This window comes from Kribbella sp. NPDC055071, assembly GCF_053608045.1.
The window spans coordinates 1-452,672 of sequence record NZ_JBSGUS010000002.1 but is presented as its reverse complement, the minus strand read 5'-3'; the positions used below and the strand labels follow the sequence as shown (position 1 = coordinate 452,672).

The following is a 452,672-nucleotide window of genomic DNA, read 5'->3' as shown; positions in this document are numbered from 1 at the left end:
TGGCGCCGTCGCGGGCAAGCTCCTTGATCACGTCGAGGACCTCACCGACCAGTTCTGGATCGAGCGCACTGGTGGGCTCGTCGAAGAGCAGCACCTTCGGCCGCAGCGCCAGCGCGCGGGCGATCGCAACCCGCTGCTGCTGGCCACCGGAGAGTTGCCGTGGATAGGCGTCGGCCTTCTCGCCGACACCGACCCGCTCCAGCAGTTCCCGGGCGAACCGCTCGACCTCGCTGCGCTTGCGGCGCTGCGCGGACACCGGCGCCTCGACGACGTTCTGCAGGACGGTCAGGTGCCCGAACAGGTTGAAGTTCTGGAACACGAACCCGACCTGGGATCGCTGCCGCAGGATCTCGCGTTCGCGCAGCTCGTGCAGCTTGTTGCCGCGCCGCCGGTAGCCCATCAGCTGTCCGTCGATCCGGATCAGCCCGCGATCCACCTTCTCCAGGTGATTGATCGAGCGCAGCAGCGTGGACTTCCCCGATCCGGACGGTCCCAGGATGACCGTCACCGTGCCGGCCGGGAGGTCGAGGTCGATGCCCTTCAGCACCTCGAGGTCGCCGAAGCTCTTGTGCACACCCTTCACGTCGATCATCGGCTCGTCCCTCGGGCGAAGCGCCGTTCGACGTAGTGCTGCACGATCGACAGCAGCGTGGTCAGCACGATGTACCAGACCGTCGCCACCATCAGCAGCGGTACGACGCGGCTGTTGCGGCCGTAGATCACCTGCACCTGGTAGAAGAGCTCGGGGATCGCCATCACCGAGACGATCGAGGTGCCCTTGAAGAGGCTGATCACCTCGTTCGCGCCGTTGGGCAGGATCGACCGCATCGCCTGTGGCAGCACGATCCGGAAGAACTGCCGCACCTTGGGAATCCCCAGCGCCGCCGCGGCCTCCACCTGACCGGCCTCGACCGAGATGATCCCGCCGCGGATGATCTCGGCGGCGTACGCGGCCTGGTGCAGCGCGAGCCCGAGGACGGCGGCGCCGAGCGGGCCGAACAGGTTGTTCGTACTGAAGTGCACGAACTCCGGTCCGAACGGGATCCCGATGCTCAGCTCCTGGTAGAGATAGGCGATGTTGAACCAGAACAGCAGCTGGACGATCAGCGGGATCGACCGGAAGGCCCAGATGTAGCCCCAGGCAACGACCTGCAGGAACGGGCTGTTCGACAGCCGCATCGTCGCCAGCACAGCGCCGAGGGCGAAGCCGAGCACCGTGCCGTAGATGGTCAGCTGGACCGTCACCCACAGCGCGGAGAAGATCGTCCGCGTCGTGAAGAACTGGAAGAACGTCGGCCAGTCCCATCCGGGGTTGGTGACGAGGCCGTGCACGAACATGGCGAGCAGGACGAGGACGACGGCGACGCCGACCCAGCGCCACGGATGGCGGCGGGCGACGACGGGCAGGTCGGCGTCGTCGGGGACGACGAGCTCCGGCGGGCCGGCACTGGGCACGGCGGACGTGACTGAGGTGGTCGACACAGTTCTCCCTGGCGGTGGGCAGGCTTCGCGGGGCACAGCGGGGCAGGCGTCCGTCAGCGGACGCCGCACGGGGTGCGGTCGGTGGGGCGGCGAGCGAGGGGTGGCTCAGGTCAGCGCGGACAGAGCGCGCTGGAAACCCGCAGCAGGTCGATGTGGATCCGGTAGTACGGCAGTTCGCGCGTCATCCCCGTCTCCTCTGTTTGCCACTGTTGCCTCGGTCATCCCAGTATGCGTCGGCCGCCAAAGGATAGTAAGACGGTCGACATTCCTCTCACCATGCGGACGCATCGACCGGATCACACCCCGGACCGGCACCGCCCTGCCCATGTCAGCGCGGTGTCGGTCCGGTGTCAGCGCCGGCCGTCATCGTCGGAGTCATGAACGACGCGATCCCACCCCTCCAGCAGGCTCATGGCACCCACGCATACTCATAGTCTTGCGTATACGCAGAGATGTACTTATGCTCAGAACACGATCCACACGAAAGGGCCGTCCCATGACGACTGAGGCAGTGATCCAGGTCCGAGGCCTGGAGAAGTCCTACAAAGACCTGCAGGTACTGCGCGGAGTCGACTTCGGGGTGCGGCGCGGCAGCATCTTCGCGCTGCTCGGCTCGAACGGAGCCGGCAAGACCACCGTCGTCCGCATCCTGGCCTCGCTGCTCAAGGCCGACGCGGGCACCGCGTCCGTCAACGGCTTCGACGTCGCGACCCAGGCCGGGCAGGTGCGCGAGTCGATCAGCCTGACCGGTCAGTTCGCGGCCGTCGACGAGATCCTGACCGGCCGGGAGAACCTCGTCCTGATCGCCAAGCTGCGCCACCTCGACAACCCGGGCGCCATCGCGGACGAGCTGCTCGAGCGCTTCTCGCTGACGGAGGCGGGCAAGCGCCGGGCCGGGACGTACTCGGGCGGTATGCGTCGCCGCCTGGACATCGCGATGAGCCTGATCGGCACCCCGCCGGTCGTGTTCCTGGACGAGCCGACCACCGGACTCGACCCGCAGGCCCGCATCGAGGTGTGGAACAGCGTCAAGCAGCTCGCCGAGCAGGGCAACACCGTGCTCCTCACCACCCAGTACCTGGACGAGGCCGAGAAGCTCGCCGACCGGATCGCGATCCTGCACCAGGGCCGGATCCTGGTCGAGGGCACCCTCGCCGACCTCAAGCAGCTGATGCCGCCGGCCAAGGTCGAGTACGTCGAGAAGCAGCCGACCCTCGAGGACATCTTCCTCACCCTGGTCGGCGACACCGGACAAGAGCCCGCCGCCGCGGGCGCGGACAAGTAAGGAACGAACCATGGCCAATCTCCTCGGCGACACCGCCGTTCTCACCGGTCGGTCCCTGAAGCACATCGCCCGCAGCCCGGACACGATCATCACCACCGCGCTGATGCCGATCGCGTTCCTGTTGCTGTTCGTCTACGTGTTCGGTGGCGCGATCCAGACCGGCACCGGCAAGTACGTCAACTACCTGCTGCCCGGCATCCTGCTGATCACGATCGCCTCCGGTGTCGCGTACACGGCGTTCCGGCTCTTCATGGATCTCAAGAGCGGCATCTTCGAACGCTTCCAGTCCCTGCCGATCGCCCGGCTGGGGGTGCTGTGGGGTCACGTCCTGACCTCGCTTGTCGCGAACCTGATCTCGCTGGCCGTAGTCATCGGCGTCGCGTTCGTCATGGGCTTCCGGACCGGCGCCGGCATCGGTGCCTGGCTCGCGGTGATCGGGATGCTGGTGCTGTTCACCCTCGCGGTGACCTGGCTGGCCGTGGTCGCGGGTCTGTCGGCCAAGACTGTCGACGGCGCGAGCGCGTTCTCGTACCCGCTGATCTTCCTGCCGTTCCTCAGCTCGGCCTTCGTCCCCACCGACACCATGCCCGGCGCGGTCCGCGCGTTCGCGAACAACCAGCCGGTGACCTCGATCGTCAACACGATCCGCAAGCTCTTCGCCGAGCAGCCGATCGGCAACGACCTCTGGATCGCGCTCGCCTGGTGCGTCGGCCTGCTCGTCGTCGCCTACGCGTTCGCGATGGCGATGTACCGCCGCAAGATCAGCTGATCACCCCGGCCGGGCCGTCCGTTGGGACGGCCCGGCCTGCGTTACATCCGCCCGCGAGCCTCGACGACCCAGCCGGCGATCGCGGCGGCGTCGCTGTCCGCGGCGAGCTTCTCCGCCTCGGCCAGCAGCTCGGCCGCCTCGTCTCGTCGACCTGCGTCGATCGCGTAATGCGCCAGCGCGACAAGGTTCGCGGCTACTCCGGGGAGGAAGCCGACGGTACGCCGCAGCTCGATCGATTCCCGCATCAGCGCACGCGCCTCGTCGGTACGCCCGGCGTCCTGCGCCACGAAGCTGAGGTGCCGCAACGCGTACGACCTGGTCAGCGCGTCGCCCGCCTGCTCGGCCCAATCACGTGACTGCTCGAAGTACGGCACGGACCGATCCTGCTCACCCAGGCACACCTGCAGATAACACCCGATCCAGAACGCCGCCTCCCCCTGACCCCGCACGTCCCCGAGCCCGCCGTACAACTCCGCCGCGCGCTCGAACAAGGCCAACTCAGCCGGCTCGACCTCGCGGTCGGCAAGAAACCGCACGTGAATCAGCCGTCCGCGCCCGAGACACAACGCAGCCTCAACCGCATCCAACTCCCGCCCCGCCAACCCCAACGCCTCGGCATCCCCACCAAACATCGCCCGCTCGTAAAGCTCCTGAGCCCGCTCGATCCCACCCACCACAAACCCCTTACGCCGCCCACCAAATCCGCCCGGAGTCTAACCTCGCCCAGGAGCAGAGATCGTCTACCGCGCGGTGATCCCGTGGGTGAGGCCGGTAGTTTGGCCGATTTCGACGAGGTAGCCGTCGGGGTCGCGCAGGTAGCACCGCAGTTCGGCGCCGCGGTCCTGGGGTTCGGTCAGGAAATAGGCGCCCTTGGCAACGGCCTCGGCGTAGAACGTGCCGATGTCGGCAACCCGGACGTTGAGGAACGCCGACACCGGGTCGCTCGGCTCCGGCGCGGTCAGCGTGACGTCGGGTTTGTCCGCGGTCGGTCCGCCGCCAGGGTTCATGATGATCCAGGTGTTGGCGATCTTGACCGTCGCCGGGTTCTCGGCCCGCACAATCTCCCCGCCGAAGATCTCCGCGTAGAACTTGCTCGACACCCGAACGTCGCGCACGGTCAGGAACTGCGTCACCACCAGGCCGTGCTCAGGTGCGGGAAAGTCGTCCACCGGTGTCTCCAAACGTAGAGTCGAGTGCTTTGCAGTACTGACAGCACACCGGCGACGGCTGTGACGAGCTTCAGAGTTTCGCGGGTGGGAGGGCCAGCCAGGCCGACCAGGTGATGTCGTGACCTAGGTAGCGGGGGTGCTGGAAGGGCCAGGCGGTGGTGATCCACTGGGGTACCAGCGCGTCGAGAGCGTGCTCCACGTCGGAGTCGACCAGGTTGTCGACCACCCACCAGGCGAGTTCGGCGTCGGCGCCGGTTCGTTCGGGTGGGTCGATGTAGACGCAGCCGAAGATCGCGGTCTCGTCCTCGTCCAGCAATGCGTAGTTGAACGACTCGTGCGCGGCGATCTCCCGCTCGTGCCGGAGCAGGTCGATGCGGTCCTCGTCGTACGTCATCGACTCCTGCGGCCACGACCAGGCCGGGCCGAAGATCTCCCACAACCGCGCCTGCGACCCCATCACCGCCGGGTAGTCGATGGCGGCGTCCGCCTCCCGAATCGGCCGCAGATGCAACCCGGTGCCGGGCACCGGCACGTGGATAGGGTGAACGAAGTCGTCGGGCAGCCAGCTCATGACGCCCGACCCTAGCCGGTGCACGGCGCATCCCGTTGGGTACCGGTGGCGGTATGACTGACGATGGGATGACCGAGAACGAGCGTCTGATCGATGCGTCGGTTGCGGAGGTCTTCGCGGTGCTGACCGACGGCTGGACGTACGCCGCCTGGGTCGTCGGCGCATCCCGGGTCCGTGACGTCGAGAGCGGCTGGCCGCAGCCCGGGCACAGCATCCATCACTCGGTGGGAGTCTGGCCACTCCTCCTGAACGACACCACGACAGTCGAACAGTACGAGCCGGACCGCTTCCTGCAACTCAAGGTGCGCGCGTGGCCGACCGGCGCCGGCATCGTCGAGTTCGTCGGCACCCACCACGACGGAAGATGCCGGCTGGTCATGCGGGAACAAGCAGTCAGCGGCCCGTTCGCCGCCGTCCCCCACCAGCTGATCGATCCGATCCTGCGCCTCCGCAACGATGAGTCCCTCTACCGTCTTGCCCTACTCGCCGAGAGCAAATCTCACTAGCCAGGCACTGTCCGTACAGTGATGGCCGTGCACACGGTTGATGCGGTCGTGTTTGATCTGGACGGCGTACTGGTCGACTCCGAGCCGTTGTGGGACGAGGTACGGCGACGCGTGGTTGCCGAGGCGGGACGGGAGTGGCCCGCGGACGCGACCGAGGCGCTGCAAGGGATGAGTACGCCGGAATGGGCGGCGTACCTGACCGATGAGGTCGGCGTGCCGGGTCGGGCCGAGGACGCGGCGGCGATGGTGATCGACCGGATGATCGACCGCTATCGCGAACGCCTACCGCTCCTGCCAGGTGCCGTCGAGGCCGTGAAGCGACTGGCGACCCATTGGCCGTTGGGACTCGCGTCGTCGTCACCCCGCCGGCTCATCGACGCCGTACTGGAGTCGGCCCACCTGACCGACGACTTCCGCGTGACGGTCTCCACCGAGGAGGTCGAGGCAGGCAAACCCTCCCCCGCGGTCTACAACGAGGCCGTACGGCGACTCCGAGCCACCCCATCCGCCGTCATCGCCATCGAGGACTCCAGCAACGGCCTCCGCGCCGCATCCGCGGCCGGCGTCCGGGTCATCGCCGTACCCAATCCGACCTACCCGCCACAGCCCGACGCGCTGGCGCTCGCTGACACCGTCGTCCGGTCCCTCGACGACCTCACCCCGACCCTCATCACCTCGCTGGTGTAACGCCCGGGGGTGTGCGGCGCGTCAGATAGGTGAGACGCGACGGAAGGGGAGGGATGACATCGACGACCGACGATTTCGAGGAGTTCGCCAGGGCGCGGACGCCGTACCTGTATCGGACCGCGAGGCTGCTGACCGGCGACCGCCACGAGGCCGAGGACCTGGTCCAGGAGACGCTGGCGAAGATGTTCCGGGCCTGGCGGGGCCTGCAGAAGATCGACAATCCGCCCGCCTACGCCCAGACCGTCCTGGTTCGCACCTTCATCTCGCAACGCCGCAGGCTGCGGGTGGCCGAGCGGGCGGCGTCGAAACACAGTGAGCCCGCCGCGCACGGCAGCGACATCGAGTTGCGGCTGGCGCTGGAACAGGCGTTGGGGCAACTCCTGCCGTTGGATCGTGCCGTCCTGGTGCTGCGGTACTTCGAAGATCGCAGCGTCGAGCAGGTTGCGATCGATCTGGGCAAGAAGCCCGGGGCGATCAGAACGAGGACATCGCGAGCGCTGGACCGGCTCCGCGACGTCCTCGGCGATGACTCCATCCGGCTGATCGCTCTCTGAGCAGAAGGAGCAGAAGATGAACAACCTGAACCAGACGCTGCCCGACCTGATGCGCCGGTACGCCGACCACCTCGAGCCAGAGTCCCCGGACCTGGTCGATCGAGGCATCCGGCGCGGCATCGCACTGCGCCGTCGCCGGACCGTTCTGCGCGGTCTGGGTGGCGCCACCGCGGCTCTGGCCACGGCCGGCATCGTCATCGGCGGCAGCCACCTCCTCGGCGGCGATCCCGGCGTCGCCGATGGGCGCGTCGTCGACACCGGGCCGACCGGGGCCACGGCCACCCCGGCCGACCCCGTCGTCAAGCCGATCAGCCCCGTCATCACGAAGGACACCCTGGCGACCCTGGTCTCCCTGCTCCCGCCGACGCTGAAGCTCAGCCACCAGCAGAGCTTCCGCCAACCCGGCTTCGACCGCGCCGAAGTCGTCGTCGACGACGGCCTGGGACTGTCGCAGCTGGCGGTCGAGATCACCCCGGACGATGCGCTGCCGACGTGCAAGGGCCCGCAGCCCGGAACCTGCGTCCATCGCCCGGACGGATCGGTGATCGTCACCTCCACGGACCAACCGACCCCGGCCGGCGTCCTGGCCAACTCGGTGGCGATCACCCGTAAGGGCATCGGAACCGTCACCTTCGCCAGCTTCAACGCGACCGACGGGAAAGCGGTCAAGGACCGGGCCAAGCCGGCGTTCACCGTTGCCGCGTTGACCAAGTTCGCGGACAACCAGGTCTGGTGGACACCACCGAAGACCCGTCCCACCATCGTCTCCGCCCAGCAGACGTTGCAGACCCTGCGCAACCTGTTGCCGCGCGAGGTGACTGTCACCCGACCCGAAAGCGGGAGCGAGCGCTCGCCGTACCGCAACACTGCGTCGTACGTCGTCAACGACGGTCGAGGGTTGTCCCGAATCGGGGTCAGCGTTTCCTATGAGGTGCCGGTCACCAAGTGTTCGGCAGAGATCGTGCACTGCCAGGTCCTTGCGGGCGGCGCGGTGGTCGGCTGGTCAGAAAATGTCCCCGAGTACACCGACTCACGCCAACAGCTCAAGGGAGTCGTCGCCAACCAGGCGGAGCTGCATTACCCGGACGGGCGCACCATCACCCTGACCAGCCTGAACGGTCCGGACGAGAAGAACACCAAGCACACTCGCCCGGAGCCTGCCGTCGGCGCCAAAGTGCTCCTGGACATGGCCTTCAGCAAGAACTGGCAGTTCCCCGGGATCGCGGTGAAGTAGCGGTCATGCGGAGAAGGCTGTCGGCAGGGTCGCCTGGGTAGGTGGCAGATTCACGACCGGGTGGACGGTGGGCGACAGAGTCATCGGGGCCTCGGTGGACGTGCAGGCCTGCCGGCACCACGCGGCTACCTCGTCGGCGGCGGGGCGGTCGTCGGGGCTCTTGGCGAGCATCCGCAGGAGGTAGTTCCTGAATCCGCTGTCGAACCGGTCCGGCAGGGCCGGCACCGCGGCTACGTGCAAACGCAGTACGCCGGTCGGGGTGTCGGCCACGAACGGCAGGTCGCCGGTGAGTAGCTGGTACAGCACGCAGCCGAGGGAGTAGATGTCGGCGGGCGGCCCGGCCGATTCGGCCCTGGCCCGCTCCGGGGCGACGTAGTCGCTGGTCCCGAGAATCCCACCGCCGGCGGCCCGCTCGTCCACTCGGTCGCCCAGGAAGCAGGCGATCCCGAAGTCGGCGACCTTGATCGTCCCGTCGTTCGTCATCAGCAGGTTGCTCGGCTTGATGTCGCGATGCACCACACCCTGCTCGTGCGCGGCCGACAATCCCTCGGCGGCCTGGGCGATCACCCGGGCCGCGAGCGACGGGGCGAACGGACCGAACTCACGCAGGGCCGCGGCCACGGTGTTGCCCACGACGAGCTCCATCACGAGATAGAAGCTGTCCGCGTGCGGGCCGAAGTCGTGGACGCCGACGACATGCGGATTGTTCACCACCGCCGCCGCCTGAGCCTCGCGGTGGAACCTCTCCCCTGCCTCGGCGTCCTGACCACCTTGTTTGAGCAGCTTCACCGCGACCGGCCGGGTGAGAACCTCATCGGTAGCACGCCACACCTCACCCATACCGCCTCGGCCGATGACCGCGTCGAGCTGATACCGATCCGCGATGCGCATCCGCCACCTCCCGGGGCCAGTTTGCGCTTCTGGTACCCCTGGCGCGGCAAACCGCAACAGAACCTCGCCAACTGTCACCTGGCAGCCATCAGGCTGAGACCAAACCGCGCCGAACCCCACACCAATCCGTGCTGGTACGACGATCAGCGGAGTTCGACGAGCTGGGTGAGGGCCTTGGCGTCCGTCGCACTGTGCTGCGCGAGCTCGGTGAAGAAGTGCGCGACATGGCCGGTTGCCAGGTGCCGGCGGAACGCCTCGGTGTCGGTGTAGATCTCGTACAGGTAGAACACGCCGGCATGCGCGACATCCTGGAACGACCGGAATTCCACGCAGCCCGGCTCTCGTCGTACGGCGACCGCCAGCTGCGCGATCGCGGTGGCGAGCTGCTCTTCGTGACCCGGGACCGCACGGACGATCGCGACCATGGGACGTTCACCAGGCGGTAGGTCGTCACCCAGCTCGGGCATGAACCGCCGGTCGTCGGCGTTCACGGGACCAGCACCCGCGTGCCTGGAAGAACCAGGCGAACGTCGACGTCCGGGGCGAGCCTGGCCACCGCGTCCGCGTAGTGACGGGGATCCTGGTCTGCTTTGGTGACCAGCCGGTCACCGAGCCATCCACTGTGGAAGGCGTAGTGGTGCGGCACGGCAACGGTCGGAGCGAGAGCGGCGGTCAATCCTGCCGCCTCCTCGGCGTCCATGACCACTTGCCGCAGATTCATCGGCCGGATGCACAGACCGTTCGTCGGCACGATGGCCAGGTCGATCCGGCCGAGTCGCTCGGGGATGGTGTCCAGCTCCGGGACGCGCAGCGAATCGGCGCCGAAGAACACGCTGCGCCCGCCGGCGCTGATGACGAACGTGACCTCGTGAACGCCGTGCTGCCCGGGCGTCGCGGTCACCGTGACAGCTCCGGCCGTGCCAGCTCCGACCGTAGTGGCCTCCCATGCCTCGATGGCGCGGACGTCGCGAAACCCCTTGCCCTGGGCAATGGTCGCGACCGTGCCGGGGCCGATCAGCGGAACGTCGAGATCGAAGCCCGCGGCAACCAATGCATCCAGATCGCAGTGGTCGTAGTGCTCGTGACTGACGACGACGGCGTCGATCCGGCCGAGGTCTTCGATGCTCGAGGCAACGGGTTCGCCCGGGTAGTAGGTCGCGGTCTGGGTGAACCATGGATCGGTGAGGATGCGGGCTGCGCCGATCTCGATCAGCTGGGACGCGTGCCCGATCCGGGTCACCGCGAGTGCGGTCGGCATGAGGTCAGCTCCTTCCGAGGTCAAGGAGCGCGCCCAGCAGCTCTTCGGGGGTCTCGACCTGCGGCAGGTGGCCGGTCCGCGGCAGCAGCGCGAACGTCGCCTGCGGGATCGCGGCCGCAAAGGCCTTGCCGTACTCGGCGTCGGCGATGCCGTCGCTCTCGCCCCACACCACCTGGACCGGTACGTCGACACCGGCGAGTCGCTCGACCAGGGTCGGATCGGACATGGTCGGGCCGGCGTAGCCGATCAGCGCCTGCACATCCGGGCTCGGGCCGCTGCCGCCGTCGGGCGGCGGAGTGGGCGCCTTGCTGGGGTCGTGGAAGGAGAGTGCCCGGATCTCCGGCAGCGACATGCCGCTGATGTCCGTGATCGGGTGGCCGTCGACCTCGATGCCGATTCCGTCGACGATCACGATGCCGCTGACCCGCGGGCTGTGCTGCAGTGCGATCTCGGCAGCCAGCCACCCGCCGAACGAGTTGCCGATCACGGTCACGTCCGCGAGGTCGAGCTCGTCGAGCATCGCGACGTAGGCGCGGGCCAGTTCGGCGACACCGGAGAGCGCCGCGGGCTTCGTCGTACCGCCGAAACCTGGGTGGGTCGGCAGTAGCACGCGCGAGTGGGTGCGCTCAGCGAGGAGGTCGGCGAAGCCGCTCATCGTCTGCACCCCACCGCCGCCGTGCAGCAGCAGGAACGGGCGGGTCCGGTCGTGATCCTGAACGGTGATCTCGGCCGAGGCGACCGCGACGGTACGACTGCGCGTGGGCCGGAGGCTACCGGCGGGGATCGGAGTGCTCATGATTCCTTCTCTCAAGGTTGTTATATACGGAACCTTAGATCAACTTCCTTAGATAGACAACCCCTCGGCCGACGTCGACGGGTTGCCGTGCGGCCGGCGTTATGGGTCGCCTGGTTTACTGGCGGCATGCTGAGGGCGCAGCGCCGGACAGAGGTTTGGGGCCAGCGGTTCAACGCTGCCACCGCGGCGGTTGTCCGCCGGCTGCCGGGAAGGTTTTCCGAGCTCGTGCCGCCGAGCCTGATCGGCTTCATCGTGATCAACGGCTTCACTTTCGGCGTTGACCTGGGCCTTCTCACCGTCTTTCACTCGGGCCTGCGGCTGCCGTTGTGGCTGTCGATCACGATCGCCTACAGCCTCGCCTTCGCTGTGGCGTATGTCCTCAACCGCACGTTCAACTTCCGTTCACATGGTGCGGTGGGCAAGCAGTTCGCGATGTACGTGATCGTTGTCGTGGTCAACTATCTGGTCTGGATCCTCGGCGTCGGTACGGGCGCAGCCGCCCTCGGCGTCGAGTACCACGTCGCGCGAGTGATCGCCGGCGCCTGCGAGGCGATCTACATGTACTGCGCTCTTCGCTGGCTCGTCTTCCGCCGCTCGCCCCACCGCGAGAAGAAGGTCCCCAGCCTGAGCGGCGTCTAGCCCAGCCAGGTCTGCAGCGGCGGCAACTCGTCGTACGACGACGCCCAGGCGACATACCCGTCCGGACGGATCAGTAGCGTTCGGACGCCGTCCCACTCGAACTCCGCGGTCACCACATCCAAGTGCTCAGAAGATTCAACTGGCATGGAAGTGAGCAGGACGAACTTCCCGGTGTGCAGTAGGCCGTAGAGCGTGGGAGCTGGAGCGTCGAGCAGGTCGAGGTCCGGCACACGTTCGCCCGCCAGTAAGCCGGCACCTGGGTAGCGAGTGCCGATCCCGGACAGGCGTACGGCGAGGTCGCGGCAGACCGACGGATGCGTGCCGAGGAGGTCGTTGAAGCGGTCCCGCAGCGCGACGCCTTCCCTGCTGGGGTTGGCGAACAGCGCACTCTGCGCGAGAGCGTCGTCGATGACCTCGAGGCCGACGGCGTACCGCTCGTCGTGGTAGCTGTCCAGCAATCCGGGTGGCGCCCAGCCGCGGATCTCGGCGGCCAGCTTCCAGCCCAGGTTGGTCGCGTCCTGCAGCCCGAGGTTCAGGCCCTGACCACCGGCCGGAAAGTGGATATGCGCGGCATCGCCGGCCAAGAACACCCGACCCGCCCGGTACGACATCGCCTGCCTGGTCGCATTGCCGACCCGGCTCAGCCACATGTCCGAAGACTTGCGCATGCCGAAATCGGTGCCCATCAGGCGCAGCGTGCTCGCGCGCAGATCCTCCAGCGTCACAGACTTGTCGGCCGGATCGTCCAGCGTCGTGTGATCTAACGCCGCAAGCCGGTATCGGCCACCGCCGAGCGCGACCATGAACACCGAACCACCTGGCTGGTTGAGGGTCAACGCCGGTGCCGACGGCGGGTCGGTCAGCTCGATGTCGCCCAGGATCGACTGCCAGGTGTCGGGGGTGCCGGCGTACTCGATCCCGGCCGCGGCGCGGACCGTACTCGCGGCACCGTCGCAGCCGACGACGTACGCGGCGCGGATAGTGTCTGCCCCTTCGGGCGAACTCACCTCGACGTCGACGCCGGTGTCGTCGGGCCGGATGCCGGTGACGTCGTACCGCCTGAGGTAGGGCACACCTAGCTCGGCCAGGTGCTCCTCCAGCAGCTCTTCCGTGCGGGACTGCGGGAGGAAGAGCGTGAACGGGTACCGGGTTTCGAGGAACGAGAAGTCCAGGCGATTCCTGAGGATCGCGAAGTGCGACGACGGGACTGGTACGCCTTCGGCCAGCCAGCGATCCGCGAGCCCACGCATGGCGAACTGCTCCAGCGTCCGCGGGTAGACCGTCAGCGCCTTCGAATGCCGCGGCCGCTCGGCGCGCCGCTCGAGCACGACCGCACGCACCCCACCCCGACACAACTCAGCCGCCAACCACATCCCAACCGGCCCCCCACCAACCACCACCACGTCATACGCATCCATCCGGCCCCCCAGGTTCACCGGAAACTATCACCGCTTGCGGGACCACGCACCGATCACTGCCGGGAGGATCTGGACGGCGTTGGCGGTTAGGGCGTCGGTTTGGAGGCGGGTGGCGAGGGTGTTTACGTCGGCTTCGGCGGCGGTTGTGCTGCCGAAGCGTTCCAGGAAGGGCATCAGGCTGCGGACCGACTCGGCCAGGAGCGCGTATCCGGGCCAATCGGGTCCCGCGCCCATCGGCGCCTCGTGCCGAAGCTGCGGTCCGTCCAGACCGGCGTCGACAAAGGTCTGGTGGAGTCGATGGCCCATGTTGACGACCGGCAGCGTGAGATCGGCCGGTGGGCGCATCCAGCGCCGCAACTCGGCGTGCAGCGGTGTCTCCGGATAGGTGTACGCCGGAACCGTCAGGTCAGCGCTCTCCTGGAAGACGACCACACCCCCGGGACGCAGATGCGACGCCAGACGCCGGAGGAGCTCGGCCGGGTCGGCGATGTACATCAGGATCCAGCGGCCGACGACGGCGTCGTACTCGCCGTCGAGCTCGAGCGTCTCCAGGGTCCCGTGCCGGAACTCGACGTTCTCCCACCCGACCGCGTCGACGCGATCCCGGGCGAAGTCGAGGATCTTCTCGTTCATGTCGATCCCGGTGACCTGGCCCTGCGGCCCGACGAGGTCGGCGCACAGCAACGCGACCTCGCCGGAACCACTCCCGATCTCGAGGACCTTCATGCCACGGCCGACGCCCGCGTCCTTCAGCAGTTGGCGAGTCATCGGCGCATAGATCTGGTGCTGCAGGATCAGCCGCCGGGCTTCGGCATCGGTCCGGCCCGGCGCATAGGTGTCGTCAAGCGTTGTCATGCCGGCGATACGCCGCCGGCCGCGACCGCGGTTCGCTCAGAGGAGGGAGCGGAGGGTTTGCAGGGCGGGGACGCGCTCTTGCCACGGGATTTCCATCGCCCAGAAGGCTTCGGTGACGCCCAGTGGCTCCAGCTTGGTGAGGTCCGCGGCGACCTGCTCGGCCGAACCGGCCAGCAGCGGACGGTCGGATCCGAGCGGCTCCGGGGTGATGTCGTTGTTGACGCGCACGATGATCGGCAGGACGGCCGGGTCGTGTCCGGCCTCGGCCGCCGCCGCTCTGAACCGGGTCGTGACGGCCTCCAGCGAGGCGAGGTCGCTCGCGATCGGGTTGATCCCGACCCCGGCCCGAGCGGCGCGATCGATACCCGCCGGCGAACCCGTACCCACCACGATCGGCGGACCGCCGGCCTGCGCGGGCTTGGGCCCGGCGTCGGACTCGGCGAACTGGTAGAAGCGGCCGGAGAAGGACACCGGATCCGGCGCCCAGACCGCGCGCATCGCGTCGAGATACTCGCTGAACCCTGCGCCACGGCGGCTCATCGGGATGCCTGCGGTCGCGAACTCCTCGGCCATCCAGCCCTGACCCAGACCGACGACGACACGACCGCCACTCAGCTGGTCCAGCGTCGCGTACCGGCGGCCGAGGATCGCCGGCGGATGGAAGAGCGCGTTGACGATCGAGGTGCCCAGGCGGATCCGGCTCGTCCGGGCGGCGACGTACGCGAGGGTCTCCAGCGGGGCGTAGCTCACGTTGTAGTGGGGCGGCAGGACGAAGGCCGGGCCGGTACCGGCCCGGACCCCCGCGATCGGGCGCAGGATCCGCTCGAACGTCCACAGACTGTCCAGCCCGATCCGCTCCGCCGCTTCGGCCGTCTCGACGATGGGCCCCGGCCCGGAGTTCTCGGCGCCGTACGACGGAAGCGCGATCCCCAGTTGCATCAGTTTCTCCTCGGTCGCAGTGGATGCCCGGCAACGTTTGTCACCGTACGCCGACCTGGAGAGGTTGGCCTCGCGGGTTGGTTGCCCGCGAGGCCGTCTCGTTACTTACCTGTGGTGTAGCGGATCACGTCGTTCCGCAGAGCATCGCCGGAGACCTTGACGATGCGCAGGGTGTGGTTACCGTCCTTCAGCCCGGTCTGGCTGAACACCTGCTGGCTGGTAAGCCGCACTGGGCTGGACAGGTTGACCCGGCGGACGACCTGCCCGTCGATGTACACGTCTGCTTCGCCCTGGTCCGGTGCGAGTGCGGTGATCCAGTCGACACTCGTACCGCTGAAGGTGAAGTTGATCGCCGCGCCGTTCGCGGTGGCGTAGTGCACGTCGTCGTGGTGGTCGCCGCGGAACGTGAAGTCGAGCACCACGTTGCCGACCGGCTGCGCCGCGAGATAGGCCGCCTTGACCGTTACGACGTTCCCGGCGACCGTGTAGTCGGTCCCCTGCACCAGCGCCTTGCCGGCGTTGGCGACCCCGGCAAGCTCACCCGGGTCGCGGCCGAGCGTCGTACTGATGTCGGCCGGCGCCTTCTTGTCGAACGACGCGGTGCCGGGATCCAGCAGGCTCTCCTGCCGGACATTCAGCTTGTCCACCAGCATGAACTGACCGGACTTCTTCACCCCACGAATGGTGTGCGTGCCGTTCGGCAGATCCGAGATGCTGTAGACGACCTGCTGAGCCGCCCGCGCATCGGCGTGGGTGTCCACCGTCGCCTTGAGCTGACCGTCGACGTAGATCTCGACCTCACCCTGCGACGGGTCCTTCTCGGTCACGTAGTCCACGCCGGTCCCGACGAAGCTGTACGTGAACGCGTCGCCGTTGGTCTCCGTGTACTGCACGTCGTCCAGATAGTCACCGAGCCCGCGCCCCGTACTCCGACTCCACGAACCCGTGTAGGTGATCTGCGAGTTGTCGTTGTTGATGAAGGTGGTTCGCGAGCCCGCGGTCACCGCGGACGGCTGTGCCTCCTGCGCTTGTGCCTCTTGCGATTGTGTCTGCAGCGGCTGGACGTTCAGTTGCGGCTTGAGCTGCGGCTTCAGGCCGGGCTGCACGGACTGCTTTCCGGCGGCCGTCTTTCCGGCGGACGGCGTCGAGGAGTCCGACACGGCGACGGTCAAGGGCTCGGACACGGCCGGGACCTCGTAGTTGCCGTTGCGCTGCCAGTTGCCGTCGTACGAGACCCGCAGGTCGTCGTCGTTCACACTGATCTTCGAGTTCTTCTGCGGGGTGACCTTGAACAGCCGAGTGCCATGCGGCGGTACGACGGCAGCCGTGTAGCCGGTCCCGAACTGTCCCAGGTCCTTCTTCGCCCACAGATCGCGCACCTTGGCGGAACTGGCGGACAGTCCGAGGTCCGACCAGTTCACGGTCATGTTGGCCTCGGTGGTGGAAAGGTTGAACAAGGCAACGGTGTACGAACCGTCCGCGTTCAGCGAGTACCAGGTCTGCCGGTTGGTCTTGGTCGACACCGGTTGGGCCGGACGTCCGGCCTGGTCGACCGCGATCACCTCGCGGTTGGTGAGCAGCTCCAGGCCGAAGTCGTCGAGCCTGGTCATGTCGTTGCCGATGTAGAACGGCGCCGCGGAGACTGCCCAGAGGGTTGCCGCCGTACGGCGCTCGTCCTTGGTCAGACCGTCCATCGTGCCGTTACCGACGTCGAGCGAGTCGAGGTCGTTCCAGCCACCCGGTCCGCCGTGGCGCCACCAGTCGGCCATGCGGGGGAAGAGACGGGAGATGCTCGACCAGACGGTCAGTGCCTCGCCGGTGCAGTAGCACTCGACGTCCCAGTCGACGCGCCAGCCGTTCGCCCACTGCTTCCAGTAGTCGGCCTGGCTGATGTCGACGGCCCAGGAGAGCTCGAGCCAGATCTTGTGCCGGGCCAGCGCGGTCGACCAGGCCTTGACCTCGTCGCGGGCGTCCATCGACAGGTCGTTGGTGCCCGAGCCCGGCGTCACGCTGTCGAACTTGAGGAAGTTGATGCCCCAGCTGGCGTAGAGGTCGGCGATCGAGTCGATGTACTTCTGCGCGCACGGCTTGGTGAAGTCGATCCGGTAGCCGAAGCCCCAGGCGTCACCCTTCTGCAGTGGCCGTACGGCGAGGTCGCCGGTCGTACACCCGGGAGCGCCGTACACCGGCAGGTTGGCGTCCATCATCGCCTGCGAGATACCGGGGATGCCGTAGATGCCGATCTTCTGGCCGTTCGCGTGGACGTAGTCGATCAGGGCCTGGAAGCCGTGCGGGTACAGCGTGGCGCTCGGGACGGGCCGGCCGTAGGCGTCGACGCCGCCGTTCCAGCCGGCGTCGATGTTGATCCGGTCGTAGCCGTACGGCTGCAGCTTCTTGTGCATCGCGTCCGACTGCGCCTTGATCTGCGCCTCGGTGATCCAGCTGCCGCCGTTCGGGTTGAACACCTGCATGCTGTAGCTGCTCCAGCCCATGTAGGGCTTCTTCGCGATGTCCCCGGCCGGCGGGTACGACGGAGCCGCGGGCGTGGTGGCGGCGACCGGAGCGGCCGGCGCGGCGACGACGGCAGGAGCGGCAGTGTGAGGGGATGCCGCGGTGCCGGCGGCGGACGCGGCCGTCAGGCCGGCCGGAAGCAGGGCAACCAGCGCGAGCCCCACGAGGGACCCCCGGATCGCCTTGTTCCGAAGGAATCTGGTCATGAGCGGGTGACCTCTCGGGTATGTTCTCAAGGACCTTCCGATCGGCGCCAGACCGTGCGGATCGGATAGGATATCTGAACCCTGAAGCCTCCGAGAGACCTTGTCAATGGTCCGGACAGCAAAACTTTCGACCGGAAAGTAAGTGGCCCGGCCGCCACCGGGACCAGACAAGACACAGCCACCCGAACGCCGTTCGGGTGGCTGTGCGCGCGCTACCCCGCGGGTCAGTCCTTGAAGGCGTCCTTCACCTTCTCGCCCGCCTGCTTCAGGTCGGCCTCCGTCTTCTCCGCCTGGCCCTCCGCCTGCAGGTCACGATCGTCGGTCGCGTCGCCGGTCTTCTCCTTGATCTTGCCCTTGGCGGACTCGGCGGCGTTCTTCATCTTGTCTCCGATACCCATCGGATTCTCCTTCGGTCGATCGTTGACCCCCTCCGGGTGCCCGCCCCCGCCCCATCCATGCACACCGACCGGAACCGATCTGACCCGAAGTGGTTTCTCCCAGGCTGACCATCAGGTCGGGCTTATGGTCGGGGCATGGCGACCGGAGTCCAGGAGGACAATCGCGGGCAGTTCCACTTCAGTCCGCGGCGGGGGTGGATGAACGACCCCAACGGGTTGCTCTACTACCGCGGCACGTATCACTTCTACTTCCAGCACGCGCCGGACAGCCTGGTCTGGGACACGATGCACTGGGGACACGCGACCAGTCCGGATCTGGTGCATTGGGAGCAGCAGGCCGACGCGCTCGACCCCGCGGTTCATCCCGGCGAGCTGTGGTCGGGCGGCGGGGTCGTCGACGGACAGAACACATCCGGGCTGAAGGACGGCGACGACGACCCGATCATGGTCTTCTCCGGCACACAGGGCGTCCGGATGTTCTACAGCCTCGACGGTGGGATGACGTTCACGCCGTACGACGAAGGCCGCATCGTGGCCCAGCCGAGCGGGCGCGAGAGCCGGGACCCGAAGGTGGTCCGGCACGAACCGAGCGGCACCTGGGCCATGGTGGTGTGGTCGGACGACAACGGGAACGGCGCCGACTTCTTCACGTCGACCGACCTGCGTACCTGGGAGCGGACGAGCCGGTACGTCGCCGACTGGTTCTTCGAGTGCCCGGACTTCACGCCGATGTTGCTCGACGGGACCGTGGCGTGGGTACTGCGGGACGCCCGCGGTTCGTACGTCGTCGGCGATTTCGACGGTCGCGAGTTCACGACGGACTGGTCGGAGCCACGCACGATCACGGTGAATCCCGGTGGCGCGGGCGGTCATTATTATGCAGCGCAGTCGTTCGAGAACCTGCCGGACGGGCGCGTGGTCACGATGGCCTGGCAGGGCCTGAACCGCGGCTCGGTCTGGACCGGGAACGCGAGCTTCCCGGTCGAGCAGTGGCTGGTCACGACCGGCCACGGACCGCGGGTGTTCAGCCGGCCGGTCGACGAGCTCGAGACCCTGCGGCGGTCGGCGACGACCTGGGGAGCCTCGACGCTCACCCCGGAAACCGCTCCGGCGTTGCTGGCCGACGTCACGGGGACGTCGTACGAGCTCGAGGCGACCTTCGACCTCGACGAGGTCACGAGCGGCTCGTTCACGTTCCGGCTGCGGACCGGACCTGATGGCTCGGCCGCGCGCGAGATCACCTACGACCTCGGCGCCGGTCTGCTGGACGGTCTGCCACTCGCGGTCGACGGGACGCTGACGTTGCGTCTGCTCGTCGACCGCGGCCAGCTGGCGATCTTCGCCGGCGAAGGCTCGTACTACGCCTGCTACAACGTCGACTTCGACACCATCGCCACCGGCGACGGCCTGGAACTCACCACCACGACTCCCTTGCGGCTGGAGTCCCTGACCGTCCACCAACTGTCGTCGATCTGGTAAATCAGCAACCGTTCCGTACGGCGGTGTGCAGCGCCTGCCGGTGCAGCCGGTCGAGGTGCTCCGTGATCTCCGCCGCCGTAGTTGCCACTAGCAACTAAACCTCACACCGCAACAGGCGAACCAAGCTACTTCGCCCCGCGGCCGTTCGAGTTGGGGGTCGATCGGCCGGGATTGTCGAGTCGTGGATTTCGGCGGGATTCTCCGCGTGTCGCCGACCCCGATCCACGACTCGATGCCAGGTGCGGGTGGATCTCGCGATGTGAGCGGCCTGGTCCGGGTGGCGGGATTCGCCTTGTGGGGCGGGGTTCGGGAGGATGTTGGGTCCGGAACGAGAAGAGATCCTCCCCGACCTGACTGTGGCCGGCTGGTGCGTGACAGGTGGAAGGCCATGTCCGGAGAGCGGGGATGCGCCGAGGGCCGGGTGAGGTGGGGACTCTCGCCTGTCGAAAGAGGTGGTTCGTTCGTTCCCCACCTCACCCGTTTCGGGCTGGTGATCCGGTAGACCGAACGTTCTGTCCGGGTGGCGGGTCGGGAGCCTCAGTACTGGGGGAACTTGGCCCAGAAGTTGTCGCAGTTGTGGGCTGTGGAGAGGTTGACCTGGCTGATCGTGCCGGTGACCAGGTTCTGCGTCGTCGTACCGTCGAAGCCGGGCCAGTGCGGTAGGCCGGGGCCGTTCGGGTTGCCGGTACGGGCGAAGTTGGTCCAGTAGCCGATCATGGACTTGGACAGCGCGGCCTGGGCCGGGTTGAAGTCGCTGTTGAAGTCCATCAGGTACTGCACCTCGGAGCCGTGGTACGCGTCCGCGACGTACCCCGGGGGAAAGATGCCGAGCACGCCCGACGGCGCCGTCCGGTCGGCGAACGTGTAGGTCCAGACCGGCGTACGCCTGGCCAGCTGCCGCGAGTCGGTCAGCGCGGTGCAGATCCAGGCCCGGTCGGTGCCGACCGTGTTCCACGCCTGGAGCGGATCGCGGTAGTTCGCGACCGGGTACTGCTTCTCGACCGTGGCGGCAGCCTTCGAGCCGAAGCTGTTGACCAGCTGCGCCCGGTAGCCGGCCGCCGTCATCGGGCCGTCGAACTCCTGCAGCCAGCCGAAGAAGGCCTGCTCGTCGCGGGTGTTGCCCTCGATCACCGGAACCCGGTTGAACCAGCCGGCCTTCAGCGCCTTGCGGGGATCCAGCGGCAGCGTCGGCGTACCGGAGCCGCCGTGCAGAAAGCGACCCTGCTGCTGGAGCAGTTTGACCGCGGGGAGCTTGCGCAGGCAGGCCAGGTCGGAACAACCGAGCTCCTTGCCGACCTTCTTCCCCTCGGCGGCGATCTCGCTGCGAGGCGCGTACCAGTCCTGCTGCGGCGCACCGGGGTACTGCAGACCCTTCGGCCAGTTCATGTGGCAGGAGCCGCTCTCGATGATCGCGCGCTGGAACAACCCGGCCGCCGTCGGGGAGGCCAGTTGCGCACAGGTCGACATACCGCCGGCCGACTGGCCGAAGATGGTGAGGTTGTGCGGGTCGCCACCGAAGGCCCGCGCGTTGCGCTGCACCCACCGGAACGCCGCCTGCTGGTCCTGGAACGTCTCCGTCCCGGAGTCGATCATCCCGGGGTAGCCGAACAGGCCCATCGTCCCGAGCCGGTAGTTGATCGACACGACCACGACGTCCCCGGCCTTGGCCAGCCAGTCACCGTGGTAGGTGCTGTTGTTGTCGGCGACGAAGCCGCCACCATGGATCCAGACCATCACCGGGCGCGGCCGCGACGACGCGGCCGCCGGTGCGTACACATCGGCGTACAGACAGTCCTCGCTCGAGCCGGGCAGCAAGGCGTCGGGGTCCTCGGGGTCGAGCTGTGCACAGAACGGCGACGGCTTGGTCGCGTCCAGCACGCCGGCCCATGGCGCCGCCGGCTGCGGCGGGGCGAAGCGCCGGACCCCGACCGGCGCAGCGGCGAACGGGAGCTTCGTGAAGGTCGCGATCCCGTCCTTCGTCGCGCCCTTGACCAGGCCGTTGTCGGTGCGGACCACGTCACTTACTGCCTGGGCAGCTTCCTGCCCAGGCTTTTTCATGTCTGCCTGGCCGGCAGCGGCAATACTGCCTACCAGGACCACCGCTGCCGCGGTCGCGATCGCAACCCGGCGAAGTGTTCTCGAAGTCATGTCGGGGACTCTAGCGATCGGTTGCCCCCGGCAACCTCAACCAAAAGTATCTCGGCGTGCTCTCTTCGGTGGACTCTCCTGAGGCGAACGACCGAGGGGAACGCCCTGAAGAGAACGGATGCCACATGCGTCTCACTCGTCAGCTCGTCACCACGGTGGCGGTCGGAGCCGGCCTGATCGGCGGCGCTCTGACCTCGACCGCGCCCGCCTTCGCGACCGACTCCAAGCCGTGCGGTCCGGTCTGGCAGCACCCGCAGCACGGCCCCGTGCAGACCTGCCCGGACTGGGCGCCGGACCTCAACGTCCCGGTCTTCCCGACCGCCTTCCCCGGGACGCCGGTCGGGTACATGCGGGCCGCGAACAACAATTGGTACCAGTGCCAGCTGCAGACCAGCGGTGAGTACTACCTGGGCGCGTCCCACAACGACTGGTGGGCCCGCACCGAGGCCGACAACGGCATCTGGGGCTGGGTCCCAGAGGTCTACTTCCAAGGCGGCGGCAACGACGAGCCCGACGGCGCCCTCGCCCGCTGCTGACCTCACATCACCGCTCGACTGCCCGGGTCCGCGGACCCGGGCAGTCGTACGTCCGGGACCCGGATCGGTGCGTCGCGACATCTATCCGGTGAGTGCCCCTGGAGGGGGCGAGGCTGGAGGGTGACCGGTGGTTCTGATCAGCGTGAGACCTGAGGGGTTGGCCGTGGGGGTGAGTGACGAGGAGTTGCGGCGCCGGGCGGCCGACGGGGAGCCGGAAGCGTTCGGCGAGCTCTTCGATCGGCACGCCAAGACGGTCTACAACTTCATCTTCCGGCGGATCGTGTCGTGGAGCGACGCCGAGGACCTGACGTCGCAGGTGTTTCTGCATGCCTGGCGGCGGCGGGCCGACATGGTGCTGGTGAACGACTCGGCGCTGCCGTGGTTGCTGCGTACGGCGGACTACGTCACCCGCAACGAAAGCCGCCGGCAACGGTTCCGCTGGCTGAATCTGAGCCGGCTGGCGCCAGTGTCCGACGAGCCGGATCACGCGGATCAGGTGGCCGCACGACTCGACGACGAGCGCGAGGTCCGCGAACTCCGGAAGCTCCTGAGCAAGCTGCCCAAGCACGAGCAGGAGATCGTCGAGCTCTGCTTCTGGACCGGGCTGGATCAACAGTCCGCGGCCGTGGCCCTCGGCGTACCCCTCGGGACCGTCAAGTCGCGTCTCGCCCGCGCCCGCAAGCACTTGCGCGGGCTCAGCGTTGTGGAGGAACTGTCATGAACCTGCTCGACCGCCGTCCCGACCGTCCGCTCCCCCGCGAGACCCACGAGCGGCTGCGCGCCGACCTGCTGACGGCCATCGACACCCGACCGGTCCGATCCCCGCGCCGCATCCTCGTCCCGGCCATCGCGGCCGCTGCTGTCTTCACGCTGGTCGTCGGGCTGGCCATCGGACTCCGGGCCTTCAGGCCGAACGCCGACGCACCGGCCGGCGGCCCGACGCAGCCCACCATCAGGGCGCTGTCGGCGGCCGAGACCGAGCACCTCCACCAGCAATGCCTGGCCGAGTCCGACCGGATCACCGCCAACGGCCTGAAGGAGCCGTTCCACAAGTACAAGGTCATCAAGGCCTTCGAGTTCACCGGCATCGGCGACCCGAACATCGTCACTACCTGGCTGGTCGGCGACGGCATCGCAAGGTTCACTGCGCCCGGCCTGCCGGACGACCAGGCGGACACCATGCCGATGTACTGGTTCTGCAGCCGGACCAAGGGCGGCAAGATCAGCGAGTCGAGCATCCGCTCCCCCAAGAGCGGCTCGCCCAAGTCTGGCGGCCGTCTCCTCCCGATGGCCCGGAACGCCGGGGGCTACATCGCACCGATCACGCGGGTGACGGTCCAGCCGCCAGGGAAACCAGAGGTCGAGGCCTACCTCATGGGTGACTACTGGTTCGCCCCGACCGAGGGCCGGGTCGGTTGGGGGCCGTACGACGCAGACGACCCCTCGCAGTCGAAGTACGTCGTCCGCGGCTACAACGCGGCCGGCCGAGTGGTCGCAACCGTCCCAGAGCCTGGCGGACCGAAGAACGTCGTGTGCCAGGCGGTCCCCACCGTCAAGCCCGACGGAACACACACCTTCGTTCCGAAGACGCCCACCCCACCCGAGTGCCGCGAGTACGTCTGGCCGGGTCGTCTCGGTTGACCACGGCAAAGCACCCGGCCGCCGTACTCGCCGCGGCGGTCGGGTGTCTTGCGGCTCGGCTAGCCCACGGATGGGCCGAGGCCGAGGGACTGCGGTGTGCTGGAGTCCGGGGACGGCTGGTGGAGGCCCTCGTCGAGGGCGCCGTACTCGGTCATCAGGGCCGCGCTGCCTCCCCAGGGGGTCTGCTCCTCCGCGATCAGCGTGTTCGTGGTGAGTAGCAGACCCGCGACCGAAGCGCCGTTCTGCAGAGCCGAGCGGGCGACCCGGAGCGGGTCGATGATGCCCATGTCGAGCATGTTGCCGTAGCGGCCTTCGAGCGCGTCGAACCCGTCGTCGACAGCCATCGCCGACGTCCGTTCCAGCACCTCGGCGCCGGAGTACCCGGCGTTCGTCGCGATCAGGTACGCCGGTTCCCGCAGCGCCCGCCGGACGATCTCGACACCGGTCGCGTAGTCGTCCTTCACCTCGAGCTCGTCGAGCGCCGGCGCCGCGTGCAGCAACGCCATCCCGCCGCCGGCGACGATGCCCTCGGCCATCGCGGCCCGGGTCGCGGACAACGCGTCCTCGACGCGGTGCTGCAGTTCCTTGAGCTCGGCCGGGGTCGGCGCGCCGACCCGGATGACCGCGACCTTGCCGGACAGCGCACCGATCCGCTCGGTCAGCACGTCCTCGTCGACACCGAACGTCGCACGCTCGAGCTCGGCCCGCAGTTGCGCGATCCGGAACTCGACGTCCTGCTCGTGACCGCTGCTGGCGACGATCGCGGTCCGATCGGCCGTCACGCGCACCTGGTCGGCACGGCCGAGCTGGTCCAGCGTCATCGTCTCGAGCGTGAAACCCGAGTGCCGGCTGTACACCGCACCGCCCGTGATCGCGGCGATGTCCTCCAGCTTGTGCAACCGCCGGTCACCGAAACCCGGTGCCTTGACGCCGACGCACTGGAACAGACCGTTCACGTGGTTGTGCACCAGCATGCTGAGGGCGGTGCCCTCGAGGTTCTCCGCGACGATCACCAGTGGTCGCGGCTCCCGCATGATCTTGTCCAGCAGCGGCATGACCTCCTGGACCTTCGTGATCTTCTCGCTGCACAACAGGATGTACGGGTCGTCCATCACTGCCTGCAGGCTGCCCGGATCGGTCACCATGTACGGCGACAGATAGCCGTTGTCGAACTCGAATCCCTCCTGGAAGTCGACGCTCATCCCGTGCGCGGCCGACTCCTCGACCGTGACGATCCCGCCGTCGCCGATCGTGTACAGCGCCTTCGCGATCACGGCTCCGACGACGTCGTCGTCGTTGGCCGAGATGGCCGCGACCCGGGCGAAGTCGTGCTCGGTCTGGACCGGGTGCGCGACCGAGCGGAGCCGCTCGACCAGCTTCCCGACGGCCAGGTCGATGCCGCGCTTGATCAGCACCGGGTTGCCGCCCTTGCCGATCGCGATCATGCCCTCGCGAATGACCGCCTGCGCGATCACGGTCGCCGTGGTGGTGCCGTCTCCGACGATGTCGTTGGTCTTGATCGCGGCTTCCTTGACCAGCTGGGCGCCCATGTTCTCGAACTGGTTCTTGAGGTGGATCTCCCGCGCGATCGTCACCCCGTCGTTGGTGACGACGGGCGACCCGGTGATCTTCTCCAGGATCACGTTGCGACCCTTCGGTCCCAGCGTCGACTTCACCGCGTCCGCCAGCTGATCCACCCCGGACAGCAGCAAGTCCCGAGCCTGCTCCCCAAATCGAAGTTCCTTGGCCATCAAAACCCTCCCGGTAGGTTCATATCTCTTACAGAACGAGGTTTTTGTCTCTGTCAGGGGACGAGGATCGCTCGGCCCCGGATGCGGCCGGCGTCCAGGTCGGCGATGGCTTCCACCGCTGCGTCGAGCGGATAGGTGCGGGTGTGGAGGGTGACCTTGCCGGCCTGGGCGAGTGCCATCAGTTCGGCCAGTTCGTTGAAGGTGCCGACGATGTTGCCGATGATGTTGCGTTCGGTGGAGATGATGTCGAGGGTGGGGATCTCGAGCTGGCCGCCGTACCCGATCACGAAGTACGAACCGCCCGGCGCGGTCATCGCGAAGCCGTCCTGCTCGGCGCCCTGTTCGGCGACGAAGTCCAGTACGACGTTCGCCCCGGCCCCGTCGGTGAGCTCCAGCACCGACTCAACCTGCTTGCCGTCGGCAACCACTGTCTGATCGGCACCGAGCTGCTCGGCGAGCTTCAGCGCCTCGGGGTTGCGGTCGACGACGATGATCCGGGTCGCGGTCAGCGCCGCCAGGCACTGGATCCCGATATGCCCCAGACCGCCCGCGCCGATCACCACTGCCGTCGTACCGGGCGGCAACAGCGGTATGGCCTTGCGGACCGCGTGGTACGCCGTGATGCCTGCGTCGGCCAACGCGGCGACATCCTGCGGCCGGGTGCTGGGGTCGAGTTTCACGCAGGCACGGGCCGAGGTGAGGAGGTACTCCGCCATCCCGCCGTCACTGTCGAGTCCCGGGAACGAACTGTTGACGCAGTGCATGTCGTCACCCGCACGACAGGCGCGGCACAGGCCACAGGTGGGGGTCGGGTGCAGGATCACCGTGTCCCCGACCTGGACATTGGTGACCGCGGAGCCGATTTCCTGAACCCAGCCGGCGTTCTCGTGTCCGATCGTGTACGGCAACGCCGGGTGCATCGCCGCGTCCCACTGGCCCTCGATGATGTGCAGGTCGGTGCGGCACACCCCGGCGCCGCCGATCTTGACGATCACGTCCAGTGGGCCTTTGACGACCGGTTCCGGTACGTCCTCGACCACTGGCTGCTGGTGGTATCCGTGCAGTCGAACGGCCTTCATCGCTACTCCTCCTCGCCGGCTCCGGCCCCGGTGTACCGGTGCCGCAGCATTCCCCTACAGATGCCGGTATTGGCCTCGATGCCCGTCCTGGTGAGGCGGGCCAGACCCAGGTACTTCGGAGCACCGGCCGCGGCGATCGGCGTACCGGTGCCCGGATCGACGAGCAGCGGCGCCGTGTCGTCGTCCGGCAGCCCGAGCTCGACCCGCCGGCGTCGGAGCCGGTCGAGCTCGGGCGAGGCCGGTACGTCGCCCAGCGTCAACCGCGACAGCTCGGCAGGGTCGGTGCCTGCGGCAACCAAAGGCCGGCAGACCTGATCGGTCCCGGCCAGCATCGCCTTGGACACGAAGGTCCGGCGCAACTCGTCCAGCTCAGCGGCGGCCTCGCCGTCGAAGCTCGCCACGAATCCCGCCCGGGCCGCGACACCGGCGTTGATCTGGTCGCCGGCGAAGTGATCGAGCAGGGTCACGTCGACGCTACGGATCCCGGGCAGCGCCGCGAGCACGTCGTACGCGTCCGCGACCATCAGGAAGGCGAAGTTGGCCGCGCAGAAGTACGTCGGGAGCCGGAGCCGGACGACGACGTCGCCGGCCGCCGACACATGGCACGACTCGACGAACCCCAAGGTGGTGATGGGTTCGTCGAGCTCCGGATCGCGAACGCGGTCCAGGGCGCTCAGCGCCCTGGACCTCGTCCCTTCTGCCACTGCCGTCATTACTGGGTGACCAGCTTGGCGTCGTCCTGCGCGGCCGGTGCCGCTTGCTTGAGCTGCAGCTCGTCGGGCACCTTGATGTCGTAGAGCTTGGCCGCGTTCAGGCCGAGGATCTTCTTCTTCCCCTCGACCCCCAGCCGCGGGTAGTCCGCGAACTCCGGCTGGTCCGGGAACTCCCAGTCCACGAAGCCCTCGATCTGCCACTTCGGCTCCCAGATGCCGTAGTCGCTGCCGAACGTCATCTTGTCCTCGCCGACCCAGAACAGCAGCTCCCCCATCACCTTGGCGAAGAACTGCGGCCGGGCGTGCATCAGACCACCGATGACGACGGACAGACCGGCGTACACGTTGGGCTCCTGGGTCGCCATGAAGCAGAAGTCCTCGATCCGCGGCAGCCCGACGTGCTCGACGATGAAGTTGAGCTCGGGGAAGTCCGTCGCGGCGTGGTCGACATCGGAGACGTCGAACGCGTCCTTGTCCAGTGGCCAGATCGTCGGGCCCTTGTGGACGTGGATGTTCTTGATCCCCAGCTCCTGCGCCTTCGCCAGGTACGTGTACGCGGCCGGGTCGGTGAGCTTGTACCCACGCGAGCCGGCGTTCCACTCGGCCGTGTAGAGCTTGACGCCCTTCGAGCCGTACCGGTCGACGTTGGCCGCCAGCTCCTCCAGGCCGGCGTCACCGTCCCGCGGGTCGAACCGGGTGTTGATGACGAACATTCCCGGATGCTTCTCGCCGAGGTCGGCGTTCTGCTCGGTGGTGTTGAAACCCTCGGCGTACCACTCCTTCAGGTACGTCGGCTGGAATACCGCGACGTCCACGTAGCCGTCCTCGAAGACGTCCTTCATCAGGTCGTCCTGGGTGTAGCTCATGAACTTCTCGATGGTCCAGTGGGTCTCCTTCGGGCCGAGGCTCTGGTACGCGTGGAAGCACTCGATCCAGCCTTTCGCGTACTGCTCCGCACCCTTCACCCAGTTGTCCGGGCCGGCCTTCCACATATGCATGTGGCTGTCGACGACGAAGTACTTCTCACCGTTCTTCTCGTACACGAAATGACCCCTGTCTCAGCTGGATGCGGTCAGGTCGAAGCCGATGTAGTCGGCGGCGTCCTCCGGATTGGCGAACATGATGGTCCGGTCGTCCAGGTGAACCATCCGCCCGTAGTGGGTGGACATGTTCTCCTCGAACTCGGCCGCGTCGAAGTACCCGGGCTCCTCGCCGAGCGCCTCGGAGATGTCGTCGTAGATGAACTCCATCTTCCCGACGGCGTCGACGCGGATCATCGACGGCAGGTGCGTCACGGTGACGTTGTCCAGGCCGGACATCACGTCCGCGACGACCGCGCCGACCTGGTTGTTCATCAGGGTCACGCCACACCGGTTGGAGGCGGTGTTGTCCTGCTTGAACGGGCTCTCTGCGGTGGTGAACGCGGTGGTCACTGTGACAGCTCCTTCGGTTCCTCGAGGCCCAGCGACGAGACGATGCCGCTGAACCGGCTCTTGACGCGGTCGAGGCCGTCCTCGAACCGCGGCGGCTTGGAGTCGGGCTGCGACCACAGCGGCTGCATCGCCCGGGCCGCGGCGATCGAGCGGCCGGCCCAGGTCGACGTCCAGTCCTGCAGGATCGCCTTGTTGTGGTCCGCGAACTCGCGGTCTCCTGTGAGCAGCTCGAACATCGCCGTGGTGTAGCGCAGGTCGCGCTCGGCGAAGTCGTACTCGGCGGCGCCCACCACGGTCGGCGTGACGAAGTCGCCGTTGCGCGGAGCCGCGTGCTGCACCAGCTGGCTGCGGAAGAGCTCACCGATGAGCGGCTCGAAGACGACGTTCGCGGCGAAGATCGCCTCGCACCAGTCGTCGATCGCGGTCAGCTGCTCGGCGACCTCACGCACGCCCTGCCAGGCCGGGTCGGACTTCCAGGTCTCCAGGTGGGCGCTGCCGTCGAACCCCTCGATCTCCTCCGAGAGCGTCAGGTTGTACAGCGCGAGGTCCTGCGCGGCCCGGATCCGGTGCATCGAGTTCACCGAGATCGCGTTGTTGTGCATGTTGGTCGGTGCCCGCCGGTTCGCGTTCGCGTACAGGTACAGGCCCAGGCCGTGGTCGATGTGCATCCAGGCGCCGACGTGCTGCTCGACGAACTTGACCCAGTTGGGGTTCCACTGCTCGAAGGCCTTGGACTGCTTGGCGGCCTCGACGTTCTGGGTGACCTGGCGGACGACGTTGGAGTTGTAGCGGTAGAGCGTGAGCTCCCACTCCTCGTTCGGGTCGCGGAACTCGTGCCAGCCGGTGGCCGGCCATTCCTTGACGAACATCCCACCGCTGCCCGGTCCGCGCTTGGGTGCGGGCTTGTCCTCGCCCCACGCCTTCAGCACGGTCCAGTCCATCGGGTATCCGCCGCGTCCGTCGGAGAAGCCGTAGAGCCAGCCCTGGCTGAGGTAGTGCCGCGGATCCGGCTGGACCTCGACCGTGACGTCCTCGTAGTGGCTCTGCTTGCGCTTCTGCGGCTGGTAGTAGTTGTAGCGCCGTGAGTTCGAGTCCGGGAACACCCGGGCGCCCGCCTCGGCGTCGGTGAAGACCGGCTTCGGCACGCTGCGTTCAGTCGGTGAATCTTGTGTGGTGGTCATGTCCACGGTCCTCTCTTGTGACAGCTCATCGCGTCGGGGCCTCCAGCACATTCGGGTCGCCGGCGTCGCCGGTCGTCGTGAACTTGTCGTAGTAGACGTGCTTCGGTACGACGCCCAGCCGTTCGAGCAACGGGATCGCCGCCTCGACCATCGGGGGCGGGCCACACACGTAGGCGTCGGCGCCCTTCAGGTCCGGTTCGAGCCGTCGTACGACGTCGGTGATCAGTCCGGTCTCGCCGTCCCAGTTCTCAGCGGCCCGGTTCTCAGCGGCCCTGTCGTCGCCGGCCACGTGCTCCGACAGGGCCGGTACGAACCGGAAGTTGGGCAGGGACGCCTCGAGGGCTCGCAACTCGTCGACGAAGCACAGGTCCCGCTGGGTCCGGGCGCCGTAGTAGAAGGTCGTCGGCCGGTCGATGCCCCGCTCGGCCATCGATCGGAGCAGGGCCAGGATCGGCGCCATCCCGGCCCCGCCGCCCAGGAAGATCAACCGGGCGCCGGGGTTGTCACGCAAGGTGAAAACCCCGAACGGCCCGGTCAGATCGAGCTGGTGACCGACCTCCAGCCGCTGGTCCAGGAACTCCGAGAACATCCCGCCCGGGTAGACCCGGATGACGAACTCGAGCCGCCCGAACTCGCGGGTGGAGGTGTTCGCCATCGAGAACGAGCGGGTCGCCTCGGTGCCCGGTACCGCGATGTCGACGTACTGACCGGGGAAGAACTTCAGCTCACCTTCGTCCCCGGTCAGCTCCAGCACCAGGTGCCGCAGGTCGTGGGTCACCGGTGTGATCGCCACGACCTTGGCGCTGCGTTCCTGGATCGGCAGGCCGGAGCGGATCATCTCCTCGTCATAGTTGAGCAGTTCGATCGTGAGGTCCTCGAACGCGTGCGCCCGGCACAACAACGTGTATCCCTCGTCCAGCTCGTACTCCGGCAGCGCGAAGGTGGAGTACCGATCCAGATCGATGTCGTCGCCGTCGAGCACGAACGACTTGCAGGACGCGCACTGCCCCTCCTTGCAGCCGTGCATGAGCATGACGCCCTGCTCGGCCGCGGCGCGGAGGATCGTCTGATCCTCCGCCACCTCGATCTCGATGCCGACAGGCTCGAACCTGACGACATGCTTCTTCCCAGCCATGACGAGACGCGATCACGCGTCGGCGCGAGCAGGACGCCCGGCCGGGCCGCCCTTGACGTAACGGGCGGCGAACGCGGTCCGCTCGTCGTCGGACATCTCGTTCAGCAACACGTTCGGGCTCGCCAGCGGCGGGCACTTGCGCAGGTGATCGAGGGTCCACATCTTGTCGGGGTTCAGGTCCAGATGCGGCTGCGCGACCATGGTCTTGCCGTCGTCGCGGACGAAGCCCATGTCGGAGACGACGTCGGCCCAGTTCCAGCCGTGGTACAGCGTCTCCCACTCGCGGTGACCGATCAGCTTGCCCATGTTCGGGGTCTGCCGGCCCTGGTACGTCGGGCGGAACGCCGTCTCGTCGGTCCACTTGCACATCTCGTGGCAGTACGTGCGCCACTGACCGTCGACCTTGGCCATCACCATGTCCTCACGGACCAGGCACGGGACCATGCACGTCCAGCAGCGGTGCGGGTACTCGTAGTCGACGTCCTCGAAGACGATCGGCTTGTGCCCGTTCGGCACCGAGAGCCGGTTGTAGTTCTCCCACCAGGCGCCGTACTTGTCGTACCAGCCCGGGTACTTGTACTCGAACCACTCGAAGTCCTTGTCCGTCATCGGGTCGATCCGCCAGTAGTTGGCGAGCCAGCCGGTGGCGAAGAACTGGGCCACCTCGTGCACGTAGCCCTTGTTCCAGATCTGGTTCCAGGACTCCTCGATCAGGTCGTGCGGGATCTCGAGGCCGTACTTCTCCAACGGGACCAGGTAGCTGCGGTAGTAGTCGTCGTAGATCCACCGGCGCCACATCTCCGCGTAGCTCTCGCGGTCCTTGCGGCGGTCCTTCGTGCCGTACTCGATGAAGGTACCGATGGCTGCGTCGACGACGCGGTGGTTGTTCCACCACGCGTACCGCAGGTCGCGGGCGAGGAGCTGGTGGTTGCCCTCGTCGGCCAGTGCCATCAGCAGCGTCGCGTACCCGTTGCTGATGTGCCTGGACTCGTCGGACTGCACCGAGTGGAACACCGTCGGCAGCAGGTAGTCGCCGTTCGCGGCCGCTTCGGCCGGCATCGCGACGAACAGGGTGTTGGTGAACGCCGTCTCGGCCACGATGGTCAGGTAGATACTGGCCGCCGTGATCGCGTCACCGGTGATGAAGCCCTCGGCGAACTGACGGCCGATGGTGCCGCAGTAGTCGCTCTGGAAGTTGCGCAGGCTGGAGTTGAAGCCGGCTGGGTCGATGTAGTTGTTCATGTACAGGCGCTTCAGGTTCTGCTGGATCGTCGAGTGACGGACCTCGTCGATCATCTGGATGGCCTGTCCGTTGTGCAGCTCTGGGTTCGGCACCGTGCGGAACAGCAGCGGCATCGCCCGCGCGGCCGAGATCTCCGGCAGCGGGATGATCGACAGGAACAGCTTCTGCCATTCCAGCCAGCGTTCCTGCACCTGGCGGAACATGTTGCCGCGGATCGCGCCGTCCGAGGCGCCGTACACCCGGTGGTCCTTCTCCTCCTGCATCGGGAAGTACGAGCGCAGCACCTGCTTCAGCGGGTCCTTCTTCTGCGCCTTCTGGAACGTGTAGTCGGTGCCGTACTGAGAGACCGGCTCGTGGTACGCCGGTTCCCAGGACAGCTCCTGGATCTTCTGGTGGGCCTTCGCCACACTCTGGCGACTCATGGCACTCCTCCCGGTCATGTGGCCGACTGTTGTTGCAGTACATCGCCCCTGTACTCCGGGTGAGGTCTCAAATTGAGATGCCGGTCACAGGGTCCGAAACGGTGCACATTTACGGGCGCATTCACGGGCACATTCACGGGCGCGTTCACGGCTCTCCGAACATCGCCTCGCGCAGTTCTGCCAAGCGCTCCGCCTTCTGCTGCCCGATGCGCTGATCGCCTTGCGGATCAGGGCGAATGCCCAAGCAGCGCAGGAGTTCGGCGGCCGGCTCACCGGGGTGGCCGGTGGCGCCGAGGACCGGGTGCAACCCCTGGTCGGCGAGATGCTCGAAGACGAGGTGGACGACGGTCCACGGGTTGTACGTCTCGCCGCTGACGGTGTCGGCCTGGGGGTCGGCCTGGGGGTCGGCCTGGGGGTCGGCCTGGGGGTCGGAGTCGTGGGTCCCGGAGCCCTGCTCCGAGTTGGCAACGTTGTCCATCGGAACCTCCTGATCGCCTGCTCGCATCACATGCCCAGGAGCCCCTTCCGGTTGTCTCATTCTGAGACGCCGCTTGCGCTGAGGTGCGTTAGCCTCGAAGGGCGATGACCGGATGCGGCCGCGCGGATCAGCGCCGTACGCGTCTGGCGTCAGGAGGCCCCGTGGACCAGGTCGAATCGTCGATGCCCGACAGCAGGCGCGCCGCCGCGGCACGACTGAACTTCCTGACTCTCGACCCTGTCCGCCCGCAGGACGTGCGGACGTCGATCCTCGCGTCCTGGGTGCGGTCCCGACGGTGGAACCTGCCCGCGGATCGGATCACCCTGCCCTACATTGCCGACCCCGACCTGGATCTGCCGCTGACGCGCAGCGCCGGACCGGTGCTGCAGCAGTTGCACCAGAACCTCGACGGCCAGCCGATCAGCATCATCCTGACCGACCGCACGGGCCTGGTCCTGGAGCGCCTGACCGCGGACGCCGAGCTCAGCCGGCACCTCGACAAGGTCTATCTGGCGCCGGGCTTCAGCTACGCCGAGAAGTTCGCCGGGACGAACGGAATCGGGACCGCGCTCGAAGGCGGCGGCCCGATGCACGTCTTCGGCCACGAGCACTACGCCGAGGATCTGGAGGACCTCGCGTGCGCCGGCGTACCGATCAAGCATCCGGTCAGCGGCAAGACGGTCGGTGCGATCGACCTCACCTGCTGGCGCAAGGACGCGGGCTCACTGCTGATCGCTCTCGCCAAGACCACGGCCGACAACATCAAGACAGCCATGCTGACCGACAGCTCGACCCGCGAGCTGGCGCTGCTGCAGGCGTACAAGCAGAGCGCGCGCCGGCTCGGCGACATGGTGCTCGCCGTCGACGACGACGTCCTCCTGATGAACGCCAACGCCCGGCGCTGCCTGGATGCGGCCGACCAGCGCACGGTGCTCGGTTACGCCGCCGAACTGCTGACGCGCGGTGGCCCCGAGTCGCTTGTGGTGGAGTTGCCCACCGGCGGCTGGGCCCGGATCAGTTGCCGGCCGATCGCCCTCGGTGGTCGGGACGGAGCCGGGATCATCCAGGTCAGTTCGCTCAGTGCAGGTGTGGACGGTCCGGCGCCGACCGTCCAGCATCGCCCGCCGTCGCGGCCTGTGTTGCCTGGGCTGGTCGGGCGCAGCGCGCCCTGGCTCGGCAGCAGTCGTGAGGTCGACAACGCGTGCCGCGCCGGACAGTGGGTCGTCCTGACCGGCGAACGCGGCGTCGGCAAAGTTGCGCTCGCCAAGGCCGCACATCATCAGAACAATCCTGGCGGACTGTTCCACGTGGTCGATGCAGCTACCGCGGGCGCGGGGTTCGCCGCGGAGCTCGAGGCCGAGCTGGCCGACGATTCCGTGCAGGCGTTGGTGATCCGGCACGTCGAGCGACTCGATCCGGCTGGCGTGGACGCGGCCGTCGAGGCCTTGTACGACGTGCAGGAGCGTCGACCGTCCGAGCCTCCGTGGATCGCGCTCACGCTCACCGGCGACGACAGCGACACAGCGGGTCTTGGGGACTTGCTGACGTTGTTCCCGCTCACGGTCGAGGTGCCGCCGCTGCGACATCACATCGAGGACGTGCGTGATCTGGTCCCGTTCTTCCTGAACCAGTTGAGCCACGGCGAGCTGACCTGCGCGCCGGACACGATGCAGCAGCTGATGCGGTCGGCTTGGCCAGGTAACACGGCGGAGTTGTGCCAGGTGCTGAAGCAGGTCGTGCTGCGGCGACGTCGTACCGGAGTGATGACGGCCGCCGACCTCCCGGCCCGCGTCCAGGCGATCAGCCGCCGCAGCCTGAGCCAGCTCGAGGCGCTCGAACGCGACGCGATCATCCGCAGCCTCGTGACGAACGACGGCCACAAGGGCCGCGCCGCCAAGTCCCTGGGCATGTCCCGCGCCACCATCTACCGCAAGATCCACGACTACGGCATCCAGCCGTAGGAACGCGGGAGTCGAGCCCGACAACGCGCCGGCGCCTGCCCGCCCGCCGGTTACTGGCGCCTGGAGTTGCGTGAATTCTGGGGCTGGGCGACATCTTTGTGCAGTTTCGGGTTGCCGGGAGCGGGCGGACGAGGTTCGATACTCCGATGGAGGGAACTCAGGCGCCGGCGAAGTCCGGGGTGTCGTACCAGACGCTGATCTGGCTGGCGGTCGCGACGTTCTCGATGGGAATCGACGGCTATGTGCTGGCCGGGCTGCTGCCGGCCATCGCCGGCGATCTCGAGGTGAGCGCGGCGGCCGCCGGGCAGTTGATGTCGGTGTTCGCACTGACAGCGGCGCTGGCCGGCCCGGTCCTCGGCACGCTGACGAGCCGCTGGGAACGCCGTACGACGATCGCCTTGGCACTCGCCGTGTTCATCCTCGGCAACGTCATCGTGGCGGTGGCGCCGACGTACCCGATTGCACTCGGCGGCCGCATCGTGGCGGCACTCGGTGGTTCGCTGCTCAACGCCGCCGTCACCGGCTACGTGATCGCGCTGACCCCGGTCGAGCACCACGGCAAGGCCCTGTCCTTCGTGCTCGGCGGCTGGATGACCGCGACGGCTCTCGGCGTACCGGTCGGGCTGTTGCTCGGCCAGTCCAACTGGCGGTTCCCGATGGTCCTGGTCGCGGTGGTCGGCACCGTCGCGCTGGTCGGCATCATGCTCAAGCTCCCGCGCCTGCATCTCCCGGCCGGATCTCTGACCGACCGTCTCCGCCCGCTCCGGCAACCGCGCCTGCTGGCCGGGCTGCTCGTCACCACCGGCATCCTCTGCAGCAGCTACACCTGCTTCACGTACGCCATCCTCATCCTCGGCCCGTCGCTGCCGGCCAGCTGGATGATCATCGCGGTGATGTTCGGGTACGGCGTCTCGAGCCTGGTCGGCAACGCGGTCACGGGCCGGCTGACGGACCGCTTCAGCGCACTCCGGGTGCTCACGCTCGTCCTGATCGGGCTGCTGCTCAACTCGATCATCGGCGTGCTCGGGCTGACCATCGGGTCGACGACCGTCGTCGCGGTGATGGGCTTGATCTGGTTCTTCGCCGCCGGAGTCGGCAATGGTGGCGCGGCCGTCCCGCAACAGGCTCGTCTGGGCTCGCTGGCCCCGTCGTCCGCCGCGATCGTGATGGCGTTGAACGGCAGCGCGATCTCGCTCGGATCCGCCCTCGGGTCCGGGCTCGGCGGTGCCGCCCTCGCGGCCGGCAGCGCACCGAAGGGGCTGCTCGGGGTCGCCTCGGTCATCTTGCTGATCACCCTGACCCTGCACCTCCTGGTGGCGAGGTCCTCCTCCCGAGACAGAGTGCAGACCGCGTACCCGGCGCTATAGATCGGCCGGGCTCGCCAACTGCCGCCAGACATCGCGGCCGAACGACCACAGCAACGCCAGCAGGGCAGCGGCGGGAAGCAGGACGAGCCACCGGCTCGGGTGGAGTCCGGCCAGGAGGATGGCAAGTAGGACGAGGACCGCCTGGCCGGTGCCGACGACCCGACGCGCCTGGTTGAACGGCAGCGGACGCCGGAGCGCGGGCAGCACGACCCCCGCCAGCAGGTACAGGTAGCGGAGCAGGCCGATCAGGATCACCCACCAGCCGGCGACGTGCACGACGGCGAGGGTGATGGACAGCAGAACCGTCGTACCGGCGTCGGTCTCGTTGTCGAAATGGCCGCCGAACCGGCTGGCCTCGCCGCGTCGCCGGGCGATCCGGCCGTCGACTCCGTCGAGGATCAGGCAGGCCGCTCCGATAACGGTCATGGAGACCGAGATCGCTCGTGTGGGCTCCGCCCAGACGGCCTGCAGGAGCAGGGCCAGGATCCACACACTGCCGACGAGGCGGGCCAATGTCACCGAGTTCGCCACGCCGAAGTGACGTCGGTTCGGGTGCTGGCGGACCCAGGCCAGCATGACCAGCAGGGCCGCGGCCAGGTAGACCGCGAACGCCGCGCCGGCGGGGGCGGGCGCGGCGGCCAGCAGGCAGCCGAGCGCGGTCGCGGCGGCGCCGATCCCGACAGGTTTCAGTACGGCAGGCATCGGCACCTCACGCTGGGGACGAACGAATCGTCCCCTATACGCGGCCTGAAGGTCTCCGGTTCAGTACGGCGCTTTCAATACGCCGTACCGAGCAGAGCCCGCCCGAGCGGGGTCAGGGCGTGGCGGACGGACTGGCCGGTGCGCGTGGTGGTGACGAGTCCGGCTTCGCGCAGGACCTTCGTGTGCTGGCTGATGGCCGCGGGAGTGACGTGCAGCCGGTTCGCCAGTTGGTTGGTCGAGGCGGCGATGCCGAGCGCGACCAAGACCTGTGCCCGGGTGTGGCCGATCAAGTGGCCGAGCCCCTCGATCGCATCGCAGTCCAGGGCGAGAGGGACGGCGTTGCGATCGATGACGGCCGGAACGACCAGGGTCGGCGGCTGCTCCCCGTCGATCAGAGTGACCGGACGGTCGAAGTTGAAGTATGCGGGGACGATCAACAGCCCGCGACCCTGCAGATGCAGGTCCAGATCGACTCCGTAATCGCTCTCGAGCACCGGCCACCGCCAGCGGATCGACGGATGCAGCCGGCTGAGGAGGCCGTCCAGGCCGGTCGCCAGCAGATTCCCCGCGAACCGGGCACGGGCCGCCTCGACCTGGTGATGAACGTCGTTCCAGATCACGTCGTCCAGCGCCACCGAGCGGTACTCCTGCAGCACCTGGACGACGCCGTCCGGACGTCCGACCTCGTGGAGCCGATGCGCCCACTGCGGCGGCCGCTCGACCCGGCGGTACGTCCTGGTCAGATCCGCGCGAACGGCGTTCGCCGACAGGCCGAGCATGGTGTCGAAGTGTGCCTGCGCGTCCAGCTCCTCGAGCGTCGGGGTGAGGAAGTCGGCGAAGTTTCCCTGCAGTGGAACGAAGTTGCACGCCGCCCGCAGCACGCGGGCATCATCGCAACGGTCGCGGCCACGTTCGGTGACGGAATCCCGCCAGGCCCAGTACCTCGGCGGCAGGTCGTCGCCCTGCTGGAGGCTGTTGATGCTCAGCACGACCTCCCAGAGCGGATGCGGGCCGGCCGCGATCCGCACATTGCGAAGATCGGCAGCCGTGAAGTAGATCCGCAGCGGCACCAGTCCACCCCGTCCCCTAGCCGGTTGTCACATTAGTGGGACACACCGGAACGCAGAAAGGTTCCACCTCGGCCATCCAGGCCCGTCACGGCACCGAAGTACCGGTATCAGCTGACCCGTGAGAAAGCGATGTCGTCATGCCCCAGAAACCCGTCCGCGCGAAGACCGCGAACGCTACGGTGTACTTCATCGACTCCGTGCTGATGCCGCCGGCGAGCTGACCGTGACCGGACCTACTTCACTGCCTTGGCCGGCCGGGTCGCATCTGCGCCCCGGTGAGGTCACCGATGGCGACCTGCTCGCGCTGACCGCGGGCGGCGACACCGCCGCCTTCAGCGCCCTGTACGACCGGGTCGCGCCGTGGGTGTTCGGTCTGGTCCGTCGCGTCCTGCGCAACCCGGCCCAGTCCGAGGAGGTGACGCAGGAGGTCATGCTCGACGTCTGGCGCACCGCCACCCGGTACGACGCCGACCGCGGCTCCGCGCACTCCTGGATCCTCACGATCGCGCACCGCCGCGCGGTCGATCGGGTCCGCTCCGAACAGGCCTCGGCCGACCGCACCGAGCTCGCCGGCATCCGATCGGTGGAGGTCGACTTCGACCAGGTCTCCGACACCGTCACGACCCGGCTCGAGGGCGAGCAGGTACGGCGCTGCCTCGGCACGCTCACCGGCCTCCAACGGGAGTCGATCGAGCTGGCGTACTACAACGGCTACACCTATCCCGAGGTCGCCCAGCGACTCGGAGCGAAACTGCCGACCATCAAGGCACGGATGCGCGACGGCCTGATCAGGCTCCGCGACTGCCTCGGGACGACAACGGGGGTAAGTCATGACTGAGGAACCGGATGTCCACACGCTCACCGGTCCGTACGTGCTGGACGCATTGCCGGACGACGAACGGATTGCCTTCGAGGCGCATCTCGCCGAGTGTGCTTTCTGCACGACGGAGGTCGCCGAGCTGCGTGAGGCCGCGGTCAAGCTCTCCACGCAGGTGTCGACGCCGCCGCCGCCCGCGGTGAAGGCCAGTGTCATGGCCGCGATCGAGAACGTCCGCCAGCTTCCTCCGGTCGTAGCAGGCGCCGACCTGACGCCACGCCGTCGGACCAGCCGGCGATCTCTCCTCGCGCTCGCCGCGGCCGCACTCGTGGTCGCCGGCGCCGGCGGGGTCGCGATCGATCAGTACCGCGACAAGAACGCGGCGGTCCAGGCGAGCAACCGCGTCTCCGCCGTACTCTCGCAACCGGATGCGCGGACGGTCCACGGCGCCGTCTCCGGCGGCGGTCAGGCCACTGTCGTCGTGTCCGCCCGCGCCGACTCGGCGGTCGTCGTACTGCGGGATCTGCCGAAGCTCCCGTCCGACCGCACATGGCAGCTGTGGATGATCGACCCGACCAAGTCCGCCCACTCCGTCGGCCTCGCAGCCGGCGACCTCACCCAGGTCGTCAACGGTTCGGTCACCGGCATGATCGCCTTCGGCCTCACCATCGAACCCACCGGCGGCTCCCCCAAACCAACCCTCCCCACCGCCACCACCATCCCCATCACCTGAAGAACAAGATGGAGAGAGGGAGTGGACTTGTAAAGTTCTCGTGGGGACGAAGCGTGAGGAGAGGTATGAGGGCCGTCGTTATCCAGCGCAAGCTCGAGCTTGTCGGGACCGAGGTCGCGACTCCTGTTCCGCGGACCGGAGAGGTTCGGCTTCGGATGGCGTACGGCGGCATCTGCGGTTCTGACCTGCACTACTACAACGATGGCGCGGTCGGTGCGTTCGTCATCCGCGAGCCGCTGATTCCCGGTCACGAGCTCTCCGGCACGGTCGACCTCGATCCGTCCGGCGACCTGGTCCCGGGTACGCCGGTGACGATCCATCCAGCCACCTTCGGCACCTCGGAGCCCGGCATCGAGGACCGTCCGCACCTCTGGCCGAACGGCGCCTATCTCGGCAGCGCGTCCACTTGGCCGCATACGCAAGGCGGAATGAGCGAGTTTGTTGTCGTAGGCAAGCACATGGTCCGCACCCTGCCCACGAGCCTGCCACTGCGCCGCGCGACCCTGGCCGAGCCATTGGGTGTCGCCCTGCACGCCGTACACATCGCGGGCGACGTCAAGGGGCGCCGGGTGCTGGTGTCCGGCTCCGGTCCGATCGGGCTGCTGACGGCGGCCGCCGCGCTTGCCGAGGGCGCCGCCGAGGTGGTGTCGGCCGATCTCTTCCCGGGTCCGCTCCAGCGAGCCCGGGGACTCGGTGTCCACGACACCATCCAGGTCGGCGTCGACGAGATCCCGTCGACGAGCTTCGACGTGGTGCTCGAGTGCACCGGCGTACCCGCGGCGATCAGTGCCGCGATCGAGGCTACGCGCCGGGCCGGCATCGTCGTACTGGTCGGCATCCCGCCGAACGAGCCGCGCAGCGTGAACCTCGCACCTGTGGTCTCCCGCGAGCTCCAGCTCCGTGGCACGCTCCGCTTCCACGACGAGATCGACCACGCGATCCGGCTCCTCGACGCCGATCCCGGGCTCGAACAGGTCATCACGCACGAGTATCCGGCCGACCGGGCGGTCGATGCGTTCACGACCGCCGGCGACTCGGACGTCTCGGGCAAGGTTCTCCTCTCGCTCTCGTTCTGAACCGCCCAGAGACCGCCCAGCGACCACCCAGCGCTGTTTCGTCGGGGGTGCGGCGGCATTGTTTCGGGGTTTGGAAGGGCTGAAAGAAGTTGCCGGTAGGTACATCTTGACGGCCGCGGTGAACGGGCGGTTACTGTTTGTGATGTAGGCCGACAGGACGGCTACACGGCGAAACTGGGGACGCCGGGCAGTCCGTAGCTCGTTCCGGGATCGGCCGGATTCAATCCATCCACGAGTCGCGCCAGGCAGCGCACAGCAGTGCCGTGCTGTGCCGTGCTGTGTTGTCCGAGCTGTGTTGTCCGTGCTGTTCCGTGCACGCCTGGCCGGGGGTTCTGCCTGCGCACAACCGCGCGCGGCGGTACTGACGCGCGCCCAAAACCGCTACGAACGAACGGTGGTGTGTCCGCTATGACTCTGACCGATCCCGACACCGACGCCAACGCCACGTCCCAGCTGAGCCTCGGGACCGCGGCGGCCCGCAACCTGGCCACCACGACCAAGTCCGAGCCGCAGATGCAGGGCATCACCTCGCGGTGGCTGCTCAAGCTGCTGCCGTGGGTCGAGGCCAAGGGCGGCGCCTACCGGGTCAACCGCCGGCTGAGCTACGCGGTCGGGGACGGCCGGGTCACCTTCACCACCACTGGCTCCGAGGTTCGCGTGATCCCGCAAGAGCTCTGCGAGCTCGGCATGTTGCGCAGCTTCGACGACGTCGAGGTGCTGACCGCGCTCGCGGATCGCTTTGTCCAGCAGGAGTTTCAGCCCGGTGACGTGATCGTCGAGCGCGGCCACCCGGCCGACCAGATCTGCCTGATCGCCCACGGCAAGGTGAACAAGATCGGCGTGGGCAAGTACGGCGACGAGACCGTCCTGGAGACGCTGGTCGACGGCGACCACTTCACCTACCGCGCCATCCTGGAGTCCGACGACCTCTGGGAGTTCACGGTCAAGGCGATCACGCCGTGCACGCTACTGTCGTTGTCCCAGGCATCGTTCGAGGAGCTCGTCTCGCAGTCCGACAGCCTGCGCACCCACATCGAGCACTTCCGCGACAGCCCCGAGGCCGCCCAGGACGAGTTCGGCGAGGCAGCGATCGAGCTCGCCGCCGGCCACGCGGGCGAGTCCGACCTGCCCGGTACGTACGTCGACTACGAGACGACCCCGCGCGAGTACGAGCTGAGCGTCGCGCAGACCGTCCTCCGCGTGCATACCCGGGTCGCGGATCTCTACAACCACCCGATGGACCAGACCGAGCAGCAGTTGCGGCTCACCATCGAGGCCCTGCGCGAACGGCAGGAACACGAGATGGTCAACAACCGTGACTTCGGTCTGCTGCACAACGCGGATCTGAGCATGCGGATCCCGACCCGCAGCGGTCCGCCGACGCCTGGAGATCTCGACGAGCTGCTCAGTCTGGTCTGGAAGGAGCCGGCCTTCTTCCTCGCGCATCCGCGGTCGATCGCGGCATTCGGGCGTGAGTGTACGAAGGCCGGGATCTACCCCGACGCGATCGATGTCGGCGGACACCGGTTGCCGGCGTGGCGCGGCGTACCGATCTTCCCGTGCAACAAGCTCGGGATCAGCGACACCCGGACCAGCTCGATCCTGCTGATGCGCACCGGCGAGGACAACCAGGGTGTGATCGGCCTGCACCAGACCGGCCTGCCGGACGAGTACGAGCCCGGCCTGTCGGTGCGGTTTATGAACATCAGCGAGAAGGCGATCATCAACTATCTGGTCAGCGCCTACTACTCGGCGGCCGTTCTGGTTCCTGACGCGCTAGGTGTGCTCGAAGGCGTGGAGATCGGCCGCGAGGGCTGAGCTGTGCCGCAGCCCTACGAGCTGCCCGACTTCTATGTGCCGTACCCGGCCAGGATCAATCCCCACCTGGAGGGTGCCCGGGCGCACAGCAAGTCCTGGGCCTACGCGTTCGACATGATCGATGTACCTCAGGAAGGCCATCACGTCTGGGACGAGCACGACTTCGACTCCCACGACTACGCGTTGCTCTGCGCGTACACGCATCCGGACGCGACCGGACCGCAACTGGACCTGGTCACCGACTGGTACGTGTGGGTCTTCTACTTCGACGACCACTTCCTCGAGCTGTACAAGAAGACCCAGGACATCTCGGCCGCGAAGGCCTACCTCGACCGGCTCCCGCTGTTCATGCCGGCCGAAGGACCCTTCACTAGACAGCACAGCACCGAAACACCGGAGAATCCCGTCGAGCGCGGGTTGGTCGACCTGTGGAATCGGACCGTTCCGTCGATGTCCGCGGGCTGGCGGCAACGATTCCGGCAGACCACAGAGGCTCTACTCGCGGAGTCCCTGTGGGAGCTGTCGAACATCGCCACCGGGCGGATCGCCAACCCGATCGAGTACGTCGAGATGCGCCGCAAAGTCGGCGGAGCACCCTGGTCGGCCAACCTGGTCGAGTACGTGACCGCCGAGGTGCCGACAGAGATCGCCGGCACCCGGCCGATGCAGGTGCTCAGCGACACCTTCTCCGACGCCATCCATCTGCGTAACGACCTCTTCTCGTACCAGCGCGAGGTCGAGGTCGAAGGAGAGGTGAACAACGCGGTCCTGGTGATGGAGACGTTCTTCGACTGCCCGACCCAGCGGGCCGCGGATCTCGTCAACGACATCCTCACCTCGCGACTGCACCAGTTCGAGAACACGGCTGTGGTCGAGGTGCCGGCTCTTTTGCAGGAACACGGGATCGATCCGCTGGGCCAGCTTGACGTCCTCAACTACGTGAAAGGCCTACAGGACTGGCAATCCGGCGGTCATGAGTGGCACCTACGGTCCAGTCGCTACATGAACCAAGGCGGCAAAGCGGCGCTCGGCTCGGACGGACTGGGTACGTCGGCCCTCCGCATCTTCACGTCGATCGCTACGACCGCGCCGTACCGGACGCGCTCGCACGGTTTCGTCCCGCATCAGCCGGTTGGACCGACCAACCTTCCGGACATCTATATGCCGTACGCGGCGAGGCAGAGTCCACACCTCGCTGATGCCCGGTTCAACCTGGTGGAGTGGGGTGAGCGGACGGGCATCACCGACGGGACGATCTGGGACGCCCGGATGCTGGCGGCGTTCGACCTGCCGTTGTGCGCGGCCGGGATCTACCCGGACGCGACGCCCGAGCAGCTCGATCTCGCCAGCGGCTGGCTGGCGTGGGGCACGTACGCGGACGACTACTATCCGGTCGTCTTCGGACCACGGCGCGATCTGGCCGGGGCTCGCGCGACGACTGCACGACTGTCGTCGTTCCTGCCGATCGATCTGGTCATGCCCGCTCCGGCGACACCGTTGGAACGGTCCCTGGCCGATCTCTGGGTGCGCACGGCCGGTCCGATGACGGTCGCGCAGCGGGAGCAGTTCCGGCACGGGGTCGACACGATGACGGACAGCTGGCTCTGGGAGCTGTCGAACCAGGCGCAGAACCGGATCCCCGACCCGGTCGACTACGTGGAGATGCGCCGGCGGACCTTCGGCTCCGACCTCACCATGAGCCTGTGCCGGATCGGCCACAACGACCGGATCCCCGCCGGGCTCTACCGATCCCGGCCGATCCAGGCGATGGAGAACGCCGCGGCCGACTACGCCTGCCTGCTGAACGACCTCTTCTCCTACCACAAGGAGATCGAGTACGACGGCGACTTCCACAACGGTGTGCTGGTCGTCCAGAACTTCCTTGCCTGCGACAAGGATCAGGCGGTTGCCGTGGTCAACGAGCTGATGACCGTCAGGATGCAGCAGTTCGAGCACGTGGTCGCCGTCGATCTCCCCACGCTCTGCCATGACTTCGGTGTCGATGACGACATCCGGCACATGCTGCAGCGCTACGCGGAGGAGTTGCAGAACTGGATGTCCGGGATCCTCGTCTGGCACCAGGGTTGTCACCGCTACGAGGCGTCCGCCTTGCCGCATCGCCAACCCGCGCGACGGCGCGTGCTGAGTAGTCCTACCGGGCTCGGAACGTCCGCGTTTCGTCTGCACAGAAAGGCGACTGTGGCATGAACGATCAACTCAGCCTCAGCACCGCGGCGGCCAGGAAGCTCGCCACCACCACCAAGTCCGTCCCACAAATGCAAGGGATCACACCACGCTGGCTGCTGCGGATGCTGCCCTGGGTGGAGACGACCGGTGGCACGTATCGGGTGAACCGGCGGACCACGTTCGCACTGGGCGACGGCCGGCTCAGCTTCTCGGTCACCGGCTCGGACGTGCGGGTGATCCCGGCGGAGCTCACCGAGTTGCCGCCACTGCGCGACTTCGCCGATGCCGACGTCCTGGTCGCGCTGGCAGATCGGTTCCGGCGCGAGGACCTCGAGCCCGGGCAGGTGATCGCGGAGTTCGGCAGTCGCGTGGACGACGTCGTACTGATTGCTCATGGCAAGGTTGCCAAGTCCGGGATCGGTGCGTACGGCGCCGGGACGGACCTCGGCACGTTCGCGGATGGTGACTACCTCGGTGAGCAGCTGATGACCGAGCCACCGGAGAACCTCTGGGAGTACACGACCAAGGCACTCACGAGCTGCGTCGTCCTGAAGTTGAACCGCGCGGACTTCACCGAGCTGGTCGAGCGGTCGGAGTCGTTGCGTACGCATCTGGACGAGGTGCGCCAACGGCCGAAACCCGCGCAGAACAAGGCTGGTGAGGCGGCGATCGACGTCGCGTCGGGGCATGCCGGCGAGGACGCGCTACCTGGGACGTACGTCGATTACGACCCCGCCCCACGTGAGTACGAGCTGAGCGTCGCGCAGACGATTCTGCGGGTGCAGACGCGGGTCGCGGATCTCTACAGCGACCCGATGGACCAGACCGAGCAGCAGCTGCGGCTCACGATCGAGGCCTTGCGTGAGCGGCAGGAGTGGGAGCTGCTGAACAACCGCGACTTCGGGCTGCTGTACAACGCGGATTATCAGCAGTGCATCTACACCCGCACCGGCCCACCAACCCCGGACGACTTCGACGAGCTGCTCACCCGACGGCGCAAACCCAGGTTGCTGCTGGCACATCCGCGCGCGATCGCTGCCTTCGGTCGCGAATGTACGCGTCGGCGGATCTATCCGGAGACCGCGACCGTCGAGGGACGGACGGTCCAGGCGTGGCGCGGCGTACCGCTGCTGCCCTCGAACAAGATTCCGATCTCCGACACCAACACGACCTCGATCCTGGTGCTACGCACGGGCGCGGAGGACGAGGGGGTCGTCGGGCTGCGGCAGACCGGTCTGCCGGACGAGGTCGAGCCCGGCCTGAACGCCCGGTTCATGGGCATCAGCGCCAAGGCGGTCAGCTCCTACCTGGTCAGCACCTACTACTCGGTGGCGGTACTCGTTCCGGACGCGCTCGGTGTCCTGGAAAACGTCGAGCTCGGTGGATAGGAGCGATGCGATGTCCACGCTGCAGGAGACCAGTCAGGGTGACCGATCCGCGGCCGAGGTGCTCGCCTGGAGCCGGGCGCAGTTCGAGCCCGCGCTGCGCGACGCCGTCGGCTCGTTGCCGCCGGCAACGCGGCGGATCGCCGACTACCACTTCGGCTGGGCCGACGAGGACGGCCGGCCCGCACACGCCGACGGCGGCAAGGCGATCCGCCCGGCCCTGGTGCTGCTGACCGCCCAAGCCGTCGGCGGTACGGCGGAAGCCGCGCTACCGGCTGCGGTCGCGGTCGAGTTGGTGCACAACTTCTCGTTGCTGCACGACGATGTGATGGATTGCGATACCGCTCGCCGGCATCGCGCGACGGCCTGGACCGTGTACGGGCTCGGCCCGGCGATCCTGGCCGGGGATGCCTTGCTCGGCCTGGCCTTCGACGTACTGGTCGGCAGCGGTCATCCCGACCGTGGTGATGCGGCCCGGATGCTCGGCGCGGCCGTCCAGGAGTTGGTGGACGGGCAGTTGGCCGATGCGGACTTCGAGACGCGCGACGACGTCGTACCGGCCGAGTGTGTGCGGATGGCGCAGTTGAAGACGGGCGCACTGCTCGGTTGTTGTACGGCGCTCGGCGCGCTGTTCGGTGGGGGTAGGCCGGAGCAGATCGATCACCTGCGGTTGTACGGCGAGGATCTCGGGCTCGCGTACCAGTACGTCGATGACCTGCTCGGCATCTGGGGGACACCGTCGGTCACCGGCAAGCCGGTCTACTCCGATCTGCGCCGGCGGAAGAAGTCGCTGCCGGTCGTGGACGCGCTGGCGTCGAACACGCCGGCAGGCCGGAAGCTCGCGGCGATGTACCGGCGTTCGGAGGAGTTGTCCGACTCCGAACTCACGGATGCGGCGGTGCTGATCGAGAGCGCCGGCGGCCGGGAGACGTGCCAGGCGCAGGCGGACGCGCTGCTGGCATCAGCGCTGGGTGAACTGACGTCCGCCGGGGCGATCGCTCCCGCGGCAGCCGAGCTGGAGAGGTTGGCCCGGCTGGCCACACGCCGCGATCACTAGTGAGGGGGGAATTCCCATGTGTGAACCTGTGTCACGCACTATTTTGCTGGCGTCTCCGCGGTCGTTCTGTGCGGGCGTGGAGCGAGCCGTCGACATCGTCGAACGACTGCTCGCGGCCCGGTCCGGGCCGATCTATGTCCGTAAGCAGATTGTGCACAACACCCATGTCGTCGAGGACTTACGCGCTCGCGGTGCCGTCTTCGTCGACGAACTCGACCAGGTGCCGGCGGGCGCCACGGTCGTCCTCTCCGCGCACGGGGTTGCGCCGGCGGTCCGACGGGACGCCGGGCAGCGTGGATTGGAGGTCGTGGACGCCACCTGTCCGCTCGTCACCAAGGTGCACGTCGAAGCGCGTCGCTACGCCGCCCGCGGGCACACCGTCGTACTGATCGGGCATGCCGGTCACGAGGAAGTGGAGGGAACACTCGGCGAGGCACCGGACCAGACCGTGTTGGTGGAGACACTCGAGGACGTCGAGGCGTTGGAGGTCGACGATCCGTCCCGGGTCGCGTACTTGACTCAGACCACGCTGGCCGTGGACGAGACCACCGCGCTGATCGATGCCCTGCGCAACAAGTTTCCCGGCGCTCGGGGTCCGGACACGGCGGATATCTGTTATGCGACGACGAATCGGCAGGCGGCGTTGACCGCGATCGCCGAGGCGGCCGACCTGGTCATCGTGGTCGGGTCGGAGAACTCCTCGAACTCGCAGCGCCTGGTAGAGCTTGCCGAGCGCAACGGTACGACGGCGTACCTGGTCGACCGGGCTTCCGACGTACTGGTGGAGTGGTTGGACGGAGTCCGGGTGGTGGGGCTGACCGCCGGTGCGTCCGCTCCGCCGGTGCTGGTCGACGAGGTGATCGAGCGGATCGCTTCGCTCGGGCCGGTGGAGGTCGTCGAGCACGAGGTGACTCGGGAGACGGTTCGGTTCACCTTGCCGCCGGCGGTGAGGCAGTCATGAGCCTGATTCCCAGTGGGCTGTTGTGGGTCGGCGGCGTCATGATCGTGACGGCCGTGCTCGCGGTGATCCTGCGCAGGTGGCGACAACGCGAGGGCCGCGAGGCGAACAACGAGGTCGCCGGTCAGGTCTTCACGATCGTGGGTGGGGTCAACGTCGTGATCGCGGCGTTCGTGCTGATCTCGTTGTTCGACGGCATGGATACGGCCGGCAAAACGACGTACGACGAGGCGAATGCGCTGGTCGCGGTGCAGTGGGCCGGGGAGTCGCTCGCGCCGGCGGACCGGGCCAGGATCCAGTCGCTGACGCGGTCGTACGCAACCGAGGTGTCCGAGCAGGAGTGGCCGGACATGCGGGCCGGGCGCGACGTGAGCGGCGAGGGGTGGACGCTGCTCGCGAGCCTGCAGAAGACGGTCGAGCAGGCGAAGACGACCAGCGAGCGGCAGGAGGATCGCCGGGTCGAAGCGGCGAACCAAGTCTGGAACGTGTACCAGGCGCGGCAGGTCCGGCTGACGTCCAGCGGCAGCGGCGTGAGCGGGGTGGTGTGGTTCGCGATCTTGATCGGCAGCGTGATGTCGGTGGCGTTGATGTTCATGTTCGGTGGGCCGGGGCTGTACTCGTACGCGTTCATCGTGTCGATGCTGGCCGGGGCGATCGCGCTGCTCTTGTTCGCGATCTACCAACTGCAGAACCCGTTCAGCGGTGGTGCCAACGTCGGCCCCGACGCGTTCTTGTCCGCTCTGTCCCGCCTGACCGATGGTGGCTGACCCACGACCAGCCCACACCGCCGCTCTGTCCCGGGGCGGCGGTGTGCGGCGGATGCTGGCGGGAGTGGCGGCGGTCGCGCTGTGCGGTACGGCGGTCTTGGCGGGCGTCGTACTCGCGGAACCGGCGACGGCAGCGGTGGAGTGCTCGTTCCTCGACTTCCGGTCGGCCGGCTTTCACTCGCTGTCGCGGCTCGTCCGGGTCGACCTGCCATCGGGTACGACGACGGACCTCGGGCGACTCGACTACCAGATCCGAGCGGCCGGGTATGCGAAGTCTCAGGACCTCGTCTACGGCATCGCGACCCACGACAGTCACGGCTGGTTGCTGCGTCGGCCGGTGCTCGTCACCGTCTCGCGGACGGGGAAGGTGACGTCCTTGGATGAGGTTCGGCACGGAGTCGGCGGGATCGCCGATCCGTCGGCGGGCGCGGTGGTGGGGTCGCGGCTGTATGTGCGCGACGGGCATCGGCTGTACACGATCGACACCGACCCGCGGAGTTCGTCGTACCGGAAGGTGCTGCGCGACGTGCAACTGGCCCCGATCTGGTGGGGGACGTCGGTGGATGACTTCGGGGCGGATCCGGTGTCGGGGGTGCTGTACGGGGTGGCGACGTACGGGCATGTGGCCAAGGTGGTCAGCCTGTCGCCGGTGACCGGGGAGCTGCAAGTGGTGGCGGCGGTGCCCGGGATCCCTTGGCAGGACGCGTACAGCTCCGTCGTGGTGGGGTCGTCGGGGCTGTACGCCGTCCATACCGGACATGGACGGACGAGCCGGCTGTACCGGATCGGGTTCGACGGGACGTCGACCGAGCTCGCGTCCTGGCAGCCCGTGGCGGACAGCGATGCGGCTGGGTGTCTCCGGCAGGCTCCTGCTCCCCCGCCGCCTCCCACACCTACTCCGACGCCTACACCTACTCCCACACCTCCGCCTCGGCCTCCGACCCCGCGGCCTCCTACGCCTAAGCCTTCTTTGCCTTCTCCTTCGCCTTCTGTGCGTACGCCGACGCCGCAACCTCCGCACACACCTACTCCGACTCCCACGCCCACGCCGACTGCGGCCGTGGCGCCTCGGCCGTCTGATCAGCCGCCTCGTCCAGAGCCGACGCCGTCCCCCACGCCACCAACTACGCCGCCCCCGGTTCGGCCGAGTGCTCCGGTCGACTTCACGCCGGCGCCGAAGGTGGCCGACGTCCCCAAGACCGAGGACCGGACGGTGCAGGTGTTGCGCCGCTGGTCTCTCGCGACGCTGTTGCTGGTGTTGACCAGCGGTGCCGCGACGGCCGCCCAACGCCGGATGCGTCGTGGGTAGCCCATGATCAAAGGAGGGGTCACCGGAACGCTCATCGGACGAGATCGCGAGCTCGCTCAGCTCACCAAGGCGCTCAGCACTGCGCCCGCCGTCACGCTGGTCATCGGTGAGGCCGGCATCGGCAAGACGCGTCTGGTGGAGGAGGCGGCTGCTCATCACCCTGCGCGGTGGCTAACCGCGCGTTGCCATCCACACGACTCCGGTCAGCTCATCGCCGTCCTCGATGAGCTGGCGGACGTCGGAGCCGCCGGTTGCGTCGTACTCCTTGTCGAAGACCTTCAGTGGGCGACCGCGGAAACCCTTCAGTTGTTGGCTTCTCTGATCGCGCGCCTACCGGCCCAGACGCACGTTGTCCTCACGAGCCGCCCGGAGGCCGGCGACCTGACCGCACTCACGCCGACGACCCCTGTCACCGAGATCCGCGTCGATCCGCTGACCGCCAGCGCCGTCCACGACCTCGCCGCCCACCTCCTGGGGCAAGACACTCTCCCGCCTACTCTCACCGCGGCATTGACGCACCACACTGCCGGCTTCCCCTCCGCACTCATCACCTTCCTCCAAGATGTTCAATTCACAGGAGATGGGTCGCAGGTGGAGGCGGCGGTTCGGCGTTCGTTGGTGGAGACGCCTGCTCCGGTTGGAGTACGGGCTTCGATGGCGATTCGGCTGCAGGAGGTCTCGGAGGCGTGTCGTGACGTTGTCTCCGCGGCGGCGATCATGACGACGCCTGTGCCCGAACGCCTGCTCGGCGCAGTGTCCGGAGTCAGTGGACCGTCGCTCACCACGGCCATCGACTGCGCACTCGCCCGCGGCCTACTCCACGAACCACGCCCCGGCCTGTACGACCACCGTCACACCCTCGCCCGCCGATCGGCGCTTGCCCTGATCCCGCCGGACACCCTCCGACGGTTGCACCGTCAGGCCGCCACCGCGTTGGCGACGCTCGAACCCGCACCCCACACGCGGATCGCCAACCACGCCCGCCATGGCGGTCTCCTCACCACCTGGCTGACACACGCAGAACAAGCCGCCGACCACCTAGTTGCCACCGGCAACCTGCCCCTCGCCGCCGACCACCTGGTCATCATGCTCACCATGGAAGCCCTCCCCTGGACCGACCAGGCTCGACTGGCCACCAAACTCGCCCACCTCTCCCTCAAGCTCCCCCTCCCCAACACCATCCCGACCTTGACGTCGCTCCTGTCCAGTTCCCCCACCAGCCCGCCACAGCCCCATGTCGCCACCGGGAACACCGCGTCGAGCCCGCATTCCGTTCCCTCGGCGAGTACCAGTTCGGTTCGAGGGCGGTTGCGGGTCGGGTTGGGGTTTCTCTTGCATCAGGCCGGCGAGGTGCGGGCGGGACGGCAGCAGTTGCTGACTGCCTTGGAGGAGCTGCGTGACGACCCCGCGACCTCTGCGCGGGTCATGTCTCACCTGGCCCTGCCGACGTTCGGGCCCGAGTCGTTGACTTCGCACCGGACGTGGATGCAGCGGGCGCTGTCACTCGACCCACAGCTCGGCAATCACACGCTCTTCCGCCTGGCCGTCGGTGAGCCGACGAAGGTGGATACCGCGAATCCCGAGGTGCAGAGCGCGCTGGCCTGGCTGGGCCGGACGGCCGCGTTCCTCGAGCGGAGTGAGGATCCGGTGAGCATGGCGGCCCGCTTGCGGTTGGCGTTCGCGCGAGGTGATTGGGCGGTCCTCGGCGAGCGGCTGACCCGCGCGCGGGAGGCGTCCGCGCACCTGCCGTTCGTCCTGGCCGAGCTCGACCTGATCGAGGGCCGGCTGGCGCTCGCCCGAGGAAATCTTCCGGCGGGCAGCGCGCGACTGCGGAACCTGACCGAGCGAACCGAACTCGGTCCGTTCCCCGTCCTGGTCGCCGCGCTCGCCGCATGTCCTGGCGCAAACCTCCGCCGCGGGCTGGACGTCGTGCGACGAAAAGCCGGGTGGGCGTCCGCCGGTGATCTGATCATTGGATTGTCGGCGACCGCGCCCCGAGACGATGCCCGCCGGATCGCCGCCGAGTACGCCGAGGTCGTCCGGGGCCTCGACTCCCCCGCGGCGTCGGCTGCCGCCGCACTCGCGCAGGCGATCGCCATCAACAACGTCGACCTGTTCGAGCAGGCGACCGCGCAATATCAGTCCTTAGGCTGGCGCTACTACGAGTGCGTCGTACGAGAGCACCACGGCCGCATGCTCCTGGCCGACGACGACCCCGAGCCGCTAGGCGACGCCGTACTCGCGTACGAAGCACTAGGTGCCCGCGGAGACGCCCAACGCTGCCGAGACCTCCTCCGCGCCGCCGGCTACCCAGCCCGCCGCAAACGCGGCCGCCGCGGCTACGGCAACACCCTCTCTCCCCGGGAACTGCAGGTAGCCCAACTAGCCGCCCAAGGCCGCACCAACAAGCAGATCGCCGCAGACCTGTCCCTCTCCGTCAGCACCATCGAAGACCACATCACCAGCACCCTCCGCAAACTCAACGCCCCCACCCGCCAATCCCTCGGTCCCCTCCTCTGAACAAACTGTCGCGACCACAGCGATGAGTTCGGGGTGCGACGCCGGTCTGTACAGGTGACAGCAATCTCCTGGAGGACCCTGTGCGATCGACGAACGAACAACGATGGGTTTTGGGGCTGGCCTCGGTGGGCTCAGCCATAGTGGCGTTGGACATGCTGGTGATGGCGGTCGCGCTGACCACGATCCGGGCCGATCTCGGTGCCTCGCCCGAGCAGCTCGAGTGGACGGTGAACGCGTACGCGCTGAGTTTCGCGATGCTGCTGATCACGGCCGCCGCGGTCGGCGACCGCTGGGGACGACGCCGTATGTATGCCATCGGTCTGGCGCTCTTCACCGCGGCCTCCGTGGCCTGCGCGCTAGCCACCTCGCTGCCCTGGCTGATCGCGGCCCGGGCCGTCCAGGGCGTCGGCGCCGCGATGGTGATGCCGCTCGCGATGGGACTGCTCGGCGCGGCGTTCCCACCTGAACGGCGAGGCCAGGCGATCGGCATCTTCAGCGGAGTGACCGGTATCGCCGTACTGGGTGGACCGGTGATCGGCGGTGCCGTGACGGAAGGGCTCGCCTGGCAGTGGATCTTCTGGATCAACGTCCCGATCGGCCTCCTCGCGATCGCGTTCGTCCTGTGGAAGATCCCCGAGAGCACCGGCCCGTCCCGTCGACTGGACCTCATCGGCACCATCCTGGTCAGCCTGGCCGTGCTCGGTCTGGTCTGGGGAGTCGTCCGCGGTGAGACCGCCGGTTGGTCCAGCGCCGAGGTGCTCGGATCGTTCGCGGCCGGAGTCGTCCTGCTCGCCGCCTTCGCGGCCTGGGAGGGGCGAACGCCGGACCCGATGGTGCCGCTGGCCTTCTACCGCAACCGGACGTTCACCGCGGCGAACCTGTCCGGGTTCTTCCTCAGCGCCGCGCTCTTCAGCGCGGTGTTCTTCCTGTCCCAGTACATGCAGGCAGGGCTCGGCTCGGGGCCGTTCATGGCCGGCCTCCAGTTGCTTCCGTGGACGGCCACGCTCTTCGTCATCGGTCCGGTGGCGGGTGGTCTCGTCGACCGCTTCGGCGAACGGCCGCTGGTCGTGATCGGACTGGGATTGCAGACCATCGGCATGGTCTGGATCAGCCAGATCATCGACGGCACCAGCCGGTACGGCGAATTCGTGCTGCCGCTCGTGATCAGCGGCTGCGGCATCTCGCTGGCCATGCCGGCCGCCCAGAGCGCGGGGATGGCGGCGCTACCGCGCGAAGCGGTCGGGATCGCCTCCGGCATCTACAGCATGACCCGCCAACTCGGTGGCGCCGCCGGAGTCGCCGTACTCGGATCCGTCTTCGTCTCCGCGGGTGGGTACGCCGGCCACGGATTCACCCGGGCGATGGCCGATTGCGGCGTACTGTCGTTGCTCGGAGCGCTGGCGGGCATCGGCATCACCGCACGACGCCGTACCGGCCCTCCGGTGGCGATCAAGGTGGCAGAGGGAGTCGGATGAACCTCGAGGACGAGTTCGTGTTGCATCGGGGTGGGCTGGTTGCACACTGCTACCGGATGCTGGGGTCGTTGCACGATGCCGAGGATGCGGTGCAGGAGACGTATTTGCGGGCGTGGCGCGGGCATGCGGAGTTCGAGCATCGGTCGACGGTCCGGACCTGGCTCTATCGGATCGCGACCAACGTGTGTCTGAACCTCCTGCAGCACAGCAGCCGCCGCGTCGTACCGTCCGCGCTAGGTGCCCCGGGCAACGATCCGGACGACTTGCTTCCCAGCGCACTCGAGATGCCATGGCTGGAGCCGTTCCCGGATCAGCTGCTCGGCGCGGACCCGGCCACGGTGGTGGGAGACCGACAGAGCCTGCGGCTCGCGATGGTGGCCGCAATGCAGCACCTTCCGCCGCGGCAGCGCGCCGTACTGATCCTGCGCGAGGTGCTCGCCTGGCCGGCCGCTGACGTTGCTGCACTGCTCGAGACCACGACGGCCGCGGTCAACAGCTCGTTGCAGCGGGCCCGCGCCGAGCTGGCCCGGCTTCATCCGGTCGAAGACGACATCAGCGAGCCGGACGAGCCGAAGCAGCGGGCGATCCTCGATCAGTTCACGGTGGCCATCGAGACCAAGGATCTGGTCACGCTCGAGGGTCTGTTCACCGCGGACGCCCGGTGGGAGATGCCGCCGATCCCGACCTGGTTCAGCGGGCGCCGCGACGTACTGCGGTTGCTCGATGCGAAATTCCTGGCGGGTCCGGACCGCCGGATCCTCGTGGAAACGTCGGCGAACGGGCAACCGGCGTTCGCCCTCTACATCCGCGGCGACGACAAGCTCTACCACGCACACTCCATCAAGGTCCTGACCCTGACCAACGCCGGAATCACCGCGGTGATGGGCTTCCACCGGCCCGCGCTGTTCCCGGCGTTCGGCCTTCCCCTGATCCAATCTCGTTGATACGGAGACCCTTATGTCACGCGCAACCACCCTCCGGGACCTCCATGTTCCCGGCACACCGCTCGTCCTCCCCAACGCCTGGGACGCGGCCTCGGCCCGCCTGGTCGAACAGGCCGGCTTCCCCGCGGTCGCGACCAGCAGCTTCGCGACCGCGACCGTCCTCGGCTACGACGACGGCGAACAAGCGCCCGTGACCGACGTACTCGCCTCGGCAGCGTTGATCGCGCGGGCCGTCTCCGTACCGGTGACGGTCGACTTCGAACGCGGCTTCCGGCTCCCGCCCGCCGAGCTCGCCGAACGCTTCCTCGCGACCGGCGCCGTCGGCCTCAACCTCGAGGACTCCGACCCCGCGACCAAGGAGCTGATCGACCCGGCCGAGCAGGCCGACTTCCTCGCCGCCGTCCGGGCCGCGGCCGGCCCGGACCTGGTGATCAACGCCCGCATCGACGTCTTCATCCGCAGCGTGGGCTCACCCGACGAACAGCTCCAGACGGCGCTCGACCGCGCCGCCCACTACCTCGCCGCCGGCGCCGACTGTGTCTACCCGATCGGCACCGGCGACCTCGACGTGATCGGCACCTTGGCGAAGGAGATCGCCGGCCCGATCAACGTCGGCTACGGCCAAGGCGCCAACTCGCTCGCCGACTACACCGCGCGCGGCGTGGCTCGGATCAGCTTCGGCCCGATGTTCCAGCGCCACCTGTACTCGAAGTTCGCCGACACCCTCCTGCCCGCCTTGGCCACCGACCAGAACCCCTTCGCCCTCTGAGCGCTACTGCATCAAGTCGGGGACCTCGTGCGCCAGGATGCGGCCGCGGTCCTCGGCTTGTTTCGTACGGGCGCTCGCTGTCGCCTGCACGGGGTCCGCGGGCCGGCGGTGGTGCCACTCCGTGACGGCCTGGTAGGCGGCCGCGACGGCAAGCAGCCGGTCCTCGCCGAACGGCTTGCCGCCGAGGATCGTGCCGATCGGAACACCCTTCGCGTTGAAGCCGATCGGCAGCGCCAGCTCCGGCAGACCGAGCGCATCGAACGGTGTCGGCGAGACCTGGACGACAACATCGCACTGCTCGAACAGGTCGTCGAGGACGCGCTCCAGCAGCAACACCTTGGCCCGTTGACCGATGAGAAACTCATTGGCCCCGAGCATCGCACCCTGCAGCCAGCCGATCACCGAGACGCCGAAGCCGCGAAGATCCGACCGCAGCATCGGCAGGAACGGTTCGCTGCGCTCCGGCAGCCGCACGTTGTTGAAGGCTGCGTTCGTGAGCAGATCCCACTCCTCCGGCATGGTCACGTTGACCACTGACAGACCGTCGATGCCCGCGAGCACGTCGAGCGCCTTGATGCGGGCCGCCGCGGCCTCCGACGTACCGCTGGTGTAGCCGGGAATGACACCGATCCTCGTCCGCCAGCGGGCTCGGACCTGTCGCCCTCGATATACCGGAGTCGCTGCGGTGACCAGGTCGGGAACGGGCGGAAGCCCTTGTGTTCTTGGGTCTTCCGGGTCTTCGCCGGCCATCGTGGACAGCATGATCGCCGCGTCCATCGCATCCCGCGCCAGTGTGCCGGGGTGATCGCGCGTGTAGCTCAACGGCACGATCCCGTGCAGCGAGACCCGACCCATCGTCGGCTTCAAGCCGGTCAGGTTCTGCGCGTTGGACGGCGCCGTGATCGAGCCTCCGGTCTGCGTGCCGACGCTCGACACGGCCAGCCGGGCGGCCACCGCGGTCGCGGACCCGGACGACGAACCGCCGGGATCGGTAGTGGGATCGCCCGGCGTCCACGCGTTCACGGTGGTGATCCTGCCGTCGGGCGTGGTCGCGCGGGTGGTTGCCAACGGCCCCATCTGGGTCTTGCCCACGACGATCCCACCGGCCGCGGTCAGGCGTCGTACGGCGGTGGCATCGAAGGGTGGCACGAAGTCCTTGAAGAGATAGGAGTTCGCGGTGGTGGTCACGCCGCGGGTGTAGTAGTTGTCCTTGATCGCCAGCGGAATGCCGTGCAGCGCACCGCCGCGGGTCCGGCCGAGCGCTCGGGCCCGAGCCAGCGCCTCGTCCGCGAGGACCAGGTTGAACGCCTGGTACGTCGCGTCGTACGCCGAAATCCTGGCCAGATGGGCTTCGAGCAACTGCTCGGGCTTGAGCCGGCCCTTCCGGATCAGGGTGGCGGCCTCGGCGATGGTCAGTTCGCTGACATCGGTCGTCCGCGCCGGCACGTCGAGCAGCGGCGCAGCACTCGTCGCAGGCGTTGCATGGGCGACCGATGGCAGCGCGACCGACCCGACGGCGGTGGCCGCCGCGAGGGCGCTCGCGCGGTACAGGAAGGACCGGCGGTCGACCTGGGTGTCCTGCGGCTTCGGGCCGTTCTCCAGCTCGGTCATCACGCCTCCCGGGTGACGTCGATCGACGGGAACAGCGTCGGTGCGGCCACCTGCTGAGCGAGTGCGTTGTCCGGCCCGAACGAGTAGGAGCCCAGCGGCACCACCGTCGTCCGGACGAAGTCACGCAGACTCGCGAGCACCGAGTCGCGACCCGGGCTTCCGGTGGCCGGATCCGGTGCACTCCCGGCGGGCAACTGGTCGAGATCGATACCGATCGAGGCGAGACGCGCGCGGATAAAGACGTTCAACTCCGCGTCTGTCGGCTGACTGGGGCTCACAGCACCCTCCCGGTCGTGGCGGCAACCTGTCAGCCCTTTATGTCATCCGCGATCGCTCCGAACGTTTCGCGCATGTCAACACAAAGTTGCGTGCCGCGGCAGCGACACGCAGGAGAGGGTTGTGTGGGATCTGTGTGATCGGGTACCACAGTTTGCGTTAGGTAGTTCAGGCAACCATCGACGGAACGGGGAAAGACGATGGGTATGTTCGACAACCTGAAGGACAAGGCGACCGACGCGGTCGACGAGCACGGCGACAAGGTCAGCGAGGGCCTCGACAAGGCCGGTGAGTTCGCGAACGAGAAGACTGGTGGCGAGCACGGCGACCAGATCGACAAGGGCACCGACTTCGCGAAGGACCGCCTGGACGGCCTCGACGGCCAGGACGACGACATCGAATAGCCACCCCTGGAGGGACGCCCCTCCGGCGGCCGCAAGCCACCCGCTTGCGGCCGCCAGGGCCTGTCCCGGCCTTGATCTCTTCCGGCCTTGCCTTGGTCTGGCTGCTCAGCGCGCCTCTGGGCACTCCGGCACGGCCGCAAGAGCCGCCAACTACGGAGCGCTTCTTCGTACCTAGATTTGCGTCATACTGGCCGTCCGCGTGAGGACGGAGCTTGGTGTGGTTGTGGATCTGCCGGGGCAGTTGGCGCGCACGAGGCGGTTCCGGGCGGGGGCGTCGGCCAACCATTCGATCGTCGGCGGTGGCCGGTTCGTCGTGTATCTGCGCGACGACGCGGTGTGGGTGTACGACGTCTCGCTGCGGCTCGAACGGCGGCTCGGCGCGGCTTCGTCGTACGACGGAGGGCCCGGTACGACGCTGGTCGTGTCGCGGGAGCGGGATCTGTTCGTCGCGGACGTCGCGAATGGGCGGTTCGAGCGGCTGCCGGTCGACGAGGTCGAGGCGGCACGGATCGATCCGAGCGGGAAGCGGATTGCGTTCGTACGGTCGCAGGCGGTGTGGCTGATCGATGCCGACGGCGCCGATCCGCGGGTGCTGGTGGAAGAGGACGGCGTCACCTGGGGACTACCCGAATTCGCTGCCTGGATGTCGATGGGACGCAACGACGGGCTGTGGTGGTCACCTGGCGGGCAACAGTTGCTAGTGGCACGCGTCGATGAGACGCAGGTCGAGACTCGGTACCTCGCGGATCCGACGAACCCGACCGCCGAGCCCCGTACGATCCGCATCCCGGCGGCCGGGACGGCGAACGCCGACGTCCGGTTGTTCGTGGTCGAGCTGGACGGTTCGCGGCGTGAGGTGGAGTGGGATCGAGGCCGGTTCGAGTACGTCGTTCGGTGTCTGTGGACGGGTCAGCAGCCGCTGATCGTCGTACAGACAAGGGATCAGCGGTGCCTGCAGCTCCTTGCCGTCGACCCTGTATCCGGCCGGACGACACTCGTCCGGGAGGTGACGGATCCGGAGTTCGTCACCGTTCCCGAGCGGACGCCGGCCCAGACCGACGACGGTCGACTCGTGTGGATCGAGCGGGATCAGAGCTGTGACACGTACCGGTTGATGGTCGGCGACGCCGTTGTCACGCCACCCGGGCTGCAGGTTGCTGAGGTGCGGAGCGTGAGTGGCGAGGTCGTCACGTTCCTGGCGCAGACGGACCCGACCGAGGTGCACGTGTATGTGTGGGACGGCGACGTACGGCGGTTGACCGCGGATCCCGGCGTCCACAGCGGTCTCGTGGTCGACGGCGTCACGCTGATCGACTCGCGGACGGTGGCCGGACGGACGATGTCGGTCAACGGGGATCAGTTGCCGTCGCGTGAGGAAGTGCCGGTGCTCCAGCCGCGGATGGACATCCTGAGCACTGGACCGCGGGAGCTGCGGACGGCCGTGTTCAGACCGACCTGGCACGTGCCCGGATCATCGCGATTGCCCGTACTGCTCACGCCGTACTCGGGGCCTGGGCTCCAGTTGGTGCAGAAGTATCGGGCGACGTACCACCTGATCTCGCAGTGGTTCGCCGAGCACGGGTTCATCGTGCTGTCCACCGACAGTCGCGGTACGCCGGGACGTGGGCCGGCGTTCGACCGCGCGACGGTCGGGGACATCCTCGAGCCGGTGCTGGACGACCAGGTCGACGCGCTGCGGGCGATTGCGGAGCAGTACGGCGATCTCGATCTGGACCGGGTCGCGATTCGCGGGTGGAGCTACGGCGGATACCTCGCGATCGGCGCGGTGCTGCACCGGCCGGACGTGTTCCATGCGGCGATCGGTGGGGCCGCGGTGACCGATCAACGGTGGTACGACAGCTATTGGAAGGAACGTTTCCTCGGCGATCCCACCGTGGAGGCTGCCGCGTACCGGCGTACGTCGTTGCTGCCCTTCGCGGGCAACCTCGAACGACCGTTGCTGATGATCCAGGGGCTCGCCGACACCAACGTCTGGGCCGGTCATGCGCTGCGGTTCTCCGGCGCGTTGAACACTCTCGGTAAAGTCCACGAACTGGTGTTACTCCCCGGTGAAGGGCATGCCGTCGGCAACGGTCAGACGATCGAGGCGCTGCTGCATCGGGAGCTCGCGTTCCTTCGAAGTGCCTTGCAGTGCTGAGTGTTTGCTGAGAACCAGGCAGGTCAAGCGCTTGCGTGACGGATGATGCTCGCGGCAACGGGCTGATCGCAGGAGGTCAGAAACGCCGACAGGGGTTCGATCCGGGCGATTCGCGACGTACGCTTTCTACGGCTCGGGGACAATGTGGCACTGCAGGGGGGAACTGCATGATGCTGGACTTTGGCCTGCGCAGTGGCGGGTGGACGCAGTGATTCCGTTCGGCCGGATTCTCGTGTGGATCAGCGGCGCGTCCGCCGGGCTCGGGGCCGCGTTGGCGGCGACGATGCCCTTCGACGCCGAGCTCGTGGACATCTCCCGGCGCGGAGGTACGCCGGGTGCACACCACGTCGCGGTCGATCTCGCCGATCCGGCCTCGTGGCCGGTGGTCGAGAAGGACTTCAAGCAACGACTGGACGACTACTCACCGGACCTGGTGGTCTTCGTCCACAACGCGGGCACGCTCACGCCGCTCGGACCGGCCGATCGCGTCGATACCGCGCAGTACACCCGCAACGTGCTGCTCAACTCGGCGGCCGCCCAGGTCCTCGGTCATGCCTTCCTGACCGCTGTGTCCGGAAGGGACTGCGAGCAGCACCTGATCATGATGTCGTCGGGTGCCGCGATGCGCCCCCACGAAGGCGAGTCCAGCTACTGCGCCGGCAAGGCCGCGATCGACCAATGGGTCCGCACCACCGGTCTGGAACAACGCCGACGACATCACAGCTGCCGAGTGATCTCCGTCTCGCCGGGCGCCGTCGACACCGACATGCAGGCCGAGCTCCGTGCCGTCGGCGAGGACGAGGTCCCGGCGTCCAAACGCTTCCGCGAACTGGACGCGCAGGGCCTCCTGTCCAAGGCCGAGGACGTGGCCCGAACCATCTGGACCCTCCTCGACCGAGACCTCGACAACGGCACCGTCCTACACATCCGCGACGTCACTTAGCGCGCAGGCCATACTTTGGTAGCATCTATGTATGGCATCGAAGCGAAAGGTGACGATCACCGTCGACGAGGACCTCGTGGACGAGCTTGAACACGCAGGCAACGTATCGGCACAACTGAACGAGGCAGGCTGGGCAATGATCGAGCGCCGACGCCGCGCCGAACGGCTTGCCAGCTTGCTCGACCAGTTCGACAGCAGCGACGGACCCCTCCCCGACGACCCTGCGGAGGACGCCCGGCTGGCACGTCTCCTCGGCGGCGCCGCGTGATCGTCGTCCTCGACGCCGAAGCCTTCAACGCCCTCGCAGGGCCCGATTCGGTCCGCAAGCAACGCGTCCGGCGAATCCTTCGTACGGCGGAACGACTCGGACGCGATGTCATGGTTCCGTCCGTCGTCCTCGCCGAGCTCTACCGAGGCATGGGGCACAACCAGCTGGTCGACGCCTGCCTGGCACGCGAGAAGGCATCGCTCGATTGCCGGGACACCGATCGAAGCTTGGCTCGTCTCGTGGGAGGTGTCCTGGCAGCCGCCAAGGCACGGTCAACGATGATCGTCGACGCTCACGTGGTGGCCGTTGCGATCGAGGCAGGAGGCGGCGTCATCATCACCGGCGATCGGGATGATCTCACCCGGCTCAGCGCGCCATACCGGCATCTCGTTGTCGAGGCTGTCTGAAAGCGTGTGTCCGCTGACACCGCGCTCGTGGCGCGGGTCAGCAGACGTGTTCTACGCGGCCTTGGCGAACTGGGTTGCGTAGAGGTCGGCATAGAGACCGTTCTGGGCCAGGAGCTGGTCGTGGGTACCGCGTTCGCGGATGTGGCCCTCGTCGAGGACGACGATGATGTCGGCGTTGCGGACCGTGGACAGGCGGTGGGCGATCACGAGTGACGTCCGACCGGCCAGCGCGTTGGCCAGGGCTGCCTGTACGGCGGCCTCGGATTCGGAGTCCAGGTGGGCGGTGGCCTCGTCGAGAATGACGATCGACGGTGACTTGAGGAGTAGGCGGGCGATCGCGAGACGCTGACGCTCACCACCGGAGAGGCGGTAGCCGCGGTCGCCGACGACGGTGTCGAGACCGTCCGGGAGGCTGTTGACCAGGGGCGCGATCTGCGCGGCTTCGAGGACCGCGTGCAGTTCCGCGTCGGTCGCTTCCGGGCGGGCGAGCAGCAGGTTGGAGCGGATCGTGTCGTGGTACATGTGCGAGTCCTGTGTGACCACGCCGATCACCGAGCGCAGTGAGCTCTGGGTGACCTCGCGGACATCGTGACCGCCGACCAGGAGGGCTCCGCCGGTGACGTCGTACATCCGGGAGACCAGCGACGAGAGCGTTGTCTTTCCGGCGCCGGACGGGCCGACGACGGCGACCATCTGGCCGGGCTCGACGGTGAAGCTGACATCCTTCAGGACGTCTTCGCCGGTCTCGGCGGACAGGGTCGCAACCGATTCGAGCGACGCGAGCGAGACCTCCGCGGCCGACGGGTAGTGGAACGAGACGTGATCGAACTCGATCGACGGCTCGACCGTGGCCGGCAACTCCTTCGCGTCCTTGCTGTCGGCAACCATCGGCGGGAGGTCGAGCACCTCGAGCACCCGCTCGAAGCTGACCAGCGTCGTCATCACGTCGACCTGCAGGTTGGACAGTGCGGTGAGCGGGCCGTAGAGCCGGTTCAGGTACGCCGTCAGCGCGACAACGGTCCCGATTCCGAGTGTCCCGGCGACTGCGAACACGCCGCCGACGCCGTACACGAGAGCAACAGCCAGCGCGGCGACCAGGGTGAGCGAGACGCGGAAGATGCTCGCGTACATCGCGGTGGTGACGCCGATGTCGCGGACCCGGGCGGCCTTGCCGGCGAAGTCCTGCGACGAATCGCGCGTCCGGCCGAACACCTTGGCCAGCATCGCACCGGCGACGTTGAACCGCTCGGTCATGGTCTGCGCCATCGTGGCGTTCAGCTTGTAGGTCTCGGCCGTTGCGTCACGCAACTTACCGGCCATCAGCCGGGCCGGGATGACGAACAGCGGAAGCACGACGAGCGCGAGCAGGGTGATCTGCCACGACATCACGAACATCGCGCCGAGAACCAGCACGACGCTGAGCACGTTGCTGACCACGTTCGACAGGGTCGAGGTGAAAGCCTGCTGCGCGCCGAGGACATCGCCGTTCAAGCGCTGAATGAGCGCGCCGGTCTGGGTCCGGCTGAAGAACGCGACCGGCATCTGCTGCACGTGGTCGAACACGGCGGTGCGCAGGTCGTAGACGAGACCTTCACCGATCCGCGCGGAGAACCAGCGCTCGCCCAGCGTGACCGCACTGTTGACGATCGCGAGCAGCGCTACGACGAGGGCCAGCCACACCACCACCTGGGCATGGCCCGGGATGATGCCGTTGTCGATGATCGCGCGGAAGAGCAAGGGAGTGACGGCGCCGGTGCCGGCGTCGAGGGCGACGAGTACGAGGAAGACGGCCAGATAGCCGCGGTAGGGACGGGCAAAGCCGAGGATGCGGCGCAGTGTGCCCGCGGACAGTTTGTGGTGCCGGACGGAGGAGTCCTTGAGCAGCGAACGCATCGCGCGCCCGCCACCGCCTCCTCCGCCGGGCATTCCGGAGATCTGTGACATGCAGATCCTTTCGGTAGGGGGACGAGATATGCTGAGGTTAACTCACTATGAGCTAACCTCACAAGTAGTTCCCCTATTCCCACCCACCACTAGGCTCTGCTCGTGCCCGTACCGGATGACACCGCGGAACAGATCGCGGCCCTGCTAGACGGCATCGTCCGCCACCAGCGCCGCACGTCCCGAGAGGGCCTGGGCGACACCGTCACCCACGCCCAGTACCGCGTCCTCCGCACCCTGGGCAACGCCGAGCACCCCCTCCGCCTGAGCGAGCTGGCCGCCAAACTAGGCATAGTCCCCCGCTCAGCCACGTCGGTAGTAGACGACCTGGAGTCCGCCGGCCTCCTGGCCCGCCACCCCGACCCCCACGACCGCCGAGCCACCCTCGTCTCCCTCACCCCCGCCGGCGCCCAGATCCTCACCACCCTCCGCCAATCCCGCCAACAAACCATGGCCACCCAACTGACCCGCCTGACCCCCGCCGAACAATCCACCCTCCTCCACCTCCTAACCCGCCTCACCGAAACCTGACCCGACGCAGACGCGCCGTACGCTGCGCGGCACAACCTGCCATCACCTAAAGTCAAATCGGGCTGGTTTCTGTGACCGTCTGTCGATGGGGGCAGCATGGGACGTCGTCGTGGCTTCTTCGCCGAGTTGGAGCATCAGCGGAATCAGCGACTGAAGCAGACCGCTCGGGAACAGCGGGAGCGTGAACGCCTGGTCGCTCAGGCTCAGAGGGAGCGCGAGCGCCTGGCCAGGGCGACCGCGCAAGCCGACAAAGAGGCCGTACGGCAAGCCGCTGCCCGTTACCTCCAAGCGCGACAGGCCGAGGTAGCCGCGCTCAACGCTGCGCTGACCGAGCGAATTGCCGAACTCGACACCTTGCTCATCGGGAGTCTGGGGAGGTCGGCCAGGATCCCGTTCGCAGCTCTGCGTACTCAGCCCCAGATCCGTAGATTCGATCCTGGTCAGGACGGAACGCCGACTCCGCCACCATCCTGGGCGGAGTACGCGCCACCGGCCGCGGGCGCCGTACAGAGGATGTTCAAGAAGCAGGCGATCGAACGAACGATCGCGCAGCGCCAGGCAGCCTTCGCAAACGCTCAGGCACAGCACCAGGCGGCAGAGGCCGGACGGCTGCACCGACTCGGCGAGGCGCAGCGAGCGCACCAGGCGGATGCGGAAGCTGAGAGACGACGGGCAGACGAGGCCAACGCGAAGGTTGACGCATTCGAGGAGGCCTACCGGCAGGGGCGTCCAGAGGCAGTCAACGACTACCTCGAGCTGACCCTGGAGTCCCGCTCTTTGCCCAGCGGATTTCCGGTTGATGTCGAGGTTGCCTATCAACCGGAGATACGTCGGTTGCTGGTCGTGATGGAGCTGCCGACGACGGATGCGATCCCGTCGGAGACCGAGTTCAAGTACGTGCGAACCAAGGACGAGATCACGCCGAAGGCGCGACCCGCCCGTGAGATCAACCAGCGCTACGGCAATCTGGTCGCGCAACTGGTGCTGCGCACGATGAGGGACGCGTTCGACGTCGCCGGCGAGAAGCTCGTGACCGAGGTAGCCGTCAACGCCCACGTCTCCACTCGCAACCGCGCCACCGGCAAGCCTGAGCAGCCTTGTCTCGTCAGCCTCATCACGACCCGGGAGCAGTTCGGCGATCTCGTCCTGACCGACCTTGATCCCAGTGAATGCCTGCGCCATCTCAACGCGCTGGTGTCGAAGCATCCCTGGGATCTCGAAGCTGTTCGGCCCGTCTTCGACCCAGACTTGTCGCGGTACAAGATCGTGGATGCTGAGGACGCGGTGGCACGGCTGGACAGTCGCCCGGTCCTCGTCGAGCTCGACCCGATCGAATTCGAGCGACTGGTCCGGCAGCTGTTCGAGGCCATGGGCCTCGAGGCCTGGTCCACCCAGGCATCAAGAGACGACGGCGTGGACGGTGTCGCCGTCAACAAGGATCCCGTCATGGGCGGGGTCTGCGTCATCCAGGCCAAGCGCTATCGCAGTGTCGTATCCACCGAGGCCGTCCGCGCGTTGGCCGGGGTCATGGGCCAGATGAAGGCCAGCCGGGGTGTCCTGGTCACCACCTCATGGTTCGGCAAGGCCTCGCACGACTTCGCTGCCGAACATGGGCGTATCCAGCTGATCGAGGGCACCAACCTCAAGCACATGTTGCTGGAATACCTCTCCCTCGATGTGGTGATCGGTGAATTGAAGGGTGCTCCACGTCGCTTGTGAAGACTGGCTTCGACGCTCCGCCTGCAATTCCTGGGTGGCAGACACAAGCCGACGGACGAGCCTGCCAGGTACGGGTGATGCACTCATCGATCCGGTTGCGGGGGCAGTTGCGCGAACCCCTCCAGAGGAGCACCGCGCGAGCTGACGCCGGGGCCGGCTCGTGGTGGGATCCGCCGCGGGCGGTGCCACAGCTCACGCCAGTCGCGGACGAGCCCGCCGGAGTGCGGGCGATGAGGCCCCGCAAGGTGCGGCGCAAGCCGCAGGGCGCGGCGATGAGCCGCAGGAGGCGGCGCAGGCCGCAGGTGCAGGCGATGAGCCTGCAAGGGAAGTCGGGCGGGTGGGAGCGCGCGTAGTGGGCGCGACGAAGGAGCGACCGCTGTAGCACGCGGGGGAGAAGTCAGTTGCGGACTCGGAGGGCGTTGAGGGCGGTTATCAGTTCGGCTAGGTGTTGGGGGTTGCGGAGGGAGCGGGTGGTGAGGGATTCGATGCGGCGGAGGCGGTAGCGGATGGTGTTGGGGTGGCAGTGGAGTTGTTCGGCGGTTCGGGTGGGGGATCCTTCGTTGGCTGACCAGGAGCGGAGGGTTTGGATCAGGACGGACCGCTCGTGGACGCCTAGAGCCAGAAGTTCGCCGAGGACGGCGGTGCTGATGCGTTCCGCCTCGGCGGGGGCGGCGCTGACGAGCATCGCCAGCGGACTCGTGTCGTACTGGACGACTTTGCCGCCCTGATGCGTCAGAGTCGTCAGCGCGATCCGTGCATCGTGCAGCGCCCGCGGCGTCTCCCGCAGGTGTTCGAACGATGCACTGACTCCCATATCGCCGGTGACAGAGCCTTCAAGATCAGCCAGTACGACGGACTCCGGTACGCCGGAGCCGAGTGAGAGCAGTCCGGTCAGCGCATCCGGCTGCCATCGCCACGTCGAGTGGACGCCGTGCCGTCGCAGCCGCGCACCCAGTTCCTGCGCAGAGGCGTCCCGCGTGATCGCCACGAGGAAGCGACCGTTGAGCGGCGTACTGAGCGCTGCACCGATCTCCCACAACGTGGTTGTGTCCGTCGCCGTACCGAGGAAGAGCGCGTCGAGCAACGCCAGCCGCCGGTGCTCGAGCTGAACGGCGAGCTCCGTCGAGGAGGCGCGATACGCGATCGCCAAGGCGTCGGTGCATTCGCCCGCCAACCGCCAGACAGTCGTGGCCGCGTCGACCAGACTCTGGTCGCCGGCGAGTCCCGTCGTACGCGCGGTGTCCACAAGGTCCCGCCACAGTTCTTCGAAGCCGATCCGGAACGCCCGAAGCACCTCGGGCAACGGCGCGTTCTGCTCGGCGCGTTCACGGCCGATGGCTCGCGCGGGCCCGAGGTCGAGCGGTGCGTCCGTACTCAGGCTTCGCAGGACCGGGACGAGATTGTCGTGCACGGAACGCCGTAGATCGACGCTGACATCGCCGTCGGAGTAGAACGGGAGCTCGGAGTACACCCGCCGGCACATGCCTTCCACGACAGCATCCAGCCGGTCGAGAACCTGGTAACTGAGAGCCGACAGCTCGTCGCGAGCCTGCATCTCAGCAGCGTAACCCCGCAGGTCACCGCGCAGGAGTTGTCACTCCGAACAAACCGGCCCGGCGATCTCGATCACCCCGGACATTGTCCGCCGGACCCGCCCGGATCCAGGCTGCGACGAGAGAGCCGGATTGTCACCGCAACGGAGGTCAGATGGTGCTCGCCTCGCTCACCGCAATCGCTCTGGCGATGCTCCCAATGACCGTGCCCGCTCAGCAACCGGTGTGTTCGGACATCAGTACCCCGATCTCGATCGCCGGCGTCCCCGACGGCGTCATCTACGGCCGGTACTGCCGAGCCCCAGCATCCACCGGCAAACCGCTCCAGATCCTCGTCCCCGGCGTCACCTACACCCACGCGTACTTCGACCTCCCGGGTTTCGACGGCCGCTATTCGTACGTGAAGTACATGAACGCCCGCGGCTACGACACGCTCGCCATCGACCGCCTCGGCATCGGTAAGTCCACCCGGCCTCCGCTCGGGGTGACCGTGAATGCCTACTCGAACGCCGACGCCGTGCACCAAGTCGTGGCGGCAGTACGAGCCGGCGAGCTCGGCCGCGCCTACCCGAAAGTCGTGCTGACCGGCCACTCCTACGGCACCTTTGTCGCCGACCTCACCAGCGCGACCTACCACGACGTCGACGGCGTGATCGGCACCGGCTGGTTCCAGCAACCCAGCGCCCTCGGAGTCGTCGGCCTGGTCTCGACGCTCTGGCCGGCCGCGATCGACCCAAGGTTCCTCGGAAAGATCGTCGACCCGACCTACGTGACAACCCGGCCGGGCACCCGAGGGTTCTTCTACCAGGCAGACAACGCGGACCCCGCGGTGATCGCCGCCGACGACGCGCTCAAGGACACCGCATCGTTGTCCGAGACGACCTACCTGGTCGAGGTGAACACCGGCCTCAGCACCCGCATCGGCGTACCGACCTTGCGTGAAGTCGGCGCGCTCGATCGCGTGATCTGCAATCCGATCGCCTGCACCCAAAGGGGCCTGGAGCAACAAGCGCCCGCGCTGTTCCCGGCCGGAGCCGAGGTCTACGTCCAGCCCGGAGCCGGGCACGACATCGCGCTCGAGCTGAACAACACGGCCGGATTCGATCGAGCCGCAGAGTGGCTGGAGGCCAAATTTTGAAGGCCAAACGGGACCACAGTGGTGAGCTGGATGGCCGGGTGGCGGTGGTGACGGGGAGCAGCCGTGGGATCGGGCGTGCTCTGGTGCTGGCGCTGTCCGCAGCCGGAGCGGATGTGGTCGTGAGCGGTAAGAGCGAGGTTGAGGACGCACGAGTGCCGGGCACGATCCACTCGGTTGCGGCGGAGGTGAAGGCATTCGGCGGGCGAGCGATCGCCGTACGAACCGACGTACGCGCGGAGACCGACGTCGAGCACCTCATCCACCGGACTGTGGACGAGTTCGGTCGCGTCGACATCGTGGTGAGCAACGCGGGCGCGCTGTGGTGGGAGCGAGTGATCGACACCCCACCGAAACGGTACGACCTGATGTGGCAAGTGAACGTCCGCGCCGCCTACCTCGCCGCGTACTACGCCCTACCCCACATGGTCCGGCAGAGCTGGGGTCATCTCCTCACCAACAGCCCCGCAGTGACGACCACGGCCACGCCCGGCAAAGCGGCGTACATGACCACGAAGATGGGCATGAGCCGGCTGGAGCTCGGGATCGCGGCCGAGCATTTCGAGGACAACATCGCGGCGAACGCACTCTGGCCGGCCGCGCCGATCGACACGGCCGCGACCCGGAACTGGGGTGCGGAGCGGATGGGCGAGCCCGCGCAGTGGCGCCGGCCGGACATCTACGTGGATGCGGCGATGGAGATCCTCACCAGCGAGCCGAAGACGTGCACCGGCCGGATGGTGACCGACGAGGAGATCCTGACCGAACGCGGCTGGTCGGCCGCGGACCTCGACTCCTACTGGCTCAACGGCAAGGCACCGGAGCAGCCGTTCTGGATCGATGGACGCACCTCATGATCATCGACGAAACCGTCGGCTCCCTCCTCCGCTGGGCCGCCGAGCAGGCGCCCTCCTCGGTCGGGCTGGTCGAGGGCCTGCCCGACCCCGCCGCGAGACGTCGTTGGCGGTACGACGAACTCCTGGCCGAATCCGAGCAGGTCGCCAAGGCCCTGCTCGGCCGGTTCCAGCCCGGTGAGCGAGTCGCGGTCTGGGCGAACAACCTGCCCGAGTGGATCATGCTCGAATTCGCCGCCGGTCTGGCCGGCCTCACGCTCGTCACGGTCAACCCCGCGCTGCGCGACCGCGAACTCGTCCACGTCCTGCGCCAGTCCCGCGCGGCCGGCATCTTCCTGATCCGTCAGTACCGCGACAACCCCTTGCTGGACACACTTCTCGCCGTCCGCCCCGAGCTGCCCGAGCTGCGCGAGATCCTCCTCTTCGAAGACTGGAACGACCTCCGCGCAGAGGCCTCCCCCACCCAGCCCCTGCCGACGGTCCGCCCCGAGGATCCCGCCCAGATCCAATACACCTCCGGTACGACGGGGGCCCCGAAAGGCGCCGTACTACGGCATCGATCCATCACCAACAACGCCAGACTCTCGTACGTTCGCACCTTCGACATGCAACCGGGTGAGGTCTTCGTCAACACGATGCCCTTGTTCCACACGGCCGGCTGCGTGCAGGGAACTCTCGCGCCGCTGGCGAGCCTCGGCGCCCACGTGCTCCTGCCCGGCTTCGATCCAGGGCTGCACCTGAACCTGATCGAATCCGAGCACGGCGCCCAGTTAGCCGCCGTACCCACCATGCTCCTCGCGATCCTCGCCCACCCGGCCTTCAGCTCCACGGACCTCTCGTCGGTGCGGTACGCCCTCTCCGGCGGTGCCACGGTCGCGCCCGATCTCGTCCGCCGGGTCGAAGCGGCCCTGGGCGTCCCGATGGCGATCGTCTACGCGCAGACCGAAGCGTCGCCCTGCATCACCATGACCAGGTTGGACGACGCGCCGGACGACCGCGCCGAGACGATCGGCCGACCACTGCCGGGCGCCGAGGTGAAGATCGTCCGAGACGGGCAACCGGCCGCGACGAACGAGGTCGGCGAGCTGTGGACCCGCGGCTACCACGTGATGGCGGGGTACTTCGACGACCCCGATCAGACCGCCGCGGCCATCGACGCCGACGGCTGGCTCCGCACCGGCGACCTCGCCAGCATGGACGACCGGGGCTACTACCGGATCGAAGGCCGGCTGAAGGAGCTGATCATCCGCGGCGGCGAGAACATCTACCCGCGCGAGATCGAACAGCTCCTGATCACCCACCCGTCCATCGCCGACGTCGCGGTCGTCGGCGTACCCGATCCCCACTGGGGCGAACAGGTCGCCGCCTTCGTCAGACCCACCCCAGGCAGTACGCCGTCACCCGACGACCTGCAGGCGTTCCTCCACGGCCACCTGGCCCGCCACAAGATCCCCAAACTCTGGCGCCTGGTCGACGAGTTCCCCACGACCCCCTCCGGCAAGATCCAAAAATTTGCCCTCCGCAACCAATTGCGCTGACTCAGCGAGTTCGGTCCGCACTCAGGCAGGCGAGTACGGCAAGCACCCGGCGATGACCGTCCTCGGTTTCGGGGAGCGAGAGCTTGGTGAACAGGTGCCGGACATGCGCCTCGACGGTTCGCTCACTCAGATAGAGCCGCTTGGCGATCCCGCTGTTGGTCAGGCCTTCCGCCATCAGCTCGAGCACCTCCCGCTCGCGGTCCGTCAGGATCGCGAGCGGATCGCCTGCACCACGATGCGCCACCAAACCGGCGACCACCTGAGGATCCAGCGCCGACCCGCCCCGCGCGACCCGCTCGGCCGCGGCCAGGAACTCCCCCACATCGAGCACCCGGTCCTTGAGCAGATACCCGAATCCGCCCAGGGACACGAGTTCGACCACCTGGCTGGTCTCGATGTGCTGCGACAACAGGAGTACGCCGATGTCCGGATAGGCGTCCTTAACCACCCGGGCCGCCCGCGCACCTTCATCGCCGAACCCTGGCGGCATCCGGATATCGGCAACCACGAGATCCGGCCGGTACGACGTCACCGTGTCGAGCAGCCCGTTCGCGTCACCGAGGGCCGCAACGACCTCATGTCCGCCGTCGACGAAGAGCATCTTCAGCCCTTCCCGGAGCAACACCTGGTCCTCGGCGATCACGATCCGCATGGCAGCTCCGCGACGAGCGTCGTACCGGCGCCGGGCCGGCTCTGGATGTGGAAGGTCCCGCCGAGGGCCGCGACCCGGTCGGCGAGACCGGTCAGCCCGGTGCCGTGGCGGGCGAGCGCACCGCCGACGCCGTCGTCGACCACGCGCACGACCAGCCTCCGGTCGGTGTGGTCGGCGATCAGCTCGACCCGCGTGGCGTCCGCATGCTTGACGGCGTTGGTGAGGCCCTCACAACAGATGAAGTAGGCAGCGGCCTCGATCCCGGTGTCGAAGCGCTGGTCGGGCATCTGTACGGAGACCTCGAGCGGCGCACGGCGCGCGAGCTCCTGACACGCGGGAGCAAGGCCGGCATCGAGTTGTGCGGGCGGCAATCCGCGGGCGAGCTCGCGAAGCTCGCCGATCGCTACCCCCGCCTCCGCGATCGCGCCGTCCAAGGTGGTCCGCACGGCCGCGGACGACCCGGAGCCGAGTTGGTGTTGGGCGTGCCGCAGGGCCAGGCCGATCGACACCAAGCGCTGCTGCGCGCCGTCGTGCAGATCGCGCTCGATCCGCCGACGCTCGGCGTGACCGGCAGCGACGATGCGCGCTCGCGACGCCTTCACCTCGACCAGCTGGACACTCAGCTCCGCGCGGAGGCGAGCGATCTCGATCGCGAGTCCACCGTCCTCGACGACGCGACGGACCAGGTCCGGACCCAGCATGCTGCTGCGCTCGGACAGGACTACACCAATCGACTGATCGCCGCGCTCGATCGCGATTCGGTACCGGGTATCGGTGTCCGACCGCGGAGTGCCGTCGAGATCGACGTACCGCTGACTTTCCGGGAGGAAGACCAGGAGGTCCAGGCCGGGGTCCGCGAGGATCTCGCGCAGCACCGCGCGGACGTCCTCGGGCGGCCGTCGGCCGGACCGCACGTCGGCCAGGAAGGCGGCCATCCGGTGCAGAGCGTCGTACCGGGATCGGTTGAAGCGACGGTCGACGAGGTCCTGCACGCGTCCGCGCAGGGGGCGGAAGAGCATCGCGCAGACCAGCGTTGCGACGGCAACGGTCCAGCCCGAGCCCCGGCCGAGAAAGGCGCCCAAGGCAACGGTCACGAACGCGTACGCCGAGATCAGGGCGACGGTGATGCCCGCGTAGGCAACGGTCCGGCTGATGAACAGGTCGATGTCGTAGAGCCGGTACCGCAGGATCGCGGCTCCGGCCGCCAACGGCAGCCCGGACAGCGCGAGCGCTGCGATGACGCCGGCGGCTGGAGTGACGTACCAGAGCAGGAAGCTCGCCGGCAGCGCGACGCCGGCGATGGACGCGGCCAGTGCGAACCACTTCAGTTGCTGGCGTTCCAGCCCGGTCGAGCGGCGGAAGCGGAGGGCGAGCGAGACAACGGCGGCGATCAAAGCCCCGAGGAAGAGCGGCATCCCGATCGCCAGCAGAGTACCGGTGGGCAGCGATTCGACCGCGAGCGGATTGCGGCCGCTGCTGAAGTCCTGGCCGCGGTCCGGACTGAGCATCCAGGCCACCATGCCGACCACGAGACCGGCGGCTCCGATCCACGGCACCGGGCGCCAGCGTGGGCTCGGTAGCCGGCCGGTCGGAAAGAGCAGGAACGTGAGTGTCCATCCGTAGCCGCTCGGTAGCCAACTGACGGCAGAGATTGCCTCGGCGATCGGGCCACCGGCCCAGCCCTCGGCCGCGGCCCGGAGTCCCCAGCCCTGCGCCAGATCCGCGCTGAGCGCGTTGAGGAGCCCGAATCCGCAGAAGAGCCAGCCGATCGGGTTCTCCGGCCGGCGACGGGCGATCACCGCGCCCGCACCGACCGACGTGAGGCTGAACAAGCCGTAGAGGAGCGTGTCGTAGCCAGGCTCGAGGCGCCACGACAGCACGATCGCGGCGATCTCCGCGAGCGCGGTCGCTCCGAACAACAAGGCCGGCACCGGCCGACGGTCACCCACGCGACCATCGTGGCAGCGTCACGCGATCCCGCCAACAGTGCTGGCACTGACGCGAATCCGCGCGCCCAGTGGCGTGCTGGCGCCGATGTGGCGGAAGGTCGCCGGTTCCTACCGTCGAAGCACTCAGAGAAAGGTGGGAATCATGAACCGCAAACTTGCTGTCATCGGCCTGGTGGGAGCCGTCCTAACAACAGTGTCGGGCGTACTCGTGGAGGCGGTGGTCAAGCCACGATCCGACGTGTCCGAGGACCTGTGGAGCTATCCGTGGAGCAGCGACGCCATCGTCGGTGTCTCGATCCTGTACGCCGCCTTGCACATCCTCGTCTTCATCGGCGTACTCGGCGTTGTCCGCAGCCTCACCACCCGCGCCGGACGCGGCGGGGCGATGACCGCCGCTGTGGGAACCCTCGTGCTCTTCGGCGCCGAACTCGCATCCATCCCGATCGCCGACCAGCGCCTCGACCAGACCGCCCCGAAGATTGTCGGCGGCGTCTTCGGCCTGGGCGTAGCGCTCACCGCGGTCGGCCTCCTCATCGCGGGCGTCGTCGTCCTGCGGTCACACGAATGGGCCGGCTGGCGCCGGTACACACCACTGGGCGCCGGCCTCTGGTCCGTCGCAATGATCGGCCTCAGCGCAACCAGCGCCCTCCCCGTCGGCGTAGCCATCTACGGCGCCACCCTCACCATCCTGTTCGCCGCCACCTACCCCCATCCATCCGCCGCCACCACCGAACCCCGCCTCCAAGCCCACCTCAACCAGTGAACGCCGGGTTCAGTGGACGCCGCTCATCAGTTTGGTGATGGGCTTGGCGGTGAGGAGGAGGAGTAGGCCCAGGAGGATGGCGATGGCGCCGATGATGCCGAAGTAGGGGGTTTCGTGGTCGGTGGAGTAGAGCTTGGCGAGGACGCCGGACATCGCCGTTCCGAGGGCTACCGACAGGAAGAACAGGGCGACCATCTGGGTTCGGAAGGCTTCTGGGGCGAGTTTTGTGGACAGGGAGAGGCCTACCGGGGAGAGGAGGAGCTCGGCGATCGTGAAGACGAGGAGGATGCCGGCCAGGCCGAGGAGGGGCGCGCTGTTCGGGCCGCCGCCGGACATCGTGAGGAAGAGCAGGAACGCGACGCCCATCACGATCAGGCCGGCGCTGAACTTGACCGGCGTCGACGGCTGGCGCGGGCCGAGCTTGGTCCAGATCGCCGCGAAGACACCGGACAGCACGATGATCATCACCGGGTTGATCGACTGCACGAACGAGACCGGCATCTCCCAGCCGAACAGATTCCGGTCCAGACGCTGGTCGGAGTAGATCGTCACCACGGTGAACTGCTGCTGGTAGAGCGACCAGAACGCCGCGCTCGCGATGAACAAGGGGATGAAGGCAACGACCCGGTTGCGCTCGATCTGCGTCAACCGGCCACTGCCGAGGATCACGATGAAGTATGCGATCGCCGCGAGCGCACTGATCACCGCGACGGCGATCGCGTACTTCGACGCCGGCAGCACTCCGGATACCAGGATCAGTACGACGACCACGAGCGCGACCCCGGCTCCGATGGCGACCCGGCGGGCCCCCTCGGCCGGCAAGGGATTCGGGACCTCGCGAGCGGTGTCACTCAGTCGCCGGCGGCCCGCGCCATACTGGACGAGCCCGAGGAACATGCCCGCGGCGGCCAGGCCGAAGCCGTAGTGGAAGCCGGCGTTCTTCTGCAGCAGGCCGGTGAGCAGCGGGCCGGCGAAGGCACCGAGGTTGATGCCGAGGTAGAACAGCGAGAACCCGCCGTCGCGACGATCGTCCTTCTCCGCGTAGAGCGTGCCGACCAGGGAGGTCGCGTTGGCCTTCACCCCACCGCTGCCGAAGCCGATCAGCACCAGCCCGACCGCGACACCCGCCAGGCCCGGGATCAGGGCCAGCGCGATGTGGCCGAGCATGACGACGACGGCCGCGTCGAACAACGTCCGCTCGGGACCCAGCAGCCGGTCGGCCAACCAACCCCCGAGGATTGTCGACAGGTAGACGAGACCGCCGTACGCGCCGACGATGCTGGTCGCGGTGCCTTCGTCGATCCCGAGACCGCCCTGGGCGGCGGTGTAGTACAGGTAGATCAACAGGATGCCTTGCATACCGTAGAACGAGAACCGCTCCCACAGCTCGACCCCGAAGAGGTTCGCGAGCACGGGCGGATGCCCGAAGAACGTGCGCTCACTGCGATCGGCTTCGGTACTACTCACTGCGGCTCCCGACTGTTGCCTGCGGATTCAGGTGGTGTGGTGGATGAAGAACTTGGCCGGGTCACCCGCGGCCCGCGCCCCGGATCCGATCCAGGCGGCGAACTCCTCGGGGTGCCGTCGCTCGAGCTCGTCGAGATAGGCACGGCGTACGTCGGACATCACCTGCCGCCGTTCCGATTCCGTTGCCACCTGCAACTGCCTGAAGCTCCGCCGCCACGCCAGGCAGAGCTCCTCGTCGCTCAGTTCACCCAGAGTCTGCCGTACGGCGGACCGATACGAGCGGACCAACGGGAGGTCGACCACTGGTGTCGCGGCGCGCTTCTGCACGCGCGGCCTGGGACTACGCACCTTCCTCTCCACGGCCTCGGGCGCGGAAAGAGTCTCGGTAGGTTTCAGCCGCGCGACGAACCATGGTGACGAGGCAACGATCAGCCCGAGCAGGGCGAGGGTCCCCAGTCCCACGGCGACGGCGTACCCGAGGATCGCCAGCGCGATCAGGCCGCCACGGCCGGCCCAGCGCGGCACCGCATGCATCAGGTCGATCGACGGCAGGTCGCGCGCCAATCCGATACTGAGGCAGAGGGATCCGCCCACGAACGCCGCGAGCAGGAACGAGACCAGATTCGTCGTCACACCGCTGAACACCAGCGCGGCCGCCAGACCGATCGCGGCCAGCAGCCCTACAGCTGTTCGCCACACCCGCCTGTACGGTAACCGGCTGGACCGCACCTCAACACACTGCCGCATGCGCCCCCGGTGCCCACACGGGCCGGTTCTCAACCCGCGATTCAGGGCCGGGACGGCGAGCTGACCTGCAGGGTCCGGGCGATCAGCGCACCGACCTGATCGAGCTCGATCAGGAAGCCGTCATGACCGTACGGCGACGTGATCGTGTGGACCCCGTCAGCCGCGGGGTAGGCAGCGACGAGCTGGGCCGACAGAGCCGGTGGGTAGAGCCGATCGGAGTCGACAGCCGCCACCACCAGCCGGGCCTTCAGTGCGGCCAAGGCTGTGTGCAGGTCGCCCCGGCCGCGGGTGACGTCGTGACTGTTCATCGCGCGGGTCAGGACGACGTACGAACCGGGATCGAAGCGCCGGGTGAGCTTGGCGGCGTGGTGATCGAGGTACGACTCGACCGCATAGCGGCCGCCACGCGAGGGATCCTCGCCGGGTTGCGCCTCGCGTCCGAAGCGGGTCGCCAGCTCGAACTCCGAGCGGTAGGTGACGTGCGCAATCCGGCGGGCGATGCCGAGCCCGGCGACCGGGGAGCGGCCGGTGCCGTAGTAGTCGCCGCCCTGCCAGTCCGGATCCGCGGTGATCGCGGCGAGTTGTGGCGCGCACCAGGCGATCTGGTCGGCGGTGGCGTAGCCGGTGGAGGCGAGAACGATCGCCGTACCGACGCGGTCCGGGTAGAGCAATGGCCACTCGAGCGCGCGCATACCGCCCATCGAGCCGCCGATCACCGCCGCCCACCGATCGATCCCCAAGGCATCGGTCAGTGCCGCTTCGGCGGTGACCTGGTCCCGGACGGTGATCGCGGGGAACCTGCTCCCCCACGGTCGCCCGTCCGGCGCATCGCTCGACGGCCCGGTGGTGCCCTGGCAACCACCGAGCACGTTCGCGGCGACGACGTACCAGTCGGCGGGGTCGAGGTAGCGGGTCAGCCCGTCCCACCACCCCGGCGTCGGTTGCCCGGGACCGGCCGGCCCGACCACGTGCGCATCACCGGTGAGCGCGTGGCAGATCAGGACGGCGTTGTCCCGGGCACCGTTCAGCCGGCCCCCAGGTTTCGTAGGCGATCCGTACGCCGGGCAGCGTCGTACCACTCTCGAGCTGAAGATTGCCTGCAGCAACGAATCGCCTCACGGCATCAGGCCGACTTGGCCGCGGCGAACCCGACCTCGAGGTCGGCCAGGATGTCGTCGATGTGTTCGAGCCCGACCGCGAGCCGGACCAGGCCCGGGGTGACGCCGGACGCGAGCTGATCCTCCTCCGACAGCTGGCTGTGGGTGGTCGAGGCCGGGTGGATCACCAGCGAGCGGACGTCGCCGATGTTCGCGACGTGGCTGTGCAGCTGCAGCGCGTTCACGAACCGCTTGCCTGCATCCACCCCACCCTTGATCTCGAACGCGACGACCGCACCCGCACCGCGCGGTGTGTACTTCTGCGCGAGCTCGTAGTACTGGCTCGACGGCAGGCTCGCGTACGCGACGCTGTCCACCTCGTCCCGTGCTTCCAGCCATTGCGCGACCTTGAGGGCGTTGTCGAGGTGCCGCTCGATCCGCAGCGACAGCGTCTCCAGACCCTGCGCGATCAGGAACGCGTTGAACGGCGACAACGCCGTACCGAGGTCGCGCAGCCACTGCACCCGGGCCTTCAGGATGTAGGCCAGGTTGCCCAGGTCCGAACCGACGCCGAGCGCCGTACCGTAGGTGAGCCCGTGGTAGCTCGGGTCCGGCTGGTTGAAGCCGGGGAAGCGCTCCGGGTTCGCCGCGTAGTCGAACTTGCCGCTGTCCACGATCACGCCGGCGATCGCCGTACCGTGCCCGCCCAGGTACTTCGTCGCCGAGTGCACCACCACGTCGGCACCGTGCTCGAGCGGCCGCAGCACGTACGGCGTGGCGACGGTGTTGTCCACGATCAGCGGTACGCCGTACTCGTGCGCTACCCCGGCGATGCCCTCGATGTCGAAGATCTCGCTCTTCGGGTTCGCGATCGTCTCACCGAAGAACGCCTTGGTGTTCGGCTTGATCGCGGCCTTCCAGGACTCCAGGTCGCTCGGGTCCTCGACGAAGCTCACCTCGATGCCGAGCTTCGGGAACGTGTAGTGGAACAGGTTGTAGGTGCCGCCGTACAGGCTCGGGCTGCTGACGACGTGGTCGCCCGCCTCGGCGATGTTCAGCAGCGCGAGACTCGTCGCGGCCTGACCGGAGCTGACCAACAGCGCCGCGGTGCCGCCTTCCAGGCTGGCGATGCGCTGCTCGACCGCGTCCTGGGTCGGGTTCTGGATGCGGGTGTAGATATTGCCGAACTCCTGCAGTCCGAACAGGCTGGCCGCATGGTCGGTGCTGTCGAAGGTGTACGACGTGGTCTGGTAGATCGGCAGCGCCCTGGCCTTGGTGGTCGGGTCGGACGTCTGGCCGGCATGGATCTGCCTGGTCTCGAACGACCAGTTCGGCGTGGTCATCAGTAGCCCCTTTCGCGAAGTTTGTGCTGAAAGTTTAGTGATTTGGTCGACTTACCTGTTGGCGTCTCGCTGGGTGGACTGATCTGTGACCGCGCAACAACAGCCGGCGACGGCCGGTTCGGAGGGGCAGACGTTGGCGGGTTTTGGGGCAGGGCGTGGGGATGGACGGGCGTTGCGGGGTCGGGGGAAATTAGGGTCTGAGGGTTGTTATCCGACGAGGGGGTTGGCTGTGCGGAGTGAATTGTTTGCGGCGGGGAATCAGGAGCAGGAGTCGGCCCAGGCCGGGCTGCGGTTGCAGAACTCGAAGCTGCTGAAGGTCGAGCTGCGCGGTGAGGTGTTCGCGCGGCAGGGTGCGATGGTCGCGTACCAGGGGAACGTGCAGTTCGAGGCCCAGGGCTCCGGCGGGATCGGGAAGTTCCTGAAGAGCAAGCTGACCGGCGAAGGCGTGCCGCTGATGAAGATGCGCGGCGAGGGTGACGTGTTCCTGGCCGATCGCGCTTCGGACGTGTATCTGATCGACCTGGAGGGTCCGCACGACGGGCTCAGCATCAACGGCGGCAACGTGCTCGCGTTCGAGTCGTCGCTGAGCTGGGACATCCAGCGGGTCCAGGGTGCCGGCATGTTGTCGAACGCAGGTCTGTTCAACTGCGTGTTCTCCGGCCAGGGCCGCCTCGCGATCACCTGCAAGGGCACGCCCGTGGTGCTGACCGTGGACCAGCCGACGTTCGCCGACCCGCAGTCCGCGATCTGCTGGTCGACCGGCCTCCAGACCGGCTACACCCGGGCCGACCAGATCGGCCTCGGCACGCTGCTCGGTCGCAGCACCGGTGAGGCGTTCACGATGAGCTTCCAGGGCCAGGGCTTCGTCGTCGTCCAGCCGTCCGAGGAGCCGTCCGGCGGATTCATCTCCGGGACCGGCGGCGGCACCCAGGCCGGTCAGGACGGCGGTGTCGGCGGCATGCTGGGCGGTCTACTCGGCGGACGCTAACTCCGTGCAGATATCCCACGAAGCTTGCCGGAGAAGGGCCGCGGTGTCGGCATCGAGGCCCTTCACCGGTACGTCGGTGCCGACCGGATCCTCGCTCAGCAGCGCAATCAGGAACACGCACGCCGCCAGGTAGCTCCCCGCGAGCGCCGGGTGACTGTTGTCCGCATCGTGCAGCACAGGCTGGTCGAACCGGCTCAAGAAGCGCTTCCACACCGACCCGACCGGGACGAGTGTCGCCGCCAGCTCCACCGCGCTCCCGCCGTACGCATCCGTGAGCGCCTGCTGGGTCTCCGGCGCGTTGCGCCGGGCCCAGGTCTCGTACAGCGCCGTCCGGGCGCCCGCAGCCGAGATCGCGGCATGGAAGTCGCGCGCACTGTCCCGGAACCGCGCCGGGCTCTTGATCGGCAGCGTGCTCTGCTCCTGCAGTACGACGGTGTCGAATCCGCCGGTCGCGATCGCGTCGAGCGATTTACCGGCGTTGAGGTGCTGCCGCAGCGACGCACCACCGGCCTGAATCAGCGTGAAGTCCAGCTCGATCCCACGAGCACCGGCCAGCCCTTTGAGCAGACCAGGCAGGTTGTTCCGCGCCGTGAAGCTGTTTCCCACAAAGAGGATCCGCACAGGCCCGACGCTACTATGCCGGGATGGCAACTGCGCTGTCGATGGACGAACTACGGTTGGCCTGGTGACGATGCGCTTCTCGATCAACATTCCGAACTTCGGGGACTTCGCCGACGCCCATGCGGTCGCGCAGGTGGCGGTCGCCGCCGAGGAGGCGGGGTGGGACGGGCTGTTCGTCTGGGATCACGTGGTGCAGACCAAGGCGCGGCGGCGCGGGCAGGCGTTCGGGGATCCGTGGATGTTGCTGACCGCGGCCGGGATGGCGACCTCGCGGATCAAGCTGGCGCCGTTGGTGACACCGGTTGCGCGACGGCGGCCGGAGCAGTTGGCCCGGCAGGTCGCGACGCTGGACGCGCTGTCCGGCGGGCGGGTGATCTTCGCGGCAGGGCTCGGTGCGCCGATCGCGGACGAGTTCGGCAGCTTCGGCGACGAGACGGATCCGAGGGTCCTGGCCGAGAAGCTCGACGAGGGGCTCGACCTGCTCGCGGCGTACTGGTCGGGTACGGCGGTCAACCACGACGGCCCGCACTACCGCGTCGACGACGTGACGTTGCTGCCGGCAACGGTTCAGCAGCCGCGGCCGCCGGTGTGGATCGCCGGATACTGGCCGCGGAAGGCACCGATGCGACGAGCCGCGCGCTGGGACGGCGCCGTACCGCTGTTCGAATCCGCCAACCATGGCGAGGCTCCGCCCGTCGACGATGTGCGTGCTGTCGCCAGCTATCTCCGTGACCAGCACACCGGCCGGACCACGCCGTACGACATCGTTGTCGGTGGCGTCAGCCCTACGGACCCGGCCAAGGCCCGCGCGCTGATCGAGCCTCTCGCCGAGGCCGGCGCCACCTGGTGGGACGAACGCCAACTCATCACCGGCACGGACTTCTATCGGCTCGACCCGGTCCTGCGCCGGATCCATGAAGGTCCTCCGCGGTGACCGAAGAGTCGTCCTGTTGTGCGCCTCCTCGGGCGGAGGTGGGGAGTGTGCCTCCTCCGCTGCCGGAGGAGTGTGGGATTCATGAGGTCGAGCAGGTGGTTGTCCCGGGCGGCGAGTTCGCGATGGGTGATTCCACTGGGGACGGGAACGCGTGCGACGGCGAGGCACCGGTTCATCGGGTCACCGTCTCCGCCTTCAACATCGATGCGACCCCCGTGACCAACCGGGATTTTGCCCGGTTCGTCGACGACACCGGGTATCGGACCGAGGCCGAGACGTTCGGATACTCCGCGGTGTTTCACCTGGCGTTGCAGGCTGCGCCGGATGAGGTGATGGGGCCCGCTGCGGGGACACCGTGGTGGGCCGGCGTGCGAGGTGCGGACTGGCGGCATCCGGGTGGATCCCGGTCTGATCTGGAGGGTCTCGACGACCATCCCGTCGTCCACGTGAGTTGGCACGATGCCGTTGCCTACGGCAAGTGGTCGGGCCGGCGGCTGCCGACCGAGGCCGAGTGGGAGTTCGCATCGCGCGGTGGGCTCGAGAACGCGCGGTATCCCTGGGGTGACGAGCTGCTGACGGCCGACGGCGAGTGGCAGTGCAACATCTGGCAGGGCGACTTCCCGGAACGCAACGACCTCGACGACGGCTACCTCACGACCGCTCCGGTGCGGAGTTTCGCGCCGAACGCCTACGGCCTGTGGCAGACGGTCGGCAACGTGTGGGAGTGGTGCGGGGACTGGTTCGGCCCGCGGTACTACAAGTTCTCCCCCGCCATCGACCCGCAGGGACCCAAGCTCGGAGCGGCCCGGGTGATCCGCGGTGGCTCATATCTCTGCCACGACTCCTACTGCAACCGCTACCGCAACGCCGCCCGCTCCTCCAACACCCCCGAGTCGTCGATGGGCAACGCCGGCTTCCGCACGGTCGCACTCACGACGGTGTGATCCGTACGTCGGCAGCCCGCAAACCCGGCGTGGTCACGGCGACGGCGGCCACCGCGGCCACACACAGCACCGCCCCGGAGGCCAGGGCCAGCACCGGCGAGGTGAACTGGGCGACCAGGCCGCCGCGGAGGTTGCCCAGGTCGGGACCGGCTTGGCCGACAATCTGCTCGGCGGCGCTGACCCGGCCGAGCAGCTCACTCGGCGTGTGGAGCTGGACGATCGTGCTGCGGGAGACGACCGAGACCGTGTCCGCCGCACCGGCCACAGCCAGGAACACCAACGCCAGCCATGGCACCGGCGAGAACGCGAACAACACCAGCGCGACACCCCATCCAGCCGATCCGACCAGCATCACCACGCCGTGACGTGGCAGCCGCGTGAACGTGCCGGACAGCATCGACGCCGCGACACCGCCCACCGCGATCGCCGTCAGGAACAGCCCGAGTGTCCGCGGATCGTTGCCGAATCGCTCCGCATTGATCACCGGGAACAGGCTGATCGGCATCGACAGGACGGTCGCCGCCAGGTCGGTGATCAACGCGCCACGGATCACCGGCGTTGCCGCGACGAACGTCAATCCGTCCCAAACGGCCCGCAGACCGGGCTTGGCGACGGCTTCGGTCCGCATCCGCGGCAGTCCGAGGACGCCGTACAGCGCGGCGAGAAAGCTCAGGCAGTCGATCAGGTAGCACGCGCCCGTGCCCCAAGCGTTCACCACGACACCGCCGAGCGCGGGGCCGACCAGCATCGCGGCCTGGAAGCCAACCCGGTTCAGTGCGATGCCGGCCGCGAGGAGGTCGCGCGGCAGCAACTGCGGGAGCACGGTCCGCGCGACCGGTCCGGCCGCGGCCCCGAACGAAGCCTGCGCGGCAACAAGCCCAAGCAGTACGCCGACGGGCACCGGCCCGATCACCAGCTGACTCGCCATCGCCCCGGCGGCGACCAGTTGGCCGCAGATGGTGATCAGGTAGAACCGGCGTCTCTCGACCCGGTCGATGACCGCGCCGGCGAACAACCCGAGCAGGATCAGCGGCAACGCCTGCGACAACCCGACGGCGCCGGTCCACGCCGTACTCCGGGTCTGGTCCCAGACCTGGAACATCACGGCGACAAAGGCCAGCTGACCACCGAACGTCGACAGCACCTGCCCGACCCACAACCGCCGGAACGCCGGGACGGCCCGCAACGGCTCCAGGTCGATCAGCGCGTGCCGGACGCTCATTTGTCCAGCTTGTCGGCGATTCGGTCGTGGAAACTCTTCCGGGCCAGGGCTGCTTCGACGTCCCGCACGACCTGGGTCATCGGATACCGCAGCTCGGCCTCGAGCTCCGTGATCGCGGCCTCGGTGGCTCGCCACTCGGCGGCCAGGAGGTCGACGAGCTTCTTCGCCTTCGGGGTCAGCGCGACTTTCTTGCTGCGGGCATCGGTCCCGGGCACGGTCCGGACGAAGCCGGCCGTCCGCATCGCCGAAACCTTCTGGCTCAAGGCCGAATGCGTCCGGCCGACCGACTCGGCCAGCTCGGTGATCGTCATCGGGCCCTTGGTGTGCAGCCGGAGCAGCTCCATCACGTAGCTGGGCTTCAGCCCCTTGACCTCGCGATCGGTGTAGATACTCGCGATCTCGGCATCCATCCGCGCCAGCAACTCGTGCAACGGCCGCCACTGACTCAGCTCGGTCGGGTCATCCATCCTCAAATCATAACAGTACTTATATAAGTTCTGTTCGATCGCTTGATCCGGGCGATGGCCAGGACGGCGGCCAGCAGGCTGATCGCGGCCAGGGTCGCGAAGCCGAACCGGGTGTCGGTGTGGCCGGTGACCACCGAGGTGACCAGCATGACCACGACCGTGGCGGCCAGACCGTACCCGTTGGCGACGCCGAACGCATGCCCGACCCGCGACTCGTCGACCGAGGTCATGAGCAAGGATCGGGTCGCGATCCGGGCCTGCCCGAACACAAACGCACCGACGAGCACGAGTCCCATCAACGCACCGACTCCGAACAGCGGCTGCAGCACCAGCAGCACGTTGCACACGAGGAAGCCCACCACCGCGAGGCGAAGATCACCGAGCCGTACGACCGAACGCCGGTAGGCCACCGCGGCCAGCAGGAACCCGACACCACCCACCGCATCCACGACCCCGAGAACCGCCGGCCCGCGATGCCACTCCCCGATCACCAACACCGGCAACAGTGCATTGAACACCGTCACCACAACCAGCCCCTGCCCGAACAGCAAGGCCAACGGAGCCAGCGGCAGCCCGGTCCGTTCGGTGACCTGCGGCAACTCCTCGACGACCTCCACACGCCGGCGGGTCGGACCAACGGCGGCAAGCAGGAGCGCGGAGGCAACGAACGTCAAACCGTTGAAGACGAAGAGCGGGGCCGAGCCGAAGAGCTGGAGCGCGAAGCCGCCTATTGATGCCGAGAGCAACATTCCGGACTGGAGCGCGATCTCGTAGTGAGCATTGAAGGGGCGGAGGGTGGCGAGGGGTACGCGCTCTCGGACCAGCGCCGCGCTGGTCGGGGTGAACAGCGCCGCCATCACCGCGAGCGCGAAGTTGGTTGCGTAGATGAGGGGTTGTTGAGGTCCGCCCAGCGCGAGACCGACAGGCAGGCTGAGCGCTGCGATCGCACTCACCAGGTCACACCCGATCCACAACCGGCGCCGGTCGAAGCGGTCCGCCAGGCCACCGAAGTACGGCGAGAGCACGGCCTGCGGGACCGCGACCGCGATGAACAGCCAGCCGACATCCAGCATCGATCCCTGGGCGCGCACCAGCAGCAGCGCGGCGCCGAGCAACTGGATGTTGTTCCCGAGCGAGGTGATGAAGGCCGCCGGCAACAGCAGCTTGTAGGTGGTCACGCACCTACGGTGCCAGCAATACCTGACAGGCGATGTCAGTGTTGCTTTTCGCTACTCCAGTCTCGTAAATTGTCTAAATACGACACAGCAGTAGCGGAAAGAGGAACGATGGTAGGCCGAGGACGACCACGCGACGCCGGAGTGGAGGGCCGGCTCCTGCAGGCCGCGATGACCGAGATGCGGGCCCGGGGGTACGACGGACTCTCGGTCGACCGGGTCGCGGAGCGGGCCGGGGTCGCCAAGACCACGCTGTACCGGCGCTGGCCGAGCAAGGCCGAGCTGGTGATCGCGATGATCGCCCAGCTCCGTTCCGCCGTACCGTTCGAGCCGAGTGGCGACTCGCGGCGCGATCTCACCGACCTCGTCACCGGCGTCGCCACCACGTTGAGCGCGCTGCCGGTCACGCTGGTCGCCGACCTGGCCGCGGCTGCCGCCCGCGAACCTCGTGTCGGCGAGAGCGTGCGCGCCCTCTGGGGTGAGCGGCATGCGGCTGTCACCGCCGTACTCGCACAAGCCCAAGCCGAGGGCCGCGTGCCCGCACACGCCGATCCCGCCGTGCTGGTCGACCAGCTCGTCGGGCCGCTGTACTACCGGCTCCTCGTCACCGGCGAGCCGATCACTTCCGCCTACGTGAGGGAGCTGGTGCTCAGCACCCTCGGACCCGATCTGGAGCAGCCATGAAGATCCTCACCGCAATCGCCGTCGTCGTCGTCCTGCTGGCCGGCTACACGATCTACACCATCGCCCGCCCGTTCGTCCTGCACACCGAGCTCGACATCGACGCGAGCCCCGAGCAGGTCTGGAAGGTCCTCACCGACCGGCAGGCCTACCCGGAGTGGAACCCTTTCATCATTTCGTCGACCGGCGACCTGACCAAGGGCGCGACCATCACCAACGTCCTGCGCGACACCAAGGGCGCCGAGACGACGTTCACGCCCGAACTCCTCGCGGTCGAGCCGAACAAGGAGCTCCGCTGGATCGGCAAGATCGCCTTCGGCGGCATCTTCGACGGCGAACACGCCTTCCGCCTCGAGCCTCTCCCGGACGGCCGCACCCACCTGATCCAGGAAGAACGCTTCCGTGGCGTCGCCATCCCCTTCACCCGCTCGATGCTCAAAACCACCATCAAGCCCCAGTTCGAAGCGATGAACCAGGCCCTCGCCGCCCGTGCCGCCAATTGATCCAGCTGACGCATGAAGTCATGCTGAAAGATTCATTGGACGGATGAGTGAGGTGGTGGTTGGGTCGGGAGTATGGAGAAGCGCAGATTGGGACGGGTGGGTATCGAGGTCAGCCCGGTGGGGTTCGGGAGCTGGGCGATCGGCGGGCCGTTCAGCGATGAAGAGGGGAATCCGCTCGGGTGGGGTGAGGTCGACGACGACGAGTCGGTGCGGGCGATCCGGCGGGCGGTCGAGCTCGGGGTGACGTTCTTCGACACCGCCGATGTGTACGGCGCCGGACACAGCGAACGCGTGCTGGGTAAGGCACTCGAGGGCCGTCGCGACCAGGTGGTGATCGCGACCAAGTGGGGTAACACGTTCGACGAGGCGACCCGGGTCATGCACGGGCAGGACAGCACACCCGAGTACGTGCACAAGGCCGTGCGGGCCTCGCTCGACCGGCTCGGGACGGACTACCTCGACCTGTATCAACTGCACTACGACACCACCGATGAGATCGCGCTGCCGTTGCGTGACGCGTGCGAAGACCTGGTCCGGGAAGGGCTGATCCGCAGCTACGCCTGGAGCACGGACACCCTGCACAGCGCGGAGTTGTTCGCCGCGGGCAAGCACTGTTCGGCGGTGCAGCACGAAGCGAGTGTGCTGCACGACGCCCCGGACTTCTTCGCTTTGTGTGAACGCGAGGACCTCGCCAGCATCAACCGGACCCCGCTCGGCATGGGCATCCTCGGCCGCCGCGACGCCAACCGGCCGGCGACCGGTGCGGACATCCGGACGCTGCCGCCGTCCTGGCTGCGCTACTTCGAGAAGGGCGGCGTACCGGCACCCGAGTGGTGGGACAAGGTCACGGCTGTCCGCGACGTCCTGGAGAGCGACGGGCGGACGCTGGCGCAGGGCGCGTTGGCCTGGTTGTGGGCGCGGAGCCCGCGGACCGTCCCGATCCCGGGATTCCGCACGGTGGCACAGGCCGAGGCCAACGCCGGCGCGATGGCATTCGGCCCCCTCACCGACGACCAGTTGGCCGAGATCACCAAGCTGATCGCGGGTTAGCGCTTCAGAGCGGGCAACTCGACAGACATATACGGCCACCGCCCGATCGCGCCAGGTGTCGCGGTGCGGAAATCTGGCGGCAGTGGACGTATACGTCCTGTCCTCGTGCACGGGTTTGGGGGTCAGGGTTTGGTAGTGCCGCGCAGGATCAGGCGGGCCGGCGCGATCAGCTCCTGCGGATCACCGGTCGGCCCGCCGTTCAGCTGAGCGATCAGCAACGCGACGATCGCGTCCGCCATCTCCTCGTGCCCCGGGTTGATGGTCGACAGCGCCGGCACCAGGTACGGCGCTTCGTCGATGTCGTCGAAACCCACCACCTGCACGTCGTCCGGCACCCGCAGCTCCGCATCCGCCAAGGCCCGAAGGGCGCCCAGGGCAACGACATCGGTCAGCGCGAAGACCCCGTCGAAGCCGATCCCACGCCCCAGCAACGACCGGATCGCGTCGTACCCCTCCTGCAGGGTGAATCTGCACCGGATCGTCAGCTCCGGATCGATCGGTACGTCGGCCTCCGCATGCGCCACCGCATAACCCTCGGCTCGCAGGGACGGCATGTTCGCGGTCGAGTCCGGGTCGCCGCCGAGCATCGCGATCCGACGCGCGCCGGTGGTGAGCAGATGCGCGGTCGCCTGCCGCGCTCCGTCGACGTTGTCCATCATCACGTGGTCGAAGCGGGACGGCAGCGCGCGTTCGCCGATCATCACGACCGGTGCGTCGTTGCGGAGCTGGCTCAATTCGGACGGGTCGCTGTCGACCACGCTGAGGATCAGACCGTCGTACATCCGCAGCCGCGAGAACGCGACCGCATCCAGCTCGCCTTCCCGGCTCGCACCCGTACGCTCCATCACGATCCGTAGATTGTGTGCCTCGAAACGATCCGCAAGGCGTCCTGCCAGCTGGGCGAAGTACGGGCGCTCGAGCTCGGGGACAGCGAGACCCACCACTCCGGTTCGCCCCGCGCGCAGGTGCCGGGCGGCCAGGTTGACCTGGTAGCCGAGCTCGCTGATCGCGGCCAGCACGCGCTCCCGGGTCGCGGCGCCGACGCGCGGCCGCCCGTTGATGACGTTGGACACGGTCATTGTGGAAACACCCGCCGACCGTGCCACGTCCGCCATTGTCACCACAGCGGACGTTCGCCTGCCGGCGTCCCCACCCCGCCGCCCCGGTCGCTTCATGTACCCCACCCTATGCAAACGATATCCCGATGAATCTGCGCCGTACAGTAGCCCTCCAGACGGCCGCGCGACCAACAATCCATGGGGGAATCTGTTGTCCAAGGCATCATCTGCACGGATCGTGATCGATTTCGACGTACCGGGCCCGACGATCAGCCGGCACCTGTACGGTCACTTCGCCGAGCATCTCGGACGCTGTATTTACGGCGGTTTCTACGTCGGCGAGGACTCAGAGCTACCGAACGAGCGTGGCATCCGGCTCGATGTGATAGATGCACTTCGCCTGGTGAACATTCCGAATCTGCGCTGGCCGGGCGGTTGTTTCGCCGACGAGTACCACTGGAAAGACGGGATCGGACCGAAGGCCGATCGCCCGTCGATGATCAACACGCATTGGGGTGACGTCGAGGAGAACAATCATTTCGGCACTCATGAGTTCATGGCGTTGTGTGAGCTGCTTGGCGCGGATCCATATGTCAGTGGCAATGTGGGCAGTGGAACCGTGCGGGAGATGAGTGAATGGGTCGAGTACCTCACGCGTGCCGGTGACAGCCCGATGGTTCGGTTACGCAAGGCGAACGGCCGGGACGAACCGTGGCGAGTTCCGTTCTGGGGAATCGGCAACGAGACCTGGGGATGCGGTGGGAACCTGAGCGCCGAGGCGTACGCCGATCTGGCCCGCCAGTACGCCACGTTCTGTCGGGACCACGGCGACAACTCCCTGTACCGCATCGCGGCCGGCGCGACCGACGACGACCTGGCCTGGACCGAAGCCCTGATGAAGTCCATCAGCAGCCTGGGCAGCCGACGCGCGCCAAGAGACACCTTCCAGGCGATCTCACTGCACTACTACACGATCGCAGGGACCTGGCAGCAGAAGGGATCTGCGACCGACTTCGACCTCGACGACTACTACCGCACCATCATCAAGGCGCAGGATGTGGAGCGCGTACTCCGCGCTCACTCCGCGGTGATGGACGCCTACGACCCCGGACGCCGAGTCGGATTGGCACTCGACGAGTGGGGCACCTGGTGGGACGTCGAGCCGGGTACGAATCCTGGCTTCCTGTCCCAGCAGAACACGATGCGCGACGCGTTGGTGGCGAGTCTGCACTTCGATGTGTTCCACCGGCATGCGGATCGGCTCGTGATGGCGAACCTCGCGCAGGCGGTCAACGTGCTCCAGGCGGTGTTGCACACCGACGAGAAGGGTGGGCTTGTCCGGACCCCGACGTACCACGTCTTCGAGATGAACAAGGGACACCACGACGCGGTCTCCGTGCCTGTGCACGTGGTCGACCAACCCCCGTCGGCCGGGCCGATGAAGCTCGTGTCCGCGTCGGCGTCGGTCAAGGACGGACGGGCGCTCGTGTCGCTCAGCAATCTGGATCCCGTTGCGCCACTGGACGTCGTACTGGATCTGCGCGGCGGAGCGGTTCGGGATCCGGTCGGAAGGTTGCTGACAGCAACCAAGCCGCAGTCCCGCAACACCATGACTGATCCTGATGCGGTTGCTCCGGTTCCGCTCAGCTTGGAATCGGAACCTCGCGGGCTACGGGTCAGGCTGCCGCCGCACTCGTTCGCGACGATCAGCTCGGCGGTGTGACGGTCAGGAGGAGACGCGGCTGCGGCGATCGCGGATCGCGGCGATCGCGAAGCCCGCGAGGACGATCACCACGCCGCCGGCACCGAAGCCGGTGACGGCGTTGGCGCGGCTGTTCAGTCGCGCGTCGCACTGCATCGGCGTGATGCCCTTCTCGGGCTGGAACACCGAACCGCACGGACGGTCGTTGACGGAGACCGGACGAACGGCGAAGACCACCCCGACGATCAGCAGGACCACACCCACCGCGCCGAGGACCTTGGTCAGCACTGCCCGTCTCGCGGAGAAGAGGGCCGGGCCGCCGTGATGGCCGGGCTCCGCCCGCACACGCCAGTCGCAAGGACCGACCACACCTGCCTGGTCAGATCCTGCATATGGCGATCACTCTCCCTGGTAGCCGTGCGTAGCGCGGTAAGATTTGATCAAATCTAACGCAGCTAGCGGCTACTGCTGAAACCCGGACCGGCCCGTTCCTGGAATCTTCACTTAGTTCTAACGATCGTCGAGCCCGATCGGTTCAGCCGCCGAGGACAGCGACCAGGGAACCACTCGCCCGCCCGTGGGCGACATCCGCGAGGGCCTGGTCGATCGCACCGAACGGCACGACGGTGGTGTGGGCTGCGACCGGGAGCCTCGCGACCAGGCGGAACAGTTCCTCGCCGTCCCGACGGGTGTTGGAGGTGACGCTGCGGAGGTCGCGTTCGTGGAAGAGGTGCCGTTCGTAGTTGAGCCCCGGTACGTCGGACAGATAGATGCCTGCGACCGCTACTGTGCCGCCGGGTTTGAGCGCCTCCAATGCGTACGGCACCACATCGCCGGCTGGTGCGAACACGATCGCCGAATCCAGTGGCGCGGGCGGTCGGTCGGCGGTCTCCCCGACGTACGCGGCGCCGAGCTCGCGGGCCAGCTCGCGATTCTTCTCGCCGCGGGTCAGCACGAAGAGCTCGGCGCCCTGGGCGGTCGCGAGTTGGGCCGTGAGGTGGGCGCTGGAGCCGAAGCCGTAGATCCCGAGGCGGCCGCCAGGCGGCAGGTTCGCGCGCAGGAGTGAGCGGTAACCGATGATCCCGGCACACAGGAACGGCGCGATCTCCTCGGCCGGCCGGTCTGTCGGCAGGGCGTACGCGTAGTCCTCCGGTACGACGGCGTACTCGGCGAAACCGCCGTCCGCATGCCAACCCGTGTAGGTCGACCGCGGGCAGAGATTCTCGGATCCGGAGCGGCAGAACTCGCACACCCCGCACGTGCTCCGGAGCCAGGCGATTCCGACCCGATCTCCCTCGGCGAACCTCCCGCCTGCCGATCCGACGACTGTTCCGACGGCTTGGTGGCCGGGGATCACGCCTGGTCGCTTGGGCGGTAGGTCGCCTTCGCTGAGGTGCAGGTCGGTGCGGCAGATCCCGCAGGCCTCGACCTTGACCAGCACCTCACCCGGTGCCGGCTCGGGGACAGGACGCCGTACCCGCTGCAACGGCCCACCGTCGATCGGTCCGGGATGCTCGACCGCCCATGCGTCCATGAGATCGCTCATACCTCGACCATCTCACCTTCACGCGACGCGTTGGAGCGCCCGCTCCCGTCGTTCGGCGACCTTCGAACCGGACTCCCGCCGAGCCATCCGACGCAGTACGACGGGTGCCAGCAACAACCCGGCGACCGCCCACACACCCAGTACGGCGACCGTTTCGAGGTGACGCCACGATCCGTCGATCTCGACTACGGCCGCACTGTCCGGGAGCAGGGCCGACCGCATGCCCAGCCCCAGCCAGTAGATCGGTGTGAGTTGTCCGAGCCACTCCAGCCAGCTCGGCAGTGCGGTGATCGGATAGAAGATGCCGGAGATCGCGATCAGACCGAGCACCGGCAACTGGATCAGGCCCTGGGCACGGGCGGTGGTGAACACCGATCCCAGGATCGCGCCGATCGGGAGCGTCGCGATCAGGCCGAGCAGCAGGACCCAGATCAGCGTCAGCCAGTGGGCGGAGCCGAGGGTGAGTCCGTCGACGATGAACAGTCCTGGAACGAGCAGGATGGCGAGATCCGCGAGCAAGCTGCCGGCGACCGAGACGACCTTGCCGACGAGGTAACCGAGCATTCCGTTCGGGGTGGCTTTGGCGCGCAGCAAGGTGCCGTCCTCGCGATCGGCGGTGAGTTGCTGGCTCATGCTGACCATGCCCATCGCTGCGTTCATCCCCAGGATGCTCGGCAGAGCCAGTGCGCCGAGCAGGAAGCCGGTCTCGCCGAAGTCCCGGTGCCGGAGGAAGAACAGCGCGACCAGCATCAGCACCGGCCAGAGGAAGTGGCTGAACAACTCAGCGCCATTGGTGAACGACTGCCGCAGCTCGATCACCCCGCGCTCCCACCCGACTCGCACAGCCTGAACCCGCGGCGACGCCATCGCAGTCCCCCGCCGCGATCCCACCCCGTCCGGCGTTGGCTCGCTTGTCTTGTTCATGAGGTGACTTCCTGTCCTCGGATCAGGGTGAGATAGGTGTCTTCGAGCGAGGCCCGGCGTACTTCGAGTTCGCGGACGGCAGCGCCGTACTCGGCGAAAAGGCCGCGGACGAACGCGGTCGAGTCTGGCGTCGACTTGCGGAAGTGCTGACCGTCGACGATCCACCGGACCTCGTCCTCGCCCGCGATCAGCGTGGTGAGCTCAGCCGTCGTCCCGGCCGCGACGATCCGGCCGCCGGTCAGGATGAGGATGCGGTGCGCCAACTTGCTCGCCTCGTCGAGGTCGTGCGTGGTGAGCAGGATCGTGGTCTCCTGCTCGGCCGCGAGCCGGCGTACGAGCGCATGGAACTCGTACCGTGCCTCCGGGTCGAAGCCTGCGGTCGGTTCGTCCAGGAACAGCAGCTCCGGCCGCCCCACGATCCCGATCGCGACGTCAAGCCGGCGTCGCTGGCCGCCGGACAACGTCTTGATCTTCTGGGCCGCGTGCGCGGTGAGACCGACGGTGTCGAGCAGCTCGCTCGTGTCCCACGGTCGACGAGCCGTCGCCGTTGAGTACGGCGCGTAGTAGCTGCCGAGGTGATGCAGGAGTTCACGCACACGCCAGTTGCCGTGGTCGCGCCACGACTGCAGCACGATGCCGACTCGCGACCGCCACGGCTCGTCGGCCTTGGCGGGATCGACGCCGAGCACCTCGACCCGACCGGCCGAACGCAGCCGGAAGCCCTCGAGGATCTCGATCGTCGTACTCTTCCCGGCGCCGTTCGGTCCGAGCAGAGCGACCACCTCACCTTGCTGCGCCTGGAACGAGACCTCCCGAAGCACCTCTGTCTCGCCGTACCGCATCCGTAACCCGTCCACGGTGAGAACCATGGGACCACCTCGCTTTCAGAGTTGTCCGAAAGCTACGTTGCGTTCACTCATCATCGAAAGATGCTTAGCGATCTTGTGGCTGACAATCTGCTGCATGTGTGGCAATCTGTGCAATGAGATTGCGGTCGAATGCAACTTGGGGTTGACGTTCATTGCAATGAGCTGGCGGTGAACGCAGAAGGGGACCGCGATGCCCGGAGGCAGGTTGAGTCATCAGGATCGGGTCGGCATCGCGGCGGGGCTGACGAAGGGACTCGGGTACGCCGAGATCGCCCGGGAACTGGATCGGCCCACGTCGACGGTCAGCCGCGAGATCGCGCGCAACGGTGGAGCGCAGGGGTATCGCGCCGACCACGCCCACTACGCAACCGCCGCCCGCGCCCGCCGCCGCAACTCCACGAACGGGGGCGGGGTCGCCGGGGGCGGCGGCAGGCTCGGGGTGTCTGCGGGTGAGGGGCGGCGGCGGTCGGAGTTTGTTGAGCGGTTCGCGACGATGATGGTTCAGGGCGGACTGCCGCGGATGGCGTCGCGAGTGCTCGCCGTTCTCTATACAAGCGACTCTCGGAGCTTGACCGCGGCTGAGCTCGTCCAGGAGCTTCGGGTCAGCCCGGCATCGATCTCCACAGCGATCGGCTATCTCGAACGGGTCGGCATGGTCCACCGCGAGCCCGATCCCCGGCGCCGCATGCAGCACTACGTCATCGCCGACGAGGTGTGGACGAAAGCCTGGGAAGTCAGCTCCCGGACCAACCTCAACTGGGCCGAAACCGCGGCCGAAGGCGCCGAACTACTCGGCCCGGACACACCAGCCGGCGAACGCCTCACCCAGATGGCCTCCTTCTTCCACCGCCTCGGCGAAGACATGTCCGGCGGTCTGGGCCTCGAGATCATCGAGGACGGCATCACCCTCCTAGCCGCACTAATGCACGCCGCGCGTCCTCTGACGGCTGACCAGCTATCCACCGCCCTCGACTGGCCGCTCCCCCGCGTCATCAACGCCCTCACCTACGCCACCGAAAACACCACGTTCACCGCAGCCCAACTCACCGCACTGTCAGGAAAGCAAGGCGCGGATCAGGCGTGGGGTGATGAGGCCGTCGGCGAGGCCTAGTTCTACGAGGTCGTCGAAGATGTGCTGGTCGGCGGCGGCTGCGCGGATGCCGGTGTCGAGGACTCGGGTCGAGCGGGTGAGTTGGGCTGTCAATGCAGTGTGCCGGAGGTGCCTGGCGAGAAGACGGGTCGTGCGGCGACGGTACGACGTACCGGCGTCGGCGCTGCCGGATCGCAGCGCATCCGCGACCGCGCGGCCAGCCAGCAGACCGGTCGCGACCGCGTAATAGATGCCCTCACCCGTCATCGGATTGATCAGCCCGGCCGCATCGCCCGCCAGCATGACCGGGCCCGCCTGCGGACGCCAGGTCCAGGCGGACAGCGGCAGATGATGTCCCCACCACGACTCCCCATCATTCGATGCTCCAGGCAACAACTCCTCCAGGTGCGCCAACAGGTCGGCGCGGGTCGGACGGGGACGACCGCTCGTGAGTTGTTCGCCGTACCCGACGTTCGACCAGCCGTCCCCGCGGTCGAAGGACCACGCGTACGACGGTTGCCGGCCCGGCCCGTACGCGATCACCTGACTCGCGGCCCGCGCGGCCGGCGTCGGCGCGTACCCGCGGATCGCCAGCGCGACCGGACCAGGCTTCAGGCCGAGATCCCGCCGTACGACGGAATGCGCGCCATCGGCACCGACGAGGAACCGGGAGTCCAGCTCGCCGTCCACGACCACGGATCGCCCTTGGACCTCGACACCGCGGACGCGCCGGCGGATGAGCTGCGCCCCGGCGGCCTGGGCCGCTTCGACGAGGCGTTGATCGAGGACGGTCCGCGGGACCACCCAGTTCGGCCGGGCCATGTCGCGGTCGACCCCGGCCTCACCACGGGTCAGCGCGAACCGTCGTACCGGGGTCCAGTCGTCGAGGATCCCGGTGACTCCGACACCGGCCAGGAGGTCGAGTACGTGCGGCGCGATGCCGTCGCCACAGGCCTTGTCGCGGGGGAAGTCGTGGCGGTCGAGCATCAGTACGGACAACGTCGGGTCGGCCGCGAGCGCGCCGAGCGCGGCCGACGCTCCGGCCGGGCCGGCTCCGACGATCACCAGATCCCACACATGTCCCAGTGTGCCGGGTGGTAGCGCGGACGCGACCTCCGAACGGGTGTTGAAGGCACTGTGGCGAACTCCGCGGCTTTCTAGCGTGAGTGCTGAGTCCAAGGGAGGACCGATGAAACTACTGATGGTGCTGGCACTGGTGGGCGCCTCGGCAGGTGCGCCCTTAAGCGCGTCGGCACAGACCGTCGCGCCGCAGTTCCGGTGGCACAAGTGCCAGCTGAACGCTGCCGATTCCGAAGGGGCCCAGCTGGATCAAGCCGGTGCCGATTGCGGCGACCTCGAGGTGCCGCTCGACTACAGCCGTCCGAACGGGCCGAAGCTCACCGTCGCGATGTCGCGGCTGAAGGCGACCGGCGATCGCATCGGGGCGATGGTCTTGAACGACGGCGGCCCGGGCGGACCCGGATTGAGTATGCCGCTGGAGCTGCGGGACACGATGAAGGCGGCCGGGACGCGATACGACCTGATCGGGATGGATCCGCGGTTCGTCGGGCGGAGTAGTCCGCTCGACTGCAAGCTCTCGTTCGCGGGCTGGCCTTGGTCGGGCGGCGCCGACCGAGCATCGTTCGATCGAGCGACCCGGCAGCAGGCGGACTTCGCGGCACGCTGCGCCAAGGAGGCCGGGGGTCTCCTGCCGTACGTGACGACTCGGAACACCGCCCGCGACATCGACCGGATCCGGATCGCGCTCGGCGAGCGGAAGATCTCGTACCTGGGCTACTCCTATGGCACCTACCTGGGTGCGGTCTATCTGCAGCTGTTCCCGGGCCGGACCGATCGGGTGCTTCTCGACGGCCCGGCGAATCCGGACACGTACGGACCGCGGCTGCTCAAGCTGACCGGCCCGGCCAACGAGGCCGCGCTCCGTGCGTGGGCGACGTGGGCGGCCGCGCGGGACTCGTCGTACCACTTGGGGAGCAGCACGCGGCAGGTGCTCGCGACGGTCAACCGCATCTACAAGGCGGCCGCGGACAAGGGACTGCGGATCGGCAAGTACATGATTGATGACGGCTTCCTGCCGCTCGTGTTCTTCGGCCCGCTCGGCGACGACCGCGATCCGGCGCGCGCCGAGTACTCCGGTCTCGTGCAAACGTTGCTCAAGGCCACCAACGGTCCGGTCGAGCCGGACGAGAACCTTGCCGTCTTCCTCGACGCCTTCCTGAGCCCGGCGGCCTCACAACCCGCCAGCGTGCAGACCTCGATCATCTGCGGCGACGTGGCGGCGCCGCGCGACCCCGAGGTGTACTGGCGAGACATCCAGGCACATCGCGCCTCCGAGCCGCACTTCGGCACGCTCACGCAGATGCTCTCCCCCTGCGCCTTCTGGCCGATCCAACCCCGAGAAGCCCCCACCAAAATCGCAAACAACGAAAAAGCCCTGATGGTCGCCGCCACCGGCGACCCCCGCACCATCTACCCAGGCGCCATCCAGTTCCACCACCAACTGACCGGCTCACGCCTGATCACCCTGAACAACGTCCGAGCCCACGGCATCTTCGGCGAATACGCCAACCCCTGCGTAGACACCAAAGTCATCACCTACTTACAAACCGGCACCCTCCCCACCACAGACCAAACCTGCTAGGTGCCGGGGCGCTTGCCGGGTTTGTTGTTGGTACGGCGGGTGCCGGTGCGGCGGGGGCGTGGGGTGAGGCGGTCGGCGTGTCCGCTGGAGCGGCCCAGGGAACCGACCGGGCGGGCCTCGTCGAGATCCACCATCGGCGGGGGCGGGGGGACGAAGACCGGGATCGTCTCTTCGTTGTCGGGTGCGGGTGGAGGTGGCGGCGGCGGCTCGATCGGTTTGGCTCGGGCCGCCGACTCCTTGCTCGCGCGCGGTTTTGGCGCCGGCCGGGCCGCGAGTCCCGCCACCGCAACCGCAGCGGCCGGGGCGCGCACTGGTCGGCGTGGCAGCTTGGTCCGGAGCTCGATGCCGAGCGCTTCGATCATCCGGCGGCAGGCGGCGATCGACACCGCGACCGCCAGGACCGTGCAGCCGGCGAACAGCACCGATTGGCCACCCGCCGCCCAATTCGACGGGTCGGTCCGGTTCATCGCGGCGATCATCGCCACCACGATCGCGTTGGTGATGCCGAGGGCAACGGCCGCGCCGGCCGTGCGGAGCAGGACTCGTTGCTCGAGCCCGACATCGTCGGCCGCAGCCACCAGGCCGGCGATCAGGCCCGCCAGCACGGGCACTGTATAGACCAGTGCGAGCGTCAGCCCCGGGCTCGCGACGAGATAGAAGACGTCGAACACCAGCGCGGTGCCGGTCAGCGCGGCACCGAAGCACACCACCATCGGTGGGTACGCACGAACGACGGAGACCGCATCGGCGGGCACCGTTCTGAACATCCGTAACGCCATGAGCACGACGTATCTCCTCGTTCTGTCCCATTGTGCCGGTGCCCCGCACCCACAGTGACAACCACCTCAGGCGAGTCGGGATCGCGGCGTACCTAATCTGCAGGTATGGATGACATCGAGGTTGCTGTCGCGGCGGAGTTGAGTTTGTTGCGGCCGGAGGTGCGGTCCGCGGCAGAGACCGTCGACGCGCTGCTGGATCCGGAGTTCACCGAGGTCGGCGCGTCCGGGCGGCTGTGGGATCGGCCGGCGATCGTGGCCGCGCTCGCATGCGGAGCGATCACAGACCCCGAGCCGGCCGAAGCGACGGAGGTCGCGGGCGTCCAGCTCGCCGAGGATCTCGTGCACGTTACCTACGTTTCGCGTCGAGCCGGGGGGCGGCCGGTCCGCCGAAGCTCGATCTGGCGACGGAACGACGGCACCTGGCGGCTCTACTTCCACCAGGGCACTCCAACGTAGTAACGGCCCAAATCGTCACCGATCGCGACGAACACGCCGGTCCAACGAACGTTTGAGCGGATCCAAATCACCGTACGTAGTGGAGCAGACACGCACGCCCAAAACGGGTACGATGCAGATGCAAGCCCAAATGCACGTGCATATGCCTAAGACGTACGGAAGGTGCAGCTGATGACTGCTATCTATAACGGCATGCCCGGCGACTCGATCAGTGACCTGACCTGGCGCAAGAGCCAGCGCAGCGGCCCTGAAGGCAACTGCGTAGAGGTAGCCAAGCTGGCGGACGGCGGCGTGGCGGTTCGGAACTCGCGTCACACCGGTGGCCCCGCGCTGGTCTTCACGAAGGCAGAGATCGAGGCGTTCCTCGGCGGCGTTCACGATGGCGAGTTCGACTACCTGGCCTGACTGACTCCCAGAACAAGAGGCCCCTTCTTCAGGCGAGTGACGAAGGGGCCTCTTTCTCTGCCCGGACTCAGATCGTGAGAGGTCGGCATCCCAGGCCCTGAGAGGTCCGCCGGCATCCGGACCCGGCAGCCGGCGGACGAAAGACGTCAGAAGACAACGAAGGCCGACCCTCGGCGTGGGTCGGCCTTCGTATTGCGAACGGTCTACTGGACGGTGAGCGGCCAGAGTTGTTCGCTGGGCAGTTCGGAGCCCTTGGCGCTCGGTGCGTTGTCCACGGTGATGCGCAGGCCCGTGAACTTCGGAGTCATCACCCGCTGGTACCGCGACGCGCGGTCCGGCTCGGCGACGTACTCGGCGATCAGGTGGTCTCCCAGCCAGATCCGCACCATTTTTCGGCCTCCTACTGCTCTGTCGACGGTCATGGGGCGAGGCTCACGATCGGGTCGCCGTCGAGTTGGCGAACGCCTCGCAACCAGCCCTCGAAGGCCCAGCGCTGTTGCTCGGGGCAACGCGCGACCAGTTCCTGGATCTCCCGCTCGGTCAGCTCGTCGGGTGCGCGGCCGCCGGACATCTGGGCCGCGCGCTCGGCTGCCTCTCTGTCGTCATCACTCATCGACTCGGGTTCCCCAACCAGTCGTGCCGACGGGGGGCCGTCGGCGGCCTGTAGGACCGGCCTGCTGATTCACGCGATGTCACGTTTCGCGAGAATCAGCTCACCTTCTGTGCATGAAGCAATCATGGCGTCGGCACGTTGCGAATGCAAGCGCCCGATGCACGTGCATCCGCACGTTTTCCATATCGAGACCCTTGGCTCCGGTTTTGAGCCTGTCGAGGGCCGGCCGGCATTTCGTCGAACGGCGTTCGAGGCGCGTCGGAGGGATTATCATGTCCTGACAAAGACCAGAGTCCTGAATCGACTAGTGTTACGCTGCGTGATCGTCGGTGCCGATTCGCGGAGTTTGTGTAAGAACTTCGGCAGATTCAGGTTCTGACGTGCGATGATGTGCACTTGCGGGTGAGGTTGCCGCTGGATCAGACCGCTGGGGGCTGTGGGAGGTGAGTGTGTCCGAGTCGGGTGCGCAGAGCGGACCGACCGCGCTTCGCATCATCCTCGGAGCGCACTTGCGCAGGATGCGGGATGCGGCGGGGATCAGCCGCTCCGATGCTGGGTGGGAGATCCGTTCCTCGGAGTCCAAGGTCAGCCGGATGGAGCTCGGCCGCGTCGGCTTCAAGGAGCGTGACGTCAGCGACCTGCTGACGCTGTACGGCCTCGACGACGGCGAAGAGCGCGAACGCTTGCTCGCCCTCGCCCGCGAGGCGAACAACCCCGGCTGGTGGCACCGGTACGGCGATGTCCTGCCGAGCTGGTTCCACTCCTATCTCGGACTCGAGGCAGCGGCCGCCCTGATTCGTACCTATGAGCTCCAGTTCATCCCCGGCCTGTTGCAGACCGAGGACTACGTGCGCGCCGTCGTGCAGCTCGGTCGCGGGCTGATCACCGGCGAGGAGGTCGACCGGCGGGTCGCGCTGCGCACCAGCCGCCAGGACGTCCTCACCCGCGCGAACCCGATCCGCCTCTGGGCCGTCGTCGACGAATCGGTCCTGCGCCGTCCGATCGGTGGCGTGAAGGCAATGATGCTGCAGCTCGACCGCCTCATCGACGCAACCCACGAGCCCAACATCACCCTCCAGGTCATGCCCTTCAGCTCCGGCGGCCACGCCGCGACCGGCGGCGCCTACAGCATCCTGCGTTTCCCCGAGCAGGACCTCCCCGACGTCGTCTACATCGAGCACCTCACCAGCGCCCTGTACCTGGACAAGCCCGAGGACCTCGACCAGTACACAGCCACCATGGAAGCCCTCTGCGTAGCGGCCCCACCCCCCAACCAAACCAGAGACATCCTCGCCAAAATCCGCCGAGACTACGAAAACGCCTGAGCCTCCACGACGCAGCTCAGTCATGGAATATGCTCCAGAAGATCGGCAGTCGCTGCCGCCATCGGCAACCCGGTCTCGACCTCGAGCCAGTACCACTGCCCGCCGCTGTTGCATTCGTACCAGCTCCACCGGCCATCGTCAGTGAGCCCGAAGTCGAAAGCGCCGAACCACAATCCGAACCGCCCGAGGTAACGCCAGCACGCCCGCGCCACCTCATCAGGAGTGTCGATCACGCTGTACCTGATGGCCTCGTGGTCCCGGCGCCAGTCGCGGTGAGGCGAATCGATGCGAACGCTGAACACACTCTGACCGATGACCGTTGTCCGGACGTCGGCGATCTTGTCCACGCGCTGCTGGAACATGTGCAATGTAGTGGCGACGCCTCCGTCGAGTTCATCAGCATTGACCTCATCGACCCAAACGACCGACAACAATCCGTCCTCGCTGTACAACTCAGTCGCGTGAAGCGGCTTGTAGAGCACGTGATCGTGAGCGGTCGCGAACGCCCGCGCCTCCTCCGGCACATTCGTGATCAAGGTCGGAGGTACGACGAAACCGAGCTCGCGAGCGACCGTGAGCTGCGCCGGCTTGAAGTCGGCTTCGAGCGAGCGCCAGATGTGGTTCACCCAGCGAGCCCGGATACCGGCGAGGACTCCGCCCATTCCGTGCCGGGCCTGATCTACCACGAAGCGCCCATCGTGATCAGCCAGGCAGCTCGGTGCACGATATGGCGAAGGGCGGCGGTAGTAGACCGAGCGAACTCTACCCAGGTCCAGCTCACAGCTACCGGTATCCAAGATGCTCGGATCGCTGCCGTAGCGGGCGGTCACGCTGACCTGGCCGGTCAGTACATCAGCCGGATCACACCTGACGACCGGCACGTCTCGTGAGTTCAGTTCGTCGATGACTGCGTCCGACGTGGGATCGTCAACGCAGGTCAGGACCAGAACGGGATCGCGCCTGGCCATGCCGGTCCCGATCGAATTGCTGGGCATGGCCGGTCCTCTCGATGGGTGCGAGCTGTGGAAGGCGGGACGGACACGGGCGTCAGGGATCCAGCATGCCCGCCCCGCTGATCAGGGGTTGTGGCCTGTGAACAGAAGTGAATGACCAGTGGTCTCTTCCAGAAACGCCTGCCACTCCAACGGTCCGCCGAGCGGAATCAAGTGCCCGCGATGGGGCATCGCGACCACGGCTCCACCGATGTGAGAGGTCGCGGCTTCGATGAGTGCTTGCATCGCACGACCGGAGGCGTCCTCTTCAACGAACAGCGGACCGAGCTCGTACTCCCGTTCCATCGCCAGGCGATGCGCAGCTTCTTGAACTTCAACGAGGTCGCGAAGCTTCCCGACCAGCCGCTCGTGGGAGTAGCAGTACAGCATGCGGTGCACACCCGGCAGCAGGCCCATCGCACTTCGGGGCCAGAACGTCAGACTCGCGGCTGAGGTCGTCACAAAATGACCGTACGGAGCCTGGGATGTCTCGCACCATACGAATCTACGTGCGCGCCGAGGGCCGTCCGAGCACCAAAGGGGAGCAAGTACAGCCCGGCTGCGCGTTTCGCTGTACCGGGCAGCAGCTAGAACGCGAGGTTGTGGACAACGTGCCCGTGGGTCATTGAGCGATCAGGGCGGCGATCAGGGCACCCGAGTCACGTGGGCTGAGCGCCATCGCCCGGAGGTGGTCGAATGCCAGGCTGAACCGATCGAGCTCAGCTTCCAGCTCCAGGAAGATGTGACCTGCAAGGCCTTCCACGCAGACGATGTCGGGCGCCAACGCCCCGAAGTTGAGGCGGACGAACGAGCCGGACATCCCTGGATAAGCGCCCTTGTCGAAAGGGATCACTTGCAACGTGATGTTGGCTCGTTCGCCCATCTCCAGCAGTCGGCCGAGTTGCGCCCGCATCACGGCTGGGCCACCGACCTCTCGTCGAAGTGCGGCCTCGTCGACGACCGCCCAGAACTCCAGCGGATCTCGCCCCTCCCGCTTCCGCGTCAGGAGGATCTGCCGCTCCATCCGCAGCTCGACGCGCCGTTCGATGGCTTCGGCCTCCATCGACCATCCGTCGACCATGGTTGCGCGCGCGTACTCCTCGGTCTGGAGAAGGCCAGGGATGAAGAGGGATTCGTAGTTGTGTGAAGCCTTCGCCTCGTACTCGAAGCTGATGTAGGCGGCGTAGCTACCCGCTGAATCGTCCGGATACTGGCGGAACTGCCGCAGCCACCCGGGGTACTTCGCGCCCCGAGCCAATTCGATGAGTTCGGTCCGGCGTGAGTCGTCCACGCCGTACAGATCGCACAAGGTTTCCAGGGTGCCGTTGTGCGGCTTGGCCTGGCCCTTTTCGATGCGCCACAGCGTGCCTTGGTTGACGCCGGTCTGTTCCTGGACCTGCTCGCGAGTCAGCTGAGCTTCGGCGCGGAGGGCCTTCATCTCGGCCGCGAGGCGACGGAGTCGAACGGTCGGCGGGCCGGCGGCTCTCGGCATTGTCCACAACCTCTCGTTTTCAGTCCCGAGAAGGTACATATTTCGCCTTGTCGGCCGGCTTGCGGTTCATGAATCTGATATTCACGCCCCCATATGTACCCAGATTCGTATGGTACAAGAGCCATCACCGTCCGTACGGTCCTGCTATGAGAACCGCGACGATCGACACCGGAACGGCGCTGCACTGCTACGTGCACGAATCACTCGTCGGTCGGCTTCGCGATTGGGTCGACACCGGCCGGGCTCTGCAGGAAGCGGCACAGCGCGCGGGTTACCTGCCGGGCTACCTCGTGGTCGAGGAGGACCTACCCAACGACGGAGTCCCCGAAGGACTGAAGGCTCTTGTCCGAGCAGCGGTCCAGAACCCGGGGACAGTCGCGGTTGCGGTTCCGCATCTGGGTCATCTCGGCGTGGATGGCGACCCGTACGGCTGGCGGGACTTCGTGGAGCGGGTGACCGAGCGACCAGTCATCGTCCTGTTCGACGACACACGGTCAGGTTGTCTGCCAGCCAGGTGACGACGCGCTGGGAGGTGCCGAACTACACGCAAACCAGCAGGCTCTCCCGACGTTACGGCGACTCGAGGAGTTTCGCGGTTGGGCCTTTGGCTGCGTGTAGGACGTCGGGGGTTTCGCCTTTGAAGTGCAGGCCGTAGGTGGCTCTGGCGTCGTCGACCTTGCGGGTGCAGGCGGCGTAGACCTCGCGGGGTGCGCGGTTGAGGTCTTCGTTGTTGGGACCGCGGTTGGTGTGGTCGAGGGCGTTCGGGTAGCCCTTGGCCGCCAGGCAGTCGGCGAGCAGGGTGTCGAACGAGCCGAGGAACACGTTGATCTTCACCTTCACCGACCTCGGGATCTGCTGGGAGGTCTCGACGTGGAGGTACGCGGCATCCAGCCCGACCTGATTTCCGCGCAGCGTGAACATCCCGCCCACATAGACGATCTGGATGCCGAAGGGCTCGAAGATCTTGTTTGCGGTGAGCTCGTCGGCCGTCAGCGGCTGATCTTTGTCGGCGGGTAGCAGCATGGTCGGTCTCTTCAGGAGTTGTCGGTCAGCCAGGTGATGAGAGGCTTGGTGGATTGCCAGTCGGTGCGGATCTGGGTGGCCAGTTCTGGTTTGTGGATGATGGGCTCGAAGCCGTAGGACTTGGTGACTGTCAGCGACCTGTGGCGGAGTAGGTCGATTCTTGGGTGGGTGGCGTCGTAGCCTCGGGGGCTGGTTTTGAGGCGGTCGCCGCCTACTGTCCAGCCGGTGGCGGTGAGGTCGGCCAGGAGTTTTTCCAGTTGTTTGCCTCGGCGGTCTTCGTCGATGGCTGTGCGGAGCCTGGCCAGGCGATCTGCGTCGGCCTGGTAGAAGCCGGCTGCTACGCGGACTCCGGGTGCCGCGACCTCGACGTACCAGCCGGTGGCGGGAGCGACGTCGATGAAGGCGCCTTGGTGGATCTTGTACGGCGTTTTGTCGCGAGCGAACCGCACGTCCCGGTACGGCCGGAACAGCTTCGCCGCACCGAACTCCGCCTCGAGCTCACCGGCCAACGCCGCCATCGGACCTCGCACACACTCCTCGTAGACGTGCTTGTGCTCCGTCCAGAAGGTCTTGCTGTTGTCCATCTCGAGGTCGTCATAAAAGTCCAGCGCAGCGGCCGGAAACCCGGTGAAACCCATACCCGCCAGCTTAAAGGCTGCCCAGCAACCCCATCCGAGCAGGCGGATCTCACGACGGCTCACCGCACGTTCGACGGCGGGTCATCCGGCTGATGTCCCGCCACACTGCAGCCGCGCCACGCGCCGGTACGTGCGGACGCTCTAGATGCGCAGGTAGCGCTTCCGGCTCGTCGACGGTCCGGCTGAGTGTCGCCTCCGATGCTTTTCAGGTGGTTTTGAGGGAGGTGAAGAAGGTGTGGATGTCTTGGGCTAGGGCTTGGGGTTGTTCTAGGGCTGCGAAGTGGCCGCCGTGGGGGTGGGTTGTCCAGCGGATGATGTTGTCGGTGTGGGTGAGTTTGTGGCGGAGGGGAATGAAGTTTTCGTGGGCCAGGTCCAGGAGTGCGGTGGGGGTGGTTGAGGGGTCTGGCGGGTTGCCCCGGTACGAGGCGTGGGCTCGTTCGTAGTAGATGCGGGCGGAGGAGCCGGCGGTGCGGGTCAGCCAGTAGAGCATCACGTTGGTTAGCAGGTGGTCGCGGCTGATCTCGGAGGCGGGGTCCGACCAGGCTTTGAACTTTTCGGCGATCCAGGCGAGCTGGCCGACGGGTGAATCGGTGAGGGCGTATGCGAGGGTCTGGGGTCGGGTCGACTGCAGGTCGGCGTAGCCCTGTTCCTCTCGTGACCAGCGTTCGAAGCGGCGCCAGGATGCCCAGGTGCGGTCGCGCTCTGCTTGGTCGAGCGGCTCGAGCTCCTCCGGTGTCGGTGCTGTGACAGCGCCCGCGCCGGGGATGAGGTTCAGGTGTACGCCGATCACCCGCTCGGGATGGATCCGGCCGAGCTCGCGGGATATCGCCGCACCCCAGTCGCCGCCCTGTACGCCGTACCGGTCGTAGCCGAGCCGCTCCATCAGCGTGGCCCACGCCCGCGCGGTCCGCTGGTACTCCCACCCGGGCTCGCGGGTCGGCCCGGACAGCGTGAACCCGGGGATCGTCGGCAACACCAGGTGGAACTCGTCCCGCAACAGCCCGACGATCTCACTGAACTCGACGATCGACCCCGGCCAGCCGTGCGTGATCACCAGCGGCGTCGCAGCTGGATTCGGTGAGCGCAGGTGAGCGAAGTGGACGTTCGCACCGTCGATCGTGGTGGTGAACTGCGGCCACTCGTTCAACCGTGCTTCGTGGACTCGCCACTGATACCCGTCACGCCAGTACTCGACCAGATCCTGCAAGTACCGCAGAGGTACGCCGTACTCCCAGCCGATCCCAGGTAGCTCGTCGGGCCACCGCACGTCGTCGAGGCGAGCCTGCAGGTACGTCAGCTCGCTCTCGGGCACGTCCAGCCGGAACTCTTCGATAGTCACCTCGGCAGGATGTCGCAGTCCCCCACGCAGCGCACATCAATTCAGTCACCCGCGGAGTGCACACCGACGACCCCCGGCGCCGGACAGCACACCGAATCAGACGTTGACCTGGTCGCGGACGGTTCGGTCGCGGACCACCTTCACGGTGAGGGCGGCGATCAGGCAGAGCGCGCCGGCGCAGATGACGATCGTGACCAGCGTGCCCGAGCCGTTCAGCGCGTTGTCACACGCCATCGGCGTGATCCCCGCGGCCGGCTGGAATGCGGAGCCACAGTTCGTCCCGGCGGCCGAGACCGATCGGAACCCGAGTAGCACCCCAGTGAACACCAGCAACGCCCCGGCGGTACCGAGAATCCGCCTCACCATCGGCATGCCGACTCCAGCTTCGCCGAGCGAGTTGCCCTCCGCGGGCATGCCGAGGGCATCCCTCGTGAGCCCCGTTGCACGTCGATCACTCCTGCCTTTGACGGACCACCCGCCACCGAACTTACGGTCCGGTGCCGGAGGATCCCCACCCGCGAGGCCGGTCAGGACCGATTCTTCACATACTCCTTACTCAGGACATGACCCACTGTGACCGCGATCTCAGCCGGTCCTTGCCCTTGACACAGCGTTCGCTGGGGCTTAATTTCGCACTAAATTTAGTGCCGAAGGAAGTCTCTGCGAGAAAGCGCAAGGAGTCGACGGTGAGCGGTCAGAGTCCCCGCGGTGAGCTGGTGCCGTCCGGCATCGTCGCGCTGCTCGGCACCCGCGGGCCGACGTCGCGGACGGCGATCGCGCGCGGCCTCGGCCTCAGCCCGGCCACCGTCACTCAGGTCACCAAGGACCTGATCGCCCGTGGCATCGTCGAGGAGCTCGAGTCGGTCCCGTCGAACGGCGGCCGTCCGGCCCGGCTGCTCGGACTGGTCAGCCAGGCCGGCGTCGCGCTCGGCGCTAAGGTCACCGCCGACCACGTCGCGGTAGTCGCCGCCGAACTCGACGGCACCGTCCTGGCGTCCGCTGCGCACGACTTCGACCCGAACGCGCCCGACATGCTCGACCGGCTCGGCCAGATCCTGACCCAGGAGGTCGCCGGCCTGGACCGCCAACTGCTCGGAGTCGGCGTGGGCGTGCCAGGCTCGGTGGACGACCAGGCGTCCGGGATCGTCGACGCGCCGACACTCGGATGGCGAGCCGTCCCGGTCGGCGCGGTCCTGCGACAAGCAGTCGGTACGCCGGTGCTCGTCGACAACGACGTGAACACGCTGGCCGCGGCCGAGCGGCTGTACGGGATCGGCCGCGAGCACTCGTCGTACCTGGTCGTCACGATCGGACGTGGAATCGGTTGCGCGATGGTGGTCGACGGCGGGATCTACCGCGGCGCGAACGGCGGCGCGGGCGAGATCGGCCATATCCCGGTCTCGGCAGTCGGTGGCGACGAGCCGCGGTGCACCTGTGGATCGACCGGCTGTCTGGAGTCGTACATCGGCGCGGACGCGCTGGTCCGTACGGCGCGCTACCGCGGCGTCCTGTCCGCACGCGAGACGCTCGGCGGCTTGTTGCGTGCGGCAACTACTGGGGATGCGACGGCACGAGCCGTCTATGCCGACGCCGGCAAGATCCTGGGGCGAGCGCTGGCCGGCGTCATTCACACGGTCGACCCGGAGGTCGTCGTACTGCTCGGTGAAGGGGTGGACGGATGGGAGTTCTGGCAGAGCGGGTTCGAGCCGTCCTTCCGGCGATCGTTGCTTCCGGCCCGCAAAGGCGTGCCGGTGCTGGTCGAGCCGTGGACGGAGGATCAGTGGGCCCGCGGCGCGGCGTCGCTGGTCCTGGCGTCGCCGTTCGACTCGACCGGGAACGGCGGCGAGCAAAGCCGTCTCGTCCGCGCCCGCCTGGGGGCGTCGTGAAGAAGCTCGGCTGGGTGCTGTTCTTCCTGTTGCCGAGCGCGATCCCGCTGTTCGTGTTCACGTTGGTGCCGATGGTGTCGAGCCTGTGGGTCAGCCTGCACAAGTGGAACCTGATCTCGCCGATGCAGTGGGTCGGGCTCGACAACTACACGAACCTGTTGAGCGATCCGATGACGCGGCGAGTCTTCCTGCACACGTTGATCTACGTGATCGGGTATCTCCCGCTCGTGTATGCGGGTGGTCTCGGGTTGGCGCTCGTACTCAACCAACGGCTGAAGGGGCGCTCGTTCCTGCGGGCCGTCTACTTCCTGCCGGTGGTGACGAGCTGGGTCGTGGTCGCGCTGGTCTGGAAGTGGTTGCTCAATCCCTCTAATGGGCTGGTCAACCAGGTGCTCGGAGGTATCGGGCTGCCGACTCCGGGCTGGTGGACGGATCCGCAGTGGGCGTTGCCCGCGGTGATTCTGTCGTCGGCCTGGAAGGACCTCGGGTTCGTGATGGTGATCCTGCTGGCCGGGCTGCAGTCCATCCCGACCGACGTCTACGAAGCGGCGACGGTGGACGGGTCGAACGCCTGGCAACGGTTCTGGCGGATCACGGTGCCGCTGCTGTCACCCTCGACGTTCTTCGTGGTGGTGATCTCGCTGATCAACGGCTTCCAGGTCTTCGACCAGGTGTTCGTGATGACCGGTGGCGGGCCGGCGGGGTCGAGCCAGGTCGTGGTCGGGCAGATCTACGACCTCACCTTCCGGTACGGACGTGCCGGTGAGGCATCCGCACTGTCGTGGATCCTGTTCGCGGTGATCCTGGTGATCACGGTGGTCCAGATCCGCGGGCAGCGGAAGTGGGTGCACTATGCGTGAGACCCGCTCGCTCCCCAGCCGAATCGTCCTGTACGTCGCTGTCCTGCTCGGGGCCGCGGTGATGTTGTTCCCGTTCCTCTGGACCGTGATCACCTCGATCACGCCGGAGGGGTCGCTCGCCGACGGGCCGACTCTGCTGGTGCACAATCCGACGATCGACGCCTACCGGACGCTGGTCGGCGCGGTGCCGATCTGGCGGATCCTGGTGAACTCGCTGCTGATCGCGATCGTCTCGACCGTCTTCCAACTCGTGACCGGATCGATGGCGGCGTACGGGTTCGCGCGGTTGCACTTCCCGTTGAAGAACGTGATCTTCGGGTGCTACCTGGCGACGCTGATGGTGCCGTTGCAGGTGCTCGTCGTACCGCTGTTCATCGAGATGAAGACCTTGAACCTGCAGGACACGTACTTCGCACTGCTCGCGCCGACGATCGCGTCCGCGTTCGGTGTGTTTCTGCTGCGGCAGGCGGTCACCGCCGTACCTGCCGAGCTGGACGAGGCCGCCACCATCGACGGGGCCGGGCATCTGCGGATCTTCACCACCATCGTGCTGCCGCTGATCCGGCCGGCGCTCGCGACCGTCGCGGTGTTCGCGTTCATGGGCAGCTGGAACAGCTTCCTCTGGCCGCTGGTGGTGATCCGGTCGCCGGAGTTCATGACGCTGCCGCTCGGATTGTCCACGCTGCAAGGCCAATTCACCACGCGGTGGGACGTCGTGATGGCCGGCTCGGTCGTCTCGATCGTGCCGATCGCCATCGTCTACCTGCTCGCGCAGCGCCACATCATCGCCGGTGTCGCACACACCGGCATCAAGTAAGGGGAGGAAACCTCATGCGCCTGATCAAATTCGCGGCCGTCGGTCTGACCGCCGCACTCGCGCTGACCGCCTGCGGGCAAGGGTCTGCGACCAAACAAGCCGCCGCGCCCGACGGGAAGGCGGTCGTGCGGTACATGAACTTCTCGGCCAACGACGGGCACGAGAAGGACCTGGCCGCGATCGTCACCGCGTTCCAGACGGCCAACCCGGACATCACGGTCCAGGTCGAGACCGTGCCGTACGCGAACTACTTCACCAAGCTACAGACGGCCGTCGCTGGTGGGACTGCCGCGGACACGTTCGAGCTGAACTACGAGAACTTCGTGACGTATGCGACGAACGGGTCGCTGGCCGCGCTCTCCGACGTGGATGCCTCGGTCTACAAGAAGTCGCTGTACGACGCGTTCACGTCGGACGGCAAGCAGTACGGCGTACCCGAGTCGTTCTCGAACGTCGTGCTGTTCTACAACAAGGCGTTGTTCAAGGCGGCTGGGGTGGCAGAGCCGACGGCCGATTGGACCTGGAAGGACGAGCAGGCCGCGGCGGCGAAACTGACGAACAAGGCGGCGAAGGTCTGGGGGGACTACCAGCCGGTGTCGTACAACGAGTTCTACAAGGTGCTCGCGCAGAACGGTGGCGAGTTCCTGAACTCCGATCGGACCTCGGCGACGTTCAACTCGCCGCAGGGGGTGGAGGCGGCGAAGTTCCTGATCGACAAGGTCGGGAAGACGATGCCGACCGAAGCTCAAGGCGCCGGTACGCCGGACTTCGACTCGAAGCTGTTCACGTCCGGGAAACTGGCGATGTGGCATACCGGGATCTGGATGTTCTCGGCGCTGGCGGGTGCGAAGTTCGACTGGGACGTGGTGGTCGAGCCGGGGAACACGACGAAGGCGTCGGCGATGTTCGCGAACGGGCTGGTGGTGAACGCTGCCGCCAAGAACGCGGCGGCCGCGCAGAAGTGGATCACCTATCTGTCGTCGTCCGACGTGACGACCAAGACTCGATTGGCGTCGTCGTGGGAGCTGCCGCCGGTGGCGGACGAGGCCAAGCTCAAGCCGTACTTGGATCAGCCGAAGCCGGCTAATCGCGAGGCAGTCTTCACAGCGCTCGAGAAGCCCGTCCTCCCGCCGGTAATCGAACGCCAGCAGGAAATGCAGGACGCGGTCACCCAAGAGCTGACGTCTGCCGCCGCCGGCCGCAAGACGGTGGAGAAGGCGCTCGCGGATGCTCAGTCGACGGTGAACGGGCTACTGAAGAAGTGAAAGAGCCAAAAAACACCGCCCCCTCGCTCCGCTCGGGGGCGGGAAAACCGAAGCAGCCCAACCCCGAGGGCTTGGGTGGGGAGGTTGAGGTTTTGCGGGGGTTGGCTGGTTGTAGTCACCGAGTGATTACTCGGTATCAGGAGGTGAGTGGGGCTTATCCGGCGGGGCCTTTGTTTTCGGCTTATCGGGGGTATGCGTGGTTGCGGGACGGGGGGTTTACCGCCGAGGGGGTTTCCCGGTTCGGGGATGTGGGGTCGGCGAATCGGTTCCATGACTGGGTTGGGCGGGTGTTGAGTGCCCGGCGCGGGCAGGTTGACGGGCTGGTCGCTGCGCTTCGGCGGGGTGAGGTGCCGGAGGACTCGAAGATGTTGCCGACCCGGTTCACGTTCGACGGGGCCGACGGGTCCGATCCCTGGTGGGACTTCCAGACCGACGGGTACGGGACGTGGTTGTGGTCAGTGGTGACGCACGCGAACAGGCACGGGCTCGATCTCGACCGTTGGAGGGGTGGGATCGAGGTTGCCGTCGACTATCTGGTCGCGTTCTGGGACCGGCCCTGTTACGACTGGTGGGAGGAACACGTCGAGCAGCGGCACGTGTCCACCCTGGGCGCGATCTACGGCGGGTTGGTCGCGATCGCGCCGTACACCTCCAGCCCCGTGCTGGCGGTCGCCGAGCGGATCCGTGAGCTGGTCGATGCCGAGGGCAAGCAGGAAGGTCACCTGACCAAATGGCTGGGGACCTCGGCGGTGGACGGTTCCTTGCCGGCGTGCGTCGTACCGTTCGGGCTGGCTCGAGGTGACCTCGGTACGGCGACAGTGGCAGCGGTAGCGCGTGAGCTGGATGTCGACGGTGGCGTGCATCGCTTCCAGGCCGACGTGTTCTACGGCGGCGGGCAATGGCTCCTGCTGTCCGCGCTGCTCGGGTGGAACCTGGCTGCTGCCGGTGACACCGCCGGCGCATGGCGACACCTGCGCTGGATCGCCGACCAGGCGAGCCCGGACGGCGAGCTGCCCGAGCAAGTCCCCCACCACCTCCTGCACCCGGAGTCCCGCGACGAGTGGATCGCACGCTGGGGACCCTCGGCCAGCCCACTGCTCTGGTCGCACGGCATGTACCTGATCCTCGCCGACGAACTCGGCATCCTGACCAAGAAGGCCTGAATGCTCATCCATCGTCCGCACGGCATCGAACACCCGTACGCCGTCTCCCCCGACCAACGCGTCCCCGTCCTCCCCCTGATCGGGCAACCGATCCGGTTAGGCGTGGTCGCCTCCCCCGACATCGGGGAAGTCGTCTGCGAGTGGGGTACGACGACACTCGTCATGTCGCCCGCCACCGACAACGCCGACGCCGCAGCCCTGGCAGGCGGCGAAGGCCACCTCAGCGAAGCCCAAGCCAAGTCCCTGGGCGCCGATGGCGGCTGGACGGTTGTCACGCCGCCCGTGGTCGAGCCGGTCAGATATCGCTTCCGCACACAGGCTGAAACGACGGAATGGTTCGAGGTCTCGCCCGCCGAGTGGCGACCGGCCGGCGGGCAGCTCCGAGGTGGAGGTGACCGGGTCCGGGAGGTGGAGTGGCTGGTTTCGACACAAGGCGTGCATCGGGCTCGATTCAGCGTGCAACTCCACGCAGGTGATCATCTGGTCGGATTCGGGGAGCGGTACGACCGACTCGATCAGCGCGGGCAGGCGCTGGACGCCGTGGTGTTCGAGCAGTACAAGGCGCAAGGAGCGCATGGACGGACGTACCTTCCGATGCCGTTCGCGCATGTGGTGAACGAGAACGGCAGTTGGGGCTTCCATGTCCGGACCTCACGCCGGACGTGGTTCCGTTCGGACGAGGAGAAGCTCACGGTGGAAGTTGCCTTGGGCGACGAACCGGTCGTCGATCTCGGCTACTACGAAGGCACTCCGACCGAGGTGCTGACCAGCTTCCTCGACGAAGTAGGCCGAGCGGAGGAACTGCCCGCCTGGATCTTCCACTTATGGGCCTCAGGCAACGAGTGGAACACACAGGACCTGGTGATGGCGCGCATGGACGCGCACCGCGATCTCGACATCCCGGTCGGCGCGGTCGTGATCGAGGCGTGGAGTGACGAGGAAGGCATCACGATCTGGCGGGACGCGCAGTACGACGTCACCCCCGACGGCAGCGCCCACAAGGCCACCGACTTCACCTATCCGCACGGCGGCGCCTGGCCGGACCCCCGGGCCATGATCGACGAGTTGCATGCTCGCGGCATCAAAGTGATCCTTTGGCAGATCCCTTTACAGAAAAGCGAATTCAGCACCGGGCAGGTGGCCGCCGACGCCGAGGCCATGGTCCGCGAAGGTCACGCGGTGCTCGAGGCGGACGGAACGGCGTACCACAACCGCGGCTGGTGGTTCCCGCAAGCGCTGATGCCGGATCTGTCCGTGCAGCGGACCCGCGACTGGTGGACCGACAAGCGCCGCTACCTGGTCGAGGACCTCGACGTCGACGGTTTCAAGACCGACGGCGGTGAGCACGCGTGGGGCCACGATCTGCGGTACGCCGACGGCCGGCGCGGGGACGAAGGCAACAATCTCTTCCCGGTCCACTACGCCCGTGCCTTCGGTGATCTCCTGCGTTCGGCCGGCAAGGCCCCGGTGACCTTCTCGCGGGCCGGCTTCACCGGATCCCAGGCACACGGCATCTTCTGGGCCGGCGACGAGGACTCGACCTGGGCGGCGTTCCGTTCGTCGATCACGGCCGGTCTGACGGCGGCATCCTGCGGAATCGTCTACTGGGGTTGGGATCTGGCCGGCTTCTCCGGCCCGGTCCCCGACGCCGAGCTGTACCTGCGGGCAACCGCAGCGTCCACCTTCCTGCCGATCATGCAGTACCACTCCGAGTTCAACCATCACCGGCGCCCGCTCCGCGACCGGACCCCGTGGCATGTCGCCGAGACCACCGGCGACGACCGAGTGATCCCGATCTTCCGCGAGTACGCCGTACTGCGCGAGCAGCTGGTCCCTTACCTGGAGGCCCAGGCCGCCCGGGCCGTCGCCACCGACCGCCCACTGCTGCGGCCGCTCTTCTTCGACCACCTCGACGACCCGGAGATCTGGAACCACCCGTACCAGTACCTCCTCGGCGACGACCTCCTCGTCAACCCTGTCCTGGAACCGGGCGCCACCACGTGGACGACGTACCTCCCGGCCGGCGAGTGGTACGACGCCTGGACCGGCGAACCCGTCCCCGCCGGACTCGTCACCCGCGACGTCCCACTCGAGGTCGTCCCCGTCTACACCCGCCTCCCCGGCATCGACTTCAGCCGAGGCGCTCTTCCAGGTGGACGGTGATCTCCTCGCCGGGGGTTTTGCCAAGAAGATTCTGCAAATCACCCTTGACGGGGAGTTTGTGGGTGCCGTCGCCGAGCGCCATGAACGAGCTCTCGAACGGGTGGCCGTCCATCGTGCCGCGGACCTTGACCAGGCCGCGGGTGCCGAAGTATTCGGCCGAGTCCGGCATCTTCACGTAGGTCCAGCCGCCCTTGGCGTCGCTCTTCAGCAGCGGTGCGGTGAAGGTCTTGTCCAGCTTTCCGGTCTTGCTGCTCACGGTGAGCTCCTCTCTTCACCCTTGGGTAGAGACTGCCAGACGCGTTTCGACATGACTGGCCAAACTATTCTGGGAAGGTGCAGATCGAGATCCGCCGCGGCGGGCGGGGGGACGTGGCGCGGGTGCTGGCGCTGCTCGACGGGGCGACCGAGTGGCTGGTCGCGCGTGGGCAGACCGAGCAGTGGGGCACGGAGCCGCATTCGACCAGTCCGCGGAGGGTCGCGACCATCACCGCCTTCGCCGACGACGACAACCTCTGGGTCGCGGAGACGGCCGGCCGGGTCGTCGGAGCGATGGCGCTCGGGCCGGCGCCGTCGTACATCCCGCCGGCCGGTGAACCGGAGGTGTACGTGCGGCTGCTCGTCACGGACCGCGCGTCCGCCGGTCAGAACGTCGGCGGCGAGCTGCTCGATCACGCGCGGTCCTTGGCCCGCGAGGCCGGTGTCAGCCTGATCCGGGTGGACTGTTTTGCGGGTGGCGACGGCGCGCTGATCAGGTACTACGAGAAGCAGGGATTCACGCGGACCGCGAGCTTCGGCGTACCGGTCAATGATTCGGCGTGGCCGGGTCAGGTGCTCGCCCAGCGCTTGTGACGGATCGATGCACTGTCCCGTGGGCGTCGCTGCAATGCGCAGTGCCTTCGTCGCCGGTGGCGTGGTCGACCTGAAGGGTCGAGTGCGTCAGCCCGTGCCGGTCCGCGAGGAGTGCCTCGATCTTGCTGCGGATCTGGTGACAGTCGAGGCCCTGGGCAACCATGATGTGCGCCGAGGCGGCCGGCTCGCCGGAGGTGATCTCCCAGACGTGCAGGTCGTGCACCTCGACCACGCCGTCGACCGCGCACAGCTCGGCACCGACAACCTGCGGGTCGATCGCGGTCGGCGCGGCCTCGAGGAAGATCCGGCCCGAGTCGCGGACGAGCGAGATGCCGGCCTTCAACATCAGTACGGCGACCACCAGCGCGGCGATCGCGTCCGCGCGGGCGAATCCGGTGAGCAGTACGACGAGACCGGCGATCGCGGTCGCGATGAACGCGAACAGGTCGTTCAGGATGTGCTGGAACGCGCCCTCGACGTTCAGGCTGGTCCGATTCGCCTTGCTGATCAGCCAGGTGGCGAACAGGTTCACGACGATGCCGACCACGCCGGTGATCAGCACGAGCGCGCCCTTCACCTCCGGCGGATCGATCATCCGGTTGATCGCCTCGTACACGAAGTACGCCGCCAGCAGCAGGAGCGTGATGCCGTTCGCCTGCGCCGACAGAATCTCGACGCGCTTGAACCCGTACGTGTAACCACCGGCCGGCGGACGCGCCGCGAGCCGGATCGCGATCAAGGCGAGCAGGATCGCGATCGCATCGGTCAGCATGTGCGCCGCGTCGGTGATCAGCGCCAGCGAACCGGCCGCAAGACCGACGATCACCTCCGCGACCATGAAGCCGAGGATCAGCGCGAGCGCGCCACCGAGCAGCTTGCGGTCCGCATCCGAGCTGGTCGCGTGACCGTGCCCGTGACTCGCGCTCACGACCGCGACCCCTCTGGGTGACCAGACTTCTCTGGGTGACCAGATTTCTCTGGGTGGATGGCGTCGGTGTGCTCGGTGTGCGCGACCGCGAGATCGACGAGCATCCGCACGTGCGCGTCGTCGAGCCGGTAGTACGCCATCCGGCCGTCGCGTCGTACGGCGACCACGCGGTGCGCACGCAACAGCCGCAGCGCATGCGACGTCGCGGACTCGCTCAACCCGGTGACGGCCGCCAGGTCGCAGACGCACAGCTCCCCGTCGAGCAACGCGACGAGCAGCTTCAACCGCCGCGGATCCCCGAGCAGGCTGAACACGTCGGCAGTGTCGACGATGTCACCGTCCCCAGGCATCCTGGCGTTGACGCTCGCCACCCGCTCAGGATCAACCAGCCGCACAGCGCAACTGTCGATCCCCACAGGGCCCTGCACATCTGCAGAACTGTTCATACGTCCAAGGTAGGCCAGCCCGCCACCCAGCCGCAAGCTAGAGGGTTTCGGCGAGCCAGTGGAGGTGGCGCATGCGTTGGGCCTGGGCTCCGCCTTCGTGGTTGTTGTAGGGCCAGATGTCCAGGGTGGCTGGGCCTTGGTAGTGGTTGTAGGCGGCGAAGACGGTCGAGGGTGGGCAGACAGTGTCCATCAGGGCTACCGAGTAGCGGGCTGGGGCGGTGGCTCGGGGGGCGAAGTTCAGGCCGTCGTAGTAGTCGAGGACGGCGAAGACGTCTTCGGGTGGGACTCGGCGGCGGGCCAGATACTCGGCGAGCTCGCCGTAGCCGGTCTTCTCGACCATCTCGGATGCGCGGCGGAAATGCGTGAGGAACGGTACGTCGATCATCGCGGCCGCGATGTCCGTGCGGAGACCGGCGACCGCCTGCGCGATCCCGCCGCCCTGGCTGCCGCCGCCGACCACGATGCGGGCGGGGTCCGCGAGCGGATGAGCCCGGGCCGCGTCGACCGCGCGGACGGCGTCGGTGAAGACGCGACGGTAGTAGTAAGAGTCGCGGTCGACCAGCCCACGAGTCAGGAATCCGGGCACCTGCGGGTTCGCGCCGGGATCGGGGTCGGCCGTCTCGGTGCCCTGACCGCGGGTGTCCATCACGAGTACGGCGTACCCGGCGGCGGGAAACACGAGCCAGTCGATCGGCCAGCCCCGGCCACCGTGGTACCCGAGGAACTGCACCACCGTCGGCAGCGGCCCGGTCGCACCCCGCGGCGCGAGGAACCAGCCGGCGATGCGGTGACCGCCGAAGCCGGTGAACCGCACGTCCCAGACGTCGATCGTCGCCAGTCCGGCGTCGTACGGGACGAACGTGGGGTCGAGCGGGTCGGTCTCGGCCTTGGCCAGCGTCTCCCGCCAGAACTGATCGAAGTCGGCCGGCTCACTGCGCTCCGGGCGGTACTCGTGCAACTCCGCGATCGGCTTGTCGAACAACGGCATGACAACGTCCTCACTGTTCACATATATAAACCAAATCCACAGAACCGAACACCCCCGAAACTATGCGCGCGCCCATCCGCTGTCAACGCCCACTCCCGCCCGCCCACTTTGTGCACCAGATCCGCACGAACGGCGGCCGAGAACACGGATCTCATGCACAAAGTCGGCACAACCGAAGGGGCCGGGTCCGGGGTGGCGCGGTGGGTCGGGGTGGGCTGGGGTGGGGTGGGGCGGGGTGGGCTGGCGGAGTGGCGGGTTAGGCGGAGGGGAGGTGGCGGAGGGTGGTGGCGAGCTCCTCGGCGTGGTGCAGGAGGGCTTCGACGACGTCGCGTTGGTGGGTGTCGGTGAAGCGCGACAAGGGGATCGAGCAACCGATCGCGTACGCCGGGGGCCGGCCGAACGGGATCGCGACCGCGATGCTGCCGAGGCCGAGCGTGTCCTGCTCCCGTTCGGCGGCCCAGCGTCGTACGCGAATGTCTTGAAGCTCCTGCGCCAGCGCCTTGGGGTCGGTGATCGTGTGCTCGGTCACCGGGGCCAGTGAATCCGGCACATCATCCGGTGAGAGCAGGACCTGTCCGAAAGCAGTCGCGTACGCCGGAACCCGGCGACCGACCCGGGATCCGCTACGCAGCAAGTGCATCGACTCCCGACTCGCCAGGTAGACCACGTCCGAACCGTCGAGCCGAGCCAGGTGAACCGTCTCGTTGAGATGCGCCCGCAGTGCCGCGAGATGCGGACCCGCGACCTGGTTGACCACATCGCGATCGAGGAACGCCGTACCGACGAGGAGAGCGCGTACGCCGATCCCGTACGCCGTGCCGCGGTCGTCCGACTCGACCCACCCGGCGCCGACGAGTGTCCGCAGCAGCATGTGGATGCTCGACTTCGGGTAGCCCAGTTCGTTCACCAGCTCGGTCAGCGTCAACCGACGCGGCGCCCGCGCAAGCACCTCCAGCAACTCGACGGTCCGAGCCGCCGACTTCACCGCGGGAGCGTCGCTCACCCGTCCGGTATATCAGCCCGTGTTCACACTTGTGAACCGACGGTCCACTTCTCCTCGATCCGCGCGTACTTCCACACCGCCTGCGCGATCAGCCAGGTGAACAGGAAGAGCCCGACGATCGCGTAGCCGACCGAGTTCAGATCCAGGTCCGCGATCGCGGCGAGCGGGCCGTGGGTGATGTTCAGCTTGTCGGTGAGGATCGAGTCGAGCTCGATGCTGCCGATCACCAGCGCGACCGCGACCGACAGGCCGGTGATCGTGATGTTGTAGTAGACCTTCCGCACCGGCTTCGCGAACGCCCAGCCGTAGGCGAAGTTCATCAGGTAGCCGTCGATCGTGTCGAGCAGGCTCATCCCGGCCGCGAACAGGATCGGCAGCGTGAGAACGGCGTACCACGGCAGGCTGAACGCGGCCGCGCCGCCGGCGAGCACGAGCAGGCTCACCTCGGTCGCGGTGTCGAAGCCGAGGCCGAACAGGAACCCGATCGGATACATCTGCCACGGCCGGGTGACCGCCTTGGTCGCGCCGCGGAGGATCCGGTTCATGAGGCCGCGGTTGTCGAGGTGCTGCTCGAGCGTGGCCTCGTCGTACTCGCCCGTGCGCATCCGGCGGAAGACCTTGATCACGCCGACCAGGATCACGAGGTTGAGGATCGCGATCAGGTACAGGAAGACACCGGAGACCGCCGTACCGATCAGGCCGGTGACCTGCTGCAGCCGCGACGAGTCGTCCGCCACCTGCCCGGCGAGCGCGCGAACGCCGATCCCGAGCAGGAAACACAGCCCGAACACGACCGTCGAGTGCCCTAGCGAGAACCAGAACCCGACCGACAACGGTCGCCGCCCGTCGGTCATCAGCTTCCGCGTCGTGTTGTCGATCGCCGCGATGTGGTCCGCGTCGAACGCGTGCCGCATCCCCAGCGTGTACGCCGTCACGCCCAGCCCGATCCCGAACACCCCAGCCGATCCGAGCAGGTAATGCCGCGGCGCCACGACGAGCGCGAGCACTCCCCACCCCACCACGTGCAACAGCAGCACGAACGCCGCCATCCCCCAGACCGAGCCCCACTCCCGACCGGTCACACCCATCCGCCTCACGAATCGCAAGTAAACGCCCGAACACCCCCCACCTGCAACCCAGTCGCAAAAGTCGGCGAATGCTCAGGCGAGGCCGAGGCGGTAGGCGTAGGCGACTGCTTGGGCTCGGTCGCGGAGGTTGGCCTTGGCGAAGAGGTGGTTGATGTGGGTTTTGACGGTGGCCTCGCTGACGACCAGGTGCCGGGCGATCTCGGTGTTGGACAGGCCGTCGGCGATCAGGCGGAGGACCTCGATCTCGCGGGGGGTCAGACCCGAATCGGCCGCGTCGACAGGTTTGGGGGCGGCGGCGCCTTCGATCAGGCGGCGCTGGACGTCGGCGTCGAGGATCGACTGGCCGTTGGCCGCGGCCTGCAGGGCGCGGCCGATCGACTCCGCATCCGCGTCCTTCGTCAGGAACCCGCGCGCACCCGCACGCAGCGCGGACAGGACGGAGTCGTCATCGCTGTACGTCGTCAGCACGACGACCTCCGTCCCCGGGTGGTCCGTGCGGACCCGGCGCGTGGCCTCGACGCCGTCGCAGTTCGGCATTCGCAGATCGACCAGCAACACGTCCGGGTTGTGCTCGGCAACCAACTGGACGGCTTCCTCGCCGTCGGACGCGGCCGCGACCACCTCGATCCCGGGCAACAGCTTGAGCAACGTCACCAGCCCATCGCGGACAATCTTCTGGTCATCGGCGACCACCACTCGCACCGCGCTCATTGAGACACCTTGAGTTCGACCCGCCAGCCCTCGGAGGTCGGACCGGCTTCCAGCGAGCCGCCGACGAGGTCGGCCCGTTCGCGCATTCCGATCAGACCATAGCCGCCGGGTGCGGCGTGACTCGGACGCCTGCCCGGCCGATCCTCGATCGTCAACCGCACCTCGTCGGCGTAGCACAGCGTCACGTCGACCGGAGCGCCCGGCGCGTGCTTGCGCGTGTTCGCCAACGCCTCCTGCAGCGTCCGGTACAACGTGCTCATCACGTCCGCCGGCAAGTCCCGCACCACGCCGGTCACCTCGAAGTCGGCGGTCGCGCCGGTCTCCACCCGGTACGCCGTGACGAGGTCGCCCAACGCCCGTACGTCGGGAACCGAATCCTCCCGCAATGCCGCCACAGCCCGCCGAGCCTCGGCCAGCCCCTCGGCCGCCAGCCCCTGCGCCCGGGTGACCTGCTCGATCGCCTCCGGCGATGCGCCGTCGCGGACCAGCATCAGCCGGGCCCCTTGCAGACTCAACGACAGTCCGGCCAGCGAGTGCGCCAGTACGTCGTGAACGTCGCGAGCGATCCGGGCACGCTCGGCCAACGCCGCAGCGCGCCCGTGCTCCTCGATCACCGCCTGCTTGCGAGCCAACGACACCTCGAGCTCTTCGAGCTGGTCCTCGCGGTTGCGGCGGTTGAGTGCCGCCAGCGTCAAGGCGGCGATGCCGATCGCCGCCCCGAACGCACCCGGGAGCGAGTGGCTGGTGACGTACAGCGGTACGGCGACGCCCACCGTCGCGATCGCGATCACGGCGTACTCGAGCCAGCCGGGCCGGTGGTAGCGGACCGCCGCGCGACTCACCCAGAACGGCAGCATGATCAGCACGCTCTGCGGCAACGCGTACCACAGCAGCGATCCGGCGATCACGAACGCGAGGAGGCAGTACGTCGCCCGGCCGAGAGGTTCGCCGTAGTGGAGCGGAAGGAGGGACACGTTGCTGATGACAACGATCACGCCGAGGACGACGATCACCGGGTACGGCAGCCGGCGCTGGTCCGGATGGCCGGCCGCGAGCACGACGTACACGATCGTCACCAGGCCGGGGACGGCACGCAGCAGGAGGCCGAGCAGGGAGTTGCCCCAGACCCGGCCGTCCAGCAAGCGGTTCATACCGTCATCATGCCCGGTTGGCGGCCAGCGGGGCGTGCATGGCGGCCGCCCGGCGGTAGACCATCGCGTTCTGCGCGCCGATCGTGATGGCGATGGTCAGGGCGATCGAGGCCTTGCTCAGCGTGCCGTGCGGCCAGAGAGCGACCGAGGCGAACGCGCCGGCGACCCGCAAGCCGATGGTGATCAGCCAGAGCACAAGGGTGGTGCTGGTGCCCTTCTGGAACAGGCCGTCCGGGGTCATGGTCAGCCGGGCACTGGCGCCACGGGCCAGGCCGAGGCCGAGCAGGATCACGCTGTCCAGGAGCAGGAAGGCGATCTCGCCGGGGGTCGCGGTGTGCAGGGCGGACGAGATCGAGGAGAGCCCGATCACCAGCAGGATCGCCGGCATGAGCACGAGCGAGCGCTGGGAGACGAGCGAGCCGGTGACCTGCCGGCCGATGACGCGCAGCAGTACCAGGACGCCTACCGCGATTCCGATCAGGACTGAGGCCGACATTTGGAGGATCCTTTCCGAGGGTTCGTTGTTGGTCACAACACTCCTCGGAAACCGCATCCGGGACGTCAGCCTCCAGTTCGCTCCCAGGTGGAACCCGGGCCTCAACCCACAGGTTGAGGCCCGGGTCTGGATCACGCCAGCGAGACGAGCTCCAGGTAGTCGTCGGACCAGAGATCCTCGGTCGCATCGGGCAGGATCAGGACCCGATCGGGGCGCAATGCCTCGATCGCGCCCTCGTCGTGCGTCACCATCACGGTCGCACCCGGGTAGCTGCCGACCGCGCCGAGGACCTCGTCGCGGGAGGCGGGGTCCAGGTTGTTGGTCGGCTCGTCCAGGAGCAGCACGTTGGCGCCGGAGTGGACGAGACCGGCCAAAGCCAGGCGCGTCTTCTCCCCGCCAGACAGGACGTGGGCCGGCTTGTCTGCGTCGTCACCGCTGAACAGGAACGAACCGAGCACGTTCCGGACCTCGCCGTCGGTCAGGCCGGGCGCGACCGACGCCAGGTTCTGCCGGACCGTGCCGGCCAGGTCCAGGGTGTCGTGTTCCTGTGCGAAGTACCCGAGCCGCAGGCCATAGCCCGGTACGACGCGGCCCGCGTCCGGCTCCTCGCGACCGGCCAGGAGCCGGAGCAGGGTGGTCTTCCCCGCGCCGTTCAGGCCGAGGATGACGACCCGGCTCCCCCGGTCGATCGCCAGGTCGACACCCTTGAGGACCTGGAGTCCGCCGTACGCCTTCGTCAGGCCGATGGCGGTCAGCGGGGTCTTGCCGGACGGCGCCGGCTCGGGCAGCCGGATCCGGGCGACGCGAGCGGAACGTCGTACCGGCTCGAGGTCGGACAGGAGCTTGTCCGCCCGCCGCGCCATGTTGCGAGCGGCAACGGCTTTGGTCGCGCTGGCCTGCATTTTCTGTGCCTGGGTGTGCAGGACGGCGGCCTTGCGTTCGGCCGTGTGGCGTTCCCGGGTCCGACGGCGCTCGTCGGTCTCCAGCTGTTCGAGATACTTCTTCCAGCCGGTGTTGTGGATGTCGATCGTGACGCGGTGCGGGTCCAGGTGGAAGACCCGGTTGACCGTTGCCTTGAGCAACTCACGGTCGTGGCTGATCACGATCAGGCCGCCGGGGTAGGACAGCAGGAACGACCGCAGCCACAGGACCGAGTCGGCGTCCAGGTGGTTGGTCGGCTCGTCGAGCAGCAGCGTGTCGTGCTGCGCGAACAGGATCCTGGCCAGCTCGACGCGACGGCGCTGGCCGCCGGAGAGTTGGCCGACGGGCTGCTCGAGCGCGCGGTTGGGCAGGCCGACACCGGCCGCCAGCCGAGCCGCCTCCGCCTCGGCGGCATAACCGCCACCGGCCTGGAACTCTGCCTCGGCGCGGGCGTAGGCGGCCATCGCCTTCTCCTGCGCTTCGCCCACCGCGGTGGACATCGCGGCCTCGGCCTTGCGTAGTTTCCGTACGGCGACGTCGAGGCCGCGCGCGGACAGGATCCGCGCGGTGACCGTGAGGTCAGGATCGGCGGCGCGCGGGTCCTGCGGCAGGTAGCCGATCGAGCCCGAGACCGTGATCTCACCGGCGGCCGGACGCTCTTCGCCGGCCAGGGTCTTCATCAGCGTGGTCTTGCCGGCGCCGTTGCGGCCGACGAGCCCGATGCGATCGCCCGGGCTGACGTGAAACGAGATGTCGGACAGCAGCAGCTGCGCGCCGACGCGAATATCAACACCGCGAACGGTGATCATGGTTACTCTCCGTGATAGCTAAAGGACACACTCCTGGCGCGGAAGCGGGTCCACAGCTAGACACAAAGGCAAGTAGCCATGCAGCCAGAGTAAACGGGAGTCCAAGAAACCGCAGGTGAATTACGGGGTTTTGGCGGGGAGTTCGACGATGAAGCGGGCGCCGCCGCCGGGGCGGGTGGTTACTTGGATGGTGCCCTGGTGCCATTGGACGTGGCGGGCGACGATTGCCAGGCCGAGACCTACGCCTCGGCCTCGTCCGGAGGTTTCGCCGCGGCCGAAGCGTTCGAAGATGCGGGTGCGGTCTTCGAGGGCGATACCGGGGCCGGCGTCGTCGACGGTGATGATGACGCCCAGACCGCCGGCCTCGACGCCGACGCCCTTGCAGCCGCCGGCGTGGTCTTCGGCGTTCTCGACCAGGTTCGCGATCACGCGTTCGAGCCGGCGCTTGTCGGCCTGCAACGTGAGACCTTCGGCCTCCGGCGCGACCGTCGTCACCTCGCGCCCGGCCGCCGCGTCCGCAGCGGCCCGGACCAGATCGGCGATCCGGACGATCTCCCGGGTCCCCTGGTCACCACCGTCGTCACGAGAGATCTCGAGCAGATCGATCACCAGCCGCCGGAACCGGTCCAGGTCGTACCCGAGCAACTCCACCGGCTCCCGCACCGCGCTCGGCAGCTCGGACCGGTGGTTCTGGATCAACTGCATCGAGTTGAGCATCGTCATCAGCGGCGTCCGCAGCTCGTGGCTCACGTCTCCGGCAAAGCGTGCATCCGCCGCGACCCGTCGTTCGAGGTCGGCGGCCGTCTGGTTGAACGACCGCGCCAACCCGCCCAGATCACGGTCGTTCTCGGCCTGCAACCGCGCATCCAGCTTCCCGCGCGCGACCGCATCCGCCACTCGGGTCAGCTCCGCGAGCGGCCGCAGCGCCAGCGTGCTCGCCAACCGCCCTACCGCCAGCCCGATCAACGCCGTCACGATTGCCGACACCACCAGCGTGATCTTCAACGTCGCGAGCGTGTGATCCAGCCGGTCCAGCGGATGCCACTCGAAGAACGCCTCCCCCGGCCGCGTCAGCGGAACCCCAACAGCCAGGACCTTCTGTCCATTGACCGTGATCAGACCCTGCGCGGTGCTGCCGGCCTTCACCGTGGCAACGAGGTCAGCCGGAAGATCGTCGGCTTCCCCGGTCAGCGAGTACCACTCGCCGTTGAAGTACACGATCGACGCGGCTGAGTCGGTGGACGGCAGCGAGGCCAGCAGCGTCATCACATTCACGTTGGGCAAGGGCGTCGGCGTACCGCAGTCGACCCGTTCGCGAGCCGGCAGACAGGGCTCGGGCGCACCGAACAGCCCGTAGTGCAGCGCCGCCGCGTTGTCCTTGGTCTCCACGACCGCCGACGCCTCGCGCTGATCGGTCAGGTACGTCGAGACCACGCTCCACGTGACAAGCGCCAGCGCGCTGGACAGCCCCAGCGCCAACAGACCGTAGGCGACCATGACGCGTCCACGCAGGCCGAGCCTCGAACCCTCACCACCCCACCACCGCAGTCGCCGGCCCCGCAAATCAGCTCACCAATCGATAGCCGAGACCGCGGGCGGTGACGAGATGCTTCGGGCTGGCCGGGTCGTGCTCGATCTTCAGCCGCAGCCGGCGGATGTGGACGTCGACGATCCGGCTGTCACCGAAGTATCCGTAGCCCCACACCTTCGACAGCAACTGCTCCCGGCTGAGCACCTTGCCCTCCGCGCCGGCCAGCTCGGCGAGCAGCTTGAACTCTGTCCGGGTCAACGGCAGCGCCTCGCCGCCCCGCGTCACCTCCGCGCCGGGCAGGTCGATGCGCAGGTCACCGACCTCGATCAGGTCGGGCTGCCGCGCGTTGGCCGGCTCGACCCGCCGCAGCAGCGCGCGGATCCGGGCCGACAACTCCTTGGCAACGAGCGGTTTCGTCACGTAGTCGTCCGCGCCCGCTTCCAGCCCGGCGACCACGTCGTGGCTGTCGGTGCGCGCGGTCACCATGATCACCGGAACGTCGCTGGAACGACGGATCTCCCGGCAGACCGTGAATCCGTCGCGGTCGGGCAGCATCAGATCCAGCAGGACCACGTCCGGCTGGATGCGCCGGAGCGCGGCGAGGGCGTCGTACCCGTTCGCCGCCTCGGCGACCTCGTACCCCTCGTCCTCCAGGGCAAGGCGCAGTACCCGCCGGATGCGCGGCTCGTCATCGACCAACAGAAGGCTGTGTGCCACGTCCCCAGTGTCGCGCACCGCGGAAGCAGACGGTGGTTACGGCTGTCATGAAGCCGTCATGTCGCCCGCGCAGGCTCGGTGACAGCTTCTTGACGCTTCGGTGACCGCCGTTGTGGCGAGGCCCGGAAGTCCTAGCTTCGGCCCTATCGAGTCCCGGAGGAGGACCAATGGCCAGAAGACGACTGGCGGCACTATCCCTTGTCGCCGTGGCGAGCCTCACCCTCGCCGCCTGCAGTAACGGTGGCGGAACAGCAACCGGATCCGGCGGCACAGCCGGTACGGCGGTCACCGGCGGCACCCTGAACATGCTCGGGGCCGGCGATGTCGACTACATGGATCCCAACATCAGCTACTACTCGGTCGGCTACCTGAACCTGCGGCTGTGGAGCCGGCAGCTGTTCACCTACCCCGCCGATCCCGGGGGAAAGAACACCACACCGGTCGCCGACTTGGCCACCGAGATCCCGACCGCCGCGAACGGCGGGATCAGCGCGGACGGCAAAACCTACACGATCAAGATCCGCACCGGCGCCAAGTGGGACACCTCCCCGGCCCGCCAGGTGACGGCCGCCGACCTGGTCCGCGGTGTCAAGCGGACCGCGAACCCGATCCAGCCGTTCGGCGGGATCCCGGACTTCGCGAACCTGATTGTCGGCTACAAGGCCTTCGCCGACGGCTTCGCCAAGGCACCGAAGACGGTCGCCGGGATCCAGAACTACATCGACAAGACCCCGCTGGCCGGCGTCGAGGCCAAGGACGACACGACTGTGGTCTTCCACCTCACCCAGCCGGCCACGTACTTCGTCGACATGCTGACCCTTCCGGCCTTCTCGCCGGCTCCGGTCGAATCGCTCAAGTACCTGCCGGCCAGCACCGATCTCGGCAACCACTTCCCGTCCGACGGCCCGTACAAGGTCGACTCCTGGGTGCCGACGAAGTCGATCAACTACTCCCGCAACCCGGCCTGGGACGCGTCCACCGACCCGGTCCGCAAGGCGTACGTCGACAAGGTCGTCGTGAACGAGACCGTCACGCAGGACTCCGTCCAGCAACAGCTGCAAACCGGTACGGCGGCAGCCGACATGGAGTTCGACGTCGCACCGCCGCCCTCACAACTGCCGGCGTTGCAAGCCAAGAAGGACCCGAACCTCACCATCGGCGACACCGCGGGCTCCAACCCGTACGTCATCTACAACACGGCCTCGCCGAACAACAACAAGGCACTGGCCAATCCCAAGGTGCGGCAGGCGCTCAGCTACGCGATCAACCGCGATCACATCCTGCAGGTCCTCGGCGGCCAGACCCTGAATCCACCGCTGACCCACGTCCTGCCCGATGTCATCATCGGCTCCAAGCAGATCGACCCGTATCCCTACAACCCGGACAAGGCAAAGCAACTGCTCGCCGCGGCCGGCTACCCGCACCTGACGCTGAAGTTCCTGTACCGCAACGCGACCGAGGGCAGCAGCAAGGCCTTCCAGACGATCCAGCAGGACCTCTCCAAGGCCGGCATCACGGTGACCGGCGTACCGTCGCCGAACGCGGACTTCTACGTGAAGTACCTGCAGGTGCCGGATGTCGCGCGGCGCGGGGTCTGGGATGTGTCGCTGGCCGGTTGGGGCGCCGACTGGTACGGCAACGCGGCGCTGTCGTTCTTCAACCCGCTGTTCTCGGGTGAGCCGTCGTTCCCGCCGGTAGGCAGCAACTTCGGTCTCTACAACGACCCGGAGACCAACACGCTGATCCAGCAGGCGGCCTCCGCGACGTCCGAGGACCAGGCCGCGGCTCTGTGGGCCAAGGCTGACGCCCGGGTGATGGAAGAGGCGGCGTTCTACCCGCTGACCAACAACAAGCAGGCGAACTACCACGCCGCCCAGGTCCACAACGCCGTCTACATCCCCTCGTTGCAGAACTACGACCCAACGAACGTGTGGATCGACAAGGCCAAGCAGGGCTGACCTCATGGCTCTGCTTGAAGTAAGGGACCTCAAGGTCTCCTTCGACACCCCGGACGGGACGGTCCGTGCCGTCCGGGGGTTGTCGTTCGACGTCGAGGCGGGACAGACCCTGGCGATCGTCGGCGAATCGGGGTCGGGCAAGAGCGTGTCGACCCAGACCATCGTGGGGCTGACCCGCGGCGCCAAGGTCTCGGGTACGGCGTTCTTCGACGGGACGGACCTGATCACCGCCGAGCCGTCGACGCTGCGGCGGCTGCGCGGGGAACAGATCGGGATGATCTTCCAGGATCCGCTGTCCAGCCTGCACCCGCTGTACCGGATCGGCTGGCAGATCGTGGAGATGATCCGCGCGCACGACCACGTGATCAGCAAGCAGGCGGCCCGCAAGCGCGCGGCCGAGCTGCTCACGCTGGTCGGGATCCCGCGGGCGGCGGAGCGGATCGACGACTATCCGCACCAGTTCTCCGGCGGGATGCGGCAACGGGTGATGATCGCGATGGCGATGGCCAACAGCCCGGCGCTGCTGATCGCGGACGAGCCGACCACCGCGCTCGACGTGACCGTTCAGGCGCAGGTGCTGAACGTGATGCGTCGGATGCAGGAGCAGTTCGGTACGGCGATCATCCTGATCACCCACGATCTCGGCGTGGTGGCCGAGATGGCCGACGAGGTCGTGGTCATGTACGCCGGTGCGGTGATGGAACGCGCGCCACGCCGGGACATCTTCTACCGCAACCATCACCCTTATACCCAAGGGCTGCTGGCCTCGCTGCCGGCCCGCAGCGGCGATCGGCTGACCCCGATCCCGGGCACGCCACCGAGCCTGATCAGCCTGCCGACCGGGTGCCCGTTCGCCGCCCGCTGCCCGCACGTGTTCGACAAGTGCCGGACGGAGGCGCCGCCGTTGACCGACGTCGGCCGCGATCCCCGGCACCAGTCGGCCTGCTGGCTTCCGCACGAACAGAGCCTTCCCGAAGAACGGAGCGAGGCGATCGCCTCATGAGCGATGTACTGCTGAAAGTCGACGATGTCCGCAAGGTGTTCCCGACGAGCGCGAAGGAGGTGGTCCGGGCGGTCGACGGGGTCTCCCTCGAGGTCCGCAAGGGCGAAACCCTCGGCCTGGTGGGCGAAACCGGGTGTGGCAAGTCCACGCTGGCCCGCTGCATGGCCCATCTGTACGACGTGACCTCGGGGTCGGTGTGGTTCGACGGCAACGAAATCAGCACGTTGTCACGCCGGGCGATGCGTCCGATCCGGCGCGAGGTCCAGGTGATCTTCCAGGACCCGTACGGCTCGCTGAATCCGCGCCGCCGGGTCGGCTCGATCATCGGCGACCCGTTCGCCATTCACAACATTGCCTCGGGCGCGGAGCGGAAGAAGAAGGTCCAGGAGCTGATGGAGCTGGTCGGGCTCAACCCCGAGCACTACAACAGGTTCCCGGCCGAGTTCTCCGGTGGCCAAAGGCAACGAATCGGCGTGGCTCGGGCACTCGCGCTACGGCCCAAGCTGGTCATCTGCGACGAGCCGGTCTCCGCGCTCGATGTATCGATCCAGGCCCAGATCATCAACCTGCTGGCCGATCTGCAGCAGGAGTTCGATCTGACCTACGTGTTCATCTCGCACGACCTGTCCGTGGTCCGGCACGTGAGCGACCGGATCGCAGTGATGTATCTGGGCAAGATCGTCGAGCTCTCGCCGACGGACGAGTTGTTCGGCGAGACCCGGCATCCGTACACCCGGGCCCTGCTGTCGGCGTTGCCGGTGGCCGATCCGGACACGGCCGACAGCCGTGAGCAGATCATCCTCGGTGGCGACATCCCGTCCGCGACGAACCCGCCGGCGGGATGCAGGTTCCACACGCGGTGCCCGAAGGCGCGGGCCGACTGTGCCACGGGTGAGCCGCCGCTGATCGCCGTGCTCGACGATGCCGAGGACCACCGGACGGCGTGTTTCCATCCGTTGACGCTCGGCGAGGACCTGTCCACCGCCGTACCCGATCTGAAGGCATCATGAGTACGGCGATCGAAGCTTTGGACGTCACCGCGGAGGCCCCGGCGATCGAGGGGCGGAGTCCGTTCGTCCTGGCACTGCGGCGGTTGCGGCGGGACAAGGTGGCGATGATCTCGTTGGCGGTGATCGTGCTGATCATCTTGATGGCGATCTTCGCGCCGGTCTTCGCGGCGATCACCGGGCATCCGCCGAACGAGCAGTACCGCGACATCGGACTGACGCCGGACGGCCTGCCGCGTGGACCGAACGGCACGTTCTGGCTGGGCACCGACGACCTGGGCCGCGACATCCTGGTCCGGATCGCGTACGGCGCTCGCGTGTCGCTGCTCGTGGGTGTCATCGCGACCGCCATCACCGTGGCGATCGGCGTCGTCCTCGGACTTGCCGCGGGGTTCCTCGGGGGGATCACCGACACAGTCCTGGCCCGACTCATCGACGTCGTGCTGTCGATGCCGTTCCTGCTGGTGGCGATCGCGCTGGTGTCGGTCACCGGGCCGAGCCTGACCGTCACGGTTCTCGTGATCGGGTGTTTCAGCTGGGCTTCGGTGGCCCGCATCGTACGTGGTCAGGTGCTGTCGTTACGCGAACGCGAGTTCGTCGAAGCGGCCCGGTCGCTGGGTGCGGGTGATAGCCGGATCATGTTCGTCGACATCCTGCCGAACGTGCTGGCGCCGGTGATCGTCTACACCACGCTGCTGGTCCCGGTCGTGATCGTGACCCAGGCGACGTTGTCGTTCCTCGGTCTCGGGCTGCCGCCACCAACCGCCGACTGGGGCGGGATGATCAGCTCGTCGCAGAACTACTACACGACCGCGTGGTGGTTCATCCTGTTCCCCGGTCTGGCGCTGCTGATCACGACGCTGGCCTTCAACCTGTTCGGCGACGGCGTCCGGGACGCCTTCGACCCACGAGCGGATCGGACCTAGTCATGGCGCTCTTTCTGATTCGCCGGCTCGGGCACGGCCTGCTGGTGATGTGGCTGATCTCGGTCGCGGTGTTCGGGCTGTTCTTCATTGCCCCGAGCAACGTTGCGCAGACGCTGGCCGGCCGGCAGGGCACACCCGAGACGATTGCCTTGATCAAGGAACGGCTCGGGCTGAACCTGCCGGTCTGGAAGCAGTACCTGCACTTCCTCGGGAACGCCCTGAAGGGCAACCTCGGCTACGACTACTACCACCAGGTGTCGGTCACCTCGATCATCGGGCAGGCGCTGCCGATCACGGTGTCGCTGGCGCTCGGGGCCGCCGTACTGTGGTTGCTGCTCGGGGTCTTCAACGGCGTGATCTCGGCGATCCACCGACGGTCGCTGGCCGATCGGGGACTGACGCTGTTCTCGTTGTTCTTCTACTCGTTCCCGTCGTTCCTGCTCGGGCTGTTGTTGCTGTACTTCCTGTATTTCCGGCTCACGCTGGCCGGCTTCCACTGGTTCCCGGCGGGCGGGTACTCGCCGTTCGCCGCGGGCCCCGGTGCATGGTTCCAGCATCTGCTGCTGCCGTGGGTGGCGCTGGCTTTGTTGCTGGCGGCAACGTATACCCGGCTGACCCGTGGCTCGATGCTCGACGTTCTCGGCGAGGACTACATCCGGACCGCGCGGTCGAAGGGGATCCGGGAGAGCCGGGTGATCGTCCGGCACGGTTTGCGCAGCGCGCTGACGCCGGTGGTGACGCAGTTCGGCATCGATCTCGGCCAGCTGATCGGCGGCGTGGTCGTGATCGAGACCGTGTTCAGCCTGCCCGGGCTCGGGCAGACGGCCGTGGTCGCGATCAACCAGCAGGATCTGCCGGTGATCATCGGCATCGTCCTGTTCGCCTCGGCCGCGGTCGTGGTGGCCAACATCCTGGTCGACATCGCGTACGCCGTACTCGATCCGCGCGTCCGCCTGCACTAAAGATAGGCAGTTCCTGCCGAGGCGACGGAGGTGGTGACCCCCGTAGAACGAGAGGTATGAATGGATTACGTGAACTGATCAAAGGCCCGGTGGTCCTGCCGGGCGACCCGGGCTGGGACGACGCCCGGAGTGCTTGGCACCTGCTGACCGACCAACATCCCGTCGCCGTGGTGCACGCGACCGACGCCGACGACATCGTCGCCACCGTCCGGTACGCGCGCGACCACGGCCAGACGGTGGCCGCCCAGCCGGTCGGGCACGGCGCGACGACCGCAGTGGCCAACGGGACGATCCTGCTCCGCACCACTGCACTGACGGGGATCGAGCTCGACCTGGCCGCCGGCGTGGTCCACGTCGGCGCCGGGGTGCGCTGGCGCGATCTGAACGAGGCGCTCTCGGGCACGGGTACGACGAGCCTGCCCGGTAGCAACGGTGATGCGACGGTCGTGGGGTACACGCTCGGCGGTGGGGTGGGCTGGTTCGGCCGGAAGTACGGGCTGGCCGCGAACCACGTCCGGTCGTTCCGGATCGTCACCGCGGCCGGTGACCTGGTGCGGATCAGCAACGCCTCGGATCCCGACCTGTTCTGGGCGCTACGCGGAGGCGGCGGCGAGTTCGGCATCGTGGTCTCGATGGAGCTCGAGCTACTGCCGGCGTTCGAGATCCAGGGCGGCCGGATGATGTGGCCGATCGACCATGCCCGCGACGTCCTGCGGGCCTTTGCCGAGATCACGACGTACGCACCGGACGAGTTGTCGCTGTGGGCGTGGATCCTGCACTTCCCCGACGTTCCGTTCGTGCCGGAGTTCGTCCGCGGCCAGTCGTTCGCGGCCGTGGACAGCACGTTCCTCGGACCGGCCGAGGACGCGGCGAAGCTGCTCGCGCCGCTGCGGGCCGTCGCCGAGCCGGTTCTGGACACGGTCGCGCCGATCGCACTGAGCGAGGTGGGCAAGATCGCCGAGGAGCCGGAGGAGCCGGTTCCGGCGCTGCTGCGGACGGTGCTGTTGTCGTCCTTCGACGACGCGGCGATCGACGCCTTGGTCGACGTCGCGGCACCCGGCTCACCGCTGTTCGCGTTCGAGGTGCGGCACCTGGGCGGCGCCTTCGCCCAGCCGGACGCGTCCCAGGGAGCGGCCGGGACGCTCGACGAGCCGTACCTGTTGCTGACCGGTGGATTCGTCCCCGACCCGGCCTTGGCGCCGACGATCGGTGCCGCAGTCCAGACCGCGCTGACGGCGATGTCGCCGTGGATCACCGACCGGGTTCCGCCGAACTTCGCGTCCGACGAGCCGATCACCGCGCTCTTCCCGGCCGACGCGGTCGACCGCCGGCGGACGATCAAGCAGGCGGTCGACCCGGCCGGGACGATCCGTGGAAATCACCCGGTCAACTGATTCACCCCGTCAGTTGATTCATCCCGTCAGCTCGAGGTCGAACTCCCGGGCGATGGCGGCTGCCTGCCGCCGCGTCCGGGCGTTCAGCCGGGACAGGATCGCCGAGACGTGATGGTCGACGGTACGCACCGAGACCACCAGCTTCTCGGCGATCTCCGCGTTCGTCATACCGTCCATCAGCAACGTCAGGACATCGACCTGCCGATCGGTCAGGCCGCCCGGGTTCTTCCGGGACCGGGCCTGCGCGCCCCGCGGGATCCGCTGCATCCCCAGCTCCTTGAGCCGGCGTCGCAGCAGGCTCGCGGCCGGTGCGGCGCCGAGTTCGAGCAGGATCTGCAGACCTTCGAGGGTCGCCTCCCTGGTCGCGGACAGGGCCAGGACCAGCGCCCGCTCGTACGGCGTGTCCTCCCAGGGCTCAAGGTCGCGATCGTGGATGCACGCACCCCGCCAACTCACGTCCGCGAGCGCGAGGTAGCGCTCGAGTTCGCGGAAGGCCGGCTCGTCCAGCGTGTGCCCGCCCAGGCCGGTACGGATCCGGTCGGCGATCTCCGGACGGGCATTCAGCCACGCCCACTCGGCGTACGACGTCGCGGCGTACGCGAGACCGAGGACGGATCGCTGGGCCTGCGCACGTTGCCAGGCGTCCGCGAGCAAGGCCCGGGCCTCGGGATCGCCGCGCCGCGCGAGCACCCGGCCGAGGCTCGACGCGCTGAGGACCGACAGCATGCCCGGCTCGTCAACGGTGTCGATCAACCAGCGCAGGTGCCGTTCGGCGCCGGCCAGATCACCGCGGCGCATCATCAGCAGGGCCCGATGCGTCTCCAGGTTGTAGGTGTGCGACCCGAAGCCACGCTCGTTGGTGAACTCGAGCCCCTCGGTGATGGTCTCGTCCAGCTCGTCCCAGCGGCGGGCGCGGTACTGCATCTCGACCAGATTCGTGTATCCGCGCGCGACCGCCTCGTAATCGCCGCTCTCGAGCGCCTGGTCGATGCTGATCCGCAGGTTCTCCAGACCGCCCGGTTGACCGAGATCGCACCATGCCAATCCGAGGTAGTTCAGGCACAAAGCGGACAGGTCGGTCCGACCGGCCATGATCGCCAAGGCCTGTGCCTGCAGCAGATCCGGTACGGCGCTGCGCGGCGAGCCGGTCAACACCAGCATCATCCCCCGGCACGCGACCGCGGCCGGCCATACCTCATCGTTGCCCTGGGCAACCTCGAAGGCCCGGTCCACCGCGGCGAGCGCGGCATCGGTCGCACCGGCAAGGTAGCAGTGCCGCGATTGCTGCAGCAGCGCCTCCGTCAGCGGTACGGCGTCGCCCAGTTGCTCGAACAGCTTCACGGCCTCGGCACACCGAGCCACCGCCTCCGGGAAGCGGTGGGCAATGTGGAGCTCCCAGGCGAACCCGGCGAGTACCGCGGCCTTCTCGGCGACCGGCAGGCGATCGACGTGCGGCATGACCGCTTCGTAGTGCGCCAGCGCCTGGCGGTGCGAACCGGCTGCGGTCGCGTCCCGGGCAGCCCGCGGCGCGTACTCGACAACGGTGTCGACATCGCCGGCGAGAACCGCGTGGTGCACCAGCGGGTACAGCTGTCGCCCGAGGCCGTACTCCCGGATGCTGGCGACGATGCGAGCGTTCAGCTCACGCCGGCAGATCAGTGGCAGCGCCTGCTCGATCGCCCGCCGGGCCAGCTCGTGCCGGAACGCGACCGCGCCGTCGCGGGCCTCGAGGATGCCGCGCCGCTCGGCCCGGGTGATCGCCTCGGTCTGGCCGTCCAGGAGCACATTGACCCACTTGAGCCCGAGCGGCCGCGGGATCACCGAGAGCAGCTCGACCACGTCGATGGCCTCTTGATCCAGCGTGTGCAGCCGGGCCAATGTTGCGTCGACGACCGTCGCCGGTACGGCGTCCGCCGGCCCGGCGAGCGCCTCCGTCAGGAAGAACGGATTGCCGTTCGTCAGCCGGTAGAGCTCGTCGGAGTCCCGTCCGGCCTCGGCGGCCATCGAGCGAACCGCATCCTCCGAGAGCGCTGGCAGGACGACTCGGTGGACGGTGACGTCGGTGAGCGCGCCGAGCAGCAGACGGAGCGGATGCCGCCCGTGCAGCTCGCCGTCACGGAAGGTGAGAATCATGACCAGCCGTAGCTGGTCCACCCGCCGCGCCAGATACCTCAGCAGGTCGAGGGTGGCGTCGTCCGCCCAATGCACGTCCTCGATCACCAGCACGGTCGGCACCGACCCGGTGAACTCCCGAATCACCGGCTCGTACAGGTCCAGATTGTCTGCCAGCGCTCGCGCCAGCGGTCCGTTGGTCCCGCGTACGGCGTCCCGCAGCGGCTGGAGCGGTGGTGGCGCGAGCATGTCGTCGCACGCACCCCGCAGGATCCGGGTGGCCGGTCCGAGCCGGCCGGCCACTTCACGGACCACACTGGTCTTCCCGATTCCCGCTTCGCCGGTCAGCAGAACCACAGACCCCTGGTCCGCGCGTACTGCCGTCAGAACGGCGTGAATCGCCCATTCTCGTTCGAGCAAACCCATCAGTAACCCCCGAGTCAGACATAAATCTCCCCGCAGCTACTGTCCCCGACGGCGCTGTGGGAACTGCTTGGGGCCAGAGACGACCTAGCTGAGCAGTGCTGTGGTCTGCGGACTCGGGGTGGTCTGGAGTTCGGCGGCGAGGAGTTCGGTGAGGGTGTTGTACTGGCGGACCGCCGCGGCGCGGTCGCCCTGGATCAGGTGCAGCGAAATGATCGCGCGATGCGCGGACTCGAGCAGCGGGTCGTGGCTGGCCGCCCGCTGATAGAGGTCGATGCTCTCCTCGACCCGTCCCTCCGTGGCTCGGGCGTCCGCGAGGGCGAGCAGCGATCGCTCGAACGTCTGCCGCAGCGTCTCGCGGCGCTCGTCGATCCACGGCGCTCCGGCGACGTCGACCAGGTAGTCGCCGTGGTAGATGGCGATCGCCCGGGCCAGGTCGCCAGTGCCGGCGGCTCCGTCGAAGTCGGCGACGTCGTACGTGTGCTCGAGGGTCCGGTTGAACTCGTAGCGGCCGCCGCGGAAGGTGATCCAGTCCGAGCGGCCGAGCGTCCGCCGTACCTGATGCAGGCAGGTGTGGAAACTGTTGCGGAGGGTCTGGGCGGAGGCGTCCGGCCAGAGTTCGGCGCCGATCTGGTCCTTGGTCACCGGTCCGGAACCGAGGAGGTAGAAGAACAGCTCGCGCGGCTTCGCGTAGCCCCAAGCTGCTGCGTCGAGGACGGTGTCGTTCCGGCGTACCTCGGACGCGCCGAGCGCGTGGATGTGCAGTGACTCGACCCGGACCTCGGCGATCGTCAACGGGAAGGCAGACCGTCGTTTGCTGGGCTCGACGCCCGCCACCTTGTCGAGTGTGAAGACTTCGCCCTCCGTCCACGCCGTACGGAAGTCCTCGGGGGACAGGGCGGCGCGTGCTGCGTCCAGTGCGGTCGCAACGTCGGCGGCTTCGACTGCGGGCACCGGCGTGCCCAGCTTTGTCCGCAGTGCGGCCGCATGACTCAACATCCGGACCGCTGAGCTGGTCTGCTCCTCAGCTAGGGCGGTTATGGCCAGGGACTCCAACAGACTGGCTACTCGCCATCGATTGCCGGAGTTGTGGTGCAGGCGGAGGCTCTGGGTCAGGAGGTCTTCCGACTCGGCGAGCTGACCGGACCTGCGGGCCTCGAGGCCCAGCAGGTGCAGGGCCCAGGCCAGCGTGACGGTCTGGCTGGTGCGCTCGGCCATCTGACGTGCTTCGGTCAACAGGATGGTCGCTGCCGCGGAGTCGCCTCGGTAGTGCTCAACCGCTCCCAGAAGGACCGTCGTCCAGCCGAGTCCCTCGCCGGCGCCGTCTTCGACGTACCGGGCGCGCGCCTCGCGCAGGAGGTCGTCCGCGCGGTCCAGCTCGCCGGCGAGCAGTTCGTGCATGCCCAGGTAGTCGATCGCCCGGGAGAGGTTCGACTCGGCGCCGAGTGTTCGCCACAACTCGATACACCGCTGACCGAGTCGACGGGATTCGTCGTACTCGCCGCGACGCATCGCCGCACCACCGAGCCAGTGCAACTCCCGCGCCTCGGCGGTGGCATCGCCGGCGGCCTTCCGCGCCGCGAATCCGGCCCGCAGGTGCGTCGTCGCCAACTCCGCATCCCCTTGCAGATGGGCCATCGTGCCGAGCGCGATCTCCGCATCCGCCCGCAGCTCGGCCGGGACCGGACCGGGCAGGGCCAGCACTCGGGCGAGTGTGTCTCGCGCGTCCTGGTACCAGCCGAGCAGGTACGACGGCCACCACAGCCCGACCACGAGCCTGGTCGCGGCCTCCGCCTCGTTGCGTTCGACGTGACCGATCATCGCCGCCCGGAGGTTGTGGCGCTCGGCGACCAGGAGATCCAGCCAGTCCTGTTGCTCCTCGCCCTCCAACCGATCGGCGGCACGCTCGACCAGGTCCAGCGCGTACGCCGCGAGTCGCTGCGTCGGACCGGTGTCGTCACCGAGCCGGTACGCGGCGTACTGGCGAACGATGTTCAGCAATCGGTACTGGACCTCGTCGCCTTGCTCAACCATGACAAGCGAGCGATTGACCAAGCGGGACAGGGATTGCAGCACATCGTGTCCCCGCAGTACGGCGACTGCCTCCACCGCGTCGATGCTGAAACTGTCCGGAAAGACGGCGAGTTGCCGCAGCAGGTCCTGCTCCGGCGCATCGAGCAGACCCCAACTCCAGTCGAGCGCGTCGCGCAACGTGCGGTGGCGCGGCATCGCCTCCCGGTCGCCTCGGGTCAGAACGGCCAGGCTGTCGTCGAGCCGGCTCGCGATCTGCGCGGGCGACAAGGTCGGGACCCAGGCGGCGGCGAGCTCGATCGCGAGCGGGACGCCGTCGAGCCGGGTGCAGATGTCCGCGATGTCCGGCGCGTTCGCCTCGGTCCGTTCGAAGGTATAGGACGCTGCCTGAGCACGGTCGACGAACAAGCGGATCGCCGCGTCGGCCAGCGGAGGTACGGCGAACACCACCTCGCCGGCGATACCCAGCGCCTCCTGGCTGGTGGCGAGCACTGTGAGCTTCGGGCAGCTTCGGAGCAGCTCACCGATCAGCGGGGCGACCGAATCGAGCAGGTGCTCGCAGTTGTCCACCACCAACAGCGTCGGGCCGACCGACAACCGCCGCAGCATCGCCTCGACCGTTGCCTCCGACAACTCCAGCGCCTCCGCGAAGGCGGCCAGAACGCCCCCTGTACCGTTCATAGGCCCGTCCAACGGCCCGGTCGTGGCCAGGCCGAGCCAGCGGACCGCGGCGTACCGAGGGCGCAACTGATCGGCCAGCGCCACCGCCAGCCTGGTCTTGCCCCCACCCCCGGGTCCGGTCAGCGTCACCAGCCGATGCGCTCGGACCAGCTCCGCCAGCTCGGCCAGCTCACTCTCCCGGCCAACAAAACTCGACAACCGGACGGGGAGACTCCCCTCCGCCACGGCCTCAGACTAGCGGGCAGCAGGCGGCGAGCGGACCGAATTCAGGCGGATCCGGTTGGATGGGTGACGACGTACGGATCCCGGATGGAACTTGGAGAGGGGGCTGCGGTGCGGATTGTGGTGTACGGCGCGGGCGGAATTGGGTGCTACGTGGGCGGGCGGCTGGCCGCGACCGGGGCTGCGGTGACGTTCGTCGGGCGACAGCGGATGGCGGACGAGGTCGCCTCGCACGGGCTGCGGCTGACCGACTACCTGGGCGCCGACCTGCGGGTCGAGCCGGGCGACATCCGGTACGAGACCTCACCGGCGGCGGCCGCGGAGGCGGATCTTGTGCTCGTCACGGTGAAATCCGCGTCCACCGAGACCGCGGCTGCTGAGTTGGCCGGCGTACTCAAGCCGGGTGCGATCGTGGTCAGCTTCCAGAACGGCGTACGCAACGGGGAGCTGTTGCGGGAGCGGCTGCCGGATCAGGTCGTGGTGACGGGGATGGTCCCGTTCAATGTGCTGAACCGGGGTGGCGGGGTGTTCCATCAAGGTACGGCGGGTGCGCTCGACGTACAGCGTCATCACGGGTTGGCGCCGTACCTGGATGCGTTTGAGAACGCCGGTCTGCCGCTCGCGCAGCACGACGACATCCTCCCGGTCCAGTGGGCGAAACTCCTGCTCAATCTCAACAACCCGATCAACGCCCTGTCGAACCTGCCACTGCGCGACGAGCTGTCCCAACGCGCCTACCGCCGCTGCTTGGCCGCCGCCCAGGCCGAGACCCTGGGTCTGCTCGACGCCGCCGGTATCCGCCCGGCCCAGATCCTCGCGGTCCCCATGCACCGCTTCCCCACCATCCTCCGCCTCCCCGACTTCCTCTTCCGCCGGCTGGCCGGGAAGATGCTCGCGATCGACCCCTTGGCCCGCACCTCCATGTGGGAAGACCTGGAGGCCGGCCGCCCCACCGAGATCGACTACCTGAACGGCGAGGTCGTCCGCCTGGCCAACTCCCTCAACCGCCCAGCCCCCATCAACACCAAGCTGATCACCCTGATCCGAGCCGCCGAATCCACCCGCCACCCCTGGTCAGGCCCCCAGCTCCTCAAAGAACTGCTCTCCTGACCTCTGAGCGATGTCGACTCGTGGATTCGGGTCGTCAACACGCGAAATCCAGCGCCGAAATCCACGACTCGAATATCCCGCCCGAACCAACCGAGGGAGCGGTGTCCGTGCGTGACGGTCCTATGTCTTGAGGGGTAGGGCTGCGCGGACGTCGATGCCGACCAGGCCGTAGGTGAAGCCCAGGTGTTCGTTGAGGCGGCGCATGTTTTCGTTGCCTTCCTGGGTCCAGGTGTAGATCTCGGTGATCCCGTGGTCGGCGGCCCAGGCCATGCTGGTTCGCTTGAGAGTGGACGCGACGGCCTTGCCGCGCCACTCCCGTCGTACGGCGGTGTAGGCGACCTCGGCCCGCTCCGGCCGATCGGTGTCGAGCATCAGGCCGGCCACCCCGATCACGGTGTCCCCGTCGACCGCGAGGAACATCGCGGCCGGATCGTTGATCCACTCGGTCGCCCACTCCTCGGCCGAGACGTCCAGCGGCTTGGGCAGGTCCATGTCCGGGAACGTCGGCACCGCGACCTGCTCGTACGCCGCCGCCCACAACTCCGGCCGCTCCGCAACAGACACGATCCGGTACGCCGAGGGCACGGCCGGCCAGGCCTCGTCCCCGATCGGACGCACCTGCTCGACCTGGCGCTTCACCTCCGCAAACCCGAACCGGTGCGCGAACGCGAGCGACCCCTCGTCATCCACGCTGACCCCGGCCACGTCGTACCCGAGCCCGACAGCATGGTCAGCCAGCGCGAGTAGCAACTGCGTGCCGACCCCCTGGCGTCGCGCCTCCGGACGAACCCGCGGCGCGACGGACGCCCGCCCAGGTTCGCTGGACCGGTCAGCCAGCCCGCTGCCGACAACCGCGCCGTCCAGCGAGGCCAGCAGGAGCAACCGCTCCGGGCTCTCCATCGCGCGCAGCTCCGCAACGCTCGGACACCGCTCGTACGGCAGCACCGCGATCCGCACCTGCCGCCACGCTTCGTAGTCCGCGTCGGTCTCGACGGCCCGGATCTCGATCATGCCCTGAGCATGCCGCACCCGCAGACAATCCGCTTACCTATTTCTCGTGGAGCTAGAGGCGAGCGGCGGGGGGTAGGAGGCTCGGGTCGGCGACCGGCCAGTCCGCGGGTGCCGGCCCGAGCGGGTCGAGCTCATCCAGCTGCAGCAAGCACCACGGAGACAGCCCCGGGACGTCCCGCACATCCGCCCACTCGACCCAGCGGTACGACGCAACCTCCGCCGGATTGAGCGCAGGCTCACCCGACCAAACGACCCGATAGACAGGGCACAGCTCGTTCTCGACGACGCCGCTCGGCATCTCCGCGCGGTACCGGAACTCGGGCAGCACCAGCTCGATCGACCCCACCTGGATCCCGAGCTCGTCGGCCAGCCGCCGCCGGACCGCGTCCGTGACCGGCTCCCCCGGCAATGGATGCCCACAGCAACTGTTGGTCCAGACACCCGGCCAGGTGGGCTTGTCCGCCGCGCGCTGGGTCAGCAGAACCCGTCCATCGGGATCGATCACATACGCGGAGAACGCGAGATGCAGAGGCGTCGCCGCGTGGTGAACCGTCGCCTTCGCCTCGGTCCCGATCGCCCGGCCGGCCTCGTCCAGCAGTACAACCCGCTCCTCCGTCACCCCATGAGACTAGTGCGAATAGGCAATTCCTACCGATGTGGGCAGCGCGCCACCGCCCCTACAACGGATGGTATGGACCTGAGCAGCCTCGAACCCGTGCCGTACGAGATGACGTCGCCGACGACCGCCGGCCTCTACCGCGGTCACGGACGGTTCGTGAAGGTGCTGCGGTCGTACCGCGACTCGCCGATCCTCGAGCTGCTCGCCCCGAGTACGCGCCGCCTGGCCCTCGACTCCGACGTCTGGCGCTACGAGGCCGACGTCTACCTCGCGGACCTCGCCTACTCGCTGCCCACCGGGCTGCGCATGCCGATCCTGTACGACGTGCACGAGCCGGACCCCGACCAGATCGTCCTGACGGTCGAGGACGTCCAGCCCACCGACGCGCCGTGGGACGACGCGCGCTACGGACAGGCCGCCGAGCTCCTCGGCCGGCTGAACGTCCGCCTGACCCGGAACGACGCGCTCCCACTTCCGGTCGGCCGAGCACCGATCCGCCTCATGCGCATCATGGTCGACGAATTCATTCGGCGGCTCACGCTCCCGCCACTGCTCGACGACGCGACCTGGACTCATCCCCTGCTCGCCGGCGCGGACGACGTACGCCGCGGTCTCGCCGAGCTGGTCGCTCACCTGCCCACGATCCTGGACGATCTCGCCGGCCGGCCGCAGCTGCTCGGTCACGGCGACGCCTGCCCGCAGAACCTCCTGCTCGAAGGAGACGGATTCGTCGCCATCGACTGGACCGCGGGTGGAATGGTTGCCGCAGGCGACGATCTCGGCCAGCTCCTGATCGGGCGGGCCCACCAGGGTTCGCTCGGCGTGGAGGAGTTCGCCGTACTGCGGGAGCTCGTCATCGACAGGTATCACGCCGGCCTCGCCGCCGAGGGACGCGACGACATCACGAAGGGCGACGTACGCGCCGGTCTCGACGGCTCCCTACTGCTGCGCAGCACCTTCCTCTCGCTGCCCGTAGGCCGATTGGCCGAGTCGGTCACGCCGGAGTTGACGGACCTGGTGCAACAGCGCGTCGAGCTAACCCGATTCCTCCTCGGACTCCGGACTGCTAGCCTGACCAGGTGATCAAGCGACGCGTGGCGTATCGACCGGCTCTGGGAGGGGCCGGCATTCGGTAGTCCCCACACACTCGCCCCACCCAGAGCCTCCAAGGCAGGAACCCCCGGGTTCCTGCCTTTTCCGTTGTCCGGAGGCACGATCCAGGGTGCCTCGTCACGAGAGGAACCCATGAACCCCACCACAGTCATCGATCGGTTACGGCGTACCACCGACGACATCATCGGCGCGGCCGATCTCCGCGAACGCCTCGAGTCCGGACGGCCGTTGCGGATCAAGTACGGCGTCGACTGCACCGCGCCGGATCTCCATCTCGGCCACGCGGTCAACCTGTGGATGATGCGGCAACTGCAGGATCTCGGCCACCGGGTCGTGTTCCTGCTCGGCGATCTGACCACGCGGGTCGGTGACCCGACCGGCCGTTCACAGACCCGGCCGGTCCTGACCCCCGAGGAGATCGACGCGAACGCGGCGTCCTTCCTCGAGCAGGTCTCGCTGGTGGTGCGCACGGATCCCGAAGTCTTCGAGGTACGGCGGAACTCCGAGTGGTACGACGGGATGCGTATCGCCGAGCTGCTGGGCCTGTTCGCCCAAGTGACGCAGGCACAGCTGATGAGCCGCGACATGTTCCGGGACCGGGTTGCGGCCGGACGCGAGATCGCCGTCCACGAGCTGATCTACCCGGTGCTGCAGGGCTACGACAGCTTCGCGATGCGCAGCGATCTCACGATCGTCGGATCGGACCAGTTGTTCAACGAGCAGCTCGGCCGACACTTTCAGCAACGCCTGGGCGCGCCGCCCCAGGTCGTGATCACGACGACGGTCACGCCGGGGATCGACGGCCGCGCCAAGCAGTCGAAGTCGTTGAACAACTACATCGGCCTGGCCGACAGCCCGCGGGACAAGTTCGGCAAGCTGATGAGCATTCCCGACTCGCTGGTCGAGCCCTACGCCCGCGTCTACACCGAACTCCCGCTCGACACGGTCGCCGCGCTCGAGGCCGCCGCCGCGCACGGCGGCCCGCAGGCGCGCGACGCCAAGCTCCTGCTCGCCGCCGCGGTGGTGACCCGCTACCACGGCGCTGGTACGGCGAAAACCGAACTGGATGCCTTCCGCCGAACCTTCTCCGAGCGCGCCCAACCGAAGGACATCCCGCAGATCATCATCAACGGACCGACGACCGTCCTGGACCTGCTGCAGGTGGCAAGGCCCGACGCCAGCAAATCCGAGCTACGCCGGCTGATCCGGCAAGGCGGCGTCATGCTCGACGGGGTCCGCGTGGAGGATCCGGTGGGAACCGTCGACGTCGGGACCGGCGTAGTGCTGAAGTCGGGAGCTCGACTCTGGCACCGAATCAAAGCAACTGAAGAATCCAGCGAATCAAGGGACACTGACCATCGTGGAGACAAAGACGGTTGAGGCACTGATCAGCGTCGGTGGCAAGTACGTGGGCCGGGCGCCGGCGTTCGACGTGCCGCCGCCGTGGTGGGCGGAGGTCGAAAGCCTCACCCGGCACCTCGACGAGCTGCTCGGCGTCCCGACGATGGTCCTCCGGCTCCTGCACGCGGACGAGGCCGTGATCGGACGCGGCGGCCGGGTCGTCTATCACGTCCAGGCGCTCGGCGAACCACGGACAGGGGTGCTGGACGAGACGCCCTACGACGACTGGGACGCCGTCGTCGCACCGCATCCGCTGAGGTCGACCTGGGCCGAGGTCGACGGTCCGAGCCGCCTGATCGAGTGGGCCCGAAGCATCGTCGGCCCACTCGATCCGGTCCAGGTGAAGACCTGGAACCTCTCCTGCCTGCTCCGCTTCCCCGGCGCCTGGGCGAAGGCGACGAGCCGCTTCGGCAGCATCGACGCCGCCATCATCGAACACGTCCATCGGTACGACGCAACCCTCGCCCCGACCGTGCTCGGTACCTCCACCGACAACCGTTGGTCCCTCCTGGCTCACCAGCCCGGCAACGACTGTTGGAAGCCGGACCGCGCCACCGTCGAGGACGTCGTGGCCCGCTGGGTCGCAGTCCAGGCCGCGCTCGCCGCGGAGGTGGACGAGCTCGACGCGCCGACACAGCGGCCCGAGGATCTCACGGACGAGGTCGCCCGGCTGCTGACCGTCGTACCACTGCCCGACGATGAGGTGCTCGAGGTCAAGCGCTTGCTCTCGGTCCTGCCGACGATCCTCAACGAACTAAGGGCTTCCGGCCTGCCGATCACGCTCGTCCACGGCGACTTCCATCCCGGGAACTGGCGTTCCGACGGCACGAACCGTGCGATCGTCGACTGGGCCGACGGCTTCATCGGCCACCCCGCCACCGACATCCAACGGCTCTGCGGCTGGCTGCCCGAGGAGAAGCGCGATCACGCGGCCGAGGTCTGGTCGACGGCCTGGAAACGCCAGGTCCCGGAGAGCGAGCCACTCCGTGCCCTCCAGCCGATGACCGTGCTGAACCGCCTGGTGTATGCGGTCATGTACCAGCGCTTCCTCGACAACATCGAGCCGGCCGAACGGGTCTATCACGAGGACGACCCGCGGACCGAGCTCCAGGCAGCCGTCGAAGCTAGCCGGGCCGGCGGCTGGTAACCAACCACGCCGTCGAATCGAACGTCACACCGTCGGCCGAATGGTGGGCCGTCAGGACGTTGCGCAGGTTCTTCAGCGCTTCGGTCCGATCGACGATCAACCAACCCAGCACCCCGAGGGCGAGCCGTTTGGCGGTCGCAACATCCGGACCCCAGTACATCGGCTCCGCAACCGTCTGAAACTCCGGCTCCGCAAAGCCTGCGGTAGTGAGGATGCCAGCCACCCGCCCGGTTTCGGCGAAGGCGAACGGCCCAGGAGTCTCGGGAGGCGGCCACTGCATCGTCCGCCCGGCCAGCAGCGCGGACGTGAGCTCGGTGAACCACGGGTTCTGCGCCGGTGACTGCCAAACGATCAGCGAGATCCGTCCACCCGGCTTCACCGCGCGGGCGAGGTTGGTGAAGGCCGCGGTCGGGTCAGCGAAGAACATGCAGCCGGTGCGGCTGATCAGTACGTCGAAACCACCGGGCTCGAACCTGTGCACCTGGGCGTCTGCCTGCATGAACGTCGCATTCCCGACTCCGGCAGCACGCGCCCGTCGCGCGGCGACGGTCAGCATCGGCGTCGAGAGGTCGACGCCGAGCGCCGTACCCGATCCCGCGAGCCAGCCCGCGGCTCGCGTCGTACTGCCGGTGCCGCAGCCGACGTCGAGGACCCGGTCGCCGTCGCGGATCCCGGCCGCGCGGAGCATCGGGTCGTCGTACCGCTCGAGGCAGTCCTCGAACGGCTCCGCGTTCTCCGCCCAGAAGACGCCTTCCGACGTGTCCCAGGCCGTTAGCTGATCCGCGTTCGCCGGGTCCACCCACACGGTGTCCGTCATCCTGATCCCCTCTCGTTGCCGACGGTACGGACCAGACAGCGATCCGGTTCCATGGGACAACGAGGAGATCACGGTGTGCCGGCAGGCGGCTCCGGGGTGACGCTGTCAGCGGGCGGCGTCGGGGTGGGCGTGGGTGTGTCCGGCGGCGGCGTCGGAGTGTCGGTGGGTGTGTTCGGAGGCGGAGTCGGCGTGTCCGGCGGAGGTGTGGGCGTGCTGGCCGGCGGAGTCGGGGTGGTGACCGGAGGCCTCGGCTTCGTCGGCGGTGTGTACGGCGGCTTCAGCGGCGGCAGCGGGACCGACGAAGGCACGGACGGCGGTACGACGACCGGCGGCGTGACGATCACCTGCGGCGTCTTCGTCCCGGGCGGGACCGTCGTCGGGACGTTCGGCAGGTTCGGCGGGACCGGAGGCGGCGTCGTCGTCGTGGTCGGCCGGGTCGGATCGTTGCTTGTATCAACGTTTCCGGCGGTGTCGTCGGTCGGCGGCGTGATCACGCCCTGGGTGTCGGGAACCGTCACCGTCTGCCGGCTGTACGACTGCATCCACCGCAGCACGGTCGAGACGTAATCCATCGAGTGGTTGTACCGCAGCACGGCCTGGACAAGCCCCTGCGGATCGCCCAGGTTCGCACCGCCGGCGCACAGGTAGTCGGCCGAGGCACGAGCCGCGTCGAACACGTTGTGCGGGTCCTTGACGCCATCACCGTTGCCATCGGCACCGAAAAGCTTCCACGTGCCCGGGATGAACTGCATCGGCCCGACCGCACGGTCCCACATCGTGTCGCCGTCGTACTGCCCCTGGTCGGTGTCCGCGATCGCGGCCATGCCGGCGGCGCCGTTGAGTACCGGACCGAGGATCCTGCCCCGAGTGTTGCCGGCGGCATCGACCTTGCCGCCGCCGGCATGGGCGGACTCGACCTTGCCGATCCCGGCGAGCAGCGGCCAGGTCAGGTGGCAGCCGGGCTGCGTGATCGCGACATCGTTGGCTGCCTTCTGGTACGCCGCCAGCACCGTCCCGGGGATGCCCGATGCGTTACCGGTCACGCCCGCGGGCGGTTTCGCCTGGCCGTCCGTCGTACCGGTCGCTGGTATTTCGGTGGTCGGTGGTTGCACGGCCGGCAGCCGGCCATCAACCCCTGGCGTCGTCGGCAGGTCGGCCGGTTTGTCGATGAAGCCGGTCGGCAGCGAGCTCGCGTCGACCACGAGCTGGGAGTGCGCGGAGCTCCTGCCACCGGCGATGACCAGAACCATCACTCCGACCGGCGCGGCGATGGCCCACGCCGCGACAGCCTTGACCCGAAAGGCATCCCGAAACCCGAACGGCGAACGGTCCTCGGGGTCCGTCATCCGAACCGTCCCTCCACGTAGTCGGCCGTGCGCGGATCCTGTGGCGTCGAGAAGATCTGCGCCGTCGGCCCCGACTCGACGATCACGCCGGGTGTGCCCTGCTCGGCCAGGAAGAACGCGCAGGTCTGCGAGACGCGAGCGGCCTGCTGCATGTTGTGCGTGACGATGACGATCGTGACTTCGCGCCGCAACTCGTGGATGGTCTCTTCGATCCGCCGCGTCGACGTCGGGTCGAGGGCCGAACACGGCTCATCCATCAGCAGGACATCGGGCCGGACCGCGAGCGACCGCGCAATGCAGAGTCGCTGCTGCTGACCACCCGACAGCGCGCCACCGGGTGAGCCGAGACGGTCCTTGACCTCTTTCCACAGACCCGCCTTGGTCAGGCACTCCTCGATCAGATCCTGGCGCTCGTTGCCGCGGACCCGGGTGCCGGTGAGCTTCAGGCCGGCGGTGGTGTTCTCGGCGATGCTCATCGCCGGGAACGGGTTCGGCTTCTGGAACACCATGCCGATCCGCTTGCGGGTATCGGTGATCCGGCGTTCCGGTTCGTAGATGTCGGAACCGTCGAGCATGACCTTGCCGGCCAGCGCCGCGCTCGGCACCAGCTCGTGCATCCGGTTGAGGATCCGCAGGAACGTCGATTTGCCGCACCCGGACGGGCCGATCAGGGCGGTCACCTGCCCGGCCTCCATCCGCAGCGAGACCTCGGACAGGACCTTGTGCGATCCGAACCACGCGGCGACCCGCTCGCTCTCGAGATCGCTGCCACCACTGACGGGCGGCAGCACGGCGGTCTCGTCGTCCGCCGCGGTGGGGACGGCGGGCAGTACGGACGTCATCAAGCAGGTCCTTCCGATCGGGACGGGCGGGTCAGCCGTTGCGGCGGCGGCCTCTGCGGAGCAGGCTCGCCAGGTACGACGCTCCGGACGCGAACCCCCGGCGGACCGGATGGCCCGGAGTGGCGATCACGCGAATGCCTGGTGACGCGACGCCGGCTACGAGACCTGCGATCAAGAGTGCCGGGAGGCCCCAGGCCAACCAGCCGAGCGAGTCGCCTTGAGTGGTGGCCGAGACCGGCTTGATGCTGCCTTGCGCCTGTGGCTTCTGGCTCGGGACGGTGGACGACGGCCCAGCCGGTGTCGTGGGCGTGGGTGCGTTGGTTGTGGGGTGGTTGGTCGGCTGATTGCCGCTCTGGTTGGTGCCGTTGTTCTGGTTCTGACCAGTCGGACCGCCGGTGGTCGGGTCGTTCGGGGTCGGATCCTTGGGGCCGTCGACCGGGTCGGACGGCGGGATCGGCGGCGTACCGGTCTGGTTCTCCACCGCGTCGGCGACCTTCGCCGCCTGCGCCCGCATCGGGTCGGTCAGTGACAGGTAGCCGTCCGGCAACTGCCCGGCTTCCGTGCCGTAGCCCTGCCCGTCCGTGGTCATCCAGCGCAGGGTGTCGGCGTACTGCCGGGGTGCATCACCCTTCAGGGTCGCGGTCGGGACGGCGGCGTAGGTGATCATCGTGCCGGGGTAACCACGCTTGTCCATCCTGGTGTAGTTGAGGTTCCAGGTGCCGGAGTCCTTGTTCACCGTCGCGCCGTCGAGGGCGTACGTCATGCTGTCGACGTTCGGCTCGACGAAGTCACCACCCGAGTTCTGCAGCGCAGCAGCGGGAATACCCAGTTTTGCGAGCTCAGAGGTGGTCGACAGCGCGAGCACGACCCGGCCCGGCGATGGCAGTGCGTCCACTCGCTTGGGCTGGACGTTGCCCAGGAGCGAGATCACCGGGTGCTGGCTCAGTGGCCAGGCGCTCAGCGCCGAGTCGGCGGACTCTGCCCACGAGTTCGGGGTCGCGGCGCCGAGCTGCGGGGGTGAGAATCCGGACCAACCGGCATCAGCCTTGGTCTCCTTCGGGATCGTCCAGCCGTCCCGGAGCTCGTAGCTGTCCGTCGGCAGCTGCCAGCCACGATATTGCTTGTTGACCGTCATCCCCCAGGGGTCGGTCTTGCCTTGCAGGAAGGCGCGGGCCGAAGGGTCGGCCAGCATCCACCTGGACAGGGCCAGCATGACATCGGTGTTCGCGATCGGGACTGCCATCTGGATACTCTCCTGGTCGAGCTTTGACCAGGTGGCCGAATCAGGGTTCAACTGCAGGAACTCCGGATCGGTACTCATCGACTCGGGGTTCGTCGAGACGTTCGGGTTCGGCGGGTTGTTCGCAGCCCCCAGCCGATAACGCCCGGCATAGGACTGCGTGAGCAGCTTCGCGACCAGCCGTGCGTTCAGCTTCAGCCCGGGGATCGGCTTGCCGACATCGCTGCTGAGCGGACCCAGGTTCCAGCGGAACCCGATCGCGAATCCGGACACCGCGACCGGCGCGTACCCCGGCTTCCGGTTGTCTGCCGTGGGGCTGTCGGGCTCGGCCGGCTCGGTCGTCAACGCGGCGTCGAGCCCGTAGCCCGAGGGTTGGATCGGATCCCGTTGCCCTTGCTGGGTACGGACCTCCGGCTCCCACTTGCGGGTGTAGTCCATGGCCACCGGGCTCGACGGCTGACACCGTGCCGCGACCCAGCTCCGCATGGCTTCACCCACCAGCTCCGAACCAGTGAAAGCCACCTTGTCATTACGTTGGTTACAGCTCGCCACCCGCGGGGTGAACGACAACTTGAAGACGTAGCGCTCGTACCAGTTCGCGAGCAACTGCCAGTTCTGGATCTGCGCGCTCTGGCCGCCGAGGTCCAGGTCGGCGCAGACGGACGCGCCGAACAGCTCTGGGATGTCTTTCTGGCAAGGATGCGCGTGCACAGGGATCACCACGAGCGAGCACGGTGCCTTGTCGGAACAACCCAGGGACGGATTCTCGAATCCGGTGTTGATCCAGGTGTCGACCTGGCCGTTCCCGTTCGCCTGGGTCAATCCGAACCGCTCGTTCGAGGTGGCCGGCGTCCGGTCGTCGAGCGGCGGGAGGCCGGCGATCGTGCGGTCGTCCAACTGCGGTACGAGCCAGCCGGAGCCGTCCTCGAGCTTCTTGGCGTGATAGACGTCCTTGGTCGGATCCTTGTCGACCTGTTCGCGGAACGGAATCTCGAGCGGGCGGCCGAAGATCGAATCCTCCAGCCGGGCGGTCCACCAGTCCGTCGTCTCGTTCGGCTGGTAGAAGTTCGCGTTGACGCCTTGGCTGTCCAGGATCCAGCAGTCGCTCCGGTCGGGGTTCGTGCCGCGGCACTGCATCACCAGCACGGGATTCGTCGGCGGAAGCACCTGCAGCGACGACGGTTGCATGCCGGTCCACGAGACCTGCACGGCCTGCCGCGTGAGGCCTGCGGTTCGGGACACCGTGACGCTGCTCCCGCCGCGGGTCAGCTTCACCGGCGTGGCCGACGGGTCCGCGAAGGCCACCTGGTCGGTGGGCGGCGGCGGGTCGACGGGTGGGTCGACAGGCGGGTCGTCGGCAGCGATCATCGGGTTCGTCGCCGCAGCACTCCCCATGCCCGCGAGCGAGCCGGACAACGCGAGCATCACAACGGCAACCATCGCGGCGAAACCACGACGCCTGGACCGCACCTGCCTCACAACAGCCTCCATGGTGATGATGTGTCGCGGACGGTGGCGACCGGCCGACGCACCCCTCGCCGACAGTCGAAGTCTTTCCAGGCCCCGGTCCCCGCAGACCGACACAAGGTGAACCACGCATGAATGGGTCCAGCGGTCATGGCCGAAATGCGACGACCGATGGGCGGGAGCGTTGGCTCCCGCCCATCGGCTGTCAGGCGAACTGGTGTGCGGTGGATGCACCGCAGCTCAGATCAGTGTGATCAGGCCTTGCCGCAGACGCCCAGCGCGAGCTGGACGAAGCCGTTCTGCGCGATGACCTCGCCGGCCTCCGTGGTGCTGGTGCCGGCGTTGGCCCGCTCGCAGAAGAACGGGATGCCGCCCGCACCGTCGGTGCCGTTGACGCCGTTGCCGAAGATCTTGGCGAGGTACGCCGGGACGACGCCGTTGACCGTCTTGACGACCTGGTACACGTTGCGGTTGTACTCAGTGGCGTCCGGGCTGGGGATGACGCCCAGGAAGGTGCCGCTCTTCTCGGCCGGGGTGAGCCGGTTGTACCGACCGACCGAAACCGGCGCGATCGAACCCGCGGTGGCCCGCACCGGCGCCGGGTCGTGCTCCTGCACCGTGTTGCCCTGGTCCGTCACGCAGGAACCCGGGGTGCCGACGACGCCGACCCGGGTCAGCCACTCGGCCCGCGTCCCCGACTGGGTCTGCGGGATGAGCGGAACGATGGTCAGGTTGTTACCGCCGACCTGGTTCCAGTTGGTGATCGTGCAGTTGTAGATCCCGGTCAGCTGCGCGTCGGTCAGCTGGGTCACGCCGGTCACGCCGGAGTTCGCCATCCAGCGCAGCTGGTCCTGGGCGAACGGGATGAACAGGAGGTTGGCCGGGTCCGGGTTCGAGCCCGTAGTCACCTTCGCGCGCGACGAACGCGCGGAGTCGACCGGCGCCGCACCAGCCGGGCTGGTCGGGGTGCCGAGCTCCTTGATACCGGCGCCCGAGCCGTTCGGCCGGACGATGGTGACCGGGTCGACGCCGGTGGTGGCCGGGTTGTCGGGGCGGATCGTGATCGGGCTCGTGCCGGTCGCGTTGAACGACTTCAGCTGACGCGGCTGCGTCGAGAAGCGGCTGCTGTACAGGGCGGCCAGGTCGTTCAGCACGAACTCGGTGGTGTCCGAACCGACGATGACGATGTCGTCGCCGTCGGCCGGGGTCGTCGGGTCAGCGGACGCCGACAGGGCGGAGGTAGCGACCAGCGCGGCAGCTGCAGCGGCAGCGGCGATCGCGGTGGCACGGACGGTGCGGATGAAACGCATCTCGGGAATACCCTTCCTCAACTGCGTTTGCGTGATCCTGGTGGGATCGCGGTCACCGGGTCTGACGGTGACGGCACCAATCCATCGGGCCAGGGCTGACATCGCCCGGCTTTCTGGTGAACCAGACATGATGCTGCGGCTAGCCGGAAACGTTACGACTCGGTGACATTGATCAGCCGACGCTGGCCGCGGCGTATTGATTCGAGCGACTGAGTACGTTCTGCGCATAAATCGACGACTTGTTGTACGTCATAATTGCCGTCCACCAACCGGATCCGGTCGTCATCGTCGGCGTGGACGCGCACAAATAGACAGCGGCCGTCGCGGCCGCGTCGTCGATGTCGTGGGGACGGGCACTACCGTCGCCGTCCGCGTCGACGCCCCATTTCCGCCAGGTGCTGGGCAGGAATTGCATCGGTCCGACCGCATGGTCCCAGCGGGTGTCACCGTCGTACTGGCCGTCGTCGGTGTCCGGGATCGCTTTGACGCCTGGACTTCCGTCGAGGGGCGGCCCGATGATGGCCGGCGTACTGGTTCCGTCCGGGGCGACCTCGGCGCCGTCGAACGATCCGTGCTCGGACTCCACCGAGCCGATCGCGGCAAGGGTTGCCCAACTCACTCCGCAGCCGCGATTGCGGCCGGCCGCGAACTGCTCGGCCAGGGCGTAGGCGGCCAGTATCCGCGGGGCGATCGAGACTTTCGCCCCGGTCTGCGTCGCCCAGCTTCGGTAGCGGCCGGCTGCTCCCCACGCGTCACCGCTGGTCGCGCGTTCGCCCGAACCGGGTCTGGACCCGGTCGGCGTGGAGCCTGCGGGTGGTGGCTCGGGCGGGACTCCGCCGGAAACGACCAGCGGACCGCCAGTGGCGCGCCCGGGACCCGGACGCGCCACAGTCGATACCAAGACCACAACCACCGTGATCAGCACCACAGCCACCGCTGCGGCCAGATACAGCTTGCCTCTCACGATGTCCGATCAGTCCTTCAGTTGCAGGGCTTGCTGAGCCCCCAGGCGGCGACGTTCAGGGTGTCCTGAACACCGGAGAACCCCTGCGCCGGAGCGTAGGCGTCCTTCCCGAAGTCGACATCTACGTCGTCCGCCGTACCGCCCACCCCGTCGGCGCCGACGCCGAACAGCTGCTGGAAGTTGCCATCGGCATCCATGAGGTTGGCGGTCTGGTCGTCCGGGTCGGTGTCGAAATTGCCGACCAGGTGGCCGATCTCCCGGGACACCAGGTTACCGATCGCCTGGCCGACGAACGCGACCCGGTTGCTGTTCGCACCCAGGTAGGCGTTCAGGCTCAGGCTGCTACCGGCGCCGTCCTCGGCCAACCGGTCGAGCTGCACGATCGCAGTCTCTTCGGTGGTGAAGTTCCCCGGGTCGACCGACTGAGCGGCCGTGGTGGCGAACAGGCCGGACTCCGCGACGGTGCCGCCGACGACGACCCGCGAGACGTTCGGGGCGCCGAAGGTGTCGGCGTTGTCGCGGCTGTTACGGAGGTTCACGGTCACGTTCGGATTCAGGCCCTTGGCGACCAGGTCGGTCTTGACGTTTTCCGTCACCACCGCGACGACCTTGCTGATCACGGCGGACTCGTCGGCGCTCGAGAGTCCCCAGCTGGGCAGGAACGTCGACAGCCCGGACAGGGCCTTCACCCCGTCGCCGCCGAGCGGCGTGGTGTCGATCTGCCCACCGTTGAAGTCGAGGAACACGGTCTGCGCCGCCGAGTCGGACTCGGTCGCCGGCCGCTTCGCGGACAGGTTCAGGTCGTACGCACCGAAGCCGCCGGTAACTGCGACGGAGTACCAGCCGGTGTTCTCGGCGACGTAGGCGAACACACCGCTGGTCGTGCGCGGCAGCGGCGACGAGGCCGGGTACAGCCCGGAGAGGTTCTGCTCCGACCCGACGGCCTCAGTGCCGTTCGGCCGGAAGACGGTGACGCGCTTGCCCTCGGCGTCGAGGCCGCCGCCGAGAACGTCGCCCTTGCGCAGGTAGACACCGTAGAAGTCCTTGTCCACCGGCGCCGAAGCGATCAGTACGTTGTACGTGCCCTGGTCGGCGCCGCCGAGGCCGCTGGCCGAGTTGTTCGGGTCGACCGGGAATGCTCCGGCGCCACTCTGGCCCGCGACCAGGACGAAGTAGTCGCCGTTGGCCGGGAGTGTGTAGCTGAGCCGGCTGAGCAGACCGCCGGCGCCGTTGTCGTCGGAGGCCAGCAACTGGCCGGCAGCGTCGTACACACCGACGACCGTGTCCAGACCGGCCGGCGATCCGGCCGTGCTCACCGTGACGGTGTCCGCGGCCTTGCCGGTCAGCTTGTAGAAGTCGAAGTCGTTCTTCTTGTCACCCAGTGCGCCGTGCGGGCCGTCACCGACGATGCCCGTGGTGGTGACCGCGCCCGAGCCGTTGATCCCGGTCGGCGTGGCGAGGGCGATCGAGCCGTTGTCCTCGGCACCGGTCGCGATCGCGGTGGTGGCCGGCGACAGCGTGCCGTGCACGGTGACCTGGCCGTTGTCCCAGGCACCGGTGCCGAAGCCGTTGAGGCGCTGAGCCTTGGCGATGGTGTCGTTCTGGCCGGCGACCGTGGCCGCCTCCTTCTCGGTGTACTGCTGCGCGGCGGTACCGGTCGCGGCAGCGCGCTGCACCGAGACGGCGACCGTGACGGCGACTGTGACGGCAACCGCTGATGCCGCCAGCAGCGCACGCCTGATCGATGGGTTCATGCTGAGTTTCCTCCCAGAAAGCTCAACGGCGGCGAGCGGAATTACTCGTCACCGGGCCACACCCCCGAGCCATGGCAATTCCCGTGAGCAGGAATCCGCTGGTAATCGTAGGGAAGAAACCTGCGGAGACAGCTTTTCCGATCGTTTGTTCAGCCGATGGGAATGACCAGTTAACAGAAATTCAGACGAGGTTCGGCAACATTCCCGCGAGCTGTTCGAAAACGCGCCAGACCAGCGCCAGCAGGATCGGCGCACCGATCAGGTAGGACTCCCAGCGGCCGATCCGGCTGCGGAACCAGACAATGCCGGCGACAACCACGATCAACGCCTCGAGCCAGAGCACCAGCGGCAGCACCGCGGACAGGTCCGTGCCGAACGCCTGCTGACTGGTCGGCACGCGGCCCACCCGCTGGCCGGGATCGGGTTGCACCTGCCCGTCGACCAGCTCCGCATCGATGTAGACCGTTGCCGTGGGCAACGGTGACCCCTCGGCCGTCACGAGGGTCAGCCGGGATGCCCCCTGCTCCGGAGCGGGGGGCAGTGGGGTGCCGGCCCGGCGAACGCCGAGTACGCGATAGGTGTATTTGCCCTGCCCGGTCACGACTTCGAACTGGGTCCCGGCGTTCAGCTTTGGCAGACTCCGGAACGGCGCACCGAAGGTCAGCCCGCGCCCGTAGATCACCGAGATGCCGGCCTGCCCCGGCAGCGGAGTGTCGGAACGATGTCCCGGGCCGTCCTGAAGGATCGGCCCGGTGGTCCCCTCCTTGATCACCTGCCGGAGCTCCAGGCCGGGGATGTCGAGGACCGCCACCGGATCCCCCGCGAGCACACCTGGACCGAGCGGCGCGGTCGCCTGGGCCAACTGCTCGCGGATCTTGTCGTACGCGACATCCTGCGCCCGGTTGAACTGGAGCGCTCCGAGCAACAGCGTGTAGACCATGAACGCGATGATTCCAAGCGCGAACAGCCGCAGCGCGTCGGCGATCAACTGGGGACGCAGGTCGATCTCCGCGCGGACGCGGTCCTTGACCTTGGCTGGTGCCGTCCGGCGGGCGGGGACGGCCCCGGGCGTCGTACCCACTACCGTCATTTGCCCGCTCGCTTCTGCTGCAGGTACCGCGAGACCAGGGTCGGAACCAACAGGACCAACAGGACCTCGATGGCGGTCAGGACGCCGAGGTTGCGGAGCATGCTGCTGCCGCCGCGGTTGCCGTTGAGTTCGGTCACGCTGCCGGTCGGCTGGTAGGCGTTGTTGTTGCCGGCGTTGTTGACGACCTGACCGGTCTCCGGGTCGACCGACGAGCTCGACGACGGCTGCCCGGTGGACGGGTTGATACTGGCCGGGTTGTCGGACCCGTTGCTGTTCGTGCCGTTGTTGTTCGTCCCGTTGTTGGTGCCGTTGTTGTTCGACCCATTGTTGTTGGTGCCGTTGTTGTTCGGGTTGTTGTTCGTGCCGTTGCTGTTGGTGCCGTTGTTGCTGCCGGTCGGGTTCCCGCTCGGGTTGTTGCTCACGCACTTGCCGTTGACCGCGGGGCCGGCACCGTCGCGGTCACACGCGAGCGGCTGTGGCGCGAGATCGGCCAGCAGGTTGTGGCTGAGGTTCTTCCCGTCGAAGGTCGGGTTTCCGCACTTGGTGATGTCGACCGCCGTCTGTGGAGCACCCGGCACCTTGGCGACCTGCGCGAACGCGGCCTGGACCAGGTTGAGCGGCAACGGCGAGTACCCAAGCGGTGCCGCCTTCTGCTGCCCCTTGCACAGGAAGTACGACGAGAACGCCGCAAGCGTTTGGCCCTTCGCGGCACTCAGGTTCGTGATCGGCAGGATCATGTACGAGTACGACGACAGCGGGTAGGTCCGCGGGTCCGGGTTGTTGTACACCCCGGCGAGCTTTTGGGTCAGGTACAGCGGACCCTTCTTGGTCTCGATCTGCGCCTTCGTCAGGGCGACCGCCGTGTTGTACGCGTCCGGCAGCGTGTAGTAACCCTTGTTGTTCTTGACCTTGGCAACCGGGTAGTTCTTGCCCAGCGCATACGAGTACTCGACGTACCCGATCGCGCCGTCGGCATAGCTCGCCGAGATGTAGCCCGCCATCTGGCTGGACCCGCCCTGCGCCTTCACACCGGGGAAGTTCTTCGTCGGGAAGTACGACGTCTGACCGCAGGTCTTGCCCTGGGTCGACGTGCAGAAGCCGTCCCACAGCGACTTGTACTGGGTGTTCATCCAGATCGTGAACTGCGCGGTCGTGCCCGAACCATCCGACCGGACCACCGGGATGATCTTCTTGTTCGGCAGTTGCTTGCCGTTGTTGTCCCGGGTGATCTGGGCGTCGTTCCAGTTCGTGATCTTGCCGGTGAAGATCTTGGTGATGGTCTCCCCCGACAACCGCAGGTCGCGGTAGAGCTGACCCCCGACCCGGATCTGGTACATGAACGACGTACCGCCGGCGACGATCGGCATGTAGGCGTACGGACGGTTCGAGTAGTCGCCCTCGCCGGTCAGCGGGTCAACGGTCTGGTACGGGATCTCGCTGATCGCGAAGTCGACCTGGTTGTTGGCGAAGTCGAGCCGGCCGCGCGACGAGCCGCCACCGCCGTACTCCACCCGCATGCCGAGCGGCTCGACGTCGCGGATCCACTGGTCAAGAGCATTCTGCGACCAGGTCGACCCGGTGCCGTAGATCGGGGCGTACGCCGTACTCGCTGCGGAGGCCGGAGACGCGCCGATCATCGCCACTGCGCAGGTGAGCAGCAGCGCCAGCACGAGATTGCGGAGCCGCCGCCCGATCTGGGTGGCCGGTCGTCGCATGATGAATGTCCTCTCGGGGTGGTGGAATTCAGCGCGAGCCGGAGCGGCCACGACTGGCCATCCAGCGGGAGAAGGCGAACAGGATCAGGACCAGCACGAGCAACATCGCCGCGGCGCCGAACGCGCGGCTGATGTAGTTCGCCTCCGGCGACTGCGACATCTTGAACGTGAACAGTGGTAGCGAGACCATCGGCCCCGAGAACGGGTTGAGATTGAGGTACGTCGTGAACCCGGCGGTCAGCAACACCGGCGAGGTCTCGCCGATCCCACGCGCCGTACCCAGCACCAGCGCGGTCGCCAGACCGGGGCGCGCGGTCGGAAGGACGACCGACCACACCGTCCGCCACTGCGTCGCCCCGAGCGCCAGCGATGCCTCCCGCAGACCGCTCGGCACCAGCCGCAGAACGACTTCGGACGAGCGCGCGATGATCGGCAGCATCATCACCGAGATCGCCATCGAGGCCACGAACCCGGACAGCGGTAATCCGAGCGCGATCAGGAGTACGACGTACGCGAACAAGCCGGCCACGATCGACGGCAGCGCGGTCATCGCCTCGACCACGGACCGGACCAGCCGCGACGCCCGGCCGCCCACCTCGGTGAGGTAGACCGCGCACAGGACTCCGAGTGGCAGCGTGATCGCGATCGCGATGGTGATCTGGATCAGAGTGCCGGCCAACGCATGCAGGGCACCACCGGTCGTGAGTGGTTCGAGTGGTCCGGCCGTCCGCAGGTCCTGGGTGAAGAAGTTTTTGTGCACCAGGGACGGGAAGCCACGGTAGAGCGTGTACCCGATCACCGTGACGAGGGCGAACCCGACCAGGCCGGCGGCGCTATGGGCCAGCAGGACGGCGAACCGGTCGGCGAGCACCACCCGCCCACGACGCAATCCGGTCAGGAGCAGGTAGAGCGCCGTGAAGGACAACCACCAGCAGACGATGAAACCGAGGGTGCCTTCGGTCGGCAGGATGCGGTCGTACAAGACCCAGGTGATGGACAACCCGGCCAGTACCGCGCCGATCAGCGACGCCCGATCCTGCACGTCGACAACGCGCAACCGCCGGCGCTCCGGTTCAGGCTGAAGCTCGAGTTCCTCAACCGTCAAGGAAGAAGTGCTCATGGCGGTTCAGATCTCCGTTCCGGCGCCGCTGCGGCTGCGGGCGACCACGAATCCCGCGATCAGGTTGACGATCAGCGTGATGATGAACAGGACCAGGCCGGCCGCCATCAGCGCGTTCAACTGCGAGCCGGACGCCTCGCCGTACCGCAGCGCGATCATCGACGAGATCGTGATCGAGCCCGACTGCAGGACATGCCAGTTGATCTCGAACAGCGGCGACACGATCATCACCACCGCGATCGTCTCGCCGAGCGCGCGACCGAGGCCGAGCATGGTGCCACCGATGATGCCGCCGCGGCCGAACGGAAGGACGACGGCGCGGACCACACCCCAACCGGTCGAGCCGAGCGCGAGCGCCGCCTCGCGTTCACCTGCGGGCGTCTGGTCGAACACCTCGCGCATGACCGCGCAGGCGATCGGCAACACCATCATCGCCACGACAACACCGGCGATGAACGCCGACGACGCGTACGTCGCTCCGTCGAAGACCGCGGCGTCCGGGTCGGTGTCGACCGCGAAGATCGGGATCCAGCCGAAGAAGTCGGTGATCCAGCGGGACAGGTGGATGATCCACGGCTGGAGCAGGAAGAATCCCCACAGTCCGTAGACGATCGACGGCACCGCGACCATCAGGTCGACGACCGCGATCAGGGACTTCTTCAGCCCGCGCGGCGCCCACTCGGTGATGTAGAGCGCGGTCGCCAGCGCCAGCGGGAACGAGATGACGATCGCGATGGTGGCGACGACGATCGTCCCGAACAGGACGGCAGCGACACCGATCTGGTTCGCCTCGGGCTGCCAGGACTGCTCGGTGAAGAACTTCCATCCGTACTTCTGCAGCGTGGGCTTGGCCTGGTAGGCAAGGAACACGCCGATTCCGCCGGTGATCAACAGCACCAGGCCACCGCCGCTGCGGGCGATGATGCGGAACATCAGGTCCGACGGCGCGAGGGACGACCTCAGTCGCCGCGGCGTTTCCTGGCCGATCGGATGGTGGCTGATGGGATCGTGGACAGTCGGTTCGCTCACCGCTCCGGCTCTCGTTGACTCAGTACGGGGGACAACTGCGCCGTGGTGACCACGGCCTGCTCAACCGCTTGCGTGAATCGATGGAACGCACGACGCGCGTCGATCCGGCGGGCGAACACACCAGGGCACTGAACGTCGGGACCCTCGTCGTTCTCGAGTTCCCAGCGCCAGCGACCGTCCGCGTCCCGGCGCAACGACGGCTCCGCGTCCCGCGCCAGCCGGCGGACCGCTGCCAACTCCTCCAGTGGCGACCGGACGCCCCCACGCCCCATCGCGAGCGGCCGGTTGTTCCCCGACAACAGCCGCCAGATCCGCATCCCTCCGCGCGGATCCTCGAGGAACTGCATCCTCACCCCCACCAGATTCCTCCAACCTCTCCCCCAGAGCAGTCGATATGGAGCGTCACGAGATGGAGACAACGTGTAGTGAACTAGACCGAAGCGGGACATGAACACCATCGCGATCCAGTCGCACGGCAAACGGCTACGACCGAAAGCCGGGAGGCACTATGGTGCAATCGCTTGCTGCACAGGGCAATCCGATCGCGCGCCGATCCATTCGCTGACACAACCGCCCCCACAGTCAGAAGGTGATGAACGGCGGTGGAATTGATCGCGGCGATGCATTCTGCACCGATAGAAATCGTCGCTCAAGGCTCCTGGACCGGCGTTGTGACAGACTCTGCGACCGACGTCGAGCAGAGGGTGGGGCATGAAGATTCTGGTAACAGGCGCGACCGGAAATGCTGGTGGCGCGGTGGTCGAATCATTGGCGGCGCAGGGCCTCCAGGGACGTGCCCTGGTCCGCGCGCAGGCCCAGTTGCCGGACGGGATCGAGCCCGCGTACGGCGACCTGAACCAGCCGGACTCCTTCGTCGATGCCCTGGCCGGAGTCACCGGGATCTTTCTCCTCAGCGGCTACGACCGGATCGAGGAACTACTGACCAATGCGGGCGACGCCGGTGTCCGCAAGGTCGTGCTGTTGTCGAGCAGCTCCCTCGACGGCACCGACACCTCCAACGCGATCGCGGGCTATCGCCAGGCCGCCGAGAACGCGGTCCGGGCGTCGGGGCTGGAGTGGACGTTCCTGCGCCCGAACTCGTTCATGTCCAACACATTGCGCCTGCTCGATCAGCTCCGTGCGGGTGACGTCATCCGGCTGCAGTTCCCCGAGGTGCCGATCTCGACGATCCATCCGCGGGACATCGCGGACGTCGCGGTCCGTGCGCTTCAGGGCGCGGAGGACGGTCAAGTACTGCGGCTGACCGGGCCGGTCGCGCTCACGCCGGTCGAGCAGCTCGCGATCCTGAGTACGGGTATCGGCCGCGAGCTCACGCCGTACCCGATGAGCCGGGCCGAGACCCACGAGCAGTTGCACGCGACGATGCCCGCGCCGTACGCGGACGCGATCGAGAGCTTCTTCGCCGACGGAACCACCGACGAAACCTCGGTCACCGACACGGTCGAGAAGGTCACCGGGAACGCGCCGCGAACCCTCGAGACCTGGGTGAGTGAGAACGCTGGGTTGTTCGCTTAGTTCAGTGTGAGGTCCAGGGTGTCCAGGCCAGCCAGGAACCCTGTTGCTGCTGGGGTCTTGCCGGTGAGGGTGATGACGAGCTGATGGTTTCCTGCGGTCAGGCTTGCCGTACCCAAGGGCACCTTCTGTGTGGTCACGCCCGAGGCCGCGTAGCCGTCGAAGGTGGTTGCGGGATTGTTGTCGAGCTGTAGTTCGACGATCCCGTAATCGGCGGCCTTGGTGAGGGTTGCCGCGAGGTCGTACGATCCCGTCGTCGGGACGGCGAAGCCGAGCACGACCTTGTCGCCGGCCTTGGATCCGTGGACCCAGGCCTGCGCGCCGTTGGACCAGTTCACTCCACAGCAGCTGCCCTGCGGATCCACGGGAACGGTCGACGAGATCGGCGGCAGCATCGCCTCCCCCTCGATCCTTAGGGTGCTGCCGCTGATCCCTTGGACGGCAGGCGATTTGGGTCCGCTGTTCCCGGCGAGGTCGACGGCGGCAACCCGATAGGTCCAGGCCTCCTTCAGGCCGAGGTTGCGGTGGAGGAAGCCTGGGAGCGGGCTGGTGCCGATCAGCTTCTCCTTCCCGTCCTTGGTGGCGTAGATGGCGAAGTAGGCGATGCCGCTCTCGTCGCCGGCGTCGTTCCAGGTCAGGTTGATCGCGTTGTCGACCCGCGCGGTTGCAGTCAGCCCGCTCACCGCGTGCGGCGCGCGGTTGTCGTCGTACGGGAGGACCAGGGACTGGACGACGTACGACGAAGCCGTCCAGCTCGGGCCCGTGGGGCGCAGCTCGATGTCGAGTTTGGTGCGGCCGGCGGTGAGTGCCACGGGCAACTGGTAGTTGTCGTCCAGCCAGCGTTGGAGATTGTTGCCCAGGGGTTGCAGCCACGTGCCGGCATCCTTGCCGTTGACAACCACCTGCGCCGACTGACCGGCTGCGTTCTGGTCAGTGGTTCGGCGGAGGGTCACGCCGCGGTTGATCGGGTTGACGGCGATGGTGAAGTGGATTGGCTGGGTGGTTGATCGGACCTGGTCGGTGAGCGTGGTGTCGTCGTGATCGCCCTCATATACAGAGCTGACGTCGTACGTTTGGGCGTCGTTGTCGACGTACTCGTGATGTTGCCGGCTGGTTGGTGAGCCGACGTCGATCCGGTCGGTCTCGCGGGCGCCGAACTTGCCTGCCAGGTAGAGGAACGCGGTCGAACCGTAGACGGCGGGGTGGTCGTCCTGCTGGCCGTGTTCGATGCCGATGTCGAGCTGGTTCTGGAAAGCGATCGAGTCGGTGATGTGGAGCCGCCACGCGCCGTCACATTCGTTCGTGCAGAAGCCGGCGCGGACCTCGTGGGCGGAGTTGCCATGGAACGGTGTCGAGTAGGTGCCGGCGTTGAAGTACCAGCCGGACTCGTAGTAGTCCTCGGTTCCGGTGCCGTGGATCGCGGGGGTCCGCTCACTGTCGACGTACGCGCGCTCGTCGCCTTCGAGGTAACCGCGCGTGTTGCCGTCGGCAAGCAATCCTTCCATGGTGTGGGAGACGCCGACGAACTTGCCGCGGCCGGAGACGTTCGCGAAGTTCCAGTCGCTGCCCTGGGTGGTCCGGCCGCGTTGCGAGATCGCGGTGAAGTAGCCGGTCTTGCCGGTCACCAAGTCGATGGCCTTGCGTGGGTCTCGGCTGGACGTGACCTCGGCCTGACCGGTCAGCGGGTACGCCGACTTGTTGACCAGGGTCACCTTGGCGCGTCCGGCGTACGGCATCGGCCACCAGGACGAATACCAACCGGTGGAGTCCATCGCGAAGAAGAGCGAGCGGACCGGGTCCTCGCCGAGGCCGGATCCGAAGAACTCGCCGATCGGAGCGTCGACGCGCTTCTCGCCGTCGATCGTGACCTGAACGCGCACGCCGGCCAGCAACGAGTCCGACGACTTCACCCGGGCAGCATCCTGGTCGGTCGCGGCGTAGGCCATCGCGTGCGATCCGCTCCAATTCTGCTGGGTGATCGAGTACGCGTGGGCCTGCTCGTCGGCGACGTGGTCCGGCCCGACGTCGAGGGTGTCGGTGCGGATGGTGGTGGCGCCGACGATCGAATCTGCCCAGTAGGTGAACTCGTTGAAGTCGAGATCCGACGAGCTGAACTCGTTGGTGATGGTGATCTGCGACTTGCCCGCGGTCGCACTGGCCGGAAGGTCGACAACCTGGTCGAGCCATTGCGCGCCTTGCGCCTTGAGCGGTGCCCATTCGCCGACCTGGACGCCGTCGACGAGGATCTTCGCGCGCTGGTTGCCGATCCGGAGGTCCATCCGGCGGGTCAGTTTCACGCCGGTGTTCGCTGGGTCGACCTTCATCGTGAACTTGCTGCCGCCGAGGAAGGCTCGGCCGTCGTCCGAGAAGGACTGCAGGTCGAGGCCGACGAGCTCGGGGAGGTTGAGCCGCAGCGCGCTGAGTTCACCAGGACCGTAGGTGTCGGCGAGCGTGACCTGTTTGCCGGGGGCAACCTTCAGTGGTGTCTTCGTGGTCTTGCTGTTCGGCTGCGCGGGCTTGGGATCCTTGGTTCCGGCGGCCTTGAGGAGGGCGATCACGTCCTCGGCCCTGTCGCGGGGATCGAAGGTGCGGACGCCGTTCGCGTCGGGGAACTGGCGGTAGTCGACGTGGTAGAAGAGCGGATTGACCTGCGTGGTGATGCGCATCGACGACCGGTACGGCATCGGGACGCGGAGGTAGACGCCACCGCTGGACTGGATCGCGTTGGCTACCAGCGGGAAGGCGAACGGGGCGCCGAGCTTGCCGTCGACGACATCCTGCAAGGACGCGTGCAGGACCTGCTTGCCGTCGAGTTCGATCGTGATCGTGCCGGTCTTGGTGACGTCGCCCTCGTCGCGGGTGAACCAGATCGACGCGATCTCGCCCGGGCCGGAGTCCTCGGCGATGACGCAGCCGGCCGACGTCGTACGCAGGCAGGAGTAGGTGCCGTTGAACCCGTCGTTGTTGGTGCCGTCGCGGCCGAAGCTGGAGAACTGCTTGGTGCGGATGCCCGTCTGCAACTCGGGGAGGCGGTCGAGGTTGCGGTAGACGTCCCAGCCGATGGGGCCGTTGTCCTGCCGCGCGGCGTACGTCGTACTCGAGGCTGTGGTCGCCGGGAGGACGAGGACGAGGCCGGTGATCAGGGCGACGAGACGACGGATCATGGGGGCGGCCTCTCGATCGGACAGCTCGGGCGATGTGATGGGAAATCGATTTCTCAGATGTTTACCACCGATGTTTGCCGATGAGAAGGCCTCAGGCAGACTGGACCCCGCACACAACTTCAGACCCGCAGGAGATTCGATGAGTTCTGCTACAGCCCAGATCGGCGTCACCGGCCTTGCGGTGATGGGCCGCAACCTGGCCCGGAACCTCGCGCGCAACGGGTTCCGCGTCGCCCTGCACAACCGCTCCCAGGCGCGCACCGACGCCCTGGTCGAGGAGTTCGGGTCCGAGGGCGAGTTCGTGCCGTCGACCGACCTGGCCGGTTTCGTCGGATCGCTCGAGCAGCCGCGCAAGATCATCATCATGGTCAAGGCCGGCGCGCCGACCGACGCCGTCATCGACGAGCTGGTGCCGCTGCTGGACGAGGGCGACATCGTCGTCGACGCCGGCAACGCCCACTTCCTCGACACCCGGCGCCGCGAGAACGCACTGCGTGAGCACGGCCTGCACTTCGTCGGCAGCGGCGTCTCCGGCGGCGAGGAGGGCGCGCTGAACGGCCCGAGCATCATGCCGGGCGGATCACCGGAGTCGTACGCGGCGCTCGAGCCGATGCTGACCAAGATCTCCGCCCACGTGAACGGCGACCCGTGCTGCGTGCACGTCGGTCCGGACGGCGCGGGGCACTTCGTGAAGATGCTGCACAACGGCATCGAGTACGCCGACATGCAGCTGATCGCGGAGGCGTACGACCTGCTCCGGCACGTGCTGGGGCTGTCCCCGACCGAGCTGGCGGACGTGTTCCGGGACTGGAACACCGGCGACCTCGAATCGTTCCTGATCGAGATCACCGCCGAGGTGCTCAGCCAGGTCGATCCGACCACGGGCGGTCCGTTCATCGACGTCGTCCTGGACCAGGCGGAGCAGAAGGGCACCGGGCGGTGGACGGTTCAGTCCGCGCTCGACCTGGGCATCCCGGTGAGCGGTATGGCCGAGGCCGTGTTCGCACGGTCGCTGTCGGGCGACGTCGTACGGCGGTCTGCTGCGGCCGGCGTGCTTCCGGGGCCTGCTTCGTCGAAGGCGGATGTCGATCGTGACGCGTTCATCGACGATGTGCGGCATGCGCTGTACTCGTCGAAGCTCGTTGCTTACGCGCAGGGGTTCGACGCGATCCGGGCGGCCAGTGAGGAGTACGACTGGAACATCGACCTGGGTGCGATGGCGAAGATCTGGCGAGGCGGCTGCATCATCCGGGCGCGGTTCCTGGACCGGATCGTGGAGGCCTACGACCGCGATCCGGCCCTGCCCTCGCTACTGGTCGACGACTACTTCAAGGAAGCCGTCGCGAACGGGCAGGACGCTTGGCGTCGAGTGGTCGCGACGGCTGCGACCGTCGGCGTGCCGGCTCCGGGCTTCTCTGCAGCCCTGTCGTACTACGACGGCCTGCGCGCCGAGCGCCTGCCGGCCGCACTGATCCAGGGCCTGCGCGACCTGTTCGGCGCCCACACCTACAAGCGCGTCGACCGCGAAGGCAGCTTCCACCTCGAGTGGTCCGGCAACCGCTCCGAAACAGCCCAGTAGCACCCGACAGCGCCGGCCCTTCCTGGGTCGGCGCTGTCTAGAACATGCCGTTCGCGTTGGCTGCGGCGTCGGGGATCGGCTGCATCACGTCCCAGTGCTCGACGATCTTGCCGTGCTGATCGAGCCGGAAGATGTCGACGATCGCCGTACCGGGTTGGCCTGGTACGCGAACGCCGTACACCTGCGCGACGACGAAGTCGCCGTCGGCGAAGATCCGCTTGACCTCGGCGGTGAGTTCGGGGAAGTCCTGCCGGAGTGTCGTCAGGAAGGCTTCGAATCCGTCGATTCCGTCGGCGATCCGTGGGTTGTGCTGGGTGTAGGTGTCGCCGATGAGTGCGACCGCCGCGGCGAAGTCCTTCTTGTTGAGACCGGCCTCGTAGAAGTCGAGGACGGTCTGCTTGTTGCGTTCGGTGTCCATGAGCCCGCTCCCTAGGTGTACTGCTGTAGTGCTACTGGCGTAAGGCTACATGTGTTGCCTACACTCGGCCTATGGACGAGACGACACCACCACGGAACCGCAACCGCCGGGGACGCGGCGAGCAGTTGCGGCGCGACATCATCGACACCACGCAGCGGATGCTGAATGAGCTCGGCGACGACGCACTCCTCACGCTGCGGGCAATCGCCCGCGAGGTCCAGATCGCGGCGACCTCGGTGTACATCCACTTCGCCACCCACGACGACCTCGTCTTCGCCGCGCTCGAGGCGTGCACAGCCGATCTGGTCCGCGAACTCGACCAGGCCGAGGCGAGCGCCGGCGAGGATCCGGTACGGCGACTGCGCGCACGGCTGCTGTTCCTCGGGACATGGGTGCGTGACAACGCGGGTCTCTACAAGGTGTTGCACGAGAGCACGCTGAACCGGCGGATGCACCTGGCCTTCAAGGCGGAGCTGACCACACGCACGGAGGCCGCCGTACAGGCCTGCATGGACGCAGGCCTCGCGCCGGCCGGCGATGCAGCCACGATCGCCCGCGACCTCCGCGCCGCGGTCCACGGCGCCGTCTCGATCCACATCAACGAGCCGGACGCCGCCGTACCTCTCCCCGCCCAGATCGACCGGCTACTGATGAAACTCACCGGAGTCAGCCTCGCCCCACTCCCCTAAGGCCCGGGACGGCGGCTGGTCCGGGCGCGACGCGCGGGTGGGTTTGCGGGTTTGGTTTGGGGTCGAACGTATGTTCTAATAGACGCTCAGCGCCAGCCCGCTCTCGGCGGGCGATGTTCAGAAGGAGATCGCCGCAACGATGACTGTAGACACTCTGGCAGCAGAAGCGCCCACGACCGACGTCGACACTCCCGACGCACTGGTTCCCTCTGCGGATAGCACAACCTCAAACGGCTCTGCCCCGGCCGACGCGACTTCAGACGGTACGCCGGCGCCCGACGCGTCAGCGGCTCCGGTCAAGAAGGCGCCCGCGAAGAAGGCGGCCGGCAAGAAGACCAAGACTCTGGAGCTCACGCTCACCGTCACCGGCACGGCCGACGGCGAGTGGCACGCGGAGCTCAAGCAGGGCAGCACGTACCTGGCCCGCAACCTCGCCGTCGCGGCCGCGGCCGTCTCGCGCGCCGCCAAGGAACTGCACGAGGACCTCTCCACCCCGATCGACGAGGTCATCGAGGAGGCCCGCTCCCAGCAGGCCGCCAAGGTCGCAGCCCTGGAAGCCGAGCTCGAAGCAGCCCGCAAAACCCTGGCCGACCTGGCCGACTGACCACCCCCGGACCACACGCACCCCGGAGAGCGTCTCGCCACGCCCCGGGGTGCGTGGCTTCCACCCCAACTCCCAACGCCCATTCCCACGACGACGATCACACATCACGTCGACGCTCACCCAACGGCGATCATGCATCGCGTCGACGCTCGCGCAACGGCGATCATGCATCGCGGCGGCGTTCGCGCGTACACCGTCGACCATGCAGTGCGCCGAGGGCGGCTTCGCGGTTGATGGCTGGGCCTGTTGCGGTCGAGTGGCGTTGGCTTTCAGGGGGCGGGTCTTGCTGGGGGAAATGTGATGAATCCGGCGCGCCGGGTTGCTGGGCGTGGCGGCGACGCAGGACTTACCGTATTTCTCTGGGCCGATCCCACCGGGCCCTGACCGCTCCGAACCGAAGGGGTCAGATGAGTACTTTCCAGGATCTGGGATCGCTGCTGCTGGTGCGCGGCGCGGACGAGCTCGAGCATGCGGGCGGGACGCTGTACGTCCATCTCCACCGCGTCGCCAAGCGCCTGACCACTCTCGGTGCATCGGACCCGCTTGTCCTGGCCGGCCTCGCCCACGCGGCGTACGGGACCGACGGCTTTCCCACCCATCTGTTCGACTGGCAGACCGAGCGCGTGGTCCTCGAGTCGGTGATCGGCGCGCCGGCGGAGCTGATCGTCTACCGCTACGGCTCCTGCGAACGCGAGACCACCTGGCGCGATCTGGCCGAGCACCACACCGTCACGGACCGCTTCACGGGTACGTCGGAAGAGCTCGGCACCGCGGACCTCCGCGATTTCGTCGACCTCACCATCGTCAACGAACTGGATGTCCTCGACCACGCCCCGGACCTGGCACCGAAGCTCCGCCCGTTCCTGCAAGAGCAAGTCCCACGCTGGCAGTCCCTGGCCTCCCCCGCCGTCCTGGCCGAGGCCCACCGCACTCTCCAGCTCTGACCCCTCTCTCAGCCGCTGAGGCCGGGCCACGAGCGTGAAATCGCTTCCGCCGGCGACTTTTGAGCGCCTGAAGGATCTCTGAAAACGCTTTCTCCCGAAGGGTTGTCGAAAGCAGGCGACGGGTCTAATCTCCTGGCAAGCGCTTACCACCCAGCCCGGCCGGGGCTTGAGCTTTCCTATCGTCAAGGAGATCACCCATGAGAGTGAGAGCACGAGCTGCTGCTCTGACTGTGCTCGCAAGTGTTGGTGGCGCACTCGTTCCGGCGCAGGCGTTCAGCCTGCCGGGCAGCGCCGCCTTGGCCGTTGCGGCCGTGACGGCCAGTGCGGACGACGGCAATGTCGCGGCCAACACCGTGGACAATTCACTGGCCACGCGCTGGTCAGCCGAGGGCAACGGCAAGTGGATCAGGTACGACCTCGGTGCTGCCACCACGCTGAGTTCGCTGTCGATCGCCTGGTACCAGGGGAACACCCGCAAGGCGTTGTTCGACGTTCAGACCTCGAACGACGCCGTGTCCTGGACCACCGTCATCGCCAACCGTCGCAGTAACGGTACGACGGTGCAGCCGGAGAGCTACGACTTCGCCGACGGCTCGGCCCGCTACCTGCGGATCGTTGGCCACGGCAACAACAAGAACGCGTGGAACAGCATCACCGAGGTCGACATCTTCGGTGCCGCCGAAGAACCACCGCCGGGCGGCCTCGACCCGGACTCACCACCCGGGACGAATTTCGACCTGAAGAACTTCAAGTACACGCCGCCGTTCTTCCCCGACGAACCCGAGGTGTACGCCCCGGACCTGGTGGCCGGGTACCAGAAGGCGAACGAGTTCTACACCGACCCGACCACCGGCGGCATGGTCTTCCGCTGTCCCAACTACGCCGGTACGACGCCCGGTACGTCGTACTCCCGCTCCGAGCTGCGGGAGATGATGATCCCGAACGCGACCAGCGGAGCCACCTCACCCGCGAACAACTGGGTGCTCAGTACGTCGAGCCCCGACGACATCGCCGACGCCGGTGGTGTCGATGGCACGATGAACGCGTCGCTGACCGTCGACCATGTCACCACGACCGGAGACGCGGCCAAGGTCGGGCGGATCATCGTCGGCCAGATCCACGGCAACAGCGCCGAGGTGATCCGGCTGATGTACCACAAGCGACCTGGTGACGCGCGCGGTGCCGTGTACTTCGGCCATGACACGCCCGGCAACGTCAACACCTACTACCCGATCATTGGCAATGCCGACGATCTCAACCCGGCGAACGGCATCCTGCTCGGTCAGCGCTGGAGCTACCAGATCAAGGTGGTCGGCCAGCTGATGACCGTCACCGTGACGCCGGACGGCCAGAGCCCGGTCACTGCCACGCTGCCGCTCGAAGACGGGTACCGCGGCGACAAGCTCTACTTCAAGGCCGGCAACTACCACCTGAACAACACCGGCGACCAAGGCGACTACGCCCAGGCCACCTTCTACTCCCTCACCCGCTCCCACAACTGACCCCGGAAACGGCGGCGGGTGCCCATCGGCGCCCGCCGCTTCCACCGAAGTCAGCGGACCGGTCCTGAGGTGTCGTGGACGAGGAGCTCCATCGGGAGGAATCTCGGCTCGGTGTCGTGGCCGACTGTCATCAGGTGCTCGAGCATTTCGGCGGCCCGGCGCCCGAGCTCGTCGCGCCGCATCGACACCGTCGTGAGGTTCGTGACGCCGGACCAGTCGAGGGAGAGATTGTCGAAGCCGATCACCGAAACCTGACCGGGAACGTCGACACCCAGCTGCCGCAGGCGCGTCAACGTCCCTTGGGCGACCAGATCGTTGTAGGTGACGATCGCCGTCGCACCGGTCTCCAGCGCCTTCGCCGCCGCCTGGTTCCCATCCGCTGCGGTAGACCCGCAGGGAAGCACGGTCACCTGCAGTCCGAACGCCGCCGCCGCTTCGAGTGCCCGGATGCGCTCGCCGTTGGCCCACGAAGCCTCCGGACCGCTCAGGTACGCGACCTCGCGATGCCCGAGCTGCGCGAGATGCCCACAAATCAACGTCGTACCGCCGTAGAAGTCAACGGTGATCGACGGTACGGCGAGACCCGGCACGACTCGGTTGACCAACACCATCGGCTGGCCAAGACCCGCAAAAGCCAGCAACTGCTCGCGGCCCATCCGTGGTGAGCAGAGCAGAATCCCGTCGCAGCTGCGCATCAGGTCGGCGACAAGCTCCTCCTCGACGGCCGGGTCCTCGTCGGACTCCATGATCATCACGCGGCGGCCGTTGGTCCGAGCTACGGCGGTGACTGCCTTGAGGATGTCGGGGAAATACGGGTTGGCGAGGTCGGGGACCAGTACACCGATCGTCCCCAACGCACCGCGGGCAAGTCCCTGCGCGGCAACGTTCGGCCGGTAGCCGAGCTCGCTCACCGCCGCACGGACGCGGTCCGCGAGCTCACCATCGACCTTGGCCGAACCGTTCAGCACTCGGGAGACGGTCGCCGGCGACACGCCCGCCGCCTCGCCCACGTCCACGATCGTCACCCGCTGCGACCTGGCTCGCGATTCCCTCACCCCGCCCTCGCCCTGTGAAAGCACTTACTCAGCATCCCCCATCCGCCTGATGCGACACAAACACTCCCGTTGAATACGCTTTCTGCACCGAACCCCGCCGACGCGAGCTTGGAGACGATGGTCAGACTTAGGGCGTGAAACGGTTCCTTCGCCGGGCGTTGCTGGGCATCCTGGGGTTCTTGCTGGCAGTCACCGCCGTATCGCTCGGCTACAACGCCTTCACCGGCGGAACCGTCGCTGCACCTCCCGGCCTCAAGTTCGTCCAGACCGGTGACCTCAAGACGCGGTACGACAGCTGGGGTACGACGGGAACGCCGATCGTGCTCGTCCATGGGGCCGTGGAGTCGGTCGACACGTGGTCACGGCTCGTGCCGCTGCTCGCGACCAATCACCGGGTCTACGCCTACGACATCACCGGATACGGGTACAGCGAGCGGAAAGCGCCGTACACGATCGACCATCTGACCGCGCAGCTGCTCGAGTTCATGGACGCGATGCATCTCGGTGGTGCTGGGGAGCCGCGGCCGATCCTGGTCGGGCATTCGCTGGGTGCCGGGATCGCTGCTGAAGCGGCGTTGGAGGCTCCGGACCGGGTCGCCGGGATGATGTTTCTCGATGGCGATGGCCTGCCGCTGCCCGGTGGCGCCGGGGCGAGGCGGGTGGTTGTGCCGCCGTACCGGACGACGCTGCTTCGCATGGTCCTGAGCTCGGATTGGCTGATTCGCAAGCTCTACAACGGTGTCTGCGCGCCCAACTGTCCGGCGCCGGACGTCGACCAGTGGACGCGGCCTTTTCGCCAGCCTGGTGCGGAGAAGGCCATCTGGCAGATGACCGCGCATGGAATTCCTGCCGTCGCGCCCGATCGGCTGGCGAAGCTGCGCGATCTTCCGATTCCGAAGTCCGTGGTCTTCGGGAGTCTGGACACGAGCGGTGGGAACGCCACCGAGACCGCCACGCGGATCGGCGCGCCGGCGCCGACCCTGATCCCGAACGCGAACCACCTGACGCCGATCTCGAGCCCCACCGCGGTAGCCGCCGCCATCAACGCAATGATTCCTGGAAATCCGGGCCGGGCCGACGGATGATCGAATCATGGCCCGATACGAAGTGGTTGCGCGTGCGAAGACCGACCGGCGGCTGTCCGACTCCGAGTACGTCGGGCTCGCCCTGAAATCCTTGTCACTCGACCAGGGCATGCGGTTCCAGCGGGTCGAGGATCTCCCCGATGGAACGATCGCGATCGTGCTGCAGCGCAAGCTGACGGCCCGCAAGCACGACGAGGCCTGTGGGATGGCGAACCGTAGCTTGGCTCAGCTCGGCTTCCCGGCGTCACAGGTGCAGCAGATCGACCTCCACCGTCTGTCCCGCAAGGGCCGTGTGCTGGTGCGTTCCTGGTCCACGCCCCAGGACCCGCCCGGCACTGCAGGCGACCGCGAACCCCGCCACCCGAAGCCGACGCCGCCACACCTCAAGGCGGCCCGAGACCTGGACTGACGCACTACATGGCGAAGACCTCGAAGCGGGCCGCGTACTTCGTGCCCAGGCGGGTGCCTGCCGGGCGGCAGGCGCCTTCGAGGAATTCTTCGGCGTCGAAGTGCGGCCAGTTGAGGCCGTCGATGTAGGCCTTGTGGGCGTTCAGCGACCGGACGCCGACGTCGAAGGTGTCGGTCGTGTCGGCGCCGTGCTTGGACGACGGTGAGCCGCCGGCCCAGACCTGGCGCACTCCACCCCAGCGCTCGCCGACGTCCGGAAAGATCCAGCGGTTGGCCGCATCGCGAACCGCATCCAGGGTCGCGCGCCCGGTGTGGATGTGATCGGCCTGGTTGAGCGCCGCGTCGCCGTCCCAGGTGTCGCGGAAGTTGTTGGTGATCACGATCTCCGGCTGGTGCCGGCGGATCACCTCGGTGATCAGGCGGCGCAGCGGTACGCCGTACTCGATCGTGCCATCGGGTTGGCCGAGGAACTCGACCGATGTGACCCCCACGATCCGCGCCGACTCGATCTGCTCGGTCTCCCGCAACGGACCACCCTCGGCCGGGTCGAGACCGTCGATCCCGGCCTCACCGGACGTGAGCATGCAGTAGACGATCTCCTTGCCCTGCCCCGTCCACCGCGCGATCGCGGCCGCGATCCCGAACTCCAGGTCGCCCGGATGCGCGACCACCGCGAGTGCTTTCTGCCAATCCTCGACTACTGGTTCGAGCCCCTCCACAGCATTCATCAGCGCAGCGTAGCCCGACTCCGTGGCCCGGAAACATGGGCAAACGGGCAGATCAGCCGAAGATCTGGCGCGTGTAGGGGTTGGCAAAACTGCGCTGCGGATCCAGCCGATCGCGAACGGCGAGGAAGTCGTCGAAGTGCGGATAGCGGGCACGGAGGTCGGCCGCGGTGAGGGTGTGCAGCTTGCCCCAGTGCGGACGGGCGTTGTAGTCGGCGACGATGTCCTCGAAAGCCCGGAAGTACGGATCGTGCGGCAACCGGTGGTACTGGTGGATGGCGATGTAGGCGGTGTCACGCCCGGACGCGGTCGAGAGCCAGATGTCGTCGGCCGCCGCGACCCGAACCTCGATCGGGAACGGGAAATGGTGCCCCGAACTGTCGATCCAGGCGCGCAGCCGACCGACCACCTCGACCACGTTCTCCCGGGGTACGGCGTACTCGGACTCGCGGAAGATCACGTTCCGTTCGGAGCAGAAGACCTTGTACGACGCATCGACGTACTCGCGCGCGGACAGGGCGCGGGAGGCGAGCTGGTTGATCCGCGGGACCAGGCCGGGCCGACGCATCGCCAACCGGTTGGTCAGCTCGAAGACCTTGTTGGACAGCAACTCGTCGTCGACCCAACCACGAACGCGGCCGACCGGTGCCGCGGCGACCCCCGCCGCGACCCGGTTGTTGCGCTTGGTCAGCGCGATATCCGTGTGCGGGAACCAGTAGAACTCGAAGTGATCGTTGCCGTCGGCAAGTTGATCGAATCCGAGCAGGACGTCGTCCAACGGGAGCGGCATCTCCTGTGCACGCAGGAGAAACGCGGGCACGCACTGCAACGTGACCGACGTGATCACACCGAGTGCGCCGACCGAGACCCGGGCCGCGGCGAAGACGTCCGCATTCTCCTCGGCCGAGCAGTGCAGGATCGAACCGTCCGCGGTGACCAGGTCCAGCGCGACGATCTGGGTCGCGATGCCGCCGAGGCGTGCGCCAGTGCCGTGGGTGCCGGTGGAGATGGCGCCGGCGATGGTCTGCTTGTCGATGTCGCCGAGATTCGCCATCGCCAGGTCGAAGGCGGCCAGGCCGGCGTTGAGCTTGCGCAGACCGGTCCCGGCGCCGACGGTCACGCGCCCGGACTCCTTGTCCGCATGGATGATCGAGGACAGGCCATCGAGCCGGATCATCACCTGCTCGGGCACCGAACAGCCGGTGAACGAGTGACCCGCGCCGACTGCCTTGAGCTTCTTACCCTGCTCCGCGGCGGCCTTCACGGCCGCAGCGAGCTCGTCGGTCGAGGAGGGCCGCAGCACCTCCACACCGGTCGCCGACTCGGTGCCGGCCCAGTTCCGCCAGGTGTTCATCGACGCCCCCGACCACTCATCCGAAGTTCTTCCCCTCGCCCCGGTAGGTGGCGAGCTCGGTCAGCTCGTCACCGTCAACAGCATGCAGTACGTTGAACCGCTCCAGCATCTCGCCCGCCTTCGCGTACCGCATCCACACTCTGTCTCCAAGCTGCAGCGAATCCGCGGAACTCCCGAGGACCGGAGTCTGCACTTCTCCGGCACCTTCGGTGCCCAACAGCTTCAGGCCGGTCGGCCAGGACGGCAACGGCAGCCGCGACTTCTTCGCCGGACCCGAGGCCACGTATCCGCCGCCGAACAAGGTGGCGATCCGCGGCGCAGGACGCCGTACGACGTCCAGCGCGTACGCCACCGCGGGCTCCGGCTGGAAGACGTCGTACTTGTCGAAGAGCGTCGGACCGTAGAGACCTGAGCCTGCCGTGACCTCGGTGACGACCGAGTCGGCGCTGCTGACCTCGAGGCTCCCGGTGCCGCCGCTGTTGACCAGCCGGAGCGGCGCGTGCTGCTTGACCGCGTCGACGACCGCACCACGCCGGTCGGCGAGCTCAGCGGCCGAACGTCGCTTCACCCAGCGGACAGCGGGTGACGTGTCCGGCAGACCCGCGATCTGAGCCTCGTAGAACATCACACCGGCCAACTCGAAGGCGTCATCAGCCGCGACCGTACGGGCCAGCCCGGCGACGTCCTCAGGAGTCCGGAGCGGCGAACGTCGTACGCCGAGGTGCTGGCCGAAGACCCGCAGTGAGGCGTCCACGTCCAGACAGACCTGGATGCGAGCGCCAGGACCGGTCACGGACTTGATGAAGGCCAGGTGCTCGGGTGAGTCGATCATCAGCGTGATGCGACCAGCCGCCTCGGGGTCCGCGGCAAGGGCACGCAGTGCGGTGCGGTGCGTGGTCGGATAGCCCATCAGGATGTCGTCGACGCCGTTCTGAGCCAGCCAGAGCGCCTCCGGGAGCGCGTAACTCATCACGCCGTGGAACCCGGGTCGCTCGAGCGCAGCCGCGATCAGCGCGCGACAGCGCACCGACTTGGAGGCGATCCGGATCGGCGTCCCGTTGGCGCGGCGGACCAGATCATCGGCGTTCCGCCGGAACGCGGCGAGGTCCACCACGGCGTACGGCGCATCCAGGTCCGCGGTCAGGCGGGCATACCGGTCGAAGTCACCCATAACCGGAGTGTAGGTCAAACAATACTGAAAGGTAATACAACTTCTGGAAGATCTGGTTACGGCTGGTCCATCACGGCCTCCAGCGCCGGTACGACGGTGTGTGCCCACTCCGCCTGGGTATCCGGCCGGGCCGACGTCGCGGCAAGCAGTGCGAGCGTCGAGCCGTGGACCACGGACACGTCCACGTACGACTCGGCCCCGGCGTACGCACGGATGGCTGTGGCAGCCGTCTGCTCCGACCAGAGCTGTTTGACGGACAGATCCCCACCGGAGCCGCAGGCCTTCATGCGGCTCTGATAACCGGTGAAGTACGCCGTCGCCTTGGCAGCATCCGAGAAGCGGAACAGCAGCGCAGTCGCGGGCAACTTGTCCGCAGTGCGGTAGGTGCCGGCGAGTGCGTACTGCGGAACCGGCAGCGACCCCGCCACGGGCTGACCGGCACAACCGGAGGGCAAGGCCTCGAACGCGGCCTGGTTGGCGTCGCGACGACGCGTCCAGGTCTTGTTACCAACGAACCCCGCCTCCGCGCCGCCGGGATCGGCGTACGTCGTCCAACCGGCGCCAAGCTTGGTGGGCGCCGGCAGGTTCCGTGCGCTCAGCGGACCGGCGTTTGCGGGCGGCGGTGCAGTTGCCTCCTCTGGTTTGTCGGGTGGGACGGCCGCATCGGTGGGTTTCGTCGTACCCAAGGTGTTGGTCGGCACTGGCACCGTTCCACCGACCACGCTGGGAATAGGAGTGGGTGTGGCCGCGACGGCCTGCGGCTTCGAGTCTGGATGGGAGCTGCAGCCCACTAGGAGGAGTGAAAAGCCCGCAGTGGCCAGGAGCGCTCTCACTTCGGTTCGAAGTGTTGGTAGTCGGGCTTCGCCCAGCCAGCGCCCCAGAAGTAGCCCTGGGCAACTAGAGACTTGGTGGGGACGCTGCTCGCGAACAGCATGCCGGGATGCGCCGTCGACCGGTTGCGGAACGCGAGACCGTTGGACGGGTACCAGACGCCGTTGGCGGCCAGGTACGGGTTCTCCACGGTGTTGATGTCGATGGCCCAGCCGTAGGAGTGTGGCGAGAGCGAGTACGGGTCTCCGGTGACGCGGCGGCAGTTGAACGCCGAGGTGTTGTCCGCAGCCATCGAAGTGACGTCGTTGCCGCCGAACGCGTCCACCCGGCGCATCTGCCGGATCGGGAACTTCGAGTTGAACGTCGCGGTCCAGACCGTGATCATCTTGGCCACCGCAGCGTCGCGCAGCACCAACTCGCCCCGGTGCACCTTGTGGTCAAACCCCCAGTAGTTGAGCTGCAGCAGCCGGAGCTGGGACGGCTTGACCGGGCAACCGGCCCGGTACGTCTTCGGGACCATCGAAGCCGAGACGGCGTACACCTTCGGATTCAGGTCCGCCTTGACCACGACCGTCGCCAGCGCGGAGTACTCCATCGCGGGCTGGCTCACGTAGCGGGTCAGGACGCGCACTGTGCGGGTGCCTGGTAGGTCGTCCGGGACGCGGAGCCGGAAGTTGCCGCGGGAATCCATTTTCGCGATGCTCAGCAGCGCCCACTTGCCGCTGCCGAGGTACTGCTGCAGCCCGACCTCTTTGCCGGGCTGGGCCGGCAGCAACCGGCCGGTGACCGATACGCCGGTCAGGGTCGCGTACCAGGCTGCAGGTTTGTCGATGACGATTGTGCGTTCCTGGATCGTCACTGTCCGTTCCGCCGAGATGGCGAGCGCGCCGGTGGCCGCCGTGCCGATGACGGTGCGGAACGCCGACGTACCGGTGTATGGCGCGGCGTAGCTGAACTTGTAGCCCCCACCGGACACGGTCCGGGTCGTAGCCCGGAGCACCCAAGCACCCGGGACCCGCTGCCACAGCGTGACGGGGAAGCCCGCGAACGGCCGGTTGACCTTGCCGGCGAAGACGGTCGGCAAGTCTTCCCAGGCCGCCGCCGGCTGGTCCAGTGCGATCGACCACGTCTGCTTTTGTGGCGTGGCGGTCGCCTCAGCCGCAGGAGGCGGTGTCGCAGTAGCAGCCTTCGCAGGCGGTGTCGCTGTCGCCGGTGTCGAGGCGGGTGGTGTGGAGGTGGGTGGTGTGGAGGTCGGGTCGTCGTCCGCCTGGGCAGGCCCGACCGGCACCAGTCCGAGGAGCACTACCCCGACCACCCCGATGGAACGCCACGTCTTGCGCATGCCTGCCCCTCCCTTGTGAACACCTACCTACTAATGAGGCAGTCACACGGGAAGACGTCACAGGGAACGCAGAAAGTTCACGTTGACTGCAGTCGTTTCACGGCGGCGTCGATGCGCTCGTCGGTCCCGGTCAGGGCGACGCGCACGTGACGCTCCCCCGCCGTACCGTAGAAGGCACCGGGTGCGACCAGGATGCCCCGGTCAGCCAGCGCGCCGACCGAGCCATAGGCGTCGTACGACGGGTTCGAGGCCCACAGGTAGAGCCCACCGTTGGAGAGCGTGATCTCCCAGCCCGCATCGGTCAGTGCCTCGCGCAGAACCGACCGCCGGCGCAGATACCGCGCCCGCTGCTCCTCAACATGGACGTCGTCAGCAAACGCGGCAGCCATGGCGGCCTGGATCGGCGACGGGACCATCAGACCGGCGTGCTTGCGTACGGCGAGCAACTCGGTCACGACAGTCGGATCGCCGGCCACGAACCCAGCGCGGTACCCAGCGAGGTTGGACCGCTTGGAGAGCGAGTGCACCGCGAGCAGGTTGTCGAAGCTGCCGCCACACACGTCCGGGTGCAGCACGGACAGCGGTCGCTCCTCCCAACCGAACTCGGTGTAACACTCGTCGCTCACCAGCAGTACGTCGTTCGCCCGCGCCCACTCGACCGCACGGCGCAGGTCCTCGGCGGATGTGATCTCACCGGACGGGTTGCGCGGCGAGTTCAGGTACGCCACCCGGACCGGTCCGTCGTACGTCGTCGGGTCCGCAACGGGCACGCTGGTCGCACGGGCCAGTGCGGCGCCCGCCTCGTACGTCGGGTAGGCCAGGTCCGGGATGAGGACCGTGTCGCCCGCACCGATCCCCAGGAGGGTCGGGAGCATCATGATCAGCTCTTTACTGCCGATCACGGGCAGCACGCCGGTCTGTGGGTCCACGCCGACCACATCGAGGCGTCTGGCCATCCAGTCCACGGCCGCTTGCCGGGCGGTCGTCGTACCGATGGTGGTCGGGTAGCTCGGCGCGTCGGCCGCGTCAGCCAGGGCCTTCTTCACCAGCTCCGGGACCGGGTCCACCGGACTGCCGATGGACAGGTCGACGATGCCGTCGGGGTGCTCTGCCGCCTTCTGCTTGAACGGGGCGAGCTTGTCCCACGGGAAGTCGGGCAACCAGCTGGAGGTCTCGAAGATCACCCGCCCATTGTCTCCCGCTCAGCTCAGCAGGGTTTACCCGGATCGACCTTCGAGAGGATCTGGTCGGCGATGACCTTGAGCTGGGCGAGCTGCTCCGGGGTGAGGGCGTCGATGACGAACTCGCGGACCGCGGCGACGTGACCCGGAGCCGCGGCAACCAGGAACTCGTAGCCGGAGTCGGTGATGGTCGCGATCGTGATCCGGCCGTCGTCCTCGGCGGGCCGCCGGACGACGAAGCCGCGGCGCTCGAGCCGCTTGACCACATGCGACAGCCGCGACAGCGAACCGTTCGCGAAGCCGGCCAGCTCGCTCATCCGGCGCTCGCGGCCAGGTGATTCGGACAGGCCGGCGAGCACGAGGTACTCGAAGTGGGTCAGCCCGGAATCCCGCTGCAGCTGGTAATCGAGGACGCCGGGCAACTTGACCACCAGGGCGGCCAGCGACATCCAGGTCGCCAACTCGTCCTGCTCCAACCAGCGCGTCTCGTCCGCCACGATCACAGTTTACCCACTTTGTTGACGCTTCAACTCAATCGGGGCTACGGTTGAGTTGAAACATCAACTGATAACCGAGAGTGGGACATGAACGTCTTTCTGTGGATCGTCGCGGGCATCCTGGCCGCCTTCTTCCTGGCCGCCGGTTTCACCAAAATCTCGCAGTCCAAGGCCAAGCTGCAGGCCGGCGGCCAGATGAACTGGGTCGAGGACTTCTCGGGCGGGACGATCAAGCTGATCGCCGCCGCCGAGCTGCTCGGCGCCATCGGCCTGATCCTGCCCGGTGCCTTCGACATCGCCCCGATCCTGGTCCCGCTCGCCGCGACCGGCCTGGCCGTGATCATGATCGGCGCGATCATCACCCACGTCCGCCGCAAGGAGTTCCAGCCGGTCGTCCTGAACTCGGTCATCCTGATCCTGGCCGTGATCGTGGCCGTCTTCCGCTTCGGCCCGAACAGCTTCTAGCCTGGACTGCTTCAGCTCCGACTGCGCAGGAGGGCCATGACGTACGACGTGGCTGTGGTGGGGGCTGGTGCGATGGGGTCGGCCGCTGCGCGGGCGCTCGCGGCGGCTGGGCGGGAGGTCGTCGTACTGGAGCAGTACACGCTCGGACACGACCGGGGTGGATCGCATGGCGGCACGCGACTGTTTCGGCCGGCTGCGGACGACGCGGCGGTGGCAGCACTGACCGAGCGGGCCCGGCCGTTGTGGCGTGAGCTGGAGGCGGACTCGGGCGAGACGTTGTTCGAGGCCACCGGCGGTATCGACCATGGCGTGGACGACGCAAGAGTCGAGGCGTTCCGGTCGTTGCATGCGGCAGATGGTGAGGTGCTCAGCCCGGAGGCCGCCGCGGAGCGCTGGCCGGGATTCCGGTTCGAGACTCCAGTGCTGTACCAGCCGGACTCTGGTCGGCTTTACGCCGATCGCACCGTCAACGCACTACAGACGGTCGCAAAGCGGTTGGGTGCCGAGTTCCGCGTGCAGTCGCCGGTGCAGGCGTTGCGGGTCCACGACGAGCTGGTGGAGCTCGACGTACCGGGTGGTGCGGTGTGGGCGCGGCAGGTGGTGGTGACGGCCGGTTCGTGGGCACCGAAGCTGCTGACCGGGCTGGTGCAGCTGCCGACGTTCACAGTGACTCAGGAGCAGCCACGGTTCTTCGCACCGGTCTCAGCCGACCTGGAGTGGCCGAGTTTCGTGCATTGGGGCGCACCTGACGCGTACGGCCTGTTCGAGCCCGGTTCGGGTGTGAAGGTCGGGCTGCACGGCAGCGGTCCAGTGGTTGACCCGGATACCCGTGACTTCGCGGTCGAGCCCGAGCTTGACGCGAGACTGCTGCGCTACGTCGAGAGCTGGTATCCAGGGCTGGACACCAGCAGAACGACGGCGATCAGCTGCCTGTACGACAACACGCCGTCCAACAACTTCGTCATCGACCGGGCCGGACCGATCACCGTTGCGGTCGGCTTCTGCGGTCAGGGCTTCAAGTTCGTGCCGCTGATCGGCAGCTTCGTCCGCGACCTCGTGATCGGTGCTGCCGACATCCCGGCAGGCTTCCGGGTGGCCAACCACCTCTAGAGGTACAGGCCGGTCTGGCCGTCCTCGAGGCGGCCGGCCGCGACCGCGTGCAGGTCGCGTTCGCGCAGCAGGATGTAGTCGTCGCCGCGGACCTCGACCTCGGCCCGGTCCTCCGGGTCGAACAGGACGCGGTCGTCGACCTCGACCGTGCGCACGTTGGCGCCGATCGCGACCACCTTCGCCCAGGCGAGCCGGTGGCCCATCTGCGCGGTGGCCGGGATCAGGATGCCGGCCGACGACTTCCGCTCGCCTTCGTGCTCGATCGAGACCAGCACTCGGTCGTGCAGCATCCGGATCGGCAGTTTGTCGTCGGAGAGCTTCTTGCGAGGAGTCACCGGCGACCCACCAGCCGACGGATCAGCAACAAGACGCCGATCACACCGACGGCGGCACCGGCGACCGCGACGATCTTCTGGGTACGCAACTGACCGCGCTCGTCGAACACCTGGGCCTTGGCCTGCTCGACCTGGCGCAGCGCCACGTTCTTCGGGTTCGCCCGGTCGACCAGCTCGTCGACGGTCGAGGCCAGGCGCGCACGGGTGGCGGCGATATCCGCTTCGATCTGCTCGGCGGTCCGAGCCTTCGTCTCCGACACTGTCGGCGCTCCCTTCGTCTGCCTGCGTCCGTCGTGCATGGCGTCCCTACGTGGTCCCATCCTTGCAGGTCATCCCCGCAAGTCCACGACCACCTTGATGTCATCCGGCTCACGGACCAGTGCCGAGGGCCAGTCCGACAGCGGAACGGTCCGCGTGATCAGCCCTTCGAGCCAGGACCGGTCCGCGGCCAGCAACACGTCCACAGCGTCCGCGTAGTGGCGTTTGGCCGCGTTCACCACGCCGACCAGAGCGACGTTGCGGACCACCAACTGCCGGATCAGCGCACTGAGTTGTACGTCGACCGTCGCCGGACCGGGCGCGATCCCGATCAAGCACATCACCCCGGCCGGCCCCAGCAGCTTCGCGCAGTCGAACACCAGCTGCCCTGCCCCGGTCGCCTCGATCACCACATCCGGCACGACGCTCAAGTCGGACAGGTCCGTCAGGTACGTCGCCCCGAGCGCGCGGACCAGGTCCGGCTTCGGTCCGCCGGTCACACGGTCCAGGACGTGTACGTCGTACCCACGCTGGACGGCGACCATCGCCGCGAGCAACCCGATCGGACCGGCTCCGGTGACGAGGACGTGCTTCGGTGCGTACCAGGACCGTCGGCCGACCAGGTCGACCTGCTCCCAGGCTTTGGTGAGGACACTGGCCGGCTCTACGAGTACGCCGAGGTGCCCGAGCTCACTGGGGACGGGTGTGGCGAAGTACGGATCCACACGCCACCGTTCAGCGCCGTACCCGTCCATGTCCTTGATGCCGCGCTCGGTGTAGCGCCCGTTGCGGCAGAAGTCCCATTCACCGCGCGCACAGGCCGGACAGGGCTCTGGGTCGGGCCGACGGACCACACCGGCCACGAGGTCGCCCGTACTGAAGCCAGAGCCCACAGGGGCCTCCAACACTCGCCCGAGCGACTCGTGCCCGATCACAAGGTGGTCCGAGCCCGGCCTGCCGGTACCGAAGAGGCCCGAGACCAGCTCGATGTCGGTACCGCAGATCCCGGTGAGCAAACCCTCCACAAGGACGGATCCGTCCCCTACCGGCGGTTCCTCGACCTCTCCGACCCGCGCCGAGTCAGCCTTCCCCGCCGTGACCGTCATCGCCCGCATGCGCTCAGGCTAACCGGGTCATGTCCACGGTCACCTCGATGGCGGTCGCCGCGCCACCGGAGTAGATGCCCTTCAGCGGAGACACATCGGCATAGTCGCGCCCGGTCGCGACTATCACGTGACGATGACCGATCAGGATGTCGTTGGTCGGGTCGAAGCCCCACCAGTCGCCCGTCCAGGTCTCCACCCACGCATGGCTCTCCCCGACGACCGTCTCGCCCACTGCGGCGTCCGGCTTGGTGTGCAGGTAGCCGGACACGTACCGAGCCGGTACGCCGACCGCTCGCAGCATGGCGAGGGTGAGGTGCGCGTAGTCCTGGCAGACGCCCTCACCGGCCTCCCAGGCGTCGATCGCGGACGAGTGCACTCCAGTGGTGCCGCGCTGGTACTTCAGCGTGTCGTGCACCCACTTGGACACTGCCAGCACGGTGTCCTGCGGCGTACGTCCTTTGCGCAAGGAGCGCGCGACGGCAGCCAGCTCGCGGTGCTTCGGGACGTAGTCGGTCCACTCCAGGTACTCGGCGTACTTGTCGACCGCCTCCGGCGACAGCACGTGAGCCCAGGTCGCGTCCACCGCGGGCAGTGATTGCTGGGTCGTCTCCACCACGGACGCCGCGACGACCTTCAGCTCGGTGTGTGGCACGTGCAGATCGAAGGACGTGACCTCCGTACCCCAGTAGTCCGTGTACTTGTACGAACGGGTCGGCGGGACGGTCTCCAGTCGCGCGACCATCAGGTTCTGTCGTCCATCGCTGCTGGGAGTGAGCCTGGCCTCGTTGTAGGACTGGGTAACAGCCGTTGCGTAGCGGTAGCCGGTGGTGTGGACGACTCGGAGACGCCAGTTCACAGGTTCACCCCCGCGTTGTTCCACTCGATCCACGGCACGGTGTGGAAGTACTGACGGGAGACTGCCTCGCCGACTTCGCGGACCGTGCTCTGCAACGCCTGCAGGCGACCGGTGAGGTCGTCGAGCAGCTCAGCCGGTCGCAGGAACTCCAGATCGCTGCGTGCCTTGCCCAGCAATCGCGCCGCCTCGGCTCCCGCGCCGATCCGGGCCGACGGGCCGTGGTCGAGCGCCTCGAGACAGGACTCCGCTTGGATGAGCGCGTGGAACGCGGACCGCGGGAACAGCCGGTCCAGCAACAGGAACTGCACAACCCTCGACGCATCCAGGGCACCGCGATAGGTCCGTAGGTACGTGTCGTGTGCGCCGGCAGAACGCAGTACGGTCACCCAGCCCGGTGACGTCGGCTTGTCACCGACGCGGGACATCAGCAGCCGGACGATCATGTCGACCCGCTCCATCGACCGGCCGAGCACCAGAAACCGCCAGCCGTCGTCCCGGCTCATGGTGGAGTCGGCTAGCCCGGCGAACATCGCCGCCCGGTTCTCCACGAAGGTAAAGAACTCGTGCGGCCCCACCCGCCGCGCAGCCCGCTGCCGCTCGGGTACGGCGTTCCACATGGCGTTGATGCACTCCCACAGCTCGCTGGACACCACCTCCCGCGCGACCCGGGTGTTCTCACGCGCACTGGTGATCGAGGACACGATCGAACCGGTCTCCGGGGACATCGCAACCAGTTCGGTCAGTCCCCACACGTCCAGCGGTGTACCGTCCGGCGGCGTGATACCGAGGACCGCCAACAGCCTGCGGCTCGCGTGATTGGCGTCCACGGTGGCGTCCTCGAGCAACTGGTGAACCGACACGTCGAGGATCCGCGCGGTGTCGTCCGCGCGTTCGACGTACCGGCCGATCCAGAACAGCGACTCGGCGTTGCGTGCGAGCATCGTCAGCACCTCCCCATCACTGTTGCTGCTGTTGGGCGACGTTGAGCTCCGGCCCGCGCTCCGGCGTGGACCCTTCCTCGGACCTCAGCCCGGTCGCGCCAAGCCCCGGTCCGCGCAGCTCCGCGTCCTCACTCAACGCCCTGGGCGCCAGCACCCAGGTGTCCTTGGACCCGCCGCCCTGGGACGAGTTGACGATCAGACTGCCCTCGGGAATCGCCACCCTGGTCAATCCACCCGGCAGGACGAACACGGACTCGCCGTCGTTGACCGCGAACGGCCGTAGGTCCACATGCCTCGGCTGCAGCCGCTCCCCGACCTTCGTAGGCACGGTCGACAGCTGTACGACGGGCTGCCCGATCCAACCCCGCGGATTGGCCTTGATCCGGCGTCGCTGCGCCTGGAGCTCCTTCGGCGAGGCATCCGGTCCGAAGACGATGCCGTAGCCACCAGAGCCCTCCACCGGCTTCGTCACCAGCTCGTCCAGCCGGTCCAGCACCTCCGTCTGCTCGGCCGGCAGCCAGCAGCGGTACGTATCGACGTTCGGCAGCAAGGGCGTTTCACCCAGGTAGTACTTCAGGATCTCCGGCAGGTAGGTGTAGACCAGCTTGTCGTCGCCCACGCCGTTGCCGATCGCATTGGCGATCACCACGTTGCCGGCTCGGGCCGCGTTCACCAGGCCGGCGACGCCGAGAACCGAATCCGGCTCGAACTGCACCGGGTCCAGGAACTCGTCGTCGATGCGCCGGTAGATCACGTCCACTCGCTGATCGCCCTCGGTGGTGCGCAGGTAGATCGTGTTGTTCCGGGCGAGCAGATCGCGTCCCTCGACCAGCTCCACACCCATCTGCCGCGCCAGCAGCGAGTGTTCGAAGTACGCCGAGTTGAAGACGCCAGGTGTGAGGACGACGACGTTCGGGTCGGTCACGCTGGCCGGTGCGGCAGCACGCAGCGCTCTGAGCAGATGTACGGCGTAGTCGCCGACCGCACGGACCCGATGCTTGGCGAACAGATCCGGGAACACCCGAGCCATCGTCCGGCGGTTCTCCATCACGTACGACACCCCGGACGGACTGCGCAGGTTGTCCTCCAGCACGCGGAAGTCACCCTGCTCGTCGCGGACCACGTCGATGCCGGCCACATGGACGCGCACACCGTTCGGCGGGGCGATGCCGGCCGCCTGCCGGTGGAAGTGCTCGCACGAGGTGATCAGCCGCCGCGGCAGGACGCCATCCGCCACGATGCGCTGCTCACCGTAGATGTCCGCCAGGAACGCCTCCAGCGCTCGCACTCGTTGCACGATGCCGCGCTCCAGCCGGGACCACTCCGACGCCGTGATCACCCGCGGCACCAGGTCCAGCGGGAACGGCCGCTCCTCCCCGGACAGGCTGAACGTGATGCCCTGATCCACCAGAGCGCGGTCCAGCGCTTCGGACCGGGCGGTCAGGTCGGCCGGGCGCAGTGGCTGGAGTGAATCGTGCAGCCGCGTGTATGCGCCGCGGACGCCCTCGACCGGGTCGAACATCTCGTCGTACGCGTCCGCATGCGGACGGCGCGGGTCGAGGTACCCGTCGAACAACTGTCGGCCGGCGGGGCGGGAAGATTCGCGGCTCATCTGCGCATCTTCACCCAGGAACGGCGCGCTCGCACCCGGAACGTGTCGGCGTTAGCACGCACGTAACATTGCCGGCATCCAACTCGATCACAACCCACTCGATCACGTGGAGGGCCTGATGTCCGAACGTCTGTCGGCCGGTGACACCGCACCCGACTTCACCCTTCCCGATGCCGATGGCAACGAGGTGGCACTGAAGGACCTGCGTGGGAAGAACGTGATCGTGTACTTCTACCCGGCCGCGATGACCCCGGGCTGCACCAAGCAGGCCTGCGACTTCCGGGACTCGCTGGACTCGCTCCAGGCCTCCGGGTACGCCGTCCTCGGCATCTCACCGGACAAGCCGGCGAAGCTGGCCAAGTTCCGCGAGCGTGACGGTGTGACGTTCCCGTTGCTGAGTGACCCGGACAAGGACGTGCTGACGGCGTACGGCGCCTTCGGCGAGAAGACCATGTACGGGAAGAAGGTCACCGGAGTGATCCGGTCCACCTTCGTCGTCGACCCCGAGGGCAAGATCTCGCTGGCCCAGTACAACGTCAAGGCGACCGGGCATGTCGCGAAGCTCCGGCGCGATCTCGGGCTGTGAACACCTCGCCCGGTTGGTGAAAAGTCAACGTTGTCAGGACGTTCCGCGGAGGGAAACCTTCGACCGTTTCATGGGGGTGGTCCATGGGACGGTCGTTTGAGCAAACTGGTTGTGTGATTTGGATCACACCCAGATCTCACCGGTCCGCAGCCGCGGCGCTACGGTCGGTGAGTTTTTCAGCGTTCCTGTGAAAGAGCGGTACTGGCGGGACCGTCGGCGTCCATCGAGGGGTGGGTCACGAATCGTGCAGACCTTCGCCGCGACCTGCCGAAACCGGGTAATCTGCGCGCGCAGTCAGCCTCTGGGAGGGAGGGACCTGCCGCGATGGGAAAACATTCCTCTGCGGTGACACGAAGTAACCCCAGCAACAACCGCCGGACGGTGTACATCACCGCTGTCGGCCTGCTGGTGCTGTCGCTGGGTGCCGTGTTCGTGGTCCGGTCTTTCGGATCCGAGTCGGGCGCCGACGGCTTCCTCGGCAACAACAAGTCGTGTGACGAGCCGGCGCAGATCCAGCTGACCACCACCCCGGAGATGCAGGGCGCGCTCGAGACGGCGGCCAAGTCACTCGCGGGCAAGGGCGGCAAGGACGGCACTCCGTGTCTGCAGTTCACCATCAGCGCGAGGTCCTCGGCGCAGGTCGCCCAGGACGTCGCCAGCGGCAGCGACAACCGGCCCGACCTCTGGGTCCCGGACTCCTCGCTGTGGGTCGCCCAGGCCGATGACGGCGACACCGTCCCGACCATCGCCGTACCGTCCATCGCGACGTCGCCGATGGTGCTGGTCGGGCCGCGGTCGAGCTTCGCCGACACCTCCTCGTGGCTGCGCACGCTGGCAGACCCGAACGAGCCGGCGTTGCAGGACCCGCTGAGCAGCTCTTCCGGCGCGCTGGCACTGCTGGCGATCCAGGCCGAACGGGCGAAGAAGTCGTGGTCCGACACTCAGGTGTCCGACGTGATCGTGCCGATGGCCCAACGCCTCGGTTCGTCGACCAAGGCGAGCCCAAGCCTCGACACCCTGTTCAGCCGCGCAGCCCAGTCGGGCGCCCAGTCCGTCGTCCCCGCGTCGGAGCAGGCCTTCGTGAAGTACCAGGAAGCGCATCCGGACGCACAGTTGCGGGCGATCGTGCCTGCCACTGGCACTCTCTACCTGGACTATCCGATCGTGGTCACGGCGAAGGCCGAGTCCGATCAGGCGACGACGGCCGCCAACGCGCTGGCCGGAGAGATGCTCTCCGACAGCTATGCGCAAGCACGGTCCGACGCCGGGTTCCGCGACATCTCGATGAGCGCGCTGAGCGGCGGCCGCGGCGTCGGTGACGGCATCAGCCAGCTGGCCAAGCCGACCAATGAGGCGATCGACAAGTCGCTCCTGAACTGGACGCGCCTGTCGCTGTCGACCCACTCGCTCGCGGTGATCGACATCTCCGGCTCGATGGCGGACAAGGTCGGCACCAAGACGCGGATGCAACTGACCATCGAGGCGACCACCGCCGGTCTCTCGCTCTTCCCACCGAGCGCGAAGCTGGGACTGTGGACGTTCTCGACCGGCATCGGCCCGAACGGCGTCGGCAACCACCGGGAGCTGGTGCCGATCGCGGCGCTGTCACCCAACCAGCGCGCCAAGATCACCAACAACCTGAAGGTCCAGAAGCCGACGCCGAACGGCGGCACCAGCCTGTACGAGACCGCCATCGCGGCGGTGAACCTGGTCTCGCGGACGTACGACCCCACCGCGGTGAACTCGGTCCTCCTCTTCACCGACGGCAAGAACGACGACAAGAACGGCCCGACGCTCCCCGCTACGATCAAGTTGCTCAAGAGCCTGAACGACCAGTCCCGCCCGGTTCGCATCATCGCCCTCGGCATGGGCCCCGATGTGAACCCGGACGAGCTCCGGCAGCTCGCCCAGGCGACCGGTGGTCAGGCCTACGTGGCCCGCGACCCTGCGGACCTGCGTAAGGACTTCATCAACGCCCTGCAGAACCGCTGACGCTCTGATCGCGACTGCTCCCCTTAGGATGTGTCTGTCCTCAGGGGAGCAGTCCTCTTTGCCACAGTGGTGGAACGGCAGACACGCCGGCTTTAGGTGCCGGTGCCTTCGGGTGTGCGGGTTCGAATCCCGCCTGTGGCACCCAACTCAGCTGAGCGTCTTCAGGTACGCCACACCCCGCGGCGTCAGCTCGTAGCCGACCTCGAGGCTGTAGGTCAGCCCAAGGTTCTTGAGCTTGCGGACGTCGAGCTTGAACGGCGCCGTCTCACGGCCCACCGACGCGGCGAGGTCGGCCGCCCGGGTCGAGGGCTGGGCCTGGATCAGCCGGAGCGTCTCGGCGGTCCAGGGTCCGTGGTGGCTGGACTTGTCGAAGCCGGCCAGCCGCGCGGTCAGGTCGTCCAGATCGTCCGCGGACAGGTCCACCTGGCTCGCAAGCTCCTCGCGCGGGTCCGGGCCCTCGACCAGGTGGAACTTGATCAGGAACGTCGGGAACGACTCCTCACCACGGAGGCGGCGGCGGACGTCCTTGGCGTTGCGACGGTCGGCCAGCGCGATCTCCGCGTCGGTGTCGGCGATCAGGTCGGGGTTGACCTGGCGGACGCTGTCGATCTCGATCCGGCCGGCGTTGGTGCGGTAGATCCGCCCCTCGACCACCCGGGCCTCGGCCCAGCGTCGGTAGGCGACCGTGATGGTCCCGTCCGCAACCCCGTCACGATCCGATCCGGCAAACAGCATGGCTAGACTCCCAACGCCTTCGCGACGATCGGGGCGAGGGCTCGTAGCGCCTTGCCCCGGTGACTGATCGCGTCCTTCTCCTGGATCGACAGCTCCGCGGTGGTGCGGTCGTACCCTTCCGCGCGGAACAGGACGTCGTACCCGAACCCGCCGGTGCCGCGTAGCTCGCGGATCACCGACCCGCGCATCTCGCCGAGCACGAGCTCGTCCGGACCATCGGGCCGGACAAAGGCAACGGCCGCGACGAACGACGCACCGCGGCGCTCGTCCGGTACGTCCTCGAGCTGGCCGAGCAGCAGCAGGTTGTTGGCGTGGTTGTCCTTCAACGGCCCGGACCAGCGCGCCGAGAGCACGCCGGGCATCCCGTTCAGTGCGTCGACACAGATCCCGCTGTCGTCGGCGATCGACGGCAGCCCGGTCGCGGCGAGCGCCGCGTGCGCCTTCAGCAGCGCGTTCCCCTCGAACGTCGGCTCGGTCTCGGCCGGCTCGGGGTACGGCGGCACGTCGCCCAGCCCGAGCACCTCGATCCCCGGCACGATCGGAGTCAGGATCCGGCGCAGCTCCTCGAGCTTCTTCTGGTTGTTCGAGGCCAGGAGGACCCTGGTCATGGGGCCTCCCGGCCTGGACTGAGGAACGGAGGGAGCGAAGCGACTGGAGAGACGAGGGAAGGCCGGGAGTCAAAGCCCCATGACCCCCGAGCCGGAGGCGAGGCATTCAACACAGTCACGCCAGCGCCTCCTGTTGCAGCTTTGCGAGCTCCGCGCATCCGGACATACCGAGCTCGAGCAGGCTGTCCAGCTCGTTGCGGTCGAACGGCGCGCCCTCGGCCGTGCCCTGCACCTCGATGAACTTGCCGTCGCCGGTGATGACCAGGTTCATGTCCGTCTCGGCCCGGACGTCCTCCTCGTAGCAGAGGTCGAGCATCGGGGCGCCGTCGATGATCCCGACCGACACCGCGGCGACCGAACCGGTCAGCGGCTCGCTCTTCAGCAGCTTCCGCTCGCGCAGGAACGTCACCGCGTCGACGAGCGCGACGTACGCGCCGGTGATCGCCGCGGTCCGCGTCCCGCCGTCGGCCTGCAGTACGTCGCAGTCGAGCAGGATCGTGTTCTCACCCAGGGCCTTGTAGTCGATCACGGCTCGCAGCGACCGCCCGATCAGCCGGGAGATCTCGTGCGTCCGGCCGCCGATCTTGCCCTTGACCGACTCCCGGTCCGACCGCGTGTTCGTGGCGCGCGGCAGCATCGCGTACTCGGCGCTCACCCAGCCGAGCCCGGATCCCTTGCGCCAGCGCGGGACCCCCTCGGTCACACTCGCCGCGCAGAGCACCCGGGTCCGTCCGAACTCGACCAGCACCGAGCCCTCGGCGTGGTCGAGCCAGTTCCTGGTCAGCTTCACGGGCCTCAGCTGATCTGCCGTACGTCCATCAATGCGCGCCATGGATCAGACCCTATGCCTCCAGGCGCTGGACCTCCGAACCGGAAGGCGGAAGGGCGAGTGGGGCCACCGGCGACGGCCTGAACTGGGTGACTGCCATTCTGGCCGCCCATGGCAGCAGGTCGTGGGCACGGCGGCCCAGCCACGGGACGCCCTCCTTGACCAGCCACAGCGCGTCCGCCCACTTGCTCGGCGGCTTGTACGCGCAGTCCAGGTCCGGCGGTACGTCGATGCGCAGGCCACGCCGGGAGAGTTCGTCGGCGAACGCCCGGGCCAGTCTGCGGTGACCGCGTTCACCGGGGTGCAGCCGGTCGATGCTCCAGAAGTCCCGGCGGTACACCTCGGGGTAGTTCGCCATGTCCAGCCGGACCCCGCCGAACTTGGCGTACAGGTCGTCGTACGCGAGGTTGACTTGTTCGATCCGGTTCCACAGCGGCCGCCGCAGCCACTTCGGGAGGCCGAACACCTGCCCGTGGTCGTGGAATCGGACGGTGAGCAGGAGCGCACCCCGCCCGGTCAGTTCCTCCGCGCACTGCTCCAACTGCTCGCGGATGCGGCCGGCGTCGAAGGTGGAGCGCAGAGTGTCGTTCACCCCGACGATCAGCGAGGCGATGTCGATCGGGCCCGCGGACAGCGCCTCGGGCAGTTGCTCGGTCGCCACCAGCGGCACAGTGGCCCCGCTGGTCGCGAAATTGGAGAACGTCACACGGTGCGAACTGGCCAGGGAGTCGGCAAGCAGCGAGGCCCAGCCTCGCCACCCCTCGCCCGGGCGCGCGCCGGCACCGGAAAGGTCGGTCGTACTGCTGCCGTTCATCGGGTCCCCGACACCCACGGTGGTCGAGTCGCCCAGTGCCACGTAGTGAAGGCTCACATTCCGCCATGGTGAGCGCACGGAGCGAGTTCCCGGTGAGACCGAGGTTGCCGTCATGTCAACACCAACCGAGCATTCGGCACCGGATCGCGGGGAATACTCCCCTTGAGCGGCGGAACTGCTCGGAGTTAGGGTCTTACAAACAACTATGTGCAGGAGTTGCTAGCTGATGAGTGATCTTCGGTTTGGTCTGGTGGGACTCGGCGCCCGGAGCCAGATCGGGCAGTACGCGCACAAGCCCGGCGAAGGATCCGCGATCGTGGCGGTGTGCGACCCGGTCGCCGGCCAGCGGGACCTGGCCCTCGAGCGCTACCCCGACGCGACCGCGTCCGCCGACCACACCGAGTTGCTCGACCAGAAGCTCGACGGGGTGTTCCTGACCACGCCGGACGACCTGCACGAGCAACCGGCCATCGACTTCCTCGAGGCCGGCGTCCCGGTCTTCGTGGAGAAGCCGCTGGCGATCACGACCGACGGATGTGATCGCGTCCTGCAGGCGGCGTACGAGTCCGGCGCACGGCTGTACGTCGGGCACAACATGCGGCACATGCCGGTCGTCCTGACGATGCGGCAGCTGATCCAGGACGGCGCGATCGGCGACGTGAAGGCGATCTGGTGCCGGCACTTCGTCGGCCACGGCGGTGACTTCTACTTCAAGGACTGGCACGCGGATCGCAGCCGCAGCACCGGACTGCTGTTGCAGAAGGGTGCCCACGACATCGATGTGATGCACTGGCTGGCCGGCGGCTACACGACCCGGGCCAACGCGATGGGCGCTCTCACCCTGTACGGCGGCATCGAGGACAGGCTCGATCGCACCGGGCAACGCTTCCGCGACTTCGTGTCCGAGGACAACTGGCCGCCGCTGGAGCAGACGGGCCTCGCGCCGGTCATGGACGTCGAGGACCTCTCGATGGCGAATCTCCTGCTGGACAACGGGGTTTTCCTGACCTACGAGCAGTGCCACTACACGCCGGACTACTGGCGCAACTATACGGTGATCGGCACGCACGGCCGCCTGGAGAACTTCGGCGACACGGCCGGCGGAGTGGTGAAGGTCTGGAACAGCCGCCGGTCCGGATACCGCGAGGACGCCGATCTGGTCGTCGAGATCTCGGGCGAGACCGATCACCACGGTGGCGCCGACCCGCACTTGGTTGCCGAGTTCATCCGCTTCGTCCGCGACGGCGGCGCCACCCTCACCTCCCCCATCGCCGCCCGCGCCGCGGTGGCCGCCGGCTACGCGGCCACGATGTCGCTGAGGTCCAACGGGACCCCGATGGACATCCCGCCCCTGGCCCCAGAACTCGTCGCCTATTTCGACAACGGCCAGGTGCTAGCATCGTCCTCGTGACCTGGTACGCCGCTATGCGAATGCTGAGCCCTCGACTCGGAGGTCTCTAGCGGCGTAGGCGCATGTGCTTGCAGCGAGAGGCCCCCTGTGTCGGGGGCCTCTTTCTTTTCCCCTTCAGCTGCACACATTCAGGAGCCTTCGCATGTACCCGATCACCTACGTCACCGACTGTTTCGACGCCAACGCCCGGGCCAGACTGAGCACCCGGATCGGCGCATTGTTCGGTCAGTCGCCGACCATCGTCGCGGCCGACGGGCCCGATCCGGAGTCGTTCGCCGCACTCACGCTGCTCGACTGCCTGCTCTCCACGCAGTCCCTCGGCACGGCCGGCCATCCCACCATCACCCTGCTCAACATCGCACCCCGCGACGGCGTCTGGCCGAACGGCGTCCCGTTCTGCTACTTCACCTATGGGCAGCACCTGGTCGCGTCGACGTTCAACGCCCGCGCCTTGTCCTTGGTACGGCGGGAGCTCGGCATCGACTCCGTCCACGTCACGGACATCCGCTCGGTGCTGGAAGCGGCCCGCGGCTGGGCCGACTTCAGTACGACGGAACTCGACAAGATCGTGGACACCCAGTTCCGCAGCCTCTGGTACCTGCCGCTGCTGGCCAAGTGGGTCACCGATGGACACGCAGTCCCGTCGACGGCAACCGCCGTACCTGAGCTTCCCGAGGACGAACCGATCGTCACTGTCATCGACAACTTCGGCAACTGCAAACTCGACCGCCGCCTCGACCTCACCCCCGGCCAGACCCTGACTGTTGCCCGACGCAACGACAACACCCTCGTCGACGTCACCTGCTACCCACACCTGACCGCCGTACCACGCGACACTCCCGGCATCATCCCCGGCAGCTCCGGGACAGGCTTCACCGAACTGGTCATCCGCGGCGCCTCCGCGGCCACCCACTTCGGCCTGCAGCCCGGCGACACCCTGGCGGAGGCGGTCGCAGCGCGAGTGGCTTAGGCGACCTGGGATGCGGGGGCGGCCCAGGTGTTGCAGGCTCCGGGGCGCTTCATTGCGACGGCCCGGCTGATCCAGTAGCGCTGGGCTGCGACACTGCCGTGGTTCGGGATGCGGATGGTCCGCCAGCTCCAGTCACCCAGCATCTGTGCGGTGATCGGGTAGCTGCGCTTGTTCGCCATCAGAAACACGTGCCCGAGACACGATGCCTGTAGCTCCAATCGCCGCGTCAGTTGGTCCTTCGCGGCTTGATTCGGCGCCGCGGCGTACAGGTGCTGGTAGGCGGGCATGATCCCGGTGAGCTCCTGGACGTGATGCCCGTACTCGTGCGGCAGCACATGCGTGGCCCACCACTGCGCCCCGATGTATCCGTAGTTCCCGTTGGTCTGGATGATCTCGTCGCCGCTGAGGTAGATCGTCTGGTCCGCCGGGCAGTAGAACGACACGAGCGGGCTGCTCAGGCCGCAAGGACTGTCGGTCGACGACCACCAGACGTACTGACGCGGCGCTCGGAACTTGTACCCGGCTGCCGCGACCGTGGCCGGCCAGCCGCGGTTCAGGCACTGCTCGAGACTGCGGTAGAACGCGCTGACCGCGGCGGACGTGGTCGGCTTCGCCTTGGGTTCATGGCATCCCGTCGACTTCATCGTCCCGACCGAGTACAGCTTGTTCTTCGTCAGTACGACGGTGTCGCTCGGTCCGGACTGGGTCTTCGATGGGATCACCACCGGCTTGGGCACGGTGCGGGTCGGCTGGACTATCCCGCCGGCCGGCACGCTCGGCGCGATGTGCGGAGGTGGCGGACTCGACGTGTGTTCGAGTCCGCAGGACGCCAACATCCCTGCGGCGAGCAGCACGGCGACGACAACCCTCGGCTTGCGCGACATCAGTCTCCCTCTCGGCCGCCGTACGGACCCCCGCCGTACGTGCGACGAACCATAGGACTGCGCGAGGGCCAGTTCAGTTCCGGGCTGTTGCGATGCCGGCCAGGACGTGGGTGACTACGCGGCTTCTGTGCCTAGGACCGCATTCCTGAGGACTGCTCGTAGGGTGGCCGGGCGCTCGCGCCATGGGGAGTGGCCGGCGGCTTCGATCAGGTGGAAGGTGTGGGTCGGGACATGGTCGGCCAGGTCCCGGACGAACGACGCCGGCCGCGGGTCTCCCTCGCCGTGGATGAAGGCGACCGGCGCTGTCACCGTCGCCGCGAGCTCAGCCAGGTAGTCCGCCGGCCACGCCTTCGTCTCGCCGCTCAGCGCCCGGTTGGCGGCCCAGTTGATCGGCAGGTCGACGGACGCCTCAGCGTGCGCCCACTCCATCGCCTTCGACCGGTCCGCATGGCTGGTGAACCAACTCAGCGTCCGGAACTCGATCTCCTCGTCCGGGGTCCGCGGCCGACGCGTGCCCAGTTCCTCCAGCCGATCCCGCTGCTCCGGCGTCATCCGGCGTTCGGTTTCGGCCTCGCACGGCGTATGCCAGTCGCCGATCCCGACTCCGCCCAGGTAAACCACACCGGCGGTGTGCTCGGGGTAGGTCGCCGCGTAGAGCAGCGCGAGCGTCGCGCCGAACGAGTGACCGAGGACGATGATCCGCTCATGACCCCAGAACTCGCGGAGTTCGTCGATGTCCCGCACGGTCAGCGCCATCGCCTGCTCGTCGGACGGTCCGGACCGGCCGCAACCGCGCTGGTCGAAGCGATGGACGACGGTCAGGTCGTCAAGCATCTCCGCGAGTACGGCGTAGTCGTCCCAGAGGCCTGGTCCGCCGTGGATCACCACGACCGGTGGCGCGGTCGACGCCGTACCGGTGGTTGCGGACCACAACCGAACGCCGTCAGATGTCGAAAACTGCATGCGGGGTCGCGATCTCGACGGGTCCGGGGTAGGTGCGACGAGCGTTCTCGGCTTGGGTCTCACGGTCGTACCAGGGCGGGACATGCGTGATGACGAGCCGTTTCGCACCTGCCTTCTTGGCGTGTTCACCCGCCTCGGCCGGGGTCAGGTGGAGGTCGATCGGGTTGTGCGGATCGTTGTCCGGCAAAGCCGCCTCGGACAGCAGCAGGTCGGCGCCGCGGGCAATCTCCACGAGCGCGTCGTTCGGGCCGGTGTCGCCGGTGTAAACGAGCGATTTGTTGCCGTGTTCAACCCGGATGGCGAACGCCGGAACCGGGTGCACCATCGGCGAGGTCCGGACGGTGAAGGGGCCGATGGTCTGAACTTCCTGCCAGCTCTGGAACTCCAGCTCCTCCTCCATCCCGGGATCGTCGGGCAGGTCGTAGGCCAAGGCCATCCGGTGTGCCATCCCGGCCGGACCGTACACAGGGATGCGCGGGATCGGTGCCCCCGGCGCGTATTTGGCCGCGACGTACAGCCCGGTCAGGTCCATGCAATGGTCCGGATGCAAGTGGGACAGGCCGATCGCGCCGATCTCCGGTACGGCGAGATAGCGCTGGAGCGAGCCGAATGCGCCGCTGCCGAGGTCGAGGACCAGGTGGAAACCCTCGGCGGTGACCAGATAGCTCGAGGCGGCCGAGTCCGGCCCGGGGACGGACCCGGAGCAGCCGATCACGGTGAGCTTCATACCTGAAACCCTACCGGCGGGTTGCGGAGTTCGCAGGCACGCCGGTCGCGTCGATCCGGTTGCCAGGCAGCGATCCCGGCCAAAGCCGATGCCCTCGACAACCTCTGGGCGACTGCTGGGTGCGACTCAGGTCACACCCTTCAGCGGATCCAGGCGAACTGGTCTACCGAGGACAGAACCGGCCCGAGGAACCGCGAGCCGATGGCGGCGAACTCGTCGGGGCTGCCGGTGGTGACGAAGCGGTGCCGCGGCTCCGGCAGGTTGTCCGAGCGCAGCAGTCCGGTCTTCGTGAGTACGCCGTACACGTCCTTGGCGCACTCCTCCGCACTGCTCACCAGGCTGACGTTGTCACCCATCACGTACGAAATCACGCCGGTGAGGAGCGGGTAGTGCGTACAACCGAGGATGAGCGTGTCGACGCCGGCCTCGACCAGCGGATCGAGGTACTCGTGCGCGGCCTCGAGCAGCTCCGGACCGGACGTCACGCCACGCTCGACGAAGTCGACGAACTCCGGACACGCGCGGGTGAACAGCTCCACCTGCGGGGCGGCCGCGAATCCGTCCTCGTAAGCAAGCGACTGAGCGGTCGCCTTGGTGCAGATCACGCCGACCCGCTGGTTCCGCGTCGCGGCGACGGCTCGGCGGGCGGCCGGGAGAATCACTTCCACCACGGGGACGTCGTACCGCTCGCGCGCATCCCGCAGCATCGCGGCACTGGCCGAGTTACACGCGATCACGAGCATCTTCACGCCGGCCTCGACCAGGTGGTCGAGGCACTCCAGCGCGTACTCGCGAACTTCGGCGATCGGCTTGGGCCCGTACGGCTGCCGAGCGGTGTCCCCCAGATACAGGATCGGCTCGTGCGGCAACTGATCGAGCACCGCCCGGGCGACCGTAAGCCCCCCGAACCCCGAATCAAAGATCCCCACCGGCGCGTCAGTCACTCCCCGAGTTTATTCACCCCTACAACTCCCATTTCGCCTGGGTGCGCCAGAGGGCGAGCACGTCCACATCCCCGATCAGGTACAGACCGCTCGCGGACTTGCGGTTCCACAAGGTCAGATAGACGTCACTTGGCGGCCCGACCAACAGAAGATCCGGCCGAAGATCCAAGCCCAGCACCGAGGTCGTGTAGTCGATGAGTTCGGCGATTCCGTCGTACGCGAAGTCTGCGTCGTACGGCGTGATCTCCGCGCCCGTAGCGAGCTGGACGTCAGCGCGGTGGATAGCGGTCTCGTGGACGTCTCGCCGGGCCCAGAACAGCAACGGCGACGGGGCCGGCAGGAAGCTGAAGTACGGCGCCTGCGGATTCGCGGCCTGGAAGGCGTCCGCGAGTTCGGCCCGGATCTCCAGGTACCAGACAACCAGATCGGTCCCTTCTGGTGGTGGTGCGAACCAGCTCTGCTTGTCTGCTTCGGTGGGCGGATGGGGATTCTGGGTGCGCAGGTAATCGGTGACACCCCTCGCCAAGCCACCGACATGCCTGAGCAACTCCCCGACCGTCCACCCTGGACAAGTCGGTACGGCGGCGTCCAGCCCGGCAGCCAGAGCAGCCTCGGCCAACCGGTTCGACTCCAGCTGGGCTGTCGCCAGATACTCCGCCAGGCTCAGCTCGCGTTTCGGAGTGGGGTCCGGTCGGGCACCGCCGGTCAATGCTCGGTAGTGGCCCATCAGCCCATGTCTCCCAGACAGGGATGCAGCTTTGGACGTGGTTTTGTGGCGGCCTCTAGTTGGCGGAGGACGCCGAGGTCGTCGCGGGCGGCCCAGTGCTCGGCGATCAGGCCGTCCTGCAGGCGGAACTGATGGAAGTGCCGCCAGACGATCGGTGTCCCGATCGGCTCGACGCCGTTCAGGAACGGGAGGCAGGAACCACGGTGGGTGCCGACGAGATCGGCCCTGACCATCACGAGATCGCCCTCGCCCACCACGAAGACATTGCGCCACCGCCAGTCCGGAAAGGAGATCCCGATCCAGCTGTAGATCTCTTTCCACCAAGCGATTCCGGTGTTCCCGCTGACGTGGTCGACCGTGTCGGCGGTGAAGATCGCGTCGAACCGGTCGAAGTCCCGGTCGTTGCCGGCGGCAATCCAGGTCCGTGCGACTGCTTTGTTCTGCTGCATGGTGTTCCCCCGATAGCGTCGTTCGTCGTCTCTCCGAGGATCGGCCCGATCGCACCGGCCGGCCACCGACAAAGGCACCGACAAACGCACCGACAAATGTCTGCCGTGGGGACTACGATGCCCGCGTGGCGGCTGGCTCTTTCGGTGATCTGCTCCGGCGGTTGCGTGAGCGGGCCGGTCTAACCCAGGAGGAGCTGGCGGAGCGAGCCCAGCTGAGTGTCGACGCGATCGGCCTGCTCGAACGTGGTGAGCGGCAACGACCCCAACGCCGTACGTTGGCGGTCCTCGCGGACGCGCTCGCTCTCGATCCGGCGGATCGCGAGCAGTTGGAGGCGGCGCGCCGTCCTGGTCCACAGCTAGTGCGGCCGGCGGAGGCACTGCGGGTTCCGATTCCGGCGGGTCCGTTGCTTGGCCGCGACACCGAGCTTGCCGACGCGGCCGGAATCCTCGCCGACCCGACCACCCGCCTGTTGACCCTGACGGGCCCAGGTGGGGTCGGGAAGACCAGGCTCGCGATCGCTATTACGGCTGCCCTCACCGACGTCGTGTTCGTCCCGTTGGCGGACCTGCGGACGCCGGACGCGGTGGCTTCGCAGATCCTCCGTTCGCTCGGTCTCAAGGAACGCCCCGGGACGTCAGCGGCCGACCGCGTTACGGCCGCCCTGCGGACTACCGAGACCCTGCTGTTCGTCGACAACTTCGAGCATCTCCCGGAGGCCGCCGGGTTGGTCGCAGACCTGCTCGCGACCTGTCCGGGGCTGCGTGTGCTCGTGACGAGCCGGACCGCGCTGCGACTCGGCGCGGAGCGGATCCTGCCGATCCAGCCGTTCGCAGTACCGGATTCGTTGGGGGCCGATGCGGCCGATCTCCCAGTCGTCCGGATCTTCGCCCGTCGCGCCGAGTCCGCCGTACCGGGGTTCGTGCTGACGCCCGAGCAGGTCGAGCCGGTGGCAGCGATCTGCCGACGCGTCGACGGGCTGCCGCTCGCGATCGAGCTGGCCGCGCCCTGGTTGCGGGTGCTGAGTCCGGCGGCGCTCCTGGCCCAGTTGGCCGATCTCGAGCTCCTCACCGGCGGCGCGCACGACCTTCCCGAGCGGCATCGGACCCTGCGCGACACCCTGGCCTGGAGCGGCCGGCTGCTGACCGCGCGGCAACGCGAGATCCTGGCCGCCCTTTCGGTGTTCACCGGCGGCTTCACCACCGAGGCCGCTCTCACGGTGACCGGCGCCGCCCTGGCGGACTTCGCGGCGCTGATCGACGGCAGCCTGGTGTCGCCCGAGCCGGAGCGGTTCCGCCTGCTGGAGACGGTCCGGCAGTACGCCGCCGAGCAGCTCGATCCGGCCGACCGGGTCGACTACGCGTCGCAGCACGCGGAGTACTTCCTGGAATTCGCCGGCCGGGCCGAGCTGGTCGGTCCGGCCGAAAACGCTTGGAAACAACGGCTTGCAGCCGACGACGCCAACCTTCGCGCGGCTGTGCAGCACACCCTGGCGAGCGGTGACGTCGAGCGCTCGGTCCAGTTCGCCCGCCACCTGTGGCGGTACTGGACCTGGACCGGCCAGATCACCGAGGCCGACACCTGGCTGACGCGGGTGCTCGACCTCCTCGACGCGGACGTGCCCCCGCTCGTACGGGCCGAAGTACTGCTGTGGAGCGCCACCGTCGCCCGGCTGCTGGGCCAGTACGACCGCTCCGAACGGCTCACCCACGCGTGCCTGGCGTTGCGACCGGAGATCGGACCCGCCAACACACTCGTCGCGGCCGAGCACAACCTCGGCATCGTCTGCTACGAACTCGGCCGGTACGACGAAGCCGCCGAGTACTACCGGTCGACCGTCGACAACGCGCGCCGAACCAACAGCGGATACGGACTGCCGTTCGGCCTGGTCAGCCTCGGCAACGCGCAGCGACACCTGGGACTGACCGACACCGCGCGAGCGTCGTACCTGGAGAGCGCCGAACTGTTCGGCCGGATCGGTCACGACCGGGGTATCGCCGAGGCCCTGCTCGGCCTAGGTCATCTCGCCGCGGACGAGGGCCGACTGGACGACGCCTACGAGAAGTTCACCGAGGCCGCCGCGCTGACCGCCGGGCAGCGCGACCCGCTGACCGCGGATTGCCTGGAGGCGATGGCGCGGTACTACGACGCTGCGGGCGAGACCGGGCAGGCCGCCGAGGCCAATGCGGCGGCGCGGATCCTGCGGGACGAGATCGGCGCGGTCTCCCGCTGACCCGTAACCAGACCCGGATTCGGGTCGTTCTGAAGACACCCCTGTCTCTTCTCACGAAACGACACGCCGAACTTGTCTGCATCTTTACGTTATCCAGTTGTCAATCCACGTGATCCACGCCACTCTGGTGCGATGTTCGTTCGACCGCCCTTTGTGATGCCATGAGCCTGGCGCACCAGATCGCGGTGGTGCTGAGCGCCGCCGCCGCACCGAATCCGCAACCCGATCACGTCACGGCCGCCGGACCGGCCGCGTCCCAGGCTGCCGACAGCAACAGCACCGCCGCCGACATCGCCGGAGCCCTCGGGCCGACGGGGATGCTGCTGGTGCTCGCGATGGCGGTGTTCGCGTTCTACGTCGTCTCGTTGTCGCTGCACCCCAACGCCAAATGCGCCCGCTGCAAGGGCGCAGGCCGGCACTACGGCGGCGTCTTCAGCTACGCCCAACGCCCCTGCAGCAGCTGCAAGGGCCGCGGCGTCCACCCCCGCCTGGGCCGCAGATTCCTCTTCAAATCTGGGAATTAAGCCCAGAGTTGGCCTTCGAGGCGGTCTTCGGCTTCGTCGATGGTGCCTTCGTAGGCGCCGGTGGAGAGGTACTTCCAGCCGCCGTCGGCGACCACGAAGGCGATGTCGGCCTTCTCGCCGGCCTGGTGGCACTTGGCCGCCTGGCCGAGCGCCGCGTGCAGGATCGCGCCGGAGGAGATGCCGGCGAAGATGCCTTCGTTGTCGAGCAGTTCGCGCACCCGTCGGACGGCGTCTCGCGGGCCGACCGAGAACCGCGCGTCGATGAGTGTCTCGTCGTACAACTCGGGGACGAAGCCCTCGTCGAGGTTGCGCAGTCCGTAGACGAGCTCGCCGTACCGGGGTTCGGCGGCGACGATGCGGACCTCGGGCTTGTGCTCGCGGAAGAACCGGCCGGCGCCCATCAGCGTCCCGGTCGTGCCGAGACCGGCGACGAAGTGGGTGACGGACGGGAGGTCGTCGAGGATCTCGCGGGCGGTGCCGTCGTAGTGGGCGGCGGCGTTCGACGGGTTGCCGTACTGGTACAGCATCACCCAGTCGGGGTGATCGGCCGCGACCTGCTTGGCGACCCGGACCGCCTCGTTCGACCCACCGGCGGCCGGGGACGAGATGATCTCGGCGCCCCACATCCGCAGGATCTGGCGGCGCTCCGCGGAGGTGTTCTCCGGCATCACGCAAACCATCCGGTACCCGCGCAGCTTGGCCGCCATCGCGAGGGAGATGCCGGTGTTGCCGGAGGTCGGCTCGAGGATCGTGTTGCCGGGACGGAGCCGGCCGTCCTTCTCGGCGTCCAGCAGCATCCGGAGCGCGGCCCGGTCCTTGATCGAGCCGGTCGGGTTGTGGTCCTCGAGCTTGGCCCAGAGCCGGACATCGCCCGACGGGGACAACTTCGGCAGACCGACCAGCGGTGTACCGCCGACCGAGTCGAGCAGGTTGTCGAAACGCACGATCAGCCGCCGGCGACGGCCGGGAGTACGACGACCACGTCGCCGTCCTTGACGCTGGTCTTCAGGCCGCCGGTGAACCGGACGTCCTCGTCGTTCACGTACACGTTGACGAACCGGCGCAGCTCCTCCGGCTCACCCTCGACAATGCGTTCCTTCAGGCCCGGGTTGGCGCCGTCCACGTTGTCGATGAACTCGGCCAGGGTCGCGCCGTCCCCGCTGACCGCCTTCTCACCCTTGGTGTAGGTGCGCAGAATCGTCGGGACGCGCAGCTCGATCGCCATATCTCAGTTCTCTCCTTCGGTCTCTTCATAGGAACCAACCACGCGTACTTCTTCTTCCACGACCTCGCCGTCGATGATCCGGTACGAGCGGAACTCGACCGGACCGTCGTACGCTGCGGAGTCCGCGCCGTCCCGGGTCGACACCAGCACGTAGTGCGCGCCGGGCTCCTGGGCGAGCTTGATGTCGGTGCGCGACGGATACGCCTCGGTGGCGGTGTGCGAGTGGTAGATCACCACCGGCTCCTCGTCGTTCGCGTCCATCTCCTTGTAGAGCCGGAGCAGATCACCCGAGTCGAACTCGTAGAACGTCGGCGACATCGCCGCATTGAGCATCGGCACGAGCCGCGTACCCCGATCTGACCCCACGGCGCCCGCCACCACCCCACAGGCCTCATCAGGATGGTCCTTACGCGCGTGCCCCACGATCGCGTCGTACGTCCCCTGCTCGATAACCAACACACACCCACGGTAGTTGTCCCGGCCGACCAACCCCGACGACCGCACCCCGTGTCCGGATGCTGGACGGGTCGGTTACCAGCGGTTGTGGATTTGGGGGCGGATGAGGTCGTCGTAGGTTTGGCGGACGGCTGCTAGCTGGTCGTCGGTGAGTGGGGCGAGCGTGCCGGCGGTGAGGTTGGCGGCGGCCTGGGCCGGGTTGCGGGCGCCGGGGATGACGACGGTCACGCCTGGCTGGTCGAGGATCCAGCGGAGGGCGAACTGGGCCATGGTGACGCCGGCCGGGAGCCACGGCATCAGGCGGCGGACGGCTTCGAGGCCGGTGGTGAAGTCGACCCCGGAGAACGTCTCGCCGACGTCGAACGCCTCGCCGTGCCGGTTGTACGTCCGGTGGTCGTCGGCCGAGAACGTCGTGTGCTCGTCGTACTTGCCCGAGAGCAGACCACTCGCCAGCGGCACCCGCGCGATGATCCCGACGCCCGCCTTCTGCGCCGCGGGCAGCACCTCGTCGAGAGGCTTGAGGCGGAAGGCATTCAGGATGATCTGCACCGACGCGACGTTCGGGCGCGCGATCGCGGTGAGCGCCTCGGCGCAGGTCTCCACACTCACGCCGTACGCCGAAATCCGCTGCTCGTCGACGAGTGTGTCCAACGCGTCGAACACGGCATCCGTCGAGTACACCGCCGTCGGCGGACAGTGCAACTGGACCAGGTCGATCGTGTCCACGCCAAGGTTCTGCCGGGACCGATCGTTCCAGGCCCGGAAGTTCTCCAGCGTGTAGTTCCCCGGAACCTGCTCAACCCGGCGCCCCATCTTGGTCGCCACCGTGAGCCCGTCGTACTCCCCGAACACCCGCCCAACCAGCCGCTCACTCCGCCCATCCCCATACACATCCGCGGTGTCGATGAACGTCACCCCACCCTCGACCGCCGCCCGCAGCACAGCAAGCGCGTCACTCTCGTCCACCTCGCCCCAGTCAGCGCCCAACTGCCAGGCCCCCAGCCCAACCACGCCGACATCCCGCCCAGTACGACCCAACCTCCGCGTCTCCATAACCCTCACCCTAGGCCAGCACCCCGAGCGAACCGGAGGCGTTCTCTGCGCGTGCCGGGGGTGGTTCAGCGCATGTTGTGGAGGAGGGCTGATTGGAGGTAGCCGAGCCAGTCGTAGAGGTCGTAGGTGAGGCGGCGGGGGTCTTCGTCGGGGAGTTTTTCCCAGGTGCCGTAGTCGTCGTCCTCTTTGATGTCGAGGCGGGTGCCGATGGCCAAGCGGAGGTCGTTCAGGGCGCGGAGCCAGGAGAGTTGTTCGTCGGGCTCGAGGGCGATCTCGTCGGCGCCGGACTCCTCCAGGGCGGACAGGACACGCCTGGCGTCGGAGACCTTGCCTTCGCGCAGACCACGCTCGGTGAAGCGGCGGAACTCGCCCGACGCCATGTCGTCCTGCTTGTAGGCGTCCGGCAGCAAACGTTGCAGTACGACGTCCTCCGGCGGCGAGGTCGGCCCGTCGCTGTCGCCCATCAGGGCGGCGAGGGGGTCGGAGGATTCGGTGGCGCGCGGCGGCAGGCCGTCGTACAGGAGCTCGACGAGGTTGCGGAGCAGGTTCGCCAGGATGTCGGCCTCGTGCTCGGCGAAACTGACGATCACGGTCTTGCGGCGCTTGCGGAACCGGGTCACGACTTCTCGCAGGTGGCCCACAGGCCGTAGGTGTGCATCGCCTCGACGTCGCGTTCCATCGACTCGCGGTTGCCGTTCGAGACGGCCGACTTGCCCTCTTGGTGCACTTGCATCATCAGCTTCTCCGCCTTCTGCTTGGAGTAGCCGAAGTAGGTCTGGAACACGAACGTGACGTAGTCCATCAGGTTGACCGGGTCGTTCCAGACGATCGTCACCCATGGTGGGCTCAGCTTGATCGCCTCGTCGACCTCGGGGCTCTCGAGTTCGCTGGGTGCGGTGCTCACCGGTCCATTCTCTCCATCATCGGTTCGGGCTTCGCAATAGGCTGCCCTTGTGACTCACGCAGCGACGCCCTCGACCGCGCTCCTGACAGACCATTACGAGTTGACCATGCTGCAGGCCAGCCTGGCCGACGGCACGGCGCAGCGCCGCTCGGTCTTCGAGCTGTTCGCCCGCCGGTTGCCCGACGGCCGCCGGTACGGCGTGGTCGCCGGCGTCAACCGGCTCCTCGACGCGCTCGAGCGGTTCCGTTTCGACGAGCGGGCGATCGCCTTCCTGGCCGATCACGGCGTCGTCGACCAGGTTACCCGCGACTGGCTGGCCGACTACCGCTTCACCGGCGACATCTCCGGGTACGCCGACGGCGAGATCTTCTTCCCCGGCTCCCCGGTCCTGGTGGTGGAGTCGAGTTTCGCCGAGGCGGTGCTGCTGGAAACCGTATTCCTGTCCATCCTCAACCACGACTCCGCGGTGGCCTCGGCGGCCTCCCGGATGACGTGGTGGGCCGGCGGACGGCCCTGTATCGAAATGGGCTCCCGCCGTACGCACGAAGAGGCCGCGGTCGCGAGCGCGCTGGCGGCGTACATCGCGGGCTTCGCCACCACCTCCAACCTGGAGGCGGCCAGCCGGCACGGCATCCCCAGCGCCGGGACGGCGGCGCACTCGTTCACCCTGTTGCACGACACCGAGCGCGAGGCGTTCACGTCCCAGGTCGACGCGCTCGGCAAGGGCACGACCCTCCTCGTCGACACGTACGACGTCGCCGAGGCCGTCCGCACCGCCCTCGAGATCACCGGCCCCGAGCTCGGCGCGGTCCGGATCGACTCCGGCGACCTGCCGTCACTCGCCGGTCAGGTCCGTGAGCAACTCGATGCCCTCGGCGCCACCAAGACCCGGATCATCGTGACCAGCGACCTGGACGAGTTCCAGATCGCCGCGCTCGCACCGGCACCGGTCGACGGGTACGGCGTGGGCACGTCACTCGTCACCGGGAGCGGCTACCCGACCTGCGGGTTCGTGTACAAGCTGGTCGCCCGCGAGGACGCGAACGGCAACCTGGTCCCGGTCGCGAAGAAGAGCCCGGACAAGATCTCCATCGGCGGACGGAAGTGGGCGCTGCGTCGCCGCTCGCCGGCCGGGGTCGCGGAGGTCGAGCTGATCGGGGTCGGCGAGCAGCCGGTCGACGACGGCGACGACCGCCTGCTGCTGAAGTCGCTGGTCGAGGGCGGAAAGATCGTCGGCCGTACGACGCCCGCCGAATCGCAAGCGCATCACCAGAGGGTCCGCGACGAGCTCCCCCGCTACGCCAGCCAGTTGAGCCGCGGCGAACCAGCCATCCCGACCGAGTACATCGGCGACTACGACGGCCGCAACCCGTTCCTCCCGCGGAGCCACACCTGACCTCCTCTGGAAGACCTACCTGGGTAGGAAGGTGTCCAGGTACGGATTCCTGAACTTGCCCTCCGGGTCGTACCGAGCCGCGAGCTCGATGAACTCCGGCACCTTCGGGTACCGCGCCCGCAACGTCGCTGCGTCGGCCGCGAAGACCTTCCCCCAATGCGGCCGGACCTCCAGCGGATCCAGCGCCTCCTCAAGCGCAGCGACGACGGGCCGTACGACGCTCTCGTCCTGCACCCAGGTGAAGTGCAGCGCAACCGTGTCACGCCCCTGACTCGGACTCAACCACAGCTCGTCCGCGGCAATCGTTCGTACCTCCGACACCTGGATCACCGGCGCAAATTGCTTGCCCATGGCCCGTAAGATCTCGAACGCCTCGGCCGCCCGTTCGCGCGGCACGAAGTACTCGGACTGCAGCTCATCGCCATTACTGGGGGTGAACTCGAGCCGGAAATGCGGTAGCCGCTCGTTCCACGGCCCGGGCACACCAGCCTGCTGGGTCGCGTAATCCGCCGGCATCGCCTTGATCGGATGACGGGGGCCATCGGCAACAGTTGCCCCGAGCCACGTCGGCGCGATCGGCTCGTGCCCCCGCTGCTTGCGCCACACCATCACCTCCGGATCAACCCAGTCGGTGAACGCGCTGACGCTGTACGCACTCCCCATCACCTCGGCGAAGTCCGACTCGAGTCGCTCGACCGGCAGCCCGTCGTACACCACCTGACTGACCTGGTACGACGGTTGCACGTCAAGCGTCAGGCTGACAGCCACGCCGAGCGCCCCCAGCGCGATCACGGACCCGGCGAAGTCCGCGTCGTCCCGGGTCAGCGTCACCAACGAGCCGCCGGCGTCGACAAAGGTGATCGCGTTCACCGCGTCGGCCAGTGGCCCGTTCGTATCCCCGGACCCGTGCGTCCCGGTCGAACACGCGCCCGCGACCGAGATGTGCGGCAGCGAACCCAGGTTGTGCAGTGCGAGTCCCCGTTGTTGGAGCGCTGCCGTGATCTCGCCGTACCGCATCCCGGCCGGCACCGTCACGCCACGCTCGCCGAACTCGACCACCGACGGCAGGTCCGCCACGCTCACCAGCACGCCGCTGCTGTCCGCGATCCGATTGAACGAATGGCCGGTGCCGAGCACTCGAACCTTCTCCGACTGCCCGACCAACTCCTGCAGCTCTTCGACCGATCGCGGCCGCCGGAGCTCGCTCGCGAAGCTGATGTTGCCCGCCCAGTTCGTCAGTCCACCGGTCATGCCGATCAGCGTCGCACACGCCGCGCGGACCCGAGTCCCTCGGTTCCACCTGCTGAGCAGGTCGCGACCTGCGCACGTGAGCTCTCAGCGCAGCATCAGGACGGCCGCGATGATGCCGGCCAGCACGATCAGCACGCGGAGCAGGCCGCTCGGAAGGCGGCGGCCGATGTGTGAGCCGACGTACCCGCCGACGACGGATCCGATCGCCAGCAGCACGACCGCAGTCACGTTGAGGTCCGCGATGAAGACGAAGATGACACTGGCCACGAGGTTCGCCGCGAGCAGCGCGAGCGTCTTGAGACCGTTGACGACCCGCAACTCCAGTTCGAGGCCGAGCCCGAGCACCGCCATCATCATCACGCCCGCGCCGGCGCCGAAGTAGCCGCCGTACACGCCGGTCAACGCGGTGAAGAAGGTCGTTGCCGGCGTCATCGATCTCCGCGTCCCGTCCGGCTCCCCGCGGTGGGACGCCAGCCAGCGCGAGATCCACGGCTGTACGCCGACGATCAGGCAGGTGAAGAGGATCAGCCAGGGCGCCGCGGCCGCGAACACTCCGGGCGGCAGCGCGAGCAACAGGACCGCGCCGCCGATCGCGCCGATCGCACAGGTCAGCACCACCGCGATGGTGATCGACCGGGAGACCTCGCGGAGCTCGCGGCGGTACCCGAACGAGCCACTCAACGCGCCCGGGAGCAGACCGATCGTGTTCGACGCGTTCGCGACGACGGGCGGGATCCCCAACGCGATCAGGGCCGGGAAACTGATCAGCGACGCGACCCCGACCGTCGAGGTCAGGATTCCGGCCCCGAACCCGGCGGCAATGACAGCAAGGTGCTCGGGTCCGGTCACAACGCACGAGTCTATTCGTGGTGCCTAACGGACCTTGACGGCGGCGGCCTTTCCCTTGGTGACATTGCGGCCGTCGGTGACCTCGACGTGGTACGCGAGGGTCTGCTTGCTGGTCAGGTGGGTATCGGTGACCGTGATGACCCGGCGGGCCCACGGGTACGCCGACCGCGACCAGCTTCCGATCCTCGTCGTACCGCGGTAGACGCTGTAGGTCAGCGCCATGTTGTCCAGGTCGGCGACGGTCGCGAAGGCGACCGTCACCTTGTTGGCCCGAGCGCTCGCGAGCTTCGGCTTCCCGGGCGCAGCCGGTACGGCGCCACCCGGCACGTTGTTGAACCGGGTCAGCCCCTGCTGCGGCTTGCCGTTGACCGCGGTGAAGTCACCACCGACCCACAGGTCGTTGCCGCCCGACGCGAACGCCAGTGGACCGACCAGCGTCTCGCCGGCGGCGTCGGTGTTCGGGAACCACGGACCGAGCTTGCCGGTCTGCGTGTTGTAGACCAGCAGGCGGTGGTTGCCGGTCCCGTCGGCGAATTCGCCGTCGCCGCTGCAGTCGTGGGCGTGCGAGCCCTTGTACAGCCACGGCCCGATCGCCTTGATCGCCTCGGTAGCGCCCAGGCAGTGGCTCTGCCACACGACCTTGCCCGTCGTCGCGTCGGCCGAGATGACGCCGTCGTAACACCCGACGCCGCTCCCGGCGTTGGCGATGAACACCCGGTTGCCCTGCACCTCGATGTCCTTGACCCGGCTGTCGCAGTCCGGCGTAGGCTCCGGGATCGCCGCAGCCGCCGGCATCGCGGATCCGACGCCGGTCGTGGGGTTCAGCATCGCGATCGCGTGCTGCTCGAGACCGCCGATCTTGGTGAAGGCGCCACCGACGAACACCCGCGACCGGTCGGTCGAGAGCTCGATCGCGTGCACGTCGTCGTCGGCCTGTGGATTCCATCGCAGCAGCGCGCCGGTGGACACCGCCACCGCGGCCACCCGATCCCGCTTCACCTTGCCGATCTTGCGGAACGACCCCCCGAAATACAGGGTGTTGCCGGTGATCGCCAGTGCCGCGACCCGATAGTTGGGCGCGGGATTCCAGCCGGCCACAAGCTTGCCGGCGGCAACATTGAACAGGGCGAGATGCGGCCGGGGCTGACCGTCCACGACGGTGAAGTCACCGCCGATCGCGAGCCACTTCCCGTCCGCCGAGGTCACGACGCTCCAGACCGGCCCGTTGACCTTCGGCGCGAATCGCGTCGGTACGCCGGTGGTCCGGTTGAACGCCGCGAAGTACTTGCGGGCCGCGTCCCCGACCCCGGCCTTGTTGCCCGGCGGCCGGACCCTGGTGAACAGGCCGCCGGCGTACACCGTGTTCCCGGCGGTGGCCAAGGTGTTGACGCTCGCGTTGGTCTGCCAGGTCGCCCGGTCCAGCGCGGACAACGCGGACGCAAACCCGGTCGGCGCCGCTGCGCCACCACCGGCCGTTGCCGCAACCACGGCCGGCCCGGCCGGGACCAGCGCGGCCGCGACCACCGCCGCAGCGGTAACGGCTACCAGAACAACCTTCTTCATGCGCGCCCCCCAAAGGGCCGCTCCGGCGGAAGATGCCAGCCCCAACGAAAGATGACCGTGTGCTACCACACGATAACCGTCGGCCACCTCACGTCTGCCAGCGGGCACCCTTACCCGGGTCTTATTGGTCGGCTAGCTTTTCGACCGGACTTCCGGGGCCTGTGCCGGCCGGGTGACCCACCGGCGGGGCGCAATCGCGCTCTACCGGCGCGAACGCTTGTACCGTGGGCCTGAGAGACACCTCGCAAAGGAGCGTCGCGATGGCCCGCGCACTGATCGTGGTTGATGTGCAGAACGACTTCTGCGAGGGCGGGAGCCTGGCGGTCGACGGCGGCGCGAACGTCGCCTTCCGGATCGGCGAGCTGCTGCACGCCTGGCACGAGGCCGATGCCGACGACCGGCAGTACGCGTACGTCGTGGCCACCCGGGACCACCACATCGACCCGGGTGACCACTTCTCCGCCGAGCCCGACTTCGTGCACTCCTGGCCGCGGCACTGTGTCGCCGGCACCGACGGCGTCGGCTTCCATCCGAACCTCGACCCCCAGCCGTTCGACGCGATCTTCGACAAGGGCGAGTACGCGGCCGCCTACTCGGGCTTCGAAGGGAAGTCCCATGAAGGCGGCCACGGCCTCGCCGAATGGCTGCGGGAGAAGGGCGTCACCGATGTCGACGTGTGCGGGATCGCCACCGACTACTGCGTCCGCGCCACCGCACTCGACGCCGCGAGCGAAGGATTCGGTACGACGGTCCTCACCTCGCTGATCGCGGGGGTCGCACCGGCCAGCACCCGCCAGGCCCTGACCGAGCTCCGCGCCGCCGGCATCACCCTCACCTGACCGGAGCGCCTCATCTGACTGGAGCGCCGGGCCCGAGTGGGATGCCAAGCGCCCACCACGCCAGGAACAGCAACGTCCAGGCAACCGTCATCGCAACAGCCAACGGCACTGTGTACGACGCCAACGTGCCGACACCGGCGTCCTTGCGATACCGCTGCAGGAACCCCAACGCCATCACGAAGTACGGACTCATCGGCGTGATCGCGGTCGAGCCCGAGTCGGCGATCCGGAACAACGCCTGCGTGGTCTCGGCCGGCACGTTCAGCAGCATCATCATCGGCACCAGGATCGGTGCGGTCAGTGACCACATCGCCGAACCGCTCGTCACGAGCACGTTGATCACGGTCAGCAGCGCCAGGATGCCCAGGAAGATCACGATCGTCGGCGCCCCGATCTCCCCGAGCCACCGCGCTGACTCCGCCGACAGAAGGTCTCCGATCTTGCTCCACGAGAAGTACGCCAGGAACTGCGCGATCGCGAAGAACAACACCAGCACCGGAGCCATCTGTTTGATGCCCTCGGCCATCAACTTCGGTACGTCGGAAGCGCGCTCGATCGCCTTGACGGTGACGCCGTAGGTGATGCCGACGAGGCCGAAGAGGATGGCGACGATCATCGCGATGCCGTCCAGGAACGGCGAGTCGACGATGCTGCCGTCCTTGCCGCGCAGCGGTGAGCCGTGCGGCAGCAGCACAGCGACGATCGCCGCCGCGGCGATCAGGAACACGATCGCGGCCCGGCGCAGGCCCTTGCGTTCGGCGGCCGAGACGGCCAGGGCGTCGACGTCGTCGCCAGGTGCGTCCGGGTCGGCGTCGAGGTCGTCGCGTTTGCTCAGCACCAGGCGCGTGACGAGCGTGATCACCAATGCGAGCAGCACCGAGGACGCGATGTTGAAGAACCAGTTCGACAGCACCGAGACGTGCGCATTCGGGTCGACCGTCTTCGCGGCGGCGGTGGTGATGCCGGCGAAGATCGCGTCGTTCGGGGTCGGGATCGGGCTGGCGTCGTACCCGGAGGCGATCGCGGTGTAGGCGACCACGATGCCGAGGATCGGCGAGCGCCCGACCGCACGGAACGCGAGCCCACCGAGCGGGACCAGGATGATGTACGCCGCCGCCGAGGCGACATGCGCCATCGTGCCGGCGAACGCCACCGCGAACACGACCATCGAGGTCGGCACCCGGGACACGCTCACCCGCATCAGCGCCTGCAGGAAGCCGGTCCGCTCGGCCAGCGCGACCCCCATGATCACGACCACGATGGTCGCCATCGGCGGGAACTCGGCGAAGTTGGAGATCGCGGTCGACACCGCCATCTGCAGACCGTCGCCGGACAGCAGGTTCTGGACCGCGACCTCCTTGCCGTCCTTCGGCGAGATCACCGAAACGTCCAGCGCGGACAGGATCGCGCTGACCACAGCGAGGATCGCGGACAGGATCCAGAACAACCAGAACGGGTGCGGCAGCGCATTGCCGATTCGCTCGATCACCGCCATCGCCCGGACCAGGCGTGGCAGCTCCTTCGTCTCCGTCGTCGTACTCATGTCACGACCTCAGCTTGTGGGACTTGAAGAACGCACCGATCAGCTCGTGCGCCTCGAACGTCTGGGTGACGTACCCCGGACCGGAGGACGCGTCGGACCCCGGCCAGCTGTGGCCGCCATCCGTGACGGCGACGTGGACCACGTCCGCCTTGCACCCCTTGTAGGTGAACTTCAGGACGTCGTCGCCCAACTGGCTCTGGCGAGGGTTGGCGTCGCAATGATCGCGGACCGACCAGTCACGGACCCAGGTCTGGACACTCGGCAGGTCGCGCTCACCGTCGCCGCCGTACGGAATCGTGGTGTCGCCGGTGCCGTGGATGTCGAGCACAGGGACCGGGCGGCTCGGCGCGCAGTGGGTGCCCTGGATGTAGAAGGCGCCGGACACCGGTGCGATCGCGGCGAACCGGTCGGCCAGCTGGCACGCGAGGATTCCGGTGAAGCCGGCGCCGTTCGACTTGCCCGTCGCGTAGACCGCGGTGGTGTCCACGCAGAGTTTGCCCTCCAGCTGGTCGAGCAGATCGCCGGTGAACTTCACGTCGTCGACGCCCTTGGCCGCGTACGGCGCTCCCTGCCAGGCCTGCTTGTTCTCGTCGCCGACGACACCGTTGGGGTAGGCAACGATCGCGTCGAGCGTCGACAGGTCGGAGAACGCTTCGGTCTGGGCACCGGTCTTGCCGCGACCGTGGAAGACCAGGATCAGCGGATAGGTCTTCGCCGCGGTGTACTTCGCCGGGACATGCAGGCGGTAGGTCCGGGTGAGTCCCCCGCTCTCGACCGTGTAGTCGCCGGTCGGGAGTGCTTGCTGGCGGCAACCAGGCGAACCCTTGGCGGCTGTTGCCGGGACGAGCGGTACGGCGCTCACCAGGCCGGCCGTCACCACGATGGCAGCGAGAGTTTTCAGGTGCGGGACTTTCAGGCGTGCGAAGGTCATCAGGGGTGCCTCCTCGGGCAAGCGGCCTGCAGGCGGGCAGGCTCGCGCCTGGAGCCGTGTCGGACGGGTCCAGTGTGTGCGTAGCTGGGTCAGGCCGAGAGCAGCTCGTCGGCGAAGGCGGCTATCCGGTCGGCGGCGGTCTCGATGAGCAGACGGCCGTCCTCGGCAGTGGCGCGGCGGGGATCTCCCAGCACGCCACGCTTGTGATACGCGTCGAACCCGACGGACAGCCGCGGTCCACGCGTCTGCCGGGACAGCCGGGCCGGTGTGCTCAGTTCGTCGAGCGTGGTCGCTCCCGGCTCCAGGCGATCGGCGTGGACCAGGTCGGGGGCGAGGTAGAGCATCTGCGCGGTCTCCGCCTCACCGGCGTGACCGTGCACCGCGCTGACGTCGGTGATCAGGTCCGACACCACGGACGTGACCGGGGTCCACGCGAACATGACGTCGCTGCGGACGTATTCCTGCGCGAGCACGGACAGGGCGGCGTTGTTCCCTCCGTGCCCGGTGATGACGAGGAACCGTCGCCAGCCGTGCTGTCGCAGGCTGGTGATCAGGTCCCGGACGATGCTCATGAAGGTTGCCGGTGACAACGACATCGTGCCGGCGAAGGCGAGGTGGTGCGGGGAAACGCCGTACGGGACGGGCGGTGCGATGACGGCTCGGCCGGCCAGCCGTTCGGCGACCCGCTCGGCGACACCGACCGCGCGGACGATGTCGGTGGACATCGCCATCCCGCCGCCGTGCTGTTCTTGCGCGCCTACGGGCAGGATCACCAGCGGCGAACGTCGTACGGCCTGCTGCGCCTCGTCCGTGGTCATCTCGGCGAGCTTCATGGCAGCTCCGGGAAGCTCGCGGCCTGAACGGCCTTGCGGATGTTGGCCAGGTGCCTGCCGGTCAGCTCCCGTGCGGCCTCGGCGTCCCCGTCGCGGACGGCGTTGGCGATCGCGCGATGCTCTTGGTGGTCGCGCTGACGGTTGTCGTAGAGGGCCCGGATCTGCTGCTGTTCGCGGACCCGCACCTTCAGCAGGGATGCGAGAACCTCTTGGAGTAAAGGGTTTCCGGAGGCGGCGGCCAACTCGATGTGGAAGTTCAGTGCGAACGCCGGACCGCCTGGTGGGACGAGGGCGTTGGTGACCGCCGCCTCCAGGCGCTCGAGGTTCTCCGGGCGGCGGGCGACCGCAGACTCCGCGGCGATGGCCGGCTCGATCACCAGGCGGGCGCTGATCAGCTGCAGCACCGACTCCTTGGTGATCGGCGGGCGATGGGGGTTCGCGAGGACGACGTTGTTGATCGTCGGGCCGACGTACGTCCCGGAGCCGTGGCGGAACTCGACGGCCCCGGTCGCCTCCAGCTTACGGAGAGCCTCGCGCACCGTCGGCGTGGTGATCGCGAAGCGCTTCGCCAGCTCACGCGCCGAGGGGATCGCATCCCCCGGCCCGAGCCCGCCGGCACGGATGATCCCGAGGATCGACTCGGTCAACCGGTCCGACAGGCTGGGTGGCATCTCCGCCGCTGAGTAACTCACAAAGTGACTAAATCACTTAGCCATTCCGCGGTCAAGGGTTCGCAGCGGGGCACCGCTGTAGACGAGCGTCCAGGTGCCGGTAGGGAAATCGGCTGGGTCGAGCACACCGACCGCGGTGGCGTGGTCGATCAGGAGCTGGCGGATCTCCAACTGCTGGTTGTAGACGACCGGGGCGCTGGGGACGTGCGGGAAGTTGCCACTGCCGGAGTGACGGTAGTTGTTGAGCGCAACCACGAACTCCTGGTCGTCCGCGACCGGCAGCCCGCCGTACGCGAGGTCCCGGATCCGCGAACCCACCGGCTCGGCGAGGTCGATCGCGTAGGTCAGCGATTCGGTCAGGCCGCCGATGATGTCGTAGTTGTAGTCAGGTGTGCCGGATGGCGCAGTCGCGCTGGGCGCATTGGTCAGCTGGTCAGGAGTGAATGGCCCGGTACCGGTCAGCTGGTGGAAGTACTTCGCGGAGAACTCCAAGTACTCCTTGAGCTGTACGCCGGTCAGCTGCACCGCGACGAGCGTGTTGTCGAAGGGGTAAAGCCCGGCGACGTCGCGGATCGAGACGTCGCCCGCCGGGATCGCGGCCGACCGGCTGAAGGGGGCCGCCACCGCGAGCACCGGCAGCGCGGCTTCCGGCGTACCCGTCAAGGCTTTCGAGACCGCAGCGGCTTCGACGTGGAGGATGAAGTCCAGCGCGGCGGTGTGTTCCCACGCGGCGGTCGCCGCGGACATGGGCACCGTGCACGTGCCGATCTTCGAGTTGACGTACTCGACGACCTTCTCGTGATCCGCACGCAGTACGGCGACCACCTCGGGATCGGCGTCGACGGTGTTCGCGTTCAGTACCTGAGCCTGCCGGCCGACCACCGTCCAGCGACCGTCGGCCTTCCGCAACTCCAGGTCGATCACCGACAGCCGCATCCCCCACTTCAGCGGCTCGCTCAGCACAACCTGCCGGCCGGTGTCGCGGTTCGTCACGAACCGCTCGGGGATCTCCAGGTGCGCGTGCCCGACCAGGACAGCGTCGATCCCGGGGACGGTCTCGGCCATCAGGACCGAGGCGTTCTCGGGCACCGGCAGGGCATCGCCGTACGACGAGGACAGGTCCATCCCCGAGTGCGCGGCGACGATCACCACGTCCGCACCCGCCCGCCGGACCCGCGGCACCCAGAGCGCCGCCGCTTCGACGATGCCGCCGAAGGCCAGCCGGGTATCGACGATCGACTTGTCCCAGATCGCGATCCCCGGGTTGGTCAGGCCGAGAATCCCGACCGTGATCGGATCCTGGTCCGGCACCTCCACCCGCTTCAGCACGTACGGCGGGAACGTCGGCAGACCCGAGGTCCAGTCCGTCGCGTTGGCACCGAGCAGCGGGAAGGTCAGTTGCCGCTCGAACCTGCGCAGGATGTCGAGGCCGTAGTTGAACTCGTGGTTGCCCAGCGCGGCCGCGTCGTACCCGATCAGATTCATCGCCGCGGCCACCGGGTGGATCGCGCCGCCGGTGATGGGCTCGATCTTCGCGAAGTAGTACGCCAGCGGCGTGCCCTGGATGGTGTCGCCTGCATCCAGCAGCAGCGGGCGTGGCGCGCACGGATCGGCCGCGATGCGATTGCGGACCGCCGCGACCAAGGTCGAGACCTTGGCCAGGCCGATCGAGTTGTGCGCGGCGTCGTCGTACTCAGTGTTCTTGAAGTAGTCCCAATCGACCACGTTGCCGTGCAGATCGGTGGTGCCCATCACGGTCAGCCGCACAGTCTCCGAAGCCACGGCGGACACGATACGGGCGACACGCCGTGGCCCCGATTTCCGGATGCCCCTGCCTCCGCGAGAGGATGCCGCCCATGGCCAACTCGCCCGGCAAGCTTCTGCCGTTGGTCGCCGCCCTGCTCTGCGGTGCCGTCCTCGCCCAAACTGCCACGCCCAAAGACCAGAACCACACCGGCGCCTCGGCGCCCGTCGTGCTCGCGTCGGCCTCGTCCGGCTCGTCCGGTGGTCGGCTCAGTTCACCGATCAGCCGCAAACAAGGCCCGGCCGCCCGACCGCAGAAGCCTGCCGACCACTCCGGCAAGCCGGTCACCCCGGTCACGCCGGCGACGGCCGTGCCGGACTGGGACCTGACCGCCCACGGCAAGGTGCTGTTCCTCACGTTCGACGACGGACCGCAGGGTGAGTACACGCCGCAGATCCTCCAGGTGCTGCGCAAGCATCACGCGTACGCGACGTTCTTCGTCATCGGGATCCAGGTGGCGCAGTTCCCGGAGCTGGTCACGGCCGAGCGCGCCGCCGGGCACCACGTCGGCAACCACACCTACGACCACAAGACGCTGACCCGGCTCCCGGACGCGAAGGTACGGCAGGAGATCGGTCTCGGCATCAAGTCGAACTGCCTCCGGCCGCCGGAGGGCGCCACGAGCGCGAAGATCCAAGCGATCGCCGCGTCGTACCACCAGCGTCAGGTGCTCTGGAACGTCGACACCGAGGACTGGGAGAAGCCCGGTACGGCGCACATCGAGCAGGCGATCATGTCCGGCGCCAGGCCCGGCGCGATCATCCTCATGCACGACGGTGGCGGCAACCGCTCCCAAACCGTCGCGGCACTCGACCAAGCCCTAACCAAACTCGCCAAACAGGGCTACACCTTCCGCTCGCTGCCCTGCTAACGCTTGACTCCGGCCGTCCCGTTCGAGAAGTGCTTGAGGGCCTCGTCGATGATGTGGACGGGTTGATCGAGGGCCTTGACCAGGAACAAGCCGGTCGGCCGGAGCAGCGGGTTCGGCTTCACGACGGACCGGACCGACGGCTGGTCCAGGCCACGGACACCGGCGCTGGTGGCGCCGACTCCGGGAGCGAGGTCGAGCTCGAGGGCGTACTGCCCGAGGAGCTTCTGCTGCCGGAACCCGCGGACCGCCGACCACGGCAGCACCACCGGGAACGCCGCTCCCTCGCAGGCCAGCTCCAGCGCCTTCGCGGTCATCCGCATCGCGACCGGCTGCAGCTCGTTGGCGGCGTACCAGCGCTCACGCTCGGCCTCGATCCGGAACACCAGCACGGTGCTGGCCACCAGCGGGGTCATTGCCAGGATCAACAACAGCGCGAACGGCCACATCCCCGAGCCGCGGAAGGAGACCAGCACGTAGATCGCCGCAACGATGCCCACGGCACCGATCGCCAACGTCACCCAGGCACCGCGCCGCTCGACCGTCCGGATCACCTGCCGCCGACGCAGGACCGCGTCCCGATCGAGCCCGACGACGAATGTCTCCACCGCCTCGATCGCCTCCCCGTGCTCGCTCACCGGCCAAGAATCCCACACCACCGGGCGACGCGCGCTCCCCGTGGTGTGTGGGACTCAGGACTTGCGGCGCCCTGCCCAGGTCCAGGCGTACACACCGTCGTCGACCGCCTGGCCGCCTTCGCCGAGCTCCAGCGGACGGAAGGTGTCGACCATCACGGCCAGCTCCTCGAACCGGTCCGCGCCCAGGGACGCCTCGATCGCCGACGGCTGCGGCCCGTGCGCGTACCCACCCGGGTGCAGTGAGATCGAGCCGAGGCCGATTCCGGAGCCCTTCCGCGCCTCGTAGTCACCGCCGCAGTAGAACATCACCTCGTCGGAGTCGACGTTCGAGTGGTAGTACGGCACCGGCACCGAGAGCGGGTGGTAGTCCACCTTGCGGGGCACGAAGTTGCAGACCACGAAATTGTTGCCCTCGAACACCTGGTGGACCGGTGGCGGCTGGTGGATCCGCCCGGTGATCGGCTCGAAGTCGCTCACGTTGAACGTGTACGGATAGAGGCAGCCGTCCCACCCGACCACGTCGAACGGGTGCGTCGCGTACGTCATCCGCGAGCCGACGATCCCGCTCGCGCCGTTCCCGCGATGCTTCACCAGCACCTCGACATCCGTGCCCTCGACCAGGAACGGCTCGGCGGATGCGTGCAGGTCTCGTTCGCAGTACGGCGAGTGCTCGAGGAACTGCCCGTACCGGGACAGGTACCGCTTCGGCGGCGCGATGTGCGAGTTGGCCTCGATGCAGTAGGCATGGACGCCGTCCGGACCGGGCAGCCAGCGGTGCGTGGTCGCGCGCGGGATGATCACGTAGTCGCCCTCGACCGCGTTGAGAACGCCGAAAACCGTCTCCACGGTCGCCGTCCCCTTCTCGACGTACACGCACTCGTCGCCGATGGCGTTGCGATAGTACGGCGAGGGCTGCTCGGCGACGACGTACGAGATCCGGACGTCCCCGTTGCCGAGCACGAGCCGCCGGTCCTCGACCGCATTGCTCTTCGACGTGTCGCCGAACAGGTCGTGCAGCTTCAGGTGCCGCGGCGTGAGCGGGTGGTTGGCGACCGTGGCGAGGTCGGGGAGGTCCCAGACCTGGGAGTCGACGATCGCGGACGGGACGCCGGCGTGGTACAGCAACGTGGAGTCCGACGAGAACCCTTCCTCGCCCATGAGCTCCTCGTAATAGAGGCCGCCGTCCGGTGTGCGGAACTGGGTGTGCCGCTTCGGTGGGACCTCGCCGACCTGCCGGTAGAACGCCATGAGAAACTGCTCCCGGTATCCGATAATCGAACGCGCGCGTCCGCTTACCGAAAGCATCCGTTAGGCTCGGACCCATGTCAACCGTGCCTGCCCTGACTGCCCCGGCGCTGTTCCGGCACCTGGTCGACGACGCCTCGATGTTCCCACCCGGGGACCTCCCGCTGACCGAGGCCGTCGCCGCTCACCGGACGCACCGTGCGTCGCCGTACGCCGACCTGGTCGGTCTGTTCATCTGCACCGACGACGACCTGATGAAGGTCGCGGCCGAGGCCACCGGACCGGAGCGGCTGCAGGTCGCGGTCGTGATCACCGGCGGCGCGGGCGGGATCGAGCCGGCGGTCCGGTACGGGGATCGCTCCGACAAGCTCGACGTCCGCGCGATCGAGGTGCGGCTGCGCGCCGAGGACGACCTCTCCCGCAACGCACTGCGCGTGGTCCGCGCGTGTGACGACTGCCTCGACGAAGAGACGGCGTACGTCGAGATCGGCCTGGAGGGAGCGTGGGAGCGCGCGCTCGACGTGGTCGCGGACGCGGGTTATGCGGCCAAGCTGCGGACCGGTGGGCTCGATGCCTCGCGGTTCCCGTCCGAGGATCAGGTGGCGGCCTTCATCACGGCCTGCCTGGATCGCGAGGTCGCCTTCAAGTGCACGGCCGGCTTGCACAATGCGGTCCGGCACACCGCGATGGACACCGGGTTCGAGCATCACGGCTTTCTGAACGTGCTGATGGCGACGCGGGCATCGCTGGACGGCTCTTCGCAGGATGAGATGGCTCAACTACTGGCCTGGCGCGACGGTCTCGAGCTGGCCGCACGCGCGCGGGAGCTGACCGAGGAGCGGGCCGCGAGCACCCGCCGGTGGTTCACGTCGTTCGGCTCGTGCAGTATCGACGAGCCACGTCAGGACCTGAACACTCTGAACCTCTTGGGGGACCTGTGAGCTGGATCGACCTCCCCGCCGACTCGCCGTTCGGGCCGGAGAATCTGCCGCTCGGCGTCTTCCGGCACGGGGACGAGGAGCCGCGGGTCGGCGCCGCGATCGGCGATCAGATCATCGATCTCGCGCCGGTCGCGTCCGCACAGATGCTGGACGGCGCGCAACTGTTCGCACAGCCCACGCTGAACGGGTTTCTGGCCCTCGGCCGGCCCGCCTGGCGCGCGACGCGTAACTGGCTGCTCGAGCTGGTGCGCAACGAGAACGATCGCGACACCGTGGAGCCGCACCTGATTCCGCAGTCGGCGGTCACGATGGAGCTGCCGTTCGAGGTGGGCGACTACGTCGACTTCTACGCCTCCGAAGTGCACGCGACCAACCTCGGCCGGCTGTTCCGTCCGGACGGCGAGCCGCTCCTGCCGAACTGGAAACACCTCCCGATCGGGTACCACGGCCGCTCCGGCACAGTCGTTGCCAGCGGCACCGATATCGTCCGGCCGTCAGGTCAGCGCAAGGCGCCCGATGCGACCGTTCCGACGTTCGGACCGTCGCTTCGGTTGGACATCGAGGTCGAGCTCGGTTACGTCGTCGGTACGCCGTCCACCCTCGGAACCCCTGTCTCCGTTGCGGATTTCCGCGATCACGTGTACGGCGTCGTCCTGGTGAACGACTGGTCCGCCCGGGACATCCAGGCCTGGGAGACCGTCCCGCTCGGTCCGTTCCTCGGCAAGTCCTTCGCCACCTCGATCTCACCCTGGGTGGTCTCGCTCGACGCCCTCGACGCGTCGGCCGTCCCGCTCCCACCCCAGGACCCGCCTGTCCTGCCGTACCTGGCCGGTCAGAACTTGGTCAACTACGACATCACCTTTGAGGTCCACCTCAACGGCCAGCTGATCACCAGCCCGCTGAACAAGGACATGTACTGGTCCCCCGCCCAGATGCTCGCCCACCTGACCGTCAACGGCGCGAGCCTCCGCACCGGCGACCTCTACGCCTCCGGCACCATCAGCGGCCCCGAAAAGACCCAATACGGCTCCCTCATAGAACTGACCCACGGCGGCCGAGACCCCTTCCTCGTGAACGGCAAACCCCACACCTTCCTGGAAGACGGCGACCACCTGACAATCACCGCCTGGGCCACCGGGGCAAACGGCTCCCGCCTAGGCCTCGGCGAGGTCACCGGCCGAATCCTCCCCGCTTAACACCTCACCCCCTCCGCCCGCCCTACCCCACCCCCCGCCAATCCCGCCCGCCCCGCCCCGGCGAGCACCACCCTCCGCCCCGCCCGCCCCGCCCCCGGCGAGCACCACCCTCCGCCTCGCCCGCCCCGCCCCCGGCGCACCACCCCTCCGCCCCGCCCGCCCCGCCCCGGCGAGCACCATTTGAGGGGCCGACCCTCGATCTGTCGGGTTGCCCCCTCGTATTTCGCCTACGCATCCCACCCTTTCAGGGGCCGGCCCCTGAAATGGCTCGGATCGTCACCGGACGCATCCTCCCTGGCCAAGACTGTTCATAACTGTTCGTTTCTCTTGACGAGCTAGCGGTTACGTGCGAACTTTTGGCGCATGAAACGTTCAGTGGGGTGTGGAGTACTGGCTGTAGCGTTGACGGCCGGTGTGCTGAGCGTGCCTGCGGGCGCGCACGCCGCCGGCGACCTCACGCTGCGGTCGCATGAGCTGACGGTCACCGTGGGAGCCGACTTCCCGCGGGTGATCAAGTACGTCGACAACGCCTCCGGGCAGGCCCTTGGCGGGCAGCCGGATGCGATCTCGACCGTGACGATCGACGGAGTGGCGCGGCCCGCGCAGCTCGCGGCGCCACCCACGGTTGCCGGCGGGCGAGCGTCGTACACGCTGGTGTTCGACGCTCTACCGGGCGTCGAGCTGGGCGCGAGCCTCAGCGTGGCCGGCCGGGTGACGACGTTCGCGATCGACGCCGTCCGCGACACCGAGGCAACCCGCGTGCACACGATCGACATCCCGAACCAGGATCTGGTCTCGGTGGCGAATACGGACGCCGGGGCGACGACCGCGTTCACCACGCTCGACCCGGACTCGACCCGGACCGCGGACAAGATCACGCCCATCACCTCGGCGACCGCGGCGGAGCCGTCCGCCACGGGAGCGGCGTACGCGTTCGTCAACACCAACGGGCTGGCCGCCGGTATCGAGTCGAACTCGACCTACGACAAGCCGTCCGGTCAGTCGGTCGACGACGGCGCCCGGTTCTGGCACCAGGCTCGCAAGGCGACAGACGGGAGCACGCGCGTCGGCGTCTGGAGCGGTCAGTGGACCTACCGCGCCGACACCTCGCCGTACACCGAGCCGCTCCCCTGGGCGAAGGTCGTGGTCACGCCGGACGCGAACCACGACAAGACCGTCGACTGGCAGGACGGCGCGATCGCGTTCCGCTCGATCATGGTCGAACCGCAGGGCGGCGATCAGGTCAAGGATCGGGTCGTCACGCACATCCCGTTCAACTTCGCCAGCCAGGCGACGCACCCGTTCCTGCGCACGCTCGACGACGTGAAGCGCATCTCGCTCTCGACCGACGGGCTCGGGCAGCTGGCGATCCTGAAGGGGTACGGCGCTGAGGGCCACGACTCGGCTCACCCGGACTACGGTGGCAACTACAACATCCGGGCCGGCGGCCTGACCGACCTCAACACCCTGCTCAAGAAGGGCAAGGACTGGAACGCCGCGTTCGGGGTCCACGTGAACGCGACCGAGTCCTACCCGGAGGCGAACGCGTTCAGCGAGGACCTGGTCGACAAGAACTCCAAGGGCTGGAACTGGCTGAACCAGAGCTACTACATCAAGCAGCGACCAGATCTTGCCTCGGGCAACATCATCAAGCGGTTCCAGCAACTGCGGGACGAGACCGACAAGAACCTGCAAGAGCTCTACATCGACGTGTACTACCAGTCCGGCTGGCTCGCCGACGGTCTGACCCGGCAGCTCGCCGACCAGGGCTGGCAGATCGCGACCGAATGGGCCGACCGGCACGAGCGCACCTCGCTGTGGTCGCACTGGGCCAACGACCTCGACTACGGCGGTCCGACGAACAAGGGCCTGAACTCGCAGATCATCCGGTTCGTCCGCAACCACGAGAAGGATGTCTGGAACAACGATCCGATCCTCGGCCAGTCCGCGATCGTCGAGTTCGAGGGCTGGACCGGCGAGACCGACTGGAACGCCTTCTACACCAACATCTGGCAGCGGAACCTGCCGGCCAAGTTCCTGCAGCAGCAGAAGATCACCGACTGGAACAGCAACGACATCACCTTCACGGGCGGTGTCCGCGGCGCGGTCGAGAACGGCGAACGGACCGTGTACGTCGATGCCGCGAAGGTCCTCGACGGCGACAAGTACCTGCTCCCGTGGGACAACAACAAGAAGCTCTACCACTACAACCCGGCCGGCGGCGTCACCACCTGGCAGGTCCCGTCGGCGCTCGCGTGGGCGCCCAAGTTCACCGTCTACAAGCTCACCGACACGGGCCGCGTGAAGACCGGCACGGTCACCGCACGGCACGGCGCAATCACCCTCGACGCCGCCAAGGGTCAGCCGTACGTCCTCTACCCGATCGCCGCGCCGACCCCGCGCCCGGCGAACTGGGGTGACAGCACCCACCTACAGGACCCCGGCTTCAACGCAGGCAACCTCAAGGCCTGGAACGCGACCGGCGGCGCAACGATCGACAGCCTGCAGAACGGCCAACACGTCGCTTCGCTGGGCACCAAGGCATCGGGCCTGAGCCAGCGGATCACCGGCCTGACCCGCGGCCACACCTACAGCGCATCGGCCTGGATCGAGGTCGAGCCCGGCAAGTCCCGACCGACCACGATCGGCGTCGACGGCGTCAGTACGGCGGTGACGAGGTCGACGGCGGAGAACCTGGTTGCCTCCGACGACAAACAAGGCGCCTACTACCAACGCGCCCGCGTCGTCTTCGATGCCAAGGGCAACAGCGCCGACCTGACCGTCAAGGCACCGGCCGGAGTCGCCAAGGTCCGGATCGACGATGTCCGCGTGGTCGAGACGACCAGACCACCCGCGGGGCTCGTCGACGACTTCGAGCATGTCGACCAAGGCTGGGGTCCCTTCGTGAAGGGCGATGCCGGCGGAATCACGGACCCACGGACGGTGCTCGCTCGCAAGCATGCGCCGTACACGCAGGCCGGCTGGAACGGGAAGCTCGTCGACGACGTCCTCGACGGCGAGTGGTCGCTCAAATCCCATGAGGAGAACGAAGGCCTCGTCTACCGAACCACTCCGGCGACGGTGAACTTCCAGCCTGGCCACAAGTACAAGGTCAGCTTCGACTACGCCAGCGGTCGGGCGGGCAACTACGCCTGGGTACAGGGTGTGGATCGACCGGGATCGGTCGAGCTCAAGTCGACGCCGATCGGCGAGCAACGGACGACGGCGAAGTTCGAGCAGGAGTTCGTGGCCGGCTGTGGTGGCGACTACTGGGTCGGCCTGCGCAAACTCACCGACGGCGGTGACCAAGCGGACTTCATCCTGGACAACTTCGCCGTCACCGACCTCGGTACGACGTCAACCCCGGCGGACTGTACGTCCGTCGCGCTGTCCGGCCTGACCGGTCTCGTCTCGGGTGAGGCGAATGCTGTCGTCACCACGTTCACCAACAACGATGTCGTTGCCGCCAACAACATCACCCTCGGGCTGACAGCTCCCGAAGGATGGACCGTCGCGGCAACAACCCCGGCGACCCACCCGACCGTTGCCCCCGGCACCAGCGTGACCACCCGTTGGGATGTGACACCGCCGGCCGGCACTCCGGAAGGAAAGTATGTGCTGACGGCAACCGGTGGTCAGGCAACGATCAGTGCGGAAGCGGCCGTTCTACCGCCGGGGATCGTGCCGCAGTCCCGGATCACGGTGGCGGATGTCAGCAGCGAGGACGTCGGCACGGGTGGTGCGGCGACGATGACGCTGGACGGAAACCCCAGTACTATCTGGCATTCCGCCTGGTCGGAGGTGCCGAGCCCGGCAACCTATCCCCACCACATCACGCTCGACCTCGGATCGTCGTACCAGGTGGACGGCTTCAGCTACCTGCCCCGGCAGAGTGGGACGAACGGGATGTTCAAGGGCTACGAGCTCTACGTCAGTGCCGACGGCCAGGACTGGGGTACGCCGGTTGCGACCGGGCAGTTCCCCAACTCCACCGCGACCCAGCGGGTGAACTTCACCACCAAGCCGGGCCGGTTCGTGAAGTTCGTCGGCACCAGCTCGCTCAACGGCGCCGCCTTCGGATCCGCCGCAGAACTCAACGTCTACGGCACGCACTAGGAGCTGACAAGCGAAGCGGCGCCACCCCCGCCCCCGGGAAGTGGCGCCGCTTCGGGTCCTACTTGGTGATGGTGACGTTCACCGCGGCGCTGGCGGTGTTCGCGGAGACGACGCGGAACTTGTTCACGCCGACGCGGCCGCTCTGCACCCACACCGAGTAGGTCGCCTTGGCGGTCACCTTGGTCGTGGCCGGGAAGTTGACCCACTTGCCGTTCTCGAAACGCTGCACCTGAACGACGGTGTTCTTCGCGATGCCGCTGGTCTTTCCGGTGAAGGAGACCTTGGCCCAGGCCTTCGCGGTGGCCTTGTCCGACTTGATCGTGACCGACTTCGCCGCGACCGGAGCGGACACGGCGGCGACCTTGGTGCCGGCCGCGTCGGCCTGCAGGGCTCCGGCGATTCCGAGACCACCGGCGGCCAGGGCGACACCGGCGACGACAGCGGCCGAGCGACGTACGAACAAAGAGCGCATGATGATGATTTCCCCTCGAGTTATTGGGTTCTCGTGGTGAACCCGACGCAAGAGGAGACGCCGCTCCGGCGCGAATAGTTGTGTTACGACTCCGTCTCAGGTTCGGCCGGGAGGACCAACCGGGCCAGCGCACCCCCGCGCGGAGACTCTCCGAACGTCAACTCCGCGCCCAGAACCTTGGCGTGCCCGGCCGCGATGGTGAGACCGAGACCGTGCCCGACGCCGCGTTCGGCCATCCCGGACCGGAACCGACGCGGGCCTTCGGCAATCAACTCCTCGGGATATCCGTTGCCGTGGTCAACTACCTCGACGGTCCGGCCGGTGACCGTGACCTCGACCGGCGGTTCGCCGTGCCGCAGCCCGTTGACGATCAGATTGGCCAGGATCCGCTCGATCCGGCGCGAATCGGTGGAGACAGTCACGTCCTTGCCGACCTGGTGCACCAGCACGCTGTCCGGGGCGAGGGCCTGCTGCATCCGCAACCGGGCGACCGCCGACCCGACGAAGGCACCGAGCCCGACCAGCTCGAGGTCGGCCTGCTCCACGCCGGAGTCGAACCGGGCGATCTCGAGCAGGTCCTCGACCAACCGGCGCAACACCTTGGCCCGGTCCCGGACCAGCTCGCTCGGCCGGCCCGGTGGCAACAACTCGGCCGCGGTGGTCAGGCCGGTCACCGGTGTGCGCAGGTCGTGGGCGACGTCGGCGGTGAAGCGTCGTTCCGCCTCCAGCTGACCGCGCAGCGAACTCGCCATCGTGTCGAGCGCGTTCGCGAGCGACTGCACCTCGTCCTTGCCTTTGCCAACGGTCTGGGCCGCCGACGCGTCCAGGTCACCGGCCGCGATCCGCCGTGCCGTCGCGGCGACCGCGATGATCCGCTTGGACAGCCGGCCGGCCAGGATCACGCTGACCAGCGCGACCAGCGCGACCGTCGCGGAACCACCGAGGATCAACGCCCGCCGCAACGCCCGCATCGAGTCGTCGGTGGTCGGATAGTCCTGGTCGATCGAGAGGATCTTCCCGTCCTTGGTCCGGGTCGCCGCCCACATCTTGGCGTGCGGCGACCCGGTCAGGAACGTGCTGCGCTGGCCTTCCAGCACCGAAGCGCGGAGCTGTGCCGGCAGCGCCGGATCATCGATCTTGGCCCCGAGGATCGCGACGGTGTTGGTGTCGTAGCTCTGCAGGGCGACCAGGATCCGCTCGTTCGCCGACTCCCGCGTGCGGTCCAGCCGGGACGACTGCGCCTGGGCATAGACCGCGACGCAGAGCACGAGGATGGCCAGCGACGAGACGAGCAGGAAGATCAGGCCGAGCTTGCCGCGCAGCCCCACCTCAGTCTCCTCCGTCCGAAGTCAAGAGCCTTCCGGAGGACACTATGCCCGTAACTTGTATCCGAACCCGCGGACGGTTTCGATGCGGTCGGCACCGATCTTGGTCCGGAGCCGCTGCAGGTGGACGTCGACCAGGCGGCCGTCACCACCCCACTCGTAGTCCCAGACCCGCTGCAGCAGCGTCGACCGGCTCAGCACCACACCCGGGTTGTTGGCGAACTCGATCAGCAGCTTGAGCTCGGTCGGCGTGAGCTGGACAGTGCTGCCACCACGGCGCACCTCCAGGGCCTCCCGGTCCAGCTCGAGGTCGCCGAACGACTCGACCCCGGAACCGGTCGCCGGTGCCGGGCGCTCCGGATCGGAGACCGCGCGCCGCAACACCGCCCGCAGCCGGGCCACCAGGACCTGCGTGTCGAACGGTTTGGTCACGTAGTCGTCGGCGCCCGCCTCCAGCCCCAGGACGACGTCGAGCGCGTCACCGCGCGCGGACACCATCACGATCGGCACCGTGCTGGTCTCCCGGATCCGGCGGCACACCGAGATCCCGTCCAGGCCGGGCAGCATGATGTCGAGCATCACGACGTCGGGGTGGATCTTCTCGAATCGTTCGATCGCTTCCAGGCCGTCCTCGGCCGTGGTCACGTCGTACCCATGGCGTTCGAGGGTCAACTGGGTCGCCTCACGGATCACCGCGTCGTCCTCGACCATGAGAATTTGCGCTGCCGGTTCTTCCGGTACCACCGAGCTTCAGTCTCCCTTTTGGTCCGTCGAGCTCACCTTGGTCATGTTGCGACCGTTCCAACGGTAGACCTCGACCAGACTGCCCGACGGGCAACAGACCTTGTCGTCGATCGCGAACTTCTTCGATTCGACCACCAGGTCACCTTGCGGGCTGGCGTTCACGGTCGGCTGCTCGACGTCCAGGCTCCAGACCGGAGTCGGGCCCGAGGGCTCGACGGCGATCAGGAAGAAGCCGAACACGAACTTCTCCAGGGTGTGGATCAGGACGATCTGCTGAGGTGTACCGCTGTGCATAACATCAACGGTCTTACCCCTGCTCAGGCAACGCGAAATCACGGTGCAATTCGCGAGCACCCTGCGCGAGTACGTCGGGAGGCGCTTGTCGGCGAGCAATTTGAGCCGGACCTGGGCCAGGTTGACCGGCCCGGGCAGCGTCTTCCTGGGCGTCGGCCGGACGCCGTTGGTGCCGGTCGCCGGCGTCGGCACCGGGCTGCTCACCAGCGGCTCGGCACCCTCGACCCGCAGGCCGCCGCCGTTGCCACAGGCCGACAGGACAGTCAGCGCGGCCACGGTCGCGGCGGCAGGCAACGCCCAGCGGAGCCGCCGCACGACATGCATATGCATAGGGCGCCTCCTACCCGACCTCATCGATTTCCCCCGGAGATTCAGACAACTACCTTCCATAGTGCTGGGCTCACGTCACATTCGATGGCCGTGGACGTCGAATGGCCTCGGCAGTTGCATTGCGGTTGGGTCACAACCTCGGCGTGACCCCTACCGCGGCACCTGGTCAGCGACGATTTTGCCCGGATTCAGGATGTTTTTCGGGTCGAACGCGTTCTTGATCGCCCGGTGCACGTCGAGCGCGACCGGCCCGATCTCCTCCACCAGCCAGGCGCGTTTCAGCATGCCGATGCCGTGTTCGCCGGTGATCGTGCCGCCAAGCTCCAGTCCTATCTCCATCACCCGGTCGAAGGCCACCTGCGCCCGCTCGACCTGTCCTGGGTCGGCCGGATCGAACACGACCGTCGGATGCATGTTGCCGTCGCCGGCGTGCCCGAGCACCCCGATCATGATGTCAAGCTCCACCGACAACTGCTCGAGCCGGCCGATGAAGTCGGCCAACCGCGACCTGGGTACGGCGACGTCGTCGATCATCGTCGTACCGAAGACCTCGAGCGCGGTCAGCGCCACCCGCCGGGCCTCGAGCAGCAGTTCGCCCTCGGCCTCGTCCTCCGCCTCGATGCACTCCAGCGCGCCGTGCTCGCGGCACAGCTTCGCCACCAGCGCGATGTCGTCCGCCCCGGCCTGGCCACCCGCGTCCGACTGCGCGATCAGCATGGCCGCGGCTTCTTCGGGCAGGTCCATCCGTAGGTGCTTGTTCACCGCGCGGATCGTGGTCCGGTCCATGATCTCCAGCAGGCTGAGCGAGACGCCGCTGCGGATGATCTCGAGGATCGCCTTGCCGGCCGCCACGCCGGTGCCGAACAGGGCCGCCATCGTCTGCGGGCGGGCCGCCTCCGGCCGGAGCGCGAGGGTTGCCTCGGTGATGATGCCGAGCGTGCCCTCGCTACCCACGATCAGCTTCGCCAGGTCGTAGCCGGCCACGCCCTTCACAGTCTTGTGGCCGGTCCGGAGCACCCGGCCGTCCGCGAGCACGACCTCGAGGCCGAGCACGTAGTCCGTGGTCACGCCGTACTTCACGCAGCACAGGCCGCCCGAGTTGGTGGACAGGTTGCCGCCGATCGAGCAGAACTCCCAGCTGGACGGGTCCGGTGGGTAGAACAGCCCGTGCTCGGCCACGGCCCGCGACAGGACGGCGTTGTAGACGCCGGGCTGGGTCACGACCCAGCGGTCGATCGGGTCGATGGCAAGGATCTTGTCCATCTTCTCCAGCGAGATCACGATGCACCCGTCCAGCGCGTTCGCCGCTCCGGACAGCCCGGAGCGGGCGCCCTGGGGAACGATCGGGACCCCGGCCTCGCTCGCGATCCGCACCGCCGCCTGCACGTGCGCGGTCTCCCGGGCCAGTACGACGGCAAGCGGCATCCCGGCCGGGCAGAACATCGCCCGGTCGTACCGGTAGCTCTCCATCCGGTCCGGATCCGTCACCAGCGCCTCGGGAGGCAACGCCTGCCGCAGCTGCTCGACAACCTCACTCATACGTCGAGCCTAATAACTCAGGCGCGGTTGTGCGCGTCCGTCCGGTGTCTGGCTCAAGATGAGACAGTCACCGGACGGACCCACCGGCGTCAGCGAGTCCGCTTGGTCGCGTTCTCGGAGATCTCGACGTAGCCGCTGCCGTAGTTGTGGAACTCACGGCCGATGGCCGCGAAGGTGATGCTCCCCGAGGTCGCCTTGACCTTGCCGGTATGACAGGTGCGCTGTCCGGCGATCACGGCGCCGTTGCCGCCGCTGTCGTCGCAGCTCAGCACGCGGCCGTCGTTCGAACCGCCGTACTGCACCAGGTAGGCGTTGGCCTTGGCATTGGCGACCACCGTCGATGCCATGGAGATCTCGGCCCAGTAGTTCGAGCAGTTGTCCCGGACGAGCCGGACCGTGCCCCAGCTGGGTGGTTGGTTGTTGCGCAGCATCGGAGCTGACGCGATCGATCGGCCGGTACAGGCGGCTTCCGCGGCCGGTCCGGTGGTTGCGGCGAGGGCCGGTGATGCGGCCAAGGCGAACGCGCCCACCCCGGCCAGGCCCGCTGTGCTGAGCAGAAAGCCCAGAGTCTTCATGACAGAACCCTTCCTGAGCACGCGCCCCGACGCACACTCAGGGCGCACACTACGCGAACAGCCCCTGCGTCAACAGTCATTCCGGTAATCGGACAGCGACACGCCGTGTCCAGTTGCTGGTGGCAAGGAATTACAGGTTGCCGCGGCGTTCTTGCTCGCGCTCGATGGCTTCGAACAGCGCCTTGAAGTTGCCCTTGCCGAAGCCGAGCGAGCCGTGCCGCTCGATCAGCTCGTAGAACACGGTCGGCCGGTCGCCGATCGGAGCGGTGAATATCTGCAGGAGGTAGCCGTCCTCGTCGCGGTCGACCAGGATGCCGCGCGACTGCAGCTCCTCGATCGGCACGCGTACCTGGCCGATCCGGGCCCGCAGCTCGTCGTCCTCGTAGTACGAGTCCGGGGTGTTGAGGAACTCCACGCCGTTCGCGCGCATGATGTCGACGGTCCGGAGGATGTCGTTGGTCGCCAGCGCGATGTGCTGGGCGCCGGCGCCGTCATAAAACTCCAAGAACTCATCAATTTGTGACTTCTTCTTCGCGATGGCCGGCTCGTTCAGCGGGAACTTGACCCGGTGGTTGCCGTTGGCCACCACCTTGCTCATCAGCGCGGAGTAGTCGGTGGCGATGTCGTCACCGATGAACTCGGCCATGTTCATGAAGCCCATGACCTTGTTGTAGAAGGCAACCCATTCGTCCATCTTGCCGAGCTCGACGTTGCCGACGACGTGGTCGATCGCCTGGAACAGCCGCTTCGGGTGACCCTCGGGGCGGGTGACCTGCGTGGTCGCGGCGACGAAGCCGGGCAGGTACGGGCCGTCGTACTTGCTTCGGTCGATCAGCGTGTGCCGGGTGTCGCCGTACGCCGCGATCGCGGCCCGGCGGATCGTGCCGTGCTCGTCGGTGACGTCGTTCGGCTCTTCCAGTACGACGGCGCCCTGCCGGCGGGCGTGTTCGATGCACTTGTCGACGTTCGGGACCTCGAGCGCGATGTCCACGACACCGTCGCCGTGCTTGCGGTGGTGGTCCAGCAGCGGGCTCTTCGGGCTGACACCGCCGCTGATCACCATCCGGGCCGAACCGGCCTTCAGGACGAACGACTTGCTGTCCTTGCTGCCGGTCTCGGGACCGGAGTAGGCGACCAGGTCCATGCCGAAGGCAAGCTGGTAGTACTTCGCGGTCTGGGTGGCGTTACCGACCACGAAGACCAGCGCGTCCATCGCGGTGACCGGGAACGGGTCGGTGGTCTCGTCGTACGGCACGAGTCCGACGAGCTGCTTGAGCTGGTCGAGATCGAGATCGGCGTCGAGCTCTGCTGGGGTGAGGTCGGTGCTGGTCATCGTGATCCTCCCGGGTCGGATGTGTGCACCGAGCCTCGCGGGAGGGCTGCAGGTTGCGCAACAGTTTCTTGTTTTGCTGGGCAGGTTGACCATTATGATGGGGTGACTGCTGGACTATTTGGTCAGTCTGACCACTGTGGGAGATCTCGTGTCGGTGGATGCGCTGGATGCTCGGATCCTGAGGCTGTTCGCGGCCGAGCCGCGGGTCGGCGTGTTGGAGGCGTCGCGGCGGCTCGGGGTCGCCCGCGGGACTGTGCAGGCGCGGTTGGACCGGTTACAGCGTGACGGCGTGGTGCGTGGATGGGGTCCGGACATCGACACCGTCGCGATCGGGTATCCGGTGACGGCATTCGCCACCCTCCAGATCGAACAGGGCTCCGGGCACACCACGGTCGCCGAGGCCCTGGCCCGCATCCCCGAGGTGCTGGAGGTGCACACCATCACCGGCGCCGAGGACCTCTGGTGCCGCATAGTCGCCCGCTCGAACGCCGACCTCCAACGCGTCATCGACCAGGTAGTCATAGTCCGAGGCATCCAACGAGCCTCCACAGTCATCGCCCTGGCCGAACAAATCCCCCACCGAGTCCTCCCCTTGGTAGAAGCAGCAACCAAGAACTAGGCGAGGCGTTTGGCTACTTCTACTGCGGCTCTGGCTACTCGGGGGCCTACGAAGTCTCGGTCGAGTTTGCCCAGGACTACTACGCCGATGGAGGCTTCTACGCCTGGGACACCCAGGACTGGGGACGAGACGCCTTGGGCGCCGGCCTGGAGTTCGCCGGAGGTTACGACGAAGGGGCGGCCGGCGGGGTCTGGCTTGCGGCGGCCGGCCAGGATGGCCTTGCCGGCGGCGCCTTGGTCGAGGGCGTGCCGGGAGCCCATCCGGTAGGAGACGTGGAAGTCGGTCCAGCTCGGCTCGATCACGGCGATCGCGAGCGCCTCGTCACCATCAGCCACGGTCAGATGCGCCGTCGCGCCGGTGTCCTCGGCGAGTGACCGCAGCACCGGCAGCGCGGCGTCACGGAGCGTGGGCTGCACGCGGCGGCTGTAGTGGAGCACGGCCAGACCCAACCGCGCCCGGCCCTCACTGTCCCGTCGTACCAGCCGGTGCAGCTCGAGGGTGTTGACCAGGCGGTAGACGACCGTCCGGCTGACCCCCAGCGCCGCGGCCAGCTCGGTGATGGAGAGGCCGTCCGGGGCGTCCGCGAGGAGCTCGAGGACCGTGAGTCCCCGGTCGAGAGTCTGAGAGGTCTCTGCCGGCACCTCAGAAGCGTATCCGTTTTTCGGGCGCGGCCCGATGGCCCCGTATCTTGCTGCCGTGCGAAATTACTGGGCGCTCCTCCCCGCCATCGCCGTGATCGTGGTGCTGATCCTGCTGTACGCCGTTCCGACGGTGATCAACCCGCAGTGGACCAGCTCGATCCTGGCGCTGTTCCGCCAGCACCCGGTCGATCCGGAGGCGAGCCCCGAGGAGGCTCGGCGCGAGGCCGGCGTACTCGGTCCGCAGCAGGTCAAGTCACGGCGGATGCTCGCCGTGGCGATGGTGATCGGGGCGCTCGCACTGATCGGCTTCAACGTGTCGCTGAACCGCGAGGCGAACGGCTGCTACATCGCGGCCACCGCGTTCGGCGCGGTCAGCCCCTCGAAGGACTCCAAGGATCCCTGCGTCACGATGATCTTCGGCAGCTTCTTCGGCAGCGGCAGCGCCAAGGTGATCGAGGACGACGAGGAGCCGGTGTCGGCCTACCAGTTGGTCGACAAGCACGAGCCGAAGTACCTGAAGTGGATCCAGAACTCCCCCGGCCACGACGACGTGGACTTCCTCGTCGGGTCGACCATCGGCTGCGACTTCGATCTGAGGGTGGTGGAGTCCGCGGACGCGGTGAAGGTCTTCATCGAGAGCAACGCGGTCTGTCCGCCGGACACCAGCATTTCGCTCACCGCGGTTAAGCTGAAGAAGCCCCTCGGGGACCGCAAGATCCTCACGGCCGACGACAAGCCGCTGAAACAGATCGATCCGGACGCGGACTCCTGGCTGAAGGTGATCGGCAAGCTCGTCACCGGCGGCTGATCAGCTCAGCGCGCGGGTCCGCGAGTCGTACACCCGGAACGGCCGGTTGCGGGCCAGCAGGATCAGCAGCCCGACGATGCAGACGGTCGCGCCGCCGAGTAGCGCGATGGTCGGGGTGGTGAGGGAGGCCGTCGTACCCGCGACGAAGTCACCGAGGCGCGGTCCACCCGCGACCACCACGATGAAAACCCCTTGCAGTCGTCCGCGCATCGCGTCCGGCGCGGCCGACTGCAGCACGGTGTTCCGGTACGCCGAACTCACCATGTCGGCCGCCCCCGACAAGGCGAGCAGGGCCACGCCCAGCCAGATCGTGCGGGACAACCCGAACAGGCCGACCGCCGCCGCGTAGACCGTGATGGCGGCCACGATCGCCACGCCTTGGCGATGCACCCGGCTCACCCAGCCGGAGAACACCACCCCGATCAAGGCGCCGATCGCGGGTGCGGCCTGCAGGACCCCGACCGTACGAATCCCGCCCGCGAAGAACGCGCCGGCCACCGCCGGGAACAGCGCCCGCGGCTGCGCGAACACCATCGCGAAGATGTCGGCCAGGAACGTCGCCAGCAGCGCCGGCGCCGCCCGCAGGAACGTGAACCCCTCGAGCACGGACCGCAGCCCGGCTCGCCGGATCACTCCCTCCGGCGGCACGGCCGGCAACCGGAACAGCGCGTACAGCGCAGCCGTGAACGTGATCACGTCGACCAGATACGCCGCCGCGAACCCGTGCCAGGCGATCACCGCCGCTCCGAGCAGCGGCCCAGCGGTGAAGCCCAGGTTGAACGCGGCCTGGCTGAGCGTGTTCGCGGCCGGCAGCAGCTCGGGCCGGATCAGCCGCGGGATGATCGCGGACCTGGCCGGGTTGTTCACCGCGAAACACGCCGACTGACAGGCGACGACGGCGTACAGGATCCCCACCTGGTTCCAGTGCAGCTGCGACTGCAGCACCAGCACCATCGACAGCAACCACAGCCCGGCCGACGAGACGAGCGCGAGCGTCCGGCGGTCGATCGCGTCGGCCATCGCCCCGCCGTACAGCCCGAACACGATCAGCGGGACCAGCGAGCACAACCCGACCAGACCGACCGCGAACGTCGAATGCGACAGCGCGTACACCTGGATCGACACCGTGACAGCGGTCATCTGCTGCCCGAGCTGCGACACCGTCGATCCCACCCACAAGCGCCGGAAATCCGGCGACTCCTTCAGAGGGCGGATATCGGTCAGGAGGGCCACGCCGACCAACTTATGTCACGACTTGATCGATCAGACCCTCGGGAAGTGTTCGTCGTCGAACCGTTCGCCCACCGCGAGCCCGAGGCCGTCGGTGACGACATGGCCGGCCCCGGTGTACGTGGTGTCCGCGTCCAGGTAGATCGCGACGTGGGCGATGCGGGGGTCGTCGGTGAGGTTCGGCGTGGCGGAGTGGGCCAGGTAGGCGTTGTGGAAGGTGCAGTCGCCGGCCCGCAGCGGGATCGTCAACCGCTCCTCCCAGCGCAGGTCGGGCGCGGCGCGGAACATGTCGTCCCGGTCGGCCAGGTTCTGGCTGCGCAGATTCTGGTGGTCCTGCGAGCCGGGGATGAACGTCATGCACCCGCGCTCGACCGGTACGTCGACCAGCGCGACCCAGGCGGACAGCGAGTGCCGGGAACCGCCATGCGGCCAGTACGGCGCGTCCTGGTGGAACTCGGTCGCCGCGCCGTTGTGCGGCGGCTTGATCAGGAGCTGGTCGTGCCAGATCCGCAAAGGCACCCCGGCCAGAGCGGTCGCCGCGGCGGCCAGGCGCGGATCGAGCGTGAGCTCCCGGAGTACGGCGTTGTCCCGCCAGACGTTCACGTGTTGCTTGAAGATCGGTGAGCCCATGGCGTTGTCGCTCGCCTTGGCGGACTCGGCCGCGGCGGCATCGCGGAAGCGGGCCGCCTCGTCGGCGCCGATGATGTTGCGGATCCGGACCACGCCGTCGCGGCGATAGGCGGAAATGGTCTCTTCATCGAGTACGGCGGGTGCCGTAGGGTCAGTGGTGGTCATCGGCCTACTCCTCGGGATCCCTTGACTGGAAGGTGCTTCCAGCCTGACCCAAGCGCCTTCCGCGGCGACAGGCGATGCTTGACCGGCACTTGACTGTTCTTGACCTGTGGAGATGAGCGGTGCACAACGTCCTCAGTAGTCAGGTCTTCCCCGATCAGCGCCTGCCCGTGGCCGGCGAGCGGCTCGAACTCGGGGCCGATGTCGCGCCGCACAGTCATGCCTTCTTCGAGATCGCAGTCGTCGTGTCAGGTCGCGGCGTCCACGTGTCCGCGGCCGGTGAGGTCGCCTTGCAACCGGACTCGGTCGTGGTGCTGCGGCCGGGTGAGTGGCACGGGTACACCGACTGCGCCGGCCTCGTCGTACGCAATGCGTACCTCGGTGCGGACGTCTTCGGGTTGCTCTCCGGCGCGCTGGTCCCCGGCGGTGGGCGGCAGCATCCTGCGGTTCAGCACGCGATGCGTTTGCTGGAGGCAAGCATCGACGAACAGTGGACACTGGACCGGCTCGCGGCGCTGGTGAACCTGGCTCCCGGCTACCTGGTCCGGCTCTTCGGCAAGGCCGCCGGCATCTCGCCGATGGCCTACCTCAGCCGCGTGCGCGCCGAGCGGGCCGCCGGCCTGCTGATCGAGACCGAGCTACCGATCGCGACCATCGGCGCCATGGTCGGCTGGCACGATCCCAGCCACGCCACCCGCCGCTTCCGAGCCACTTTCGGGCTTAGCCCCTCCCAGTACAGGTCCGCTTTCAGACCGTAAGTAAAGATGTGCTCATGACGTCGCTGCGTACGCCTGACCCGAATCCTGGGTGGCTGTCCGAGTTCGCGCTTGCCGAGACCCGATCGCGGGTCCCGATCCTGTACGTCGAGGCCGTCCCGGCGCGCGTCGACACTCTGGGCCAGATCGAGCACGTCGGGGTCCTGCTGCGGACCTCGGCCGCGACCAACGAGATCACCCGCACGCTGGTCTCCGGCCGCGTCCTGCACGGCGAGTCGGTCCGTGACGCCCTGCAGCGCAACATCGAGAAGGACCTCGGCCCGTCGGCCTTCCCACGGCTCCCGTCCACCCTGGTCCCGGTCACGGTCGCGGAGTACCTGCCGTTCCCCGGCGTCTCACCGCTGCACGACCCGCGTCAGCACGCGGTCGCGCTCGTGTACGTCGTACCGGTGACTGGCGAGTGCAACCCCCGCCAGGACGCCCTCGAGCTCACGTGGCTGACCCCGGCCGAGGCGCTCCAGCCGAGCCTGCTCGCCGACCTCGAGGGCGGCCGCGGCCAACTCCTCAAACAAGCCCTGGCCTGGTCCGGCTCAGTGGTCTGATCCCACTGGCAAGAGAGAGGGTCGTCACCAGTCCAGGCGGCCTTCCTCGGCGTGCACCTCGCCCGTAGGACCGCCGGGCGGCAGCGTTGCCAGCCGGACCGCGACCGCCGCGCCCTGGGCCGGCGTTCGCGGCGTGTCCAGGCCGCCCATGTCGGTGGCGCACTTTCCGGGATCGGCGCCGTTCACCAGGATGCCGGTGCCGCGGAGTTCGTTCGCCAGCATGACTGTGACCATGTTCGCCGCGGCCTTGGACGAGTTGTACCCGAGCATCATGACCGTCGACATCCGTGACTCGGGATCGCTCACCTGCGCGAACGACGCCAGCGCCGTCGACAGATTGACGACGCGCGCCTGCTCGGCCCGGGCCAGCAGCGGCAGCACCGCCCGCGTCACCGACACCAGCCCGATCACGTTCGTCTCGAACGCCGACCTCAGTACGTCGCTCTCCATCCGCGACACCGCGTCATCACCGACCGGGATGATCGCCGCGTTGTTCACCAGCACGTCCAGCCGCCCGTACTCACTCTCGATCCACGACGCCGCGGCCCCTACCGACTTCTCATCGGTCACCTCGAGCTGGATGCCGACGGCATCGTGGCCCTCGGCAACCAACTCCTTCGCGGCCAGTTCACCGCGATGCTGATCCCTCGATCCCACCAGCACGGTGAATCCGGCCGCCCCGAGCTGCCGGGCGATCTCCTTGCCGATCCCTTTGTTGGCGCCCGTCACGAGCGCGATCTTCTGCGTGTCCATGCGATCCAGGCTGGTGCGATCCGGCGTACCCAGGCAGAGCGAGGTGAGCCTGGGACCGGCAGTCCCTGGATGAGGTTGGCGACGGCTGGGATGCTGGGGGCATGGATCGGGAACAGCTCGCGGAGTTCCTGCGGGTACGACGGGAGGCGCTGCAGCCGTCGGATGTCGGGCTGCCCGCCGGACTGCGCCGCCGTACGCCGGGCCTGCGCCGGGAGGAGGTCGCGAGCCTCGCGACCATGTCGACCGACTACTACACCCGACTCGAGCAGGGCCGAGGGCCGCATCCGTCCCGCCCGGTGCTGACCGGGCTCGCCCGTGCCCTGCGGCTGTCCGACGCCGAACGGGACCACCTGTTCCGGCTCGCCGGTGAGCAACCTGGCCCACCGCCAGGACCACCGGCCGAGGTGCGGACCGGAGTACTGCGGATGCTGGCGAGGCTCGACGTACCAGGACTGGTCCTGGATGCCAAGTACGACGTTCTCGCCTGGAACGGGCTGGCTGCGGCGCTGATCACGGACTTCTCTGCCTTGGCGGCGCGCGATCGGAACCTGCTGCGGCTGCGCTTCCTGAGCGACCGGCAATCGGAACGCTTCGGCGCGGAGGCGACCCGGGAGTTCGCTCGCGAGACGGCCGCCGATCTGCGCGCCGCGACCAGCAGGTATCCCGACGATCCGGCCATCGCCCGGTTGGTGCGCGACCTGATCGACGGCAGCCCGGAGTTCGCGGAGATCTGGGCGCGGCACGAGGTCGGCCGGCAGCAGTCTTTGTGCCAGACGATCTTCCACCCGGAGGTCGGCCGGATCGACGTGATCTGCGAGCTGCTCGTCATCCCGGAGCGCGATCAGCGGGTCGTCCTGTACACGGCCGAGCCCGGCTCCCCTTCCGACCAGGCGATCCGCCTCCTCGACGTGATCGGCACCCAAGCGCTCACCACCCAGTGACAGTCGGAGCCCCCGCACCTCGGGACGGGGTGCGGGGGCTCGGGGTATCACCGGGACGGGGCAGTGACCCGGTGACGACTGGGGCGTGGCTCCGATCCCACGCCGTTGGCGGGCTACTGCCCGCTGAAGGTGAAGGTCGAGCCGGGCTCCTTGACGATGTCGCCGTCGCGGGAGTTCGTGACCACGACATTGCTCAGGGTGGCGTTACCGCGGGCGCCGCCCATCGCGAGAATGCCGGAGCCGTTGTTCGACTTGTCGATCTTGACGTTGGTGATGGCGACGTTCGGCATCTCACCGCCGCCGGTCTTGAACTGGATCCCGTCGTACGTCGAGTCGTAGATCTCGGTGTCGCGGATCGTGACGCCGGGGATCGGCAGGTTCGACGGGAACAGCGTGATCGCGCCGAACTCCTGGTCCTCGTTCCAGAACACCCCGCCGCAGCGGTACAGCGCGTTGTTGGCGATCAACGTCGTACCGGAGAACGGCAGCGGGTCGTGATCGGTCGCCAGCATGATGCCGGGGTAGTTCATCGTGTCGTAGATCAGGTTGTTCTGGATGTTGTTGCCGTAGCCGCCGTAGATCGCGATGCCGTTGGCCCGCCACGGCAGCTGGATGGTGTTGTTGACGAACGAGTTGTCGTGACCGATGTCGACCGACTGGTCCTTGACGTACTTGCTCGCCCAGACCGCCAGCGCGTCGTCACCGGTGGTACGGAACGACGAGTTGAAGACCTTCGAGTTGCGGCTGCCGTTGGTGAGGTTGATCCCGTCGGCGTAGGTGTCGCGGATCCGCATCCCGCTGAACTCCAGCCCGTCGGCCGGACCCCACAGATCGGGGATGTTGTCGTAGTCGCGGCCGACCCAGACCCCGACGTTCGCGTGCTCGATCCAGACGTTGGTGATCTTCGTCCCGGTACCGAAGCGGCCGTTCAGGCCGACGCCGCCCTCGGCGTTGCCGTCACCGCCACGGATCCGGCCGGAGCCGAAGATTGCGATGTCCGACAGCTGCACGTTCTTGTCGATGTCGAAGCCGAAGTTGCCCTCGTGCGGATGGTTGATGCCGCCGGCGTTCTGCGGCTCGATGGTCGAATAGAGCTGGGAGTACCACATGCCCGCGCCGCGGATGGTGGTGTTGCTGATCCCGACCTGGTTGTACTGACCCCGGTTCAACGGGTCGTCGGTCAGGATCTTCTTCTCCTGGCGCCACTGGCCGGACGGGATCCAGACGCAGCTGATCACGCCGTTCTGGTCGTCGGTGACAGCCCGCTGGATCGCGTCGGCGTCGTCGATTCCGTCGTCCGGAATCGCGCCGTACTGCGTGATCGACGTGCAGCCGGCCGGTTGGGTCAGCGGCGCCGCGACCTGCTCGAGGTCGATCATGTCGATGATGTAGAACGACGCCGAGTCGCCGGAGTCGCGCTGCAACTTGAACTTGGTGCCGACCGGGTAGGACTGGTTCAGCAGCGCGTGTGACTCGTCGAAGAGCCGCCGGGCGTCGCCACCCGGGGTATTGGTGAGCCCTTCGGGCGCGTCGGTGGTGCCGTAGAGCCAGCTGTTGTGGCTGCTCAGATTGAGCTTCTGCTTGAAGGTGCCGTTGACGTACAGGCTGATGGTTGCGTCGATGCCCTGGCCGTTGGCCGAGTCGGGGATCGAGTTGCGGACCACGATCGAGTTGGTCGGCGTGGTCGAGGTGAACTCGACGAACTGGCCGGTCGAGTTCAGCCGGACCGACTGCCGGCCGGACGACTCGGTCGCGAAGTTCGTGTGACCGAACGTCCGCAGCGCGTCGGCCGTGAGCAGCGTGCCGTTGTAGTCGGCGGCCTCTGCCTCGTACGACGTGAACGGTACGGCGGCGCCGCGGCCGACCACGATCGAGCGGGTCAGCGTGTTGTTGGTTTCGTTGGTCTCGGCAACGGTATTGGTCGCGTCGGCGGTCGCGAAGAGAGTGGCGCCGCCGTTGGTCGCCGTCCAGGTCCCGGTCATCGCGACGTTCGCGGTCGCACCGGCCGCGATTGCTGCGGTGTTGCCGTTCAGGGTGGTGCTACCGACGGCGAGCCGGGTGACGCTGGCCGCGGAGGCCGTCGTACCCCGGTTGTTCACGGCAACCGTGAACGAGACCTGCGATCCGGGCGCCGGGTTGGACGGGCTCGAGGTGATGTTGGTGACCTGGAGGTCCGGTCCGGGTGCTTGCGCGACGGTCAGTTGGGTCGACGCTTGGAGGGTGTTGTTGGTGTCGTTCTGTTCGACGACGGCGTTGGTGGGATCGGCCACCGCGGCGACCGTGTAGTTGCCTTGGGCACGGGTTCCGGCGTTCGCGGTGACCGTGGTGGAGGCGCCGGCCGCGAGCGCGCCGACGGAGGCGGTGCCGGCGACCGAACCGCCGAGCAGGAAGTTCAGGCTGCTGGCGGGCGCTGCCGCGGTGCCGTTGTTCTTGACGGTGGCTTGGAGCGTGATCGGCGTGGTCTCGGTCGGGTTGACGGGGGTCCAGTCGACGGAGGTGACCACGAGGTCCGGGTTCGGCGCCGCCGTACCGAAGATCTGGAAGTCGGCGACCTGACCGCCGGGTGCGCCGGTGTTGGTGAAGAACTGCAGGCGTACGTCGGCGTACCGGCCGGTGACCGGGATCGTGATCGAGTTCTGGTTGCTCGAGGCATTGAACTGGTAGTCGGTCTGGGCCAGCAGGGAGGTGAAGGTGGTCGAGGACTGTTCGCGGCCGAGGACCTGGATGCTTTGCGTCCTGGGACCCCAGACCGGGTCGGGGTTGAGCTTGACCACGAGCGAGCTCAGGTCGGCGTTCGCGCCGAGCTTGACGGTGAGCGTGGACGGGAAGCCGTTCGACTCCCAGTACGTGCCGATGTCGCCGTCGTTCGCGTTCGCGGCGACGAAGCCGAAGACCGACGACGAGGCCTCGACCGGTTTGCCGGTCGCGAGGTTGGTACCGGTCGGAGGTTCGACGGGCCCGCCACCAGGTCCAGCCAGCTCGAACTCGGACAGTTGGGCGGCCGGCCAGCCGGTGTTCGCGGTGAAGGTCAGCCGGACGTAGCGCGCGGACGTGGTGGTGAAGTTGATCGTGACGGTGTTGGTCCCGCTGAAGGAGTACGCCGTACTGGCGACCAGGGTGCTGAACGTGGATCCGTTCGTGCTGCCCTGGACGGTGATCGTCTGGCTGCGGGCGCCCCAGCCGGACGGGAGCTTCAGGGTGACCTGGTTGACGTCGTTGGCCGCACCGAAGTCGGCCTGGATCCACTGCGGGAACGCGTTGTTGTTGCTCTCCCAGTAGGTGTTCTGGTTGCCGTCGCCGGCGTTGCCGCTCGGGTAGGCGCCGAGAGAGCTGCTGGCGGTCAGGGTCTTGGCGAGGTTGGCGGTGACGGCCGCGGTCGCGTGGCCCGGCAGCAGGCCGACCGCGATCACCGCCAGCACCAGCAGAAGCCGTCGAACGTTCTTCGGACGATGCACGAGGAGTCCTCCGTCGTGGGCGGTGGGAGGGACCCTGCTCTACAAAAATTGCACAACTCTGACAACTTTTTGCAGCGCAGGTACCCGAATGTTGCAGCACCCCTAGCCCAACGTCAACACCTCACCACCCACAGAAACCATCACCCCACCTCCGGCGGAGCTGGGTGTTGTTCAGGCTCGGCGCTGGGTGGCCCAGTCTCGGATCAGGTGTATGCGGTCTTTCAGTTGGGTGGAGGAGGCGTGGGCGGCAGCGGGGCCGCCTAGCTTGCGGCGGAGGTCGTTGTGGATGACGCCGTGGGGCTGGCCGGTGCGGTGGTGCCAGGCGGCGACCAGGCCGTTGAGTTCGCGGCGGAGGAGGGAGACCTGCTCGTGCGTCGCCAGCTCGACCGGCGTCGGGTCTTCACGCTCGTCAGACGACGACGGACGGGACTTCTTCTGCGCGGCGACCGACTTCGCCTGGCGCTTCTGCAGCAACTCGCGGACCTGGTCGGGCTCCAGCAACCCCGGCAGGCCGAGGAAGTCGAGCTCCTCGTCCGACGCCTGGTCCCCGCCGGTCCCGTAGTCACCGCCGTCGAACACGACCCGGTCGAAGCTCGCATCCGACCCGAGTGCCTCGAACTTCGCGTCCAGCTCGTCGCTGGCACCCTCGGCCTGGTTCGCCTTCGCGAGCAGGTCGTCCTCGAGCGCGAAGATGTCGCCGTCGTCGTTGCTGTTCTTCCGGCCGAGCACGTGATCCCGCTCGACCTCCATCTCGGCCGCGAACCCCAGCAACCGCGTCACCGACGGCACGAAGACCGACGCCGTCTCACCCCGCTTCCGGGCCCGCACGAACCGCCCGATCGCCTGCGCGAAGTACAGCGGCGTCGACGTCGGCGTCGCGTACACGCCGACCGCCAGCCGCGGCACGTCCACACCCTCGGAGACCATCCGGACCGCGACCATCCACCGCGAGTCCCCCTCGGAGAACTTCGCGATCTTCTTGCTCGCTGCCTTCTCGTCGGACAGTACGACGGTCGGCGCCTCGCCGGTCAGCTCCCGCAGCGTCTTCGCATACGCACGGGCCGTGTTCTGATCACCGGAGATCACCAGCGCTCCGGCGTCAGGCATGTGCCGCCGCACCTCGGTCAGCCGCTTGTCAGCCGCCGCCAGCACGGCAGGCATCCACTCCCCGGCCGGGTCGAGCGCCGTACGCAACGCCTGCGCGGTCAGGTCCTTGGTCAACGGCTCACCAAGCCGCGCCGCGACCTCGTCACCCGCCTTGGTCCGCCACCGCATCTCCCCGGAGTACGACATGAAGATCACCGGCCGGACGACGTGATCCGCCAGCGCGTGCCCGTAGCCGTACGTGTAGTCGGCCTTGCTCCGCGCAGCCCCGTCGTGCCCGTGCTCGTACGTCACGAACGGAATCGGGTTGTCGTCACTGCGGAACGGCGTACCGGTCAGGCACAACCGCCGGGCCGCGGGCTCGAACGCCTCCCGGACACCCTCACCCCAGCTCAGCGCGTCACCGCCGTGGTGCACCTCGTCCAGGATCACCAGCGTCTTGAACCGCTCGGTCCGGACCCGGAACGCCAGCGGGTTGACCGCGACCCCGGCATACGTCACCGCGACGCCCTGGAAATCCTTGTTCGTCTTGCCACGCCGCCCGGCGAACGCGGGATCGATCGCGATCCCGGCCCGGTCGGCGGCGTCGGCCCACTGGATCTTCAGGTGCTCGGTCGGCGTCACCACCGTGATGCGCTCGATCAACCGCCGGTGCAACAGCTCGGCGGCGACGGTCAGCGCGAACGTCGTCTTCCCGGCGCCCGGCGTCGCCACCGCGAGGAAGTCACGCGGTTGCGTGTCGAGATACAGCTTGAGCGCCTCCGCCTGCCAGGCCCGCAGCTTGCTCGCGGTCCCCCAGGCGGCGCGATCCGGGTACGCCGGCGGAAGCACAGCCGGCACCGGTGGCACGCTCGAATCCACGGACGGCATACTCCCCCGTTAGTCGACTGTCGGCCGTGCAGGAACGTTACCCGAGATTCGTCACGAGATCAGATCCGCCGCCACCACCGTCACCTCGAACGGACTCGTCAGCCGCACCGATTCGTCCCCGGTGGCCTTCGCGACCTGCGCATATGCGCCATCCCGCAACTCCCACGCGATCACACTCGGCGTGTCGGGATCCACCACCCAGTACGACGCACACCCGGCGTCCTGGTACCGCGACCACTTGACCATGAGATCGAACCGGCGCGTACTCGGCGACAGCACCTCCACAGCGAGCAGCGGCGCCTTCGGCAGATCGCGCTTGGTGAAGTCGGCACGCCGCGCCACCAGCACATCGGGCTCCATCACCGTGTCCGGCGCCAGCACCACATCGAGCGGCGCGAACAGCACCTGAAGGTCCGGCGGGCAGGCCGCCCGGAGAGCCAGGTAGATCCCCGCGACGACGGTCTGGTGTCGTGGTGACGGCGCGGGCGTCACGAGCAGGGCTCCGTCGATGAGCTCGTGCCGGTACCCGTCATCGGGCATCCGATCGAGGTCGGCTCTGGTCAGCGGTCGAGCTGGTCTCGAGTAGATCCCGGCTTCGGGCAGGGACTCGGCTGGAATTCGTTCCACAAGACTCATGGTGCCTCCTTGGGTTGGTCATACCTAGAACATGCCGGGATCTGCCCCGGGTTGCCCCGGCGAATCTGGTGCCTGTGGAAAAGTTCCGGATCGGGTGGTGACGCGGCCTACACTCGGGGGCATGAGTACTCAGCTGAGCCCCGGCGCCGACACGGTCGTCGATGAGCGCACGCAGCCGCTGGAAGACGGCGATCACGAGCGGTTCTCGCACTATGTCCAGAAGGACAAGCTGACCGAGGCGATGGTGATGGGGACGCCGGTGGTCGCGCTCTGCGGCAAGGTGTGGGTCCCGAGCCGCGACCCGCAGCGCTTCCCGGTGTGCCCGGAGTGCAAGGAGATCTGGGAGTCGCTCAACCCCGGTGACGACGGCGACGAGTAGGTCGGTTCAGCGTCAGTTCTGGGTCGGATCGTCCGGGTACGTCGCGAGATACGCCAGCTGATCCTTCTGACGCCGCAGCACCCGGCGCCACAGCGTGTCCGGGTGCAGGCCGAACACGTCGTCGGGCCTGGACTCGACGACGTACCAGGCGCCCTCGGTGATCTCACCCTCGAGCTGCCCGCTGGACCAGCCGGCGTACCCGGCGAAGATGCGCATCCGCTGGATCGCACCCTCCAGGAGCGCGGGCGGTACGTCGAGATCGATCAGCCCGATCCGGCCGAAACACTCCCGCCAGCCAGGCGGGTCGGCGGACTCGATCACCTCGGCAACGGCCAGGGCGCTGTCGGTGCCGACCGGGCCACCCATGAACAGCACACCGGGCTCGTTCACCGTGGTGGACCAGTCCGGAAGCACCCGGTCGACGGCCAGATCGGCCGCGCGATTCACCACCACTCCCAGTGCGCCGTCGTCGTCGTGATCCAGCAGTAGGATCACCGACCGGCGGAAGGGCGGCTCGTCGAGCAACGGGGTCGCCACGAGCAGCGAACCGGTCAGGGTCGTGGCCGTCATGCACCCATCATGTCGTGCCCGGCAACCAAGTACCACGGAGCACCCTGAAGCCGAGCCACGCGCCGAGGGCGACACCGATCACATCGGCCAGTACGTCGAAGACGTCTCCGTCGCGCTGGGGCAGCAGGTAGTGCTGCGCGAGCTCGCTGAGGACCGCGTTCGCGACCAGTGCGCCCAGCAGCCAGCGCGCCGGCACGCGCGCCTTCAGCCCGAGGAACGCGACCGACCCGAACAGGAACAGATGCGCGAACTTGTCCGCCATCGGGATCCCGGTGTCCGGAGCAGGCTCCTTCGGCGCGTACACGCCGTACAACTGCAGCGCCACCGCCGCCAGGAACCCGATCCGCCAGGCCCAGACCCGCACCCGCGACTCGGTCGCCACCGACGAGGTCACAGGACCGGTGAGTCGTCCAGGAAGGTCTCCTGGGCCGGAGCCTTGCCACCGGCCGCCTCGCGGACGGCGTGCGCCACCCGCGTGTGCACCTCCGGGTGGAAGACGCTCGGCACGATGTAGGTCGCGTTCAGCTCCTCGTCGGTGACGACACCGGCCAGCGCCTTGGCCGCGGCCAGCTCCATCTCGATCGACACCTTCGACGACTGCGCGTCGAGCAGACCGCGGAAGACGCCCGGGAAGACCAGCACGTTGTTGATCTGGTTCGGGTAGTCGCTGCGGCCGGTCGCGACCACGGCCGCGTGCTCGCCGGCCTCGACCGGATCGACCTCGGCGACCGGGTTGGCCAGCGCGAACACGATGGCGTCCTCGTTCATGGTGGCGATGTCGTCGCCGGTCAGGATGTTCGGAGCGGAGACGCCGATGAACACGTCCGCGCCGGCCAGCGCACCCTTCAGGTCACCGCTGTACTTGGCGGCGTTGGTGTTCTCCGCGATCCAGCGCAGCTCGGGCGACAGGCCGTCGCGCTCGGTGTGGATGACGCCGTCGATGTCGGCGACGACCGCGTCCTTGACCCCGGCCAGCAGTAGCAGCTTGAGAATCGCCGTACCGGCTGCTCCCGCTCCCGACAGGACCACTTGCACCGCGCCGATGTCCTTGCCGACCACGCGGAGCGCGTTGTAGAGGGCGCCGAGTACGACGACCGCCGTACCGTGCTGGTCGTCGTGGAAGACCGGGATGTCGAGCTCCTCCCGCAACCGCGCCTCGATCTCGAAGCAACGTGGTGCGGAAATGTCCTCCAGGTTGATGCCGGCGAATCCAGGAGCGATCGCCTTGACGATCTGGACGATCGCGTCCGTGTCCTGGGTGTCCAGGCACAGCGGCCACGCGTCGATCCCGGCGAACCGCTTGAACAGCGCCGCCTTTCCCTCCATCACCGGCAGCGCGGCCTTCGGGCCGATGTTGCCCAGCCCCAGTACGGCGGAGCCGTCGGTCACGACCGCGACGCTGTTGCGCTTGATCGTCAGCCGGCGGGCGTCCTCGGGGTTGGCCGCGATCGCCAGACAGACCCGCGCGACACCCGGCGTGTAGATCATCGACAGGTCGTCACGGTTGCGGATCGGGTGCTTGGCCTCCATCGAGATCTTGCCGCCGAGGTGCATCAGGAAGGTCCGGTCCGAGACCCGGTCGATCTCGACGCCCGGTACGGCGCGCATCGCCTCGACCAGCCGGCCCGCGTGCTCGGTGTCGGCGGCCGCGCAGGTGACGTCGATCCGGAGGCGCTCATGGCCGGACGCGGTCACGTCGAGCGCGGTGACCAGACCGCCGGCCTGCTCGACCGCGGTCGTCAGCTTGCTCACCGTCGAGCCACCCGCAGGCACCTCGAGGCGAACGGTGATGGAGTACGAAACACTCGGCAAGGCAGTCACGCGGGTGATCCTCTCACGCCACTGGTAAGGCTTTGGGGTTACGTACGTTAAGTGCATGGCAGACCGCTGGGAAATCCATTACCCGAGCGGCTACTGTTCGGGCAGGAAGGGGTTGAGAGGTGCCGACTATCAGCGATGTGGCGGCGCTGGCCGGGGTGTCCACGGCGACGGTGTCCCGCGCGCTGAACGGTAAGCCGACCGTCGACCCGGACCTGGTCGCGCGGGTCCGCCTGGCCGCGACCGAGCTCGGCTACCAGCCCAACGGCCCGGCCCGGAATCTGCGCCGCCAAGAGGCCGCCGTGGTCGCGCTGATCATCTCCGACGTGGAGAACCCGTTCTTCACCGCGATCGCCCGCGGCGTCGAGGACGTCGCCCATGAGGTCGGCTACTCCGTTGTCCTGTGCAACTCCGACGAGAGCGGTGACAAGGAGAACCGGTACATCGACATCGCCATCCAGGAGCGCGTCGCGGGCGTCATCCTCTCCCCGAGCGGTACGTCGACCTCCGTCGCCAAACTGGCCGGCCGAGGTACGGCGTACGTCGCGGTCGACCGCCCACTCCCCGGCCAGGACAGCGACGTCGTCCTCGTGGACACCCGCCTGGCCGCCCGCCAGGCCACCACCCACTTGATTGCCCAAGGCTACGACCGGATCGCCTGCATCACCGGCCCACCAGGCGTCCGCACCGCCGACGACCGCCTGGCCGGCTACCGCGACGCCCTGAAGGCAGCACGCCGCCGCAGTACGCCGAAGCTGGTACGACGAGCCGAGTACAAGGCGACCGGCGCCCACCGGGCCGCGCTGGACCTCTTCTCCCAACCAGACCCGCCGGACGCCGTACTGATCGCCAACAGCGCGATGGCGGTCGGCGTCCTCCGCGCCCTGCGAGAGTTGAAGCTCCGCCCCGGCGCCGAGGTAGGCCTGGTCGCCTTCGACGACGCGCCGTGGGCCGAGCTCCTCGACCCGCCGCTGACGGTCGTCGCCCAACCCGCGTACGAGATCGGTACGGCGGCCGCCCGCCTGCTCCTCGCCCGGATCACCGACAACACCAGACCACCCACCGCAACCACCCTCGGCGCCCGCCTGATCGAACGAGCCAGCTCACGCCGCAGCTGAGCCCGATCGGTCTGGCCGGCCCACCTCAGCCGGTGGGGTTTTCCTCGGCGTAGATCTTGGCGGCGTTCGAGGGGTCGATGAGGCGGGTGGGCAACGTCTGGGTCTTCTCGATGGTGCCGCAGTCGATCAGGAGCTTCTTGGCGGCGGCGATGGCTTCCTTGCCGTTGGTGGGGTAGGTGAAGGTGGCCGACAGGCGGCCTTCCTCGACGGCCTTGATGCCACCGGACGGGATCGGGAGCGCGTCGATGCCGGTGAACTTCATCTCCTTCTCGCGACCGACCGACTTGGCGGCCAGGTAGGCGCCCTCGGCCATCGGGTCGTTGTGCGAGAACACCACATCGATCTTCGGATTCGCCTTCAGCAGCGCGTCCATCTGCGACTGGCCCTTCTCCCGCAGCCAGTCACCGCTCGCGGCCGCGATCACCTTCACCTTCGGGTTCTCCTTGATCCCCGCCATGAACCCGTCGTGCCGCTCGGCCTGCGGCGTCGCGCCGGCCAGGCCCTTGAGCTCGACAACATTGCCACCCTGAGGCAGCAGTTTCTCCGCGATGTACTTGCCGGCCTCGGTGCCGATCTGGACGTTGTCCCCGCCGATGAACCCGGTGTACGCGTCCCCTTCGACCTTCCGGTCCAAGACGATCACCGGGATGCCCTTGTCATAGGCCTTCTTGACCACCGCGGTCAGCGGCTTGGCCTCGTTCGGGCTGATGATCAGCAGGTCGATCTGCTGGGTCAGGTAGTTCTCCACATCCGCCACCTGCTTGGCGTTGTCCTGCGCCGCATCGGCGAACTTCACGTCGAACTGCGGCACGTCCTTGGCCGCCGCCTTGATGTCGTCGTCCATCCGCTGCCGGTACGGCTCGGCGACGTTGGCCTGACTCATCCCGATCGTGTACTTGCCATCGGCACCCTTGCACGACTTCGATGCCCCGGGCGACGAACTGCCCGAGGTCCGTTCGTTCGTGGTCCCGCAACCGGCGAGAACCAGGGCGGCGACGGCCACCACGGCGGGGGCGATTCTCGATGTACGCATGACGGAGCCTTCCTCACGACGCGGGACGGAGTCGCTGCAGCGCGGCCGCGGCAACGATCACGAGTCCCTTGATCAGTAGCTGGATGTTGGAGTCGATGTTGTTCAGGGCAAGGATGTTGTTCAGTACGCCGAGCAGGAGCGCGCCGGCGACCGTCCCGGCCACCGAGCCCCGGCCACCGGCCAGGCTGGTCCCGCCGATCACCACCGCGGCGATCGCGTCCAGCTCGTAGCCGATCCCGTCGTTCGGGCTGCCCTGGTTCAGCTGGACGGCGTGGACGATGCCGGCCAGGGAGGCGAGCAACCCGCAGATCGCGAAGACCGCGATCTTCACCCGGACCACGGGCACGCCGGACAGCCGCGCGGCCTTCTCGTTCCCACCGACCGCATACAGATGCCGGGAGAACGCACTCACCCGCAGGAACACGATTGCGGCGATCGCGACCACCGCGAAGATCAGCACCGGGATCGGCACCAGCCCGCCGAATGTCCGCTCGCCGAGGATCGCGAACGAATCCGGCGCCTCGTGCGGCCCGTCGCCGTACGCGATCGCGACGCCCTGGCCACCGGACCAGATCCGGGCCAGGCCACGGGCTATCTGCAGGCCGGCGAGGGTGACGATGAAGGACTGGATCCCGATCATCGCCGTCGCGATCCCTTGCAGGGCACCGAAAACGAGGCCGATCACCAGCACCAGCAGGACGGACGGCAGGAAGCCCCAGTCGTCCTCGACCATCAGGACGGCCGAACCGACGGCGGCCAGCCCGAGCACCGCACCGACCGACAGATCGATCCCGCCGATCAGGATCACGAACGTCATCCCGACCGCGATGATCCCGATCTCCGACACGGCGCGGACCACGTTGGCCAGGTTGTCCGCGCTGATGAACAGGATCTCGCCGTCCTTGCGCGGCGAGAAGATGATCGCCGCGACGAACACCGCGAGCAGCCCGAACACACTCTGGAACCGGAACAGCGTCGCCACCACGGAGGCCTTCTCCGCCGGCACCGCCTTGTCCGCTACGACGTCGGTCACTGCACCCCTCCGACTTCCTCAACTGTGCCGATCTTCTCCAGGCCAGCACCTTCACCCATCGCCGCCGCCAACAGATCTCCCTCCCCGGAGTCCGCCGTGCTGAACGAAGCGACGTCACGGCCGTCGCGGAGTACGACGACGCGGTCGCAGACGCCGATCAGTTCCGGCAGTTCGGACGAGGCGAGCAGTACGCCGAGGCCTTGGCCGGCGAGCTCGCCGAGCAGCCGGTAGATCTCGGCCTTGGCGCCGACATCGACGCCGCGCGTCGGCTCGTCCAGCAACAGCAATCGAGGCTCGGTCAGCAGCATCCGGCCGAACACGACCTTCTGCTGATTGCCTCCCGACAGCGTGCCGACCTCGTCCTGCAACCGGCCGAACTTGAGCCGCAACCGATCCGCCATCGTGACCGACGCCGCGCGTTCCATCCGCCGCACGATCACACCGAGACGGCCGTACGACGGGAGGCTCGACAGGACCGTGTTCGCGAGGATCGAGTGGAACAGGACGAGCCCGGACGCCCGCCGGTCCTCGGGGACGAAACCGATGCCCTGGGCAAGTGCTTGGCGTGGTCCACGCAGGCGAATCTCCTGTCCTTGCAGAAGGATCCGGCCGGTCCGGGTGCCGGCCGGAGCAACGCCGTACAGGGTCTCGAGGAGTTCGGTGCGGCCGGCACCGAGCAGACCGGCGAGGCCGACGATCTCGCCGGCGCGGACGGTCAGCGAGATACCGTCGGGATCACGACGGCCGGCGCGGGGGCGACGCGGCGTCAGGGTCAGGTTGTCGACGCGGAGGAGCTCGTCGCCGGTGTCGGCGTCGGGTGTCGTGAACATGGTCTGCACCGGTCGTCCGACCATCGCCTCGACGACCTCGGCGGTACTGAGTTTTCGCGGGTCGAAGCTGGTCACGATCCGGCCGTTGCGCAGGACGGTCGCCCGGTCGGCGACCTGGGCGATCTCCTCCATGCGATGGGAGATGTACACGATGCCGACGCCGCTCAGGCGCAGTTCGCGGATCACGTCGAAGAGCCGCTCGACCTCGGCGGTGGTGAGCGCGGAGGTCGGCTCGTCCATGATCAGGACGCGGGCATCGAGCGAGATCGCCTTCGCGATCGTGACGAGCTGCTGTTCGCCGACGCGCAGGTCGCCGACCGGCCGGCGGGGATCGAGGCGGACGCCGCTGCGTTCCAGCAACGCGCGGGCCTCCCGATCCATCCGGCGGCGGTCGACCGTCTTGAGCCTGGTGCGGAGTTCGCGGCCGAGGAAGATGTTGTCGGCGACCGACAGGCCGGGAACGAGGTCGAGCTCCTGGTGGATCATCGCGATCCCGGCCGACTGCGCGTCGGTGGGGCCGTTGAAGGTGACCGGCGTTCCGTTGATCTCGATCGTGCCGTCGTAGCCGGTGACGTCACCGGACAAGATCTTCATCAGCGTGCTCTTGCCGGCGCCGTTCTCGCCGAGCAACGCGTGCACCTCGCCCGCACCGAGGCTGAAGTCGACGTCCTGGCACGCCTGCACGCCGCCGTACCGCTTCCCGATCCCGGCCATCCGGACCAGGCCAGGGGTCGGGAGAGCGTCCTCGGCCATGACACCTCCGCGGGCGAGTGATCGATCTGCTGAGTCGACGAGGCGTGAGTAATCGATTTCCCGGACGCTAGACCGCATCCGCGACCACCGTCAACCCCTCGTGACCGGGTCAGTCCGAACCGTGACTCAGGAGGCCGGAGATGCTCCAGCCTTTCGAGCACCGTGGAAAGGTCAGGCGTCCTCGTCCAGCCACGCCCGGACGGACTCGTTGTGCTCGCCGAGTCGTGGCGGTGGGAGGTTGGTTTCGCGGGCTCCGGCGTACGGCTGATCGTCGAAGCGCAGTGGCGGCCCGGGGAGCTGGATCCTGCCGAGAGTGGCGTGGTCGACGTCGATCAACAGACCCTGCGAGAGCGTCTGATCCCACGCGTAGACCTGCTGGAAGTCACGGACCTTGCCGGCCGGAATCCCCTTCTCTGCAAGGCGTTGCAGCCATCCGTCGGCGGGTTGCCCGGCGAACGCCGTCTCGATCGCCGCGGTCAGCTCGTCACGATGCGCCACCCGCAGCGCGTTGGTCCCGAACCGCTCGTCCTCCGGATCAAGCCCGACAAGCGGCGCGAACGTCCGCCACTGCCCCTCGCTCCCGACCGCCACCTGGATGCTGTCGTCCAAGGTCCGGTACATCCCGTACGGCGCGATCTGCGCATGATGATTGCCCACCCGCTCAGGCAGTTCGTGCGCGACTGTCCATTTCGTCCCGTGGAACGCGTGTACACCAACCACCGACGCGAGCAGGCTGGTCCGCACGACTCGCCCCTTGCCGGTGATCGACCGCTCGTGCAATGCCGCCACGGCCCCATAAGCGCCGTACATCCCGGCCAGCAGGTCCGCGATCGGCGCTCCGACCTTGGTCGGCTCGACCGCGCCGGTGATGCTCATCAGACCGCCTTCGCCCTGCGCGATCTGGTCGTACCCCGCCCGCCCACCGTCCGGCCCGTCGTGCCCGAACCCGGTGATCGACAGGATCACCAGCCCCGGATTCAGCTCGTGCAGCCGCTCGGTCGAGAACCCGAGCCGATCGAGCACCCCGGGCCGGAAGTTCTCGATCAGTACGTCGGCCTTGCCGACCAACTTCGTCAGGAAGTCCTTGCCGTCGGGCGATTTGAGGTCGGCGGTCACGGACTCCTTGTTGCGGTTCGCGGACAGGAAGTACGTCGACTCCCCCTCGACGAACGGCGGTCCCCAGCCCCGGCTGTCGTCACCCCGGTCCGGCACCTCGACCTTGATCACCCGGGCACCCAGGTCGCCGAGCATCATCGCCGCATGCGGCCCGGCCAACGCCCGCGTCAGATCGACGACGACCACATCGGAGAGAAGGTTCTGCACGCGGCCACACTAGCCTCGCCGTCAGCGCGGCGGCCGTGACGCGACTCTCAGGCTGTCGCCTTGCGGGCGAGCGATGCGAGCCGATGCGTCACGTCGCGCGGCCGCTCCTGCATGAGCATGTGGCCGGCGCCCGGATACATCCACAACCGGGCGTGCGGCAGCTGCGCAGCCATCCGGTTGGCATGTCGCGGCGGGAGCAGCCGGTCGCGGGTCCCGTGCATGATCTCGACCGGGAGCTGATCGAGCACCTTCAACGCATGGGCGCGATCGTGCTGCAGGATCGCCTCGAAGAATCCGCCGTACGTCGGCCCCGGCAGGATCGCCAAGTCCTGCAGGAACAGCTCGACCTCGGCCGGGTCGACCTTCTGGCCGAAGACCATCCGCCGCAGCGCGGGTCGCTGCAGGAGGGCCGAGGCCGCGTCGCGGCGCCGCGGACCGCGCACAGCGCGTCGCTCGATCCGCGCGCCGACCGAGTTCATCGCCCGCGGCGCCAACACGGCCGTGGTCGCATCGAACCGCTGCGGAATACCGAAGGCACCTTGAGAGATCTGGCCGGCTGAAGTGCTCACGAGCGCGGCGGCACGGATCCGCGAGCCGAACACGTCGGGACGCTGATCGGCCAGCGCCAACAGGGTCATACCGCCCATCGAGTGGCCCGCGTAGACGACCGGCCCGTCGCCGACCACGGTGTCCAACACCTCGACCAGGTCGTCGGCGAGCTGCTCGATCCGCATCGACCCGGCGGGCGCGTTGTCGGATCGCCCGTGACCCCGATGGTCGTAACTCACTACACGTACGGCGTTTGCCCCGAGAACTCGCGGCAGCCCGTCGACCTGGTGATGCCACGACCGGGTCGAGCAGGTCCATCCGTGCACGAGCAACACCGTCACCGGGGCGTCATCCGGTCCGGTGGTCTCGACGTTCAGCCGCACGCCGTCCCGCATCGTCACACCAGTCACGCTCGTCACGCAATCTCCCGTTCCCGCTCGCCGGCGGCCAGATGCGCCGCCCGCAACCGTCCACCGCGGGCGCCACGCCCGACCAGCCAAGCGATCGCGACGATCTCGAGCAGCCCGACCACGCCGAGCAAGGCGTAGCCGCCGTTCCACATCCATCGTGGCACGTCGTTGCGCTCCTCGCGGCGCAACACCTGCTGTTCGTCGAGGAACTCGACCGACTGCCCGTTCGACACCTGGATGGCCGGCTTCTCGATCGCCGCATCCTCAGGTGCATACACCCACATCGCGACCAGATCCCGCTGTCCTTGATGCAGCCGGATCATCGACTTCCATTTTCCGTACATCGGCAACGGGTCCGCCGACCGGTAGGTGCCGTCGGCAACCTTCACCATCGGGTGCAGGATCCGTCCGCCACCCTGCCACGCCATCGCCTCGAACCAGCGCGCACCGTCGGCCGCGTCCTGCGGCTGCAGGGTGACCGTGACGTACGCCGTCGGCTCGGCCCCCGTGGCCACCCGCTCCAACGACGCCGTCGCAGTCACGCCCGGCTCCGCCGATCGCGGTACGCAGAAGAACACCACCGCGAGTACGGCGACCAGCCCGACGGCTCCGAGCTGGTGCGTCCGACGAACCGCGAGCGGCCGGATGTTCCGGATCCCGCCCGCACGTTCGTCCCCGGCGACTTCGGCGTACCGGGTGGCAAGCCAGGCTCCGACGAGACCGGCGCCGGCTCCGACGATCACGCCGTACCCGATGGCCGAGGGCAGCATCGACGGCGGCCAGGCGATCGGCATCCAGACGTGGCTCCACGCGTACTCCGCGACGACACCGACCGTGCCGATCAGGACACCGGCGACAAGTCCGAGGCGGAAGCGATTCTTGTTGCCGAGGGCAAGGGCAACACCCTCGACCAGGATGGCTTCGACGATGAGCAAGGGGAAGTGGCCGACGATCTCGCCGAGCGGCTCGGCGACCGCCCAGGCGATGCCGCCACGAATCACCAGGTACACGGCCAGTGCGCCGAACGTCGTCCCCGCGCCGCGTCGCGCCCGCAGGATCGTGAACGCCAGCGCGGATCCGAACACGATCAGAAGCGGCTGCAAAATCAGAGGAAACTGCGGCACGCCGTAGTTGAACTCGGTCCCGAACAGGTCCCAGGCGATCAGCAGCGCACCGACCGCCGTGACCTCCTGGAACAACCGGCGCTTGTTCATTCCGGCGAGCTGCTCGACCTCGGCAGACGCCAGCAACCGCGCGAAGATCGAGAAGACGACACCACCGATCATCAGCAGGTGGGTCGGACCCCAGAGCGTCACATCCTCACCGAACACCCGGTGCCACCCGTCATCTAGCGGGAAGCCGACCAGCGCGAACGTCCCGCAGAGCGTCACCAACGCTGCGCTACAAGGGACCCGCCAGCCCTTGGTCAGCTTGAGCGTACGGGCCGGCAACGGTTTGCGAGCCAGGGCGATCGGCAGCACCCCGGAGATGATCACGCCGAGGATGCCGAAGAAGATCGGGTAGTGCGCGGGCGTCCCGAACGGTCCGGTGTCGCGGCCGCGATCGATGTGGACGGCGATGTCCCACCACACCCCGAACGCGCACGCGAGCAACGACACCGCGTGCAGGTAGGGCGTGAGTGCGGCCCATCGGGGGACTCCGTCCAGTCTCCCGATGGTGTCCGCAAGCCGCCCTACCAGCGTGACGTGCCCGGTCCGTTCCCGCCACAGGAGGACGGCGAGTGCGACGTACATGAGCGAAACGAGCCCGGTCACGATCGCGATCTGGTCGAACGTCGCCGTACCGCTGGTCGCGAGCGGGACCGCCATCGGGGTGCTCCTTGATCACGTCGAGACCTGAAGTATGCGCCATGGCTGATGTTACATCGGTTATGTAACGTGAAGTCTGCGAGACTGTCAAGGGTGGATGCACAGGACGAGGAGCTCACCGTCGACCAGCTCGCCGCGAAGGTGGGCATGACGGTGCGGAACGTGCGCGCGTACGCCGGGCGCGGCCTGATCCCGCCGCCTCGCCTGGCCGGCCGGACCGGGTACTACGGCGCCGACCACGTGGCGCGCCTCACGCTGGTGCGCGAGCTGCTCGGCAAGGGCTACACGCTGGCCGCGGTCGAGCGGATGATGAGCGAGCTGCCCGATGGCGCGCTGGCGCTGGGCGTGTTCGAGACCCTGGTGAATCCGTGGACACCGGCCGAGCCCGAGGTGCTCGACGAGTTCCAGCTGGCGGAGCGAGCCGGCGTACCGCATGATCCCGCGGTGATCGCGCAGCTGGTGAAGCTCGGGATCGCGGAACGGCAGGATGACGGCCTGCTGCGGATCCCGAACCCGGACCTGCTCCGGACCGGCCTCGAGGTGATCAAACTCGGCGTACCGATGCAGGCGATCTTCGAGATGCTGCCGAAGCTGTTCGCGCAGGCCGACGCGGTCGCGAAGACGTACGTCGAGCTCTTCCGCGGCACGGTCTGGCGGGACTTCACCAACGCCGGCATGCCCGCGGAGGGCTGGCCCGAGATCCAGCGCACCCTGGAGGGCATCATCCCGCTGGCCGGGCAGGCCCTGGTCGCCGCCTTCCGCGAATCCATGGCCCGCGAGATCGAGGTCGTCGCGTACGAGGAACTGGGCCTGTCGCCCGACACCCTTCCCTCCACCGGGTGACCCGCCTGCGGTGACCTTCCGACCGCGGATGATGGGCACCGGTTCCGCGAGTTGAGGGGTGGTACGACGGTTGTCCGTCAAACGTGCGGTGGGGTTCGCGATGGTCGTGGCGGTCGGGGTGAGCGGGTGCTCGTCATCCGGTGACGACGCGTCGAGCCGACCGACCCAGACTGTGACGGTCAGCGCCAGTACGTCGATCGCCTACCCGCCGCCGGACGGTGCCACCCCGTCGGAACCGACGGCCGATCAGCCCCCACCGTGGTCGGCACCCACCGGCCCCACTCCCAGGCCGGCTCCGAGGCCGACGCCGACCCCCACCCCGACGCAGACCATCCCCTACACCGCCCTCGACGGCACCAACCTGAAGGCGTGCAACGACGCCGTCTGCGAGGTCCAGGTCAAGGTCGGCAACAGACTCCGCCTGGGCGCAATCCGCCCAGTCTTCCGAGTCGCCTCGATCACCAAGAACGCGATCAAGTTCACCCTCGACTACCCCAACGGCAAACGCGCAACCCTGACCCTCGCCCCCAACGAGTACGCCGGCTTCGCCGCCCCCATGTCCTTCCAAATAACCCTCAACCACCTCCCCACCAACCACAAAACCGCCATAGTCGAGGTAGGCCCCCTAGAACCCTGACCACTCTGTCGCGCAGGCGCCTGATATCTACGGAACGGAGAGTGCAGAAGTCAAGTCGGTGTGGATGAAGTCCTTGCCCTTGAACAACAGCGGCTCACCGGAATCCCTGGCCAGTGCGTAGGCGAAACAGTCGCCGAAGTTGAGGGCCGCAGGATGTCCGCTGCCCTTGCCGAAGTCACGGTACGCGTCCCGAGCCGTCCGAGCCTGGGCCTCGGTCACGGGCTCGATCTGGAGCTCGGCCACCGCGCAGAACTCGTCGAACCGGCGGCTGACCACCGGATCCCGAGCGCTGTCCACGACGACGGCCGCCGCCAGGAAATTGGCCGCGGAGATCCGCCGTGAGGTCGCAGCCTCGATCGCTTCGGCGAACTCCGCAGCGTCCGGCTCCGCCCGAAGGATCGCGATCACGGCCGAGGTGTCGATGATCACCGCGGCAGACCGTTCTCGTCGTACAACAGGTCGCCGTGGTCGGCTGTGCGCACGGTGTCCGGCATGCGATGGGCCGCATCGGCGCCGATCGCCAAGAGCCGGTCAGCCAGACCGGCGCCGCGCAGTCGCCGCACCCGGGTGAGACGCTCGCGCACCGCGCGGTCGACCGCGGCCGTCTGAGATTCTCCCGTCAGCCGTGCCAGCTCGCGCACCAGCTCGTGCGTGTGTTCGTTCTTGATGTTCAAGCTCATTTGGCACCTTTCTACCACTGAGGTGGCACCATTCTACCCCTTGGAAGCTCAGGCCGGATCCCTGGGTTGTTGCCAGGGGCGGGTGGGTGGGGAGATAGGTAATCCTCCGCATGTGCGGGGTGGGGCTTAGTTGGGAGGGTGTGGGTGTCAGAAGTCGAGGGCGGCGGTCCCACCGCTCGTAGTAGGCAGGAGTAGGACGATGCGCCAGATCCAGATCCGCCGCAGGCCGGTTCGCTCGGGTACCCGCCGTACGACGCGGACGCTCGAGCTCGATCTCCGTACGCCGTCCGGCCGCCGGCTGCCGTTCTGAACCCCGTCCACCTGTCCCCCGGAAGCCCACGATCATGAACCTCAGGCTGCACGTCCACCACATCCACACCGGCGGTTGGTGCGCCGACATCGACGACGACCTCGACCGCCAGCCGGACGACCCGTACTGGTGTGCCGACCAGTGGCCGACCCTCGAGGACGCGCTGACCGCCGGCTGCGCACAGCTCGCCCGGTTGGCCGCCGCGACCCACCTCACCCGGGTCAGCGGCTACGCAGACGCCGTACTCGCGGCCTGAGCCGCGGGTACGAGCAAGGCCCGGCGAACCGCAGGGGGTTCGCCGGGCCTCATCTATTCAGCCCGCGAGTCCGAGCGAGACCGTGGCCCGGTTGATCACCGCGCCGAGAACCTTGCTGTCCTTGGGCGTACCAGCCGTGGTGATCTCGATGTCGGCAGTCGTGTTGCCCCACTGGCCGATGTACCGGGTCGCGACCCACCGAGTGGTCTTACCGGCGCGGTAGGTGTAGACGATCGTGCTGACGGTCAACCGGCCCTGACCGTTGGTCGACTTCATCACCACGGTCGACGTACCGGCGACCTTCAGACCACGCGTCCCCTTCAGCGCGGCCTGCTTCCGCTTGATCGCGGTCGCTGTACTGACCTTCCCGCCGACGAAGGTGTTGAACCGCACCATCCGGTTCCGCCCCGGATCCGAGAACCGGGCCTTCCCGGTGCCCAGCTCGGTCCGCTTCCAGGTCTTCGGCAGTTGCGCCGCCGCGTGGCAACCAAACCCTCCACCACAGTCGAAGCTCCGCCAGGTGTAGCTCACCGATTGGGTGCTAGCGGCAACAACCCGGGTGCTCGCCGTGCTGGGCAGGACGCCGGTCAGCAGTACACCGCCCGCGCCGAGCGTTGCCATTCCCACGCTGATGATTCTCCTCATGACGTTTCCCCCGTTCAGTGTGCGTCGAGTGAGTGCGTTGCGGTGTTGATGACCGTGCCGAGGAACTTCTTGTCCTTCGGCGCGCCGGCGACGGTGATCTCGAAGCCGGCGTTCTTGTAACCCCAGGTACCGACGTACCGGGTGGCGACCCAGCGGGTGGTCTTGCCGCTGCGGTAGGTGTAGACGATCGTGCTGACCGTCAGCGGGCCCTGCCCGGTGGTCGACTTCATCGTCGCGGTCGAGGTGCCGAGCACCTTCAGGCCGCGGGTGCCTTTCAGCGCGGCCTGCTTCCGCTTGACCGCGGTGACCGTGCTGATGTCGCTGCGGGCGCCGTAGGCCATGTCGAACCGGATCATCCGGTCGCTGGTGCGGTCGGTGAATCGCGCCTGGCTGGGCGCCAGCTTGACGTGCTTCCAGGTGCTGGGGAGCTTCGCGCTCGCCAGGCACCCGACGTGTGACCAGCAGTCGAAGTTGCGCTTCACGAACTTCACCGCGCTGGTCTGCGCGCTCACGTCGTACGACGTTGCCGCCGCGTTCCCGGGCAGCGCGCCGCCCAGTAGCAGTCCCCCGGCGCCGATCGTTGCGACGGCCCCGCTGATGATCCCGGTTCGCTTCATTGCTCTGTTCCCCCTGTGTGGTGGTGCTTTCAGGGAGACAGACGACGCCGTCGTACGCCGGGTTGGGCCGAGGGCGACGATCAGCCCGGACGGGCAGCCTTCGGGGAATCGGGGGCAGGAAGGTCGCCGAGGTCGGCGTCCCAGTCGTCCTGCTCGTCGTCGTCCGGCAGGTTCGCCTCGTTGCGGCGGGCGATGCGGACGAAGGCGATGATCAACGCGACCGGCCCGAGCACCATCGCGGCCTCGGGCACGCCGCCCAGGTGCAGCGCGATCACGATGCCGTCACCAGCGCGATCCCACCGGCCGTGAACGCGACCATTGCCGCGAGCATCGGATACTGCGCGCGCCGCAGCTGGCGTCGCCGGAACAGTTCGGCGGCGCGATCGTGGGCGGACACGACCCCGAGCACGTGTCCGAGCACGATCGCACCGATCTGTACCCCGGCGATCAACCCGGTACCCAGGAACGCGTAGTCGATCCGCATCCCGCTCGTCCCGAGCAGGTCCCACCCACGCCCGAACGGATCCGTCGCGAGCAGCACCCCCTCCTGCCCCTGGAACAGCGCGAACGAGAAGTAGTGCGCGACGGCGTACCCGATCGCGATCGGTACCAGCGAGTGCACGAACGCACCCGGCAGCCCAGCCGCACCAACGGTCCCCGGCCGCACCCGCGCCGATCCGGTCGTCCGCGCCGCGAGGACGAACAACACCGCCACGATCGCCACCGCGACCAGCAAACCAAGCGTGTGTACGACGATGTGCTGCGTCCGGCTCAGATCACCGGTCAGCCGGGTCCACGCCGACCACCGCGAGATCCCGTCGAAGGCCGTTGACCCGAGCAACAAACACAGCAGCCCGACGATCCCCGGTCGCCGCGGCACGGTGGCCAGGCCGGCCAACGGGTTCCGCAGCTCCAACCGACCGTCGGCACCGCGTCCGAACGGACTCAAGCGCGCGAGGACTTCGGCGTACACCTCGAAGCTGTCACCGACACTGAACCAGGCCGGGCCGTAGACGATGCCTGCGGCAACGTTTGCCAAGGCGTAGAGCGACACGAAGACAGCGACGACGGACGGCTCGGAGCCATCCGGGTACGCGAGCTCCAGCCACAGGAAGGCGGCCAGCCCAGCCACCGCCGGCCAGTAGGCGATACCCGCCGGAAGGTCCCGGTACGACGTCCGCCGAACCATCCCCGCGATCGTGCGGAACGGATTCGCCAGCCGCCAGATCGGGCCGCAGAGCAGGGAGAGCGGGATGATGCCGACCCAGATCCAGACGTACAACCACGTCGGCGCCGGATTGCTCGCCGGCGAACCGCTGCCGAACCACGCGGCCCCGAGCAGTACGGCGAACGCCGCCAGCCCGATCGCTTTGATCACCCAGCGAGTCGCCGGGCTGTCGACACTACGAGTTGCCCGCGGCAACGGCGTACCGGCGATGACGCCGAATCGCGGTCGCGACCAGAACGCAGCGAGGGCGAAGAAGGAGACGGCGACGGCCGCGCCCGCGGAGTAGATCGCCAGCCACAACGGCACCGGCAGATCGCCGCGACCACCGATCCCGTGCAGCGGCACCAGCATCCCCAGCCCCGACACGAGCACGGCGCCTCCGTTCGGGCAGCTATCTGACCGATCGAATGTAACACGCTCGATGTCACATAGGTAGGGTCTGATACTCGGCCGGATCGAACCGCCGCGTCAGCTGCCGGAACCGGAAGGTGAAGGTCGGCCAGAGCGTGGTGTTGCGGCCCTTGGCATCCAGGTACCAGCTCATGCAGCCGCCGCGGGTCCAGATCGTGTTGCGCATCGACGAACAGACCTTGTCGACGAACGCGCGCTGCACCTCCGGCCGCACCTCGACCTGTCGCAGTCCCTTGGCGTCCATCGTCTTGAGCGCGTCCACGATGTAGGCGATCTGCGACTCGATCATGAACACCATCGAGCTGTGACCGAGGCCGGTATTGGGACCGACGAGCAGGAAGAAGTTCGGGAAGCCGGAGACCGCCGTACCGAGATGGGCCTCCATACCGTCCGACCACGCTTCGCGCAGACTGATGCCGTCGCGGCCGTGGACCAGGTCCATCACCGGCAGATCGGTGACCCGGAAGCCGGTGCCGTAGATGATCGTGTCGACCTCGTGCTTCACGCCGTCCTGGGTGACGATCCCGGTCGGGGTGACCTCGGCGATGCCATCGGTGACGAGGTCGACGTTCGGCTGCGCGACCGCCGGGAAGTAGTCGTCGGAGAGCAAGATGCGCTTGCAGCCGAGGGTGAAGTCCGGGGTGAGCTTGGCCCGGAGCAGCGGGTCGCGGACCTGGCGCGCGAGCTGCGACTCGGCCACCTTCTGCGCCTGCTTCATGATCCCCGGCAGCTTCGCGAACCCGAGCACGGTCGACTCGCGACTCCAGTAGATCGCGGCGCGGATCGCCTTCTGTACCAGCGGAAACCGGCGGAACGCGGCCTTCTCCGTGGCCGTGACCTTGCGCTCAGCCCGCGGAAACAGCCACGGCGGCGTCCGCTGGAACAAGTGCAGTTCCTCGACCTCCGGCTGGATCGCCGGCACGAACTGGATCGCCGACGCACCCGTCCCGATCACCGCAACCTTGCGACCGCTCAGGTCGAGGTCGTGATCCCACCGCGCCGAGTGGAAGACCGCGCCCTCGAACGAGTCGATCCCAGGAAGCTCCGGGTACGACGGCTCCGCGAGCGGACCCATCCCCGACAGCAGAATGTCCGCGGTGAACTCACCTTCGCTGGTGTGGATCCGCCACTGGCCGTCCTCCCAGTGCGCGGACTCGACCGCGTGCCCGAAACGGATGTGCCGCCGTACATCGAACTTGTCGGTGACCTGCTGCAGGTACGCCTCGATCTCGGGCTGGGGAGAGAACGTCGACGTCCACTCCGGGTTCGGCGCGAACGAGAACGAGTACAAATGCGACGGCACATCACACCGGCAGCCCGGGTACGTGTTGTCGCGCCAAGTACCGCCGACGTCGTGCGCACGCTCCAGTACGACGAAGTCGTCGTACCCGGCCTGCTTGAGTCGGACCGCCATCCCGATCCCGGCGAACCCGGTCCCGATCACGACGATCCGGTGCTGCTCGCTCTGCTGGGCCACGACGATCCTCCGGTCCATCGGGATGAACTTACTCCCAGTAAGTTACTCGGAGTCAGTTAGACTGCGCAAGTGACGTCGACCACGACTGGCGGGATACCTACGGACGCTCCGAAGCGGCGGCGGGACCGGGCCGCGCGGGAGCGGGAGATCCTGGCGGCGGCCGAGCGGATCTTCGGCGAGCGCGGGTACCAGGGCACGTCGATGGACGACGTCGCCGCTGCTGTTGGGGTGTCGAAGCCGCTGATCTACCAGTACTACGGTTCGAAGGACGGCCTGTTCCTCGCCTGCCTCGCGCGGCTTCGCACCCAGCTCCTGGACACCGTCTCCGACGCGGTCATGGCCGCGCGCGATGCCGAGGACGCGCTGTACGCCGGTTTCGTCGCTTGGTTCCAGTTCCTCGACGACCACCCGCAGGCGTGGTCGGTCCTCGTCGACGAAGGCATGCTCAACCCCGGCGCGGCCGGCACCACCACCGACGAGGTCCGGGCAGCCTTCATCGAACTCATCTCCGCGATGGTCCGGATGAACCTCCCACCCGGCCACTCCGCCGACGACGACGAGATCGAAGTCATCGCCCAAAGCATCTCCGGCGCCACCGAACGCCTAGCCATCTGGCGCAGCCGAACCGCCCACCCGCCCACGCCCCAAAAAACCGCCGAAACCCTCAAATCCCTCCTATGGCAAGGCCTGAACACCCTCCGCAAACCGTAAATCGCGGGCTCCACGGCGACAGGTCTTCGGCGGCTGTCCTTCTGCCGCCGTCGGTGGATGCGCGCAATGTCGTCACGCCACCGGTCTGATTGACGCGGACTGCCGTAGGCCCGGCGGTGGCCGCCCCGACACGACATGTGATGAGCACCGCCCGCAGATCTGCGCCCCCGTGGCACCCTGGCAATAGCTGAGTGGCGTACAGGACACCCGCTTCCGCGGCTGTTCTACCAGCCGCCGCCTGCGGCGTGCGCACCCTGATCACGCGTCAATGGATCACCGCGCGACCGCCGAGAATCCGCGGGGCGCAACCGTGGTCACTCGCTGCACGCCTTGCCGCCCGCGCATCACCGTCCGGGGCGAGTCGGCCGCACGCGGCCGACTCGGCCTGAGAGCTGAGGCGAGCTGTGGTGGAGGTCCGGGTCCTGCCGGCGACCGCCTTCTTGTTCATGGTGGTGACCGCGCTGCGGTTGCGGCAGCCGAGGCGCGGTGACAGTTCAGCGAACTGCAACCAGGGACGCGCCGACCTCCATCAGCCGACCGAGCCAGGACGACATCGATCAATGAACCGTCCGCACAGAGGAGGCCCCCCGCTGCAGTGCGCCAGGCCAGCACCGCGCCGCCCGCCGCGGACACGTCGATTCGGCACCGCGCCCCGGACGCATTGCATCGGCACGGCGCCGCGGACAGGTTGGTTCGGCACCAGGCTGCGGACACAGCGGGTCGCCACCGGGCTGCGGACACAGTGCATCGGCACCGAGCTGCGGACAGGTTGGTTCGGCACCGAGCTGCGGACAGGTTGGTTCGGCACCGCGCTGCAGATGCGCCGGGCCGGCACCGCGCCGCGGACGCGTCGGGTTCGGCACCGCGCCGCGCGCCGCGGACGCGTCGGGTTCGGCACCGCGCCGCGCGCCGCGGACGCGTCGGGTTCGGCACCGCGCCGCAGACACAGTGCATCGGCATGGGGATGCGGACAGGTTGGTTCGGCACCGGGCTGCGGACAGGTTGGGTCGGCACCGCGCTGCGGACAGGTTGGTCCGGCACCGCGCTGCGGACACAGCGGGTCGGCATCGGGATGCGGACAGGGTCGAACCCGCATCGGTCGGCAGACTGCAACGACGGCCGAGCCGGCAGCGGTCAGCTGGTTGAGGCCAGGATCGGGTCGGTGTCGGCCCAGGGGTCGAAGTCCTGGGCGGTTTGGTCTGCCTGGGGGCTGCCGGGTGGTTCGGGGTCTTCGCCCCAGATGGCACGCATGGTCGCGGCACGTACCTCGGCTTCCGACACCGGCGCGTCCTCGGCGCATCCGGTAGATCTGTCGCCCTCGGCAGTTGCAACGGCGAGGGTCCTGCGGGATCGCGGCTCAGGCGCTGGGTCTTCGCCCCAGATGGCACGCATGGTCGCCGCGCGTACCTCGGCTTCCGATGGCGCTGTGTCGTCAGCGCTCCCAGCAGAGCCGGCGGCTTTGCCGGGTTGGTGGGGTTCGGGCGGGGCCGGTTCGCCTGCGCATGGCGTGGGGGTAGGCGTCTGCGTCGCGTTGGGCGGGCAGGCGCTGGCTCGTGCGGCAGCGGGCATCGGCTCGCACGGGTTCGGGGCGGCGGGCCGGGGTGTTGGTTCGGTGTTCGCGGTGCCAGGGCTCGTACTGCCCGGGTTGGCGCTAGGGGTGTTGTTGGGGGTGGGGTTGGTTCTTGGGCGCGATGGGGGGTCGGCCCAGGAGGGGCGGTTGACGTGGACGACGCCGTTGGTGATGGTGATGACCCATTTGCCGGCGTGGAGGTCGCGGTGATGGATTCTGCATAAGAGCGCGAGGTTGTTGACGGCGGTGATGCCGCCGTGGATCCAGGACTGCAGGTGGTGGGCGTCGCACATGACCGGTGGTGCTCCGTAGACCACGCAGCCTTTGTCGCGGGCGTTCAGTGCGCGCCGCATCGCTCTGGTGACGAGCCGTTCGGAACGGCCGACGTCCAGTGGTTCGGAGTTCGAGCCGAGGACTAGTGGGATGACTTTGGCGTCGCAGGCCAGGCGGCGGATTGTTTCCGCGGACAGGGCGCCGGTGTAGACGGTGTCACCGATGGCGTTGGCGGTTGCTGCTTGGAGGTCTTGCCAGTCGATGGTGACGACCAGGTTCGCCTTCGCACCGAAGCCAGGCACCCAGTTATCAGTAATACTCACCCCGCACGGCGGGCCGAGCCCGGTCGCGCTCGCCGCCTCCGCCGGGCTCACGAGTTCATCCGGAGTTGTCGCGGTCCCGGCCGTCACGCTGTCGGCGATCGTCGTGTCACCCTTGGGCGTAACACTATCGACGAACGCAGCATCGACCTCGGGCGCGGCATCGCAGGCCGATATGGCGTTGCTCGCGGCGGCCGCATCACTCGTGGGCGTGGCACCACCCTCGGGTGTGGCGCTGCCGGTGGGTGCCGCGTTGCTTGTGGTTGCCGCGTCGCTGGTGGGCCTGGCGTCCGTTGTGTTCGGACCGGCCGGAGTCATCGCTGCCGTCGCGGTTGTCGTACCGTCCACGGCGGTGGGACCACCTGCGGTCGTGGCGCTGCCCGCCGACGTGGCGCTGCCCGCGGTCGTCGTGCTGCCCGCGGTCGTCGTGCTGCCCGCGGTCGTGGTGCTGCCCGCGGGCGCCATGTTCCTCGCGGCGCCCACGTCGCTCGTGGGGTTGGTGTCGGTCGCGTTCGGACTTGGCGGAGTCGTTGTGCTCGACGGGCTCGCGGGGGCGGTGTGCTGCTCGCCCGGGCTTGTCGTACTCGCCTGAGCTGAGGCCTGCCCGGCCGGTGTCGCTTGAGCTGTGGCCTGCCCGGCCGGTGTTGCTTGAGCTGTGGCCTGGTCGGGTGTTGCTTGGGCGGTGCTGTCCGGGTTCGTGGGCGGGGACGCGGTGGGGGATGCGGGTTGGGTGTTGTTGGTGGTGCGGATGGCGGCGGCGTCGGTGGCTGCGGTGGCTATGGATAGGAGGGTGGAGAGGGCGTCGGCTTGGCGCTTTTCTCGGGAGCGGGGGTCTTGTTCGCCGTCTCGGGTGCGGCGGGGGCGGGCGCCGGTGTTGATGCCGGTGCAGAGGCGTTCGGCGTTGTCGTTGGCGAGGTAGCCGTTGAATTTGACGCCGTGGTCGTCGCGGGTCAGGGCGAGGCGTTCGCGGGTGTAGGCCTTGTCTTCGTCGGGTTCGGGGCCGTCGGGGTCGAGCAGGTTGCGGACCATGAGGGCGGCGCGGCGTAGTTCGGTGGGGGTGGAGATCCGGGCGAGGCCGACGAGTTGTTCTTCGGCGACGCGCAGGTCGTCGACCGGGACGGTGTCGGGGACTTTCTCGACGGCGTCGATGATGATGTCGGCCTGGAGGGGGCGCAGCAGGATCTCGGGCGGGAGGGTTTCGTCGGTGCCGTCGGGGGCCGGGATGCGGGTGGCGGGGTCGGGCAGCGCGTCGGTGACCGCGGCATATTTGGGCAGGGTGCGGGCGAGGCGGACTTGGTGGAGGGCTTGGGGACGGTCGATGCGGTAGCGCAGGGCGATGAGTTCGGCGGTGTCGCGGGCGCCGATGTCTTGGGCGTGGCCGCGCTGGTCGAGGTGGGCGATGAGTTGGAGGCGGTAGGTCTCGAGCTGCGCGATCTGCGCGTCGGTGGAGTCGAGAGCGGCCACCGCTTGGCTGCCGTCCATCGACCACACCTGCCGCTGCCCGAGAAGTTCCATACCGACAACTCTAGACACCCCCACCGACACTTTCCAAAGCCAGAACCCCTTGTTTTCAGGGGAAATAGTTATCCACAGATTTCAGATCGGCTCGGCTGCCGGGTGCTGAATCGTGTAGTGCACCGGATACTGTTGCCTTAGGCATCTAAACTGCCCGGACGCCGAGACCAGCGAAGAACCCGACAGGTCGAACAAGTGACAGCTGCCCTGCAGTCACGTATCAGCAGAGAAGCAGCCGGCGGCAGGCGTGCGCTGGATCAGCTTGCGCTCCGGACGGAATCTTGTGCACAGCCGACAGCTGCAACCTGGATGCTCGGGCTCGGCGCAGGCGCCTGCTGCAGATGCCGGTACCGTCGCGCGGCTGCTTCCTGAAGTGACGTCTCGGCCACGCGCGCTCAACACAACGCCCGGCGCAAACCACGCCCACCGCAGGCCATCTCCGGCGCACCCGGTCAGACGCGGCCGAAGAGCAGCCGCCGCGCAGCGGCGTTCTTGGCGCCACGCCCCGAAACACACCGACGGAGCAACACACCGCCCCACCACAGCACCTAGCGCCAACCACACCGACTGCGACCCGCGGTGCCCAGCGGAACTGGACCAGGGTCGTGACAACGTGCCGCGTACCCCGCCGACGAGCAGCCGCCGCGCGGCGGTGGCCTTTCCGGGTGGGGTTGTTTCGGGTGGGGCCTCAGGGGTTTGACCCTGAGGGGTGGCTGACGGATGTCATGGGTGGGTTGTGACGGGTGGTCGAGGGGAACTGCGGCGTCAGCCGCGAAGCTTTGGGTATGACGACAACGACTGCGGTCAGCCTCCGGGGTGTGACCAAGAAGTATGGGGCGGTGCAGGCGGTCGCCGGGGTGGATCTGACCATCCGGGCGGGCGAGGTGGTGGCGTTGCTCGGGCCGAACGGGGCCGGGAAGTCGACCACGATCGAGATGCTGCTCGGGCTGGTGAAGCCGGATCAGGGCAACGTGCAGGTGTACGACGGAACTCCGAACGAGGCGATCGCCGCCGGCCAGGTCGGGGTGATGCTGCAGAGCGGCGGGATCATCGAGGACGCGAAGGTCGGTGAGCTGCTGAACCTCGTGGCCGGCCTGCACAAGCACCCGATGCCCGTGCAGGAGGCGCTCGAGCGGGCCGGTATCGCCGACCTGTCCAAGCGGGTGATGAAGGGTCTGTCCGGCGGCCAGAAGCAGCGGGTGCGGTTCGCGATGGCGATCATCCCGCAGCCCGATCTGATCGTGCTGGACGAGCCGACGACCGGCATGGATGTCGAGGCCCGCCGTGACTTCTGGGCGTCGATGCACGCCGAGACCGCGCGCGGCCGGACCGTGCTGTTCGCGACCCACTACCTGGAAGAGGCCGATTCGTACGCCGACCGGGTCGTGCTGATGCGGGCCGGCAAGGTAGTTGCCGACGGCACCGCTGCCCAGATCAAGGCGAGCGTGTCCGGCCGGACCATCCGCGCCACGATCCCGGGCGCTGACCTCGCTACCCTCGCGTCGCTGCCCGGCGTACGCAATGTCGAGACGCGCGGGGACGTCGTCCTGCTGCAGTGCGCGAACTCCGACGACACCCTGCGCTACCTGCTCGACAACACCAGCGCCCATGACATCGAAGTGACCTCAGCAGACCTCGAAGACGCCGTACTGGCGATCAGCGCAGAACAGGACTCCCTGGCATGAACCGCGAATACCTGATGTTCGACATCCGCCGCATCCTGCGGAACCGGCGAGTGATGATCTTTGCGATCCTGATGCCGTTGGTGCTGTTCCTGATCTTCGGCCTGACGATCCCCCAAGGCGCCAGCGAGGGCGGGATCTCCGCGATCGCCTACGTGATGGTGAGTATGGCGATGTTCGGCTCGATGTCGGCCTCGATGAGCAGCGGCGGCGTGATCGCGGCCGAGCGCGACGGCGGCTGGAACCGGACGCTCCGCCTCACTCCGCTCAAGCCGCAGGCGTACGTCATCAGCAAGGTGATCCTGTCCCTGCTGCTGGCGCTCCCGCCGCTCGTCGTCGTCTTCATCACCGGCATGGCCGTCGGCCACGTCCATCTCAGCGTGGCCCGGTGGGTGACCGTCGCGTTGGTGTCCTGGCTGGGTGCCTTGCCGTTCGCCGCGATCGGCCTGGTCATCGGGTACGTCGCCAAGCCCGACAGCGTGCAGCCGATCACCGGCTTGAGCACGATGCTGATCGCGGCCTTCGGCGGACTGTGGTTGCCGGTCGACCAGATGCCCTCGCTGATGAAGCACATTGCCCAGCTGACTCCGGCGTACTGGACCGGACTGACCTCGCGAAGCGCGCTGACGCAGAGCGGCGTGGACATGCAGGCGCTGCTGGTGGTGCTCGGCTGGACAGTGGTCCTCGGATTCATCGCTCTGCGCCGCTACCGCGCTGATACCGCGCGGGCTTGAGGCCTCCGTGGCATAGCGTGATCAACGTGAAGAGCCGAGATGTGCTGGAGGACATGGCTGAGCAGGCCGGTGACCGCGGGCCTGGTCGGTGGGCTTGGCTGGCGGGTGCGTTCTGGCTGTTCTACCTGTTCCAGCCACTCCAGCGCATCGCCAACCGGGAGTCCGGGGCAGCCGAGATGTTCGGGTTCCTCACGGTCGGCCTCTTCGCGGCAAGCTATCTCGCCTTCTTCGGGCTGTTGCGGCGAGCGGCCAAGAAGAACCAGCTCCCGGTCTGGCAGCGGGTCTCGTATCTCGCCCTGATGCTGACGCTGTGCCTGCTGATGATTCCCACCGCCGGTCAGACGGCGTTCACCGGCCTGGTCTACATCGCGTCGGTCGCGATGCTTCTGCTCGATCTCCGGGTCGCGATCGCGTTCGTCGTGCTGCTGTTCGCCGGCGCCGAGATCTCGCTGCGGGTGGTGCCGGGCTGGAGTGACAACGGCAGCTACGGCCTCGCGATCGTCCTCGGCGCACTGGCGGTGTACGCGCTCCGCCGAGCCGGTCAGCGCGGTATCGAGCTGGAACGGGCGCGCCGGGAGATGGCCGACCTGGCCGTCCAGGAGGAGCGCAACCGGTTCGCCCGGGACCTGCACGACATCCTCGGGCACTCGCTGACGGTGATCACGGTGAAGGCCGAGCTGGCGGGAAAGCTGATCGAGGCGAGCCCGGCCCGGGCCGCTGCCGAGGTCGCCGACGTCGAGAGCTTGGCCCGCGCCGCCCTGGCCGATGTCCGGGCCGCCGTCGCGGGATACCGCGAGCTCAGCCTGGCCGGTGAGCTCGTCGCCGCCAAGACCGCGCTGAAGGCCGCCGAGATCAAACCCGACCTGCCCACGACGGTCGACGAAGTGCCGGAGGAGAACCGGGAGTTGTTCGCCTGGGTTGTGCGGGAAGGTGTCACCAACGTCCTGCGTCACTCCGGCGCGAAGCGCTGCCGGATCAAGTTCGACGCGCGCCAGATCGAGGTCCTCGACGACGGCAAGGGACCGACGCCCGGCGGCGGCGCGTCCGGGCACGGGCTGATGGGATTGCGCGAGCGGGCAGATCAGGCCGGCGCAAGCGTCCAGGTCGGCCAGGCGCCTGGCGGCGGATTCCGCCTTGCTGTCAGGGTGGGGCCGTGAGTATCCGTCTGTTGATCGCCGACGACCAGGCGCTGGTCCGTGGGGCCCTGGCCGCGTTGCTGGATCTGGAACCGGACCTCGAGGTGGTCTCCGAGGTCGGTCGCGGCGACGAGGTGATCGCGGCCGCGAAGGCGACCAAACCGGACGTTGCCCTGCTCGATGTCGAGATGCCCGGCCTGGACGGGATCGAGGCCGCCGCCGAGTTGCGGACCGCCGTACCGGGGGTGCGGGTGCTGATGGTGACCACCTTCGGCCGCCCCGGCTACCTGCGTCGGGCCATGGAGGCAGGCGCCGCCGGTTTCGTCGTGAAGGACACCCCCGCGACCCAGCTCGCGGATGCGGTACGACGGGTGCACCAGGGGCTCCGCGTGGTCGACCCGTCACTCGCCGCCGAAACCCTGGTCGCGGGGACGAGCCCCTTGACCGGCAGGGAGTCCGACGTACTGCGCGCAGCCCGCGAAGGTGGCACGGTCGCCGACATCGCCCGCGAGCTCCACCTCTCCGAGGGCACCGTTCGCAACCACCTCTCCGCCGCCATCGGCAAGACCGGCGCCCGAACCCGCGCCGAAGCCGCCCGAATCGCCCTCGGGAACGGCTGGCTGTGATGCTCGTCAACGTCGTGGATGTCGAAGCGACCTGCTGGGAAGGCGATCCGCCACCGGGCCAGGAGCACGAGATCATCGAGATCGGTCTCAGCGTCGTCGACCTCGACAGCCGGCAGCGGCTGGCCAAACACGGTGTTCTGGTTCGGCCGGAACGCTCTACCGTGAGTGCCTTCTGCACCGAGCTGACCGGGCTCACCCAGGAGAAGGTCGACGGCGGCGTCTCGTTCGCCCAGGCGTGTGACCTGCTGGTCTCGCAGTACCAGACGGACAAGTTGCCCTGGATGAGCTGGGGTGACTACGACCGCAAGCAGTTCCAGCGGCAATGCGCGGACTTCGGTGTCGCGTATCCGTTCAGCGACGATCACACCAACGCCAAGGCCCGGTTCGCGGAGCTGCACGGACTGCGACGGCGTCCGTACATGGCGCTAGCACTGGAGATCGCCGGTCTACCGGTCGAGGGGCGGCTGCATTCGGGCGCCGATGACGCGTGGAACATCGCAGGTCTCGTCCTGCACATGCAAGCGCACTAAGGTGGCTGTTCAGGGGGAGGGATCTGTGATGTCGATCGAGGAATTCAGTGTGCGGGGGCGGTTGGCGGACACCGGTGAGGGGATCACCGGTGACGAGTTGCAGCTGGCGACGCGTAATCACGGGGTGCCGCTGGAGGGTCTGCGGTACGACGTGACACCGCCGGGCCTGCACTACGTGCTGGTGCATTACGACATCCCGGCAACGAACGCGGCCACCTGGCGACTCACTGTCGACGGATGCGTCGAGCAAGCACTGTCGTTCGGACTGACCGAGTTGCGCGCGATGGGACGTCGTACGATCCGGGTCACTTTGGAGTGCGCGGGCAACGGCCGGGCCGCGTTGCAACCGCGGCCGATCAGCCAGCCCTGGTTGACCGAAGCCGTCGGTACGGCGGAGTGGACCGGCGTGCTGTTGTCCGACCTGCTGCGATCCGCCGGGATCCGTGCGGATGCGGTGGACGTCGTGTTCACCGGCGCGGATCACGGGATCGAGCGCGGTGTCGAGCAGGACTACCAGCGCGGTCTCTCCGTGACCGAGGCGATCGATTCCGGCGCGATCGTGGCGTGGGAGATGAACGGCCAGCCGCTGCCGCCGCAGCACGGGTATCCGCTGCGCCTGGTCGTACCCGGCTGGTACGGGATGGCGAGCGTGAAGTGGCTGCGGTCGATCGAGCTGATCGACCACGAGTTCGACGGCTTCCAGAACGCGGTCGCCTACCGGATCCGCACCGACGCCGACGATCCGGGGACGGCGGTGACCCGGATCGAGCCGCGGGCCTTGCTGGTGCCGCCCGGGTTCCCCGACTTCATGAGCCGGCACCGGTTCGTTGCTGCAGGCACCGTTCCGCTGTTCGGCCGGGCCTGGTCCGGCTGGGCGCCGATCGAGCGGGTCGAGGTCAGCACGGACGCCGGCGTGACCTGGCACGAGGCAAAATTGGATGCCCCCAGCAACGACACCGACGAGCTCGCCTGGCGGGCGTTCGAATACGACTGGGCCGCCACGCCCGGCGAGCACGTCCTCACGGTCCGCGCGTACGACGCCAGCGGCCGCGAACAACCCATCGAGGCCCCCTGGAACCGCGGCGGCTTCGCCAACAACACCGCCCAACGAATCACGGTGCTGGTGACCTGATTCCGCGTGTCGCTGGGCCGATCCGTCGTACCCGCGGCACATCCTGGAGACGGACACGGTCTCACTCCAGGAGTGTTGCGGTGAACGAACTGGGCCTACAGATCCACCTGCACGCGCGCGTCTTCCGAACCGCCGGTGAGTGGTACGCCGACATCGACGACAAGCTCGACCCACAGCCGGACAACCCACTGTGGTGGGGCTCCTACGAGTCCCAGCGAGCAGCGATCGACGCGGCCTGCGCGCGGATCGCCGCGATGCACCTGGCGTCGTCGCACTCACTCCGGCTTGTCGTCTGACCTACCGCCGATCAGCTTTCGCACGGAGCTGATCCAGCGCGGCCTGCCCCGCGCCGGCCGCCGGTGCCGCGAGCCCCCGGTGTGGTCCGGCGGCAGCAATCGGTCGGCGGCTTCGCGATCCAGTAGACGTTGCCGGGCGCGTTCGCGCCGCGCGATCGTGCGCCGGGTCGGTTGCTCCAAGCGCGTCCACCAGTCGAACCGCCCGACCAGGAAGCGGGCGGGATAGCACGCCATGCCCGCGACGGCGGCGCTGCCCACCGGATTCCCAGCCAGGAAGCTCGGGCCGAGCAGGTACAGACCGCCGGTGACACCACCGAAGAACACCAGCAGCAGGATCAACTGCCGGCCGTGGAGGTCTCGATCCTCGTTGGGCGTAGTCACCTGAACATCATGAGGTACGGACGCCCACCGCAAGGGCGTGGTTCCGTGCTTTCACTCCGGGTCGTTGTGGGAGTCGCCGCCGATCAGGTACGGCGTGGTGATGCCTTCGTACATGAGGTGGGTCATCAGGCCCTGGGAGGCGTGCGGGAGGTTGTGGCAGTGGTCCATCCAGACGCCGGGATTGTCGGCGACGAAGGCGATCTCGTAGGTCTCGTTGGTGCCGACCTCGAGGGTGTCGATCCACCAGGGTGAGCCGGTGGCGGCGACGCCGTTGCGGGACAGCACGACGGCGTGATGGCCGTGCAGGTGCATCGGGTGCGCCTGCCCACTGGTGTTGGAGATCTTCATCCGGACAATGTCGCCCTCGGCAACCATGTACATCGGCACGTCGGGGAACTTGTGTCCGTTGATCGTCCACCACAACCCCGGCTTCCCGTCCAGGAACCCGAGCTGCCGCCCGATCCGGTACTCGAAGTTTCGATCCGCCTTTCCTGGATCGAAACCAAATGGCGCGGGTTTCCCGTAGGTCAACAGATCGACCGTCTCCGCAGGCAGCTCGCCGGCCGGCGAATCTACCGGACCGATCCCCAGCGAGGTCGCGCCCGCACCTGCCACCAGCCGCATCCCGCCGGCCGGCACGACCGCCTCCAGATCCACGCGGCCGCCGGCAGGCAACGGATAGGCCGCTGTCACCGGTGTCGGTCCGTTGACGTTGCGACCGTCGACAGCAACGACCTTGTACGGCGTCCCGAGCAGACCGACCCGCACGATGGCGTTGTCGGTGTTGATCAGCCGGACGTGCGCCGTCGTACCGGCCGGAAGATTGATCCGCTGAGTCCCCGTGCGCCCGTTGAGCGTCCGCTTCCCGTCGTACGTGTGGATCGTGGCGATTACCTCACCCGGCGTCGCGGGTGCGATCACGATCGGCCCGAAGAGTCCGCCTTTGACCTCATCGCTCGAGACCTGATGCGAGTGATACCAGTACGTGCCACCCTGCTCGGCCTTGAAGCGATACACATACTTCCCACCCGGGCGTACGGCGTCCTGTGTCACCCCGGCGACCCCGTCCTCGGCATTCGGTACGTCGATGCCGTGCCAGTGCAGCGTGACACCGTCGGACACGTTCTCGTTCACCAGCGTGACCTGGACGAGGTCGCCCACCTTGGCCCGGATCAACGGTCCCGGCGAGGTCCCGTTGAGCGTGTAGCCGTCCACGGTCTCACCGCTGGGCAGCTGGAACGTCTGCTTCCGCGCGGTGAGCGTCACCGCGACATCCGGCGTTCCCGTCTTCGGGCCGGTCAGGTCCGCCACGCTCCTGGTCATGTCCATCGACATGCCGTCGTGCTGCTCGTGCCCGGCGGAGGTCGGCCCGCCGCCGTAGTCGGCGTACCCCATCTCTGTCGCGTTGTAGTGGCCGGGGACGAGGCTGGTCACCCAGAGATACCCGAGCGGTACGAGCACCGCGAGAGCGACTCCCAGAGCGACCAGCCGGCCCCACCGGCGTCGGGACTTAGCCACTGGTCACAGGTTGATTCGGTACGGCGGCTCGCCGAGCGGCCGAACTGGCCAGGCCGGCGATCGCGAGACCGTTCAACGCATGCAGGACACCGAGTGCGGGCAGCCCGAACGAGAACACCGCCAGGGCGAACTGCAGGGCGACCAGTACGACGACGATCCCGGCCATCACCCGCCCCCGCGGAACGTCGGTCAGGAACGACACGATCAGGAAGACCAGCGCGAGCAGAGCGATCACCGAACCGGCGATGCTGTGGTACGTCTGCCCGAAGTTGGTGTAGTCCGACCCGATCGACGTGCCGTTGTCGGCGTCCTTCGCGATCGTGAACCCCGACAGCGCGATCGACGCGATCTGGAGCACCACGGCCGCCGTGATCAGCATGCCGAGCACTCGGTAGACGGCTCTCATGCCCGCCGCTCCATCCGGCGCCTACGGACGATGAAGAACCCCGCCACGGCCAGGACGAGCGGCAACACCGGCGGATGACCGCCGCCCACCACGCACCCCACCGAAGCAAGAACTCCGACCACGCCGAGCGCGATCAGCAACGGGACCGGAACGCGTCCCAGGAACCCCGGCCGACCCGGCCTTGATCGCGGACCTGCACTACCGGCCGCGCTCTCGGACGCCGCCGTCCACGGCGGCCGCTTCCAACCCCACGGTCCAGCCCATTCGCCACTCTCCGAGGCACTGGACTGTCCCGAGCCGGCCGCGTGTGCGCCGGGGAGGTCGGTGAAGAGTGCGGCGAGGTCCGCTTCGGTCTTCGCCTGTAGTGCCTGGTCGATGCGCTCGGCGTGTTCGTCCGCGCTGAGCCGGCCGGCTTCGTAGTGGTCGCCCAGACGCTTGATCGCGTCCTCGCGTTCGCTGTCGCCGATGCGGATGGGCCCGCCCGGCCTCTCGTCGTTCATGACACTCCTCGGTGCTCGTGGATCAAGTGCACCAAGCGTGTCGTTCGGACCCCTTCCGCCGCGTCGCCCAGCCGGCGGCACCTCACCTACCCCCGGAGGAGCACACTGCACCGCTGGACGCAGTACGGCGTACTCCCCGGGGCGTAGGCCTACCCAGGGGGAACCCTCAGGCGTTGGCCGAGAGGATCTTGTTCACATCGTTGTTGGCTTTGATCAGCGACGACGGATCGGCCTCGAAGGACAGGACGGCGTCCATCGCCGGGGTCATGACCGCGGAGACATCCGCGGCGTTGGGATTGGCCGGGTACGGGAAGACATCCCCGGCCTCGACCGTCTCGAGGAACGGCGTCACGTCCCAGCCGTCGGCCGCGAACGCCGTCTTGGCCGCCGGCAGGCTCGCCGCCACCGCCGGGAAGACCACGCCGGCCTTCGCGACGATGTCCTGCGCGGTCTGCGAACCAAGGAACTTCACCCAGGCCCAGGACGCCTCCCGACGGGTCGTGCCCGCCCAGATCGTGTCCGCGAGCCCGTTCATCATCGACATCCGCTTGCCGATCGGACCGACCGGCAGCCGCGCCAGTTTGGTCTTGACCTGCTTGAGGCCGGCGTACGTCCCGAGCTGCCAGGAGCCGTTCGGCGTGATCCCGTACTTCCCCGCACCGAAGCTGGTGGTGACATCCACGCCGGACTTGGCCTGCGCGTACGTCGGCATGTACCCCTTGGTGATCAGGCTGCGCCACCAGCCGATCGTCTCGGTGAACTTCGGGTCGCCGTAGAAGAACTTCGTCCCCCACGGCTCACCCTCGGAGTACTTCCAGCCGTTGCTCGCCGCGTACCAGCTCCAACTGGTCTGACCGTCCGAGCCACCGGCATCGCCGTACCCGAGGCCGAAGACCTTGATCTTGCCCGGGTCGAACCCGGGCTGGTCGCCGCGCCGGCCCTTGGCGTCGACAGTCAACCGGCGGACGATCTCCTCGAAAGTGCCACCGTCCCGCGGATTCCAGGTCATCGAGTTCAGCTGGTCGGCGCTGATGCCGGCCGCCTCGGTCAGTGCACTGTTGTAGAAGTAGACCTCGCTGTCGAAGTCCTTGGGCAACCCGTACCGCTTCCCGTCGGCACCGATCCAGCGTTCGGCCAGGCCTTTCTGGTAGATGCCCAGATCAACCTTGTCCTTGGCAACAAAGTCGTCGATCGGCAGCACCAGGCCCTTGTCCGCGTACAGCGGGTACTTCGCCGAGTGCGACGTGAACACGTCCGGCGCCGTGTCGGAGATGAACCCGGTCACCATCTTGGCCCAGTAGTTGTCCCAGCCGTACTGCTCGATCGTCACGGTGTACTGCGGGTTCTGCTCGTGGAACACCTTGGCGCACTCGATGTACATCGGCAGCTGGCCCGAATCCCAGAGCCAGTAGATGACTTCGCCCGGACCGCGGGCCGCGGCACCGTTGTTGCACCCGGCAACCGCCGACGCGGCGAGCCCGGCCATTCCTGCCTTCAGCAGGGTCCTTCTGGACAGAGGTCTCATCATTTGATCCCTGAGAAGCCGATGGAGTTGGTGATCCGCTTCGCGAACGCCAGGAACAGGATGATCATCGGCAGCGCCGCGATCAGCGTCGCCGCCATCAGCCCGGCCCAGTCCGGCCCGCCCTGCGGCGTCTGCGAACGGAACACCCCCAGCGCGACCGTGAGCACCCGTACGTTCTCCTGCTGGCCGACCAGCAACGGCCAGAAGTAGTCGTTCCACGAGTTGATGTAGGTCAGGATCGCCAGCGTCGCGATCGGCGCCGTGCTCATCGGGATGATCAGTCCGAAGAAGATCCGCCGGTGCCCGGCACCGTCGATCATCGCCGCCTCCTCCAGCTCACGGCTGATGCCGAGGAAGAACTGGCGCAGGAAGAAGATCGCGAACGGCGTCATGAACGCGGTCGGCAGGATGATGCCGGCGAAGCTGTTCAGCAGGCCGAGGTTCTTGATCAGCACGAAGTTCGGCAGCAGGGTGAAGATCGGCGGGACCATCAGCGCGGCCAGGAAGATCGCGAACACCGTGTCGCGACCGGGCCAGCGCAGCCGGGCGAACGCGTACGCCGCCATCGCGCTGAAGAACACCTGGAACGCCGTCGTGACCGTTGCCACGATCAACGAGTTCCGCAGGTAGAGCCAGAAGTTGACGGCCGCTCCGGACCCGCCCTGGGCCTGAGCCTCCTCGAGCGTCGAGAGTCCGAGCACCCGCTTGAACCCACCCAGTGTGGTGTCGACCGGCAACAGCGAGCTCGGGTGGCCGGGGAGCTGGGTGTTGTTCGACAGCGCCGTACGCAGCATCCAGTAGAACGGGAAGAGCGTCACCAGCAGCAGCACGATCAGACAGGCCCAGGCGACGACGCGACCGGGGCTGAGTTGTTTCCTCATGCCAGATCACTCTCCCGCGCGCGGAGCAGCCGCAGCTGCAGCAGCGAGACCAGCGCGAGGATCGCGAACAGCACCAGGGCCATCGCGGACGCGTACCCGAAGTCGAACCGGGTGAACGCACGCTCGTAGATGTAGTAGTAGATGACCCGGGTCGCGTTGATCGGACCGCCTTGCGTCGTCACCGCGATGGTGTCGAAGATCTGGAACGACCCGATCATGGTGACCACCAGGACCATCACCAGAACAGGCCGCAACAACGGCAACGTGATCCGCCAGAACGTCTTCCACTCCGTCGAACCGTCCACCTCGGCGGCTTCGTAGACGTACGCCGGAATCGTCTGCAACCCCGCGAACACGAGCAGGGCCGTGTACCCCATGTGCCGCCAGACGTTGATCCCGGCAACGGTCGGGATGGCCCAGTGCGAGTCGCCGAAGAACGCGATCGGGTCGATCCCGATCGCGTTCAGTCCCTGGTTCACGATGCCGACCTGGAAGTCGAGCATCCAGTACCAGACCAGCGCGACGACGACGTTCGCGACCAGGTAGGGCAGCAGGATCGCGGCGCGGACCGTGATCGACTTGGTCAGCCGGTACATCAGCATCGCGATACCGACCGCCAGCACGGTCTGCAGGCCGATGTTGATCACGACGTACTCGACGGTGACCACGAGAGCGTTCCAGAAGAAGCTGTCCTGGACCATCCGCTCGTAGTTGTCGAAGCCGGTGAACTTCGGCGGCGACAGCAGGCTGTACTCGGTGAAGCTCAGGTACGCGCCGCGCAGCGTCGGCCAGATGTAGAAGACGACGAAGCCCAGCGTGGCCGGGGCGAGAAAGATCATCGCGACCTTCAGGTCGCCGAGGTTTCGCCGCCGGCCAGGCGGCTTGGGATCCCCGCGACGATGTAGCCGGCTAGGTGGAGCATTGGTGGTCACAGTCACGGGGATCTCCTTCTCCATCTACGATCGGCCGGGCTAGCCGATCGCGGTCACGTCCTAGTCACGTCCAGCAAGATCGCGTGCTCGGGCCACTGCACGGGGATCAGCACGCCGAGCGAGGCGAGTGCGGCGCCGTTCAGCTCCACACTTCCACCGTCGGCCTGCCAAGCGGCGCTTCGCGAGTCGGACCCGGGTGTCGCGATCTTGCTGACGCGATAGGTACGCCGTGGGTCCAGTCCGGGCAGCCGCACCCGGCCGACCGCCGAGGTGACCGACTGCGTCAGCTGTACGGCGGCGTACACGGCCCGCGCGCCGTCGGACCCGACCACGCCGTGCAGGAGGAAGTCGTTCGGGCCGCGGTCGGCGCGGACGACCGTGCCGGTGTGCAGCAACGGCCGCAGCTCCTTGTGCAGGGCAACCCATCCGGCGAGCTCCGCGCGCTCCTCGGCCGACGCGGACGCGATGTCCCACTCGATCCCAAAGTGACCGAACAGCGCGGTGATCGCGCGGAACGACAGCGCCTGGGTGCGGCCGGTCGTGTGCGCCTTCGGCGGTCCGACGTGGCAGCCGATCAGCTCCGGCGGCAGCAGCAACTGCGTGTAGCGCTGAATTGTCTGCCGCTCGAGCGCGTCGTTGCTGTCACTGCCCCAGACCCGGTCGGTGCGCTCGAGGATGCCGAGGTCGACCCGGGCACCACCGGACGAGCACGACTCGATCTCCAGGCCGGGGTGCCGGCGCTTCAGCTCGTCCATCAGTCGGTACACGGCCAGGGTCTGCTCGTGGATGGCCGCCGTACCGGTCAACTGGTTGCCGCCATCAACGAAGTCGCGGTTGTGGTCCCACTTCAGGTACGCGATGTCGTACTCGGTCAGCAGGCTGTCGAGCCGCTCGAGGATGTAGTCGTACGCGGCCGGGATACCGATGTTCAGCCCCTGCTGGTGACGGGCGGTCGGCGGCATCCGGTTGCCGGTGGCAAGGATCCAGTCCGGGTGCTTGCGGGCCAGGTCGGAGTCCGGGTTGACCATCTCCGGCTCGACCCAGAGGCCGAACTGCAGGCCCAGGCCGCGGACGTGGTCGACCAGCGGGTGCAGGCCGTTCGGCCAGATCCCTTCGTCGACGTACCAGTCGCCGAGCCCGGCGTGATCGTCACGCCGCCCGCGGAACCAGCCGTCGTCCAGCACGAACCGCTCCGCGCCGACCTCGGCGGCCGCGTCGGCCAGCGACTTCAGCTTGTCCAGGTCGAGGTCGAAGTAGACGGCCTCCCAGGTGTTCAGTACGACGGGACGCGCGGTCTGCGGGTGGTTCGGCCGGGCCCGCAGGTACTCGTGGAACCGTGCGGACAGCCGGTCGAGTCCGACGCCGTACGAACCGTAGATCCAGGGGGTGCTGTAGGTGCCTTCGGGCTGGATGCGGCCTTCGCCCGGGAGGAGGAGCTCGCCGCCGCCGATGACGGCGTACCCGCTCATGCCGCGCTCGGCGTACGAGCGGTGGTTGCCGCTCCATGCGGTGTGCACGGCCCAGACCTCACCCGTGCCGAAATCGAATCCCGGCGTACCGGCCATCAGCAGCAGGGTCGCGTCGGCGCCGGTGCGACCGCGGCGGTTGTCGCGGATGTGCGCGCCTTGCGTGAACTCGTGCCGCTGGGGGTGCCGCTCGCCGATGTGGCGACCGGTCAGGTCGAGAAGCTCGGTCGCCTCGGTCGGGACCGGCAGCGCGAGCAGCAGCCCATCGACCGTGTACGGCGTCGCCCCGGTGTTGGTCAGGTCAGCCTTCGCCCGGACCAGACCGCTGTCGGTCAGCTCGATGGTGAGGCGGAGCCTGAGCCCGGCCTCGGTGTCCTCGGCGTCGACCTGCACGGTGTTGTCGGTCTGCGCGATGCTCGCAACCTGGAAGCCCGCGGAGAAGTTCTGCCCGTCGCGATGGCCGCTCAGCCCCGGCAGCCCGAACCAGCCGGCCGAGTACTCCGGCACGATCGCGATCGGCCGGTTCTCGTCCAGACCGTTCCCGTCCTGGACCGGACCGGCTCCACGCCTCAGTTCCAGCAGAGCGTCACCGGTCAACTCGCCGAGATCCGCGCCCCAGTGCAGCACGGACGGAAGGGCCGGACCTGAGCAGTCCAGCACCAAGCTGACCCCGGCAGCCCGAAGCTGCAGCACCTCAATGTTCGACACTGTTGATTCACTCTGCTTTCTGATTGATTTCAGGACGGAACTATTTACCCCGCCGGCCTAGATGTCAATGCTTCACGAAGTTAAGTAATTACCCTAAGGCCATCCCGGGGATCGGCCCAAGGGTTCAGCAATCGCTCTCCCCGCTCGTGACCGTTGTATTGACAGATTTTCCTGTCTATTGGACAGTGGTCGCGTGTTGCGCTATGTCGAGGAGCCGGAGAAGGTGCGGCTGGCGTTGTCGCCGATCCGGCGGCAACTGCTGGAGCTGCTGCGCGAGCCTGCGTCGGCGACCCAGCTCGCGGTGACACTGGAGTTGCCGCGGCAGCGAGTGAACTACCACCTGCGGGAGCTGGAGAAGGCCGGCCTGGTCGAGCTCGTCGAGGAGCGGCAGCGACGCGGATTCACCGAGCGGATCCTGCGCGCGTCCGCCGATCTCGTGGTCGATCCGGCCGTGATGGGTCGAGCGTTCACGCAGATCCAGGACCAGTTCGCCGCCGAGCACTTGATCGATGTCGCCGCCGGCACGGTTCGCGACGTGGCCCGGATGCAGAGTGCGGCCGATGCCGGGGGCAAGCGGCTGCTGACGTTCACCCTCGAGGCCGAGGTCCGCTTCGCCGAGCCCGCCGACGTCCACCGCTTCACCGACGCACTCACCGAGGCGGTCAGGCAGACCGTCGAACACTTCGACACCGACGGCGGCCGCCCGTACCGCCTGATCGCCGGCGGCCACCCCACGCCGCGCGAAGAGACCCAAGGAGAGACATGAAGATCGTGGTGACGGTGGCCGCTCCGGTGGAAGCGGTCTGGGACGCACTCCGGAACAAGGACAAGATCGTGCACTGGCACGGTTGGGAGTACGAAGGCGGTCTGGAGCAGGAGATCGACCTCATCTATTTCACCGGGGTGGCCGAGGACGGGACGACGCTGACGCTCGGGAACGGCGACGTCTTCGTCGTCGAGCCCGTCGAGGGCGGTTCACGGGTCACGCTGACCCGGGCGCCGCTGGGGGCGAACCCGGAATGGGACGCGTACTACGACGACGTCACCGAGGGCTGGATCACCTTCCTCCACCAGCTCGGCTTCTTCGTCGAGCAGCACCCGGACGACGAACGGCACACGCTCTTCTACTCCGGCACCGGAGCCGTCTCGCCCATCACCGAGCTGGGCATCGACGTCGAGTCGGCAGGTACGCCGTACCAGCTCGACCTGATCGGCGAGCAGGTGAAGGGCCAGGTCCGGTACGTCTCCGACCACCAGATCGGCCTCGCAGTAGATGCCTGGGGCAACGGTCTGCTGGTCCTCAGCTATCTCCCGCCCGGCGAGAAGAAGCCCGACGGGGCCACAATGGCGATCCTCAGCCTGTACGGCGATGTCGACCGCGACGAGCTGGACGGCCGCTGGAAGACGTGGTGGGAAGCGCGCTACCCCAACGGCCTCGACCTGACAGCCGGGTAACAAGGCGGAGAATAGTCGGCGCCAGCGGCCTAGCAGGTGTAGTTACCGGGAAGTATCCCTGCCGACGGTGATCAGTTTGATCATCGAACTCCGGCAAGAGAGGCCCTCCGGTGAAAACTCCGCCCCTTTCACTGTCCCTTCTGCTCCTCCTCCCCTTGACCGCCTTCGGCCTGGTCGCGACGCCTGCCCAGGCCGACGGTCCAGGATCGGGGCCGCCGTACGTCGTCACCCTCGGCGACTCCTACATCTCCGGCGAGGCCGGCCGCTGGGCCGGCAGCTCGAACAACTCCGAGGCGCCGGCCGACGCGCTCGGTGCGCACGCGTATCACGACAACGCGAGCGGTACCGCCGAACAGATCCCGAACTGCCACCGCAGCCGATCGGCAGAGGCCTACCTCGGCGGCGGGATCGGCGGGCTGAACCTGGCCTGCTCCGGCGCCCGCACGACGACTGCCACCGGCGACGACTTCAAGCCTGGCATCGACTTCTACGACGACGGCGCCGGACACCTCGGTCAGGCGAAGCTGCTGCAGCAGTTCGCGACCGGCCACAACGTCAAGCAGGTGGCCGTCTCGATCGGCGGCAACGACTTCAACTTCGCCGCGATCGTGACCCAATGCGTGCAGGACTTCCTGCTGTCGCCGTCGTGGTTCCCCGACTACTGCAAGGACGACTCGTCGGTGGTCAGCAATTTCACGGCCGCCAACGTCACCGCCGTACGCGCCAAGATCGCAACCGCGTTCCAGAACGTCCGCACCGCCATGCGTAACGCCGGGTACGCCGACACCGCGTGGACCCTGGTCGTGCAGACCTACCCGTCACCGATCCCGGCCGGCAGCGGATTCCGGTACGGGCAGAGCGGTTACACCCGGCAGAGCGTCGGCGGCTGCGGCTTCTGGAACGCCGACGCCGACTGGGCGAACAGCACCGCACTCCTCACCATCAACACCACCGTCCGCGCCGCGATCGGCCAGTCCGGCCTGACCAACACCCGCCTGCTCGAACTGCAGTCCGCCTTCAACGGCGGGCGTCTGTGCGAGAACACCGTCGGCCTGTACGAAGAAGTCGGCCTGACCTCCTGGACCCAGCCGGCCGCCGTCGACAAGACCGAATGGATCAACCAGATCCGCACGGTCACCACGATCGGCTCCAACTACTACATCCAGGAATCCATCCACCCCAACTACTGGGCCCAGCTCGCCCTCCGCTCCTGCCTCCGCCAGACCTACACCCAAAACCGCGGCGGCACCTGCACCATCGCGGGCACCGGCCTGGTGAACGGTGAGCCGCGAATGACCTTGAACTGAAGGCGATCCGGCCGCCGTACCCCTGGATGGGGTGCGGCGGCCGGATCTTTCAGGTTGCTAGCTCAGCTCAGGTTGAGGCCTGTGTCGTCGATGACGAACGAGGTCTGCAGGGAGCTGTCCTCGGTGCCGCTGAAGCTGATCGACACCGTCTGGCCGGCGAACGACGAGACGTTGAACGACTTGAGCGAGTAGCCGCTCGCCTTGTTCAGGTTCGAGTACGTCGCCAGTGTGGTCGAGCCCGCCTTCACCGTCAGCTTGTCGTACTGCGTAGTCGTGGTGGTCTCCGCAGAATCGATGTGCAGGTAGAAGGAGAGCGTCGCCGAGCAGCCCGCCGGAATCGCGACCGACTGGCTCAGCGTGTCGGTGTGGGTCGAGCCGTAACCGTCCAACCACGCCTTCCAGGTGCCGCCGTGGGCGGGCTGGGTGGTGTCGTTGTCGACCACTCCGGCCGAGGCCGTCCACGGCGTCGCCGTACCGGTCTCGAAGCCCGGGTTGCCGAGCTTCTGGCCGGAGCAGCTGCCACCGCCGCCGCTCACCGTGATCGTGAACGACGTGCTGCCGGATCCACCGGCACTCGCGGTCGCCGTCGCGGTGACGTTGAAGGTGCCGGAGGCGGTCGGGGTACCGGACACGGTCCCGGTGGAGGAACCGATCGTGATCCCGGCCGGCAGACCGGACGCGGACCAGGTGTACGGCGCGGTGCCGCCGGACGCGGTGATCGTGAACGGAGAGATCGCCGTACCGACCGTGCCGGTCTTGTTACCCGGGTTGGTGACCGTCACGCCGCCGCTGGTGCTGCAGGTCGGGTCGCCCGCCTGCGCCGGAACGCTGACCGCGTCCCACGCCGCCTTGACGGTGTTGAACTCGGTGCAGCTACCCGGGTACAGGTTCTTGGCCGCGGTGAGCGTCCAGGTCCGGTACTTCAGGTACGAGCTGCTGCTGGTCTTCATCAGCATCGCGTTGTACATGATCGTGATGGCCTTCTGAACCCCGAGACCTGTCACCGTCGAGCTGTTGCAGGTCGTGCTGGTGGGCTGCCCGTTGGTCGGGTTGGTGCCCTCGGCCACCAAGTAGAACCAGTGGTTGCCCGGTCCGGCCGACGCGTGCACCTCGCCACCCGGGATCGAGCTCGAGTAGCAGTTCGGGTCCCCCAGCGCCGACGGGTTGTACATGTTCCGGATCGGACCGCTGCCGACCAGGTTGACCTCCTCGCCGACCAGGAAGTCCGGCGGGTCGTACGCCGAGCCCTGGTTGCTGTACCACTCGGTGCTCGCACCGAACGTGTCGGCGACGAACTCCTGGGTGCCGCTGCCGGAGATACCGCCTGGGGTGTGGTCGTCGATGCCGTGGCCCATCTCGTGCGCCAGGACGTCGATCGAACCGATCCAGCCGCCGGCGGTGTTCTTGCCGATCTGGACCTGCGTGCCGTCGTAGTACGCGTTCTGGTCGTTCAGGCCGACGCGGATCGGCCAGGCGCCGCCGTTGCCGTCCATGCCGTTGCGACCGAGCCAGTCGGTCAGCATGTGCTTCTCGGTCTGCGCAGCGAACAGAGCATCGACGCAGCCGGTCTCACGGCTGGTGGCAACGCCGTTACCCCAGTTGTCGTCCGGACCGGAGAACGTGGTGTTGTTCGCCGCGTCCTGGCAGGACAGGTTGGTGATGGTCGGGTCTTTCATCGAGTACGTGCTGCCGGACAGCGCGGTGTCCAGGTGGAGCGGGTTCGGTCCGCTGTAGACCGCCGTACCGTTGCCGGCCATCACGTGCTCCTGGGTACCGAGCACCTTGCCGCTCTGGGCGTCGACGTACACGCTCAGGCTGGACGGCTCGCTGGCGCTGCGGCCGGTGACCCGGGACTGCCACGCCAGCTTCGGCGTGCCGTTGAGGGCGTAGACCGCCAGTGTCGGCGTGGTGGAGGAGTCGACCTTCTTCAGTTGCTTGGTCGCGGTTGCCTTGGCGGCCGCGGCGGTCACCTTGGCAGTGGTCGACAGTTCGGGTACGGCGGAGGTCTGGGCGACCGAGGTGGACTTCACGGCACCGTCGGAGTCAGTGACCACGACGAAGTCCCCGCCGATGACCGGGAGTCCCTTGTACGAACGCTCGTACGGGACGTACTGCAGACCGGACGGCTCGGAGATGACCGGCTTGGCGACGAACTGGTCGTTCTTGCCGGCATGCAGGGCCGTCGGCCGGTTCGCGACCAGTGTGGAGGCAGCCTGGGCGGCGAACGCCTTCGACTGCGCCTGCGTGGGCCGGGGAGGTGGTGCCGCACTCGGCGCGGCACCGGCCGCTGAGGTGCCGAGTCCGGCCAGAGCCGCTGCCGTGAGGCTGGTTACCGCAACGACGACGGCGGTCTTTCGGGAACGCTGAAACAAGACCATTGGTGTGGTCCCTTCAGGGAGATGGTGCTGGGCGGGTTCGCGTCTCGCCGGGCCGCCTGCGGTGCACCACATCCGCCACGACCTTCGGCCTATTCACCGGATTCCTGCGAAAATCCTCCGTTTCCATCGAATCCCGATGAATCGCGCGGACGGACACTATGCCCGCGTCAACCCCCGAGCAAGGCACTGCCCTGCCGTTGGCACGACTCAGACAACTGATCGCGTTGTCATTGCTACTAAGAGCTGACAAACCTCACCCCGCGGTGGACAGATCACCCCACGGCATGCGGCGCCGGGGGTGTGGGGTGCGGGGTTGGTCACGGTGGAGGATCGGCGGGTGGCCTGGACCAGGTGTGGGTGGCAGAATCACGCCGACGGGTAGGCCGGCCGGCTGGGGTGTGAGTGGAGACCGAATTCGCGCTGTCGCTCGGTTCGCAGCGCTGGACGCTGCCGGCCGGGAGCGACACGATCACGATCGGCCGCGCCTCGAACGCCGACGTTCGGCTACCGTCCGACGACCAGATCTCCCGGATCCACGCCCGCCTGAGCCGCACCGGCGACACCTGGACCCTCCACGACGAGTCCCGCAACGGCACCGGCCTCAACGGCCGCCGCCTGGCCGCCCCCACCCCCCTCACCAACAACGACCAAATCCACATCGGCCGCTCAGTCCTAACCTTCCACAACCCCACCACACCACCCCCCGGCCCCACCTCCGCCCTCTCCACCCCAGGACCCCTCTCGTCCCCCGGCACGCTGGACGAGCCGCCCGCACCCCCAGCCAGCCCACCCCCGCGCACTCCAGCTGATACAGCTCCTCCGGCTGAGCAGCCCGCGCACTCCGCTGGGCGGCACGCGCAGCCCGAGTCCACCTGGTCAGATGATTCAGCGGAGTCGGCCCCGGTTGCCCCGGAACCCGACAGCCCGTTCGCCCCAGCAGCCGCCGAGCCGATCCCGTTCGGCGACGACGTCGTACCAGGCCAGAGTGAGTTCACGATCGGGGAGGTGGACTCGCTGGAGACGTCCGCTCCGCCCGCCCCACCGGACATTCCGCCGCGAGTAGATGCCCCCAGCAACTTCCCGTTGTTCGCGGACGAGCAGGCAGACGAAGAAGCCTGGCGCTCGTCCCAGCCCGCGCAGATCCTCCAGCCCCAACCCGACTGGAACGAGTCAGCCAGCTGGCCAGACCCGACCCAACACCAGCACCCCGTCCGAGGCCGGACCGACGACGAGGACGAGGAGGTCGGCACAGTCCGCCTCCCCCGCGTACTGATCGTCGCCGGCGCCATCATCCTGCTGGGCCTGGTGATCAACCTGATCATCACGTTCTTCGCCGACGGTCCCGGCGGCGCGCTCCGCTGGCTAGTCCCGCCGGCGGTCGCGCTGATCACGGCGATGATCGTCGCCCTCATGGACGCCGCCGGACCGAACACCCGCGCCCCCGGCCGGTTCGACGTCTCGATCGTGATCGCGATCATCGTCGTACTGGCCGGCGTGGGCGTCGGCGGCTTCGCCCTGACGGCAGGTGTCGAGTACGTCGGCGGCTACCTCACCGGCAACGAATCCGGCCAGGACCGCCTGATCAAACCCGTCGCGGCGACCGGCGCCGGCTTCACCCTCACCGTCGAGAACGTCACGTACACAGGCCATTTCACGCGCGTCGAGATCGAGATGACGAACGCCGGTGAGCAGCCGGCAACCCTCCCCCTCACCAGCGCTGTCACCCTCGCAGCCGCCAACGGAACACCACTGCGCGCCGATCCGTCCCGCAGCGACTGGCCCGGCAAAGTCGCCCCCAAGGCCAGCGCCCACGGCACGATCACCTTCAAGGGCCACCTCCCCGACAGCGCCAAATCCGCCACCCTCACCCTGAAGTCCGGCACCACGACGCTGGCCATCCCCAACCTCACCCTCACCAACTGAACCCACGGTTCAACTACGCGCCGTCGGCAACGAAGCGTGCAGCTCGTCGCAACTTACATCGAAAATTGATATAGTTTCCGGCATGCCCCTGGACGTCGACCGCCTGACCACGGTGATCGAGGACTTCAACACGATCTTCATCCGGTTGCCGTCGGTCCGGCGGTTCAACTTCTCCACGCTGTCGGTGCTGCACACCCTGTCCCGCAAGGGCCCGCTCCGCTTGACCGACCTGCTCGCGACCGAGCAGCTCAAGCAACCAGCGCTCACCAGCCTGGTCACCAAGCTCGAGCAGGACGGCCTCCTTGAGCGCCGCCCCGACCCTGACGACGGCCGCGCGATGCTCATCTCGCTGACCCGCACCGGCCGGCAGATCGTCAGCTCCCGCCACGCCAACCGGATCGCGAAACTGACCGCTCTGGTCGACCAGCTCACCCCCGAGGAGCGCGCCGTACTCGCGGGCTCCGTCCAAGTACTCACCCGGCTGACCGAGCTCGCCGCCGACGAAACGTGAGGTCCGCATGCTGACCCCGACCCCCATCCACGTACCCGATGAGGTCCTCGACGACCTCCGCCGTCGGCTCACCGCCACCAAGTGGCCGCTCGACGTGGGTAACGAGGACGGCTACTACGGCGTACGTCGTACCCAGCTGCAAGCCCTCGTCGAGTACTGGGCCGACGGCTACGACTGGCGCGCCGCCGAACGCGCGATCAACGCCTACGACCACTACAAGCTCGACGTCAACGGCGTGCCCGTGCACTTCCTGCGCAAACAAGGCGTCGGGCCGAATCCGATCCCGCTGATCCTCAGCCACGGCTGGCCGTGGACGTTCTGGCACTGGTCGAAGGTGATCGACCAGCTCGCGGACCCGGCGTCGTACGGCGGGGACCCGGCCGACGCGTTCGACGTGATCGTGCCGTCGTTGCCTGGCTTCGGATTCTCCACACCGCTCACGAAGCAGCCGGACATGAACTTCTGGAAGATCGCCGACGTCTGGCACGAACTGATGACCGGCGTGCTCGGATTCGACCGGTATGCCGGGGGCGGCTGCGACGTCGGCGCACTGGTGACCGGCCAGCTCGGGCACAAGTACGCCGATGAGCTTTACGCGATCCACATCGGTTCGGGACTGAAGCTGACCATGTTCAACGGCGACCGCGGTTGGGACCTGAGCGGCGGCAACCCCATCCCGCCGAATCTTCCGCCGGTGATCCACGATCGGATCGTCGAGCTCGAACACCGCTTCGCCTCCCACCTGGCGACCCACGTACTGGATCCCAGCACGCTCGGATTCGGCCTCGCCGACTCACCGGCAGGCATGCTCGCGTGGATGCTCGAGCGCTGGCTCAAGTGGTCCGGGAGCGACAAGGCGTTCAGCGACGACGACCTGCTCACCCACGCGACGATCTACTGGGCCGGCAACGCGATCGACACCTCGATCCGCACGTACTCCAACAACAACCGCTACCCGTGGACACCCTCACACGACCGTACGCCGGTGATCGAGGCGCCGACCGGGATCACGTTCGTCGGCCACGAGGACCCACCCGGTGTCCACACCCCCGAGGAACGCATCGCGAACTTCCTCGCCGGCGACCGCGCCGCCTGGTACAACCACGTCAACCTGACCGCGCACCCCACCGGCGGCCATTTCATCCCCTGGGAACTCCCCACCGAGTGGACCCACGACCTCCGCCGCACCTTCCGCCCCTACCGCTGACCCTCAAGCTCCGCAATCCGCACACGAAGCCGCCGCGGCGTATACCAAACCTGGTTGATCAAAGCGAACACCGCACGCACCTGCGCATTCTCAGGCACAGCTCCCCGCCAAGCCGCCCGCGGCACGTCACTCCACTCCCGCTCCGGCACCGAGTACCTCGGCCTACGACACGGTCCCGTGGGGCATGCTATGGGCTCGGCGCTCTTCGCGGACCAGGTGGAGGCGGATCTGCTGCGCGATCGTGTCCGGTGCGTTCTGGTCGGGCGCGTGGTGATCGAGACCCGGCAGGATCGCGTAGTCGGCGGTGGGCACGATGCGGGCGAGCGTCGGGAGTACGCCGGTCAGCTGCGCGGGCGACTGCTCGCCGCCGAGAAGAAGGGTCCGTGACGCGATCTCGCCGTACCGGCCGGCGTCGGAGTCCAGCCGCGCGATCTCCGCGACCTCGTCCGGCACCGTCGGGAGCAGCTCACGCGCCTCGTGCCGGCGAACCATCCGCAACGCCGTTGCCCACAGCAACCGTCCGGCCGACTCCGTCCCCTTCAGGTACGTCGCCATCGCGGCCGCCGGTCGCCCTTCCCCCAACTGCCGGGTGAACGACGTCAACCACGAAGCATCGAACGACCCGTCGACACTCACCGTCGGCTCGTATGCGATCAGAGCGTCGACCGGCCAGCGCAGACCCACGTGCAGCGCCACCAACCCGCCGTACCCGTGCCCGAACACCATCCGCGCGCCGGTGTGCTCCATGACCGCCACAACATCGTCGACCTCGGACTCCACGCCGTACGACGATCCTCGCGCGCTACTCGCGCCGCGGCCCCGCCGCTCGACCACGTGGACCGCATGGGCGCCCGAGAGCCCGCGGGCCAGACCTTCGTACTGGTGAGCCCGCTGATTGGTCCCCGGAATCACCACGACCCCTGGCCCGGCGCCACGACTCAACACCTCGATACCCGCTGAGACACCCGCTGTGACGACTTCACGTCGCCAAGTAGTTCCGCCCATCCCACGACCCCCTTCTCCGTGGCCCCACCATCCCCGGCCCCGCTGGCACCCAACTGGCACCTCTCTGGCACAACCGATCAGGAGCCGAACTTCTGCCCGATTCCGAAATAGTCATTGACGGGAATATTCCGGCACGTGAATACTTCTGCCATGAACGTGATCGCCTCAGCCCTGGGAGACGACGCTCGCTGGCGCATCGTGGAGCTGCTGGCCGAGCGCCCGCGGTCCGTCGGCGAACTGGCCGAACTCACCGGCCTGCGCCAGCCACAGACCACCAAGCACCTGCAGACCCTCGCCCGCGCCGGCCTCGTCACGGTCTTCCCCCTCGGCCAGCGTCGCGTCTACGCGATCGAGACCGAGCCGCTCAAATCACTCGGCAACCGGCTGGCCGAGCTGGTGACGGCCGCCGAAGCTCACGCGGACGAACGCGACGTCATCGCCCGCTACCGCGCCGCCATCGAGACCGAATCCGCGACCGCGGACCGGGAGCGCTGGGCCGACGGACGGACCTTCGTGTTCGAGCGAGTCCTCGCCGTACCGCCGAAGGTCGTCTGGCGGCACTGGGTCGAGCCGGCCCTGCTCGCGTCCTGGTGGGCGCCACCGTCGATGACGATCACCGACTGCCTCGTCGAACCCAAGCCCGGCGGTCGCGTCGTCCTCGCGTACGCCGACAACGACGGCCGCCGCTATCACTCAAGGGGCCGGGTCCACTCGGCAACGGAGTCCGAACACCTCGTCTTCGACTTGTCCGTCCTGGGCACACCAGGCTCATTCACCGGCCATTACGACCTGAGCCTCACCACCGGCCCAGGCGGCACCCGGCTCCGACTGGAACTACGAATCACCGAAACCACCGTCGAAGCCGTCCCGTACATCGCCGGCATCGAGACCGGCTGGGGTCAGGTCCTCGACAATCTCACCGCTCGTATCACCAACAAAACAAGGGATGTACCGTCATGACACGCAAGGTCACCGCCAACCTCAGCCTCACCCTCGACGGCCGCTACAACGGTCCCGGCGGCGCCAACGATCTCGGCGCGATCGTCCCGTACGCGACCACCGACGTCGCCCGCGACCACCTGAGCCGCATTTGGGCCGACGCCACCACAGCAGTCCTCGGACGAGTCAATGCCGAAGGTTTCCTGGGCTTCTGGCCCTCGATCGCCGACGACCCCGCGGCCGACCCACGCGACCGCGGCTACGCCAAGTGGCTGCGCGACACCGACAAGATCGTCTTCTCCACCACCCTCACCGATGCACCCTGGGACCACACCCGCATCGTCAACGCACCCGTCACCGACGTCATCACCGACCTGAAATCCACACCCGGCGGAGACATCCTCGTCAACAGCAGCGCCAGCATCATCAAGCCCCTCCTCGCCGCCAACCTCCTGGACCGCCTCTACCTCCTCATCACCCCCGAAATCACCGGCACCGGCCACCACCTCTTCATAGACGGCCTCCCCGCCACCAAATGGACCCCCGCCTACCAAGAAGCCGGCAAACTAGGCGAACTGGCCCTCATCTACGACCGCACCCGCTGACCAGAACGCGGCCCGAAGCGTCAGGGATCCGTTAGCGCGGACGGGATTCACACCTGTGGCTCCGGTGCGATAGTCGTGGTCTCGAAGGGTTCGTGGTCCAGAAGATCGTGGGAGACGCAATGGTCGAGGGGCAGTACGACGCGATCGTCATTGGGACCAGTCAGGGTGGGCGGTTTTTGCCTGTGGAGTTGGCTCAGGCGGGGCTGCGGGTGGGGCTGGTGGAGCGCGGGGCGCTGGGTGGGGTTTGCGTTAATACCGGATGTACGCCGACGAAGACGATGGTTGCCAGTGCTCGGGTTGCTTACCAGGCTCGGCGTGGTGCGGAGTACGGCGTACGTACTGGGCCGGTGTCGGTTGATCTGGCGGCGGTGCGGGAGCGGAAGCGGGCGATGGTTGCCGGCGCTCGGGAGAACTACGCGAGTCGGTTGGCGCAGGACGGCCTGGAGCTGATCGAGGGCGAGGCGCGGTTCATCGGGCCGAAGACGGTCGAGATCGCGTTGACGAACGGCGGAACGCGGCGGATCAGCGCCGAGACGATCATCATCGACGCCGGGACTCGGCCCAAGCCGCTGGCGATTCCCGGGGCGGACGTCGTACCGGTGCTCGATTCGACGTCGATCATGGAGTTGGACGAACTGCCGGAGCATCTGATCGTGCTTGGTGGGGGCTACATCGGGCTGGAGTTCGGGCAGATGTTCCGCCGATTCGGTAGCGAGGTCACGATCGTCCAGAGTGCGGCCCGGTTGATGATGGCCGAGGACGAGGACGTCTCGGACGAGGTGGCGACCATCCTGCGCGAGGACGGCATCAGCGTGCTGACGTCCGCCGTACCGCTGCGGGTCGAGCAGGCCGGTGACGGCATCCGGTTGACTGTCCGCACGGAAGATGGTGATCAGCAGCTCGAGGGGTCGCACGTGTTGTCGGCGATCGGCCGCGTCCCCAACACGGACGCGCTCACGCCTGATGCGGCTGGGATCGTGCTCGACGAACGCGGGTTCGTCCAGGTCGACGAGTACCTGGAGACCAGCGTCCCCGGCGTGTACGCGATGGGCGATATCAAGGGCGGCCCGGCGTTCACGCACCTCTCGAACGACGACTACCGCATCCTGCGCGCCAACCTCATCACGCACGAGAAGGCCAGCACTCGCGACCGCGTCGTCCCGTACGCCGTCTTCATCGATCCCCAGCTGGGTCGAGCCGGCCTCACCGAACGCGAAGCCCGAGCCCAAGGCCGCTCGATCCGCGTCGCCAAACTCCCGATGAACGCCGTCATCCGCGCCCTCGAAACCGGTGAATCCCGAGGCTTCATGAAGGCCGTCATCGACGCCGAATCCGGCCAGATCTTAGGCTGCGCGGTCATCGGCACCGAGGGCGGCGAGATCATGACGATGATCCAGATAGCGATGCTGGGCAACCTTCCCTACACCACCCTGGCGACCGCGATCTTCACCCACCCGCTGCTGGCCGAAGGCCTCAACACCCTCTTCGCGCAACCAGCTGCCTGACCTGAAATCCCTTTGACTGTTGGGTCTCCGGTCGCGAGACTCGATGCCATGAGCAACCCGAATCGTTGAGGCCCGCCGGATGCTGCCCGGTCATTGACCGAGTCTGCAGCATCGGCGCTTCCGCACGCCCGCAAACGTTGGGCGGCCCAACGACAAAAGGCTTACTCATGAACTACCACAACTACCTGCTGGTCGCATTCAGCCTGCAGGAGCTGCGCAAGCTCGACCCCGAATCCGACCAGCACACCGACGAGCAGGTACGACGAAAGCCGCGCGCCCGCCGCCTCTTCAGCAGATCGCGACGCGCGACGGCACCCCGCACCGGACCCGTCAGAGTGGACTGATCAAGAAGAAGCCGGCGCCCGGTCACAATCGATCGGGTGCCGGCTGTGCGGGACAGCAGTCAGGCGATCCCGTAGACGAGACTCACGCGGCCGTCCGAGAGCTGTTCGACGTTCTGCAGCTCAAGTCCGTGACGTTGGTCCGTCGTCGCGAAGAGTGCCCTGCCGTCACCGGCGACCAACGGGTAGACGATCAGGCGGAGCTCGTCGACCAGTCCGGCATCCACGAGGCTCGCCGTAACGACTGGGCCGCCCATGAGGTAAATGTCCAGCCCCGCCTGGTCCTTGAGCACTTTGACCTCGTCGAGTCCGCGGATGAAGCGCGTCTTCGGCCACTGTGCCGAGGTCAACTTGTTGGACAGCACGTAGTGGGGAGTTTGCGCGGCAAACCGACCCCACTCGACCTCGGCCCGCGTCGGCACCTTGCCTGTCAGAGGGTGGAGCGCGTCCGGTGCATCCTGGATAGCAGTCCAGTACTGCTCGTAGCCCGGGTACATGCCTCCCCCGAGCAGACAGGTATCGATCTGCGAGGTCAATCCGTAGTCGTCGGACCAGGACTCGACCCAGTCCGCGATCCCTTCCGGCCCCTCGATCTTCCCGTCGACCGACATCTTCATCGCGGCAACAAGCTTCCGCATTCCCAACCTCCCGGTAGTGACAGCATCGACCGGCAGGTCCAAGGCATTCCTCAGCACCAGCCGGAGGCCGCCACCGTATTTCCCCCCGCCGTCAAACCGACTTCACCACCCCGTCTCCCCACATCCGCCCGCCCAAAGAACACCAGACCCACGCAGCTAGGTCGCGACAACCAGCAGTTCCCCGACCATCGCAACAACCGTCTGGCCATCAGCAACCGAAGCCGCCCGACCCACGCCAACCAAGAGCACCAACGAGTCAAAGGCCCGTGGGCGCACGGGCTCAGTCCAGCACCAGGGTGCCCAACCACAACAGTCAAGCGAAGCGACGGCGAAGCCCGACCACGGCGGGCGGCCACAGCAGCCGAGCGAAGCGACGGCCAACCCGACCAGGGTGCCCAACCACCACAGCCAAGCGAAGCGACGGCCAAACCCAACCGCGGCGGCCAGCCACGACAGCCAAGCGAAGCGACGGCAAACCCGACCGCGGCGGCCGGCCACAGCCGCCGAGCGAAGCGAAGGCGCAAGGGGCGCGGGTGGCGGAGCCCCCGCTCGCGGCAAGCGAAGCGCAGCCGCACAAACGACGAAGGCGAACCGGCCGACGCTTTCCGTCGGCACAGTCCACCCATCGCCTTCGTGGAGGTGGCGGGAATCGAACCCGCGTCCTTCAGCGTTGCCTCAAGTCTTCTCCGGGCGCAGTCTGTTAGTCGCTTTTCTCGGCCCCAGCACTCCCACAGACAAGGTTGCTGACAGGCTCAGTCACTGTAAATGTCCCGTGTCAGCCCCGTGACCGGGCTAACAAAGCAAGCTCCCTAGCTGAGGCCAGGAACCGGGTCGGAAGCATCCCCGGGCTGACCCTTCGTTTACCTCAGGCCGTCAGGCGGCGAGAGCGAAGTTAGTGCGCTGTGTTTTGGCACTTATTGGTTTCCAGAGATCGTTTACGAGATAACCCTGGATCCTCGGCCCGCTTCTCTTCAGACTAACGTCCAAAGTCGAAACCGTTCACCCCCTGTTGAGTTGTCAAACCCCCACCGCCCCGAGGGGTGGTGGAAGATCCACACTATCAAGTCCAACGGCTCGACCGCACCCGACATTCCCTCAGCCCGGCTGGACCACCGCCCGACGCCCCCGAGCCCTACTTGATCAGGCGGAGCGTGAAGGGGTAGCGGAAGTTCGAACCGACCGCGGTGGCGAGCCCGCCGATACCGGTCAGGACGAACCACAGGATGCCCAGCAGCGGAAACAGGAATCCGGTGAATCCCTGGGTCGCCCCGGTGATGATCCCCAGCAGCGCGAACGCGCCCGCCGCGCTCAACTGGAAGTTCAGCGCCTCGACCGCGTGCTTGCGGACGGCAGGGTTCTTCTGGCCGGCCGTCGCGACCACGATCGCCGGGCCGACGAAGAACGTCGGGTACCCGAGCCAGTGCGCGATGGTCCCCATGCCGCGGCCGTTGGCGTCGTACCGCTGCAGCGGCGCCGGTCGGGTGAAGGCGGCCGGCGCGTACGTCGGGACCGGCCGGGAAACGAGTCCGTTGAACGTGCTGTTCAGCTCGCTCCGGGTCCGGGCCTTCAGCGCGAGTTCCAGCCGGGTGTCGAACTCGACATGCTCCAGCCGGCCGTCGGCGTACATTTCTTGGAGGATTTCTACGGCGCGGTCCCGTTGGGCCGGCGTCACCAGCAGGTCTGAAGTGGACATACCCCCACTCTGCGTGCACCCGCCCCGTCACCCCATCGGGTTCAGCCCCCAACCACCCCTGACCAACCCCCACCCACCCTCCGGGCCCCCGCCCGCCCCGCCCCTGTCTCTTCCTGCTTGAGCGTATCCGCCTTCATTAGTCCGCCGACGGGTTATCCACAGCCCCTGGGCTCAGCCGCGGGTGGACTCCGAGGTCCTCGCGGTTCTCCAGGCCATCACAATCGCCACCGACAGCAGGCGCTCCGCGTGAAATCGGGCAGGCCAGTGGATTGTGATGGCCTGGAGCTCTGTGCCGCGGACTTGTGCCACTCATCAACCACGGCCCACGGGCCGTCCACCGGCGGGATCGAGCGCGGCAGGGGCATGGCCGTCAGGTTGATGAGTGGCACAGGTCCGCAAGTCAGTGGCGGGTGCGGTCGGAGAGGGCGCGCTGGGCTTCTCGGTTGGCTTGGCGTTCGGCTAGGGCGTGGCGTTTGTCGTAGTCCTTCTTGCCTCGGCCGGTCGCGAGCTCGACCTTCACATATCCGTCCTTGAAGTACAGCGACAGCGGGATCAGCGATACACCCTGCTGCTCGACCGCCCGGATCAGCTTCTGCATCTCGTCCTTGTGCAGCAGCAGTTTGCGGGCGCGTCGGGGCTCGTGGTTGGTCCAGGTGCCGTGCGTGTACTCGGGGATGTGCATCCCCTGCAGCCACAGCTCGTTCCCACGGACCGCGGCGAACGCGTCGACAAGGGAGGCCCGGCCCAGGCGCAGGGACTTCACCTCGGTCCCCGTCAGCACCAGGCCGGCCTCCACCACGTCCTCGATGTGGTAGTCGTGTCGCGCCTTCCGATTCTGCGCGATCGGCTTCTGCTGGCCGGTCTGTTTCACCATCCCACCAGTATCTCAGACAGCTATAACCACTTCATCGGGTTAACGACATTGCCGTCCTGGTAGACCATGAAATGCAGGTGACAGCCGGTGGAGTACCCGGTGGTTCCGACGTACCCGATGATCTCGCCGCGGGAAACGCGTTCGCCGACGCGGGCCTTGTACTTCGACAGGTGGTTGTAGACGGTGGTGATCGAGTGACCATCGATCACTCCGTGTGACACGAACAGACGGTTGCCGTACCCGCCGTTGTAGTACTTGTCCGTGACCACCCCGCTGGCGGCCGCGCGGATCGGCGTACCGCAGCCGGCGCCGAAGTCGGTGCCGTCGTGCAGCTTCCAGTAATGCAGGATCGGGTGGAAACGCATCCCGTACGGCGACGTGATGTAGGTGTCGATCGGCTTGCTCAGGCGGCCGTCGTTCTCGCTCGGTTCATCCGGTACGTCGCGCGCCGGGCGACCCTCCTTGCGAGCCTTCTCCCGTTCGGCCTTCTCGCGAGCGGCCTTGCGGCGGGCCGCTTCCTCCTTCTCGGCGCGAGCCCGCGCGACCAGGATCTGCTGGACCCGGTCGCGCTCGGCGAGGAGCGAGTTGTACTGCGCGAGCTCGGTGTTCTTCTCCTTCTCGGCGGCCTTGAACGCGACGAGCTTCACCTTGGCGACCGCGGCCGCCTCGGCCTTGTCGGCAGCGACCTGCTTGGCCAGCTCGGTGACCTGCTGAACCGTTCGCGCCGACTCCGCTCGCGCCTCGGCGGCGGCCTTCTCGGCCGCGGCCATCTGGGCCCGCTTGCTCGCGAGCTGGGCCTGCGCGTTGTTCAGGTTGGTGATCGCGGTGCTCTGGATCCCGAACACGTTGCGCTGCACCTGCCGGCTGGTCGCGATATCGGCCGGCGTGGCGCCGTTCAGCACGATCGACAACCCGACCAGGCTGTTCTGCTGCTGGTACGCCGACCGTACGGCGGTACCGGCCACGGCACGCTTCTCCGCGATCAGCCGCTCGCCCTCCGCGACCTGCGCGGCGGCGGTCCGTAATGCTTCTTCGGCGCCGGCAAGCTTGCTCGCGGCCACCAGATCGGCGGCCTTCGCGGCGACGAGTTTGCCTTGTGCGGCGGCGTACCGGACCTGGACGGCCTGGTATTTCACCTCGGCCTGGTTGTACGCCGAGACAGATTTGCCGAGCTGGTCGGACGCCTCGGCGAGATCACTCTTGGACTGCGTGATCTGCGAGTCGAGTTGTTTCTTCTTGGCGGCTGGATCGGGCGGGTCCGCCTGGGCAGACGGTACCGCCGCCAGGACTCCGGCGGACAGGGACAGGACAAGGCAGCAAGCAGCGATCACCGTCTGCCGACCTGACCCTCTGGTGCTCGATCGCGGGCAGGGCGTAGCGGTGGTGCCGGTGCTGTCGTCTCGCTGGATGCTCCCCCGCTTGCGCGAGTTCGCACCGGGGAAGTGCGGGACCACAGGTCGACCCCTTGCTCTGGGTTCAGTTGTCGTGCGGTGCAGGAGTTACGGCTGTGACTCCTGATACAGCACGATAAGTCACCCGGGTCAGACTTTGAGGTATTTCCGCGTTGTCACGAATGTCGGGACCACGGCGAGCACCAAACCGACCACGACCATGATCAGCGTGGCCCGGAACGTTTCGGTGGCGCCGATCCAGTGCCAGACCCGGAACGTGTCCTGGGCCCGCTTGATCACCAGGAAGTAGACGCCGAGCCACAAGGTGCCGCAGGCAAAGACCGCACCGATCAGGGCAGCCAGCACCGCCTCGAGCAGGAACGGTAACTGGATGTAGAAGTTCGACGCGCCGACCAGGCGCATGATGCCGATCTCCCGTCTCCGCGCGTACGCCGCCAAGCGGATCGTGTTCGAGATCTGCATCAGCGCCGCGACCAGCAGCAGGCCGGCGGCGACCAGCGCGCCGACTTGCAAGCCGTTGAGTGCCTTGAACAACGGATCCAGGTACTCACGGAGGTCCTGGACGGCATCGACACCCTTCAGGCCGCGGACCTGGCTGAGCAGGTTCTGGAACTGCTGTGGATCCTTCAGTTTGACCCGGAAGGACTCCTGCATCTGGTCCACGGTGACAGTGCTGACGATCGGCGAGTTCTTGTACAGCTTCTTGAACGAATCGAAGGCTTCCTGCTTCGACTCCGAGAACACGCCGTCGGGCGCGGTGTCGGGGTTCTTCGCGATCACGTCCTGGATCGTGGCCTTCTGCGCCGGCGTCACCTCGGCGTGCGAGCACCCCGTGCTGATGGAGTCCTTGTTGCAGAGGAAGACCGAGATCTGGATCTTGTCGTACCAGTTCCCCTTCATCAGGTCGACCTGCTCGCGGGCGAGCAGCGCGCTGCCGAACAACGACAGCGAGACCCAGATGGTGACGACGACCGCGATCGTCATCGAGAGGTTCCGCTTCAGCCCGATCCCGAGGTCGGAGAGGATGTAGTTCAAGCGCATTCTTCAGTCAGTCCCTGTGTCAGCCCTTGTCAGGCAGGTCAGCCCTTGTCAGGCAGGTCAGCCCTTGTCAGGCAGTCAGCCCGGTGTCAGGCGGCCGGTCAGTGCTGGTAGCCGTAGACGCCGCGCGACTCGTCGCGGACGACATGACCGTTCTCCAGCTCGATCACGCGCTTGCGCATCTGGTCGACGATCGACACGTCGTGGGTGGCCATCACGACGGTCGTGCCGGTTCTGTTGATCCGATCCAGCAGCTTCATGATGCCGACCGACGTGCCCGGGTCGAGGTTTCCGGTCGGCTCGTCGGCGATCAGGATCATCGGCCGGTTCACGAACGCGCGGGCGATCGCGACCCGCTGCTGCTCGCCGCCGGACAGCTCGTCCGGCATCCGGTCTTCCTTGCCGTCCAGGCCGACCAGCTCGAGCACCTCGGGCACGGTCTTGCGGATGTGCGAGCGCGGCTTGCCGATCACCTGCAACGCGAACGCCACGTTCTCCGCGACGGTCTTGTTCGGCAGCAGCCGGAAGTCCTGGAACACGGTTCCGATCTGGCGGCGCATCTGCGGGATCCGCCAGCTCGCCAGCCGGTTCAGATCCTTGCCGGCGACCATGATGTGACCTCTGGTCGTCCGGTGCTCACGCAGGACCAGACGAAGGAACGTCGACTTGCCGGACCCGGAGGTGCCGACCAGGAAGACGAACTCGCCTTTCTCGATCTCGACGTTGACGTTCAGCAGAGCGGCCTTGGACTGGCCCTCGTACGTCTTGGAGACATTCTCGAAGCGGATCACGGATTCATCCGGCCGTGGTCGGGAACAGGGAGCGACGCGACGGTAACCACGAAGTGCACCGTACGCCACCGAAGCGGCCGTCGATCAGTCTAGGTGGTCCCGGGCGTGCCGCCGACCAGACCTGCCGATAGTCCGATACTCGATGCGGCGCCCCGCCCGCCCTGTACTTTCCTGCTTGAGCGTATCCGGATCCACCACTCCGCCGGTGAAGTTATCCACAGCTCAGCCGGCGGGCTGGGGGACACCCCCGGCACTCGGACGCGTCATCCCATTTCCGTGGTGCTGACCGGTTGGAGATGCTACGAAGGAGAGCATTCCACCCGCCGCCGACCAAAAGCCGGGTGCCCGGGGAGGTTGGTTGTGGCGGTTTCGGCTGCGGGAGTGTGCTGGTCGGTGCCCGCCCGGGATGTCGAGTCGTGGATCCGGGTCAGGAATCGGCCGCGAGATTCGCCGATATCCACGACTCGAAAACCCGGCCCGAACCACTAGCCACGACTCGATGCGCCCACCACGGCCGCCGCCGCCCACGACCGCCGCCGTCTTTCCGGAACTTCCTGGTCGCTATCCGCAGATTTATCTCCGGAAAGACTCCAGCCCGCCCTCACCACAGTCCACCCCCGTAACCACACCCACCCCGCACGGACCCCGTACGTCAGCCTCACCACAGTCCACTCCCGTGATCACATCCGATGTGCGACCACTCGGGTGAGCGGCTCCGGGACAGCTGTGATCCTTCCCTGGTCGCGGTGGTGTGGGTCAAGGGTCGAAGATCGCGCAGCGACGCCGAAGGCGCCCTTGACGCACGCCGCCGCGACCAGCACCATCACGCAGCCCGGAGACCGCGCCACCACAGTTACCTAGCGCACACCAACACGAGCGGCGAACCCACCACCTGCGCCCCCGCCGCAGGCGGCAACAGAACAGCCGCCCCGCAGGCGGTGACCAATCAACCCACACATCCGACACAAGAGCCGGTTATCCACAGCTCAGCCGGGGAGCGGGGACACACCCCCGGCACTCGGACGCGTCATCGGCATTTCCGTGGTGTTGACCAGTCGAAGATGCTACGAAGGAGAGCATTCCACCCGCCCCCGACCAAAAGCCGGGCCCGGCAGGCCGGCGAGCGAACGAGCCGGCGAGCGAGCCGGCGCCAACGATGACAAGGAGCGGTGTCACCGTGATGAACGAACCGGACTGCTACGACGTGTTCGTGCAGGGGACTGTCTTCCTGGACATCGTGCTGACCGGCCTGGAGTCCGCCCCGACCACCGGAACCGAGATCTTCGCCGAGGGTATGGGCTCTTGCCCGGGCGGCGTCGCGAACTTCGCGATCGCGGCCAGCCGCCTCGGCCTGAACACCGGCCTGGCCGCGGTCTTCGGGGACGACGTGTACGCCGACTTCTGCTGGCGCACCCTGGCCGACCAAGAGGGCGTGGATCTGTCCCACTCGCGCCGGATCGGCCACTGGCACTCCCCGGTCACCGTCTCGATGTCGCTCGACCGGGACCGGGCCATGGTCACGCACGCCCACGAGGCCCCGGGCGATCCCAGCAAACTGGTCGGTCCCGGCCTGAAGACCCGGTCGGCGATCGTGCCGGTCGCGGAGGAACTGCCGGGCTGGACCGTCGAGGCGATGGAGTCCGGTGCGCTGCTGTTCGGCGACGTCGGCTGGGATCCGACCGACGAGTGGTCCCCCGCCGTACTCGACGTACTGAAGGGTTTCCACGCGTTCACCCCGAACGCGTCCGAAGCGATGGCCTACACGCGCACCGACACCCCCAAAGCTGCCTTGCACAAGCTCGCCGACCGCGTCCCGCTGGCAGTCGTGACGAACGGCGCCGAGGGCGTACTCGCGATCGACTCGACGACAGGTGAAGAGGAGCAGGTCCCGGCTCTCCCGGTCCGTTCCTACGACCCGACCGGTGCCGGCGACGTCTTCCTCGCGTCACTCGTCCTCGGGACGCTCCGCGGCTGGCCGCTCGCCCACCGTCTAGCCTTCGGCAACCTCTGCGCCGGCCTGTCCGTCCAGCACTTCGGCGGCTCCCTCGCGGCACCCGGCTGGGGCGACATCATCGACTGGGTCCGCGACCACAGCCGCACCCGACCCGGCGGCGTAGACCCCGAAATCCTCAAGCACTACGCGTTCATCGGCGACGTACTCCCCGAAGGCCCGGTCCCCATCGTCCGCCGCGCCTCAGCCACCATCGCCCGCCTGTCCGACGCCTGACGCCGAACGCCTGACCGCCCTTCAGTTCAACGAGCCGCGCGGAGCCACCCACAGCTGGGGTTGCCCGGTGACCGCGGCGATGTGCTCGAAGTCCGCGTCGTAATGCAGAATCACCGCGCCATGCTGCTCGGCGACGGCGGCGGTGATCAGATCGACGATTCCGGCCGCACGGTGAAGGCCGCGCGCCGCTATCCGCTTCTGTACGTCGCGGGCACGCTCGGCGATCGCCTCGGTCATCGGCAGATTGATGTACAGCGAGCGCCGACGCGCAGCGATCGCCTCGACGTCGACGACGTTCCGCCCGGAGTAACCGGTCTCGAGATCGACCGTCACGCAGGTCGCGGCCGCTCGATCGACGATCAGTCCCGCGATCACCGACCGCACCGCGGCGTGCTTGCTCCGCGCCTCCGCGGAGGTGTCGACCAGATACAGCTTGCCAACCGCGGAGACCACCGTCACCGGCGCGCCCCACGCATGATGTCGGGGTCGTCGATGTCGGGACCGACGCCGAGGGCATAGGGATCGTCGAGCAAGGCTTCGATGCGTTCGCGGCGTCTGGCCACGAACATCAGCGCCGCATTCACGGTGTCCTTCTTCGTCACGGTCCCCAACTCCTTGGCCGCCAATGCCAACGCCTCGTCGTCCACATCGATCAGAGTCTTCATGTCACCGACGATATGTCTCCGTATATATAGACCCACAGGCTCTGATATACACCTTGATCGAATCGTTGTCGGTCGCCTCCTGGTTCACGAGGTGGAATTACCGCCGCCGGGCACCTTCGCGGTCGTAGTGTCGGTGCTTGGTGCGCGGGCTGTGGGACTGCGCGGATGGAGGGTTTGTCATGGCGGGTGCTGGGATCAGTCGGCGTCGGATTCTGGGGCTGGGGGCCGGGCTGGCGGCGGTGGCCGTCGCCGGGTGCGGATCGAACACCGGGCGGGCGCCGTCGGGTGGGTCGGAGGGCGGCAAGCCCGCGTTGTCGCAGTGGTACCACCAGTACGGCGAAGCCGGCACGCAGCAGGCGGTCGAGCGGTACGCGAAGGCGTATCCGGATGCGACCGTGACCGTGCAGTGGTCGCCGGGTGACTACGACAAGAAGACCTCGACCGCGTTGCTGACCGATCAAGGGCCGGACGTGTTCGAGTACGGCAACGGCCCGACGATCGACATGATCAAGGGTGGCCAGGTGGTCGAGCTGACCGACCTGCTCGGGGACGCGAAGTCCGACTTCACGCCGTCGCTGATCGAGCGGATGACGTACCAGGGCAAGCTGTACGGGATCCCGCAGGTCTCCGACATGCAGTTGCTCGTCTACCGCAAGAGCCTGCTGAGCGCGGCCGGCATCCAACCGCCGCAGACCGTCGACGAGCTGCTCGACGCCGCGAAGAAGCTGACCACCGACAAGGTCAAGGGCCTGTTCGTCGGCAACGACGGCGGTGTCGGCGTCCTCGGTGGACCGGCGCTGTGGTCGGCCGGGCTGGACTACCTGACCGCGGACAACCAGTTCGGCTTCGACGACCCGGCCGCGTTCGAGTCGTTCAGCAAGCTGCGGGAACTCTTCACCTCGAAGAGTTTGTTGCTCGGGGCACCGACCGACTGGTCCGACCCGTCCGCGTTCACGCAGAGCCTGACCGCGATGCAGTTCACCGGCCTGTGGACGCTTCCCGCGATCCAGAAGGCATTCCCGGACGACTTCGGCGTACTCCCGTGGCCGAAGCTGAACGCGACCACGGGCAAGCCGAGCGTTCCGGTCGGTGCGTATGCCTCGTGCGTGAACGCGAAGTCGAAGAATGTCGATGCCGCCAAGAAGTTCGTCAAGTGGCTGTGGGTCGATCAGACCGACGACCAGCTCGACTTCGCGCAGTCGTACGGGTTCCACATCCCGGCCCGGCAGAGCCTGGTCGCGAAGGCGGACAAGCTGAAGTCGGGACCGGCCGCCGACGCCGCGAAGTTCGTCAACGAGAACGGGCACGCGCAGACCCCGCTGCTGTGGTCCCCGAAATCCGGTACGGCGTACTCCGACGCCCTCAACCGCATCATCCGCAGCGGCGCCGACCCCGCCGGCGAGGTCAAGAAGGTCAAGACCGTCGTCGACGCCGAGCTCAAGCGCATCACCGGCTGATGGACCTGCAACCACTGACCGACGACGACCACGAGCTGATCGAGCTGGCTCGCCGTACGGTCGACGCGAACACCGACGGACACGGCGGCGTCTACACCATGGGTGCCGCGGTCCGCGGTGTGGACGGCCGGATGTACGCCGGGATCAACCTGTACCACTTCACCGGCGGCCCCTGCGCCGAGCTCGTCGCCCTCGGCCGCGCCCGCGCCGAGGGCGCCCGCGACCTCACCACAATCGTGGCCGTAGGCAACGAGAACCGCGGCATCTACGCCCCCTGCGGCCGCGACCGCCAGATCCTCCTCGACTACCACCCAGGCATCCGAGTCATCCTCCCAGCCCCCGGCTGGACCCCCATCGAAGCCCTCCTACCCGCTGCCCTCCGCTGGACGCCTAGCTGAGCCGACGGGCCTTCAGGTGCCGAAGGGGAGGAGGCGTTGGGCGAGCATGAAGGTGTTGCCGTCGGGGTCGTAGAAGGTGGCCAGGCGGACTTCGTTCTCGATTTGGCGGGTTTCGCCGTCGAAGCGGGTGTCGAAGGACTCCAGGTGGGCGCGGGCCTTGTCGATGTCGTGGACTCCGAAGGTGACCACGACACCGCCGTCGGTGGCCGGCTTCTCGGTCTGGCCGATCCCGATGGAGATGCCGGGCAGCGGCGTACTCAGCTCGGCCCAGCCCCAGGACTCCAGCCGGTGCACGACTGTGAATCCGAGCGCCTGCTCGTACCACCGCAGCGATCGCTCCAGATCGGCGACTTCCAAGGCGCAGGTGGCGCGCCCGTCGTACTCGATCGCACTCATGGTCCTGTTTTTATACTAAGCTTACTTTCGTGTCAACGCTGGCGTCCCTGGTCCACCTCCGCTGGGCGGTCCCGGTGCTCGCCGAGCTACAGCGCGGGTACGGCGGACGCTTCGTCAACCTCACCCACACTCTCGGCGTCAGCCGCGAGTCCCTCAGCCGGACACTCGTCTTCCTCACCGACGCCGGCCTGATCCGGCGTAACCCCGGACATGGTCACCCGCTGCGACCGGAGTACCTGCTGACCGATGCGGGCACCCGCATCGCCGAGCCCGCAGCCGCGCTGACGGACCTGCTCGACGAGCTCGGCGCGACCGACATCGGCCTGAAGAAGTGGTCCTTACCGATCCTGGTTGCGCTCGCGGACGGCGACCGCCGCTTCTCGGAGCTCAGCAGCGCTCTGCCCGACACCTCGAACCGCGCGCTGACGCTCGCCCTGAAGGATCTGGAGCCGGCCGGGCTGGTCAACCGGACCGTGACCACGGGCTACCCGCCGACGACGTCGTACGCCGTGACCCCGGCGGGCAACCGGTTGGCTCAGGCGGCGCGACGGCTCGAGGTCAGAACGCCGGGATGATGTGCTTCCCGTAGGCCTCGAGGGTTTCTTCCTTCGCATCGTGCTGGAGATACACGGCGAACTGGTCGACGCCCAGGTCGCGGAGCTCCGACAGGCGAGCGAGGTGGTCCTCGACCGAGCCGAGGATGCAGAAGCGGTCGACGACCTCGTCCGGCACGAAGGCGGTGTGCGTGTTGCCCGCCCGGCCGTGCTGTGAGTAGTCGTAGCCCTTCCGGCCCTCGATGTAGTCGGTCAGCGCCTGCGGGACCGCGCCGGAAGCGCCGTACCTGGTGACGATGTCGGCGACGTGGTTGCCGACCATCCCACCGAACCACCGCGTCTGCTCACGCTGGTGGGCCAGGTCGTCCCCGACGTACGCCGGTGCCGCGACACAGAACTTGATCGCCTCAGGATCACGGCCGGCCTGCTCGGCGGAACGGCGTACCGCGGCGATCATCCACGCGGCGATGTCCGGGTCGGCGAGCTGCAGGATGTACCCGTCGCCGACTTCGCCGGTCGCCGCCAGAGCCTTCGGCCCGTACGCCGCGACCCACACGTCCAACGCACCGTTCTCGACCCACGCGAACTTGAGCTGCTGCCCGCGGTACTCGACGGTCTCGCCGCGGGCCAGCGACCGGACCACCTCGACGCACTGCTTCAGCTCGTCGATCGTGCCGGGCTTGGCGCCGAGCGTCCGGAGCGCGGAGTCGCCGCGGCCGATGCCGCAGATCGTCCGGTTGCCGAACATCTCGTTCAGCGTGGCGAACTGCGAGGCGATCACGGTCCAGTCGCGCGTCCCCGGGTTCGTCACCATCGGGCCGACGATCACCCGCTGGGTCGTGGCCAGGATCTGGCTGTAGATGACGAACGGCTCCTGCCAGAGCAGGTGCGAGTCGAACGTCCACACGTAGTCGAACCCGGCCTCCTCGGCCTTCCCCGCCAGCTCCACGACCGCGGACGCGGGCGGATCGCACTGGAACACCACACCGAAGTCCACGGCTTCTTCCCCTCAGACCAAGTACGACGACAGGCCGCGTTTGAGGAACTTCCCCCGGCCCTTGCGGCCATGGTAGTTGCCGTCAGCCACGATCACCTCGCCGCGGGAGATGACGGTGCCCACACGGCCCTGGATCTCGACCCCTTCGTACGCCGAGTAGTCCAGGTTCATGTGATGGGTCTCGACACCGATCCTAGTCGTACCGGCGGGATCGTAGACGACCAGGTCGGCGTCGGAGCCGGGCTGGACGATGCCCTTCTGCGGATACAGCCCGAACATCCGGGCCGGCGTGGTCGAGATCGTCTCGACCCAGCGCTCCAGCGAAAGGTTGCCGTCGACAACGCCTTGGTAGATCAGGTCGACGCGATGCTCGACGCCGCCGATCCCGTTCGGGATCTTGGAGAAGTCGCCGATGCCGAGTTCCTTCTGGTCTTTCATGCAGAACGGGCAGTGGTCGGTCGACACGATCGCGAGGTCGTTGCTCCGCAGGCCCTTCCACAGATCGCGAGCGTGCGACTCGTGCTTGCTCCGCAGCGGCGTCGAGCAGACCCACTTGGCGCCTTCGAATCCGGGCGCGCCGAGCTGGTCCTCCAACGTCAGGTACAGGTACTGCGGGCACGTCTCGGCGAACACGTTGCGCCCGGCATCCCGAGCCTCGGCGACCTTCGCCAGCGCCTGACTCGCGGACAGATGCACGATGTAGAGCGGGCAGTCCTGAGCGACCTCGGCGAGCGAGATCGCGCGGTTCGTCGCCTCGGCCTCGAGCGCTGCCGGCCGGGTGATGCCGTGGTAGATCGGGTCGGTCTCACCGCGCGCGATCGCCTGCTGCACAAGGACATCGATCGCGATGCCGTTCTCGGCGTGCATCATGATCATGGCGCCGTTCTCCCGCGCGGTCTGCATCGCGCGCAGGATCTGGCCGTCGTCGGAGTAGAAGACGCCCGGGTAGGCCATGAACAGCTTGAAGCTCGTGATGCCCTCGTCCGCGACGAGCTGGTCCATCGCCTTCAGCGCGTCGGTGTCGACGCCGCCGAGGATCATGTGGAACGCGTAGTCAATGTGGCAATTGCCGTCGGCCTTCGTATGCCACGCGGCGAGCCCGTCCTGCACGACCTCACCGGTCCGCTGGATGGCGAAGTCGATGATCGTCGTGGTCCCGCCGTACGCCGCCGCCCGGGTGCCGGTGTCGAACGTGTCGCTGGCCGACGTACCGCCGAACGGCATCTCCATGTGCGTGTGCGCGTCGATCCCGCCCGGTATCACATACTTGCCGCCGGCATCGATCACCTCGTCCGCGACCACCGCCGGGGTGTACGACGGGTCGAGCACCGCGACGATCTTCTCGCCCTCGACCAGCACGTCCGCAACCCGAGTCCCGGTCGGCCCGACGACAGTTCCACCCTTAACCAGCAAAGACATCTGCGCCACTCCTCGCTGAGCGGTAGAAGAAAGTATTACGGCTTCGTCAGGTCTCCGTAGGCGTCCGGGCGGCGGTCGCGGTAGAACTGCCAGCGGTCGCGGACCGTGTCGAGCAGGTTGAGGTCCAGGTCGCGGACGATCAGCTCCGGGTCGTGGTCGTGGCCGACGTCGCCGACGAACTTCCCCTCCGGGTCGACGAAGTACGACGTACCGTAGAAGTCGTTGTCGCCGAAGTCGGACTCGATGCCGACCCGGTTGATCGCGCCGATGAAGTACTCGTTCGCCACGGCCGAGGCCGGCTGTTCGAGCTTCCAGAGGTACGCCGACAACCCCCGGCTGGTCGCGGACGGGTTGAACACGATCTTCGCCCCGGCCAGGCCGAGCGCGCGCCACCCCTCGGGGAAGTGCCGGTCGTAGCAGATGTAGACGCCGATGCGGCCGACCGCGGTGTCGAAGACCGGGTAGCCGAGGTTCCCGGGGCGGAAGTAGAACTTCTCCCAGAAGCCCTGCACCTGCGGAATGTGGTTCTTCCGGTACTTGCCCAGGTACTTGCCGTCGGCATCGATGACCGCTGCGGTGTTGTACAGCACGCCCGGCTGCTCCTGCTCGTACACCGGGAGCACTATCACCATCCCGAGCTCCTTGGCGAGCGCGGCGAACCGCTCGACGGTCGGTCCCGGCACGGCTTCGGCATACTCGTAGAACTTCGGATCCTGCAGCTGGCAGAAGTACGGCCCGTAGAACAGCTCCTGGAAGCACAGCACCCGCACCCCAGCCGCTGCCGCCTGCCGCGCATACTCCTCGTGCGCCTTGATCATCGACTCTTTGTCGCCGGTCCACGACGTCTGCACCAAGCCGGCCCGAACAACCTCCGCCACCGATACCTCCCCAATAGCCGAGCCCCCATGCTCCATCCGCTCCCCCACACCCGTCAACGAATGCGGACGACCGACGGGTCAGATCGTGATGGTGCGGGGTTCCGCCGCGGCGACCCGACCGCCGACGGTCGCGTGGCCAGGCGGTTGCCAGGCGGTGTAGAGGTGAGAGCCTGCGCCTTGGACGATGTGGAGGTCGCGGCCCAGGCGAGCGGTGAGCTGGGTGACGGCTGACCCGGTGGCCTCATCTTCCTCGACACCCATCGCGGGCGCGAAGGCTCGAGCGCGGATGATCCCCGCGGCCTCGTCCTGCCAGGACCAGAGATAGGTGTGGTCCGCCGAGTACGACGCGGGCTCGGCGGCAAGGACGTCTGCCGGGGTGTCCAGCTCAAGCCACTCGAAGCTGCTACCCCACGTGGTGTCGGCCCGGACCGAGAAGAGATCGCCTGAGACTGTGACGGGGATCCGACCGGCCGGGACGTTCAATGCCTCGACCGGATGGCCTTGAGCGTGCAGCCACCAGGCGGCGCCGACGGTGGGGTGGCCCGCGAAGGGCATCTCGCCGGTGGCCGAATAGATACGGAGCGTGCCCGTGGCCGGGTCGTCGACGTACACGGTCTCGCTGTAGCCGAGGGCGGCGGCGACGCGCAGGCGGTCGGCGGGCGGGACCAGGCGGCCGTCGACGATGCCGAGGGGGTTGCCGAACCGGCCGTCGGGGTCGGTGAAGACCCGAACGACCTCGACGGGAAGGACTGTCAACGCGTCAGAAGACGAGGATCGCGGCGATGACCGCGATGAGGACCACAGCAGCGCCGACGACGGCGAGGGTGCGACCGTTGAGCTTCGGTTCGACGGCGGGCCCGGTCTGGCCCTCGTTGACGAAGGCGCGGAACATCTGGGTGTTCGCGCCTGGGTCCTGCTCGTTCTCCACGTTCGGGGGGACGTTCTGGTCAGCCATGGGCCAGACCCTACCCGCCTGGCCGCTCAAGCCCGAACAGGCCTGATGTACCATTTGGTACATGCGCTTCGATCATTCCAGCACGATCCAGGCCGCACCCGAGCGGGTGTGGCAGCTGTTCAGCGACGTCGAGCGGTGGCCCGAGTGGACTCCGACCGTCGAGTCCGTCGAGCGTCTCGACGCGGGTCCTCTCCATATCGGCGCCCGGACCCGCATCCGGCAGCCGAAGCTCCCGGTGGCGATCTGGGAGGTGACGGAGCTCAAGGACGGCGAGTTCTTCGAGTGGGTCTCGAAGGCGCCGGGGATCAAGACGACGGGTCAGCACCGCGTGGTCAGTACGCCGGAAGGCACGGTCGCGACCGCGACGATCATCCAGGAGGGCCCGTTCGGCTGGCTCTTCGGGAAGCTGTACGCCGGTCTGACCAGGCGCTACATCGCCACCGAGACCGAGAAGCTGAAGCAGCTCAGTGAGTCGTGAGGTCCTGCTGGCCGATGCCGTTCAGCACTTCGCCAAGAACGGCATCGGCGACGCGAGCCTGCGCGCCATCGCCACCTCGATCGGTACCAGCCATCGGATGCTCATCTACCACTTCGGCTCCCGCGAGGGTTTGCTCGCCGAGGTGGTCCGCACGGTCGAACAGCAGCAGCGCGACCTGCTCGCCACGCTCACCGACTCCGACCTGCCGATCGCCGCGCAGTCCGAGGAGTTCTGGCGACGCGTCACTGAGGCGACGCTGATCTACGGCCCACTGTTCTTCGAGTTGAGCGCTCACGCGATGCAAGGCCTGCCGCACACCGAGGCCCTCAAAGCCGACCTGATCACCGTGTGGCTCCCACCGCTCATCGACTTGTGCGTCCGTGCGGGCATTCCGTACGACGAAGCACCGGCGTACGCGCGGTTGGGTCTGGCGGCCTCGCGCGGACTCCTCTTCGACCTGCTCCTCACCGGCGACCGTCAAGGCGTCGACGAGGCGTCCGCACTGCTCAACCGGCTCTTCACGCTCCCGGCTCAGTAGGCGTCTGCACCCAGCCGGCAACGATCGGCAGGCGGGCCTCCCGCTGTACGGCGGCGAAGGCGAACGGTCGGTCCAGCGAGACCTCGAGCCGACGGGACTGGCGGGTCTGCATCGACGTACGCATCAGGGCCATGGCCGTGACCGCCGCAGCCTCGAACCCGGTCGCGAAGAACCGCGCGAGCACCTTCTGCTTGGCCTGCCCGATCGCGAGCGGCGCCGGGCTGATCGCGCTGAAGTGGCCGCGCTCGCCCGGATCTGTCGTCACCGCGCTCAGCCCGAACAGGTCACGCAACGCCAGCAGATCATGCTCGGCCTCGACCGCGAACGCGGGCAGTGTCAGCTTCACATCTGGAGTGGACGACGTGCTCAGCACGAGCTTCACCCCGGGCGAGGCCTCCCAGCCGGGCTCGCCCTGATCGATCAGGCGGCTCCCAGGCACACCATCGGCCGGCCGGGCGGACACATCCAGGAGTGCGCCCAGGACGTCAGCCTGCGCGACCTGCGATGGTCCGATCCCGAGCAGCACGTCCACGTCGGCATCACCGGCGACCGTCACGACAGTGAGCCACCCGGCTCCGGCATGCTCGTACCGGCGTACGGCGTCGAGGTCCTTGTCCACCCGCTCGAGCCAATGCCACGAGCCCACCCACGGGCCGTCCGGGACGCGCTTGACCTGTTCGGTGAACGGACGGACCCATGTCGTGCGCAGCGACAGCGCCGACGCGAGAACGAGCATGACATCAGGCGTGAGCTGGAGCGGCATTTCGCGAATGAGGTTCTGGGTGTGCTCGGCCGCCCACGCGTCCAGCTTCGGCTTGTCGACGTCTGAGCGGCCGGTGAGCATACCGACGAGCGGTGCCGGCATCACGCTGTCGAACGTCTCGGCGAGCTTCAGGTGCTCGTTCACCCACACGCCGAGCGCCGCGTGCAGGTCGGACGAGCCCTCGATCGCCTGGACCAACGCGAGGGCGTCTTGGGATCCCGCTGCCGCGTCGATTCCCGCGGCCCGGGCCAGCTCGGCACGGCCTGGTTCGTCGGCCGCCGTCGCGAGGGTCGCCAGCAGAGGCCACAACCCCAGCCCGGACATCAGGGTGTTACCTGCTGGGAGCTCACGAGCCCAGCGGCTAGTCAGGTCGTTGACTGCACGCACCACGTCGGCATCCATAAATCCAGCCTGCCACAGGCGAGAAATACAGGTTGGTGGTGGTTTTCATTTCCAGGAACTTTCTGCCAGGATGCCGGTCATGTCCACGACGCCAGAACTGGTGAAGGAGAAGACGGAGCCTGCCGGGTCCTCGATCGCCTTCACCGCGACGCTGGTGCTGCTCGTGGGGCTGGCGTTGTTCGGGCGGCGGCTGTTCAACGGGTTCTTCACCGACGACGGCGTCCGGACCTGGGCGACGATGTTCGTGGGCGTGACCGTGCAGGCGCTCCCGTTCCTGGTCCTCGGCGTGCTGCTGTCGGCCGCGCTGACCGCGTTCGTCCCGGCGTCATTCTTCGCGAAGGCGCTCCCCAAGCATCCGGCCCTCGCCGTACCGGTCGCCAGTGCGTCCGGCGTCATCCTGCCCGGCTGTGAATGCGCGTCGGTACCGGTCTCGGCCGCGTTGATGAATCGTGGCGTGACACCTGCCGCCGCGATCGCGTTCCTGCTGTCCGCGCCGGCGATCAATCCCGTCGTACTCGCGTCGACGGCAGTGGCGTTTCCCGGTCAGCCCAAGGTGGTGATCGCCCGCGCGGTGACCTCGCTGGGTGTCTCGATGATCCTCGGCTGGCTGTGGTTGTTGACCGGTAAGGGCGGTTCCTGGCTGAAGCTGCCGAAGAACCGGCACGCCGAGGACGCCGGCAAGTTCGACGTGTTCCGCTCGGCGATGCTGCACGACTTCCTGCACGCCGGTGGGTTCCTCGTCGTCGGCGCCGCGGCCGCGGCCACTCTGAACGTCGTGGTCCCGCGCACGTGGCTCGACCACGTCGCGGGGAACCTCCTGCTGTCCGTGGTCATCCTCGGGCTCCTCGCCGTGCTGCTGGCGATCTGTTCGGAGGCGGACGCGTTCGTGGCGGCCAGCCTGTCGCAGTTCTCGTTGACCGCGCGGCTCGCGTTCATGGTGGTCGGGCCGATCGTGGACGTGAAGCTGATCGCGTTGCAGACCGGGACGTTCGGCCCGAAGTTCGCCGTCCGGTTCGCGCCGGCCACGTTCGTGGTCGCCGTACTGGCCAGCCTCGTCGTCGGGTGGTGGTTGTTGTGAGGCGGAACGTCGCCGGCCTGGTGATGGTGTTCGTCGGCGCCGCGGTGGTTCAGCTCGCGACGTCGGGCACCTACCTGCGCTACGTCAAACCCGGTATGCGCTGGATGTTGTTCGCGGCCGGCCTGATCCTGATCGCGCTCGCGGTCGCCGACGTACTCGCCGATACCCGCAAGAAGCCGCCTGCGGACGACGGACATGGGCACGGTCACCTGCTGCCTCGCGCAGCCTGGTTGCTGCTGATCCCGATCTTCGCGCTGCTGGTCGTCGACCCGCCGGCTCTCGGCGCGGACGCGGCCCAACGGCAGTCCCCGGTTGCGTCCAAACCCGTTGCGCCCAAGGACAACGGCTGGCTCGCACAGCAGGGCGACGCGCCGGTCGCGTTGGCCGTCCGGGACTATTCGGTCTGGGCGGTGTGGGAGAAGGAGAGCATGAAGGGCCGCGCGTTCCAGTTGACCGGCTTCGTGACTCCGGCCAAGGACGGCACGTGGTACCTGACCCGCATCGGGCTCACCTGCTGCGTCGCCGACGGTACGGCGTTCATGGTCGAGGCTCGTGGTCAGGCCGCCCCGCCGAAGAACCAGTGGGTCACCGTGACCGGCCAGTGGGCCGAGCCGACCAAACGCGTCGACGGCGACGTCGCCGCCCTCACCATCGAGACCGTCACGCCGGTCGCCGCGCCCGTCAATCCGTACGAGTGACTCACACATCTCGGCGCGCCAACGTTCCATCGGTATGAAGCGCACTGTCGAGCCCAAGGTCCTGTACTTCGGTACGCCGGTTGTCCTGATCAGCTCCCTCAACCCCGACGGCACCACGAACCTCGCCCCGATGTCGTCCGCGTGGTGGCTCGGGTACTCCGCGATGCTCGGAATGGGCAAGAGCGCCCAAACGGTGAAGAACTTCGCCGAGCGGCCGGAGGCCATCCTCAACCTCGTCGACCCGGCCATGGTCGCCGCCCTCGACCGGATCGCCTTGCTCACGGGGTCCGAGGAAATGTCCGACCGCAAACGCGCCCGCGGTTACCGGTACGAGCCGGACAAGTTCGCCGCCGGCGGTCTGACCCGTGAGCCGAGTGACGTGCCCGGCTTGGACGCCGTCGAGGAGAGCCCGATCACTCTCGAGGGTCGGATCGTCAACACTCATGACGTCGGTGGACCCGACGGGGATATGTGTGCGTTCGAGCTGACGGTCGAGCGCGTCCGCGTTCGTGAGGACCTGTTGATGAGCAATGATCGCTACATCGATCCCCTGCGCTGGGATCCCTTGATCATGAAGTTCACCGAGTACTTCGCCAACGGCTCACCCGTGTACGCGTCCTCGTTGGCGCGGGGCTGGGACATGCCGCCCATGCCGTTGGTGTCCGAGCGCTGACGGCGCCGGACGACCGTGCACGCCATCCCGCCGATCACCAGCACGGCCGCGATGCCCTGCTGCAGCCCGATCGTCTCGCCGCGCACCGCCCAGGCGGTGGCCATCGCGACCACCGGCACGAGGAGTGAGAACGGCGCCACCGTGCTCGCGTCGTACTGGCGCAGCAGGTAGCCCCACGAGCCGAAGCCGAACAGGGTCGCGGCGAAGGCGAGGTAAGCGATCGAACCGATGCCCGAGAGCTGGATCCCGCGTAATGCGTCCACCCCAGCTCTCGGGCCTTCGGTTGCCAAGGACAACAACATCAGCGGTACGACGGCGATCGCGCTGACCCAGACCATGAACCGGAGCGTGTCCGGCGGCTTCGCATACCGCGTGATGGTGTTGGAGACGCCCCAGAACGCACCGGCTGCGATCACCAGCGCGAGTGCGCCGAGCGGCGCGGACAGGCCGTTGTCCAGCAGGATCAGCACCATCCCGACGCAGGCGATCAGGCAGCCGGCGACTTGGGTACGGCGGGGACGTTCGCGCAGGATGAGGATCGCGAACAGCAGCGTGAAGATCACCTGGCACTGCAGCACCAGCGACGCCAGGCCGGCCGGGACACCGGACTTCATCGCGATGAACAGCAGGCCGAACTTCGCCACACCGAGCGCGAGGCCGACGCCGATCACATACCGCCAGGCGACGCGCGGCTTGCCGAGCAGGAAGATCGCGGGCACGGCGGCGAAGAAGAACCGCAGCGCGGAGAAGAACAGCGGCGGGAAGTCTTCCAGGCCGACGTCGATCACGACGAAGTTCACGCCCCAGACGATGACGACACCGAGCGCGAGCAACAGGTCACGGGGTTTCATACGGTCCAGTCTCGGCGGGACTACACTTAAGGACCAGCACTGGTTTCTACCGTCTTCGATGTAGGAGTGCTACATGATGGATCTCGGTCGACTCCGGGCCTTGCAGGCGGTCGCGCAGTACGGATCGGTGAATCGCGCCGCCGAGGTGCTCGGGTACACGCCGTCGGCGGTGTCGCAGCAGCTGGCCAAGCTGGAGCGCGAGACACACACGACACTGATCGAGCGGCAGGGCCGCGGGATCGTGCTGACCGACGCGGCCCGGCAGCTGGCGGCGACGGCCGCGCGCATTCTCGAGCTGGTCGAGGACGCCGAGCTGACCCTGGAGGAGCAACGGGGACAGGCGATCGGGACCTTGACGATCGCGGCCTTCCCGACCGCCGCCCGGGGACTCTTGCCAAAGGCACTCGGTCGACTGATCGACGGCAACCCCGGCCTGGACGTCCACCTGATCGAGACCGATCCGTTCGAAGCCGTTGCCGCAGTCAACCGTGGCGAGATCCACGTGGCCGTCGTGCACGACTGGCACAACGCGCCACTCAGCCTGCCGGAGGAGCTGTCCAGCGTGAAGCTCGGTTCGGACCCGGCCGACGTACTGGTCCCGGCGACGCATCGCCTGGCCGGTAAGGAGTTCGTCCGCGCGGAGGACCTGGTCGGCGAGCGCTGGATCTGCCAGCCGACCGGCTCGATCTGCTACGAGTGGCTGATGCGGACGATGCGCCGCGCCGGAGTCGAGCCGCAAGTCGCCTATTCGGTCGCCGAGTATCAAACCCAACTGGCCATGCTGGCCAACGGGATCGGGATCGGCCTGCTCCCCCGCCTCGGCCGCGGCCCGATCCCGGCCGGCGTGGTCGTCGTACCGCTGCAGCCCGCTCCGAGCCGCCGCCTGTACGCCGTGTGGCGGACGACGACTTCCCGTCGGCCGGCGATCTCGGTCACCCTGAAGACCCTGAAGGCCGCCTGGCCCGACCGCGACACCGCTTGATCGGAAGTAAAGGCCCTTAGCCCGGATCCACCGATGAGTTTGGTGGTATGAGCGTGCCGTAGTGCGAGAATGCCCTTGCGTGGCGGGAGAATCGGGCTTGTCTAGGGTCCGAAGTCCTCGCTCACGAAGGGCATCTCGTAGGTGCAACTGTCTCACATGTTTCCGGCGGCGTCGGTGGATGTCGCGTTCGATGATCCGAAGGGGCGGGTGGAGTTGCTGCCGGGCGCGGACGAGGTGGTGTTCGTGGACAGGGACTCGACTCACCGGCAGGTGCATGGCTACGCCAAGCAGGGCGCAAAGGTGGGCCGGTTGAAGGGCAAGAAGACCCTGCACCCGCTGATCGCGACCATGTGGACCCCGATCGCGCGGCCGGTGGTGGCGGCGGCCCGGCTCCGCAAGGGCAAGGCCGCCGACGTGCGTGGGGCGGCCCGGTTCCTGGCCGAAGCCCTGACCACGGTCCGGGCGATCGCCCCGGACGCGCGGGTCGTGGTGCGCGCCGACAGCAAGTTCTACACCGCCGGCGTGGCCGCGGCCGCGGCCCGCTACGGCGCGTCGGTATCGCTGACCACCGGCTCCAACCCGAGCGTGGACGCCGCGATCGCGACGATCGGCGACACCGGCTGGACACCGATCCACTACCCGGACGCGTTTGTCGATACCGAAACCGGTGAGCTGGTCTCCGACGCCGAGGTCGCCGAGATCTCCTACACCGCGTTCACGTCACGGCCGAACAACCAGCAGGTCCACGGCCGGTTGATCGTGCGCCGGGTCATACGGCTCAGCCCGGCCGCCACCACAGGCCAAGACGAACTGTTCGGCAGTTGGCGTCACCACGCGGTGTTCGTGACCAGCAGCATCCAGACCCTGCAAGCCTAAACCCAGCACCGCGGCCACGCGGCCGCCTCCGACGCCCACCCGGCAGGCCACCCTCTTCCCGGGGTCACCGGTTATAGGGCACGCCGCTCCGACGACAACCCTTCGCAGGCCGCCGGACCGGGGAGGGCCCCACCAGTTCCCGCCATCACCTTCTGAACGTTCCGCGCCCCATACGCCGAGGAGTCCCTCACGGCTGCACTCCAGGCTCTCCACCGCTTCCATGGCCTTCACCCTGATTTCGGGGGCTCGGCACTCCCTGCGCCCACCCTCTCAGGCAGACCCATAACGACGCCGCAGGCTTCGCTTCATACTACGGACCGCTCAATCGCTCCCCCCTTTGAAGGGCTTCTGACGCTGGGCTTCGACACCGGACGTTTCCCTCCGACACCGCCAGCCTGCTACCGGGCCTCCTGGCAGCTACCCGGACCGGACTCACACCCGCAGGCGACAACGAGCTTGTCAACAACAAATCACCAACCCACGATGACCTCCTGTCTGCTGGTCGCACGAAACGTCGAGGTTAGGGCCGGAACGTCGACCAGGTCTTGCCCTTCGAGCCACGGCAGACCTGCATCTGTGGGGATGACGCAGGGACTCCAGCCACGCTCTCGGGCGGCGTGCACGCCCCCCAGGCGTCAGGCGAGCGGAGCATCACAGACGACGATGTAGCGGGTGCGGTCGGTCACGCGCGAACTCCTGCACGGGTGGCGATAGCGGTCAAGCGGGGTTTCCGGGATTTCTTGAGGAGTTCGCGGACCAGTTCGCGAACGATGGTGTGGTAGCGGATCGACTCGGGAGAGCCGCGTTCTGCCTGCTGTAGGTGGAAGATCGCCCCCATGTCGTTCTTGGCTTGGGTTAGGGCCCTAGCGAGGCCGAGACGCAGGCGAGAACGTCGACCCTGAGACAGGCCGGCATGACTTCGGTGTCGACTCCGGTAGCGGCCCGGAGGACGCCGGGTGGATCGCCGAACTCAGCCGCGACTGAGGCTCGGTGGATCCGAACGTTGGTCGGGCCGAATCCTGTCCACCAGTGGTTGCCGTCGTGCGCCAAGAGGTCCGCGAGCCGTGCCGCCTCGGCCAATCGCTCGCTGGACGCCGTGCGGTCGGAACGGCCCGCGGCAATTACTGACGAGATGAGCCATAGAGAACCGGCCAGGCGAGACGGCATCCGGCGCATCCGAGCCAGCAAGAGCCATGAGCCCTTCTGCCGACCGCACGGCAACACGTTCGGCGTCGTCGGTTCGCTACTGCGTAGCAGCGCGATGACGACCTGATATGTGGCCATGCCCTGTGGCAGGCTTCGACTCGGCCACTAGAGCGGCGTGGGTTGCGCGGCCAGCAGCCAGCCAGCCGAGCTGATGCTCGCCAACCTTCGTCAGGAGCTTCGCGGCTGTGGTGCAGGCCGAGCAGCGCGCCAGGTGCGTCTCGCGTCCGCCACGGCCCTGCTAGCCGTCGTATGCGTCGGCGGCCTGGACGAGGTCCGGCAGGCATCGCCGTCGCCTGGTGGTATCTCGCCTGCCTGGTGCGCCTGGCTGAGCAGCACAGCACCGTTCCGGAGCTGCGGAAGAGGCCGCGGGTTCGTGGGGTCGCCGAGTGGGTGCTGATGACGCCCTCTTGGCGCCTGGCCCGGGCGTAGAGAACCATTGATTGCCTCAAATCAACATCCGGCCAAGCATCACCGCAGGTCAGTACCCCTGCACACCAAGCCGAATCACAAGCGAATGACCCGAAGTCAGCCATGACCAGCACAAAACGCGAGCACGACCTCGAACTCGGTCAAGTGGCACGAGTCACGTGCTTTCGCCCTAGAACTGCGAATTCAGGCCAGCATGAGCGAGACGCACGCCTGGCAGAAGAAGGCGAGTCGGAAGAAGGATTCGCGGCGTCTTACTCAAGGGCCCGATTGCCCGTCTTACAACGATGACGAGCCCATCGCGCCGTAGGTGAAGGGCTCCTGGGAGTCTTTTAGCGCGGTGGACGTCGTGAGCCGGGCGACTCCGTCGGTCGCCAACGGCGCCTGTGCCCAGCCTGTGTTCACCTATCGCGCCGCTGACTTGCGCTATTCGCGCGGATCGTGCCATCAGCGTAAACGCACCGACCACGCGGCGAACACCCGCTCGCTACCTGTGCAGGAGATCGCGTGCGCTGTAGACGCTGCGACATAGCCCCCGCCCAGGACCACAACCTCACCCAGATTGGCAACCACCTGTCCGGTGGCATCGGCCAACATTATTGATCCGTTGCGCCCAGCCACTGAAAAACCTGGGGGCCAAGCCACATCGACGCGGCGCCCAGCCTTCTGGACAACCAAACAATTTGCAGCTTCGTCGAGCACAAGTAATCCCTCAAGCCGCGCCGCCAACCGCTTCGCAGGACGCTCCTGCACAGTAAGTAGAGGCAGTTTGAGTTCATCACCCATCGTCGGACTCCATCAGCCATTACGAAACGAGAATCGATGCCCCTACTTTACCACTAATAAAGGTAACTGGCATAAATTCGGTGCCGTCATTTTCACCTGGAGGACCGAAACCGATCATCTGCCCGTGGGCAATAACCTGACCGTCCGTGGACCTGGTCGTCAGCATTGGCGCACCGGAATCACCATCACTACCGATTGCGGTGTTCATGAGGACGTACTTCAAACCATCGCCGGGGTCTTTATAGGCGGGATTCTTCACTGACGAGACCAGCAAGCCCGACCTCGCCCCACTTAAGGCTACCTGGTCGCCGACCGCCCAGTTGTTATCGACGCCTACGACCGCGCGCCGGGCGTTCGTTGTCTGGTCTCCCACATAAACATAAGGCCCAAAGTCTAGATTTGCCGCACCCATCAACATGGTATCGCTCGCCGGGCTCGTGATTTCAATAGATCCATAGTACCTCCCACCATGCCACCACCTGAAGTCGTCTTGATCAACCTCCCAGCAATGATGAGCCGTGCTGCCAAAGGTTATATTTGTCTGCCATTGTCGCCAGTTGAAGCCTGCAGTGCAGTCCGGATTGAAATATCGCAATACGGTGCCATCATAAGGTTCGCGGAACTGGTCTTGACTCAGCCAGATACCCCCACTCCATCTGCAAGTCGTACAAGTGTACGGCGGCCCCCAGTCGTCGATACGACATGGCGTGGAGTCACAGTTACCGGGAGCCATGGCACGGTGCGGCAACGTGCCAGATTTCCGAACTAGACGTCGGGCCTGTATGCCTCCAGGTGCCTCCTGGTAGGTCTCGATACTGATCCGATCGTCTTTCAGGGCACGTACCTGGTCGGTCCAAGCCTGCAGTTTATTCTCAGGAACCACGAGCACGACCCGGTTCTTTTGCGGATCCCAACCTCCGCCGACCCCGGTGCGCGCGTCCGTCGCAGTTGAGTACACGGTCAGACCTGGAGCCCATTGTTCCACCGTCGAAAATAGCCGGGTGGCGAGTTGCTCAAGTTCGGCCCGCGAATATTTGGCTGACCGGAATTCGACCTCGAACCCTTTGCGATCAAGTCTTTAGCATTTGCTAAGACTGATGTCTTTCGCGCCTGCATGGCAGTTGATTTTTCGTTCACATCGCCGACGAGCCTTACGACGACCTTCTTGCTGGTAGCGTCCCACTCCAAGCCGCCGTCCGCTACTGGCCCAGTCGATAACAGGGCAGAGAGCGCATCAATCTGCACCTGGTCGTCCGCACTGCCGGTGATATCGAGTGGTTGCTGCACGCCGGGAGAGGTCGCCGTTTCCGGCTGCTGTTGGGCCTGAGCGCCAGGCGCCATGGGCGGCAGCGAACTAACAGCCACCTGCGCCTCACGACCGCTGCCGCCCGCGCCGACCCCCGAGGCACTGGCTGCAGACGCGCACGTTATGCAGAGTACGAGTGCAAGAACAGCGACTTCCTTCTTCGCGTCACGCATGCTGACCACATCCCTCCGTTGGACTCAGTATTGTCGGTGACAGGCTGATCACCGCACCGAACGGGCATCAGCTATATCGCCAGCAGTGTTCTGCTCGTTACCGGAATTGCAGCAACCTGCAGGTTCTCGCCGAACCGTTGACACCAGAAACGAATTGTGATGCCCCGAAGTACGCAGCGGCGTGGTTCCCAGAATCCCTCGGTCGGTCGGGGTCCCAGTCTGAGAGCTCTGACCACGTCAGCAAATTCAGCAGTCAGCACCTCGCCGGGGTACCGCTCCTGCAGTGTGTGCGCGAGCTCGCCGCCTAGCCTCGATCTTTCATGGGGTTCTGGCGTGTCGTTGGGGTTGCTGTTTTGGGTGGTCGGGGGCTGTTGGTGGGTTGGGTTGGGCCCGGCTGTCGCGTCGGGTGGGCGGGTTCCGGGTCCTTGGTTGTAGGGATTGGTGCTGTGGTCAGGTGGGTGGCCAGGGGGCGGGGCGGAGTCGTTGGAATGCTGTGGTGAGTTGGTGTGCCCAGGGCCAGTCGGTGTCGAGTCTGAGGTGTCAGCCGCGGGCGGTGCGGACGAGGATGGCTGCGGTGTGGAGGATCTGGTAACGGTAGGTGGCTGGTTCGGTGCGGGCCAGGCGGTCGGTGAAGCAGAGTGTTTGGGTCCAGGTGAGGAGGTCGGCTGCGGTCAGCGCGAGTTCGAGCCAGCAGGCGTTGTTGGTGTAGGCGTGGAAGGGCAGGTTACGCAGTCCGGTGTCTTTGCCGGTGCGGATGCGGTCTTCGACGCGGGCGTGGCCGCGGTGTTCTTGTTCGAGGTCGGCCAGTTGGCTGCCGGTGTTGTGGGGTGTGTCGGTGAGGAACGCGGTGAATCGGTGCCCGTCGATGTCGGTGAACCTCAACTGGGCGCCGGGGTGGGGGCGTTCGCGGCGGACGATGACGCGGGAACCGGCCGGCCAGTTGCCCAGGTTGAGTAGCCCGGTGAGTTCGTCGACCCAGCCGCCCCTGCGGGGTTGGCCGTCGGCGTTGTAGGCCGGTTGCCAGGCGTGTTCGGGGGTGGCCAGGATCGCTTGTTGGAGGTTGTCGTCGATCGTGAAGCCGAGTGAGTATCCGATCCCGGCGTCGCGGAGCGCGGCAGCGAACGCGTGGGTGGCGCCGGCGGAATCGGCACTGGCCATGACCTTGGGCCCGTCGGGGCTGCCTGGTCTGGGGCGGGCCTGGGGCGGTAGTGCGGCGATGGCCATGGTCAGCACGGTGACGTGGTCTACTGCCGGCGTTGCCCTGGCGCAGCAGCCCGGCCAGCCCTTCTCCACCGGACACATCGGGGCGGTCGAGATAACACAACAACGGGTGGAAGCCATACCCTCTCTTCCAGTTGGGTGCGGCGTTCTCTTTGTCCGAGTGCGCGGTCAGCAGGGTCGCGTCGAAATGCAGCCACAACTGTTTGGTCAGGTCCGGGCCGGGTCGACTTTGTCGATCACCCGCCACGCGGTCGGGTCGGAAGCGACCAGCCCGAACAGCCGCGGCTGGTCCCGCAGCGTCCGCAGGTGCCGTAACGCGTCACCGCCGTCAGCGATCGTGACCGCGACATCAACCAGCACCTGGCCCGGCGCGTGCAGCGGCGGCAACCGGTAAGTGTCGATCAGCGCCTCGGTCCAGCCCTGCACCAGCCCGGTCGAGGCTGCCAGTTCCCGCAACAACGCGGCCCCGGCATGCGACACGATCCCCTTACCATCAGCCGACACCCTGAACCGCGCCTTGGACTTGCTAACCTTCACTTGAGAGTGCCTTCCTGACCGGGATCCTTGAGTCTTCGCAAACCCAATTTTCCCTTACAGACAAGGCACTCTCGCCTTTCACCTCACGTGTCGCACCAATTTCCGCGAAACGCCGAGGCTAGGAGCTTGAAGCTCGGCACGGACCGCCTGCGAGTCCGGTTGATAGCGGCCATCGCCCGCCCGACAGCAGACTCCAGGTCACCTTGCCGGCTGCGACAAGAGCGAGTGCGAGCATTGCCTGGGTGACCCTCATAGGGAATCCGCCAGGTCCGTCCTGGTGCTCTCTGACAACGATCTCGCCTTACTCCTTGGTTCGGTTGTTGTCAACGCTCAAAACGGTAGGTGTCCATCTCGTAGAAGTCGAGCTTCTTAGGGTCGATCTTGAAGTGATTCTCGGGCCGGTCCGGGTACGGCAGGCTGTCCAGGAAGCTGCGGCCGGACTCAAGCAATCTGGGCAAGTCGTCCGCGCCCATGGCCGCTCGGGCCTTGGCTTCCTGCCCGATGAGCTGAACGTGGACCGAGGTGCCTTTCGTCATCTGCTGACGGCTTGTGTAGACGAGATGACGTCTCTGTAGCGCTTCTCTGTCATGTCTGTCATGGCGAACCACGCTGACATCTCGTGTGCCCAGGCGGCCTGCTCAGAATTGCCTGACTCGGTCGCGATCTGTAGTGCCGCTCTACGCGTGAACTCGACCGACGACTTCAAGCCCATGTTCCATTCGACACAGCCGACCAGGAGAGCCAGCCAACCCGTGGCGGTCATCAGATCGGAGTGAGTCTTGATGCCGACCGGGCTGCGCAGCAGGGTGCCTAGATGCTCAATCCAGCCCTGAGCTTCCATGCGTAACTCTGAGGCGTCTCGGTAGGAGTACTGGCAGCAAATCTCAGTGACCGCTGCGTGCAAGCCCTCCAGCACGATTGGCGACATGTCGGCCACCGCCAGGCGCTGCATCAGCTCGGCGGTCTCGTACGGCCTGTTAGAGATCTTCAGAGACGCGTCGTTGCGGGCAGAGACAACCAGGTCGCCGCCGGCTCTCAGAGCGCGTCGTCACAGGCCTTGGCCAGCTCGTCAGAGACGACCTTTCGACCGTTCTCGACGTTGCTCAGGTGGCTGCGGCTGTAGTGGGTTGCTCGTGCCAGCTCACCCAAGGACCAGCCCCGGCGGCCTCGGTACTCGCGGAGTCGATCCGAGAAACCCACGCGACAAGTGTCATCCGCTACCTGTATTCCCGCGACAGAAGCAGCCGGCGGCCGGACTGGCTCAATCAGCTCTACAACCCCGCGATTGATGGACGGCCCCTCGGGCTCGAACTACCGCAAGATCGAATTCGGCCGACGCAAAACCCCGCAAACAGGATCCGCCCATCTTCTAAGAACGCAAGAGCCGCACAGACCAAGCATGCGATCTCGGCTGCGAAGCAGGCATCTCCATGGGCAAAACCTATCGACGCATCCGCAACACCGACCAGCTCGTCTGCCTCGCTTGCTGGGCCACGAGGTGGCCAACCACCCCTTAGCCTCGATCCACCTATGGTTGGGGTGAGTTTGGCTGGGTGGGTGTGCCGTATCGCGAGAATGCCCTTGCGTGCTGGGAGATTGGGACTTGCGACAGTTCCGTAGCTCTCAACCCGGAAGGGCATCCCTGAGGTGCAACTCTGTCATAAGCCGCGGTCGATCGTGGCGAAGTTCGACGATCCGAATCTGGTGTCGTCGGCCGGGCTGGTGCCGGCGATGGCGCTGGCGGAGTTGGTCGGCCTGCGTGACCTTGCCGATGAGCGATTGAGCGTGCCGACCGACAAGGGCGCGAACGCAGGGCTGAAGGTGGCCTCGCTGGTTGCGGGGATGACGGCCGGCGCCGACTCGATCGACGACATGACGGTCTTGCGGCACGACGGCATGGGCCGGATGTTCGGCCACGCCTACGCACCGTCGACGCTGGGGTCGTTCCTGCGCAGCTTTACTTTCGGCCATGTCCGCCAGCTCGACCCGGTCGCGTCGCGATTCCTGACCGGGCTGGCCGGCAAGACACCGCTGGTCGGTGGCGCGGCCGGGGCCGCAGGTGTTGCTGATGGCGAGTTCGTGCTGGTCGATGTCGATGTCGATGTCGATGACACGATCGTCGAGGTGCACGGCTATGCCAAGCAGGGCGCGGGGCTCGGGTACTCCGGGGTGCGTGGGCTGAACGCGCTGCTGGCCACCGTCACCACCTCACATAGCGCGCCGGTGATCGTGGCGCAGCGGCTGCGGAAGGGATCGGTCGACTCGCCGCGCGGCGCCAAACGCCTGGTCACCGACGCATTGAAGACCGTGCGCGGACTGCCGAGTGTGTCGTCTGGCAGGCTGCTGGTGCGGGCCGACTCGGCGTTCTACGGACGCGGCCTGGTGCTGGCCGCGGCCCGCGCCGGCGCCGATGTCTCGGTCACCGTCCGCCTCGACAAGCGGATCAAGGCCACGATCGCGGCCATCGCCGACGGCGCGGATGTATGGACTCCGATCGAGTACACCGACGCGATCTTCGACGAGCAGACCGGTCAATGGGTCTCCCGCGCCGAGGTCGCCGAAATCCCGTTCAACCGCGTTCGCCTCCCGAGCCAAGAAAGAGCGAGTACCTGGCCGGCTCGTGGTCCGCCGGATCCCCGACCTCAACCCCGGCAAGAACGCCGAGAAGAACACCTCCGGACAGGGCACCTTGTTCGACGTCTGGCGGTTCCACGCCTTCTTCACCACCGTCGACCCCGAAGTGCTCGACACCGTGGCCGCGGACAAGACCCACCGCGGTCACGCGGTCATCGAACAAGTCAACGCCGACCTGAAGAACTCCGCGCTCGCGCACCTGCCCTCCGGGGTGTTCGCCGCGAACGCCGCCTGGCTCGTACTGGCCGTGATGGCGTTCAACCTCACCCGCGCCGCTGCCACCCTCGCCGGCGGCGAGCTGACCAAAGCAACCACCGCCACCATCCGGCGCAAACTGATCAACATCGCCGCCCGGATCGCATCATCCGCCCACAAGATCACCCTCCACCTGCCACTCGACTGGCCCTGGCAACACCACTGGACATCGCTGTTCGACAAGCTCTGCGGCCACCAAGCACCGCCACACCCTGACAACCACGCCGAACCACGGCACAACCGGAGACCCAAAGCGGAACACCCCCAAGCAGCGAGGCTGGACACCCAACCACGCCACAAACAACCCAGCAGCAAGCCGGCCCGAAATCAGCGGCCCACGCCAGGCCGATCGGTGGATCGAGGCTTAGGCGCCCTGGCATCCCGGTCGGCTGACCGGCGAGGAGACGAGGACCCGGAGCTTGGCTTCGGTGTCCTCGTCGACGGCCGTGTAGACGGTCGCCCGTAGCGGTCCGAGCTGCGAGAGCCACAGGTTGATCGGCTCGATCCGCAGGATCCCCATCCCCTCGATCTCGAGCATCTTGGTCCGGGTGCTCGGCGCGGCCACGTCGTACCGCTGCCAGAGCTCGGCGAAGTACGGCGAACTGCTCAGCAGGCCCTGGATCAGCTCCTGCCACATCACGTCGCCGAGGTGGTCGGCCGACGCGGCCCGGAACGCGGCCACCATGTGGTGCTTGGTGGCTTCGGCGTCGATGAAGCTGCATTTCCACGCGGTGGAGACGAAGTTCAGCCAGAGCATGTTCCGCTCGTCGACCGGGATCCGGTTCAGGTCGATGACGACCTTGCTGTAGGCCTCGTTGAAGGCGAGGATGTCGTACCGCTCGTTCAGCACCAGCGCCGGGTACGGCGAGACCGCGTCGAGCGTCTTCTGGACCGTCGGCGGCAACGCCGTACACGCGCCGAGCGTGGGACCGAATCGCAGCCCGGCCAGCCGGAACAGATGACTGCGCTCCTGCCGGTCGAAGGCCAGCGCGGACGCGATCGCATCCAGCACCTGGGCCGACACGTTGATGTCGCGGCCCTGCTCGAGCCACGTGTACCAGGTGACTCCGACCCCGGCGAGCAGCGCTACCTCCTCGCGCCGCAGCCCCGGCGTACGCCGCCGTCCGCCCGGGGCGAACCCCACCTCGTCCGGCCGGATCCGCTCCCGCCGGCTGCGGAGGAACACGCCCAACTCCCGCCGCTGTGCCGCCCCATCGATTCTGTCGGTGGTGGCTGGGAGGGTTGTCATGATGCCATCATGGCCCCTGGGCCACCCGGGTGCCAGGTGCTGTCAGTAATAGGATAACCAGGCTCTCACCACCAGGATCCGGTTGGCCGCAGCCTGGAGGCATGACAGACCAGGTCCACGCCATTTCTCCTCCGGCCGTCGCCCGGCCCCGCGTCGCGGCGGCCCTCGGGCCGGTAGCCCTCAGCACACTCCTCTTCGGCTCCCTGCTGCCGATGATCTCCTTCTTCATGATCAACGTCTCGCTCCCGGCGATCGCCGTTGACCTCAAGGCGAACGCCGGCGAGCTCCAGCTGGTCGTCGGTTGCTACGGCATCGCGGTCGCCACCCTGCTCGTGGTCGGCGGCCGGCTCGGTGACAGCTTCGGCCGGCGCCGGCTGTTCCTGATCGGTGTCGCCGGCTTCACCGTGGCATCACTGCTCTGCGCGATCGCCCCGACGATCGGCTTCCTGCTCGCGGCCCGGATCGTCCAGGGCGTGGCCGGAGCGGCGATCACGCCGCAGGTGCTCGCGTCCATCACCAGCCTGCTGACCGGCGAGCATCGCGCCCGCGGCATGGCGATGTTCGGCGTCGCCAACGGGATCGGTGCAGCCTTCGGACAGATCATCGGCGGGGTTCTGATCGAGGCGAACCTGTTCGGCCTCGGCTGGCGCGCGGTGTTCCTGTTCTTCGTCCCGGTCGGCATCATCGCGCTGATCGTCGCGCTGCGCGTGGTGCCCGAGAGCAAGGCCGAGCAGTCGCATCGGGTCGATCTCGTCGGCGCCGCACTCCTGGCAGTCACCCTCGTACTGTTGCTCCTGCCGCTCACCGAAGGCCGTCCGCTCGGCTGGCCGCTCTGGACGTGGCTCAGCCTCGCCGCCGTGATCCCGGCGACCGCATTGCTCGGAGCGCACCAGCGCCGAGCCGAGCGCTCCGGCCGGGCGCCACTCATCCCGCCGACAGTCCTGCGGTTGCGTGCGATGCGGATCGGTCTCCTGCTCGCCCTCGCGTTCTTCAGCACGTTCGGTGGCTTCATGTTCTGCTTCGCGCTCGCCACCCAAGGCGAAGCACACATGTCCCCACTCGAAGGCGGTCTGAGTCTGCTGCCCCTCTCGATCGGCTTCCTGATCACTTCGATCTACGGACCGCGCCTGCAGCAGAAGTACGGCGCCGCTCTGATCATCCGGGGCTGGATCATCCAAGCCGTCGGCTACGCGATCCTCGGTGTGGTCGCGCTGACCCTCTGGCCGGACGTCAACCCCATCACCATCGGCGCCCCGCTCCTGGTCGCCGGTGTTGGTTCCGGACTGGTCATGGTGCCGCTGATCGGCGTGGTCGTCGGACAGGTCCCGCCGGCTCAAGCCGGCCTGGGCAGCGGCATCCTGCTGACCAGCCAGCAGACCGCGATCGGACTCGGCGCCGCCACTGTCGGTACGGCGTTCCTCGCGCTGTCCGGCACGTCGTGGGGCCAGGGCGACTCACTCGCGGCCGTAGCACTGGCCATCACCACGATCTCTTTGCTGATGGCACCGGTGACAAACCTGCTGCGCACTCGCTAGGGCAGCCAGTGGGCCGGGCATTCGAGCGCCGGTGGGAGTTTGGTGAGGTGATCGCCGCGCGCGGCGTTGATCTGAGCCTGGGTGAGGAACAGTGCCCCGGTCAGGTCGGCGCCGCGCAGGTCTGCATCCCGCAGATCGGCGCCGATCAGATCCGCCTGCCGGAGGTCGGCGTCCCGGAGGTCCGCGGCGATCAGGTAGGCGCCACGCAGGTTGGCCTTCACGAGGTCCGCGCCACGTAACCGCGCTCCGATGAGGTCGGCGCCTCGGCGGTCCTTCTTCTTGCTCTGCTTGCCACGGACGAGCCGACTGGTCGTCAGCAGCAGCTCGTTGACCACGGCCCGCTCCGCATCCACATCCACTGTCGTGAGGTCCGCCGTACGCGCGACTCGCTCTACTCGGGCGAGCAGGTTGCCGGCGTCGCCGTTGTATTCAAGGGCTTCGGTCAGGTACCAGAGCAGCTCGTGCAGCTGCCGAAGGATCGGTAGCGCCGCGAACATCTCCGGCCCGGACTGGCCTCGTCGCGTGATCTCCTGCCCCGCACCGAAGCAGTCGTAGACCGTGCACCCCGGGAAACCCTTGGCCCGCAGCTGACTGTGGATGGTGCAGCGGAACTCCGCACCGAGATTCGGGCACGCCTCGCCGGCGGACTTGTCGATCGCGAAGTCCGCCGACTTACTGAACGTCAGCGCGATGCAGCAAAGGCCGACGCAACTAGCGCAGTCGGCGCGCAGCTCAGTTTTGCTCGGCAACCGTCTGGCCGGTGCGGCGCCAGCGGATGCCGGCCTCGATGAACTCGTCGATCTCGCCGTCGAAGACCCCGCTGGTGTTCCCCGACTCGTAGAGCGTCCGCAGGTCCTTGACCATCTGGTACGGGTGCAGGACGTAGGAACGCATCTGGTCGCCCCACGAACCCTGGACGTCACCGCGCAGCGCGTCGATCTGGGCCCGCTCCTCGGCCTTCTTCAGCGCGAGCAGCTTGGCCTTCAGGATGACCATCGCGCTGGCCTTGTTCTGCAGCTGGGACTTCTCGTTCTGGCAGGAGACGACCGTGCCGGTCGGGATGTGCGTGATCCGGACCGCGGAGTCGGTCGTGTTGACGCTCTGACCACCCGGGCCGGACGAGCGGTACACGTCGATCCGCAGCTCCTCTTCGGGTACGTCGATCTCGTCGGTCTGCTCGAGCACCGGGACCACCTCGACCGCGGCGAACGACGTCTGCCGCCTGCCCTGGTTGTCGAACGGCGAGATCCGGACCAGCCGGTGCGTCCCCGACTCCACACTCAGCGTGCCGTACGCGTACGGCGCCTTGACCCCGAACGTCGTCGATTTCAGCCCGGCCTCTTCGGCGTACGACGTGTCATAGACCTCGGTCGGGTATCCGTGCCGCTCGGCCCAGCGCAGGTACATCCGCTGCAGCATCTCGGCGAAGTCGGCCGCGTCCACGCCACCGGCGCCGGACCGGATCGTCACCAGCGCTTCGCGTTCGTCGTACTCGCCGGAGAGCAGCGTGCGGACCTCGAGGGACTGAATCGCCTTACCCAGTGGGCCGAGATCCTTCTCGGCCTCGGCCAGGGTGTCGGCGTCGTTCGCCTCACGACCGAGCTCGATCAGCGCGCCGAGGTCGTCGAGACGACCACGCAGCGAGGTCACCCGCTCCACATCGGACTGCAGGCTGGACAGCCGTGACGTCACCTTCTGCGCGTTCGCCTGGTCGTCCCACAGGTCGGGCGCAGCGACAGCCTCACCGAGCTCGGCGATCTCCTTGCGCAAGGAGTCGAGATCGAGCACCTTCTCGATCGAGGTCAGTGTCACGTCGAGCTGCTTGAGCTCCGCGTCAAAATCCAGTCCAGCCACAACCAAACAGCGTACCCGCTAGCTGGTAGTAGCCGTTAAACCGTTTCTGAGCAGGCCGAAGACCCGCGCGACGGCCTGTTCCAGCTCACGCTGTGCGTGGATCAACTGATCCTGGGTCGCATCGTCGGGCAGCAATCGCATCAGCTCGGCTTCCAACACCGTTTGGGCGGCGGCATACTCCGCGGCGATCAGGTGGTTCCGCAGGTGATCCGGTCCGCGTTCGTCGAGTGCCTCGGTGAGCGAGTTCTCGAGCTCCGCGGCGTTCAGCCGCCGCCGGGCCAGCAGGGCCGGACTGCTCTCGATCGTGCCGACGAACTGCTTCCAGGTCGCCAGATGCCCGACCTCCAACCGATCCCGGATCTCCTTCAGGTAGTAGGCCTCGAGCACCTCGATGGCATCGGCGTCCGCCGGCGCCGCCCGGATCGCAGCCGCAGGCCCGCGCCACCAGCCCTCTTCGTCGAAGAACAGATCTTCCTTGCTGGGGAAGTGATTGAACACCGTCTGTACGGCGACATCCGCCGCGCGGGCCACCTCCGCCACGGTCACCGCGTCGAAGCCGCGCTCGAGGAACAACACCGTGGCGACGTGCGAGATGGCCTCGCGGGTCTGCCGCTTCTTCCGCTCGCGCCGGCCGGTTTCCATTGGACACATCCTAGGGCAGCTGTTTTACTTGTTCCAATCTTGTAGTCACTACATCTTTGGAGCTCATCCAATGACCATTCTCGTCACCGGCGGCCGCGGCAAGATCGCCCGCGCCGTCACCGCCGGTCTCACCAACGCCGGCCACGACGTCCGTGTCGCCTCCAGTTCGCCCGCCGACCTCGGACCTTCCGCGATCGCGTACGACGCTGCCGACCCGGCGGCCGCCCTGGACGGCATCAGCCAGGTCTTCCTGTACTCGGATCCGGACACGGCACCGGCGTTCGTCCGGGCGGCCGAGGCGGCCGGCGTCAAGCAGGTCGTCCTGCTGTCGTCGCTCTCCTCGCTCGACGGCCCTGAAGACCCCCATGCGAAGACCGAGCAGGTCATCTGCGCCGGTTCGTACGCGACCACGTGTCTCGAGCCGGGCGCGTTCATGAGCAACGCCAAGTTCTGGTCGTACCAGGTCCGGTCGACCGGTCAGATCCGGATCCCGTACCTGGACGCGCAGGAAGCACCGATCCACGAACTGGACATCGCCGACGCAGCGCTCCGCGTGCTGCTCGACGGGCCGGGCAACGGCCACGACGGCCGCGGGTACCCGATGACCGGTCCGGAGTCGATGACGCGTCGGCGGCAGATCGAGCTCATCACCTCGATCACCGGCGTACCGATCGAAGCCGTCGACCTCACGCCTGACGAGGCTCGCGCCGAGATGCGCATGCGCGACGCCGGCCAGCTGGAGACTCTCCTTGCCTATTGGGCTTCTCGGGTCGGTAGCCCGCAGCCGATCGAGCCCGGCGTCGAGCTGCTCACCGGACATACCGCCCGCACGTGGTCGACCTGGCTGAACGACAACCCCGGCCTCTTCGCTTGAACCATGCGTGTCTTAGGGCAGGATCGAGTCGATGTAGCCGCCGTCGACGCGCACAGCGCCGCCGGTGGTGGCAGAGGCGAAGTCGGAACTCAGGTACACGACCAGGTTGCCGATCTCCGGCGGCTCGATCAGGCGCTGGATCAACGAGTACGGCCGGTGTTCCGTCATGAACTGCTGCTGGGCCTCGTCCCAGGGCAGCTCGTCGCCCACCAGCTCCCGCGCGAAGTCCTCGACCCCGGGCGTGTGGGTAGGCCCGGCCATCACCGAGTTCACCGTGACTCCGGATCCCGCGGCAGCCTTCGCATAGCCCCGGGTGACCGCGAGCAGGGCCGTCTTCGTGACGCCGTAGTGCACCATCTCGAGCGGCGTCACGACGGCCGAGTCACTGGCGATGTTCATCACCCGGCCGAAGCCGCGCTGCATCATCCCGGGCAGGTACATCCGGATCAGCCGGACCGCGGACAACACGTTCACCTCGAAGTACCGGCGCCATTCGTCGTCGTCGATCTCCAGTACGGGCTTGGCACCGAAGATGCCGAGATTGTTGACGAGGATGTCCAGCTCGCCGACCTGCTGGTGCAGCGCCTCGGCGCCGTCGGCCGACGCGAGGTCCGCGGCGATCGCGGTGACGTTGGCGTCCGGGACCTCCTTGCGGACCTGATTCGCGGCGGCGCGGGTCTTGTCGTCACCGCGCCCGTTCACGATCACGGCCGCGCCGGCTCTGGCGAGCTCGGTGGCGATCGCGAGTCCGATCCCTTGACTCGACCCGGAGACCAACGCCCGTCGCCCGTTCAGTTCGATCCGCATCTGTCCATGGTGCCCAGTCCGCGCCGACGAACACGTTGCGGCCGGGTCAACGAATGGGTACGACGGCTGCCGCTTCGGAGGCGATGCCGGTCGAACCCGGCCAGCCGGGTGGTTCGAACGGCAGGTCGACGGTCGAGGTGAGGCGGACGGTCACCGTCGTACCGTCGACGTCGGCGGACCAGTCGAGGCCGTCGAAGTTGTTGCTGGCGGCAACTTGGTCGAGGTATTCGGCGGTCAGGCGGCGGGCCTGGTCCGGGTCCAGCGCGGCGTTGCCGTCGGCGGCCGGTTGCGCGTAGATCGCGGCGAGGCCGTTGGCGGCGGCGAGGACGGCGCCGTCCGCGGTCGCGTCGAGCTCCCGCCGGACCAGGAAGACCTTGGAGATGTCGGTGACGACGACGATCATCAGCAGGATGATCGCGGCGAACCCGATGATCAGGACGGTCATCTGCCCCTGCTCGTCGCGGCGCCGCCTCATCCGTCGCCCTTGGCTTCGCGATAGTCGCCGTACGGCTCGGTGTGCGATGCCTCGAGGTGGATCGCGGGCGGCTCACCGCCGAGGGCATCCGGGATGAGCGGGAGCCGCACCTCGGTGTCGATCGTGACGGTCACGGTCGAGCCCGGCTGCAGGCAGGCGGGATCGCAGCTGATCGTGAGCTGGCCGGGGCTCAGCTCCATCCCCTGGTCCTTCATCGTCAGCCGTGCCGCCTCGAAGGCGCGCGCCCGCGCCTCCTCCTCCGACAACCCGGCCGGCACGATGATGAAGGCGCGTCCGGCGGCCCGGGCCGCGGCGGTCGCGCCGTACGAAGCTCTCTGTACGTCGAACACCCCGAGCATCACGTACACCAGCGGGACCATCAGCAGGATCGCCAGCCAGGAGAACTCCACGACGGCGTTGCCCCGCTCGTCCCGCTTCCGTTTCACTGACCGGTTGCCTGGCCGGTTCACTGGCCGGTTCACTGGCTGGTTCACTGGTCGGTTCACTGGCCGGTTTCCTTCACCGCGTGGCCGGTGACGCTGAACTCGATACCGGGACCCCACAGCCCGAGCGGCGGCATGTGCGCCTTGACGACGACCTGCACGCCCGGCTGCCCGTCGATATCGGTCTCTTCCGCCGACACCGAGTCGATCAACCGGCTCTGCACCACTCCGCTCACCAACTCACGGGTGCGCGCCTCACCGTCGCCGGGCTCTCGATTGAGCACCGCCGCGTACTGCGCGCCTTCGGACGCGGCCGCCGTCACCGTGTTGCGCACGTACAGGAACAGCCCTACCTGCATGATGCCGAGGAACAACGGCACCACCAGCATTGCCACCAACACGAAATCGACAACCGCCGCGCCACGCTGATCGCGTGGCCGGGTCACTTGTTGGACACGGAGTTCAGCGCGTTCTGCAGCATGGTCTTGAGTTGGTCGCCGGCCACGCCCCAGATCAGCACGACCAAACCGGCCGTCATCACGGTGATCAGCACCCAGCCTGGAACGTCGCCGCGCTCCCTGCGGGCCGGACGTGGCTTCAACAGCAACGCCAGAAAGAATCTCAGCAAGAGTCTTGTGAGTAGTAGGGACATCAGTTCTCCTCAGTTCATCCGGCGATCAGCCGGATTCCGACAGCGCCCGGGTAGAAGGCGAAGGCGATGGTGACCGGCAGCACCAGGAAGACGACCGGGACCATCATGGCTACTTCACGGCGCGCGCCGGACTCGATCAGCTCGCGACGCCCGGCCTCACGAATGTCACCGGCCTGCGCCCGCAGCACATCGGCCAGCGGGGTGCCGCGCTCCAGCGCCACCGCCAGCCCGTCCGCGAAACGCGACAACGCCAGCAACCCGGTGCGATCCGCCAGCGCATCGAGCGCGCGGACCAGTGTGTCCCCCGCCCTGGTCTCACCCAGGACCCGTTTCAGCTCGTCGGCCAGGTCACCCCGGCACGAGCGCGCGACCCGATCGAGCGCCGCGGCCGGACCCTCACCGGCCGCCACCGACAACGCCAACAACTCGGCCACCGTCGGCAGCTCGATCAGCAGCCGCCGCTCACGACGCCGGACCTGCGAGGTGAGATAGGTGTCCCGGGCAAGCACCGCCAGGACTCCCAGCACCGCGCAGAACACCAGCAACCCGATCGGATTGCCCACGCCGAAACTGAGGGCGGCCACGGACACGACCAAACCAGCGCCGAAGGCAACGGTCCCCCACAGCAACTGCTCGATCCGGAACTCCTCGACCGTCCGCTCCAGCCCGGCCCGCGCCAGCCTCCGCCGAATCGACAAGGCGCCACCGAGCAACTGCTCCAACCGGCGAGCACCCGCTCGCAACGACGGCCCGAAGAGCCGCAGGATCGCGTAGAACGGCGAATTCGAGTCCACGACCCCGACGAACACCTCGGGTCCGCCGAGATCACGCAGGTACGGCGAGATCCGCTCGTCGACGGTCGGCCTGCGGAAGACCGGCAACCGCCGTACGACGATCAACAGGCCGGCGCCGAACAGCGCACCGACCAGGGCACCCATGAGGACCGGAGTCATCGCAGCACCCGCTCGGGCTCGGGCAGACGTCCGATCCGCAACATCAATCGGTACGCGAGCAGACAGACGAGTGCGCCCCCGCCGATGATCAACGCACCCACGGGCGAGTTGTACCGCTGGATCACATCGCCTTGGAACGACAGCAACGCAAGCACCAGCCACGGCGCGGCCACCGCGACCCGAGCACCGTTGACCGACCACGACTGCCGTGACTCGAGCTCCGACCTGGTCCTGGCATCGTCGCGCAGGAACGTCGACAACGAACGCAGCAGTCGCCCAAGGTCCCCGCCACCGACCTCGCGTGCAATCCGCAGCGCCTCGATCACCCGGTCGCCGACCGGATCCGCGAGCCGTGCCTTCAACCGGTCAAGCGACTCCGCGAACCGGCCCGTGGATGCGTAGTCCGAACCGAATCGCCGGAACGGCTCGCGCAGCGGCAGCGGCCCGCGCTCGCCCACCTGCGCCAGCGCCTCGGACAGCGAGAGCCCGGCCCGCACGGCCGATGCGATGTTGTCCACCACGTCCGGCCACAACTCGCGGAACTCGCCGAGTCGCTTCCGCGCCCGGGCCCGGACCAAGGTGACCGGCAATGCACCGGCTATCAGGCCGAACACGACTCCGATCGGCCAAGCCTTCGACACCAGGATCATCAGCAGGAACCCGCCGGCTCCGGTGAGCACACACGCACCGATGAACGCGCCTGGTGTCACGCCCTCGATCCCCGCGCTCGCGAGCAGCTCGCGGGTCCGGACGACCAACCGTCCGTCCGTGGACGGCTTGGACTCCGACGGCGCGACGAACGTCGCGATGATCAGCAACAGGCCGATGCCGAAGAACAACCCCAGCAGGAGTCCCATCACCTCACCCCCCGCGGCAGCTCGGTGAGGAGACCGGCCAGGTTGTACCCGGCCTGCAGGAACCGCTCGGGATGCGGCAAATGGCCCTCGGCCCGGCGCAACTGCCCGTCGACCGTGCCGAACAGCGTCTCGGTCTCGATCGTCTGCTCCTCGATCCGCCCGCTGACTCCCACGATCTCCCGCACACGCCGCTGGCCGTCCGCCCCGATCCCGAGGTGTACGACGAGATCCACGCACCCGGCCACCGTCGGCAGCACGAACCGGGAGCCGATGTTCTCCCCGGCCAGGAGCGGCAAGGTGCACATCTTGGTCAGGGCCTCACGCGCCGAGTTCGCATGGATGGTGCACATGCCGGGCAGTCCACTGTTCAACGCGAGCAGGAGATCGAGGCACTCCTCGCCGCGGACCTCGCCGACGATCAGGCGGGACGGCCGCATCCGCAGCGATTCCTTGACCAGATCACGCAGGCGCACCTCGCCGGTGCCCTCGAGGCCGGCCTGCCGGGTCTGCATCGACACCCAGTCCGGAATCGGCAGCTTGATCTCGAAGACTTCCTCGCAGCTGATCACCCGGTCGCTGCCCGGGATCGAGCCGGCCAACGCGTTCAGCATGGTGGTCTTGCCGGCCTGCGTGCCGCCGGAGACCAGGACGTTCAGCCCGCAGGCGACCGACGCCTCCAGCACCGCGGCGGCGTGCGGCGTGAGCGAGCCGAGCGCGACCAGATCAGCCAGCCGCGTGGCCCGCACGGTGAACTTGCGGATGTTGACAGCCGCATAACGCTGAGTGATGCCACCGAGGACGATGTGCACCCGGCTCCCGTCCGGCAGCCGCGCGTCCGTGAACGGCTGCGAGACGTCGATCCGCCGTCCGGTGGTCTTGAGCATCCGCTCGACCAGATCGCTGACCTCCTCTTCGGTCAGCACGGTCGTGGTCAGCTCGTGCCTGCCCTCACGGGCGATGAAGACGCGGCTCGGCTCGTTGATCCAGATCTCCTCGACGGTCGGGTCGTCGAGATACCGCTGCAGCGGGCCGAATCCGGCCACCCGGTCGTGGACCTCCCGGCTGACCGCCTCCAGGTCGGCGATCGGCGGGACCACACCGGCCAGGCTGCGTTCGTCGTACTCCCGGACGACGGTGGCGACGATCGCGTCGACCGCGCCCGGATCACGGAGCGGATCGATACCTTCCCGCCGGACGACGTCGCGCACCTGGGCATCGATGAGCTCGACCGCGCCGTCCCAGCCCGACCGGCGCGCGGCGAGTCTGTCGGCTGTCATCGATCTCCCCGTGTGTGTCCCGTCTGGCGACCAAGCGGTCACCATGCGCGACCATCCTTTCAACCGTGGGGCGTCCGCGCCACTCGCCATCCAGCGGCCTGTGGATAACCGTGACACGCCAGTGGCTCACCGACGGTATCCGCGGCCTCACCACGAGTCCAGGAAATTGCAGCTTGTTGCAATTTCAGCGATGGACGAGAGTGTGCTCGAACGAGTAGCGGCTGGCCCGGTAGAGGTGCGAGCCGTATTCGACCGGCTGCCCGTGGTCGTCGTACGTGATCCGCGTCGTCGCCAGCAGTGGTGAGCCCGGCTCCTCGGCCAAGAGCCGACCCTGCTCGGGCGAGGCGGGAATGGCGGAGATCGTCTGGTGTGCCACCTTCAGACGCACGCCCTCAGCCCGCAGCAGCTCATAGAGACCCCGCTCGGCCAGAGTGGCCGGATCGGTCTCCAGGAGCTCGGGTGGCAGCCAGTTCCGCATGAGGGCCAGTGGTTCGCCGTCTGCTCGCCGCAGTCGCTCCAGCCGGAGCACTCGGTCGCCCAGCTCGCATTGGAGGGCCGTAGCGACCTCTGCGGTCGCTGGGGCGATTCCAAAGCGCAGTACGTCGGTCTCGGGCTTGCGATGCGCCGCGGCCAAGTCGTCGTACAGACTGGTCAGCTCGAGCGAACGGCGCACCTGACCGGAGTTGCCCACCACCTGCGTGCCGACACCACGTTTGCGTACTAGTAGGCCCTGGTCGACCAGACGGGCGATCGCCTGCCGCACTGTGGGCCGGCTGAGTCCGTACGCCTCCGCGAGGTCGACCTCGTTGCTCAGCCGGGACCCGACCGGCAGCTCACCGCCCTGAATCGCCGCCTCGAGCTGCTGCGCCAACTGCACGTGCAACGGCGTACGGCTGTTCCGATCGACGCGGACCTGGACGGTACTCATGGGCACATCCTGAAGCCTCCACCCCGTTCCGTCGACCCGGGACCCCGATTTGATCAGATCCCTGCGTTTGTGGATCGATCAACCTCTTCCTTCTCCTTTCTCCTGGTGGGTGAATGAACGTTCGGTGAATCCGGTCCGGATCACGGTCACGTGGTATCGGCGGTGGGCGATCGTCAGGCAGGATGGCGCGTTCGCCCCCGGAGTCTCGGCTACCCTTACCGGCGCGCCCCTCGGACGACCCCGCCGTACTCCGCCTGTACGGCCGACCCTCGAAGGAGAAGGCATGGAACCGCTGCGGATCGGCATTCTCGGTGCCGCCCGGATCGCCGACCGGGCGATCGTGGCGCCGGCCCGGCTGACCGGTGCCCGGCTGGTCGCGGTCGCGGCCCGAGACACCGAGCGGGCTGAGGCCTTCGCCGCGGAACACCAGGTCGAACGGGTGCATGCGTCGTACCAGGAGGTCCTGGACGACCCGGAGGTCGAGGCCATCTACAACCCGCTGGCCAACGGGCTGCACGCGCCGTGGAACCTGCGGGCGATTGCCGCGGGCAAGCACGTGCTGACGGAGAAGCCGTCGGCCAGCAACGCGGCCGAGGCTCTGCAGGTGCGCGATGCGGTCCGTGATCGCGGTGTCGTGTTCATGGAAGGGTTCCACTACGCCTACCACCCGGTGATGCGCCGGCTGCAGGAGCTGCTTGCCAAGGGTGAGCTCGGCGAGCTCCAGCACGTCGAGGCGACGATGGTGATGCCTCCGCCGCCGGACCAGGACCCGCGCTGGTCGCTGCCGCTGGCCGGCGGCGCTGTCATGGACGTCGGCTGTTATGCCCTGCACGCGCAGCGGATGTTCGCTCCGTACGCCGGGGGCGCGCCGAAGCTCACCAACGCCCGCGCCGGCGAACGCAAGCGGCTGCCGGGCGTGGACGAGTGGCTGAACGCGGACCTCGAGTTCCCGAGCGGCGCGACCGGCGCGGTCCGGACCAGCATGGCTGCGGAGCACGTCGAGTTCAGCCTGAAGATCGTCGGCACCCGCGGCGAGGCGTTCGCACCGTTCTTCGTGCTGCCCCACAACGACGACCGCGTCACGGTGACCACCAAGGAAGACACCTGGGTCGAGCACCGCGGCACCCGCACGTCGTACACGTACCAACTCGACGCCTTCGCCGCCGCGATCCGCAACGGTGCCCCAGTCCTCACCGACGCCGAGGACGCCCTGGCCACCATGCAACTCATAGACACCTGCTACCAGACCGCCGGCCTGTCTCCCCGCCCCACCACAACCCTCTAACCATCCACAGGCCAGCAACTCGCACGAATCGGCCGCACCGAAAAAGTTAGACTTAGCAAGGAAGGACAGGGGCGGCAATCATATTCCGGCGGCGGCTCGGGCGAACGCTTGGACCAGGGGGTGGGGACGGGTGCCGTCGCCGGCGAGTTCTGGCTGGAAGAGGGTGGCCAGGTAGAACGGGTGGTCGGGTAGCTCCGCGATCCGGGGATCGCCGGCGTCGTCGTGGCCGCTGAAGACCAGGCCGTGTTCGGCCAGGAAGCCCATGCGGCTGCTGTCCAGGCCGTACGAGCAGTGGTACCGCTCCAGCGACCGCTCGACGCCGAGAAGCTCGGCCGCACGGGTGCCAGGGGTGACCTGGATCGGGCCCTCGTGACCATCGAGTGAGCACGCCAGCGGCACGATCAGCAGGTCGTCGGCCGCCGGATTGGTCTCGCCGTTCTGCACATCAACGGCGCCACAGACATTGCGGGCGTACTCGAGCATCGCGTGCTGGAACCCGGCACAGGTGCCGAGGAACGCAATCCCGTTCTCCCGCGCGATCCGGACCGCTTCGATCCCGCCGTCCTCGTCGGCGTACGGGCTGCCCGGCAGCAGCCAGATCCCGTCGAAACCCTTCAGCGTCTCGTCGACCTCCCCGGTCCCGACCCAGTACACGTCGAGGTCCAAGCCGTCGCGATCCCTCAGCCGATCCAGCAGGCCCGGTATCCGTTGATGCGAGCGGACGTGGGGCGAGCGGTCACCAACCAGCGCGATGCGTCCTGAGTAAGCGTTCATACTCCGATCCTGGCCGCTGGAGTCACATCAGCGCCAACGATGATCTCTGGACTTCCCATAAGCGATACTGATCCGCGTGGATCCACACCTGCTGCGGACCTTTGTCGCAGTCGCGGACTGCGGCTCGTTCTCCGCGGCCGCTGACCGCCTCGGCTACACCCAATCGGCTGTCTCGCAGCACATCGCCGCCCTCGAAAACGACCTCGGTACGCCGCTCCTTCGCCGCCGTCCCGTGGTCCCGACCCCCTCCGGCGAACGCCTCCTCGAACACGCCGCCCCGATCCTCCTCCGCCTCGAAGCGGCCCGCGCCGACCTCCGCCGCACGATCACCGCCCCGTCAGGCAGCCTGACCGTCGCCGCCTCCCCCTTGGCCGCGGCCGGCGTACAACTTGCTCATCTGTTGAGGGACGCACGGCGCTCCCGCCAAGGCACCGAGGTCACGCTGACAATCTGCGGCCGCGACGCGGTGGCCCGAGGGGCCACGGCCGGCGAGTTCGATCTGGGTCTGGTCGACGGCGTCGCCGCACCGAGCGATCCGCTCCGCCTGCCCGACCTCGGATCGATCAAGACCACCGCGATCTCGCATGGGGAGCTGGTGGTCGCGCTACCGTCCGACCATCCACTGGCCGGTCGGCACCGCATTAGCCTCCACGACCTCGTCGACGCTCGCTGGATCGACGCCCCCGACGTCGCCGCGCCCCTCGCCACCCTGCGCGGCGCCACCGAATCCGACGCCCTCCGCCCGGCGCTCACCTACACCGGAACCGACCTCCACACCCTCCTGGCTTTAGTTGCCTCCGGCCACGGCCTGGTCGTCCTCCCAGCCTCGACAGCGCATACACCGGACACGTCGACCGTCCCGCTCACCAGCCCCCGCCTCGTCCACAGGATCGAGCTCCTCCACGGCCACCTAGCCGAGCCAGCTGCCGCCACACTCGCCGCCGTACTCTCGAATGACCCGCAGTCAGACCTCGAGTAGCTCCTCGAGCCCGGCACGCGTCATCGGATACTCGAGGACGCCGAGAGCCTCCCGCTCTGCGAAGACCGCACGCTCAGGATCGTCCACGTTGAGCGCTTCACACATCATGTTGAAGGCCCAGTTCAGCCAGCCGGTCACCGCCAGGCCGAACGACGACACGTCGGGCTTCGGCCACTCCCGGACCTCGGCATAGCCCTCGCGGAACGCGGCGAGCCCTTTGCGGTTGATCGACGGCCGCGAGAACCACTGCGTCAGCGCGGAACAGATCTCGATCTCGGGCGTGAGCGATCCGGCGAAATCCCACTCAGTCACGATAACTTCGCCTCGATGGCCCAGCCGTACATGCTCCGGGATGAGGTTGCTGACACAGAGGACGAGCTGGCCCGACGGGACCTCGGCCTCGATCGTGTACAGCTCCAGGATGCCCGGAAGCGCGGCGTCGAGCCGTGCGGTCCACGGCTTGCCGGCGGCATCGGCCTCGTTGCGCAGCTTGGTCCACTGGGCCGCCGTACGGCGCGCGGTGAGATAGGGGTTGATGGGTGCACCACTCGGGATCGCCAATCCGTGCAGGGTCCCGAACGTCGTACCGACGCGGCGAGCCAACGCCGTCGGAACCGGCAGCACCGGCGACGACCGCACCTCGATCCGCTGATGCACTCGCCAGCTCTCGTCCCGCACGGTCTCGATCAGCCGGCCCTGCGAACTCCGCACCGCAATCGGCGCCGCGACCCCGGCCTCGACCGCGGCCTCACGAAGCCGAGCTCCGATCTCCGCCTGTTCGTCGGTGATCCAGTCGTAGACCGTCACCGCGAGCCAGCGACCGCGTTCGGTCGTGATCGTCCAGCTTCGGCCCATGGGCGTGAACGAGACCGGCCGCGCGGCATCGCTCACGGCGCCCAGCCCGAAGACTTCGGCCAGCTCCTCGGCCAGTCCCTCCGGCGCGGTCGGCGTGTCCGCGATCCGCCGCTCGACCTCAGCCTTCAGGGCAGGCCAGTCCCGCTCGCCGTACTCGGCGGCCAACGCTCGCTGCGCTTCGGCGAGCGATGCGTCGGCGGTGGATTCGCGCAGTACGGCCAGCAGGTCCTTGGCCTCTTTGCGCAGGTAGTCGATGCTGGGGCGATCCGGCAGGAGTCTCATAACGCGTCCTCTCGTGCCCGGACTCGCACGGGCTACAAGAGAGCGTCACGAACCGCGCTCAACCCAGTCGGAACGTGAGGTGGCTTCCAGCCTTCCGGCGAGTCTCGACGCGTCCTCACCACGCCGACCCGACGCTACCCAACGTCCGCGCCGGCGGTCAACGGCCTACTTCCGGCCCTGCTTGGTGGGCGGGATGATCGGACTGTCGGTCGAGGTGCCTTTCGGCTGTTTGGGTTGCTTGGGCTTGCGGACTTCGCGTCCGCCCTTGTTCTTGGCCATGACAAACTCCCGGGGCTTGAGGATCGCTGACATCGCACAGGCCAGCGGCCTGCCGTACGCCGCGGTACTCCTCGTGCCCCGGGGGTTGCCTTGGACGCTACACCCGATCAGTCGTGGGTGGGGAAGCCCAGGTTGATGCCGCCGTGGCTCGGGTCCAACCAGCGGGACGTGACGACCTTGCCGCGGGTGAAGAAGTGGACGCCCTCCATCCCGTGCGCGTGCGTGTCACCGAAGAGCGAGTTCTTCCAGCCACCGAACGAGTAGTACGCCATCGGCACCGGGATCGGAACGTTGATGCCGACCATGCCGACCTCGACCTCGTTCTGGAAGCGCCGGGCAGCGCCACCGTCGTTGGTGAAGATCGCCGTGCCGTTGCCGTACGGGTTCGAGTTCACGAGCGCGAGGGCAGCGTCGTACGACGGTTGCCGGATGACGGACAGCACTGGGCCGAAGATCTCGTCGGTGTAGATCGACATCTGCGGTGACACCTTGTCGAACAGCGTCGGTCCGAGCCAGAACCCGTCGGCCGCGCCGTCGAAGTCGCCGTCGCGACCGTCGACGACCAGGTCCGCACCGGCGGCCACGCCGGCGGCAACGTACCCGGCGACCTTGTCGCGGTGCTCGCCGGTGACCAGCGGGCCCATGTCGCAGCCGCGCGTACCGTCGCCGGTTTTCAGCTTCGCCATCCGGTCCTTGATCTTGCCGATCAGCTCGTCGGCGACCGGCTCGACCGCGACCAGCGCGGAGATGGCCATGCAACGCTCGCCGGCCGAGCCGAAGCCGGCGTTCACCGCGGCGTCGGCGGCCAGATCCAGGTCTGCGTCGGGCAGCACGATCATGTGATTCTTCGCGCCGCCGAGCGCCTGAACGCGCTTGCCGTTCTTCGTGCCGTTCTCGTAGACATACTTGGCGATCGGGGTCGAGCCGACGAACGAGACCGACTTGATGTCCGGGTGCTCGAGCAGCCGATCGACCGCTTCCTTGTCGCCGTGCACGACGTTGACGACACCGTCGGGCAGGCCGGCTTCCTTCCAGAGCTCCGCCATCGCATTCGCCGCGGACGGGTCCTTCTCCGACGGCTTGATCACGACACTGTTGCCGCAGGCAACGGCAATCGGCACGAACCACATCGGCACCATCGCCGGGAAGTTGAACGGCGAGATGACCGCGCTGACACCGAGCGGCTGGCGGATCGAGTACACATCCACGTTGGTCGACACGCCCTCGCTGTACCCGCCCTTGAGCAGGTGCGGGATGCCACACGCGAACTCGATCACCTCCAGACCGCGGGTGACCTCGCCGAGCGCGTCGGACAGCACCTTGCCGTGCTCGGCGGTGATCAGCGCGGCGATCTTGTCCTTGCGCTGGTTCACCAGCTCGCGGAACGCGAACAGCACCTGCGCCCGCTTGGTCAGCGATGTCTTCGCCCAGGCGCGGGATGCCTCGTGAGCCACCTTGACGACCTCGTCGACGGTGGCGGCCGAGGCGAGGTCGAGCTCGCCGGTGACCTCGCCCGTCGCGGGGTTGTACACCTTGCTGGTGCGTTCTGCCACGCCGGTCCAGGAGCCGCCGCCGACGAGATGGGTGATGCGCTTGATGTCAGTGCTCACAATGCTTCCTTACTGGACGGGAGGATCTTCCGGCGATCGGCCAGGTCGACGTCGACGGGACGGCCGGTGCTGAGTGACTCGATGCCGGCTTCGCAGACGGCCGCCGCCGCGTAGCCGTCCCAGGCGCTCGGGCCGTCGATCCCGCCGCGACCGGCGGCCTGGACCCAGCGCTGCACCTCGATGTCGTAGGCACGCGCGAAGCGCACCCGGAAGTCGGCCGGCAGCGGGCGGCCCGACTGTCCGGCGGCGCGGGTCAGCACGCCCGAGCCGAGACCGATGGTCGCGCTGCCCCGCTCGGCGACGGCCTCGCAGCGGACCTCGTACCCGACCTGGAAGTTGACGAACACCTCCACATCGGCCATAGCCCCGTTCGCGAGCTCGAAGACAGCAAGCTGCGGATCGAGTACGCCGTCGCCGACCAGACTGCTCGGCTTCGGGGCGTGGACGGTGATCCGGGTGATCTCGTCATCGAAGAGCCACCGGGTGACATCGACCTCGTGCACCATCGAGTCCCGCACAATCATCTCGCTACGGAACGTCGACGGGGCCGACTTGTTGCGATGGACGTGGTGGAGCAGGAGCGTCCGGCCCAGCTCACCCGAGTCGAGTAGCTCCTTGGCAGCGGCGTACTCGGGGTCGAATCGCCGCATGAATCCCACCTGGATCAGCGACTGGCCGGCCTTGTACTCGGCCTCGACCACCTGCAGCGCGGAGGCCGCGTCCATGGTCAGCGGCTTCTCGCACAGCACCGGCTTCCCGTGCTCCAGGCAGGCGAACAACTGGTCCGCATGGGCGAAACCGGGTGACGCGAGGATCACCGCGTCGACGTCGTCCGCCGCGATCAGGTCGATGGGATCCCCGATCACCCGAGCCGAGAGGCGTTCGGCGAGCGTCTCGGCCCTGGCCACATCGGGGTCAGACACCGCGACGAGCCGTGCGCCCGCGGTTTGGTGCGCGACCCGCTCCGCATGGTCGGCTCCCATCGCGCCCACGCCGACGATGCCGATCCGAAGGTCCGTCATTGCCCCTCCTTCGTCTGCACTGTGTCCACCGGACGCCCCGGTTCGACCACGGCACTGGGATTCGCATCCCGGAGCTCGTGACTCAACGCCTCGAGCTCGGAACCGCCGGCCATCTCGGTGGTCAGCTGCTCCAGCGTGATGTCGGCCCGATGCACGTCCAGTGCGACCTGGCCGAGTTTCAGCACGACGAAGTGGTTGCCGACCAGGTACGCGTGGTGGGGGTTGTGGGTGATGAAGATGACGCCGATCCCCGCGTCGCGCGCTTTCACGACGTATTTGAGGACGATGCCCGATTGGTTCACGCCGAGCGCCGCGGTGGGCTCGTCCAGGATCAGCACCTTCGCACCGAAGTGGATCGCCCGCGCGATCGCGACGCACTGCCGCTGACCGCCGGACAGCGTGCCGACGGGCTGCTCGAGGTCGGGGATCGAGATCCCCATCTTGGTCAGCTCCTCGTTCGCGATCCGTTTCATCGCCGCCGAGTCCAGCTGGCCGAACGGACCTCTGGTGAGCTCGTTGCCCAGGAAGAAGTTCCGCCAGACCGACATCAGTGGCGCCAGCGCGAGGTCCTGGTAGACGGTCGCGATCCCGCTGTCCAGGGATTCGCGGGGCGAGGAGAAGTGCCGCTCCTCGCCGTTCACCGACATCCGGCCGGACGTGTAGTCGTGTAGTCCGGCGATGATCTTGATCAGCGTCGACTTGCCCGCGCCGTTGTCGCCGAGCACGCAGGTGATCTCGCCCTGCCGGACCGACAGCGACACACCCCGGAGCGCCTGGATGTTGCCGTAGCTCTTGCCGATGTCCTCGAGCGTGACGATCGGCGTGGTCGGGCTGGTGGCCGCCTCGGACGCGAAACTGTTCGTGGTGGTCATCGTGCCTCCGCCTGGTTCTTCACGACGAGGTTGACAATCGTTGCCAGCAGCAACATTATGCCGAGGAAGGCCTTGAACCAGTCCGGATTCCAGCCGGCGTACACGACGCCGAGCTGGACCATGCCGAAGATCAGCGCGCCGATCGCGCCGCCGACGACCGACCCGTAGCCGCCGGTGAGCAGGCAACCGCCGACCACCGCCGCGATGATGTAGAGGAACTCCTTACCGACCCCTTCACCGGACTGCACGACTCCGTTGGAGTTGAAGAGCAACTGCATCCCGGCGAACCAGGCGAAGAATCCGACCGCCATGAACAGCCCGATCTTGACCTTCTTCACCGGTACGCCGACCGCCCGGGCGGCGTCCGCGTCCCCGCCGACGGCGAAGATCCAGTTCCCGATCTTCGTCTTCAGCAGCACCCAGGCAGCGATCGCGACGAACACGATCCACCACACCACGATGATCTTGATCGTGATGCTGCCCAGCTTGAACTCCGACGCGAACACCGCCTTGGCAGCCTTGAACCCGTCCATGTCGCTGATCGAGTTCGACGCGACCGCGCCCGAGGTCAACCGGGTGACCGCGATGTTCAGGCCCTGCAGGATGAAGAAGGTGCCCAGCGTCACCAGGAAGCTGGGCAGTCCGGTCCGCATCAGCAGCCAGCCGTTGAACGCGCCGATCGCCAGCGAGAACACCAGCGCGACCAGCACGCCGATCCACACGTTCACGCTGAGCTGGTAGGCGAAGATACCCGCCGTCAGGCCGGACGTGGTCACCGCGACGCCCGCCGACAGGTCGAACTCGCCACCGACCATCAGCAGCGAGACCGGCACCGCCATCACCCCGATCAGCGCCGCCTGATAGAGGATCGTGCCGGTGTTGTCGATGTCGCGGAACGGCGGCGCCGCGACCAGGAAGAACACGAGGATGACCGCGGCGCCGACCAGCGATCCGATCTCGGGCCGGCTGAGTAGCCGGGCGCCGAGGGATCGGGCGGAGACGCGGTCGTCCGCCGCTGCCGGTGAGGTGATGGTGGATGCCATGGCGGACCTCAGCGCGTCCCGGCCTCGGCGTACTTGGAGACCGCGCCGATGTTCGACTTGTCGATGAACGCGGGCCCGGTCAGCGTCGCCTCACCACCGCCGATGGTGTCGCCGTTGGTCTTGTACAGCCAGATCGCGTCGATCGCCAGGTATCCCTGCAGATACGGCTGCTGGTCGACCGCGAACTGCACTGTGCCGTCCTGGACCGCCTTCGCCATCTCCTTGCTCATGTCGAAGCTGCCGATCTTGGCCGACGAGCCGGCGTCCTTGGCCGCTTGGACCGCGGTCAGAGCGATGCCGGCGTTCAGCGCGACCACGTAGTCGGCGTTCTTGTCCTGTTGCAGCTTCGAGGTGAGCGTCGCCTGGGTCCCCGGCTGATCGGTGCCGTTGACGTTGACGTTCTGGGTCGTGGGCAGCTTGTCCTTGATGCCCTGGCACCGCGCCTCGAGGCTGACGTTGCCCTGCTCGTGGATCACGCAGATGACGTTCTTGGCGCCGAGCTCCTTGAGCTTCTCACCCGTCGCCTGGCCGGCGATCCGCTCGTCCTGGCCGAAGTAGCCGATGGCGCCGGTGTCCTTCCAGGAATCGAGGCCGCCGTTCAGCACTGTCACCGGGATCCCGGCCGCGATCGCCTTCTTGACGTTCGGGATGACCGCGTCAGGCTTGTTCAGCGTGACCGCGATGCCGTCGACCTTGGAGTCGATCGCGGTCTGCACCAGGTTCGCCTGGGCGGCGCCGTCGGGGTCCGCGGAGTACTGCAGATCGATGTTGTCCTTCTTCGCGGCCGCCTCGGCACCGCGCCGGACGATGTCCCAGAAGGTGTCGCCGGCACCCGAGTGGGTGATCAGCGCGACCTTCATCCGCGGGGTGTCGGCGACATTCCCACCGTTACTGCTCGAGCCTTGCTCCTCCTGCTTGCCCCCAGAGGAACTGCACGCGGCCAGCGCCACGGCGAGCGCGAACGCCGCGCCCGCAGCCACTGCCTTCTTCTGCCACCGAATCATGACTACAACCAGCCTTTCACAGTGCGGAGTTGCGTTGGACCAGAGAGTTCACACTCTGCTGGCCGTCATCCCGATTCGCCACCCCCGTGGGATCTCAGATAGGCCAAGGTGCGTTCGGCGATCGGGAACGGCACCTCGGGTGGGCACGGGAACATGTCCTGCTCGACGATCGCGAACACGTCGACGTCCAGTGCCTTGAGCGCGTCGAGAACCGGCGGGAGGTCGGGGATGCCGTTCGGCGGCTCGCACATCACGCCGCGTCGTACCGCCTCGTCGAGGCTGACTCCCTCGGCCTCCACCTCGGCGAGGATCTTCGGGTCCACCTGTTTCAGGTGGACGTAGCCGATGCGGTCCGGATACTTGCGGATGAGCTCGAGGTTGTCGCCGCCGCAGTAGCTGATGTGGCCCGTGTCGAGGCACAGGTTCACGAAGTCGGGGTCGGTTTCTTCGAGGAGGCGCTCGACGGTGTCCTGCGTGTCCACATGACCGTCGGCGTGCGGGTGGTATTGCGTCCGCAGCCCGAACTCCTCGGCGAGTCGCCGGCCGAGCTCGGTGACCTGTGCGCCGTGTCTGGCTTGGCCTTCGTGGTCGAGCCGGTCCTCGATGACCTCACCGTTGTCGCCGCGCCACATCGACGGCATGACGACGAGATGCTTGGCGCCCATGGCCGCCGTCAGCTCAGCCGTCGCCGCGACGTCCCGCCAGGTCGACTCCCAACCGTCCGGCCGGTGCAGCTGCTCGAAGGTGGTGCCGGCGGTCATCGTCAGACCGCGGCGGTCGAGCTCGTCCTTCAGTTGGACGGGATCCGTCGGCAGGTAGCCGTAGGGGCCGAGCTCGATCCGCGTGTAGCCGGCGGCCTGGGCTTCGTCGAGGAAACGGCTCCACGGGGTCTGGCGCGGATCATCGGCGTACCAGACACCCCAGGAGTCAGGCGCCGTGCCGACGTTGACCTTAGCCATCTCGGCCGCCTCTCTCGGCCGGAGCCAGGTAGGAATGCTGGGTCTTCTTGCTCTCTTCGTACTGCGCCGACGCGGCCCGGGTGGACTGCAGCTCGGACACCTCGCTGACGGGAACATCCCACCACGACTCGCTGTCCGGGCCACCGATCAGCGGGTCGGTGGTGACGTGGATCGCGATCGGTCCGGTCGCGGCCTTCGCCGTACCGATCGCCTTCTCCAGCTCGGGTCGGTCGTGCACCTCGATCACCTCGACGCCAAGACTGCGAACGTTCGCCGCGAGGTCGACGGGCAGGTAGTCGCCGTCGAGCCGCCCGTCACCGCTACGCCGCCGGTACGCCGTCCCGAAGCGTTGCGAACCGAGCGACTCCGACAGCGCGCCGATCGAGGCGAAGCCGTGGTTCTGCACCAGGACGACGATGATCTTGACGTTCTCCTGGACCGCGGTGACGAGCTCGGTCGACATCATCAGGTACGACCCGTCGCCGACCATGACGAACACGTCGCGATCCGGGGCCCCGAGGCGTACGCCGATGCCGCCGGCGATCTCGTATCCCATACAGGAGTAGCCATATTCGACGTGGTATCCCTTCGGGTCGCGCGTCCGCCACAGTTTGTGGAGGTCACCCGGCATCGAGCCGGCCGCACACACCACCACATCAGACGCCGCCGACAATTCATTGACGGCACCGATGACTTCGCCCTGTGTCAGCAGGCCTTCGGCGAGATTCGCGGTCACCTCGGGCGAGGGGTTGTAAGTTGCATGAACAATGCCGTCCCAGTTCCTTGCGAGTTCCGTGGCCGTGGCTGTGTACTTGACCTCCACAGACCAGTCACCGAGCGCGGATCCCAACGAAACAAGGGCTTCCCGCGCATCTGCGACGAGAGGAAGGCCGGCATGTTTGCCACCGTCGAAGCGCGCCACATTGATGTTCACGAACCGCACGTCCGGGTTCTGGAAGGCAGACCGGGAGGCCGTCGTGAAGTCGCCGTAGCGCGTCCCGATCCCGATCACGAGATCGGCGTCCCGAGCCAGTGCGTTGGCTGCCGTGGTCCCGGTCGAGCCGACCGCGCCCACCGACTGCGGATGATCGAAGCGCAGGGATCCCTTGCCCGCTTGAGTTTCCGCCACCGGTACACCGGTTCGCTCGGCGAACTCACGGAGGGCTTCTTCGGCGCCGGAGTAGTGCACGCCGCCACCGGCGACGATCAGGGGCCGGCGCGCGGACCGTAGGAGATCTACCGCCTTGTCGACAATTGATGCCTCGGGCAACGGGCGCGCGACGTACCAGGTGCGCTCGGCGAAGAGCTCCTCCGGCCAGTCGTAGGCCTCGGCCTGGACGTCCTGCGGCAGGGCGAGTGTCACCGCGCCGGTCTCGACCGGATCGGTCAGCACGCGCATGGCGTTGAGCAGTGCCGAGGGTAGTTGTTCGGGGCGCCAGATGCGGTCGAAGTACTTCGATACCGGGCGGAACGCGTCGTTGACGGAGACGTCGCCGGCGCCGAAACTCTCCAACTCCTGCAGCACGGGCGTCGCTACCCGGGTTGCGAACACATCCGAAGGGAGGATGAGAACAGGCAGCCGGTTGACCGTGGCGAGGGCCGCGCCGGTCACCATGTTGGTCGAGCCCGGGCCGACGCTTGCCGTGCAGGCGTAGGTCTGGAGCCGGTCGCGGGTGCGGGCGAAGGCGGAGGCGGTGTGCACCATGGCCTGCTCGTTGCGGGCCAGGATGTACGGCAACGCCTGCGGGTCCTCGAGCTCGGCCTGTAGCAAGGCCTGGCCGACCCCGGCTACGTTGCCGTGCCCGAAGATGCCCAGGCACCCGGCGAACAACCGTTGCCGGACTCCATCACGCTCCGAGTACTGGACGCTCAGGAATCGCACCAGCGCCTGCGCGACCGTCAGACGCACCGTCATCGCTCTCCTCCGGGAAGCTCCTCGTTCGCACCGTCCACGTCAGCTGTGTCGTCGACCTCGGCGGCCTCGAAGGTTTCGAAGGGCAGGCGCGGGTCGATGTGCTGGGTCTCCCACAGTTCGCGGACCCAGGCGTGCTGGGGGTCGTCGGTGATGAGCCACTGGCGCTCGGTGCCGGGGCCGGCCATCACGTTCAGGTAGTACATGTCATAGCCAGGAGGCGCCATCGCAGGACCATGCCAACCGTGAGGTACCAGGACCACATCCCCAGTGCGAACTTCCGCGAGGACATCGATGGGGCGATCCTCGGTGCCGTAGATCCGCTGGTAACCGATCGGGTCGTTGCCCTTGACACTTACAGGGGCCGCGTCGGAGAGCTGTAGCTCGAAGTAGTAGATCTCCTCGAGCACGCTTTCCTTACCAGGCTTGTGCTCGTCGTGCTTGTGCGGCGGGTACGACGACCAGTTCCCTGACGGGGTGAGAACCTCGCAGGCGATGATCGAGTCGGCCTCGAGGACCGACGGCGTACCGAAGTTGCGGACCTGACGGGAGGCGACGCCGGCACCACGGAGTTCGGTCTCGACCTGCTCGACCGCGATCCGGCGGAACGGATAGTCGCTGGCTGCCTTCGCGTGCGGGAATGCGATGCGCGCGCCGCCGGCGCTGGTGACAGCGACGATGGTGTTGCGCGGGACGTACGCGAAGTCGGTGGGTCCGGCGAAGACGTCGGCGCGGCCGCCCAGTGGGAGGGCCTCGCCGTCGACGATGACTTCGGCTGACCCGCTGAGTGGCAGGACGAGGTACTCGCAGTCCTTGGTGTCGATCTCCACGGACTGGCCCGGGCGCAGGGTCCGTACGTACAAGCCCGTGTGCTCCCAGTCGTTCTCTCCCGGGACCACCGAAACCTCGAAGCCGTGGTGGGCAATGGATCCGGCCGGCCTGAACCACTCGGTCATGCTGTCTCTCCGTGTACTAGGGCTGCGGCTTGGTCGACGGCGTACGAGACGTTGCCGTCGGGCGGGAAGAGCAGGGCCCGGCCGACCACCAGGCCGCGTACTGCGGGGAGGGCGAGCGCCTTACCCCAGGAGGCGTAGGTCTCCTCGGGGGCGACGGTCGGGTCGCCGCCGAGCAGGAGGGTCGGGAGGGTGGTGGAATCCATGACTCGCGCGAGGTCGTCGACGACGGGGAGCTTCAGCCAGGTGTAGGCGCTGGTGGCTCCGAGGCCGGCGGCGATGTTGACCGACTTGATCACCGAGTCGGCGTCGAGGACGTTGGTGACGCGGCCGTCGCGGCGGGTGGACCAGAAGGGTTCGACCATCGCCATGAGTTTGTGTTCGGCGAGCTCGGTGACGGCCCTGGCGCTGGCTTCGAGGGTGGCGACCGTGCCGGGATCGTCGAGGTCGATGCGGGTCAGCATCTTGCCGCCGTCCAGGCGGCGGGACGCGATGTCGGCGGCCGACCCGTACGCGGTGAAGCGGTCGTCGAGCTCGAACGACGAGCCTTGGAGCCCGCCGCGGTTCATCGAGCCGATGACGACCTTGCCTTCGAGGGCGTCGAGCAGGAGCAGGTCTTCGAGTACGTCGGGGGTCGCGAGGACACCGTCGACGCCCGGGCGGTCGAGGGCGGTGACCAGGCGCTCGATCAAGCCGGGACGGCTGGCCATCGCTTGGCTGTTGTCGCGTACGCCGAGTGCGCCGCGGGCCGGGTGGTCCGCGGCCACGATCAGCAGGCGACCGTCCTCGCCGACCAGGGCGCGGGTCCGGCGCCGCTCCCAGGCTTCGGCAACACGCTCGGGATGCCGTACCCGAATCTCGGTCAACTCCGACAACCGAGCGCCGTACCCCTGCGCCACCAGGCCTGTCTGACCGATGGTCGCCGCGTGTCCCAGCGACGAGACCTGCGGTCCGGTTTGGTCGGCCGCAGGCGGACTCAGCTCAGACTGCCAAGACGCCACCTGCCCCGCCGAAGCCGCCGTTGCAGGCAGCGGCACAGGCACAGTCACACTCAAATGCCCACTAGACACTCCACCCACTGGGGTGGGGAGGTGTGCGCTGGACGGCTCGGGGGTGGGCAGCTGCGCGCTGGACGGCTCGGGGGTGGTGGGCTGGCCGGTGGGTGCGGAGGATGATGCGCTCTGCCAGCCCGGCTGGGTGGCGGGGGGTGTTGGCTCGGACTGCCAGGTGGGTTGGTGGGACGGGGAGGGTTCGGGTGCGGTCAGGTGTCCGCCGAGGGGTGGGCCGCCGAGCGCGGTGGAGGATCCGAGGTGGCCGCTGGGTTGGTGCGCGGGACTACTCGCGACCGCCGTCGACCGCTGGCTGGTCTGGTCGTCCGGCCCGGGTGAAACTCCCGCCGACTGCCGGTTGGTCTCGGGGGTGGGTGCTTGTGTGGGGCGTTGGTCGGTGGGTAGGTCGAGGTTGGCGATGACCGTGGTTTGGCCGTCGGGGGATGCGGGCGCGTCGGTGGGTGCTTGCTGGATTTCGGTGGGCGACGAATGGATTTGGTCGTCGGGGTGGGGTGCCGGCGGGTAGGCGACCACGGTGGTCTCGTCGGCGTAGGCGGGTGACGGCCGGTGCGCGACGGTCGGGTCGTCGGCGCTCGACGGCGTCCCGTGGGCGACGGTGGGGTCGTTGGCGGTCGACGGCGTCTGGTGGGCGACGGTGGGGTCGTTGGAGTCCAGCGGTGCGGGGCGGCGGGCTACGACGGCGGGGTCGTTCGGGCCGGCGGGGGCTCGGTGCTGGGCGACAGCTGGGTCGTTGGCACCGGCAGTTGCCGGACCACGCGCCACGACGGTTGGGTCGTTCGGATCCACCGACGACGGGCGACGGGCCACGATCGTTGGTTCGTTGAGGTCTGCCGGTGATGGGCGGCGGGCCACGACGGTGGGGTCGTTGGGATCCACGGCCGCTGGGCGGCGGGTGGTGACGGTGGGGTCGTTGGGGGTGGTGGGGGCGTGATTGTGGGTGGGGAGGGCTGGGGCGACGGGGTGGGTTGGGTCCGGGGCGTCGGTGGGGTCGTTGGTGGTTGCTATGACGGTTGGGTCTTCGTCGGAGGTGGGGTTGCGGATGGGGATGGGGCGGCGGGCGTCTGGGTCCGGCGTGGAGGGGGTCATGCTTCGTCACCTGTTTCGTCGCCCATGTGGGTGAGGACTTCTTGGGTGGTGGGCATGGCGGTGGAGCATTCGAGGCGCGAGGCGACGATGGCGCCTGCGGTGTTGGCGAAGCGGATGATCTTCTCCAGCGGCCAGCCGGCGAGGAGGCCGTGACAGAGTGCGCCGCCGAAGCCGTCGCCCGCGCCCAGGCCGTTCACTACCTCGACCGGGAACGGTGGTACCTCGACGCGTTCGTCGCGGGTCCGGGCGAGGGTGCCGCGTGGGCCTTGCTTGACGACCGCGAGCTCGAGGCCGCGGTCGAGGAGCGCCTGCGCCGCCTTGTCCGGGTCCGTCTCGCCGACCGCGACCTCGCACTCCTCACGGTTGCCGACAGCAACGGTGCAGTACTCGAGCGCGCGGCTGACCTGCTCGTGCGCCTCACTCGGATCCGCCCAGAACATCGGCCGGTAGTCGAGGTCCAGGACTGTGATCGCCCCCGCCGGAGCACTGCCCTGACGTCCACGGGCCGCCCAGGCGGTGAAGTGCGCCGTACGCGAGGGTTCGGCGGACAGGCCGGTCACCGTCGACCAGTAGATGCGGGCGTCCCGGATCGCGTCGAGGTCGAGTTCGGAGGGGTTGATGACGAGGTCGGGCGCCTTCGGGAAGCGGTAGAAGTACAGCGGAAAGTTGTCCGGCGGGAAGATCTCGCAGAACGTGATCGGCGTCGGCAGCCCCTCGACCGGGGTGACGAAACGGTCGTCGACGCCGAGCTCGAGCAGGCTGTGGTGGATGAACGTACCGAACGGATCGTTGCCGGTGCGGCTGATCACCGCCGACTTGCGCCCATGCCGGGCCGCCGCGACCGCAACGTTCGTCGCGCTCCCACCGAGGAACTTCCCGAACGACGTGACATCCTCCAGGTGCGTACCGACCTGCAGTGGATACAGGTCGACCCCGATCCGCCCGATCGTCAGTACGTCGTCCGCCATCAAACCACCTCGTCCGTGATGCCAGTGCTGCCAGTGATGCCTGTGATCTCGCGGAGGTGCTGGATGCTCGCGCGTACGTCGGCCACCGGCCCCTCGCCGGTCGGGCGGTCCACCAGGATCGTGTCCTGCTCGAGGACGTACCAGCCGTCGTACCCGGCCTTCTCCAGCGTGCCGACGATCGTGGCGATGTCGATGTCGCCGGCACCGAGTGGGCGGTACATACCCTGCCGTACGGCGTCCGTGTACGTGACCTCGCCCGCCTGGACCCGGGCTGCCCACGCGGCGTCGACGTCCTTCAGGTGTGTGTGTCGCACCCGTTCAGTGTGCTTGACGGCCAGCTCGACCGGATCGACGCCGCCGATCAGGAGGTGGCCTGTGTCAAGGGTGAGACCGATGGACGAGCCTTGGAGGACCCGCTCGAGGTCGTCGGCGTTCTCGACCATGGTGCCGACGTGCGGATGGATTGTGGCGAGCACACCGTGTGAGGCGGCCAGGGCGGACAGCTTGTCCAGGTTGGACAGCAACGTGTTCCAGCCGGTGGAGTCCAGCACCGGGCGGTCGTCGTACCCCTCTTGACCGGTCGCGGCGGCGAGGACCAGCGTCCCGGCGCCAGCTGCGACGAAACCCTCGAGTGCTCGAGCAACTGAAGGCATGGGGTCGTCAGCCGAGTGCAGTACGACGGGGACGAACCCACCGACAGCACGCAGGCCCACGTCCGCCAGGGTCTTGGCCTTCTCGGCCGGGTCATCCGGAAGGAACCCGTCCGGCCCGAACTCGGTTGCCGCGAGCCCCACGGCGCGCATCTCGGCCAGGACGGTTTTGACGTCGTACTGCCAACCCCATCCGGGGACCTCGCTGACACCCCAGGAGATCGGTGCCCCGGCGATCCGGCCTGCCACATCAGTCATCACAGTGCTCCTAGGGTGACGACGCGGTTCTCGCGCCGGGACAGCTCACAGGCGTCGGCGATGCGGAAGGCGGCCAGCGCGTCCCGGACCGTGCACGGTACCTCGCGGGTGCCCCCGACAACCTCGGTGAACGCGGTGAGCTCGGCCACGTACGCGGGCTGGAAGCGGTCCATGAACGTCATGTGCGGCTTCCCGTCCGGGAAGGTGGCGCCCGGCTCGGCTGAACGCAGTGCGGTGTGCGAATCAAGGCCGACGGCAACGGAACCGAGGCTGCCGTGCAACTCCATCCGTACGTCGTGACCCGCGCCGTTGTAGCGCGTTCCGCTCACCACGGCGAACGTCCCGTCGTCCAGCGTGAGCAGAGCGGCCGCCGAGTCCACATCGCCGTACTCACCGAAGTACGCCTCGCCGCGGTTCGCTCCGGAGGCGTAGGCGCTGACGACCTCACGACCGGTTACGTACCGGATGATGTCGAAGTCGTGCACGCTGCAGTCGCGGAAGAACCCGCCACTCTGCGGGATGTAGGAGCGGTGCGGCGGGAATGCGTCGTTCGTGTTGGCGCGGATGTGGTGGACGAAGCCGAGCTCCCCCGCTGCGACGCTGGCCCGCGCAGCCTGGTAGCCGGCGTCGAAGCGGCGCTGGAAGCCGATGTGCACCGGCACGGTCGATGACTCGACCAGCCCAACGACCCGCTCGGTCTCGGCCAGGTCGAGTGCGACCGGCTTCTCGCAGAACGTCGGAGTGCCGGCGGCGACCCCGGCCGCGATCAGGTCGGCGTGCGCGGCGGTGGCGGCGGCGATGACGAAGCCGTCCAGGCCGGCGGCGAGCAGAGCCGGTACGTCGGGAGCGAACTCGACCCCGAGATCCTTCGCGACCACCTCGGCCCGGCCCGGGTCCGCATCCGCGACGACCACCTGATCCACCGCCGGCAACCCGTTCAGCGTCGCGGCGTGGAACGCCCCGATCCGCCCGACCCCGACCAACCCGATCCGCATCGGCGCTGCCCTCTCCTCGTGTACGGGCGCGCCACGGCCCGGGCGGCGCGCTGGTTCGTCGTCAGCTTTCCCGGCCGCTCGGGAGGTGTCAATAGTTTGTTAACACATTCGCACGTCGAGACATACATACCTGGCTGTTGTAACATCCGGCCATGATCGCCGCATTGCCGATCGAGCTGGATCGGTCGAGTCCGGTGCCGCTGTACCACCAGCTGGCCGAGCAGCTGACGGCTGCCATCACGGACGGCACGCTGCGGCCCGGCGACCCGTTCGAGAACGAGATCGGTATGTCCGACCGGCTGAACCTGTCCCGGCCGACGGTCCGGCGAGCGATCTCCGAGCTGGTGAATCAGGGCCTGCTGATCAGACGACGCGGCATCGGCACCACCGTGGCGAACCAGATGGTGCACCGCAAGGCCGAGCTGACCAGCCTGTACGACGATCTCGAACGCGAAGGGCGGACACCGCGCACCGAGGTGCTGTCGCTCGATCCCGCCGCCCAGGACGACCGAGCAGCCACTGTCCTCGAGCTCCCGCTCGGCACACCGCTGGTCTCGATCGTCCGGCTCCGGTACGCCGATGATCAACCGCTCGCGATCATGCGCAATTGGTTGCCTCCGGCACTCAACGACCTGACCCTCGAGGACCTGACCGGCAAGGGCCTGTACGCCGTTCTCCGGGCGCGTGGGATCCGGCCCACGGTCGCCCGTCAGCGGATCGGCGCCCGCAACGCGACCGCCGACGAGCGCCGCACCCTCCACATGTCCAAAGCCGAGCCCCTCGTCACGATGACCCGCTCCGCCTACGCCGCCGACGGCTCCCCCGTCGAATACGGCAACCACTGCTACCGAGCCGACCAGTACTCAGTAGACGTCATCGTCTCCGAACGCTAGGAAAATTTGAAGGGGCCGGCCCCTGATATGGAGGGTGGCGCAGCCGAATAACCCCGAGGCAACCCACCACTTCAGGGGTCGGCCCCTCAAATGGAGAGTGGCGCAGCCGAATAACCCCGAGGCAACCCACCACTTCAGGGGCCGGCCCCTCAAATGGAGGGTGGCGCAGCCGAATAGTCTGGGGGTAACCCACCACTTCAGGGGTCGGCCCCTCAGATGGGACGGAGGAAGGGGCGGAGGGGGCGGTTCGCTTAGGCTTGGTTGGCCAGGAGGGTTCGGACCAGGCGTAGGCCGACGGACAGATGCGCGAGCTCCGGGCCTTCGGTGTCTACGATTTCTTCGAGCATGGTGGCGGCTCGGGACAGGGCGGCGGCGTTCTGGTCCTGCCAGGAGATGACGCGGTCTTCGGGTTCGGCGGCGGGATCCGTGGTTGCCAGGACCTGTCGGGTGAGGCGGGCGTGGACGGCGTGCAGGTCGTCGCGAAGGGCGGCGCGCGCCATCGTCTGCCAGCGGTCGGTGCGGGGCAGGCCGATGATGCGCTCGAGGAAGCGGCCGAGTTGCAGCCGCTCGCCGAGTGCGAAGTGGACCTTGGCGACCTCGAGGATGTCGATGTCGTCCCGCGATGCCGTCTCGACCACGCCCAGACCCGCGTACGCCGGGGGCAGCACGGCGATCCTGGTCGCGAAGTCCTCCGAAACGCCCTTCTGGATCAGGGCTTCCCGCCGCTGCTCGTACAGCGCCAGCTCGCGGCCGCGCAGCACCTCGGGCAGCGCCGCGGTGAGCTTGGCGATCCCGGGACCGAAGAACTCGATCAGCTCCGCGATGTCGAGCGGTGGCCGCCGGTTGCTGACCAGCCAACGGGTCGCGCGCTCGACGAGCGTCCGGGTCTCCAGCCGCATCTGCGTCTGGGTGGCCGCGTCGATGACGTTGTCGAGCTCGGCGTTCCTCGACAGCAGCTCCGGCTGCGAGAAGATCCGCGACGCCGCGAGGTTCGCGCGGACGACGTCCTCGACAGTGCCGCCGGTCTCCAGCGAGAGCCGGTGGTACGCCGTGATGCCCGACGTGTTCACGAATTCGTTGACGACCTGCGTCGTGATGATCTCGCGGCGCAACTGGTGGCTCTGGACCTGGTCGGCGAACCGTTCCTGGATCGCCTTCGGGAAGTAGCTGGCCAGCTTGTGCCGCAGGAACGGGTCGTCCGGCAGCGGCGTCTTGAGCAGCTCGGCTTCCATCACGATCTTCGTGTACGCGATCAGCACCGACAGCTCCGGCGAGGTCAGCCCACGCCCCTCGGCCTTGCGCCGCTTGAACTCCGTCACGCTCGGCAGGAACTCGAGCTGGCGGTCCAGCAGTCCTTGCTTCTCCAGCCGCCGTACCCAGTCCTGGTGGACGTGCAGCAACGCCGGCGCCTGCGCGGTCGCGTTCGCCAGCGCGATGTTCTGCCGGTAGTTGCTCTTCAGCACCAGCGCCGCGACCTCGTCGGTCATCGACGCGATGATGTCGTTGCGCTGCTTCTCGGTCAGGTCGCCGTCGGCGACCACCTTGTCGAGCAGGATCTTGATGTTCACCTCGTGGTCGGAGGTGTCGACGCCGGCCACGTTGTCGATGAAGTCGGTGTTGATCCGGCCGCCACCCGCGGCGTACTCGATCCGGCCGAGCTGGGTGAATCCCAGGTTGCCGCCCTCGCCGACCGCGCGGGCCCGCAGCTGCGAGCCGTTGATCCGGATCGCGTCGTTGGCCTTGTCGCCGACGTCGCCGTTCGACTCGGCCGCCGCCTTCACGTAGGTGCCGATGCCGCCGTTCCAGAACAGGTCGACCGGCGCCTTCAGGATCGCGTTCATCAGCTCGGCCGGGGTCAGCGTGACCACGTCGCCCGCGATACCGAGAGCCTCGCGCACCTCGGCCGAGATCGGGATCGCCTTGTCGGTCCGCGGGTAGACCCCACCACCGGTGGAGATCAGCGAGGCGTCGTAGTCGGCCCACGAAGACCGCGGCAGGTCGAACAGCCGGCGCCGCTCGGCGAACGACCCCGCCGCATCGGGTGTCGGGTCGAGGAAGATGTGCCGGTGGTCGAACGCCGCGACCAGCCGGATGTGCTCCGACAGCAGCATCCCGTTGCCGAACACGTCACCCGACATGTCGCCGACGCCCACGACCGTGAAGTCCTCGGTCTGGCAGTCGTGACCGAGCTCGCGGAAGTGCCGCTTCACCGACTCCCACGCCCCGCGGGCGGTAATGCCCATCACCTTGTGGTCGTAGCCGACCGAGCCGCCGGAGGCGAACGCGTCGCCCAGCCAGAACCCGTAGTCCTTCGCGACCCCGTTCGCGATGTCCGAGAACGTCGCGGTGCCCTTGTCGGCGGCAACCACCAGGTAGGCGTCGTCGCCGTCGTACCGAACGACGTCGCGTGGCGGAACGATGTCACCGGCAACAATGTTGTCGGTGATGTCCAGAAGCCCGGAAATAAAGGTCTTGTACGACGCGATGCCCGCGGCCAGCCAGGCGTCCCGGTCCACGGCCGGGTCGGGCAGCTGCTTCGCGTAGAACCCACCCTTCGCGCCGACCGGCACGATCACCGAGTTCTTCACCATCTGCGCCTTCACCAGGCCGAGCACCTCGGTCCGGAAGTCCTCCCGCCGGTCCGACCAGCGCAGACCACCACGGGCGACCGCGCCGAAGCGCAGGTGCACACCCTCGACCTGCGGTGAGTACACGAAGATCTCGTACGCCGGCCGCGGCTGCGGCAGGTCCGGAATCGCCTTGGGCTCCAGCTTGATCGAGATGTACGACCGGGGCTGTCCGTCCGGACCGGGTTGGAAGTAGTTGGTCCGCAGGGTCGCCTTCATCACGGTCAGGTAGGACCGCAGGATCCGGTCCTCGTCCAGGCTCTGCACCGTGTCCAGTGCGGCCAGGATCTCCTTCTCGATCTGGTCCGTCCGCATGGTCCGGTCCGGGTCGTCGACCGCACCACGCGCCGGGTCGAAGCTGGTCTCGAAGAACTGGACCAGGAGACTCGCCACGTCCACGTGCGCGAGGAACGTGTTCTGGATGTAGTCCTGGCTGAACGGCGTACCGCCCTGGCGGATGTAGCGCTGGTACGCGCGCAGGATCGAGACCTGCCGCCAACTGAGGCTGCCGCGCAGGACGAGTGCGTTGAGCTTGTCGGACTCGGCCCGGCCGTCCCAGATCGCCTTGAACGTGTCGGAGAACAGCTGCCGCAGCTCGTCGCGTTCCTCCGTGTCCTCGGGCGCCTTGAGACCGAAGTCGTAGATGTACTTCAGCGTGCCGTCGGCACAGCGGATCTCGTACGGGCGTTCGTCGATCACTTCGACGCCCATATGAGTCAGATGTGGCAGCACCTGCGACAACGAGAGCGCTGGACCGGTCCGGTAGACCTTGAAGCGCCGTTCGTCCTCCCACTCCTCGTCGATCGGGCTGTAGAGGGACATGGCCAGACCGTTGTCGGGCGGAAGGCTCTCCAGCACGTTGACGTCGTTGACCGCGACGCGAGCGTCGAAGTCCTCCTTGTACGCCTCGGGAAACGCACTGGTGTATCGACGCGCCAGCTGAGCCACTGCGCCGTCGCCACCGTGTGCGTGCAGCGCTGCGGAGAACTCGTCCGCCCAGGCGCGGGTCGCCTCGATCACTCGCTGCTCGAGCAGGTCGGCGTCGTACTCCCCAACCGTCTCGCCCTGCTTCATCCGTACGACGAAGTGCACCCGGGCGAGCACGGACTCCGTCACGTACGCGGCGTAGGTGACGGACTCTGCGCCGATAGCGTCCTTGAGGATCTGCTGCATCTTCAGCCGGACCGCTGTGGTGTAGCGGTCGCGCGGCAGGTAGACCAGGCAGGACAGATAGCGGTTGTAGACGTCACGCCGTACGAACAGCTTGACCGCGCGACGCTCCTGCAGGTGAAGCACCGACTGCACGATCGGCAGCAAGTCCTCGACCGGAGCCTGCAGCAGTTCGTCGCGCGGGTACGTCTCGAGTACGTCGAGCAGTCCCTTGCCGCTGTGGCTGTTCGGGTCGAAGCCGGTCAGGCGGAACAGCTCGAGCGCCTTGCGCCGCAGCACCGGCACCTGCATGACGCTCTCGGTGTACGCCGTCGACGACAGCAGACCGATGAACCGGCGCTCCAGGACCGGGTCGCCGTTCTCGTCGAACTGCTTGATCCCGACGTAGTCCAGGAACGTCGACCGGTGCACGGTGGACCGGGAGTTCGCCTTGGTCAGGATCATGAGCTTGCGCTCGCGGGCCTTCGCGCTCACCTCGGGCGGAAGCTTGCCCGAGTTCGGCTTGGGGTCCGGCCGGAGGATGCCGAGGCCGGTGCCGGGGCGGCCGCGCAGGATGCCCTGGTCGCCTTCCATGGTGAAGTCGTACTCGCGGTATCCGAGGAAGGTGAAGTGCTCGTCGGCGAGCCAGTCGAGCAGCTCGCGTGCCTCTTCGATCTCGTTGTCGCCGACCGGAAGGTTCTCGCTCTCCAGGGACCGGGAGATGCTGACGGCCTTCTCGTGCATCTTCGGCCAGTCCTCGACGGCCTCGCGGACGTCGTTCAGGACCTTCTGCAGCTCCCGCTCGAGCACGCGGTGCTCCGCGGAGTCGGGGATCCGCTCGATCTCCAGGTGCATCCAGCTCTCGCGGACCAGGTCGTGCGCGTCGGCGACCGCGGTGTCGTCGAGGACCTCCTGCAGGGTGCCGGCGACATCGCGCCGGACCACGAACTGGGGATGGATCAGCAGTTGCAGCTCGAGATTGTGCTCGGTGATCGCCATCGTGGCGGTGTCGACCAGAAAGGGCATGTCGTCGATGACGATCTCGACCACGGTCCGCCCACTCGCGGACCAGCCGTGCTCTTCCGGTGTCGGCGTGAAGACGTGGACCTTCGCCGTACCCTGCGGCCGCGACATCGCGGTCTTGTAGTGGTGCCGCGCCGCGCCCAGGCAGTCGCTGGCCTGCCGCTCGGCGACGTCCTCGGCGGCGACATAGCGGTAGTACCGCTCGAGGAAGGTTTTCAGTTTCGCCGGATCGACCGACTTGTCGTGCCCTTGGGTTCCAACCGCCACCGCCTTGGCGAGCACATCGGCCTTTTGGACGTCCAGCTTGCTCTGCATTCCCCACCGTCTCCACAGGTGACATCGGCCGGCGAATTCATCGCGCGGGCCGAACGGCACGCCGTTGTGCCGTCACTCAGAGACTAGTCCACCTTTGTCACTGGTGTGATGCCGGGACGGCCCTGTTCCGAGCCTGTAATCAGCGGTTCAGACGCAGTGCCAGCGCCGGACAGGCGAGGACTGCGCGGCGCGCATCCGGCAGCTCACCGGCAGTGATTTCCCGGCCTCTCAGAACCGGATAACCCCATTCGTCGAGGACGACGTCATCGGGCAGCAGAGTGGCGCAGAGGCCGTGCCCGTCGCAGCGTGTCCAGTCGATCTCCAACTTGTTCACCACTCACCTCCAGGGACAGGCAGTACGCCGAGAACCGGCCGGCCGCAGCCACGGCCGTTCAGGTGGTGACGTACGTCGTCGCCCAACACCTCGAGCGCCGACGCCAAGAATCGCGCCGAGCCGTCCGGATGCGCGCACGCTCCGCGGCCCGGGACGAGTCCGAGGTGTCGGTGCGCGTCATGCCAGCCCGACGGGTCGCCCTTGACCAACCTGTCGAAGTCATCGACCAGCGAGGCCAGTCCGAACACGCACGGCCCACACTGACCGGCCGACTGACTCGCCAGCCACTGTGTGACCCGCGACACCTCACCAAGCGGGCAGGTGTCTGTGCCGAGGGCGAGGATGATGCCCGCAGACACCTCCGGTCGTTGCAACGTCACTCCGGCGGTCTGCGGCAGCCAGCGGCCGTGGTACCCACCTAGCAGCACAGGTCCGGGTTCGGCACCGGCGAACTGCAGAACCGTGTCGAGCGGCACACCGGTCGGTGTCTCGATCACACCGGGACTCCGAACGGCACCGTCGACGGTCAGCAGTTGCGTACCCGGCTCACTGATCAGTCCGGTCCCACTGAACGCCTTGGACCCCAACCGCGCGAGTACGGCGAGCTGGGCGAACGTCTCCACGTTCGACAAGAACGTCGGCCGCCGGTGATACCCCTTGACCGTCGGCAGCACCTTCCGACCAGGCGGTACGGCGGGACCACCTTCGAGCGCACTCAGGACCGCGCGGGCCTCCCCTGCCACGAAACGACCCGGGGTGTCAGTCACCTCGATGGCCAGCCCGTCGTTGCGTTCCACCAACGCTTCACGAACGGACATGGCAGCCGCAGCGTCGTGTACGGCGATCAGCACGTGCGGTGCCCGAAGTGCGTGGGCCAGCGCGACGGCGCCGTCGAGTACGAGGTGCGGCGCGAGCGTCAGGAGCAGACGGTCCTTGCGGCTGACCGGCTCGCTCTCCGAGCCGTTCACGACCACTGCCTCGATGCCCTTGGCAGGGAGGCCCTCCAGCTTGCGTGCAACCGGGAAGGCGGCCCCACCGCGTCCCCTGAGCCCAACCGCTTCCGACAGCTTGGTGAAGTCGGCGCGGCTGAGTTGTGGCAGCGGGCCGTGGGTCCAGAGGTGCCGCTTGCGGTCCATCCGGCCCAGGTCGAGCCCGGCGAGGACGCGCGCCTCACCAATGACTCTGGTCTCCTGCAACGTGATCATCGTGCCCTCACTCGAACGAGACTCGGAGTCGTGTTAGCCCGGAGGCGGTAGGCACCCGCCGCAGCGACTGCGGCCAGGCAGCCCAGGGTGATGGCGAGCATCCACGGCGTACCTCGGTCGGTGCCGGCCAGGAGCGCGTGCCCGATGGACAGCAGCCAGCCGACCGACGCGGCGATGTGCATCGTGCGCCAGTACTTGGTGAACGACGCGGACCGGGCCAGCCGGCCACGGGCCGCTCCGATGACGGAGGTGAGCACCAGCCCGTAGAGGGCGAGCACACCGACGGCCATGGCGAAGGGCCGATAGCCGGCGCCGAACGGCCAGACCAGAACGGTCGGACTGATGGCGACGAAGCTGTCGAAGACGACCGCGACGACGTGGGTGGCCAGAAGGAACAGTCCGGTCGCTGCGGCCGAGCGGTGCACGTACTGCAGCCAGAACCGGCGCTCCGGCCGACGGTTCGCGGACATCACGAGACCGAGCGCGGCCGACACCGTGAACATGATCATGGCGACGATCCCGGCCGCGCGGGCCAGGTACCACAACGTCATCAGGCCGCCCTGCTCGCGGTCGGCCAGCCGGACAGCTGCGTGACCTCGCCGTCGTCGCCTACCAGCCGCGCGGGGTGACCCGCGAGCTTCAGTCGGCCGAGCGCACCTTCACCGGTGGCCACAAGCGCCGTACTGAAGGTGTTTGCGCGTACGGCGGTAGGCGCCCAGACGGATGCGGTTCGGTAGGGGCCGTCGGCCGGCCGGCCAGTCCGTGGGTCGATGACGTGGTGGGCGTAGCCGGTAGGCGTCTGCCAGCGGCGTACCGTCCGGGTGGACGTGGTCAAACCGCCGTGCGCGAGGGTGACCAGAACTCCGGGGTCACCGGCCCGTTCGGCGACCGTGATGACCCACGGCTTCGCCGGTTGGCCGGCGGCGCGGAGATCACCGCCGATCTCGACCAGTACGGCGCAGCCGTAGCGCTTGCTGAGGACGTTCGCGGCACGGTCGGCGGTCCAGGCCTTCGCAGTGGCGCCGAGGTCCAGAGCTGACTGCGTCGGGACACTGAGTAGCGCGAGCTTGCGGTTCAGGCGGACGTTCTTCCATCCGGCGACGACTGGTTCGGTCTGAGGCAGTTCCTTGGGGAACCGTCGCCGTACGGCCTCGATGTCGTCGTCGTAGCCGGCCGCGATCACGGCCGGGCCGACGGTCGGGTCCACGGCACCGCCACTCATCGAGGCGGCGACCAGGCTGATCTCGACCAGGTCGATCAGCAGCCGCGAGACGGGCACGAAGGCACCGGCACGATTGTTGACGATCGACAGCTCGGAGTCCGGGCGGAACCGGCTGGCCGCCTTGTCGACCCGATCCATCAACGCCTTCAGCTCACCGCACGCCGCTCCGAGGACGGCCGGGTCGTCGACGGTCAGCCGGACCGTGCAGCTCCACGCGGTCCAGGTCCGCGAGGCGGTCATGAGCCGTTGCTCCCGCCTTGCGAGGTCGACCCCGAGTCGGGGGTCGCGAGACCGTTGGTCGAGTCGTCGGTGCTGCTCGACCCCGAGCCGCTCGACCCCGAGGTCGAGCCGGAGCTGTCGGAGCCTGTGTCGGAACTCGAACTGGTGGGGGTTGCCGTCGTACCGGAGGTGCTGGGCTGGCGGGCCGCGACGACCGCGACCGAGAGCCCGGTGCCGCCGATCCCGAGGACGGCCGTCGCGATCGCGGCGGCGCCGGCCCGGCGCATCCACCGGCTGCGAGTGGACCGGGCGGAGTGGAACGCATCTGAGGTGACCATGGCCGTAAGCCTCGTCGCAAGTGCCTCAGCCGCACTCCAAGGGAAGCTCAAGCGACCGTCAAGTTCTCCTGAAAGCTCTCTGAGAGCCGTCCTCAGGGTTGGTCGATACCGCTGACCTCCGGCGGGCAGTCGCCCGCGCAGTGCTTGCCGATCGTCTCGACGATCTCGTCCGACACCTCACCGAGCACGGCCAGCCGGTCCGGCCCGAAGATGTCGACGAAGAATTCCCGGACCCGGGCCGCGTGCCCCGGCGCGCACGCCCGGATCGCGGCCATCCCCGCCTCGGTGATCGCGATCTCCGGATAGCGCGCCTGGCAGGACTCCTTGCGGATCAGGCCGCGCTTCTCCATCCGGGTCAGGTGATGCGACATCCGGCTCTTCTCCCACTGGGTCGCCTTGCTGAGCTCGAAGGCGCGCATCCGGCCCGACTCGGACTCCGACAGGTTGACCAGGATCTCGAAGTCCGACTTGGACAGGCCGAACTCGCGCTGGAGGTGACGCTCCAGGTGCGTCTCCAGCGTCCGGTGCATCAGCAGATAGCTCCGCCACGCCTTTTGCTCGTCGTCGTCGAGCCACGGTTCCTTGCCCACGACCACCATCCTACCCGATCGGGTTGACACATCAACCAAACGCGCTACGATCGGTTTCAGGTTGATACGTCAACCTAACTGATCACTCAACAACACAGGAGTCGATATGACCGAGCAGAAGCTGATCGCCGTCGTCGGAGCCACCGGTTCGCAGGGTGGTGGACTCGTCCGGGCGATCCTCGACGACGCCTCCGGCGAGTTCGCCGTCCGCGCCCTGACCCGGAACGTGACCTCCGGCCGGGCCAAGGAGCTCGCGGCGGCCGGCGCCGAGGTGGTCGCGGCCGACCTCGACGACGAAGCGAGCGTGCGCGCCGCGTTCGAGGGCGTGTACGGCGCCTTCGTCGTCACGAACTACTGGGTCGAGCGGACCCCCGAGGAGGAGGACGCCCGGACCCGCGCCGAGATGGAGCTCGACCAGGCCGACATCGCCGCCCGGGCCGCCTACGACGCCGGCGTCAAGCACCTGGTCTGGTCGACCCTCGAGGACACCCGGCCGTTCTTCGCAGGCCGCGACGACGTACCGAGCCTCGACGACGACCGCTTCAAGGTGCCGCACTTCGACGCGAAGGGCGAGGCGGACGCCCTGTTCACGAAGTACGGCGTACCGACGACGTTCCTGCGGACGACGTTCTACTTCGATGCGTTCATCCACGGCATGGAGCCGGTCCGCGGCGAGGACGGCAAGCTCAGCATCACCTTCCCGATGGCCGGCAAGCCGCTGTCGGGCGTGGCGTCGGAGGACATCGGCCGGACCGCGTTGGAGATCTTCAAGCGCCCCGGCCTGATCGGCGAAACCGTGAGCATCGCCGGTGACCACCTGACCGGCGAGCAGTACGCCGCGGCCCTCGGCAAGACCCTCGGCGAGGAGGTCGCTTACCACGGCCCGACCTTCGACGAGTTCCGCGCGTACGGCTTCCCGATGGCTGTCGAGATGGCCAACATGTTCCAGTTCTACTCGGAAGACCACGTCCGCTTCACCGGAGACCGCGACGTGTCCAAGGTGCGCGAGATCCACCCGAACCTGCAGTCCTTCGACACCTGGCTCGACCTGCACAAGGACGAGCTCAAGACTGTCGTGAGCTGATTCGCTCGCAGGCGGCTCCCCTACCCGGAGCCGCCTGACCAGCTCCCCAACTTTTGGTGGTGGTGAGTGTCAGTTGCCATTGCTTCATTCCACCGCCGGGACTTGACGGGGGTGGATCCAGCGCGAAGTCAGTGTTCGAGCGTGTCAGCGAGAAGGGTCGCTATGGCAGCGTCGTCGATTCGGGATGCGTCCCAGGTGGTGGTGAGCCGGCTGATGCGGTTGGCCGGGTCGAGTTCAACCGCGATGATCCCGTGGCTGCCGATGATTCCGTTGCCGACCCACTCGTAGCCGCCTCCCCGGCCGCTGCCGAGGGTTCGGCGCACCGTGGTGCCGACGCCGTAGGGCAGGCGGGTGTATGCCCGGTGGACGTAGGCGTCGATAGCTGACGCACCGGCGAACTCGATGTGTAGCGCGAGGTCCTCGAACAGGGCGTCCTCGGCGAACAGCCCCGTGGTGTCGCCGACGGCGAGAGCGGTATGCAAGCGGTCGAGTGTCCGGCGCAGGGCAGGTGAGGAGTGGACGGGGACGTATTGCTCGCCGTAGGCCGTCGGGAATTGAGCGTCGGGGGTGCGTAGTGAGTTGACCGCGGCGGTGCCGAAATGGCGCCCGTCCCAATAGTCGACCTCGCGCACGATGCGACCGTCGCGGAAATCGACGGCGGCGATTGCGCGGATCTCGTGACCAAAGAGCTCGGGCGAGTCGGTGAACTCGACGATCGCGCTGTGCTCGTCGCCGATGATGCGGGTGGCGTAGGAACGCGCGGTGTGCGGCCATGTCGGCATGTACTGCGCGAAGATCGCGTGCAGGGCCGCCCAGCTCGGGATGTACCAGCCCAGGGTGGCGTCGGTGTAGTACAGGGCATCGGCTGAGAAGTGCGACATGAACCTGTCGACGTCGCGGGCGGTCTTGTCGCGGAACAGGTCGTTGACCCGCTTCACGAGCAGGGGGGTCGCATGCGTGACGTCCTGCGGCGGATTCGGGAGGGGGACGGCCGGCACCCTCGGGATGGAGGCGACGGCTGGGCTCGCGGGGCCGGCGACGACTGCAGCCGCGGTGGCGGCAGCCATTGAGCCCGCGCCCCGGAGCACGGCACGACGGGTGGGCTGATTCACGATTGCTCCTCAGGTGATTTCGACAGTGTCCGACGGGTGACATGACCCTCGGCCTTGCCGAGTAGCGGGGTCGGAGGTTACTTGACCAGGTAAGTCAATCCAGGTTCGATGACCTACCCGGTCAAGGGGAATGGCTACGCTTCAACGCTCGTGGGTAGCAGTACCTGCTTGATTCCGGCGGACCCGTCCAGCACGGTCTGATACGCCTCGACGCTCGCCTCCAGGGGCCACGTCTTCACGGCAGGGGGGAGAAGCAGGCCGCGGTCGAAGAGTGGGCGGAGTTGGTCGAAGATGTGCGCGACGTCGGCGCCGTCCAGGAACACGCTGGCGAGTCCGGTGACGTGCAGTTGCCGGTTGTAGATCTCGTTCAGGTCGAGCTTGATCGGCTCGGGCCCGCCGTGAAGCCCGACGATCCGACCGTCGAACCGTAGGCTGCGAAGGGCGGGTTCGAACAGTGCACCGCCGACTGTGTCCAGCACCAGGTCGGCGCCGCGCCCGTCGGTGAGTTCGAGCACTGCCTCTCGCAGATCGCTTGAGGTGGTGTCGATGAAGTGTTCGACGCCGTCGGGCCGGCGCCGGTCGGCGACGATCACCTCTGCGCCGCGCCAGCGCGCGATCGCGGTCGCGGCGTGGCCGACCATGCCTGCTCCGCCGGTGATCAAGATGACTTCTCCCGGCTTGATCTCCATGCTGTTGATCAGCGTTTGCCAAGCCGCCCAATACGATCGACCAACCGCGGCCGCTTCGGCCATCGTCAGGCGCTCGGGCTTGCGGGAGAGCCACGTCTCGGGAACGGCGACGAAGCGCGCGTGGGTGCCCGGTCGCGTCCCGGCAAGCGCCAGTCCCAAGTCCGGCCCGCTTCCCCAGACCTCCTGACCGGTGTGGTCGCCGTCGGAGACGACGATGCCGGCGAAGTCGCCGCCGGGGATCATGGGCAGTGGCGTGCCGAGCAGGCCGGCGACGTTGGCGATATCGAGGGGGTTCACCGCTGCTGCGCGGACCTCAACGAGTACCTCGCCCGGCGCCGGCACCGGCACCGGCACGCGGCGATGGGCCAGGGCCTGCGCCGGCGTTCCGCTGGCCTCGATGACGACCGCATCCATCTGCGGGTGCTGATTGCTGGCGGTTCGGTGGCTGTCGGTGGGCATTGATCAGTTCCTCTCGGGCTTACAGTTCACTTGACTGAGCAAGTGAACTGTAGTCACGGTTGACTTGCCCAGTCAAGTAAACCTGGGTGCGGGATGACTTTCCCAGTCATGTACAGTGCGCGTATGACAACGCCCGCTGCAGAGCCGCGCTGGCTTAGTGCGGATGACCTCGAGGCCTGGATCGCGTTTGCGAGCATGCTGATCTGGTTGCCGACGGCACTCGACGACCAACTTCAGCGAGACTCGGGCCTGACCCACTTCGAGTACGGGATCCTCGCCGCACTGTCGGAGGCTGAGGAGGGGACGCTTCGGATGAGTGAGCTGGCGCTTTACGCCAACGGGTCGTTGTCGCGCCTGTCCCGCGCGGTCGCCCGACTCGAGCGCCGCAAGTGGGTGACACGCAGGCCCGATCCAACCGATGGCCGCTATACCCTGGCCGTCCTCACCAAGAGCGGCAGGGCGGTCGTCCTCGAAGCGGCTCCCGGGCACGTCGAGGCCGTCAACCGGCTCGTTTTCGATCCACTCACCACCGCGCAAGCACGTCAGCTAGGGGCCATCGCCGGCCGCATCCTGAACGCCATCGATTCCGAAACCGACCTGACCACACAGCCGCGTCCCTGAGCAGCGAACTCAAGGGCCGCAGCCGCCGTATCTCGGGCTGACGTCACATAGCGAGGAGAGTGGCGCGGCGGCCGGCGTCTCGCCGCATGCCGCGAGTTGGGCGCGGGTTTCGCAGGCGAGCGACTGTCGGACCAAACGGCCGGGCGCCCTTCAGACCAACGCGCAGAGCTGGTGTGCCGCTTGCGTGCGGAGTGCCGCGAGGTCCGCGGCAGAGCTGTTTCAGGTGTGACTTCCGGGTTCGAAGACGGCGGCACCGGCTCGAGCTGCCAGGCGGGGCGTCGTACGCGTCACTTGGGCGTATCGCCTACCAAGGGGCGGTCGTCTTCTCATCGCTGTCGGTGGAGGTGAGGGTGCCCCAGAAGGTGCCGGTTGGGCCGTCGTCGGGCAGGGTGGCGAGGGCAACGGACGCTTCGGCACCTTGGGCGGCGGTGATGTAGCCGGTGTTGCCGTTGAGGTCCGTGCTCACGTAGCCGGGGATCGCGGCATTGACCTTGATGGGGGTCTCGGCAAGTTCCTTGGCGAACATGATGGTCACCCAGTTCACAGCGCCTTTGGAAGCTTGATAGGCGAGGTCCTGCATACCCCACATGATGTTGGTCGGGTCGGTGATGATTCCGAGAGAGGCGACCTCGCTCGAGACGTTGACGATGCGGCCCGCGACTGCTTTCCGCAGCAGCGGCAGGACCGCGTTCGTGACGGAGGCGACCCCAAACACGTTCGTCTCGAACAGCTCGCGGAGCGTTTCCCGGGTGGTGCTACTGGCCGCGCCTGCCGCGTAGATGGCGGCATTGTTGACGAGGACGTCGAGGTGATCGCACTGTGCCCCGATCGTGGCCGCGGCTTCGGCGATCGAGGCGTCGTCGGCAACGTCCAGCCTGACCGCGGTCACATCCAGGCCCTCCGCGCGGAGGGTCCGGGCCGCGGCCTGGCCCCGGTCGACGTCGCGAGAACCGAGGAAAATAGTCATCCCGGTCATGGCGAGCTGGCGGGCGGTTTCGAGCCCGATGCCCTTGTTGGCACCGGTGATCAAGGCGAATTTCTTCATGGCCTCACTCTCGCGCGGATGACAGAGCGGAGGGAGGCCCAGCCGACACTGGCACCGGGTGTACCACCCACGGCACCAGCATCGGGGAGACAATGCCGTGGTGAGTGACAAGACCGGTCTCAGTGCCTTTCTCCGCCAGCAGCGCGGCCGTCTGACTCCGCACGAGGTCGGGCTACCGTCCACCTTGAACCGCCGCACGCCCGGTCTGCGCCGGCAAGAAGTCGCCCAACTCGCGGGCATCTCGATCGATTACTACATCAAGCTCGAACAAGGCCGCGGGGCCACCCCCTCGGCCCAGGTGCTCTCTGCCCTGGCACGAGCGCTCCTGCTGACCAGCGACGAACGCGACTACCTGTTCCACTTCGCCGGAGACACTGCCCCGCAAACCGCGGGACCGTCCACGACCGTGTCCTCCGCAGTCCGATTCCTCATCGAGAACATGCCCGAAGTCCCCGCGTATGTCATCGATGTGGCGTGGAATGTGCTGGCGTGGAACGAGCTCGCCGAGTACTTCATCGGCGAGCTCACCCGTATGCCCCCGGCTGACCGGAACCTCGCCCGGTGGATGTTCCGCGCACCCGCAGACCACCCACACTGGTCCGACCCCTACTCGCACGCGTTTGCCCAGATCGTCGCCGCGGACCTTCGGTCGGCATTTCTCCGCTACCCGGACTTCGCTGAGATCAACCTGCTGACCACGGAGCTCAACGCCGTGTCACCCAGGTTTCATGACCTTTGGGAACGGAAGGGTGACTCGACCCCCGCAGTGCGGAAAAAACTGACCATCCCCGGACGGGGAGATTTCTTCTTCGAGTGCCAACTGCTCCGCATTGCCGACACCGGCCAACAGCTGGTCACGTACTGCGCCGAACCCGGCTCACCTGTGCGCGAGGCACTCCGAGACTTCGCCGAGGGCGACGTCTCCGCTGCACCCCAAGCCGTTCGCTACCTCAGCTGATCCGTCGCCGACCCAAATAACAACAGGTGAACCCGCGAACCCTCGAAGAACAGGTAAAGAAAGACAGAGTGGCTGCACCCGACCGCCAGGCGCCTACGCACCGGGCCCGCCAGGCACCCAGCCACTCATCTCTTCTGTCTGTCCCGAGAGGTGGTGGGCTCAGGCGTGCGGTGGGTCATCGGAGTTCTTGGGGAGCGGGTTGTTGTGAGCGCAGGTCGAAGGCCGTGCGTGCTGCGTCGATTTCGTCCAGGTGGTCGACGCTCCAGTTCAGCAAGGGGATCGCGGCCTTGCGCAGCTCGATGCCGAGCTCGGTGAGTTCGTAGCTGACGTGGGGCGGCATGACGGCGAGCACCGTCCGCCGGACGATCCCGTCGCGTTCGAGTCCACGCAGCGTCACGGTCAGCATCCGCTGGCTGATCCCGTCGATCTCCCGCTTGAGCTGGGTGAAGCGCAGTGGCCCGTTGCGAAGGCTTCGCACCACCAGGAGCGACCATTTATCACCCACCAGACTGAGCACCAGGCGTGCTCGGGGTGCCTGGCACTCGTTCGATTCCTCGTCCATGGTTACCTCCGCGGAACCGCGGCACATCAAAGTGCCTGATTGTCATCAGCCCAGCCGTGATTGACGATTGGAGTGGTTCTCAACAGGAACCGGCTTCTCAATCGTAACCGAATGGAACGAGATGACGAGATCGATGGCGACGTACGTCCTGGTGCACGGGGCATGGCACAACGGCCACTGCTGGGACCGGGTGGTGCCACTGCTGGAACAAGCAGGGCACCGAGTGCTGGCCCCTTCATTGACCGGCTACGGGGACAAGGCACACCTTCTCGGCCCGGAAGTAGGTCTGCGAACCCACGTCTCGGACGTGGTGACCCTGATCCAGGATCTGGAGCTCACCGACATCGTGCTGGTCGGGCACAGCTACGCGGGCCTGGTGATCTCTTCGGTGGCCAACCAGGTGCCCGACCGGATCGCGCAACTGATCTACCTGGACGCGATGGTGCCCGAACACGGGGAGACCGCGGTCGACGTGATGCCGGGAAACCAGTTCGCGATCGATCAGGCGAGAAGTTCCGACAGCGGCTGGCGGGTCCCGCCGTTCTCGGAGCAGCCGGCGCCGTACGGCTTGTACGGTGTCACCGATCCCGACGACATCGAATGGCTACGCTCGACGCTCGCCGACCTGCCGGTGCGGTGCCTGGAGGAACCGGTGGAGCTGGACAACCCGGCGGCGGCCGGCATCGCGCGGACTCACATCCTGAACACCGTCAGGCCCCCCGGTATCACCACTCGACCGATCCCGCCGGTGCAGCCCAATGGTGATCCGTCGGTCGTGTGGACGCTGCCGACCGGACACGACTGCATGATCACGATGCCCGCGGAGCTGACCGAGTTGCTGCTCCGCGTGCCGGCCGCGGTCCGATGAGCCCAGCGCCTGGTTCGCCCGAGGTGATGGTCGCTCAGGGTGTGGGCTCTGCGGGGCAGTATTTGTTGATCGAACGGCCGGTGAGTAGGTAGGTGTTGACGGCGTTGTTGCCGCATTTGTTCGGTGCGCCGTAGGCGACATGGCCGCCTTGGTCGACCGTGACCAGGTGAGCCCCGAGGGCGGCTTGGGTACGGCGGGCGCCGGCAATCGGGGTCGCCGGGTCGCGGAGGTTCTGCAGGATCAGGACGGACTGACCGTGGTTGGCGAGCCGGACCTGGGGTTCGGCGGGAGCGGGCCAGTACGCGCAGAGGGTCACGTTCGCGGTCTCAGCGCCGTACATCGGGTAGCGGATGCGGTCGATCGCCACGTGGGCTTGGTAGGTGAGCAGCGAGTGCGACCATTCGGAATCGCCGCAGGCCACAGCGAAGTGGCCGGCCGGCCAGGTGTCCGTCGGAGCGGGTGGGCCGTCCGGCGGCGGGTTGTTGGTATCCATCTGTTGCCAGTAGTCGGCCAGGTACTCGAAGGTCCCGTCGCTCCGGATCAACCCGCTGGTCATGGCGCGGAACGCCGTACCGGTGTTCTCCCCGAGTGGCTTCTGGTCGAGGCGGGTGGCCAGTGCGAAGTACTTGGCCTTGACCGCGGCGAGCGTCGTACCGAGGTGATATTCGGCGGAGTGCTCGACGAGGTAGGTCGCGAAGTCCGGGAAGCGAGTCTCGAAACCCTGTGCCTGCGCGCGGAGAGCGGACTCGCTGTAACCGTCCGGCGGAAGTGCGCTGTCCAGTACGACGCGGTCGCTGCGTTGGGGGTACAGCGTTGTGTAGACGGCGCCGAGATATGTGCCGTAGGAGTCGCCGTAGTACGAGATCTTCGTAGCCCCGAGCGCTGCGCGGATCTGGTCCATGTCCCGGGCTGTATTCGCGGTGGTCGTGTACGGCAACAGGCTGGCCGTCTTCGAATGCAGGCACTGCTCGGCCACCTGCCGTGCGGCTTTCGCCGTTCGTGCGACGTCCGCGGAGTTGTGCGGGTACGGCGGATTGGCGCTGTCGGCACGTTGTTGCGGCGTCATGTTGCAGGTGACCGGAGTGCTCTTGCCGACACCGCGTGGGTCGAACCCGATCAAGTCGTAGGTATCCTGGACGTCCTGCGGGAACGGCGTGATCAACGGCGCTGTTGTCCCAGGCAACCCTGGACCACCAGGGTTGAGGAGCATGACGCCGCGACGTTTCTCCGGGTGCTGACTGGCCTTCTTCGTGATCGCGAGCTGGATCTTCGGACCGCCCGGACGGTTGTAGTCCAACGGGACCGACAGGGTCGCGCACTGAAGCCCTGGCGTCGCGCAGGCGGTCCATTGCAGACCCGGCGACTCGGCCGCGGCGACCTCGGACACGCCGCCCGTGATGCCGGACACACCGCCGGCCGCCAAGGTCACCGCGACGATTGCCGCTGGCAACATTCTCCGCATCGGAGACACACTCCTCGTGGTTGGCTGCTTCGACCTCAGCAGCTGACCACGGGTGCGGCGCGCGGACCCCTGCCAAATGGCACTGGTCCTGCCGACCGGCTATCCGCAGGCTGGCTCGTACTATGACAAGCGTGCGGAGCGACGAGTTCACAGTGCGGCAGTGGCCGGACTGGAGCTTCTGGAACAGCCGGCAGCGCGCGCGGCCACTCAATCGCAGCCGAGTCATTGCCGTCACGTCCACCGGCGCTGCGCTGCTCGTCCAGGTCGTGCTGACGGCTCAGCTGGGCAATCCGACGTACGCCGTCCTTACCGTCCTTTACGCAGCGGTCTGTCTGCTGGCGTTGTGGCACGGGCCACTTGCACCGCGCCGGCAACGGATCCTGCTCGTGGTTGCGATGTTCGCGTTGGGTACGGCGCCCGCTGCGATCCTCGACAAGCCTGAGTACCTGACGGATCTCACGTACGCGATCGCCATCGGGATCATGCTGCTGCCGCTGCGCTACTCCGTTCCGCTCGGGTTGATCACCGCGGCGACCCAGGTCACCTGGATGCAAGTTGCCCAAGGCAAGGTGCTGTGGGGGGCGGTGGCAACCCTGCTCGGCGTCACCGCGGTCCTCGGGATGGTCGTCGCGCTCTCGTTCACCATCGGGCAGCTCCGGGCAGCACGTGAGCAGGTCCGGGGCCTTGCCGTCAGCGAGGAACGCGAGCGCGTCGCCCGCGACCTGCACGACGTCCTCGGCCACAGCCTCTCGACGATCACCGTCAAACTCGGACTGACCCGTCGAATCCTCGAGACCACGAAGGATGTCGAGGCTGCGCAGCAGGAGATCCGTGAACTGGAGGCCCTCTCCCGGCAGGCCTTGTCCGACGTCCGCGCGACTGTCTCCGATTACCGCACGGTCTCGCTGGCCGTGGAGCTGTCCGGCGCGCGTCTCGCCTTACGGGCGGCCGGCGTACGCGCCGACCTTCCGAGTGCGACCGATGACGTGCAGCCTGAATTGCAGGCTGTCTTCGGGTACGTCGTTCGCGAGGCAGTCACCAACGTCCTCCGGCACTCGACTGCCGCCAACTGCGTTGTCCGGCTCGGTCCCGACTGGGTTGAGATCACCGATGACGGCGCGGTGACCGATGCACCTGAGCCCGGCACCGGGCTGACCGGCCTGGCCGAGCGGCTGGCGGCGGTGTCCGGGACACTCGAGCACACAGTGATCCCGACCGGCGGGTTCCAGGTCCGAGCGATCGGACCGCAGGCATGATCCGCGTTCTGCTGGCCGACGATCAGGCCCTGATCCGCGGCGCACTGGCCTCGATGCTCCGGCTCGAACCGGATCTCGACGTGGTGGCCGAGGTCGGTGACGGCACCGAGGTACTGCCGACCGCCCGCCGGACCGAGCCCGACATCGCGCTCCTCGACGTCCAGATGCCGGGGCTGGACGGACTGACTGTCGCTGCCCAACTCCGGCACGCGCTTCCGGACTGCCGCGTGATCATCTGTACGACGTTCGGCCGGCCCGGCTACCTCTCCCGAGCCCTGGCCGCCGGGGCCGCAGGCTTCGTGGTCAAGGACTCCTCACCCGAGCAACTCGTCAACGCGATCCGCCGCGTCCACTCCGGACTGCGCTTCATCGACCCGGCCCTCGCCGCCGCCTCCCGCGTCGACGGCACCAATCCATTGACCGACCGGGAGGCCGACGTACTGCGAGCAGCCGCGGAGGGCGGAACCGTCGCCGATATCGCCGCGGCCGTCGACCTCTCGATCGGCACCGTCCGCAACCACCTCTCCTCGGCCATCGGCAAAACCCAGGCCCGCACTCGCGCCGAAGCCGCCCGAAGAGCCGAAACAAACGGCTGGCTGTAACACCTCAAGCCCCGGCCAAGCTCGGCGAGCGTCGAAGTAGTCGAGCGGCGCCCAGGCTCATACACGCCAGTACGAGGGCGACGACGAGCCCCCACCAATCTGGTTCTAGAAGAACGCGAGTGGGGTGGTTGGGGCGCCGGAGGCGTTGGCTACTGGTAGGGGCGGGGCGGCGAGGAAGAACTCCCAGCGGTTGAGCCGGTCGCAGGTGGTGGCGAGGTCTTCGAGCCACCACAGCTCACCGATGGTCAGGCCGAGGTCGCGGATCAGCCGTGAGTGCAGCGGGTACGTGAGCTCGTAGGGCTCCTCGAACGGCGTGACCTCGAACGTGCGATTGTCGACCGCAATCGCGGCGAACTCCCGTTCGTGGATCCACTCCGCCGTGGTGATCGAGAGACCCGGATGCACACCGGTCCAGTAGTCGCTCTTGTCCTCGAGCGAGTAGAACCACGGCATCTCGCCGGTGCGGACCAGCAAGATGTCGCCGCTGCGTAGCTCGACACCTTGTGCCGCGGCGCAGTCGGACAGGTCCTCGGCGCGGATCGCCTGCCCGGGACGGAGCCGTCGTACGCCCTGATGGCGGGGCAGGTCGAGCAGTACGCCGCGACCGGCCAGCGGGCCGAGTAGGTGGGTCCCGCACTTGCGGGCGCCATCGGCCGCGCCGACGTTGCCGACCCAGAAGCCGTTGTACATGGTGTCGGCGTAGTAGGCGTGGGTCAGCCCGTCCCAGTGCGTACCGCTCTGCAACGGAAAGGACAGGTAGTCGTCGCTGCCGAAGAAGCCGCCGTTGGCACGGTCCTCCACCAGCCCGGCGAGCACGTCAGTACCGGTGAAGGCGTGCGTATGCACGACAGCCGGGCGCGACGGATGCACAGGCATCAGTTCAGCGATCGGAATGGCGCAGCTGACCACCTCGCCGGTCCGCGCGAGCTGGGTCGCCGCACGCAAGATCTCGGGGGTGATGAAGTTGACCGTCCCGCGTTCGTCGAGCTCGCCCCAGCGGCCCCAGTTGTTCGGGTCGCGGCCCGCCGTCGCACCGATAACCTTGCCTTCGGCATCGACCTCGTACGCCGGTGGCTTCCACCCGCGACCCCAATCGTCCACACCCGCCTCCTGTCTGGTTTGCTTCGTTCACCGGCCGAGCAGCTCGATCACCAAGCGGGCTGCGGCCGCTCCAGAGTATTGCTGCTGTCCGGTGACGAGCAGGCCGTCCCGGAGAGCATGCGAACGGAACCGGCTCTGGACCACGAAGTTCGTGCCAGACAAGGCCCGGGCCTCGTCCTCGATCCGGAACGGCTGGATCCGCTGACCGACGTACGCGTCGGCGAAATCCTCCTCGGTGTTCGCGAACCCGGTCCACGTCTTGCCATCGACCAGCAACTCACCCGTCGACAATCTGACCTTCAGCAAGACACACGTGGCGTGGCAGACAACGGCTGTCGCCTTGCCGGCCTGGTAGAACGCCGCGACCAGCTCGTGCAGTTCCTTGTCGTCGGAGAACGTGTACATCGGCCCCTGACCGCCGACGAGAAAGATCCCGTCGTACTCGTCGATCGACACGTCCGCCAATGCCTTGCTGTCCTCGACCAGCGCACAGTGGTCCGGTGAGTTCACGAAGCCGAGTGAGATCAGGTCTTCGGCGGAGTACTGCGAGTCGTCGCGCGGGTCACTCCACGAGTCCCCCTCGAGCCGACCACCGTGCGGGCTGGCGATCTCGACGTCGTACCCGTGCTGGGTGAACTCCCAGTACGCATGCGTGAGCTCGGCCCACCAGAACCCGATCGCCCACCCGGTCTGCTCCGACACCGCCGGATTGGAACAAACCATCAAAATCTTCCTGCGAGTTACCTGCTCGGTGTCAACGGACATACCTCCGCACGCTAGCCCCGACCGCGTCGGCCGTAATGTACGTTCTTGCTCTTTACTCCTGAGCTGGCAGACCACCGCAGGCTCGAGCGCGCCGAGGGTTCACTCGGCGTCAATCTGTAGACACGTGACGTATATGTGGAAGTGCCTTCCAAATGGGATCGTCGGGGCGTCTCGTTCCCCGCCCCTCTCGAAAGAGTGAAGAATGAGTGATTCCGCACGCCCACAACGCGCTGAGGGCCGTCGCAAGCGCCGCTGGCTCGGTGTGGTGCTCGGCACGGTCGCCCTGACCATCACGTCGGCCGGAGTCGCGTTCGCGGCTCCGCCACCCCCGCTGCCGCAGAACGCGAACGGCTACGAGCAGTCGTTCTCGCCGGCCTTCGACTACGACGGCGACGGCTGCTACGCGTCGACGGCCATCGGTCCGGACGGCACGCTCAACCCCGGCCTGAACCCGAGCGGCGCGGTCAACGGCAACTGCCGCGACCAGTCCGATCTCGACAACGTCAACACCTACTCACGATCGAAGTGCAACAACGGCTGGTGTGCGGTCGTGTACGCCGGCTACTTCGAGAAGGACCAGGCACTGCCCGGCAGCAGCCTCGGCGGCCACCGGCACGACTGGGAGCACGTGATCTCCTGGATCAACCAGACGTCGAACCAGGCCGAGTACGTGACCACCACGCAGCACAGCAGCCAGGTCACCTACCCGCGGTCGCAGGTGCGGTTCGACGGGACGCATCCGAAGGTCGTCTACCACAAAGACGGCATCGGCACGCACTTCTACCGGCTCGCCAACGCCAACGACGAGCCGCCGGAGAACCACTACCACAACTGGCGCTACCCGCCGATCGTCGGCTGGGACGGCTACCCGTCGCTCGCGCTGCGGGACAAGCTGATGACCGCCGACTTCGGGTCGGCCACCATCAAGATCACCGACAAAGACGACCGCTTCCGCAATCTGCTGAACGCGTCCAAGCCGGCCGGCATCCCGTTCGACCCGTTCGCCTGAACACCCCGACGGCCCTCAGCGCACACCGTGCGCTGGGGGTCGTTGCCTATCGCGGCCGGGTGGTGCGTTTCTCGATGCTCTTCCGCGCGGCTTGCTCCGGAGTCAGGGGTACGACGCGTTGCACATAGACCCCGGGCAGGTGGACCTCGTCCGGGCGCAACTCGCCGACCTCGACAACCTGCTCGGCCTCGACGATGGTCAGGCGGCCGGCCATCGCGGCGACGGGGTTGAAGTTGCGTGCGGCCGCGTGGAACAGGCAGTTCCCGGCGCGATCGGCGACCGCGGCCCGGACCAGCGCGACGTCGGTGGAGATCGCCTCCTCGAGGACCATCTCGCGACCCTGGATCGTCCTCACCTCCTTGGGCGGCGAGGCCAGAGCCACGGTCCCGTCAGAGTCGTAACGCCAGGGCAGCCCACCCTCGGCGACCAGCGTGCCGACGCCAGTCGGCGTGAAGAACGCGCCGATCCCGGTGCCGCCGGCTCGCAGCCGCTCGGCCAGCGTGCCCTGGGGAGTCAGCTCGACATGCAGCTCGCCGGACAGGTACTGACGGGCGAACTCCTTATTCTCCCCGACGTACGACGCGATCACGCGGCTGATCCGCCCACGCTCCAGCAGCAACCCGAGGCCCGCGCCGTCGACGCCGCAGTTGTTGGAGACGACGGTGAGGTCGCCGGCGCCCTGCTCGAGCAGAGCCTCGATCAGGAACCACGGGATGCCGGACAGCCCGAACCCTCCGACCGCCAGGCTCGTCCCGTCCGGGATGTCCGCGACCGCTTCGGCGGTCGTCGCAACGACCTTGTCCAGACTCATGGAGTCGACTCTAGGCCGCCGGGATCGATAGGGAGAAGTACTCATTTACGCTCGATCAAGACTCTGCGAGTATCAATCGCATGGAGCTGCGACAGTTGCGGTACTTCGTCGCCGTTGCCGAGGAGCGGCACTTCGGGCGCGCGGCGGCGCGGCTGCACATGGCTCAGCCGCCGTTGTCGCAGCAGATCCGCCGGCTGGAGACGGACCTGGGCCTGCAACTGCTTCGGCGTACGACGAGACGCGTCGACCTCACCGCCGCCGGTGAGGCCTACCTGGTCCGGGCCCGGGAGATCATCGCCGCGGTGTCGTCGGCCGCGGGCGAGGCGCAGCGGGTCGCGGCGGGGTTGCAGGGGCGGCTGGTGATCGGGTGCGTCGGGTCGGCGACGTACAGCCTGCTCCCGCAGTTGGTGCGGACGTTGCGCGAGGAGCTGCCGGATCTCGAGGTTTCGGTGCGGGGCGAGATGCTTGCGCCGGATCAGCTGTCTGCTTTGTTGGATGGGCGGATCGACCTTGGTCTGCTGCGGCCGCCGGTCGATCAGGACGCGTTGCGGCTGCGGGTGCTGCGGTCGGATCGGCTGATTGTTGCCGTGCCGGGTGGGCATCGATTGGCTGGGCGGGAGCGGTTGCGGTTGCGGGACCTGGCCGGCGAGGATTTTGTCATCCATGCCGGTGGTGGGCGGTCGGTGATGCATGATGCGGTCGTCGAGCGGTGCCGGGAGGCCGGATACGAGCCGCGGATCCGGCATGAGGTGTCGGAGACGTCGACGCTGGTCACGTTCGTGGCGGCCGGGTTGGGGATTGCCGTGGTGCCCGCGCCGGTGGCGGAGTTGATGGTGCCCGGGGTGGCGTACCGGCCGCTGGCCGGGAAGGCGTCGGTCGAGCTGGCGGCGGCGACCCGTGTCGATGATGACGCACCACAGTTGCTGCGGGCGCTGGCAGTCGTGGGGGCGCTGGCTTAGGGGGCTGCCAGGGTGAGGACGACCTCGTTGCGGTGGATGGTCAGGTGGCCGCCGGCGGCTTCGGCGCAGCGGCGGGCGATGTCGAGCCCGAGGCCGGACGACCCGCGGTCGCTGCGACCCCGTTCGCCTGCGCCGAGAGGGATGCCAGGGCCCTTGTCGGCGACCACGATCTCTACGCCGTGCTGCCGGCGGGTCAGAGTGATCCGGGCCGACGTGCCGTCGGGGGTGTGAGCGACGACGTTCTCGACCAGCGCATCGAGGGCGGCGCCGAGATCCTCCGCGGAGGAACGGACCATCGCGGGCGGACTCGCCAGGTCGAGGGCCAGCTCACGGCCCTGGTCCTCGAAAAGCGGTTCCCAGAACGCCGCACGCTTGCGGGTGACCTCGACGGCATCGCAGTGCGGGACCCGACCCTCGCGTTGCGGTCGGCGGGCGGCAGTGATGACCGCGGTGAGGGTGCGTTCGAGGCTGGTGACTTGGGTGTTGAGCTCCTCGGCGCTGTCCCGGTCGGGTAGGGCCTCGACCTGGAGCCGGAGCGCGGTCAACGGCGTACGCAATCGGTGCGAGAGGTCGGCGACGGCTTCGCGTTCGACCGCGATCACCTCGTCGATGCGGTCGGCGAGACCGTTGAGCGCGGCACCGACCTTGGCCACTTCGGCCGGGCCGGTCGTGGGGGCGCGCGCGTCCATATCGCCTTGCGCGAGGCGTTCCGCCGTACTGGCTGTTTCTTCCAGTGGGCGGGCCATCCGGCGGGAGACGAGCTCGGCGCCGACGATGCTCAGGAGCAGAACGACGAGGCTGCCGCCGATCAGGATCAGGAGACGCGGCACGAGACCGGAGTACACCTCGTCGGAGGTCAGGTACAGGCAGACCGACGCCGTGCCGTGCGGGGTGCCGACGCTGACGTCCACCGCCTTACCGCCGCCGACGTCGCGATAGTCGATGCCGCCGACCTTCGGCGGGCCGTCATGATCGTTGTCGTACTCGTCGCCGCTGGGCAGTGGCTGGGGGGACGGTACGCCACCGGGCGGCGCCTCGCCGAGCGTCGTACCGTCGGCCAGCCGGACCGAAACGCGCCCTGGCCACTCCTTGCTGACCTCCTCGAGGTACGCCGTGATGTCGGCGGCCGTGTGGTTCTTGTCGCCGACGTAGTACGCGACCGTCTCGGCCCGGACCTTCGCCGCGTCCTTCGCGTCGTTGGCCGTCGTACTGCGCAACAGCAGGATCAGCGGTACGGCGAACGCCAGCACGACCAGCGTGGTCATGCCGACCGAGAGCAGCAGGATCCGGCGGCGCATCGTCAGCCACCCGCCAGCTTGATCCCGACACCGCGGACGCTGTGCAGGAAGCGCGGTTCGGCCGCGGTCTCACCGAGCTTGCGGCGCAGCCAGGACAGGTGCACGTCGACAGTCCGGTCGCCGCCGCCCCACGGCAAGCCCCAGACTTCGGCCAGCAGCTCGCGTTTGGTGACCACGGCACCCGGACGTCGGGACAGGGCGAGCAGGAGGTCGAACTCCTTGCGGGTCAGATCGACCGGCGCTCCGTCCACGGTGACCTCGCGGCTGCGTGGGTCGATCTTGAGCGCGCCGAGGTCGACGACCGTCTCGCCTTGCTGGTCATGGCCCAGACGGCGGAGGACCGCGCGAATGCGGGCGTCGATCTGCGCGGAGCTGAAGGGTTTGATCACATAGTCGTCGGCGCCGGCGTCGAGCAGCTTGACCACGCTGGCGTCGTCGTCGCGAGCCGTTGCCACGATCACCGGTACGTCGCTGACCGCGCGGACCATGGCCAGCACGTCCCGGCCGTCCAGGTCGGGCAGGCCGAGATCGAGGAGCACGACGTCGGGCCGGTCCCGGGCGGCCGCGGCGACTCCTTCGGCACCCGCGGCGACGGCCGTGACGACATGGCCGGCCGCCGTCAGGGCCTTGCCCAGCGACGTCCGGATCGCGTCGTCGTCCTCGATCACCAACACCCGCACCATGCCACGAGGGTAGACGCCAGGTGTTAGCTCAGTCCGTATCTGGAGGGAGCCGGGGAGCGATGGCGGTCACGGGGGCTTTGAGGCCGGTGGTGCGGAGTTCGAGGTTGGCGAGTCGGGTGATGACCGCGGTGTCGCCCTCGCGCCAGGCGGCGACGGGGTCGTCGGAGATCTTGGCGAGCTTGTGCATCGGCTGGTTCGCCATCGCCCGAAGCGCGAACAGGTCCAGGTCGGCGGCGTTGTCGATGAACCTCTGCGCCGCGGTCGCCCGGCGGGAGAAGCGGATGCGACGCGGCAGCCAGATCAGGAGCGCGAAGAAGATCGGCAGGCCGATCGTCACGCCGGCCAGGACGTAGGCCAGTTGCTCGACCGCGTGGGCTTGGTCGCGGCCGGCCTGGGCGAGCTTGCCTGCGGCTCCCGCGGCTCCGTCGACCGGTGAGCGGAGTTCGTCACCGACGACAGGCACTTTGCCGATCGGCTCGGACAACTTGCGCAGATCACCCGCGAGCCCGTCCCCCGCTTCGGCGGCCTTGCGTCCTGGTGCTCCCAGCGCGTTCGTGATCCGGAACACGAGCAGACCGAGCTCGACACAGATCCAGATCCAGACGACGAGCATCAGATCGCCCATCAACTGCCCGAACCGCTGCGTCCCCACGTCGGAATAGAGCTTCACCGCGCCTGCCCTTCGTCGGGTTTCGTCGCGGTGACCCTAGAGGGTCCGGCACCAAACCCAAAGTGATGGGTGGTAACGAACCTAGAGCGTGCTGCGGAGATCCCACAGCGGCGGGTAGTAGCGCAGGTCGAGGCGGCTGCGGAGGTAGCCGGCGCCGGAGGATCCGCCGGTGCCTGGCTTGGTGCCGATCATGCGTTCGACCATGACGACGTGCCGGGCCCGCCAGGCGGCGGCGAGCTCGTCGTGCTGGAGGAGGGCCTCGGCCAGCTCCCAGATCGCGCCGTAGTGACCGCGGTCGCCGGCGACCTTGCGGAGGGCGTCCCGGATCGCATCGTCGGACTCGGTGTCGAAGCCGGCCTTCTGCAGTACGACGAGGAACGCGTCCCACAGGGTCGGCTCGGACAGGCGGCGATCGAGGCGCTCCTTCTCGGCCTCGGTCAGCCCGCGGAACCGTCGTACGAAGGACGGGTCCTTGGCGGCGGAGAGGAATTCGATCTCGCGGAACTGCACCGACTGGAACCCGCTCGCCGGCGACAACCGGTGCCGGAACTCGCCGAAGTCCTGCGGCGTCATCGTCTCGAGGATGTCGACCTGCTGGATCAGCACCCGCTCGATGGTGTGGACGCGGCGGAGCAGGTGCTGGGCCAGCCACAGCTCGCTCGCCAGCATCGCGTCGCGCGACGCGGTCAGCTCGTGCAGGACCTGCTTGAACCACAGCTCGTAGACCTGGTGAATCGTGATGAACAGCAACTCGTCGTGGGCCGGCGGATCGGACTCCAGCCGCTGCTGATCCAGCAGCTCGCCGAGCCGCAGATAGCTGCCGTACGTGAGCCGCCCACCCTCTTCACCGAAGTGGACGTCGACCCCGTCCCACCGCCCCGCGACCCCGTCACCAGTGCTCATGGGGCAGACACTAACTGACGCGCTTCGTGACCGGTCAGGGATTCGTTCGTTGGAGATTGGTACGCCGATACGAGGAGCTGCATGTCCGCCACGACCCAAACGCCGGTGATTCCGGGTCCGATCCAGGGGCCGACGCGCGAAGAACCGCTCATCGAGGCCCTGCTGCTCGGCGACTATTCCTCGCTGGTCCACCTGGCCTATCTGATCCTCCCGCCTTCGATCAGCCGGGCGCGGCGAGTAGCCGCCGCCCACGCCGTGGTCCAGCGTGCTCTTCCGCCGGGGCTCGCGCTGCCGGCCGGTGACGCCCGCGAGTTCATGCGGCGCCGCGTCATCCGGGAGGCGGCTCGCCAGGCGGCTCGCCAGACTCCGCTGGCGCGGTTGGGCGGCGTCCTCGCCCGCCCGGACGCGCTCGGGTTCGAGCCGTGCTCGACCAAGGTCGACACCGTCACCACCCGCCGGCGCTGTGCCCGCGGCCGGCAAGTGGCGACCGCGTTCGCGCTGCTGCTGACGCTCGGCATCTTGCTGTCACTGCTGACGTCTTGACGTCGTTGTCACCACCCGCCTACCTTCAGTGACACCGCTCTCTTCCTACCGCCCCAGGGAGATCTGTGATGTTGCTTGGAATCGTTTCCAGCCTTAGCCTGCTGATCGCTCCCCTCGGCGCACCTCCGCCGGTGCCGCCCACCGACACCCCGGCGGTGAACATGTCGACCCAGGCAACGATCTGCAACAAGTACTGCGACGCCCGCGACCCGGCGCTGTCACCGGGTGACCGATCCCCCGTGTCGGCGACGCTGTTCGGCCGGACGTTCCGGCTGCACTTCGACGACACCGACGCGATGGGCTGGGCCTCGGTCGAGAACGGCAACCCCGGCGACGAGGTCTGGCTGGACCGCTCGATGGACGGCGGCCGGACATGGTCCGGTGGCAGCCGTCTCGGCAACACCGCGATCCCAGCCGGGCAACGCGGTTGGCGCACGCAGATGTACAACGTCGACGACTGGAACAACCTCGGCGTCGGCGCCCTTCGTGCCTGCGGCAAGGCGGGTGATCGCGCCGACATCGTGTGTACGCCGTGGGCACGGACCACCTGGAACGCCTGGGATCGTCGTACGGCGGCAGCCACCGCGCAGATGCAGTACTACAACCTCACCACCGGACTCTTCGACACCACCGGCTGGTGGAACTCGGCCAACGCCTTGAACGCCGTGATCGACAACATCCGGGTCAGCGGGATGGACAGCTACAAGTACGCGATCGCGCGGACCTACGACCGCAACCTCAATGCGGCGGAAGGGCAGTTCCGCAACGACTACATCGACGACACCGGGTGGTGGGGATTGGCGTGGGTCGCGGCGTACGACCTGACGGGCGATGCGCGGTATCTGCAAACGGCTCGGGCCGATGCCGACCACATGGCGGCGTACTGGGACAACACCTGTGGTGGTGGGGTGTGGTGGAGTGAGGCGAAGACCTACAAGAACGCGATCTCCAATTCCCTTTATATTCAGCTCAGTGCGGCCCTGCACAGCCGGATCTCGGGCGACAGCACGTACCTGCAGCGGGCGCAGGCCGGATGGACGTGGCTCCAGCAGACCGGGATGATCAACGGCTCGCAGCTGGTGAACGACGGGATCGATCTGTCCACGTGCAAGAACAACGGCGGCACCGCGTGGACGTACAACCAGGGCGTGTTGATCGGAGCCCTGACCGAGTTGTCGAAGGCAAGCAACAACTCGTCGTACCTCACCGCTGCACGTCAGCTCGCGGACGCCGCAACGACGGCGCCGTCGCTGCACACCGCCGACGGAATCCTGCGCGAGCCGTGCGAGTCGGGTGATTGCGGAGGCGACGGGCCGTCGTTCAAGGGCGCGTACTCGCGCGGGCTCGGCAAGCTCAACACGGCCCTGCCCGATCACCCCTACACCGCCTACCTGCAACGCCAAGCCGACCGCGCGTACGCCGCTGATCGCACGCCGATGGATCAGTACGGTCTGCGCTGGTACGGGCCTGTCGACAAGCTCGACGCTGCCCGCCAGCAGTCCGCCTTGGACCTCCTCAACGCCGCCCCCTAACCCGGGTAGCGTGCGGGGAGTGACCATACGGCGCGAGACTCTCCTGCGCGCTCGCCGGATGCCGGACGACTGCATTTTCACGCTCTCGTTGACGTTCGACCCCACGCGAGCCGCCGAAGGCATCACGTTCACCGAGTTCTACGACTACGGGCCGACGGGCGCCGACGATGCCGGCCGGGAGTACGGGTACAGCGTGCATGCGCCGTACGGCGCACTCGGCACACTCGCCGAGGCGTACGCGCCGGGGGCCGACGGGCCGGCGGAGGACCGGTTGTTGAATGCGTTCAAAGCCCTCGTGGTCGAGGGGGTGCTCGCTGACGGACTGCGTGCGCAGGCGTGTACGAGCGTCGTACTGCGGGGCTTCATCGAGGCTGGTGTGGAGGCCACGACGAGTGACTGGTTCTGGGTCAACTCGGATTGAACACTGGCAGTGTCATGATGTGCGGCATGGAGCTGAAGCTGTCGGCGTCGTACGACGCCACCCCTGAGGAAGTGTTCGCGATCGTCACGGATGCCACCTTCCGTGAGCAGGCGTGTCAGAAGACCAAGGCGCTGTCGTACGACGTGAAGGTCAGCCAGTCCGGCGGTGACACGATCGTGCGGGTCAGCCGGGAGATGCCGTCCGACGACGTGCCCGACATCGCGCGGAAGTTCGTGGGCGAGACGCTGACCGTCGTACAGACCGAGACCTGGCACGCGGCCGCGGCGGACGGATCGCGGCACGCGGACGTGTCCGGCGAGATCGCCAACACCCCGGTCACGCTGAAGGGCGGCGCGAGCATCGCCGCCGACGGCGGGCAGACGGTCCAGTCGATCGACCTGGACGTGAAGGTCGCGGTCCCGCTGATCGGCCGCCGGATCGAACCCTTCGTCGTCGACGCGGTCCGCTCCGGCCTGGAGAAGGAGCACGACCTCGGCCGGGAGTGGACGAAGAACTGATCTACCGCTGCGCTCACCGGAACTGAGTGTCGCTGCGCGGTCAGGCTCATCCCCGGTGGCAACCTGAAGGGAAGTTGCCCCGGAGGTGAGCCTGTCATGCGAAAGCGCACCGCGACTGTCGGCGAGGATTCGCAGTTCTGCGTCTTCTGCGCCACGGTGATGCCGTTCGAACGGATCGAGGCCGCGGACCATCTGGTCGACGAACTGGACGAGTGGATCTGCGTGCAGTGCGGATCCGCCCTGCTGGTGGACCCGCCACTCCAGCAACTCAGCCAAACCGCCTAGCCCCGCGGTCTACAGCGGGGGGCCGAAGGCGCAGAGGACTGGTTTGGCGTGGGCGGGGTCGAGTGCGTTCGCGACCAACTGGGCGACGGTTGGGTCGAAGGCGAGGCCGACGTGACCGACCGGGTCGAGTGGGCAGGTGTCCTGGACGTACTCGTTGCGCACACCAGGCTCGCGGATGAACGACGTCTCGTGCGGTGTCACCAGGGCGTCGAAGCGCGACGCGATCACCGTGTACTTCACGCCGGGCTGAGCGATCGGACCGGCGATGACCTGACGTACGGCGGAGCCGCCGACGATCAGCTCGTCACACGCCGCACAGCCGAACTGGTTCAGGACCTGATCGACGAGCGGCCGCAGGCCTAGGTAATCACCCACGCTGACGAGGCCGGCGAACGTCGTACCGTGCGTGGGCGGTGCCAGTGCGACCACCCTGCCGACCTGACCGGCGTACCCGCGAACCTTCGGGCCGTAGATGCTCTGGAAGGCGCCCTCGGAGTGACCGACGAGGTCGACCTTCGACGCGCCGGTGGCCTGGCGGACGCGCTGCACGAAGGCTTGGATCTCGGCCGAGGACTGGGCGATCGACACCGTGCCGCCGACCGGGATGGCCGGCGTGGCCTGACCGTAGGTGAGCGTGAAGGCGCAGTAGCCCTTCGCGGCGAGGAACGGGCCGAGGTACGAGTAGTTGCCGGGACCGTTGCCGCCGAGCCCGTGCAGCAGGACGACCGGGTTGGGATGGGCCGCCGACGGCTTGCACGACCAGTTGTCGAAACCAGACGAGGGCGCGGCCGCAGTCGTCGTCTCGGCAGCACTCGCTGTCGTCGCGTCAGCGGCGGTCATCGTCGTCGCCGCGGCGACCAGGAGCCCCGTGGCCAGGAGGCCTGTGACGACTCGGCCGATGGTTCGTTGGATGGGATATGGCATGGCGGCTCTCCGTGGTTGTACCTTCGCGTGACGACACGATCACGGACAGTTGAGCACGATCCCTGGTTTCAAACAAGGGTTCATGTTGGAAACAAGTTCGGCCGGTTACACAGTCGCAACTCGGGGTAGTGTCCAGCGCATGGGCAGAACCATCCGCGGCCTCGACGCCGGACAGCGCCGGGCCGAACGACGCGAACAGCTGCTGGACGCGGCACTCAAGCTGTTCGCCGCCAACGGCTATCTCGGCACGTCGATCGAGCAGATCTGCAGTACGGCGTACATCGGTACGAAGAGCTTCTACGAGCTCTTCAACAGTCGCGAGGAGTGTTACCTCGCGCTGCTGCAGCGGACCAGCGAGCGCCTGGAGGAACAGGTCGCCGGCGCCGCCGGCCAAGCGACCGGTAACGAGCGGCAGGAAGCGCCGCGGCTGCTCGCGGTCTTCGTCCACGCGCTCGTCGACGACCCTCGCGTCACCAAGGTCACCTTCGGCATGGCGTCCGGCATCTCGGAGTCGGTCGAACGCCAGCGCCGTACGAACCGCCGCTGGACCGCGGGTTTCCTGACCCAACTCTGGGACCGCTACGACGGCGCCCCCGACGAGGAGCAACGCGTAGTCCGCCACAGCGTCGCCATCGGCCTCACCGGCGGCCTCTTCGACCTGATCTCCGACTGGCTCCTGGACGCCGACCTGACCGACCCCAAACAAATCGAAGCCCTGATAGACGACCTAACCACCTTCTACATCACCGTCCGCCGAGGCCTGGTCCGCTAATCACCCACGCAAGTTCCTGTGACGTCCGCATAAGCGGACAGTGAGTCGCAGCAGCGGAAGCGTTTCACTGTGCACTTCCAGTACCATTTCATGAACGGCGTCGACTAGGGGCACGGGTGGTATCACCATTCATTGAGATGATGGTCGATGCGGCGAATTCCGAATCGGTTGTCGACCTCGGCGCGATCGCTCGCCGGCGTGTTGATGTGCAGTCGACGTGGGAATTCCTTCCGCGAGCGGATGTGGATGCGCTCAGAGTGACCGTCCGCATCGTCGGCGAAGCGGCGAACATATGCTTCTCGGATCGATCTAACGAGTACAACTGCGTGGAAGCTGACGAAGCAGACCTCGAGGATTTCAGGTCGTTGCTGGTGGCCATCATCGATGGGCAAGCCTCCTTGGCTGTGTCAAGATTTCTCGGAAGCGCCTGGATTCGATCTGTTCACTGGCCTGGCGGCGTGTGGGCGATGCCGATATCGCCGATCATGCTGCTGCTGCCCCAGCGAGTGGTGCGCTATGAGCCGTACGTGCAGGCGAAATAGCTGGAGCGATACTGAGTTGAGAGTGGTCAGCCGGCCTTCGGAGCTCTCGCACTACTTGCCGGTCAGCAGCCGCGCCCGATGCACCCGCGAGACCGCACTCCCCCGCGCACACCACCTCCGCGCCGATCCACCGTCCACGCCCCGCTGGAGGCGGCAAGAATCAGCCGCCGCGGAGGGGTGTCCGATGGGCCGGCGGGGCGGGGTGGTGGGCGGTTCAGCCCTGGTGGGGGTAGTGGTAGTCGGTGGGCGGGGCGAAGGTTTCTTTGATTGAGCGGGGGGATGCCCAGCGGATCAGGTTCCACAGGGAGCCGGCCTTGTCGTTGGTGCCGGAGGCGCGCGCCCCACCGAAGGGCTGCTGGCCGACGACCGCGCCGGTCGGCTTGTCGTTCACGTAGAAGTTGCCGGCCGCGAAGCGCAGGTACTCGGCCGCCTCGGCGATCACGTGCCGGTCCTGGGCGATCACTGCGCCGGTCAGCCCGTACGGCGCGGAGTGTTCCATCCCCCGCATCACACTGTCGTAGGCGGCGTCGTCGTACACGTGCACGCCGAGGATCGGGCCGAAGTACTCGGTCGTGAAGATCTCGTCGGTCGGGTCGGAGGAGACCAGCAGCGTCGGCCGGACGAAGTAACCCTCGCTGTCGTCATAGGTGCCGCCGGCAACGACCTCGATCGCGTCGCTCGCCGCGGCCCGGTCCAGCGCTGCCTTGTGCTTGGCGAACGCGCGGTCGTCGATCACCGCGCCGATGAAGTTCGACAGGTCGGTGACGTCGCCCATGGTCAGCGACTCGGTCTCGGCGACGATGTCGTCGCGGATCCGGTCCCACACCGAGCGGGGGACGTACGCACGCGACGCCGCCGAACACTTCTGTCCCTGGTACTCGAACGCACCCCGCACCATCGCCGTCTTCAGCACCGCCGGGTCCGCCGACGGATGCGCCAGGATGAAGTCCTTCCCACCGGTCTCACCCACGAGCCGCGGATAAGTCTTGTACGACGAGATGCTGGTACCAACCGTCCCCCACAGCGACTGGAAGGTCTTGGTCGAACCAGTGAAGTGGATCCCGGCCAGATCCGGGTGGGTCAGCGCGGCCTTGCTCACCTCGATGCCATCACCGGTCACCAGGTTGATCACCCCGGCCGGCAGGCCCGCGGCCTCGAACAGCCGCATCGTCCAGTGCGCGGCGAACTGCTGCGTCGGCGACGGCTTCCAGACCACGGTGTTGCCCATCAGCGCGGGCGCGGTCGGCAGGTTGCCGGCGATCGCGGTGAAGTTGAACGGCGTGATCGCGTAGACGAAGCCCTCGAGCGGCCGGTAGTCCACCCGGTTCCAGACACCCGGCGACGAGATCGGCTGGTCGCTGAGGATCTGCCGCGCGAACGCCACGTTGAACCGCAGGAAGTCGATCAGCTCACACGCGGCGTCGATCTCGGCCTGCTGAATCGTCTTCGACTGGCCGAGCATGGTCGCCGCGTTCAGAGTGTCGCGCCACGGGCCGGCGAGCAGGTCGGCCGCCTTCAGGAAGATCGCCGCGCGGTCGTCGAAGGACAGCGACCGCCAGGCCGGAGCCACCGCAAGGGCCGCGTCGACCGCCGCCCGGCCGTCGGCCTCGGTCGCGTTCCCGAGGGTGCCGAGCACGTGCGCGTGCTTGTGCGGCTGGACGACCTCGATCGCAGACCCGCCACCCAGCTTCTGCACCCCACCGATCGTGCAGGTCAGGTCGATCGCACCGGCCGCGGTGAACTCCTTGAGCTTCGCCTCCAGGCTCGCTCGCTCGCCGGAACCGGGGGCATACCCCTTGACGGGCTCGTTGGCCGGAGTCGGAACAGCGGTAACGGCATCCATGGTGCGAGGCTCCTCGATCGTGGGGTGGGCCGGTGTGGGTGGGCGGCCTGACCCCTGAATCGTGCCACGCCCCACCCCCGGACCACGAACGCCACTGGTCCCACGTGAGCCAGCCAACAGTCCCGCCGCCCACGCACTCTCCGGCGAGTTCCCCGGGCAACTGAACGCTCGTTCGCCCGCTGGCAATACCGTCAGGCGGACTTCCTGGTCGCCTTCTTCGCGGCAGTCTTCTTGGCCGGGGCCTTCTTCGCCACCGCCTTGTTCGCCACCGCCTTCTTCGCAGGAGCCTTCTTGGCGGCGGCGGCCTTCTTGGCCGGAGCCTTCTTGGCCGGCTCGCCGTCCGAACCACCGGCCCGACGAGCCTTCGCAGCCTCGACCGACGCCCGCAGGGCCGCGACCAGGTCGACGACCTCGGCGCCCTCGGACTCCTCCTCCTCGGTGTCCGGCAACGGAACGCCCGCCGCCTTCGCCTCGACGACCTTCTCCAGCGCCGCCCGGTAGTCGTCGTGGTACTGATCCGGGTCGAACTCGCCCCGCAGCGTGTCGATGTACGACGACGCCATCGCCTTCTCCTGGGACCGGATCTCCACGTCCTCCGGCGGCGCGGCGAACGACGCGTCCCGGACCTCGTCCGGCCACAGCATCACCTGCAGCACGAGGATGTCGTCGACCGTCCGCAGCAGGCCGAGGCTCTCCCGCGACCGCAGCGCGACCTTCACCAGCGCGTACAGCTCGGAGCCGTCGAGCGCGTCCCGCAGCAGCACATACGGCTTGGCGCCCGGCCCGCCGTCGGCCTGCAGGTAGTAGGACTTGCCCAGGTACAGCGGGTCGACCTGGTCCGCGGGCACGAACTCGAGGACGTCGATGACCTTCTTGCTGGACAGCGGCAGGTCCGCGAAGTCGTCCGGCTCCAGCACGACCATCCGGCCGTCGGGCATCTCGTAGCCCTTGCCGATGTCGGAGTACGGCACCTCTTCGCCGTCGATCGAGCAGACCCGCTTGTACTTGATCCGGCCGCCGTCGGCGACGTGCACCTGGCGGAACGAGATGTCCTTCTCCTCGGTCGCGGAGAACACCTTGATCGGGATCGTCACCATCCCGAACGAGATGGCCCCCTTCCAGATCGCCTGCATCGCCATCAGCTCCCTGTCAGCTAGACGTATCGCCAGATCTGTCCGCTAGATCCGGTCAGCCCCCCGACCTGCCGCGCGGACCCTCCGCCGCGAGCAGGTCCGGGATCTCCTGTGTCGCGTACCACAACAGGTCTTCACCCTCGCACGAATCGAGGGCGAAAACCGCGTCGTTGTCACCATTCTGGGCCGCTTCCCACCGGTCAGCGGCCTTTCCCACCACTCCCGCGGCCCCGGCCGCGTCCAGATGCACGGCGGCCACCGCCGCCCACGGGATCACCACATGCAGCTCGAGCCGGGCGTCGCCCAGCTCGACCGACCCGTCAGCAGGCGGTACGGCGCTGACCTCGGCGGCCACCACGACCCGGCGACGAGCCGTCCCGGGGTCTGCGGCGAGCAGCCCCACCGAGGCCCGCGCCGCCTGCGCCATTGCGGCGAACTCCAGCTCCTCGTCGTCGCCCTCGGCGTACCACTCCCGCAGCGCCGGGGTCACGGCGTACACGGTCAGTGGCGCAGGGCCGAACTCCCCCGCGTGGCACGCGACGTCCAGCAGCCGCAGCGTGGATGGGATGTAGACCCTCATGAGCCCGCCTTCTTACTAGTGCCGCGGGGTTTCTTCCGGCCCCGGGAGGCCCGGTTCCGACTGCCCTTGGTGGTGTCGAGCAACTCGTCCAGCGCGTCCGTCACACATTGGGCGAAAACAGCCAGGTCCGGCATCGCGGTGCGGTCCGCGTTGAGCCCGTAGTAGACCTTCCCGTCGTACGACGTGACGCCGACGGACAACCCTTGTCCGGGCATCAACGGCACCACTGGGTACGACGCGAGCATCGGCGCACCCTGCGCGTACAGCGGGAACTGCGGGCCGGGCACGTTGGTGATCACGACGTCGTCGATCGGGCGAACCGTCGTGGTCGCGACCCGCGCGGCCAGCGCGTGCAGTGTGGTCGGGGCGAATCCGGCGATCCCGACCAGCGACCGGGCGCTGACGGCACGACCGGTGTCCTTGTGCACCTTGGTCTGGTACGAGATCTGGTGCATCCGCATGACCGGCGAGTTCTCCCCGACGGGAAGGTTCACCGTGGAGGCGATCACGGACGAACCGAGCGAGGTCGGCTCCTCGTCCTCGTCGTCGCGGATGCTGACCGGAACCACCGCCCGCACGCTCCGGGTCGGACCGACGCCCTCACCGCGCGTCATCATCCAGGCCCGGAACGCGCCCGCGACCACGGCCAGGACCACGTCGTTCACCGTGCCGCCGTGCATGGCCCGGACGGTCCGGTAGTCCTCCAGGTCGGTGACCACGGTCGTGAACCGGCGCTGACCCGAGGTCTTCACGTGGAGTGAGCTCTCCTGCGCGTGCCGCTGCGCAACCAGCGAGCCGACGACTCCGCCGAGCACTTCACGCACCGAGGTCGAACCGGTCAGGCTCGCCATCTCGGCTCGGGCCAGCTCGAGCGCGGCGGTCGGGTGGCGAGTCGCGTCGGTGAACACGCCCGCCAGCAGCTCCAGCGCGGACGGCGGGTGCTTGGGCTCCCAGGTGTCGGTCGGGGTGTCGCGCGGATCGGCTGTAGCGTCCAGGACGACTTGACCGATGTCGACCGTACTGTTGCCGTCGACAAGGGCCTGATGGGACTTGGAGATGATCGCGAACCGGTCACCCTGCAGCCCCTCGACCAGGTACATCTCCCACAGCGGCCGGGCGCGGTCCAGCCGCCGGGACATGATCCGGGCGACCAGCTCGAGCAGCTGCGCGTGCGTCCCCGGCCGGGGCAGGGCGGAACGCCGCACGTGGAAGGTGATGTCGAACTCTTCGTCGTCCACCCAGACCGGACCGGCGAACCGGCCGGGGACCTGCTGCACCCGCTGCCGGTACCGCGGCACGAAGGCGATCCGGTCCCGGATCAGGGCCACGAGGTTCTCGTAGTCGAATCCGTCGTCTCCGTGCACCGGCGGCTCGAAGATGTCGACCGTCCCGACGTGCATCGGCGTGGCCGGCGACTCGGCCTTCAAGAAGGTGAGATCCAACGACGTCAACCGGTCGGGCATCGGGTCACCTTCCTCTCTGTTCTGAGCTTGTCACCCTAACGGTCGCCGCCGACAGTGGGCTGCGACACTGACTCTGAGGGTGTCTGGGGATCCTGCGCCGTCGCGAGCAGGTGCTCGGCGGAGTGCCTCGGTGTGCTGGAGGGAAGGTCTCGATGTGGTTTCATCATGGCCTTTCCTCCAGTGCAGCGAGGTGCCCGCCGAGTGCCGCGCAGTAGGCGCAGGATCCCCAGACACCCTCCAGGGAACACTGAGCTATCTGTGTTCGTCAGGCAAGAGGGTGTGTCCCACACCCCGAGAGAGACAAATACCCCTCGAAAGGCTTCTGGACCCATGCGTTCGACGCTCACCCGCGGTGCGGCCACCGCCCTCCTCCCGACTCTCGGCATCCTGGTTCTGGCCGGCTGTGGTGGAGGCGGTTCCGACAGCGGCGCGAGCCCGAGCAACACGCCGTCGTCCCCTGCCAGTACGCCGGCCAGTACGCCGTCCAGCACCCCGGCGACCCTGCCGACGATGACGCCGACCCCGGGCAAGCCGAACTCGAGCACCCCGTCGAACACCGCCGAACCGTCGGGTGAGACCGCCGACGTGACCATCAACGTCACCGTTGCCAACGGCAAGGTCAACCCGAGCGGCGCGACCATCAAGGCGAAGGCCGGCCAGACCGTCCTGGTGACCGCGGTCAGCGACGCCGAGGAGGAGGTCCACATCCACGGCTACGACAAGGAGCTCGAGCTCGCTCCCGGCAAGCCGAACTCGGTCAAGTTCACCGCGAACATGAAGGGCACCTTCGAGATCGAGACCCACAAGAGCGGCAAGCTGATCGCGAAGCTCGTCGTCTCGTGACCCTGCCGCTCCTCCTGCCCCTTTTCCTGCCCCTTTTGCTGCCACTGCACGGAATCGGTGGGCGGCAGGATCTGCCGATTCCGTTCGGGCTGGCGGTCGGTGGTGCCGCGGTGGCGGTCGCCGTCTCGTTCGTCGTACTGGGGCTGGCCTGGCGGAGTCCGAAGTACCGCGGGAACGCGTCCGGGAAGCCGTTGCCTGCCGCAATCACCCGGACGGTCGACGCGGGCTGGTTCCGCTGGGTCGTCCGGCTCGTGGGCCTGGCGATCTTCCTCTACGCGATGGTGTCGCTGATCTTCGGCGTGGACCGGCTGACCAACCCGATCTTCGGGTTCGTCTACATCCTGGTCTGGGTCGGGCTGGTGCCGATCTCGATCGTGTTCGGCCCGGTCTGGCGGACGCTGAATCCGCTGCGGACCATCCATCTGCTGCTGTCGAAGCTGCTGCGCCAGCCGCCGTCGAAGGGCCTGCTCGAGCTTCCGTCCTGGGCCGGCCTGTGGCCGGCCGCACTCGGGATCTTCGCGTTCACCTGGCTCGAGCTGGTGGCGCCGGACCGCGCCACGATCCCGGTGCTGCAGGCGTGGATCGCGCTGTATGTCGTGATCACGCTGTTCGGCGCGATGCTGTTCGGCGATCGGTGGTTCGCCCAGGGCGATCCGTTCGAGGTGTACGCGACCCTGATGTCGCGCCTGTCGCCGTGGGGCCGTCGTACCGACGGTTCGTTGGTGGTCCGGCGCCCGCTGGAGAACCTGGACGGCCTCAAACCACAGCCCGGTCTCGTCGGGATGGTCGCGGCACTGCTCGGGTCCACGGCGTACGACGGCTTCTCGAACTCGTCGGCGTGGATCGGCTGGGCCCAGAACCAGAACATCTCGATGACCTGGCTCGGTACCGGCGCACTGATCGTGTTCATCCTGGTCGTGCTGACCACGTACTCGGGTGCCACGCTGCTCGCCGGCCGGCTGTCGGACAGCTCGCGCAAGACATTGCCGGGTCTGTTCGCGCACTCCGTCGTACCGATCGCCCTCGGGTACGTCGTCGCCCACTACCTGACCCTGTTCATCCTCGAGGGGCAGCGGACGCTCATCTACCTGAGCGACCCGCTCAGCAACGGCGCCAACATCTTCGGCACCGGACTGCTCGCGGTGAACACGGACATCACCAACCACAGCACGACGATCGCGGTCATCCAGGTCCTGGCTGTCGTGGGCGGCCACCTGCTCGGCGTCATCTCCGCGCACGACCGGGCGGTTGCGCTCTTCCCACGCCACAAGGCGCTGGCCGGCCAACTCCCGCTGCTGCTGGTGATGGTCGGCTACACCGCCGGCGGCTTGCTCTTGCTCTTCTCGTCGTAGTTCTTCGGCAGTGCCCTGCTGGTGACGGCCAGCAGGATGAAAGCGATCATGCCGACGATCAGGTGCGAGTTGCCGGGGATGGACTGCCAGAAGGTCCAGCTGAGCTCGCGATCGTCGCGATACGGGACCCACCAGATCGAGCGCAGCACAAACAGCCCGTAGAACAGGACGCCGGTCACGACCGCGGGGTTGAGGCCCCAGACCCGGTTGATCGCCCGGATCAGGCTGACGCCGAGCGGGATGATCCAGACCCAGTGGTGGCTCCACGAGATCGGCGACGCGTACAGCACGGCCAGCGCCATCACGGAGATCGCGGTCACCCGTTCGTCGGCCAGCCAGTACCGCCGGGCCAGCCAGAGCACGAGCAGGCCGAAGACGACCGACAGCACGAACCACGTCGGCTGCACCCAGCCCGCGTTGTTGCCGAGCCGGTGCAGGAAGCCGTTGAACGACTGGTTACCGGTGTAGGCGATCCCACCGACCCGGTTGGCATCCAGAATCACGTCGGTCCAGAACCGCCAGGACTGGTGCGGCACGATCGCGAACCCGATCGCCATCGTGGCCAGCAGACCCAGTACGGCGTTGCGCAGCGCACGCCACTGTTTCGTCACCAGGAGCAGGGCCAGGAACGGCAACGGAGTCAGCTTGACGCCGATCGCGACACCGACCCAGAAGCCGCGCAGCCGCTTGTCGTTCGGCCGGACCAGGTCCAGCAGAATCATTGCCGTCAGCAACAGGTTGATCTGGCCGAACGAGATCGTCTGCCAGACCGGCTCGAGCAGCAGCGACAGCACCGTGAGCGCGACCAGGACCGCGGTGCGCTTGCGCTGGGAGAAGAACGACCAGAACCGCTGCGGCAGGCTGGTCCGCCACAGCGCGGTGATGCACAGCACCGAGATCGTCGTCCAGGCCACCAGCGCGACACCCCACGGGACCGCGGCCAGCGGCACCATCGCGATCGCCGCGAACGGCGGGTACGTGAACGGCAACCCCGAGCCCGCCAGGTGAGCGTCGTACAGGGAATCGCCGTGCAGCAGCACCGATCCACCCATGCGGTACACGCGCAGGTCGATCATGCCGCCGAACAGGCTGCCCACCCAGGCGCCGAGGGCCACGAACACCGCGCAGCCGACGATCGCGATCAGGACGCGACGACGGTCGCGGGGGCGGGGCGGGGAGGAAGGTGTGGTGGTCACGGTCACGTCAGGTCGGCTCCGAACAGGGTTTCCAGGGCTCGCCGGGTTTCCTCGTACGAGGTGTGCAGCAGCGCGGTCATGCCGACCGCGCGGGCGCCGTCGACGTTCAACTGGAGGTCATCGACGAAGACGCACTCCGCGGGCTTGAGATCCAGCCGGCCGGCAGCCAGCAGGAAGATCTCCGGATCGGGTTTGCGCATCCCGACCTCACCGGAGATCACGATGTCGTCGAACATCCCGTCCCAGGTGTCGCGCGGGTAGGAGTTGCCCCACGAGTTCGACAACAGGGCGGTGCGGATCCCGTGTGCCCGGGCCCGGCGGACCAGTGCGTTCATGGCCGGCTGGTGCTCGAAGTGCGCGAACATCCGCTCGATCAGACCCTCGGCCGGCACCGGCGAACCGTCGGTGCGCACCAGCAGGGAGGCGAGTTTGCGCTCGAAGTCGGGGACTGCGATCTGGCCGCGTTCGAGGGCGTGCACCGGGTTCAGCTCGACGGTCGCGGTGGCGTCGGGTGGGAGCCAGGCGAGGAAGGCCTCCAGGTAGGAATCGAAGTCGAATCCGTCCAGCTCGGCCCAGCGCCGCAGCGCTTCCTCCAGGCCCGAGGTGAGTACGCCGCCCCAATCCACCAACAGGCCGCGCGGCACCGCCTCCACCTCTGACATGCCCGCCAGCCTACTCAGGACACCGGACCCCTCACGCTGCCGGTCCCGGTGATCACGCGACGTACATGCACTGGTTCAGTGGTTGTACTCCACGGTTACGTCGCCTGACGACGTCTTCGCGGCGATGGTCCGGGTCGCGCTCGGATCGTTCTTCACGTTGGCCGATTCGTCGCCCGAGGACGTATCGGTCTCGACCTTGTAGGCCTCGTCGCCGGACGGGACCCGGATCGTCACGTCGCCCGAGCTCGCCTCCGACCGGATCGACTGCGGCGCGACCGCGAAGTCCAGGTTGGTGCTGCCCGAACTGCTCTGCGTCACCACCGTGGTCGCGGTCAGTCCCTGGGCCTCGATGTCACCCGAGCTGGACTCCAGCCGCACCGAGCCGCCCAGCTCGTGTACTTCGAGATCCCCCGAGCTGGTCTTCAGGTCGGCACCGCCGGTCAGTCCGGAGACCTTGATCTCGCCGCTGCTGCTCCTGAGCGTCACCTTGACGTCCTTCGGCACGGTCAGGACGTACAGCGTTTTGCACCCGAGCGACAGGAATCCGCAGCCGTTGTCCGTCAGCTCCAGCTTGCCGTCGTCGTACTTCTCCTTCGGCGCGGAGCCGAACACATTCCGCTCGAACTGGCGCTCGACCGTGACGTCCTTGCCATCACCGGCGCGAAGCTCGACATTCGCCGAGCTGTTGTCGATCCGGAGCTCGTCGCCCTGGACGGGGTAGCTGCCCTGGGTGGTCTTGCTGCCGTTGGTGAGGCCGGTGAGCGCCCAGTACACGCCGCCGAGGATGAGCGCGACCGAGATCGCGATCCCGTAGCGCCGCTCGGTACTCATCGTGCGCGGCGGGCGACCCTGGACGTCGGACATGCTGCTCCCTGAGGTGGTGAACTAACCCAACCCTGACACACGCGGGACGTTCTGAGGCTCGGGTTCTACCCCTGGTCGGACCCTGACTGTGCCCAATGAAGAGCGGCTATCTCAGGACGGCCGTCGGGGACAGTTCTTCGGCGAGGGTGGCGGCCAGTTGCTGGAGCGACTTGCGGAGTTTGCTGGACTTGGCCGAGTCGGCCAGGCTGCGGCCGTGGGACAGGGCGGCGTCGACGGCGCTCTGGTCGAACGGGAGCAGCGCTGTCGGCTGGATTCCGACGTACTGGGCGAGGGCCTCGCCGACCGCGTCGGCCGGTGAACTGCCGAGGGAGCCGGAGCGGATGCGGTTGACCACGACCTTGACGTTCGCGGAGGGTACGACGGCGCGCAGCTCGTGGATCGCTCGGATCAAACGGGTCAGGCCGATCGGGTCCGCCGTACCGACGACGATCACCTCATCGGCCTCTTCCAGCGTCACCATCGTGGCGCCGTTGCGGCGAGGGGCCAGCGAATCGAACGAGATCTCCTCGTCGGCCTCGATGCAGAAGCCCACGTCAACCACGGTGACCGGCGCGAGCATGCGTGCGGCCGACCAGATCGACTCGACCGCGGCAGGCCGTAGCTCGGTCCACCGGTCCGCGCGGCTGAGGCCGGTCAGGACCAGCAGGCGCGTATCGACCTGGCGGGCGTACTTCGCGAGCATGACCATGTCGAGCGAACCGCTCGACGCCGACCGGGCCGCGGCCGCCAGGCCGGAGGTCTCGTCGAGCATCCCGAGCAGCTGTGCCACGGTCCCGCCGTACACATCGGCGTCGGCCAGCAGGGTCGGCACGCCTTTGATCGCGAGCTCGGACGCGAGTCCGACGGCGACCGTCGTCCGTCCGGGCGCGCCGGTCGGGCCCCAGACCGCGATCACCCGGCCGCTGCCCTGCGAGAAGGCCGGCGCTTGGGTGCCGGGGCTGTCCGGCGTCAGCGGCACGAACCCACCGGCGAAGTGGGACGACGACACCGGCGGGCCCGACTCCACTGCGTCGATCACCGCGCGGCCGAGGTCCTCCGGGCTGACGTCGGCCGGGAGGATGCGCTCGATTCCCATCCGGCTCAACCGATCCTCGGAGCCGAAGGGCGCGCCGTTCTCGGTCGGATCCACGAGGGCGAGGACGACGATGCCGCGGGCATGCAGCGCGGCCACCGCATCAGAGGTGAGTCTGGTCAGGTCGTCGGCGAGTAGCACCGCACGGGCCTGCCCACTCGCAGCGGTGGCCATCACGTCCGCGATGTCCACACAGCGCCGGACAACTCGGATCCCGGGCGCGCGCTCGGCCCGCCGTACGACGTCTGCCTCCCACGGCGCCCCGGTCACGGCCAGGAGGACAGGGAGCGACATCAGCCGGCCCGCCGGATCAGGGTCGGCTCGCCCGCGGCCATCATCGTCAGCGCGGCCGGGAGCCGGGACACATCGGTCGGCGCGAGACCGACCAGGACCTGCCGGCGGGCCGCACCACCCGCGACACCCTTGACCGCGTCGATCTGGAGAACGCGCACGTTGGTCCAGAGCTGCTTGGCCGGCTGGCCGTCCGTCTTGGTCGGAACGACCCAGACATCAACCATGTCGCCGGCGGCGGTGTCCGACGGCAGTTGCCCGGTCGCGATCGAGAGTGGCAACTCGGTCCGATCGCTGTCGGCCTGGGAGACGGCCGCGTCGCGCGGCACGAACTCACCGGCGTCGACCGGGCGGGCGGCGATCAGGCCCTTGAGATCGGCGTCGGCCGCGACGTACTTGTCGGCGTCCTCGCTGCTGGTGAAGCGCACCCGCACGGTGGTGAGGTCGTCGCCGGTCAGCTTGGTGTGGGCCGGGATGTCGCGCTTGGCCGCCCAGATCGTGGTGGTGTCGTCGGCGGCCGACAGCAGCTTGGCGCCGGCCAGCGCGGTGATCGCGACCAGCAGCACCCCAAGCACGAGCCGGCCGTCCTTCCACCGGGCCTTGCGGTTGCGCTGAGCCGGAGCCGACGGTGCCCCGAACCCGCCACGCACTGCTGTGTCCACCACGTCGGAACTCCCCAGTCGTTCGATCGCTGCCGGAACCCGGCCCTGAGATCCGGCATGTCAGCCGGCACCTCGTCCGGCACCTCATGTGGCACCTCATTTGGCACTCCGCCGACATTCTGCCGTGTTCGGGTCCTCGACGTGAACAGTCATCCACAGGCCGTCACATCTGGGGACAACCGGGGCCGTCCAGTACTCAACCGTGGCAAACTGAAACAACCAGCCACTACGTGAAGGAGTAGGACGGATGCCGGCTCCCCGATTCCTCCAGCTCGCCGACGTCGCCGAAGTCCTCAACATCTCCGCGAACCAGGTCTACGCGCTGGTCCGCCGCGGCGACATTCCCGCCGTCAAGATCGGCGGCCGCGGGCAGTGGCGGGTCGAGGCGACCGAGCTGGAGAAGTACATCGAGCGGCTGTACAGCGAGACCAAGGAGTTCATCGACTCCCATCCGTTCGGCGAGGACGCCGAGCAGACCGAGGAAGCTCACCAGTAGTCCGCTTTCTCTTGGTCAGCGTCTTCGGAGTGCGCTGAGGGCTCGGGTGGGGACCAGGCGCACGTTGTAGACCTCGGTCCGGCGGCGCGGCGCGTCCAGGGGGTGCTCGGCGAGTTCGAGGAAGTCGGCTCCGACGCGGTCGATCGTCCCGGTGACCGGCGGGCCGCCGGCGCAGAACAGCGTGACCGGCGAGCGGTCGCGAGCGATTCCCCGCAGCAGGTGCGCCAGACCGAGCTTGCCTTCGACCGCTCCGACCGCGGGCTCGGCCCACGGCCCCAGGCGATGGACGGCGAGCAACGCCTCGACCGGGATCAGCCACTCCTCGTACCGCTCGCCCTCGATCAGCAGGCAGTCCTTCCCGACCCGGGTCAACGTGCCGTGCACGGGCTCGGCGTCGATCAGCTCGACGCGTACGACGGTGTCCACCGCCCCGCGGAGCCGGTCGAGCACGGTGATCTTGCCGACCTCGGCGCGGACGCGATCCGCGAGCTCGCCGTAGAGGTCGCCCTCCTGGAGTGCCTCGAACTGTGACTCCAGGTCCGCGAACAACGCATCCCACCGCATACCCGGGAACCTACCGGGTCGCGCTCTCTCACGCTCTGTGAGCACGAGCGATCCCGAGGCATCCCGGGTTAAGGACTTGCAAAGTGACCGTAGAACCGGTCTATAGTGATCAAGCCAAAGCAAACTAACGCAAACTCATAGGTCAGGGGCCAAGTGAGATGAAAGCGATGATCCGAGGGGCGAAGGGGACGCTCGCGATCGTGGCTCTCGTCGCGGTCGGCCTGGGCTTGCGTTGGATGACCGCCGGATCGATCAGCGGCATGAACACCTACGACCTCGAGTCGATGACCGTGCTGGTCATCGGGACTGTGGCCTGGATGGCGTACGGATGGCTCGTGCTGGCGGTGCTCGTGACCGTCCTCGAGCAGCTCCCGGGCGCGGTCGGCGCGCTGGCCGGGGTGGTTGCCGCGCGGATCACCTCGACGACCGCTCGCACACTGCTGCGCTCGAGCCTTGGAGTCGCCGCTGTCACGCCGTTGACGGTCGGCGTCGCCCACGCGACGCCCGGCGACAGCGGCAACGGGCCGTGGGCTCAGGTTGAGCCACGCTCAACGGTTCAGCTCACCGATACGGTCCCGTGGGGTGCAGTCGAGCCGCAGTCGGTGGTGAGGCTGACCGAGCATGCCGCCGGCCCAACCTCGACGAAGCCTGTCCACCGCACCGATGCGCCGATTACGCCTCGACCTGCGGCTGGCGTGCGGTTGGGAGTGCCGGACCGGCCCGCGGTGGGGGCCGCGACTCGGTACACGGATGTGCGGTCCGGAGTGGCTGTGCGGATGCCGGCACGGGTCGTCGTGCACCCCGGCGACTCGCTCTGGAGTCTCGCCGCGCACGAGCTCGGTCCGGACGCCAGTGCCGCGGAGATCGCGGCCAGATGGCCTGAGTGGTACGCCGCCAACCGCCAGGTGATCGGTTCCGACCCCGACCTCATTCTTCCCGGCCAGGTGCTGCGCGTCCCGGCAGCCGCGACCGGTCACGTGCCGCCCACCCATCAGGAGAAGTGACATGAGCCAGCCACAGAAGCCCCAGATGAAGTCAGCGACTCCCGCCCACGACTCCGCCCACGACGCTGCCCACGACGCTGCCCGGCGCGCTGTCCCCCGGCTGCATCTGGTGCCCGCGGCCGGTGCTCCGACCGGCCGGGTCGGCGGCGTTCACCCGCCCGTTCCCGACGCCGGGGCTTGGGGGTCGCGGTTGGCGCAGGCGGTGTCGGAGGTGCTCGCCGGGGACCGGCCGATCTCACAACTGGTGCGGTTCACCGACGAGGCCGTGTTCACCGAGCTCAATCGACGGGTGCGGTTGCTCGGTCTGAACACCACGGCGAACGGGCGTGGCTCGAAGGAGCGGAGTGCGGTGCGTTCGGTTCGGGTCTGCACGCCGAGTGAGCGGGTGGCCGAGATCGCCGCGCACGTTCGGCACGGGGAGCGGTCCCGGGCGATCGCGCTGAGGATGGAGATCCGCCGCAACCGCTGGGTCTGCACCGCCCTCGAGCTCGGCTGAGCATCCCGGATGGGCAGGCCGGCACGGACTTTCGGGTGGAGCGCCAACTCCAGATCGGTTTGCAGCGTCTGTATCAGCGCAATCGGATCGTGCTGTCGCTGACATGTGGATGCGGCAGGCACGGCGTACCGTGACCGAGTCGGTCGACAGACCGGCCTGCACCGTTCGGGGATTCCAATGTCAGACACCACGATCACCAGGACGCAACCGCCCAGCGAACCTGCCGACCACGCACGTCCGGAGTCGACTGGGGTGACACCGGACATGCCATGGCGGATCAGGGTCGACGACTTGACCGAGGTGGAGCGAGCCCGGGTGCTGCCTACGCTGCGGCGACGCCGGTGGAGCGAGCGGGTGCCGCTGCTCTACCCACTGGCGGTGCGGTATCACCGGGCCCGCAAGCGACTCGAGTGGATGCGGTCCAGTACGCCGTACGCACAGGACCGGCAGGTGGATGACCTGCCGGTGCGGGTGAAGCGGCACAAGTCGTTGCTGTTGCGGCAGCTCGGTGAGACCGAGATGTGGATGCAGCACAACAAGGTCACCAACCTGAAGCTCGCGTGCGCACAGATGGACGGGCTGGTGATCCGGCCGGGTGAGACGTTCTCGTTCAACAAGATCGTGGGGAACGCGACCCGGCGCAAGGGATACGCGAAGGGCATGCGGTTGTCGAACGGGCAGTCGCGGCCGGGGATCGGCGGCGGGATCTGCCAGCTGGCGAACCTGGTGCACTGGATGGTGCTGCACTCGCCGATGACGGTGACGCAGCGGTCCACGCACAGCTTCGATCCCTTCCCGGACAACGGGCGGGTGCTGCCGTGGGGTGTGGGCTGCAGCATCGTCTACAACTACGTGGATCTGCAGTTCCGTAACGACACCGACCAGACGTTCCAGCTGCGGGTCGGTGTCGGCGAGCGCTACCTCGAAGGCGAGATCTTCGCCGATGTCGCGGCCGAATCGTCGTACCGGGTCTTCGCCCGCGGCGAGCGTTTCCTCCGCGTCGGCCCCGACTACTTCCGCCGCAACGAGATCTGGCGAACAGTCATCAACCGCCGCACCGGCACCCCCCGCCACGACGAACTCATCCGCGAAAACGTTGCCCTGGTCAAATACGTCCCCACGGACGTCGACCTGTACGACGTCATCCCCGACTGACCACACCTACTCCAGCAGCCCACACCCGTACTTCTCGAACAGCGCGGCCACGTTGCCGGCAAACCCGTTGTGCAGCTCGTCGAGCATTGCATGCGTCTTGGCCGACATGACGAGCACGTACTTGGCCGGTTCCTCGCTGGGGTTGCCGAAGGTGTGCGGCACGCCCCGCGGTCCGACGATCCCGGATCCTGCCGGTACGTCGTAGTCCTCGCCGTCGATCCGGAGCCGCAGCGTTCCCGACAGGACGTACCAGGCCTCGTCGTCCTCGTGGTGCACATGCAGCGGCGCCTGCCAGGCGACCTGGTCCGAGGTTCGGCCGGCTGCTTCCCACTCTGCGAGGACGAGACCCGAACCCTCCGGGGCAACGGTTCGTCCGAGCAGCGGTACGGCCGAGAGATCGTCGCGACGGGACATCAGCTCTCCTCACGTCCGAGGTGCATCGTCCGGACGACGATACGGGTGGGAGGAGCTCTTCGGGGGGAAGTGTCTGTGGGGCGTGGGAGGGTGGAGGGGTGACTCTGGTTGTTGGGGCTTATCGGGAGCGGCCTGCGTTGGTGCGGGGGGCTTCGGTGTGGACTCGGATGGCTGGGGGTGGGGACGAGCGGATTCTGCCTGATGGGTGTATGGATCTGCTGCTGACCGAGGACGGGCTGACGGTTGCGGGGCCGGACAGTCGGGCCTGGATGACGTCGGCTGAGCGAGGGGCTCGGTATGTCGGGATTCGGTTCGCGCCCGGGACCGCACCGGGGTTTCTTGGCGTGCCGGCCCGGGAGTTGCTGAACGAACGGGTGCCGCTGGCGGAGCTGTGGTCACCGGCGCGGAGCAGGCGGTTGCTGGATCGGATCAGGTCGGCGCCCGACGAGGCCGAGGCGCTGGATGAGGCAGCGGCAGGACTGATGGCTGGGCCGCCGGATCGGCTGATTTCCGAGGTTTTACGGGGGATTCGGGCTGGTGTGCTGCGGCGGGGATCCGGCGTGTGGGGTTTGGCCGCGAGTGTCGGGCTGAGCGAGCGACAGCTGCATCGTCGCTGCCTGGATGCATTCGGCTACGGCCCGAAGCTCCTCGACCGGATCCTCCGGATGAACGTTGCCCTCGACCACGCGCGCACCGGCGCCGGCCTCGCAGACGTCGCCGTACGACACGGTTACGCCGACCAGTCCCACTTCACCCGCGACGTCAAAGCCCTCACCGGCCTACCCCCAACAATCCTCCTGAGCTAGCCCTCCTTTGTTGGGGGGTGGTGTGCGGGGGCGCTTAGGCGAGTACGACGGTGAAGCCGCCGGGTTGGATGACTGTGGCTCGGGAGTGGAGGTTGCCGGAGGCGGTGTAGGAGTAGGCGCGGCCTCGGACGTTCACTTGGCGGGGGTGTGAGTCGACGCTGGTGAACAGGGTCGCGTTGCCCAGCCGCAGTGTGCTGATGGAAGGGATCAAGAGCAGTGCGTCGAGCTGCGCGGACCCGTGCGCCGTGGCGGTCAGCGTGGTGGCACCAACTGGGAGTGGTGTCGGCAGTGTGACCGGTTGAAGCGCGCCGGGCGCGGCTGAGATGCCTTGTGGTCCGGTGACGTGAGTGATCATGCCGAGCGTGTGCGAGCCGGACGTCCACGTGGTGCGTGCCGGTGACGAGGTGTCGATGAGGTTGACGATCGGCAGGACGAGGCGAGGCTGAAGCGATGGCGGCAGAGTCCACGAGGCGGACGCGCTCAGAGACAGGTACGAGCCGTTACTCCATTGGGATTCGCCCGTCCAGGCGGACGCCGGCGTGATCACCTCGCCGCCGACCGCGGACTCGGCTTCCACCACCTGCAAGCCGTCGTACGTCGGACTCCCGGTCAGGCGGAGCACATCGGGATCGGCGTCGAGGGCGAGCATCGAGAGCTGACCGTGGATCGTGGACTCGGCGCCGGAGTTGCGGTTGATCACGCCGTCGCCGGAAACGCCGTCGTACGTACGGCCCGTGGACTGGTCGTACGTCGGCACCCCGGCCTTGTTCGCCCCGAAGTACCAGGCGGCGACGAACGCGGCCACCTGCTTCAGCCCTGGCAGTCCGACCGCCAGAAGACCCTGCAGGCGCGCATCGACGCCGTACGCGATCTGAGTGCGGTCTATCGGCGCAGGGAGCCACCCGTTGTCCGGTCCGCCGGCAGTCATCAACAGCGGCGTGAAACCGGCGGTGTCGCCGATCGCCGGAGCCAACAGCCGTCGAGAATCCAGCGCCGAGGACGCGGCGGCGAGAGCCGATGGCATCTGCGCACCCCACGCATGCCAGTCCGAGATCGACTCACCCCATGGCAGCAACGCCCGGAACGGCCAGGTCCGTCTGGACCCCGCGCTCATGGCCGCGACGCCCTCGGCAAACTGGGTCAGCGCCTTCCGAGCCCGTGTCGAGCCACCAGCGCGGACGTACGCCGACAGCCCGAGGACGGCCTCCGACGTCGCGTCGGCGCCGTTCACGATCAGCCATGCGGGCACTCGGCGCCCATCCACGATGTTCCACTCGCCATAGCGGACTAACACCTGCCGTTCCAGCGCGGTGATCGCCAGCTCCAGTCTGGCCCGTAGGAAGTCGGCAAAGCCGCGGTCGGCGGTACGGAAGGCGGCGTACCCCTCCCCTAGCGCCCAAACCGTGCGGGCGAGCCAGTACGACGGTCCGGAATCGGAGGGGTCGGGGAGCTCGACGGGGTCGGCGCTCGGGTTCAGAGTGCCGTCCGGCTGCATCCAGAGCACGACGTTGCCGTTCGGCGACTGCAGGTAGGTCAGTCCGCGCAGGAGGTCGCGGGCAGCAACCATAGAGGTGCGTTCGCCGAACTGGCGCCAGTGCCGCAGGTAGACCACGGCTGCGCGGGCGATGTCGTCGGCGTTGAAGGCGCCCTGGCCGTAGGTGTTGGTGACGGGGTCGTACGAGCCGCCGCCGATGCGCTTGTAGGAGCCGTCTGACTGGCGATCCGCGTAGGTCCACAGCACTCCGACCGGGCCGGAGCCGAAGGTGGTGTGACCGGAGGCCGCCGGTGGGATCACCGACGTACGCAAGAAGTCGAGATGAGCCAGGTTCGAGAGTCGGCTGGATGCAAAGGCAGGGAGAGACACATTCGACGCTGCGGCGACCGCGAGAGCGCCGCCGAGGACGGTGCGGCGGGTGGGGTTCATGAGATCCGGTCCAATCTGGCGACGCCGATCGCGGCGTCGGCCATGCCGTAGAAGACGTAACGCACGCCGTCGACCACTTCGATCGCGGTCGGGAACACGACGTTGCCGACCGTGCCGACCTTCTCCTCGTCGGTCTCGGGGACCATCAGCGGTTCAACAGTTCGCGCGATGACGCGGGTGACATCCTCCGGGTCGAGGATCAGCGCACCAGCCGCATAGCTGACCTTCTGGGTCGTCGGATCAAACCCTTCCGGCTGCTCACCGGTCACCCCGTGATGGATCACCAGCCACCCCTCCGGCACCCGCAGCGGCGCCGGTCCGGCCCCGATCTTCAGCTCCTCGAACGGGTACTCCGACATCGCCACCAGCCGGTGGTTGCGCAGATGCACCAGATTCCGCACATCGCGCTCCACGTCGGCAACTGGCACGAACGACACCCAGATCCCCGGCCGATCATCGGTGATCCCGGCCGGCAGATGCACGCCCTCCCCCTCCCGGAACCAGCCGAGATCCCACATCGGCCGATGCAGCATCGCGTACGACAACTCGCCGTCCGGCCCGGGCACTGGCTCGGGGAAGAACACCGTGTCCTTGTTCGGGAAGAGATTGAGGTCCGTGTCCAGCGACGGTTGGTACTCGAAATGCAAAGGGCCCAAGCGCTGCCACGTCCGCAGATCCGACGACACCGCCAGCGCGGGCTTCGGCCCGAGCGGACCATAGGCGACGTACGTCATCACGTGCAGCCCGAGCGACGGTACGAACGTCACCCGCGGATCCTCGACCCCCGCGTTGTTCAGCCCCCGCTCCCAGCCTTCGTCCGGAGCCAGTACGACGCCCTCGCGCTCAACCGCGGTCGGGACCCCGTCCGTCAGCACGACCCGGGCCAGACCGACGCGCGAAACGTTGCCGGCAGCAACCAGCCGGGGCAGCAGGTACAGCTGCCCGTCCGGGGTGTGCCCGGTCGCCGGATTCAGCACGCCCCCGGCCTCGAGCTCGTTGCCCGGCTCGGCCGTCATCAGCACGCCGACCCGCGTCAATGTGTAAGGAACCACGAGAAACCCTTCATGGATTAGCCCTTCACCCCGGACGAGATATTTGTGGAGATGAAGCGCTTCTGGAAGATCAGGAACAAGACGACGGCAGGGGCGGCGAGCACGCACGCGCCCGCGAGCACGGCGCCGAACGGGTTCGCCGCCCGCGCCGCCACGGTCGTCAGGTAGTTCGACAGCGAGACCGCCAACGGCTGCAGGTCCTGCTGCTTGGTGATCAGGAACGGCCAGAGGAACTCGTTCCACGGCCCGATGAACGTGAGCAGTACGCCGGTCAGCAGCGCCGGCCGGACCAGTGGCACCGCCACCCGCCACAGGATGTTCAGCTCCGACGCACCGTCGATCCGGGCCGCGTCGAACAACTCGGCCGGCAACTGCAGGAAGTACTGGCGGAACACGAAAACCGCGGTCGAGTTGATCGCGAACGGCAGGATCATGCCGAGGTACGAATCGGCAAGCCCGTAGTTACGCACGATCAGCACGTACAAAGGGATGGTGAGCAGCTGGAACGGCACGACCTGGATCAGCAGCATCAGGTTGAACACCAGACCCCGGCCGCGGAACTGCAGCCGCGCCAGCGCGTACCCGGCGAGCACGCCGAAGACCAGCGTCCCGAGAATCACCCCACCGGTGAAGATGCCCGAGTTGATCAACGACCGGCCGAGATCGATCGCCGCATTGATCTCGGCGTAGTTGTGTCCGGTCAGGTTGCCGGGATGCGGAAAAGCGCCGCTCACCGAGGGATCCGGCTCGGCCTGCAGACTGCCGATCAGCATGTAGTAGAAGGGAAAGAGGAACACGAACGCGCCCAGGAGCAACGCGATGAACCGGAGCCGCATCAGTCTTCCTTCCCGACGAAACGCCGTTCGACCAGGGCAAGAATCAACACGCCGATCACGAGCAGTACGCCGATCGCCGACCCGACATCCGGGTTCCCCTGCTCGATCCCGCGCTGGTACATGATCAGGACCGGCGACGCGGACGCACCGTCCGGCCCGCCACCGCCGGTGAGCAGGTACGGCTCGGTGAAGAGGTTCGCCCCGGTGACGGTCGCCAGCAGGACCACCAGGGTGGTGGCCGGTCGTACCCCCGGCACGGTGACGTTGAGGAACGACTTCCACCGGCCGGCGCCGTCCATCGACGCGGCCTCGTAGAGATCCTTCGACACGTTCTGCAGGGCCGCGAGATAGAGCAGGATGAAGAACCCGAGCTGTTTCCAGGTCACGTAGATCGCGACCGTCGGCATCGCCAGCCCCGAGTTCACCAGCCAGGACGGATCGGGCGCGAGCGGACCGAGGACCGAGTTGACCAACCCGTTGGAGTTGAACAGGAACAGCCACACCCCGACCACAGCCACGCTCGCGGTCACATACGGCACGTAGTAGCTGACCCGGAAGAACGTCCGCCACCGGATCGCCGCGTTCAGCGCGTTGGCCAGTCCGAGCGAGAGGATCACGGTCAGCGGCACGTTGATCACCAGGAAGATGAGCACGTTGCCGAAGGCCCGTCGGACGGCGGGATCCGACAACACCGTCACGTAGTTGGCGAACCCCACGAACGGCCGGTCCACGATCGCGCCCGGCGCCGCGAAGAAGTAGTCGTGGAACGACATGTACACCGCGAACCCGAGCGGATAGGCGAACACCGCCGCCAGGAACACGACGTACGGCGCAACGAACGCCGTGCCGACCGGATGCTCACCCAGCACCCGGGTGACCGGGCCCCTCCTCATGACTGTTTCGCGAGCTGATCGACCTTCTGGGCAGCGCCGTCGAGGGCCTCACCGGGGTCTTGCTGGCCGAAGATGACCGACTTGGAGTAGGCGTCGCGGAAGGTCTGCCAGATCGTGATCGAGTTCGGCACGTTCGGCACCTCGACCGTGCGGGACGCCTGGCCGGCGAAGACCTTGTAGTCCGGGTTCTTCGTGAAGTAGTCCGCGAACGTCGTCGCGACGTCCTTGCGCAACGGCATCTGCCCGGTCGCGGCGAGGAACTTGCCGTCCTGCTCCTGGCTGGTCGCGAACTTCAGTACGTCCCATGCCGTCCCGCGGTTCTTGCACGCGGAGTACATCGCGACGTTCTTCGCGTCGGAGAACGTGTGGATCTCGTTCGCGGGCTTGCCGGTCGAGGTCGGCACCGGGACGACGCCCCAGTCGACCTTGCCCTTGTACGTCGCGATCGCCCACGGACCGACGACCGCCATCGCGGACGTGCCGTCGACGAACGCGTCCCCGGTGTACTTCTCCGGCGAGGCGAGCTTGTCCTGGTACATGGTCCGCCAGAAGCTCGCGACCTTCTTCCCCTCGTCGGACCCGAACGTGGACTTGCCATCGGCAACCAATTGCTTGCCACCGGTCTCGGCCGCGTAGAACGGATAGAAGTCGAACCAGGACTGGTAGAACTCGTTGCTCGGCGCCGGATAGATCGCGACCTTCGCGGCCTTCGAGCTGACCACCTTGCGCGACGTCGCCAGGAACTCGTCGTACGTCGCCAGCGGCGGGTTGGTGGTGTCGATCCCTGCCTTCGCGAAGGCCTTCTTGTTGTAGAAGATCATCACCGGGTTCGACTTCCAGGGCAGCTGGTAGTACTTGCCGTCGGTCGACTTGTACTGCTGCGCGATGTCGCCGGAGCGGTCCTCGATGTACGACTTCCCGTCGCTGAAGCTGTCCAGCGGCACCAGCCCGCCCTGCTTCTGGAACTGCGAGACCGAGGCCGGTGAGGTGTTGAAGATCAGGCAGGGCGCGTTGCCCGCGGTGATCGCGGCACCGATGACCTCCTCGGAGCTCTTGCCGGCCGGGATCTCCTGCGCGGTGATCTTCTGGTCCGCGTGCTGCGCGTTCCAGGCCGCGACCATCTGCTTGCCCCAGGCCACTTCCTCGGCGTTGTTCGAGTACCAGATCGTGACCGGCCCACGGGCCTTGGCGGCGTCGGCGGCGTCACCAGCGCCACCGCCACCACAGGCGGCGAGCGAGCCGACCAGAACAACGGTCAGCAATCCTGCTTGTAACTTCATGATCAAACTCCAAGGGGTTGGGTCGGGGGGCCGGCGGTCGAGCGCCGTACGACGAGTTGCGCGGGTGGCAGCTCGACATCGGGTACGTCGGTGGCGCCGTCGACCACCTGGTTGAGCGTCTGGGCCGCGGCCTCGCCGAACCGGAACGGATCGGCGCGAACAGTCGTCAGGCCGGGATGGACGTACTCGGCGATCTCGCTGTCGTCGAAGCCGGCGATGCTCAGGTCGTCCGGCACCGTCAGCCCGGCGGCCTGGGCTGCACCGAGGCCGCCGATCGCCATCCGGTCGTTGGCATAGACGATCGCCGTCGGCGGCTTCGGCAACGCGAGCAACCGACGGGTCGCCTCGATGCCACCGGCGGCGGTGAAGTCGCCGGTCTCGGTCGGGATCGGCTCCAGACCGGCAGCGGCGAGAGCCGTGACGAACGCCGTCGACCGAGCCGTCGCGTGGACGAAGGCGGGTGGACCGGCGACGTGCGCGATCCGGGTGTGTCCGAGCTCGATCAGGTGCTCGACAACCGCTCGGGTCCCGGGCTTGTCGTCCAGGATGACCGCCGGGAACGGCGACGTACCGTCCGGGCGGTTCAGCGTGACCGCGGGCAGGCCGATCTCCACCAGCAGCTCGATCCGCGGATCGTGGTGCCGGAGGTCGGACAGGAACACCCCGTCGACCCGGCCGTCCCGAGCCAGCCGGCGGTATCCGTTCTCCTCGTCACCGGGCGGGACGACCTGCAGGACCAACGCCTGGCCGCGCACGGCGAGCACACTCTCGACCCCGGCGATGAAGGCCGGGAAGAACGGGTCCGAGGAGAGCACGCCCGGGTCCCGGGTGATGACGAGGCCCAGCGCGAACGCCTTCGAGACCGACAGCGAACGGGCCCGGTTGCTCGGCCGCCAGCCCAGCTCGTCGGCCGCCGCGAGGATCTTGTCCACCGTCGCCTGCGCCAGCCCGGGTCGTCCGTTCAGCGCGAACGAGACCGATCCCTTGCTGACACCGGCGCGGGCCGCGACATCCGCGATCGTCGGTCGATCTTTGCTCACCAAGACCTCGTCTCGATCGTTTAAACCGGTTTAAATAGCATCTAAACCGGTCTAAACGGTATACGTCAAGGGCTCAGTCCTGCGCAGTACCGCAATCTCTTGAGGGTTCCGCGCAGTTGTTTGCAGCCGATCGCTTGACGGGCGCCACCCGACCTGGCTTAACTTGGTCGGCAGTGACGCACCCAGCCGGTAGCGGGCCAGAGGGTCCGGAGTCCGGTTTTCAGGCGCCAGGACGGCCAGAGACAGCCGCTCCGAGGCGGGGTAGCGTCCCCGGGACCGATGGAGCAATCGTGTCCAACCCGCGAAGCATTCCTCGCCGTCTCCTCCTGGCCACGCTGGCCGCCTCCCTCGCTGTGACCGCCGCCGTCTCGGTGCTCACACACGACTCCGCCGACGCGGCCGCGACGCTGCCGCCGACCCACGCCAAGTTCGACTACCAGATCGGCGGTCCCTACACCCCGCCGTCCGGGGTCCAGGTCGTCACCCGGGACCGGACCGCCGCACCGGCGGCCGGGCTGTACAACATCTGCTACGTCAACGCCTTCCAGGTCCAGCCCGGTGAGCAGGGCCAATGGGCGTCCGACCTGCTGCTCCGCGATGCCAACGGTAACCTCGTCATCGACGAGGACTGGGGCGAGCCGCTGCTCGACCTGCGGACCGCGGACAAGCGCAACCGCGTCGCCACCAAGGTCAAGGGCTGGATCGACGGCTGCGCGACCAAGGGGTACAAGGCGATCGAGCCCGACAACTACGACAGTTACACGCGCTCGAAGAACCTCCTGACCGCCGCGAACGCCGAGGCCTACCTGACGATCCTCGCGTCGTACGCACACTCGAAGAACCTGGCCATCGCGCAGAAGAACACCGTCGAACTGGCCGGCGACCGGCAGACCGTCGGACTGGACTTCGCCGTCGCCGAGGAGTGCGGCCAGTACGACGAGTGCGGCGACTATGTCGATGCGTTCGGCAACAACGTGATCGTGATCGAGTACACCAACAGCGGCCGGCAGAAGGCCTGCTCGCAGTTCGGCAGCACGCTGACGATCGTGCAGCGCGACGTCGACGTCTCCGTCCCCGGCGACTCCGGGTACGTCCGCAAGACCTGCTGATTCAGCAACCCTCACCTGTCCCACAGCTTGGAGACCGTCATGTCTCAGCATGCTCGAACCGTTTCGCGCCGCGATGTCCTGCGGGCCGCGGCGGCCCTTGCCGCCGTCGGCACCGTGGGCACCGTGGGCGCCTGCGGCGGCAAGGACGACGACAGCGCCGGTGGTGTCGTCACGGTCGACCTCTGGCACGGCCAGGTCGACACCGGCAAGGCCGCGATCGATGCCCTGATCAACGAGTTCAACTCGACGCATCCGTCGATCAAGGTGGTCGGCGGCGGCGGTGGGGTCACCGCGGACAGCATGCTGCAGAAGGTGACGGCCGGTCTGGCGGCGGGGTCCTTCCCGGATATCGCGTACATCTTCGGGTCGGACCTCGCCAGCCTGACCAAGAGTCCCAAGGTCGCCGACCTGACCGGCGCGGTCGCGGTCGACGACTACTGGCCGGCCGCGAAGGACGCGGTGACCGTGAAGGGCAAGGTCCGGGCCGCACCGGCTCTGCTGGACTCGCTCTGCGTCGTCTACAACAAGAAGCTCTTCGCCGCGGCCGGCATCCCGGCGCCCAAGCCGGGCTGGACCTGGGACGACTTCACAACCCTGTCGAAACAACTGACGAACCCGGCAAAGGGCGTCTTCGGTACCGGCTGGCCGGGCGCCGGCGACGAGGACACCGTCTGGCGGCTCTGGCCCATGGTCTGGGACCTCGGTGGCGATGTCGTGACCGGCGACGGCAAGAAGGTGGCCTTCGACTCGGTCGGCGCCCAGGCACTCGGCACACTCGACCGGCTGCGGACGGACAAATCGCTGTACGTCGACCCCAAGCCGGGGAGCGAGCAGCTCTATCAGGTCTTCCTCGGCGGCCGGATGGGGATGGTTGCCACCGGCCCCTGGCAGCTCCCCGAGCTGAAAGACGCCGGCATCGCGTACGGCGTTGCCCCGCTGCCGACGTACTCCGGCAAGCCCTTGACGATCTCGGGTCCGGACACCTGGACGGTCTTCGACAACGGCAAGGCGAAGGTCAAGGCAGCCACCGAGTTCGTGACCTGGCTGGCCGAACCCGCTCAGGACATCCAGTGGGACATGAAGGGTGGCAGCCTGCCGATCACCAAGGCGACGGCCGAACTGCCGCAGTGGAAGAAGCATTCGAGCCAGACGAACGGCCTGGATGTCTTCGTCACCGCACTGGAGACGGCGAAGGTCCGGCCGACGATCCCGGCGTACCCACAGATCTCCCAGCACCTGGGGGAGGCGATTGTCGCCGTACTGCTGGGAAAGCTGAGCCCGGACGACGCGATCAAGCAAGCCGTCGAGCAGTCGAACCAGGTGTTGGCGGTGCCGAGCTGATGGCCAGTGTGGTCGGGACGTTCACCGTCGATCCCCGCAGCCGGGCCGCCGCCAAGCGGCGCACCCGGGGCGAGGGCGCGACGGGCTGGGCGTTCGTCAGCCCGTCGGTGCTGATCATCCTCGGGTTGAGCGTCGTACCGGTGGTGTGGTCGTTGTTGTTGTCGTTCCAGGTGAACGATCTGGTCTCGCCGAGCGAGTGGGTCGGGCTGGCGAACTACCAGGCCCTGATGAAGGACCCGGCGTTCGGTTCCGCCGTCGAGCACACCCTGATCTACACGGTGTTGTACGTCCCGCTGAGCGTGGTGGCCGGCCTGGCGATCGCGGTCGCGCTGGATCGGAAGATCGCGTTCATCGGGCTCTACCGGACCTTGGTGTTCGTGCCGTTCGTGGTCTCCGCGGCGGCGCAGGGCGTGTTGTTCTCGTTCGTGCTCGATCCCGAATTCGGTGCGGCGAACTCGGTGCTGCACAAGCTCGGCCTGCCGGCCCAAGGGTTCTTCGGCGATCCCAGCCAGGCGTTGTATCTGCTGGTCGCGATCTCGTTGTGGAGCGGGACCGGGTTCTGCGTGATCGTCTATCTCGCCGGATTACAAGGGGTTTCGACGGAGCTGATCGAGGCCGCGCGGATCGACGGCGCCGGACGGCGGGGCGTCTTCCGGCACGTGGTCCTGCCGGCGTTGACGCCGGTGACGATCTTTCTGGTGCTGTTCCAGACGATCAATGCGTTGCAGGTCTTCGATCTGGTCTTCGTCACCACCAAGGGTGGACCGCTCGGTTCCACCACCGTGATCGTGTACTTCATCTGGGAGAAGGCGTTCAAGGCATTCACCGCCGGTTACAGCGCGGCAGCGGCGTACGCACTGGCTGTTGCCTTGCTGGTGATCGGTGGAGTCATGCAGCTCTATCGGCGGAGGGCGGCCCGATGAAGCGATTGCCGTTCAGTGCATGGCATTTCGTGCTCGCACCGCTGGCCCTGCTGTTCGCGTTACCGCTGGTGTGGTTGCTGGTGAGCTCGGTGATGAGTAACGCCGAGATCAACCGGTTCCCGCCGGCGCTCTGGCCGCACGGGATCAACCTCGGCGGCTACAAGTACGTGCTGGGGAAAGCCCTGTTCCCGCGCTGGTTCGTGAACTCGTTCATCGTGTCGACGGTCGCGGTGACGGCGAACCTCGTCCTCGGCTCGCTCGGTGGGTACGCGTTCGCGCGGATCCGGTTCGCCGGGTCGAAGCTCGTGCTCGGGCTGATGCTGGCGACGATGGTGATCCCGTTCCAGCTGACGATGATCCCGACGTTCCTGGTGATGAAGGAGCTCGGGCTGATCGACACCCTCGGCGCGCTCATCATCCCGTCGCTGGTGACGCCGCTGTCGGTGTTCCTGTTCCGCCAGTTCTTCGTCTCGCTGCCGCGCGAGCTCGAGGAGGCGGCCTGGATCGACGGCTGCGGGCGGCTGCGGATCCTGATCTCGATCGTGCTGCCGCTGGCCAAGCCGGCGCTGAGCACCGTCGCCGTCCTCACCTTCCTGGCGACGTGGAACGACCTGACCTGGCCGCTGATCGCGATCAACACCGACACCACCTACACCCTCCAGCTCGGCCTGACCACCTTCCAGGGCCAGCACCACACCCAGTGGGCGGCCGTGATGGCCGGCAACGTCATCACCGTGCTGCCGGTGCTGCTGGGGTTCCTCCTGGCCCAGAAGGCGTTCATCCGCTCGCTGGCCTCCACCGGACTCAAAGGCTGACGATGACTTTTGACCTACTCGTGATTGGTGACGCGAACCCCGACGTCGTGGTCGGGCCGGTCGATCAACCGATCCTCTTCGGCCAACGGGAACGACTCGTTCCCACCGGCTCTCTCGTACTCGGCGGCTCCGCTGCGATCATGGCCTGCGGCGCCGCCCGGCTCGGGCTCGACGTCGCGTTCGCCGGCCGGGTCGGCGACGATCCGGCCGGGGCCTTCGTGCGTACGGCGTTGACCGATCGCGGTGTGAATGTCGACGCGCTGATCGTCGACCCCACCTTGTCGACACCACTGACAACGATCCTTACCTCCGGCGACGATCGCGCGATCCTCACCTCTCCCGGGTGCCTGCCGGCCATCAGCGCCGACGACGTCCCCAGGTCGTTGCTGCGGTCAACGAGGCATGTGCACGCGGCGTCGTTCTATCTGCTGCCGGCGCTGGCCGCGGGGCTCGCGGGGATCTTCAAGGAAGCGAAGAGTGCGAAAGCCACCACGTCGCTCGATCCGAACGACGACCCGGCCGGGCGCTGGGACCGGATGGTCCTCGATCCGATCCTGCGCGTCACCGATGTCTTCCTGCCGAACGCCGCGGAGGCGCTCGCCCTCACGGGTCACCCCGAGGTCGAGGCCGCCGCGGGCATCCTGGCTCGGCGGGGACCGCTGGTCGTGGTGAAGAACGGCGCCGACGGCGCCCTTGCCCACAACGGATCGAAGGTGACCACCGCACCCGCGCTCAAGGTCGACACCGTCGACGCGGTCGGCGCCGGCGACAGCTTCGACGCCGGTTGGGTCGCGGCCTCGTTGCACGGCTTCCGCACGGAGCGCGCGCTGGCCTTCGCCGCAGCCTGCGGATCCCTGTCGACCCGAGCCGCCGGCGGGACTGCCGCGCAGCCGGACTGGGACCTAGCCACCGAAAGCGTGACCTCATGACCAAGATCGTCTTCGTCGGCGCCGGGAGCGTCGTGTTCACCCAGGGTCTGTTGGCGGACCTGTTCGGCTTCACGGACCTCGGGCCGCTGCACATCGCCTTGCACGACATCGATCCCGAGCGACTCGACACGGCGGCCGCGGCGGCGTCGTACCTCGCCGGCGAGCAGGGAGTGGCGCCGCGGATCACCAAGCATCTGGACCGCCGGGCCGCTCTCGACGGCGCGGACTTCGTGATCAACATCGTCCAGGTCGGGATGAACGCGGCGACGCGGGTCGACTTCGAACTCCCGGCCCGGTACGGGATTCGGCAGACGATCGCGGACACGCTAGGCGTCGGTGGAGTGTTCCGGGCGTTGCGGACGTACCCGGTGCTGCAGGCGCTCGCCGCGGACATCGCCGAGGTGTGCCCGGAGGCGTGGCTGCTCAACTACACCAACCCGATGGTGATGAACGTGTCGTACCTGGCCGCACTCGGTGTCCGCAAGGTCGTCGGGCTCTGCCACTCGGTCTACTGGACGATGCAGGGTCTGTCCGAGCTGGTCGGCGTACCGTACGAGGACGCCACCTACACGGCGGCGGGAGTGAATCACCAGTCGTGGGTGCTGCGGTTCGAGCGCGGTTCGGAGAATCTGTACGAGCGATTGGACGCGGCGATCGCGGCCGATCCCGAGCTGCGGCGTCGGGTCCGCGTGGACATGTATCGCCGGCTCGGGTTCTATCCGACCGAGACGAGTGAGCACTCGTCGGAGTACGTGCCGTGGTACCTGTCGCATCCGAGCGAGATCGAACGGCTGCGGTTGCCGGTCGGTGCGTATCTGGACATCGTCGAGGAGAACGTCGCGTCGTACGAACAGACCCGGAACGCGTTGAAGGCCGGTGAGCCGCTCGAGGTCGACCCGACGATGGAGTATGCCCCACAGGTCATCCACAGCATCGTCACCGGGACGCCACGGACCATCTACGGCAACGTTCCGAACACCGGCCTGATCAGCAACCTCCAGAGCGGCGCCGTGGTCGAAGTCCCTTGCCTGGTTGACGGTTCGGGTGTCCAGCCAACCTCGGTGGGCGCGCTGCCGGCACAATGCGCGGCCCTGAACCGGTCTTACCTGAACGTCGCCGAGCTCGTGGTCAAGGCCGCGATGGAGGAGGACCCGCGCGCGATTCGGCAGGCTCTGATGGTCGATCCGGCCACCGCGGCCGCGCTACCGGTCGAGCGGATCTGGGACCTGTGCAACGACCTGGTGGTTGCGCACGGCAATTACTTGGCGCCGTCGTTGAGGGCGGCCTGCAAGTAGGTCCGGTACGTCGCGAACTCGTCGAGAACCTCGGCCGCGGTCAGCCGGCCGGTGATCGCGCCGACACCCTGGCCCGCGTAGATCGAGGCGCGGGCCGGGTCGGCGGCGCGGGTGCCCTCGACGTACGCCTCGTGGGCAGAGTCCTTGGCCTTCAGCTCTTCCTCATGACCGAGCCAGGCATCGAAGAACTCGTTGCGGAGCGCACGCCCGCCGAACTCGTCCGGCCAGCCTGCCCGCGACGCCGCATCGAAGACCGTCCCGTAGACGGTGTCCGTCTCGTCCGCCTCGATCACGCGCTGCCGGATCGGCTCCGACGTGAGGGCCTCGACGCAGGTGAGGAACGCCGTACCGATCCATCCGCCCGAGGCACCAGCGGCCAGTACGGCGGCCAGCCCGCGCGGACCCGAGATCCCGCCACCCGCGAGCACCGGCCGGTCGGTCAGGTCCAGAACCGCCTGCAGCAGCGGAAGAGTCGCCACCTCGTTGCGTCCGTGACCGCCGGCCTCGGCGCCCCGAACGACGATCAGGTCGACCCCGGCGTCGATCGCCTGGCGCGCGTCCGCGACCGTCCCGACCTGCGTGGCGACGACGATGCCCGCCAACTGCAAAGAACCGACGTACGGCGTGTAGTCACCGAAGCTCAACGCGACGAGCGCCGGTGCCAACTCGAGCACGGCGTCGAGGTGTTCAGGCCGGTCCTTGACCGACCACGCCATCAATCCGATCCCGTACGGCTTACCGCCGGCCGCGGCGATCGCACCCTCGGTCCGGATCCAGTCAGCCGAGACGGCGGACCCGGCGCCCAGCATGCCAAGTCCACCCGCGGCCGAGATCGCGGCGGTGAGTTTGCCGCCACTGACTCCTGCCATGGGTGCTCCCACCACGGGAACACCCAGGCCGAACGTCTCCGACAGCCACATCTCAGAGCTTGTACACGTCCGACTGCGGGTCGCCGTGGCAGCGCTTGTACTTCTTGCCCGAGCCACACGGGCAGACGGCGTTGCGCGGCGTACCGGCGTACATCAGGGCGCCCTCTTCGATGGCGTCCTCGCGCAGCGAGACCTCGTCGTCGCCGTCGATCGTCGGCGCCGAGTAGGACATCCGCTGCGGGCGGCCGCCCTCGATCAGGCCCTTGACGCGCAGCCGCGGCGTGTCCTGGAGCCGGCCCGGGAACTCCGCCACCGGCGCACCGGGGGTCAGGATGTCCTGAACGTCCTCGTCGGCCTCGACACCTTCGACCGCGGCGTCGGCCTCGGCGGCCAGCTCCACCTCGGCCCGCAGCATCTCGACGTCGACCTCGGCGTTGAAGATGAAGGCGACCGACTCTTCCTTGATCGACTCCATCATCGTGGCGAACATGTCGTAGCCCTCACGCTGGTACTCGACCAGGGGATCGCGCTGCGCCATCGCGCGCAGGCCGATGCCCTCACGCAGGTAGTCCATCTCGTACAGGTGCTCACGCCACTTGCGGTCCAGCACACTCAGCACGATGCGGCGCTCGAGCTCACGCATCGCGTCCTCGCCGAGCAGCTCCTCGCGCCGGAGGTAGGCCTCGCGGGCGTCCTCGACGAACCGCTCGACCAGGAAGTCCTGGGTCAGACCGGCCTTCTCGCCGCCGGCCTCCTCGATCAGACCCTCTTCGGTCAGCTCGGTCGAGTACAGCGTCTTCATCGCGGTGAACAGCGCGTCCAGGTCCCAGTCCTCGGCGAACCCGTCCGCGGTCGCGCCGTGGACATACCCGGCGACGGTCTCGTCGCGCATGTCCTCGACCTGCTCGCGCAGGTTCGCACCCTCGAGCACGCGGCGGCGCTCGTCGTACACGACGTGGCGCTGCCGGTTCATCACGTCGTCGTACTTGAGGATGTTCTTCCGGGTCTCGAAGTTCTGCGCCTCGACCTGGTTCTGTGCCGATTCGATCGCCTTGGTGACGATCTTGTTCTCCAGCGGCTGGCTGTCGTCGTCGTTGCGCGACATCGCCCAGTCGACCATGTCGCGCTTGAACAGGCGCATCAGGTCGTCCTCGAGGGACAGGTAGAACCGGGACTTGCCCGGGTCGCCCTGGCGGCCGGACCGGCCGCGGAGCTGGTTGTCGATCCGGCGGGACTCGTGCCGCTCGGTGCCGAGCACGTACAGCCCGCCGGCCTCACGGACCTCTTCCTGCTCGTCCTTGACCTGCTGCTCGAACTTCTCCAGCGCCTTCGGGTACTCCGCCTCGTACTCCTCCGGAGACTCGGCCGGGTCGATGCCCCGCGCGCGCAGGTCCTTGTCGGCCAGGTGCTCGGGGTTACCGCCGAGGATGATGTCGGTACCACGGCCGGCCATGTTGGTGGCCACCGTGACCGCGCCCTTGCGGCCGGCCTCGGCGACGATCGCCGCCTCCCGCGCGTGCTGCTTGGCGTTCAGCACCTCGTGGGCGACGTTCTCCCGGCGCAGTTGCGCGGACAGACGCTCGGACTTCTCGACGCTGGTCGTGCCGACCAGGATCGGCTGGCCGGTCGCGTGCACCGCGACGATGTCCTTGACCACCGCGTCGAACTTGGCGTCCTCGGTCCGGAAGATCAGGTCGCGCTCGTTGGTCCGGATCATCGTCTTGTTCGGCGGGATCGGGACGACACCCAGGTTGTAGGTCTTGGAGAACTCGGCCGCCTCGGTCATCGCCGTACCGGTCATGCCGGAGAGCTTGGTGTAGAGACGGAAGTAGTTCTGCAGGGTGATCGTCGCGAGGGTCTGGTACTCCTCCTTGATCTCGACGCCTTCCTTGGCCTCGATCGCCTGGTGGAGTCCCTCGTTGTAGCGGCGGCCGTGCAGCGTCCGGCCGGTGTGCTCGTCGACGATCAGGACCTCGTTGTCGACGACGACGTAGTCCTTGTCGTTGCGGAACAGGTCCTTGGCCTTCAGCGCGTTGTTCAGGTAGCTGATCAGCGGGGTGTTCGCGGACTCGTACAGGTTGTCGATCCCGAGCCGGTCCTCGACCTTCTCGATCCCGCGCTCGAGAATCGCGACCGTGCGCTTCTTCTCGTCCACCTCGTAGTCCGCGACCGGGCGCTGCTCCTCGGGCACGTTGTCGTCGGCGATCCGCGGCTTCAGCGTCGCCGCGATCTTCGCCATCTCGACATACCAGCGCTGGGAGTCCTCGGCCGGGCCGGAGATGATCAGCGGGGTACGGGCCTCGTCCACCAGGATCGAGTCGACCTCGTCGACCAGTGCGTAGTTGTGCTCGCGCTGGACCAGGTCGCTGATGCTCTGCGCCATGTTGTCGCGCAGGTAGTCGAAGCCGAACTCGTTGTTGGTGCCGTAGGTGATGTCCTTGGCGTAGGCCACCCGGCGCTCGGCCGGCGACATCTCCGGCAGGATCACGCCGTAGTCGAGGCCGAGGAAGTGGTACACCCGGCCCATCCACTCGGCCTGGAACTTGGCCAGGTAGTCGTTCACCGTGACCACGTGCACGCCCTTGCCGGACAGTGCGTTCAGGTACGTCGGCAACGTGGCGACCAGCGTCTTGCCCTCACCGGTCTTCATCTCGGCGATGTTGCCCAGGTGCAGCGCCGCGCCACCCATGATCTGGACGTCGTAGTGGCGCTGGTGCAGGGTCCGCTTGGCCGCCTCCCGGACCACCGCGAAGGCCTCCGGCATCAGGTCGTCGAGCTCCTCGCCGTTCGCGATCCGCTCTTTGAACTTCCCGGTCTCGGCGCGCAAGTCCTCGTCCGACATCGCGACGAAGTCTTCCTCGATCTGGTTGACCATATCCGCGATGCGCGCGACCTTGCGCAGGATCTTGCCCTCGCCGATCCGCAGGACCTTGTCGATCACCTTCATGGTGGGGAGTTCTCTCCTTGCTGCTGAAGCCTGATATGCGGCCGACGCCGACAGGGCACGGCCGACCGCGCGGGAAGGCGTGCGTCCCCCATCGTACGGGGCCGAGTGTGCCAAGCCACGCCCGCAGCGTGCCTCCGAGGGTGTCTGGGGATCCCGCGCCGTCGCGAGCAGGTGCTCGGCGGAGTGCCTCGGTGCGCTGGAGGGGAGGCCTCGATGTGGTTCCATCGTGGCCTTTCCTCCAGTGCAGCGAGGTGCCCGCCGAGTGCCGCGCAGTAGGCGCGGGATCCCCAGACACCCTCCGCCTTATCCACCCCACGCTCAGGCGGGCCAGAAAGTTCCCGTTGCTCCGTCAGTACCCTCGCAGGGCGTCACTGAGTGCTGGCGCGAGGTCACCGCCGCCGGCCACGCGGACCTGGTCGAGCCCCATCCAGCCGGCCAGCTGCACGAGCTCGGCGGCCAGCTCTTCGGGAGTCTCGGCCGGTGCCTTCGGCTCGGCGTGGGCGGATTGGACCAGCAGGACCCCGGCGGTCCGGTCCGACTTCAGGTCCACCCGGCCGACCAGCCGATCCCCGAGCAGGAACGGGAGCACGTAGTACCCGTGGATGCGCTTCTCGGCCGGCACGTAGATCTCGATCCGGTACCGGAAGTCGAACAGCACCTCGGTCCGGGTCCGCTCGAACACCAGCGAGTCGAAGGGGCTGACCAGAGCCCGCGCGTTCACCCGTCGCGGCAGCCGCGCGTCCTTGTGCAGGTACGCCGGTCGCTTCCATCCCTCGATCTGGACCGGTAGCAGCTCGCCCTCCTCGACCAGCTCGGCGATCGCCTGCGCGGTCGGCTCCACCGCGGTCCGGAAGTAATCCCGCAGGCACTGCGCCGTGGCGACCCCGTGCGCCTTGGCCGCGATCAACACCAGCCCCCGGTGCGCGTCCGCGACCGAAGGTGTCGGGGTCGCCACCACCGCGGCGGGCAGCACCCGCTCGGGTACGTCGTACATCCGCTCGAACTGCTGGTTGCGCCGGGCGACGGTGATCTCGCCGGCGAAGAAGAGGAACTCGAGGGCCCGTTTCACGTCGGACCAGTTCCAGCCCCAGTTGTCCTTCGTCCGCTCGACGTCGTCGTCGATCTCGCGGGCCGTCAGCGGACCGTGGTCGCGGACGTCGGCGAGCACCTGCTTGATCAGATCCGGTCGCTCCGCGGCGATCGACCGCGGACCACCCCACGCCTCGGTCGCGGCGCGAGCCATCCGCCAGCGCATCAGCGGATGGGTCTCGACCGGGATCAGGGACGCCTCGTGCGCCCAGTACTCCACCAGCCGCCGCGGTGCCTTCCCGGCCGCACGGTCCAGCAGGTCCCGCGGATACGGCCCGAGCCGTGAGTACAGCGGGAGGTACTGCGCGCGGCTCAGCACGTTCACCGAGTCGATCTGGATCAGCCCGATCCGGCCCAGCACCCGTGCCAGCGCCCGCGCATCGGGCACGCCCTTCGGCCGCGGGTCCATGAACCCTTGCGCCGCGAGCCCCACCCGCCTCGCCTGAGCCGTCGACAACACCTGGGTAGTCACGAACGGGATTCTGCCGGACGGCACCGACAGAACTACTGCAACCGATCCTGCGGGCGCTGTTCGATCGCGGGTGGCGGCTGCTGTTCGGGCTTCTGCGGGTTGGCGACCACGATCGCGGCCTGAATGCTCGCTCCCGCTATGGCGAAGAGCTGGGAGAAGACGACGAAGGACGTCCAGGACGTGTCAGGGTCGATATCCGTCGACCAGAACAGGACCGACGCCGCCAGATAGATCGCGGCCGATGCCGCGAGCCAGACACTCCGGCGGCGGACGGCCAAGATCCCGAACATGATCGGGCTGCCCGCGCCGAAGGTGACCACGGGCACCGCCGCGGCCCCGATCTTCCGCCAGAACTGCCCCCAGTTGGTGGTGACTCGGCGGATCGGCGGGGATGGCGTCACAGGCGAGTAGCCGGCCGGGCCCGGCCGGATGACCGGCGGGTTGGCACCCATTTGCTGTTGGCCGACGGCGGTCTCGGACTGGTACAGCTCCTGGAGCAGCTGTCCGTGCATCGCGGTCAGTTGGTCGCGCGCCAGATCGAACGGCGGGCCGGCGAGTCCGGTCAGTGGCACACCGCGCCACAGGTCCAGAGCGGACCTGGTTTCGCGGATTGCCTCGTCCCAACGGCCCATCGTGCGCAGCTGGCGCGCGAGCTGCACGCCGTCCTCGAACCTGTTCACGTCGAGATCGATGCGGTCGACGTGCAGGACGTACCGACCGTCCGCCTGGACGGTCAGCTCACCGTCGGTCCCCGGCGTACGGTGCGGGTCGATCAACTCCCGCACCTCGCTGACCACCCTGCGCAGCTGCTGTGGACCGTCGTTGGGCGGGTCGTAGGCCCAGACGGCCACGAGCAGGTCGGCGATGGAGACCGGGGTGTTGGCCCGGAGCAACAGCGCGGCGAGGACTCGCTGATGCCGCTCCGACCTGAGATCCAGGGTCACTCCGTCCTGGAACACGGTCAGCGGCCCGAGCAGCCGGTAGCGCACCGTCATCGAAGCAGCCGTGGCCATCCACCCCTCCCAGGTGTCCCGATCCCCCACCGGACCAGTCCAGAAATCGTACGTCCGAACCGGGGGCATAACTCGGAAGTTACCGCAAGTGGGAGGTGCGCTACGGAGGGTATGCGGGAGACGCTGCCAGCAGGCTGCGCCGCCCGTGTGGCCACTATTCACCTGGAGTGAGGCATGACAGGAAGAGTTCAGGCTGCCAAAGTCACAATGACGGCCGGTGTGCTGCTCGCGGCGTCCCTCGGCGCGGTGTCCCTCGCATCATCCACCGCGTCGGCTGCGCCGGCGCCGGACGGACCGAGGCCCCGCATCGTCGGCGGCACGATCGCCCACACGGCCGACTCGCCGTGGGCCATCCAGCTCTCGAACAGCGGCTCCCCCGACCCGACCGGTGAGTGGTGTGGGTCGACCCTGGTCGCGGCCAACAAGATCGTCACCGCGGCGCACTGCTCGCAGGAGGCGGCCGGCACCTACACGGCGATCCAGGGCCGGGACGTGCTCAGCGACAAGTCCACGGGCAAGGAATCCAAGATCAGCAGCATCTGGGTGGATCCGCAGTACGGCAAGCAGCCCGGCCACGACGTCGCGGTGATGACGCTGGCCACGCCGTTCACCGGCGTACCGACCCTGGCGCTCGAGACCGACAAGGCCGCGGATACGGCCGGTGCGGCCTCGGTCGTCTACGGCTGGGGCGAGACCGAGGGCACCGGTCCGGCGGACACCTTCCAGAAGGTCGACGTACCGGTGCTGGGCGACGCGTACTGCGAGAAGGCCTACGCCTCCGAGGGCTACACCGCGGACGGTGAGATCTGCGCCGGCCTCGAGGAGGGCGGCAAGGACTCCTGCCAGGGCGACTCCGGCGGTCCGCTCGTCCTGAACGGCCGCCTGTTCGGCGTGGTCTCGTGGGGCATCGGCTGCGCGGACCCCGGCAACCCGGGCGTCTATGCCGAGGTGGCGACGTACTCCGCCGAACTGCAGGCCCAGATCGGCTGAACGACCACAGAAGAGGCCGGGCTCCTCGGAGCCCGGCCTTTCCGTTGTAGCTCCTCCCGGGTCAGACGGCCAGCCGGATGACGCCGTAGTCGTAGCCGCGGCGCCGGTAGACGACGCTGGGCTGGTTCTCGTCGGCGTCGACGAACAGATAGAAGTCGTGTCCGACCAGCTCGAGCTCGTAGAGCGCCTGGTCCAGCGACATCGGCTTGGCGGTGTGGGTCTTCTCGCGCATCACCAGCGGACCGTCGCCGGTGACCGTCAGCGATCCGACCTTGTACGTCGCCACTCCCTCCTCGGCCACCGTCTCTTCCACCGGTGCGTGGCCGTTGAGCGGCTGTTTCGCGTTCACGTGCCGCAGGCCCTCCACGGGGCGCTCACCGCGGTGCACCCGGCGCCGGTCGGCCGCCTTGCGGACCTGGGCGCGGAGCCGGTCCAGGCAGACGTCGAACGCCGCCTGCTTGGTCTCTCCACACGCTTCGGCGCGGACCACGGGACCCTTGGTGTACATGGTGAGCTCGACACGCATCGCTCGATCGTGCTGTCGCGGGTTCTTCTCCTGGCTGACTTCCACCTCGCACCGCAGTACTCGGTGATCGACCTTCTCGATTCGCTCGAGTTTTTCCTCGACGTACTGCCGGAAGCGGTCACTGACCTCGCAGTGATGACCCTTGACAACGACGTCCACGGAAACCTCCATCGATCGGCGACTTCTTGTTACGTCTCCGGACCCCCGCCAATGGGAAGAACTGCCTCCTGCTCGGTGTGCTGGTGGCGGTTGGGGCGCCCGAAACGAGAACACCCGCTATCGAGCCGGTCGGGCTCCGTGGTCAGGAATCCGGCTGATCCGGTCCTGCTCCACATCCTTGCCCGACAAGCCCCTGCGGGTGTCATGGGCCAACGCTAGTCGGCTTCGGCGAAAACCGGTAGGGAAGTTCTCATGAACCAGACGGTGAACGGCGTCGGGTCGCGGCCACCACCGCGCAGCCGAGAACCGGGATTCCCCGCGATTCCAGGGCCCGGCAGGCCTCCGCGAGCGTGGATCCGGTGGTGATCACGTCGTCCACCAGCAGGACCGGTTGATCCGTCAGCCTTTCAGCCCAGCGCGAACGAACCGCGAAAGCTCCGTCCAGGTTGGCGGTACGGCGTTCCGCGGACAGTCCGGCCTGGTCGTCGGGACGCCGTACGACGGTCAACGCGTCCGCCAGGCGACCGTCGATCCCCTGTCTACGCAGGGCCCGGACCGCAGCCTTGGTGATCCGCCGCAGTGGGTCGTGCCCGCGTTTGCGTACCGTCCCACGGTCCGACGGGACCGGACACACCCAGACACCTCGATGCTCTCCCAATGCACTCAGGACGGCTCTCGTAAGCACGTCCCCGAGCGGACGCGCCAACGCGTACCGAGCGTTCTCCTTGTGCTCATTGATCAGTCGGCGGATCTCATCGGCGTACGGCGCACTCGCGGTCGGCGGCGGGAGTCCGGGCGGACGTGGGTCCGGCCAGGCACGGAACGGAGTCACCGCACCCAGTAGCTCCCGGCAACCACCACACAGAGTGACGCCGGGCCGTTCACAGCCGGCGCACGTCCCACCCAGGACAAGATCGACCAACGCGTCCCGGACCTGCACAGCATTCAGCCCGGATAGGTCGGCGTGATCGGCGGGCCGTTGCCGTCGGAGTCCATCGGCGTCCAGCTCAGGTCGCGGCTGAGCCAGTGCACGTGGCCTTCGACGTCCTGGACCACCGGCAACGTGTCGGTGTTGAGGTTGGACACGACGAACTTGGCGGCGAAACTCGGCGGCGAGCCGGGGAGCAGCTGCAGCCGGGATCCGTCGGTGTTGACCAGCCACGGCTGCGGTGTCGGGTTGCTGCCTGCAGGGTTCGAGCCGATGACGAGGATGCCCTGCTTGTTCCAGGCTGCGTCGGTGATGTTGTTCAGCTGCAGCCGGAGCGGGCGGAACTGGTCGAGCTGCAGCTGCTTGCCACCGTTGGCGGACTGGGCGGTCGCGGTCTCGACGTACGTCTTGCCGCCGATCTTGGACTTCATCACCAGCAGCGCGCGCACCCCGTCCGGCGCCATCTTCAGCACCAGTGGGGTGTCACCACCGAAGTCGACCTTGACTGTGCTGAGCCCGCCGTCGCGGTCGAGGATCCGCAACCGTGGCGTCGCGCTGTCGGCCCGGTCCAGGATCCAGAGGTTGTCCTGGCTGTCGTAGCTCGGCCGCAGCACCTGCCCCTCGACCTTCGGGGACTCCTTGACCGGCTGGCCCTTGTTGGTCGAGTCCAGCGGGGCGGACGCGATGATCTTGTCGCCCTTGCTGTTGGTGGTCACGATCGCGCCGAGTCCGCCGTGCAGGTTCACCGCGAACGACTGCGCCTCGTACAAGGACAGCTGGCTGGTGTCGAGCGGCTTGGCGGCGATGTCCGTCGTACCGTCCAGGCCGACGATCCGCTGCACCTTCTTCGCCTTGAGGCCGTACAGGTCGGTGAGCGACCCACCGGACACGGACGGGTCGAACTGACTGAAGTTGGCGAACTGCAGCACGTCCGGGTCGTCCGGCAGCAGCGGTGCGCCGCCTACGGTGATCTTCGCCCGCAGACTGATCTGGTTGAGCGTCCAGACGATCTGGGCCGCGAGCAGCCGCCGGTCCGGCTCCCTGAGCGCGCCGGCAGCGTCGTTGAGCGCGACCGTCGCCACGCCGAGTTCCACCGGGACGGACACCTGCACCTCGGTGCCAGGTGGGGCCAGTGTGATGACGCCGTTCCCGAGGCGGGAGGTCGGCCCCTTCAGCAGCTCCTGGATCAGCTGGGTGGCGGCCTGGCCGGATGACAGGTTCACCGGCAGGTAGACCGGGTCGGGCACGAGCAGCTCGCGGCCCGGTGTGAAGAAGAACAGGTCACGCGGGGCGAGCTTCAGATCGACCTGGTTGCTGCCCAGGTACACGCCGTTCGGAGTGGAAGCGACCCGGAGCTGCCCGTCGACGGTGGCCAGCTTGAAGAAGAAGTCGGCTGTCGCACCTGCCGGTGCGGGGATCCACTCGCCCCGGTCGTTGATGGTCGCGATCTTCCGGGCGGTCAGCATCACCCCGCCGTCCTTCGGGGTGAGCTGGTCCGGGACCTGGTCGTAGACAACGGTCTGCGACTCCGGCTTCCACGCGCTCGCGGCGTCCGAGGTCATGTACTCGCGGGCCACGTCGAACGCCGACGAGTCTGACATCGCCTCCAGGAACCCACTCACCAACGGCAACGCCTTGGCGTCCTTCCGTGGCGCCTTGGCTTCCACACCGACGCCACCAGGATCACCGGCGAGGCCCTCGCGGGTGCCGTAGCGGATGGAGCCCTTGGTCGGCACGGTCGCGCAGCCGGTCACCAACACCAGTGCCGCCAGCACGGCGACAAGCAGCCGGCGACTCACCGCTCGTCACCCCTGGTCAGCTTCTGGTACGGCGCTCCGACGTCGACGAGCGACTTCTCCGTCACTACCCAGCTGGCGTCGGCCGGGCGGGCCGGAAGCGGCGAGCCGGTCAGCGTCACGTCGGTCCGGCGCGGCAGGGTGAGTCGGAAGTACGCACCGTCGCCCGGCGAACCCCACGCGTCCAGTCGGCCGCCGTGCAGCCTGGCGTCCTCGAGGGCGATCGACAGTCCGAGGCCGGTGCCCCCGGTGGTCCTGGCTCGGGCCGGGTCGGCGCGCCAGAACCGGCTGAACACCATCTCCGCCTCTTCCGGCCGGAAGCCGATCCCGTGATCGCGAACCCCGACCGCGGCCGCGTCGTCGTCGTACGCCGTGCTGATCCGGATCGGCATTCCTTCGCTGTGCTCGATCGCGTTGCCGATCAGGTTGCGCAGGATGCGCTCGATCCGGCGTGAGTCCACCTGGGCGCGGCACGGCTCCGGCATGTCCAGCACCACTTCACAGCCCTTGCGTTCCAGCAAGGTCTCGTGGTTCTCCAGGACGCGGTTGACGATGTCGCGCAGGTCGACGTCCTCGAGGTCGAGCGCGGCCGCACCGGCGTCGAACCTGCTGATCTCGAGCAGGTCGGCGAGCAGTTCCTCGAAGCGGTTCAGCTCGTTCTGCAGGAGCTCCACCGAGCGGCGGCTGATCGGATCGAACTGATCGCGGGTCTCGTGCAGCAGGTCGGCAGCCATGCGGACCGTGGTCAGCGGCGTCCGCAGCTCGTGTGAGACATCGGAGACGAACCGGCGCTGCAGTCGCGACAGCTCCTCGAGCCGCCGGATCTGACGCTGCAGGTTGCTGGCCATCTTGTTGAACGAAACCGCCAGCCGGGCCAGGTCGTCGGTCCCGCGGACCTGCATCCGCTCCTCGAGCTTGCCGGCCGCCAGCCGCTCAGCGATCCGCCGTGCCATCCGGACCGGCGTAACGACCTGCCGGGTGACCAGCCAGGCCACAGCGCCGAGCAGCACGATCAGAAGCAGTCCCGCGGTCACCAGGGCGCGCTGGACGACGTCGAGCGTCACCTGCTGCGCGGTGAGCGGGAAGAGGAAGTAGACGGCGTACTTCTCGTTGGTGGACTTGATCCGGAGCTGCGAGCCGATCACCAGACCCGGGACGCTCGATCCGTCCCGGTAATTGATCTGGGTGTAGGTGTCCCAGAGCTTGTCCTCGTCGCTCATCACCGAGGACGCCAGGGGCTGCGGGATCGAGTCGCTGTCGACCAGACCGGTGTAGCGGATCACGTTCGACACCGAGGAGTCGGTCGGCACGAGGAGAACGTCGTACAGGCCTGGTCGGTTGGAGCCGAGGACGAGGTCCGACAGTTGCGCGTTGACCGTGTTGCTGCCGGCGGCGTTGATCGTGTTCGACAGCTGGGTCAGCTGCGCGAGCGCCTCCGCCTGAGCACTGGTACGACGGGACTCGAGCACCCCGTCGGTGACCTGGCTCATCATCACCCAGCCGACCAGGAGCAGCACGACGGTCGACATCAGCAGGGTCCCGGTGACGATCCGGGCCTGGATGGACCGGCGCCAGATGTCCGGCCAGTGCTTGGGGTGGGTCCGCCACAACGGCTGTGGGTAGGCAGGCCAATCCGCCGCGGCGGCGGTCAGCTCCAGCTCCGTCCCGCGGGCCTCGGCCACCTCCTGCTCGGGCGGGGCCGGTGGCTGCCGCTCCGAGCCCGCCGTCGATCCGATCGTGGCGGTCACAGTGCTGGTCTCAGGGGCAGCCTGCGACTCTTGGTCGCGTCCGTACTCGATCAGTCCGCACCCGCCTTGTAGCCGACCCCGCGGACCGTGACGACGATCTCCGGGTGCTCGGGGTCCTTCTCGATCTTGGAACGCAGCCGCTGGACGTGCACGTTGACCAGGCGCGTGTCGGCGGCATGCCGGTAGCCCCAGACCTGCTCCAGCAGCACCTCACGGGTGAAGACCTGCCAGGGCTTGGAGGCCAGGCAGACCAGCAGGTCGAACTCCAGCGGCGTCAGCTGGATCGTCTCGCCGGCCCGCTTCACCGAGTGCCCGGCCACGTCGATGGTCAGGTCGCCGATCGTCAGCGACTCCGGCCCCGGCTCGTCCATCCGCCGCAGCCGGGCCCGGATCCGGGCCACCAGCTCCTTGGGCTTGAACGGCTTCACCACGTAGTCGTCGGCCCCGGACTCCAGGCCCAGCACGACGTCGACCGTGTCGCTCTTGGCCGTCAGCATCACGATCGGCACCCCCGACTCGGCCCGGATCGCCCGGCAGACATCGATCCCGTCCATCCCGGGCAGCATCAGGTCGAGCAGCAACAGATCGGGCTTGAACTCACGGAACGCCGGTACCGCCTTGTCACCGGTCGCGCACAGATAGGTGTCGTAGCCCTCGTTGCGCAGCACGATGCTGAGCATCTCCGACAACGCCGTGTCGTCGTCGACGATGAGGACGCGCCCTCTCATCGTCCGGTTACCATCTGCCACGCCCTGCTCCTCGCCGTCCGTTCGTTGTGCGCCCAGCGGATGCTGACCGTACGCACTACGGATAGTGTCCCATTCCCCGGGTAGTGCACACGCCGGATCGCCGGGGTGACCCCAGTTTGGGCTGTGATCATGGTGCATCGGCGGGGCTCATCACAAACTCAGGCATGATTCGGGCCGGCGAGGGGAGGGACGCAGTGGCCGACGACATCCGTCTGCACGAAGAGGCAGCCGGTGAACCACTGCGCCCGTGGTTGCCCGCGGACCTGCTCGACAACGCGGCCCGGACGATCTCCGAGAACAAGACGATCATGCTCGGCCTTCCGGTACTGGCCGCAATCGCCCTGGTGGCGATCCAGGCGGCCCTCACCGAGGTCGCCGTACCTGGTGGGCTGCGCGGGTTCCTCGGCTCGGACGGGCCGTTCGAGCAGGCCGGTGCGGCGCTGCTGCTGACGTACGGCGTGCAGCTGGTGCTGTTCACGGTCGTGTCGAGCATGCTGGCCGGGATCATCGCGCTGGCCGCGGTGCGGAGTCAGTTGGGCCATCGGGTCGGGCCGCGGGACCTACTGCGGCTGGTCCGGCCGGCGTTGCCTGCACTCGCAGCGGTCGGTCTGATGCAGTCGCTGTCGTTCATGCTGCTGATCGGGGGCTGGGCGCTCGCTGTGCTCGGCCTCGGCGCCGGTGCGGAGTCGGCGATCTCGTCCGATGCGGCCGGTGCGGTGGCGGTCGTGATGATGCTGGTCGGCGCAGTCCTCGTGGTGGTCTTCGGTATCCGACTGGTGCTCGCCGGCACCGTCGTACTGATGGAAGGGCGGCATGCGCCGGACATCGGGCTCTACATCCCTGCCAGGGTGGGGATCTGGGGTGCGCTGCGGCGGTCGTGGCGGCTGGTGCGGGGCAAGTTCTGGCGGGTGTTCGGGATCCTGCTGTTCGGCGGTCTGGTGGTGAACATCGTCGGATACACCTTGCAGTTCGGCAGCACGCTGCTGGTGCTGACGGTTGGTTCGTGGGCGGACAGCGGTGACAGCACCACAGGGACCATCATCGCGGCCGTGCTCGGTGCGGCGGTCGGACTCGCGACGGTGGTGACGCTGATCGCGAGCTTGGCGTTCATGTCCGCCGTACAGGCTCTGATCTACCTGGACCTTCGCGTACGGCGGGAAGGCCTCGACCTGTGGATGCGTCCCGCTCTGGGACCAGGGGGTACGGCGTGATCTTTCTGGAACCTCCCGTGGACATCGGCCGGGACCAGGCGGCACAGGAGGCGGCCAACGAGCTGTCCAAGTCGACGTACCGGGAGTCGGGCGGCTCTCTGATCGAGAAGGCGATCACGAAGGTGCTGGAGTGGATCTCCGACCTCCTGGGCAACCTCAGCGGCACCTCGTCCAACGGCCACGCCGGACTGGCCATGCTGATCGGTTTGCTGGTGCTGATCGTGGTCGTCGTGCTCTGGCGAGCCGGCGTACTGCGGACCAGCCGCAAGACGACGGAGGCGGTGTTCGACACGAGCAAACCGCACTCGTCCGTCACGTACCGGGCCCAAGCCGAGCGGGAGGCCGCGTCCGGCGACTATGCGCTGGCGATCCGGAGTCGCTTCCGGGCGTGCGTTTCCGAGCTCACCGAGCGGACCATTCTGGATGAGCGAGCTGGGCGGACGGCGTACGAGGTGGTCGCGGATGCCGGGCGCGCCTCGCCCGGCCTGAGGGCACCGCTGCAACCGGCGGCCCTGGTCTTCACAGAGGTTGTCTACGGCAACCGTCTGGGTACGCCGGAGCGGTACGCCGTTGTTGTGGCTGCCGATGACGCGGCGCGGACTGCTCGGGTGTCTGCATGAGTACGGCGGTCGGGCGGAGTGCCGGGGAGAGCTGGCGGGTCCTGCGGGTCCCGATGCTGCTGACGGGCGCCGTCGTACTGGTTGCCATCGTCATCATGATCGCCGGGACCGCACGGACCTCGGGACCGTTCAGTCCGGACTCCACCGAGCCGGACGGGGCACGTGGGCTGGCTGCGTTGCTGAAGAACCACAACGTCAATGTGCACAGCACTTCGCGGCTCGACGATGCCGTGCAGCCCGGAGACGGCAAAGCACTGATCATCGGGCCGTCGGGATCGTTGGATCGGTCGTCGTGGCAGCGGATCGCGGCTGCGCGGTGGAGTCACCTGATCTTGATCCGCCCAGCGCCCGCGGCGCTGGAGGTGCTCGCGCCAGGTGTGCAGGACAACGGCCAGTCGCTGTCGTGGCTCAGCCGCGAGCCCGGGTGTGATCTGCCGGCCGCGGTGAAGGCGGGCTCGGTGACCGTGAGTGGATCGACGTACTCCGCACCGGACGACGCGCAGCGGTGCTACGGCGATGGCATCACGAACACAGTGGTCCGGCTGGCCTCGTCCGACCGGATTGTCGACGTGGTCGGTACGCCGCGGTCGTTCACCAATGCCGAGTTGGCTCACGACGGCAATGCGGCTCTGGCGCTCAACCTGCTCGGCACCCGCCAGGAGCTGACCTGGTATCTGCCGGAGTGGGAGTCCAGTGATTCTTCGGGTCCGGATACGGATGCGCTAGTTCCGCCGGAGGTTCGTTACGTCGGCTGGGCCGCGGCTTTCGCCGTACTGATGGTTGCGCTTTGGCGGGGGCGGCGGCTCGGACCTGTGGTGGCTGAGCGGCTGCCGGTGATCGTGCGGGCCGCGGAGACCACCGAAGGCCGGGCGCGGCTCTATCGGCGCTCACGGGCCCGCGACCGTGCTGCCGCGGCGCTGCGCGAGTCTGCGCTGGGCAAACTGCACAAGGCGCACGGTATCCCCCAGCGGACCGAGCCGAGCGCTGTTGTTGCGACAATCGCGGCTCGAACCGGACGGGATCCCGTCATGCTGTATGAACTGCTCTACGGTCTCGCGCCCGCTGATGACGCCGCTCTGATGTCCCTCTCCCACGAACTCGACGTACTGACGCAGGAGGTACGACACCCGTGACGACTATCGAGGTCACCGCCGACCAGGCCAGGCAGGCGCTGGTCGCGCTGCGGACCGAGATCGGCAAGGCGGTGGTCGGTCAGGACACCGCTGTGACCGCACTGGTGCTCGCGCTGCTGTGCCGCGGCCACGTGCTGCTGGAGGGTGTGCCTGGTACGGCGAAGACCCTGATGGTGCGTGCGTTGTCGATGGCGATGCGGTTGGACACCAAGCGGGTGCAGTTCACGCCGGACCTGATGCCGGGCGACGTCACCGGATCGCTCGTGTACGACGCGAAGACGGCGGAGTTCGAGTTCCGTCGGGGGCCGGTGTTCACGAACATCCTCCTGGCCGACGAGATCAACCGGACCCCGCCGAAGACGCAGGCCGCGCTGCTGGAGGCGATGGAGGAGCGGCAGGTCACGGTCGACGGCGAACCGCGTCTGCTGCCGGCGCCCTTCGTGGTGGCAGCCACGCAGAACCCGATCGAGTACGAGGGCACCTATCCGTTGCCTGAGGCCCAGTTGGACCGGTTCCTGCTGAAGGTGACGCTGGACATCCCGCCGCGCGATCTGGAGATCGCCGTACTGGCTCGGCATGCGCAGGGGTTCGATCCGCGGGACCTGGCGGCCGCAGGGTTGCGTCCGGTGGCCGGACCCGAGCATTTGCTGGCCGGTCAGAACGCCGTACGGCGGGTTGCGGTTCGGGATGACGTGCTGGCTTACGTGGTGGACCTGTGCCGTGCGACGCGGCAGTCGCCGTCGCTCCAGCTCGGGGTGTCGCCGCGTGGCGCCACTGCGCTGCTGGCGGTGTCGCGGGCCTGGGCCTGGTTGTCGGGACGCGACTATGTGATCCCGGACGACGTGAAGGCGATGGCACGTCCTTGCCTCCGGCATCGAGTCCAGGTGCGGCCCGAGGCCGAGCTCGAAGGGGTCAGCGCCGACGCGGTCCTCGAAAGCGTGTTGGCCACGGTCCCAGTCCCCCGCTGATGGTTGTCACAGGCAGGGCCGGGTTGCTGGCTGCGGCTGGGGTGGTGTTCGTCGCTCTGGTGCTGCCCAGCTGGAGCGGTATCGGCCTCGTGGTCGCGGTCGTGCTGCTGGTGTGTCTGGTCGACATCCTGGTGGCCGGGTCGCCTCGGCGGCTGCAGTGGAGTCGTGAGGGTGACACCGCCATCCGGCTCGGCGAGCAGGCCGTGGTGACCCTGCTGGTGACGAACCCGGGTCGACGGGTGCGGGGGTTGGTGCGGGACGCATGGCCGCCGTCTGCCGGCGTACTGGATCGTCCGCACAAGCTGGACCTGCCCGCCGGCGAACGACGTCGACTGGTCACGCATCTGGTGCCAACGCGCCGTGGTGACCGGCATGCGGAGCGGGTGACGGTTCGGTCGATCGGTCCGCTTGGTTTTGCCGGTCGACAGGGTTCGCATCGAGTCCCGTGGACGGTCCGGGCGCTGCCGCCGTTCAAGAGCCGGAAGCACCTGCCGTCGCGGTTGGCGCGGTTGCGGGAGCTTGATGGCCGTACGGCGTTGCTGGTGCGCGGTCAGGGCACGGAGTTCGATTCGCTGCGTGACTACGTGCCAGGGGATGACGTCCGCAGCATCGACTGGCGGGCGACCGCTCGCCGCGGCAACGTCGTACTGCGAACCTGGCGGCCCGAACGGGACCGCCAGGTCGCCATCGTGATCGACTCCGGCCGCATGTCCGCCGGCCGAGTCGGTGACGCGCCCCGGCTCGACCATGCGATGGATGCGGCGCTTCTCCTGGCCGCGTTGGCGACCCGAGCGGGTGACCGAGTCTCCTTGCTGGCCTGCGATTCCGCCGTACGGGCCGACGTACGACGTCCCGCTCCCGAAGACGTCCTCCCGTCGTTCGTCAACGCCCTCGCGAACGTCGAAGCCGAGCTGGTCCAGACCGACTTCCGCATCGTCGTCTCGCAAGTCCTGGAACGCCTGGGCCAACGCTCCCTGGTAGTCCTCCTCACCGGCCTCGACCCAGCCGTCATCGAGGAGTCCCTCCTCCCGGTCATCGGCCCCCTGCTCCGCCGCCACGTAGTAGTCCTGGCCTCCGTCGCCGACCCCCGCCTCACCGAACTGGAGTCCACCCGCTCCGACCTCCCCGAGGTCTACGCCGCCGCCTCCGCCGCCCGCACCCGCCTCGACCGAGACCGGGTAACCGCCATCCTCACCAAAGCCGGCGCCACCGTGGTAGACGAAGACCCCGACCACCTCCCCCCAGCCCTCGCCGACACCTACCTAACCCTCAAAAAAGCCGGCCGCCTGTAACGCGGGATCACATCGTGGGGCGGGCTTGGGCGAAGGTCCAGTGGTGGCCTTCCAGGTCTTCGGCTTCGTAGATGCGGTAGCCGTGTTGGTGGATTTCGGTGAGGATTTTGGCGTTGTTGGACTGGGCGTGGGTGAAGTGGGCGTCGAGGTCGTCGACGTAGATCCAGATGTTGTGGTCGTGGCCGTTGACGTGGCCTTCGGTGAGTTTGAACAGGAGGATGGCGCGGGCTCCTACGTGCAGCTCGATCCAGGTGCGGCGTTCGCCGTCGGCGGGGATTCGGTCCCAGGAGTCGAGGCCGAAGACGGTGTGCAGCCAACGGGCGGCTGCGGCGGGATCCTCGTAGTACAAGGCGATTGCCAGCCGGTCGACCTCGCGAGGGGTGCGCGGCGCGGAGTCGCGGCGGGTGTTCCACTGGGCGAACCAGGTGACGACGTTGGGCCAGAAGTAGAAGGCCTTCGTGCCACCCTGGACCAGGGCCTGTACGACGGTGACGCGCGTGCCGTCGTTCGTCGGGTCGAAGCGGACCTCCGTCTCGGTGTCGTCGACCGAGCTGCGGTACGCGAAGACGGCGCCCGGCTCCCAGAGGGTGATCGTGCCGAGCTCGAGCGCGTCGTCCTGGTAGACCTCCAGGATGCGGCCACCGACGCCGGGCTCGATCCGCATCTCGATCGCGCGGGCGGCGTCGAAGAAGTTGATCGGGCCGCGCACCCACCACAGGTCGATCTCCGCGGTGAACACCGTGAACGCGGTCGCCGGGTCGGCGGCCACCTCGACGGAGGCCGTGGCGGACTGTTCGGTCATGACGACTCCTTCTGCTCGATATGCCGTTTGAACGAGCCCAACTGCTCGCGCCAGTGCGCCTGCACCTGGTCGAGCCAGGCCTGGACCGCGACCACGGGCTCGGGGTTGAGGTGGAAGAGCCGGACCCGCGCGTCGTCAGGGACGCGCTCGTCGGCGACCAACCCGGCCGCCAGCAGGATCTTCAGGTGCCGACTCATTGCCGGCGACGAAGCACCGGTCGCCGCGGCCAGCTGGCCGGCTCGCTGCGGGCCTTCGCCCAGGAGCTTGACCACCTGCCGTCGAGTCGGGTCCGCGAGTACCTCGAAGAACCGGTCCGCTAGATCTTCCACCATGTCGCAATAATTCTCCGTCTCGTTAACTATTGTCAACACCTCGAACGACCCACCGAACCCACACCGCCGCCGCCCCCCGGCCTTTAGACCCGGCTTTAGACCCGACTTTGTGCACGCAGTCCGTACTTCGACGAGGCGGAAATACGGACTCGGTGCACAAAGTCGGCCTCTTGAGCGCGTGCGGGGGCCGGGGGCTGCGGGTCGGGGGCTGCGGGTCGGGGGTTGGGTGGTCGCGGGTGGGGGTCGCGTGTCGGGGTGGCGGGTCGCGGCTCGCGGGTCGGGGGTCGGGGGTCGGGGGTCGGGGGTGGCGGGTTGACACGGGTGGGCAGTCTGCTACACGATCGTGTAGTGGACTGTGCGAGCGTGTAGCGAGGGGGTGTGGGTGATGGATCGACAGGTCGATGATCTGACGGCGCGGGCGCGGATTCGGGACGCGGCGATCCGGCTGTTCGGCGAGCGCGGGATCGAGGGTGCGTCGATCCGCGACGTCGCCGCCGAGGCCGGTGTGTCGTCCGGGCTGGTCCGGCACCACTTCGGGTCGAAGGAGGCGCTGCGCGAGTTCTGCGACCAGTACGCGAAGGAGCGGATGGCCGCGATCAGCGCCGAGGTGTCGACCTCCGAGGGCGTTGCCGGCCTGGACCCGGCGAGCATGCATCCCCGCGTCTTCCCGCTGCAGCTCTACCTGGTCCGCTCGATGATGGACGGCTCGGAAACGGCGACCGCGCTGTTCCTCGGTGCCGTCGAGACGATCGAGGAGTGGAGCACGTCGTACGGCATCGAGCCCACCGACCGGCGCGCGTACGCGGCCGCGATGGCGGCGATCAAGTTGAGCACTTTCGTCTTCCGGGACCAGATCTCGAAGGCGCTCGGCGAGGACATCACCTCGCCGGCGGGATACGCGCGGATCGGCCAGGCGCTGATGGAGGTCTTCGCCATCCCCCTGATCACGCCGGAACAAGCAGAGCAACTACGCAAAAAACACTCTGAGGAGAACTGATCATGCCGGCTGCCATCAGCACGGAAGGTCTGGTCAAGACATTCGGACGGACGCATGCCCTGGACGGCCTCGAGCTCGAGGTGCGTACGGGCGAGGTCCACGGCTTCCTCGGCCCGAACGGCGCGGGGAAGACCACGACGATCCGCATCCTGCTCGGGCTGACCCGGGCAACCTCTGGTACGGCGCGACTACTCGACGGCGACCCCTGGTCGGACGCGACCGAGCTCCACCGCCGGCTCGCGTACGTGCCCGGTGACGTGACGCTGTGGCCGAACCTGTCCGGCGGCGAGGCGATCGACCTGCTCGGCCGGATGCGCGGCGGGGTGGACAAGAAGCGCAAGGCCGAGTTGCTCGAGCGGTTCGACCTCGACCCGCGGAAGAAGGCGCGCACGTACTCGAAGGGCAACCGGCAGAAGGTCGCGCTGGTCTCCGCGCTCGCCTCCGATGTCGAGCTGCTGCTCCTCGACGAGCCGACCTCGGGGCTGGACCCGTTGATGGAGGAGGTGTTCCGCGAGGTCGTCCAGGAGGCGAGCGACCGGGATGGGCGGACGGTTCTGCTGTCCAGCCACATCCTGTCCGAGGTCGAGGCGCTCTGCGACCGCGTCACGATCATCCGGGCCGGTCGGGCGGTCGAGAGCGGCACTCTGTCCGACCTGCGGCACCTGACCCGTACGTCGATCCAGGCCGAGCTGGCCGGGTCGACGGACGGGCCGGCCGGGTCGATGGACGGGCTGGCCGGGTCGATGGATGGGCTGGCGCAACTGACGGGCGTGCACGACCTGCAGGTGGACGACGGACGGGTTCGGTTCGATGTGGACACGGACCAGATCAATCCGGTGCTGCGCCGATTGACGGAGATCGGCGTACGGAGTCTGGTCAGTCAGCCACCGTCGCTGGAGGAGCTGTTCCTGCGGCTGTACGAGCCGGAGAAGGTGTCACAGTGAAGACGCTCGCGGGTACGGGCGGCCTGATCCGGTTGATCCTGCGACGGGACCGGATCGTGCTGCCGCTGTGGACCCTGTTCCTGGTCGCGATCTCGGTCAGCTACGTGCAGACGTACGGCGACCTGTTCCCGACGCCGGAGTCCCGGATCAAGTATGCGAGCAACGCCGGCTTCATCACCTTGTACGGCGAACTTTCCGGCACCAGCCTGGGTGAGTTCGTCACGTGGCGACTGGGATTCGTGCCGGTGATGATCGGGCTGATCAGCCTGCTCACGGTGATCCGGCACACCCGCGTCGAAGAGGAGACCGGACGCCGCGAGCTGCTCGGCTCGAGCGTCGTCGGCCGGCACGCACAACTCGCCGCGGCGCTGCTGTCGATCTTCGGCGCGAACGTCGTGCTCGCCGGGTTGCTTGCCATCGGCATGCACAGCCAGGACCTTCCCTGGGCCGGATCAGTTGCCATCGGCATCGAATACGGCGGCACCGGCGTCCTCTTCGCGGCCGTCGGTGCAGTGGCCGCGCAACTGACCGCGAGTGCGACGACGGCGCGCGGGATCGCGATCAGCGTGCTCGGCGCGGCGTACGTCCTGCGAGCAGCCGGCGACACCAGCGAGCACACGCACGGACCCCTCGCGTGGCTGTCCTGGGTCTCCCCGATCGGCTGGGCCCAACGCATTCGTCCGTACGGCGACAACCAATGGTGGCTCGCGGTTTTGGTGCTAGCGGCAACCGTCGTACTCGTTGTTGTCGCCAGTTATCTCTCCGTACGGCGGGATGTCGGCGCCGGACTGTTGCCCGCCCGGCCAGGACCGGCGGAGGGAGCACTCGGCTCACCCCTGGCACTCGCCTGGCGACTGCACCGCGGACTGCTGACTGCATGGACGATCGGATTCGCCTTACTGGGCTTGCTTTTCGGCGGTGTGGCCGAGGGTGTCGGGGATCTGATGAAGGACGATTCGCGGGTCCAGGAGGCGTTCGCGCGGCTTGGTGGGTCGAGTGGGTTGATCGACTCGTTCTTGGCGGGTGTGATGACGCTGGTCGGGTTGATCGCATCGGCGTACGCGGTCCAGGCGACCTTGCGGCTGCGGACCGAGGAAGCCAGCGGGCGGGCGGAGCCGGTGCTCGCGACCGCGGTCGGTCGGTTGCAGTGGGCGGCGAGCCACCTCGTGTTCAGTCTGCTCGGGCCGGCCGTGGTGCTTCTCGCGGCCGGCTTGGCCGAGGGTCTCGCCTACGGCTCGGCGATCGGCGACGTCGGCGGTCAAGTGCCACGGTTGATCGGTGCGGCGCTGGCGCAACTGCCGGCCGTGTGGGTGCTGGCGGCCCTGGCGATCGCGATCTTCGGGTTCATCCCGAGCTTGTCGCCAATTGCCTGGGCCGGGCCGGTGATCTGCATCCTGATCGGCTTCGTCAGCGCCGGAATGGCCTTGGACGACTGGGTCCGCGACATCTCGCCGTTCAGTCACCTGCCATCGTTGCCGGGTGGATCGGTCTCGGCCGGCCCACTGATCGCGCTGATCGTGATCGCCGCCGTTATGGGTCTGGCCGGGCTGGCGGGACTGCGTCGGCGGGACATGCCGGTCGGCTGATTCAGCGAGCGTTGCGGGACCAGATAAACGCGTAGACGCCGAAGGCCGCGAAGCCGAGCGCGAGGATCGTGAGCAACACGGATCCGAACGGCTGCTCCTTGACCGTGTGCAGCGCGGAGTCCAGACCGCCGGCCTTCTGCGGGTCGTACTGGATCGCGGCCCAGCCGAGCAATCCGCCGACCACGATGAACGCGACGCCCTTCGCGGCGTACCCGATCCGGCCGACCAGGATCGTGCCGTCGGGAACACCGGGAGTGAGGTCCTCGGTGAACTTCTTCGTGACGGCCTTGTAAATCTGGTAGACGCCGATCCCGATGATCGCCAAGCCGATCGCGACGATCACCACGCGACCGGGCCCGTGCGCCATCATCCGCCCAGTGAGCGTCTTCTGCTGACCCGAACTCGAGTTGCCGGAACCGATCGCGACCTTCACCGCGCTGATGCCAAGGACGAGGTAGACGACGCCGCGGCCGACCGCTGACACCTTCTTCGCCGGCTTCAGGTCGCCGTACGCGAGCTCGAGTGCGCGCCAGATCACCAGCGCGAACATGCCGATCGCGACGATCCAGAGCAGCACTCCGCCGAACGGCTTGCTCGCAAGCTCCTGGAGTGCGCCTTGCTGGGACGCCTCCTGCGACGACTGGCCCCAGGCGAGTTGCAGCGCGATCCATCCGATGAGCAGATGGACGACGCCGTACGCGATCAACCCGACGGTGATCGCCAGATGGTACGTCTGACTGTGTCTGACTTCCTGGGCGGTCCTCATCCCTCCCTGTGCCCAGGAGCGGACGGTCTACGCGGATACGGGCGCCGTGGCCTCGCGGTCGACCTCGTCGACATCGCCGTACTCGCCGGAGCGGTACGCGCGGCGCCCGAGGGTCCAGACGTAGGTGATGAAGGCGAGCTCGACGAGGATGCCGATGGAGATCCGAACCGGGGCTGGGAGGTACGGGGTCACGAAGGCTTCGATCAGACCGGTGACGAGGAGTACGGCGGCCAGTCCGATCGCCATACCGACCGTGGCACGTCCGGTTTGAGCGAGCGCCTGCATGCGGGTGCGTGCGCCGGGTGCGATCCAGGACCAGCCGAGGCGGAGGCCGGCCGCGGAAGCGACGAAGACGGCGGTCAGCTCGAGCAGCCCGTGCGGCGTGATCAGGCTGAAGAACAGACCGCCTTTGTCGTTGCTGATCATCAGTCCGGCGCTGACACCGAGGTTGAGCGCGTTGTTCCAGAGGAGGAAGACCGACGGGATCAACAGGACGCCCAGTGCGAGCGCTGCGGCACTCAGGGTGGCGTTGTTGATCCAGACGCGGAGGGCGAAGTCCCGGGCCGGGTTCTCCGAGTAGTAGGACTCGAAGTCGTGGTTGACGAGCTGCTGGATCTCGGCCGGGGTACCGATCGAGGCCGCGACCTCCGGATGCACCACGATTCGCCAGGCGGTCCATGCGACGACGAGGTAGAAGAGCAGGCCGATCGTGACCCACCAGCGTCTGGACGCGTAGAGAGCCGCTGGGAAGCTCACCAGGAAGTACTTGGAGATGTCACGCCAGACGGGAGCCTGTGCGCCGGTCACGGCACCGCGTGCGTCGGCGATCAGACCGGAGAGGCGTCCGATCGACACCGGGTCCGCACCTGCGGCTCTGAGCGCGGAGAGGTGAGTGCCCACGCGCTGGTACAGCGTGACGAGCTCCTCGGCCTCAGCACCGGAGAGGCGACGCTGGCGGCGGGTGAGATACGCCAGCCGGTCCCACTGCGGCTGGTGCACCGAGACGAACGCTTCGACGTCCACAGCCGCACCTCCTCCGCTAGTGTCCCTTTACGCTGGCAGACTAGCCGGACGCGGTGTCTAGGGGAGGTGGCGGCCGAAGTGTCTCAGCTGGTTACGGGCGAAGCGGTCGTCCTTCAGGTGCGGATTGCCCGGATGCCGACGCGGGCGCTGGCCTGTGCGATCGACGTGCTGCTGCAGTTCACCGTTCTCGGCGTACTGATCTCACTGCTCGCCGGGTTTCTCTTCACCGGGGCGAGTGAGGCGTTGGCGGGTGCGCTGATCTTCATCGTCGTGCTGCTCGTCGTGATCGGCTATCGCGTCGTGATGGAGACTCTGACCCGCGGCCGGACGCTGGGCAAGATGGTGCTGGGCCTGAAGGTGGTGCGCGACGACGGCAGCTCGATCCGGTTCCGGCACGCGCTGGTGCGGACGTTGATGTGGTTCTTCGTCGACTTCGCGCCGTGGTTCGCGGCCTGTCCGGGGATCGCTGCGAGCCTGATGAACAAGCAGGGCAAGCGGATCGGTGACATGGTCGCCGGTACGGTCGTCATCCGCGAACGCCACCAGCCGATGGCCTCACCGCCACTCTTCGTCCCGGGTCACCTGGTCCAGTGGGCGCAGTCGCTCGAGCTCTCGCGCCTCTCCGATGACCTGGCCAACGCGTCCCGCGACTACCTGGCCCGCTTCACCGAGCTACAACCTGACGCCCGCATCGCACTGGGTGACGCGCTAGCCTCCCGGGTCGCCCAGCTCACCGCGCCGGCCCCACCGGTCCCGATCATCGCTCCCGCGTACCTGTCCGCCGTACTGGCCGAACGCCGCCGCCGAGAGCTAGCCCGCCTAGCCACCAACCGGCCTGTCCACACCGGCCCGTTTGCCCCGTCGTACGCGATCCCGGCAGGCCCCTTCGCGCCACCCAGCCCGTACGGCGCACAAGCCCCCACACCCCCGCCCGGCCCCTTCATCCCACCCCCACCACCCCCCGGCCCCCGCCCAGCCACCCTCAACCCCCAAGGCTGGGCCACCCCCGGCAGCAACCACTGGACCTGAACCAGCCGAACCAGCTCATCCCGCACAGCTGCCAGCCGAGCCTGCTGATCCAGCAGGCCAGCTGAACCAGCCGAACCGGCCGAGCCCGCTCATCCCGCAGGCCAGCCGACTGAGTGAATGCTGCCTTCTTCTTCTCCTCCGCAGTAAGCTCAGCCACCCACCAACAGCAAGGCGCCCCCACCAACCGGCGGGTTCACGTGGTCGTCGCAACACCTCGATTTGAGGAGTTGCGGCGGCCATGTCGTTTGTGGAGGATTTTGAGTGTCACGGTGGTGCGTTGTTGCGGTTGGTGGATGGCGGGGCACCGGTAGCGGCTGCGTGTGAGGTGTTGGGGATCACGCGCGGTCGTGGTTATGAGATTTTGCGGGCGCTTGGGCGTGGGTCGGGCCGGCGGCGGACGGTCATCACTGATGAGCTGCGTGAGCAGGTCGTTGCGGTGTTCAGGGACTCGGGGAATGTCACCCGTGCCGCGTC

The 452,672-nt window shown here is 67.7% G+C and carries 441 protein-coding genes, 1 tRNA gene, 1 other RNA gene and 3 pseudogenes (1 of these 446 running past the window's edge); 176 read left to right on the top strand and 270 right to left on the bottom strand.

What is annotated here, in order from left to right:
• From ACWF4Z_RS05560 to ACWF4Z_RS05550, 3 genes are all read right to left on the bottom strand, one after another.
• A protein-coding gene (locus ACWF4Z_RS05560; RefSeq protein WP_452241735.1) for an amino acid ABC transporter ATP-binding protein crosses the window boundary here: on the bottom strand, positions 1–592 show its 5' portion. The gene continues 161 nt to the left of window position 1, outside the view; only the first 592 of its 753 coding nucleotides appear in the window; its start codon is at positions 590–592; its stop codon lies off the left edge, out of view.
• On the bottom strand, positions 589–1,482 hold the full coding sequence (locus ACWF4Z_RS05555; protein WP_452241734.1) for an amino acid ABC transporter permease: 894 nt from the start codon (positions 1,480–1,482) through the stop codon (positions 589–591). Before ACWF4Z_RS05555 ends, ACWF4Z_RS05560 begins: the two co-directional genes overlap by 4 nt.
• A gap of 110 nt (positions 1,483–1,592) precedes the next feature.
• Positions 1,593–1,667 (bottom strand): putative leader peptide, encoded by a 75-nt coding sequence (locus ACWF4Z_RS05550; protein ID WP_452241940.1) that lies wholly within the window; start codon positions 1,665–1,667, stop codon positions 1,593–1,595.
• Positions 1,668–1,978: 311 nt separating this feature from the next.
• Between ACWF4Z_RS05550 and ACWF4Z_RS05545 the strand changes: the two genes are divergently transcribed.
• The gene (locus ACWF4Z_RS05545) at positions 1,979–2,767 is read left to right on the top strand and encodes an ABC transporter ATP-binding protein (protein WP_452241733.1); all 789 of its coding nucleotides are present in this window, start codon (positions 1,979–1,981) and stop codon (positions 2,765–2,767) included.
• A 10-nt stretch (positions 2,768–2,777) separates the two neighbouring features.
• Complete coding sequence (locus ACWF4Z_RS05540; protein ID WP_452241732.1) at positions 2,778–3,536, top strand: ABC transporter permease; 759 nt, start codon at positions 2,778–2,780, stop codon at positions 3,534–3,536.
• A gap of 41 nt (positions 3,537–3,577) precedes the next feature.
• Here ACWF4Z_RS05540 and ACWF4Z_RS05535 read toward each other — a convergent pair whose 3' ends face one another.
• The 3 genes from ACWF4Z_RS05535 to ACWF4Z_RS05525 all read right to left on the bottom strand — a co-directional run bounded on the left by ACWF4Z_RS05535 (position 3,578) and on the right by ACWF4Z_RS05525 (position 5,276).
• Positions 3,578–4,210, bottom strand: coding sequence for a tetratricopeptide repeat protein (locus tag ACWF4Z_RS05535; RefSeq protein ID WP_452241731.1), 633 nt, complete (start codon positions 4,208–4,210; stop codon positions 3,578–3,580).
• A gap of 66 nt (positions 4,211–4,276) precedes the next feature.
• Entirely contained in the window at positions 4,277–4,705 is a 429-nt protein-coding gene (locus tag ACWF4Z_RS05530; RefSeq protein ID WP_452241730.1) for a VOC family protein, read from the bottom strand.
• Positions 4,706–4,775: 70 nt separating this feature from the next.
• Complete coding sequence (locus ACWF4Z_RS05525; protein ID WP_452241729.1) at positions 4,776–5,276, bottom strand: hypothetical protein; 501 nt, start codon at positions 5,274–5,276, stop codon at positions 4,776–4,778.
• Positions 5,277–5,329: 53 nt separating this feature from the next.
• Between ACWF4Z_RS05525 and ACWF4Z_RS05520 the strand changes: the two genes are divergently transcribed.
• From ACWF4Z_RS05520 to ACWF4Z_RS05505, 4 genes are read left to right on the top strand one after another with little or no spacing between them, the layout of a single operon-like run.
• Positions 5,330–5,782 carry an SRPBCC family protein gene (locus tag ACWF4Z_RS05520; RefSeq protein WP_452241728.1) on the top strand — a complete coding sequence of 151 codons (453 nt, stop codon included), beginning with the start codon at positions 5,330–5,332 and terminating at the stop codon, positions 5,780–5,782.
• Positions 5,783–5,809: 27 nt separating this feature from the next.
• Positions 5,810–6,469: an HAD family hydrolase gene (locus ACWF4Z_RS05515; RefSeq protein ID WP_452241727.1), complete on the top strand. Its 660-nt coding sequence runs from the start codon at positions 5,810–5,812 to the stop codon at positions 6,467–6,469.
• Between the two features lie 53 nt (positions 6,470–6,522).
• Positions 6,523–7,023: a SigE family RNA polymerase sigma factor gene (locus tag ACWF4Z_RS05510; protein WP_452241726.1), complete on the top strand. Its 501-nt coding sequence runs from the start codon at positions 6,523–6,525 to the stop codon at positions 7,021–7,023.
• A 16-nt stretch (positions 7,024–7,039) separates the two neighbouring features.
• On the top strand, positions 7,040–8,257 hold the full coding sequence (locus ACWF4Z_RS05505; protein ID WP_452241725.1) for a hypothetical protein: 1,218 nt from the start codon (positions 7,040–7,042) through the stop codon (positions 8,255–8,257).
• Positions 8,258–8,260: 3 nt separating this feature from the next.
• Here the strand turns inward: ACWF4Z_RS05505 and ACWF4Z_RS05500 are convergent, their stop codons facing one another.
• The 4 genes from ACWF4Z_RS05500 to ACWF4Z_RS05485 form a co-directional block, all read right to left on the bottom strand.
• A complete protein-coding gene (locus ACWF4Z_RS05500; protein WP_452241724.1) occupies positions 8,261–9,148 on the bottom strand; it encodes a serine/threonine-protein kinase in 888 nt (295 codons plus the stop codon).
• Positions 9,149–9,291: 143 nt separating this feature from the next.
• Positions 9,292–9,639, bottom strand: coding sequence for a putative quinol monooxygenase (locus ACWF4Z_RS05495; RefSeq protein ID WP_452241723.1), 348 nt, complete (start codon positions 9,637–9,639; stop codon positions 9,292–9,294).
• Positions 9,636–10,406, bottom strand: a complete 771-nt coding sequence (locus tag ACWF4Z_RS05490; RefSeq protein WP_452241722.1) for an MBL fold metallo-hydrolase — start codon at positions 10,404–10,406, stop codon at positions 9,636–9,638. Before ACWF4Z_RS05490 ends, ACWF4Z_RS05495 begins: the two co-directional genes overlap by 4 nt.
• Before the next feature lie 4 nt (positions 10,407–10,410).
• Positions 10,411–11,202 (bottom strand): alpha/beta fold hydrolase, encoded by a 792-nt coding sequence (locus tag ACWF4Z_RS05485; protein ID WP_452241721.1) that lies wholly within the window; start codon positions 11,200–11,202, stop codon positions 10,411–10,413.
• Positions 11,203–11,328: 126 nt separating this feature from the next.
• Here ACWF4Z_RS05485 and ACWF4Z_RS05480 point away from each other — a divergent pair, with 126 nt between their 5' ends.
• Positions 11,329–11,841 carry a GtrA family protein gene (locus tag ACWF4Z_RS05480; RefSeq protein ID WP_452241720.1) on the top strand — a complete coding sequence of 171 codons (513 nt, stop codon included), beginning with the start codon at positions 11,329–11,331 and terminating at the stop codon, positions 11,839–11,841.
• On the opposite strand, the gene ACWF4Z_RS05475 is transcribed toward ACWF4Z_RS05480, so the two are convergent.
• The 5 genes from ACWF4Z_RS05475 to ACWF4Z_RS05455 form a co-directional block, all read right to left on the bottom strand.
• Positions 11,838–13,259 (bottom strand): FAD-dependent monooxygenase, encoded by a 1,422-nt coding sequence (locus ACWF4Z_RS05475; RefSeq protein WP_452241719.1) that lies wholly within the window; start codon positions 13,257–13,259, stop codon positions 11,838–11,840. The two genes, ACWF4Z_RS05480 and ACWF4Z_RS05475, sit on opposite strands and share 4 nt — an antisense overlap.
• Positions 13,260–13,286: 27 nt before the next feature.
• On the bottom strand, positions 13,287–14,114 hold the full coding sequence (locus ACWF4Z_RS05470) for a class I SAM-dependent methyltransferase (RefSeq protein WP_452241718.1): 828 nt from the start codon (positions 14,112–14,114) through the stop codon (positions 13,287–13,289).
• Between the two features lie 36 nt (positions 14,115–14,150).
• Positions 14,151–15,053, bottom strand: a complete 903-nt coding sequence (locus ACWF4Z_RS05465) for a TIGR03619 family F420-dependent LLM class oxidoreductase (protein ID WP_452241717.1) — start codon at positions 15,051–15,053, stop codon at positions 14,151–14,153.
• A 101-nt stretch (positions 15,054–15,154) separates the two neighbouring features.
• Complete coding sequence (locus ACWF4Z_RS05460; protein ID WP_452241716.1) at positions 15,155–17,770, bottom strand: X2-like carbohydrate binding domain-containing protein; 2,616 nt, start codon at positions 17,768–17,770, stop codon at positions 15,155–15,157.
• Between the two features lie 224 nt (positions 17,771–17,994).
• The gene (locus ACWF4Z_RS05455; RefSeq protein WP_452241715.1) at positions 17,995–18,168 is read right to left on the bottom strand and encodes a CsbD family protein; all 174 of its coding nucleotides are present in this window, start codon (positions 18,166–18,168) and stop codon (positions 17,995–17,997) included.
• Positions 18,169–18,303: 135 nt separating this feature from the next.
• On the opposite strand from ACWF4Z_RS05455, the gene ACWF4Z_RS05450 reads away from it, so the two are divergent.
• Positions 18,304–19,647, top strand: coding sequence for a glycoside hydrolase family 32 protein (locus tag ACWF4Z_RS05450; protein WP_452241714.1), 1,344 nt, complete (start codon positions 18,304–18,306; stop codon positions 19,645–19,647).
• A 537-nt stretch (positions 19,648–20,184) separates the two neighbouring features.
• Here the strand turns inward: ACWF4Z_RS05450 and ACWF4Z_RS05445 are convergent.
• Positions 20,185–21,795, bottom strand: a complete 1,611-nt coding sequence (locus ACWF4Z_RS05445) for a carboxylesterase/lipase family protein (RefSeq protein WP_452241713.1) — start codon at positions 21,793–21,795, stop codon at positions 20,185–20,187.
• A 125-nt stretch (positions 21,796–21,920) separates the two neighbouring features.
• On the opposite strand from ACWF4Z_RS05445, the gene ACWF4Z_RS05440 reads away from it, so the two are divergent.
• The 3 genes from ACWF4Z_RS05440 to ACWF4Z_RS05430 all read left to right on the top strand — a co-directional run bounded on the left by ACWF4Z_RS05440 (position 21,921) and on the right by ACWF4Z_RS05430 (position 23,972).
• Positions 21,921–22,331, top strand: a complete 411-nt coding sequence (locus ACWF4Z_RS05440) for a hypothetical protein (protein WP_452241712.1) — start codon at positions 21,921–21,923, stop codon at positions 22,329–22,331.
• Between the two features lie 169 nt (positions 22,332–22,500).
• Positions 22,501–23,052 (top strand): RNA polymerase sigma factor, encoded by a 552-nt coding sequence (locus ACWF4Z_RS05435; RefSeq protein ID WP_452241711.1) that lies wholly within the window; start codon positions 22,501–22,503, stop codon positions 23,050–23,052.
• On the top strand, positions 23,049–23,972 hold the full coding sequence (locus ACWF4Z_RS05430; RefSeq protein WP_452241710.1) for a hypothetical protein: 924 nt from the start codon (positions 23,049–23,051) through the stop codon (positions 23,970–23,972). The genes ACWF4Z_RS05435 and ACWF4Z_RS05430 overlap by 4 nt, the downstream gene beginning before the upstream one ends.
• A 59-nt stretch (positions 23,973–24,031) precedes the next feature.
• Here ACWF4Z_RS05430 and groL read toward each other — a convergent pair whose 3' ends face one another.
• From groL to ACWF4Z_RS05385, 9 genes are all read right to left on the bottom strand, one after another.
• On the bottom strand, positions 24,032–25,726 hold the full coding sequence (gene groL / locus ACWF4Z_RS05425) for a chaperonin GroEL (RefSeq protein ID WP_452241709.1): 1,695 nt from the start codon (positions 25,724–25,726) through the stop codon (positions 24,032–24,034).
• Between the two features lie 50 nt (positions 25,727–25,776).
• Positions 25,777–26,802 (bottom strand): NAD(P)-dependent alcohol dehydrogenase, encoded by a 1,026-nt coding sequence (locus ACWF4Z_RS05420; protein ID WP_452241708.1) that lies wholly within the window; start codon positions 26,800–26,802, stop codon positions 25,777–25,779.
• A gap of 2 nt (positions 26,803–26,804) precedes the next feature.
• A complete protein-coding gene (locus ACWF4Z_RS05415) occupies positions 26,805–27,515 on the bottom strand; it encodes an iron-sulfur cluster assembly protein (RefSeq protein WP_452241707.1) in 711 nt (236 codons plus the stop codon).
• Positions 27,515–28,558 carry an amidohydrolase family protein gene (locus tag ACWF4Z_RS05410; RefSeq protein WP_452241706.1) on the bottom strand — a complete coding sequence of 348 codons (1,044 nt, stop codon included), beginning with the start codon at positions 28,556–28,558 and terminating at the stop codon, positions 27,515–27,517. Before ACWF4Z_RS05410 ends, ACWF4Z_RS05415 begins: the two co-directional genes overlap by 1 nt.
• Positions 28,559–28,573: 15 nt before the next feature.
• Positions 28,574–28,948, bottom strand: coding sequence for a propane 2-monooxygenase effector subunit MimD (mimD, locus tag ACWF4Z_RS05405; RefSeq protein ID WP_452241705.1), 375 nt, complete (start codon positions 28,946–28,948; stop codon positions 28,574–28,576).
• Entirely contained in the window at positions 28,945–30,129 is a 1,185-nt protein-coding gene (locus tag ACWF4Z_RS05400) for a hypothetical protein (protein ID WP_452241704.1), read from the bottom strand. Before ACWF4Z_RS05400 ends, mimD begins: the two co-directional genes overlap by 4 nt.
• A 25-nt stretch (positions 30,130–30,154) precedes the next feature.
• Positions 30,155–31,264: an FAD-binding oxidoreductase gene (locus ACWF4Z_RS05395; RefSeq protein ID WP_452241703.1), complete on the bottom strand. Its 1,110-nt coding sequence runs from the start codon at positions 31,262–31,264 to the stop codon at positions 30,155–30,157.
• A 12-nt stretch (positions 31,265–31,276) separates the two neighbouring features.
• Positions 31,277–32,929, bottom strand: coding sequence for a hypothetical protein (locus ACWF4Z_RS05390; protein ID WP_452241702.1), 1,653 nt, complete (start codon positions 32,927–32,929; stop codon positions 31,277–31,279).
• Between the two features lie 145 nt (positions 32,930–33,074).
• Positions 33,075–33,407: a hypothetical protein gene (locus ACWF4Z_RS05385; protein ID WP_452241701.1), complete on the bottom strand. Its 333-nt coding sequence runs from the start codon at positions 33,405–33,407 to the stop codon at positions 33,075–33,077.
• A gap of 161 nt (positions 33,408–33,568) precedes the next feature.
• Between ACWF4Z_RS05385 and ACWF4Z_RS05380 the strand changes: the two genes are divergently transcribed.
• Both ACWF4Z_RS05380 and ACWF4Z_RS05375 read left to right on the top strand, forming a co-directional pair.
• Positions 33,569–35,368: a sigma-54-dependent Fis family transcriptional regulator gene (locus tag ACWF4Z_RS05380; RefSeq protein ID WP_452241700.1), complete on the top strand. Its 1,800-nt coding sequence runs from the start codon at positions 33,569–33,571 to the stop codon at positions 35,366–35,368.
• A gap of 146 nt (positions 35,369–35,514) precedes the next feature.
• Entirely contained in the window at positions 35,515–36,735 is a 1,221-nt protein-coding gene (locus ACWF4Z_RS05375; protein ID WP_452241699.1) for an MFS transporter, read from the top strand.
• On the opposite strand, the gene ACWF4Z_RS05370 is transcribed toward ACWF4Z_RS05375, so the two are convergent.
• Positions 36,730–37,437 carry a CDP-alcohol phosphatidyltransferase family protein gene (locus ACWF4Z_RS05370; RefSeq protein WP_452241698.1) on the bottom strand — a complete coding sequence of 236 codons (708 nt, stop codon included), beginning with the start codon at positions 37,435–37,437 and terminating at the stop codon, positions 36,730–36,732. The genes ACWF4Z_RS05375 and ACWF4Z_RS05370 overlap by 6 nt on opposite strands.
• 74 nt (positions 37,438–37,511) lie before the next feature.
• On the bottom strand, positions 37,512–38,507 hold the full coding sequence (locus ACWF4Z_RS05365) for an ArsR/SmtB family transcription factor (protein ID WP_452241697.1): 996 nt from the start codon (positions 38,505–38,507) through the stop codon (positions 37,512–37,514).
• A gap of 223 nt (positions 38,508–38,730) precedes the next feature.
• On the opposite strand from ACWF4Z_RS05365, the gene ACWF4Z_RS05360 reads away from it, so the two are divergent.
• The 14 genes from ACWF4Z_RS05360 to ACWF4Z_RS05295 all read left to right on the top strand — a co-directional run bounded on the left by ACWF4Z_RS05360 (position 38,731) and on the right by ACWF4Z_RS05295 (position 56,322).
• Positions 38,731–39,345, top strand: a complete 615-nt coding sequence (locus tag ACWF4Z_RS05360) for a sigma-70 family RNA polymerase sigma factor (protein ID WP_452241696.1) — start codon at positions 38,731–38,733, stop codon at positions 39,343–39,345.
• On the top strand, positions 39,338–40,057 hold the full coding sequence (locus tag ACWF4Z_RS05355) for an anti-sigma factor (protein ID WP_452241695.1): 720 nt from the start codon (positions 39,338–39,340) through the stop codon (positions 40,055–40,057). Before ACWF4Z_RS05360 ends, ACWF4Z_RS05355 begins: the two co-directional genes overlap by 8 nt.
• A gap of 65 nt (positions 40,058–40,122) precedes the next feature.
• Positions 40,123–41,133 (top strand): zinc-binding dehydrogenase, encoded by a 1,011-nt coding sequence (locus ACWF4Z_RS05350; RefSeq protein ID WP_452241694.1) that lies wholly within the window; start codon positions 40,123–40,125, stop codon positions 41,131–41,133.
• Between the two features lie 408 nt (positions 41,134–41,541).
• The gene (locus tag ACWF4Z_RS05345) at positions 41,542–42,951 is read left to right on the top strand and encodes a family 2B encapsulin nanocompartment shell protein (protein WP_452241693.1); all 1,410 of its coding nucleotides are present in this window, start codon (positions 41,542–41,544) and stop codon (positions 42,949–42,951) included.
• 3 nt (positions 42,952–42,954) lie between these two features.
• Positions 42,955–45,159, top strand: a complete 2,205-nt coding sequence (locus ACWF4Z_RS05340) for a terpene synthase family protein (RefSeq protein ID WP_452241692.1) — start codon at positions 42,955–42,957, stop codon at positions 45,157–45,159.
• Entirely contained in the window at positions 45,156–46,526 is a 1,371-nt protein-coding gene (locus ACWF4Z_RS05335) for a family 2B encapsulin nanocompartment shell protein (RefSeq protein WP_452241691.1), read from the top strand. The genes ACWF4Z_RS05340 and ACWF4Z_RS05335 overlap by 4 nt, the downstream gene beginning before the upstream one ends.
• 10 nt (positions 46,527–46,536) lie before the next feature.
• A complete protein-coding gene (locus tag ACWF4Z_RS05330) occupies positions 46,537–47,580 on the top strand; it encodes a family 2 encapsulin nanocompartment cargo protein polyprenyl transferase (protein WP_452241690.1) in 1,044 nt (347 codons plus the stop codon).
• A gap of 16 nt (positions 47,581–47,596) precedes the next feature.
• Complete coding sequence (gene ispH, locus ACWF4Z_RS05325; RefSeq protein WP_452241689.1) at positions 47,597–48,541, top strand: 4-hydroxy-3-methylbut-2-enyl diphosphate reductase; 945 nt, start codon at positions 47,597–47,599, stop codon at positions 48,539–48,541.
• Positions 48,538–49,305: a bestrophin-like domain gene (locus ACWF4Z_RS05320; RefSeq protein ID WP_452241688.1), complete on the top strand. Its 768-nt coding sequence runs from the start codon at positions 48,538–48,540 to the stop codon at positions 49,303–49,305. The genes ispH and ACWF4Z_RS05320 overlap by 4 nt, the downstream gene beginning before the upstream one ends.
• A gap of 52 nt (positions 49,306–49,357) precedes the next feature.
• The gene (locus tag ACWF4Z_RS05315) at positions 49,358–50,614 is read left to right on the top strand and encodes a DUF6923 family protein (RefSeq protein ID WP_452241687.1); all 1,257 of its coding nucleotides are present in this window, start codon (positions 49,358–49,360) and stop codon (positions 50,612–50,614) included.
• A gap of 3 nt (positions 50,615–50,617) precedes the next feature.
• Positions 50,618–53,134: a helix-turn-helix transcriptional regulator gene (locus tag ACWF4Z_RS05310; RefSeq protein WP_452241686.1), complete on the top strand. Its 2,517-nt coding sequence runs from the start codon at positions 50,618–50,620 to the stop codon at positions 53,132–53,134.
• A gap of 80 nt (positions 53,135–53,214) precedes the next feature.
• On the top strand, positions 53,215–54,609 hold the full coding sequence (locus ACWF4Z_RS05305) for a DHA2 family efflux MFS transporter permease subunit (protein WP_452241685.1): 1,395 nt from the start codon (positions 53,215–53,217) through the stop codon (positions 54,607–54,609).
• Complete coding sequence (locus ACWF4Z_RS05300) at positions 54,606–55,553, top strand: sigma-70 family RNA polymerase sigma factor (RefSeq protein WP_452241684.1); 948 nt, start codon at positions 54,606–54,608, stop codon at positions 55,551–55,553. The genes ACWF4Z_RS05305 and ACWF4Z_RS05300 overlap by 4 nt, the downstream gene beginning before the upstream one ends.
• A gap of 13 nt (positions 55,554–55,566) precedes the next feature.
• Positions 55,567–56,322: an isocitrate lyase/PEP mutase family protein gene (locus ACWF4Z_RS05295; RefSeq protein WP_452241683.1), complete on the top strand. Its 756-nt coding sequence runs from the start codon at positions 55,567–55,569 to the stop codon at positions 56,320–56,322.
• A 3-nt stretch (positions 56,323–56,325) separates the two neighbouring features.
• Here ACWF4Z_RS05295 and ACWF4Z_RS05290 read toward each other — a convergent pair whose 3' ends face one another.
• Complete coding sequence (locus ACWF4Z_RS05290) at positions 56,326–57,933, bottom strand: amidase (protein WP_452241682.1); 1,608 nt, start codon at positions 57,931–57,933, stop codon at positions 56,326–56,328.
• Positions 57,933–58,211 carry a hypothetical protein gene (locus ACWF4Z_RS05285; protein ID WP_452241681.1) on the bottom strand — a complete coding sequence of 93 codons (279 nt, stop codon included), beginning with the start codon at positions 58,209–58,211 and terminating at the stop codon, positions 57,933–57,935. Before ACWF4Z_RS05285 ends, ACWF4Z_RS05290 begins: the two co-directional genes overlap by 1 nt.
• A gap of 198 nt (positions 58,212–58,409) precedes the next feature.
• On the opposite strand from ACWF4Z_RS05285, the gene ACWF4Z_RS05280 reads away from it, so the two are divergent.
• The 5 genes from ACWF4Z_RS05280 to ACWF4Z_RS05260 all read left to right on the top strand — a co-directional run bounded on the left by ACWF4Z_RS05280 (position 58,410) and on the right by ACWF4Z_RS05260 (position 62,389).
• Positions 58,410–58,613 (top strand): antitoxin, encoded by a 204-nt coding sequence (locus ACWF4Z_RS05280; RefSeq protein WP_452241680.1) that lies wholly within the window; start codon positions 58,410–58,412, stop codon positions 58,611–58,613.
• 199 nt (positions 58,614–58,812) lie between these two features.
• Positions 58,813–60,771 (top strand): prolyl oligopeptidase family serine peptidase, encoded by a 1,959-nt coding sequence (locus ACWF4Z_RS05275; RefSeq protein WP_452241679.1) that lies wholly within the window; start codon positions 58,813–58,815, stop codon positions 60,769–60,771.
• 199 nt (positions 60,772–60,970) lie between these two features.
• Positions 60,971–61,714 (top strand): SDR family NAD(P)-dependent oxidoreductase, encoded by a 744-nt coding sequence (locus ACWF4Z_RS05270; protein WP_452241678.1) that lies wholly within the window; start codon positions 60,971–60,973, stop codon positions 61,712–61,714.
• 31 nt (positions 61,715–61,745) lie between these two features.
• Positions 61,746–61,982: a hypothetical protein gene (locus tag ACWF4Z_RS05265; RefSeq protein WP_452241677.1), complete on the top strand. Its 237-nt coding sequence runs from the start codon at positions 61,746–61,748 to the stop codon at positions 61,980–61,982.
• Complete coding sequence (locus ACWF4Z_RS05260; protein ID WP_452241676.1) at positions 61,979–62,389, top strand: type II toxin-antitoxin system VapC family toxin; 411 nt, start codon at positions 61,979–61,981, stop codon at positions 62,387–62,389. Before ACWF4Z_RS05265 ends, ACWF4Z_RS05260 begins: the two co-directional genes overlap by 4 nt.
• Before the next feature lie 51 nt (positions 62,390–62,440).
• On the opposite strand, the gene ACWF4Z_RS05255 is transcribed toward ACWF4Z_RS05260, so the two are convergent.
• Positions 62,441–64,333: an ABC transporter ATP-binding protein gene (locus ACWF4Z_RS05255; RefSeq protein ID WP_452241675.1), complete on the bottom strand. Its 1,893-nt coding sequence runs from the start codon at positions 64,331–64,333 to the stop codon at positions 62,441–62,443.
• A gap of 102 nt (positions 64,334–64,435) precedes the next feature.
• On the opposite strand from ACWF4Z_RS05255, the gene ACWF4Z_RS05250 reads away from it, so the two are divergent.
• From ACWF4Z_RS05250 to ACWF4Z_RS05240, 3 genes are all read left to right on the top strand, one after another.
• Positions 64,436–64,861 (top strand): MarR family winged helix-turn-helix transcriptional regulator, encoded by a 426-nt coding sequence (locus tag ACWF4Z_RS05250; protein WP_452241674.1) that lies wholly within the window; start codon positions 64,436–64,438, stop codon positions 64,859–64,861.
• Positions 64,862–64,957: 96 nt separating this feature from the next.
• Positions 64,958–66,580 carry a restriction endonuclease gene (locus ACWF4Z_RS05245; RefSeq protein WP_452241673.1) on the top strand — a complete coding sequence of 541 codons (1,623 nt, stop codon included), beginning with the start codon at positions 64,958–64,960 and terminating at the stop codon, positions 66,578–66,580.
• A 77-nt stretch (positions 66,581–66,657) separates the two neighbouring features.
• Complete coding sequence (locus ACWF4Z_RS05240; protein WP_452241672.1) at positions 66,658–66,933, top strand: hypothetical protein; 276 nt, start codon at positions 66,658–66,660, stop codon at positions 66,931–66,933.
• A 44-nt stretch (positions 66,934–66,977) separates the two neighbouring features.
• On the opposite strand, the gene ACWF4Z_RS05235 is transcribed toward ACWF4Z_RS05240, so the two are convergent.
• On the bottom strand, positions 66,978–68,135 hold the full coding sequence (locus ACWF4Z_RS05235; protein WP_452241671.1) for a helix-turn-helix domain-containing protein: 1,158 nt from the start codon (positions 68,133–68,135) through the stop codon (positions 66,978–66,980).
• A gap of 152 nt (positions 68,136–68,287) precedes the next feature.
• On the opposite strand from ACWF4Z_RS05235, the gene ACWF4Z_RS05230 reads away from it, so the two are divergent.
• From ACWF4Z_RS05230 to ACWF4Z_RS05220, 3 genes are read left to right on the top strand one after another with little or no spacing between them, the layout of a single operon-like run.
• Positions 68,288–69,271, top strand: a complete 984-nt coding sequence (locus ACWF4Z_RS05230; RefSeq protein ID WP_452241670.1) for an alpha/beta hydrolase — start codon at positions 68,288–68,290, stop codon at positions 69,269–69,271.
• The gene (locus ACWF4Z_RS05225; protein WP_452241669.1) at positions 69,250–70,125 is read left to right on the top strand and encodes an SDR family oxidoreductase; all 876 of its coding nucleotides are present in this window, start codon (positions 69,250–69,252) and stop codon (positions 70,123–70,125) included. Before ACWF4Z_RS05230 ends, ACWF4Z_RS05225 begins: the two co-directional genes overlap by 22 nt.
• On the top strand, positions 70,122–71,660 hold the full coding sequence (locus ACWF4Z_RS05220) for an AMP-binding protein (protein ID WP_452241668.1): 1,539 nt from the start codon (positions 70,122–70,124) through the stop codon (positions 71,658–71,660). The genes ACWF4Z_RS05225 and ACWF4Z_RS05220 overlap by 4 nt, the downstream gene beginning before the upstream one ends.
• Position 71,661: 1 nt before the next feature.
• On the opposite strand, the gene ACWF4Z_RS05215 is transcribed toward ACWF4Z_RS05220, so the two are convergent.
• Both ACWF4Z_RS05215 and ACWF4Z_RS05210 read right to left on the bottom strand, forming a co-directional pair.
• The gene (locus ACWF4Z_RS05215; protein ID WP_452241667.1) at positions 71,662–72,312 is read right to left on the bottom strand and encodes a response regulator transcription factor; all 651 of its coding nucleotides are present in this window, start codon (positions 72,310–72,312) and stop codon (positions 71,662–71,664) included.
• Positions 72,300–74,261, bottom strand: a complete 1,962-nt coding sequence (locus tag ACWF4Z_RS05210; protein WP_452241666.1) for a histidine kinase — start codon at positions 74,259–74,261, stop codon at positions 72,300–72,302. The genes ACWF4Z_RS05215 and ACWF4Z_RS05210 overlap by 13 nt, the downstream gene beginning before the upstream one ends.
• 142 nt (positions 74,262–74,403) lie before the next feature.
• Between ACWF4Z_RS05210 and ACWF4Z_RS05205 the strand changes: the two genes are divergently transcribed.
• A complete protein-coding gene (locus tag ACWF4Z_RS05205) occupies positions 74,404–75,024 on the top strand; it encodes a hypothetical protein (RefSeq protein WP_452241665.1) in 621 nt (206 codons plus the stop codon).
• Between the two features lie 9 nt (positions 75,025–75,033).
• On the opposite strand, the gene ACWF4Z_RS05200 is transcribed toward ACWF4Z_RS05205, so the two are convergent.
• The 4 genes from ACWF4Z_RS05200 to ACWF4Z_RS05185 form a co-directional block, all read right to left on the bottom strand.
• On the bottom strand, positions 75,034–76,491 hold the full coding sequence (locus ACWF4Z_RS05200) for a peptide MFS transporter (RefSeq protein ID WP_452241664.1): 1,458 nt from the start codon (positions 76,489–76,491) through the stop codon (positions 75,034–75,036).
• A 27-nt stretch (positions 76,492–76,518) separates the two neighbouring features.
• A complete protein-coding gene (locus tag ACWF4Z_RS05195; RefSeq protein ID WP_452241663.1) occupies positions 76,519–77,190 on the bottom strand; it encodes a hypothetical protein in 672 nt (223 codons plus the stop codon).
• 89 nt (positions 77,191–77,279) lie between these two features.
• Positions 77,280–78,344, bottom strand: coding sequence for a homoserine O-acetyltransferase MetX (metX, locus tag ACWF4Z_RS05190; RefSeq protein WP_452241662.1), 1,065 nt, complete (start codon positions 78,342–78,344; stop codon positions 77,280–77,282).
• A gap of 17 nt (positions 78,345–78,361) precedes the next feature.
• Positions 78,362–79,678: a bifunctional o-acetylhomoserine/o-acetylserine sulfhydrylase gene (locus ACWF4Z_RS05185; RefSeq protein WP_452241661.1), complete on the bottom strand. Its 1,317-nt coding sequence runs from the start codon at positions 79,676–79,678 to the stop codon at positions 78,362–78,364.
• 229 nt (positions 79,679–79,907) lie between these two features.
• Between ACWF4Z_RS05185 and ACWF4Z_RS05180 the strand changes: the two genes are divergently transcribed.
• A complete protein-coding gene (locus ACWF4Z_RS05180) occupies positions 79,908–80,666 on the top strand; it encodes an AIM24 family protein (protein ID WP_452241660.1) in 759 nt (252 codons plus the stop codon).
• Here ACWF4Z_RS05180 and ACWF4Z_RS05175 read toward each other — a convergent pair.
• Complete coding sequence (locus ACWF4Z_RS05175; protein ID WP_452241659.1) at positions 80,649–81,287, bottom strand: hypothetical protein; 639 nt, start codon at positions 81,285–81,287, stop codon at positions 80,649–80,651. The genes ACWF4Z_RS05180 and ACWF4Z_RS05175 overlap by 18 nt on opposite strands.
• 70 nt (positions 81,288–81,357) lie before the next feature.
• Here ACWF4Z_RS05175 and ACWF4Z_RS05170 point away from each other — a divergent pair, with 70 nt between their 5' ends.
• Positions 81,358–82,221, top strand: a complete 864-nt coding sequence (locus ACWF4Z_RS05170) for an LLM class flavin-dependent oxidoreductase (RefSeq protein WP_452241939.1) — start codon at positions 81,358–81,360, stop codon at positions 82,219–82,221.
• Between the two features lie 59 nt (positions 82,222–82,280).
• Positions 82,281–83,165, top strand: a complete 885-nt coding sequence (locus ACWF4Z_RS05165) for a formylglycine-generating enzyme family protein (RefSeq protein WP_452241938.1) — start codon at positions 82,281–82,283, stop codon at positions 83,163–83,165.
• On the opposite strand, the gene ACWF4Z_RS05160 is transcribed toward ACWF4Z_RS05165, so the two are convergent.
• From ACWF4Z_RS05160 to ACWF4Z_RS05150, 3 genes are read right to left on the bottom strand one after another with little or no spacing between them, the layout of a single operon-like run.
• The gene (locus ACWF4Z_RS05160) at positions 83,152–84,387 is read right to left on the bottom strand and encodes an MFS transporter (protein WP_452241658.1); all 1,236 of its coding nucleotides are present in this window, start codon (positions 84,385–84,387) and stop codon (positions 83,152–83,154) included. The two genes, ACWF4Z_RS05165 and ACWF4Z_RS05160, sit on opposite strands and share 14 nt — an antisense overlap.
• A complete protein-coding gene (locus ACWF4Z_RS05155) occupies positions 84,384–84,854 on the bottom strand; it encodes a MarR family winged helix-turn-helix transcriptional regulator (RefSeq protein WP_452241657.1) in 471 nt (156 codons plus the stop codon). The genes ACWF4Z_RS05160 and ACWF4Z_RS05155 overlap by 4 nt, the downstream gene beginning before the upstream one ends.
• A 2-nt stretch (positions 84,855–84,856) precedes the next feature.
• Positions 84,857–86,032 (bottom strand): MFS transporter, encoded by a 1,176-nt coding sequence (locus ACWF4Z_RS05150; RefSeq protein ID WP_452241656.1) that lies wholly within the window; start codon positions 86,030–86,032, stop codon positions 84,857–84,859.
• Positions 86,033–86,140: 108 nt separating this feature from the next.
• Between ACWF4Z_RS05150 and ACWF4Z_RS05145 the strand changes: the two genes are divergently transcribed.
• The 3 genes from ACWF4Z_RS05145 (at position 86,141) to ACWF4Z_RS05135 (ending at position 88,263) form a co-directional block, all read left to right on the top strand.
• Positions 86,141–86,713, top strand: a complete 573-nt coding sequence (locus tag ACWF4Z_RS05145; protein WP_452241655.1) for a TetR/AcrR family transcriptional regulator — start codon at positions 86,141–86,143, stop codon at positions 86,711–86,713.
• A complete protein-coding gene (locus ACWF4Z_RS05140; RefSeq protein WP_452241654.1) occupies positions 86,710–87,213 on the top strand; it encodes an SRPBCC family protein in 504 nt (167 codons plus the stop codon). Before ACWF4Z_RS05145 ends, ACWF4Z_RS05140 begins: the two co-directional genes overlap by 4 nt.
• 96 nt (positions 87,214–87,309) lie before the next feature.
• On the top strand, positions 87,310–88,263 hold the full coding sequence (locus ACWF4Z_RS05135; protein ID WP_452241653.1) for an aldo/keto reductase: 954 nt from the start codon (positions 87,310–87,312) through the stop codon (positions 88,261–88,263).
• 122 nt (positions 88,264–88,385) lie between these two features.
• Here the strand turns inward: ACWF4Z_RS05135 and ACWF4Z_RS05130 are convergent, their stop codons facing one another.
• Positions 88,386–89,378 carry a LacI family DNA-binding transcriptional regulator gene (locus tag ACWF4Z_RS05130; protein ID WP_452241937.1) on the bottom strand — a complete coding sequence of 331 codons (993 nt, stop codon included), beginning with the start codon at positions 89,376–89,378 and terminating at the stop codon, positions 88,386–88,388.
• 181 nt (positions 89,379–89,559) lie between these two features.
• Between ACWF4Z_RS05130 and ACWF4Z_RS05125 the strand changes: the two genes are divergently transcribed.
• Complete coding sequence (locus ACWF4Z_RS05125; protein WP_452241652.1) at positions 89,560–91,044, top strand: alpha-N-arabinofuranosidase; 1,485 nt, start codon at positions 89,560–89,562, stop codon at positions 91,042–91,044.
• 3 nt (positions 91,045–91,047) lie between these two features.
• On the opposite strand, the gene ACWF4Z_RS05120 is transcribed toward ACWF4Z_RS05125, so the two are convergent.
• The 4 genes from ACWF4Z_RS05120 to ACWF4Z_RS05105 all read right to left on the bottom strand — a co-directional run bounded on the left by ACWF4Z_RS05120 (position 91,048) and on the right by ACWF4Z_RS05105 (position 94,362).
• Positions 91,048–91,311, bottom strand: coding sequence for a hypothetical protein (locus tag ACWF4Z_RS05120; RefSeq protein WP_452241651.1), 264 nt, complete (start codon positions 91,309–91,311; stop codon positions 91,048–91,050).
• A 247-nt stretch (positions 91,312–91,558) separates the two neighbouring features.
• Positions 91,559–92,569: a zinc-dependent alcohol dehydrogenase family protein gene (locus ACWF4Z_RS05115; RefSeq protein WP_452241650.1), complete on the bottom strand. Its 1,011-nt coding sequence runs from the start codon at positions 92,567–92,569 to the stop codon at positions 91,559–91,561.
• An 18-nt stretch (positions 92,570–92,587) separates the two neighbouring features.
• Positions 92,588–93,493: an ABC transporter permease gene (locus tag ACWF4Z_RS05110; RefSeq protein ID WP_452241649.1), complete on the bottom strand. Its 906-nt coding sequence runs from the start codon at positions 93,491–93,493 to the stop codon at positions 92,588–92,590.
• Complete coding sequence (locus ACWF4Z_RS05105) at positions 93,490–94,362, bottom strand: ABC transporter ATP-binding protein (protein ID WP_452241648.1); 873 nt, start codon at positions 94,360–94,362, stop codon at positions 93,490–93,492. The genes ACWF4Z_RS05110 and ACWF4Z_RS05105 overlap by 4 nt, the downstream gene beginning before the upstream one ends.
• Positions 94,363–94,552: 190 nt before the next feature.
• Between ACWF4Z_RS05105 and ACWF4Z_RS05100 the strand changes: the two genes are divergently transcribed.
• Complete coding sequence (locus ACWF4Z_RS05100) at positions 94,553–95,473, top strand: MarR family transcriptional regulator (RefSeq protein ID WP_452241647.1); 921 nt, start codon at positions 94,553–94,555, stop codon at positions 95,471–95,473.
• On the opposite strand, the gene ACWF4Z_RS05095 is transcribed toward ACWF4Z_RS05100, so the two are convergent.
• On the bottom strand, positions 95,417–96,529 hold the full coding sequence (locus ACWF4Z_RS05095; protein WP_452241646.1) for an NAD(P)/FAD-dependent oxidoreductase: 1,113 nt from the start codon (positions 96,527–96,529) through the stop codon (positions 95,417–95,419). The two genes, ACWF4Z_RS05100 and ACWF4Z_RS05095, sit on opposite strands and share 57 nt — an antisense overlap.
• Positions 96,530–96,641: 112 nt before the next feature.
• On the opposite strand from ACWF4Z_RS05095, the gene ACWF4Z_RS05090 reads away from it, so the two are divergent.
• A complete protein-coding gene (locus ACWF4Z_RS05090) occupies positions 96,642–98,114 on the top strand; it encodes an alpha/beta hydrolase (protein WP_452241645.1) in 1,473 nt (490 codons plus the stop codon).
• On the opposite strand, the gene ACWF4Z_RS05085 is transcribed toward ACWF4Z_RS05090, so the two are convergent.
• A complete protein-coding gene (locus ACWF4Z_RS05085) occupies positions 98,111–98,881 on the bottom strand; it encodes a hypothetical protein (protein WP_452241644.1) in 771 nt (256 codons plus the stop codon). The genes ACWF4Z_RS05090 and ACWF4Z_RS05085 overlap by 4 nt on opposite strands.
• A gap of 117 nt (positions 98,882–98,998) precedes the next feature.
• Between ACWF4Z_RS05085 and ACWF4Z_RS05080 the strand changes: the two genes are divergently transcribed.
• Positions 98,999–99,349 carry a nuclear transport factor 2 family protein gene (locus ACWF4Z_RS05080; RefSeq protein ID WP_452241643.1) on the top strand — a complete coding sequence of 117 codons (351 nt, stop codon included), beginning with the start codon at positions 98,999–99,001 and terminating at the stop codon, positions 99,347–99,349.
• 171 nt (positions 99,350–99,520) lie between these two features.
• Entirely contained in the window at positions 99,521–99,754 is a 234-nt protein-coding gene (locus ACWF4Z_RS05075) for a DUF397 domain-containing protein (RefSeq protein WP_452241642.1), read from the top strand.
• 203 nt (positions 99,755–99,957) lie between these two features.
• Here ACWF4Z_RS05075 and ACWF4Z_RS05070 read toward each other — a convergent pair whose 3' ends face one another.
• Positions 99,958–100,176 carry a hypothetical protein gene (locus ACWF4Z_RS05070; RefSeq protein WP_452241641.1) on the bottom strand — a complete coding sequence of 73 codons (219 nt, stop codon included), beginning with the start codon at positions 100,174–100,176 and terminating at the stop codon, positions 99,958–99,960.
• On the bottom strand, positions 100,173–100,367 hold the full coding sequence (locus tag ACWF4Z_RS05065) for a hypothetical protein (protein ID WP_452241640.1): 195 nt from the start codon (positions 100,365–100,367) through the stop codon (positions 100,173–100,175). The genes ACWF4Z_RS05070 and ACWF4Z_RS05065 overlap by 4 nt, the downstream gene beginning before the upstream one ends.
• A gap of 449 nt (positions 100,368–100,816) precedes the next feature.
• Between ACWF4Z_RS05065 and ACWF4Z_RS05060 the strand changes: the two genes are divergently transcribed.
• On the top strand, positions 100,817–101,692 hold the full coding sequence (locus ACWF4Z_RS05060; RefSeq protein ID WP_452241936.1) for a helix-turn-helix domain-containing protein: 876 nt from the start codon (positions 100,817–100,819) through the stop codon (positions 101,690–101,692).
• 20 nt (positions 101,693–101,712) lie between these two features.
• On the opposite strand, the gene tgmB is transcribed toward ACWF4Z_RS05060, so the two are convergent.
• The 3 genes from tgmB to ACWF4Z_RS05045 all read right to left on the bottom strand — a co-directional run bounded on the left by tgmB (position 101,713) and on the right by ACWF4Z_RS05045 (position 104,176).
• Positions 101,713–102,687 (bottom strand): ATP-grasp ribosomal peptide maturase, encoded by a 975-nt coding sequence (gene tgmB, locus ACWF4Z_RS05055; protein WP_452241639.1) that lies wholly within the window; start codon positions 102,685–102,687, stop codon positions 101,713–101,715.
• Positions 102,688–102,768: 81 nt separating this feature from the next.
• Positions 102,769–103,101: a hypothetical protein gene (locus ACWF4Z_RS05050; RefSeq protein WP_452241638.1), complete on the bottom strand. Its 333-nt coding sequence runs from the start codon at positions 103,099–103,101 to the stop codon at positions 102,769–102,771.
• A 205-nt stretch (positions 103,102–103,306) separates the two neighbouring features.
• On the bottom strand, positions 103,307–104,176 hold the full coding sequence (locus ACWF4Z_RS05045; RefSeq protein WP_452241637.1) for a helix-turn-helix domain-containing protein: 870 nt from the start codon (positions 104,174–104,176) through the stop codon (positions 103,307–103,309).
• A gap of 146 nt (positions 104,177–104,322) precedes the next feature.
• Here ACWF4Z_RS05045 and ACWF4Z_RS05040 point away from each other — a divergent pair, with 146 nt between their 5' ends.
• Positions 104,323–104,694 carry a hypothetical protein gene (locus ACWF4Z_RS05040; RefSeq protein ID WP_452241636.1) on the top strand — a complete coding sequence of 124 codons (372 nt, stop codon included), beginning with the start codon at positions 104,323–104,325 and terminating at the stop codon, positions 104,692–104,694.
• Between the two features lie 52 nt (positions 104,695–104,746).
• On the opposite strand, the gene ACWF4Z_RS05035 is transcribed toward ACWF4Z_RS05040, so the two are convergent.
• The 4 genes from ACWF4Z_RS05035 to ACWF4Z_RS05020 all read right to left on the bottom strand — a co-directional run bounded on the left by ACWF4Z_RS05035 (position 104,747) and on the right by ACWF4Z_RS05020 (position 107,590).
• Entirely contained in the window at positions 104,747–105,199 is a 453-nt protein-coding gene (locus ACWF4Z_RS05035; protein ID WP_452241635.1) for a hypothetical protein, read from the bottom strand.
• A gap of 11 nt (positions 105,200–105,210) precedes the next feature.
• A complete protein-coding gene (locus ACWF4Z_RS05030) occupies positions 105,211–105,837 on the bottom strand; it encodes a DUF2461 domain-containing protein (RefSeq protein WP_452241634.1) in 627 nt (208 codons plus the stop codon).
• Between the two features lie 205 nt (positions 105,838–106,042).
• Complete coding sequence (locus ACWF4Z_RS05025) at positions 106,043–107,176, bottom strand: epoxide hydrolase family protein (RefSeq protein WP_452241633.1); 1,134 nt, start codon at positions 107,174–107,176, stop codon at positions 106,043–106,045.
• Between the two features lie 96 nt (positions 107,177–107,272).
• A complete protein-coding gene (locus tag ACWF4Z_RS05020) occupies positions 107,273–107,590 on the bottom strand; it encodes a hypothetical protein (RefSeq protein WP_452241632.1) in 318 nt (105 codons plus the stop codon).
• A gap of 272 nt (positions 107,591–107,862) precedes the next feature.
• On the opposite strand from ACWF4Z_RS05020, the gene ACWF4Z_RS05015 reads away from it, so the two are divergent.
• From ACWF4Z_RS05015 to ACWF4Z_RS04990, 6 genes are read left to right on the top strand one after another with little or no spacing between them, the layout of a single operon-like run.
• On the top strand, positions 107,863–109,062 hold the full coding sequence (locus tag ACWF4Z_RS05015) for an ROK family protein (RefSeq protein ID WP_452241631.1): 1,200 nt from the start codon (positions 107,863–107,865) through the stop codon (positions 109,060–109,062).
• A complete protein-coding gene (locus ACWF4Z_RS05010) occupies positions 109,059–109,922 on the top strand; it encodes a carbohydrate ABC transporter permease (protein ID WP_452241630.1) in 864 nt (287 codons plus the stop codon). Before ACWF4Z_RS05015 ends, ACWF4Z_RS05010 begins: the two co-directional genes overlap by 4 nt.
• Entirely contained in the window at positions 109,915–110,739 is an 825-nt protein-coding gene (locus ACWF4Z_RS05005; RefSeq protein ID WP_452241629.1) for a carbohydrate ABC transporter permease, read from the top strand. Before ACWF4Z_RS05010 ends, ACWF4Z_RS05005 begins: the two co-directional genes overlap by 8 nt.
• A 14-nt stretch (positions 110,740–110,753) precedes the next feature.
• Positions 110,754–112,004 carry an ABC transporter substrate-binding protein gene (locus ACWF4Z_RS05000; RefSeq protein WP_452241628.1) on the top strand — a complete coding sequence of 417 codons (1,251 nt, stop codon included), beginning with the start codon at positions 110,754–110,756 and terminating at the stop codon, positions 112,002–112,004.
• A complete protein-coding gene (locus tag ACWF4Z_RS04995) occupies positions 112,001–113,167 on the top strand; it encodes a glycoside hydrolase family 15 protein (RefSeq protein ID WP_452241627.1) in 1,167 nt (388 codons plus the stop codon). Before ACWF4Z_RS05000 ends, ACWF4Z_RS04995 begins: the two co-directional genes overlap by 4 nt.
• Positions 113,168–115,330 (top strand): glycoside hydrolase family 31 protein, encoded by a 2,163-nt coding sequence (locus ACWF4Z_RS04990; protein WP_452241626.1) that lies wholly within the window; start codon positions 113,168–113,170, stop codon positions 115,328–115,330. It begins immediately after the preceding gene.
• On the opposite strand, the gene ACWF4Z_RS04985 is transcribed toward ACWF4Z_RS04990, so the two are convergent.
• Entirely contained in the window at positions 115,299–115,586 is a 288-nt protein-coding gene (locus tag ACWF4Z_RS04985; RefSeq protein WP_452241625.1) for a DUF1905 domain-containing protein, read from the bottom strand. The genes ACWF4Z_RS04990 and ACWF4Z_RS04985 overlap by 32 nt on opposite strands.
• A 77-nt stretch (positions 115,587–115,663) precedes the next feature.
• Here ACWF4Z_RS04985 and ACWF4Z_RS04980 point away from each other — a divergent pair, with 77 nt between their 5' ends.
• Entirely contained in the window at positions 115,664–116,179 is a 516-nt protein-coding gene (locus ACWF4Z_RS04980) for an N-acetyltransferase family protein (RefSeq protein WP_452241624.1), read from the top strand.
• Here the strand turns inward: ACWF4Z_RS04980 and ACWF4Z_RS04975 are convergent.
• The 11 genes from ACWF4Z_RS04975 to ACWF4Z_RS04925 form a co-directional block, all read right to left on the bottom strand.
• On the bottom strand, positions 116,133–117,107 hold the full coding sequence (locus ACWF4Z_RS04975) for a cation diffusion facilitator family transporter (RefSeq protein ID WP_452241623.1): 975 nt from the start codon (positions 117,105–117,107) through the stop codon (positions 116,133–116,135). The genes ACWF4Z_RS04980 and ACWF4Z_RS04975 overlap by 47 nt on opposite strands.
• Positions 117,104–117,553, bottom strand: coding sequence for an ArsR/SmtB family transcription factor (locus ACWF4Z_RS04970; protein WP_452241622.1), 450 nt, complete (start codon positions 117,551–117,553; stop codon positions 117,104–117,106). The genes ACWF4Z_RS04975 and ACWF4Z_RS04970 overlap by 4 nt, the downstream gene beginning before the upstream one ends.
• A gap of 37 nt (positions 117,554–117,590) precedes the next feature.
• Positions 117,591–118,541: an acetylxylan esterase gene (locus ACWF4Z_RS04965; RefSeq protein WP_452241621.1), complete on the bottom strand. Its 951-nt coding sequence runs from the start codon at positions 118,539–118,541 to the stop codon at positions 117,591–117,593.
• A 256-nt stretch (positions 118,542–118,797) separates the two neighbouring features.
• Positions 118,798–119,544 carry an IclR family transcriptional regulator gene (locus tag ACWF4Z_RS04960; protein ID WP_452241620.1) on the bottom strand — a complete coding sequence of 249 codons (747 nt, stop codon included), beginning with the start codon at positions 119,542–119,544 and terminating at the stop codon, positions 118,798–118,800.
• A 23-nt stretch (positions 119,545–119,567) separates the two neighbouring features.
• Positions 119,568–120,632 (bottom strand): HoxN/HupN/NixA family nickel/cobalt transporter, encoded by a 1,065-nt coding sequence (locus ACWF4Z_RS04955; RefSeq protein ID WP_452241619.1) that lies wholly within the window; start codon positions 120,630–120,632, stop codon positions 119,568–119,570.
• A gap of 72 nt (positions 120,633–120,704) precedes the next feature.
• Positions 120,705–121,343, bottom strand: a complete 639-nt coding sequence (locus tag ACWF4Z_RS04950; protein WP_452241618.1) for a response regulator — start codon at positions 121,341–121,343, stop codon at positions 120,705–120,707.
• Entirely contained in the window at positions 121,340–122,494 is a 1,155-nt protein-coding gene (locus ACWF4Z_RS04945) for a sensor histidine kinase (RefSeq protein ID WP_452241617.1), read from the bottom strand. The genes ACWF4Z_RS04950 and ACWF4Z_RS04945 overlap by 4 nt, the downstream gene beginning before the upstream one ends.
• A gap of 7 nt (positions 122,495–122,501) precedes the next feature.
• Positions 122,502–122,990 carry a hypothetical protein gene (locus ACWF4Z_RS04940; protein ID WP_452241616.1) on the bottom strand — a complete coding sequence of 163 codons (489 nt, stop codon included), beginning with the start codon at positions 122,988–122,990 and terminating at the stop codon, positions 122,502–122,504.
• Positions 122,991–123,121: 131 nt separating this feature from the next.
• The gene (locus ACWF4Z_RS04935; RefSeq protein ID WP_452241615.1) at positions 123,122–124,720 is read right to left on the bottom strand and encodes an ABC-F family ATP-binding cassette domain-containing protein; all 1,599 of its coding nucleotides are present in this window, start codon (positions 124,718–124,720) and stop codon (positions 123,122–123,124) included.
• A 120-nt stretch (positions 124,721–124,840) separates the two neighbouring features.
• Complete coding sequence (locus ACWF4Z_RS04930) at positions 124,841–126,217, bottom strand: ATP-binding protein (protein ID WP_452241614.1); 1,377 nt, start codon at positions 126,215–126,217, stop codon at positions 124,841–124,843.
• A gap of 67 nt (positions 126,218–126,284) precedes the next feature.
• Complete coding sequence (locus tag ACWF4Z_RS04925) at positions 126,285–126,968, bottom strand: response regulator (protein WP_452241613.1); 684 nt, start codon at positions 126,966–126,968, stop codon at positions 126,285–126,287.
• A gap of 167 nt (positions 126,969–127,135) precedes the next feature.
• Between ACWF4Z_RS04925 and ACWF4Z_RS04920 the strand changes: the two genes are divergently transcribed.
• The 6 genes from ACWF4Z_RS04920 to ACWF4Z_RS04895 are packed head-to-tail and all read left to right on the top strand — an operon-like array spanning position 127,136 to position 134,218.
• On the top strand, positions 127,136–128,926 hold the full coding sequence (locus ACWF4Z_RS04920) for an ABC transporter substrate-binding protein (RefSeq protein WP_452241612.1): 1,791 nt from the start codon (positions 127,136–127,138) through the stop codon (positions 128,924–128,926).
• 4 nt (positions 128,927–128,930) lie between these two features.
• Positions 128,931–129,929 (top strand): ABC transporter ATP-binding protein, encoded by a 999-nt coding sequence (locus ACWF4Z_RS04915; RefSeq protein ID WP_452241611.1) that lies wholly within the window; start codon positions 128,931–128,933, stop codon positions 129,927–129,929.
• Positions 129,926–130,939 carry an ABC transporter ATP-binding protein gene (locus tag ACWF4Z_RS04910; RefSeq protein ID WP_452241610.1) on the top strand — a complete coding sequence of 338 codons (1,014 nt, stop codon included), beginning with the start codon at positions 129,926–129,928 and terminating at the stop codon, positions 130,937–130,939. The genes ACWF4Z_RS04915 and ACWF4Z_RS04910 overlap by 4 nt, the downstream gene beginning before the upstream one ends.
• On the top strand, positions 130,936–131,862 hold the full coding sequence (locus ACWF4Z_RS04905; protein WP_452241609.1) for an ABC transporter permease: 927 nt from the start codon (positions 130,936–130,938) through the stop codon (positions 131,860–131,862). The genes ACWF4Z_RS04910 and ACWF4Z_RS04905 overlap by 4 nt, the downstream gene beginning before the upstream one ends.
• A 2-nt stretch (positions 131,863–131,864) precedes the next feature.
• Positions 131,865–132,824 (top strand): ABC transporter permease, encoded by a 960-nt coding sequence (locus ACWF4Z_RS04900; RefSeq protein WP_452241608.1) that lies wholly within the window; start codon positions 131,865–131,867, stop codon positions 132,822–132,824.
• Between the two features lie 56 nt (positions 132,825–132,880).
• Complete coding sequence (locus tag ACWF4Z_RS04895; RefSeq protein ID WP_452241607.1) at positions 132,881–134,218, top strand: FAD-binding oxidoreductase; 1,338 nt, start codon at positions 132,881–132,883, stop codon at positions 134,216–134,218.
• An 18-nt stretch (positions 134,219–134,236) separates the two neighbouring features.
• Here the strand turns inward: ACWF4Z_RS04895 and ACWF4Z_RS04890 are convergent, their stop codons facing one another.
• Both ACWF4Z_RS04890 and ACWF4Z_RS04885 read right to left on the bottom strand, forming a co-directional pair.
• Positions 134,237–136,756 (bottom strand): ATP-binding protein, encoded by a 2,520-nt coding sequence (locus ACWF4Z_RS04890; RefSeq protein WP_452241606.1) that lies wholly within the window; start codon positions 136,754–136,756, stop codon positions 134,237–134,239.
• A gap of 84 nt (positions 136,757–136,840) precedes the next feature.
• Complete coding sequence (locus tag ACWF4Z_RS04885) at positions 136,841–139,690, bottom strand: BTAD domain-containing putative transcriptional regulator (RefSeq protein ID WP_452241605.1); 2,850 nt, start codon at positions 139,688–139,690, stop codon at positions 136,841–136,843.
• A gap of 84 nt (positions 139,691–139,774) precedes the next feature.
• Here ACWF4Z_RS04885 and ACWF4Z_RS04880 point away from each other — a divergent pair, with 84 nt between their 5' ends.
• On the top strand, positions 139,775–140,797 hold the full coding sequence (locus ACWF4Z_RS04880; protein WP_452241604.1) for a 2-dehydropantoate 2-reductase: 1,023 nt from the start codon (positions 139,775–139,777) through the stop codon (positions 140,795–140,797).
• Positions 140,798–140,917: 120 nt separating this feature from the next.
• Here ACWF4Z_RS04880 and ACWF4Z_RS04875 read toward each other — a convergent pair whose 3' ends face one another.
• Together ACWF4Z_RS04875 and idi are read right to left on the bottom strand one after the other, a co-directional pair.
• Positions 140,918–141,808 (bottom strand): GNAT family N-acetyltransferase, encoded by an 891-nt coding sequence (locus ACWF4Z_RS04875; RefSeq protein WP_452241603.1) that lies wholly within the window; start codon positions 141,806–141,808, stop codon positions 140,918–140,920.
• A gap of 52 nt (positions 141,809–141,860) precedes the next feature.
• A complete protein-coding gene (gene idi / locus ACWF4Z_RS04870; protein WP_452241602.1) occupies positions 141,861–142,427 on the bottom strand; it encodes an isopentenyl-diphosphate Delta-isomerase in 567 nt (188 codons plus the stop codon).
• 72 nt (positions 142,428–142,499) lie between these two features.
• Here idi and ACWF4Z_RS04865 point away from each other — a divergent pair, with 72 nt between their 5' ends.
• The 3 genes from ACWF4Z_RS04865 (at position 142,500) to ACWF4Z_RS04855 (ending at position 146,088) form a co-directional block, all read left to right on the top strand.
• The gene (locus ACWF4Z_RS04865; protein WP_452241601.1) at positions 142,500–143,510 is read left to right on the top strand and encodes a phosphotransferase; all 1,011 of its coding nucleotides are present in this window, start codon (positions 142,500–142,502) and stop codon (positions 143,508–143,510) included.
• Between the two features lie 162 nt (positions 143,511–143,672).
• Entirely contained in the window at positions 143,673–144,920 is a 1,248-nt protein-coding gene (gene tyrS / locus ACWF4Z_RS04860; protein WP_452241600.1) for a tyrosine--tRNA ligase, read from the top strand.
• On the top strand, positions 144,901–146,088 hold the full coding sequence (locus tag ACWF4Z_RS04855) for an aminoglycoside phosphotransferase family protein (protein ID WP_452241599.1): 1,188 nt from the start codon (positions 144,901–144,903) through the stop codon (positions 146,086–146,088). The genes tyrS and ACWF4Z_RS04855 overlap by 20 nt, the downstream gene beginning before the upstream one ends.
• On the opposite strand, the gene ACWF4Z_RS04850 is transcribed toward ACWF4Z_RS04855, so the two are convergent.
• The 12 genes from ACWF4Z_RS04850 to ACWF4Z_RS04795 all read right to left on the bottom strand — a co-directional run bounded on the left by ACWF4Z_RS04850 (position 146,066) and on the right by ACWF4Z_RS04795 (position 161,135).
• Positions 146,066–146,905: a class I SAM-dependent methyltransferase gene (locus ACWF4Z_RS04850; RefSeq protein ID WP_452241598.1), complete on the bottom strand. Its 840-nt coding sequence runs from the start codon at positions 146,903–146,905 to the stop codon at positions 146,066–146,068. The genes ACWF4Z_RS04855 and ACWF4Z_RS04850 overlap by 23 nt on opposite strands.
• Before the next feature lie 68 nt (positions 146,906–146,973).
• Positions 146,974–148,251, bottom strand: coding sequence for a lytic transglycosylase domain-containing protein (locus tag ACWF4Z_RS04845; protein WP_452241597.1), 1,278 nt, complete (start codon positions 148,249–148,251; stop codon positions 146,974–146,976).
• Positions 148,248–149,093, bottom strand: coding sequence for a phosphate ABC transporter ATP-binding protein (locus tag ACWF4Z_RS04840; RefSeq protein WP_452241596.1), 846 nt, complete (start codon positions 149,091–149,093; stop codon positions 148,248–148,250). The genes ACWF4Z_RS04845 and ACWF4Z_RS04840 overlap by 4 nt, the downstream gene beginning before the upstream one ends.
• A 31-nt stretch (positions 149,094–149,124) precedes the next feature.
• Positions 149,125–151,812, bottom strand: a complete 2,688-nt coding sequence (locus ACWF4Z_RS04835) for a hypothetical protein (RefSeq protein WP_452241595.1) — start codon at positions 151,810–151,812, stop codon at positions 149,125–149,127.
• A 242-nt stretch (positions 151,813–152,054) separates the two neighbouring features.
• Positions 152,055–153,110: a substrate-binding domain-containing protein gene (locus ACWF4Z_RS04830; protein WP_452241594.1), complete on the bottom strand. Its 1,056-nt coding sequence runs from the start codon at positions 153,108–153,110 to the stop codon at positions 152,055–152,057.
• A 172-nt stretch (positions 153,111–153,282) separates the two neighbouring features.
• Entirely contained in the window at positions 153,283–154,074 is a 792-nt protein-coding gene (locus ACWF4Z_RS04825) for a lytic murein transglycosylase (RefSeq protein ID WP_452241593.1), read from the bottom strand.
• A 17-nt stretch (positions 154,075–154,091) separates the two neighbouring features.
• Positions 154,092–155,828, bottom strand: a complete 1,737-nt coding sequence (locus ACWF4Z_RS04820) for a pre-peptidase C-terminal domain-containing protein (RefSeq protein ID WP_452241592.1) — start codon at positions 155,826–155,828, stop codon at positions 154,092–154,094.
• 181 nt (positions 155,829–156,009) lie between these two features.
• Positions 156,010–156,918, bottom strand: a complete 909-nt coding sequence (locus ACWF4Z_RS04815) for a sortase (protein WP_452241591.1) — start codon at positions 156,916–156,918, stop codon at positions 156,010–156,012.
• Positions 156,915–158,633 (bottom strand): substrate-binding domain-containing protein, encoded by a 1,719-nt coding sequence (locus ACWF4Z_RS04810; RefSeq protein WP_452241590.1) that lies wholly within the window; start codon positions 158,631–158,633, stop codon positions 156,915–156,917. The genes ACWF4Z_RS04815 and ACWF4Z_RS04810 overlap by 4 nt, the downstream gene beginning before the upstream one ends.
• Before the next feature lie 28 nt (positions 158,634–158,661).
• Positions 158,662–159,753 carry a phosphate ABC transporter permease PstA gene (pstA, locus tag ACWF4Z_RS04805; protein WP_452241589.1) on the bottom strand — a complete coding sequence of 364 codons (1,092 nt, stop codon included), beginning with the start codon at positions 159,751–159,753 and terminating at the stop codon, positions 158,662–158,664.
• Between the two features lie 6 nt (positions 159,754–159,759).
• Positions 159,760–160,782: a phosphate ABC transporter permease subunit PstC gene (gene pstC / locus ACWF4Z_RS04800; RefSeq protein WP_452241588.1), complete on the bottom strand. Its 1,023-nt coding sequence runs from the start codon at positions 160,780–160,782 to the stop codon at positions 159,760–159,762.
• Positions 160,779–161,135 carry a hypothetical protein gene (locus ACWF4Z_RS04795; RefSeq protein WP_452241587.1) on the bottom strand — a complete coding sequence of 119 codons (357 nt, stop codon included), beginning with the start codon at positions 161,133–161,135 and terminating at the stop codon, positions 160,779–160,781. Before ACWF4Z_RS04795 ends, pstC begins: the two co-directional genes overlap by 4 nt.
• A 358-nt stretch (positions 161,136–161,493) precedes the next feature.
• Here ACWF4Z_RS04795 and ACWF4Z_RS04790 point away from each other — a divergent pair, with 358 nt between their 5' ends.
• Positions 161,494–162,318, top strand: a complete 825-nt coding sequence (locus tag ACWF4Z_RS04790) for an NAD(P)H-binding protein (RefSeq protein ID WP_452241586.1) — start codon at positions 161,494–161,496, stop codon at positions 162,316–162,318.
• On the opposite strand, the gene ACWF4Z_RS04785 is transcribed toward ACWF4Z_RS04790, so the two are convergent.
• Positions 162,315–165,479: a DUF2961 domain-containing protein gene (locus ACWF4Z_RS04785; RefSeq protein WP_452241585.1), complete on the bottom strand. Its 3,165-nt coding sequence runs from the start codon at positions 165,477–165,479 to the stop codon at positions 162,315–162,317. The two genes, ACWF4Z_RS04790 and ACWF4Z_RS04785, sit on opposite strands and share 4 nt — an antisense overlap.
• A gap of 139 nt (positions 165,480–165,618) precedes the next feature.
• Here ACWF4Z_RS04785 and gndA point away from each other — a divergent pair, with 139 nt between their 5' ends.
• On the top strand, positions 165,619–167,058 hold the full coding sequence (gene gndA, locus ACWF4Z_RS04780; RefSeq protein ID WP_452241584.1) for an NADP-dependent phosphogluconate dehydrogenase: 1,440 nt from the start codon (positions 165,619–165,621) through the stop codon (positions 167,056–167,058).
• A 37-nt stretch (positions 167,059–167,095) separates the two neighbouring features.
• Here the strand turns inward: gndA and ACWF4Z_RS04775 are convergent, their stop codons facing one another.
• A complete protein-coding gene (locus tag ACWF4Z_RS04775) occupies positions 167,096–167,476 on the bottom strand; it encodes a nuclear transport factor 2 family protein (RefSeq protein WP_452241583.1) in 381 nt (126 codons plus the stop codon).
• A 71-nt stretch (positions 167,477–167,547) separates the two neighbouring features.
• Between ACWF4Z_RS04775 and ACWF4Z_RS04770 the strand changes: the two genes are divergently transcribed.
• The 4 genes from ACWF4Z_RS04770 (at position 167,548) to ACWF4Z_RS04755 (ending at position 171,215) form a co-directional block, all read left to right on the top strand.
• A complete protein-coding gene (locus tag ACWF4Z_RS04770; protein WP_452241582.1) occupies positions 167,548–168,165 on the top strand; it encodes a TetR/AcrR family transcriptional regulator in 618 nt (205 codons plus the stop codon).
• A gap of 139 nt (positions 168,166–168,304) precedes the next feature.
• On the top strand, positions 168,305–168,769 hold the full coding sequence (locus ACWF4Z_RS04765; RefSeq protein WP_452241581.1) for a DUF6319 family protein: 465 nt from the start codon (positions 168,305–168,307) through the stop codon (positions 168,767–168,769).
• Positions 168,770–169,176: 407 nt separating this feature from the next.
• Positions 169,177–169,713 (top strand): DUF6817 domain-containing protein, encoded by a 537-nt coding sequence (locus ACWF4Z_RS04760; protein ID WP_452241580.1) that lies wholly within the window; start codon positions 169,177–169,179, stop codon positions 169,711–169,713.
• Positions 169,714–169,910: 197 nt separating this feature from the next.
• Positions 169,911–171,215, top strand: a complete 1,305-nt coding sequence (locus ACWF4Z_RS04755; protein WP_452241579.1) for a polysaccharide lyase family 7 protein — start codon at positions 169,911–169,913, stop codon at positions 171,213–171,215.
• Positions 171,216–171,265: 50 nt separating this feature from the next.
• Here ACWF4Z_RS04755 and ACWF4Z_RS04750 read toward each other — a convergent pair whose 3' ends face one another.
• Complete coding sequence (locus ACWF4Z_RS04750; protein WP_452241578.1) at positions 171,266–172,240, bottom strand: LacI family DNA-binding transcriptional regulator; 975 nt, start codon at positions 172,238–172,240, stop codon at positions 171,266–171,268.
• Positions 172,241–172,404: 164 nt separating this feature from the next.
• Here ACWF4Z_RS04750 and ACWF4Z_RS04745 point away from each other — a divergent pair, with 164 nt between their 5' ends.
• Both ACWF4Z_RS04745 and ACWF4Z_RS04740 read left to right on the top strand, forming a co-directional pair.
• On the top strand, positions 172,405–173,355 hold the full coding sequence (locus ACWF4Z_RS04745; RefSeq protein WP_452241577.1) for an alpha/beta fold hydrolase: 951 nt from the start codon (positions 172,405–172,407) through the stop codon (positions 173,353–173,355).
• Between the two features lie 7 nt (positions 173,356–173,362).
• Complete coding sequence (locus ACWF4Z_RS04740; RefSeq protein ID WP_452241576.1) at positions 173,363–173,764, top strand: hypothetical protein; 402 nt, start codon at positions 173,363–173,365, stop codon at positions 173,762–173,764.
• A gap of 4 nt (positions 173,765–173,768) precedes the next feature.
• On the opposite strand, the gene ACWF4Z_RS04735 is transcribed toward ACWF4Z_RS04740, so the two are convergent.
• From ACWF4Z_RS04735 to ACWF4Z_RS04705, 7 genes are all read right to left on the bottom strand, one after another.
• Positions 173,769–174,491 (bottom strand): PIG-L deacetylase family protein, encoded by a 723-nt coding sequence (locus tag ACWF4Z_RS04735; RefSeq protein ID WP_452241575.1) that lies wholly within the window; start codon positions 174,489–174,491, stop codon positions 173,769–173,771.
• A gap of 52 nt (positions 174,492–174,543) precedes the next feature.
• Complete coding sequence (locus ACWF4Z_RS04730) at positions 174,544–175,842, bottom strand: D-arabinono-1,4-lactone oxidase (RefSeq protein WP_452241574.1); 1,299 nt, start codon at positions 175,840–175,842, stop codon at positions 174,544–174,546.
• Positions 175,843–175,858: 16 nt separating this feature from the next.
• Positions 175,859–177,013, bottom strand: coding sequence for an amino acid deaminase/aldolase (locus tag ACWF4Z_RS04725; RefSeq protein ID WP_452241573.1), 1,155 nt, complete (start codon positions 177,011–177,013; stop codon positions 175,859–175,861).
• A 56-nt stretch (positions 177,014–177,069) separates the two neighbouring features.
• Entirely contained in the window at positions 177,070–177,720 is a 651-nt protein-coding gene (locus tag ACWF4Z_RS04720) for a hypothetical protein (protein WP_452241572.1), read from the bottom strand.
• Between the two features lie 122 nt (positions 177,721–177,842).
• On the bottom strand, positions 177,843–179,186 hold the full coding sequence (locus ACWF4Z_RS04715) for a M15 family metallopeptidase (protein WP_452241571.1): 1,344 nt from the start codon (positions 179,184–179,186) through the stop codon (positions 177,843–177,845).
• 77 nt (positions 179,187–179,263) lie between these two features.
• Positions 179,264–180,367: a succinyldiaminopimelate transaminase gene (dapC, locus tag ACWF4Z_RS04710; RefSeq protein WP_452241935.1), complete on the bottom strand. Its 1,104-nt coding sequence runs from the start codon at positions 180,365–180,367 to the stop codon at positions 179,264–179,266.
• A gap of 26 nt (positions 180,368–180,393) precedes the next feature.
• Positions 180,394–180,864, bottom strand: coding sequence for a MarR family winged helix-turn-helix transcriptional regulator (locus ACWF4Z_RS04705; protein WP_452241570.1), 471 nt, complete (start codon positions 180,862–180,864; stop codon positions 180,394–180,396).
• Positions 180,865–180,951: 87 nt separating this feature from the next.
• Between ACWF4Z_RS04705 and ACWF4Z_RS04700 the strand changes: the two genes are divergently transcribed.
• Positions 180,952–181,329 carry a DoxX family protein gene (locus tag ACWF4Z_RS04700; RefSeq protein WP_452241569.1) on the top strand — a complete coding sequence of 126 codons (378 nt, stop codon included), beginning with the start codon at positions 180,952–180,954 and terminating at the stop codon, positions 181,327–181,329.
• A gap of 36 nt (positions 181,330–181,365) precedes the next feature.
• Positions 181,366–182,439 (top strand): FAD-dependent oxidoreductase, encoded by a 1,074-nt coding sequence (locus tag ACWF4Z_RS04695; RefSeq protein WP_452241568.1) that lies wholly within the window; start codon positions 181,366–181,368, stop codon positions 182,437–182,439.
• Here the strand turns inward: ACWF4Z_RS04695 and ACWF4Z_RS04690 are convergent.
• The 6 genes from ACWF4Z_RS04690 to ACWF4Z_RS04665 all read right to left on the bottom strand — a co-directional run bounded on the left by ACWF4Z_RS04690 (position 182,436) and on the right by ACWF4Z_RS04665 (position 187,547).
• On the bottom strand, positions 182,436–182,774 hold the full coding sequence (locus ACWF4Z_RS04690; protein WP_452241567.1) for a GroES family chaperonin: 339 nt from the start codon (positions 182,772–182,774) through the stop codon (positions 182,436–182,438). The genes ACWF4Z_RS04695 and ACWF4Z_RS04690 overlap by 4 nt on opposite strands.
• Positions 182,771–183,034 carry a DUF3618 domain-containing protein gene (locus tag ACWF4Z_RS04685; RefSeq protein ID WP_452241566.1) on the bottom strand — a complete coding sequence of 88 codons (264 nt, stop codon included), beginning with the start codon at positions 183,032–183,034 and terminating at the stop codon, positions 182,771–182,773. Before ACWF4Z_RS04685 ends, ACWF4Z_RS04690 begins: the two co-directional genes overlap by 4 nt.
• Before the next feature lie 69 nt (positions 183,035–183,103).
• Positions 183,104–184,147 (bottom strand): glucose 1-dehydrogenase, encoded by a 1,044-nt coding sequence (locus ACWF4Z_RS04680; protein ID WP_452241565.1) that lies wholly within the window; start codon positions 184,145–184,147, stop codon positions 183,104–183,106.
• A 4-nt stretch (positions 184,148–184,151) separates the two neighbouring features.
• On the bottom strand, positions 184,152–184,994 hold the full coding sequence (locus ACWF4Z_RS04675; protein WP_452241564.1) for a transglutaminase family protein: 843 nt from the start codon (positions 184,992–184,994) through the stop codon (positions 184,152–184,154).
• Positions 184,991–185,935: an alpha-E domain-containing protein gene (locus ACWF4Z_RS04670; protein WP_452241563.1), complete on the bottom strand. Its 945-nt coding sequence runs from the start codon at positions 185,933–185,935 to the stop codon at positions 184,991–184,993. Before ACWF4Z_RS04670 ends, ACWF4Z_RS04675 begins: the two co-directional genes overlap by 4 nt.
• Positions 185,936–185,951: 16 nt before the next feature.
• The gene (locus ACWF4Z_RS04665) at positions 185,952–187,547 is read right to left on the bottom strand and encodes a circularly permuted type 2 ATP-grasp protein (protein ID WP_452241562.1); all 1,596 of its coding nucleotides are present in this window, start codon (positions 187,545–187,547) and stop codon (positions 185,952–185,954) included.
• Positions 187,548–187,665: 118 nt separating this feature from the next.
• On the opposite strand from ACWF4Z_RS04665, the gene bcp reads away from it, so the two are divergent.
• The 3 genes from bcp to ACWF4Z_RS04650 all read left to right on the top strand — a co-directional run bounded on the left by bcp (position 187,666) and on the right by ACWF4Z_RS04650 (position 190,266).
• Positions 187,666–188,133 carry a thioredoxin-dependent thiol peroxidase gene (bcp, locus tag ACWF4Z_RS04660; protein WP_452241561.1) on the top strand — a complete coding sequence of 156 codons (468 nt, stop codon included), beginning with the start codon at positions 187,666–187,668 and terminating at the stop codon, positions 188,131–188,133.
• A gap of 345 nt (positions 188,134–188,478) precedes the next feature.
• Entirely contained in the window at positions 188,479–190,125 is a 1,647-nt protein-coding gene (locus tag ACWF4Z_RS04655) for a substrate-binding domain-containing protein (RefSeq protein ID WP_452241560.1), read from the top strand.
• Positions 190,126–190,185: 60 nt separating this feature from the next.
• Positions 190,186–190,266 (top strand) — tRNA-Leu (locus ACWF4Z_RS04650).
• A 6-nt stretch (positions 190,267–190,272) separates the two neighbouring features.
• Here the strand turns inward: ACWF4Z_RS04650 and ACWF4Z_RS04645 are convergent.
• The 4 genes from ACWF4Z_RS04645 to ACWF4Z_RS04630 form a co-directional block, all read right to left on the bottom strand.
• Positions 190,273–190,860 (bottom strand): hypothetical protein, encoded by a 588-nt coding sequence (locus ACWF4Z_RS04645; RefSeq protein WP_452241559.1) that lies wholly within the window; start codon positions 190,858–190,860, stop codon positions 190,273–190,275.
• Between the two features lie 2 nt (positions 190,861–190,862).
• Positions 190,863–191,468 (bottom strand): RdgB/HAM1 family non-canonical purine NTP pyrophosphatase, encoded by a 606-nt coding sequence (gene rdgB / locus ACWF4Z_RS04640; protein WP_452241558.1) that lies wholly within the window; start codon positions 191,466–191,468, stop codon positions 190,863–190,865.
• Positions 191,469–191,583: 115 nt separating this feature from the next.
• Positions 191,584–192,300: a ribonuclease PH gene (gene rph / locus ACWF4Z_RS04635; RefSeq protein ID WP_452241557.1), complete on the bottom strand. Its 717-nt coding sequence runs from the start codon at positions 192,298–192,300 to the stop codon at positions 191,584–191,586.
• Between the two features lie 10 nt (positions 192,301–192,310).
• A complete protein-coding gene (locus tag ACWF4Z_RS04630) occupies positions 192,311–193,168 on the bottom strand; it encodes an SGNH/GDSL hydrolase family protein (RefSeq protein WP_452241556.1) in 858 nt (285 codons plus the stop codon).
• A gap of 169 nt (positions 193,169–193,337) precedes the next feature.
• On the opposite strand from ACWF4Z_RS04630, the gene ACWF4Z_RS04625 reads away from it, so the two are divergent.
• Complete coding sequence (locus ACWF4Z_RS04625; RefSeq protein ID WP_452241555.1) at positions 193,338–194,522, top strand: Gfo/Idh/MocA family protein; 1,185 nt, start codon at positions 193,338–193,340, stop codon at positions 194,520–194,522.
• Positions 194,523–194,664: 142 nt separating this feature from the next.
• On the top strand, positions 194,665–195,492 hold the full coding sequence (locus tag ACWF4Z_RS04620; RefSeq protein ID WP_452241554.1) for a hypothetical protein: 828 nt from the start codon (positions 194,665–194,667) through the stop codon (positions 195,490–195,492).
• Here the strand turns inward: ACWF4Z_RS04620 and ACWF4Z_RS04615 are convergent.
• The 6 genes from ACWF4Z_RS04615 to ACWF4Z_RS04590 form a co-directional block, all read right to left on the bottom strand.
• Positions 195,489–196,376, bottom strand: coding sequence for a neutral zinc metallopeptidase (locus ACWF4Z_RS04615; RefSeq protein WP_452241553.1), 888 nt, complete (start codon positions 196,374–196,376; stop codon positions 195,489–195,491). The two genes, ACWF4Z_RS04620 and ACWF4Z_RS04615, sit on opposite strands and share 4 nt — an antisense overlap.
• A 114-nt stretch (positions 196,377–196,490) precedes the next feature.
• Positions 196,491–197,339 carry an alpha/beta fold hydrolase gene (locus ACWF4Z_RS04610; RefSeq protein WP_452241552.1) on the bottom strand — a complete coding sequence of 283 codons (849 nt, stop codon included), beginning with the start codon at positions 197,337–197,339 and terminating at the stop codon, positions 196,491–196,493.
• Entirely contained in the window at positions 197,320–198,066 is a 747-nt protein-coding gene (locus ACWF4Z_RS04605) for an MBL fold metallo-hydrolase (protein ID WP_452241551.1), read from the bottom strand. The genes ACWF4Z_RS04610 and ACWF4Z_RS04605 overlap by 20 nt, the downstream gene beginning before the upstream one ends.
• A gap of 140 nt (positions 198,067–198,206) precedes the next feature.
• On the bottom strand, positions 198,207–199,010 hold the full coding sequence (murI, locus tag ACWF4Z_RS04600; protein WP_452241550.1) for a glutamate racemase: 804 nt from the start codon (positions 199,008–199,010) through the stop codon (positions 198,207–198,209).
• A gap of 19 nt (positions 199,011–199,029) precedes the next feature.
• Complete coding sequence (locus ACWF4Z_RS04595; RefSeq protein WP_452241549.1) at positions 199,030–199,737, bottom strand: maleylpyruvate isomerase family mycothiol-dependent enzyme; 708 nt, start codon at positions 199,735–199,737, stop codon at positions 199,030–199,032.
• A complete protein-coding gene (locus ACWF4Z_RS04590) occupies positions 199,737–200,186 on the bottom strand; it encodes an ester cyclase (protein ID WP_452241548.1) in 450 nt (149 codons plus the stop codon). Before ACWF4Z_RS04590 ends, ACWF4Z_RS04595 begins: the two co-directional genes overlap by 1 nt.
• A 125-nt stretch (positions 200,187–200,311) precedes the next feature.
• Here ACWF4Z_RS04590 and ACWF4Z_RS04585 point away from each other — a divergent pair, with 125 nt between their 5' ends.
• Entirely contained in the window at positions 200,312–202,417 is a 2,106-nt protein-coding gene (locus tag ACWF4Z_RS04585) for an ATP-binding protein (protein ID WP_452241547.1), read from the top strand.
• Positions 202,418–202,578: 161 nt separating this feature from the next.
• The gene (locus ACWF4Z_RS04580; RefSeq protein WP_452241546.1) at positions 202,579–202,941 is read left to right on the top strand and encodes a hypothetical protein; all 363 of its coding nucleotides are present in this window, start codon (positions 202,579–202,581) and stop codon (positions 202,939–202,941) included.
• On the opposite strand, the gene ACWF4Z_RS04575 is transcribed toward ACWF4Z_RS04580, so the two are convergent.
• From ACWF4Z_RS04575 to clpS, 6 genes are all read right to left on the bottom strand, one after another.
• Positions 202,938–203,885 (bottom strand): PLP-dependent cysteine synthase family protein, encoded by a 948-nt coding sequence (locus ACWF4Z_RS04575; RefSeq protein ID WP_452241545.1) that lies wholly within the window; start codon positions 203,883–203,885, stop codon positions 202,938–202,940. The two genes, ACWF4Z_RS04580 and ACWF4Z_RS04575, sit on opposite strands and share 4 nt — an antisense overlap.
• Positions 203,886–203,887: 2 nt before the next feature.
• On the bottom strand, positions 203,888–204,166 hold the full coding sequence (locus ACWF4Z_RS04570; RefSeq protein WP_452241544.1) for a MoaD/ThiS family protein: 279 nt from the start codon (positions 204,164–204,166) through the stop codon (positions 203,888–203,890).
• A gap of 3 nt (positions 204,167–204,169) precedes the next feature.
• The gene (locus tag ACWF4Z_RS04565; RefSeq protein WP_452241543.1) at positions 204,170–204,625 is read right to left on the bottom strand and encodes a Mov34/MPN/PAD-1 family protein; all 456 of its coding nucleotides are present in this window, start codon (positions 204,623–204,625) and stop codon (positions 204,170–204,172) included.
• Between the two features lie 72 nt (positions 204,626–204,697).
• The gene (locus ACWF4Z_RS04560) at positions 204,698–205,675 is read right to left on the bottom strand and encodes an aldo/keto reductase (protein WP_452241542.1); all 978 of its coding nucleotides are present in this window, start codon (positions 205,673–205,675) and stop codon (positions 204,698–204,700) included.
• 65 nt (positions 205,676–205,740) lie between these two features.
• Positions 205,741–206,295: a DUF2017 domain-containing protein gene (locus tag ACWF4Z_RS04555; RefSeq protein WP_452241541.1), complete on the bottom strand. Its 555-nt coding sequence runs from the start codon at positions 206,293–206,295 to the stop codon at positions 205,741–205,743.
• On the bottom strand, positions 206,292–206,579 hold the full coding sequence (gene clpS, locus ACWF4Z_RS04550) for an ATP-dependent Clp protease adapter ClpS (RefSeq protein ID WP_452241540.1): 288 nt from the start codon (positions 206,577–206,579) through the stop codon (positions 206,292–206,294). The genes ACWF4Z_RS04555 and clpS overlap by 4 nt, the downstream gene beginning before the upstream one ends.
• A gap of 106 nt (positions 206,580–206,685) precedes the next feature.
• Here clpS and ACWF4Z_RS04545 point away from each other — a divergent pair, with 106 nt between their 5' ends.
• Positions 206,686–207,975 carry a nicotinate phosphoribosyltransferase gene (locus ACWF4Z_RS04545; RefSeq protein ID WP_452241934.1) on the top strand — a complete coding sequence of 430 codons (1,290 nt, stop codon included), beginning with the start codon at positions 206,686–206,688 and terminating at the stop codon, positions 207,973–207,975.
• 15 nt (positions 207,976–207,990) lie between these two features.
• Here the strand turns inward: ACWF4Z_RS04545 and ACWF4Z_RS04540 are convergent, their stop codons facing one another.
• From ACWF4Z_RS04540 to ACWF4Z_RS04530, 3 genes are all read right to left on the bottom strand, one after another.
• Entirely contained in the window at positions 207,991–209,226 is a 1,236-nt protein-coding gene (locus tag ACWF4Z_RS04540) for a D-arabinono-1,4-lactone oxidase (protein ID WP_452241539.1), read from the bottom strand.
• Between the two features lie 84 nt (positions 209,227–209,310).
• Positions 209,311–210,075: a sulfite exporter TauE/SafE family protein gene (locus ACWF4Z_RS04535; protein WP_452241538.1), complete on the bottom strand. Its 765-nt coding sequence runs from the start codon at positions 210,073–210,075 to the stop codon at positions 209,311–209,313.
• Positions 210,076–210,099: 24 nt separating this feature from the next.
• A complete protein-coding gene (locus ACWF4Z_RS04530; RefSeq protein ID WP_452241537.1) occupies positions 210,100–211,638 on the bottom strand; it encodes a fibronectin type III domain-containing protein in 1,539 nt (512 codons plus the stop codon).
• A gap of 260 nt (positions 211,639–211,898) precedes the next feature.
• Here ACWF4Z_RS04530 and ACWF4Z_RS04525 point away from each other — a divergent pair, with 260 nt between their 5' ends.
• Positions 211,899–212,477 (top strand): nicotinamidase, encoded by a 579-nt coding sequence (locus tag ACWF4Z_RS04525; RefSeq protein ID WP_452241536.1) that lies wholly within the window; start codon positions 211,899–211,901, stop codon positions 212,475–212,477.
• A 10-nt stretch (positions 212,478–212,487) separates the two neighbouring features.
• On the opposite strand, the gene ACWF4Z_RS04520 is transcribed toward ACWF4Z_RS04525, so the two are convergent.
• The 5 genes from ACWF4Z_RS04520 to ACWF4Z_RS04500 all read right to left on the bottom strand — a co-directional run bounded on the left by ACWF4Z_RS04520 (position 212,488) and on the right by ACWF4Z_RS04500 (position 218,237).
• A complete protein-coding gene (locus ACWF4Z_RS04520; RefSeq protein WP_452241535.1) occupies positions 212,488–214,020 on the bottom strand; it encodes an AbgT family transporter in 1,533 nt (510 codons plus the stop codon).
• Between the two features lies 1 nt (position 214,021).
• A complete protein-coding gene (locus tag ACWF4Z_RS04515) occupies positions 214,022–214,951 on the bottom strand; it encodes an alpha/beta hydrolase family esterase (protein ID WP_452241534.1) in 930 nt (309 codons plus the stop codon).
• Positions 214,952–215,040: 89 nt separating this feature from the next.
• Positions 215,041–215,784, bottom strand: a complete 744-nt coding sequence (locus tag ACWF4Z_RS04510; protein WP_452241533.1) for a creatininase family protein — start codon at positions 215,782–215,784, stop codon at positions 215,041–215,043.
• Positions 215,781–216,476, bottom strand: a complete 696-nt coding sequence (locus tag ACWF4Z_RS04505) for a FadR/GntR family transcriptional regulator (RefSeq protein WP_452241532.1) — start codon at positions 216,474–216,476, stop codon at positions 215,781–215,783. Before ACWF4Z_RS04505 ends, ACWF4Z_RS04510 begins: the two co-directional genes overlap by 4 nt.
• 12 nt (positions 216,477–216,488) lie before the next feature.
• The gene (locus tag ACWF4Z_RS04500; protein WP_452241531.1) at positions 216,489–218,237 is read right to left on the bottom strand and encodes a bifunctional metallophosphatase/5'-nucleotidase; all 1,749 of its coding nucleotides are present in this window, start codon (positions 218,235–218,237) and stop codon (positions 216,489–216,491) included.
• 74 nt (positions 218,238–218,311) lie between these two features.
• On the opposite strand from ACWF4Z_RS04500, the gene ACWF4Z_RS04495 reads away from it, so the two are divergent.
• Entirely contained in the window at positions 218,312–219,130 is an 819-nt protein-coding gene (locus ACWF4Z_RS04495; RefSeq protein WP_452241530.1) for a polysaccharide deacetylase family protein, read from the top strand.
• On the opposite strand, the gene ACWF4Z_RS04490 is transcribed toward ACWF4Z_RS04495, so the two are convergent.
• Together ACWF4Z_RS04490 and ACWF4Z_RS04485 are read right to left on the bottom strand one after the other, a co-directional pair.
• The gene (locus tag ACWF4Z_RS04490; RefSeq protein ID WP_452241529.1) at positions 219,127–219,765 is read right to left on the bottom strand and encodes a hypothetical protein; all 639 of its coding nucleotides are present in this window, start codon (positions 219,763–219,765) and stop codon (positions 219,127–219,129) included. The genes ACWF4Z_RS04495 and ACWF4Z_RS04490 overlap by 4 nt on opposite strands.
• Positions 219,766–219,819: 54 nt before the next feature.
• Entirely contained in the window at positions 219,820–221,013 is a 1,194-nt protein-coding gene (locus ACWF4Z_RS04485; protein ID WP_452241528.1) for a homogentisate 1,2-dioxygenase domain-containing protein, read from the bottom strand.
• Between the two features lie 74 nt (positions 221,014–221,087).
• On the opposite strand from ACWF4Z_RS04485, the gene ACWF4Z_RS04480 reads away from it, so the two are divergent.
• The 3 genes from ACWF4Z_RS04480 to ACWF4Z_RS04470 all read left to right on the top strand — a co-directional run bounded on the left by ACWF4Z_RS04480 (position 221,088) and on the right by ACWF4Z_RS04470 (position 227,263).
• A complete protein-coding gene (locus ACWF4Z_RS04480; protein ID WP_452241527.1) occupies positions 221,088–221,951 on the top strand; it encodes a hypothetical protein in 864 nt (287 codons plus the stop codon).
• The gene (gene fahA, locus ACWF4Z_RS04475; RefSeq protein WP_452241526.1) at positions 221,948–223,147 is read left to right on the top strand and encodes a fumarylacetoacetase; all 1,200 of its coding nucleotides are present in this window, start codon (positions 221,948–221,950) and stop codon (positions 223,145–223,147) included. Before ACWF4Z_RS04480 ends, fahA begins: the two co-directional genes overlap by 4 nt.
• 363 nt (positions 223,148–223,510) lie before the next feature.
• Entirely contained in the window at positions 223,511–227,263 is a 3,753-nt protein-coding gene (locus ACWF4Z_RS04470) for an endo-alpha-N-acetylgalactosaminidase family protein (RefSeq protein ID WP_452241525.1), read from the top strand.
• 58 nt (positions 227,264–227,321) lie between these two features.
• Here ACWF4Z_RS04470 and ACWF4Z_RS04465 read toward each other — a convergent pair whose 3' ends face one another.
• From ACWF4Z_RS04465 to hppD, 7 genes are all read right to left on the bottom strand, one after another.
• Complete coding sequence (locus ACWF4Z_RS04465; protein ID WP_452241524.1) at positions 227,322–227,735, bottom strand: hypothetical protein; 414 nt, start codon at positions 227,733–227,735, stop codon at positions 227,322–227,324.
• A gap of 83 nt (positions 227,736–227,818) precedes the next feature.
• On the bottom strand, positions 227,819–229,063 hold the full coding sequence (locus ACWF4Z_RS04460; protein WP_452241523.1) for a HAMP domain-containing sensor histidine kinase: 1,245 nt from the start codon (positions 229,061–229,063) through the stop codon (positions 227,819–227,821).
• Between the two features lie 42 nt (positions 229,064–229,105).
• A complete protein-coding gene (gene cseB, locus ACWF4Z_RS04455) occupies positions 229,106–229,804 on the bottom strand; it encodes a two-component system response regulator CseB (protein WP_452241522.1) in 699 nt (232 codons plus the stop codon).
• A gap of 6 nt (positions 229,805–229,810) precedes the next feature.
• Entirely contained in the window at positions 229,811–230,428 is a 618-nt protein-coding gene (locus ACWF4Z_RS04450) for a hypothetical protein (protein ID WP_452241521.1), read from the bottom strand.
• A 150-nt stretch (positions 230,429–230,578) separates the two neighbouring features.
• Positions 230,579–231,967, bottom strand: a complete 1,389-nt coding sequence (locus ACWF4Z_RS04445) for an FAD-binding oxidoreductase (protein ID WP_452241520.1) — start codon at positions 231,965–231,967, stop codon at positions 230,579–230,581.
• 89 nt (positions 231,968–232,056) lie between these two features.
• Positions 232,057–232,542 carry a hypothetical protein gene (locus ACWF4Z_RS04440; protein WP_452241519.1) on the bottom strand — a complete coding sequence of 162 codons (486 nt, stop codon included), beginning with the start codon at positions 232,540–232,542 and terminating at the stop codon, positions 232,057–232,059.
• Positions 232,543–232,672: 130 nt separating this feature from the next.
• A complete protein-coding gene (gene hppD, locus ACWF4Z_RS04435; protein ID WP_452241518.1) occupies positions 232,673–233,875 on the bottom strand; it encodes a 4-hydroxyphenylpyruvate dioxygenase in 1,203 nt (400 codons plus the stop codon).
• 136 nt (positions 233,876–234,011) lie between these two features.
• On the opposite strand from hppD, the gene ACWF4Z_RS04430 reads away from it, so the two are divergent.
• On the top strand, positions 234,012–234,494 hold the full coding sequence (locus ACWF4Z_RS04430; RefSeq protein WP_452241517.1) for an Lrp/AsnC family transcriptional regulator: 483 nt from the start codon (positions 234,012–234,014) through the stop codon (positions 234,492–234,494).
• On the opposite strand, the gene ACWF4Z_RS04425 is transcribed toward ACWF4Z_RS04430, so the two are convergent.
• Positions 234,491–235,135: an IclR family transcriptional regulator gene (locus tag ACWF4Z_RS04425; protein ID WP_132150562.1), complete on the bottom strand. Its 645-nt coding sequence runs from the start codon at positions 235,133–235,135 to the stop codon at positions 234,491–234,493. The genes ACWF4Z_RS04430 and ACWF4Z_RS04425 overlap by 4 nt on opposite strands.
• A gap of 55 nt (positions 235,136–235,190) precedes the next feature.
• Between ACWF4Z_RS04425 and ACWF4Z_RS04420 the strand changes: the two genes are divergently transcribed.
• A complete protein-coding gene (locus ACWF4Z_RS04420) occupies positions 235,191–235,943 on the top strand; it encodes a hypothetical protein (RefSeq protein ID WP_452241516.1) in 753 nt (250 codons plus the stop codon).
• On the opposite strand, the gene ACWF4Z_RS04415 is transcribed toward ACWF4Z_RS04420, so the two are convergent.
• Entirely contained in the window at positions 235,944–237,176 is a 1,233-nt protein-coding gene (locus ACWF4Z_RS04415) for an MFS transporter (protein ID WP_452241515.1), read from the bottom strand.
• Between the two features lie 30 nt (positions 237,177–237,206).
• Positions 237,207–237,968 (bottom strand): phytanoyl-CoA dioxygenase family protein, encoded by a 762-nt coding sequence (locus tag ACWF4Z_RS04410; protein WP_452241514.1) that lies wholly within the window; start codon positions 237,966–237,968, stop codon positions 237,207–237,209.
• Between the two features lie 119 nt (positions 237,969–238,087).
• On the opposite strand from ACWF4Z_RS04410, the gene ACWF4Z_RS04405 reads away from it, so the two are divergent.
• On the top strand, positions 238,088–238,723 hold the full coding sequence (locus ACWF4Z_RS04405; RefSeq protein WP_452241513.1) for an AraC family transcriptional regulator: 636 nt from the start codon (positions 238,088–238,090) through the stop codon (positions 238,721–238,723).
• Positions 238,724–238,737: 14 nt separating this feature from the next.
• Positions 238,738–239,283, top strand: a complete 546-nt coding sequence (locus ACWF4Z_RS04400; protein ID WP_452241512.1) for an NUDIX hydrolase family protein — start codon at positions 238,738–238,740, stop codon at positions 239,281–239,283.
• Positions 239,284–239,307: 24 nt separating this feature from the next.
• On the opposite strand, the gene ACWF4Z_RS04395 is transcribed toward ACWF4Z_RS04400, so the two are convergent.
• The gene (locus tag ACWF4Z_RS04395) at positions 239,308–240,036 is read right to left on the bottom strand and encodes an SDR family oxidoreductase (protein ID WP_452241511.1); all 729 of its coding nucleotides are present in this window, start codon (positions 240,034–240,036) and stop codon (positions 239,308–239,310) included.
• Positions 240,037–240,137: 101 nt separating this feature from the next.
• On the opposite strand from ACWF4Z_RS04395, the gene ACWF4Z_RS04390 reads away from it, so the two are divergent.
• Positions 240,138–240,977 (top strand): helix-turn-helix transcriptional regulator, encoded by an 840-nt coding sequence (locus ACWF4Z_RS04390; protein WP_452241510.1) that lies wholly within the window; start codon positions 240,138–240,140, stop codon positions 240,975–240,977.
• Between the two features lie 113 nt (positions 240,978–241,090).
• Here the strand turns inward: ACWF4Z_RS04390 and ACWF4Z_RS04385 are convergent, their stop codons facing one another.
• The 3 genes from ACWF4Z_RS04385 to ACWF4Z_RS04375 all read right to left on the bottom strand — a co-directional run bounded on the left by ACWF4Z_RS04385 (position 241,091) and on the right by ACWF4Z_RS04375 (position 247,042).
• A complete protein-coding gene (locus ACWF4Z_RS04385; RefSeq protein WP_452241509.1) occupies positions 241,091–244,432 on the bottom strand; it encodes a CARDB domain-containing protein in 3,342 nt (1,113 codons plus the stop codon).
• 171 nt (positions 244,433–244,603) lie between these two features.
• On the bottom strand, positions 244,604–246,406 hold the full coding sequence (locus tag ACWF4Z_RS04380; protein ID WP_452241508.1) for a DEAD/DEAH box helicase: 1,803 nt from the start codon (positions 246,404–246,406) through the stop codon (positions 244,604–244,606).
• 51 nt (positions 246,407–246,457) lie between these two features.
• Complete coding sequence (locus ACWF4Z_RS04375) at positions 246,458–247,042, bottom strand: Uma2 family endonuclease (RefSeq protein ID WP_452241507.1); 585 nt, start codon at positions 247,040–247,042, stop codon at positions 246,458–246,460.
• Between the two features lie 121 nt (positions 247,043–247,163).
• On the opposite strand from ACWF4Z_RS04375, the gene ACWF4Z_RS04370 reads away from it, so the two are divergent.
• Positions 247,164–247,421: a DUF3039 domain-containing protein gene (locus ACWF4Z_RS04370; protein ID WP_452241506.1), complete on the top strand. Its 258-nt coding sequence runs from the start codon at positions 247,164–247,166 to the stop codon at positions 247,419–247,421.
• A 12-nt stretch (positions 247,422–247,433) separates the two neighbouring features.
• On the opposite strand, the gene ACWF4Z_RS04365 is transcribed toward ACWF4Z_RS04370, so the two are convergent.
• The 3 genes from ACWF4Z_RS04365 to ACWF4Z_RS04355 are packed head-to-tail and all read right to left on the bottom strand — an operon-like array spanning position 247,434 to position 249,812.
• Entirely contained in the window at positions 247,434–247,991 is a 558-nt protein-coding gene (locus ACWF4Z_RS04365) for a YqgE/AlgH family protein (RefSeq protein ID WP_452241505.1), read from the bottom strand.
• A gap of 7 nt (positions 247,992–247,998) precedes the next feature.
• Positions 247,999–248,385 carry a VanZ family protein gene (locus tag ACWF4Z_RS04360; protein WP_452241504.1) on the bottom strand — a complete coding sequence of 129 codons (387 nt, stop codon included), beginning with the start codon at positions 248,383–248,385 and terminating at the stop codon, positions 247,999–248,001.
• Positions 248,382–249,812, bottom strand: a complete 1,431-nt coding sequence (locus ACWF4Z_RS04355; protein ID WP_452241503.1) for a malic enzyme-like NAD(P)-binding protein — start codon at positions 249,810–249,812, stop codon at positions 248,382–248,384. Before ACWF4Z_RS04355 ends, ACWF4Z_RS04360 begins: the two co-directional genes overlap by 4 nt.
• A gap of 119 nt (positions 249,813–249,931) precedes the next feature.
• Here ACWF4Z_RS04355 and ACWF4Z_RS04350 point away from each other — a divergent pair, with 119 nt between their 5' ends.
• The gene (locus ACWF4Z_RS04350) at positions 249,932–250,927 is read left to right on the top strand and encodes a LacI family DNA-binding transcriptional regulator (RefSeq protein ID WP_452241502.1); all 996 of its coding nucleotides are present in this window, start codon (positions 249,932–249,934) and stop codon (positions 250,925–250,927) included.
• Between the two features lie 25 nt (positions 250,928–250,952).
• Here the strand turns inward: ACWF4Z_RS04350 and ACWF4Z_RS04345 are convergent, their stop codons facing one another.
• The 6 genes from ACWF4Z_RS04345 to ACWF4Z_RS04320 all read right to left on the bottom strand — a co-directional run bounded on the left by ACWF4Z_RS04345 (position 250,953) and on the right by ACWF4Z_RS04320 (position 258,687).
• The gene (locus ACWF4Z_RS04345) at positions 250,953–251,960 is read right to left on the bottom strand and encodes a substrate-binding domain-containing protein (protein ID WP_452241501.1); all 1,008 of its coding nucleotides are present in this window, start codon (positions 251,958–251,960) and stop codon (positions 250,953–250,955) included.
• Positions 251,961–251,973: 13 nt separating this feature from the next.
• A complete protein-coding gene (locus tag ACWF4Z_RS04340) occupies positions 251,974–252,993 on the bottom strand; it encodes an ABC transporter permease (RefSeq protein ID WP_452241500.1) in 1,020 nt (339 codons plus the stop codon).
• On the bottom strand, positions 252,990–254,576 hold the full coding sequence (locus ACWF4Z_RS04335) for a sugar ABC transporter ATP-binding protein (RefSeq protein WP_452241499.1): 1,587 nt from the start codon (positions 254,574–254,576) through the stop codon (positions 252,990–252,992). Before ACWF4Z_RS04335 ends, ACWF4Z_RS04340 begins: the two co-directional genes overlap by 4 nt.
• Positions 254,577–254,747: 171 nt before the next feature.
• Positions 254,748–255,899 (bottom strand): CaiB/BaiF CoA transferase family protein, encoded by a 1,152-nt coding sequence (locus ACWF4Z_RS04330; RefSeq protein ID WP_452241498.1) that lies wholly within the window; start codon positions 255,897–255,899, stop codon positions 254,748–254,750.
• A 47-nt stretch (positions 255,900–255,946) separates the two neighbouring features.
• Entirely contained in the window at positions 255,947–256,867 is a 921-nt protein-coding gene (locus ACWF4Z_RS04325) for an alpha/beta fold hydrolase (protein WP_452241497.1), read from the bottom strand.
• Entirely contained in the window at positions 256,864–258,687 is a 1,824-nt protein-coding gene (locus tag ACWF4Z_RS04320) for a hypothetical protein (protein WP_452241496.1), read from the bottom strand. The genes ACWF4Z_RS04325 and ACWF4Z_RS04320 overlap by 4 nt, the downstream gene beginning before the upstream one ends.
• A gap of 93 nt (positions 258,688–258,780) precedes the next feature.
• On the opposite strand from ACWF4Z_RS04320, the gene ACWF4Z_RS04315 reads away from it, so the two are divergent.
• Both ACWF4Z_RS04315 and ACWF4Z_RS04310 read left to right on the top strand, forming a co-directional pair.
• Positions 258,781–259,530 (top strand): MerR family transcriptional regulator, encoded by a 750-nt coding sequence (locus tag ACWF4Z_RS04315; protein ID WP_452241495.1) that lies wholly within the window; start codon positions 258,781–258,783, stop codon positions 259,528–259,530.
• A gap of 70 nt (positions 259,531–259,600) precedes the next feature.
• The gene (locus tag ACWF4Z_RS04310) at positions 259,601–260,167 is read left to right on the top strand and encodes a hypothetical protein (protein ID WP_452241494.1); all 567 of its coding nucleotides are present in this window, start codon (positions 259,601–259,603) and stop codon (positions 260,165–260,167) included.
• A gap of 27 nt (positions 260,168–260,194) precedes the next feature.
• Here ACWF4Z_RS04310 and ACWF4Z_RS04305 read toward each other — a convergent pair whose 3' ends face one another.
• Together ACWF4Z_RS04305 and ACWF4Z_RS04300 are read right to left on the bottom strand one after the other, a co-directional pair.
• The gene (locus ACWF4Z_RS04305; protein ID WP_452241493.1) at positions 260,195–260,596 is read right to left on the bottom strand and encodes a type II toxin-antitoxin system VapC family toxin; all 402 of its coding nucleotides are present in this window, start codon (positions 260,594–260,596) and stop codon (positions 260,195–260,197) included.
• Positions 260,593–260,847 carry a type II toxin-antitoxin system VapB family antitoxin gene (locus tag ACWF4Z_RS04300; RefSeq protein ID WP_452241492.1) on the bottom strand — a complete coding sequence of 85 codons (255 nt, stop codon included), beginning with the start codon at positions 260,845–260,847 and terminating at the stop codon, positions 260,593–260,595. Before ACWF4Z_RS04300 ends, ACWF4Z_RS04305 begins: the two co-directional genes overlap by 4 nt.
• 344 nt (positions 260,848–261,191) lie before the next feature.
• Here ACWF4Z_RS04300 and ACWF4Z_RS04295 point away from each other — a divergent pair, with 344 nt between their 5' ends.
• Positions 261,192–261,413 (top strand): hypothetical protein, encoded by a 222-nt coding sequence (locus tag ACWF4Z_RS04295; RefSeq protein ID WP_452241491.1) that lies wholly within the window; start codon positions 261,192–261,194, stop codon positions 261,411–261,413.
• A gap of 57 nt (positions 261,414–261,470) precedes the next feature.
• On the opposite strand, the gene ACWF4Z_RS04290 is transcribed toward ACWF4Z_RS04295, so the two are convergent.
• From ACWF4Z_RS04290 to ACWF4Z_RS04270, 5 genes are all read right to left on the bottom strand, one after another.
• The gene (locus ACWF4Z_RS04290) at positions 261,471–262,058 is read right to left on the bottom strand and encodes a hypothetical protein (RefSeq protein WP_452241490.1); all 588 of its coding nucleotides are present in this window, start codon (positions 262,056–262,058) and stop codon (positions 261,471–261,473) included.
• A 14-nt stretch (positions 262,059–262,072) separates the two neighbouring features.
• On the bottom strand, positions 262,073–262,675 hold the full coding sequence (locus ACWF4Z_RS04285; RefSeq protein WP_452241489.1) for a hypothetical protein: 603 nt from the start codon (positions 262,673–262,675) through the stop codon (positions 262,073–262,075).
• A gap of 80 nt (positions 262,676–262,755) precedes the next feature.
• Positions 262,756–262,950, bottom strand: a complete 195-nt coding sequence (locus ACWF4Z_RS04280; RefSeq protein WP_452241488.1) for a hypothetical protein — start codon at positions 262,948–262,950, stop codon at positions 262,756–262,758.
• Positions 262,947–264,275 carry a hypothetical protein gene (locus tag ACWF4Z_RS04275; protein WP_452241487.1) on the bottom strand — a complete coding sequence of 443 codons (1,329 nt, stop codon included), beginning with the start codon at positions 264,273–264,275 and terminating at the stop codon, positions 262,947–262,949. Before ACWF4Z_RS04275 ends, ACWF4Z_RS04280 begins: the two co-directional genes overlap by 4 nt.
• Before the next feature lie 52 nt (positions 264,276–264,327).
• Positions 264,328–265,809: a flavin-containing monooxygenase gene (locus ACWF4Z_RS04270; protein ID WP_452241486.1), complete on the bottom strand. Its 1,482-nt coding sequence runs from the start codon at positions 265,807–265,809 to the stop codon at positions 264,328–264,330.
• Between the two features lie 51 nt (positions 265,810–265,860).
• On the opposite strand from ACWF4Z_RS04270, the gene ACWF4Z_RS04265 reads away from it, so the two are divergent.
• The gene (locus ACWF4Z_RS04265) at positions 265,861–266,502 is read left to right on the top strand and encodes a TetR/AcrR family transcriptional regulator (RefSeq protein WP_452241485.1); all 642 of its coding nucleotides are present in this window, start codon (positions 265,861–265,863) and stop codon (positions 266,500–266,502) included.
• A 1,134-nt stretch (positions 266,503–267,636) separates the two neighbouring features.
• Here the strand turns inward: ACWF4Z_RS04265 and ACWF4Z_RS04260 are convergent.
• Entirely contained in the window at positions 267,637–270,180 is a 2,544-nt protein-coding gene (locus ACWF4Z_RS04260) for a DUF222 domain-containing protein (RefSeq protein ID WP_452241484.1), read from the bottom strand.
• A gap of 785 nt (positions 270,181–270,965) precedes the next feature.
• Between ACWF4Z_RS04260 and ACWF4Z_RS04255 the strand changes: the two genes are divergently transcribed.
• The 7 genes from ACWF4Z_RS04255 to ACWF4Z_RS04225 all read left to right on the top strand — a co-directional run bounded on the left by ACWF4Z_RS04255 (position 270,966) and on the right by ACWF4Z_RS04225 (position 276,316).
• Positions 270,966–271,865, top strand: a complete 900-nt coding sequence (locus tag ACWF4Z_RS04255) for an ABC transporter ATP-binding protein (protein ID WP_452241483.1) — start codon at positions 270,966–270,968, stop codon at positions 271,863–271,865.
• Positions 271,862–272,596: an ABC transporter permease gene (locus tag ACWF4Z_RS04250; RefSeq protein ID WP_452241482.1), complete on the top strand. Its 735-nt coding sequence runs from the start codon at positions 271,862–271,864 to the stop codon at positions 272,594–272,596. Before ACWF4Z_RS04255 ends, ACWF4Z_RS04250 begins: the two co-directional genes overlap by 4 nt.
• A 26-nt stretch (positions 272,597–272,622) precedes the next feature.
• Positions 272,623–273,753 (top strand): sensor histidine kinase, encoded by a 1,131-nt coding sequence (locus tag ACWF4Z_RS04245; RefSeq protein WP_452241481.1) that lies wholly within the window; start codon positions 272,623–272,625, stop codon positions 273,751–273,753.
• Positions 273,750–274,358 (top strand): response regulator, encoded by a 609-nt coding sequence (locus tag ACWF4Z_RS04240; RefSeq protein ID WP_452241480.1) that lies wholly within the window; start codon positions 273,750–273,752, stop codon positions 274,356–274,358. Before ACWF4Z_RS04245 ends, ACWF4Z_RS04240 begins: the two co-directional genes overlap by 4 nt.
• The gene (locus ACWF4Z_RS04235; protein WP_452241479.1) at positions 274,358–274,888 is read left to right on the top strand and encodes an exonuclease domain-containing protein; all 531 of its coding nucleotides are present in this window, start codon (positions 274,358–274,360) and stop codon (positions 274,886–274,888) included. Before ACWF4Z_RS04240 ends, ACWF4Z_RS04235 begins: the two co-directional genes overlap by 1 nt.
• A 28-nt stretch (positions 274,889–274,916) precedes the next feature.
• Positions 274,917–276,020: a sulfite oxidase gene (locus ACWF4Z_RS04230; protein WP_452241478.1), complete on the top strand. Its 1,104-nt coding sequence runs from the start codon at positions 274,917–274,919 to the stop codon at positions 276,018–276,020.
• A gap of 80 nt (positions 276,021–276,100) precedes the next feature.
• The gene (locus ACWF4Z_RS04225) at positions 276,101–276,316 is read left to right on the top strand and encodes a hypothetical protein (RefSeq protein ID WP_452241477.1); all 216 of its coding nucleotides are present in this window, start codon (positions 276,101–276,103) and stop codon (positions 276,314–276,316) included.
• On the opposite strand, the gene ACWF4Z_RS04220 is transcribed toward ACWF4Z_RS04225, so the two are convergent.
• The 8 genes from ACWF4Z_RS04220 to ACWF4Z_RS04185 all read right to left on the bottom strand — a co-directional run bounded on the left by ACWF4Z_RS04220 (position 276,296) and on the right by ACWF4Z_RS04185 (position 284,633).
• Positions 276,296–276,697 carry a hypothetical protein gene (locus ACWF4Z_RS04220; RefSeq protein ID WP_452241476.1) on the bottom strand — a complete coding sequence of 134 codons (402 nt, stop codon included), beginning with the start codon at positions 276,695–276,697 and terminating at the stop codon, positions 276,296–276,298. The genes ACWF4Z_RS04225 and ACWF4Z_RS04220 overlap by 21 nt on opposite strands.
• Before the next feature lie 51 nt (positions 276,698–276,748).
• Positions 276,749–278,215: a multicopper oxidase family protein gene (locus ACWF4Z_RS04215; RefSeq protein ID WP_452241475.1), complete on the bottom strand. Its 1,467-nt coding sequence runs from the start codon at positions 278,213–278,215 to the stop codon at positions 276,749–276,751.
• Positions 278,208–278,621, bottom strand: coding sequence for a hypothetical protein (locus ACWF4Z_RS04210; protein ID WP_452241474.1), 414 nt, complete (start codon positions 278,619–278,621; stop codon positions 278,208–278,210). The genes ACWF4Z_RS04215 and ACWF4Z_RS04210 overlap by 8 nt, the downstream gene beginning before the upstream one ends.
• A complete protein-coding gene (locus ACWF4Z_RS04205) occupies positions 278,618–279,121 on the bottom strand; it encodes a DUF1707 SHOCT-like domain-containing protein (RefSeq protein WP_452241473.1) in 504 nt (167 codons plus the stop codon). Before ACWF4Z_RS04205 ends, ACWF4Z_RS04210 begins: the two co-directional genes overlap by 4 nt.
• 166 nt (positions 279,122–279,287) lie before the next feature.
• Entirely contained in the window at positions 279,288–280,646 is a 1,359-nt protein-coding gene (locus ACWF4Z_RS04200; RefSeq protein WP_452241472.1) for an ABC transporter substrate-binding protein, read from the bottom strand.
• Positions 280,646–281,527, bottom strand: a complete 882-nt coding sequence (locus ACWF4Z_RS04195) for a carbohydrate ABC transporter permease (RefSeq protein WP_452241471.1) — start codon at positions 281,525–281,527, stop codon at positions 280,646–280,648. The genes ACWF4Z_RS04200 and ACWF4Z_RS04195 overlap by 1 nt, the downstream gene beginning before the upstream one ends.
• Positions 281,524–282,465: a carbohydrate ABC transporter permease gene (locus ACWF4Z_RS04190; protein ID WP_452241470.1), complete on the bottom strand. Its 942-nt coding sequence runs from the start codon at positions 282,463–282,465 to the stop codon at positions 281,524–281,526. The genes ACWF4Z_RS04195 and ACWF4Z_RS04190 overlap by 4 nt, the downstream gene beginning before the upstream one ends.
• A 47-nt stretch (positions 282,466–282,512) precedes the next feature.
• On the bottom strand, positions 282,513–284,633 hold the full coding sequence (locus tag ACWF4Z_RS04185) for an alpha-galactosidase (RefSeq protein ID WP_452241469.1): 2,121 nt from the start codon (positions 284,631–284,633) through the stop codon (positions 282,513–282,515).
• Positions 284,634–284,826: 193 nt separating this feature from the next.
• Here ACWF4Z_RS04185 and ACWF4Z_RS04180 point away from each other — a divergent pair, with 193 nt between their 5' ends.
• The 3 genes from ACWF4Z_RS04180 to ACWF4Z_RS04170 all read left to right on the top strand — a co-directional run bounded on the left by ACWF4Z_RS04180 (position 284,827) and on the right by ACWF4Z_RS04170 (position 287,395).
• Positions 284,827–285,399 (top strand): ArsR/SmtB family transcription factor, encoded by a 573-nt coding sequence (locus ACWF4Z_RS04180; protein WP_452241468.1) that lies wholly within the window; start codon positions 284,827–284,829, stop codon positions 285,397–285,399.
• Positions 285,396–286,088: an SRPBCC family protein gene (locus ACWF4Z_RS04175; RefSeq protein ID WP_452241467.1), complete on the top strand. Its 693-nt coding sequence runs from the start codon at positions 285,396–285,398 to the stop codon at positions 286,086–286,088. Before ACWF4Z_RS04180 ends, ACWF4Z_RS04175 begins: the two co-directional genes overlap by 4 nt.
• Positions 286,089–286,198: 110 nt before the next feature.
• The gene (locus tag ACWF4Z_RS04170) at positions 286,199–287,395 is read left to right on the top strand and encodes a hypothetical protein (RefSeq protein WP_452241466.1); all 1,197 of its coding nucleotides are present in this window, start codon (positions 286,199–286,201) and stop codon (positions 287,393–287,395) included.
• A 62-nt stretch (positions 287,396–287,457) separates the two neighbouring features.
• Here ACWF4Z_RS04170 and ACWF4Z_RS04165 read toward each other — a convergent pair whose 3' ends face one another.
• Positions 287,458–289,773, bottom strand: coding sequence for a M4 family metallopeptidase (locus ACWF4Z_RS04165; protein WP_452241465.1), 2,316 nt, complete (start codon positions 289,771–289,773; stop codon positions 287,458–287,460).
• A 402-nt stretch (positions 289,774–290,175) separates the two neighbouring features.
• Between ACWF4Z_RS04165 and ACWF4Z_RS04160 the strand changes: the two genes are divergently transcribed.
• The 3 genes from ACWF4Z_RS04160 (at position 290,176) to ACWF4Z_RS04150 (ending at position 293,414) form a co-directional block, all read left to right on the top strand.
• The gene (locus tag ACWF4Z_RS04160; protein WP_452241464.1) at positions 290,176–291,696 is read left to right on the top strand and encodes an FHA domain-containing protein; all 1,521 of its coding nucleotides are present in this window, start codon (positions 290,176–290,178) and stop codon (positions 291,694–291,696) included.
• A gap of 82 nt (positions 291,697–291,778) precedes the next feature.
• Positions 291,779–292,207, top strand: coding sequence for a MarR family winged helix-turn-helix transcriptional regulator (locus ACWF4Z_RS04155; RefSeq protein WP_452241463.1), 429 nt, complete (start codon positions 291,779–291,781; stop codon positions 292,205–292,207).
• Between the two features lie 7 nt (positions 292,208–292,214).
• Positions 292,215–293,414: an epoxide hydrolase family protein gene (locus tag ACWF4Z_RS04150; RefSeq protein ID WP_452241462.1), complete on the top strand. Its 1,200-nt coding sequence runs from the start codon at positions 292,215–292,217 to the stop codon at positions 293,412–293,414.
• Positions 293,415–293,576: 162 nt separating this feature from the next.
• Here the strand turns inward: ACWF4Z_RS04150 and ACWF4Z_RS04145 are convergent, their stop codons facing one another.
• Positions 293,577–294,419, bottom strand: a complete 843-nt coding sequence (locus ACWF4Z_RS04145; protein ID WP_452241461.1) for an alpha/beta fold hydrolase — start codon at positions 294,417–294,419, stop codon at positions 293,577–293,579.
• A 150-nt stretch (positions 294,420–294,569) separates the two neighbouring features.
• Here ACWF4Z_RS04145 and ACWF4Z_RS04140 point away from each other — a divergent pair, with 150 nt between their 5' ends.
• The 4 genes from ACWF4Z_RS04140 (at position 294,570) to ACWF4Z_RS04125 (ending at position 297,812) form a co-directional block, all read left to right on the top strand.
• Positions 294,570–295,379 (top strand): metalloregulator ArsR/SmtB family transcription factor, encoded by an 810-nt coding sequence (locus ACWF4Z_RS04140; protein ID WP_452241460.1) that lies wholly within the window; start codon positions 294,570–294,572, stop codon positions 295,377–295,379.
• Positions 295,376–295,963 (top strand): dihydrofolate reductase family protein, encoded by a 588-nt coding sequence (locus tag ACWF4Z_RS04135; protein ID WP_452241459.1) that lies wholly within the window; start codon positions 295,376–295,378, stop codon positions 295,961–295,963. The genes ACWF4Z_RS04140 and ACWF4Z_RS04135 overlap by 4 nt, the downstream gene beginning before the upstream one ends.
• Before the next feature lie 119 nt (positions 295,964–296,082).
• Positions 296,083–297,468 carry a mercuric reductase gene (locus ACWF4Z_RS04130; protein ID WP_452241458.1) on the top strand — a complete coding sequence of 462 codons (1,386 nt, stop codon included), beginning with the start codon at positions 296,083–296,085 and terminating at the stop codon, positions 297,466–297,468.
• 167 nt (positions 297,469–297,635) lie between these two features.
• Positions 297,636–297,812 carry a hypothetical protein gene (locus ACWF4Z_RS04125; protein WP_452241457.1) on the top strand — a complete coding sequence of 59 codons (177 nt, stop codon included), beginning with the start codon at positions 297,636–297,638 and terminating at the stop codon, positions 297,810–297,812.
• Between the two features lie 59 nt (positions 297,813–297,871).
• Here the strand turns inward: ACWF4Z_RS04125 and ACWF4Z_RS04120 are convergent, their stop codons facing one another.
• From ACWF4Z_RS04120 to ftsE, 7 genes are all read right to left on the bottom strand, one after another.
• The gene (locus tag ACWF4Z_RS04120) at positions 297,872–298,447 is read right to left on the bottom strand and encodes a dihydrofolate reductase family protein (protein WP_452241456.1); all 576 of its coding nucleotides are present in this window, start codon (positions 298,445–298,447) and stop codon (positions 297,872–297,874) included.
• Positions 298,448–299,078: 631 nt separating this feature from the next.
• Positions 299,079–299,454: a transfer-messenger RNA gene (gene ssrA, locus ACWF4Z_RS04115) on the bottom strand.
• Positions 299,455–299,579: 125 nt separating this feature from the next.
• Entirely contained in the window at positions 299,580–300,140 is a 561-nt protein-coding gene (locus ACWF4Z_RS04110; protein ID WP_452241455.1) for a DUF4870 domain-containing protein, read from the bottom strand.
• 400 nt (positions 300,141–300,540) lie between these two features.
• Positions 300,541–301,014, bottom strand: coding sequence for an SsrA-binding protein SmpB (gene smpB / locus ACWF4Z_RS04105; protein WP_452241454.1), 474 nt, complete (start codon positions 301,012–301,014; stop codon positions 300,541–300,543).
• A 20-nt stretch (positions 301,015–301,034) separates the two neighbouring features.
• Positions 301,035–302,345 carry a peptidoglycan DD-metalloendopeptidase family protein gene (locus ACWF4Z_RS04100; RefSeq protein ID WP_452241453.1) on the bottom strand — a complete coding sequence of 437 codons (1,311 nt, stop codon included), beginning with the start codon at positions 302,343–302,345 and terminating at the stop codon, positions 301,035–301,037.
• Positions 302,346–302,555: 210 nt separating this feature from the next.
• Positions 302,556–303,467: a permease-like cell division protein FtsX gene (ftsX, locus tag ACWF4Z_RS04095; protein WP_452241452.1), complete on the bottom strand. Its 912-nt coding sequence runs from the start codon at positions 303,465–303,467 to the stop codon at positions 302,556–302,558.
• Positions 303,468–303,565: 98 nt separating this feature from the next.
• Positions 303,566–304,255 carry a cell division ATP-binding protein FtsE gene (gene ftsE, locus ACWF4Z_RS04090; protein ID WP_130444829.1) on the bottom strand — a complete coding sequence of 230 codons (690 nt, stop codon included), beginning with the start codon at positions 304,253–304,255 and terminating at the stop codon, positions 303,566–303,568.
• A gap of 1,180 nt (positions 304,256–305,435) precedes the next feature.
• On the opposite strand from ftsE, the gene ACWF4Z_RS04085 reads away from it, so the two are divergent.
• A complete protein-coding gene (locus ACWF4Z_RS04085; protein WP_452241933.1) occupies positions 305,436–306,482 on the top strand; it encodes a carbohydrate kinase family protein in 1,047 nt (348 codons plus the stop codon).
• Positions 306,483–306,503: 21 nt separating this feature from the next.
• Here ACWF4Z_RS04085 and ACWF4Z_RS04080 read toward each other — a convergent pair whose 3' ends face one another.
• Both ACWF4Z_RS04080 and ACWF4Z_RS04075 read right to left on the bottom strand, forming a co-directional pair.
• On the bottom strand, positions 306,504–306,941 hold the full coding sequence (locus ACWF4Z_RS04080) for a PIN domain-containing protein (protein ID WP_452241451.1): 438 nt from the start codon (positions 306,939–306,941) through the stop codon (positions 306,504–306,506).
• Complete coding sequence (locus tag ACWF4Z_RS04075) at positions 306,938–307,147, bottom strand: type II toxin-antitoxin system VapB family antitoxin (protein ID WP_452241450.1); 210 nt, start codon at positions 307,145–307,147, stop codon at positions 306,938–306,940. The genes ACWF4Z_RS04080 and ACWF4Z_RS04075 overlap by 4 nt, the downstream gene beginning before the upstream one ends.
• A gap of 179 nt (positions 307,148–307,326) precedes the next feature.
• Between ACWF4Z_RS04075 and ACWF4Z_RS04070 the strand changes: the two genes are divergently transcribed.
• Both ACWF4Z_RS04070 and ACWF4Z_RS04065 read left to right on the top strand, forming a co-directional pair.
• Positions 307,327–308,604, top strand: a complete 1,278-nt coding sequence (locus tag ACWF4Z_RS04070; RefSeq protein ID WP_452241449.1) for an ABC transporter substrate-binding protein — start codon at positions 307,327–307,329, stop codon at positions 308,602–308,604.
• Positions 308,604–309,002 carry a cytidine deaminase family protein gene (locus tag ACWF4Z_RS04065; protein ID WP_452241448.1) on the top strand — a complete coding sequence of 133 codons (399 nt, stop codon included), beginning with the start codon at positions 308,604–308,606 and terminating at the stop codon, positions 309,000–309,002. Before ACWF4Z_RS04070 ends, ACWF4Z_RS04065 begins: the two co-directional genes overlap by 1 nt.
• A gap of 12 nt (positions 309,003–309,014) precedes the next feature.
• On the opposite strand, the gene ACWF4Z_RS04060 is transcribed toward ACWF4Z_RS04065, so the two are convergent.
• The gene (locus tag ACWF4Z_RS04060; RefSeq protein WP_452241447.1) at positions 309,015–309,398 is read right to left on the bottom strand and encodes a VOC family protein; all 384 of its coding nucleotides are present in this window, start codon (positions 309,396–309,398) and stop codon (positions 309,015–309,017) included.
• Positions 309,399–309,427: 29 nt separating this feature from the next.
• On the opposite strand from ACWF4Z_RS04060, the gene ACWF4Z_RS04055 reads away from it, so the two are divergent.
• Positions 309,428–309,973 (top strand): winged helix-turn-helix transcriptional regulator, encoded by a 546-nt coding sequence (locus ACWF4Z_RS04055; RefSeq protein WP_452241446.1) that lies wholly within the window; start codon positions 309,428–309,430, stop codon positions 309,971–309,973.
• Here ACWF4Z_RS04055 and ACWF4Z_RS04050 read toward each other — a convergent pair.
• The 5 genes from ACWF4Z_RS04050 to ACWF4Z_RS04030 all read right to left on the bottom strand — a co-directional run bounded on the left by ACWF4Z_RS04050 (position 309,957) and on the right by ACWF4Z_RS04030 (position 314,201).
• Complete coding sequence (locus tag ACWF4Z_RS04050) at positions 309,957–310,949, bottom strand: TIGR03842 family LLM class F420-dependent oxidoreductase (RefSeq protein ID WP_452241445.1); 993 nt, start codon at positions 310,947–310,949, stop codon at positions 309,957–309,959. The genes ACWF4Z_RS04055 and ACWF4Z_RS04050 overlap by 17 nt on opposite strands.
• Positions 310,950–310,961: 12 nt before the next feature.
• Entirely contained in the window at positions 310,962–312,368 is a 1,407-nt protein-coding gene (gene hydA, locus ACWF4Z_RS04045; protein ID WP_452241444.1) for a dihydropyrimidinase, read from the bottom strand.
• Positions 312,369–312,403: 35 nt separating this feature from the next.
• Entirely contained in the window at positions 312,404–313,246 is an 843-nt protein-coding gene (locus tag ACWF4Z_RS04040; RefSeq protein WP_452241443.1) for a nitrilase-related carbon-nitrogen hydrolase, read from the bottom strand.
• 78 nt (positions 313,247–313,324) lie between these two features.
• Positions 313,325–314,002, bottom strand: a complete 678-nt coding sequence (locus ACWF4Z_RS04035) for a PhzF family phenazine biosynthesis protein (RefSeq protein WP_452241442.1) — start codon at positions 314,000–314,002, stop codon at positions 313,325–313,327.
• 4 nt (positions 314,003–314,006) lie between these two features.
• On the bottom strand, positions 314,007–314,201 hold the full coding sequence (locus tag ACWF4Z_RS04030) for a hypothetical protein (protein ID WP_452241441.1): 195 nt from the start codon (positions 314,199–314,201) through the stop codon (positions 314,007–314,009).
• Positions 314,202–314,262: 61 nt separating this feature from the next.
• Between ACWF4Z_RS04030 and ACWF4Z_RS04025 the strand changes: the two genes are divergently transcribed.
• Both ACWF4Z_RS04025 and ACWF4Z_RS04020 read left to right on the top strand, forming a co-directional pair.
• A complete protein-coding gene (locus tag ACWF4Z_RS04025) occupies positions 314,263–314,679 on the top strand; it encodes an SRPBCC family protein (RefSeq protein ID WP_452241440.1) in 417 nt (138 codons plus the stop codon).
• The gene (locus ACWF4Z_RS04020; RefSeq protein WP_452241439.1) at positions 314,669–315,217 is read left to right on the top strand and encodes a TetR/AcrR family transcriptional regulator; all 549 of its coding nucleotides are present in this window, start codon (positions 314,669–314,671) and stop codon (positions 315,215–315,217) included. Before ACWF4Z_RS04025 ends, ACWF4Z_RS04020 begins: the two co-directional genes overlap by 11 nt.
• Here the strand turns inward: ACWF4Z_RS04020 and ACWF4Z_RS04015 are convergent.
• Positions 315,198–316,382, bottom strand: coding sequence for a serpin family protein (locus ACWF4Z_RS04015; RefSeq protein WP_452241438.1), 1,185 nt, complete (start codon positions 316,380–316,382; stop codon positions 315,198–315,200). The genes ACWF4Z_RS04020 and ACWF4Z_RS04015 overlap by 20 nt on opposite strands.
• Positions 316,383–316,461: 79 nt before the next feature.
• Here ACWF4Z_RS04015 and ACWF4Z_RS04010 point away from each other — a divergent pair, with 79 nt between their 5' ends.
• The 3 genes and pseudogenes from ACWF4Z_RS04010 to ACWF4Z_RS04000 all read left to right on the top strand — a co-directional run.
• On the top strand, positions 316,462–317,460 hold the full coding sequence (locus ACWF4Z_RS04010; protein ID WP_452241437.1) for a permease: 999 nt from the start codon (positions 316,462–316,464) through the stop codon (positions 317,458–317,460).
• Positions 317,457–318,158 (top strand): TIGR03943 family putative permease subunit, encoded by a 702-nt coding sequence (locus tag ACWF4Z_RS04005; protein WP_452241436.1) that lies wholly within the window; start codon positions 317,457–317,459, stop codon positions 318,156–318,158. The genes ACWF4Z_RS04010 and ACWF4Z_RS04005 overlap by 4 nt, the downstream gene beginning before the upstream one ends.
• Before the next feature lie 34 nt (positions 318,159–318,192).
• A pseudogene (locus ACWF4Z_RS04000) lies at positions 318,193–318,639 on the top strand (flavin reductase family protein); the annotation flags it as partial.
• 56 nt (positions 318,640–318,695) lie between these two features.
• Here the strand turns inward: ACWF4Z_RS04000 and ACWF4Z_RS03995 are convergent.
• Positions 318,696–319,682, bottom strand: a complete 987-nt coding sequence (locus ACWF4Z_RS03995; RefSeq protein ID WP_452241435.1) for an EamA family transporter — start codon at positions 319,680–319,682, stop codon at positions 318,696–318,698.
• Between the two features lie 73 nt (positions 319,683–319,755).
• Here ACWF4Z_RS03995 and ACWF4Z_RS03990 point away from each other — a divergent pair, with 73 nt between their 5' ends.
• Both ACWF4Z_RS03990 and ACWF4Z_RS03985 read left to right on the top strand, forming a co-directional pair.
• Complete coding sequence (locus ACWF4Z_RS03990) at positions 319,756–320,664, top strand: LysR family transcriptional regulator (protein ID WP_452241434.1); 909 nt, start codon at positions 319,756–319,758, stop codon at positions 320,662–320,664.
• 141 nt (positions 320,665–320,805) lie between these two features.
• A complete protein-coding gene (locus ACWF4Z_RS03985) occupies positions 320,806–321,540 on the top strand; it encodes a transposase (protein WP_452241433.1) in 735 nt (244 codons plus the stop codon).
• Positions 321,541–322,395: 855 nt separating this feature from the next.
• On the opposite strand, the gene ACWF4Z_RS03980 is transcribed toward ACWF4Z_RS03985, so the two are convergent.
• The 8 genes and pseudogenes from ACWF4Z_RS03980 to ACWF4Z_RS03945 form a co-directional block, all read right to left on the bottom strand.
• The gene (locus ACWF4Z_RS03980; protein ID WP_452241432.1) at positions 322,396–322,824 is read right to left on the bottom strand and encodes a hypothetical protein; all 429 of its coding nucleotides are present in this window, start codon (positions 322,822–322,824) and stop codon (positions 322,396–322,398) included.
• Between the two features lie 795 nt (positions 322,825–323,619).
• Positions 323,620–323,958 carry a hypothetical protein gene (locus ACWF4Z_RS03975; protein WP_452241431.1) on the bottom strand — a complete coding sequence of 113 codons (339 nt, stop codon included), beginning with the start codon at positions 323,956–323,958 and terminating at the stop codon, positions 323,620–323,622.
• Positions 323,959–323,977: 19 nt separating this feature from the next.
• Entirely contained in the window at positions 323,978–324,916 is a 939-nt protein-coding gene (locus ACWF4Z_RS03970; RefSeq protein WP_452241430.1) for a hypothetical protein, read from the bottom strand.
• Between the two features lie 2 nt (positions 324,917–324,918).
• Complete coding sequence (locus ACWF4Z_RS03965; protein WP_452241429.1) at positions 324,919–325,437, bottom strand: hypothetical protein; 519 nt, start codon at positions 325,435–325,437, stop codon at positions 324,919–324,921.
• A 450-nt stretch (positions 325,438–325,887) separates the two neighbouring features.
• Positions 325,888–327,195 (bottom strand): annotated as a pseudogene (locus ACWF4Z_RS03960) (IS1380 family transposase).
• 323 nt (positions 327,196–327,518) lie between these two features.
• Entirely contained in the window at positions 327,519–327,731 is a 213-nt protein-coding gene (locus ACWF4Z_RS03955) for a hypothetical protein (RefSeq protein ID WP_452241428.1), read from the bottom strand.
• Complete coding sequence (locus ACWF4Z_RS03950) at positions 327,728–328,147, bottom strand: hypothetical protein (protein ID WP_452241427.1); 420 nt, start codon at positions 328,145–328,147, stop codon at positions 327,728–327,730. Before ACWF4Z_RS03950 ends, ACWF4Z_RS03955 begins: the two co-directional genes overlap by 4 nt.
• Before the next feature lie 83 nt (positions 328,148–328,230).
• Positions 328,231–328,395, bottom strand: a complete 165-nt coding sequence (locus ACWF4Z_RS03945) for a helix-turn-helix domain-containing protein (RefSeq protein ID WP_452241426.1) — start codon at positions 328,393–328,395, stop codon at positions 328,231–328,233.
• Between the two features lie 447 nt (positions 328,396–328,842).
• Here ACWF4Z_RS03945 and ACWF4Z_RS03940 point away from each other — a divergent pair.
• A pseudogene (locus ACWF4Z_RS03940) lies at positions 328,843–330,289 on the top strand (IS1380 family transposase); the annotation flags it as partial.
• 159 nt (positions 330,290–330,448) lie between these two features.
• Here the strand turns inward: ACWF4Z_RS03940 and ACWF4Z_RS03935 are convergent.
• Complete coding sequence (locus tag ACWF4Z_RS03935) at positions 330,449–331,333, bottom strand: helix-turn-helix transcriptional regulator (RefSeq protein ID WP_452241425.1); 885 nt, start codon at positions 331,331–331,333, stop codon at positions 330,449–330,451.
• Between the two features lie 101 nt (positions 331,334–331,434).
• Here ACWF4Z_RS03935 and ACWF4Z_RS03930 point away from each other — a divergent pair, with 101 nt between their 5' ends.
• Positions 331,435–332,868, top strand: coding sequence for an MFS transporter (locus ACWF4Z_RS03930; RefSeq protein ID WP_452241424.1), 1,434 nt, complete (start codon positions 331,435–331,437; stop codon positions 332,866–332,868).
• Here ACWF4Z_RS03930 and ACWF4Z_RS03925 read toward each other — a convergent pair.
• The 3 genes from ACWF4Z_RS03925 to ACWF4Z_RS03915 are packed head-to-tail and all read right to left on the bottom strand — an operon-like array spanning position 332,865 to position 335,364.
• Entirely contained in the window at positions 332,865–333,617 is a 753-nt protein-coding gene (locus ACWF4Z_RS03925; protein ID WP_452241423.1) for a pentapeptide repeat-containing protein, read from the bottom strand. The two genes, ACWF4Z_RS03930 and ACWF4Z_RS03925, sit on opposite strands and share 4 nt — an antisense overlap.
• Complete coding sequence (prfB, locus tag ACWF4Z_RS03920) at positions 333,601–334,722, bottom strand: peptide chain release factor 2 (RefSeq protein ID WP_452241422.1); 1,122 nt, start codon at positions 334,720–334,722, stop codon at positions 333,601–333,603. Before prfB ends, ACWF4Z_RS03925 begins: the two co-directional genes overlap by 17 nt.
• Before the next feature lie 18 nt (positions 334,723–334,740).
• Entirely contained in the window at positions 334,741–335,364 is a 624-nt protein-coding gene (locus ACWF4Z_RS03915; protein ID WP_452241421.1) for a TetR/AcrR family transcriptional regulator, read from the bottom strand.
• Between the two features lie 70 nt (positions 335,365–335,434).
• Here ACWF4Z_RS03915 and ACWF4Z_RS03910 point away from each other — a divergent pair, with 70 nt between their 5' ends.
• Complete coding sequence (locus ACWF4Z_RS03910; protein ID WP_452241420.1) at positions 335,435–336,238, top strand: SDR family oxidoreductase; 804 nt, start codon at positions 335,435–335,437, stop codon at positions 336,236–336,238.
• A gap of 12 nt (positions 336,239–336,250) precedes the next feature.
• Here the strand turns inward: ACWF4Z_RS03910 and ACWF4Z_RS03905 are convergent, their stop codons facing one another.
• The 9 genes from ACWF4Z_RS03905 to ACWF4Z_RS03865 form a co-directional block, all read right to left on the bottom strand.
• On the bottom strand, positions 336,251–337,045 hold the full coding sequence (locus ACWF4Z_RS03905) for an SDR family NAD(P)-dependent oxidoreductase (RefSeq protein ID WP_452241419.1): 795 nt from the start codon (positions 337,043–337,045) through the stop codon (positions 336,251–336,253).
• Between the two features lie 46 nt (positions 337,046–337,091).
• Positions 337,092–337,520, bottom strand: a complete 429-nt coding sequence (locus ACWF4Z_RS03900; protein WP_452241418.1) for a pilus assembly protein TadG-related protein — start codon at positions 337,518–337,520, stop codon at positions 337,092–337,094.
• Positions 337,517–337,966, bottom strand: a complete 450-nt coding sequence (locus ACWF4Z_RS03895; RefSeq protein ID WP_452241417.1) for a TadE/TadG family type IV pilus assembly protein — start codon at positions 337,964–337,966, stop codon at positions 337,517–337,519. Before ACWF4Z_RS03895 ends, ACWF4Z_RS03900 begins: the two co-directional genes overlap by 4 nt.
• A 56-nt stretch (positions 337,967–338,022) precedes the next feature.
• Positions 338,023–338,409, bottom strand: coding sequence for a TadE/TadG family type IV pilus assembly protein (locus ACWF4Z_RS03890; RefSeq protein ID WP_452241416.1), 387 nt, complete (start codon positions 338,407–338,409; stop codon positions 338,023–338,025).
• Positions 338,406–338,615: a hypothetical protein gene (locus tag ACWF4Z_RS03885; RefSeq protein ID WP_452241415.1), complete on the bottom strand. Its 210-nt coding sequence runs from the start codon at positions 338,613–338,615 to the stop codon at positions 338,406–338,408. Before ACWF4Z_RS03885 ends, ACWF4Z_RS03890 begins: the two co-directional genes overlap by 4 nt.
• A 14-nt stretch (positions 338,616–338,629) precedes the next feature.
• Positions 338,630–339,568, bottom strand: a complete 939-nt coding sequence (locus tag ACWF4Z_RS03880) for a type II secretion system F family protein (RefSeq protein WP_452241414.1) — start codon at positions 339,566–339,568, stop codon at positions 338,630–338,632.
• The gene (locus tag ACWF4Z_RS03875; RefSeq protein ID WP_452241413.1) at positions 339,565–340,425 is read right to left on the bottom strand and encodes a type II secretion system F family protein; all 861 of its coding nucleotides are present in this window, start codon (positions 340,423–340,425) and stop codon (positions 339,565–339,567) included. The genes ACWF4Z_RS03880 and ACWF4Z_RS03875 overlap by 4 nt, the downstream gene beginning before the upstream one ends.
• Positions 340,425–341,702 (bottom strand): CpaF family protein, encoded by a 1,278-nt coding sequence (locus ACWF4Z_RS03870; protein WP_452241412.1) that lies wholly within the window; start codon positions 341,700–341,702, stop codon positions 340,425–340,427. Before ACWF4Z_RS03870 ends, ACWF4Z_RS03875 begins: the two co-directional genes overlap by 1 nt.
• A gap of 184 nt (positions 341,703–341,886) precedes the next feature.
• A complete protein-coding gene (locus ACWF4Z_RS03865) occupies positions 341,887–342,630 on the bottom strand; it encodes a GntR family transcriptional regulator (RefSeq protein WP_452241411.1) in 744 nt (247 codons plus the stop codon).
• Positions 342,631–342,913: 283 nt separating this feature from the next.
• On the opposite strand from ACWF4Z_RS03865, the gene ACWF4Z_RS03860 reads away from it, so the two are divergent.
• The gene (locus ACWF4Z_RS03860) at positions 342,914–343,915 is read left to right on the top strand and encodes a Gfo/Idh/MocA family protein (protein WP_452241410.1); all 1,002 of its coding nucleotides are present in this window, start codon (positions 342,914–342,916) and stop codon (positions 343,913–343,915) included.
• Between the two features lie 78 nt (positions 343,916–343,993).
• Here ACWF4Z_RS03860 and ACWF4Z_RS03855 read toward each other — a convergent pair whose 3' ends face one another.
• Entirely contained in the window at positions 343,994–344,689 is a 696-nt protein-coding gene (locus tag ACWF4Z_RS03855) for a CTP synthase C-terminal region-related (seleno)protein (protein WP_452241409.1), read from the bottom strand.
• Positions 344,690–344,765: 76 nt separating this feature from the next.
• Between ACWF4Z_RS03855 and ACWF4Z_RS03850 the strand changes: the two genes are divergently transcribed.
• Entirely contained in the window at positions 344,766–345,668 is a 903-nt protein-coding gene (locus tag ACWF4Z_RS03850; RefSeq protein WP_452241408.1) for a LysR family transcriptional regulator, read from the top strand.
• On the opposite strand, the gene ACWF4Z_RS03845 is transcribed toward ACWF4Z_RS03850, so the two are convergent.
• The 13 genes from ACWF4Z_RS03845 to ACWF4Z_RS03785 all read right to left on the bottom strand — a co-directional run bounded on the left by ACWF4Z_RS03845 (position 345,654) and on the right by ACWF4Z_RS03785 (position 361,486).
• Positions 345,654–346,805, bottom strand: coding sequence for a hypothetical protein (locus ACWF4Z_RS03845; protein WP_452241407.1), 1,152 nt, complete (start codon positions 346,803–346,805; stop codon positions 345,654–345,656). The genes ACWF4Z_RS03850 and ACWF4Z_RS03845 overlap by 15 nt on opposite strands.
• A 386-nt stretch (positions 346,806–347,191) precedes the next feature.
• A complete protein-coding gene (locus ACWF4Z_RS03840; RefSeq protein WP_452241406.1) occupies positions 347,192–348,694 on the bottom strand; it encodes a CoA-acylating methylmalonate-semialdehyde dehydrogenase in 1,503 nt (500 codons plus the stop codon).
• A complete protein-coding gene (locus ACWF4Z_RS03835; protein WP_452241405.1) occupies positions 348,691–349,716 on the bottom strand; it encodes a Gfo/Idh/MocA family protein in 1,026 nt (341 codons plus the stop codon). Before ACWF4Z_RS03835 ends, ACWF4Z_RS03840 begins: the two co-directional genes overlap by 4 nt.
• A complete protein-coding gene (locus ACWF4Z_RS03830; RefSeq protein ID WP_452241404.1) occupies positions 349,713–350,588 on the bottom strand; it encodes an ATP-binding cassette domain-containing protein in 876 nt (291 codons plus the stop codon). Before ACWF4Z_RS03830 ends, ACWF4Z_RS03835 begins: the two co-directional genes overlap by 4 nt.
• Complete coding sequence (locus ACWF4Z_RS03825) at positions 350,585–351,631, bottom strand: ABC transporter permease (RefSeq protein WP_452241403.1); 1,047 nt, start codon at positions 351,629–351,631, stop codon at positions 350,585–350,587. The genes ACWF4Z_RS03830 and ACWF4Z_RS03825 overlap by 4 nt, the downstream gene beginning before the upstream one ends.
• 8 nt (positions 351,632–351,639) lie before the next feature.
• Positions 351,640–352,635 (bottom strand): sugar ABC transporter substrate-binding protein, encoded by a 996-nt coding sequence (locus ACWF4Z_RS03820; protein WP_452241402.1) that lies wholly within the window; start codon positions 352,633–352,635, stop codon positions 351,640–351,642.
• Between the two features lie 65 nt (positions 352,636–352,700).
• Positions 352,701–353,594 (bottom strand): TIM barrel protein, encoded by an 894-nt coding sequence (locus tag ACWF4Z_RS03815; protein WP_452241401.1) that lies wholly within the window; start codon positions 353,592–353,594, stop codon positions 352,701–352,703.
• A complete protein-coding gene (gene iolD, locus ACWF4Z_RS03810; RefSeq protein WP_452241400.1) occupies positions 353,587–355,509 on the bottom strand; it encodes a 3D-(3,5/4)-trihydroxycyclohexane-1,2-dione acylhydrolase (decyclizing) in 1,923 nt (640 codons plus the stop codon). Before iolD ends, ACWF4Z_RS03815 begins: the two co-directional genes overlap by 8 nt.
• Positions 355,506–356,462 carry a 5-deoxy-glucuronate isomerase gene (iolB, locus tag ACWF4Z_RS03805; protein WP_452241399.1) on the bottom strand — a complete coding sequence of 319 codons (957 nt, stop codon included), beginning with the start codon at positions 356,460–356,462 and terminating at the stop codon, positions 355,506–355,508. The genes iolD and iolB overlap by 4 nt, the downstream gene beginning before the upstream one ends.
• Positions 356,459–357,334 (bottom strand): Cgl0159 family (beta/alpha)8-fold protein, encoded by an 876-nt coding sequence (locus ACWF4Z_RS03800; protein WP_452241932.1) that lies wholly within the window; start codon positions 357,332–357,334, stop codon positions 356,459–356,461. The genes iolB and ACWF4Z_RS03800 overlap by 4 nt, the downstream gene beginning before the upstream one ends.
• 1,277 nt (positions 357,335–358,611) lie before the next feature.
• A complete protein-coding gene (iolC, locus tag ACWF4Z_RS03795; protein WP_452241398.1) occupies positions 358,612–359,583 on the bottom strand; it encodes a 5-dehydro-2-deoxygluconokinase in 972 nt (323 codons plus the stop codon).
• Positions 359,583–360,491, bottom strand: coding sequence for a sugar phosphate isomerase/epimerase family protein (locus ACWF4Z_RS03790; protein WP_452241397.1), 909 nt, complete (start codon positions 360,489–360,491; stop codon positions 359,583–359,585). The genes iolC and ACWF4Z_RS03790 overlap by 1 nt, the downstream gene beginning before the upstream one ends.
• A complete protein-coding gene (locus ACWF4Z_RS03785; RefSeq protein WP_452241396.1) occupies positions 360,491–361,486 on the bottom strand; it encodes a Gfo/Idh/MocA family protein in 996 nt (331 codons plus the stop codon). Before ACWF4Z_RS03785 ends, ACWF4Z_RS03790 begins: the two co-directional genes overlap by 1 nt.
• A 152-nt stretch (positions 361,487–361,638) precedes the next feature.
• Between ACWF4Z_RS03785 and ACWF4Z_RS03780 the strand changes: the two genes are divergently transcribed.
• The gene (locus tag ACWF4Z_RS03780) at positions 361,639–362,379 is read left to right on the top strand and encodes a GntR family transcriptional regulator (protein WP_452241395.1); all 741 of its coding nucleotides are present in this window, start codon (positions 361,639–361,641) and stop codon (positions 362,377–362,379) included.
• A 251-nt stretch (positions 362,380–362,630) separates the two neighbouring features.
• Here the strand turns inward: ACWF4Z_RS03780 and ACWF4Z_RS03775 are convergent, their stop codons facing one another.
• The 7 genes from ACWF4Z_RS03775 to ACWF4Z_RS03745 form a co-directional block, all read right to left on the bottom strand.
• Positions 362,631–367,493 carry an NAD-glutamate dehydrogenase gene (locus tag ACWF4Z_RS03775; RefSeq protein ID WP_452241394.1) on the bottom strand — a complete coding sequence of 1,621 codons (4,863 nt, stop codon included), beginning with the start codon at positions 367,491–367,493 and terminating at the stop codon, positions 362,631–362,633.
• A gap of 139 nt (positions 367,494–367,632) precedes the next feature.
• Entirely contained in the window at positions 367,633–367,827 is a 195-nt protein-coding gene (locus ACWF4Z_RS03770) for a ferredoxin (protein WP_452241393.1), read from the bottom strand.
• On the bottom strand, positions 367,824–369,032 hold the full coding sequence (locus ACWF4Z_RS03765; RefSeq protein WP_452241392.1) for an NADH-ubiquinone oxidoreductase-F iron-sulfur binding region domain-containing protein: 1,209 nt from the start codon (positions 369,030–369,032) through the stop codon (positions 367,824–367,826). Before ACWF4Z_RS03765 ends, ACWF4Z_RS03770 begins: the two co-directional genes overlap by 4 nt.
• Entirely contained in the window at positions 369,029–369,583 is a 555-nt protein-coding gene (locus ACWF4Z_RS03760; protein ID WP_452241391.1) for a hypothetical protein, read from the bottom strand. Before ACWF4Z_RS03760 ends, ACWF4Z_RS03765 begins: the two co-directional genes overlap by 4 nt.
• Positions 369,583–370,494: an FAD:protein FMN transferase gene (locus ACWF4Z_RS03755; protein WP_452241390.1), complete on the bottom strand. Its 912-nt coding sequence runs from the start codon at positions 370,492–370,494 to the stop codon at positions 369,583–369,585. The genes ACWF4Z_RS03760 and ACWF4Z_RS03755 overlap by 1 nt, the downstream gene beginning before the upstream one ends.
• Complete coding sequence (locus tag ACWF4Z_RS03750) at positions 370,491–370,811, bottom strand: hypothetical protein (RefSeq protein WP_452241389.1); 321 nt, start codon at positions 370,809–370,811, stop codon at positions 370,491–370,493. Before ACWF4Z_RS03750 ends, ACWF4Z_RS03755 begins: the two co-directional genes overlap by 4 nt.
• Before the next feature lie 92 nt (positions 370,812–370,903).
• Positions 370,904–371,410, bottom strand: coding sequence for a MarR family winged helix-turn-helix transcriptional regulator (locus ACWF4Z_RS03745; RefSeq protein ID WP_452241388.1), 507 nt, complete (start codon positions 371,408–371,410; stop codon positions 370,904–370,906).
• A 97-nt stretch (positions 371,411–371,507) separates the two neighbouring features.
• On the opposite strand from ACWF4Z_RS03745, the gene ACWF4Z_RS03740 reads away from it, so the two are divergent.
• Entirely contained in the window at positions 371,508–372,485 is a 978-nt protein-coding gene (locus tag ACWF4Z_RS03740; RefSeq protein WP_452241387.1) for an NmrA/HSCARG family protein, read from the top strand.
• Between the two features lie 128 nt (positions 372,486–372,613).
• Here the strand turns inward: ACWF4Z_RS03740 and ACWF4Z_RS03735 are convergent, their stop codons facing one another.
• Together ACWF4Z_RS03735 and ACWF4Z_RS03730 are read right to left on the bottom strand one after the other, a co-directional pair.
• A complete protein-coding gene (locus tag ACWF4Z_RS03735; RefSeq protein WP_452241386.1) occupies positions 372,614–373,597 on the bottom strand; it encodes a nuclear transport factor 2 family protein in 984 nt (327 codons plus the stop codon).
• A gap of 134 nt (positions 373,598–373,731) precedes the next feature.
• Positions 373,732–374,745 (bottom strand): quinone oxidoreductase family protein, encoded by a 1,014-nt coding sequence (locus ACWF4Z_RS03730; protein ID WP_452241385.1) that lies wholly within the window; start codon positions 374,743–374,745, stop codon positions 373,732–373,734.
• Positions 374,746–374,868: 123 nt separating this feature from the next.
• Here ACWF4Z_RS03730 and ACWF4Z_RS03725 point away from each other — a divergent pair, with 123 nt between their 5' ends.
• Positions 374,869–375,366, top strand: coding sequence for a MarR family winged helix-turn-helix transcriptional regulator (locus tag ACWF4Z_RS03725; protein ID WP_452241384.1), 498 nt, complete (start codon positions 374,869–374,871; stop codon positions 375,364–375,366).
• Positions 375,367–375,670: 304 nt separating this feature from the next.
• On the opposite strand, the gene ACWF4Z_RS03720 is transcribed toward ACWF4Z_RS03725, so the two are convergent.
• Positions 375,671–376,411, bottom strand: a complete 741-nt coding sequence (locus ACWF4Z_RS03720; RefSeq protein WP_452241383.1) for an SDR family oxidoreductase — start codon at positions 376,409–376,411, stop codon at positions 375,671–375,673.
• Positions 376,412–376,511: 100 nt separating this feature from the next.
• Here ACWF4Z_RS03720 and ACWF4Z_RS03715 point away from each other — a divergent pair, with 100 nt between their 5' ends.
• Positions 376,512–377,369, top strand: a complete 858-nt coding sequence (locus tag ACWF4Z_RS03715; RefSeq protein ID WP_452241382.1) for a helix-turn-helix domain-containing protein — start codon at positions 376,512–376,514, stop codon at positions 377,367–377,369.
• Between the two features lie 175 nt (positions 377,370–377,544).
• Here the strand turns inward: ACWF4Z_RS03715 and ACWF4Z_RS03710 are convergent, their stop codons facing one another.
• Positions 377,545–377,931, bottom strand: coding sequence for a winged helix-turn-helix transcriptional regulator (locus ACWF4Z_RS03710; protein WP_452241381.1), 387 nt, complete (start codon positions 377,929–377,931; stop codon positions 377,545–377,547).
• 121 nt (positions 377,932–378,052) lie between these two features.
• Here ACWF4Z_RS03710 and ACWF4Z_RS03705 point away from each other — a divergent pair, with 121 nt between their 5' ends.
• The gene (locus ACWF4Z_RS03705) at positions 378,053–378,799 is read left to right on the top strand and encodes an alpha/beta fold hydrolase (RefSeq protein ID WP_452241380.1); all 747 of its coding nucleotides are present in this window, start codon (positions 378,053–378,055) and stop codon (positions 378,797–378,799) included.
• Between the two features lie 34 nt (positions 378,800–378,833).
• On the opposite strand, the gene ACWF4Z_RS03700 is transcribed toward ACWF4Z_RS03705, so the two are convergent.
• Positions 378,834–380,261 (bottom strand): alpha/beta hydrolase, encoded by a 1,428-nt coding sequence (locus ACWF4Z_RS03700; RefSeq protein WP_452241379.1) that lies wholly within the window; start codon positions 380,259–380,261, stop codon positions 378,834–378,836.
• A gap of 131 nt (positions 380,262–380,392) precedes the next feature.
• Here ACWF4Z_RS03700 and ACWF4Z_RS03695 point away from each other — a divergent pair, with 131 nt between their 5' ends.
• Both ACWF4Z_RS03695 and ACWF4Z_RS03690 read left to right on the top strand, forming a co-directional pair.
• On the top strand, positions 380,393–381,517 hold the full coding sequence (locus ACWF4Z_RS03695; protein WP_452241378.1) for a sensor histidine kinase: 1,125 nt from the start codon (positions 380,393–380,395) through the stop codon (positions 381,515–381,517).
• Positions 381,514–382,119 (top strand): response regulator, encoded by a 606-nt coding sequence (locus ACWF4Z_RS03690; protein WP_452241377.1) that lies wholly within the window; start codon positions 381,514–381,516, stop codon positions 382,117–382,119. The genes ACWF4Z_RS03695 and ACWF4Z_RS03690 overlap by 4 nt, the downstream gene beginning before the upstream one ends.
• Positions 382,120–382,224: 105 nt before the next feature.
• Here the strand turns inward: ACWF4Z_RS03690 and ACWF4Z_RS03685 are convergent, their stop codons facing one another.
• Together ACWF4Z_RS03685 and ACWF4Z_RS03680 are read right to left on the bottom strand one after the other, a co-directional pair.
• Positions 382,225–383,220, bottom strand: coding sequence for a cyclase family protein (locus ACWF4Z_RS03685; RefSeq protein WP_452241376.1), 996 nt, complete (start codon positions 383,218–383,220; stop codon positions 382,225–382,227).
• 27 nt (positions 383,221–383,247) lie between these two features.
• A complete protein-coding gene (locus ACWF4Z_RS03680; RefSeq protein ID WP_452241375.1) occupies positions 383,248–383,922 on the bottom strand; it encodes a type 1 glutamine amidotransferase domain-containing protein in 675 nt (224 codons plus the stop codon).
• 265 nt (positions 383,923–384,187) lie between these two features.
• On the opposite strand from ACWF4Z_RS03680, the gene ACWF4Z_RS03675 reads away from it, so the two are divergent.
• Positions 384,188–384,994 carry an NPP1 family protein gene (locus tag ACWF4Z_RS03675; protein ID WP_452241374.1) on the top strand — a complete coding sequence of 269 codons (807 nt, stop codon included), beginning with the start codon at positions 384,188–384,190 and terminating at the stop codon, positions 384,992–384,994.
• Between the two features lie 46 nt (positions 384,995–385,040).
• Here the strand turns inward: ACWF4Z_RS03675 and ACWF4Z_RS03670 are convergent, their stop codons facing one another.
• Positions 385,041–385,805 carry a CoA transferase subunit A gene (locus ACWF4Z_RS03670; RefSeq protein ID WP_452241373.1) on the bottom strand — a complete coding sequence of 255 codons (765 nt, stop codon included), beginning with the start codon at positions 385,803–385,805 and terminating at the stop codon, positions 385,041–385,043.
• Between the two features lie 80 nt (positions 385,806–385,885).
• Here ACWF4Z_RS03670 and ACWF4Z_RS03665 point away from each other — a divergent pair, with 80 nt between their 5' ends.
• Positions 385,886–386,764 carry a LysR substrate-binding domain-containing protein gene (locus ACWF4Z_RS03665; protein WP_452241372.1) on the top strand — a complete coding sequence of 293 codons (879 nt, stop codon included), beginning with the start codon at positions 385,886–385,888 and terminating at the stop codon, positions 386,762–386,764.
• Here ACWF4Z_RS03665 and ACWF4Z_RS03660 read toward each other — a convergent pair.
• The 4 genes from ACWF4Z_RS03660 to ACWF4Z_RS03645 all read right to left on the bottom strand — a co-directional run bounded on the left by ACWF4Z_RS03660 (position 386,761) and on the right by ACWF4Z_RS03645 (position 390,318).
• On the bottom strand, positions 386,761–388,062 hold the full coding sequence (locus tag ACWF4Z_RS03660) for a sensor histidine kinase (RefSeq protein WP_452241371.1): 1,302 nt from the start codon (positions 388,060–388,062) through the stop codon (positions 386,761–386,763). The two genes, ACWF4Z_RS03665 and ACWF4Z_RS03660, sit on opposite strands and share 4 nt — an antisense overlap.
• A gap of 2 nt (positions 388,063–388,064) precedes the next feature.
• Positions 388,065–388,745, bottom strand: coding sequence for a response regulator transcription factor (locus ACWF4Z_RS03655; RefSeq protein ID WP_452241370.1), 681 nt, complete (start codon positions 388,743–388,745; stop codon positions 388,065–388,067).
• A 28-nt stretch (positions 388,746–388,773) separates the two neighbouring features.
• Entirely contained in the window at positions 388,774–389,415 is a 642-nt protein-coding gene (locus ACWF4Z_RS03650) for a hypothetical protein (protein WP_452241369.1), read from the bottom strand.
• An 81-nt stretch (positions 389,416–389,496) separates the two neighbouring features.
• The gene (locus ACWF4Z_RS03645; protein ID WP_452241368.1) at positions 389,497–390,318 is read right to left on the bottom strand and encodes a tryptophan 2,3-dioxygenase; all 822 of its coding nucleotides are present in this window, start codon (positions 390,316–390,318) and stop codon (positions 389,497–389,499) included.
• 81 nt (positions 390,319–390,399) lie between these two features.
• Between ACWF4Z_RS03645 and ACWF4Z_RS03640 the strand changes: the two genes are divergently transcribed.
• The 5 genes from ACWF4Z_RS03640 to ACWF4Z_RS03620 all read left to right on the top strand — a co-directional run bounded on the left by ACWF4Z_RS03640 (position 390,400) and on the right by ACWF4Z_RS03620 (position 393,617).
• On the top strand, positions 390,400–390,861 hold the full coding sequence (locus ACWF4Z_RS03640; protein WP_452241367.1) for a hypothetical protein: 462 nt from the start codon (positions 390,400–390,402) through the stop codon (positions 390,859–390,861).
• A 68-nt stretch (positions 390,862–390,929) separates the two neighbouring features.
• Positions 390,930–392,393, top strand: coding sequence for a glycoside hydrolase family 76 protein (locus ACWF4Z_RS03635; RefSeq protein ID WP_452241366.1), 1,464 nt, complete (start codon positions 390,930–390,932; stop codon positions 392,391–392,393).
• Between the two features lie 19 nt (positions 392,394–392,412).
• Positions 392,413–392,814 carry a hypothetical protein gene (locus ACWF4Z_RS03630; protein ID WP_452241365.1) on the top strand — a complete coding sequence of 134 codons (402 nt, stop codon included), beginning with the start codon at positions 392,413–392,415 and terminating at the stop codon, positions 392,812–392,814.
• Between the two features lie 26 nt (positions 392,815–392,840).
• Positions 392,841–393,332 (top strand): DUF2505 domain-containing protein, encoded by a 492-nt coding sequence (locus tag ACWF4Z_RS03625; RefSeq protein ID WP_452241364.1) that lies wholly within the window; start codon positions 392,841–392,843, stop codon positions 393,330–393,332.
• A gap of 96 nt (positions 393,333–393,428) precedes the next feature.
• Positions 393,429–393,617 (top strand): hypothetical protein, encoded by a 189-nt coding sequence (locus tag ACWF4Z_RS03620; RefSeq protein WP_452241363.1) that lies wholly within the window; start codon positions 393,429–393,431, stop codon positions 393,615–393,617.
• 9 nt (positions 393,618–393,626) lie between these two features.
• On the opposite strand, the gene ACWF4Z_RS03615 is transcribed toward ACWF4Z_RS03620, so the two are convergent.
• Positions 393,627–394,541, bottom strand: coding sequence for an esterase/lipase family protein (locus ACWF4Z_RS03615; protein WP_452241362.1), 915 nt, complete (start codon positions 394,539–394,541; stop codon positions 393,627–393,629).
• Positions 394,542–394,680: 139 nt separating this feature from the next.
• Here ACWF4Z_RS03615 and ACWF4Z_RS03610 point away from each other — a divergent pair, with 139 nt between their 5' ends.
• The gene (locus ACWF4Z_RS03610) at positions 394,681–395,313 is read left to right on the top strand and encodes a TetR/AcrR family transcriptional regulator (RefSeq protein ID WP_452241361.1); all 633 of its coding nucleotides are present in this window, start codon (positions 394,681–394,683) and stop codon (positions 395,311–395,313) included.
• 137 nt (positions 395,314–395,450) lie between these two features.
• Complete coding sequence (locus ACWF4Z_RS03605; RefSeq protein WP_452241360.1) at positions 395,451–395,855, top strand: hypothetical protein; 405 nt, start codon at positions 395,451–395,453, stop codon at positions 395,853–395,855.
• A gap of 214 nt (positions 395,856–396,069) precedes the next feature.
• Here the strand turns inward: ACWF4Z_RS03605 and pruA are convergent, their stop codons facing one another.
• The 4 genes from pruA to ACWF4Z_RS03585 form a co-directional block, all read right to left on the bottom strand.
• Positions 396,070–397,698 carry an L-glutamate gamma-semialdehyde dehydrogenase gene (gene pruA / locus ACWF4Z_RS03600; RefSeq protein WP_452241359.1) on the bottom strand — a complete coding sequence of 543 codons (1,629 nt, stop codon included), beginning with the start codon at positions 397,696–397,698 and terminating at the stop codon, positions 396,070–396,072.
• Between the two features lie 191 nt (positions 397,699–397,889).
• Entirely contained in the window at positions 397,890–398,831 is a 942-nt protein-coding gene (ku, locus tag ACWF4Z_RS03595; RefSeq protein WP_452241358.1) for a non-homologous end joining protein Ku, read from the bottom strand.
• A gap of 55 nt (positions 398,832–398,886) precedes the next feature.
• A complete protein-coding gene (locus tag ACWF4Z_RS03590) occupies positions 398,887–399,411 on the bottom strand; it encodes a DUF6912 family protein (RefSeq protein WP_452241357.1) in 525 nt (174 codons plus the stop codon).
• The gene (locus tag ACWF4Z_RS03585) at positions 399,408–400,874 is read right to left on the bottom strand and encodes a WS/DGAT/MGAT family O-acyltransferase (protein ID WP_452241356.1); all 1,467 of its coding nucleotides are present in this window, start codon (positions 400,872–400,874) and stop codon (positions 399,408–399,410) included. The genes ACWF4Z_RS03590 and ACWF4Z_RS03585 overlap by 4 nt, the downstream gene beginning before the upstream one ends.
• A 330-nt stretch (positions 400,875–401,204) precedes the next feature.
• On the opposite strand from ACWF4Z_RS03585, the gene ACWF4Z_RS03580 reads away from it, so the two are divergent.
• A complete protein-coding gene (locus ACWF4Z_RS03580) occupies positions 401,205–401,717 on the top strand; it encodes a cupredoxin domain-containing protein (RefSeq protein ID WP_452241355.1) in 513 nt (170 codons plus the stop codon).
• Positions 401,714–403,069 carry a hypothetical protein gene (locus ACWF4Z_RS03575; RefSeq protein ID WP_452241354.1) on the top strand — a complete coding sequence of 452 codons (1,356 nt, stop codon included), beginning with the start codon at positions 401,714–401,716 and terminating at the stop codon, positions 403,067–403,069. Before ACWF4Z_RS03580 ends, ACWF4Z_RS03575 begins: the two co-directional genes overlap by 4 nt.
• On the opposite strand, the gene ACWF4Z_RS03570 is transcribed toward ACWF4Z_RS03575, so the two are convergent.
• The 5 genes from ACWF4Z_RS03570 to ACWF4Z_RS03550 all read right to left on the bottom strand — a co-directional run bounded on the left by ACWF4Z_RS03570 (position 403,030) and on the right by ACWF4Z_RS03550 (position 407,840).
• Positions 403,030–404,271 (bottom strand): glycosyltransferase 87 family protein, encoded by a 1,242-nt coding sequence (locus ACWF4Z_RS03570; RefSeq protein ID WP_452241353.1) that lies wholly within the window; start codon positions 404,269–404,271, stop codon positions 403,030–403,032. The two genes, ACWF4Z_RS03575 and ACWF4Z_RS03570, sit on opposite strands and share 40 nt — an antisense overlap.
• On the bottom strand, positions 404,268–404,927 hold the full coding sequence (locus ACWF4Z_RS03565; protein ID WP_452241352.1) for an HAD family hydrolase: 660 nt from the start codon (positions 404,925–404,927) through the stop codon (positions 404,268–404,270). Before ACWF4Z_RS03565 ends, ACWF4Z_RS03570 begins: the two co-directional genes overlap by 4 nt.
• Before the next feature lie 75 nt (positions 404,928–405,002).
• The gene (locus tag ACWF4Z_RS03560; RefSeq protein WP_452241351.1) at positions 405,003–405,791 is read right to left on the bottom strand and encodes a DUF4097 family beta strand repeat-containing protein; all 789 of its coding nucleotides are present in this window, start codon (positions 405,789–405,791) and stop codon (positions 405,003–405,005) included.
• Between the two features lie 106 nt (positions 405,792–405,897).
• Positions 405,898–407,178 carry an AAA family ATPase gene (locus tag ACWF4Z_RS03555; RefSeq protein ID WP_452241350.1) on the bottom strand — a complete coding sequence of 427 codons (1,281 nt, stop codon included), beginning with the start codon at positions 407,176–407,178 and terminating at the stop codon, positions 405,898–405,900.
• Positions 407,178–407,840 (bottom strand): SAF domain-containing protein, encoded by a 663-nt coding sequence (locus tag ACWF4Z_RS03550; RefSeq protein WP_452241349.1) that lies wholly within the window; start codon positions 407,838–407,840, stop codon positions 407,178–407,180. Before ACWF4Z_RS03550 ends, ACWF4Z_RS03555 begins: the two co-directional genes overlap by 1 nt.
• A 244-nt stretch (positions 407,841–408,084) precedes the next feature.
• Between ACWF4Z_RS03550 and ACWF4Z_RS03545 the strand changes: the two genes are divergently transcribed.
• Complete coding sequence (locus ACWF4Z_RS03545; protein WP_452241348.1) at positions 408,085–408,333, top strand: helix-turn-helix domain-containing protein; 249 nt, start codon at positions 408,085–408,087, stop codon at positions 408,331–408,333.
• 15 nt (positions 408,334–408,348) lie between these two features.
• On the opposite strand, the gene ACWF4Z_RS03540 is transcribed toward ACWF4Z_RS03545, so the two are convergent.
• Entirely contained in the window at positions 408,349–408,897 is a 549-nt protein-coding gene (locus tag ACWF4Z_RS03540; protein WP_452241347.1) for a hypothetical protein, read from the bottom strand.
• 167 nt (positions 408,898–409,064) lie between these two features.
• Here ACWF4Z_RS03540 and ACWF4Z_RS03535 point away from each other — a divergent pair, with 167 nt between their 5' ends.
• The 3 genes from ACWF4Z_RS03535 (at position 409,065) to ACWF4Z_RS03525 (ending at position 411,552) form a co-directional block, all read left to right on the top strand.
• Complete coding sequence (locus ACWF4Z_RS03535) at positions 409,065–409,901, top strand: LysM peptidoglycan-binding domain-containing protein (RefSeq protein ID WP_452241346.1); 837 nt, start codon at positions 409,065–409,067, stop codon at positions 409,899–409,901.
• Between the two features lies 1 nt (position 409,902).
• Positions 409,903–410,397: an Rv3235 family protein gene (locus ACWF4Z_RS03530; RefSeq protein ID WP_452241345.1), complete on the top strand. Its 495-nt coding sequence runs from the start codon at positions 409,903–409,905 to the stop codon at positions 410,395–410,397.
• A gap of 264 nt (positions 410,398–410,661) precedes the next feature.
• Positions 410,662–411,552 carry a VanW family protein gene (locus tag ACWF4Z_RS03525; protein ID WP_452241344.1) on the top strand — a complete coding sequence of 297 codons (891 nt, stop codon included), beginning with the start codon at positions 410,662–410,664 and terminating at the stop codon, positions 411,550–411,552.
• A gap of 6 nt (positions 411,553–411,558) precedes the next feature.
• Here the strand turns inward: ACWF4Z_RS03525 and ACWF4Z_RS03520 are convergent, their stop codons facing one another.
• The gene (locus ACWF4Z_RS03520) at positions 411,559–411,966 is read right to left on the bottom strand and encodes a cupin domain-containing protein (RefSeq protein WP_452241343.1); all 408 of its coding nucleotides are present in this window, start codon (positions 411,964–411,966) and stop codon (positions 411,559–411,561) included.
• A gap of 98 nt (positions 411,967–412,064) precedes the next feature.
• Here ACWF4Z_RS03520 and ACWF4Z_RS03515 point away from each other — a divergent pair, with 98 nt between their 5' ends.
• Positions 412,065–412,772, top strand: a complete 708-nt coding sequence (locus ACWF4Z_RS03515; protein WP_452241342.1) for a helix-turn-helix domain-containing protein — start codon at positions 412,065–412,067, stop codon at positions 412,770–412,772.
• A gap of 34 nt (positions 412,773–412,806) precedes the next feature.
• Here ACWF4Z_RS03515 and ACWF4Z_RS03510 read toward each other — a convergent pair whose 3' ends face one another.
• The 6 genes from ACWF4Z_RS03510 to ACWF4Z_RS03485 are packed head-to-tail and all read right to left on the bottom strand — an operon-like array spanning position 412,807 to position 419,797.
• Entirely contained in the window at positions 412,807–414,696 is a 1,890-nt protein-coding gene (locus ACWF4Z_RS03510) for a hypothetical protein (protein ID WP_452241341.1), read from the bottom strand.
• Entirely contained in the window at positions 414,693–415,748 is a 1,056-nt protein-coding gene (locus tag ACWF4Z_RS03505) for a glycoside hydrolase family 130 protein (protein WP_452241340.1), read from the bottom strand. The genes ACWF4Z_RS03510 and ACWF4Z_RS03505 overlap by 4 nt, the downstream gene beginning before the upstream one ends.
• A 17-nt stretch (positions 415,749–415,765) precedes the next feature.
• Positions 415,766–416,584, bottom strand: a complete 819-nt coding sequence (locus ACWF4Z_RS03500; RefSeq protein ID WP_452241339.1) for a carbohydrate ABC transporter permease — start codon at positions 416,582–416,584, stop codon at positions 415,766–415,768.
• The gene (locus ACWF4Z_RS03495) at positions 416,584–417,477 is read right to left on the bottom strand and encodes a carbohydrate ABC transporter permease (protein WP_452241338.1); all 894 of its coding nucleotides are present in this window, start codon (positions 417,475–417,477) and stop codon (positions 416,584–416,586) included. The genes ACWF4Z_RS03500 and ACWF4Z_RS03495 overlap by 1 nt, the downstream gene beginning before the upstream one ends.
• Positions 417,474–418,757, bottom strand: a complete 1,284-nt coding sequence (locus ACWF4Z_RS03490; RefSeq protein WP_452241337.1) for an extracellular solute-binding protein — start codon at positions 418,755–418,757, stop codon at positions 417,474–417,476. Before ACWF4Z_RS03490 ends, ACWF4Z_RS03495 begins: the two co-directional genes overlap by 4 nt.
• Positions 418,758–418,759: 2 nt before the next feature.
• Entirely contained in the window at positions 418,760–419,797 is a 1,038-nt protein-coding gene (locus tag ACWF4Z_RS03485; protein WP_452241336.1) for a LacI family DNA-binding transcriptional regulator, read from the bottom strand.
• A gap of 290 nt (positions 419,798–420,087) precedes the next feature.
• On the opposite strand from ACWF4Z_RS03485, the gene ACWF4Z_RS03480 reads away from it, so the two are divergent.
• From ACWF4Z_RS03480 to melA, 6 genes are read left to right on the top strand one after another with little or no spacing between them, the layout of a single operon-like run.
• A complete protein-coding gene (locus ACWF4Z_RS03480) occupies positions 420,088–420,906 on the top strand; it encodes an endo alpha-1,4 polygalactosaminidase (protein WP_452241335.1) in 819 nt (272 codons plus the stop codon).
• A 39-nt stretch (positions 420,907–420,945) separates the two neighbouring features.
• Positions 420,946–422,247, top strand: a complete 1,302-nt coding sequence (locus ACWF4Z_RS03475) for an ABC transporter substrate-binding protein (RefSeq protein WP_452241334.1) — start codon at positions 420,946–420,948, stop codon at positions 422,245–422,247.
• Entirely contained in the window at positions 422,247–423,170 is a 924-nt protein-coding gene (locus tag ACWF4Z_RS03470) for a carbohydrate ABC transporter permease (protein WP_452241333.1), read from the top strand. Before ACWF4Z_RS03475 ends, ACWF4Z_RS03470 begins: the two co-directional genes overlap by 1 nt.
• The gene (locus ACWF4Z_RS03465; RefSeq protein ID WP_452241332.1) at positions 423,167–423,985 is read left to right on the top strand and encodes a carbohydrate ABC transporter permease; all 819 of its coding nucleotides are present in this window, start codon (positions 423,167–423,169) and stop codon (positions 423,983–423,985) included. Before ACWF4Z_RS03470 ends, ACWF4Z_RS03465 begins: the two co-directional genes overlap by 4 nt.
• Before the next feature lie 2 nt (positions 423,986–423,987).
• Positions 423,988–424,914 (top strand): carbohydrate kinase family protein, encoded by a 927-nt coding sequence (locus tag ACWF4Z_RS03460; RefSeq protein ID WP_452241331.1) that lies wholly within the window; start codon positions 423,988–423,990, stop codon positions 424,912–424,914.
• Positions 424,911–426,209 carry an alpha-galactosidase gene (gene melA / locus ACWF4Z_RS03455; protein WP_452241330.1) on the top strand — a complete coding sequence of 433 codons (1,299 nt, stop codon included), beginning with the start codon at positions 424,911–424,913 and terminating at the stop codon, positions 426,207–426,209. The genes ACWF4Z_RS03460 and melA overlap by 4 nt, the downstream gene beginning before the upstream one ends.
• On the opposite strand, the gene ACWF4Z_RS03450 is transcribed toward melA, so the two are convergent.
• The 4 genes from ACWF4Z_RS03450 to ACWF4Z_RS03435 all read right to left on the bottom strand — a co-directional run bounded on the left by ACWF4Z_RS03450 (position 426,173) and on the right by ACWF4Z_RS03435 (position 432,599).
• Entirely contained in the window at positions 426,173–427,078 is a 906-nt protein-coding gene (locus ACWF4Z_RS03450) for an NAD(P)H-dependent flavin oxidoreductase (protein WP_452241329.1), read from the bottom strand. The two genes, melA and ACWF4Z_RS03450, sit on opposite strands and share 37 nt — an antisense overlap.
• A gap of 52 nt (positions 427,079–427,130) precedes the next feature.
• The gene (gene secA, locus ACWF4Z_RS03445; protein ID WP_452241328.1) at positions 427,131–430,025 is read right to left on the bottom strand and encodes a preprotein translocase subunit SecA; all 2,895 of its coding nucleotides are present in this window, start codon (positions 430,023–430,025) and stop codon (positions 427,131–427,133) included.
• A 349-nt stretch (positions 430,026–430,374) separates the two neighbouring features.
• A complete protein-coding gene (locus ACWF4Z_RS03440) occupies positions 430,375–431,523 on the bottom strand; it encodes a winged helix-turn-helix domain-containing protein (RefSeq protein ID WP_452241931.1) in 1,149 nt (382 codons plus the stop codon).
• Between the two features lie 95 nt (positions 431,524–431,618).
• Positions 431,619–432,599 (bottom strand): AfsR/SARP family transcriptional regulator, encoded by a 981-nt coding sequence (locus ACWF4Z_RS03435; RefSeq protein WP_452241327.1) that lies wholly within the window; start codon positions 432,597–432,599, stop codon positions 431,619–431,621.
• Positions 432,600–432,773: 174 nt separating this feature from the next.
• On the opposite strand from ACWF4Z_RS03435, the gene ACWF4Z_RS03430 reads away from it, so the two are divergent.
• Positions 432,774–433,589, top strand: a complete 816-nt coding sequence (locus tag ACWF4Z_RS03430; RefSeq protein ID WP_452241326.1) for a S1 family peptidase — start codon at positions 432,774–432,776, stop codon at positions 433,587–433,589.
• A gap of 61 nt (positions 433,590–433,650) precedes the next feature.
• Here ACWF4Z_RS03430 and hpf read toward each other — a convergent pair whose 3' ends face one another.
• The 5 genes from hpf to mtrA form a co-directional block, all read right to left on the bottom strand.
• Positions 433,651–434,274: a ribosome hibernation-promoting factor, HPF/YfiA family gene (gene hpf, locus ACWF4Z_RS03425; protein ID WP_452241930.1), complete on the bottom strand. Its 624-nt coding sequence runs from the start codon at positions 434,272–434,274 to the stop codon at positions 433,651–433,653.
• A gap of 250 nt (positions 434,275–434,524) precedes the next feature.
• Positions 434,525–435,106 (bottom strand): ComF family protein, encoded by a 582-nt coding sequence (locus ACWF4Z_RS03420; RefSeq protein ID WP_452241325.1) that lies wholly within the window; start codon positions 435,104–435,106, stop codon positions 434,525–434,527.
• A 113-nt stretch (positions 435,107–435,219) separates the two neighbouring features.
• Complete coding sequence (locus tag ACWF4Z_RS03415) at positions 435,220–437,001, bottom strand: LpqB family beta-propeller domain-containing protein (protein ID WP_452241324.1); 1,782 nt, start codon at positions 436,999–437,001, stop codon at positions 435,220–435,222.
• On the bottom strand, positions 436,998–438,746 hold the full coding sequence (gene mtrB / locus ACWF4Z_RS03410; RefSeq protein ID WP_452241323.1) for an MtrAB system histidine kinase MtrB: 1,749 nt from the start codon (positions 438,744–438,746) through the stop codon (positions 436,998–437,000). The genes ACWF4Z_RS03415 and mtrB overlap by 4 nt, the downstream gene beginning before the upstream one ends.
• A 50-nt stretch (positions 438,747–438,796) precedes the next feature.
• On the bottom strand, positions 438,797–439,474 hold the full coding sequence (gene mtrA, locus ACWF4Z_RS03405) for an MtrAB system response regulator MtrA (protein ID WP_131345780.1): 678 nt from the start codon (positions 439,472–439,474) through the stop codon (positions 438,797–438,799).
• Positions 439,475–439,689: 215 nt separating this feature from the next.
• On the opposite strand from mtrA, the gene ACWF4Z_RS03400 reads away from it, so the two are divergent.
• Genes ACWF4Z_RS03400 through ACWF4Z_RS03380 form a run of 5 tightly spaced genes read left to right on the top strand, consistent with a single transcriptional unit; the run spans position 439,690 to position 444,719 of the window.
• Entirely contained in the window at positions 439,690–440,706 is a 1,017-nt protein-coding gene (locus tag ACWF4Z_RS03400; RefSeq protein ID WP_452241322.1) for a hypothetical protein, read from the top strand.
• Positions 440,703–441,326, top strand: coding sequence for a DUF4129 domain-containing protein (locus ACWF4Z_RS03395; RefSeq protein ID WP_452241321.1), 624 nt, complete (start codon positions 440,703–440,705; stop codon positions 441,324–441,326). Before ACWF4Z_RS03400 ends, ACWF4Z_RS03395 begins: the two co-directional genes overlap by 4 nt.
• On the top strand, positions 441,323–442,459 hold the full coding sequence (locus tag ACWF4Z_RS03390; RefSeq protein ID WP_452241320.1) for a DUF4350 domain-containing protein: 1,137 nt from the start codon (positions 441,323–441,325) through the stop codon (positions 442,457–442,459). The genes ACWF4Z_RS03395 and ACWF4Z_RS03390 overlap by 4 nt, the downstream gene beginning before the upstream one ends.
• Positions 442,456–443,427 (top strand): AAA family ATPase, encoded by a 972-nt coding sequence (locus tag ACWF4Z_RS03385; protein WP_452241319.1) that lies wholly within the window; start codon positions 442,456–442,458, stop codon positions 443,425–443,427. Before ACWF4Z_RS03390 ends, ACWF4Z_RS03385 begins: the two co-directional genes overlap by 4 nt.
• Entirely contained in the window at positions 443,427–444,719 is a 1,293-nt protein-coding gene (locus ACWF4Z_RS03380) for a DUF58 domain-containing protein (RefSeq protein WP_452241318.1), read from the top strand. The genes ACWF4Z_RS03385 and ACWF4Z_RS03380 overlap by 1 nt, the downstream gene beginning before the upstream one ends.
• Positions 444,720–444,726: 7 nt before the next feature.
• Here the strand turns inward: ACWF4Z_RS03380 and ACWF4Z_RS03375 are convergent, their stop codons facing one another.
• Positions 444,727–445,521, bottom strand: a complete 795-nt coding sequence (locus ACWF4Z_RS03375) for a VOC family protein (protein ID WP_452241317.1) — start codon at positions 445,519–445,521, stop codon at positions 444,727–444,729.
• Positions 445,518–445,853 carry an ArsR/SmtB family transcription factor gene (locus tag ACWF4Z_RS03370; protein ID WP_452241316.1) on the bottom strand — a complete coding sequence of 112 codons (336 nt, stop codon included), beginning with the start codon at positions 445,851–445,853 and terminating at the stop codon, positions 445,518–445,520. The genes ACWF4Z_RS03375 and ACWF4Z_RS03370 overlap by 4 nt, the downstream gene beginning before the upstream one ends.
• Before the next feature lie 385 nt (positions 445,854–446,238).
• Between ACWF4Z_RS03370 and ACWF4Z_RS03365 the strand changes: the two genes are divergently transcribed.
• The 3 genes from ACWF4Z_RS03365 to ACWF4Z_RS03355 are packed head-to-tail and all read left to right on the top strand — an operon-like array spanning position 446,239 to position 449,380.
• Positions 446,239–446,850 carry a TetR/AcrR family transcriptional regulator gene (locus tag ACWF4Z_RS03365; protein ID WP_452241315.1) on the top strand — a complete coding sequence of 204 codons (612 nt, stop codon included), beginning with the start codon at positions 446,239–446,241 and terminating at the stop codon, positions 446,848–446,850.
• Between the two features lie 2 nt (positions 446,851–446,852).
• Entirely contained in the window at positions 446,853–447,794 is a 942-nt protein-coding gene (locus ACWF4Z_RS03360) for an ABC transporter ATP-binding protein (protein ID WP_452241314.1), read from the top strand.
• Positions 447,791–449,380, top strand: coding sequence for an ABC transporter permease (locus tag ACWF4Z_RS03355; RefSeq protein WP_452241313.1), 1,590 nt, complete (start codon positions 447,791–447,793; stop codon positions 449,378–449,380). Before ACWF4Z_RS03360 ends, ACWF4Z_RS03355 begins: the two co-directional genes overlap by 4 nt.
• Before the next feature lies 1 nt (position 449,381).
• Here ACWF4Z_RS03355 and ACWF4Z_RS03350 read toward each other — a convergent pair whose 3' ends face one another.
• Positions 449,382–450,146 carry a DUF1206 domain-containing protein gene (locus ACWF4Z_RS03350; protein WP_452241312.1) on the bottom strand — a complete coding sequence of 255 codons (765 nt, stop codon included), beginning with the start codon at positions 450,144–450,146 and terminating at the stop codon, positions 449,382–449,384.
• A 27-nt stretch (positions 450,147–450,173) separates the two neighbouring features.
• The gene (locus tag ACWF4Z_RS03345) at positions 450,174–451,169 is read right to left on the bottom strand and encodes a stage II sporulation protein M (protein WP_452241311.1); all 996 of its coding nucleotides are present in this window, start codon (positions 451,167–451,169) and stop codon (positions 450,174–450,176) included.
• A gap of 78 nt (positions 451,170–451,247) precedes the next feature.
• Between ACWF4Z_RS03345 and ACWF4Z_RS03340 the strand changes: the two genes are divergently transcribed.
• Together ACWF4Z_RS03340 and ACWF4Z_RS03335 are read left to right on the top strand one after the other, a co-directional pair.
• On the top strand, positions 451,248–452,198 hold the full coding sequence (locus ACWF4Z_RS03340) for an RDD family protein (protein ID WP_452241310.1): 951 nt from the start codon (positions 451,248–451,250) through the stop codon (positions 452,196–452,198).
• A gap of 238 nt (positions 452,199–452,436) precedes the next feature.
• On the top strand, positions 452,437–452,672 hold a 236-nt coding region (locus ACWF4Z_RS03335; protein ID WP_452241309.1), incomplete at its 3' end, for a hypothetical protein.

Coding starts and splice junctions, on each gene's coding strand:
- ACWF4Z_RS04815 (WP_452241591.1), bottom strand. CDS start 156,918: ATGACGGTAGTGGGTACGACGCCCGGGGCCGTCCCCGCCCGCCGGACG.
- ACWF4Z_RS04875 (WP_452241603.1), bottom strand. CDS start 141,808: ATGATCGAGATCCGGGCCGTCGAGACCGACGCGGACTACGAAGCGTGG.
- ACWF4Z_RS05395 (WP_452241703.1), bottom strand. CDS start 31,264: ATGGCTGGGAAGAAGCATGTCGTCAGGTTCGAGCCTGTCGGCATCGAG.
- ACWF4Z_RS04930 (WP_452241614.1), bottom strand. CDS start 126,217: ATGGTCGCCTACGGTCTGTTGGCGCTGGGGCTGTCCAGCGCGCTGGCG.
- ACWF4Z_RS03950 (WP_452241427.1), bottom strand. CDS start 328,147: ATGCAGCGCCTGGCGGTGGCCGACATGTCGCCAATCGTGCTGGAGGGC.
- ACWF4Z_RS05130 (WP_452241937.1), bottom strand. CDS start 89,378: ATGGCGGACGTGGCACGGTCGGCGGGTGTTTCCACAATGACCGTGTCC.
- ACWF4Z_RS05375 (WP_452241699.1), top strand. CDS start 35,515: ATGGAGGGAACTCAGGCGCCGGCGAAGTCCGGGGTGTCGTACCAGACG.
- ACWF4Z_RS04695 (WP_452241568.1), top strand. CDS start 181,366: ATGACGTACGACGTGGCTGTGGTGGGGGCTGGTGCGATGGGGTCGGCC.
- ACWF4Z_RS03825 (WP_452241403.1), bottom strand. CDS start 351,631: ATGGCATCCACCATCACCTCACCGGCAGCGGCGGACGACCGCGTCTCC.
- ACWF4Z_RS04680 (WP_452241565.1), bottom strand. CDS start 184,147: ATGCGGGCGATGACGGTCACGGCGGGGAAGGCTGACTCGGCGCGGGTC.
- ACWF4Z_RS03745 (WP_452241388.1), bottom strand. CDS start 371,410: ATGGTGGTCGTGGGCAAGGAACCGTGGCTCGACGACGACGAGCAAAAG.
- ACWF4Z_RS04970 (WP_452241622.1), bottom strand. CDS start 117,553: ATGAACAGTTCTGCAGATGTGCAGGGCCCTGTGGGGATCGACAGTTGC.
- ACWF4Z_RS04450 (WP_452241521.1), bottom strand. CDS start 230,428: ATGCATATGCATGTCGTGCGGCGGCTCCGCTGGGCGTTGCCTGCCGCC.
- ACWF4Z_RS03645 (WP_452241368.1), bottom strand. CDS start 390,318: ATGAGCACTGGTGACGGGGTCGCGGGGCGGTGGGACGGGGTCGACGTC.
- ACWF4Z_RS05545 (WP_452241733.1), top strand. CDS start 1,979: ATGACGACTGAGGCAGTGATCCAGGTCCGAGGCCTGGAGAAGTCCTAC.
- ACWF4Z_RS04145 (WP_452241461.1), bottom strand. CDS start 294,419: ATGGGCGGAACTACTTGGCGACGTGAAGTCGTCACAGCGGGTGTCTCA.
- ACWF4Z_RS03655 (WP_452241370.1), bottom strand. CDS start 388,745: ATGGTGCGGGTGTTGGTGATCGAGGACGACGACGCGATCCGGACGTCG.
- ACWF4Z_RS04850 (WP_452241598.1), bottom strand. CDS start 146,905: ATGACGGACACCGTGTGGGTGGACCCGGCGAACGCGGATCAGCTAACG.
- hydA (WP_452241444.1), bottom strand. CDS start 312,368: ATGTCTTTGCTGGTTAAGGGTGGAACTGTCGTCGGGCCGACCGGGACT.
- ACWF4Z_RS05000 (WP_452241628.1), top strand. CDS start 110,754: ATGCGCCTGATCAAATTCGCGGCCGTCGGTCTGACCGCCGCACTCGCG.
- ACWF4Z_RS05215 (WP_452241667.1), bottom strand. CDS start 72,312: ATGCGGATCGTGATCGCCGAGGACCAGGTGTTGCTCCGGGAAGGGCTG.
- ACWF4Z_RS04375 (WP_452241507.1), bottom strand. CDS start 247,042: ATGAGTCTTGTGGAACGAATTCCAGCCGAGTCCCTGCCCGAAGCCGGG.
- ACWF4Z_RS03635 (WP_452241366.1), top strand. CDS start 390,930: ATGTTGCTTGGAATCGTTTCCAGCCTTAGCCTGCTGATCGCTCCCCTC.
- ACWF4Z_RS05480 (WP_452241720.1), top strand. CDS start 11,329: ATGCTGAGGGCGCAGCGCCGGACAGAGGTTTGGGGCCAGCGGTTCAAC.
- ACWF4Z_RS04135 (WP_452241459.1), top strand. CDS start 295,376: ATGACACGCAAGGTCACCGCCAACCTCAGCCTCACCCTCGACGGCCGC.
- ACWF4Z_RS03700 (WP_452241379.1), bottom strand. CDS start 380,261: ATGCGGAGAATGTTGCCAGCGGCAATCGTCGCGGTGACCTTGGCGGCC.
- ACWF4Z_RS05030 (WP_452241634.1), bottom strand. CDS start 105,837: ATGGGTTTCACCGGGTTTCCGGCCGCTGCGCTGGACTTTTATGACGAC.
- ACWF4Z_RS03450 (WP_452241329.1), bottom strand. CDS start 427,078: ATGGCAGGAGTCAGTGGCGGCAAACTCACCGCCGCGATCTCGGCCGCG.
- ACWF4Z_RS05115 (WP_452241650.1), bottom strand. CDS start 92,569: ATGAGCGATCTCATGGACGCATGGGCGGTCGAGCATCCCGGACCGATC.
- ACWF4Z_RS05090 (WP_452241645.1), top strand. CDS start 96,642: ATGAAACTACTGATGGTGCTGGCACTGGTGGGCGCCTCGGCAGGTGCG.
- ACWF4Z_RS05005 (WP_452241629.1), top strand. CDS start 109,915: ATGCGTGAGACCCGCTCGCTCCCCAGCCGAATCGTCCTGTACGTCGCT.
- ACWF4Z_RS05345 (WP_452241693.1), top strand. CDS start 41,542: ATGACTCTGACCGATCCCGACACCGACGCCAACGCCACGTCCCAGCTG.
- ACWF4Z_RS04900 (WP_452241608.1), top strand. CDS start 131,865: ATGGCGCTCTTTCTGATTCGCCGGCTCGGGCACGGCCTGCTGGTGATG.
- ACWF4Z_RS04495 (WP_452241530.1), top strand. CDS start 218,312: ATGGCCAACTCGCCCGGCAAGCTTCTGCCGTTGGTCGCCGCCCTGCTC.
- ACWF4Z_RS04235 (WP_452241479.1), top strand. CDS start 274,358: ATGCTCGTCAACGTCGTGGATGTCGAAGCGACCTGCTGGGAAGGCGAT.
- ACWF4Z_RS05510 (WP_452241726.1), top strand. CDS start 6,523: ATGACATCGACGACCGACGATTTCGAGGAGTTCGCCAGGGCGCGGACG.
- ACWF4Z_RS04210 (WP_452241474.1), bottom strand. CDS start 278,621: ATGAGAGCCGTCTACCGAGTGCTCGGCATGCTGATCACGGCGGCCGTG.
- ACWF4Z_RS04440 (WP_452241519.1), bottom strand. CDS start 232,542: ATGAAGACTCTGGGCTTTCTGCTCAGCACAGCGGGCCTGGCCGGGGTG.
- ACWF4Z_RS04955 (WP_452241619.1), bottom strand. CDS start 120,632: ATGGGTGTGACCGGTCGGGAGTGGGGCTCGGTCTGGGGGATGGCGGCG.
- ACWF4Z_RS03530 (WP_452241345.1), top strand. CDS start 409,903: ATGAGCCAGCCACAGAAGCCCCAGATGAAGTCAGCGACTCCCGCCCAC.
- ACWF4Z_RS04760 (WP_452241580.1), top strand. CDS start 169,177: ATGAGTACTTTCCAGGATCTGGGATCGCTGCTGCTGGTGCGCGGCGCG.
- ACWF4Z_RS05505 (WP_452241725.1), top strand. CDS start 7,040: ATGAACAACCTGAACCAGACGCTGCCCGACCTGATGCGCCGGTACGCC.
- ftsX (WP_452241452.1), bottom strand. CDS start 303,467: ATGCGCTTGAACTACATCCTCTCCGACCTCGGGATCGGGCTGAAGCGG.
- ACWF4Z_RS03870 (WP_452241412.1), bottom strand. CDS start 341,702: ATGACAGCCGACAGACTCGCCGCGCGCCGGTCGGGCTGGGACGGCGCG.
- ACWF4Z_RS04595 (WP_452241549.1), bottom strand. CDS start 199,737: ATGGGCCACTACCGAGCATTGACCGGCGGTGCCCGACCGGACCCCACT.
- ACWF4Z_RS04615 (WP_452241553.1), bottom strand. CDS start 196,376: ATGTCGCGCAAGCCGAGGGTTGTCGTCGCCGTGCTGCTCGCCGCAGGG.
- ACWF4Z_RS04520 (WP_452241535.1), bottom strand. CDS start 214,020: ATGAGTACGACGACGGAGACGAAGGAGCTGCCACGCCTGGTCCGGGCG.
- ACWF4Z_RS03670 (WP_452241373.1), bottom strand. CDS start 385,805: ATGAGTCTGGACAAGGTCGTTGCGACGACCGCCGAAGCGGTCGCGGAC.
- smpB (WP_452241454.1), bottom strand. CDS start 301,014: ATGGTGAAACAGACCGGCCAGCAGAAGCCGATCGCGCAGAATCGGAAG.
- ACWF4Z_RS05265 (WP_452241677.1), top strand. CDS start 61,746: ATGGCATCGAAGCGAAAGGTGACGATCACCGTCGACGAGGACCTCGTG.
- ACWF4Z_RS04950 (WP_452241618.1), bottom strand. CDS start 121,343: ATGAGCGCGGTGCGAGTGGTGGTCGCCGATGACCAGAAGATTGTCCGC.
- ACWF4Z_RS05450 (WP_452241714.1), top strand. CDS start 18,304: ATGGCGACCGGAGTCCAGGAGGACAATCGCGGGCAGTTCCACTTCAGT.
- ACWF4Z_RS05110 (WP_452241649.1), bottom strand. CDS start 93,493: ATGAACAAGACAAGCGAGCCAACGCCGGACGGGGTGGGATCGCGGCGG.
- ACWF4Z_RS03375 (WP_452241317.1), bottom strand. CDS start 445,521: ATGACCGAACAGTCCGCCACGGCCTCCGTCGAGGTGGCCGCCGACCCG.
- ACWF4Z_RS05485 (WP_452241721.1), bottom strand. CDS start 11,202: ATGAGCACTCCGATCCCCGCCGGTAGCCTCCGGCCCACGCGCAGTCGT.
- ACWF4Z_RS04510 (WP_452241533.1), bottom strand. CDS start 215,784: ATGAAGCTCGCCGAGATGACCACGGACGAGGCGCAGCAGGCCGTACGA.
- ACWF4Z_RS03540 (WP_452241347.1), bottom strand. CDS start 408,897: ATGCGGTGGGATGCGTTGTTCGCGGACCTGGAGTCACAGTTCGAGGCA.
- ACWF4Z_RS03625 (WP_452241364.1), top strand. CDS start 392,841: ATGGAGCTGAAGCTGTCGGCGTCGTACGACGCCACCCCTGAGGAAGTG.
- ACWF4Z_RS04890 (WP_452241606.1), bottom strand. CDS start 136,756: ATGGGTTTGCTCGAACGAGAATGGGCGATTCACGCCGTTCTGACGGCA.
- ACWF4Z_RS05500 (WP_452241724.1), bottom strand. CDS start 9,148: ATGCGCATCGCGGATCGGTATCAGCTCGACGCGGTCATCGGCCGAGGC.
- ACWF4Z_RS04810 (WP_452241590.1), bottom strand. CDS start 158,633: ATGCGACGACCGGCCACCCAGATCGGGCGGCGGCTCCGCAATCTCGTG.
- ACWF4Z_RS03475 (WP_452241334.1), top strand. CDS start 420,946: ATGTCTCAGCATGCTCGAACCGTTTCGCGCCGCGATGTCCTGCGGGCC.
- ACWF4Z_RS03780 (WP_452241395.1), top strand. CDS start 361,639: ATGATCGCCGCATTGCCGATCGAGCTGGATCGGTCGAGTCCGGTGCCG.
- ACWF4Z_RS04015 (WP_452241438.1), bottom strand. CDS start 316,382: ATGGATGCCGACGTGGTGCGTGCAGTCAACGACCTGACTAGCCGCTGG.
- ACWF4Z_RS04175 (WP_452241467.1), top strand. CDS start 285,396: ATGAAGATCGTGGTGACGGTGGCCGCTCCGGTGGAAGCGGTCTGGGAC.
- ACWF4Z_RS03750 (WP_452241389.1), bottom strand. CDS start 370,811: ATGGTCACCTCAGATGCGTTCCACTCCGCCCGGTCCACTCGCAGCCGG.
- ACWF4Z_RS03435 (WP_452241327.1), bottom strand. CDS start 432,599: ATGGCCACGGCTGCTTCGATGACGGTGCGCTACCGGCTGCTCGGGCCG.
- ACWF4Z_RS04880 (WP_452241604.1), top strand. CDS start 139,775: ATGGAACTTGGAGAGGGGGCTGCGGTGCGGATTGTGGTGTACGGCGCG.
- pruA (WP_452241359.1), bottom strand. CDS start 397,698: ATGGATGCCGTTACCGCTGTTCCGACTCCGGCCAACGAGCCCGTCAAG.
- iolC (WP_452241398.1), bottom strand. CDS start 359,583: ATGGCGGACGACGTACTGACGATCGGGCGGATCGGGGTCGACCTGTAT.
- ACWF4Z_RS03935 (WP_452241425.1), bottom strand. CDS start 331,333: ATGACAACCCTCCCAGCCACCACCGACAGAATCGATGGGGCGGCACAG.
- ACWF4Z_RS04140 (WP_452241460.1), top strand. CDS start 294,570: ATGAACGTGATCGCCTCAGCCCTGGGAGACGACGCTCGCTGGCGCATC.
- ACWF4Z_RS03705 (WP_452241380.1), top strand. CDS start 378,053: ATGACGAGATCGATGGCGACGTACGTCCTGGTGCACGGGGCATGGCAC.
- ACWF4Z_RS05350 (WP_452241694.1), top strand. CDS start 40,123: ATGAGGGCCGTCGTTATCCAGCGCAAGCTCGAGCTTGTCGGGACCGAG.
- ACWF4Z_RS04820 (WP_452241592.1), bottom strand. CDS start 155,828: ATGAACCCATCGATCAGGCGTGCGCTGCTGGCGGCATCAGCGGTTGCC.
- ACWF4Z_RS03555 (WP_452241350.1), bottom strand. CDS start 407,178: ATGTCGCTCCCTGTCCTCCTGGCCGTGACCGGGGCGCCGTGGGAGGCA.
- ACWF4Z_RS05310 (WP_452241686.1), top strand. CDS start 50,618: ATGATCAAAGGAGGGGTCACCGGAACGCTCATCGGACGAGATCGCGAG.
- ACWF4Z_RS03755 (WP_452241390.1), bottom strand. CDS start 370,494: ATGACCGCCTCGCGGACCTGGACCGCGTGGAGCTGCACGGTCCGGCTG.
- ACWF4Z_RS03980 (WP_452241432.1), bottom strand. CDS start 322,824: ATGGCCACATATCAGGTCGTCATCGCGCTGCTACGCAGTAGCGAACCG.
- ACWF4Z_RS05185 (WP_452241661.1), bottom strand. CDS start 79,678: ATGACCACGCCGAACTGGTCGTTCGAGACCAGGCAGATCCATGCCGGC.
- ACWF4Z_RS04465 (WP_452241524.1), bottom strand. CDS start 227,735: ATGCGCTCTTTGTTCGTACGTCGCTCGGCCGCTGTCGTCGCCGGTGTC.
- ACWF4Z_RS04865 (WP_452241601.1), top strand. CDS start 142,500: ATGGACCTGAGCAGCCTCGAACCCGTGCCGTACGAGATGACGTCGCCG.
- ACWF4Z_RS05040 (WP_452241636.1), top strand. CDS start 104,323: ATGAGAACCGCGACGATCGACACCGGAACGGCGCTGCACTGCTACGTG.
- ACWF4Z_RS03975 (WP_452241431.1), bottom strand. CDS start 323,958: ATGGGTGATGAACTCAAACTGCCTCTACTTACTGTGCAGGAGCGTCCT.
- ACWF4Z_RS03620 (WP_452241363.1), top strand. CDS start 393,429: ATGCGAAAGCGCACCGCGACTGTCGGCGAGGATTCGCAGTTCTGCGTC.
- ACWF4Z_RS04775 (WP_452241583.1), bottom strand. CDS start 167,476: ATGGACACCGAACGCAACAAGCAGACCGTCCTCGACTTCTACGAGGCC.
- ACWF4Z_RS03370 (WP_452241316.1), bottom strand. CDS start 445,853: ATGGTGGAAGATCTAGCGGACCGGTTCTTCGAGGTACTCGCGGACCCG.
- ACWF4Z_RS04270 (WP_452241486.1), bottom strand. CDS start 265,809: ATGGACCGGAGGATCGTCGTGGCCCAGCAGAGCGAGCAGCACCGGATC.
- ACWF4Z_RS03845 (WP_452241407.1), bottom strand. CDS start 346,805: ATGAGACTCCTGCCGGATCGCCCCAGCATCGACTACCTGCGCAAAGAG.
- ACWF4Z_RS04200 (WP_452241472.1), bottom strand. CDS start 280,646: ATGAGACCTCTGTCCAGAAGGACCCTGCTGAAGGCAGGAATGGCCGGG.
- ACWF4Z_RS03615 (WP_452241362.1), bottom strand. CDS start 394,541: ATGCCATATCCCATCCAACGAACCATCGGCCGAGTCGTCACAGGCCTC.
- ACWF4Z_RS04065 (WP_452241448.1), top strand. CDS start 308,604: ATGGACCTGCAACCACTGACCGACGACGACCACGAGCTGATCGAGCTG.
- ACWF4Z_RS05080 (WP_452241643.1), top strand. CDS start 98,999: ATGGATGACATCGAGGTTGCTGTCGCGGCGGAGTTGAGTTTGTTGCGG.
- ACWF4Z_RS04840 (WP_452241596.1), bottom strand. CDS start 149,093: ATGACGTCCGTACTGCCCGCCGTCCCCACCGCGGCGGACGACGAGACC.
- ACWF4Z_RS03665 (WP_452241372.1), top strand. CDS start 385,886: ATGGAGCTGCGACAGTTGCGGTACTTCGTCGCCGTTGCCGAGGAGCGG.
- ACWF4Z_RS03855 (WP_452241409.1), bottom strand. CDS start 344,689: ATGAACGCTTACTCAGGACGCATCGCGCTGGTTGGTGACCGCTCGCCC.
- ACWF4Z_RS04195 (WP_452241471.1), bottom strand. CDS start 281,527: ATGAGGAAACAACTCAGCCCCGGTCGCGTCGTCGCCTGGGCCTGTCTG.
- secA (WP_452241328.1), bottom strand. CDS start 430,025: ATGAAGGTGATCGACAAGGTCCTGCGGATCGGCGAGGGCAAGATCCTG.
- ACWF4Z_RS03535 (WP_452241346.1), top strand. CDS start 409,065: ATGATCCGAGGGGCGAAGGGGACGCTCGCGATCGTGGCTCTCGTCGCG.
- ACWF4Z_RS04060 (WP_452241447.1), bottom strand. CDS start 309,398: ATGAGTGCGATCGAGTACGACGGGCGCGCCACCTGCGCCTTGGAAGTC.
- ACWF4Z_RS04410 (WP_452241514.1), bottom strand. CDS start 237,968: ATGACCACCACTGACCCTACGGCACCCGCCGTACTCGATGAAGAGACC.
- ACWF4Z_RS05035 (WP_452241635.1), bottom strand. CDS start 105,199: ATGCTGCTACCCGCCGACAAAGATCAGCCGCTGACGGCCGACGAGCTC.
- ACWF4Z_RS03525 (WP_452241344.1), top strand. CDS start 410,662: ATGCCATGGCGGATCAGGGTCGACGACTTGACCGAGGTGGAGCGAGCC.
- ACWF4Z_RS04940 (WP_452241616.1), bottom strand. CDS start 122,990: ATGTCGGCCTCAGTCCTGATCGGAATCGCGGTAGGCGTCCTGGTACTG.
- ACWF4Z_RS04320 (WP_452241496.1), bottom strand. CDS start 258,687: ATGGCGGTCCCGCTCGCGACCAGCGGTACGGCGACGTTCGACCAGATC.
- ACWF4Z_RS05445 (WP_452241713.1), bottom strand. CDS start 21,795: ATGACTTCGAGAACACTTCGCCGGGTTGCGATCGCGACCGCGGCAGCG.
- ACWF4Z_RS03760 (WP_452241391.1), bottom strand. CDS start 369,583: ATGACGTTGTGGTACCTGGCCCGCGCGGCCGGGATCGTCGCCATGATC.
- ACWF4Z_RS05390 (WP_452241702.1), bottom strand. CDS start 32,929: ATGAGTCGCCAGAGTGTGGCGAAGGCCCACCAGAAGATCCAGGAGCTG.
- ACWF4Z_RS04295 (WP_452241491.1), top strand. CDS start 261,192: ATGAACCTCAGGCTGCACGTCCACCACATCCACACCGGCGGTTGGTGC.
- ACWF4Z_RS05240 (WP_452241672.1), top strand. CDS start 66,658: ATGCACTCATCGATCCGGTTGCGGGGGCAGTTGCGCGAACCCCTCCAG.
- melA (WP_452241330.1), top strand. CDS start 424,911: ATGACCAAGATCGTCTTCGTCGGCGCCGGGAGCGTCGTGTTCACCCAG.
- ACWF4Z_RS05370 (WP_452241698.1), bottom strand. CDS start 37,437: ATGCCTGCCGTACTGAAACCTGTCGGGATCGGCGCCGCCGCGACCGCG.
- ACWF4Z_RS04480 (WP_452241527.1), top strand. CDS start 221,088: ATGTCAACCGTGCCTGCCCTGACTGCCCCGGCGCTGTTCCGGCACCTG.
- iolB (WP_452241399.1), bottom strand. CDS start 356,462: ATGACCGAGTGGTTCAGGCCGGCCGGATCCATTGCCCACCACGGCTTC.
- ACWF4Z_RS04085 (WP_452241933.1), top strand. CDS start 305,436: ATGAACGAACCGGACTGCTACGACGTGTTCGTGCAGGGGACTGTCTTC.
- ACWF4Z_RS04765 (WP_452241581.1), top strand. CDS start 168,305: ATGACTGTAGACACTCTGGCAGCAGAAGCGCCCACGACCGACGTCGAC.
- ACWF4Z_RS04370 (WP_452241506.1), top strand. CDS start 247,164: ATGAGTACTCAGCTGAGCCCCGGCGCCGACACGGTCGTCGATGAGCGC.
- ACWF4Z_RS04075 (WP_452241450.1), bottom strand. CDS start 307,147: ATGAAGACTCTGATCGATGTGGACGACGAGGCGTTGGCATTGGCGGCC.
- ACWF4Z_RS04030 (WP_452241441.1), bottom strand. CDS start 314,201: ATGGCTGACCAGAACGTCCCCCCGAACGTGGAGAACGAGCAGGACCCA.
- ACWF4Z_RS03470 (WP_452241333.1), top strand. CDS start 422,247: ATGGCCAGTGTGGTCGGGACGTTCACCGTCGATCCCCGCAGCCGGGCC.
- ACWF4Z_RS05075 (WP_452241642.1), top strand. CDS start 99,521: ATGACTGCTATCTATAACGGCATGCCCGGCGACTCGATCAGTGACCTG.
- ACWF4Z_RS05140 (WP_452241654.1), top strand. CDS start 86,710: ATGAAGATCCTCACCGCAATCGCCGTCGTCGTCGTCCTGCTGGCCGGC.
- ACWF4Z_RS03430 (WP_452241326.1), top strand. CDS start 432,774: ATGACAGGAAGAGTTCAGGCTGCCAAAGTCACAATGACGGCCGGTGTG.
- ACWF4Z_RS04255 (WP_452241483.1), top strand. CDS start 270,966: ATGACGACAACGACTGCGGTCAGCCTCCGGGGTGTGACCAAGAAGTAT.
- ACWF4Z_RS04590 (WP_452241548.1), bottom strand. CDS start 200,186: ATGCAGCAGAACAAAGCAGTCGCACGGACCTGGATTGCCGCCGGCAAC.
- ACWF4Z_RS04990 (WP_452241626.1), top strand. CDS start 113,168: ATGCTCATCCATCGTCCGCACGGCATCGAACACCCGTACGCCGTCTCC.
- ACWF4Z_RS03905 (WP_452241419.1), bottom strand. CDS start 337,045: ATGCGGATCGAACTGAACGGGCGACGGGCGTTGGTCTCCGGGTCGAGT.
- ACWF4Z_RS04290 (WP_452241490.1), bottom strand. CDS start 262,058: ATGAGGAGAATCATCAGCGTGGGAATGGCAACGCTCGGCGCGGGCGGT.
- ACWF4Z_RS04250 (WP_452241482.1), top strand. CDS start 271,862: ATGAACCGCGAATACCTGATGTTCGACATCCGCCGCATCCTGCGGAAC.
- ACWF4Z_RS05470 (WP_452241718.1), bottom strand. CDS start 14,114: ATGACAACGCTTGACGACACCTATGCGCCGGGCCGGACCGATGCCGAA.
- ACWF4Z_RS04525 (WP_452241536.1), top strand. CDS start 211,899: ATGGCCCGCGCACTGATCGTGGTTGATGTGCAGAACGACTTCTGCGAG.
- ACWF4Z_RS04785 (WP_452241585.1), bottom strand. CDS start 165,479: ATGATCCGTCGTCTCGTCGCCCTGATCACCGGCCTCGTCCTCGTCCTC.
- ACWF4Z_RS04725 (WP_452241573.1), bottom strand. CDS start 177,013: ATGGGTGACTTCGACCGGTATGCCCGCCTGACCGCGGACCTGGATGCG.
- ACWF4Z_RS05335 (WP_452241691.1), top strand. CDS start 45,156: ATGAACGATCAACTCAGCCTCAGCACCGCGGCGGCCAGGAAGCTCGCC.
- ACWF4Z_RS05490 (WP_452241722.1), bottom strand. CDS start 10,406: ATGCCGACCGCACTCGCGGTGACCCGGATCGGGCACGCGTCCCAGCTG.
- iolD (WP_452241400.1), bottom strand. CDS start 355,509: ATGACGGTGCGTCTGACGGTCGCGCAGGCGCTGGTGCGATTCCTGAGC.
- ACWF4Z_RS04070 (WP_452241449.1), top strand. CDS start 307,327: ATGGCGGGTGCTGGGATCAGTCGGCGTCGGATTCTGGGGCTGGGGGCC.
- ACWF4Z_RS03880 (WP_452241414.1), bottom strand. CDS start 339,568: ATGACTCCGGTCCTCATGGGTGCCCTGGTCGGTGCGCTGTTCGGCGCC.
- ACWF4Z_RS05170 (WP_452241939.1), top strand. CDS start 81,358: ATGCGCTTCTCGATCAACATTCCGAACTTCGGGGACTTCGCCGACGCC.
- ACWF4Z_RS03955 (WP_452241428.1), bottom strand. CDS start 327,731: ATGACGAAAGGCACCTCGGTCCACGTTCAGCTCATCGGGCAGGAAGCC.
- ACWF4Z_RS03740 (WP_452241387.1), top strand. CDS start 371,508: ATGACCGAGCAGAAGCTGATCGCCGTCGTCGGAGCCACCGGTTCGCAG.
- ACWF4Z_RS03910 (WP_452241420.1), top strand. CDS start 335,435: ATGACCATTCTCGTCACCGGCGGCCGCGGCAAGATCGCCCGCGCCGTC.
- ACWF4Z_RS04025 (WP_452241440.1), top strand. CDS start 314,263: ATGCGCTTCGATCATTCCAGCACGATCCAGGCCGCACCCGAGCGGGTG.
- ACWF4Z_RS04935 (WP_452241615.1), bottom strand. CDS start 124,720: ATGATCACCGTTCGCGGTGTTGATATTCGCGTCGGCGCGCAGCTGCTG.
- ACWF4Z_RS04125 (WP_452241457.1), top strand. CDS start 297,636: ATGAACTACCACAACTACCTGCTGGTCGCATTCAGCCTGCAGGAGCTG.
- ACWF4Z_RS03965 (WP_452241429.1), bottom strand. CDS start 325,437: ATGCGTGACGCGAAGAAGGAAGTCGCTGTTCTTGCACTCGTACTCTGC.
- ACWF4Z_RS04155 (WP_452241463.1), top strand. CDS start 291,779: ATGCCCCTGGACGTCGACCGCCTGACCACGGTGATCGAGGACTTCAAC.
- ku (WP_452241358.1), bottom strand. CDS start 398,831: ATGCAGGCGATCTGGAAGGGGGCCATCTCGTTCGGGATGGTGACGATC.
- ACWF4Z_RS03710 (WP_452241381.1), bottom strand. CDS start 377,931: ATGGACGAGGAATCGAACGAGTGCCAGGCACCCCGAGCACGCCTGGTG.
- ACWF4Z_RS05455 (WP_452241715.1), bottom strand. CDS start 18,168: ATGGGTATCGGAGACAAGATGAAGAACGCCGCCGAGTCCGCCAAGGGC.
- ACWF4Z_RS03565 (WP_452241352.1), bottom strand. CDS start 404,927: ATGTCAGAGGTGGAGGCGGTGCCGCGCGGCCTGTTGGTGGATTGGGGC.
- ACWF4Z_RS03885 (WP_452241415.1), bottom strand. CDS start 338,615: ATGTCCCTACTACTCACAAGACTCTTGCTGAGATTCTTTCTGGCGTTG.
- ACWF4Z_RS04395 (WP_452241511.1), bottom strand. CDS start 240,036: ATGGACACGCAGAAGATCGCGCTCGTGACGGGCGCCAACAAAGGGATC.
- ACWF4Z_RS04620 (WP_452241554.1), top strand. CDS start 194,665: ATGTACCCGATCACCTACGTCACCGACTGTTTCGACGCCAACGCCCGG.
- ACWF4Z_RS03495 (WP_452241338.1), bottom strand. CDS start 417,477: ATGAGGAGGGGCCCGGTCACCCGGGTGCTGGGTGAGCATCCGGTCGGC.
- ACWF4Z_RS03720 (WP_452241383.1), bottom strand. CDS start 376,411: ATGAAGAAATTCGCCTTGATCACCGGTGCCAACAAGGGCATCGGGCTC.
- rdgB (WP_452241558.1), bottom strand. CDS start 191,468: ATGACCAGGGTCCTCCTGGCCTCGAACAACCAGAAGAAGCTCGAGGAG.
- ACWF4Z_RS03835 (WP_452241405.1), bottom strand. CDS start 349,716: ATGACGGACCTTCGGATCGGCATCGTCGGCGTGGGCGCGATGGGAGCC.
- ACWF4Z_RS04380 (WP_452241508.1), bottom strand. CDS start 246,406: ATGCCGTCCGTGGATTCGAGCGTGCCACCGGTGCCGGCTGTGCTTCCG.
- ACWF4Z_RS03545 (WP_452241348.1), top strand. CDS start 408,085: ATGCCGGCTCCCCGATTCCTCCAGCTCGCCGACGTCGCCGAAGTCCTC.
- gndA (WP_452241584.1), top strand. CDS start 165,619: ATGAGTTCTGCTACAGCCCAGATCGGCGTCACCGGCCTTGCGGTGATG.
- ACWF4Z_RS04130 (WP_452241458.1), top strand. CDS start 296,083: ATGGTCGAGGGGCAGTACGACGCGATCGTCATTGGGACCAGTCAGGGT.
- ACWF4Z_RS03500 (WP_452241339.1), bottom strand. CDS start 416,584: ATGCGGCTCCGGTTCATCGCGTTGCTCCTGGGCGCGTTCGTGTTCCTC.
- ACWF4Z_RS04605 (WP_452241551.1), bottom strand. CDS start 198,066: ATGAAGCTCACCGTGATCGGCTGCTCCGGGTCCGTCCCCGGGCCGGAC.
- ACWF4Z_RS03520 (WP_452241343.1), bottom strand. CDS start 411,966: ATGTCCCGTCGCGACGATCTCTCGGCCGTACCGCTGCTCGGACGAACC.
- ACWF4Z_RS03605 (WP_452241360.1), top strand. CDS start 395,451: ATGATGGTCGATGCGGCGAATTCCGAATCGGTTGTCGACCTCGGCGCG.
- ACWF4Z_RS03350 (WP_452241312.1), bottom strand. CDS start 450,146: ATGAGGACCGCCCAGGAAGTCAGACACAGTCAGACGTACCATCTGGCG.
- ACWF4Z_RS03790 (WP_452241397.1), bottom strand. CDS start 360,491: ATGACTGATGTGGCAGGCCGGATCGCCGGGGCACCGATCTCCTGGGGT.
- ACWF4Z_RS03675 (WP_452241374.1), top strand. CDS start 384,188: ATGAGTGATTCCGCACGCCCACAACGCGCTGAGGGCCGTCGCAAGCGC.
- ACWF4Z_RS03900 (WP_452241418.1), bottom strand. CDS start 337,520: ATGAGGCGGCGCCGCGACGAGCAGGGGCAGATGACCGTCCTGATCATC.
- ACWF4Z_RS04755 (WP_452241579.1), top strand. CDS start 169,911: ATGAGAGTGAGAGCACGAGCTGCTGCTCTGACTGTGCTCGCAAGTGTT.
- ACWF4Z_RS04920 (WP_452241612.1), top strand. CDS start 127,136: ATGGCCAGAAGACGACTGGCGGCACTATCCCTTGTCGCCGTGGCGAGC.
- ACWF4Z_RS04770 (WP_452241582.1), top strand. CDS start 167,548: ATGGACGAGACGACACCACCACGGAACCGCAACCGCCGGGGACGCGGC.
- ispH (WP_452241689.1), top strand. CDS start 47,597: ATGTGTGAACCTGTGTCACGCACTATTTTGCTGGCGTCTCCGCGGTCG.
- ACWF4Z_RS04120 (WP_452241456.1), bottom strand. CDS start 298,447: ATGCGGAAGCTTGTTGCCGCGATGAAGATGTCGGTCGACGGGAAGATC.
- ACWF4Z_RS04345 (WP_452241501.1), bottom strand. CDS start 251,960: ATGCGTACATCGAGAATCGCCCCCGCCGTGGTGGCCGTCGCCGCCCTG.
- ACWF4Z_RS05065 (WP_452241640.1), bottom strand. CDS start 100,367: ATGAGTGATGACGACAGAGAGGCAGCCGAGCGCGCGGCCCAGATGTCC.
- ACWF4Z_RS04560 (WP_452241542.1), bottom strand. CDS start 205,675: ATGGAGACGCGGAGGTTGGGTCGTACTGGGCGGGATGTCGGCGTGGTT.
- ACWF4Z_RS04390 (WP_452241510.1), top strand. CDS start 240,138: ATGGATCGGGAACAGCTCGCGGAGTTCCTGCGGGTACGACGGGAGGCG.
- ACWF4Z_RS04790 (WP_452241586.1), top strand. CDS start 161,494: ATGAAGATTCTGGTAACAGGCGCGACCGGAAATGCTGGTGGCGCGGTG.
- mtrA (WP_131345780.1), bottom strand. CDS start 439,474: ATGAGAGGGCGCGTCCTCATCGTCGACGACGACACGGCGTTGTCGGAG.
- hppD (WP_452241518.1), bottom strand. CDS start 233,875: ATGACCAGCACCGACCTCACCCCAGCAGAGCTCGACGCCGATCTCGAT.
- ACWF4Z_RS04400 (WP_452241512.1), top strand. CDS start 238,738: ATGACGTCGCTGCGTACGCCTGACCCGAATCCTGGGTGGCTGTCCGAG.
- ACWF4Z_RS04945 (WP_452241617.1), bottom strand. CDS start 122,494: ATGAACCGCTTGCTGGACGGCCGGGTCTGGGGCAACTCCCTGCTCGGC.
- ACWF4Z_RS05105 (WP_452241648.1), bottom strand. CDS start 94,362: ATGGTTCTCACCGTGGACGGGTTACGGATGCGGTACGGCGAGACAGAG.
- ACWF4Z_RS04300 (WP_452241492.1), bottom strand. CDS start 260,847: ATGAGCTTGAACATCAAGAACGAACACACGCACGAGCTGGTGCGCGAG.
- ACWF4Z_RS03995 (WP_452241435.1), bottom strand. CDS start 319,682: ATGAAACCCCGTGACCTGTTGCTCGCGCTCGGTGTCGTCATCGTCTGG.
- ACWF4Z_RS05255 (WP_452241675.1), bottom strand. CDS start 64,333: ATGTCACAGATCTCCGGAATGCCCGGCGGAGGAGGCGGTGGCGGGCGC.
- ACWF4Z_RS05290 (WP_452241682.1), bottom strand. CDS start 57,933: ATGACCGAGCTGGAGAACGGCCCGAAGCCGCAGGACACCCAGGTCGAC.
- ACWF4Z_RS05400 (WP_452241704.1), bottom strand. CDS start 30,129: ATGACCACCACACAAGATTCACCGACTGAACGCAGCGTGCCGAAGCCG.
- ACWF4Z_RS04670 (WP_452241563.1), bottom strand. CDS start 185,935: ATGCTCGCACGCAACGCCGAGTCGCTGTTCTGGATCGGCCGGTACGTC.
- ACWF4Z_RS05465 (WP_452241717.1), bottom strand. CDS start 15,053: ATGCAACTGGGGATCGCGCTTCCGTCGTACGGCGCCGAGAACTCCGGG.
- ACWF4Z_RS05440 (WP_452241712.1), top strand. CDS start 21,921: ATGCGTCTCACTCGTCAGCTCGTCACCACGGTGGCGGTCGGAGCCGGC.
- ACWF4Z_RS05070 (WP_452241641.1), bottom strand. CDS start 100,176: ATGACCGTCGACAGAGCAGTAGGAGGCCGAAAAATGGTGCGGATCTGG.
- ACWF4Z_RS04530 (WP_452241537.1), bottom strand. CDS start 211,638: ATGAAGAAGGTTGTTCTGGTAGCCGTTACCGCTGCGGCGGTGGTCGCG.
- ACWF4Z_RS04540 (WP_452241539.1), bottom strand. CDS start 209,226: ATGACCGGTGGACTGACGAACTGGGCGGGCAACATCAGCTTCGCGAGC.
- ACWF4Z_RS05300 (WP_452241684.1), top strand. CDS start 54,606: ATGAACCTCGAGGACGAGTTCGTGTTGCATCGGGGTGGGCTGGTTGCA.
- ACWF4Z_RS05020 (WP_452241632.1), bottom strand. CDS start 107,590: ATGCCCGCGGAGGGCAACTCGCTCGGCGAAGCTGGAGTCGGCATGCCG.
- ACWF4Z_RS03820 (WP_452241402.1), bottom strand. CDS start 352,635: ATGATTCGGTGGCAGAAGAAGGCAGTGGCTGCGGGCGCGGCGTTCGCG.
- ACWF4Z_RS04915 (WP_452241611.1), top strand. CDS start 128,931: ATGGCTCTGCTTGAAGTAAGGGACCTCAAGGTCTCCTTCGACACCCCG.
- ACWF4Z_RS03465 (WP_452241332.1), top strand. CDS start 423,167: ATGAAGCGATTGCCGTTCAGTGCATGGCATTTCGTGCTCGCACCGCTG.
- ACWF4Z_RS03510 (WP_452241341.1), bottom strand. CDS start 414,696: ATGAACCCCACCCGCCGCACCGTCCTCGGCGGCGCTCTCGCGGTCGCC.
- ACWF4Z_RS03360 (WP_452241314.1), top strand. CDS start 446,853: ATGCCGGCTGCCATCAGCACGGAAGGTCTGGTCAAGACATTCGGACGG.
- ACWF4Z_RS03560 (WP_452241351.1), bottom strand. CDS start 405,791: ATGTCCGACGTCCAGGGTCGCCCGCCGCGCACGATGAGTACCGAGCGG.
- ACWF4Z_RS04010 (WP_452241437.1), top strand. CDS start 316,462: ATGTCCACGACGCCAGAACTGGTGAAGGAGAAGACGGAGCCTGCCGGG.
- ACWF4Z_RS04740 (WP_452241576.1), top strand. CDS start 173,363: ATGGCCCGATACGAAGTGGTTGCGCGTGCGAAGACCGACCGGCGGCTG.
- ACWF4Z_RS05315 (WP_452241687.1), top strand. CDS start 49,358: ATGCTGGCGGGAGTGGCGGCGGTCGCGCTGTGCGGTACGGCGGTCTTG.
- ACWF4Z_RS04285 (WP_452241489.1), bottom strand. CDS start 262,675: ATGAAGCGAACCGGGATCATCAGCGGGGCCGTCGCAACGATCGGCGCC.
- ACWF4Z_RS04445 (WP_452241520.1), bottom strand. CDS start 231,967: ATGAGTGAGGTTGTCGAGCAGCTGCGGCAGGCGTTGCCTCCCGAGGCG.
- ACWF4Z_RS03390 (WP_452241320.1), top strand. CDS start 441,323: ATGAGTACGGCGGTCGGGCGGAGTGCCGGGGAGAGCTGGCGGGTCCTG.
- ACWF4Z_RS05155 (WP_452241657.1), bottom strand. CDS start 84,854: ATGGATGACCCGACCGAGCTGAGTCAGTGGCGGCCGTTGCACGAGTTG.
- ACWF4Z_RS04700 (WP_452241569.1), top strand. CDS start 180,952: ATGAACGTCTTTCTGTGGATCGTCGCGGGCATCCTGGCCGCCTTCTTC.
- ACWF4Z_RS04730 (WP_452241574.1), bottom strand. CDS start 175,842: ATGAACACCTGGCGGAACTGGGCCGGCACCGAGTCGGCGACCGGTGTG.
- ACWF4Z_RS05145 (WP_452241655.1), top strand. CDS start 86,141: ATGGTAGGCCGAGGACGACCACGCGACGCCGGAGTGGAGGGCCGGCTC.
- ACWF4Z_RS03440 (WP_452241931.1), bottom strand. CDS start 431,523: ATGGACCCGCGGCCGAAGGGCGTGCCCGATGCGCGGGCGCTGGCACGG.
- rph (WP_452241557.1), bottom strand. CDS start 192,300: ATGGCGCGCATTGATGGACGTACGGCAGATCAGCTGAGGCCCGTGAAG.
- ACWF4Z_RS04335 (WP_452241499.1), bottom strand. CDS start 254,576: ATGGCCGAGGACGCTCTCCCGACCCCTGGCCTGGTCCGGATGGCCGGG.
- ACWF4Z_RS04610 (WP_452241552.1), bottom strand. CDS start 197,339: ATGCAGTTTTCGACATCTGACGGCGTTCGGTTGTGGTCCGCAACCACC.
- ACWF4Z_RS03690 (WP_452241377.1), top strand. CDS start 381,514: ATGATCCGCGTTCTGCTGGCCGACGATCAGGCCCTGATCCGCGGCGCA.
- ACWF4Z_RS04365 (WP_452241505.1), bottom strand. CDS start 247,991: ATGACGGCCACGACCCTGACCGGTTCGCTGCTCGTGGCGACCCCGTTG.
- ACWF4Z_RS04545 (WP_452241934.1), top strand. CDS start 206,686: ATGCTGCAGGCCAGCCTGGCCGACGGCACGGCGCAGCGCCGCTCGGTC.
- ACWF4Z_RS03725 (WP_452241384.1), top strand. CDS start 374,869: ATGACAACGCCCGCTGCAGAGCCGCGCTGGCTTAGTGCGGATGACCTC.
- ACWF4Z_RS04735 (WP_452241575.1), bottom strand. CDS start 174,491: ATGAATGCTGTGGAGGGGCTCGAACCAGTAGTCGAGGATTGGCAGAAA.
- ACWF4Z_RS04470 (WP_452241525.1), top strand. CDS start 223,511: ATGAAACGTTCAGTGGGGTGTGGAGTACTGGCTGTAGCGTTGACGGCC.
- ACWF4Z_RS05205 (WP_452241665.1), top strand. CDS start 74,404: ATGAACCGCAAACTTGCTGTCATCGGCCTGGTGGGAGCCGTCCTAACA.
- ACWF4Z_RS05045 (WP_452241637.1), bottom strand. CDS start 104,176: ATGCCGAGAGCCGCCGGCCCGCCGACCGTTCGACTCCGTCGCCTCGCG.
- ACWF4Z_RS04205 (WP_452241473.1), bottom strand. CDS start 279,121: ATGAACGACGAGAGGCCGGGCGGGCCCATCCGCATCGGCGACAGCGAA.
- ACWF4Z_RS03860 (WP_452241410.1), top strand. CDS start 342,914: ATGGAACCGCTGCGGATCGGCATTCTCGGTGCCGCCCGGATCGCCGAC.
- ACWF4Z_RS04665 (WP_452241562.1), bottom strand. CDS start 187,547: ATGAGCCGCGAATCTTCCCGCCCCGCCGGCCGACAGTTGTTCGACGGG.
- ACWF4Z_RS05460 (WP_452241716.1), bottom strand. CDS start 17,770: ATGACCAGATTCCTTCGGAACAAGGCGATCCGGGGGTCCCTCGTGGGG.
- ACWF4Z_RS03580 (WP_452241355.1), top strand. CDS start 401,205: ATGCGTTCGACGCTCACCCGCGGTGCGGCCACCGCCCTCCTCCCGACT.
- ACWF4Z_RS03915 (WP_452241421.1), bottom strand. CDS start 335,364: ATGGAAACCGGCCGGCGCGAGCGGAAGAAGCGGCAGACCCGCGAGGCC.
- pstA (WP_452241589.1), bottom strand. CDS start 159,753: ATGAGCACTTCTTCCTTGACGGTTGAGGAACTCGAGCTTCAGCCTGAA.
- ACWF4Z_RS05415 (WP_452241707.1), bottom strand. CDS start 27,515: ATGACGGCAGTGGCAGAAGGGACGAGGTCCAGGGCGCTGAGCGCCCTG.
- ACWF4Z_RS04905 (WP_452241609.1), top strand. CDS start 130,936: ATGAGTACGGCGATCGAAGCTTTGGACGTCACCGCGGAGGCCCCGGCG.
- ACWF4Z_RS05280 (WP_452241680.1), top strand. CDS start 58,410: ATGGGTATGTTCGACAACCTGAAGGACAAGGCGACCGACGCGGTCGAC.
- ACWF4Z_RS03490 (WP_452241337.1), bottom strand. CDS start 418,757: ATGAAGTTACAAGCAGGATTGCTGACCGTTGTTCTGGTCGGCTCGCTC.
- ACWF4Z_RS05245 (WP_452241673.1), top strand. CDS start 64,958: ATGGGACGTCGTCGTGGCTTCTTCGCCGAGTTGGAGCATCAGCGGAAT.
- ACWF4Z_RS03865 (WP_452241411.1), bottom strand. CDS start 342,630: ATGAGTACCGTCCAGGTCCGCGTCGATCGGAACAGCCGTACGCCGTTG.
- ACWF4Z_RS03590 (WP_452241357.1), bottom strand. CDS start 399,411: ATGAGGGTCTACATCCCATCCACGCTGCGGCTGCTGGACGTCGCGTGC.
- ACWF4Z_RS03730 (WP_452241385.1), bottom strand. CDS start 374,745: ATGCCCACCGACAGCCACCGAACCGCCAGCAATCAGCACCCGCAGATG.
- ACWF4Z_RS05320 (WP_452241688.1), top strand. CDS start 48,538: ATGAGCCTGATTCCCAGTGGGCTGTTGTGGGTCGGCGGCGTCATGATC.
- ACWF4Z_RS05540 (WP_452241732.1), top strand. CDS start 2,778: ATGGCCAATCTCCTCGGCGACACCGCCGTTCTCACCGGTCGGTCCCTG.
- ACWF4Z_RS03380 (WP_452241318.1), top strand. CDS start 443,427: ATGGTTGTCACAGGCAGGGCCGGGTTGCTGGCTGCGGCTGGGGTGGTG.
- ACWF4Z_RS04965 (WP_452241621.1), bottom strand. CDS start 118,541: ATGCCGTTGTTCGACAAGCCGATCGCGGAGTTGCACGAGTACCGCCCG.
- ACWF4Z_RS03660 (WP_452241371.1), bottom strand. CDS start 388,062: ATGCGCCGCCGGATCCTGCTGCTCTCGGTCGGCATGACCACGCTGGTC.
- ACWF4Z_RS05230 (WP_452241670.1), top strand. CDS start 68,288: ATGGTGCTCGCCTCGCTCACCGCAATCGCTCTGGCGATGCTCCCAATG.
- ACWF4Z_RS04230 (WP_452241478.1), top strand. CDS start 274,917: ATGTCGATCGAGGAATTCAGTGTGCGGGGGCGGTTGGCGGACACCGGT.
- ACWF4Z_RS05235 (WP_452241671.1), bottom strand. CDS start 68,135: ATGCAGGCTCGCGACGAGCTGTCGGCTCTCAGTTACCAGGTTCTCGAC.
- ACWF4Z_RS04580 (WP_452241546.1), top strand. CDS start 202,579: ATGAGCCTGGCGCACCAGATCGCGGTGGTGCTGAGCGCCGCCGCCGCA.
- bcp (WP_452241561.1), top strand. CDS start 187,666: ATGTCCGAACGTCTGTCGGCCGGTGACACCGCACCCGACTTCACCCTT.
- ACWF4Z_RS03830 (WP_452241404.1), bottom strand. CDS start 350,588: ATGACCACCACGAACAGTTTCGCGTCCGAGGCGGCCACCAGCCCGACC.
- ACWF4Z_RS03585 (WP_452241356.1), bottom strand. CDS start 400,874: ATGCCCGACCGGTTGACGTCGTTGGATCTCACCTTCTTGAAGGCCGAG.
- ACWF4Z_RS04645 (WP_452241559.1), bottom strand. CDS start 190,860: ATGCTGTTTGCCGGATCGGATCGTGACGGGGTTGCGGACGGGACCATC.
- ACWF4Z_RS05160 (WP_452241658.1), bottom strand. CDS start 84,387: ATGAGCGTCCGGCACGCGCTGATCGACCTGGAGCCGTTGCGGGCCGTC.
- ACWF4Z_RS04570 (WP_452241544.1), bottom strand. CDS start 204,166: ATGGCGATCGAGCTGCGCGTCCCGACGATTCTGCGCACCTACACCAAG.
- ACWF4Z_RS05085 (WP_452241644.1), bottom strand. CDS start 98,881: ATGTTCAGAACGGTGCCCGCCGATGCGGTCTCCGTCGTTCGTGCGTAC.
- ACWF4Z_RS04845 (WP_452241597.1), bottom strand. CDS start 148,251: ATGACGGACCCCGAGGACCGTTCGCCGTTCGGGTTTCGGGATGCCTTT.
- ACWF4Z_RS03460 (WP_452241331.1), top strand. CDS start 423,988: ATGACTTTTGACCTACTCGTGATTGGTGACGCGAACCCCGACGTCGTG.
- ACWF4Z_RS04910 (WP_452241610.1), top strand. CDS start 129,926: ATGAGCGATGTACTGCTGAAAGTCGACGATGTCCGCAAGGTGTTCCCG.
- ACWF4Z_RS05050 (WP_452241638.1), bottom strand. CDS start 103,101: ATGGGCCTGCTGCCGGGTGTGCACCGCATGCTGTACTGCTACTCCCAC.
- ACWF4Z_RS03610 (WP_452241361.1), top strand. CDS start 394,681: ATGGGCAGAACCATCCGCGGCCTCGACGCCGGACAGCGCCGGGCCGAA.
- ACWF4Z_RS04625 (WP_452241555.1), top strand. CDS start 193,338: ATGAGTGATCTTCGGTTTGGTCTGGTGGGACTCGGCGCCCGGAGCCAG.
- ACWF4Z_RS05520 (WP_452241728.1), top strand. CDS start 5,330: ATGACTGACGATGGGATGACCGAGAACGAGCGTCTGATCGATGCGTCG.
- ACWF4Z_RS05385 (WP_452241701.1), bottom strand. CDS start 33,407: ATGGACAACGTTGCCAACTCGGAGCAGGGCTCCGGGACCCACGACTCC.
- ACWF4Z_RS03365 (WP_452241315.1), top strand. CDS start 446,239: ATGGATCGACAGGTCGATGATCTGACGGCGCGGGCGCGGATTCGGGAC.
- ACWF4Z_RS03640 (WP_452241367.1), top strand. CDS start 390,400: ATGTCCGCCACGACCCAAACGCCGGTGATTCCGGGTCCGATCCAGGGG.
- ACWF4Z_RS04515 (WP_452241534.1), bottom strand. CDS start 214,951: ATGACCTTCGCACGCCTGAAAGTCCCGCACCTGAAAACTCTCGCTGCC.
- ACWF4Z_RS05355 (WP_452241695.1), top strand. CDS start 39,338: ATGACTGAGGAACCGGATGTCCACACGCTCACCGGTCCGTACGTGCTG.
- ACWF4Z_RS04895 (WP_452241607.1), top strand. CDS start 132,881: ATGAATGGATTACGTGAACTGATCAAAGGCCCGGTGGTCCTGCCGGGC.
- ACWF4Z_RS05295 (WP_452241683.1), top strand. CDS start 55,567: ATGTCACGCGCAACCACCCTCCGGGACCTCCATGTTCCCGGCACACCG.
- ACWF4Z_RS04485 (WP_452241528.1), bottom strand. CDS start 221,013: ATGGCGTTCTACCGGCAGGTCGGCGAGGTCCCACCGAAGCGGCACACC.
- ACWF4Z_RS05420 (WP_452241708.1), bottom strand. CDS start 26,802: ATGAAGGCCGTTCGACTGCACGGATACCACCAGCAGCCAGTGGTCGAG.
- ACWF4Z_RS04830 (WP_452241594.1), bottom strand. CDS start 153,110: ATGCGTTTCATCCGCACCGTCCGTGCCACCGCGATCGCCGCTGCCGCT.
- ACWF4Z_RS03990 (WP_452241434.1), top strand. CDS start 319,756: ATGATGGATCTCGGTCGACTCCGGGCCTTGCAGGCGGTCGCGCAGTAC.
- ACWF4Z_RS04260 (WP_452241484.1), bottom strand. CDS start 270,180: ATGGAACTTCTCGGGCAGCGGCAGGTGTGGTCGATGGACGGCAGCCAA.
- ACWF4Z_RS03875 (WP_452241413.1), bottom strand. CDS start 340,425: ATGGGACTCCTGCTGGGGTTGTTCTTCGGCATCGGCCTGTTGCTGATC.
- ACWF4Z_RS03775 (WP_452241394.1), bottom strand. CDS start 367,493: ATGCAGAGCAAGCTGGACGTCCAAAAGGCCGATGTGCTCGCCAAGGCG.
- ACWF4Z_RS05430 (WP_452241710.1), top strand. CDS start 23,049: ATGAACCTGCTCGACCGCCGTCCCGACCGTCCGCTCCCCCGCGAGACC.
- ACWF4Z_RS04110 (WP_452241455.1), bottom strand. CDS start 300,140: ATGTCCACTTCAGACCTGCTGGTGACGCCGGCCCAACGGGACCGCGCC.
- ACWF4Z_RS05525 (WP_452241729.1), bottom strand. CDS start 5,276: ATGAGCTGGCTGCCCGACGACTTCGTTCACCCTATCCACGTGCCGGTG.
- ACWF4Z_RS03765 (WP_452241392.1), bottom strand. CDS start 369,032: ATGATCACGTTGCAGGAGACCAGAGTCATTGGTGAGGCGCGCGTCCTC.
- ACWF4Z_RS03785 (WP_452241396.1), bottom strand. CDS start 361,486: ATGCGGATCGGGTTGGTCGGGGTCGGGCGGATCGGGGCGTTCCACGCC.
- ACWF4Z_RS04165 (WP_452241465.1), bottom strand. CDS start 289,773: ATGGTCTTGTTTCAGCGTTCCCGAAAGACCGCCGTCGTCGTTGCGGTA.
- ACWF4Z_RS05220 (WP_452241668.1), top strand. CDS start 70,122: ATGATCATCGACGAAACCGTCGGCTCCCTCCTCCGCTGGGCCGCCGAG.
- ACWF4Z_RS05475 (WP_452241719.1), bottom strand. CDS start 13,259: ATGGATGCGTATGACGTGGTGGTGGTTGGTGGGGGGCCGGTTGGGATG.
- ACWF4Z_RS05330 (WP_452241690.1), top strand. CDS start 46,537: ATGTCCACGCTGCAGGAGACCAGTCAGGGTGACCGATCCGCGGCCGAG.
- ACWF4Z_RS05100 (WP_452241647.1), top strand. CDS start 94,553: ATGCCCGGAGGCAGGTTGAGTCATCAGGATCGGGTCGGCATCGCGGCG.
- tgmB (WP_452241639.1), bottom strand. CDS start 102,687: ATGCCCAGCAATTCGATCGGGACCGGCATGGCCAGGCGCGATCCCGTT.
- ACWF4Z_RS03815 (WP_452241401.1), bottom strand. CDS start 353,594: ATGGCTAAGGTCAACGTCGGCACGGCGCCTGACTCCTGGGGTGTCTGG.
- ACWF4Z_RS04715 (WP_452241571.1), bottom strand. CDS start 179,186: ATGCGCAAGACGTGGCGTTCCATCGGGGTGGTCGGGGTAGTGCTCCTC.
- ACWF4Z_RS03930 (WP_452241424.1), top strand. CDS start 331,435: ATGACAGACCAGGTCCACGCCATTTCTCCTCCGGCCGTCGCCCGGCCC.
- ACWF4Z_RS04150 (WP_452241462.1), top strand. CDS start 292,215: ATGCTGACCCCGACCCCCATCCACGTACCCGATGAGGTCCTCGACGAC.
- tyrS (WP_452241600.1), top strand. CDS start 143,673: ATGAACCCCACCACAGTCATCGATCGGTTACGGCGTACCACCGACGAC.